Source organism: Sphingomonas sp. PAMC 26617 (genome assembly GCF_000242835.1).
Taxonomy (GTDB): domain Bacteria; phylum Pseudomonadota; class Alphaproteobacteria; order Sphingomonadales; family Sphingomonadaceae; genus Sphingomonas.
Window position 1 is genome coordinate 2,171,967 of the sequence record NZ_JH594425.1, and the last position, 399,876, is coordinate 2,571,842.

Sequence of the window (399,876 nt, forward strand, 5' to 3'; positions counted from 1 at the left end):
CATGAAGCGGACGAGCTTCCTGGAGCTTGGTGCGCAGGGGTTGGCGGCGATCGGGCCGGCGGCGGTGGCCCTGGCGGAGGCCGAGGGGTTGCCGGCGCATGCGCGGTCGGTGGCGTTGCGGTTGGGGTGATCTCAAGCCGCTCCCTCTAGGGGAGGTGAAGCCCCTCCCCTTCAGGGGAGGGGTAGGGGGTGGGGAAGTGCCTCGCAGAGAGCGAGGTTCTGCTGGACTTCCCCACCCCAACCCCTCCCCTGAAGGTGAGGGGCTTAAGAAGGGCAAGCAAAACCCACGGTTCCCGTCAGCGGCTTTTTCCCTTAAGGGCCGCGCAATGTCTTCCCATTCCACTCCCCGCACCGCCCCGCGCTCCAAGGCGCGCGCCGCCGCGCGTCTCGCCGCCGTCCAGGCGCTGTACCAGCACGACATGGAAGCCACCGCGATCCCGGTGCTGCTCCACGAATTCCACAACCACCGCCTCGGTGCGACGATCGAGGATGCCGAATATGCCGAGCCCGAAGTCGATTTCTTCGACGACGTCGTGAAGGGCACCACCGCGCGCCTGTCCGAGATCGACACCGCGATCGCGGGCAAGCTCGCGAAGGGGTGGAACCTGACGCGGCTCGACAAGGCGATGCGCGCGATCCTGCGCGCAGGCACCTATGAGCTGATGGCGCGCGCCGACGTGCCGACAGCTGCGGTCATCACCGAATATGTCGACGTCGCGCACGCCTTTTTCGACAAGCGGGAAGCTGGCTTCGTCAACGGGCTGCTCGACGCGATCGCCAAGGACGTGCGCGGTTGAGCATGGCGGAGGTCATCAACCTCCGCCGCGCCCGCAAGGCCCGCGCGCGTGACGCCGCCGCCGAGGGAGCTGCCGTCAATCGCGCGGCGTTCGGGCGGACGAAGGCCGAACGCGCTGCCGCAACCGCCGATGCCGAACGGCAGGCGCGACTGCTCGACGGCGCGAAGCGCGAGGACTGAGGCCGAAGGCTCGACCGGGACGGCTTATCCCACCGTCACCCCCACGACGCGCCACGCACCGCTTTCCTGGACGAGCGTCACCGTCTCGACCGCCCCGGTCTTGTTGGCGAAGCTGGTCCGGAACTTCACCACTTCATAGCCGGCGGGGGGCGCGGGCAGATATTGCTGGCTGTCGAAGCCGCGCGACACCACCGCGCCGAGGGGGACTCGCGCGCTGTTCGACGCCGCCGTCCAGGCCTGGACGGTGTTGAGCTTGCGGAACGCGCGACCGGTCAGGCGATAGCTTTCCGCCCAGCGCGACTGATCGAGCAGCGCGAGCCACTGCCGCGCGGTGTCGACCACCGCCGCATCCGGCGTTTCGCTGGAGGCGGCTGGCGACGGCGGTGTGGTTGGGGCGGTTTGCGGTACGGCGGCAAGGGCGATCAGGGCGAGCGCGAGTGTCATGGACAGGACTCCGACGATAACGGCGGGGCGGCGGTGCGCCGGCCCGACGCCACTGCTGGGCGCGCCGCCCTGATCGGTCGGCGCGCGTGGCGCGTCTTCCCCGATTCCCGCGTCCACAGGGAATTCGGGGGGCGGCGGCGCGAGCGCATCGCCCTCCGCCTCGAACAGGATTCGCGCGGCCTCGCGGCTGCTCGACACCGCCATCTTGCGGCGCGCGTCGCGCAGGCGTTCGTTGATCGTGTGGACCGACAGGCCGAGGCTGCGCGCGGTGGACTTGGCATCGTGTCCGCGCACGATCAGGCGAAGGGTCTGCTTCTCCTTTTCGGTCAGCGTTCCGATTCCGTCTCGTGCGGTCATGGTCATGGCGAAGACCCTAGTTGCGGGGCGTGGCGCGACTACCCCGAAAAATTCGTACCTGCAGGGCTGCCACTCCCGCTAGACCCCAACGCATGACCGAAGCCGAATTTCTCGCCTGCCTGCGCCGCCTCCCGCTCCATCCCGGCGCGCTCGACCTGCGCGACGATGCGGCGCGGCTGGGGGATCTGGTGCTCACCACCGATACGCTGGTGGAGGGGGTGCATTACCTTGGCAGCGATCCGGCGGGGGACGTGGCGTGGAAGCTGGTGGCGACCAACCTGTCGGATCTGGCGGCCAAGGGCGCGGTGCCGGTGGGGGTGATGCTCAACTACCCGTTGCGGGCGGACCCATCCACTTCCGCTTCCTCTTCTTCTTGCGCTTCCCCGGCGAAGGCCGGGGCCCAGTCGCGGGACGGTGATGGCGGCGACCAGCCAGACGTTACCGCGGCCATCGATACTGGGCCCCGGCCTTCGCCGGGGAAGCGAGAAGGGAGGGAGCGAGAAGGGGGGCGTGAGGATTGGGACTCCGCGTTTCTCGAAGGCTTCGGACACGCGCTGACCACCTTCAGTGCCCCGCTGCTCGGCGGCGATACCGTATCGCTTCCGGCGCACGCCCCTCGCGTCCTTACGCTCACCGCCATCGGCAGGAGCGCGACCGCACCGATCCGCACCGGCGCGCGGGCGGGCGATGCGCTCTACGTCACCGGCACGATCGGGGATGCGGGCGCAGGACTGAAGATCGCGCAGGGGCAAACAGGCCCCGTCGAATTGCTCGCCGCCTATCGCCGACCGCAGCCGCGCCTCGCCGAGGGGCGCGCGCTGGGCAGTGTCGTCAGCGCGATGATGGACGTGTCCGACGGGCTGCTGATCGACGCGCAGCGGATGGCAGCGGCGAGCGGGCTGTCGGCCACGGTCGACCTGGCCGACGTTCCATTGTCCGACGCGTATCGCACCTACGCGGGTGACGATCGCGCAGCGCGGCTTACAGCAGCGACGGCGGGGGACGATTACCAGCTCCTGTTCGCGGCCGCGCCCGACGTTCCGCTGCCTTGCGCCGCGACGCGTGTTGGCCGGTTTTCAGCGGGGACCGGGCTGATTCTGGTCCACGCGGACGAAGCCGTTCCGCTCCCCGGCAATCTGGGGTTCCAGCACAACCAATAAGCCCCGGGCGGGCGCGCTTGCCAACCCATCCTCCGCCTGTAGGATGAGGCCCAAGAGCGGGGACGAGACCGCGGTCGCGATCCTTGCCGGACTTCAGGAAAGGAACAGCATGACGATCGTCTATGCCGCCATCATCTGTGGCCTGATCGCCGTCGCCTACGGCGCGATCACCAGCCAGCAGGTTCTCCGAGCGCCCGCGGGCAACGACAAGATGCAGGATATCGCCGCCGCGATCCAGGAGGGGGCGAAGGCCTATCTCGGGCGGCAATATCGCACGATCGCGATCGTTGGCGTCATCGTCCTGCTGCTGGTGTGGGTGTTCCTCGACGGGATGCGCACGCCTGTCTCCGCGCTGAGCTTCGCGCTGGGCGCGGTGCTGTCGGGCGTGGCGGGATATGTCGGCATGAACATCTCGGTCCGCGCGAACGTGCGCACTGCCGAGGCCGCGCGGACGTCGCTGCAAGGCGGGCTGACGATGGCGTTCCGGTCGGGTGCGGTGACGGGGTTGCTCGTCGCGGGGCTCGGATTGCTGTCGATCTCTGGGACGTTCCTGTATCTCGCGGGGCCGAACGGCGCCGACGCGGGCGCGCCGGTGGTGGTCAAGGCGCTGACCGCGCTGGCGTTCGGCGCGTCGCTCATCTCGATCTTCGCGCGGTTGGGCGGCGGCATCTTCACCAAGGCGGCGGATGTCGGCGCGGATCTGGTCGGCAAGGTCGAGGCGGGAATTCCCGAGGACGACCCGCGCAATCCCGCCACGATTGCCGATAACGTCGGCGACAATGTCGGCGACTGCGCCGGCATGGCGGCGGATCTGTTCGAGACCTATGTCGTCACGATCGGTGTGACGATGATCTCGGTCGCGCTCGCGCTCAAGAATGCGGATCATCTGCTCAACGTGATGACGCTGCCGCTGATCGTCGGCGGGGTGTGCATCCTGACGTCGATCCTCGGGACGTACGCGGTACGCCTCGGCAAAGGCACGATCATGGGCGCGCTGTACAAGGGGTTCTGGCTGAGCGTCGGGCTATCGATCCCGGCGATCTATGTCGTCACGCGCTATACACTCGGCGACATGGATGCGCGGATCGGGGGCAATGCGTTTCTGGATGGCGCGAGCCCCGAGGCGATCGCGGGTGTGGCCGCCGCGAGTTTTACCGGCATGCAATTGTTCTGGTGCATGATGATCGGGCTGGCCGTCACCGGCCTGCTGGTGTGGATCACCGAATATTACACCGGCACCAACTTCCGCCCGGTCCGCTCGATCGCCAAGGCGTCCGAGACGGGGCACGGCACCAATGTGATCCAGGGGCTCGCGATCAGCCTCGAATCGACCGCGCTGCCGACGCTCGTGATCGTCGTCGCGGTGATCGCGGCGTATCAATTGGCGGGGGTGATCGGGATCGCGTTCGCCGCGACCGCGATGCTCGCGCAGGCGGGGATGGTCGTCGCGCTTGATGCGTACGGGCCGGTGACCGATAACGCGGGCGGGATCGCCGAGATGGCGGGACTGCCCGATGACGTGCGGCATCGCACCGACGCGCTGGACGCGGTCGGGAACACCACCAAGGCGGTGACCAAGGGGTATGCGATCGGCTCGGCGGCGCTGGCGGCGCTGGTGCTGTTCAATGCCTATACGTCCGATTTGGCGCGCGATTTCCCGACGCTCACGGTCAATTTCGCATTGTCCAACCCCTACGTCATCGTCGGTCTGCTGCTTGGCGCGTTGCTGCCGTATCTGTTCGGCGCGATGGGGATGACCGCGGTCGGGCGCGCGGCGGGCGCGGTGGTCGAGGAAGTCCGCGCGCAGTTCCGCGACAATCCGGGTATCATGCTCGGCACCAGCCGGCCCGATTATGCGCGGACGGTCGACCTCGTGACGCGCGCCGCGATCCGCGAGATGATCGTGCCGTCGCTGCTGCCGGTGCTGTCGCCGATCCTGGTGTATTTCGTGATCACCTTCGTCGCGGGGCAGGCCGAGGGGTTTGCGGCGCTGGGCGCGATGTTGCTCGGGGTGATCGTGTCGGGGCTGTTCGTCGCGATCTCGATGACGTCGGGCGGCGGCGCGTGGGACAATGCCAAGAAGTTCATCGAGGACGGCAATTACGGCGGCAAGGGGTCGGAGGCGCACAAGGCGGCGGTGACGGGGGATACGGTCGGCGATCCGTATAAGGATACGGCGGGGCCGGCGGTGAACCCGATGATCAAGATCACGAATATCGTCGCGCTGCTGTTGCTCGCGGCGCTGGCGGCGGCGGGGTGAGGGGTGGGAAGGGCGGCCTGCCCTCAAGCGAAGGCGAGACCGCTGCATAAAGGCAATCGAAGGTTTGATAGTGACCCCTTGCCCCACAAGCTGCCGTCATGCTGAACTTGTTTCAGCATCCACCGTGCAACAGGCCAAGTCCGGACTCGTGGAGGGCTGGATCCTGAAACAAGTTCAGGATGACGGACGGTTTTGAAAACTTTTGCTTTCGCGAGAATGCCGGAAGGGGGACGGGAATCCCGCCTGCTTCCACCAATCGATAGGGGTGAACCAACTCCCGCCGTACGCTACCACCGACAGCACGTTTCCAAGGACCAAGTGATGCCCGACCCCATGATCCAGACCGAACGGCGCGGCGACGTGCTGATCGTCACGCTCAACCGCCCGGACCGGCTCAACGCCGCCCCGCCGCAGATGTTCGACGACCTCCGAACCGCGCTTTCCGAACTCGACGGCGCCCGCGCAGTGCTGATTGCTGCGGCTGGCCGAGGCTTCTGCTCGGGCGCGGACGTCGGCGGCGGTGCGCTCGGCAGCGACGACCCCGGCAACAGCACCTTCAAGGCGCTGACCGAAGCGTATAACCCGACGATCGCCGCGATCGCCGACCTGTCCGTCCCCGTCGTCAGCGCGGTGCGCGGGCCAGCCGCCGGGATCGGCTGCAGCCTCGCGCTCGCCGCCGATTTCTGTGTCGCGAGCGAGACCGCTTACTTCCTCCAGGCGTTCGTCAACATCGGGCTCGTCCCCGACGGCGGCGCGTCGTGGATGCTCCCGCGCCTCATCGGCCGTGCGCGCGCGACCGAGATGATGCTGCTGGGCGAGCGCGTTCCCGCCGCAAAGGCGCTCGACTGGGGGATGATCCACAAGGTCACGTCCGACGACTCGCTCGATGCGGAAGCGGTCGCGTTGGCGGAACGGCTCGCCGCTGGGCCGACCGTCGCGATGGGGTTGATTCGTCGCCAGATCCGACATGCGTATGAAGCCGATTACGCCGCGGCGATGGTGCAGGAGGCCGAAAACCAGCGCCATGTCCGCGGCACCGCCGATTCGATGGAAGGCGGCATGGCCTTCTTGCAGAAACGAAAGCCACGGTTCACAGGCACCTGATGGCAGAGATTGAAACGAATACGGGTGAGGACGCCGGCAGCACGCCGGCCCCGCGCGATCTTCCCGAGCCGAGCAAGCGCCCGACGCTCGACGCCTGGGCAGCGGCGGCGGCGAAGGAGGTCAAGGGCAAGGACCTGACCTGGCACACGCCCGAAGGGATCGACGTCAAGCCGCTTTACACGGCAGAGGACGTGGCGGACATCGACCCCGGCCTCCCCGGTTTCGCGCCGTTCACGCGCGGCGTGCGCGCATCGATGTACGCGGGGCGGCCGTGGACGATCCGGCAATATGCGGGGTTCTCGACCGCCGAGGCGTCCAACGCCTTCTACCGGCGCAACCTTGCTGCCGGGCAGAAGGGCCTGTCGGTCGCGTTCGATCTGGCGACGCATCGCGGCTATGACAGCGACCATCCGCGCGTCACCGGCGACGTCGGCAAGGCAGGCGTCGCGATCGACACGATCGACGACATGAAGATCCTGTTCGACGGGATCCCGCTCGACAAGATGTCGGTCAGCATGACGATGAACGGCGCGGTGATCCCGATCCTCGCCTTCTTCATCGTCGCGGGCGAGGAGCAGGGGGTGCCGCAGCATTTGCTCGACGGGACCATCCAGAACGACATCCTCAAAGAGTTCATGGTCCGCAACACGTACATCTACCCGCCTGCGCCTTCGATGCGGATCATCTCGGACATCATCGGGTACACGTCGGCACACATGCCGAAGTTCAACAGCATCTCGATCTCCGGCTATCACATGCAGGAAGCGGGCGCGACGCAGCTGCAGGAGCTGGCGTTCACGATCGCGGACGGGCGGGAGTACGCCAAGGCGGCGATGGCGTCCGGGCTCGATCTCGATGCGTTTGCGGGGCGGCTGAGCTTCTTCTTCGCGATCGGCATGAACTTCTTCATGGAGATCGCCAAGCTGCGCGCGGCGCGCAAGCTGTGGCACCGCGTGATGACCGATCTCGGTGCGAAGGACGAACGCTCCAAGATGCTGCGCACGCACTGCCAGACCAGCGGCGTGTCGCTGACCGAGCAGGACCCGTATAACAACGTGATCCGCACCACGGTCGAGGCGATGGCGGCGATGCTGGGGGGGACGCAGAGCCTCCATACCAATGCGCTCGACGAAGCGATCGCGCTGCCGACCGACTTCTCGGCGCGGATCGCGCGCAACACGCAGATCGTGCTGCAGGAGGAGACGGGGATGACCAAGGTCGTCGATCCGCTTGGTGGCTCATACTACATCGAGAGCTTGACCGAGGAGCTCGTCGACAAGGCGTGGGAGATCATCCAGCGCGTCGAGGCCGAGGGCGGGATGGCGCAGGCGGTCGCGGCGGGCTGGCCCAAGGCGATGATCGAGGAAGCCTCTGCCGGCCGCGCGGCGCGGGTCGACAAGGGCGAGGACGTCATCGTCGGCGTCAACAAGTACAAGCTTTCCGAGCAGGATCCGATCGACATCCTCGACGTCGACAATGTCGCAGTGCGCGAGGCGCAGATCGCGCGGATCGCGAAGTCCAAGGCGGGGCGCGACGAGGCGAAGTGCACCGCGGCGCTCGATGCGTTGCGCGAGGGCGCGCGGGGGACCGACAACGTGCTCGCGCTCGCGGTCGAATGTGCCCGCCAGCGGGCGACGCTCGGCGAGATTTCCTCCGCGATGGAGGATGTGTTCGGGCGGTACGATACCGTGCCGACGCCGGTGTCGGGCATCTACGGCGGCGCGCATGAGTTCGACGCCGCGTGGCAGGGGCTGAAGGAAGGCGTCGTCTCGCTGGAGACCCGCAACGGCCGTCGCCCCCGGATGCTGGTCGCCAAGATGGGGCAGGACGGGCATGACCGCGGCGCGAACCTCGTGTCGTCGGCGTTCGGCGATCTCGGGTTCGATGTCGTGCCGGGGCCGTTGTTCCAGACGCCCGCTGAAGCCGCCGAGCTGGCGATCAAGAGCGATGTCGACGTGGTCGGTGCATCCTCGCTCGCGGCGGGGCACAAGACGCTGATTCCCGAGCTGATCGGGCATTTGCGCGAGGCCGGGCGTGGCGACATCAAGGTGATCGCGGGCGGGGTGATCCCCGCGCAGGATTACCAGACGCTTCTCGACGCGGGCGTGCAGGGGATTTTCGGGCCCGGGACCAATCTGGTCGAGGCAGCGGGCGAAGTGTTGCGATTGCTGGGGCATAATATGCCGCCGGTTGAGGAAGGTGTGGAATGAACGAGATTTTGGCTAAGCAACAGGATGCCGAGCGTCACCCCACCCTCCAGCGTCACCCTGAACTCGTTTCAGGGTCCACCGTGCCACAAGGGCAGTCCGGGCAAGCGGAGGAGTGGATGCTGAAACAAGTTCAGCATGACGGCAGTGGGGAGGGGCGCGTACGGAACGACTGGACGCGCCAGGAAATCGCCGCGCTGTTCGACTTGCCCTTCGACGAACTGATGTTCCGCGCGCAGACCACGCACCGCGCGCATCATGCGGCGGGCGAGGTGCAGCTGTGCACGCTGCTGTCGATCAAGACTGGCGGCTGCCCCGAGGATTGCGGTTATTGCAACCAGTCCGCAAGCGCCGACACCGAGCTCAAGGCGAGCAAGCTGATGGACGTCCGCGCGGTTCTGCAATCGGCGGCACAGGCGCGCGACGCTGGAAGCCAGCGGTTTTGCATGGGCGCGGCGTGGCGCAACCCCAAGGACAAGGACATGCCCGCGATCATCGAAATGGTGCAGGGCGTCCGCCAGATGGGGATGGAAACCTGCATGACGCTGGGCATGCTCGAGCCGCACCAGGCGAAGCAGCTCGCCGACGCGGGGCTCGATTATTACAACCACAACATCGATACTTCGCCCGAGAAATATGCCGAGGTCATCACCACCCGCACCTTCCAGGATCGTCTCGACACGCTAGAGAACGTCCGCGAGGCGGGGATCAACGTGTGCTGCGGCGGGATCGTGGGCATGGGCGAGACGCGCGGCGATCGCGTAGGGTTCGTCCATGCGCTGGCGACGTTGCCGCGTCACCCGGAGAGCGTGCCGGTCAATGCGCTGGTGCCGGTCAAGGGCACGGTGCTCGGCAACATGCTCGCGGATACGCCGCTCGCCAAGATCGACGACATCGAGTTCGTCCGCACCGTCGCGGTCGCGCGCGTGACGATGCCGCTGAGCATGGTGCGGCTGTCGGCGGGGCGAGAGAGCATGTCCGAAGCGACGCAGGCCTTGTGCTTCATGGCAGGCGCGAACTCGATCTTCACCGGCGACAAGCTGCTGACGACGGGCAACGCCGGCGACGACAAGGACGCCGCGTTGATGGCGAAGCTCGGGCTGGTCCCGATGGTTGGAGAAGAACCGATGCGGAAGGAAAAGACGTGCTGCTGATCGCGCTGCTGGTCGCCGCCGCCGCTCCGGTCCAGACCCAGGCGGACATGAACCGCACCGCCGGCTCCAGCTACGCACAGGCGGATGCCGCGATGACTGCGCAGTGGAAGCGGACCTATGCGTATATGAAAGGCCGTGACGCGCAGGACACGTCGCGCGGCGGCGGGTTCGGTTTTGCCGGGGCGCTGCTCGAAAGCCAGCGCGCCTGGCTCAAGTTCCGCGATACGCAATGCGTAATCGAGGGCGGGCAATATGCCGGCGGCTCTGCGCAGGGCATGACGATGGCGGCGTGCCGGACGCGCCTGACGCGGGCGCGGACGGCGCAGTTGAAGTCGATGATCTGGTATCAGTGATGACGAGTTCCCCTCCCGCTTGCGGGAGGGGTTAGGGGAGGGGCCAACCTCCCGGAGAACAGCACCCCTTGCGGACAGGCCCTCCCCGGCCCTTCCCGCAAGCGGGAGGGGAGAAGCTAGCGTGTTCAAGAAAATCCTGGTCGCGAACCGCGGCGAAATTGCCTGCCGCGTCATGCGGACCGCCAAGAAGATGGGGATCGCCACGGTCGCGGTCTATTCCGACGCCGACGCGCGCGCGCCGCACGTGCTGATGGCGGACGAGAGCGTCCGGCTCGGGCCGCCGCCCGCGGGCGAGAGCTATCTGCTCGCCGACCTGATCCTGCTCGCCGCCAAGGAGACGGGCGCGGACTGTATCCACCCGGGTTACGGCTTCCTGTCCGAGCGCGAGAGCTTCGCGCGCGCCTGCGCCGATGCCGGGATCGCCTTCGTCGGGCCGCCCCCCAAGGCGATCGCCGCGATGGGCGACAAGATCGAGTCCAAGAAATTGGCGAAGGCCGCGGGCGTCAACGTCGTCCCCGGGTTCCTCGGCGAGATCGCCGATACCGAGGAGGCGGTGAAGATCGCGACCGACATCGGCTATCCGGTGATGATGAAGGCGTCGGCCGGCGGCGGCGGCAAGGGGATGCGGCTCGCCTACAGCGAGCAGGACGTCCGCGAGGGCTTCGAGGCGACCAAGCGCGAGGGGCTGGCGAGCTTCGGCGACGACCGCGTGTTCATCGAGAAGTTCATCGAATCGCCGCGCCATATCGAAATCCAGGTGATGGGCGACCAGCACGGCAACATCGTCTATCTCGGCGAGCGCGAATGCTCGATCCAGCGTCGGCACCAGAAGGTGGTCGAGGAAGCACCGTCGCCGTTCGTCACGCCCACGATGCGGAAAAGCATGGGCGAGCAGGCGGTCGCGCTCGCGCGCGCCGTGGGGTATTATTCCGCGGGGACGGTCGAGCTGATCGTCTCGGGCGCGGATACGACGGGGGAGGGGTTCTACTTCCTCGAGATGAACACCCGGCTCCAGGTCGAGCATCCGGTGACCGAGGCGGTGACCGGGCTGGATCTGGTCGAGCTGATGATCCGCGTTGCGGCGGGCGAGGCGCTGCCGTTTGTGCAGGATGACGTGAAACTCAACGGCTGGGCGATCGAGAACCGCGTTTATGCGGAGGATCCGTATCGCGGGTTCCTGCCGAGCACCGGGCGGCTGGTGCGGTATCAGCCGCCGGAGAGTGTGGGCACGCCTTATACGCCGCTTAGCCCCTCCCCCTCGGGGGAGGGGTTGGGGTGGGGCCGTGCCGCGGACTCTGCCGACGTTGCTCTCGGTGAGACTTCCCCCACCCCCTACCCCTCCCCTGAAGGGGAGGGGCAAGAAGGAGAAGGAGACGCTTACGTCCGTGTTGACGATGGCGTGCGCGAAGGCGGCGAGGTCAGCATCTTCTACGATCCGATGATCGCCAAGCTCATCACCTGGGCCCCCACCCGCGAGGAAGCGATCGACGAGCAGATCGCCGCGCTCGACGCGTTCGAGATCACCGGGCCGGGCAACAACATCGATTTCCTCTCCGCGCTGATGCAGCATCCGCGGTTCCGGTCGGGCAACATCACCACCGGCTTCATCGCCGAGGAATATCCCGACGGCTTCCACGGCGCGCCAGCCTCCGCCGAACTGCTGCGCGACCTGTCCGCAATCGCCGCCTTCGCCGCGACCGCCGAGGCGGATCGTGCGCGCCGGATCGACGGCCAGCTCGGCAAGCGGTTGCGTCCGCCGGCGCAGTGGTCGGTCAAGATCGGCGAAGCGACGCACGTCGTCGACATTTCTACCGATGGCGTCACCGTCGACGGCGACGATCTCGACATCGCGCTGGAATACACGCCGGGCGACCGGATGGTGCACGCCGAGATCGACGACACCGAGCTCAGCGTCAAGATTGTCCGCACGCGCGCCGGCTTCCGCCTCACCACGCGCGGTGCCGCGCACGAGGCGCGCGTTCTGCCCGCGCATGTCGCACCGTTCGCGCAGCATCTCATCGACAAGATCCCGCCCGATCTGTCGAAGTTCCTGCTGTGCCCGATGCCGGGGCTGCTGATGCGGCTCGACGTCGGGGTCGGCGACAAGGTCGAGGCGGGGCAGCCGCTTGCGGTGGTCGAGGCGATGAAGATGGAGAACATCCTGCGCGCCGAAAAGGGGGGAACGGTCAAGGCGGTCAACGCCAAGACCGGCGACAGCCTCGCGGTCGATGCGGTCATTCTCGAAATGGAATAACACGCCAATTCGCCGCCGCGACAGATTGCGACAACAATTCGGTGGACCGCGCCCGGTGTGTTAGCCACATGGGACGTATGCGGTATCGTTCCATCCTGTTGCTTTCGCTGACGGTGCCGATCGCGGCGTGTACGGTCGGGCCGAATTATCATCCCGCTTCTCCGGCTGCGCTGGGGGTGCCGGATGCCTATTCGGTCCCGCTTCCAGCGCAGGAGCGGGGCGACCTGACCGCCTGGTGGACGCAGTTCAACGATCCGCTGCTGACCAGCGTGGTCGAACGCGCGCGCACCAACAACCTCGATATCGCGCAGGCGATCGCGCGGCTGCGGCAGGCGCGCGAGGCGCTCGTCCAGTCGCGCGCGCAGTTGCTGCCGACGCTCAATGGCTCGGCTGGCTATACCCGCTCGCAGAGCATCGTCGGGGGGACCACCACGCTGCCGGGCGGCGCCACCGTCATCACCGGGCGCGGATCGGGCGATACGCTCTCGCTGGGCGCCGACGTGCAATATCAAGTCGGGCTGTTCGGCGAGATCCGCCGCACGGTCGAGGCGAGCCGCGCGCAATATGCGACGTCGGGCTATGATCTCGCGACCGTCCTGCTTTCGACCGAGGCGGAGGCCGCGCGCAACTACATGCTCGCGCGGCTGTATCAGTCACAGCTTGCCAATGCGCGCGCATCGCTCCGGGTGCAGGACGACAATCTCGAGATCGCGGGGTTTCGTGTTCAGGCCGGGCTGGTCTCGTCGCTCGATGCCGAGCAGGCGCGGTCGCAGCGCGCGACCACCGCCGCGACGATCCCGACGATCGAGCAGAATTACAACGCCGCGGTGTCGCGGATCGGCGTGCTGACCGGGCAGGCGCCGGGCGCGCTCAAGGCCGAGCTCGCCGCGACCCAGCCGATCCCGGCCGGGCCGGACAGCGTCGCGATCGGCGTCCCGCTCGATACGCTCCGCCAACGCCCCGACGTCCGCGCGGCGGAGCGCCAGCTTGCCGCGACCACCGCGCAGATCGGCGTGGCGAAGGCGCAACTCTATCCGGCGTTCGCGATCAGCGGGAGCCTGTCGACCGACGCGTCCAAGCTCGGCAATCTGTTCCAGACGGTCGCGGGGCAGGTGTTCGCGGGGCTGACGCAGGCGATTTTCAACGGCGGGCGGCTGCGCTCGCAGGTCCGCAGCAGCGAGGCCGCCGCGGATGGCGCGTTCGCCGCGTACAAGTCGACCGTGCTGCAGGGGCTCGAGGATGTCGAGAATGCCGTCGTCGCGCTCGATTCAGCCAAGCGACGCGCCGAACAGTTCACGATCGCTCTCGACGCCGCCAACACCAGCGCGATCCTGTCGCGCAGCCAGTATCGCGCGGGGCTGACCGATTTCGTCACGCTCAATACCACCGAGACCGCACTGCTCAACGCGCGCAACGGGCTGAGCCAGGCGCAGTCAGACCGCGCGACCGCGCTGGTCCAGCTGTTCCTCGCGCTCGGCGGCGGGTGGGACAGCAGCGCCGACCCGACCGCCACGATCGCGCCCCCCGCGTCCAACCCCATCGTCCGCCAGGAACGCTAAATGGCCAGCACGCCCCCGACCGCCGCAGCCAGCCCCGATCTGGATGCCTTTCTCGGCACCAAGCCTGTCCCCGCGTGGAAACGCTGGGGCAAATGGGTGCTCGTCGCGATTGGTGTTGCCCTGTTGCTGCTGACGCTCAAGAGTTGCTTTGCGGGGACCGCCAAGCCCGATTATGCGACAGCCGCGGTGGAGCGGGGCGCGCTTTCGGTCAGCGTCTCCGCGACCGGCAAGCTCCAGCCGACCAATCAGGTGCAGGTCGGTTCGGAACTGTCCGGGCTCGTCACCAAGGTGGTGGTCGACGTCAACGACCGCGTGACCAAGAACCAGCCGCTCGCGCTGGTCGACCCCTCGCGTTTCCAGGATGCGGTCAATCAGAGCCAGGCCGCGCTCGACGCCGCGATCGCGACGGTCGCGCAGAATCAGGCAACCTTGGCACAGTCCACCGCGACGCTGTCGCGCTATCAGGAAGTCAGCCGCCTGTCGGGCGGGAGGGTTCCTGCGAAAACTGAACTCGACCAGGCGCGGGCCGACCGGGACCGTGCGGTCGCCAATGTCCGCGCGGCGCAGGCGAACGTCGTGTCCGCGCGCGCGACCCTCTCCTCCAACGCGACTCAGCTGGTCAAGACGGTGGTCCGCTCGCCGGTCAACGGCGTCGTGCTCGCGCGGCAGATCGAACCCGGGCAGACCGTCGCCGCATCGTTCAGCACGCCGACGCTGTTCGTCATCGCAGAGGATCTCAGCCGGATGAAGCTGGCGGTGGCGATCGACGAGGCCGATGTCGGTTCGGTCAAGGAAGGGCAAAGCGCGACCTTCACGGTCGATGCGTTCCCCGGCAAGACCTTTCCGGCGGCGATCACGCGGGTCGACCTAGGGTCTAATCTCAGTGCGTCGACGACATCGAGCAGCACGTCGACCGCCACCTCCACCGCGGGGCAGGTCGTGTCGTACAGCGCGACGCTGTCGGTCGCCAACGCCGGGCTCCAGCTTCGCCCGGGCATGACCGCGACCGCCGATATCGTCACCACCGCCAAGCCCAACGTCCTGCTCGTCCCCAACGCCGCGCTGCGCTTCAAGCCGACCGATACGGGGGCATCCAGCGGCAGCAGCGGGATCGCGGGCGCGCTGGTGCCGCGGCCGCGTCGCCGTGGCGGCGCGAACAGCGGCAAGGGCGAGACGGTCAAGCGCGGCGGCGCGCAGACGGTTTATGTGCTCGACGCGGAGGGCACGCCCAAGCCGGTCGACATCACCACCGGCGAGAGCAACGGATCGATGACCGAAGTCCTTGGCGGCGCGCTCAAGCCCGGTGATAAGGTGATCACCGGGCAGCTCGCGAAGGATGCGGGCGGGTCGGCTGGCGGCAGCGGTCAGCGGCGGCGGTCGGGCGGGCAGGGCGGTGGCCAGTAATCCCGCCTCCCCGGCGGTGTCGGCGGCGGCCGCGGTCGCGCCGATCATCTCGCTGCGCGACGTCACCAAGCGCTACGGCGACGGCGCGACCGCGTTCCTTGCGCTCAAGGGGATCGATCTCGACATCGCGCAGGGCGATTTCGTCGCGGTGATGGGCGCGAGCGGGTCGGGCAAGTCGACCACGATGAACATCCTCGGCTGCCTCGACGTGCCGACCGGCGGGACGTTCGCGTTCAAGGGCGTCCATGTCGAGACGCTCGACCGCGACCAGCGCGCGTTGTTGCGGCGCAAGTATCTTGGCTTCGTGTTCCAGGGGTTCAACCTGCTCGCGCGGACGACGGCGCTCGAGAATGTCGAGCTGCCCTTGCTGTATCGCGGCGACGCCAAGACCGCGCGGCGCGCGGCGGCGATGGCGGCGCTCGACAAGGTGGGCCTCGCGAACTGGTGGGACCATACGCCCGCCGAACTGTCGGGCGGACAGCAGCAGCGCGTCGCGATCGCGCGCGCGATCGTCACCAGCCCGGCGGTGTTGCTGGCTGACGAGCCGACCGGGAACCTCGATTCGGAACGCTCGGTCGAGATCATGGAGCTGCTTTCCGGGCTCAACCGCGACAGCGGGATCACGGTGATCATGGTCACGCACGAACCCGACATGGCGGCGTTCGCGCGGACGATCGTGCATTTCAAGGACGGGCTGGTGGAGCGGATCGATACGCAGCATCGTGCTGGGGAGGAACCGGCATGACCCGCGCAACGATTAAGCCCCTCCCCTTCAGGGGAGGGGTTTGGGGTGGGGCCGTGCAGCATTCCGATGCCGTGTTAGCTGCACTGCCCCACCCCAACCCAGTGTCGGGTGAAGGATGCCCCGCATCCTTCAGGCCATGCCGGGGGCATGGCCGACCCGACACTCCTGAAGGGGAGGGGCTTCAATAATGCTCGGCACCACGCTCCTCCTCGCGCTGCGGTCGATCGCGCGCCACAAGTTGCGCTCGTTCCTCACCACGCTCGGCATCATCATCGGCGTCGCCGCGGTCGTGACGATGGTCACGCTCGGCAAGGCGACGACTGCCGCGGTGCAGAAGTCGATCTCGTCGCTCGGCACCAACATTCTCCAGGTCCGCCCGGGGCAGGGCTTCGGGCGTGGCGGCGGCGGCCCGCGTCCGCCCGATTTCAAGCCGCAGGACGCGATCGCGATCCGCGACCAGATCGCGGGCGTCACCGCGGTCGCAGCCCAAGCGGGCACCACCGCGACCGCGATCTACGAGGGCGCGAACTGGTCGACCACGCTCAACGGCACGACCAACGCCTATTTCCAGGTCCAGCCATGGCCGCTGACCGAAGGGCGCACCTTCACGCCCGCCGAAGAAGCCGCGGGCAAGTCGGTCTGCATCATCGGCAATACCGTCAATACCAACCTCTATCGCGGCGGCTCCCCGCTCGGCACGCGGATGCGGATCGGCGGGATTTCGTGCGACGTGATCGGGCGGCTGTCGGCGCGCGGGCAGGCCGGGTTCGGCGGCGATCAGGACGATGTCGTGATCATGCCGCTCAAGGCCGTGCAACGCCGCTTCACCGGTTCGACCGACCTCAAGCTGATGCTCGTCGGGGTCGACCAGGCCTATTCGAGCGCGACGGTCCAGGCCTCGATCGAAGATCTGCTGCGCGAACGGCGCAACATCAACGGCGGCAAGGACGATGATTTCAACATCTTCGACACCGCGCAGATTTCGGCGACGCTGACGCAATCGACCACGCTGCTGACCGGGATCGTCACCGCGGTGGCGGGGATCAGCCTCGTCGTCGGCGGGATCGGGATCATGAACATCATGCTCGTCTCGGTGACCGAGCGTACGCGCGAGATCGGCATCCGCCTCGCGATCGGCGCGGTGGCGGGGGAGGTGCTGTTGCAGTTCCTGGTGGAGGCGATCGCGCTGTCGATGCTCGGCGGACTGATCGGTCTGGTCGTCGCGCAGATTGCGGTGCTGTCGCTCGCGGGGGTGATGAAGGTCGATTTCCTGTTCGATCCGCAGATCAACATGATCGCCTTTGCGATCTCGGCGGTGATCGGGGTGGTGTTCGGCTATTTCCCCGCCCGCCGCGCCGCCGCGCTCAACCCGATCGACGCCCTCCGCCACGAATAGCCGCGCGCAGCGCAACCTCTGAAACCTTCTGCCTTCGTGGCTTTGTGGCTTTGTGCGAGTCCAATCTTCTTCTGAAGAAGGCAGGAGGACTCGCACAAAGCCACAAAGCCACGAAGAGAAGCAGGTTTTTAGGACGCTTGCGCGTCGGTGCGTGGGCGGGCAGGAACACCCGCATGACCAGCTGGAAACTGAGCCTCCCCTGCACCCGCGCCGAAGCGGAGGCGATCGACGCCGCCGAGGATATCGCCGAGGGCGTCGTGCTGATGACGACCGAACTCGAGGAGGACGATCGCGAGCATTGGCGGCTCGACGCCTATCTCGAGGCCGAGCCTGATGCCGCGACGATCGCCACGATCCACGCGCTCGTCCCCAGCGCGGCGGGCGTGACGCCGCAGGTCGAGGTATTGCCCGAGGAGGATTGGGTGACGCTCAGCCAGCAAGGGCTCGAGCCGATCACCGAGGGGCGGTTCGTCGTCCACACCAGCGCGCATCCCGCCGACGTGCCCGCAGGCGGCCGTGCGTTCCTGATCGAGGCGGGGCAGGCGTTCGGCACGGGGCATCATGCGACCACCTCGGGGTGTCTGGCGATGCTCGACCGGATGGAGGGGCAATCCTTCGCGCGCGTCATAGACATTGGCACCGGCACCGGCTTGCTTGCGTTCGCGGCGCGGCATCTGTGGCCGCAGGCGGAGATCGTCGCGACGGACATCGACCCGCGCGCGATCGTGGTGACGGCGGAGAATGCCGAGACGAACGGCGTCGAAGCGGTCGACCTGATCGTCGCGGACGGGACGCTCGACGACACGATCGTCGCGCGCGCGCCCTATGATCTGGTGATCGCGAATATTCTCGCGGGGCCGCTCGTCTCGATGGCACCCGAGCTTGCCGCCATCGCCGCGCCGCATGCGACGATCGTGCTGGCAGGGCTGCTCGAGACGCAACGCGCCGACGTGGTCGCTGCGTTTGCGGGGTGCGGGTGTGTGCTTGAGGAGACCGATCGTCGTGGCGACTGGTCGATCCTGCGGCTGAGCGCGGGGAGCGAGCGCTATGTGCCGACGCAGCCGATCGATCCCAAGGGGCGGGATGGCTGGGCGCTGGATCTGTAGGGGGCGCTAAAGCCTAACGACACCCCCCGTTCGTTTCGAGCGAAGTCGAGAAACCTGCGTGGTGCCGGGTTTCTCGACTTCGCTCGAAACGAACGGGAGGGGAGGGAAGAAACGAGCGGGGAGGAAGAGAGACGGGAGGAGGGCCGCGCACATTGCTGCGCGCGGCCCGTCCCGATCAAATGAAGCGGTTGATCAGATTCTCGATCCGCTCCTGGCGACCAGAGCGCGGCTGCGGGTCGATGCTGTGCTCGACTGCGAGATCCGCGATGCCCGCGAGATCGAGACCACCGACCTTCTGGCCGAAGTCCGCATCCCAACCGGCGTACCGCTCGGTCCTGATCGAATCGAGGCGACCGTCCTCGATCAGCGCCGCTGCATTGAGCAGGCCCTTCGCGACGACGTCGATCGCGCCGACATGGCCGTGGAACAGGTCGACCGCGTCCATCGACTGGCGGCGGACCTTGGCGTCGAAGTTGAACCCGCCGGTGGTGAACCCACCCGCGCGGATGATCTCGAGATTGGCGAGCGTCAGTTCCTCGACCGAGTTGGGGAACTGGTCGGTATCCCAGCCATTCTGCGGATCGCCGCGGTTGGCGTCGATCGAGCCGAAGATGCCGAGCGCTGCCGCGGTCGCGATCTCATGCTCGAACGTGTGGCTGGCGAGGGTCGCGTGGTTCGCCTCGATGTTGACCTTCACCTCGTTCTCGAGGCCGTAGCGCTTGAGGAAGCCGTACACCGTCGCGGTGTCGAAATCATACTGGTGCTTGGTCGGCTCGAACGGCTTCGGTTCGATCAGGATCGTGCCGGTGAAGCCGATCTTGTGCTTGTGCTCGACGACGAGCGACAGGAAGCGCCCGAGATTGTCGAGCTCGCGCTTGAGATCGGTGTTGAGCAGCGTCTCATAGCCCTCGCGACCGCCCCACAGCACGTAGTTCTGGCCACCCAGGCGATGCGTCGCTTCGAGCGCGTCACGGACCTGCATCGCGCCGAACGCGAACACTTCCGGGTTGGGGTTGGTCGCGCCGCCGGCGGCGAAGCGCGGGTGGCTGAACAGGTTGGCGGTGCCCCACAGCAGCTTGCGACCCGACGAGGCCTGCAGCCGCTCCAGATGATCGACGGCTTCGGCGAAGTTGCGGCGATGTTCGGTGATGTTGGCGGCATCCGCCATCACGTCGACGTCGTGGAACGCGTAGAAGGGGATGTCGAGCTTGGTAAAGAAGTCGAACGCGACTTCGCGCTTCTGCGCGGCGGCGGCTGCATCGTTCGCGCCGGCATGCCACGGGCGGTTGAACGTCCCGCCACCGAACACGTCCGACCCCGGCCAGCAGAAGGTGTGCCAGAAGCACGCGGCGAAGCGCAGATGGTCTTCCATCCGCTTGCCCATGACGACCCGGTCCTTGTCGTAATAGCGATAGGCGAGCTCGTCGTCGGTCTCGGGGCCCTTGAAGGCGATCTGGGGGATGTCGGCAAAGAAATCATTGGCCATTGGGGCGCTCCTTCGAAAAGTCAGTTGGATGCGGTGAGGGGGGCGATGCGGGCGTAGGCGGCGCGGAACGCAGCCTTCTTGGGCGCAAGCCGTGCGGTCAATTCCGCATCGGGGGTGATCCGGTGCGAAACGGGTGGGGCGACGCAGACTTCAGCCGGGGTCCCGCCGTCGACCGCGATCTGCGCGAGCCGGGCCGCGCCGAGTGCGGGGCCGACTTCGCCGCCCTGGAGATACACCAGCGGGACCTCCATCGCGGCGGCAAGCGTCTCGCCCCAGTAGCGCGAGCGCGCGCCGCCGCCGATGACCGCGAGTTCGGCAACCTCGGTGCCCGCTTCGCGCAGCACGTCGAGCCCGTCCGCCAGCGCGAACGCGACGCCTTCCAGAACCGCCTGCGCGAGCCGGTTGGGATCGGTGTCATTGTCGAGCCCGAAGAACGCGCCGCGGACCTGCGCGTCATTGTGCGGTGTGCGTTCGCCGGAGAGATAGGGGAGGAAAATCTCGGGACCGTTGGCGACACCCGCCGCCTCGGCGCGCTGGAACAGCTCGGCGGCACCGGCGGCGCCGGTCAGGCGGGCGACCCAGTCGATGCACGAGGCGGCACTCAGGTGGACCGCCATCTGGTGCCACATGTCGGGCAGGCAATGCGCGAACGCATGGACCGCGCGCGCCGGGTTGGGGCGGAATGCGTCATTGGCGACGAAGATGACGCCCGAGGTACCGAGCGACAGCAACGCCTTGCCATCGGTGACGACCCCGACACCCGCAGCACCGCCGGCATTGTCGCCAGCGCCACCCGCGACCGGAACCTGCGCCATGCCCCACGCCTCGGCGATATTGGCGCGGAGCGTGCCTGCGACATCGGTACCCTCGACCAGCCGCGGCATCTGCGCCTCGGTCAGCCCGCAGGCGGCGAGCAGCGTCTCGCTCCAGCGACGGCCCGCGACGTCGAGCCACAGCGTGCCCGCCGAATCCGACATGTCGGACGCCTTCTCGCCGGTCATCCGCAGCCGGACATAGTCCTTGGGCAACAGCACGGTCGCGACCTGCGCGAAGATCTCGGGCTCGTGGCGGCGGACCCATTCGAGCTTGGGCGCGGTGAAGCCCGGCATCACGATGTTGCCGCCGACGGTGCGGAACTCTCCGGTGGCCGCTTCCAGCGCCGCGCATTCGGCGAAGGAGCGCCCGTCGTTCCACAGGATCGCGGGGCGCAAAGGTTTATCGTCCGCGCCGAGCAGGGTCGCGCCGTGCATCTGCCCGGCAAGCCCGATCCCGCGCACCGACCGGCGAACCTCCGGGTCGATCGCAAGGACCGCGGCGGTCGTCGCCTTCCACCAGTCCTCGGGGTCCTGTTCGGACCACAAGGGCTGGGGCCGCTGAACGGTGAGCGCCGCGACGCCCTGGCCGACGACCACGCCATGCGTGTCGAGGACGACGGCCTTGACGCCCGACGTGCCGATATCGATTCCGAGGAACATTCGCGGCCTTACTTGAGCAGGGGGTCGATCGTCTTGATCGTCCCGTCGGTGTTGAAGGTCAGCTCGGTCACCTTGACGTTGCGCAGGTGGTTCTTGTTGCTCAGCTGCGTGTCCGCATAGAACAGCCACCATTTGCCGCCGGTCTGGATGATCGAGTGATGCGTCGTCCAGCCCTGCACCGGGTTCATGATATGCCCGCGATAGGTGAACGGGCCGTACGGGTTCGTGCCGGTCGCATAATTGAGGAAGTGCGTGTCGCCGGTCGAGTAGGTGTAATAATATTGCCCGCCACGCTTGAACATCCACGACGCTTCGAAGAAGCGCTTCTCATGGTCGGCGCCGAGGATCGGCTTGCCGTTTGCGTCGAGGATCACCGCGTCGCGCGGCGTTTCGGCGAGGCTCTTCATGTCGGGGTTCATCCGCGCGACCTTGCCGGTCAGCGCGGGCTGGCCGTCCTGCAACAGATCGGTATCGCTGCCGTTGGGGTCGAACGTCCCGTTCTTCCAGCGCTGAAGCTGCCCGCCCCAGATGCCGCCGAAATACATGTAGCTCTTGCCGTCCGCGTCGGTGAAGACTGCGGGGTCCATCGAGAACGCGCCCGCGATCGGCTTGGGATCGGCCTTGAACGGACCCATCGGGCTCTTCGAGGTCGCCACGCCGATCATGAACTTGCCGAGGCCGTTCTTGTCCTTGGTCTTGTCGCGCGCCGGGAAGTACAGATAATAGGTGCCGTTCTTGTAGGCAGCATCGGGTGCCCACATCTGCTGCGACGCCCAGGGGACCTGCTTCACGTCGAGCGCGACCGGGCCGACCGTGACCGGCGCGCCGATCCGGTCCATCTTCAGGATGCGGTAATCGTGCATTGCATATTCGTTGCCGAGATCGTCGTCGGGGATGTCGGTCGGGACGTCGTGGCTCGGATAGACGTAGATCTTGCCGCCGAAGACATGCGCCGAGGGATCGGCGGTGTAGATCGACTTGACCAGCGGCTGCGACAGGAAGCGCTTGGCGTCCGTCTGACCGGTTTGCGCGGGGTGAGCCTGCGCGATCAATGCGGTGGCGAGGCCTGCGCCGCCAAGGCCGCACAGTGCGGCCAGATACATGCCCTTCTTCATCCTGGATCTCCCGAATCTCGCGCTCGTTGGCGCGTGTTGAGGGAAAGTTAGCGCTACCAGACGGGTTCGACAAGGAGTTTCGACGTGTGGGGCGTGTCGTCGCCCCGTACCATCCTCGCTTAAAGGTCCCCTTGCAGGCGGGCGTTCTCTAACTCTTCCGTCATCCTGAACTTGTTTCAGGATCCAGCCCTCCGCGAGTGGGGCCCGGGCTTGTTGCGCGGTGGATGCTGAAACGAGTTCAGCATGACGGCAGAATTGGGGGGGGCGCGGTGATGATCGACCTGTTGGACGCCCCCGCCAGGGGTTTCGCGGAGGCGGGGATCATGGAGCGGCGGCGCCCGAAGCCATGACGCAGTGGAGGGAAAGTCGCCTACCGCTCCCCCGTCGCGAGCCGATACCCGACCCCCGGCTCGTTGATCAGCAACCGCGGCACCGCCGCATCCTGCTCGAGCTTTTGCCGCAACCCGCGGATCACGATGCGCAGGTAATCGACATGGCTTTCATGCGCCGGCCCCCAGACGGTACGCAGCAATTGCGCATGGCCGATCACGCGGTCGGGCCGCTTCGCAAGCTCGGCGAGCACGTCATATTCCTTGGGCGGCAAGTGCACGACCTCGCCCCCGCGCCGGACCCGGCGATGTTCGAGATCGATCTCGACGTCCCCCGCGGTCACGTTGACTCGCTCCGCCTGTGTCGCCAGCCGATGCCGGAAGGCGGTGCGCAACCGCGCGAGCAATTCCTCGGTGTCGAACGGCTTGATCAGATAATCGTCCGCGCCGAGATCGAGCGCGGCGACCTTCTCAGCCGTCTCGTCGCGCGCCGAGACGACCAGCACCGTCGCCTGCGAGCGCGCCTTGATCAGCTGGATCATCTCCAGCCCGTCGCGGTCGGGCAGGCCGAGGTCGAGCAGCACCGCGTCGGGCTTGGCGATGTCGACCAGCGACAACCCCTCGCGTGCGGTGCTCGCTTCGGACACGGTGTGCCCCGCGCGTTCGAGGGCGACGCGCAGCAACCGGCGGATGTGCGCGTCGTCTTCGACGATCAGGACTTTATGGGCGGGCATGAGACGCCTGTTACGGCCGCTTGCTCATCCGGTCGAGCGCAAGGTTGAGCGCGAGCACGTTGACCCGCGGTTCGCCCAGGAACCCGAGCAGCGGGGTTTCCGCCGTCTGCGCGACCAACTGGCGAACGCGCGCCTCGTCGATCCCGCGCGCCCTGGCGACGCGCGCAGTTTGATAAAAAGCCGCCTCGGGGCTGATATGGGGATCGAGCCCCGAGGCGGAGGCCGTCACCAGATCGGCGGGAACAGTAGAACCTGGTGCCGTAACTTGTGCCGCGGCCATGTCGGTCTTGACCCGGTCGACCAGCGCCTTGCTGGTGGGACCAAGGTTCGAGCCCGACGAAGCGGTCGCGTCATACCCCTTGCCGGCCGCCGACGGGCGACCGTGGAAATAGCTAGGCCCGGCAAAGCCCTGGCCGATCAGCGCGGAGCCGATCACGGTCCCCTTCGCGTCGCGGAGGAGGCTGCCGTTGGCCGCCCCCGGCGCGATCACCTGGCCGAGGCCGGTGAGCGCGAGCGGGTAGACGAGGCCGAGCAGGAGCGCGAACAGGAGCGTCAGGACGATCGCTGGACGCAGGGCGGATTTGAGATCGGTAAGCATGGTTCAGATCCTCAGGCGAGGTGGAGGCCGGCGACCACGAGGTCGATCAGCTTGATCCCGATGAACGGCGCGATCAGGCCGCCGAGGCCGTAGACCGCGAGGTTGCGTGCGAGCAGCGGCCCGGCGCCCATCGGTGTGTATTTGACGCCCTTGAGCGCGAGCGGGACGAGCAGCGGGATGATCAGCGCGTTGAAGATGATTGCCGACAGGATCGCGCTGTTCGGGCTCGACAGCCCCATCACGTTGAGCACGCCAAGCCCCGGATAGAGCACGACGAACATCGCCGGGATGATCGCGAAATACTTGGCGACGTCATTGGCGACCGAGAAGGTCGTCAGCGCCCCGCGCGTCATCAGCAACTGTTTGCCCAGGCCCACGATCTCGATCAGCTTGGTCGGATCGCTGTCGAGGTCGACCATGTTGCCCGCCTCGCGCGCGGCCTGCGTGCCGGTGTTCATCGCCACGCCGACATCGGCCTGTGCAAGGGCAGGGGCGTCGTTGGTGCCGTCCCCGCACATCGCGACGAGCTTGCCGCCCTGCTGTTCCTTGCGGATCAGCGCGAGCTTGTCCTCAGGCGTGGCTTCGGCGAGGAAATCGTCGACGCCGGCCTCCGCAGCGATCGCGGCCGCGGTGAGCGGGTTGTCGCCGGTGATCATCACCGTGCGGATCCCCATCCGGCGCAGCTCGACGAAGCGTTCGCGGACACCTGCCTTGACCACGTCCTTGAGCGCGACCGCCCCGAGCAGCCGCCCGTCGCGCAGCACCGCGAGCGGAGTCATACCGCCGCGCGCGATCTCGTCGGTGATGCGCTTGAGCTCGACCGCGCCAGCCGCGTCCGAAGGCAGCGTCTTGAGGATCGAATCGACCGCGCCCTTGAGCACCGTGACCTGACCGATCTTGACCCCCGACGCGCGGGTCTGCGCGGTGAACGGGATGATCTCGGCATCGGCCGGGAGCACTGCGTTCTGGTGGAACTGCTCGCGTGCCAGCACGACGATCGAGCGGCCCTCGGGCGTCTCGTCGGCAAGGCTCGCGGTCATCGCGGCTTCGGCGAGCGTCGCGACGTCGATCCCGGCGAGCGCGCGGAATTCGCTTGCCTGGCGGTCGCCGATCGTGATCGTCCCGGTCTTGTCGAGCAGCAGGACGTCGATATCGCCCGCCGCCTCGACCGCGCGGCCCGACTTGGCGAGCACGTTGAAGCGGACCAGCCGGTCCATCCCGGCAATGCCGATGGCCGACAGCAGCGCCGCGATCGTCGTCGGGATCAGCGTGATGAGCAGCGCGGCCAGCACCGCAACCGAAATTCCGCCACCGGCGTAGTTAGCGAAGCCCGGGATCGTCGCGACCGCGATCAGGAAGATGATCGTCAGGCCGACGAGCAGGATCGTCAGCGCGATCTCGTTGGGGGTCTTCTGGCGTTCGGCGCCTTCGACCAGCGCGATCATCCGGTCGAGGAAGCCCTGGCCGGGTTCCGCGGTGATCTGCACCGTGATCTGGTCGGAGATAACGCGCGTGCCCGCGGTCACCGCGGAACGGTCGCCGCCCGCCTCGCGGATGACCGGCGCGCTCTCGCCGGTGATCGCCGCCTCGTTGACCGAGGCGACGCCGACGATGACTTCGCCGTCCGCGGGGATCAGGTCGCCCGTCTCGACCAGGACCTTGTCACCCTTGGCGAGTTGCGTGGCGGGGACGAGTTCCCACGCGCCAGCAACGTCGATCAGCTTCTTCGCCTTGAGTTCGGACTTGGTCGCGCGGAGGCTTGCCGCCTGCGCCCGGCCGCGCCCTTCGGCAAGGGCTTCGGCGAAGGTGCCGAACAGCACCGTCAGCCACAGCCAGACGATCAGCTGGATCTGGAACGAGGCGGCGAGCGGCTCGCCCCCCATCGCCAGCAGGACGGTGAGGAGGAGCGCGACCACTGCCGTGGTGAAGAGCACGGGGTTCTTCACCAGCTGGCGGGGGTCGAGCTTCTTGAACGAGTCGCCGATCGCCGGGACGACCAGCTTCGCCGAGAACATGGAGGATGCGGTTGCCATTGTCAGGACCTTCAGAAAAGCTGGCCGTTGATCATCGCGAGATGATCAGCGATCGGGCCGAGGGCGAGGCTGGGCAGGAAGGTGAGGCCGCCGAGGATCAGGATGATCCCGACGAGCAACCCGATCCACAGCCCGCCCGTGGTCGGGAACGAGCCCGCGCCGGCGGGAATGTGCTTCTTGGCGGCAAGGCTGCCCGCGATCGCGAGCACCGGCACGATGATGAAGAACCGCCCGAACCACATCGCGACCGACAGCATCCCGTTGTACCAGGGCGTGCCGGCGGAAAGACCTGCAAAGGCGGAGCCGTTGTTCGCGGTCGCCGAGGTGAAGGCGTAGAGGATCTCCGCAAAGCCATGCGGCCCCTTGTTGAGCGGCCCCGCGAGCCCGTCGGGCATCACCGCGCTGAGCGAGGTCAGCCCGAGAATGCACAGCGGCAGGATCGCGATCGCGAGGACCGCGAGCTTGACCTCGCGGGCTTCGATCTTCTTGCCGACATATTCGGGGGTGCGCCCGACCATCAGCCCCGCGACGAACACCGCGAGGATCGCGAACAGCAGGAAGCCATAGACGCCAGCGCCGACGCCGCCGATGACGATCTCGCCGAGCTGCATGTTGAACAGCGGGATCATCCCGCCGAGCGGCGTGAAGCTGTCGTGCATCGCGTTGACCGCGCCGCACGAGGCGGCGGTGGTGACGACCGCGAACAGCGCGGACGCGGCGGTGCCGAAGCGGACTTCCTTGCCCTCCATGTTGCCACCGGCGACGCCGATGTGCTGGAGGATCGGGTTGCCCTGCGCTTCCTGCCAGTAGCAGACGGTGATCCCGGCAAGGAACAGCACGGTCATCGCGCCGAGGATCGCCCAGCCCTGGCGTGTATCGCCGACCGCCTTGCCGAAGGTCCAGGTCAGCCCGACGCCGATCGCAAAGATCGACAGCATCTGGACGAGGTTGGTGACCGCGGTCGGGTTTTCGAACGGATGCGCGCTATTGGCGTTGAAGAAGCCCCCCCCGTTGGTGCCGAGCATCTTGATCGCTTCCTGGCTTGCGACCGGTCCCAGAGCGATCGTCTGCTTGACGCCTTCTAGCGTCGTCGCATCGACCGACATGGCGAGCGTCTGCGGCACGCCGCTGACGATCAGGAACAGCGCATAGACGACGCAGATCGGGAGCAGCACGTAGAGCGTGACGCGCGTCAGATCGGCCCAGAAATTGCCGATCGTCTTCATCTCGCGCCGCGCAAAGCCGCGGAACAAGGCGAAGGCGACCGCGATGCCGGTGGCGGCGCTAAGGAAATTGTGAATCGTCAGCCCGAGCATCTGGCTCAGGTTCGACATCACCGCCTCGCCCGAATACCACTGCCAGTTGGTGTTGCTGACGAACGAGATCGCGGTGTTCATCGCGCCGTCCGGCCCGACGCCGGCAAACCCGCGCTGGTCGAGCGGCAGGAACGCCTGGAGCCGCAGCACGGCGTAGGTCAGCAGCACGGTGACGAGCTGGAACAGCAACATGTGGACCGCGTACCGACGCCAGCCCTGCTCGACGGTCGGGTCGATTCCGGCGAGCTTGTAGAAGCCGGTCTCGACGGGGCCGAACACGACGTGGAGCGGGGTGCGCCGCCCCTCGTAGAGCGCGAACAGCCACATCCCCATCGGCTTGGCGATCGCCGCCAGAATGGCGACAAAGAGCGCGATCAGCGCCCATCCCTGAATGGTCATCGATGCAGGTCCTTCAGAACCGCTCGGGCCGGACGAGCACGGCGACGAGATACAGGAGGAGGCCGACCGCGGTCAGCCCGGCGAGCGCGAGGTGCAGCGACATCTCAGGCTTCATCACACAGGCGGACGAAGGCGAGGGTCAGCAGAAACAGCCCGCCAAGAATGGCGAGCCAGAGAAGATCGGGCATGTTGGGGCCTTTCCCGGCGACTCCGCCCCGAATGGCGGCTTCTGAGGCGCGAGATAGGCGCGGTGTGCATTAAGGTGCGCCGGGTAAGGCGCGGGCGGGGCATTAAGAATGCATAAGGTTTGCGCGTGTGCGGTGGCGTTGTGGGGGCGGGGTGCCTAGGCTTTGTCTGTGATTTGCCGTTGTACCCCTGCCGTCATTCCCGCGAACGCCGGAATCCATTGGTTCCGCCGGCCGGCCGTAGTGCGGAGGTGCTGCCTTATGGATCCCCGCCTCCGCGGGGATGACGGAGGGGCGGGTGGCTTCGCAACCGTTACCCGTCACCCCGGCCCTGTGCCGGGGTCCACCGCCGGCCAGGCCCAACGCTTGCGGAGTTCGCGGCGCGGTGGATGCCGGGACGAGCCCGGCATGACGGGACTACACCCGAAAGCCCCCGCATGCCGGTAACCGACGACCGTCCATCGCCCGACGCTCTTCTCCGCGCCGCGAAGCGCGAGGCGCGGGGCAAGCTCAAGATCTTCCTCGGCGCCGCCCCCGGTGTCGGCAAGACCTTCGAAATGCTCCGCGAAGGTGCCGAGCGCCTCAAATCGGGCACCGACGTCGTCATCGCGATCGTCGAGACGCACGGCCGCGCCGAGACGCAGGCGCTGGTCGCGCCGCTCGAAATCCTCCCGCGCCGCCAGATCGCCTATCAGGGGCACAGCCTCGACGAGATGGACATTGACGGCTTGCTCGCGCGCGGCCCCCAACTCGCGCTGGTCGACGAATTCGCGCACACCAACGTCGCGGGCAGCCGTCACCCCAAACGCTGGCAGGACGTGATGGAACTGCTCGACGCGGGGATCGACGTGTACACCACGCTCAACGTCCAGCATGTCGAGAGCCTCAACGACGTCGTCGCAAGCTTCACCCGCGTCCGCGTCCGCGAGACCGTCCCCGACAGCGTGTTCGACGATGCCGAGGTCGAAGTAGTCGATTTGCCGCCCGACGAGCTGATCGAGCGACTGAAGGCGGGCAAGGTCTATATCCCCGCCGAGGCGACCCGCGCGCTCGACCGCTTCTTTTCCAAGGCGAACCTGTCCGCTTTGCGAGAAATGGCGCTGCGCCGTGCGGCGCAGAGCGTCGACCAGGCGATGCTCGAGCATCTCGACACCCACGCGGTCGGCGGGACCTATGCCGGGGGGGAGCGCGTGCTGGTCGCGGTCAGCGAACTGCCCGGATCGGAAACGCTGGTTCGCGCCGCCAAGCGGCTCGCCGACGCGCTCAAAGCGCCGTGGCAGGCGGTCTCGATCGAGACCCCGCGCACCGAAAGCTTCGGCGATGCGCAGCGCCGCCAGATCGCCGACACGCTGAGCCTCGCGGCCAGCCTCGGCGCGACCATAGCGACGATCCCGGCCGAGAATGTCGCGAGCGGCCTGCGCGCGCAGATCGAAGAAATGCGCGCGACCCAGCTCGTCATCGGCAAATCGATGCGCAGCTGGTGGTTCACGCTGCGCCACGGGTCGGTGGTGGAGGCGATGCTTGCGGGGACCGACGGGCTCGCGATCCACGTCATCCCCGCCGGAACCGCGCCGCCGCGCCAGCGCACGCTGGCGATCCGCGCCGAATGGGGGCTCGCGGTCAAATCCGCGGCGGTCTTCGCGCTGGTTGCGCTCACCGCCGCGTTCGCCAAGCTGGTCGAGCCGGTGATCGGCGTCGGCGGAATCGACCTGATCTTCCTGCTGCCCGTCATCATCGCCTCGGGGCGGTTCGGTCTGTGGCCGGGGGTGACGACCGGACTGCTTGCGGGGCTGACGTATAACTTCCTGTTCCTGCCCCCGCTCTACACCTTCACAATCGCGGACCCGCAAAGCCTGCTGACGATGTTCGTGCTGATCGGTATCGCGACCTTTACCGCCAACCTGACCGGCCGCCTCAAGATTCGCGCGACGCTGGGGGTACGCGGCGCGCAGGAGAATGCCGCGGTCGCCGCGTTCGGGCAGGCGCTCGCGCGCGTGTCGGACTGGGAGGCGACCAGTCGCACCGTCAGCAGCGAGATGGCGCGGCTGCTTGGCCTGTCGGTGATCGTGCTCGACGATCGTGACGGGCAGCTCGAATGTATCGCATGGTCGAGCGAGGAGATGCCGACCTTCGGTCCGGTCGACCGCGCCGCCGCCGACTGGTGCTGGAGCAAGGGCGAGGCGACCGGCGCAGGAACGGGAACATTGGTGTCGTCCGACTGGCAGTTTCAGCCGCTCAAGACATCGCTCGGCGTGCTCGCGGTGGTCGGCCTGTCGGCACATGATGGCGGCGATCCAGTTGGCGCGGGGCGCGCGGTATTGCTGGCGACGCTGCTCGGGCAGGCGGCGCTCGCGCACGAACGGTTGAAGCTCGAGGACCAGGTCCGCGAAGTCTCGGTGCTGCGCGAACGCGACCGGCTGCGCGCGGCGTTGTTGTCCTCGATCGGGCACGATCTGCGCACGCCGCTGACGTCGGTGGCGGCAGCGATCGACGCGATCGCGCGGGATCATCCCGATGCGCCCACCGTGCCCGTCGCGCGAAGCGAAGTCGCACGGTTGCGGCGGTTCCTCGACAATCTGGTCGACATGGTGCGGATCGATTCGGGCGCGCTCAAGCTCGCGCCCGAGGCGACCGACCTGACCGACGCGGTGGCAAGCGCGGTGCATGACCTCAAGACCTTGCTCCACGGCAGCCGGATCGACCTGCGCGTGCCCCCCGACCTGCCGCTGGTACAGGCGGACCCGACGCTGCTTCATCACATCCTGATCAACCTGCTTGCCAATGCCGCGGTCCACGGCGGTGCGGGCGCGATCGAGATCGGCGGGCGGCGGGTGCGCGACGAAGTGACGCTGTCGGTGCGCGATCACGGGCCGGGGTTGCACCCGGGGTCGGAAGCGCAGGTGTTCGAGACGTTCGCGCAGGGGCGTGGTGGCGACCGGCATGGCGGGAGCGGTCTCGGCCTGGCGATCGCCAAGGGTTTTGCCGAGGCGATGGGCGTGGGGATCGCCGCGCATAACGATCCCGAGGGGGGCGCGGTGTTCAGCCTGTGCTTCCGGTTGCGCTGATCCGCTGCGGCTAGTGCGCCGGGCGTGATCCGGCGAAAGGCCCGAACCGCCTGCGCAACTGACTGATCCGATCGACGATCATCGTTTCGATGCCGGGCGGACGGTCGTGTGCGCGCCACAAGGCGAACAGCGTCGCCAGGTAGCACGCCAGCGCCGTCCCACCACAGGCGGCGAGCCCGATGGCTAGCGGAATGCCGCGAAGATCGTGCAAAACCGGGCGAAGCGCGAACAGTGTCAGCACCATCACCATGCCCGCACCCAGCGGACGCCATGTGCCGAGAAGCTGATCGACGATCGACAGCCCGATCAGCCGCCTGACAAGCCAGCTACAGACGGCGAGCATCAGGACCGCACTGATCACCCGTCCTGCAATCAGGCCGTACGTTCCGTAATAATAGGCGCCCACGAAAACCAACGGGATCTTCAGCACGAGTTCCACCACGTTGCGGTGCAAGGTGATTTCGGTCCGGCCCGTCGTCATGGCGAGCGAGACCAACGGCGCGGTGATCAGGGCCGGTATCAACGGCAGGGCGAGCCATTGCAGCATCGGCCAGCACGCTTGCCATTTCGGCCCGAGGGCAAGCCGGACGACGGGTTCGGCCAACAGGCTCAGCCCCAATACAATCGGCAGGCCCGTCGTCAGCATCATCCCGACCGACCGCGCATAGGCGCGGCTGAGTCGCTGCGCGTCCCCTTGCAGGGCGGCAAAGGCGCCGAGCAGAGGCCGCGTGATTGGCTTGATCATCGCCTGGTCCGGGATGGCGGCAAGGTCACCAGCCAGCGAGAAGCTGCCGAGTTCCGCCTTCCCGACAAATCGCGCCAGCATCAGCCGGTCGATCTGCCAGTTGAGCGCGCCGATCGTCTGGGACGCGGTCATCCATCCGACGAAATGCGAAAACACGCTCCAGCGCGCGAGCGACCACCGGGGGCGGTAGGGCGCGAACCAATAGGTCAGTGCCATCGTTGCGACCGGCGCTGCGACCGTTGCGGTCGCGAGCGCCCAATAGCTCCGTGTCATAATGGCGAGCGGGACCGCGCATCCGAGCGCGACGATCTTGCCGATCACCTCGATCAGCAGGTCGCGGCGAAAGTCGATCGCGCGCGCGTAATGCGCCATTGCCGGGCTCATCAGCCCGCGCACCGTCGGCGCGATACTGAGGAAGCAGATCAGCGGTACCAGGCGTGGCTCATGATAGAGAAGCGCGAACGGCCAGGCGAGCGCGGCGAGGATCAACGTCAGCACGCCACCGCGGATCAGACCGATCGTGAAGGCGGTGTCGAGCAGATCGGGCGTGATCGCGTCCGACCGGACAAGCACTTGCGTGATCGGGATCTCGAAGATCGCCTCGACGATCTGCACCAGCGTGAGCGCGACGGCGACCATCCCGAAATCGGCGGGCAGCAAGAGGTTGGCGAGCAACAGAAGACCGACGAAGTCGATCGAGCGGGTGCCGAGCTTGGACGCGATCAGCCATGCCGCGCCGGACAGCGTCCGGCCTGCCAGATCCTGCGGCCGCTCGGTCATCGCGTTTTGCCGGAAGGCAGAGGAGGGCGCAGCACCGCTCGCGGGTCTTTTCCGGGGAAGGTCGGCAACGCGGGTTGCGCCCGTCGCGCGGCTACGTCGTGGCCGGGAGGCATGGCGGAAGCGTTGGTCGTCATGCGCTAGCCACGGTCCTGCCAGGCGGCGGCAACGACGGCGGAAAAGTCCGTCCGAAACCGATCCGGACTGAACGTGCGCGCGCGCGCGACCGCCCGGGCCGGATCGAAGGCTGGCAGCCAGCTCTCGAACCGGTCGAGCGCCTCGAGCAATGCCTCGACCGACTTTTCGGCAAAGAACACGCCGGTTTCCTCGGCAACGACCGTTTCGACCGCGCCGCCGCGGGCGAAGGCGATGACCGGGCGGCCGGAAGCCATGACCTCGACGGGGATCAGCCCGAAATCCTCCTCCGCGGTGAATACCAGCGCGCGGGCGCCGGCATAGGCGTCGCGCAACGCGGAGAACCCCATGCGCCGCGTAAAGCGGATCGACGGTCCGGCCCTTGCCTGCAGCGATGCCAGCATCGCGCCATCGCCAATGACGTGCAGTTTCCGGCCACTCTGGTTGAACGCGTCGATCGCCAGGTCGGGGCGTTTGTACGGGACCAGTTGGCCGACCCAGAGATATTCGTCGGTCGCATACGGGGCGGGGGCGAAAAGTCGCGTATCGACCGGCGGGTAGACGACGGTGGCCGCGCGCCCCCAGCTCTTGGCGATCCGTCGCCGGATATAGTCGCTGTTCGCCATGATACGGTCTGGCCGTGCCGCGCTGACCGTGTCCCACATTCGCAGCGATGGCGCGAACAATGGCATCAGCAGACGGGCCGCCGCGCCCCCGTCGGCATGATATTGGGCGTATTGATCCCACAGATAGCGCATCGGCGAGTGGCAATAGGTGACGTGGACCGCGTCGGGGCGCGTGATGATCCCTTTCGCGGGTCCGGCTTCACAGCTGATCACCAGATCGTAAGCGCTCAGGTCAAGCGCCTCGAGCGCGCGGGGCATCAGCGGCAAATACTTCTGATAGTGGCGTGTCGCAAACGGCAGTCGCGCAATAAAGGTCTGAAATATCTTGTGCTTCAGGATCGTCGCGGAGATGGCGCTACGATCTACGACATGCGTGAAGATATCGGCATCGGGGTACATCCGGCAAAGATGCTCGAGAACGCGTTCCCCTCCACACATCTGGACGAGCCAGTAATGAATGATCGCTACGCGCACCCCGGCCCCCATATGCTGCGCGAGACCTAGCCGTGCCGCAAGGTCGGAGTCCAGCATGGGATGACAGTATTTGCGATGACTTAGACAAAGGGCAGCGCGATCAGCCCGTCATATACCAGCGCGTCGGCTTCCCGGGATACTCCGCAACCAGCCAGGCATAGCGCGTGCTGTACCAGGGGTCGATGAAGTTCGATCGGCTGTCGAGGACCACGTCCCCCGCATCGAGCCGCGCGATCAGCACCGTGTGCAGACCGATATCGGTACGATAGACGATCGCGAAGAACAGGCGGGCAGGCGCAAAGCCGGCGGCGATCAGGTCAAGTCGCTTCTGGATCGCGAGATCCTCGCAATCGCCGGACGCGTTGCGGCCCGATCCGCTCGGCCGCCACAGCTCGGGCACGCCGTATAACGACTGGTCGCTCTGCTGGCGCACATGCGCGTTGATCGAGGCATCGATGCGTTTCAGCAGCCGCATCCGTTCCGCGTCGTCGCGGTCATCCTGCGCCGGAGCAGGGGTTGGTGTGAGGAACGATGCGCCTCCGCCCGTCTCGTCGGGAGCGTCGGACTGCGCGGCGCTACGGCGCGGTGCCGGGGGTAGCGCCCCCGCCAGCGTCGTGCAGACGCCCGGTTGTGCCTGGCACAATTCGATGAACGCGCGCGGCATCGGGCTGGCGGCGCCAACCGGAATGAAACGCGGGCCTGCCGCCTTTGCCGCCGTCGGCATCGCCCCTGCAACCGTCAAACCCAACACAAGCAACAAAAAGCGCGTCACGACCGACCCCGTTCGAATGGTCGTGAAGCTTTGCTCGTGCGGCGGTTATGGAAGCGTTACGTGTGCCAGATAAATCATAGTAAACAAGGATTTAATGTGCTTTAATGAGACAGAAGATGCCACGCCGGCAGCAAGATGGCAGCCCAGGCAAGCACACCGCATCCGACCGTCGCGACGATCCGTACAAGAGGTGGCCAGCGTTCTGCGTCAGTTTGACTAGAGCGTTGCGGCGTGGCCCTTTTTAGCGTGAACAGGTGCCGCCGATGAGCGGATGACGGCCACGCGCGTTCTTCAGGGAGGCGAACTTTGCGGGGCAACATGGCAAGCAATCCTGTACAGCGGTTGCCGACCGTAACCTGATCCAGGTCGTAGTGATAGCGCTTGTCTGTCAATCCTTTGGAGTATGGCTTTGTTTTGCAGGGGGATAAACTGCATCGAACAACGCTGTTCGCAGCCCCATTCCTGCTGAAGCGGGGGTGATCGGGCGCAGATGGACCGGCCCTTTGTCTGAGGTGGCTATTGCAGGACGTATGCCTCCTATAGAGTATACCCTTGACGCGGTTCCATCTATACTGTCGACACTACGCCTTAGGTGATGTAAAGCATGATAGAATTGTACAAAGATTGCCGAATCATCATCAATTTCCAGATCTGAGAGTATCCGAACGGTGAGTACCTAGATGATGTACAAAACTGTAAGGCATTACATCAGTTTGTGTATTTGTACTCTGACGGCAGTTACGGGGCAGGCCCCGGCGGCTTATGGTATAACCATGAGCCAGGCTGCATATGTCGCGCCGGCGGCCGTGTCCGTCGGAGAGGATCCGCTGGAAGCCGATTATACGCTTGGGGTCGCAGACAAGGTTCGCGTGATCGTCTTCGACGAACCGTCGCTGTCGGGCGAGTTTGTGGTCAATGCGAACGGATCATTATCGATGCCGTTGATCGGGGATGTTCGTGCCATCGGCAATACCGCCGGCGATATCGCGCAGACCATCCAGGCAAAGCTTCGGCAGGGATATGTCCTGGAACCCCGTGTCAGCATCGATATACTGACCTTCAGGCCATTCTATATTCTTGGCGAAGTAAACAAGCCCGGGGAATATCCATATTCGTCGGGGTTGACCGTTGACGGTGCCGTAGCGACTGCGCAGGGATATACCTACCGGGCAGAGAAGAAGTCGATTTATATAAAACGCGCTGGAGAAGCGCGCGCGGTGAAAATGAAGCTCACGCCGGATCTCAAGATACGGCCGGGGGATACCATCAGGGTCGGTGAGCGGTATCTGTGATGATCGACTCTGTAAGGGCGTTGGTCTTGGAATATGCCAGCCAACAAGCTGGTGTAGGGGAACGTGAAGGGATTGCAGCATGATGGGTTCCGGAGCGCTTCGTATCGTTGCCATGCTGTTGTCCGGCACGTCCATTTCGGCTGACGTCTCTTATGGCCCCGCTGGGCTTCCGGCGCTGGAGGATCAGGCGCAGGCCGCACCCTCAGCGCCGGATGCATCGCCGCAACCCGACCAGGAGCAACAAATCTCGCAACTGGCCGCGCTGCTGATCGCCGCCTTGCAGACAAAGGGGCTCCAGCGCGGCCAGATCGAAGGCCAGTTATCGCTGGCGATCGGCCAGTCGCAAGCTGCATGCGGCGTGTCGCAGTCGGCGCTGACGCGCGCGGCGGCGCAGGTTGGCCAGCTCAGCCCGGACGCCGCGGTCGCGGTCCGCAATATCACCGGGGCACTGGCACGGTGCGAGGTCAATGGCACCGCGGCACTCGCCAATGCGCAGACCCTTGTCGAGCAGGGAACGACCCTGGGGCTTTCGGGGGGAAGTTCGAACTACACGAGTCAATAGCGTTGCATTGCTGGGGGGCATCGAATGACGCAAAGCGTAAGCTTCTGTACTCTGGGGATCGGCTTCGTCGCCCCGTTCGTCGTGTTCGGATCGACCCCGGTCTTTGCACAGAATGTCGGCGACAGCTTCGTCGTGCCCAACCTGCCGATCCAATATGATCGCGGGCGGAACACCGGCGTTCTGGACCGGTCGCGGCCGGAGTTTGACGCGCTCGGCGTCAAGCTCGGCGGGTTCACGCTGTTTCCGCGCGTGGAGACGACGCTGGGCTATTCCGACAATGTATACCAGACCGATACCGCCCGGACCGGAGACGCCTCGTTCGAGCTCTCCCCCAGCGCGCGGCTTGCAAGTGACTGGTCGCGCAATGCCTTAACGCTGGAAAGCGGCGCGGGCATCAAGCGGTTCCTGTCCGAGACGCGGCGAAACCAGGAGACCTGGTACGTCGGCGGATCGGGACGGTACGATGTCGGTGGGCAGATCACGGTTTCCGGTTCGGCGCGAACGCAACGTGCGGTCGAACCTCCGACCTCGGCCGCTTATCCGACGGCCGCGGCGGCGGCGTCGCAATATCAGACGACGCAATTTCAGCTCAATGCGGGATATGCGCCGGGGCGATTGCGGCTGCAGGGCGGGGTCGGTTTCGTCGCGCTCGGTTTCGACGATGTCCTGACGTTCGGCAACGGCGTGATCAGCCAGCGGAACCGCAATTCGCACACGTCGAGCGGGACCGGCCGCGCCGAATACGCGCTCAGCCCCGATACCTCTTTGTTCGTCCAGGGAAGTTACGAACGGGTCGATTATGCGCGCCCGCTGGCGAGCGGCATCCCGAACCGCAGTTCGGATACGTATCGCGCGCTCGGGGGCGCGACGTTCGATCTGAGTACGTTGCTTCGGGGGTCGGTCGGGATCGGCTATATCCGGCGCAGCTATGACGCCGCCATCTATCGCAGCATCGGCGGCCTGACGGCGGAGGCCCGTCTCGAATATTTCCCGTCACCGCTGACGACCGTCACGCTGACCGGGCGTCGTCTGATCGAGGATGCGTCCTTCACGAACTCGGGCGGTTTCGTGAACAATACCGCGGCGCTGCGGGTCGATCACGAACTGCTGCGCTATGTCCTGCTCAATGCGCAGGTCGGCTATGAGCGCGATACCTATCGCGGGTCGAACGCGAAGCTCGACATCGTCCGGGCAAGCGGTGGCGTGCGGTATGTCGTCACACGGATTTTCGGAATTGGCGCGTCGGTGACGCACGACCTGCGTTCCGCGAAGGGCACGGGGGCGGGCACGTCCTATCACGAAACCCGCTTCCTGCTGTCGCTCGTGGCGCAGAAATGACGTTCCTCGTCGAAAAGTATCGCAAATGGACATGATTTCCGAACCGCAGAGCCTGCCGCGCGGCAGTCGGCTCGATCAAAGTCGTCACATCGGCCAGAAACCGGTGACGCTGACGTCGCTTGGGGGCACGCTGCGGCAACGCTGGCGCGTGATCGTCGGGGCGGTTCTGCTCTGTTCGCTCGCTGCGCTTGCCGCCGCCTTTCTGATCACGCCGCGATATGATGCGGTGGCGCGGATCCGGATCACCCCGGCAAGCCAGGCACCGCTCGACTTCGAAACCGCCAAGGACCAGCCGCTCGACCAGGCGCTGGTCAATACCGAGATCGCCACGATCCGCTCGCGCGATATCGCGCGCCGGGTCGTCCTGCAGACCGGATTGCAGCACGATGTCGAATTCGCCGGCGCGCAGGCGCTTGCCGAGAAGCGCGGGGGTCCGCGCGCCGCAATCGAAACCGCGCATGCGACCGAAGTCGCGACCTCCGGGCTTCTTCGGCAGCTCTCCGTCGCGCAACAGGAGAAGAGTTATGTTTTGTCGATCGGCGTGCGATCGCGCGACGCCGCCAAGGCGGCGCGGCTCGCGAATGCGGTCGCGTTTGCCTATATCGACAGCACGGCGGACTTGCAGACCAGCACCGCGACCCGTCAGGCACAAAGCGGGTTGAGCGCGCTGCAGCGGCTCTCCGCCGAGGCGGAGGGGGCCGCGACCACCGTCGCGCGCTACCGCTCCGCAACCGGGATCGTCCAGGGCGGGGCGATCGGCACGATCAACGAACAGCAGGTCGGGCCGGTCTCGCAACAACTCGCCGCCGCGCAGGCGCAGGCGGCGGCGCTCCGGTCCGACGTCGCCGCAGCGGAGCGGCAGATCGCGTCGGGGGTTAGCGATGCCGTCTCGGCGGTCCGCTCCGCCCCAGCGATCACCGACTTGCGGCGCCAGCGGACCGAGGCCGAGCGTCAGCGTGCGCAATATGCTGCGCGCTACGGCCCCAAGTTCCCCGCGCTCCTCCAAAGCAACCAGCAGATCGAGGCGCTAGACCAGCAGATCCGGCTCGAACAGACCCGCATCATCGAAGGGTTGCGGAGCGAGGCCCGGTCCGCCGATGCCAAGGCGGCCGACCTCAACCGGCAGCTCGCCGGCCTGAAACAGCAGATCGCGCTGAACAACCAGGCAGCGGTGCGGGCGGAAAGCCTCCAGCGCAAGGCGGATGCCGCGACTGCCGCGTACAACCGCATGGCGGGCACCGTCCAGCAGGCCGCTCAAGCGCAGCGCAGTAGCGAACCCCAGGCGCGGGTGCTCGAGCGCGCGGTCGTCCTCTCCCGGCCGACCTATCCCAACCGCCCGGCGATCGGCGTTGCGGGCGTGCTGCTCGGTCTGGTCCTCGGGGTCGGCGCGGCGCTCGTCGGCGAGGCGGTGCAGAGCACCGTCCGCAGCCCGGAGGAAGTGGAGACCATGCTCGGGCTGCGGTTCGTGACGGCTATTCCGCAATTGCGCGGGCGTCGGATGGTCGACGCGTCGGGGCGTCGCTGTGCGCCTGCCGACACGCTGCGTGACGCGCCCGTTTCCGCGTATTCAGAGGCGTTCCGCGCGATCCGCAACCTCGTCCGCTCCACCGGGGTCAAGATCATCGCGATCGGTTCGACCCTGCCATCCGAGGGAAAGACGACCAGTGCTTTGTCGCTTGCCCGCGTGATGGCCTTGTCGGGTGACCGCGTGCTGCTGATCGACTGCGACGTCCGGCGGGCCGGCTTGATGCGCGCGCTGGGGTGCGCGCCCGAGACGGGAACGCTCGAGGTCCTCACCGACGGCGCAGTCCTCGACCAGGTGGTGCAGCAGGATTTCATCCCCGGGCTCGACCTGCTCTGCGTCCGCACGCCGACCTTCACGCCGACTGACCTGTTCGACACCGGCGCGATGGCAGCCCTGCTCGATCGGGCACGGGACGGGTACGATCATATCATTCTGGATACGCCGCCCTTGCTCGGCATAGCCGATGCCAGGACGCTCGCGACGCTCGCGGATGGCGTTCTCGTGCTGATCAAATACAATGCGACCCCGCTTTCGGCGATCGACGCTGCGCTTGCCGGGCTCGAGCAGGATGGCGCAGTGGTGCTGGGCGGCGTGTTGACGATGGTCGATCCGCGCTCCGAAGCGATGGGCGCGCTGTATTATTCCGCACGGTACAGTCGATATTATCAGCAATGACGGCATTGCGCGCCCGCGTGCCTCACAGGTGGCGGGGGGCGTTCCCGGCGCTGTTCGCCAGTATCGCGTGTGTCGGCGTCGCTATCGGCGCGGCGCGGTTGGCGGGGGATGAAGCGCTTGCAGTCGTGATCACCGAGGCGGTGCAGGCGCGTTCGCCCACCGCCCGCGATGCGGCGCTGGAGGCATATGGCGATCGTGCGGCCGCCACGCTGCCGCCACGCGCGCTCGCGCCGCTGGCGCAACTGGCGATCAATGCGGCGCACTCTGCCGCCAGTCCCGAACTGCGCAGTCTGAATGCCGCCCGGGCCGATGCAATGGTCGGCTGGTTGCGCCGAACCCGACCCGACTGGGACGCAACCTGGCTTCTCGTCGCGCAGCTGGAACGCCTTCACCACGCGGGCGCGACATCCACGGCGGTAGCGGCGGTGGCGAGGAGCTACCGGCTGCGACCGTTCTGCGCGGCATGCGCGGCGTGGCGGATCGCCTTTGCCCGACTATACTGGCCCGCGCTGGACGCGGAGACCCGCACCGCGGCGATCGAGGAAGCGGTCTGGCAGACCCGTTACGACAATGGTCGCCGGAGCGGCTATGAGCATCTGCTCGGCAACTCCCCCGCCGGAGTTGCCTATCAGTTGCGCATGTCCGGTGTCGGCCAGGGCGACGCCAAGGGGGTTTCGCGCTGACGCGATCGGGGAGGTTCGGCGGAACCGACTGCCACACCGCCGAGGGTCCGTCCCCAGACGAGCCCGAGAAGCGCCGCGGACAGCGCGGCAATCGCGGGAACGTTCAGCGCAATGTCGATCAGCGATCCTGCTCCCGCGATTGCCACCGCAAGCAGCATCGCGCGGGCTAGTGTCGCGCGCAACACCCCGGGTGTGCGCACGATCCGGGATCCGATTCCGAGCACGGCGATGGCGACCAGCGCGACCGCCGGCCAGCCGGCTTCGATCGCGAGTTGGAGCGGTGCATGATGCGCGGCGCCGAAATCCCCGACGAGCAAAACCGTATCCGGCGTGAGGGTTTGCGCGTTGAACCGACTGAACCCGCCCAGCCCGTAGCCGAACACGGGCGCATCGCGCGCCAGTCGAAAGTAATGACGCAGGACCGCGATCCTGCCCGATCCGTCCGCGTCGGCGATCGAATAGCGCGCGAGGACCGATGGCGCCGCGAGCCACACCGCAACGCCGCCGATCGTGAGAGCGAGCAACGCGGCGACGCGATGTCTCGGAGACGTCGACGGCGCGCGCGAAACAGGATGTGGCGCGAGGGCGTAGACGCCATGCGCCACGATCGTTGCCGCGAAAGCGGCGCGGGACTGGGTCATCGCGACCAGGACGAGCGCCACGATCGTCCCGATCAGCGCGAGCGGGATCGCCAGCGGCGAATGGGGGCGTGAACGCGCGCGCCAGATTTCCCAGCGATCGCGCGCGAGGCCGGCCATCAGCAGGCTGATCATGCCGAAACTGATCCCCGCCGAATTGGCATTGCCGATGAGGCCCGTGAACCGATGGTTGCGGTGGTCCATCATCATGTCCGCTAGCGCCGGTGGTCCGAAGGCGCGCAAGGCGAGCATCGCGACGATCAGCAGTGACGCGCAAACGCACAGGCCGGTCGTGACCGCGCGGGCAAACCCGCGCAACCGTCCGGCCATGCCGCATGCCAGCATGAGCCCCACCAGCGCGAAGGCATGGCACCAGGCGATGCCAAGGAGATCGGGGTCGAGCGGTGCCGGGACGAGTCCGCGCGCAAGCCCCGGAACCATCGGTACCGCGGTCCACGAGAGGAGCAGGATCAGGGGGATCGCTACGGGGCCCATCCGCCGGACGAGGGCGGGGTCGCTCGGCACCAGCAGGAACGCCAATGCCGCCCAGCCGAGATACAGGATCGATGCGGATGCGGACAGCAGCGCCGAATTCGCCCCGTCGGCGGCGAACGGCAGGATCAGCACCGGCGCCAGGCCATAGGCCAGCCAGCGGTGCCGGTTCACGGCCATCGTGCCCGATCGGTGCCGCAGGGCGAACGATCCGATCGGTATGCGCGGAGCGGGTCGCACCGGCTGCCCCACGCCCGGACTGTCCAGGGGATGAGGCCCTGAGCGTTTCAGCACGAACCGCGTTGCAACAGGACCGCCGGTACCGTCAGCATCACGATTCGCCCGTATAGCTTGACGCTTTTTCGACGCGCATAGACGACATCCAGGGCGACGCGTCGGCGATAGCTTGTATTGTTGCGGCCGCTGACCTGCCACAACCCGGTAATCCCGGGACGGACCGCCGTATAATGCGAGAAGTGCCGCCCGTAGCGCGCGATTTCCGCGGAAACGATCGGGCGGGGGCCGACGAGGCTCATCGTCCCCTGCAGTACGTTGAACAGTTGCGGAAGCTCGTCGATGCTCGAGCGGCGCAAGAACCGGCCGAGCGGCGTGACGCGCGGGTCATGCCGGAGCTTGTGGTCGAACATCCATTCGGTACGGGCAATGGGATCCTGCTCGAGCAGGCGTGCCAAGCGTACGTCCGCATCGATCGTCATCGTGCGAAACTTGAAACAGGAAAAGGTCTCGCCGTGATAGCCCACGCGCTTGTGCAAATACAGCGCGGGTCCTTTGCTCGACGACCGCACCAATATCATTATGAAGATCAGCAAAGGTGCGAAGAAGATGATGAGTGGGATGGCTAGCCCGATATCCAGCAGCCGAATAATGTCGAACCGATACGGTGCAGCCGGGAAGCACGTCGGTTCTGCAGTACCAACTTGCATCAATATCCCCCCGGATTATCACAAGAATCGTCATACGTTAATATCGCCTATATAAACTCCAGATAAAATGGAAACGCAACAAGTCGCTATAGGTTAAAAAATGGTTCAAATGGCGTACTTTTAAGTAAACGTCGCAGAACAAAGCAGAATCTTCGTGCAAGTCAGCGGAATGGATACACCGTATCGGGTAATTCTGCACCGTCGCGTCAATGAGGCTATCAGTTCGACGGAATGGCCAGGCCTGACGGCTTTCTCCGGGCTTCCGGAAAGAAGACCGTTTTGCCGCTCCCTGCGGCAGATTGCGGGTGCGTCGTCGGTTCCGCCTGGATCGGCTGCGGTTTGGCGGTGTCGGGGGCCGGGGCCGGGGCCGCGCCTGCCGGGGGCGGGGCGTGCTGGGTTTCGCTTGTCGCCAGTGCGCTGGGTTCGAGGAGCGTGCCGGTCGTGGTCGCCGGGGCTGGAACGGTCGGCGTTGCGACGGTTGCTGACGGGTATCCGCCATAAGGCCGGGGCGGACGATAAAAGACATGATGCCCGATGATCGCAACCTTGGCGAGCGCGTCGGCCCAGCGTGGAACGATCCAGACCGTATGATAATGCGTTGCCTGCCCGGCAGCGAACGAGATGGTCCCGTGCAGCGCAGCCTCGGCAACCGCCCGCGCGCGCGCCATGCCCGCGGGATCGGGGCGGCGGGCCAGCGAGCCGTCGCACGTGAAGGTGAACTGGCACCCGCTGCGACGCTGTGCACCGTCATAGACCACGTCGCAGACGGTCTTCGGGTAATGCGGGTTGCGCAACCGGTTGAGCACGACCTGCGCGACCGCCTGCTGTCCCACCACCGGTTCGGTGGCGGCTTCGTAATAGATTGCGGTGGCGAGACAGGTCGTCGCGGCGGTGCGGTCCGGCTCGGATAGCGAGGCCGGGTCGAACGGCGGTGGCGTCGGGTTGGTCGCGGCCAGCGGACGCGCGAGGTTGGCTGCCAACGCCTGGGTCGTGCTCAGTGCGAGCGTTTGTTGCGGGAGGAAGGTTTCAAGCGCGAGGTCTGGCGCAGGGGATCGTCCGGGCTGCGGTGCTGGCGAAAGCGACGGCGGCAGGTCGCCCGGCGCAAGCACGTCCGTTCCGTTCGATGTGGAAAGGTAGATGAGGCAGGACGTCGCCACCAATAGAAGTACGATAAACGCGGTCGCGTACAGTGTGGAAAGACGGGCATGCGCGATCATGCGAACCGGGGTCGCATCGTTTCGAGAAGACTGTCAATCGATGTTGCGGAAGTACCCGATAGACAAAGACAAATCAGCCGCAATAGTGGTTCGGGGGCAGTCGATGCTGCCCCCGAATGGCGTGGCTACCAGTTCAGGCCGACCCGCCCGTAGACGTAGCGACCATTGAAACCGAACGGCGAATAATAAGGGAAGGCCACCAGACCGCTACCGTTCAGCACCGTCCCGCGCGATGACGCCAGCTTGACGAAGTCGGGATAGGTGTCGAACAGGTTATTCGCCCCGACCGCGAGGTTGAGGTTGCGCATCGCCTTGTAACGCAGCTCGAGGTCGAAGATCGTATGCCGCCCGGTGTGGATGTCGTCTTCGGCGAAGCCGGTGCTGCTCGGCTGGTTGACGTCGCCATAATAAGACGCGCGCGCGGTCGCGCCGAGGCGGTCGAGCGACCAGTCGACCGACCCGACGACCTTTTCGCGCGGAGTGCCCTGTTCGAACGACACGATCCGCTGGCGGCTGAAGATCGGCAGCGTCGCCGTCCCCGCCGACGAGGTGATCACCGCTGCGGCAGGCGCCCGCGTGACCTTGATGTCGTTGATGTTGGTCGCCGCGGTCAGATCGAACGTGCCCGCGCTGCCCGTCGCCTTGCGGTAATGCGCGACAACGTCGATCCCCTTGGTGGTCGAGCGGATCCCGTTGAGGAAATAGCGCCCCGCAGTCACCGCGGTAATTCCCTCGTCGCGCAACCGCCCGACGACGACCGCCCCGCTGAGATTCTCCGACAGCGCGATCTGGTCGCGGATCTTGATGTGATAGGCATCGACCGACAGATCGAACCCACCCGACCGCAGCACGATCCCCGCCGAAAGGTTGCGCGCGCGCTCGGGCCGCAGCGCCGTCCCGCCCAGCGCGGCGCCGACCGGGCTGGTCGAGGGGAACAGCCCGGTCTCGACGATGACGCCGCTGGTCAGCACCGCGGAGGTCGAGGTGAAGAACTGCTGCTGGAGCGAGGGGGCGCGGAACCCGGTCGAGGCAGTCCCGCGCACTGCGAACCAGCGCGTCACGTCATAGCGCGCAGAGAGCTTGCCGGTCGCGGTCTCGCCAAAGTCGGAATAGCTTTCCCCGCGCACCGCGGCCCCGAGCGTCAGCCCGTCGACCGGCTTCGCCTCGAGGTCGACATAGCCCGAGACATTGTCGCGGTTGGCGTTGACGACGTTCGATGGCTGGAACCCCGGGAACCCCTGCGCGCCCGAGCCGAGCGTGCTGCCAGCGCCCGGCGCGCGATTGTACGACGTCGGCTCGCCCGCGCCGATCTTGAAGCCCTCGCGGCGATATTCGAGACCCCAGGCGATGTTGATCGTCCCCGCGCCGAGCGGCTGCTCGCGCGAGACGTCGATCCCGCCGACGAGCTGGTCATAGGTCAGCTTGCCGTCATAGAAATTGGTCTGCGAGGCGGCACCATAGGTCGAATTGCCCGAGTTGCGCGTCTCGAAGTTGAGCTGGTTGCGCCCGTAGGACACGTTGAAGTCGACCTTCCACCCCGACAGTTCACCGCGGATCCCCCCGGTCGCGGTAAGGTCGTTCGATTCGACCGCGATCAGCGGCAGGAAGCCGTCGGGATAGAGGCTGGCGAGCGCGGTGGCATTGGCGTTCGCGTCGGTCCCGCCATTGACGCGCGGGGTCGCGGCACTGACGCTGTCGCGGTGCTGGTACCCACCGAAGCCGTAGAGCGTCCAGCCGGTGTCGCCGAGCGGCTTCCCGGCGTTGAGGTAGCCACTATACTGCTGGACGTCGGGATCGCCGAAGCGCGAGCGGACCCGGATCGGGGTCTTGCGCGGGTCGAAATCGCCGCGGCTGGTGGGGTTGCGGTCGAGATACTCGCCCGACAGCGTCAGGAACCCGTCGGACCCGAGCCCGACGCCCTGCCAGCCCGCGACCGTCACCGTCTCGCCGTCGCGTTCGCTGCGGTTGCCGCGCGCGGTCGTCACGTCGGTGATGTCCTGGCCATAGGTGACGCTCGCGCCGCCGCCGTGCCGCGCCTCGCGCAGCCGCAGGTTGACGACGCCGGCGATCGCATCCGAGCCATATTGCGCCGCCGCGCCATCGCGCAGCACCTCGATCCGGTCGAGCGCGACCGAGGGAATGGTGTTGAGATCGACCGAGGCCGACCCGCGTCCGACCGACCCGTTGGTGTTGATGAGCGCCGAAGTATGCGCGCGCACGCCGTTGATCAGCACCAGCGTCTGGTCGGGCGAGAGGCCGCGGAGCGTCGCGGGGCGGACTGAATCTGTGCCGTCGACTGCCGCCGAGCGCGGGAAATCGATCGAGGGGACGACCGCGGCCAGCGCGCTGGCGAGTTCGGTCGTGCCCTGCCGCTGGAGCGTCGCGGCGCTCAGCACGTCGATCGGCGAAACGCTGTCGAGCCGCGAGCGGCCGCTGGTGCGCGTGCCGGTGACGACGATGTCGCTCGGTTCGGCGGGCGCGTCCGCGGTTGGGGCGGTCGCGGTCGGGGCGGCATCCGCGGGGGCGGGGGCGACCTGCGCCTGGGCGTTCGTCGCGATGACGAGCGCGAGCGTGGAGGCGGCGGCAAACAGCGGCCGAAGGTCGGTCATGACGGAGTCCCTTTGGTTTTCAGCGGGTGACACGGCGTGCTCGTGACGCTCTCGTGCCGGTCGCTCTTGGCAGATGAAGCGGATCGGGGACGCAACGAAATCCTTGCATCGCGCTAGTAAAAAACTTGGTCGGAAAAGAGCGGCCCGGCGACAGGGTCGCCGGGCCGAGGGGACGCCAGGGAGCTAACCTTGCGCGTATCGTGTCGCCTGGTGGGGCGAAAACTTTATTGCGCGTTCTGCGCGCCGCCACTCGCATTGAGCGAGAGCGTATCGTTACCCGACGAGACAGACTCGTTGCCGAACGTGTCTGCCGAAGCCGTATTGGCGTCCGCGGCAGCGGGGTCGTTCGGAACCGTCTCGTTGACGATCGCGGTGTTCGCGCCCTCATCTCGTTTGGCGCAGGCCGAGACCGTTACCAGTGTCGCGGCCATCAGCGCGGTCGTCAGCAAAGTCTTTCTCATCATTTCCCTTTCTTTGTGGTGAACGCGATCATCTGGCAGACGCCGCCGCGCGTAGCGACGACCCCAGCAGTGTGAAGAACGCACGGCTTTCTGGCGACCGCTCGACATCCCATTCCGGATGCCATTGCACGCCCAGCACGTCCGCGCCGCACGGCCGCGCCCGGATCGCCTCGATCAGCCCGTCATCGGCGGCGGTCGCCTCCACCGTCAACCCGGCACCGAGCCGATCGATGCCCTGCTCATGGACCGAATTGACCGACATCCGCGCTCGCCCGGTCGAACGCGCGAGCATGCCGCCCTGGTTGAGCTCGACGTCGTGGCAATGGCCGAACATGTCCGTGTAACACCCGTCCCACGACCCGCGATGGTGCCGGTCGCACGCGGTCGTCAGCGATCCGCCGAACAGCACGTTGATTTCCTGCAGCCCGCGACAAATGCCGAACACCGGCTTGCCCGCTTCGATCATCCCACCGGCAAGCGCCAGCGCAACCGCGTCCCGGTCCGGGTCAGCTTGCTGCTCTGCGGGAAGGGGCGCGCCGCCATAGTGTTCGGGCGCGACGTTGGACCGCGATCCGGTCAGCAACAGCCCGTCGAGCAACAGGGTCAGCGCGGCGATGTTCGCGTCATCGCGGATCGCGGGCACGAGCACCACCGCCGCTTCCGCAAACCGCGCGAGCGGCGCAATGAAACGGGTCGCCACGGCCTGCACAGGCCGCGCGCTGGTTTCGTTGCAGCACAGCACGCCGATGACCGGGCGTCGCGGGGTGCCAAGCGCGATCAATGCGTTGCCGCCCGTTGCAGGACGTCGCGCAGGTCGCGCCCGGCGGCATGATCGAGCCGTACCGCCTCGGGCTGGACCAGCACGCTGTCCTCGGGCACGTCCGAGAGCAGCCAGACATTCCCACCGATCGTCGACCGCGCGCCGATCGTGACGCGCCCCAGGATCGTCGTGCCGGCATAGACCACGACGTCATCGCCGAGGATCGGGTGCCGCGCGTGCCGCTCGCGCACATCGTCGCGGGTCGCTCCGGCCGGACTGCGCGCGCCGAGCGTGACATGCTGGTACAGCCGCACCCGCGCGCCGATGATCGCGGTCTCGCCGATCACGACGCCGGTGCCATGATCGATGAAGAAGCTTTCGCCGATCGTCGCGCCGGGGTGAATGTCGATCCCGGTACGCTCGTTGGCGATCTCGGAAATGACCCGCGCGACGATCGGCGCACCGAGGGTGTGGAGTTCGTGCGCGATCCGGTGGTGGAGACTTGCAATCGCGCCGGGATAGCAGACGAGAATCTCGTCGACGCTGCGCGCGGCGGGATCGCCCAGGAACGCCGCTTCGACGTCGCTGTCGATCAGCCGCCGGATATCACCCAGCGTCGCCGCGAACAGCCGGGCGATCGTCGCCGCCTGATCGGAATCGAACGGGCCGGCCTCGTGCTGCCAATAGCCCAGTTCCGCGCTCACTTCGCGTTCGAGTTCTCCCAGTGCGGCAAGCAGCTTGGCTGCGACGAAACCGTCCTCTTCCCCCGCCGCGCCGCGAAAATGGCCGAGCCGTCGTGGATACAAGGTCGCCGCGAGCAAGCCGATGACCTGCTCGAGCCCCTCGCGCGATGGGAAGCTGGCGACGTCGCGCGCCTCATCCTGCCGGGCGCGCCACGCCGCGCGGGCGGCACGCAGGTCGACCACCGCGGTACCGACCGGCGAGGGGAGGGTATCAGATTTGGCAGAGAGTCCGGGTCGCAGGGTCATCAGTGCCTCCGAGTGCGATCATATCCCATCAAACGAGTAGGGAATGAAAGAATTGCTTCGGCGACGCCAAGCATGGCTTTGCGGACGTGGCGTGCTTGCGGGTCCATGACGCGCACCCTGTCCTGCGCGTCCCGCGTGCGGGTTTCGCCAGACGTTACCGGAGCCTGTTTCATGTCCCATCCTGCGCCGCTTTCGCGTTCCGCGCTGCGCCTGCCGTTTGGCGCGCAAGTGCTGTTGGGGATGGGAATCGGGCTGGCGCTCGGGTTCGTCGGACGCGCGCTCGACGGCGGATCGGGCACGGCGCTGGGCGAGACGCTTCACACCGTCGGCCAGATCTTCGTGCAGTTGCTGAAGGCGCTGGTGCCGCCGCTGGTGTTCACCGCGATCGTCGCATCGATCGCGGCGCTCCGCGACCTCGAGAATGCCGCGAAGCTGGTCGTGCAGACCTTGCTGTGGTTCGCGTTCACCGCGCTGATCGCGGTGACGATCGGGATCGTGCTCGGGCTCGTCATCGAACCCGGGCTTCACGCCGGGATCGACCGCGCCGCCGCGAAGCTGCCGTCGAGCAGCGGATCCTGGCTCGATTTCCTCAAGGGGCTCGTGCCCGTGAACCTGTTCGGGATCGGTGCTGCGACGACGATCGAGGACGGTGTCGCGAAGACCGCGGTGTCGTTCAACGTGTTGCAGATCATCGTCGCGGCGATCGCGATCGGCGCGGCGGCGGTGCGCAGCGGGGAGGGCGGGGCCGGCTTCCTCGCGTTCAACGCCTCCGCGCTGATCGTCTTCCGCCGGCTGCTGCGCTGGGTGATCGCGCTGACGCCGATCGGCACCGCCGCGCTGATCGGCGATGCGGTGATCCGGTATGGCTGGAGCTCGCTATCGGCCCTGGGGTCGTTCGCAGGTGCGGTCTATCTCGGTCTCGCGCTGGTGTTGTTCGTCGTCTATCCCTTGCTGCTGCTGGCGAACGGGTTGAGTCCGCTGCGCTTCTTCGGGCACGCCTGGCCCGCGATCCAGCTCGGGTTCGTTTCACGCTCCTCGGTCGGGACGTTGCCGATGACCGAGCAGGTGACCGAGCACGGCCTCGGCGTCCCGCGCGCCTACGCCGCCTTCGCGGTCCCGCTCGGTGCGACCACCAAGATGGACGGTTGCGCGGCAATCTATCCCGCCTTGTCGGCGATCTTCGTTGCGCAATTCTTCGGGTTGCACCTCCATGCGTCGGATTACGGGCTGATCGCGTTCGTCTCGGTGATCGGCTCCGCCGCGACTGCGGGGCTGACCGGCGCGACCGTGATGCTGACGCTGACGCTCTCGACGCTCGGTCTGCCGCTGGAGGGGGCGGGGCTGCTGCTCGCGATCGACCCGATCCTCGACATGGGGCGCACCGCGGTCAACGTCGCAGGACAGGCGCTCGTCCCCACGATCGTCGCAAAGCGCGCCGGAATCCTCGATCTCGCGGCGTTCGGTCGGGCGCGCGCGGGTGCCGGAGCCATGCCGGAACCGGTGTCGATCTAGGGTTTTGAGCAGTCTCGTTCGAGCCCAGGCGGTTTCGATCGACATGCCCGGCACCCCTTCGCAACGGGACCGCTGGCGGGAAGGTGCGGTCAAAGCGAGATCAGTAGGTCACGGTGGCGATGATCGTGTCGGCATAGGCTCCGGGACGGACATTTTGGCCGCCGGGAATGCGCGCATAGATTGACAGTCGTTGGGCGACACCTGTCCCGGTTCCGGTCTTCGTGCTGGAGCCGATCGTATTGCCCCAATTGGTGGTCCTGCCGCTATCCTGGAACATCTGGTAATTCAGCACCGTGGACGAGGGGCCGGTCATGCGGCGGGTCGCGATCGTGGCGCCGCTGCCATTGCCGATGCTCAAGCCGAGATTGTAGGCAGTCGTGTTCGTGCACGTGACCGTGATGGCGGCGATGCCGTCTTTCTGGACGTTCGCATACGTTCCGAAGCTGAGGCTTTCTGAAGAAACGGTGCACGACGCCTGGACGATTGCCGTTATGGTGAACGTGGTGGTTACTGTGGATGCGCTCGAGGCGCGCGCCGTGATCGTATCGGTATAGGTTCCGGGAGCAACGAACTGACCCGCCGCCATTCGAGGATAGATGTTGAGGATCTGCTTGCTGGCCGTCCCGGTCCCCGATCGCGAGTTGGTGCCGCTGGTGTTCCCCCAAACGATCGCGCGCGAGGCATCCTGGAAGAGTTTATAGGTCAAGACGGCGCCACCGGGACCGGTCAGTCGCCTGGTCGTGACCGTCGCCCCCTGGCCGACGCCCGCGTTCAACCCCACATCATAGACTTCCCCCGACGCACAATTGATTGTGACCGGCACCGCACCCGGATCCAGTGCAGTACCGGAATAGACGCCGAAATTGGCGGACACGGTCGAGATCGCGCAGGTCGCACTGGCCGCCCCCGGAAGCGCTGTCAGGACGACCAAAGCCGCAAAAAACATCCGAAGCCGCATCACTTTGTCGGTATCTCGCAGGAAAGCGGCCCGACCGTCGGGAGATCACCGGCTTTCGGCTGATAGTCGAACGACAGCGAACAGAGTGATCCGTCGGGAAGCGCCACGTCGATCATGTTGTGCGGCTGCAACCCGGTGACATAGGTTTCCCCGTCGAACCCGACCGGAGCGATCGCGCCGGACTGCCGCACGGTCGCGGTGCTGCCGATTGGGATCGCCACGCCGGTCGCGTCGACCAGGATGAGCAAGGCGCCGTGGCTTGCCTGAGCCGGAAATTTGACGATCACGCCAGCGTGGTCCGGCGGGCGCACGATACGCAAGTCGGTATCGAGCGTGACGTCTGGCGGGACATCCGTCGCTTCGATGCCGATATGGTTGAGGTCGAACGCCCGCAATTCAGGGACCAGCAACAGGCCACGCGCGTTGGTTCGGCCGACGTCGCGATTTTCGTACAGTACGCGGATGTTGGGCAAGCCGTCGGTATCGACCACCGCGAAGCTATCGTCGATCGCATTCGCAGCGAATACGCCGCCATTGATGATCGAAAGCGAGCCTCGCAGCTCGCCGCGTAGCGAGGTCTGGCCGGCGATGTGATCGGCACCGGCGGTCAGCAAGGCCCAGGGGGCCTCATATTGCAGTTGCCCGAATTGATGCGGCGCGCTGCCCACGGATGCATAGGCGCGATAGCCCCAGTCCCCGATCGTGATGGGCGATCGCGAGAGGTCGATTTGGCCAGAGCGATCCCCGCCGCCCGCCCCTGCACTGACGCTGGCGGTGTTGCGCTGGCCGAGCGGAATGGTCAGCCCCGCGATCACGCCACGCGTGCGGTTGTCCCGCAAGTCACCATAGGCGGTCGCATACAGCGCGACCTTTCCCAATTGCACCGAGTAGCTGGCAGACATTGTGCGCGTTCGCTGGGCAGGCAAGCTGTAGCCGATACAGTCGGGTACCAATGCCGTGGCTTGGCACGTCTGGCCGAGGCTGGCGTAAGCATCGCGGTTGACGGCGACGAAGGCGACCCCCAGCGATCCCAACTCGCCCAAGGTCAGGCCGGTGCTGGCATTGACTTGCAGCCGGGCAACGGGATCGCCATCCGTCGCGGCGATATCGCGGAAACGGCGGGAGGCTAGCGTTGTCGATGCCGCGAAGCTGAACACCGTTCCGACGCGCTGCAGTCCCGCGACGATTTTCGTCCCGGTTCCGTCGTTGCCGGCGCTGGCCGCCGCGACCAGGTTCAAGATCGCAACTTGCCCCAGATTGAGGACCAGCCCGGCTCCCGCCATCGCGGAGCCGGGCGTAGCCTCGACACTGGCCTCTGCCGTCGCTGAGGCAGACAGGCCTCGCCGCCAGGTGCCGCTGCTGGCGATGCCGGCATAATCATTGCTCTTTACGCCCCAATTCTTGCGGACCGCGCCGGCCTGCACCGAGAAGGTCTGGAGGCCCGGCGACAGCAACGTTGCGCTGGCATAAAACGGCTGCGTCACTGTTACCTCGCGACCAAGCGCATCGCGAACGGTCATCGAGAGCGTCCCCGCGCCCGTTATGACGGGCAGCTGCGGGACCTCGAACGGTCCGGCCGCGACATCGCGCGAGAACAGCCGGCTGCCATTTTCGAGGATGTCGACCGTCGAGGGGACCGCGGCCGCGCCGCGCAACGACGGCAGCGGAAAGGTGATCAGATCGGGCCGCGTCGAGAAATCCGCGGTGATCTGGACACCGCCCATGCGGACCGGGCGTGTCCAGCTCAGGCCCCCGGTGATGAAGTCTCCGATGTGGTAGCGCCTTAGCGTCGCCCGATCCGAATAGCTGTATACCGTATCGAGCCGGATCGCCGAGGTCTCGCGCCGCGCGCTGCCGCCGCGGACGAGCTTGGCCAACAGGCCCGAGGTCACGACCCCCCAGCGCGAGAACAACCGTGCTTCGAACAGCCCGTTCGCCAGTCGGGCGGCTCCGACGGTGCTCGCGTCAATGTCGTAGTTGAGCGTGAAGCCCGAACCGCTCGGCCACATGGTATCGTCTGCGACCTCTGCGTTATTCAATAGGGTGGGTACCAGTCGAGCGATTGGGGCGGTGATCGACAGGCTTTGGCGCGATGCGTCGAAGATCCAGGCGATGCCGGGCAGGTCGGCAAGACCCAGCAGGTCATCCGCCTGCGACGTTGCTGAAGACGGCGCCATGACGCCAAGGTCCCGCCACTCCGCACGGCGGGCGCGCAAGACGCCGTCGTCCAGAACGAACGCGCCGATCTTGTCGGTTGGATAGCCGTTGATCGAGACGTCGAGCAGCAGCGTCTGCTGAGCGGGTGCAGGCGTTGGCACCGACGCTTGCGACCGCGCCGTCAATGTCTGTCCGGGCGTGGTCAACGCAATGGCTCCCCACAACAGAAACCACGGCCCGGCCATCAATTAGGGTAGGAAAGCGACTGGCAGTTGCTTCAGAACTCCGGTCTCGGTCGATGCGGTCAGCATGAGGGGTCCCGTTGCGCTTGCCAGCGCCGCGTCGGGCGCAATGTGCCACCGCCGTGTCGCGCCAGCCAGAACGTAGGGAAGCTGGGTATCTTCTAGTTTCAGCGCCTTGCCGCTCCCCGTCGACAGGGTCAGATCGCGAATGGCATCGTGATGCGCGCCATCATTGCGCGCCACGAGATAGCTGCCCGTGGCGTCGCGCTCGACATGGAACGTGACCTTCGGGACGATGCGCGTCGTCGGCTGCGCGAACACCGGCATCGACATCCGCAGCGCGATCCGCACCACGCCCGCTTCGGCGGCCGGCGGGATCTGGTCGAGCAGGATCCGGTAGGTCCCCTCCTGACCGATGACGGGCTTGCGTAGCACGAGCCGGACGATCTGCGTGCCGCCCGGCGCGATCCCCGTGAGCGGCGGGCTGGCCACGACGTCGTCCGAGGGCGTGAGCAGATCGACCCCGTCCTTCTGGCTCCAGGCAAAGGTGCGGATTTGTATCGCGGTTTCGGCTTGGCCCTGATTGATCACGGTCAAGAGCGTGGCCATCTGGCCCGGTCCCATCTGCACGTTGATCGGGTTGACGGCCAGCGACTGCGCCTGTGCGGCGGGGGAAAAGCCCAGCAAGGCCGCGGCAAGCGCGCCGGTGGCGACGCCACGACGTATGATCGACGGAAGGGTCATCGCAAAGTTCTCCATGTCAAAAGGTTACGGTCGCGGTGATCGTGTCGGTATACGCACCGGGAGTGACGAACTGGCTGGCGGGGATGCGGCCATAAATGGTGAGAGCCTGCACAGCCCCGGTGCCGACGCCGGCGAGCGTATCGGTGCTGACGGTACTGCCCCAATTGGTAGTGTGGGCGGTATCCGAGAAGAGCGAATAGCTCAGCACTGCCGACGTCGGGCCAGTCATCTTGCGCGTCGTCACCGTAGCGGCCGTCGCCAGACCGGCATTGAGGCCGACGTTATAGGGGGTGGTATTGGTGCAGGTGACCGACACCGTCGATGTGGCATCGACTTGGAGGCCTGCATATGTCCCGAAGGCGAGGCTCGTCGCGGAAACGAGGCAGGTGGCTTGAACCGTGGCGGTGACCGCGACGGTCGTCGTAACGGTCGCTGCCGATGCGGACGAGGCGACTGCCACACCCGCCAGGCTCAACCCGAGCAGAGCTGACTGAATAACATGCCGCCGCCTTGGTCCGCGCATCGACGAACCTATCAAGTTGGCGGGAAGATCTCGACATTCGGCCATGGACACGCTCCTGCGTTCGAGCAAAAACACGACGCCGCAACCCTTGGAACTATTCCGAAAATAGTTTCCTGGGCCGCAGAATTCCGGGATTTTGGACTCGTGCTTCTGTGAAGACGACCATCGAATTTACAAACAAGAGCCGTCGCTTCTCTGGTGAGGGGTGCCAGCATGGGTCGCAAGGATCGGCATGTACCTAGGGCGTGTTGACGCTGCGGTTTTCCAAGGGGGGTGAATCTGTTATTCAAGGCTGCCTTTTGGGGGCGGCGTTTGGTCGAGGAGACTCTTCGGATGCGGCATGCTCGCACACCGGTGCACCGGCGTCGGCAGGGTGCGGCCGCAAAGCCCCGGCAGAATTCAGCGCCGCGCTCCGCTAAAATCTCCCGCGGCAAAGTCATGATTTTTTAGGGCATGGCGGGCAAAGTCGTGCGCTGAGACCGTGGTTGAGCAAACCGGTGTACCGGTCTTGCTGGAGACGGCATGTGAGTATGGTAGAACGTGTCGCGCGAGCGTTACGGGCGAGAGATGAGACCGTCGTTCACTTTCGGGGTGCTGAGGCGCCGACCTGGGCCCAGTACCTCGAGGATGCACGATCATTCCTCTCGATCCTGCGCGGCCCCACAGAAGCGATGCTCGAAGCCGTCAGACCCATTCCCGAGCATTGGCTGGCCGATGGCATCCTGGACGAATCTAGGCGGGCGGCGATCCTCGCGTGTCGGATCGATATGTGGAGTGATTGGAACGACTTGCTCGATGCTGCGATCGAGGAGCACATAGACCCGGACCCATGCTGACGGGCCCGGTCCCGGCAGGGGTGCCCGTCCAGAGCAGCAACTGCCGAAGCACTTCTTCCACATCGATCCCCGTTTGTCGGGAGCGCGCGAGACGTGGGGGCAGTGAGGACGGCGTTGCGTTGATGGTCACATTCGGATCACGTGTGCCGAGTCGGCGATGCCGTGGGATGACGCGGTCGGGCAGGACGCATCTAACGGATCCAACCCTGCAACTCTGCTAGATAATGTCGTCAATGCTTGTTCGTGATTGACCAAAACAACCCCGAGACGGGTCCTTCCTGAAGCTCGGCGACACGATTGTGGTATTCGATCTAACGCGACAGACTGCTTGTCCGGCAAGGTCACAGCGGCTGTGGTTTTCCCTTGCCCAGTCCACCTTTTTGCAGCGGCTGACTTGCGACGAAAGGAAGCAGTAGCGGTCCCTAGCATTGGTCGCGGCCGCTTGCGTGCGCGCCTTCAAGCCAAGACGGCTGGTGCGCTGAAAATTGCAATGTCCTTGCATGTTCCAGACTAAGGCACTCTTCAAGCGATCTTTATGTTGAGTTAATATAGTGTTAAGGTTAGGGAAGGCGATGGCTTTAGCTGAGTATCTAGCGCGTACGTCCCCCAGCGGCATGACAGACGACACAGCGGCTGCCCTCGATGTTCTGGGGCGGGCGATCTACCCGGCGGGTGGCCGGGCAATCAACGAAGTCGACGTCATCCGAAGCGAATCGAGCGTTGCTGATGGCGCGGCGATCTTTCTCTTAGATCGTGCGTTTGTCCTTTTCGTCGCGCCCCATGAGCATCCCGAGGCGGCCGAGATGCAACGGACTGCCATGGTCCGGATCCAGCAGTCCTTGCCGCAGGCTCAGTGCAGGATGCTGCTGCCTATCACTGCAAGCGGGTATCTAGCCGAGCGTTCCTTCATCGTCCTGCCGCGGTGCAACCCGCTCGCGTCGGGTCGGATCGGGCGATTTTTCGAGAAAAGGCGGGTCGCGGACGAGATTCTACCGTGGCTACGCGAACTCGCGGTCTGGAAGGTGCGCGAGACGTCGGATCCTCAGCGGTTTATCGAATCCATGCAGGCGCTGATCCGGATGGAAGACCTTCCGGGCGATTTGCTCGATACGGCGCGGCGGATCGAGCAAGGTCTCCGTGCAACCAGGATCAGGCCATGGCATATTCCGATGCACGGCGACCTCTGGCGCAACAACATCATGCGACGAGAAGACGGTAGCCTTGCGGTCATCGACTGGGCGGGGAGCGAAGTCGACGGCTACGGGATCTACGATCTCGTCCGGTTCAAACAGTCCCTCAACATTTCGAAGGCGAGCTATTGTCACGAATTGCGCTGGTATACCGAGGCGCTGGGAGGCGAAGACGGTGTGATCACTCATCTGCTGGGGGCGCTGGGCCACTATGGCGACAGGTTGGGGGAGTTCCCCCGCGAACGCTTCGTGACCCTGGCGAGCGAATGTTATGCGCTGTTGATGTCCGGCCTAAGCCTTGGGCGAGGCGGGGTCGCGCACGCTTGACCAACGCATCCTGGTGAAGTCGTTAACGGGCGTTTCGGCCCAGGACTGCAGTTTTGCGAGGTCCCGACGGTGCCTCGCTTCCGCCAAGGCCGCTTTCAGTGCGGTGATCATGCGCTGCCATTCCATAATGTATCAGCGTGATTACCCGATCAAGGTTACCAATAAATGACCACACCGTGCTGAATTTGGATGATGATGGCCTAAAGGATGAACCGATGAAGGTTCTGGTCAGTTCGCCGATCCCGGTCGTCAAAAGCGGTACGGCTTATTTCACCCTCGACCTATGGGCTCGAGATGTGAATGCGCAGGCACAGGTCGCGGCGGTGACGGTGCTGTGCAATGTCGAATCCGCAATCGAGGGTGCAATGATGCCGCTCGATCCCCGGATCGACGTCATTCCGGCAGCGTCTGGGGCAGTTTCGGGGGAGGTCTTGGCAGGAGCGGTAGCGCGCGCCGATGTCATCCAGATCACCGGGCAGGCCGGCTGGCGTGCCGCGGCGGAGTCCCGGCGGATCCTGAGAGTAGCGAAGCGATCCGCAACACCCGTATTTCTCGGCATATCGAGCAATCGAGCGCGTACGAACGTCATCAACGCGCAGAAGCAGTCGCTCGCACACCGCCTCCGCGCGCGGATCCGGGCTTTTGACATCACGGCAACGCAGCGATGGCTGGCGCGCCGGTCGGCAGGGGTATTCGTGGTGGGCGAAGGCCTCCGCAAGCTGATCGAGCCGGTCGCGCGAACGATCCATGTCGGCGTCGCGAGCTGGGTAGAGGAGGGCGATATCGCGCCGCCACGGCAGAGAGGTGTCGACCTCGCGCGGGTGTGCATGGCAGGCCGGCTCGAACCGATGAAGGGATTCCACATCGGGATCGAGGCGTTCGCGCTTGCCGGGCCGGAACATTTCGCCGGACTGACCATCATAGGTGAGGGTGCGGAACGCGAACGCCTGACGAGCCTTGCCGGTCACGCGGGTATCGATGCGTTCAGGATGCTCCACGGCGTTTCTTACCCCGATGGCTTCTTCGCGTTTCTCGATCGTCAGGACATCGTGTTGATGACCAACCTCAACGACGAGCAGCCCCGGCTGATTTTCGATGCGATCAGCCGCGGGTGCATCCCGCTGTGTCCCGCTACGCCGCCTTACCGGTCGCTCGGGCTTGATCCCAGGGTGCTGTACGAGCAAGGTTCGGCGGAATCGCTTGCCGCAAGGCTGCGAGAGCTGGCGGATCCGGATGTACGCATGGCGCTCTCTCAAAGCATCGCTGCATTGGCACGCACTTATACGGTGACCGCCATGCATCGCGCCCGGTTGCAGTGGATGCAAGAGGCTCGATCAACTGCCTGAACGCGCCTCTTCAATCGTCACCGTCGAAACACTTTCGCGTCGAGACTCTCCTTTCGACGCGGGAGAACGGCGAGCAGGGCCCGGCTCTGAACGACCCAGACCGCCGGCGGTAGGCAGGGCCGTCGCACGTCACCTGGCCGGGGCCGAACGCGCCACTGCCGGGATAGCAAACCTTGGCCCGTCCCTGGACCGTTAGGGGCGTGGTCGAATGACCGGTCGGTTCTGTAGAGAATTTCGGTAACCCTGGGTATAGCCCGCTCTGACCACGCTCTCCAACGGGCCCCGTTTTACAGAAGGCGCCTTGTAGCTTGATGCAAAGAAAGAAAGGTCGCTTCGCAAGTCGGCGGTCCGGGCGCGTTTTACTTGTCGCCGCTGGAGGGATGACGCTGCTTCTGGTGATCCTCATAGTGTTGATCACAAGCGGCCGCCTTACGGTCGACGCGGGACTGCCGCCGACCGCCGAACAGGTCGGCGCAGGTCGAGATGCCTTTCTGCAGTTGAAAGCCAGTCGGGATCGACCCGACGGTCAAAGCAGCATTCACTTCGGGCGTGCGCAGCTTGACGGGATGAGTGCGATGGCAACGCACGGTTTTCAGCCGGACCGGTTGAGAATGGCGGTTGACCGGGGCGTTTTGAACATTGCGGGAAGCCACCGTCTGTTCGGCGGGCGTTGGCTCAATATTGCCGTGACCACCCAGGGTCGTAGTATCGGTTTCCCGCCGGTTCGGTTGACGATTGGCGCACTGACCTTGCGCGGCGCGCTCGCGCGGTGGACGATCGAGCTTGGTCGCCTGGCGGTACGCTTTCGTCATGTCGATTTGCCGCCGCTCGATCACCTCGTCCGTACGGTCGCGATCAGCGACGATCAGGTCGCAGCGGAGATCCATCTCTCCCGCAAGAGCGGGCTGGTCGATCAGATGGCGGGTCTCCCGAGCGGCTCGGTTGACGAAGCGCTCGTGGCGAGGATCTATTGCCGCCTGGCGTCCGCCCAACGCGCGCAGCCGCTGAGCGAGTTGACCGATCATTTGCACCGCGCGTTTGCGACGTCGGATCCGAATGCCGGAACGCCAGATCATAATCGCGCGACGTTCATCGCCCTCGCCATGTTGCTGGTCGACGAACGGGCGGGCGATCTTGCCGGCACGGCGCGGGCCGATACCGCCGCCTGCCGCTCGCGCGCGAAGCTGGGGTCGCATGGGCCGATCGCGACGATCCGGGGACGCTCGGACTGGCCGATGCATTGGGCATTGTCGGCGGCACTCGCGGCGGGCACCGGCAGCCACCTCGCCGAAGCGATGGGAGAATGGAAGGAATTGGCGGACAGCCTCGCCAAGCAATCCGAATTTGCGATTGGCGATCCCACCGGCTTTTCTTTTGCCGACCTGGCCGCCGACCGATCCGGATATCAGGTAGCGCAGGCTGCCGTCCGGCCCGAAACGGCAATGGCCTTAGCCAACCGCCTCCGCAGCGTCACATCCGAGGCGCTGTTGCCGACGGACCTTACCAACCGCGAAGACGGCATTTCGAACGCGGAGTTCGTCCGCCGGTACGGCGGACTGGCCGACCCCCGGTTCCACGCGCGCGTTGCCCAGATTGATGCGACGCTCCGGGAGGGCGAAGTGTTGCGAAATCCATAAACGCAAAGCGTGCGATCCAAAGTGGGGACCAATTTTAGACGCCACGGACCGCGATACCCATCAGTCCCTGCGTTTCCTCTTCTGACGCCGGCCCCGTATCCGAAGCCGGGGACCGGGGCGGCCCATCCCATGATGATCGTCGTGGGGAACGACAAGCGATCCTGACTGACCGAATGTAGGTCGTGCGATCAGCGCGAGTCGTTGATCTTGCGCCCCAAAGCCGCACTAACCCGTCTCGGCTCAGGGGCGAAAGACGTGCTACACGCGCTGCCGTGGCGTTGGGCCATGCAGGAGTGCAGGCTTGGAATCCGTATCGATTGTGTTGATCCTGCTGCTTGCGGTCGTCGTAAGCGGGGCCGTCTCGCGGATGCTGCCGGTGGCTGTTCCGACGCCCCTGGTCCAGATCGCGTTGGGATTCGTCGTAGGTCTTGCCACGCATTTGCGCGTCGCGCTCGATCCCGAGCTCTTCATGCTCCTGTTCCTGCCGCCGCTTCTGTTTCTCGATGGCTGGCGTATCCCAAAGGACGCACTGTTCAAGGATCTGTCGACCGTCGTTGAGCTTGCGTTGGGCCTGGTCCTGCTGACCGTGATCGGCATGGGCTTTCTGATCCACTGGATGATCCCGGCCATGCCGCTCGCCGTGGCGTTCGCGCTGGCGGCGGTTATATCGCCCACCGACCCGATCGCGGTGTCGGCAATCGCCGCGCGGGTTCCGATTCCGAAGCGGATGATGCACATTCTCGAAGGGGAGTCGCTGCTGAACGACGCATCGGGACTGGTGTGCCTGCGCGTCGCGATCGCCGCCGCACTCACGGGCAGTTTTTCGGCCACCGGGGCGGCGTTGAACTTTCTCTGGATGGCGGGGGCAGGGATCTTCGTCGGCGTCGCGCTGACGCTGGCAGTGACGCGGACGAAGGCGTGGGTTTCACGCCGCTTTGGCGAAGAGACGGGGTCGCAGATCCTGATCAGCGTTCTCATACCATTTGGCGCCTATCTGATCGCCGAACATGTCCACGCATCTGGTATCCTTGCCGCGGTGGCGGCGGGCGTGACGATGAGCTTCGCGGAGATTTCGCGTCAGGCGCTGGCGGTCACCCGGATGCGGCGTAATTCAGTGTGGGACACGATTCAGTTCGCGGCCAACGGCATGATTTTCGTGCTGCTGGGGGAACAGTTACCCGAAATACTCTCGGGACTCGATCAGACCGTCGCGCTGACGGGCCATATCAGTCCGTGGTGGCTGGCCCTGTACGTCGCGGCGATCATGGCAGGCCTTGCCGCGTTGCGTTTCGTCTGGGTGTGGGTCTCGCTCCGCATCACGCTGCTGCGGCGCGCCCCGGGAGGCGAAACCGGATCTAGCCCACCCTGGCGGCTGGTCGCGGCAATGTCGTTTGCCGGGGTGCGCGGTGCGATCACGCTCGCTGGCGTGCTGACGCTGCCGATGGTGATGGGAAACGGCACGCCCTTCCCAGGGCGCGAGCTCGCGATCTTCCTTGCAACGGGGATCATCCTCAGCTCGCTCGTCCTTGCGAGCATCGGTCTGCCGCTGCTCCTGCGAGGGCTGACCATGCCGCCCGAGCCTTCGCAGCAGGCAGCGGAAGACATGGCGCGCGTGGCGGCTGCCGAAGCCGCGATCAAGACGATCGAACGCGTGCAGCATGCACTGGCCGAAGGGCGCAAAGACGCGGACATCTATGCCGCTGCCGCGGCGCGGATCATGGACGGATATCGCGAACGGATCGAAAGCCGTAGCCTGGACAACGACGCCAGCCAGGCGGCGCGCGAAAACGAGCGGATCGAGCGTGAACTCCGGCTTGCCGCAGTCCGCGCAGAGCGTGCGGAGATCCTGTCGATCGCACGCGAACGTGGCTTGGGCAGCGAGCTTGCCGCCAAACTTCTGCGCGAACTGGACCTGCTCGAGGTGCGATACAAGTAGCGTGCCCGCGCCAGCGTGGGCCCGCGGTACCGGAGGATCGGTGTCCACGGAAAGCAGCGGTTTCTGCCAACCGTTCAGGCCAAAGCGGCGGCAATGTTCGAGCTGGCCAACCGCATGAGCGCCCGCCATGACCATGATGGCTTGCCGCATGGCGGCCCGCTGCAGGGAAGATTCACCTGCAAAACCTTGATCGTGCAAAGGGATTGGCGGGGCAGTCGCTCTTCGATACGGTCGAGCATCTTACGGGAGTCCGACGATCCGCCAAATTGCAGCATTACCCTATCGGACTGATGGGACGAAAATCGACGCATCGGTGCGGGTGCTCCTGGTGACGTCGCGCGAAAGCAAGCGATGGGTCATCCCAAAGGGCAATCCTATGGTCGGGATGGCGGCGCACGCCGCTGCGGCGCTGGAAGCCGAGGAAGAAGCGGGGGTCAGTGGTCTCGTCTGCCCGACGCCCCTGGGTTCGTATCGCTATCGCAAGCGAAAGGGCAATGGCGCGTCGCTGATGCTTGACGTCGATGTCTTCCCGCTCGCCGTCACGCGGGAAATGGATTCGTGGAAGGAGCAATCGCAGCGCGAGCGCCGCTGGTTCTCCCTTCCGGACGCCGCAAGTGTCGTTGACGAAAGCGATCTTCGCGATCTCATCCGTTCTTTTGGTCCAGCCGAATTCAAGACCGCCGCAAATCGCAAAGGTGTGTTGGCGACCGTAGCTCAAAAATCGAAGGTCAGTCCGATGTTTGCCTGGTTCCAGCGTCTCTTGCCCCGCACCGGCAACTTCTTCGAACTGTTCGAAGCGCATGCCGTCGCTATCGGCGCAGGGGCCGACGCGTTGTCGCGCTTGCTGCAGGATGGGACGCGTGCCGCCGCCGATCATATCCGCGAGGTGATCGAGCGTGAGCACGACGCCGACGACATCAACCGCGAAATGCTTCTGACCGTACGCCGCACCTTTCTCACGCCGTTTGACCGCGGCGCGATCACCAGCCTGATCGGCGCAATGGACGATTCGATCGACGAGATGCAGTCCGCGGTGCAGGCGATCGATCTGTACGAAGTGACCAGCTTCACGAGCGAAATGAAGGACATGGCCGCGATCATCGTCGATGCCGCACGTTTGACGGCGGAAGCGATGCCGCTGCTGCGCGACGTCGGTCGCAACGGGACGCGGCTGCATGAGTTGACCGAACGCATGGTCCGCATGGAGAGCCAGGCGGATGAGATCCACACCAGAGGCGTCAAGCGCGCTTTCAAGGAAATGGGCGCGACCGACACGCTCGGCTTCATCGTGTCACGCGAGGTCTACAAACATCTCGAGCGGATCGTCGACGCGTTCGAGCAGGTCGCGAACGAAATCGACGGCATCGTCATCGATCACGCCTGAGCGACCAGACCGATGCATTCCCTTGCCTTCCCTCTGCTGATCGGCCTCGTCGCCGTCGCGCTGGCGTTCGATTTCCTCAACGGCCTCCACGATGCCGCCAATTCGATCGCGACCGTCGTCTCGACGCGCTTACTGAAGCCAGTTCATGCCGTGCTGTTCGCGGGCTTCTTCAATTTTGCCGCCTATTTCCTGACCATCACTTTCCCCAGCCTTCATGCGGTCGCCTCGACGATCGGGCAGGGGCTGATCGCCAAGGATCTGGTGACGCCTGCGGTGGTGTTTGGCGCACTGGTCGGTGCGATGTTCTGGAATGTCGTGACTTGGCTCAAAGGCATTCCCTCCTCGTCGAGCCATGCGCTGGTTGGCGGGATGATCGGATCGGGCGTCGCGCATGCCGGCTTTACCGGCGTGCAGTGGACCGGGCTTAACAAGACGCTGATCGCGATCGTCCTGTCGCCCGTGCTCGGCATGATCCTGTCGATGATCATCATGCTGGCCTCGAGCTGGCTGTTCCGCCGCGCCAGCCATCGCACCGCCGAGCGCTCCTTCCGCGCGCTCCACTTGATCTCCTCGGGGACCTACTCGCTCAGCCACGGCCTCAACGACGCGCAGAAGACGATGGGGATCATCACCGTCCTGTTGTTCTCGACCGGTTATCTGCACGGCGCGTTCGAAGTCCCGCATTGGGTCGCGATCAGTTGCTATATCGCTATGGGGCTCGGTACGTTGACCGGCGGGTGGAAGATCATCGAAACGATGGGGTCGCGGATCACGAAGCTATCGCAACATCAAGGCTTCAGCGCTTCGCTCGGTGGTTCGGTTATGGTGTTCGCAGCATCGCTGCTCGGCATTCCGGTTTCGACGACGCACACGATCACGGGGTGCATCATCGGCGCAGGCGTGGCGCGGCGTGCGTCGGCGGTGCGTTGGGGCGTTGCGCAGAATGTCTTGATTGCCTGGATTATCACTATCCCGGCATCGGCGGCAGTCGGGGCGACATTCTACCTGTTGACGACGCTGCTATAGCGGACAGCCGATAGCGTCGACACGTCCGGTAGGTCGGGAACGCTAATATCTATCACGTTTTTGCGACGGGACCGGATCGCCCAGCACCTCAAGGTAAGCCGATCCATGCTGCTCGACGCCCTTGCGATGACAACCCTGGGCGCTGTCGTGGTTTGCTTTCGGGCCGTACCGGGATGACGGGCTGAAGCTGGGGTTGCCGCGGTCACTGTACCGGCTGGTCTGCTCGTCTCGGCGCTGGCAGTCCTCGTCGTTGTAGCATCGCTATTCCGCGCCCGATCGAACCCGGTTCAGAGCGATGCCGTCGGAAGCCAATGGCGACGTCGCGGGGTTTGACGAATGGTTCAACGGAACCCAACTTGACCGCTGTCACAAAAATGTCATGCATCAACGGATGCCGAACCTGTTGCTGCTAGGCCTTGCAAATCTTGACTGGCATACGCCTCTTTTCGAGGCGATTGCGTCGCGGTACACGACGACGCTGCTAGGCCTCGCGGAGCTCGATACGCTCGAACGCGGCGTCCGGTTCGATGCATCGATCGTTCCCCTGAATGCCCTGCGATTCTTGCGCTCGACGGAACCATATGAACGACTGGGTGCGATCCTGGTGGTTGCCGATCGCGCCGACGAGAATGGCCGTATCGCCGCGTTCGCGTGGGGTGCCACGGACTGCATCGCGCCGGACATTTCGGGGGCAGAGCTCAAAGCGCGCTTGGCGGCCATCTTCCGCCGATGTGCGGGAGCGCCGGCTACCCCTCAGCTTAGCCAAAACCTGAGCGGTACCTGGTATCTCAACGTTACGCGGCGGTATCTGGTCAACCCGCATGGCCAACGGATCGAACTTCCCGGCTCGACCTTCGAGATATTCCTGGCCTTGGCAAGCCGACCCCGCCGCGTTCTATCTCGATCGTTTCTGGTGGTTGCCCTTGGAAATGGCAAACACGCCGACACGCGTAGCATCGACGTGATCATCACGCGCTTGCGCAAGATTCTGGACCGGAACTGTCCGTCAGGTGCGTCGATGATAGGGACGGTACGAAACGAGGGATATCAGTTGGCGCGCGACGTTCAGCGCGACGAGCATGGCTTCCGGATCCAGGACGTCTGATCTTTGTAGGCCTCGACCGGAACAACGCCATCACCGGGCTGCCGTGTCCGGGCGCGGGCAGGCTCCGTGGCTTATACTCCGAATGCGTTTTGCAGGTTCGGGCTGGCTCGCGAATGCGAGAGACCAGTGCGTGTCGAAGACGACGAAACTCGCGCGTTGCGGCCGCTCCGCTCCAAGTTACCGATCCAAAGCCTCGACTTTCAACGTCCGAAGTTGCGCAATGGTGGCCGCTGCCAGCCCGTTCGGCGGCGCAACCGCCATTCCCGTCCAGGTGACCCGCCCGGAGCCGTCGACCTCTTCCATCGACAGGGTCGAGATGCCGTTCCACAATATGAGCCGCGAACGGAACCACAATTGCCGGCGGTTCTGAACCGGGCCGCGCGGTGTCGGTGCGGATAGCACGTCCACCCCCATCCGTGACAGGCGGTCGGTGAGCAACGCCTGCAAGGCGATCGCGAGCGGGCGATACTGCGGCTTCCCCGTGTCGTTGGCTGTGGGGGTGACGACGAGCGTCACCCGGTCGTGCGATCGAGACCGCATCGCCAGAAAGCCCGTGCCGACCAGCGCGATGACCGCGACTGCGATCGCCAGTGATCGCAACACGTTTCGTCGGGCAGGGGCGGCGGGTGCCGGTGCTGCGACGGGCGGCGCTTCGTCACTCAGTCGGTAGCCGCGTTTCGGGATCGTGGCGATGAAGCGCGGCGCGCTTGCATCGTCGCCAAGCGCACGGCGCAGGTCGGCGATGACGACCGCGACGCTATTGGGGCTGACCGATCGGCCTTCCCAGACGTCCGCCAGGATCTCGTCCCGCGACACCGGGCTCCCACGACTCCGGCACAGCATCTCGAGCGTGCGCGCGGCGCGATGTTCGAGCGGAATTTCGGTCTCCCCCGCGATCAGGCGCGCTCCGACCGCGTCGAACGTCCATGTCCCGATCTGCCATTGCGCCCGCGTCGTCATGGTGACGCCCTAGCATTGGCCATGTGCAAAGCGGAATGGCGATCAACCGATCAGGGACGCCGATCGGCGCCGGGCGCAGTCTTTACGTCTTCTTGATGGCTTAAACCGACGACGGCGCTGCCATCGATACGGCCACAAGGAGCCGACTTATGCGATTTTCCCTCAATCCGTTGATCCCGGCCACAGCCCTGCTGCTGGGGATGGCCGCGCCGGTCCACGCTGCCGGCGCGCGGACCGTTATCGACCAGGCGCTTGCGGACCCGAGCCGCGCAACGGACCGCCGACAGGATGCGCAACGCCACCCCGCCGAACTGGTCGCGCTGGCACACGTAGCGCGTGGGCAAAACGTGCTCGATCTCATCCCGGGGGGCGGGTATTGGACCCGCATCTTCAGCCGCATCGTCGGGCCGACCGGCCATGTCTATGCGGTATGGCCGAATGCCTATGCGAAGCTGGCAACGCGCGATGTCACCGGGTTGCGTAAAACCGCTGCCTCGCAAGCCTATCGAAACGTCGCGGTCGCGATCCAGCCGCAGGCATTGCCGACGGCGCCGACACTGCTCGACGTGGTGTGGACGTCGCAAAACTACCACGATTATGCCGACCCGTTCCTGGGCAGCCCCGGACCCGACGCGCTGGCCCGGGACGCGTTCCGCCTGCTGCGACCGGGTGGGTATTTCATCGTCATCGACCATCGCAGTGCCGCCGGACGGGGGATGGTGGACACGGACACGCTCCACCGCATCGATCCGGTGATCGTGCGTCGCCAGGCGGAAGCAGCAGGGTTCGTCTTCGCCGGCGAGAGCAGGGTCCTCGCCAATGCGTCGGACCCGCTGACGACCAAGGTCTTCGATCCGGCAATCCGTGGTCGCACCAGCCAGTTCGCGTACGCGTTCCGCAAGCCCGGCGGCGTACGATGACGATCATCCAGGGTGCGAGGAGTTCCGGAGCGGTGCCGATGCGCCGTCGCTCGCAGATAAGGTCGTCCTGCCGTCACATCGCTTCCGACGGCGGCCTCATCGCAGCGTCAACCGCGCTGGCTGTTCGAAGCGAATCCTAGCCGCCCAACCGTAATGATCGGGCCTGAACGTACCGTCGGGACGGCGCCATGCGTCGTCGCTCGCGAGGACCAGTGTGTTCTTCCCCTTGTGGAGCGGTAGTTCGACCCTGGCGTTCTCCGGGCCGAACCGTCCCGCCGGTGTCAGGCGCTTGTTCGCTGGGTAATAGAAATTCTCGCCCGCATAGACCTGTGCGCCGTTGAGAAACAGCCACGCACGGGGAACGAAGCCGAGGTCGATTGTCCTGCTGCCATCGGCAACCGCATCGATCTCGACCTTGAGCCAGGCGATTTGTCGACGGGGGCTGTCGTTCTTGGGAATGGCGCGGGCCAGGTTTGCCAGTCCGTCCGGTTCGGCTTCGAATCGCTGCCAGTCGGTGCTCGGTATATCAGCCGGCGTCGGGATACCGCTGGCGGGCGCAGGCGTGACCGGACCGAGCAGCCAATGACGGACGGTGCCCGGCTGCGGGACATCGACCAGCGACGGCGCGGACGACCCCGTGTCGTCGGGCCGGACAACCATGTTGGCGAAGATGGCAGGCCCCTTCACCGCGATCCCGCCGCGATCGGCGAGGCCCTGCAGCCGCGGGACGTCCAGCGATGGCTCGGGAGCATGGTTGACGAACAATCGTAGCCGCCCGTTCGCGATCACGATGCGGAGGTGGTTCCATCCTGTCGCCACGACCGGCGCGCCGTGTTGGTAGCGCGAATAGGCGTTCCACTGCATGCGCCCGTTGGTAATCGGGGCATATTGCACGCAATCATTGGCAGCCGGGCAGTCCGGGTTGGCGCGCAGATAGACGAACTCGGCGGTATCCGCGTCGCGGCGGTGAAGCAAAATTCCAGTATCGGCATAAGCGAGCGGCTTGATGTCGAACTCGACCGTTCCTTCGGCGAAGGTGCCGACCTTCAGCACGGCATACCCCTCAGTGACGGTCATCAGCCCGTCCGGGAACGCTTCGTCCGGCGCGAACGTCGTCTTCTCCCCCAGCCAGGTCTCGCTTGTCATGGGATAGGTCGTCGTGGCCGTGGTCGAAGACGGGGCCGGCACCGGTGCCGCGGAGGCCGGCAAGCTCAGTGTCATCGCACCGAGGGCAAGGCACCGTGGGTGGCACAGGAAACGGTAGGACATGATCAGGCTCCGATGAAGGGGAGGCCTACGTGCCGGGCGCGTGCGCCGATGTCGCATAAAGAGAAGATAAAGACCGTAAAGACAGCCTTCCGAACGGCAGAGCGCCTGAATGGATTATCGCGAAGCGCGCCCTTTGCTGTCCGCTTGGCAGCGCTGATCTGTTGCCTGTTCGATTTGGCTAGGGAAGGTTGGTGCCGGTGGTCCGTTGCGGACCACCGGGAACATGTCCGTGGCGGAGCGGGAGGGATTCGAACCCTCGATACGCTTTTGACGTATACTCACTTTCCAGGCGAGCGCCTTCGACCACTCGGCCACCGCTCCGCATGTCCTGGACAGGAACGTCGCCCTAGAGCGTCGATGGCGGCTGTGCAAGCGTGCTGCGCAGGAAGGGCAGGGATTGATTTCAGCCGGGGCGGCATGTCACGATGGCGGAATGATCCTGCTTCCCCTGCTTCTGTCCTTTTCCGCCCCTCAAGGTGTCCCGCCTTCCACGCCTGCGGCCAAACCGACCGCGGCGCAGATCGCGGCGGCGGCACCTGCCGATGCCTGGGGCAGCATCGCCCCCGAAGACCTGCTGCTGATCGACTTTGCCGATGGCCAGCGCAGCGTCCTCTGGTTGACGTCCGAGTTCGCGCCAGTGCATGTCGCCAATATCCGGACCATTGCGCGCAGCGGCTGGTGGGGTGATGCGACGGTCTATCGCGTCCAGGACAATTACGTGACGCAATGGGGCGATGCGACCGAGAAGAAGCCCGCCGCCGCTGGTATCACGGCGCGACCGCCCGCCGAATATGAGTGGGCGTGGGGCGCGCATGGGCCAGCGGTCGCCAACCCGTATCGCGACGCTTACGCGACGCGTACCGGCTTCACGCCGAGCGGCTGGGCGGTGGCGGGCGACGGCAAGCGGCAGTGGCTGCCGCATTGCTATGGCATGGTCGGCGTCGCGCGCGATCTGGCCCCCGATACCGGGACGGGCGGGGATCTCTATACCGTGATCGGTCACGCCCCGCGCCATCTCGACCGCAACATTGCGTTGGTTGGGCGCGTTATCGACGGGATGGGCGCGCTGTCTGCGCTGCCGCGCGGGACCGGGGGCGGGCTCGGGCTGTACGAGGATCCAAAGCAACGCGTGCCGATCAAGCGGATCGTGATCGTGGCGGATCTGCCTGCGGCCGAACGTCCGGCGTTTCAGTATTTGCGCCCCGACACAGCGGCGTTCGCCCAAACGCTCGAGGCGCGGGCGAACCGGGGGTTGCCGTTCTTCACGGTGCCCGCCGGGACGGCGGACCTATGCAACCTGATGGTGCCGGTACGGAAGGTGCCGGCGCGCTGAGGGGGGACGAAACGCCGGTACGGCGAGCGAAGAATGCGGCTCCCTGACGGTCTTTTCCGGCCAAGGCCGGGGCCGAGGAGAGGAACCGTAGAAAACTGGCGACAGGACTTGGTAAGCTTGACCAGCCCGACCGGACCCCGGCCTGCGCCGGGGAAGGGGCCGTCTAGCCGTTTCGTTACCGTCCGACCCAGTCCGCTACTTCGACCGCAACCTGATTCGCCGCCTGGTTGAGCGCAACTCCGACCGGCCCCGCCGCGATCGCGCTGACCGGGACACGCGCCTCGAAGCGGCGCTTTTCGACCACCTTGCCGGTGCTGCGGATCAGCGAGCCGTCGAACGCGACGACCGCCATGTTGGTGCCGGCATCGACGCCGAAAGACCGGATCTCCCCCGACAGGACGGCGCCTGGATCGGTAAAGGACTGCGCGCTGCTCAGGACGATCCGTCCGGTGCGCGGCGGAATCGTGTCTGACAGCAAGCGTGCGAACAACCGCGCGGGCGGCTCGACCCATTGCGCCTTGGCGACATAGGCGATCGAGGTCTGGCTCGCCTGGACGGGGATCCGCACCCCGGCAATCGACTGCGCCACCGCGGGCACCTGAATCGTGATCGTCGGCGCGGTGCTCGACGACTGCGTCTGGTTGACCGGCAGCGTCGTTGCCGAGGTCAGCGTCAGCAGCGACGCCGGGGGCTTGGCGGCAAAGCTGATGCAGCCGGAGAGCGACGCGAGCGCAGTCAGCGCGAGCAGCGATTTGGTCGAACGGATCATGGTCACTGTCCCTTTCCGGGCTTGTAATCAGGCAGCTTGGATTGGCCGATCAGCGCGCCCGCACCGCCGCGATCGACCTTTTCGGCGACCGACGTCAGCGCCATCGACATCTGGCGCAGGTGGTGCACCAACTGCCCGACCTCGGGGACGGTCTGCTTCGAGAACGCCTGCAATCCTGGCCGCGCATCGCCGATCGCGGCGTCGAGCGTCTCGGCGCTGTGCTGTGCCGACGCGATCGTCTTGTTGAGGTTCGCCATCACCGGGCGAACGTCGTTCGACAGCACGCCGTTGGTGGTGTCGGCAAGGTTGCCGATCTGCTGCGCGGCGACGCCCGCCTTCTGGATCGCGACTCGCGTCTCCGCCAGCGTCGCGGCGATTTCGGGGCCGCGGTCCGCCAGCGCCGCGCTCAGGCGGTTAGTGTTGGCGAGGATGCCCTGGATCGATTGCTGGTTCTTGTCCGACAGCATGTCCGACAGGCGCTCGGTCAGCGTCGAGATCCGCTCAAGCAACTGCGGCGCCGAGCTCAACAGCGCGCCAAGGCCGCCGGGCTTGGTCGGGATGGTCGGGACGCCGTTCGGGCATTCGGACAGGGGGTTCTCGACCGGGCAGGCAATCGGCGGCGCGCCCTTAACCGCGCCGTCGAGCTGGACCGTGCTGGTACCGGTGAAACTGCCCTGCAACGAGGCCGTCGTTCCGATCAGGATTGGCGTATCGGGATTGACGCTGATGCGCACGCGGACGAGCGAGGGATCGGGCTTCCACAGCGCGATTTCCTTTACCTGTCCGGACACGACGCCCGAAAACGCCACGCCCGACCCCTTTGCCAAGCCGTCGACCGACTGCTTGAAGAAGATGTCATATTCCTTGTCGGTGGCGGTGCCCCAGCGCAGGATCCAGACCAGGAACAGCAGCATCACCGTCAGCAGGATGAGCACGACCGATCCGACCAGCACATGGTTCGAGCGGGTTTCCATCAGCTATTGCCCTTCCGCTGCAGCGTCAGCATGTTCGTTGCGCTCAAGTGTCGCCGTCGCGGCGCGGCCACGCGGGCCCTTAAAATATTCCTGGATCCACGGGTGGTCCAGCGCGAGCAGTTCGTCGATCGTCCCGACCGCGATGACCTTCTTGTCCGCAAGCACCGCGATCCGGTCGCAAATCGCGTACAAGGTGTCGAGATCGTGCGTGATCAGGAACACCGTCAGCCCGAGCGTCTTCTGGAGCGAGCGAGTCAGTTCGTCGAACGCAGCCGCACCGATCGGATCGAGCCCGGCGGTCGGTTCGTCGAGGAACAGCAACTCCGGGTCCATCGCGAGCGCGCGCGACAGGCCGGCGCGTTTGCGCATCCCGCCCGACAGTTCGGACGGATATTTCGGGCCGGCATCGGCGGGCAGGCCGCTCATCACGACCTTGTAGGCGGCAATCTCGTCGAGCAGGGCGGGATCGAGCTCGGGGTAGAATTCGCGGAGCGGGACCTGGACGTTCTCGGCGACCGTCAGCGTCGAGAACAACGCACCGCCCTGGAACAGCACGCCCCAGCGCTTGGTCAGATCCGACAATTCGGTCGTTTCGCGATTGAGGGTGGATTCGCCGAGGACTTCGATCGATCCCGACTTTGGCGTCTGCAACCCGATGATCGAGCGCATCAGCACCGACTTGCCGGTGCCCGACCCGCCAACCACGCCGATGATCTCGCCCCGGCGCACGGTCAGATTGACGCCGTCATGGACGATCTGGTCACCAAATCCGTTGACGAGATCGCGGACGACGATGACGTCGTCATTGTCGTTTGGCGCGTTGCCGGTTTCCATCACGACCACCCGATCGAGGTGAAGAACACCGCGAAGAACGCGTCGAGCACGATCACGAGGAAGATCGCCTGGACGACCGCGGCGGTGGTCCGCGTGCCGACCTGTTCGGCATCGCCCTCGACCAGCATGCCCTGGAAACAGCCCGCCATCGCGATGATCAGCCCGAAGAACGGCGCCTTGATCAGCCCGACGTACAGATCGGTCACCGGCACGACCTCGCGGATGCGCTGGACGAAGGTGACGGGCGGGATGTCGAGCGATACCCAGCACAACAGGCCCCCACCGACGATCGCGATGATCGACGCGTACATGCCGAGCAGCGGCATCATCACCACCGATGCGATCACGCGCGGCAGCACCAGTGCCTCCATCGGCGAAACGCCGATCGTGCGCATGGCGTCGATTTCCTCGGTCAGCTTCATCGTCCCGAGCTGCGCCGCAAAGGCAGAACCCGAACGCCCGGCGACCATGATCGCGGTCATCAGCACGCCCAACTCGCGCAGCGTGATTCGCCCGACGAGGTTGATCGTGAACACCTCGAACCCGAATTGCTGGAGCTGGACCGAGCCCTGCTGCGCGATCACGATCCCGATCAGGAAGCTCATCAACCCGATGATACCGAGCGCGGTAACCCCGACGACCTCGAACCGCTGGACGACCGCGTTAAACCGGAACCGCTTGGGGTGAGTCGCGACATTCCAGAAAGCGATCAGCGTGGCGCCGAAAAAGCCGAGCAAGCCGTAAAGCGTATGCCCGGAGGAAACGACCGCGTCGCCCAGCTCGCCGACGACGCGCTTGAAGCTGCCGATCGGCTCGGGGCGCATCGCAACCGGCTGGTCGGCGTTGGCGACCTGTTGCAGCAGATGCTCGCCATCCGCATCGAGGCCCTGGATGTCGGCATCATGCTCGGCTGCAAACCGGTGGATGATCCAGGCACCGACCGTGTCGATCCGGTCGATGCCGCTGAGATCGACATGCGCGACCTTGCCATCGAAGGCGCGGAGACGTTCCGGCAGGTCGCCGATCCGGGCGAGCGACAAGCTGCCGGAAAAGCGTACCGTGTCGCTGTCTTGGGAGAAGGCGGCCATTTCGGTCATTCGCGCCTTCCTTGCTGCAATCGGACTGGATCGGCAAGCGTTGCTGTGGTGTGAACGGTACGATGAATCATCTTGCCGTCTACGACATGGACAAGACCATAACCTATTCGCCGACGTGGACGCGGTTCCTGGTCGAGACTGCGCGGGTCGAATCGCCGTGGCGACTGGGATTGCTGCCGGTCGTGGCGCTTGCCGGGGCGGCGTATGCGCTGCGACTGATCGGACGCGCACGGCTCAAGGAAATTGCGCAGCGATTGCTGCTGGGGAGGCGGATTCCCGAACCCGTGGCGGAGCGCGCCGCGCAGCGATTCGCGGGGCGGATCGACGATTCGGGAGTCTGCGCGGGTGCCCGGCGACAGATCGCGGCGGATCGCGAGGCGGGATATCGGCTCGTGATGGCGACGGCCTCTTATGGATTCTACGCGGAAGCGATTGCTGCCCGGCTCGGGTTCGACGCAGTCATCGCGACCGGAGTGGTCCGGACGGACGGCATGATCCACGCGAAAATCGCGGGGGAAAATTGTTACGGCCCGGCCAAGTTGCGGATGATCGAGGCATGGCTGGCGGAGCAGGGGATCGCGCGCCGCGAATCGTACGTGCGATTCTATTCCGACCACGCGTCGGATGCGCCCGCGCTCGAATGGGCGGACGTCGGAATTGCGGTCAACCCGCATCCGCCGCTGCGCGCGATGGCAGAGGTGCGGGGGTGGTCAATCGAGGATTGGGTGCGCTGACGCCCGGGGCGGCGCGGCTGTGGTTCGAAGTTCGGCGCGTTCCCGTCCGTCTGTTTGCTACAGGGCCACGTCCACCGCATGGATCGTAAGCCCCACCAGGCCGCCCACCAAAGTTCCATTGACCCGGATATATTGCAGATCCCGTCCGACGGCATTCTCGAGCCGTCGCGTGATCGTCTGCGCATCCCAGCCACGAACCGTCTCGGACACGAGCCGGACGATCCCGTCGCCATAATCGGCCGCAAGCCCCACCACGGCCCGCCGGACGAACCGGTTGATCGTGCGCCGCAGTTTCGGATCGGTCTGCAACGTGCCGCCAAGCTGGCGCAGCGCATCGCCGACCGGCCCGGCGAGCATCCGGTCGGGGTCGCGCGCGATCCGCAGCATCCCGCCGCGCGCTTGCTCCCATAACCCGTCGAGCCACCGCTGCATCGCAGGGTTGTCGATGATTTCGGCCTTCACCGCAGCGACGCGGTCGCGCATCCGCGGATCATGGACGAGATCGTGGGCGAGCGACGCCAACCCTTCTTCCGCCTTCTCGCGCAAGGGATGGTCCGGGTTCTCTGCGATCCCGGTCAGCATGCCGTTAAGTCCGTCGATGATCTTGTTGGCGAGCGTCTCGTCGAGCCCGGTCCAGCGCATCATCGATCCCGAGCGTTCGCTGACCATTGCGCGAACGAGATGCTCGTTCGCCTCGAGCACGCGCGCCCCCCAGCGGACGATTCCGTCCAGAAGGGGGAGATGCCGGTCTTCGGCGATCGCGGCGGTCAATGCCTGACCAAGCAGGGGGGAGACGTCGAGCGCGCGAAGCCGCTGACCGATCCCGGCCTTGACCATCCCGCCGAGACGCTGCTGGTCGAATGCCTCGAGCATGTGCGCGGCCAGCCGTGATGCGCCGCGCCGGAGCCGTCCGTCGCCGCCGGGCGGGTTGGCGAGCCAGCGCCCGGCTGCGCCGGCGATGTCGAGCCCGTGCATCCGGCGTGCGACGACGCGCGGCACTAGGAAGTTGTCGCGCAGGAACGCGGCTAGCGTCGTGCCGATGCGATCCTTGTTGCGGGGGATGATGGCGGTGTGCGGGACGGGAATGCCGAAGGGGTGCCGGAACAAGGCGGTCACCGCGAACCAGTCGGCTAGCCCGCCCACCATCGCTGCCTCGGCAAAGGCACGGACGAAGCCGATCGCATGCCCATAGCGCGACGCGGGATCATCGTAGGCGCGCGCGACGAAGAAGATTGCCGCCATCGCGACGAGCAACCCGCCCGCGATCCAGCGCATTCGCACCAATCCCGCCGGGGGCGCTTCAAAGGCTCGAGGCGGGGTAGGGGTTCGCATTGCCGGACCAATCCCCGAACGCGACGATTGTTCAAGCGCCAAGTCCCGGCGGCGGTGCTTTTTCCGCCGGGATACGGGGTCGGCTGGGTTATTCGGCCGGTTGCGGCTTGTCGTCGCCCGGCTTGTAATGGATCAGCGCCGGGTCCCCCGGGCCGAGTTGCGGCTTGGTTGGGGACTGATGCTCGATCAACGGGCCGCCATCGTCGCCGGGGCGATAGGTCAGCAGACGACGGCGCAATACCGGCCCGACGCGCGCCTCGATCCCGATCGCCAGGCTGAAGCTGGCCGGGACGATGAGCAGCGTGAGCACGGTCGACATCGTCAGTCCGCCGATCACCGTGATCCCCATCGGAACGCGCGACGATCCGTCGCCGGTCAGCGCGAGCGCTGTCGGCAGCATGCCCATCACCATCGCGACGGTGGTCATCACGATCGGCTGCGCGCGCTTGTGCCCGGCATCGATGATCGCGGTCAGCACGTCGACGCCCTTGTTCATCTCCTCGAGCGCAAAGTCGATCAGCAGGATCGAGTTCTTCGCGACGATGCCGAGCAGCATGATCAGACCGATATAGACCGGCATCGAGATCGGCGTCCCGGTGACGGCAAGCCCGATCAGCCCGCCGAGCGGCGCGACCAGCAGCGACATGATGTTGATGAACGGCGGCAACAGGCGGCGGTACAGCAGCACCAGCACCGCGAAGAGCAGGAAGATGCCCGCGACCAGCGCGATGATGAAGTTCTGGATCAGCTCGACCTGCCACTTCGATTCACCAAGGACGAGTTCCTTCACCCCGATCGGCATCGTCTTGAACAGCGGGAGCTCGTGAATCTCCTTTTGCGCGGTTCCGCTGACGACGCCCGGGGCAAGGTCCGCGCCGATCGTCAACTGGCGCTGTTGGGCGACACGTTCGATCTTGGTCGGGCCTGCGCCGAAACCGATATCGGCGACGACGCTGAGCGGCACCGACCCGCCGCTTGCGGTCTGGACCGGAAGATTCTGGATCGTCGACAAACGCTGGCGCGAATCCTGGTCGAGCGCGACGCGGATCGGGATCTGGCGATCGGACAGCGAGAATTTCGCGCTGTTCTGGTCGATGTCGCCAAGCGTCGCGATCCGGATCGCGTTGGACATCGCCGCGGTCGTCACGCCCATGCTCGCGGCGAGGTCCATGTGCGGGGTGATGACGATTTCCGGACGCTTGAGGTCCCCGCTGATCCGCGGCGCGACGAGGTCGGGCAGGCGGCTCATCTGCTCGACCAGCTTTGCGCCGGTCTCGGCCAGCAGCTTGGGATCGTCGCTGCCGAGCGTGATCGTCAGCGCACGTCCCGCGCTGCCCCAGCCGCTCGACGACCGGAACGAGACGCGCGCGTCGGGGATCGTCTGGAGCGTCGGCGCGAGCGCGCGCTCGAACTCGTAGCTCTTCATCGTCCGCTCGCGCTTGGGCTTGAAGATTGCGGTGACCCTGCCGTTGCCGACGAAGGCCCGCGAATAGACCGATTCGATGCTCGGCTGTTTCTGCAGGATCGCGGCGACCTGCGCGACGACCGTCTTGGTTTCGGCGAGCGTCGTTCCGGGCACCATCTCGATCGTCGCGGTGGTGGAGTCGCTGTCGCGCAACGGCTGGAAGGTCGCCGGAATCGACATGAACAAGTAGATCGTCGCCGCGAACGCAACCGCGCCGCCGAGGATCGCCGACCAGCGATGCATCAGCGTCCAGCGCAGGATCGCCATGTAGCGATCCATGATCCAGCCCTCGCCGTGCGATGCCTCGCCCTGCGCCTTGAGGAAATAGGCGGCGAGCATCGGGGTGATGAGGCGCGCGACCGCGAGGCTCATCAGGACCGAGGCGACCACGGTCAGGCCGAAATTTTTGAAGAACTGCCCCGAAATGCCGGGCATCAGGCCGACCGGGAGGAACACCGCGACGATCGCCATCGTCGTCGCGAGGACCGCGAGGCCGATCTCGTCGGCGGCGTCGATCGCCGCCTGATAGGCGGACTTGCCCATCCGCATGTGTCGAACGATGTTCTCGATCTCGACGATGGCATCGTCGACCAGCACGCCCGCGACGAGGCTCAGCGCCATCAAGGTCATGTTGTTGAGCGTGAAGCCGAGCAGGTCCATTACCCAGAAGGTCGGGATCGCGGAGAGGGGAATGGCGAGCGCCGAAATGATCGTCGAGCGCCAGTCGCGCAGGAAGATGAATACGATGACGACCGCGAGCGCGGCGCCCTCGACCATCGCCTCCATTGCCGAATCATATTGCTGCTTGGTGTATTTGACGCTGTCCGAGATGCGTTTGAAGTGCACCTTGGGATTGCGCGCCTCGAGCGCGGCGAGCTTCTTCTCGGCTTCCTCGAACACCGTCACGTCCGACGCGCCCTTGGCGCGCTGGAAATCGAACGACAGCACCTGCTGGCCGTTGAGCGCCGAGGCCGAACGCTGTTCGGCATACAGATCCTCGACCCGACCGAGGTCGACCAGCTTGAGCGTCTGGCCCATGCCGGTCGCGATCTGCGTCTGGCCGAGCTGATAGGCGGTCTGGGCGTTGCCGAGCACGCGGACCGATTGCTCGGACCCGGCGAGCTGCGCGCGTCCGCCTGCAGCGTTGAGGTTGACCTGCCGGAGTTGCTGATTGACCTGCGACGCGGTCAGCCCGTGCGCGGAAAGCTTCGCCGGATCGAGGATGACGCGAATCTCGCGATCGACACCCCCGTTGCGCTGAACCCCGGCGAGGCCCGGGACCGACAGCAGTTCTTTCGCGACGTTATTGTCGATGTACCAGCTGAGTTGCTCGACCGTCATATCGGTGCTGATCGCTGCGTAACTCGCCAGATCCTGCCCGGTCGTGTTCGCGCGCATGATCTGCGGCTCGAGGATGCCGTCGGGCAGGTTGCTGCGGATCTGCGCGATCGACGACCGCACGTCTTCGACCGCGCGGTCGATCGGTGTGCCGATCGCGAGCTGGACGACGGTTTCCGACTGGCCCTCGGTCACGGTCGAGTCGATCTCGTCGATCCCCTGCAGGCTGCGCAGCGCCGCCTCAACGCGCTGCGTAACCTGGGTCTCGAGTTCGGTCGGCGCCGCGCCGGGCTGGCTGATGTCGACGATGACGACCGGAAAATCGATGTCGGGCTGGCTGTTGACGTCGAGCCGCATGAAACTGACGATCCCCGCCAGCGTCAGCATGAAGAACAGGACCAGCGACGGGACCGGGTTGCGGATCGACCAGGCCGAGATGTTCCGGAAGCTCATGCTGCTACCTCTGGTTCGCGGCCGAAAGCGCGACCCGCGTCGGCTTGACCTTCTGGTCGGGGGTCAGGAATGCACCTGCCGACAGGACGATCTGCTCGGTCCCGTTCAAGCCTTCGGTGATCGAGACACCCTTGTCCGACACTTCGCCCACCTTGATCGCGCGCCGGACGATCTTGTCGCCCGCGCCCATCACGTACACGAAATTGCCCTTGTCGTCGCTCTGGATCGCCGAGTTGGGAAGCTGCGGTACGTCGGTCGATCCCGCGACCACCGCGGCGGAGGCGAAGCCACCGGGACGCAGCGCGGGATTGTAGGACAGCGCGATCCGCGCGATTCCCTGGCGACTCTGGGGATCGATAACCGGGGAGACTTGCCAGACCTCGCCCGTGAAGCTCTCGCTCCCGCCGACCGGGGTGACTTGCGCGCGTGCGCCGATCCGCAGCCCGCGCAAATCGGCTTCGCTGATCTGCGCGCGCATTTCCATCTGCCCGCCCTCGGCCAGCCGGAACAGCGTTCCCGTTCCCGGGCCGACGATCTGCCCGGGCTCGACCGCGCGGGTCAGCACGAGGCCAGCGGCGGGGGCGCGGATATCGAGGCGGCTGGTGCGCGCGTTCGCTTCGCCGAGCGTCGCCTGCGCGACCTTGACGCGTGCGAGCGCGGCGTCGCGCGTCGCGGCCTTGCGTTCGAGGTCCGCCTTGGACAGGAACCCGCGCGTGACCAGTGTCTGCGCGCGATCGAGTTCGGATTGCGCGATCGCCGCGTCCGACCGCGCGACCGCGATCTGTGCGTCGAGCGATGCGGCGGTTTGCGTCTGGACCGAGCGGTCAACCATGGCGAGGACCTGCCCCTTGCCGACCCACTGGCCGGGTTCGACCAGCACGCGCGTCACCATCCCGCCGTCGCCTGCAACGCCGACCGGCATTTCACGCCGTGCGGCGAGCGACCCGGTCGCAGACACGACGCGCGCGACGGTGGAGCGTCCGGGCACGACGACCGACACGAGCGGCAGCTGTTCGACCGCCTTGGCGGCGGGCTTGGAGCGTCCGAACAGGAGATACGCGACGACCAGCGCGATCAGGAGGACCACCACGATCGCGATGATGATGCCGCGGCGGCTACGCGGTGGCGTCTCCGGACCGGGCAAGCCGCGGAGTTCCTCAGTGCCGATCACGCGCGTCTCGTAATTCATCTGAGCCAATCCAGATCTCAAGGGCCTTTCGACCCAGCCCCCACCCATGCCACCCGCAAGGGCAACCGTGCTCGTCGCACTGTGTTATCGGAATAAACCACCAACCTCAAGAGGGGTAATTATCGTGCGCAACATGCCCAGTTTCAGGGCGCACCGCAAGGTGAGCCTGTGGGCCGACTACAGTAATTGTAGGTTGTGACCCAATTGCCACCCTCGAACACAAGTGCTCAGCGGCGCGACCCCGGGCGATACCGTCTCACGCTATGCTGGGCGAGATCGGCAGGGTAGAAATACACCGGTCGCAATGCGCCGCTGGCATAGTGTTCGGCCTGATCGCGGAAATGCGCCGACGCCGGATCGCCGCTTTCGCCGCCCGCAGCCACCGCCCAGGCGCGCACTTTGGGACCGAATTCGACGACCGCGACAAAGCTGTTGCCGCTCGATCCGTACAGCTTGGTGGTGTTGGCATAAGGCCGCGCGCCGAACGACGCGAGGCTACCCCATTGCGCCGAGGTGAAGGGCACCGGGATGCTCGGTTTCGTGTCGTCGAAATGCGGCGTTATCGAATCGTCGAGTCGCTGGAAGCGGTTGATCTTGCCCCAGCCGACCTGCCACGTCCCGAAATCGCGGGTGAGCTGGTCCGCCGCTTCGCCAAGTGCGTCGAGCTTGCGGACATCGGGGATGTCCCTGGCGATATGATCGGGGACGTTGATCTGCTCGGCCTGGACGAAGCTCCCCGCCTCGCGCCACATCTTGCCGCCCCATAGCACGCCGAGCGTGGTCGGCACCGAATCCATGCCCCAGCGATAGTCCCATGTCCGCAGCGCGCCGATCGGCCCGGCAAGCCGCGCGCGGCGCGGGTCCTTTGCGGGCAGCGCGTCATAGGCGCGGATCAGCGGCGGGATCAGCCGGGCGAAGGCGGGAAGGTAGCTGTCATAGGCCGCGGCGATCAGGCGTTCGGGGGTGAAGTCGTGCCGCCCGGTCAGAAGCAGGTCGGCGTGAACCCCGCGCGCATTCTCGCCGAACGTGTCCATGTAGCGCGGATAATCCCTGGCCTTGGGGCTTTCCGGCCCCGCCGCGCCCCACGGCGAATCGTTGGTGTTGCGGACCCAGCCGACCTTGGGGTTGATCGCATTGGGAAGCGACGCGATGCTGTGCAGGCCCTTCCAGTCGGTCGCGGGATCCGCCCCGTCGACCGTCCTGGTGTAATCTACCGCATCGCTGCGGACGGGGACGAATTGCGGGTGGAGATAGGCGATCGCGCCGGTCGAATCCGCAAACAGCGTGTCGTTCGACGAATTGGCCTGCCGCTCCGCCACGCGCATGTAGCTGGCGAGGTCGTGCGCCTTGGTGCGGAGCCAGCTTTGTTCGAGCGCGGGGACGGGTTTCCACATCAGCGCCTGCGCGATCCACTTGCCGCCCTGTTCGGCGACGATCGGGCCGTGATGCGAGGCGTAGGTGGTGAAGCTGCGCGTCGCGCGCGTTCCGTCCGCCTTGCGATAGGCGAGCGTGATCCGCCGCGTCGTGATCGGCCGCTGGTCGCTGCCATAGCGATAGGTGATCGCGTCACCGCTGCGCGTGATCGTCTCGGCGAAGGAATCGACATTATCGACGCCCGACGAGGTGTGCATCCACCCCGCTTTCTCGTTGAAGCCCTGGTAGATGAAGAACTGCCCCCAGGTCGACGCGCCATAAGCGTTGAGGCCTTCGGCACTCGTCATCTGGAGTTCGGCGCGGAAGTAGAAGCTCGTGTGCGGGTTGATCAGCAGCAGCGCGTGCCCGTCGACGGTGTTGCGCGGCGCGATCGCGATCCCGTTCGATCCGCGCGGCTCGCGCGGGAAGGGGCCGGTGTCCTCCTGCGCGATCGCGATCCTCTGGCCACCGTAGAAGGCGGCGAGGTCGGTCAGCGAGATCCGCTCGATATCGCCGCCGATGCTGCCTTCGGTGAACGACAGCGCCATCCATGGTTCGAACCGGGTGAGCACCTTGGGGCGGGTCTGGGGATGCGTCGCCAGATAGGAATTGAGGCCATCCGCCCAGGCTTGCATCAACGCGCGCAGATAGGCCGGGCTTGCGGCATAGCGCGCCTGAAGGTCGGCCGGGTCGGCGTACAATTGCTGGCGCAGGTCCGCCCACAGCGCGGTTTCGCCCTCGGCCTCGGCGGTGCGGCCGAGCGCGGTCAGGTAGTTCGCCTCGATCCTTGCGAAATCGTCCTCGGCCTGCGCGTAGATCGCGCCGAACACCGCGTCCGCATCGGTCTTGCCGCGGACGTGCGCGATCCCCCAGGTGTCGCGCGTGATCGTGACCCGCGCCGCCTCCGCGTTCCAGCGGGCGCGCTCCGGTACGGGCGCGGGCGCGGCGGCGGTGGCGAGCAGCGCGAGCAGCAGCAACGGGGCGGCGCGCTTGCGCGGAGCGGGAGGGGCGGTATCCATGGCGCAACGCTATCGGGCATCGCGGCGCGCGACAACCTTCAGGGAGACGGGGATGAAATGGGCGATCGCACTGGCGCTGCTGGCAACGGGCGCCACCGCTGCACCCCCCGCACCGCCGCCGCACACGATGCTGTTGCGTCCGGCGGCGGTGTTCGACGGGGTCGATCCGGTCGCGCACGCCGGGTGGCAGGTGCTGGTGACGGGCGACCGGATCGTCGCGGTCGGGCCGGCGCTGACGGCCCCGGCTGGCGCGGAGACGATCGACCTGCCCGGCGAGACGCTGCTTCCCGGGCTGATCGAGGGGCACGGCCATCTGTTCCTCCACCCCTATAACGAGGCGGCGTGGGACGATCAGGTGCTCCACGAACCGCTTGCGCTGCGCACCGCCCGCGCGACCGTGAGCGCGCGGGCTACGCTGCTCGCGGGTTTCACCACCGAGCGCGATCTCGGGACCGAGGGCGCGGGCTACGCCGATGTCGGACTCAGGCAGGCGATCGCGCAGGGGATCGTGCCGGGGCCGCGGATGCTGGTGGCGACGCGCGCGATCGTCGCGAAGGGCGCTTATGGGCCCAAGGGGTATGAGCCCGGCGTCGACGTGCCGCAGGGCGCGGAGGAGGCGAGCGGGGTCGATGACGTGGTGCGCGTGGTGCGCAGCCAGATCGCCGCTGGGGCGGATGTGGTGAAGCTGTACGGCGACTATCGCTGGGGACCGGGCGAGCCGAGCCGCGCGACCTTCTCGCAGGCGGAGATGACCGCCGCGGTCGCCGCCGCGCATGATGCCGGGCGGATCGTCGCGGTCCACACCTCGACGCCCGAGGGGATGCGGCGCGCGATCGCCGCGGGGGCGGATACGATCGAGCATGGCTATGGCGGGACGGTCGAGATTTTCCGCGCGATGGCGGCGCGCAAGATCGCGCTGTGCCCGACGCTTGCGGCCTCCGATGCGGTTGCGCGCTATCGCGGCTGGAGCGGCGGCGATCCCGTGCCGGCGGCGGTGGCCGAGAACCGCGCGGCGTTCGCGCTGGCGCGCTCGGTCGGCGTGCCGATCTGCATGGGGGGCGATGTCGGGGTGTTCCCGCATGGCGAGAATGCCCGCGAAATGGAGCTGATGGCGCAGGCCGGGATGCCGCTTGCCGACGTGCTGCGCGCCGCAACCGCTGGCAATGCGGCGGCGTTTCACCTGACGGATCGCGGGCGAGTCGCGGCGGGCCTGCTGGCCGATCTCATCGCGGTCCAGGGCGATCCGCTGCGCGATCGCACCGCGCTGCGGCGGGTCGATTGGGTGATCAAGGGCGGCGTGGTGGTGCAGCGACCGGCGCTGCCCGGGCGGCCGTGACCGCGGCGAACCGGCGGTATCCCGTAACCGAAATGTCACGAACATCGCACAGGCAGGGAACGGGTCGAACGGTATAATAGGCAATAAAAGCAACGGCTTGTGAAATACATACCGATCGGACGGTAATGTTGCCTTGCAATGCAGCATCTGCCGCCGCACGTTTGTGGCGCAAAGCTGTGGGCTGCCAACGCGCATGCCTGCACCGGCAAGGGTGGCTGAGCGATGCACGACATGGGGATCAGACATTGACGAGTTCGTATGTGCGCTTCTTGCGCCCGGTAGTCGGCGCGACCGCATTGGGTCTGCTCGCCGCCTGTTCGCAAAAGGCACCGCCGCCGCCGCCGATGCCGCAGGTCAGTGTCGCGATACCGCTCCAGCGCGACGTGGTCGACTGGGATGAATACGTAGGCCGGTTCGAGGCGATCCAGGACGTCGAGCTGCGCCCCCGGGTCTCGGGAACGATCGACCGGATCTTCTTCGCCAACGGCCAGCGCGTGAAGGCGGGCGAAGCGCTGTTCACGATCGATCCGCGCCCCTATCAGGCAGCACTCGCGCAGGCTCGCGCGCAGGTCGCCAAGGCGCAGGCTTCGGTCACCAACGCGCAGTCCGAACTGTCGCGCGCGCAGATCCTGCTCAAGGCGGAGGCGATCGCGCGCGAGGAATATGAGACCAAGCTCGCCGCGGTCCGCACCGCACAGGCCGATCTTGGCGCCGCACGCGCGAACGTGTCGACCGCGCAGCTCAACCTCGGCTTCACCACGGTGCGTTCGCCGATCACCGGGATCGTGTCGGATCGTCGCGTCAGCAAGGGCAATTACGCGACCGAGGCGACCAGCGTGCTGACCCGCGTCGTCTCGACCGACCCGATCTGGTTCTCGTTCGAGGGCGCGGAAAGCTTCTATCTCAAGTATCTGCGCCAGGCGAAGGCGGGCGAGCGCGGCTCGTCGCGCAACACCGCCAACCCGGTCGAGGTCCAGCTCGCCGACGAAAAGGGCTTCCGCTGGCGGGGCCGGATGGAATTCGTCGACAATGCGATCGACCCCAATTCGGGGACGATCCGCGCCCACGCGGTCATCGCCAATCCCGATGGCTTCCTGACGCCGGGGCTGTTCGGTCGCGCACGGCTGCTCGGCTCGGGCCATTATCGCGCGATGCTGGTGCCCGACGAAGCGGTCATCACCGACCAGACGCGCAAGCTCGTCTATGTCGTCGGCAAGGAAGGCAAGGTCATCGCGCGTCCGGTCGAGACCGGGCCGCAGGTGGAAGGGCTGCGCGTCGTCAAGTCGGGGCTCGCGCCGACCGAGCATGTCGTGATCGACGGGATCACGACGTTGCAGCCGGGGGCCAAGGTGAAGGAAAACCTGGTCAAGATGAAGCCCAAGGCCGCCGACACCGCGCCGCAATCGACCCCCGAAAGCGCGCCGCCGGCTTCCGACGCGACCGCGAACTAAGGCGCCGACCCAGTGAAATTCCCCCATTTCTTCATCGATCGCCCGATCTTCGCAGCGGTGCTGTCGATCCTGATCGTGGTGTTCGGCGTGGTCGCCTATCCCGGCCTGCCGGTCGCGCAATATCCCGAGATCGCGCCGCCGACCGTGGTCGTCAACGCGACCTTCCCGGGGGCGAACGCCGAGACGCTCGCCGAGACGGTCGCCGCGCCGCTCGAGGAATCGATCAACGGCGTCGAGAACATGATCTACATGTCCTCCTCGGCGACCGGCGACGGCGCGCTCGCGATCACGGTGACCTTCAAGCAGGGCACCAACGTCGACCAGGCGCAGGTGCTGGTGCAGAACCGCGTCTCCACCGCCGAGCCGCGCCTGCCCGAGGAAGTCCGCCAGATCGGCGTGACGGTCCGCAAGAATTCGCCCGACATCCTGATGGTGGTCGCGCTGACCTCCCCCGACGGGTCGCTCAGCCCGTCCTATGTCTCCAATTACGCGACGACGCAGCTGATCGATCGTATCTCGCGAATCCCCGGCGTCGGTGGCGTCCGGGTGTTCGGCGGGCGCGATTACAACATGCGCGTGTGGGTCGATCCCGATCGCGCCGCGTCGCGCAACCTGACCGTCGACGAGATCGTCGCGGCGGTGCGCGCGCAGAACGCGCAGGTCGCGGCCGGGTCGGTCGGCCAGCCGCCGTTCAACCAGGGCGGGACCGCGTTCCAGCTCGGGATCCAGGCGACCGGGCGACTGACCAAGCCCGAGGAATTCGGCGCGATCATCGTCAAGCGGGACACCGCGGGGCGGTTGACCCGCCTGCGCGACGTCGCGCGGATCGAGCTCGGCGCGCAGGATTACACGATCAACGCGCTGCTCAACAACAAGTCGATGACCGCGATCGGCATCACCCAGTTGCCGGGGTCGAACGCGCTCAGCACCGCCGAGGCAGTCCGCACCGAAGTCGCCAACGCCGCCAAGACCTTCCCGCCCGGGCTGGTCTATTCGGTGCCGTACAACCCGACCGAATATATCTCGGCGTCGATCGAGGCGGTCGAGCATACGCTGGTCGAGGCGCTGATTCTCGTCGCGCTTGTGGTGCTGCTGTTCCTGCAAAGCTGGCGCGCGGCGATCATCCCGATCGTCGCGATCCCGGTGTCGTTGCTCGGCAGCCTCGCGGTGCTCGCGGCGTTCGGCTTCTCGCTCAACAACCTGTCGCTGTTCGGCATGGTGCTCGCGATCGGGATCGTGGTCGATGACGCGATCGTCGTGGTCGAGAATATCGAGCGGCTGATGGAAGAGGAGGGGCTTTCCCCGCTCGAGGCCGCGCACAAGACGATGGATGAAGTGTCGGGCGCACTGATCGCGATCGCGCTGGTGCTGTGCGGGGTGTTCATCCCGACCAGCTTCATCCCGGGCATTTCGGGGCAGTTCTACCAGCAGTTCGCGCTGACGATCGTGTCGGCGACCGCGATCTCGGCGTTCGTGTCGCTGACGCTGTCGCCCGCGCTCGCCGCGCTGATCCTCAAGCCCAAGCATGATGTCGAGCCCAAGGCAGGCTGGCGTGGCGCGGGCACGCGGTTCGCGCGCGGGTTCAACCGCGGGTTCGACTGGCTCGGCAACCGGTTCGGGCGCTTCACCGCGCGGGCGATCCGCAGCCTGGCGATCATCGGCATCTGCTACGTGATCCTGATCGGGCTTGCAGGGTGGCGCTTCACCGCGACCCCGACCGGGTTCATCCCGGCGCAGGACCAGGGCTATCTGATCGTCGCCGCGCAATTGCCGCCCGGCGCCTCGCTGCAGCGCACGACCGAGCTGATCCAGCGCGCCGCCGACATCGCGCACAAGAATGCCGCGGTGCAGGACACCGTCGCCTTTGCCGGGCTCGATGGCGCGACCTTCTCGACCGCGTCCAATGGCGGCGCGATGTTCATCACGCTGAAACCGCATGCCGATCGCGGCACTGCGGATGCGATCGCCAACGAGATGCGGCAGGCGCTCGCGCCGCTCAGCGGCGGGTTGCTGCTCGTCATCCCGCCCCCGCCGGTGCGCGGGATCGGGACCGGCGGCGGCTGGAAGCTGTTGATCGAGGATCGCAACAATCTCGGGTTCAAGGCGCTCGAGGGCGCTGCGTTCGGGATGATGATGAAGGCGAACCAGACGCCGGGGATCACCGCGGCGTTCACCACCTTCAACAACCGCACGCCGCGCCTGTTCGCGGATATCGATCGCGAGCGCGCCGAACAGCTTGGCGTGCCGGTGTCGAGCGTCTTCTCGACGCTCGGGACCTATCTGGGGTCGTCATACATCAACGACTTCAACTATCTGGGGCGGACGTACCGCGTGACCGCGCAGGCCGACGCACCGTATCGGGACCAGATTTCCGACGTGGGGCATTTGCGGACGCGGTCGGCGGCGGGGAACATGGTCCCGCTCGATGCGGTGATGACGCTGCGCAACGACAGCGGGCCGTACCGCGTGGTGCGCTACAACCTGTATCCGTCGGCCGAATTGCAGGGCGATACGGCGCGCGGCTATTCGTCCGGGCAGAGCCTCGAGGCGATGGCCAAGATCGCGAGCGAGACGCTGCCCAAGGGCATGAGCTACGAATGGACCGAGATTGCGTTCGAGCAGCAGCAGGCCGGGAATACCGGCTCGCTGGTGTTCGGGCTCGCGGTGCTGTTCGTGTTCCTGCTGCTGGCGGCGAATTACGAAAGCCTGGTGCTGCCGTTCGCGGTCATCCTGATCGTGCCGATGTGCCTGCTCGCGGCGATCGTGGGCGTGAACCTGATGGGGATGGACAACAACATCCTGACGCAGATCGGGCTGGTCGTGCTGATCGGTCTGGCGGCGAAGAACGCGATCCTGATCGTCGAGTTCGCGCGTGCGAACGAGAACAACGGGATGGAACTGCATGCGGCGGCGGAACATGCCGCCGAGCAGCGCCTGCGTCCGATCCTGATGACCTCGATCGCGTTCATCCTCGGCGTGTTGCCGCTGGTGCTCGGCAGCGGGCCGGGCGCGGAAATGCGCAAGGCACTGGGCGTGGCGGTGTTCTTCGGGATGATCGGCGTGACGACGTTCGGGCTGCTGTTCACCCCGAGCTTCTACGTCATCAGCCGCAAGGGAGGCGACTGGGTCGCCTCGAAACTGCGCCGGAAGCGCGCCGCGACGGACGATCATCCGCCCGTGCTGCCCGCTCCGGAAGGGAAACCGGCATGAAGCGTATCCTGAGCGTCCTCCCCGCGTTTGCGCTTTCGGCGTGCGTCGTCGGGCCGAACTATGTGAAGCCGTCGACCCCGGTTCCGGCGGAGGGCGGCGCGTTCGCCGAGGCCGGGATCGGCAAGGGGATCACCCCGACGCCGTTGCCCGACCATTGGTGGCGGTTGTACAACGACCCCGTCGTCGACCGGCTGGTGACGGATGCCTTGGCGCACAACACCGATGTTCGCGTTGCGGCGGGGAACCTCGAGCGTGCGCGGGCGGTGCTGGACGAACAGCGCGGCGCGCGGCTGCCGACGACCGGGCCGAACGCCAGCTTCACGCGGGCGCAGATCAATACCGCGAGCCTCGGTTTCGGGGGTGCCGGGACGGGGGCTGGCACGGGCACTGGCACTGGAACCGGGACTGGGACTGGGACTGGAACCGGAACCGGGACGGGTACGGGTACCGGGACTGGCGGCGCGGTGACGCCGCAGTCCTTCGTCTTCAACAGTTTCAAGCTGGGCTTCGACGCGTCCTATGAGGTCGACCTGTTCGGCGGCATCACCCGCGCGATCGAGGCGGCGCGGGGCGACGTGCAGGCGGCGCAGGCGCAGCTCGACGCGTCGCGCGTGTCGGTCGCCGCCGAGACCGCGCGCGCCTATGCGACCGCGTGCAGCAACGCGCAGCAGCGCGGGGTTGCCGAGGAAACGGTCAAGCTCCAGCAGCGCACGCTCGGGCTGACCAACACGCTGTTCACCGCCGGGCGCGGCACGCGGCGCGATGTCGACCGCGCGGACGTGCTGCTCGCGCAGACGCAGGCGACGATCCCGGGCTTCGAGGCGGAACGGCGCGCGTCGCTTTATGCGCTCGCGGTGCTGACGGGCTTGCCGCCCGAGCAGATCGACGCGGCGGCCAACGCCTGCCGGACGCCGCCCACGGTGCGCGACGTCCTGCCGATCGGCGATGGCGCGGCGCTGATCCGTCGCCGCCCCGACGTGCGTGCGGCCGAACGCACGCTGGCCGCCGACACGGCGCGAATCGGGATCGCCACGGCTGAGCTGTATCCGAAGATCTCGCTGCTCGGGTCGATCGGCCTCAACGCGCAGCGCGGGAGCCAGTTGTTCAAGAGCAGCGCGGTCACCTATTCGGCGGGGCCGCTGATTTCGTGGAGCTTCCCCAACCAGACGATCGCACGCGCGCGGATCCGCCAGGCGCGGGCCGGGGCGGATGCGAGCCTCGCGACGTTCGACGGGCGCGTGCTGACCGCGTTGCAGGAGGTCGAACAGGCGCTTGCGCGCTATTCGGGCGCGCTCGACCGCAACGCGGCGTTGCGGCGCGCCGAGGCATCGAGCAGCGCGGCGGCGAAGCTGTCGCAACTGCGGTTCGATTATGGTGCGGACAGCTTCCTGCTGCTGATCCAGGCCGAACGCGACCGCGCCGATGCGCGCGCCGCGCTCGCGCAGTCGGATGCGGCGGTCGCGGATGCGCAGATCAGCCTGTTCAAGGCGCTCGGCGGTGGGTGGGAAGAGGCCCCCGCGCCGGTCCGCCGCGAGCCCGTCGTCCAGCCATGAAGCGGATCCGCAGCGCTTTGTTCATGCCCGCGTCGAACCAGCGTGCGGTCGACAAGGCGCGCGGGCTCGACTGCGATGCGGTGATCCTCGATCTCGAGGATGCGGTCGCGCCCGACAGCAAGGTTGCGGCGCGCGCGCAGGCGCTGGCGGCGGCGCGTGACGGCGGGTTCGGCGCGCGGTTGCTGGTGTTGCGGGTCAATGCGCTGGATACCGACTGGGGCGAGGGCGATCTGGAAGCCGCGCGCGGGGCGGGGTTCGATGCGGTGCTGCTGCCCAAGGTGTCGCACCCCGACGACCTGGCGCTTGCGCGCGCGACGCTCGGGGGCGTGGCGCTGTGGGCGATGATCGAGACGTGCGCGGCGATGCTGGCGTTGCCCGCGATTGCGGCGGCGCCAGGGCTCGGGTGTCTGATCGCGGGGACGAACGATCTGGCGAAGGAGATGCGCTGTACCCCGGGGGCGGATCGGCTGCCGTTGGTGCCGCATCTGATTTCGATCGTGACTGCGGCGCGCGCGCACGGGTTGATCGCGCTGGACGGGGTTTCCAACGTGCTGGTGGATACGCCGGAGCTGGCGGCGGAATGTGCCGAGGGCGCGCGCTACGGGTTCGACGGCAAGACGCTGATCCACCCGGCGCAGATCGCCCCCGCCAACCGCGCATTCGCGCCTAGCGCGGAGCAGGTGCGCTGGGCGGAGGCGGTGATCGCGGCGTTCGCCTTGCCCGCCCATGCGCAGCTGGGCGCGATCCGCGTCGATGGCGCGATGGTCGAGCGGTTGCACCTGGCGCAGGCCGAACAGATCATCGCAAGCGCCGGTTAGGTTACGGCTTCCGGTGCAGCCGGCAGCATCCTACTGCTTCGTGCCTTTGTGGCTTTGTGCGAGAAAAAGTCTTTCTCACGCAAAGGCGCAAAGCCGCTAAGAGAAGAAGGTAGGACGGCAGCTCTTCTTCTTACCATTTCGCGGCTTTGCGGCTTTGCGTGAGAAAAATCTTCTCGCACGAAGACACAAAGCCACGAAGAGGAAGAGCCTGCGGCGCTAGCCCTGGCGCAGCACGCGGCCGGCCACCGCGTCGAGCTTCGCCAGCACCGCCGGATCGCGCGCGTCGGGGGCGGTGATCAGCGCGTGGTCGAGCACCGTGTCGAGCGGGGAGGGGGTGCGCTCGGCGGGGAGGGCCGCGACCAGTGCCGCCACGGTCTGTCGCGCGATCGCGCCGTTCGCGCCCATCTGGCGGATCACTTCGCTGACCTCGACGAACGCCGCCTCGTCGCGCCAGCAATCGTAATCGGTCACCATCCCGATCAGCGCGTACGGCAGCTCGGCCTCGCGTGCGAGTTTGGCCTCGGGCATTGCGGTCATGCCGATCACGTCCGCGCCCCATTGGCGGTAGAGCAGGCTCTCCGCACGCGTCGAGAATTGCGGACCCTCCATCGCCAGATAGGTCGCGCCGTGCGTCACCTTGCCGCCAGCAGCCGCCACCGCCCCGGCGGCGAAGCCCGACAGGCGCGGGCAGACCGGCTCGGCCATCGAGACATGCGCGACCATGCCGGTGCCGAAGAAACTCGGGTTGCGCTGCGTCGTGCGGTCGATGAACTGGTCGACCACCACGAACCGCCCCGGCTCGAGCTCCTCGCGGAGTGACCCGATCGACGAAATCGCCAGAATGTCGGTACAGCCGGCGCGCTTCAGCGCATCGATATTGGCGCGCGGGTTGAGCTCGGACGGGCTGATCCGATGCCCTCGGCCGTGGCGCGGCAGGAACACCAGCTCGACATCGCCGATATGGCCGAACAGCAGCGCGTCCGACGGCGCGCCCCACGGCGTATCGATCCGCCGCCACTGCGGGTCCTCCAGCGCATCGATCGCATACAGGCCGGAGCCGCCGATGATTCCGATCTTCCAGGACGTGCTCATAGATCCCCCGTTGATTCCCGCGCCAGCCGTGCCAGCCACGCCTGCGCCTGTTTCGGCTCCCCGACCGCATCGGACCTGACCGGTCCGCGCGCCGCGACGAACGCGGCGTGGAGCGCGAACGGCTCCAACCCGAGCGTCTCGCGCGACGCGTCGATCGTCTCCCCCAGCTCGGTCAGCGCGGCGATGGTCGCGAGCACGGCGGGGGTCTCGCCCTTCTTGCCCTGATGGCCAAACAGCCCCCAGCGGCCCTTGGCGGTGGTCTCCAGCGCGGCGATCAGCGCGGCGCGATAGTCGGTTTCATAGCCGATGCGATCCGCATCGATCCGGGCGAGGCGGTCTGCGCGCGCCATCAGACGACCTTCATGTCGCTCTGGTAATGATACCAGGCGAAGATCGCCGCTGCCCCGCGATGCGGACGCCACGCTTCGGCCAGTTCGCGCACCAGCTTCTCGCTCGGCCGCGCCTCATGCCCGAGCAGCCGCCCGATCTCGATCTGCACCGCGAGGTCGCCCGCGGGCCAGACGTCGGTGCGCCCTTCGGCGAACAGCAAATAGATCTCGGCGGACCAGCGCCCGATGCCCTTCACCGCGACGAGCTTGGCGATCGCTTCCTCGTCATCCTCGGGCAGGTTCTCGAGGTCGAGCGCGCCGCTGGCGACGAGTTCCGAAAGGCTGCGCGCATAGCTCGCCTTCTGCCGCGACAGGCCCGCGGCGCGGAGCTGCTCGTCGGTGGCGGCGATGATATTGGCGGGGTCGTCGAGGCTGCCGACGATTCCCTCGAGCTTCTTGTAGGTCGATTGCGCCGAGGTCACGCTCACCTGCTGCCCGACGATCGTGCGCAGCAGCGTGCCGAAGCCGCGCGCACTGATCCGGGGCGGGGGATAGCCGACCCGCTCCAGCGCGACCGCGAACGCGGGTTCGCGGGCGGCGAGCGCGTCCATCGCGTGCGTGAGTTGTTCGGTCGTCAGGCCCATATGGCACCCCATGCTTGCCGCTTGCGTCGTGGCGTCCGGCTCGGCATGGCAAGGCCGAAGCAGTGATAGAAGGATGCACCCATGCCCAAGCTTATCGTCGTGACTCGTGAAGGGGAAGAACGCGAGATCATGGGAGAGGCCGGCCTTTCGGTGATGGAAGTCATTCGCGACGCCGGGATCGATGAATTGCTCGCCTTATGCGGCGGATGCTGTTCGTGTGCGACCTGCCACGTCCATGTCGACCCGGAGTTTGTCGCCAAACTTCCCAAGATGAGCGCAGACGAGGACGATCTGCTCGATTCGTCGGCGGATCGCAATGCGACGTCGCGCCTGTCGTGCCAGGTAGCCTTCACCGAGGATCTCGACGGCCTCAAGGTTACGATCGCCGCCGAGGATTGAGCGGCATTCCCTTAGGCGCTTACGCTCATACGCTTTTAAGCCCTTAAGTTCTTCCCCGGCGAAGGCCGGGGCCCAAGAGCGAGCCGAGAGTAATTCGCGCGCTGCGCTCGATTACCTTGGCCATCACTATTGGGCCCCGGCCTTCGCCGGGGAGGTGCTTTGAGCGTGACGGTCCGGTATTACCGGCTCGCCGCCGCGTACAACGCGATCGCGGCTGCGTTGGAGACGTTGAGGCTCTCCATCTTGGGCGAAATCGGCAGGCGGGCGAGCTCGTCGCAATGCGATGCGGTGTTCTGCCGCATCCCTTCGCCCTCGGCCCCCAGCACCAGCGCGACGCGCTGCGTGCCCATTGCCTGGTTGAGCGTCTGCGTCGCCTCGCCGGTCAGCCCGACCCGCCAGAACCCCGCTTCCGCGATCTCGTCGAGCGCGCGCGCGAGATTGACCACGCGAATCCACGGCACCATCTCCAGCGCGCCCGAAGCCGCGCGTGCGATCGTGCCCGATTCGGGGGGCGCGTGCCGGTCGGGCGTGACGATGCCGAGCGCATCGAACGCTGCCGCCGAGCGAAGGATCGCGCCGACATTGTGCGGGTCGGTCACCTGGTCGAGCACGATCAGCGGGCGCTTGTCGTCCTGCCCCTGCTGCAACAGGTCGGCGAGCCACATGTCCTCGAGTGGATCGACTTCGATCACGATGCCCTGATGCGGCGCGTCGCCCGGCACCAGCCGCGCGAGGTCGGTCACTTCGGCATAGACGATCGGCACGTCCGCGGGGATGTCGAGCGCGGCGCTCGCCTCGCGCGTCGCCCAGATCTTGCGCACCACGCGTTCGGGGTTTTCGAACGCAGCGGCGACGGCGTGCCGCCCCCAGAAACGCGGACGACCCGCGGGGGCCTGGGACGGACGATGTCCACGACGTGCTGCCATCAACGCTGCTCCAACTTCATCATACGCACTACGGTCACGGTTATTCTTCCTCGTCGGAATAGGCGAAGGGGTCGGTCGCGACGGGCTTGGTCGGCAATGGCGGTCGAGGCAAGGCCTTGTCCGCATTTGCCGCATTGACCAGGAACGACGCGAGGATGGTCGCGCCCTGCCGCATGTCGTCGCCCTTCAGGTGATCGAACGTGTCGATGCTCGAATGATGCACCCGGCTGTCATAGTCGAGCGGATCCTGGATGAACTGGAACCCCGGCACGCCGACCGACTGCATGAAGACGTGATCGGTCCCGCCGGTCTTGCGGATCACGACATCGGTCGCGCCCATCGCGGCGAACGGCGCGAGCCAGTCGCGGAAGATCGGCACCACCGCCGGATTGTTCTCGGCATAGATGCCGCGGACCTTGCCCGAGCCGTTGTCGAGGTTGAAATAGGCGGCGAGATCACCCCAGCCGGGTTTGGCCGTAATCGGCCAGCGGTTCGCCCAGCCGGTGTAGAGCTTCATGCCGGTCAGCTTGGGGTCACCGGGTGAGCCTCGCGTGGCGAGGTGGCGCTCGATATAGGCGAGCGAGCCGAGGATGCCCTGTTCCTCGCCCGCCCAGAGCGCGAAGCGGATCGTTCGTTTGGGGCGGATCCCGGTCCTGGCGATGATCCGCGCGGCTTCCATCACCATCGCCGATCCAGCGCCATTGTCCGCCGCGCCGTCGCCCGCCACCCACGAATCGAGATGCGCGCCCGCCATCACATAGCCCGCCTTGGGGTCGGTCCCGGGGATTTCCGCGATGATGTTGTAGGCTTGCGTGTCGCTGTCGTCGAAGCGGACGTCGCTGGTGATCTCGAGCGTCGGGGCGGGGCCGACCTTGGCGAGCCGCGCGAGGCGGCGGTAATCCTCCGCCGCGATCTGCACCGCCGGCAGCGACGGCGTATCGCCGACCCCGAAGGTATAGCCCTCGCCGCTGACGAGCTTGCCGTCGCGATACGCCATCGTCGCGATCGCGACCGCGCCCTCGGCTTTCAGGAAGGCGTCGAGCTTCTTGGCATAATCGAGCCGCTTGATCCGCCGGTCGACCGCCGCGGGATCGTAGGTCGGCTGCTGATACTGGTCGAGCTTGCGCAGGTCGTCCGCGCTGTAGCGCTCGAACGCCGCTTCCTTCGGCTCGGAACCGGTGTCGGGCAGGGTGACGAGCACGATCTTGCCCGACAACTGCCCATGCCATTTGGCGAAATCCCGCTCGCGCTTGATCGGCGCGACGATGATCGGCGCGCGGAGCGTGCCGTTGGTGCCCGGCGTCCACGCGACCGGGATCGCGGTCAGCATCACCGGGCGCGGGGTCAGCATGCGGACGCTCGCGTTGACGATCGACCAGCCGCGTCCGAAGTCGAAGCCTTCCTTGTGAACGTTGCGCAGCCCCCATTCGGAGAATTTCGCCTGCGTCCAGGTTTCGGCCTGCCGCATCGCCGGGGAATTGGTCATGCGCGGGCCGATCACGTCGGCCAGATGCGCCGCCACCGGCATCACCTCGCTATGCGCCATCCCTTCATCGATCAGCCGCGCGACCTGCGCGCGGTCGACCGTCTGCGCGAGCGCAGGGGCGGCGGTCAGGACGGCGGCGGTGGCAAGAAGCAGGAAATGGCGCATGATAACCCCCCGGTTGACGTGTCGCGGCTCCGGCCGGCGACGGTTTACCGGTATGCGGGGCGGGCTGGCGGTGCAAGCCCGGCGCGATTGCACAAATTCGCATGACGGGGGCGTTGACAGCGCGGCACGCGGTCGGCATTGGACGCCCTCGCTTTTCGGAGCGACGATCCCCCCGGGGATGCGAAGCCTGGGGACAGGTGGCCGAGTGGTTAAAGGCAGCAGACTGTAAATCTGCCCGTGCAAGCGTACGCTGGTTCGAATCCAGCCCTGTCCACCATAGCCTTAGGGCATTGATTAACCTGCCTTTTTTTGGCGGGTAGGTGCACCAAGCGGCACCACGACATTTCCCCCCGTGTGTAATTCTGGTGTAACTGCGCCACGGGTTACAATGTTTAAGCCGCCGATCGCGTCGTCAATGTGCTGCCCGAAAACGTGGACATAATGCAGGACCATCGCCGGGGTTTTGTGCCCGCTGATTTTTTGGATTGTCGGCACGTCGATTCCCTGTTTCACCAGCGCTGTAATGCCCGTGTGCCGCATAACGTGCGGGGTGCAAAATTTCGGGTCTAGTCCAGCTCGGACCGCGGACCGTATGAACGCCTCGCGCATATCGCGCCGGTGGGGGTGCTTGGTCTTGTCGCGGATCGCAGGGAATATCCACTCCGGCGCGTCTATCATATCCTGTCGGGCTTGGAGGGCGTCTCGCAGCGCCACCGTGATAGGTTGCTGACGCTCGCCCGCCTTGGCCTTGTTGATCCAGATGCGGCATTGCTCAAAGTCGATCTCATCATATCGGCGTTCCACAATCTCACTGTGGCGCATGGCGGTATTAAGCCCGAACATGACGAACAGCCACGCGAGCGGGTCGTGATCCGCCTTGGCCGCTTCGATTAGGTCGTGCCGCTGGTCGTCCGTCAGAATGCGGATCTTTTTGCGCTGCTCTTTCGCCTTGGGGATCTCGGGAACCTCATCCGTCTTGATCCAGCGCCACTCTTTCGACGCGGCCCGGTTTAGCAAATGCTGCATCGTGGACATTTCGCGGTTAACCGTCGCGTCCTTTGCGCCATCGGCTAGCCGTCGTTTCCGATAGCGCTGCAAGTCAAAGGTGGTGATCTTGTCCAGGCGGGTCGTTCCGAAATGCGGGACTAGGTACGCATCTAGGTGGCGGGTTTTGTTGGTCAGGTCTTTCCCGCCGCTCTGCTCCATGCGCTCTAGGTATTCGCGCGACGCCTCGGCAAAGGTGCGGTGCAGCTTCCGCCCGGTCGGAAGGTCAAGGCGATCCTCGCGCGCCTTGGTCCGCAGCGATTCTATTGCACGTTCCGCCTGCTCGCGGGTGACGCCTTCGGTTGCCCGTCCAATGACACGGTGCACACGCTGGCCGTCCGACATAATGTTGATGCTGTAGCGCGTGTCACCGTCTCGCAGCCGTTCCGCGGTTATCCCGTGTTCGCTGATCTTCTGTCCGACCTGCAAGGCGCGGATGGCGTTGCGATCCAGCTTGGCGAAACTGCGAGCCATATCAGGCGCTCCGCCGAAGCTGCGCCATCTGTTCGCGACTGGTGCGTATTTCCTCGAAAATGGTAATTCCCGCGGCGGCTTTGTTTTCGAGGTCGGCTCGCAGTGCGTCAACGCGCCCCATAGTTTCCGCTTCCATTTCAGCTTGCAGCGCCGCGACCTTATCCGCGTCCAAAACCATTCCTGCCGGGAGAGTTGCGTTGCGTGCGTCGTCGGCAAGGTGCGCGACCTTCCCTAATGCCCGCATGTCGACAATCGCTTGTCGCAACGCGTCAGCATATTCGGCTGGCGTAGGCATGAGGTCCGCGACCGCTTCCGCGATCGCATGGCGGACGGCACCGTAAGTCGCAATATCCGCCGTCCAGCCTTTCCCGGTGGCGGCTTCTATGTCGGCAATGTCCGCATTTATTGAGGCGAGGAACGCGGCGGTGGCTGGACTGCCCGCTTCGCGATCGGCGGCAACCGACCGTTCGAGGCGCTGCTCTATCTCTTGTGCAAGTGACCGGCCCCCACGGTCTGCGGCTTCCTCAAGCGCGACGCGAATCGCCGGGGTCGTCCGCATACTTATCGGGGACCGCTTCGACTCGCCCCGTTCTGGTGGCCGCCCCCCAACATTTTTTTTCGCGTGTAGCGAAGTCTGCGCGTCCGACATTCCATAACCTCCCATTGGATACCGCAGCATATGACATGCAGTATCTTGCCATGCAAGCCCACAATAGTGCATAAGGTTCCTGCACGGCATAGCGTGCGATAACCATATGGAGGCCGAACGATGGTTGATGTTAAGGTTCTGGTATTGCCAGACGGACGGGTTGCCCGTTCCGAAGCCGCGAAATTTTTAGGGTATCGTCCGAAGACGCTGGCCGAATGGCATCGACTGGGCAAAGGCCCGCGGTCCCGTATGGTCGGGGGGCGTCGGTTCTATCAGATCGATGATCTGCGCGCGTTCGCCTCTGGCAACGCGGGGTGATCGGATGACCAACAAGGAAAGGGCCACCGCCCAAAACGCCAAAGGGACCGGCACCGCCACAGTGCCAGCCCCCATGTATGAAACGCCAACCAGCGTTACCGCATCTTCTAACCGTTCCGCTCCGACCGTTCAATCGGCTTTTGCTGGCGGCGAATATGACAACGGACCCGGACATTATGCGGTGGACACGTCCGCCGAAGCCGCCGCTGCAATCGCACCGGTAGCGATGCAGCTCCGCGCTGTGGTGCATAAGGTGCTTTGCTTGCATCCTGACGGCCTCACGGTGGACGAGACGTGCGCAATCGCAGGCTATGCCCGCTATTCCCTCCAACCCCGCTTTACCGAGCTGCTGCGAAAGTCGGTGATCCGGGACACCGGCGCACGCCGCCGCAACGTCTCAGGTCGGCGCGCGATCGTTTGGCGTGCCACCGTCCTTGACCGGATGGAGGGCGAAGCATGATGGACGTGCATCACGCAAAGGCGACGAACGCGCGCCTCGATTATGCAATGCAGCATTGCGCACCACATCTTTACCCGGTGCTGCTGGCCGTTCGAGACTGGCCGGTGGGCTTGCTATTCGTGTCTCAAAAGTCAGGGCGGTTCTCGGTCCCGACCGACAATAAAAAGAAGCGCGCCGCCGTCCTGCTGGTCGGTGACGATACCACTCGGTCTTTAGGTCCGAACGGTTTCCACACTGCATCGCTATTTGCTGCGATCCGCAACACTGATGCTTTCGTAATCGTGGCTGGTGCGCCTTCTGACGAGATTTACGCGGCTGGGGCAGCGGTAGCGGTCGGCGGCAAGAATGCGATGATCGTAGAAACGCGACCGCGCCATGAAGCCGACTGGGCCAACTTGTTCGGGAAGCTAGCGCCGGGTCGCCCGGTCCTGCTGTCGACGGTGAAGGGGGGCACGGCATGACCCAGGCAACCCGCAAATCATACGATCGCAAGCCGTCCGATCCGCACGCCTTCCGCCGTCTGGTGGATGAGGTGAAGGCCAATCACAACATTTCCGATGTGGTGGGGCTTTATACGAAGCTGCACCGCCGCGGTAAGCTCGAGATGGTCGGGCTTTGCCCCCTCCACGACGAGCGTTCGCCTAGTTTCGAGGTGAACAATGACAAGGGCACGTGGCACTGTTGGGGCGGGTGCGGCGGCGGCGATATGTTCGCGTTCCTGATAAAGCGCGAGGGGATGACCTTTGGCGAGGCATACCGCGCAATTGCCGGCAGCACCCTTCCGCTTGTCACCGAGGAGGACCGGGCCAAGCGCAAGGCCGAAAGCGATGCGATCCTAGCAGCGCGGGTGCAGCTCGCCCGCGAGATATGGGACCAAGCCAAGGGCGCAGAAGGTACGCCAGCGCAGGTCTATGCTCTGTCACGCGGTATTACGGAACCGCTTCCCAACACCGTCCGGTTCGCCACAATCCCGCGGTGGCGAGATCCTGAGACGGGCGAGGTTGGGCGCAGCTACCCCGCTATGGTCTGCGCGTTGCAGGACGTGGCGGGCGATCTGGTGGGCGTGCAATGCGTGTTTCTCGCTGACGGCGGCAAACGCAAATATGCGCGCGTCAACTCGGACGGCACCAAGGCTAAGGCCAAGCTGAGTTACGGCTCAATCATGGGCTCGGCATTCCGTGCCAGCGGTTCCGATCGCACCGCGCCACCGCCTACCCATTTAACGCTCTGTGAGGGGCCAGAGGATGGCCTCACCCTTGCGCAGGCGCTTCCGGGTAGTGCGGTCTATGTCGCGTGCGGAACGGCTCTTATGCCCCGTCTGTGCCTCCCTGAGACGGTGAAGCGGATCACCTTGGCATGCGACAACAACCCGGCTGGCCGGGAAGCGGTCGGCAAGTGCGTGGTCGAGTTCGAGCTACGCGGTCTTGAGGTGCTGCAGATGTTTCCCGTCGAATGGGCGAAGGACTGGAACGACGAATTGCGGGGGATTCGGTCATGAACGCTATCGCGCTGGCGCTTGCCGATCGCGCCGAACCTGTGACGAGCTGGCCCGCCCCCGATATGTCGATCCTTGCCGGTGGCCGCACGACGCCGCCGACAATGCCCCGCGCGATCTTCGGCAACCTGTGGCCGTTGATTAATGATCTGGCGGAGGGCGCAGGCTCGCCCGTCGATTATGTCGCGGTTGGCGTGCTCGGGGTCGCCGCGTCGCTCATCGGGGCAAAGCGCAGCGTTAAGCCGTTCGTAAGTTCGACTTGGGAAGAACCCTGCATCCTATGGGTCGCCCCTGTCGGTGATCCTTCGTCTAACAAGTCCCCCGCGATCGATGCCGCCACCGGCCCGTTGCGCGCGATGGAAAGCGAATTAGCCACGCAGCACGAGGCCCGGCTAATCTCGTTTCAGACGGTGGCCGAACGGGCACGGCAAGAGCGATCCGAATGGCAAGGCAAGGTGAAAGCCGCGACCAAGGACGGCGTAGCCACGCCAGATATGCCAGAGGCGGCAGTCGATCCTGTCGAGCCGCAACGGATGCGGCTGGTGGTGCAGGACGCCACCCCCGAGGCGCTTTGCGACATTCTGGCAGGCAACCCGAACGGGACGCTTCACAAGCGGGACGAGCTGGCCGCGTGGCTGCTGAGTTTTGAACGGTATTCGCCTGGCGGTCGTGAGTTCTGGCTCGAGGCGTACGGTGGGCGCGAACACACAATTGACCGCAAGGGCAACAAGGCGGGCGTGGTGACGGTTCCCTTTAACGGGGTGTCGGTACTTGGCGGTATCCAACCCGACAAGCTGCGCGAATGCCTGCTGAACACGGGCGATGATGGCCTAGTGCCCCGTTTCCTCTGGGTCTGGCCGGACTCCCAAGATTACAAGCGCCCCAAGAATATCGCGGACGTAAGCCAGCTTGAAACGATCTACCGCCGCTTGCACCAGATCCAGGCCGAACGTTTGGAGCGTGGGCGGATCGCGCCTTATGCGTTGTACCTCGACACCGCCGCCGCCGATGTTTTCGAGGAATGGATACGCGACAATGACGTAGCAGTGCGGGAGGCGTCGGGCCTTTACAAAGGCTTTTGCGGCAAGCTCCGCGGCATGGTCCTGCGTCTCGCGCTGGTAGTCGAGCTGCTGACATGGGCGGCGAAGGGCGGGCGCGAACCGGAAACGATCAGCGTGGCTACCCTCGCCGCGGTTCTCGAGTTCGTGGACGACTACGCCAAGCCTAGCGCGCTGCGGGTATTCGGTGATGCGGCATTGCCGGAAACTGAGCGCAATGCGGCGGCGCTGGCCCGCTACATCGTGAAGAACCGCGCCACCCGGATCAATGCGCGCGACATTCGCCGTACCAGTGGGATTGCCACGCTTAAGCACGCCCAGGACGTGGACGCGGCAACCGAGGCGCTGGAGGAAGCGGGATGGCTGCGAGCATTGAAGGAACGCCAAGGCAATACGCCGGGACGTGCCAGCAAAGACTACACCGTCAACCCCGCCGTGTTCGGGTAGCCCGGTGGCTGGGTGGCGCGAGGTCGCTGCAAAGGCGCTAGCAGCACAGGCGGGGGAAGCGGGCACCGACACTAGCCCTGCCCCCGTAATCGATCGCTACGGGCTAGACGCGGACCTGTACCGCAACCTTTCCCGGCTCTCTTCCCTGCCGCCGCCCGCGAAGATCGAAAAGGCGGATAATTGGCGCGAGGTTGTCCAGGATGCGCAACGCCTCGCGCGCGACGGCTGGGCGGCTAGTGCGCTGGCCTTGGGGTGGACAGTCGGGGATCTGTTCGGGGTCGGCGCGCGTGATAGCTGGGACTTTGAAGGGCTGGCCGTGTGGCTGGCCGGTCGATCCGTCACGCTGCTAGACGAGCGGCTATGTGTGGCCGGTGACGGGATCAATCGCGGCGTGTTCGTGCGGAACGGGCCGCAGCATGGGGTGCAACCTAGCGTTGTTCCTGTGATGCTTTGGGAGTTTGGGCGCTGAAGGGAACTGACCCACCGATCCCTCGATAACTAACTGAAGTATTTATGCTTACGCATACTCCGGTGCCCTCGCAGCGTTCATCATGCAACGACGTATCATGTCGTTGATCTGGCGATTGCTATCCACGATGGACAAGCGTTTCCGGATCTCGTCACTCGAGAACTCATCGAGAAGCGAAACAATCGCGGAGTTTACAAATGACGAGGGAACGTCATCGACCCCGAAAAATGACAACGTTGCCCCGCCTTGGCGTAGACACCGGCGTATCGTCCCGGCGATCACCAAGCCATCAGCCGACGTATAGCACTGCGGGACGTGGTCGAGAGCGGCAATTACCATTCTAAGTCCTCCGTACCCATTTCATCACCCACGAAACGGTCAGTGGGCAGCATTATATCCACCATGGTCCCGGGATAGAGCCCGGATTTTAAAACCGGAGTGCGAAAGGGGGGTCCGTCCGCATTCCCGGTCCCGCATATAAGCGACCCTGAGTGTGAATATATCGCTACCCTGCCATGGTTGGCCATTACGTGGGTAATCAGATAATCCAATCCAACCCCCCGGTTCTGGGGGTTGCTCCTTGCTGTCACACCTTCCTGCGAGGCGGTCAAGATAGCCTGGGCGTCATCAAGCCCTGCATGCACGGTTCTTATCGTCTCAGGAATGCCGCGACCAAAGTCCGAAACGGTCAATCGCACTTGCTTGATTTGAGGATAATGCTGGGCGTGAACGCAACCGATCTGCTCCGTCGAATGATCGGCAATGTTGTTAAAAATTTCTTTCATACACGTTTTCACGCTCGCGATTGCCGCGGGCGGAACGCGCAGAACGTCTGTCAGCCAAGGAGTTAGCGTATATTCTAACCACGCATGCCCCTCCGCGTGAGGGATTTTAGAGCAGGGTAAAGTCGTCCCCCTTACCCGCGCAGTTTCAGACAAAGACTTTCCTAAAAAACGATTGAAAAATCCGCAGTCATCAAGATAGGATATTGCCTGCGACATTACGGGGGGCTTAGCAAATTGACGGCGAACACCTCGTTTTCCCAACCATTCAATCGTATTGAATAGTGCCGTGAACCCCGTTCCATTGATGAAGCTTAGATACCTAAAATCGAAGACGATATGATCGTCAATGGGCCTACCTTCCTCATCAACTAAGAAGTTGAGGAAGTTGTAGATCGCGTCTGTTTCAAAACGACGAGGCAAATAGACCGTCGTTGTCACAGCGCGCAACCCGAAGGCATAAGTGCCGTCACTTCGAGTTTATCATCTTTCCAAGACTAAAGCTGTCCACGGACGCCAGCTTAACTCTTATGGAAATGGCCTGTTTGGAGGGAAGGGGCTCGCTTCCAGGCGAAAACACCTGGGCTGAAGTGAGGTGAATGTAACTAGGATAAGGGATAGGCCCTTCATCCGATTGCGCAGCGTCAACTGCTTCCAATATTGATGCAAACGCCCTGTCGACTCCGCCAGCCGCAGATGAACCAGCCAGACCTTCCGCAAAGCCTTCTTTCAGTGAATTGATATAGGCGCGCTCGCTGCTTGTAATGCCAGAAAGCACGCTTCCGTTCACCAAAAGGGTAACCCCCGTGGCGAGACCTAATTCAGCCCATTGGACGAGCTGAGTAAGCAACCAATCCTGGCCTGATGGCAGCTCATAGGTTCCCTGTGGGTCGTTAGTTGTGTCAGCCATGCGCCACCTCGTTAGGCACCGAATAGGGCCAGCTTTACCCAAAAGCTATGGCCCTCAGTGTCACCCTGCCGAGTTGGTTCGGGACGCGTCGTCTGGCTGACACATGGCATAGCGCACTTCCCGTGGAGCTACGGCAGTTCGTGCGCTGCGCTAGGATGGTGTTTATCGCCATTGTTAGCAACGGCGGAACAACGCCGCGCGGCCTGCTCTCGCGCAATTTCATAGGGCTGACGGCCCGCCTTCAATTCCCCGCGCGGACGCCCGCGCCACCGCTCATAGAAACCTCACCAGCGCCGACAAACACCACCCCGGCCTGCTCCATCGCGGCCCGTAGCTTCTGCACCGTGGAGCGGCGCGCATCGCCCCCGCGCTCATAATCAGAAACGGTGGTCTGTCGCACGGCGGCGGCATCGGCCAACTGCTGTTGCGACCATTCGAGGGCGGCGCGCGCCATACGGCACTGTTGCGGGGTCATATCCATAAACGAGTAAATAACTCGCTTTAGTGGTTGACGCAATCCGTCTAAACCATTAGTTTAATGGTTATCAGATGGTTCACAGCCACTGACGGCCCGATGCGAAGCTACCAACGACGCACCGGGCCTCATCGCAACCTCACTGAGAGAGGACACGACTATGAACGCCCTTACCACGCAAGCCACCCGCCGCGCCATCTTCGGAACGATCGGACTGGGTGTTGCCGCAGTTACTGTTGCTGCCGCCGCACCCGTCGCCGCTCTTTCCGCCCCGGCTGGCGGCGTCTCCCCCGAGCTGGCCCGCCTGATTGCTGCCGCGCAGGCCGCAGAGGCCGCCTCCGACAATTACACCCGCGAGGTGTACGAACCGGCGCGGCAGGCGTGGTTGAAGGAGCGCGAGGCGTTCCCGCATTTCACCATGATGGGCACCGACGATATGAGCGGTAAGCCGATCCGCTACAGCACCGACGACAAGTCGATGTTTATGATCGCGAAGGCTGTTAGCCGTGGGTCACGCGCCGAGGCTTACGTTCGCGATGCTCGCGCCTTTCTCGCCGGTTACTGGCGGCGGTCGCGTAAGATCGATCAGCTAGCCAGCACGAAGATTATGCACGCCGCGCATGACCGGGATGATGCGCTTTGCGACGCGTTGTCCCGCGCCATCGACGCTGTGATTGCGTTCCCCTGCGCCTCGATCGCGGACCTCAACGCCAAGATGGCGAAGGTCATGCAATGGGACTCGCTCGGCAATGAAGGCACCGGGATAATGATTGCCTCCGACGTCGCCCGCCTTGCACGGGAGGCTTGAACGATGGCAACCGCCAACCTCGCCTGTTGGACGCAGGATCGCCGCGCCGCAAAGCTGCTAGCCTCGTGCGCCGTCCTTCCGCCCGTCTATGCCGAATGCACCAGCCGCTACGGCAACGCGACCGATCGCTGGGCCGAATATGTCGGCTACCGTGTCGAAGCCCTCGCCGCCATCCGGCTTGAGGTAGGAGACGAGCTGTTGCGAGCCTATCATGAGCATGGTGCAGAGGCTTACGCAGCATTCGGGCACTGGTGCGAGCAACCGAGTGCAAGCGATGCTGTGGCGAGTGCCCTAGCCGCCCATACGCAGCATTAAGCGGCAGGCGGGCCGCACATGGAACGTCCGGCCCGCCTGTAACTCGACAAAAGGAGTTGGAAAAATGACCGATGCCATCGCAACCTCACCAATCCAAAAGGACCGCAGGCGCGATTGCCTGTTGCGGTTTCCGGAAGTCCGTCGCCGCACGAGCCTTGCCAGCTCGACTGTGTACCGCCGCATGGCAGAGGGCACATTCCCGCAATGCCAGAAACTCAGCATTCGCGCCGTCTACTGGTACGAAAGCGACATCGACGACTTCATCGCCGATCCGCTCGGGTACCGCGCGTGAGGCGGTTGTTCTCATGGTAAATTGAGGAACCGAAGCATGGACATAGCAACGCGGAAAAACCGCAGCCCGGGAGCTGGGCAATGACCGCCCCCGCACGATTCACACAGTCCGACGTCGCTCGGGCAGTCTCCGGTGCACGCAAGGGTGGCTTGACCATCGCTAGCGTGACGATCGATCCGAACGGCAGCATCACAATCGCCGCGGAGCCGGCGACAGGGCCAGCGCTTCAGGTGAACCCGTGGGATGTCGTTCTTAAGCCGAAGGCATCACAGTAAGGCTTTGGCATGATCCTATGACTGCCGCTCTGCTTATACCACCCCGGCAGCTCGGCGGTGTCATTCCCGACTTCGAGGAAAAAGCTTAAAGGGGTGGGGAATGGCCGACATCTCCGACGTTGCACGAGAGGACCCGACCCCATGACCGCCGCAGATTGGATCGAATGGAACGGCGGCAAATGCCCAGTGTCATTGCGTGCGTCCGTCGAAGTCCGGTTGCGGAATGGGCGTGTCATGGGTCCCAAGCAAGCGGACCGCGTCGATTGGCAGCATCGGATAGACGAGTCGCCTACGATTGGACATCTAGACAGTGTTGCCTACCGTGTGGTGACTCCCTGAATGCCATCGTAAGCGACAAGGACCGCGGGCGATGAGCGACCTGCTAACCGCAGACCATGCTGCGGCTCGTCTGAACATCAGCGAACGCACCCTACGGAAGCTTCGCCAGTCCGGGGAGATCGCTTACATTGCACTGACCAACCGGCTGTTTCGATACACCACCGAAGACTGCGACGAATACGTCGCTTCGCGCCGAAAAATTGAAAGCCCAAGCTCATCTTCAAGAGTTTCCAGCCGCCGTCCCGGCAGTCCGGTTCTGAAGGGTGATCAGCCCGGCTTCATGGCCCTGCAAGCTGCAAGGAAAGGCGCGACCCGCAAGCGCTCATGAACCGCATCCTAATGCCGCGTACAGATTGCCGTAAGTCCTCGAGTCTATGACCACTGTTAGGAGCTGCGCCGACCCGGGGAAGCCGATCGCGGCATTGCGAAGGAGAGGCACTTTGAGCGACCAGCAGAAAATGCGGCCTTTATGGGCTGTCGTTCTATTCCTGCCTCTGTGGGTTTTATACTTTGCGGCGAAAGCTTTTGTCACTTGGATGGATGACAACCTTTGATCTGATGCCGTGGCAGGGTTCGCGGTTCATCTTCCTGTTGTGACGACCTCAAACCGACGCCTTTTTTGCCCCCTAGTTCGATAGCCAGCCCCCATGATTACCGGCCCGCTTGTCACGCCCGACAATGCGGGCCGTTTGCTCTCCGCAGTCGGATCGGCGCGGGCGCGGCAGATCGCGGGTAGTTACTAAATCCGCGCACGCGCGCTAGAGCCGCGCGAACAAGGAGTCGTACGAATGCCAAAGTCCTCGCCAATTGTCCCAGTCATCCTGTCGGGAGGTTCAGGGACGCGTTTGTGGCCGATGTCGACCCCCGCGATGCCCAAGCAGATGCTCGCGCTCACTGCTGAAGACACGATGCTCCAATTGACCGCAAAGCGCGCGCAGGGCGAACGGTTTGCCGCACCGATCGTCGTCGCCAATGCACGGCATGCGGACATGGTCGAGGAACAGTTGCACGCGGTGAGTGCCGCAGCGCAGGCGCTGATCCTCGAACCAGTCGGTCGCAACACCGCGCCCGCCATCGCGCTCGCCGCGCTCGCGGCCCCTGGCGACGCACCGTTGCTGGTGATGCCGTCGGATCACGTCATTCTCGACGTTCCCGCCTTCCACGCCGCGATCGAGGCGGCGCTGCCGCTGGTCGAGCAGGGCTGGCTGGTGACCTTCGGGATCGATCCGCATGCGCCCGAGACCGGCTATGGCTGGATCCGGATCGGTGAAGAAATTTCGGGCGGGGTCCACCGCGTCGCCCGGTTCGTCGAGAAGCCGCCTCGCGATGCCGCCGAGGCGATGCTTGCGGCGGGGGATCATGCCTGGAACGGCGGCATCTTCCTATTCCGCGCGGATGCCTATCTCGGGGCTCTGGCGGTCCATGCCCCGGAGATGCTGACGGCATGCCAGCACGCGATGACAGATGCGCGGCGCGACGGTTTTCGGATTTTCCCCGATGCGGACGCGTTCGGGGCGGCACCGTTGGATTCGATCGATTATGCGGTGATGGAAAAGGCCGAGCAGGTCGCGGTGGTCCGCGTGAGCATGGGCTGGAGCGACCTCGGGAGCTGGGATGCACTCCACGAGATCAGCGAGCACGATGCGGACGGGAATGCGCATGCCGGTCAGAACGATGGCGAGGTGATCGCGATCAACACCCACAACTGTCTGGTCCGTAGCGATGGTGCTCGCGTTGCGATGATCGGGGTCGAGGATCTGATCGTGGTCGCAAGCGGCAACGACATCCTGATCCTGCCGCGCGGACGCAGCCAGGAGGTCAAGGCACTGATCGAGGCGATGAAGCGCTAAGCTGACTGCAATCTGATCGAGCTACAAAAAAGGCCGGGGGAGCAATTCCTCGGCCCTTTTCTGGCCCTGCCGGTACGGGCCGAATGGTCTGGTCCTTTCCGAGCTAGCATGGAGGGGGTTTTCGGAGTCCCTAAAGGTTCTGGCAGCGCGGCGGGGTTTGGGGTCGAAACGGCGCTATTGGCACTATTGGCACTAACGGCACGGGGTCACTCTCTCTGTCTCACCCCCTCGCACCCCCATTTTTCTTAACATAAGTTAGTTAGTAGTCTTTTTTGGTTACGACACGAGGGCACTGCTAGAAACGCTCAGATAGAGACCGACAGCAATGCCGTTAGTGCCATTAGTGCCGATAGGTCGGCTGCTAGATAATTAATCGGCGGGGTTTCGGGACCAATACGCGCGGGCGCGCGAGAGCAAACGTTAGACATCGCGCGCGTGCGTGCGCGAGGCGATGATGAGCCAGTAAAGTGCAGGCGAGATACAGGCCAATCGCTCGACATCGCGCGCGTGCGCGAGGACGAGGGGACTTTTGCGAGGCAGTCATACGCGCGCGCTGAATTAGTTTTGTCAGGCAGTCATGTGCGTCACAGATCGCGCCGCCGCCGCGGTCTTCACCATAAAATAGGGAACGGTTACGGTTCCGCGCGCTGGCCTGGGGCGGCATGGTGCGAGTTATTGCACCCCGTAAAGGGCTGCGGGACGCCGCTGCGCATGCGGACGGCGTTAGGTCTTTAAGTAACGTATGCGTCAATGGATGTGACCTCGCAAAGTAGGACACAAGCAACCAAAGTCCTTATGCGCTACCCTCTGTGTCATGAGGAACGCCACACCCTACGCCACCAAGACTAACCTATATGGTTCAGGATGCGAAACGGCATCTATACTGTGCGCGGCGACATTGGCTAGTCTCATTGTTGAGTGTTCATCGCTCGGATGCCTGCCGGTTATTCAGCGGATCATAACGACACCCCATTTTGAGGCAGCGCTAATCAGTCCGGGAGGCTGGGAAGCCTTGGCCTCGATCGTCCTTGGTGGCGACACCAGCAACTTTAACGTGACGGTGCATTGATATGGCCTCGGCATTAATCGGCGCGGGTGCGTCAATCCTCGGCGGGATTACCGGCGGCAAGGGGGCGCAGAGAGCCGCCCAACAGCAGGCGAAGGCGCAACAGGCAAGCTTGGCCGAAACCCAACGCCAATTTAATATCACGCAGCAGAATTTCGCCCCTTATCAGGCGGCTGGAACACAGGCGCTCGGTGGGGTCCAGGATCTCACCGGCCTTAATGGAAACGGCGCGCAACAGACCGCGATCGACGCGCTGAAAGCGTCGCCGGGGTTCCAATCCCTATTTAATCAGGGTGCGGACACGATCCTTCAGAATGGTGCTGCAACGGGCGGTTTGCGTGGTGGCAACATGCAAAGCAGCCTCGCAAACTTCGGTGCGAACACACTCGCAACTACGATCCAGCAGCAGCTTGCCAACCTCGGCGGGCTGGTCAGCACGGGCGCGGGCGCAACCGGGCAAATGGCGGGCGCGTCGCAGGCGTACAGCGGTCAGCAGGCGCAGACGCAGAGCTTGCTTGGTAATGCCAACGCTTCCGCCTCTGCCATCCCCTACGCGGCCCTACAGGGCATTGTGAGCCAGTTAGGCGGGCAGTTCAGCAAGCCGTCGCTGAATAGCCTTCTGTCGCAAGGCAACGGCTCTCCCGCCCCCGTCAAGCTGTGGTGATCGCCGCCGCCGCCCCCTCGATCCACTAGGAGTTCCGCCTGTGCCTGTTCGTCTAACGCGCCCCTATAACGGGCAGAACGCCAACACTGTGTATTTCGGCCCCGATGAAGCGGTCCTCAAGGCGACCGGCGGGGCAGACGATCGGGTCGAGATGGCATCTGATTATCAGCAGTCCGGGCGGAGCATTACGGCGGCGGCGGCGAACGTCACGCACACTGCCAGCGATTACATTTTCAACAGCCCAAGTGCGCAGACGTTGACGCTTGGCGGCACGGGCTGGCTTCCAATCGGCGCGGTCGTCACCGTTACGCAGATGGGGGCGGGCGCGGTTACGGTGGTGGCTGCGGCGGGCGCATCGATCGTCACAAATCTCGGCTCGCTGGTGACGAAGGGGCAATATTCCATCGGCCAGCTTAAAAAGGTCGGCGCAAATGCGTGGCTCGCATTCGGCGGCTTCGGCGGATGATCGGGCTTCTCTCTGGCGTCGTCTCGTCCGTGTCAGGGACAATCGTAGTTTTGTTCGGCGTCCTAGCGCGGGGCGTCTGGGATGATTCAGCAACATGGGCCGATAGCGCGCCTTGGAAGGACGCAGCATGACCGTACTTACGAAAATCTTGAACGGGTCTACCGGCCTTGATTCCCGCGACACGATCAATTCCATGCTCCCGCAGGGTAAACTAACGGCTGCTCCGGTTGCCGTTGTCACTCCCTCGAACCTATCGGCTTTGATGCAGTCGACCGCCATGGTCGCTAATGTGACGTTCCCTTACGTCGACACCGCGGTTACCAACGGCACCACATATTATTACACTGCCACGGCAACCAACGCCGTTAGCGAAGGACCGCAAAGCGTGGAGAAAACCGCTATTCCGGGCGTTTCGGCAAAGCCCGGTCCGGGCCTTCTCGTTTCGGATGACGTTGGTCAGGGTGTCGCGACCGCGGTCGGCGCTGTGCCTGCTGCAGGTTGGTCAAATACTTCGTTTACTTATAGCCCGGCGACGTCGACGGTTACGGCTCACAACACCGTTGCTGGTCCTGATGGAACGACGCTTGATGCCTCAACGATCCGTCTTAATAGCCCAAGCTCGTCAAGCGGTTTCCCTTCTGTCGAGTGCGCTACTACCGCAAACACGGGCAACATTGCTGTTACCGCGTCTGTATATCTGCGAGGAAAGGTGGGCGGCGAGGTTCTACAGCTGAAGATGTTCGGGACTGTGACAAATGGTTCGAACAACCACACGCCCGACGTCGGCGCAGCGCAAATCACGCTTACCACAAGCTGGGTCAAGTATTCTGTTTCTGGCACGGTTCCAGCATCGTCTAAGGCGATCTTCCAGATAGGTATTCCCAATCTCGTTGAAGACGCATCGTTCGATGCAGCGTGGGCAAACTTGGTGGCGAGCTGATGATCTGCCACGAATGCGGCGAATTGCGAGGCGTCCACATCTACTGGGTGAGTTATCCCCTTATGGGGCGATGCTCGTGGCTTTGACCTTGCCCGCTCCCTCGGCATGTGCCAGCCCTTCCAAGGGAGTGGGGAATTTTAAATATCATGAGAACAGTAAGAACCAACGAGAATGCTCGTGCTTCGAACAGCTTCAACACGCTTCGTCTGATAGGCGCTCTCATCGTCCTGATAGGCCATGCCTACATTATAACTGGCACCAACCAGCTTGAGCTTGGAACGATCCCGCTTCACACCGTGGGTGTATGCATATTTTTTTCTATATCCGGTTATTTGATAACGCAGAGTTGGCTATCAGATAATAACGTGGTCAGATACCTGTTCAGGAGGATCATCCGTATTGTTCCTGGTTTGGTTGTAGCAGTGCTTGGCACCAGTTTTTTGATTGGTCCGCTTGCGACAACTTTAACACCACACGCATACTTTTCAGATTCGCTTGTGTATCAGTACGCTATTCGAAATTCTTTTATGCTGACGACATGGACACTTCCTGGTGTTTTTGTAAATATACCAATTCATAGCCAAGTCAATGGGTCGCTATGGACGCTCCCAATGGAGTTTCTACTCTACCTAGGTACACCGCTCGTTGTTTGGGCCGCATTGGCGCGACCTCGGCTAGCCTTCTGGGCACTTGTTGTTGCCGCTGTATCAATCTGCTATGCAAACTTACACTTCAGAAGCGTTTCTGGTTTCAGTTTCCATGGGTTAAGTCTGGGCTGGGGCATAGGCCTTGCACCTTATTTTGCCATGGGCGCAGCTTTGCGCCTCGCGAATTTCGGGACATTATCCGAAAGAACCCGGTCTACCGCATTCGGCGTAGCGTGCGCATGCGTAGCCGCGTGGGCGCTCTTTCCGTTTCCGATCCTGACCGGTTTAATTGTAGTGGCAATCAGCATTGCGGTATTAAGCTTAGGATTAAGTAGTTGGCTCCATGCAAGCGCTATAGATAATCTAGGTGATTTATCTTATGGAACTTACCTTTGGGCGTTTCCGATTCAGCAATACGTGATGTTGAAGACATCGAGTGGCCCTATCTCAAACATTGCCATATCGCTCCCTATTGTAGCGATCTTGGCTTTTGCATCGTGGCATCTCATCGAACGGCCAGCGTTGCGGCTAAAACCAAAGCGGAAAGCCTTAATGTCAGACTCGTCGTCGGCGGCCCCGGTTGCTCAAACGCTTCCCTAGGTATTTCACCGCAGCCGCGCTTCAGCCTCGAACCCCAGCGCGGTCAGCCGCGTCGCGTATCGCCAGGCGGTGTCGGCCCGCGCTTCATTAGGAAATGCCCTTGGCGGCGGCGCGCCCGGCTGCGTTGTCTGTTATCGATCCTCTTTCGCCATCCGATCGTAAAGCCGATATGCCGCCTGAATGAGGTTGAGCGAGGGTGCGTTCGCGCACGCGAGTTTAACCTCCGCCACTATGCCCGCTCTATCGGTCGAACCGCCGATTTGGGAAACACTTTGCCAATTTCGACCTGACCAAAATCCCAAAACCCACTCAGATGCCGCGCGCTCGTTTATTGGCTCAAAAGCTGTGGCGCAACTTACGCCTCCCATTCCAAAGCCCAGGACGCCATGTCCGCTTGGAACGGCAGTTGCCATAATCACGAGCGCTATCATGTTACGATTCCCCCATTCCATTGCCTAGCAGGCTCTTGATTGCCGGTCAGGTGGGCAAGACGATAAATCCGTCGCTGATGTTTTGGCAGACCGGCTTGAGGTTTGCACTCATCTTTGGAGAGCGGCGGCGGTGCAATTCCTGTGTAATCGTGCATGGCATTACACGGACATTGCGGGAATGTCGGTGGTGGATACGAGGGGTAATTATGCCGTAAAATCAATAGCATCGGCACCCCCCGGAACTCCCCGGTATCCGCCGCGGACCGACTGTAAATCTGCCCGTGCAAGCGTACGCTGGTTCGAATCCAGCCCTGTCCACCATGTGTTCTTCCGGAAACGTCCGGGAACGTCTATTTACCCCCTTAGCAGGCCAAACTAACCGTCCGAGCGCGTCGGGCAGATTACGGGCAAATCGTCGACGTTTGGTGGTAGCCGCGGGGTACCCGGCGAAAAGACACCGCGCAGATACCCCCAATCGAGGGGTGAGACGATGTTGACCGCCCCGAAGCCCGCGAAGTCAAAGCCGCGGAGAAGCTGTACAAGTTCGACGACCTAGGTGGGCTGTCCCTGCTGGTCTCGACGACCGGCATTCGGCCGTGGCGGCTCAAGTATCACTACGCCATCAAAGAAAATCTGCTGACAATCGGGACCTATCCCGACGTGTCGCTAATCGCCGCGCGCATCACGGGATCCATATTGAATCTAGATTTGAAGTCGAGCTCAACGATGTCAGGTCTGACTAGGTTCGACGTGGATGCTCGATTACGCCGAATTGAGCATCCACGTACATTCTCGGTATTCCAAACGCACCGAGCAGATCGTCGGACTGGATCAGGTGTAAGCGAAACGAACCGTATGATTCCGCGCGCGTCGTGCACTGGCGCCCACAATACCAAAGCCGATGAGCATCATCGCCCATGTAGCCGGTTCCGGCACAACATCGGTCAGCGTCAAATTGCTGATCAACGAACCATTGGCGTAGGGTTGCGGATCGTAACGGGTCGTCGGCGTTATCCCTGACCAATCCAAACGCGCTATGCCAATATCGCTAGTCGCGCGAAATGCATAGAACGGGTTGAGGCTATCTACCGATGCAATAATCTTCCCAGTGATATCGTACGCCGTTGCAATAATGTGATTGTCTGTATTGCAATCGGTAATACTTGTTATCGGGCACGATATACCTGTGTGAATACGGGAAAGATCAAATGTTAGGCTGCGTACCACAAAATCAACAGAGTCAAACACGACCTCACCGCGTCCTTCGTCAAATATGGTTCCGTCGAAAGTCTTGATAGAGTTGCCGAAGATGATTGTAGGACCATCTCCTAAAAAGGTCATTCCCTGAGTTTTTAATTGCCACCGCCCGTTAACGAATTCTGCCGTGTCTTGCCCGCTCGTTGTCGAGTTGACAGTGATGGTCGCAGCCTGCGCAGCGTTGGCACAAAGCAAAAATGCGGCAACGCCGCACATATTCCGAATCAATTTCATCTTATTCTCCCTGTTCGCCCATAGTGAGCAAAATTCGGAAGGATTAACAACACCTAAACCCCATCTGCTTTTGACGTCACGACGCATCACGCTGCTCAGCAGCTGCCGCACCAACGCGACGGCTTGGAGAGATTAAGCTATTGAGCGTTCGCGGACCGCTACGTCGAAAGTCACGTCCACTGACTACCGACGGCTCGCTGTCGCCGTCGCGCTGCTTCTGTTGCATGCATTGATCGTGATCCGGGGGAAACTTTGCGGCGCTGTCCCGCAATCTGACAGTCTTGTCCCGGAACCTGACACGCCACCGCCAACGCGCCATCCGATTGGTCGACACGTCCCCTACCGACCCGCATCTCCCAGGCAGCAAGAGGGGAAAACATCATGCGATTCGGGTATTTGATCACACGGGCGGCGGTTCTGGGCGTGTTGCTCGCGACGGCAGGGACCGCGCAGGCGGCGACGTCGCTGGGCTTCGATTTCAACGCGACGAACCCGTACCGCATATCGGTGTCGAACAGCAGCATTCCCTATGCGATCCGTTATGCCGCGAAGACCTTCTCCGGAGCGACGACGCCATATACGATGACGCTGTCGTTCCTGCTCGCGCCCGAGGGGCGATATTGCGGGCAGCTTCCGCCCGGGGCACCGCTGCCGAGCTATTGCCTCCAGAACTGGTTCAGCCAGACCTATACGTTCAACGCGCTGGCGGCGGCCGGCACGACCGCTCTTTCGGGCGCGGTCGGCAGCTCCGCTGCGCCGCTCGCGGTCGAGGTAACGTTCCGGACGAGCTCGGACGAGACCTTCCGGGTCGCGGACTTCGCGATGCGGTCGGGCTGGAACGACACGGATGCCGTGCTTGACCTCGCGGGGCCCGCGCAGACATTGCCTGAACCCGCGACTTGGGGCATGTTGCTGGTCGGCTTCGGAGCGATCGGCAGTGTGTTGCGGTCCCGTCGGCAGCGTCGGGCACCCGTTTTCGCCTGATGCCGCCTGCGATGGCGCGATGGTCCTGTGATCGGCCGGGTCGGTAGCCTGCCCTTCGTGGCGAGCGTGAACCGTGGTTCGCGATCGTCCCCGACATCCCCTCCTTCCGACGGGCGTCCGCATCCTCGCGGCGCGCCCGCCGAAGCCCGCCATCATCCGGTCGACCGACCGGACTTTCGAGGAAGCTCAATGCGCCATATTGCGATCGTTCACGGCCATGAAGGGCGCGTCGGCAGCGCTTTTGCGCGGCGGCTGGCAGCGGATGGCTATGACGTCGTCACCGGGCCGGCGATCGCGGCGCTCGAATGGCCGATGATCAACGTGCGCGCTTATCTCTTCGACTGCGCCTATCAGCATGAGGATCCCGCCGGGCATGTCGAGCGCGCGGCGCAGCATCTGGCGGAGTGGCGGCGGCTGGCCGGCATCTTCATCCCGTCGTCGATGCATATCGGCACGGGCACGCCTTATGGCCGCGCCAAGCTGGTGATCGAGCAGCTCGTCGGCTTCTATCGCGGCGAGGGCGCGAACGTCGTCACCGACCGGATCGGCTATTTCCCCGGCGACGGGGTCGCCGGAGATCCGAACAACCCCTGTTACGGCGACCTCGTCACCGGCGATTCGCTGTATGCGCGCGTGATGCGCAAGCTCGTCGCCGCCACCCCGGTCGATCATCCGCATCCGCGCGCGGCGGAGTCGGTTCCGGTTGATCCTGCCAGCCTGGCCGCGGGGACGCGGCACTGAGGTCGGTCAGGCAGCCCCGACCGTCGGGGGGCCGAAGAAGGAGGGCTTGAGCGGCGCGCGCGCGACGATGATCGTCTGGAGGACGATCGTCGGGTCGACCATCGCGACCGTGAGCACGTGCCGCCCGCCTCGATCCGCGTGGATCGCGAAGCGCATCGTCCGGGCGTTGTTCGCGGTGTTGGCGACATGCGCCTTTCCGAGGAAGTCCTGCGCCGGCCCGTCCTCGGGCGTGAACACCGCGCGCACCTGCGCGGGATGATCGTCGAGCGCGACCGCAACCGCGAGCGTGCGTCCGGGGATCGTCTCCAGCGTCGGCCCGGTCACAAGATCGACGGTATAATCGCCCGCCTCCGGCAGGAACACGTCATATTCGAGCTGCGGCGCGCGTGCGGGATCGGATGCCGAGCGCGCATCGACCGGGAAGATCGACATTGCGGCACCGACGCGACCGTAGTCCGGGATCGCTTCCCAGCGCACGCCATCGGCCGGGATCGCACGATGGTACGCCGCGGCGGGGATCGAGAAGGGGCCACTGAGGCCACCGAACGCGCGCGCCGCGGCGCTGGCCTGTTCGGGCGTCGCGTGGATCGCGGTGAGCGTCGCGGTAACGGGCTTGGTCGCCGTGCCCCCGGCGACCGTGATCGTCGCCGTGGCGTGGCCGGACGGGCCCTTGCTCCAGTCGACATCGATCCAGAACCGCCGGTCGCGCGGGGAGGTGCTGAACGCCTTGCCTTCGCGGATCGTCACCCACGGCCGGTCGGCGGTCACGGTCACGGCGACCGGGGCGGTCCCGCGCGGGAAGACCTCGAGCCAGGTCGGGCGGCGCGTGATGCTGTCGAGCGGGGACAATATGGGGGGCAGATAATAGCCGGGCCACGACCGGGGATCGCCGTCGATACAGACCCCGAAGCTGTCATCCGCGGGTATGTCGAGGTCGGTGACGGGGGGCATGATGTCGGATTCAGGAGGATACCAGTCGAAATAGCCGATGTGCGTCTGGTCCATCATGTGGTTCCATTTCCCGCCGGCCATCGTCTTGTTATACTGGTCCCGCAGGACGTGATCGTAGCGGAATCGCCGCCGCACCTCGTCCGCCTCGATCCGGGTGCTGGCGCGCGCCTGTTCGGCGAAGCGCGCGTTGCGCGCCGCCGCGACGTACATCTGCGTCAGGTTCGCGCAGGCCTGGACCGGGTACAGGATCAGCTGGAAGAACGCGTCGCGCTGCGCCGGGGCAAGCGCGGCGTTCACCGCCTCGGCCCGGCGCACGAGCGTCGCCCAGGCATCGCAGACCCGCTCGGCTTCCTGATGGTTCTCGAGACTGTAGGTCTCGGGGCGGAGCTGCTCGGGTTTGCGCCACGCATTGTATTTGGCGTAGCGCGAGGCGAGGAACGCGATCTCCTCGGCATGGGTGGCGCCGAACTGGCGTTCCGCCCAGTCGCGGGTCCAGCCGGCGATCCTGTCCTTGCCGACGGCGGCGGGGTCCCACGCCATCGCGAGGAAGAATTCGATCGGGAGCTCGAGCGGCTTGAGGTCGCCGACATTGGCGATCCACATCTCGTTCGCGCCATACTGGTTGGCGAGGTTCATCTGCTCCCAGATCTTGGGCAGCGGGCTGGAGTTGATCCATTGATAGGAGAACGGCCCGCCGTGCATGTCCATGTGGAAATAGACCCCGAACCCACCCTTGCGCGTGCGTTCGGCGGGGGTCGGCAACCGCCGGAGATTGCCGACATTGTCGTCCGCGAACATGATCGTCACGTCGTCGGGCAGCTTCAGTCCGGCGTCGTAATATTTATAGACTTCGGTGAACAGAACCCACACTTGCGGCACCTGCTCGGCGGGCTTGCGCATCCCGCTTGCGATGATCCCGCGCTGGTCGGCGATGACGCCTTCGAGCAAGGCGACGTCGGACTGGAGGCTCCCGGTGCTTTCGAGCGCGACATCGCCGTCGCCGCGCATCCCGATCGTGACGACGACCTCGTTGGTCGCGTTGCGGCGGATCCCTTCCTCGAAGAACTGGCGGATCGCGGGGCGATTGGTCGCATAATTCCATGCGCCATTGCCGTAGTGCGTGCGGTTGTCGGTCCATTCCTTGTGCGCGCGCATCATCGGCTCGTGATGCGAGGTGCCCATCACGATGCCATAGTCGTCGGCGAGCTTCGCATTGGCGGGATCGTCGATCGCGAAGGCGTTGTTCCACATCGCGGGCCACAGGTAATTGGCGCGTAGCCGCAGCAGCAGCTCGAACAGCCTCGTGTAGAAATGCGCGTTCATCCCGCCGAATTTCTCGGTGGTCCAGCCCGACAGGCAGGGGGCTTCGTCGTTGAGGAAGATGCCGCGATATTTGACCGCGGGCGAGCCCTGAACATAGCGCCCGCGCGCCACACGCAGCGTCGCCTGTCGCGCAACGGGTACGTCCGCCCACCAGTACCACGGCGAAACGCCGATCGTGCGCGACAGATCATAGCAACCGTAGATCGCGCCGCGTTTGTCGCTGCCGACGATCACGAGCGCTTCGGCGACGCCGGGCAGCGGGTTGGCGACCGTCTGGACGACGAACGCTTCCCATTTGCCGCGAATGTCGCGGACGTCGAGCGTGCCGGACTGGACGAGGCGGTCGATCAGCACGCTGTGCCCCAGCGCACCGACCAGGATGATCCGGTCGGGGAGGGCCGCCGGGTCGCTCAGGACCCGCGCATCGGTGCCGGTGACCCGGCCGATGTCGGCGGCAAGATCCGTGGCAGCGCGGCGGACACCCGGCAAGGCGGTGAGATCGACAACGACCGGAACGACACCGCCGCCCGGCAGCGTGATGTCGAACCCGGGCTTGCGCCGGTCGCCCCGTACCGCTGCGGCGAGCGGGGAGGCGATCAGGCCGCTGGTCAAACCGCCGCCAAGGACGCCGCGCCGGGTGAACATGGGGTACATCCTCGACTGGATCGCCGGGAACCGACGGCGATCAGGATAGCAGGGCGTCACGGGCGGGGCACCGAAGCGCCCCGCCCTTGCTGCTAGAAAGTCCCGCGCAGCCCGACGAGGAACTGACGGCCCGGCTTGTACTGCGTGAAGGTCGCGTTCTCGAACTGGAAGTAGGAGCGCAGCGTCGCATCGGTCAGGTTGGCGATGTTCACGGTCAGCTGTGGCGCGTGCTTGAGCTTGAAGATCTTGTCGAGATCGAACGCCGAGGAGAAGTCGTAGGTGGTATAGTCGGTCCCGAACAGCGCCGCCGACGGGATGCCGTTCTGCGCCGCGCCGCTGTTCTGCGAACCGCGCCGCGCGGTCGTCGCGATGCGGAGCATGATGCCGTTCTTCTCGTAATAACCGGTCACGTTATAGGTGAACGGCGCGACGCCGAACGCAATCGCCTCTTCCTTGCTCGTCTGGTCGATGACCGTCGCGTTCGCGCTGAACCCGAAGCCGCTGATGCCGATCCGCTTGGTCAGGAAGTCGAGCGGCTGGACCCACTGGAATTCGAGCCCGTTGATCGTCAGCTTGTCCGCCACGTTGATCTGCGAGGTGAGCTGCACCTGCGCCGCGGTCGGCCCGCCGCGCGAGTTGATCGCGATCTGCTGCGTCGGGTTCAGCGTGTCGTAGGTGATGCCATATTGCGTCAGCGCGGTGAACGGCACCGTCGTGATGTTGGTGGTGGTGAACCCAGAGATCGACTTGCGGAACGCGTTGAAGCTTAGCACGCCTTCCCGCCCGGTGTAATATTCGAAACCGAGATCGAGGTTGGTCGACAGATACGGCGCGAGCGCCGGGTTGCCGATCGTCGCCTGGTCCGCCGACGGGGCGCCGAAGCCGACACCCGGAAGCTGCGCGGCGGGATCCGGGCGAGTCATCGTGCGCGATCCGGCGATCCGCGCGACCGCATGCTCGCCAATGTCGTAGGCGAGCGTCGCCGCGGGCAGCCAGTTGGAATAATGGTTGCGGGTCTGGACGTTGTTGTTGACGATATTGGGGTAGCGGCTGCCGTCCGGCAGGCTCGCGCCGCCGGGGAGGGTGTTGCGCGGATCGGGCAGCGAGACGCGCCCGATGATCGTCTGGATCGTGTCGACATAGCGCACGCCCGCGTTGAAGCGCAGCGTGTTGCCGCCGAGTTCCTGCGCGCCGTTGACCGTCGCGAAGGCGGATTTGACCACCTCGCGGATGAACCCGCCGCTCGCGCCGGTGTTGGCACCACCCGTGTCGGGGGCGTTGTCATGGTAATATTGATAGTTGGAGGCCTTGGCGAAGGCGGGGAAATCGACCGTCACGAAGCCGGCCGGGCCGGGCCTGAGATAGGACGGCAGCGACGCATTCGGGACCAGCGAGCCGGCATAGGTGACCGGCCCGGTCATTCCTGCGGTCGAACCGGTGCCATAGCCCGGATAGGTCGGATAGCCCGCCGGCGCCGCACCGGGGCGATTGAGCCCCTCGCACGGCGGCTGGCCGTTGGGCGAGGCGACGAATACGCTGGGGTTGTTGCCGCACGTCGCATTCTGCCACGCCTGACTGTTGTCGAACCCCTGGATCCGGCGCGAAACGTCGTCGAACGCGCCACCGACCTTGAGGTTGAGCGCCGCCTTGCCCCACGTCAGGTCACCGCGGACGCCCTTGGTGATATAGCGACGCCGCTCGTCCTGGATGCTGACACGCGAGCCCGAGTACCAGCCGAAGTTCTTCGGGTCGTTGAGGTCGATGTTCGGCGTGATCGAGGGGATGCCGCCGGTGTTCGCGTAGGTGACCGTCGTGCCCACGCCGAGCGGGGTGACCGCGCCGACCGTCGGGCTCTCGCGATGGAAGGTCGAGCGCGAATAATTGCCCTGGACGTTGAGCTTGAGATTGTCCGAGACGTCCCATTCGCCGCCGGGGTTGACGTTGAACAGCTTGGTCGTCTCGATATACGGGCGGAATTCGTCGAAGAACTGTGCGTTGGCGAAGGTGCCGCCGGTGACGGTGCAGCCCGTGCTGCAGTCGCTCTTGTCGAACGTCAGGTTCTGCGGAATGATCGCGCCGTTGCGGACGATCCACGCCATGTCCTCGCGGATCAGGTTGTTGTGCTTGTAGCCGTACAGGCCATCCACGTAGAAGCGCAGCGTGTCGGCGGGACGCCATTCGACGCTGACGATCGCGTTGATCCGGTCGCGCGATCCGCGATTGTCCGAGGTGCGGCCAAGCCGGGGCAGCAGGCCGTTGTCGATCTGCTGGATCGTCGCGCCGGGGTTCTGCGCAAGCAGGAACGCCTGGTTGATCGCGGTGCCCGGGACCAGCCCGCCGCCCGCGCCGACGGGCACGACCGCCGGGATCGTCCAGTTGCCGCCGCCGGTGGTGTTGCACCCGGAGGTCGCACCGCATTGCGCCGCCGACAGCGCGGGGTTGGTATAGCCGATCGTCTCGAACCCGCGCGTGTCGGTGAACAGCCGCTGGCCCGAAACGCCCGCGAGGATGCCGATCGTGTCGGTATGCCAGCTCCCGATCAGCGAGCCGCGGACCCCGGTACGATCATCGGGGCTCTGTCGCGACCCCTGGATGTTATAGGCGAGGAAGTTGGTCGCGCGATCGAACGGGCGGGCCGAGCGCAGGTCGACGTTGCCCGCCGCACCGCCTTCGAGCAGGTCGGCGGTGTAGCTCTTGTTGACGGTCAGCTTGGTGAACAGGTCGGTCGGGAAGAAGCTGAGGTCGACCGAACGGTCGGTGCCCTGCGCATCGGTCGCGCCCGAGGAAGCGACCGCGATCGGCGCGCCGTTGAGCGTGACGTTGGTGAAGTTGGAGCCGAGGCCGCGGATCGCGACGTTGACGCCTTCGCCCGTAATGTCGCGCGTGATCGTGATGCCGGGGATGCGGTTGAACGATTCGGCGATGTTGGTGTCGGGGAACTTGCCGATATCCTCGGCGAAGATCGAATCGGTAAAGCCGGTCGACGCACGCTTGGCGTTGGTCGACTTGGCGAGGCTCGAGCGATAGCCGGTGACGACGATGTCCTCGGCGGGCGTGCCTTGCGAATCGACCTGCGGGGCGGGCTGTGCGGCGGGGCCATTGTCCTGGCCGTCGGGGGGAACCTGCTCGCTGGGCGGGGGAACGGCCTGCGCGGTCGCGGGAACGGCGTAGAGCGCGCTCAGCGTCGTCGCGCACAGCAGTGCGGTACGGAACAGACGGTTCTTGGGTGCGATCAGGTGCATATCAGCGTTTCCTCTCCGAGTGTCGCCGTCCATTTACTGGGACGTGCGGTTGTCTTGACGATGGGGTGGTAGGGTTACCGAACGTCGCGACAGGTTTGACCAACGGGTCTTTCGTCGTGCGCGCTGCGCGCATTGCAGGAACCCAGGAAAACGGCGACTTTTGCCCTCGATCCGGTCCTGTCCTGCGACATCAAGCCCCTCCGCCATCCCCTTTTATGGTGTTAGCGTTATCATGCGCAATGATTGGTAATATTGTCAATCGCAAATTGGAAAGGCCAATTTTGGCACGTCGGTGCCTTCGGTAGCGCGCGCATTCTTCTGGAAAAGCGGCCTGTCCGCCGGTGTCTCGTGGCGCTGCGGCGGTCGTTCGGCCAGGGCGTAGCCTATAGCGGTACGGAATGCGCGCGACCGGCCTTACCAGTCACGCTAGCGCGGTTGACCACTTGGGCAATGGCGTAGTGTGTTGGCGCGGGCGGAAGGGTGGAGCGGGTAACGGGAATCGAACCCGTGTATTCAGCTTGGAAGGCTGCTGTACTACCATTGTACTATACCCGCAGGGTATTGAACCCAGGCGCTTTTTGGTCGGTTTGCATGTGGCATTCCGACATTTGGAAAGTCGGAATTCCGACTTTCGAAATCTTCTAGCGCGGGCAGGCGGATAGCGTGAGGGCGATCGGGATGCAAGTCGGCGGTTATCCGTTCCCGTTTTTGCCGCCTGGGTCACGCATGCCGCGCTCTTCGCCTCGCATGGCGGGTGACGGGGTTCGATAAGAAAAGGACCCCGGTCGATCCGACCTCTGGGCGGGGATCGAAGATTGCGAGTCCGACTCTTCCCGCCCCGGGGCTGCAGTGGCCATAACCCCATTTGCGCCGAATGTAGAGAGGACGATGGCCGGGCGGACGCTCGCGTGGCGCGGTGCGGCCGAGCGCTTTATTGCGGCGAAGTTCTGGCGTGCGGCGCACCCCGGCGATCGCGGAGGACGGACGTGCGATCGCGGGCGGGCAGGACGGCTCCCCTGCGCCCGGGGCGGTGCGGATCGTAGCGAAAAGCGCCGAATCGCACAATCCGATGGCAGATCCCGCTCGGCGTCCCTGCGCCCGTCCCCAAACGGTCAGCCCAGCGCGTCCGCCGCCGCCCCGATCGCGGCATAGACCCGGTCGAGATCGTCCGCGGTGATCGAATAAGGCGGCATCACGTAGACGGTGTTGCCGAGCGGGCGCAGCAGCAGGTCCGCGTCGCGAAACCGCTTGAGCAGCATCGGGCCGAGGTTGGAGAGATACCCGCCGCCCGCGCGATCGACCAGTTCGACCGCAGTGATCGTCCCCAGCGCGCGCGCATTGCGGACGTTGCGATGGTCAGCGAGCGATGCCAGCCGCGCCGCCTGGCGTTCCGCGAGATCGGCCACGCGCGCGAGGACTGGCTCGTCGCGCCAGATGTCCAGATTGGCATTGGCGGCGGCGCAGGCGATCGGGTTGGCGGTGTAGCTCGACGAGTGGAAGAACATCTTCGACCGGTCGTCCGAAAAATGCGCGTCGTAGATGGCATCGGTCGCAAGCGTCACCGCGAGCGGGACCGCGCCGCCGGTCAGCCCCTTCGACAGGCACAGGATATCGGGGACCACGCCCGCCTGCTCGCACGCGAGCAGCGTGCCGGTACGCCCCCAGCCGGTCATCACTTCGTCCGCGATGAACAGCACGTCGTGCCGCGCACAGATCGCGCGCATCTCCGCGAGGACATGCGCCGGATAGAACAGCATCCCGCCCGCGCCGAGCACCAGCGGCTCGACGATGAACGCCGCAGGGCGCTCCCCGCACGCCGCCTCCAGTGCGTCGAGCGTCACCTGTTCGTGACCGGGCGTGGGGAAGGGGATCGTGCCGACGTCGAACAGCAACGCGCCATAGGCCTGGTTGAACACGCCGCGCGCGCCGACCGACATCGCGCCGATCGTGTCGCCGTGATAGCTGTGCTCGAGCACGAGGATGCGGTCGCGCGGTTCCCCGCGATTGGCCCAGAAGCCGAGCGCCATCTTCAAGGCGACCTCGACACTGGTCGACCCCGAATCGGAGAAGAACACGCGGGTCAGTGCGGGGGGCAGCAGCGCGATCAGCCCGCGCGCGAGCGCTTCGGCGGGTTCATGCGTCCAGCCCGCGAAGATGATCTGGTCGAGCGCCTGCGTCTGCGCGGCGATCGCCGCCATGATCCGCGGGTGGCAATGGCCGTGCGTCGTCACCCACCAAGACGAGATCGCATCGACGATCCGCCGCCCGTCAGCGGTATGGAGGATCGCGCCCGAGGCGTGGGTGACGAGCGGGATCGGTTCACCCAGCCCGTGCTGGGTGAAGGGGTGCCAGATCGGGGAGCCGGTCACTGGAACGCCGCCCTGTCGAACTGCGCCGCGAAGGCGTCGGCGAGCGTCGCCGCATCGAGCGTGTCGAGCCGGGGCAGGCGGCCCAGCCGCGTCACCCGCCCGATCCGCGCGATCGTCGCCTCGCTGTCGGGTTCCGCATCGCCGATGAAGGCGACCCCGTGGATCGCCACGCCGCGCGCGCGGAGCGCCTCGATCGACAAGAGGCTGTGGTTGATCGTCCCGAGCCCGGTCCGCGCCACCAGCACCACCGGCTTGCCCCAGCGCGCGAACAGGTCCGCAAACAGGATGTCGGGCGTGATCGGCACAAGCACGCCGCCCGCCCCCTCGACCACCAGCGGCCCCGCCACCTGCGGCAGCGCGAGCCGGGCGAGGTCGATCGTCACCCCGTCGATCGCGGCGGCGCGGTGCGGCGAGCAGGGGGTGGCGAGCCGGTACGCTTCGGGCAGGATGTGCGCGGCGGGCAATCCGGACAGGGTGGCGACGCTCTCGGCATCGCTGCGCGGGTCGAGCCCGGCCTGCACCGGCTTCCAATAGTGCGCCCGCAGCGCGCCCGCGAGCGCGGCGGCGAACACGGTCTTGCCGACGTCGGTATCGGTCCCGGTGACGATGAAGGTCCGGTCGGTCATGGCATAATCTCTCGAAGGGTTTCGGCGAGGCGGTCGATGGCGGCCTCGTCCACGTTGAGCGTCAGCGAGATCCGCAGCCGGGCGGTGCCCGCGGGAACGGTCGGCGGGCGGATCCCGCGCACGTCGAACCCCGCCGCCTGCACCGCCGCCGCGACGCGCATCGTCGCGGCATCGTCGCCGATCAGCAGCGGCAGGATCTGCGACCCGGTCGGGACGACCCCGCACGGTGCGAGCGCGGTTTCGGCATGCGCGACCAGCGCGGCCAGCCGTGTTCGCCGTTCGGGTTCGTCCGTCAGGATGCGCAGGCTTTCGCGCACCGCACTCGCCATCAGCGGCGAGGGCGCGGTCGAGAAGATGAAGCCGCGCGCGCGGTTGACGAGGAAGTCGCGCGCCACCGCCGGGCCGCACACCAGCGCGCCCTCGCAGCCGAGCGCCTTGCCGCAGGTGCGCAACGTAAGGACGTTGTCGCGCCCTTCCAGCGCCGCTGCCAGCCCGCGGCCGTCTGGGCCGAACACGCCGGTCGCATGCGCCTCGTCGACCAGCAGGATCGCATCGTGCCGGTCCGCCACCGCGATCAGCTCGGCGAGCGGCGCGCGGTCGCCGTCCATGCTGTAGAGGCTCTCGACCGCGATCCAGCCGCGCCCGGTCGCGCCGGTCGCGCGCCATTCGGACAGCGCGGTGTCGATCGCGTTCGGGTCGTTGTGCCCTGCCGCGCGCGTGGCGGCGCGGCCGAGCCGCATCCCTTCGTGCGCGCTCGCGTGGATCAGCGAATCGTGGACGATCAGATCGTCGCGCTGCGGCAGCGTCGCGAACAGCGCGGCATTGGCGGCAAAGCCGCTCGCGAAGAACAGGGCGGTCGCGCTGCCGAAGAACGCAGCCGCCTCGGCTTCGAGCGCTTCATGTTCGGGATCGTTACCGCGCAGCAGCCGCGACCCGCCCGCCCCGATCGCGACACCGCGCGCCAGCGCCGCCGCAACCGACTCGTGCAACCGCTCCGCCGAGGCGAGCCCGAGATAGTCGTTCGACGCGAAATCGGTCCCGATGCGGGGCTGCAGCCGCCGCAGGCGCGCCCGGTCGGCGAGCAGGCCGAGGTCACGGCGGTGGAACGCCCATGGGTCGGCATATCCGGCCGGATCGTCGTCATTCCAGTTCCGTATCGTCAAACGTTCAGGTTCCAGTCGGTTCGAAGGGGGCGCATCCGGGCGCGCTCTAGCCCGGCCTACGGGTATGTTCCACTGGACGTTGTCGCGCCGGAGGTAGATGGAACGCAGCAACACGCTACCGACCAAGGGAATATCGATGCAGTGGCGGACCTCATGCTGAAGCGGATCTTGTTCCTCATTGTGGGGATCCTCGCGATCGGCACGGTCGGGTTCGGCGTGTTCGCCTGGCGACCGTCGCTGGCCAAGGTGCCGCAACCGACCGCCGCCAGTTTTTCGCCGGCGCTGGTCCGAAAGGGCGAAGTGCTTGCCAGTGCTGGCTATTGTGCGAGTTGCCACACCGTGCGCGGGGGCCAGCCCTATGCCGGCGGCTATGCGATGGCGACGCAGTTCGGGACGATCTATTCGACCAACATCACGCCCGATCGCAAGACCGGGATCGGCGGATGGTCCGAAGCCGCGTTCGAGCGCGCGATGCGGCAAGGCGTCCGGCGCGACGGGGCGCATCTGTTTCCGGCCTTCCCCTACGATCATTTCAGCAAACTGACCGATTCGGACGTGTCCGCGCTCTATGCGTTCATGATGACGCGAGCGCCCGTCGTCGCGGACGAGCGGAATCCGACGATACCGTGGCCGCTCAACATCCGGGCGCTGCAGGCCGGGTGGAAGCTGCTGTTCTTCCGCCCCGGCCGGTTCGCGCCCGACGCCACCCAAAGCGTCAAGTGGAATCGCGGCGCGTATCTGGCCGAGGGCGTGAGCCATTGCGGTGCCTGCCACACGCCCCGCGGGTCGCTCGGCGCGGAGAAGCGCGACCAGGCCTATGCCGGCGCGGCGATCGACGGCTGGATCGCGCCGTCGCTCGGCAAGACCAACAGCGCGCCGGTGCCATGGTCGCACGACGAGCTGGTCGCCTATCTGTCGACCGGGGTGAGCCAGTATCATGGCACCGCGGCTGGGCCGATGGGCGCGGTGTCGCGCAGCCTGTCCAAGCTGCCGCCCGCCGACGTCGCGGCGATCGCGACCTATTTCGCGAGTCGCAACGGCTCGGCCGGACAGGAAGCCAAGGCCACCGCCGCGCTCCGCAAGGCGGCGGCCAGCGAGGGCATCGGGCTGGGGCTGCAATATGATCCCGCCGCGCGGCTGTACGCGGGGGCGTGCGCCTCGTGCCATTACAACGGCAAGGCGCTCAACCCGCTGCGCCCTGACCTCGCGCTCAACAGCGCGGTGAGCATGGACGATCCGACCAACCTGATCCAGGTGATCCTCCACGGCGTCAGCGCCGCGGACGGCGCGCCGGGGGTGGTGATGCCGGGGTTCAGCGGTTTCAGCGACGCCGACATCGCGCGGCTTGCCGCGTGGCTGCGCAAGACCCGTACCGACAAGCCGGCCTGGGCCGATCTCCAGAACAAGGTCGCCGCGATCCGCGAACCGGGCCGCGCGCAGGGGAAGGGCGAATGACTCAGTTCACCATCAATGGACGCGCCGTCACCACCACGGTCGACGACGATACCCCGCTGCTGTGGGTGATCCGCGATGACATCGGGCTGACCGGCACCAAGTTCGGCTGCGGGATCGGGATGTGCGGCGCGTGTACCGTCCATGTCGGCGGGCGCGCGACACGGTCGTGCATCACCCCGGTCGCCTCGATCGAGGGCGCGGACGTGACGACGATCGAGGGGCTCGACCCCGCGTCCAACCACCCACTCCAGCAGGCGTGGCGCGAGCTGCAGGTGCCGCAATGCGGCTACTGCCAGTCGGGCCAGATCATGCAGGCTGCCGCGATGCTCAAGGATTTCCCGGCGCCGAGCGACGCCGAGATCGACGCGGTGATGACGGGCAATCTGTGCCGCTGCATGACCTATGTCCGCATCCGCGCCGCGATAAAGCAGGCGGTCGGCCAGACCGCCGCCGTTCCCCCGGAGCCAAAGGCATGAGCCGCCTGCGCACCGCCGCCGACCAGGCGTTCAGCCGCCGTGGCTTCCTCGTCGCGAGTGCGGCCGGGGGCGTCGCCTTCGGCTTCTCGCGCGTGATCGCCGCGATCGATCCCGCCGTGCCGGGCAGCGTGCCTGCGGCGACGACCGGCCCGTCGTTCGATCCGACGCTGTGGTTCGGGATCGATTCGGCCGGGATCATCACGGTCAACATCATCCGCGCCGAGATGGGCCAGCACGTCGGGACCGCGCTCGCGCGGATCCTGGCGGACGAGCTCGAGGCGGATTGGGACAAGGTCCGCATCGTCCATGTCGATACCGATCCCAAATGGGGGCTGATGGTCACCGGCGGGAGCTGGTCGGTGTGGCAGACCTATCCGGTGTTCAGCCAGGCCGGCGCGGCGGGGCGGATCGCGCTGATCGAGGCGGGCGCCAAGCTGATGGGCGTCAGCGCCGCAAGTTGCACCGCACGCGCGGGTGCGGTCCATGCGGGCGGGCGCTCGATGCCCTATGGCGACATCGCAAAGAGCGGCGCGGTCGCGCGGCAGTTCACTGCCGATGAAATGAAGACGCTGCCGATCAAGCCGGTCAAGGACCGTCGCCTGATCGGCAAGCCGGTCCATGCGCTCGACATGGATGCCAAGATCAACGGCAGCGGCATCTACGGCATCGACGCCAAGGTGCCCGGCATGGTCTACGCCCGCCCCAAGATGCCGCCGACGCGCAATGGGTCGAAGGTCGTCTCGGTCGATGACAGCGCGGCGAAGGGCGTGAAGGGCTATCTGCGCTATCTCGTGCTCGACGATCCGTCGGATACCGTCCCCGGCTGGGTGATGGTGATCGCGTCGAATTACTATGCGGCGATCAAGGCGACCGACCTGCTCAAGGTGACGTGGACGCCCGGTGCCGGCGCGGACGTCAGCGAAAAGATGCTGCTCGATCACGGCGCGGCGCTGGTCGCCAAGGCGGACGGCGGGATCAAGCTCGACGTCGCGGATGACGATACGACCCCGTCGTTCGGCAACGCCGCGGGCAAGACGCTCGAACAGAGCTACACCACCGCGACCGTTCTGCACTTCCAGCTCGAGCCGCTCAACGCGCTCGCGTTCGAGAAGGACGGCGTGTTCGAGATCCACGCGGGCAACCAATGGCAGAGCCTGATCCTGCCGACGCTCGCCAAGGCGCTCGGCGTGCCCGAGACCAAGGTGGTGATGCGCAGCTATCTGCTCGGTGGCGGGTTCGGGCGGCGGTTGAACGGCGATTACACCGTGCCCGCGGCGCTCGCGGCCAAGGCGCTCAAGCGTCCGGTCAAGATGATCCTGACGCGCGAGGACGATGCACGGTTCGACTCGGTCCGCTCGCCGTCGGTCCAGCGGGTGCGGATGGCGTTCGGCGACGACGGGCAGATCCAGGCGATGGAGCATCACGCCTGCGCCGGCTGGCCGACCCAGGTGCTCGCCGGCCCCACGCTGCTGGCGAAGACCAAGAAGGGCGGCCAGTACGATCCGTTCGCGATTTCGGGCGCGGATCATTGGTATGACGTCGGGCATCAGACGGTGCGCGCGGTGGCGAACGATCTCGCGAACACCACCTTCCGGCCGGGCTGGCTGCGCTCGGTCGGGCCGGGCTGGACCAACTGGGCGCTCGAATCCTTCATGGATGAAGCGGCGCACCATACGAAGACCGATCCCGTCGCGTTCCGGTTGAAGCTGCTGACCGGCAAGGGCCGCAACGCGGGGTCCGCGCCCAATGCGGTCGGCGGCGCGCTGCGGCAGGCCGAGGTCGTGCGGCGCGCGGCGGCGAAGGCAGGCTGGGGCACGACGCTCCCCGCCGACACCGCGCTCGGCATCGCGACGAGCTTCGGGCAGGAGCGCGACATGCCGACCTGGTCGGCGTGCGTCGCGCAGGTCCATGTCGATCGCGCGACCGGCTTCGTGCGGGTGCAGAAACTGACGCTGGTGGTGGACGCCGGGACGATCGTCGACCCCGATGGCGCGCTGGCGCAGGTGCAGGGCGCGGCGCTGTGGGGGCTGAGCATGGCGCTGCACGAGGGCACCGGCTTCGAGGCGGGGCAGGTGAAGGACACCAACCTCAACACCTATCTTCCGCTGCGCATCGCCGACGTGCCCGAGATGGACATCAGCTTTGTCGAGAGCGCGGAAGTCCCGGTCGGTCTGGGCGAGCCGGCGACCACGGTGGTCGGGCCGGCGATCGGCAACGCGATCTTCGCGGCGGTCGGCGTGCGGCTGCGGCATATCCCGATCACGCCCGCGGCGGTGAAGGCGGGGTTGAAGGGGGCCTGATCGCTGCCGTCACCCCGGGCTTGGCCCGGGGTCCACCGTGGTCCGCGTCCGTAAAGCGTTGAGATAGCGGCACGGTGGACCCCGGCACAGGGCCGGGGTGACGGCTGTTGTGGGGTGCCGTGAATACGCCAGAACCGCGCGCAGCGGCGTTGGACGTATTCAACCCAATCCGTTCGTTTCGAGCGACGAACGGGTGGGAGCGAGGCCCGGCAACCGCAGCCCGAACCTATCCGCGTCCCGCCAGCCGCTCCGCCAGGAAATCGACGAACACGCGCACGCGGCGCGGGGTGTTTGCGCCGCCGACGAAGATCGCGTGAATGTCCTCGGTGTCGCCCGGGTTGAACGCGTCGAGCAGCGCGACCAGTCGTCCCGCCGCGACATCATCCGCCACGTGAAAGCTCCCGACCCGCGTGATCCCGACGCCCGCCTGCGCGAGCTGGACCAGCGTCTCGCCGTTGTTCGCCGCGATGTTCCCGCCGACGTCCAGCGCGAACGCGGCGCCCTCGCGCACGAATGGCCAGCCAGGGTCGACCCGGCGGAAATTGAAGTTCAGGCAATTATGGTCGTGCAGGTCCTCGGGCACCCGCGGCATCCCGGCGCGCGCGAGATAGGCGGGGGCGGCGACGATCGTCCGGCCGTTCGACCCGATCCGCCGCGCGGTCAGCGGGCTGTCGGCGAGCGGACCGAAGCGGATCGCGACGTCCGCCTGGCCGCCGAGCACGTCGGTCAGCTCGTCGCTGAGGCTGAGGTCGACCAGGATCTCGGGATAGCGCGCGACGAAATCCGCGAGCAATGGCACGATCGTGATCCGGCCATAAGCGAGCGACGCGCTCACCCGCAGCCGCCCGCGGGGGGCCGCCTGATAGGCGATCGCCGCTTCGGACTCGGTCAGGTCCGCGAGGATCCGCCGGGCCGCAAGCAGATAGGCCTCGCCCTCGGGCGTGACGGTCAGCGTCCGCGTCGTCCGCACCAGCAACCGCACGCCGAGCCTGCTTTCGATCCGCGAAATGATCCGGCTGAGCGCGGACGGGGTCAGCGTCAGCGCGCGCGCCCCCGCCGACAGGCTGCCCGCGCGGACCACCGCATCGAACGCCTCCATCTCGCCCGCGCGATCCACCCTGCGCGCCATCTGTGATTCTCCCGCAAAGCTGCTGGTCCGGCTCACCCTCTACCGCAGGACGCTGCGTTGCACCATTTGAGGCAAATCACAGACCGGAAGATACGTATGAAACTCAACCCCGCCATTCTGGCGCTGGCCGTCGGTGCGTTCGGCATCGGCGTCACCGAATTCGCGCCGATGGGGATGCTCCCCGTCATCGCGACCGACCTCGGCGTGTCGATCCCGACCGCAGGGTTGCTGATCAGCGCCTATGCGGTCGGCGTGCTGATCGGCGCGCCGCTGATGACGCTCACCACCGCGCGCGTTCCCCGGCGGACGTTGCTGATCGCGCTGATGGCGATCTTCACGGTCGGGAACCTGCTCGCGGCCTTGTCGGGCAGCTACACCACCTTGCTGATCGCGCGGGTCGTCACCTCGTTCAACCACGGTGCGTTCTTCGGCGTCGGGTCGGTCGTCGCGGCGCGGCTGGTGCCGGCGGACCGCCGCGCGGGCGCGGTTGCGACGATGTTCATGGGGCTGACGATCGCCAATGTCGGCGGCGTCCCGCTCGCGGCGTGGGCGGCGGAAGCGTTTGGCTGGCGGACGGTGTTCTGGGCGATCACCGGGCTCGGCGTGCTCGCGATGGCGGCGCTGCGCTTCGCCGTCCCGGTCATTCCGGCGGATGCCGACAGCGACATGCGCGCCGAACTGCGCGTGCTGGTGCGCGGGCCGGTGCTGGTCGCGCTGCTGCTGACGGTGATCGGGTCGAGCGCGATGTTCACGGTCTTCACTTATATCGTCCCGATCCTCCAGACGCAGGCGCACGCCTCGACCGGTTTCGTCACCGCGATGCTGGTGCTGTACGGGCTGGGGCTCACGGTCGGGAACTGGCTGGGGGGACGCTATGGCGATCGCTCGGTCGACGGGACGCTGATCGTCACGCTGGGTGGTCTGGTCGCGCTGCTCGTGGTGTTCGCGGGTGCGATGGCGTGGCCGGTGCCCGCGGCGGTGCTGATCTTCCTGTGGGGCGTCGCGAGCTTCGCGCTGGTCCCGCCGCTCCAGATGCGCGTTATGGCGGCGGCGGGGGATGCGCCCAACCTGGCGTCGGCGATGAACATCGGCGCGTTCAACCTCGGCAATGCGGTCGGCGCGGCGCTCGGCGGCGCGGTGATCGGGGCAGGGATGGGCTATCCCGCGGTTTCGATCGCGGGTGCGGTGATGGCGGGGAGCGGGCTTGCGCTGGTGCTTCTGCTGCGGCTGCAGGCGGGGCGTGCGCGGCTGGCGACGGCGGGCTGATCTTAGACCTTAGTCTCGTTCGATCGCGGGCGCGCCGGGTGTTTACCTCTTGGAAACGCCCGGCATGATGAGTGACATGCATGTCGCGCACCGCTCTTTTCCAGGCCTTTCGCCGCGCTTGCCTCCGTCGGATGGCGTGTCTGGCGCTGGCGCTCGCGACGGTCGCGACGCCCGCCTTCGCGTGCGACGTCACGACGCCGACCGCGGCATCGGTCGGCACCTTCTCCCCCTCCGCGATCAAGGCGAGCGCGCCGTACGTGAAGACGAGCGGCGGGTTTCGCTGCACGGGGTTTACCGCACTGACGGTCCTGTCGGGCAATTTCCTGAAGGCGACGATCCCGGCGGGGACCGTGCTCAACCTGACCTCGGTCTCCGCCCCCGCGAACACCGTCAGCTACCGCGTCTTCGCGGACGCCAATGCCACGGTCGAACTCAAGGCGGGGACTGCTGCCTTCTACATGAACGGCCCGGCGGTGAACCTGCTCAATCTGCTGGGGGACGGGACGATCGACGTGCCGGTCTATTTCAAGCTCGCAAGCGTCGGCTATGTCGCGCCGGGCACCTATACCGGCAGCTTTTCGGTCAAATGGGATTGGAATTTCTGCAACGGTCTCGCCTCCGCGCTCGGCGTCTGCCTCGGTGCCGTCGACAGCGGGAGCAAGACCGGGGTCATCACCGTCACGCTGGTGGTCGCGGCCAGACCCCCGACGATCACGATCGCGTTCGGACAAGTCACCTGGGACCCGGTCAGCGGCACCAGCAACCCGCGCGCGATTCCGGGGAGCAAGCGCCGGATCAACGTGTCGATCACCAACCCCGACATCGTCGCGACCGAACTCAACGCGCTTCAGGCGGTGTTGCCGACCCCCGGCGGCATGGCGATCGCGCTCGATGGCGACGGCAGCGGGAGCGGCACCGTGGTGCAGTCGAGCGAGGGAAGCCCGCCATCGGGCGTCACCTTCGGCTATGCCGGGCCATCGAGCACCACCGATCAGGTCGATTTCTCGTCCGACGGTGGCAATAGCTGGACGTACGTGCCGATTGCAGGGGCGGCGGCCTCACAAGCCGCGGTGACGACGGTCCGGTTTCGTCCGCAAGGCACGATGGCACCGGCGTCGTCCTATACGATTACGCTGCCGTACAGCCTCAAGTAGCGAAACCGGCCGACGTCACCCCGCTTTGTGCGTCCGCTTGCGGGTCGCGCCCGCGATCCGATCGAGCGCTTGCGCTTCGATCTTTTCCAGTTCGCCCAGCGTCTCGGCGATGGCGTCGCGTTGCGCGTCGAGGCGGTCGATCCGCTCGCGACAGCGTTCGGCGAGCGCGCGCATCTGTTCGACATGCTGCGGATCGGCATCGTAGAGGTCGAGGAATTCGGTGATGTCGGCAAGCGTGAAGCCAAGCCGCTTGCCCCGCAGGATCAACTGCATCCGGGCGATTTCGCGCTTGGTGTAGACGCGGATCGTGCCGACCCGGCTCGGGGTGATCAGTCCGCGATCCTCGTAGAAGCGCAGCGTCCGCGGCGTGATGGCCAGCATCCGCGCAACCGCGTTGATCCCCGCGAGCTCCTGCTGCCCGTCGTCCAATCCAGCTCCTCCGGTGACGCGTTATCATCGTTTCCGGGCCGGTCCGGTGGGGATCGCAGCCCGCTCTTGCGTCTTGAATCCCGTGTCGCGGATTTGCGGCGATAAGGGAAACGCCATTTGTCGCGGTGCCGGTATTGTCGCGGGCGAGCCCGGAAGCGTTGCAGAAAAGTCACGCAAACCCATGAAACCCGCAGGTTCTTCTTCCTTGCCGGCAAGAATCCTTGACCACGTCGCTCATCCTTATAGGCGAGATGCCGTATACGGCATCGGCCTCGCGCATAAGACGCGAGCCGATCGGTTCGGACGATCGCACGGAAGCGGCGTCCTCAAGGAAACGTCCGTGGCCAGTCCTGTTCCAGGGGCGGCCTGATGGAGAGGAAAGACGATGTCCCTGCTGATCCTCGGAGCGCTGCTCGCTGGAGCCCCGCTCGCCCCCGATACCGTCGTCGGTCGCTGGAGGACCGAAACCCACAATGCCATCGTCGAGATCGCGCGCTGCGGTCCGTCGATCTGCGGAAAGATCGTCACGTCCGACGCGCTCCGCGCCAATCCGGGCATGAAGGACGCGCGCAATTCGAACACCGCGCTGCGCAATCGCCCGATCGAAGGCATGCAGATGCTGAGCGGGTTCAAGCCCGAGGCGGACGGCGTGTGGAGCAACGGCCAGGTCTATAACGCCGATGACGGCAAGACCTACAGCGGCAAGATCACCCCGCTCGGCGCCAACCAGTTGAAGCTGCGCGGCTGCGTCTTCTTCCCCCTGTGCAAGACGCAGACCTGGACGCGAGTCCGCTAATCCCATTCCCCCCCCCTTTTAGACGTCAATTCAGGAATTTTTCATGGTCCATCGTTTCAAGGCCCCGTTGCTGGGCGCGACCGCGCTTGTCTGCTCGCTTGGCTCCGCCAGCGTCGCGCATGCCGATGCCTTCTATCTCGAGGCGCAGTCGGCGCGTGGCGCAGGGCGCGCCTTCTCGGGTGAAGCCGCCGACACCGGTCCGGCGTCGCTGTGGTGGAACCCCGCCGCGATCGCGGGCATCACCACCGCCGAGGCCGCAGTCAGCGCGACCGCGATCCTGCCCAAGGGCGAAGTGATCGACAATGGCACGCTGATCCGTCGTCCCGGCCAGGCGTTCGCGCCGGTGCGTGGCAACGCGGTTTCGCGCGACCCGATCAACAACGGCGTCCTGCCGAGCGGCGCGATCGCCTATCCGATCAACGACCGGATCGCGATCGGCGTCGCGGTCACGTCGCCGTTCAGCTTCACCACCGATTATGATTCGAACAGCTGGGCACGCTACAGCGCTGACAAGACGCGGTTGCGCACGATCGACATCCAGCCGTCGATCGGCGTGGTGCTGACCGACTGGCTGCGGGTCGGCGGCGCGCTCAACGTCGAATATACCAACGCCTTCCTCAGCAACCAGCTTCCCAACGTCCTCGCATCGCTGCCGGACGGCACCCAGGCGCTGAACGGCGATGGCTGGGACTTCGGCTGGACCGCGGGCGTCCAGCTTCATAACCGGATCGCGACGGTCGGCATCAGCTACAAGTCGAGCATCGAGCATACGCTGACCGGCGATCTCAACATCTACAATCTGGTCGGGCCGCTCGCCGCGTCGAACACGTCCCTGTCGGGTGTCCAGGCGAAGTTCCGCACCCCGGGGCAGGTGATCGTCGCGGGTCGGCTCAAGGCGACCAACGCGCTGACGCTCAATGCGCAGGTCGTCGCGTATAACTGGAGCAGGTTCGATGCGATCCGGCTCGGCGCGCCGCTCAACGTCGCGATCCCGGAAAATTACCGGGATAGCTGGAGCCTCGCGGGCGGCGTCGACTATGCGCTTACCCCCAAGGCGACCGTCCGCGCTGGCCTTCAGCGGACGATCACCCCAACGCAGGACGGCCTGCGCGACGCGCGCGTGCCCGACGCCAACCGCTGGACCTATGCCGCGGGTGGCAGCTACCAGCTGACCTCGCACATCGCGCTCGATGCGGCGGCGAGCTATGTCGACTTCAGCAACGAAACGATCGATCGCACCACCGCGGCCTTTGCCGGCACAGCCGCGCAGACGCCGATCGTCACCAACGGTCTGCTCCGCAATGCGCATGCGGTCGTGCTCTCGGTCGGCGGGCGCGTGACGTTCTGATAAAAACATACAGCGGGGGAAGCGATGCCTCTCCCGCTGAATCGCGCCATATCAAGCCTTTGCGAAGCTCCCCTCGGCTGCGACCGGGCAGGACGCGAACCGCGTGCATTCCGCGCCTCCGTCATTCTGGTGCGGCGCGCGGTTAAGCGATAGTACAGACGTCCGCCGTAACGGTCGCGCGGAGGAGAAGTGCGATGGCGAGCGATCTGCCCCCGACATCCGTGTCCGCCGACATGGACCGGATTTTCAAGCCGCTGAGCGACCGTGCGCCCGTGAACTCGGCGCAGCAGGATCGCTCGCGGCAGGATGCGCGGGCCCGTGGCAAGCGGGACTGGCGGTTCTTCACGATCGTCGCGCCCGCACTGGTGCTGGTCGCGGGCACCGCGCTCGCGGTCGGTTATGGCCAATTCGGCCAGTTGCCGAAGCCGTTGGAAGCGACTCGCCACGTTGCCCCGATCCCGCCGTCGCAGCGTGCCGCCCCAACGGCGACCGTTCCGACCCCTTCGGGCGAGCAGGCGGCGCACCAGACAGTCGCGACGGACGTTGAGGATCCTCTCCCGCCACCGCCGACGGATGGCACCCTTGCGCCGCCTGCCGAAGCGTCCACGGCTTCCAACCGGGCGCGGGTCGTCGATCGGCGCGCGGTACGGGGCGAGCAACCGGCCGGCACAGCGCCGCGCGCAACGCTCGCGAGAGCCGATTCGTCGCAGCGGCCCGTGCTCACGCGCGGCGAGAGTTCGGACGGTGGGGCGTCGTCGCAATGCCCCCCGGGAAGCCTCGAAGACCGCTGCATCTATCAGGACGTCCTCAACGCGGATGCCCGGCTGCGGCGCGCCTATCGCCGTGCGCGGCAGAGCGGTGTCCCCTATGGCCAGCTCGAATCGATCAACCGCCAGTGGATCCGCGCGCGCGAGGCTGCGCAGGATGATCCCGACGGGACGATCCAGCGGTATGACCGGCTGACGGGGATGCTCGACCGCGCCCGCCAGGACGGCGGCGAATGACCGAGGGTGCAGCGATCCCCGTGGTTCTGCGTTCGCCCGGCGAACGCGCCGAACGGGCGCGATCGACCGAGGGCAGGGTCGTCTACGCGATCGGCGATATTCATGGTCGCTACGATCTCGTGTCCGCGCTGCTGGAAGCGATCGTCGCGGACATGGCGACGATCGTCGACGGTCGCCCCCCCTTGCTGGTGTTCTGCGGCGATTATGTCGATCGCGGGCCGCAGTCCTCGCAAGTCCTGACCGCGCTTGTCTGGCTGTCGCGCCAGTCCACGCTCGAAATCGTCTTCCTGCGCGGAAATCATGAGGTGATGCTGCTCGATTTCCTGGACCATCCCGACCGGAATATCCCCTGGCTCCGACGCGACGGCGCGCAAACCCTGATGTCCTATGGCGTCGATGTGCCGGGGGACGACCTGGCGTCGCTCGAAACGGCCTGCCGGGCGCTGCGCGACCGGTTGCTGGACAAGATGCCCGCGTCGCATCTCGCATTCCTGCGGGGCTTGCCGATCCGGACGATGTGTGGCGATTACCTGTTCGTCCACGCGGGGCTCATGCCCCGCGTGTCCATCGCGCGGCAAAGCGAGGAGGATTGCCTGTGGATCGGGGAAGAGTTCCTGTCGGCGGATTACCGTTTCGACAAGATCGTCGTCCATGGACATAGCTGGAGCGCGGACGAACCCGAGATGACGGCGAACCGAATCGGGATCGATACGGGCGCCTATTCGACCGGTGTCCTCACCGCGGTTCGCCTCGAGGGGGACACGATCGTGTTCCTGCAGGCGCGGACGCGGTCGGCGGAAACATCATGCTAGGATTCTTCATTGTGCCGACTGGTTTGGGAACGCCCTAATGCTACGCCTTCGCATCTTCGCCTCGGTCGTGTCGATCCTGTCGCTCGCCACGATGCTGCTCGCGATCCTCGCCGCTGCGCCGATCGGCGTGGCGATCGCGCTGCTCGTCGCGGCGGCATGTCTGGCGATCGTCGCCCCGTTCGACGCGCGGGATTCGGCGCGGCGCTTGCGGGTCTTGGTGGCGGGCGTGGCGTATCTCGTCGCTGTCGCAGTCGCGTTGCTCTTCACGCGCGGCGGATCGACCGAACCCACCCTGTTGATCGCGCTGACCGTGCTTCTGCAACTTGGCGTGGGGATTGCCTGCTGGGCCTTCGCCACGCGCAAACGCCGCCGCATGCCGCAGTCACGGCGCTATTTCGACAATTGATCGAAGGGCGGGCCGGGGCCGCCGTTCCGGTGGCCCCGCTTGAATCATACGGTTTGCAGTCGCGCGCTACCGCAACTGGCTGTCCTTGCTGCCCCGGCGGTTGATCGCGGAGAAGGCAGGACTCTGGTCACGCTGGCTCTGGCAGGCGACGCATGTGCGGACGCCGGGCAGCGCGTCTCGGCGACGCTGGGGAATGGGTTCGCCGCATTCGTTGCATTCCGCTGCGCCGTCGCCCGTAGGCATGCGCGACCGGGCGAACAAGACCGCGTCGTTGATGGTGTCGTCGATCTGATCCTGAACCGCGCCCTCGGGCGCCCATCCGCTTGCCATAGTGTCACCCGATATCCATTGCTTGGGACCAATATGGGGTCGCGCGCGGCGCTGCCAAGGCGGCGGCGTCGCGGTGGAGGGCGGGTCGTCATGACGGGTGCGTTTTGCCGAAGGACCCGGTATGTTCCGTGGCATGGACTCCGTTGCCCCTTTGCCTGTCGCCGCCCGCACCACAGTCGATTTCGTCGTCATCGACGTCGAGACGGCGTGTTCGAGCGTCAGCAGCATTTGCCAGGTCGGGATCGTCGGCTTCAGGAACGGCGTCGAGGTATTCGACTATGAAACGCTGGTCGATCCGCTCGACCGGTTCTCGTCGTTCAACACGAGAATCCACGGCCTCACCTGCGACCATGTCTTCGGCGCGCCGACCTTCGCCGATGTCCACGCCGCGATCGACTCGCATCTGTCCGGACGGATCACGGTCGCGCACTCGTTCTTCGACAAGGGGGCGCTCGGCGCGGCGTGTCGGGTCCATGACCGGGCGGAGATCAGGACCACGTGGCTGGACAGCGTGCGCGTCGCGAAGCGGGCGTGGCCCGAACTGCCGAGCCACCGGCTCAACGTGTTGAGCAAGTTCCTGGGGGTGCGCCACAAGCACCACGATGCGCTGAGCGACGCGCGGGCGGCCGGCATGGTGATCGTCCGCGCGATCGATCACACCGGAATCGACCTCGCCGGCTGGCTGGCCCCGCCCCGGGGGCGCGGTGGCCCCGCGCCGAAGGCGGCGGCGGTGGGTCCGTTGAAGGGCGAACGGGTCGCGATCCTGGGGGCACCGCGCGACGGTGCGCTGGCGCGGCGCCTCGCTGCGGCGGGGGGCAGGGTCGTCGCGTCGGTCGGCCTGACCACGACGAAGCTCGTCATCAGCAACGATCAACCCTTCGGGCACTATGTGACCGCGCATGCCGATCACCGCCGCGCGGACGCGCTGCGGCGGGAGGGTCACCGGATCGAGATCGTATCCGAGGACGAGATCAGGGAGCGTCTCGCAGCGGTTGGCTGACGTGGCCCGTCGCACTCATTGCGGCATGCCGCTCATCCCGCTTGCGCGCCGCAGCGCTGCCGCGTCGAGCCGGTAGCCGTCGAGAAAGACCGTGTCGACATGGCGCAGGTTTCCCAGGTCCTGTGAGACATCGCCGTTGACCAGGATCACGTCTGCCGTCTTTCCCGCCGCGATCGAGCCGGTCCGGTCCGCCATGCCCGTCAGCTTCGCCGGAACGATCGTCGCGGTCTGCAGGGCCTCGGCGTTGCTGAGGCCGGACTGCTGGTACAGTTCGATCTCCCGCACGAGTTCGAGGCCATAGCCGTCGGTCCCCGCGACGATCGGCACGCCGGCGCGGTGCAGGCGACCGACCAGCCCCACCATCTTCGTGAAGCTCTTGCGGAAATCGTCCCGAGTCAGGTCGCCGAACAACGGATAGCCCGCGATTTTCCAGCCGCGTACCACCGATGGCGGCGAAACATCGGCGAAGGCTGCATATTCGGGGGACATCGCGGTGCCGTCCGACGTCATCAGTTGCTCCCAGACGGTCAGGGTCGGATCGATCACCGTGCCGCGCTTGCCGAGTTCGGCATAGAAGGCCGTCATCGCCGGGGAATCGAGGTCGACGTCCTTCCCGTATTTCGCCGGGCCTTCCAGCCTCGCGGCGGTGTTCACCTTGTCGACCACGTCCTGCGGCATCGCCTGCATCATGATGAAGTTGATGTGCGTGACCTCGTCATAGCCAGCGCGTACCGCATCGAGCGGGCGCATGCCCGCGGGCACGTGGCCGTGGACGTGCAGGCCGAGCTTGTGCGCCTCCGCCGCCGCCGGGGCGATCCACGCCGGATTCATCGACGTGTAGAATTTGACGCCCCAAAGCCCGGCCGCCTTGATCTTGTCGACGGCCGCGATCGCCTCGGCGGCGGACGTGACGGTCAGCGCGCCTTGCGCGGCGAGCGGGTCCTTGCGATCGATGATCACCGAGACCTTGCCGTCGGGCGCGAGCAGATCCCCCGCCGCGCGGCGCTTGTAGATGCTGAGCGTCTCGTCGATCATCGAGCCCGGGCTGCGATAGTTGGTCATCCCCGTCGCGACGTTCTGCAACAGGTTCCAGTCGTCGCCACCGACGTGGCGGTGCGCATCCCATAATCCCGGGAGGATCGTCTTGCCGCGTCCGTCGAGCACCGTCGCCCCGGCCGGTGCCGTGATCGTTCCGCCCGCCGCGACGGTCGCGATCTTGCCGTTGGCAATCAGGACCGCGCGATCGGGGAGATACTTTCCGGCGACGGAGTCGAACAGGAGGACATGGTCGACCAGCGTCGGCGTCGCATTGGCCGGGCGCAGGAAGCGATGCGCAACGTCGCGCACCATGTCGGCGGTGGCATCGTCCTGGATCTGCTTGAGCCGGGGGCCGGCCGCCTCATAGCCTTCGGGCAGCAGCGAGATGATGCCCGCATTGCCGAAGAAATGGTTGTCGGCATCGAGCCACATCGGAATCGGCGAAAAGCTGTAGCCCGTGATGAAGGCGAGCTTCACCGTCTTCGGTCCCTGCGGCCCCGTGATCTCCACCGGATTGCCGACGACGATCGAGGCGTGGCCGGTCGGCAGCAGATCGATCCCCGTGTCGCCCGCCGCGACGAGCGCCTCGATGTCGCTTTCCCCCGCCAGCCAGGGGCCGCCATAGGTGTTGTAGCGCTTGGCCGCGAACGGCGCGGCGCCGCCGTCCACTGCGGTCTTCCAGTGCGCGACGCCGCCCGAATCGACGCTGAAGCTTTCGGTCGCATCGCCCGAATCGGTGAAGCCGCGGATCTCGATCGCGGTTGGCCGCTTGTCGGGGCCGATCGTCATCAGCTCGTCGGTCTCGGTGACCCAGCCGCGCAGCGTCATCGACATGCGATAGGCGACGCGCGCGTCGGCGGTTCGCCACGACCAGATATCGCCATGTTTTCCCGCGACCGAACTGATCGTGTAGTGGCGCGCCCCGGCGGGCGGGGCCATGAGTTGCTCCTTGGTCGCGGGACCGGCGACGGCGGCCGAGGACACGGTGGCGAGCAAGACGGCGAGACCCAGTCGAAGCATGATGATTACCCCCCGGCGGTGTTTTCGGGAGACTGACAAGTCGCGGCCGCGGGAGCAAGAGCGGGTGTGTTCGCCGGAATCCCCCGATCTCGGCGGTTCGCGCCGCCTTGTTGTTCGGGCTGCGTGGTCGCGGCACGGACGCGATCGATGGCGCTGCGCTCTCGCTCTGCCGTGGCGTTGCAACAAAGCATTGACGCTAAAGGATACAACGGGAACGTAGGGCGCGATGACGGCTCCCTGGCACTTCTGGATCGATCGCGGCGGCACCTTCACCGACGTCGTGGCGCGTAAGCCCGACGGCCAGCTGGTATCGGCAAAATTATTGTCGGAGGATCCCGAACGCTATGCCGACGCCGCGGTCGAGGCGATCCGGCGGCTGACCGGGGGCGGGGACGTTCCGCTTGCGCTGCGAATCGGCACGACCGTCGCGACCAATGCGTTGCTCGAGGGGAAGGGCGAGCCGACCGTCCTGGCGATCACGCGCGGGTTCGGAGATGCGCTGGTGATCGGCCATCAGGAACGCGCCGACATCTTTGCGCGCGACCTCGCGCGGCCCGCGCCGCTGTTCGCCCGCGTCGTGGAGGTCGACGAGCGGGTGATGGCGGATGGCGGGGTGGACCGGCCGCTCGATCGGGAGGCGGCGCGCGTCGGCCTGCAGGCCGCGTACGATGCGGGGTTGCGCTCGGTCGCGATCGTCCTGATGCACGGCTATCGGTTCACGGCGCATGAGACGACGCTGGTCGAAGTCGCGCAAGACATCGGCTTTACCCAGATTTCGGCCAGCCATCGGGTAGCGCCCGTGATCAAGCTGATCGGGCGTGGCGATACAACGCTGGTCGATGCGTATCTGTCCCCGGTGCTCGACCGCTATGTCGCGGGGCTGAGCGCGGCGCTCGGCCAGGGTGCCTTGTTCATGCAATCCTCGGGCGGGCTGGTCGACGGCGCGCATTTTCGCGGCAAGGATGCGATCCTGTCGGGGCCGGCGGGGGGGATCGTCGGCATGGCCGCGACCGCGCGCGCGGCGGGGTTCGACCGGATCATCGGCTTCGACATGGGCGGGACATCGACCGACGTGTCGCATTACGCAGGCACCTACGAACGCGAGACCGAGACGCTGATCGCGGGCACGCGGATCCGCGCGCCGATGCTGCGGATCCATACCGTGGCGGCGGGGGGCGGGTCGATCTGCCGGTTCGACGGGCAGCGGCTGCTGGTCGGGCCGGAGAGCGCGGGCGCGGTGCCGGGGCCGGCGTGTTATCGGCGGGGTGGCCCGCTGACGGTGACCGATTGCAACGTCCTGCTCGGCAAGTTGCAACCCGACTTCTTCCCCGCATTATTCGGCGCGCAGGGCGATCAGCCGCTCGACCGCGCGGCGGTGACCGCGCGGTTCGCGGACCTGCCGCTCGATCCGCAGGCCGCGGCCGAGGGCTTCGTCGCGGTCGCGGTCGCCAATATGGCGAATGCGATCCGCACGATCTCGGTCGCACGCGGGCATGACGTGACGCGCTACACGCTCGCGTGTTTCGGTGGCGCAGGGGGGCAGCATGCGTGCCTGGTCGCCGATGCGCTCGGGATGGACCGCGTGATGATCCATCCGCTCGCGGGGGTTCTCTCGGCTTACGGCATGGGGCTGGCGGACCGTCGCGAGCTGCGCGAACGGACGCTGGGCGTGCCGATCGACGACCATGCCGCGATCGATGCCGCATTCGCAGTGCTGGCGGAGGAGGCGCACCGCGCGCTCGCGGATCAGGGCGTCGCCGCGGGGGACATTGCGGTGGAGCGCCGCGTCCACCTGCGGCGCGGGCAGACCGAGCATACGATCGAGCTCGATTTCACGGATACCGCGACGATGGTGGCGGACTTCGACACCGCCTATCGCGCGCAGTTCGGTTTCACGACAGCACAGGGCCTGGTCGTCGATCGCCTCGTCGCCGAGGCCGTTGCCAAGAGCCCGGCGGTCGAGACGACGCTGATCGACCTCCCGCGCGACGCCGCCGCGCCGATGGCGATCGTGCCGGTCTATATGGCAGGCACGCTCCAGCAGGTGCCGGTGCTGGCGCGCGCGGGTTTGCCTGCGGGCTACGCGTTCGAAGGGCCTGCGCTGATCATCGATCCGGTCTCGACCACGGTCGTCGAGCCGGGCTGGCGGGTCCGCGTCGACGCGATCGGCAACCTGATCCTCGACCGCGCGGCGGCGCGGCAAACGGTACGGATCGGGACCGAAAGCGATCCCGCACGGCTCGCGATCTTCGCGGGCCTGTTCATGAGCATCGCGGAGGAAATGGGCGCGGCGCTGCAGCGCTCCGCCGCCTCGGTCAACATTCGCGAGCGGCTCGACTTCTCCTGCGCGCTGTTCGACGCGCGCGGCAATCTCGTCGCCAACGCGCCGCATATCCCGGTGCATCTCGGCTCGATGGGCGAAAGCATCCGCACGATCATCGCCGCGCGCGGCGCGCATGCGGACGGGCGGGGGATCCGGCGCGGCGATGCCTATGCGCTCAACGCGCCGTATCGCGGGGGTACGCATCTTCCCGACATCACGGTGATCCTGCCGGTCTTTGCGGAAGGGAGCGACGCGCCCGACGGGTTCGTCGCCGCGCGCGGGCATCATGCCGATGTCGGCGGGATCACGCCGGGATCGATGCCGCCCGACAGCGTCTCGGTCGAGCAGGAAGGCGTTCTGCTCGACGACGTGCTGGTGGTGGACGAGGGGCACTTTCGCGAGGCCGAGTTGCGCACCCTCTTCGCCAGCGGGCGCTATCCGGCGCGCAACGTCGACCAGAATATCGCCGATCTCGCGGCGCAACTCGCGGCCTGCGCGCGTGGGGCTGCCGGTCTGGCGCGGATCGCGGGCGAATATGGGGCGGATGTCGTCAGCGCCTATATGGAGCATGTCCAGATCAATGCCGACGCCGCCGCGCGTCGCCTGATCGCCGGTCTGCAGGACGGCAGCTTCGCCTATGAGATGGACGATGGCGCGGTGGTCCGCGTCGCGATCCGGGTCGACCGTGCGGCGCAGACGATGACGGTCGATTTCGCGGGAACGAGCGCGCAGCGGCCGAACAACTTCAACGCGCCGGTGTCGATCGTCCGCGCGGCGGTGCTGTATGTGCTGCGCGTTCTGATGGACGAGAGCGTCCCGCTCAACGACGGCTGCCTGCGCGGCGTGACGATCCTGGTGCCCGAAGGCTCGATGCTCAACCCGCGGTTCCCCGCCGCGGTGGTGGCGGGGAATGTCGAGACGAGCCAGGTCGTCACCGATGCGCTGTTCGGCGCGCTCGGCGCGATGGCGGCGAGCCAGGGGACGATGAACAACTTCACCTTCGGCGACGAAACCTACCAATATTACGAGACGGTCGCGGGCGGTTCGGGCGCGGGTGCCGGCTATGACGGCACGCCAGTCATCCAGTCGCACATGACCAACAGTCGGCTGACCGACCCGGAGATCTTCGAGACGCGCTTTCCGGTCCTGCTCGAGAAGTTCTCGATCCGGGCAGGGTCGGGCGGGGCGGGCGCGCACCGCGGCGGGGATGGCGGAACACGCCGCATCCGGTTCCTCGCGGACATGACCGCCTGCATTCTCGCCAATCGCCGCCGCGTGCCGCCGTTCGGACTGGAAGGCGGAGCCGAGGGCGAAGTGGGGTCCGCCAGGGTCGAGCGTGCCAATGGTGCGATCGAGCCGCTCGGATCGACCGCCAAGGTCGCCATGCGCAATGGCGACGTGTTCGTCATCGAAACCCCCGGCGGGGGCGGATTCGGAGGCGGTTGAATGCTCGTGCTCGCGGGAATCGGGGTAATCGTCGCGGGCTTTCTGCTGCGCTTCAATCCGTTGCTGGTCGTCGCGGTCTCGGCGCTGGTGACGGGGCTGGCGGCGGGGCTCGATCCGCTCGCGATCCTCGCGGCGTTCGGCAAGGCGTTCAACGCCAATCGCTTCGTCAGCGCGGTCTACATCGTGCTGCCGGTGATCGGCCTGCTCGAACGGCACGGCTTGCAGGAGCGCGCGCGCGGGGCGATCGCCGCGCTTAAAGGCGCGACGGTCGGGCGGTTGTTGATCGGCTATCTGCTGTTCCGCCAACTGACCTCGGCGCTTGGCCTGATTTCGATCGCCGGACCCGCACAAAGCGTCCGCCCGCTGGTCGCGCCGATGGCGGAAGCGGCGGCTGAGCGGCAGGGGCTTGCGCCCGGGGGCGATGCGATCCCGGCGATGGCGGCGGCGACCGACAATATCGGGCTGTTCTTCGGCGAGGACATCTTCATCGCGATCGGGTCGATCCTGCTGATGAAGGGGATCCTCGAAGGCTATGGCATCGTCATCCAGCCGCTGCATCTGTCGCTCTGGGCGCTTCCGACTGCGGTCGCCGCGCTGATAATTCACGGTGCGCGGCTGCTGTGGCTCGATCGCCGTCTGGCGCGGCGCGGATGATCGGCACGAATTTCATTTATGGCCTGGCCGGACTGGTGTTCGCGGTGTTCGCCGTGCTGGCGGCGACCGACCGGGGAAACCGCAAGCGTTTCGGCAATGCCGGTTTCTACGGTTTGCTCGCGGTGAGTTTCCTGCTCGGCGACCGGATCGGCGATATCGGCAATGGCGTGCTGGTCCTCGGCCTCGTCGCGATTGCGGGGACGGGTGCAATGGGACGGGGCGCACGCGCCACCACCGGCCCGGTCGAACGCCAGGCGGAATCGGAAAGGCGTGGCAACCGGCTGTTCCTCCCCGCCCTCGTGATTCCGGCGACCGCGCTGCTGGGCACGCTTGTCTTCAAGGCAATGCCCGCGCTGGTCGATCCGAAACAGATCACGCTGGTTGCGCTTGCCTGCGGCGTGATCCTCGCGCTCGCGGCGGGCTATGCGTGGTTCCGCGCGCGGCCCGCGACGCCGTTCGTCGAAGGGCTGCGCCTGATGGACAGCGTCGGCTGGGCGGCCGTGCTGCCGCAGATGCTCGCGAGCCTTGGTGCGGTGTTCGCGCTCGCGGGGGTCGGGCAGGTGGTCGGCGGGCTGGCGGGGGCGGCGATTCCGGACGGCAGCCTGATCGGCGCGGTGCTGGTCTATGCGCTCGGGATGACTGCGTTCACGATGGTGATGGGGAATGCGTTTGCGGCGTTCCCGGTGATGTTCGCCGCGGTCGGGATGCCGCTGCTGATCGGGCGGTTCCACGGCGATCCCGCGGTGATCGCGGCGATCGGGATGCTCGCGGGCTTCTGCGGCACGCTGATGACGCCGATGGCGGCGAACTTCAATCTCGTGCCCGCCGCCTTGCTCGACCTGAAGGACAAGGGCGCGGTGATCCGCGCGCAGGTGCCGACCGCGCTGCCGCTGCTCGGCGTGAACATCGCTCTCTTGTATTGGCTGGGATTCCGATGACGATGCTCGATTCCGTGACCGCCGAGCGCTTCGCCACGCTCACGCTCGGGCATCTGACGCGCGAATGGCCGTACAAGCTCGACCAGATCCTGACCGGGCCGGGCGATCTTGCCGCCCCGGCGATGCTGCATCCGATCTTCCACGGCAGCTTCGACTGGCACAGTTGCGTTCACGGCTGGTGGCAGGTGATGCGGCTCGCGCGGCTGTTCCCCGATATGGCCGCCACCGCCACAGTAGAGGCGCTTGCCGACCGGATGCTGGTGCCGGATCGCGTGGCGGGGGAAGTCGCCTATCTCGACCGGCCGATGACGGGCGGGTTCGAGCGGCCGTACGGCTGGGGCTGGCTGCTCGCACTCCACGCCGAACTCGCGCTTCGTCCCGACCGTCCCTGGGCCACCGCGCTGGAACCGCTCGCGCGGGCGTTTGCGGCGCGGTTCAAGGCGTATCTCCCCAAGCTCACTTATGCCGTGCGCAGCGGCAAGCATGACAGCACCGCGTTCGCGCTGATCCACGCGCTGCGCTGGGCGCGGACGCACGACTGGGAACTCGCCAGCCTGATCGAGGCGCGGGCGCGATCCTGGTTCGGCGCCGACCGGGACGCGCGGCCGTGGGAGCCGAGCGGCGAGGACTTTTTGTCCGCCACGCTGTGCGAAGCTGTCCTGATGCACGACGTGCTCGGCCGCGACGCAGGGGCGTGGCTCGCAGCATTCCTGCCGGATCCGGCGGGGGCAGCGGTCGCCTGCCTGCGCGTCCCCGCGATCGTCACCGATCGCCGCGATGGTCGTCTGGCGCATATCGACGGACTCAATCTGGCGCGGGCGTGGTGCTGGTACAGCCTTGCCGACGCCTTGCCCGATCCCGCGGCAACCAAGGCCGTCGCGCGGGCGCATCTGGACGCTGCGCTCCCGCATCTCGCCGACGATTACATGGGCGAGCATTGGCTCGCGACCTTCGCCCTGCTCGCGCTGACGGCCTGACGGAATAACCGTCGCCTTGGTTTGCGCGGCGCGCCGAGGCCTGCCCCGCGCTAAATCCGCGCGTTCCCGCTTCGAAGACCAACCCCCGCTATAATAAGCATGAACCCCAGGCAGCATGCCCGGGGGACAACCTTGCGAGGCGGACATGATTGCGACGATCAAGGTCCCAAGTTCCGTGACGGTGCGATCTGCGGCGACCTTCGCCGGAAGTCTCCTGGAGGCTGCCCGCTCCAATCGCGATGTCGCGATCGACCCCGAAGCGCTGGTCGAATGCGATCTGAGCTTCGTCCAGCTCGTCCTCGCGCTCCGCACGCATCTGGCGGGAGCGGGGGGCACCCTCAGACTAACCCGCCCGGCGGGTCCGGCGCTGTGCGCCCTGCTCGATCGCGCGGGTTTCGGCGCCCCGACGCCCGCCGACGCTCAATTCTGGTTCCACGGAGAACGGCCCCAATGACCGCCTCGATCCTCACCGTCGACGATTCACCGAGCCTGCGGATGGCCATCAAGATCGCGCTGACGGGGGCGGGCTATGCCGTCACCGAGGCCGGGGACGGATGCGAGGGCCTGCAAAAGGCGAGCGCCGGAACGTTCGACATGATCATCACCGACCTCAACATGCCCAATATGGACGGGCTGACGATGATCCGCGAGCTGCGCAAATCGGCGGCGCATTGCGGCACGCCGATCATCTTCCTGACCACGGAATCCGATGACTCGGTGAAGCAGGCGGCAAAGGCGGCGGGCGCGACTGGCTGGCTGGTCAAGCCGTTCGTCCCCGAACAGCTCATCAAGGTCGCGCGCAAGGTGCTCGGGCGATGACCGGGCAGGACCCGATCGCGGCGTTCCGGGTCGAGGCGGGCGAACTGCTCGAACAGATCGAGCAGGGGCTGCTCGATCTCGGCCACCGGCTCGACGATCGCGATCTGGTCGACGAAGTTTTCCGCGGCCTCCATACGCTCAAGGGCTCGGGCGCGATGTTCGGGTTCGACGCGCTCGCCGGGTTCACGCATCATTGCGAGACCGCGTTCGACCGCGTCCGCAAGGGACTGGCGCCCGCGACGCACGCGCTGGTCGCGGCGATCCTGTCGGCGAAGGACCATATGCGCGCGCTGATCGACGGCGACGGTGCGGGGTTGGAGGCAACGAGCGCGGCGATCCTCGCGCGGCTGCAGGCCGCGATCGACGACGGCGCGGACGGTGCGATCGCCGTGCCGGCCCCCGTCGAAGCCGGATGGTCCCTGTCGTTCCGGCTTCCTGCGGATGCGATGGCGAACGGCACCAACCCGCTGATGCTGCTCGACGAACTGCGCGCGCTGGGCGACTGCCGCATCGTCGCGCGGACCGACGCGATTCCGCCGCTTGCCGATCTCATCCCGACCGAATGCCATATCGGATGGGACGTCGAACTGCGTGGCGACGTGTCGCGCGGCGATATCGACGACGTGTTCATCTTCGTGATGGACGACATGGCGCTGAAGATCGAACCGCTGGTGTCGGTCGCGGTCGCCGATGCCACGCCGCCCGCCGGACCTGTCACCAACGCCCCCGCGCCCCTGTCCGAACCCACGCCGGCTACGGTGGCGCGGGTCGCCGTCGCACCGGGCGAGAGCGTCCGCGTTCCCGCCGAACGGCTCGACGAGCTGATGGACCGGGTCGGGGAACTCGTCATCGTCCAGAGCCGCCTCTCGCAAGTCGCCAAGAGTGGCGGCAGCGCCGACGATCTGGTCCTGCGCTCGATTTCGGAAGAGATCGAGCGGCTGGCGAGTGAATTGCGCGAGACGATGATGGTGCTGCGGATGGTGCCGGTCGCCACGCTGTTCGGCCGCTTCCGTCGGCTCGTCCACGATCTCGCGCGCGAAACGGGCAAGACGATCGAGCTCGCGACCGAGGGCGAGGCAACCGAGATCGACAAGACCGTGATCGAGCGGCTTGCCGATCCGATGATCCATCTGATCCGCAATGCCTGCGACCACGGCCTGGAAACGCCCGCGCAGCGCATCGCCGCGGGCAAGCCCGCAACGGGGCAGGTCCGGCTTTCGGCCTATCAGGCCGGCGGCGAGGTCGTCATCACCATCCGTGACGACGGCCGCGGGATCGATTGCGACCGCGTTCGCGCCAAGGCCGAAACGCAGGGGCTGGTCCAGCCCGGCCAGACGATGACCGAGCAGGAGACGCTCCAGCTCATCTTCCATCCCGGCTTCTCCACCGCGGCGCAGATCACCAACCTGTCGGGACGCGGCGTCGGGATGGACGTCGTCAAGCGTACGATCGAGAGCCTGCGCGGCGGCATCGACGTGACCAGCGTGGTGGGGCAGGGGTCGACCGTGGTGCTGCGCATCCCGTTGACGCTCGCGATCATCGACGGGTTGCTGATCCGCGTCGGCACCGGCCGCTATGTGATCCCGCTCGCCGCGGTCGAGGAATGTATCGAGCTCAGCCTCGAGGAGGATCTGCGCTCGCGCAGCCGCAGCTTCGTGACGTTGCGCGACCGGCTGGTGCCGTTCCTGCGCCTGCGCGAGATGTTCGACACCGGCACGCGGCCCGATCCGCACCAGAAGATCGTGGTCATCGCCACCGGCACGGAGCGCGTCGGGCTGGTCGTCGACCAGATCATCGGCAGCCACCAGACCGTGATCAAGCCGATGTCGCAACTCCACCGCGACGTCACGACCTTCGCCGGCGCGACCATCCTCGGCGACGGCGGGGTCGCGCTGATCCTCGACGCCGGGCAGCTCGTCGCGCTCGGCCAGCAGCAGGAGGAGCGGCTTCGCGCCGCTGCATAAGCCATGGACGGAAACCAGACCCAGTGGGACGCCGACGGCACGCTCGAAGTGCTGACCTTCAACCTGCAGGAAGAGACGTTCGCGCTCGAGGCGATGCTCGTCCGCGAGATCCTCGACTTGCTGCCCGAGACGCGCGTTCCCGGTGCCGACCCGCTCGTCGGCAGCATCGTCAACTTCCGGGGGCGGATCATCCCGATTACCGACCTGCGGCTCGCGTTCGGCATGCCCGCGGCGGAGGCGACGGTGGATAGCCGGATCGTCGTGATCGAGATCGACGCAGGCAGCGGTTGCATCCAGCTCGGCATCCGCACCGACAAGGTCCACGAGGTCGCGACGCTGCGGCAGGACGCAAGCGAGCAGCCCCCGGTGGTCGGCATGCGCTGGCGCCGGGAATTCGTGCGGGATCTTGTGCGGACGCCCAGGGGCGTCATCGTCATCCCGCGGCTCTCCGCGATCTTCGCCGACATCCTCGGCACGGATGTCTCTGCATATTCCGCCGCTTAACTCATCTCCGATCGATCGCCGCCGTCCCTTCAAATTTTGCGATACGCACAAGGAAGCTTTGCAATGGCCCTCACTCTCTTCGATCGCGTATCCTCCAGCGTCGTCATGGCCGAACTCGCCCGGCTCGAGGGCGCGATGGCAAGCGGCAACATCGCCGAGCGCGCCGATCTGTCCATCGCGCAGGGGCAAACCCAGGGCGTGCTGAGCGCGGTCAACCAGTTGCTCGACAAGGCGTTCCATCCGGTCACCGCGCTGGCTGGAAACATCGGCGTCATGTGCGCGCAGCACGACCAGGGCGACATCGACGTCGTCCTGCCGGAAGGGCATTTCCAGGGCGAGCTCGCGATCATGGCGAAGCGCGTGAACGACCTCGTCGGCAGCCACATCGCGGTGAAGAAGCTGGCGATGGCGTGCATCAAGGAATTCGGCGAGGGCAATTTCGAGGCACCGCTCGCGCAGCTTCCCGGCAAGAAGGCGTTCATCAACGCCACGATCGAGACGCTCCGCGGCAATCTCCAGGGGCTGATCTTCGAGATGCAGCACATGTCGAGCGAGCATGACAAGGGCGACATCGACGTCTTCGTCCCCGTCGACAAGTTCCGCGGCGACTTCGCCGTCATGGCGCAGGGCGTGAACGCGATGGTCGCGAGCCACATCGCGGTGAAGAAGAAGGCGATGGCGTGCATCAAGGAATTCGGCGAGGGCAATTTCGCAGCCCCGCTCGAGCAATTTCCCGGCAAGAAGGCGTTCATCAACGACACGATCGAGACGCTGCGCCGCAACCTTCGCGAGATCACGGAGGAAATCCAGCGCCTGATCGTCGCCTCCACCGCAGGCCATCTCAGCGAGCGCGGTGACGACAAGCGCTTCGTGGGGGATTTCGCCGCGCTGATCGCCGGCATCAACGGGATGCTCGACGCGATCCTGCTGCCGATTGCCGAAGGCAATCGCGTGCTCGACCTGGTCAGCACGGGGGACCTGGTGGAACGCGTCGACATCGCATGCGACGGCGGCCACCGACGCATGAAGGACGCGATCAACCTGCTGGTCGACAATCTGCGGCTGAGCGCCAATCTCGCCGACAAGATCGCCAATGGCGACCTCACCGTCACGCATCAGCCGCTGTCCGAGAAGGACATGCTGGGCCAGGCGCTGGTGCGGATGATCGAGCGGCTGCGCGGGGTCGTCGGCAATGCCAACGCCGCGGCCGACAACGTCTCGGCGGGCAGCCAGGAACTGTCGGCGAGCTCGGAGCAGGTGTCGCAGGGCGCCACCGAACAGGCCGCGGCCGCCGAGGAAGCGTCCGCATCGATGGAAGAGATGGCCTCCAACATCAAGCAGAACGCCGACAACGCCGCGCAGACCGAGAAGATGGCGCGGCAGTCCGCCAAGGACGCCGAAGCCAGTGGCGTCGCGGTCGACAGGGCGGTCGACGCGATGCGCACGATCGCGGCGAAGATCGGGATCGTCCAGGAAATCGCGCGCCAGACCGATCTGCTCGCGCTCAACGCCGCGGTCGAGGCGGCGCGCGCCGGCGAACATGGCCGCGGCTTTGCGGTGGTCGCGTCGGAAGTGCGCAAGCTGGCGGAGCGCAGCCAGGCCGCCGCTGCCGAGATCAGTGAAGTCTCGTGCGACACGGTCAAGGCGGCGACCGAGGCGGGCGAGATGCTGACCCGACTGGTCCCCAACATCCGCCGCACCGCAGAGCTCGTCGCGGAAATCAGTTCGGCCTGCCGCGAACAGGATATCGGCGCATCGCAGATCAACGAGGCGATCCAGCAGCTCGATCAGGTCACCCAGCAGAATGCCGGCGCTTCCGAACAGATATCGGATACGTCGGAGCAGCTGGCGGAGCAGGCGGTCGAGCTCCAGGCGAGCATCGCCTTCTTCCGGGTGAGCGAAACGGTCGCGCAGCGCCCCGCCGCTGCCGCGCCCGCCGCAGCGGCGGCGCGGCGTGTCCCGGTGCGCAACGTCGCGGCGAAAAAGCCGACGCTGCGGCCCAAGGTCAATTCGATCGCGCATCAGAAGGCCCGTGTGAACGGCTTCGCGCTCGACCTCGCGATCGGCGGCCCGGACGAAGAGGACGCCGCATTCGACGCCCAGGCGGCATGACCGCCGCCCGCGAGATCCAGGCCGTCACCTTCGGGCTGGGGGCGGAAACCTTTGCGGTGCCGGTCACGCTGGTCCGCGAGATCCTCGACTATCGGACGCCGTTCCACATCCCCAATGGCCCGGACTATCTGCTCGGCCTCATCGACATGCGCGGCGAGGGCGTGACGACGATCGACTTCCGCCTGCGGCTCGGCCTGCCGCCGGCGGCGGCGACGCCGAATACGCGGATTCTGGTGGTCGACGTCCCTGTCGGCGATCGCGTGCTGGTGCTCGGCCTCGTCGTCGATCGCGTGATCGAGGTCAGCACCTTCGACGTCGACCGGATCGGCGCAGCGCCGGACATCGGCGTGCGCTGGCCGTCCGAGTATATCGCGGGCGTGATCAAGCGCGCGGACGGGTTCGTCGTGCTGGTCGATGTGACGCGGATTTTCTCGAACGCGGAGGTCGACCGCATCGCGCCGTCCGCGCTCGCCGCCTGATCGCGGGCGTTGGGGCGCACCGCCCCGCGCCAGCGCGCTTCGCCAGAATTTCACCGTCGGCAGTTCTGCCCCGATATCGGATCCCGCTCTTGGCCCTTTCCGCCCCGCTATCGTCCCCCGGCCCCGACCGGATGAGCCAACGCCATTTCGATCGGCTGGCGGCGTACATCTTCGACTATTCGGGCATCAAGATGCCGGCGGCCAAGCAGACGATGCTGGAGGGCAGGCTTCGCCGGCGGCAGCGGATGGTCGGCGCCGAGACGCTCGACGCCTATTGCGACTATGTCTTTGCCGGCGACAATCTGGCGGACGAGGGTCTGTACCTGATCAACTCGATCACGACGAACAAGACCGATTTCTTTCGCGAGCCGGTTCACTTCGACTATCTCCGCAGCGTGGTGCTGCCAGACTTCGTGGCGCGCAGCGTGGCGGCGATCCGCGTCTGGAGCGTCGCCTGTTCGACCGGGCCGGAGCCCTACACGCTGGCGATGGAGCTTGACGATTTCGCCGGCAGGCACGGCGGCCCGTCCTATGGCATCCTCGCGACCGATCTCGACACCGACGTGCTCGAGACGGCCCGCGCGGGGATCTACCCGTCGGAGCTGATGGAGCCCGTGCCGATGGCGATGCTGCACAAATATGTGCGGGCATCGCGCGACCCGGCGCGCAGCGATGTCCGGATCGTCCCGGGGCTGCGCAGCGCGATCGGCTTCGCGCGCCTCAACCTGATGGACGAGCGCTATCCGGTGGGCGCGCCGATGGACGTGATCTTCTGCCGCAATGTGCTGATCTATTTCGACAAGCCCACGCAGCGGCGGGTGGTGTCGCAACTCGCCGACCGGCTCGCACCGGGCGGCTATCTGTTTCTGGGCCATTCCGAATCGATTTCCGGGCTCGACTTGCCCCTGGTGCAGGTCGCCAACACCGTGTTCCAGCGAGACGACCGATGACGCCCAGGAAAAAGATCCGCGTCCTCATCGTCGATGATTCGGCGATCGTCCGCCAGACGATGACCGCGATCCTCGAAGAGGATCCCGACATCGAAGTCATGGCGACCGCGGCCGATCCGTTCACCGCGGCGCGCCGGATGGAAAAGGAAATTCCCGATGTCATCACGCTCGACGTCGAGATGCCGCGGATGGATGGCATCACCTTCCTGCGCAAGCTGATGGCGCAGCACCCGGTGCCGGTGGTGATGTGCTCGTCGCTGACCGAGGAAGGATCGGAGACGCTGCTCCAGGCGATGGAGGCGGGTGCGGTCGACGTGATCCTCAAGCCGCGCGTCGGCGTCGCCGATCACCTTACCGAGCATCATCTCCAGATTCGCGACGTCGTGAAGGCTGCGGCGCGCGCACGCGTCCGTGGCGGCGTGATGCGCGCGGCGCGGCCGCTCGTCCCCGAACAGAAGCTCACCGCCGACGCGGTGTTGCCGCCGCCTTCGGGCCGCCCGATGAGCCGGACGACCGAGATGGTGGTGTGCCTCGGCGCATCGACCGGCGGCACCGAGGCACTGCGCGCGGTGCTCGAGGTGCTGCCGGCGGATTCGCCCGGAATCGTGATCGTCCAGCACATGCCGGAGCATTTCACGCGCGCGTTCGCGGCGCGGCTGAACACGTTGTGCGAGGTCGACGTGAAGGAAGCGGTCGACGGCGACCCGGTGCTGCGCGGGCATGTCCTGATCGCGCCCGGCGGCCGCCACATGATGCTCGAGCGCCAGGGCGCGCGCTATTACGTGTCGGTGCGCGACGGGCCTTTGGTCTCGCGCCACCGGCCCTCGGTCGACGTGCTGTTCCGATCGGCCGCGCGGGCGGCGGGCTCGAACGCGGTCGGCGTTATCATGACCGGCATGGGGGACGACGGCGCGCGCGGCCTGCTCGAGATGAAGCAGGCCGGCGCGACCACCTTCGCGCAGGATGAGGCGAGTTCGATCGTGTTCGGCATGCCCAAGGAGGCGATCGCGCGCGGCGGCGCGGACCGCGTGGTTCCGCTCGGCGCAATCGCGCGCGAAATGCTCGCGGCAGCGGCGCGGTGAACAAAAGGGTGGGCACGGCATGATACACGCGACGATAGAATGCACCGGTGCGAGCCCGATCGGCGGGAAGCATGGCGACATGGCGCGCTGGGCGGAGGCACTCGCCACGGTCGCGCGCGACATCGATTCGCGTTTTGTCGAGGCGGGCGAGGCGCTGGCCGGAGCGTATGGCATCGTCGAGCGGATCGTCGCGTCGCTGGAAGCGGTCTCGCAAGCGCTCGAAGGCGAGGCCGTGACGCGGGCCGTGGCGGACATGCATGCCATAGCCGACCGCCTGACGCAGTTGCCGTCCACGCAGGTAACGCGTCAGGCGGCGCTGGTCACGATCGGGGGCTCGGGGACGGCGCTGCGCAATCCGCTCGCCCGGTTTGACCGGACGCTGCGATTTCTCAGGATTTGCGGACTGAACATCAAGGTTGCGGCGGCCGGTGCGGACGGTTTCGGCGGTTTTGCCGACATGATGATCGATCGGCTCGATGTCGCCGAAACGGAAATGCGCAGCTTCGCCATGCAGCTCGAAACCGTCACGCGCGGCGTCGCTGCCGCGCAGGCAGCCGAGCAGAGCCTTGCGCGCGAGAGCGCCCGGGTCATTCCGGAGGTTCCGCGCCGGCTGTCGCGCGACGCGCTTGCGCTACAGGAGGAGCAGGCCAGCGCGGGCATCCTCGCGAACCGGATCGTCGATGCGGCGCGGGAGGTCCGCGGCAAGATCGCAACCGCGATCGGTGCGTTGCAGATCGGCGATATCACACGGCAGCGGCTCGAGCATGTCGTCGCCGGGCTCGTCGCCCTGCAGGCGCTGGCGGCGCCCGCGCCCGACGAGACGGTGCAGGCCCATGTGCTGGCGTTGCTGGCGGCGCAGGCAACCGACACGACCGCGGATTTCGAACGCGAGGCCGCGCTTCTGACGCAGACGCTGCGAGACGTTGGGCCGCATGCGACCGCGCTGATCGCGCTGACCGGGGATCGCTCCCCTTCGGCGAGTGGTTCCACCCCGGGCGATGCGCCGCTGGAGCTGCTCGAGCAGAGCATCGACGAGGTTCGCGCACTGGCGGGCCGGTTGCAGGAAGCGGATGCGATCTCGGATCGGATCGGCAGTGCGACGCTGGTGACCGCGGAGGCGCTCGCGCAGCGGCTGCTGGTCATTCAGCGCGTCACCCTCGACGTCCAGCAAATGGCGTGGAACACCGATTTGCGCAGCCGCCCGATGGGGGATGCCGGCCGCGGGCTTGGAGCCGTGGCCCTGGAAATCCGCAACTTCTCGCTCGAGCTCGAGCGATTCTCGGCAGACATCGCCGCGATGTGCGGACAGATTACCGGCGCGGCGCAAGCGATGCACGCCGTCCAGACCGGAACGACGCGCGTGGACGTGAGCCACGCGCTCGACGTCTCGCTCCAGTGCGTGCGCGACGGCGGTCGCATCGTTCGCGAAGGGCTCTTCGGGCTCGAGGTGGAAGCGTCCGAGCTCAACGACTTCGTAGATCAGACGGCGCGGAACATCGCATGCGATACCGCTTTCGGCAGCGTGCTGGCATCGACGAGCGCGGCGCTTGCGGACGCCGGGTCGCCGATCGCGGCCCTCGACGAGGCACCTCCCGAGCTTTCGGTCGTGCTCGCGCAGATTGCCGCGACATACTCGATGGCGCGAGAGCGCGACGTCCATCAGCGCTTCGCGATGACCCCGGCCGAGGCCATGATGCCGCCTACGATCGGTCTCGCGGCAAGCGACGACGACGAGGACGATGACGGGCTGTTCTGATGTCCTTCGCCGGGTAAGGGCGTCGCCCGTCGGGGGATGCGACGCTGGCAGCTATCCCGTCGCGGTTCGCGCCGGATCCAGATGGCGCGGCGATGATCCGCCCCGCGCGAAGCTCCTTACGAACTTGCCAACGAAGGGGTATCCACTCATGATTCCTGACACCGACGTCGCGTTTGACAGGACGGTTTGCGGGAACCGATAGCCGTGCCGAAATGTACGGCCATAATGCCCAGGCGATCCTGCTCCGAGCTTCTTGAATGGACCGATTCGTATGGGCGTGACGTCATCCCGCGGGAATCCGCCCCAGCCGGAGCGGGGGCAGCCGTCCGTCGCCGCGACGCATCCGCTCCTCGACGTTCGCGCGCTGGGGAAATCGGTGCCTGGCCCACGCCGGCTGTTCCGCCATCTCGACCTCGCGGTTTCGGCGGGCGAACTCGTCGCGATCATCGGGGAGTCCGGCGTGGGCAAGTCCACGCTGCTCAACATCCTCGCCGGGCTCGATGACGCGGACGAGGGCAGCGTGACGATCGACGGAAAGGACCTCGGTACGCTCGACGAAACCGCGCGCACGCGGCTTCGCCGGGAGCGGATCGGCTTCGTGTTCCAGGCCTTCCATATCCTGCCCTATCTGACCCTGCGCCAGAACATCGCCTTGCCGCTGGCGCTCGTATCGCCCGATGCGGCGGCGGCGGACGTGCGAGCGGAGGCGATGCTCGACGCGGTCGGTCTCGCAGGACGGGGCGAAGGGTATGCGCGCGACCTGTCGGGCGGCGAACTGCAACGCGTCGCCATCGCGCGGGCGCTGGTCCACCGCCCGGCGCTGATCCTCGCGGACGAGCCGACCGGGAATCTCGACCCCGAGACGGCGGCGCGCGTGCTGGCGCTGTTCGCCGACGCGGTGCGCGGCAATGGCGCAGCCGGGGTCATGGTCACGCATTCCGAGGCAAGCGCCGCGATCGCCGATCGGGTGCTGACGCTCGGTGCCGAGGGTCTGGTCGACCGGCGTGGCTGAGACCGCCGGGCTCTTCTCGGGCAGGCGCGCGCTCGCCTGGTTGATCGGTGGGGAGTGGCGGTTCCATCCGGCGCGTTTCCTGACGACCGCGATCGCGATCGCGGTCGGCGTCGCGCTGGGGTTCGCCGTCCATCTCGTCAACGGCTCCGCGCTGGCGTCGTTCGACGGGGCAATGCGCGGCGTCAGCGGGGCGGCGGAGCTGTCGATCCGCGCGACCAGTCCGCTCGGCTTCGACGAGCGCGTGTATCCGCGGGTCGCGCTGGCGCAAGGGGTTGCCGATGCCAGCCCGGTCGTCAGTCTCGATGCGCGGATCGGTCGCGTCCGGCTGACCTTGCTGGGCGTGGACGTGATCCGCGCCGCGGGCGTGACGCCGTCCCTGATCGGCCTGCGGCCGGCTGGTCCCGACACGGGCAACGACACCGCGCTCGACGAATCCGCGCTCTTCCTCTCGCGACAGGCGCTGGCCCGGACCGGCGCGCGCGTCGGCGCGACGGTGCAGGTCGTCGCGAACGGCAGGACGGTGCCGCTGCGGATTGCGGGCACGCTACCAGCCACCGAGGATGCGGCGGTCGGCGTGATCGACATCGCGGGCGCGCAGTGGCGGTTCGGCAGGCTCGGGCGGATCGATCGGCTGGATCTCGCGCTGTCCGATCGTGCCGCGGCGGAGGCGGCGTTGCGCACGCTGCTGCCTGCGGATGCCGTGCTTTCCACCGCGGCGGCGCAGAACGCGCAGGGCGATGCGCTGTCGCGGGCGTATCGCGTAAACCTCGACATGCTCGCGCTCGTCGCGCTGCTGACCGGCGGGTTCCTCGTCTATTCGGCGCAGTCGCTGTCGGTGGTCCGCCGGCAACGCGCGTTCGCGCTGCTCCGCACGCTGGGGATGCCGCGCGGCGGCGTCATCGCGGCGGTGGTCGTCGAAGGTCTGGTGATCGGTCTCGTCGGGTCGGCCGTGGGTCTGCTGGCGGGTTATTGCTTGGCATGGGCGGCGCTGCACTGGTTCGGTGGCGATCTTGGTGCGGGGTATTTCGGCGGGAGCAGCGCGCGCGTCGTGTTCCAGCCATGGGCAGCCTCCGGCTTCTTTCTCCTCGGCCTGCTGGCGGCGCTCCTCGGAAGCGCTTTGCCCGCCCGCGTCGCCGCGCGCGCCGCCCCGGCGGCAGCGCTGAAGAACGCGGGCGACGTGATCGATCCACGGCGTCCGGTCGCGTGGTGGCCTGCCGCGGTCCTGCTGGCGGCGGGTGCTGGCGTATCGCTGTTGCCGGCGATCGCGGGGCTTCCGCTGTTCGGCTTCGTCGGCATGGCGCTGATGCTGACGGGCGGCGTGGCGGGCGTGCCGTGGTTTGCGCGGACATTGCTCACCCCCTTGGCGCGACGGGGCAGGGGCAGTGTGCCGCGCCTGCTCGCGGTGCGCCACCTGCACGGCGCGCCCGGGGAGGCGGCGACCGCATTGTGCGGGATCGTCGCCTCGACCGCGCTGATGATCGCCATGGCGACGATGGTGACGAGCTTCCGGGGAGCAGTCGACGACTGGCTCGGCGACGTCCTCGGGGCGGACCTGTACGCCCGAACCACGGGGGGCGCCGCGTTCGACCCCGCCACGCGGGCCCGCCTGTCGGCGACGCCCGGCATCGCGACGGTCGCGTTCAGCCGCCAGTTGCCGCTGACCATCGCCGCCGACCGTCCACCGGTCAGCCTGATCGCGCGGCCCGAACGCGGCGGTCGCGATCCGTTGCTGGTGCTGATCAAGCGTGCCGCATCCGTGCCCGCCGGTGTCTTGCCGGTCTGGGTGTCGGAACCCGCTGAGCGCCTGTACGGCTGGGAGCCGGGGGCGACGATCACCTTGCCGATCGCGGGTCGCACGCGCTTCTTCGTTGCCGGGGTCTGGCGCGATTACGGGCGGCAGGCGGGTGCCGTGCTGGTCGACGAAGCCGACTACCAGCGTCTGACCGGGGACGATCGTCGCGACGAGATTTCGGTGATCGCCAAACCGGGTCAGGACGTCGACCGGATCGCCGCAGGCCTGACCGCGCGGCTTCCCGTCGCGCTGCGCGACCAGGTCGAGATCACCCGGCCAGCGACGCTGCGCCGGTTTGCGCTCAAGCTGTTCGACCGCAGCTTTGCGGTGACCTATCTGCTGGAGGCGGTGGCGATCCTGGTCGGGCTCGCGGGGGTGGCGGCGACGATGTCCGCGCAGACGATTGCGCGCGAACGCGAGTTCGGGATGCTGCGCCACCTCGGCCTGACGCGCCGCCAGCTGACATCGATGCTGGCAACCGAGGGGGCGATCGTTGGTCTTACGGGCGCGCTAGCCGGGATCGGGCTAGGACTGGTGCTGGCGCAGGTGTTGATCCACGTCATCAATCCCCAGTCGTTCAACTGGACGATGACGACGCGCGTGCCGATCGGCACGCTGGTCAGCGTTGCGGCGGCACTGACCGGCGCGGCGGCGGCGACCGCTGTTCTGGCGGGGCGGCGCGCGACCGCCCGAAGTGCGATCCAGTCGGTTCGGGAGGATTGGTGATGCGGCGACCCACACTGTTGACCGGGTGGCTCGCCGCCATCGCCGTCGCCGCGCCGGCGGCCACGCCGTATCCGCAAGTCCGCCCCGGGATCGTCCTGCGCTTTCCCCTGGACCATGGCGCGCACCCGGCGTTCCGGACCGAATGGTGGTACGTCACCGGCTGGCTCAGGACCGACGATGGCAAGGATCTCGGGTTTCAGGTGACCTTCTTCCGGACTCGCCCGCCGGTGGCTGCGGGCAACCCGAGCCGGTTCGCGGCGAGCCAGGTGCTCTTCGCCCACGCCGCGCTATCCGATCCGGCGACCGGGCGGTTGTTGCACGGCGAGCGCGCCGCACGGCAGGGCTTTGGCCTTGCCTCGGCCCGGATGGGCGATGCGGACGTTGCCATTCGCGACTGGCGGCTCCGGCGCGTCGCGGACGGGCGCTGGCAGACCGCGGTGGTGGCCGAGGGGTTCAAGCTCGCGCTGACGTTCAGGCCCACGCAGTCGCCGCTGCCGCAGGGGCAGGGCGGGTACAGCCGCAAGGGTCCTCAGGCGGAGGAAGCGAGCTATTATTATTCGATTCCGCATCTGCAGGTCTCCGGGCGGGTCGATCGCGGCGGGCGGAGCGCGGTCGTCACGGGCGAAGCGTGGCTCGATCGCGAATGGTCGTCGAATTACCTGGCACCCGCCGCGCAGGGCTGGGACTGGACCGGGCTCAACTTCGATGACGGATCAGCGCTGATGGCGTTCAGGATCCGGCGCAAGGGCGGCGGCACGGTGTGGGCGGGGGGCGCGCTGCGTCGGCCCGACGGCAGGACGGTGGCGCTCGGGCGTTCGGACGTGGCCTTCCGACCAATCGCCGTGTGGCGGAGCCGCGCTACGGGTGCCGCATATCCCGTCTCGCAGGAGCTTAGTATTCGCGTGCACGGCAAGGTCACGACGCGCCGACTGACGCCGATGTTCGCGGCGCAGGAACTCGATGCGCGCCGGAGCGGGCTTCCCGTCTATTGGGAGGGCGCCGTGCGGACGCCTGGCGGCCGTGGCTATCTGGAACTGACCGGCTACGATCGTCCGCTCGCGATGTAGCCGCTGTGCGCGCGGCGGACGGTAATCGCGGTAGCGAAGCGCCATGCCTTTGGGTGGTTTTGTAACCCCGACCGACGTTCGAACGTGTCGCACGGTCCATTGCGACGTTGCCGCCGGCTGGCCCGAGCTGGCGGGAGTCGGGTCGGTTTGGGCTGATACGGAGCCCCGCCTTCGCGGGTCCTCGCGCCACAAAGACCGCAGAACCGGTGTCGATGGCCATCAGCGCGTCGCGGGAGCGCTTAAACGGGGGCTGCGTTGCTTCGGTTTCAGGGGATTGCCCGACATTCCTCAACAATTCGAGTGCTACACGGTCCCACCGCAGGTATGCAGGTCGCCATGGACTGGAATAGCCGCTGACATGCCACAACAGGTCGATTTCTTTCCCCCGCCGGATCGCCATTTGCGCCTCGTCGCCGAAAGTCCCATCCCCTCCGTCATCAGCGATCCACGGTTGCCGGACAATCCGATCGTCGCCTGTAACGCGGCATTCTGCGATCTGACCGGCTATCCGGTCGAGGATGTCGTCGGGCGCAACTGCCGCTTCCTGTCCGGTCCGGCGACCGAACCGTGGCTGACCGAGGAAATTCGTCGCGGCGTGCGCGAACATCGTCCGGTGCTCGTCGAGATCCTAAACTACAAGCGCAGCGGCGAGCCGTTTCGCAACGCCGTTCTTGTCGCGCCGATCTACGACGAAAAAGACGAATTATTGTACTTTCTGGGGTCGCAACTGGAGATCGATCCCGCGTCGGCGACGCCGACGAGCATGCGCCGCATTCGCGCGGCGGTGATGGTCAAGGCATTGTCGCCCCGGCAGGCCCAGGTACTCAAACTCGTCGCAAACGGCCGGCTCAACAAACAGATCGCGGCTGAGCTCGATATCGCCGAAAAGACCGTGAAGATGCACCGCGCCATCCTGATGAGCCGCCTGGACGTCCATACCACCGCTGATCTGATCCGGCTCGCCGTGGAGGCGGGCCTTTAAAGTCGTATGACTGGGATACGGCACAAATCCCGTATCGGTGGAACAGCTGGTTCCCTCTACCAGAGTGAGGTCGCCACAGCGGCGTTGCCGTACGCCTTCCAGCCATTCGGTGTGCGGTCAGGCTAACCCTCGCCCATCTGGTGCCGCTGTGACGACATATCAGGGAATAAGGTCGTTTCGTCACGGTCGGAGCGACATCCCGCAGTATCTGCCCGGTGCATTCGTGCCGCGGATCATGCGTCGGAGGCCTATATGGATATCGTCACGCCCTTCCAGTTTTCGCTCGTCTACAACGCGTTCTCCTTCACCTTTGCGGCGATGGCGGCGGCGACCGCGTTCCTGTGGCTCAGCCGCAGCCAGGTCGCGCCAGCCTATCGGACCGCGCTGACTATTTCCGGGCTCGTCACCGGTATTGCCGCCTATCATTACTTCCGGATCTTCGAGAGCTGGAACGCGGCTTATGTCTTCAAAAGCGGGGTCGTCTCCGCGACGGGTTTCGCGTTCAACGATGCGTACCGCTACGTCGACTGGTTGCTGACCGTGCCGTTGCTGCTGATCGAACTGGTGCTCGTGATGCGGCTGTCGCGCGAGGAAACATCGTCCAAGGCGATCCGCCTCGGGTCGGCTGCCGCCCTGATGATCATCCTCGGCTATCCCGGTGAAATCGCCAGTGACATTGCGACCCGCGCAATCTGGGGCACGCTGTCGTCGATCCCGTTCGTCTACATCGTGTGGGAATTGTTCAGCGGTCTCGGCGCTTCGATCAAGCAGCAGCCGGCCAGTGCGCAGAACCTGGTGCGCAAGGCGCGCCTGCTGACCTTCGCATCGTGGGGCTTCTATCCGATCGTCTACATGGCGCCATATGCCGGGCTGACGGGCGGCACCGCGACCACGACGATCCAGATCGGCTATACGATCGCGGACATCGTCGCGAAGGCCGGCCTCGGAATCCTGATCTTCCTGATCGCGGTCCGCAAGTCGGAGGCCGAAGCCGAAGGACACACGGCCCACGCGCACTGACATCGTGCAAACGCTCCCGTCCACCATGGATCGATCGAGTCGCCGTGCCCCCAAAGGGCGCGGCGATGTCGTCTTTCCGGCCTATTGGGTCGCGGCGAGCGCGCTGACACTGGCGACTCTCCTTCATGTGCCGCTGGGTGGGCCGGCGGCGGTGGCCGTGGCGGCGATCGTCTTCCTCGGCGGAGGGCTGCCGCACGGGGCCTATGACATCGCGCTGCTGCGCCGCGCGGGCGCGCTCGGCCCGTCCGGCGTCGGACTTGCGGTCGCCGGTTATGTCACGATCGCCGTGCTGATGGTGGTGCTGTGGATGACGCTGCCGTTGGTGGCGCTGGTCCTTTTCCTCGCGGTCGCCTCGGTGCATTTCGGCGAGGACTGGCAGATGCTTGAGGAGCCGTTGCTGCGGTTCGCGGCGGGGGCGGCGGTGATCGGGGCCGCGACGATCGGCCATCCCGCAGCGGTATCGGCGCTGTTCGTCACGATGAGCGATCCGCGCGCCATGGTGATCGCGCAGATCATCACCGCGGCTGCGCCCGTCGCCTTGTTGGTCACCGCGGTCGGAATCGCCACGGCATGGCGCGACGGCAGCAGGTCATGGGCAGCCGCAATGGCGGTGTGCTTCGGTCTGCTGGTCGTCCTGCCGCCGGTTGCCGGCTTCGCGCTGTTTTTCGTCTTCCTGCACTCGCCGCGGCATCTGGCGCAGACACGCGGCGTGTTGCGCGACATGACGATCGCGCGGTGGCTCGGGACCGGGGCTTCGCTGTCATGCCTCGCCATCCTCGGCTGGTTGGGCGTGCGCGCGGTAGCACCGTCTCGCTTCGACCCGACCGCCGTTGCGCAGGCGTTTCAGCTGTTGGCCTCGGTCGCGGTGCCGCATCTGGTGCTGTCCCGCTGGCTCGGGCGGCGCGTGACCGCCGCCGCATCGACTGATAACCTCCGCACGACCGCAAGACCCGTCGCACCGCCAGGGTGATGCGCCCGACCATCGGCGGCATCGCCCGCGCGGTGCGCCGACCTGGCCGCGGCTCGACCCGCGCACTGTTGGACGCGCATCCGTTTCGGCAAGCGACGCTTCTTTTGCGTTGAGTGGCGGGACGTGGTCGCTTCGCCTGTGAACCACCGGCGGCGTTTGATCAGGAAAGCGCTGCTTGGCGCCGTTCGATCCAGTCGAGAAACGTGTCGTGCCCGTGGAAATCGAGGCGAATTTCAGGATGCAGGCGCCGCACGATCGGCGTGGTCAGGAACCGATCGATGTCGCGCGACCAGATCGCCCACATCCGCGCCTTTACATAGCCTTGGGCGCGCAGCTCGTAGAGTTCGTGGATGAGGTGCATCACCCGCAACAGGCAGGGAAGAAGGCGCGACCGTTCTTCGTCCGACAGCTCCGCGGTCCAGATCGGCAGCAATTCGGCAAGCAGCATGTGCCGCACGGTTTGCAGGCGGTCGGAATAGGCGAGGAAGATCTGCGCATCGAGTTGGCGCGTATTGTTGCGCTGTGCCGCGTAGACGGCGATCACACAGGCCAACACGCCGCTGGTGCCCATGAACCGAAAGACGATTTCTACGATTGCGGCGGTGTGGGGGGGCAACTGGGCGGGCCTCTTCCCGTTAGGCGTGCGAGACGCCATAGCCGCCGCTGGTCCCGAAGGAACGTGACCGGGCGTTAGCGGGACGACCCGGCCAGCAAGGCGCGTGCTGCGCGCACGTCGGGATAGTGTTCGTCGCCTTCGATGATCGCGAGGGCGGGTATCAGGATGCGCGCAGCCTCGTCCGGCGTCGTCAGGCGGGCCAGCGATGTCGCTGCCCGCAGCGCCCAGAGACCCGCGCCTTGCGCCGTCGCGAGCGCAAGCGCCCGCTCGAACTGCGCTCGTGCGGCCACGGTATCGTCGGCGCTCAACCGGTTTTCGCCGTCCGCGCGCAGGATCTCCGCGGTTGCCCAGTGCGGGGCGCCGGCTTCGGCCCGTGCGGTCGCTTCCGCATCGCACAGCGCCGCGTAGCCGGTGATGAAGACATCCTTGTCATGCGGCAGGGGCGGGCGCAGCCGATCCAGCCCAGGCGGCTGTGGCGGCGTCCCCATGCGCAGGTCGGCGATCCCCGAAAACCAGGTGGCGAGTTCGGCCATGTAGGTGAAGCAATTGTCTTCCGCCGTGCAGCCAAGCAGTTCGGCATAGTGCCGAGCCAGTTCGTCGTCGCCCAGCCACAAAGCGACCGGACACGCCGCGCTACTCAACAGATAGCAGAACGAACTCGGATTGCGCAGCCGCCGTGCATCGATCACCGTTTCCATCAGCATGGCCCGGGCGCTCGCGAGCCGACCCTGCACCGCCAGCGTGACGCTGTGGTTGCCCCGCACGATCGTCGAATGATCATACCGAAGCACCGCGCCATAGGCTGTTCGGTCGCTGTTGCTGGCGATCAGGTCGGCGGCGATCGCGGCGGACTCTTCCAGCCTGCCCACGCGGAAGGTCATCAACGCGTTTACCCGGCGTACGAAATTCTGCAGGTCGCGATCGACGTCGATGCTTCCAGGCACCAGCATCTGCTGCGCCAGGGCTAGCGACCCGGGATGATCGCCCATGATCCCTCGTTGCCCGGAAAGCATCCACAGCGCCGTCGCCCTGGCCACCGGATCGTCGAGCTTCTTGGCGATGCGCAGCACCTGAGTCGCCGCGCGCACGAACCGTTCGCCGGGCCGGTCGATGTTGAACAACAGCACGCACAGGCCAATCTGCAGCCTGATCTCCTCGGCACCGCCCCGTTGGCCCAACGCGTCGAGCGTCGCGAACGCCTGTTCCAGCCAGCGATGATATTCGGCGAACTGCGACATGCCGAGCCACAGCGGTGCCGAGGCGAGGGTGAGGGAGATGCCCAATTTCTTGTCGCCGGCCTCGCCCAACGACCACACCAGCGCTGCGCGCACGTCGTCCATTGCGGTGCCGTATCGCTCCCACCAGATGGCGCGATCCATCTGCTGCCAATCGACCCGGGCGCGGTCCAGCAGCATCCCGACCCATTCGGCATGCCGACGCGCCGCGACATTCGCCTGACCGGAGCTCTCCAGCTTGCGGCGGGCATAGGCCTTGGTCGTCTCCAGCAGCCGATAGACGACGCCGTGGGGCGAAGGCTCGACGGCCAGCAACGATTTCGTCGCCAGTTGGAGAACGGACTGCGCGGTCCCCGCCTCCTCCGGCGCGCGGTTTGCGGCGACCTGCACGGCGGCGGCGAAATCGAACGTTGCGCGGAAGAGGCTGAGGCAGCTGAATGCCCGGCGTTCGTCGGGTGAGAGCAGTTCGAAGCTCCAGTCCAGCATCGCCTCGAGCGTTTCGTGGCGCGCGAGGGTGCGGCGGCCAAAGGTAAAGGGCGACAGGCGCCCGGCCAGTCCGCTGGACAGCCCCTCCAGCCCCACCATCGGTGTGGCCGCCGCCGCCAGTTCGAGCGCGAGCGGCAGTCCGTCGAGCGAGCGGCACACCGCCGCGACCTTCCGGGCATTCTCCTTGGCGAGGGCAAATCCGCCAGCCGCCGCCGCACGCTCGGCGAACAGCGCGACCGACGGGTTGGCCGTGATCGTCTCCACCGAATCCGCCACGCCGGGCACGGGCAGGGGGTGGAGATGCACCTGCACTTCCCCTGGCACCCGCAACGGTTCGCGGCTGGTCGCCAGTAGCCGCACGCGCGGGCAGGATTGCAGCAGCGCTTCTGCGGCTCTTGCCGCGGTGTCGATCAGATGCTCGCAATTGTCGATCAGCAGGACCAGTTCGGCAGTGCGCAGGCGTTCCACCAGCATCGACGGAATCGGATCCCGGCCCATCGGGCTTTGCAGCGCCGCGGCCGTGGCGGTGGCGACGTGCGCAAGGGACGTGCAGTTCGTCAGATCGACACAGCAAACGGTGGTACGGCCCCGAAGTTGCGCCAGCGCCGCCAGCGCGACGCTCGTCTTGCCGATGCCGCCCGAGCCGACGATCGTGACGAGCCGATGCCGCGTGACGCTTTCCACCACCTCCGTCACGAGGGCCTCGCGACCGATCAGGCGGTTGACCTGCAACGGAAGCGGGAGCGGGCGGATGTCCGCGACGACCGGCACGTTCGCCGCCTGCTCGTCTGCCGCCTCGATCGTCACGTCGGCGTTCAGTCGATAGCCGCGGCCCGGCACGTTAACGATCGCGACAGTGTCGTCCGTTCCTGCGCGCAGCGCGCGGCGGATGGCAGTGACGTGCACGCGGAGATTGTTGTCCTGAACGAAGATATTCGGCCAGACCCGATCGACGATGTCCTGCGTCGAGACGACCTCGCCGGTCCGTTCGGCGAGCAGCGCGAGGATCGCGAGCGCGCGCGACCCCAGGCCGACTCGGACGCCGCCATTCAGCAATTGCTCTCGTTCCGGTCGAAGTTCGAACGATCCGAACCGGATACGCCGGTCGCTCATGACCGTCCGCCGTGCAGCCGACCCACCTACGTCCCCCCGCAGACACGTTAGCGCTAACCGTATGCGCATATTAGCGGCGTTTGGCACCTGTTTAGTCGGGGGTTCGAGGTGGCTCCGCTATGCGGGTCAGGCAGGGACGGGGGACCGAGATTTGCTCGACGTCCGGTATCGTTCCGTTCCGGGAGATTGAAGATGCGCCTCGCAGGGATTGCCGTGCCGGTCGACTCCGGCACCGGGGAAACTATCCATCAGCCGACGCCGGAGGACGTGCGCGAGCAACTGGAACGTCTACGCATCCATGCGCTCGTTGGCTCGGAAAAGCTGTACGCCTTCCTGCATTTCGTCGTCGAGGAAGCGCTGGCCGGCCGCGCGGCGACGCTGAAGGAACTGGTGATCGGCGTCGAACTCTACGGCGGCGTCGTCGATTACGATCCGCGCATCGATTCCGCAGTGCGCGTGGAGGCGCGCCGATTGCGCCGCAAGCTTGCCGCGCATTATGCCGGGCCGGGTCGGGAAGACGCGGTGATCGTGTCGATTCCGACGGGAGGTTACGCGCCGCGCTTTCATTTGCGACAGGATGCGCCGCGCATCGCGGCAGGCCGGGAGCCGGGGCGGCCGATGCTGGCGGTGTTGCCGTTTACCGCGCTCTGCGTCCACGAGCGGGCCTTCGCGGCGGGGGTGACGGACGAGATCATCTACGCGGCGGAGCGGGACACGCACCTGCGTGTCGCGCCGCGCGCGATCATGTTCCAGTTTCGCGAGAGCCGTTATTCGCTCGACGAAGTCGCCGCGCATGCCGGGTCGGATCTGGTGCTGCATGGCACGATCCGGCGCGTGCAGGAGGTGCACCGCGCGTGCGTGGAGCTCTCCAGTCGCTGGGGGCAGATCCTGTGGTCGGATCGGATCGACATCGTCGGCGAGGGCGAACTCGACGTTCAGGAACGCATGGCCGGGGCGATCCTCGAACGACTACCGCGTGACGCGTTGCGCGAACCGGCCATCCCGAAAGTCGCCTGAGCCCCCAGCGTCGGCGGTCTGCGCGGGCGCGGGCGCGTTCCGCTCGGATCGGCCGCGCTAACAGCCACTCGCGTCCGGACCGCGGCGGAAAGAACTACCAGCGTGCAGCGCGGCGAAAGGCGCGGCGCACCGCGAAGGTTCGATACGTGAAGCGATCTCTCCCCACGACCGGCCGGCACGCACGCGTGACCCGCGCACCGGCGGTATTCCCAAGCGTGGCCGGAGACCCGGCTCCGAGGGCATCGTCATGAGCGAGGACTATGCCTTCAAACCTGAGGAGCGACCGCTGTTCGCCGGGTCCCCGTTCTCGCCCGCGCATCCGGTTGGCCGTCGCCTCGCCTATTTTGCCGTCGGCATGGTCCTCGCCGTGACCTCGACCTTCGGCAACGCCCTGACGACGGTCAATAGCGGGAGCGTGGCAGGCCCGCTCGGCCTTTACGCGGCCGAGGCGACCGCGCTGCCGGCGATCTATGTCGCGATCAATGCGTCGGCCAATTTGTCGCTCGTAAAGGCGCGCGCCCAATTCGGCATTCCCGAGGTGACCGGTTTTCTCCTCGGTCTCTATGCGCTCGCGGGGCTGATTCCGTTCGGCTTCGCCAGCGTCTGGGCGGCCGTGCTCGTCCGCGCGGCCAGCGGGTTGGCCGCCGCCGCGTTGATCACCCTCGGCATCTATTATCTGATGCAGGCGCTGCCGCCCAAGGCAAAGCCGCTCGGCGCGGTGATCGGCATGGGACTTTCCCAGCTTGGTACTCCGCTGGCGCGGCTCGTCCCCGTCGACGTGCTGGTGGACAACGGACTCTGGGGCCTGCACGCGCTCGAGGTCGCGCTGGCGCTGTTCGCGCTTGCGCTGATCCTCGCCCTGCCGCTGCCGCCCAGCGAGAAGAGCCGCGCGTTCGCACCGCGCGATTACGTCACAATCATTCTGGCGACCACGGGGCTGTTGCTGTTCTGTCAGGTCATCGGACAGGGCCGTACGCTCTGGTGGTCCGACACGCCCTGGCTCGGCGGTGCGCTGGCAACCGCCATCGCGCTGCTCGTGGCCGCCTTTCTGAATGAGACGGGCCGGCGCGATCCGCTGGTGCATTTCGAATGGATCGGCACCTGGGGCATCCTGCGCTTCGCCGCCGTGGCGCTGGTGATGCGCCTGGCGCTGGCCGAGCAAAGCTACGGCGCGGTCGGCCTCCTGACGCTCGGCGGACTCAACAACGACCAGCTCAGGACGCTGTTCGTCGTGGTCGTGATCGCGATGCTGCTCGGCATCGTCGTCGCCGCGCTGACGCTGTCCGAGCGCCGTCTTCCCTGGCAGGTTCTCGCGGCTGCGCTGATCATCGCCGCCGGCGCGTGGTGGGACAGCAACGCGACGACGCTGACCCGGCCTGCGCAATTGATCCTGAGTCAGGCGCTGATCGGCTTCGGCACCACGTTGTTCGTGGGGCCGGCGCTGCTTTACGGCTTTCTCCGCATGATCCAGCGGGGTGGCGACCATCTCGTCAGCTTTGTCGTCACCTTCAGCATCACGCAGAATGTCGGCGGGCTGATGGGATCTGCGCTGCTTGGCTCGCTGCAGACGGTCTGGGCCCGCAACGCCAGCAACGCGCTAGCCGCCGACATGCTGGCGAGCGACCCGCAGGTCGCTGCCCGGATCAGCGGCGGCGGCGCGGCGTTGGCTCCGGTGCTCGCGGACCCGGTTCAGCGCGCCGCGCAGGGCTCGGGCCTGCTTGCGCAGGCACTGGCGCGTGAAGCCGCGGTGATCGCCTTCAACGATACCTTCAGGTTCGTGGCCATGCTCGCGCTGACCACGGCCGCCTTCATCTTCGCGAACATCGTCGTCGCGCGCTACCGAGAGAAGAGCAATGACCGCAGCTAAAGCCGTTCCGCCGCCGGCGACCGAAGCGGGGCAGTGGCACCCCGCCCACAGGCGTCCGTTACGGATCGTCGCCACGGTTGCACTGTCGCTTGCCGGCGTGTTCCTCGTTCTCGCGGCCTGGGGTCTGCCGCCGGTTGCGGGTGGGTATCAACGGACCGACAACGCCTATGTGCGCGGCCGGGTTACGATCATCGCCCCGCAGGTGAGCGGCTATGTCCTGCAAGTGCCGGTTCACGATTATGACGTCGTACGGCAGGGCCAACTCCTGGTGCGGATCGATGACCGCGTCTACCGCACCCGCGTCGAGCAGGCCCGCACCAATCTCGCGGCGGCCGAAGCCGCGCTTGCCAATTCCGCCCAGGCCCGCGCTTCCCGGTCGGCGGGTCTCGAGGGCCAGGTCGCGGGCGTCGAAGGCGCATGGGCACAACTCGCCAGGGCGCGGGCTGACATGGCGCGCGCCAGGGATCTTGCGCAGGACGGCTCGATCTCGCTGCGGGAGCGCGACCAGACGCTGGCCGCGCTTGCCACGGCACAGGCGCAGCTGCGCCAGGCCGTGGCCGGAAGCGAGATCGGCCGCCAGGATATCCGAACCGTCGAGGTCGGCCGCGGCGCGCTCGAGGCGCAGGTCGCGGCGGCGCGTGCGCAACTGCATGCCGCCGAGATCGATCTCGAGCACACCGTGATCCGCGCGCCCGAGGGCGGCGTCCTCGGCGAGGTCGGCATCCGGGTGGGTGCCTATGTCACCAACGGATCGCAACTGCTCGCGATCGTGCCCCCCGATCGCTGGATCATCGCCAATTTCAAGGAAGCCCAGACGGGACGGATACGCCCGGGTCAGCCCGCCAGCCTGACCGTCGACGCCTTGAACGGCGCGCGGCTGACGGGGCGTGTCGAACGGGTGTCGCCCGCCGCCGGATCGGAGTTCGCGGTCCTCAAGCCGGACAATGCGACCGGCAATTTCGTGAAGATCCCGCAACGGATCGGCGTGCGGATCGCGGTCGATGCCGGCGCGGCGCAGGCCGAGACCCTGCGTCCGGGCATGTCGGTCGAGGTCGGGGTCGACAGGAGCGTGCGGCCATGAGGCCGCTTCTGGCAGCGGGCAGCCTTGCCTTCCTCCTGGCGGCCTGCGCCGGGCCCCGCCCGGCGGTGCCGCTAGCCGCCGGGATCGCCCCGCCGGCGCAGTGGCGCGACGGTCGACCCGGGTCGGACGTCGCCGTCGACACGCAATGGTGGCGGCGTTTTGGGGATGCCACGCTGACCGGCCTCGTCGAGGAAGCGCTTGCGCACAATGAGGATATCGAGATCGCCGCCGCACGCGTGGAGGAGGCGCGTGCGCAGTTTGCCGCGGCGCGCGGTGCCAGTCTGCCGCAGGTCCAGGGAGTCGGCACGGGCGGACGCACCCGAAGCGTCAACGCGTTCGGGATCGATGTCGAGCAATGGGCATCGCAGGGGGAAGTGCAGGCGTCGTTCGACATCGACCTGTTCGGTCGACTGCGCAACAGCGCCGCAGCCGCGAAGGCGCAGCTTCTCGCCAGCGAGGATAGCCGGGGAACCGTCCGGCTTGCCGTCTGCGCGGCCGTGGTCAGCGGTTATGTCCAGCTTGCGACGTTTGACGAACGCCGTGCGATCCTGCGCCGCACCCTCGATGCACGCGCGGAGACCCTGACCCTCATCCGGCGCCGCGCCGAAGCAGGGTATGGCTCGCAACTCGACCTGGCGCAGGCAGAAGCCGAATATGACGCGGCCGCCCAAGCCATTCCGACGGTCGATCTCGCGATCACCAAACTCGAAGATGGCCTTAGCATCCTGCTCGGTCGCACGCCCGGTCCCATCGCGCGGGGATCGGCGATCACCGCGCTGACAATCCCCGTGGTTCCGCCACGGCTGCCGGCGAGCGTGCTTCGGTATCGCCCCGATATTGCCTCGGCCGAGCAGCAGATCGTCGCGGCCGACCGCTCGCTGGACGTGGCACGGGCCGCCTTCATGCCCGACGTCAAGCTGTCGGTATCCGGTGGCCTCGTCGCGTCCTCACTGCTCCCGGGTGATCCACTTTCGGTCTTTTCGCTTGGCGGCAGCATCCTGGCGCCGATCTTCAATGGCGGGAGGAACCGCGCTCAGGCGGACGGTGCGGCCGCCCGCCGCGACCAGGCCGCCTTCGCGTATCGGAGGGCTGCCCTGACCGCGTTCCGGGAGGTCGAAGACGGCATGGCGTCGGTCGAACGGTCCGCCCAACAGGAGGAGCTGCTGGCGCACCAGCAGGCCGCGCTCCTCCGGCTCCAGCGGCTTGCGTCGCGCCGCTATCGCGAGGGGTATTCTCCCTATCTCGAACAGCTCGACGCAGAGCGCAGCCTGTTATCGTCGCAGTTGTCGCTGGTCCAATCACGCGGCGATCGTCTGCTCGCCTCGACCGCGCTTTTTCAGGCACTGGGCGGCGGTTGGCAGCCTTTGGAACAGCGGGAGAAATGAACCGTGGCCCGCATGATCCTGCTCGTCCTCTTTATCGCCCTCGTCTTTTTCGGTTCGATCGCTGTGAAACGGTACAGCGAGGGGGCGTCGCCGAACCCCAGGGGGGTGGATGGCGATCCATCGGCCATCGTTGCACTCGCGGACGGCTCCACGATGGCCGTTCCCCGAGGCACGGTCGGGCGCGCGCTGGTCGACTGGCTTGCCGGACGCCAGCCGGGGCAGAAGACCTTCGAACTCGGAGGACAGGAGTTTGTCGGGGGAACCGCCGAACTTACCCCCGAATCGCGCGGCCGCATCACCCGCCTCGTCGCGATGCTCCGGGCCAACCCCGACGTGAAAGTCGTCATCGTCGGCCATGCCGCGCCCTCGGGCAACGAAGCGGCCGATCGCGCGATGTCGCAGGCGCGGGCCGACGTTGTGCTCGAGCAGCTCCGCGATGGCCGCATTGCGTCGCACCGGCTCAGCACCGAGGCCCGCGCCGCGTCGGACCCGATCGTACCGAATGACAGTCCGGGCAATCGCCAACGCAACCAACGCGTCAGCCTCATCCTGAGCCGGGCGGAGTGACGCACCTAGCCGAACGAGGTCCGATTCGGACGGCGAGGGTTCGGCTTGGCGGCAACGCCGTTGGCGGGAGCGCGCGCGATGCTGGCGCATCCGGTCACGGCACCGTCTCGCCGCCACGCCATGCCGACGGCGGCAGGGACACTAACGGTCGCTCACCTCCGGATCGTGATCGAATGGTCTCTAGACACCCTGCGCGGCGCGCGGCGCGGCCGGGAGGGGCGATTCATGACCTGTACCGTCTCCACCCATACGGACCGAGCGCGCCCGTCTGTTCGGGCGTGGCTGCGGCAAGACCGGAAGGTGCCCCCGGCGCGACATCCCGCACTGGTCAGCGGATCCGGTGCCATACAAGGAGGAGGTTCGAATGGAGTTGAGCAGTAAAGTCGCGATCGTCACCGGAGCCGCCAGCGGTATCGGCAAGGAGATTGCGCGGCAGTACATCCTGCAGGGCGCAAACGTCGCCATCGCCGATCTAAACGTCGACGCGGCGCGCGCCACGGCCGACGAACTCGATGCCAGCGGCTCGTCGGCGATGGCGGTCGAGATGGACGTCACGAACGAGGCCGAGGTCGATGCCGGCGTGCGCGCGGTCTGCGATCGGTTCGGGGGTGTCGACATCCTCGTCTCCAACGCAGGCATCCAGATCGTCTCGCCCGTCGACCGGTTCGACTTCGCCGACTGGAAAAAGATGCTCGCGATCCACCTGGACGGCGCGTTCCTCACCACCCGCGCGTGTCTCCAGCGGATGTACGCCCAGCAACGCGGCGGTGCGATCATCTACATCGGCTCGGCGCACTCCAAGGAGGCGTCAAGGCTCAAGGCACCGTACGTGACGGCGAAACACGGGCTGATCGGTCTCGCGAAGGTCGTTGCGAAGGAAGGGGCCGACCATGGCGTCCGCGCCAACGTCATCTGCCCGGGTTTTGTCCGGACGCCGCTGGTGGAGAAGCAAATCCCGGAGCAGGCGAAGGCCCTTGGCATCACCGAAGACCAGGTCGTCAGGGACGTGATGCTCAAGGAAACGATCGACGGGCAGTTTACGACGCTCGACGACGTCGCACGATGCGCGACGTTTCTCGCGGCATTTCCGTCAAACGCACTGACCGGCCAGTCGCTCGTGGTGAGCCACGGCTGGGCGATGCAATGATTGAGGGGGCGATGAAATGGACGGAGCAGTGAATCCCGAAAACGTCGGGCGGGCCGGGCGGGTGCAGCAGACCGCGCCCTTCGATTGCATCGCGCTTGTGCTGCAGGGTGGCGGTGCCCTGGGCGCCTATCAGGCCGGTGTGTACGAAGCATTGGCGCAAGCGGCGCTTTACCCGAACTGGGTCGCGGGCATCTCGATCGGTGCCATCAACGCCGCGCTGATCGCCGGCAACGCGCCGGAGCAGCGCGTCGAGAAGTTGCGTGCGTTCTGGCAGACCGTGACGGCCGACCCATGGGCAGGCTGGTTCGCCACGCCGGCACCCGTCGGCGGAGACCTTCTGCGTCATTGGGCAAACCATTGGCATGCCGCCGCCGCGGTGATGACCGGCGCTGCCGGTTTTTTCGCGCCGCGGCAGGTTCCCGCCTATTTCGCGCCTGCCGGCAGCGCCGATGCGATTAGCTTCTACGATACGACGGCGCTCAAGACCACGCTCGAGCGGCTTGTCGACTTCGACCGGATCAATGCCGGCGACATGCGCTTTCAGCGTCGGCGCGGTGAACGTGGCGACGGCCAATCTGGTATGTTTCGACAATCGAACGCACGAGATCCGGCCCGAGCACGTCATTGCCAGCGGCGCGCTCCCGCCGGCCTTCGCGCCGGTCGAGATCGAAGGCGAGTATTACTGGGACGGCGGGGTGGTTTCGAACACGCCGCTCCAATGGGTCGTCGATAGCGCCGACCGTCAGGATACGCTCGCGTTCCAGGTCGATTTGTGGAGCGCGCGGGGCGCCATCCCCCGCACCATGCCGGAGGTGATGACGCGCCAGAAGGAAATCCAATATTCGAGCCGGACGCGGGCGCGATCCGATCAGTTCCGAAAGGAGCAAAAGCTGCGGAGCGCCCTGACCGACCTCATTTCGAAGCTGCCCGAACATTTACGCGACACGCCCGAATATGCGCTCCTGGCGCCGGAGTCCGATCGCAACGTCTACAACATCATCCAGCTCATCTATCAGTCGCGTCGCACGGAGGAGGGCTCGAAGGACTTCGAATTTTCGAAGCGCAGCATGGAAGATCATTGGGCCGCAGGATGGTCCGACACGATCCGGACGCTGCGGCATCCCGAAGTGCTCGAGCGACCAACCAGTGTCGACGGCATCTTCACGTTCGACATCGCCACCAACGGGAGGCTTTCATGAACAGGTCCGACGTCCGCAACCGCGCATTCGCGATGCCCCTCACGCAACCCGCGTACCCGCCAGGGCCGTACCGGTTCTACGATCGCGAGTTTCTCATCCTGACCTACCGCACCGATCCTGATAAACTGCGCGAGATCGTTCCAGAGCCGCTCGAAGTCGCGTCCGATCTGGTGAAATTCGAGTTCATCCGGATGCCCGACTCAACCGGCTTCGGCAACTATACCGAAGCGGGGCAAGTCATCCCCGTCCGCTTTCGGGGAGAAGCCGGGAACTACACGCTCAACATGTTCCTGAACGACCATCCGCCGATCGCGGGCGGGCGCGAGCTGTGGGGCTTTCCCAAGAAGCTTGCGGGCCCAAGCCTTCGAACCGAGACGGACATGCTCGTCGGTACGCTGGACTATGGGCCGGTTCGCGTCGCGACGGGGACCATGGGCTACAAGTACAAGGAGGGGGACGCGGACGCGACTGTACGCGCGCTTGCCGCGCCCAACTTCCTGCTCAAGATCATTCCGCACGTGGACGGCACCGCGCGCATCTGCGAGCTCGTCGAATATCATCTGGAGGACATTGCGCTGAAGGGGGTCTGGACCGGGCCTGGGGCCTTGTCGTTGGTTCCCCATGCGCTTGCCCCGGTGGCAGACCTGCCGATACGCGAGCTCGTCTCGACGACCCATTTCGTCGCTGACCTTACGCTCGGGCTCGGTAAGGTCGTCTACGACTATCTCGACGACGCCTAGGCGCCGCCGAGGCGGGGTCTTCTGCGATGCGCGACGGCCCGGTAGAACCGGTGATCCCGACATTCCCGTTCATGGGCGCTCGCTGAGATTCCCCCTTGGGCCGGAAGGGTGCCGACGCCGCATCGACGCTCACCCTTCGCGTTCGGGACCATGTCTTTTCTATCAGGCCATCAGGGGGCGACGTGTCGCAGCCCCCTGATGGCGTGATCTGGCCTCGCCGGCCCGCACGAATGCCTCTCGGGTCGGCGATCGCCGCTTGGGCGATACCGGCGTGCCGGGCGGTCATCGTCCAGCCCGCCGGGTCGCTGTTCGATGACGGTCTTGGCATCGCGCCCGGGCTCGCGCGGACGCCGGCGCGCTTGGGACGATGGGCGTACGCACCGGGAATGCGGGTGGACTGCCGGCTACGTGCGTGGTGCCGGACAGCCAAGTGCGGCCCCCCGCAGCGCCGGTTTCGGCGCTTGCGAAGGGGCCTGCGTTGAGGAGCTGCGGTGTCGGGGTGGCCGAAAGTGCAGGCTCCTAGCCCGCGGGGCCGTCCAGCTCCGGGGCGTGCCACGGATAGGGCGCGATCGCGCTGGGCGACTTGCCCCCAAGATCGGCTGCGAAGCTGTGGTTGACGTCGCGATGATGCGCTTCGTCGGCGCGAACCACCAGGATGACGTCGCGCAGTGTGGCATTGTCGGACAGGCCCCAATAACGGCGTGCGATCGCCGGGGCGGGGACGTTGGCGCTGCGCCCCGCATCGATTTCCGCAAGATAATGGGTGTAGCTGATCACCGCTTCTTCCTCGAAATAGCCGACCAGCCGATGCGCGGTTTTCGGGGAAAGCAGGTAGAGGGCGAAGAAGCCGAGATAGAAGAGCCACTGCACGACCAGCACGACGAGCCGCTCGAACAGCGTCGGCTTGCACACCTCCAGGAAGGTCATCAGGTGCATGCGCTCGTTCTCGGCCTCTTCCATAAGGATGCGGATCCAGCCACGATCGGGCTTCATCTGCCGCAGGCAGCGCAAATGGGTCAGCGTGGCGCCGACCATGCCCGGCACCGCCGCCACCGTTTCCAGCACGATGGCGCGATGGCCATAGCGTTTGGCAAAGAAGGTGTCGGCGATGAACCGCAGCAGCCGCGTGGCGGCCAGCGCGAAGCGATCGGAACCGCCATGGGGCGGGTGATGGATGGAAAGATCAATTTCGGGGGCATAGTTCATGATGTCACTCCTGATGGCGCGTAAAGTCGGGCGCGGCACGCGGCCCAGCGAGTGGCCGGAAACCGCCGCGATAGGATCAACCGGCTGGGCAAGAGCGGGATGGCGGGGCACGCGACGCGCCTGACGTCGCATGGGTGGCACCCGGCACCGTGAATCTCATCGCCGAACGCGGCGGCTGTACCTGCGGCGAACGGTCCGGCGGCGTGAGGACAGGTGATGCGCGGAAGTGGCTTACTGTGAGCCGCAGGGTCTGCCGAACGTGCGACAGGGCGGCGCTACGCGGCCCCGCGCCGGACCTTCGGTCAAAGCGGCGATGCCACCGGGTCGGCCAGGCTCTCGTCGCGCCGGCACATTGACCCGTCGCCCGTCTCTAGCCGCCGTTGCTTGGACGACGATCGACGAGCCCGTTGAGCGCCATCACCGTAAGGCCCCCCGCCAAGGTTGCGACGACCCGGTCCAGGAGCAGGCTTGGGGCGACCGACCTGCCGATATCGAGCACCAGCAGGATCAGTGGCGTGCTGACGGTGGCATAAAGCAGGTAACTCCGTGCGCGTGCCAATGGCACGACCGTCGCGAGCAGGCACGCGACGATGCCGCGGGCAATCGGCGCCGAGAAGCAGACCAGGATCGTTCCCGTCAGCAGAACGCCGCCCAGGGTGCCCGCCAACCGCTGCATGATTTTCACCGGAACATGTTCGATGCGACGCTGGGTCAGCAGCGCGACCGTGAGGAGGATCCAGTAGAAATGATGGGTCGGCCATAGATGGCGCAAAACGCTGGCGATGCCGAGACCGAGCGCAAGCCGAAGCGGGTATTGCCATCCCTCGAGCGTGTGCAGCGTGCGGCGAAAGGCGGCGCGACGCTGCGCATCGGTGGGCCCTCGCCGCGTCTCAGGCACAGGGCCTTCCTGACGCCTGCGGCCACCGGCGAGGATGCCGCGCAGGGCGATGTTCCACAACGCGCCCGATCCGAAGATCAGGGCTGCAGCGCCACGATGCGCTGCTGCACCGTCGAGAAAACCGACGCTCAGCACGAGATAGATGGTGAACCGAATGGCATCCCCTGCGACCGGCCGACTATAGCCTGACAGCAAGCCCGCCGCCGCGGCGAGTGCGATTACCGCGAGGTCGGACCAGGGCCACCCTGCGACTGCGGTCGCAGCCGCAACGGCTGTCAGCGCGGGCGCGAGGGTGTGGCTCAGGCCGGGGGGTGACGTGGTCGCGCTGCCGCGGACACCCGTCGGTGCTCCGGCAAGCAGGATGGCACCGAGGCCGATCGTGAAGCCTGCCTCCGCGTGTCCGAGCATCAGACCGACGGCAACGGGGGTGCCCATGCCGAGCGCCGCGATCGCGAGGCTGCGGACGCTCACGGGTTCCCCCCGATCAATCGCCACGACATCGCGCCAGAGTCGGGAGACGTGGAGCCATGTCACGATCTGTTTCCCGCTGCACCAGCCGTGCCGATGCGGGGGAAAGCGCCGACGGCGTTGTCCAGCAGGCGACCGTCCTTGCCGGCCACTCAGTCGATTCCCCGTGCGTCCTCGATCGATCGGGTTCCATCAGTCGCCGGGTCGATCAGGCGGCCGGGAACCAGCCAGTCGGGCGCCGTCCTGGCACGGTGCACTTCGGCGCCCGCTTGGTCGGTGAGCATGCAATATTCATCGAAGGCCTGATCGCGGGGGCGGCGGAAGCCGCGCCGGTTCCACCCTTGCTCTGCGGCCTTCAAGCCGGTGCACGGCAGGATGGCGATGGGTCTCGGAAGATCCGGCACGCACACGCTCCTTGTTGTCGACTAAATAATGATACGCTATGCGTACCATTATGTCGAGTGTGGACGATCGGGAGAGCGACGAGGCGCGGATCGTGCGGGCGGTGCTGCGTCTTGCGAGGAGCATGCGCGGATCTGCGCGGGCCGCCGAGCTGACGGGCGGCGCGCTTGCGCTGGTGGCGACGCTCTATCGCAAGGGACCGCTGAGTGCGGTGGCGCTCGCCCGAGCCGAGGGGCTGCAACCGCAATCGCTCAGTCGGCTTCTGGTGCGACTAGAGACCGGCGGGCTGATCGAGCGGGCGATCGATCCTGAAGACCGGAGACGCTACGTCATCACGCTGACCATCCGGGGACGCAACGCGCTGCGTTCGGCGATGACCCAGCGCGGCGAATGGCTCGGCACCATGATGGCCGAGCGGCTGAACGAGGCCGAGCGCGCAAGCCTGTGCGCCGCCGCCGAAGTCATGCTCAAGATTGTCGGCCCCTTGGAGGACGATCCTCCCGAAGACGGATGAACCGACGCCTCTCACCGGACGAGCCAAAGCTGATACGCGATTGCAGGCGCTACCCTTTGTTGGCGGAGCCCATTCCCCCACCTCCACGCCCAACACCATCGCGTCGGATCCGGCGGAGGTTCGACGCACGCGTGCCTTTCGCGACGGCGAGCCTGCCGGTGCGAAAGCAATCCCATCCGCGCTCAAGCCGGGGGGTGCCGAAGGCCAGGATCGTCAACGTTCGAAAGGACAGGTTCGCGGTTGATCGGCCGTTACCCAAGCGCGTCATCATCTTGGGAAAAAACGCGATACGCAAACCGAAGGAACGAAGGGTGTCGCCGCTTGACGCAGGGCGGCGATCGAGGACGGGGTGCTGAAAGAGGGAACTTTCGCCGCAACCAATGGGGGGCATGCTGAGGCTGTTGTCCGACACGCGGTAGCCGGTTCAAGCGGACCAGGTCACGCCCCGATATACCGCGGAGAGCCAATGCGATGATTGATGTTGGCTTTCCGGTCCTAGGCCGGAAGCTGGTGACCCCTACGAGAATCGAACTCGTGCTTACGCCGTGAGAGGGCGTCGTCCTAACCGCTAGACGAAGGGGCCGTTAGCGAAGCGGCGTCCTTACGCAGCCCGGGCCGCCGCGTCAACCCGTTGTGCCGTGCTGTCTGGTGGCCGGAACTCGAACCGTATTGCCACGTTTGTTTCGGTGTCGGACGAACTGTCGTCCGTTCCGGCGAGGGGCCGGGTTTTCAGAAGGGAAGTTTCATGCTCTGGACGATCGTAGTCATTCTGCTGGTGCTCTGGGCACTTGGTTTTGCTGTTCACATCGGCGGTGGTTTGATCCACCTCTTGCTCGTGATCGCCGCGATCGTCGTGGTTGTGCGCCTGCTGCAGGGCCGCTCGGCGGTATAGTTCGACGGGGGGCGGGGGGCGGCTCAGGCCGCCGCCCGCCGCCGTTCCGCCATCTCGACGTTCAGCATTTCCGCCAGCAGGAACGCAAGCTCCAGACTTTGACCGGCGTTGAGCCGCGGGTCGCAATGCGTGTGGTAGCGATCCGCCAGCGACTGTTCCGTCACGTCGACCGCACCGCCGGTGCACTCCGTGACGTTCTGCCCGGTCATCTCGGCGTGGATTCCGCCCGCGATCGACCCTTCGGCGCGATGCACCGCGAAGAACCCGCGTACTTCTGCCAGGATCCGATCGAACGGCCGGGTCTTGTACCCCGTCGCTGCCTTCACGGTATTGCCGTGCATCGGATCGCAGCTCCACACCACCGGATGCCCCTCGCGCAGCACCGCGCGCACCAGCTTGGGGAGGCCCGCCTCGATCTTGTCGTGGCCATAGCGGGTGATGAGCGTCATCCGCCCCGGGATCCGCGACGGGTTGAGCGTGTCGAGCAAGCGCAGCAGCGCGTCTGGCTCGAGGCTCGGGCCGCACTTCATCCCGATCGGATTGCCGATCCCGCGGAGATATTCGACATGCGCGCTACCCTCGAAGCGCGTGCGATCACCGATCCACAGGAAATGCGCGCTCGTGTCATACCAGTCGCCGGTCAGCGAATCCTGCCGGGTCAGGGCCTGTTCGTAGCGGAGCAGCAGCGCCTCATGGCTGGTGTAGAAGCTCGTCTGCGCGAGCTGCGGCACCGTCTCGGGGCTGATCCCGCACGCTTCCATGAAGTCGAGCGCCTCGCCGATCCGGTCGGCGACGTCGGCGAACTTCTTCGCCCACGGGCTGCGGCCCATATAATCGTGCGTCCAGCGATGGACCTGGTGCAGGTTCGCATAGCCGCCGCCTGCGAACGCGCGCAGCAGGTTGAGCGTCGCCGCCGACTGGCTGTACGCGCGAATCATCCGCTGCGGATCGTTCGCGCGGGCGTCCGGGGTGAAGGCGATGTCGTTGACGATGTCGCCGCGGTAGGCGGGCAGGGTGACGTCGCCGATCGTCTCGGTGTCGGCCGAACGCGGTTTGGCGAACTGCCCCGCCATGCGGCCGAGCTTTACCGTCGGCAGCTTCGACGCGAAGGTGAGCACGACCGCCATCTGCAGGATCACGCGGAACGTGTCGCGGATGTTGTTCGCGCTATGCTCGGCGAAGCTCTCGGCGCAATCGCCGCCCTGGAGGAGGAACGCCTTGCCCTCGGCGACGCGCGCGAGATCGGCGGTCAGGTTGCGCGCCTCGCCCGCGAAGACGAGCGGCGGGAACGTGCTGAGCTGCGCGGTCGCGGCGTCGAGCGCGGCGGGATCCTCATAGGTTGGCATTTGCCGCGCCTCGGCGCGGGTCCAGCTATCGGGGGCCCAGCTGCTCATGTCATTCTCCATGCGAATCTGTACATACCAGTCGGCGTGTGCCGCGATGGCGTTGGCGGCGATCTGGTTGACCACCGGGCCGCTGGCGCGCTTGCCATCCTCTTCCCAGCCCTGGACGGTCGACCCCGGCGCGCCATACCACGCCCCGAAGGCGGCGCGGGTGAGCCCGCGTTCTTCACGGAAGCGTTTGATCTTAAGGCCGGCCATCGTCGTCATGCGCAGTGCATTACCCAGGTTGGGTAAAAGGCGCAACTCCGATTTTCCCTTGCTGGGTAATTGGCGGACACTCCCCTTGTCCGGGACTGGTCGGGCGGTGTTTGTTATTGCTGGCGATCATTTGATACCATGTCATGTCTGAGCTTCATCGTCGGCACCGCAGGGCAGCGCGGACAAACAGCTACGGGAAACCGATATGACCGAAGAGATCGCAACGGGACTGCTCGAAGCCAGCATCGAACGGGTCTGGAACGAGCATGACGGTGAAAAGCGGATCGCTGCGATAGCGACGCTCTATCACCCCGAGGCGCGCATCTACGAACCCGAACGGTCGATCACGGGACATGCCGCCATTTCGGACACCGTCGCCGATGTCCTTGCAGACATGCCGCCGGGTTTCCGGTTCGAGGTCACCGGCCCTACGCTCGGCCATCACGGTGTTGCCGTGACCCGCTGGAAAGGCGGACCTCCGGGACAGGTCACCATGAGCGGCGCGGATACCGTGCGCATCCTTGACGGCAAGATTCACGAGCACTGGTTCTTCTTCGATCCGGCACCGACACGCTGAGCGTACGGGGCCGGACCTGGGACGACCGCGAGCGCCGAAAGGCGGGATATCGTCGTTTCGTCGATGAGGTGCCGTCCCTGCCATGAGGCGAGGTTTCGCATCGTTCTGATAGCCGGCATTTGGGTGCAGATGCGTCTTGCCTGTGTCGGGTCCGCCGGAACCGTACGACAGGGCACCGCCCGTACCGTTCTGACACACGCCGCCAGCCGCCGAATGTCGCTTCGTGGGAACCAGCGACGGCGTGCGTCGTTTCGATGCCCGACTGGTTAACATGCTCTTCAGGAAGCACAAAAAATGGTGCGTAAAACATTAGGCTCGGGTTCATTCCGGCGGACTTTCCAGGCTCCCAGACGCCTGAACGACGATCCGCGGGCGGGCCTTACCCCGATCGAACTCATGATGTTGGACAAGTCGCTCAAGGGCGCAAACTAAAGCGGGATCGCGGGAAGGCGGGGGCTGCGGCGACCGGCCATCGCGGTTTTTCGTCTTGCGGCGGAGGCGTCGCTAGGGCCGGGTAGCGCGCGGTCGTGCTGGATGGACGGATATCTTCGCCTGCCAGTCCCTTCTGGCCTATATCCGGGGCGGCGCCCTGTTCCCGCGCCTCAATAGCCCGCGTCGAGATCGACGACATTCTCCATCATCTCCCCCGCCTGGAATTTGGCGAGGTTGCGCAGGAACAGCTCGGCCGCGCGAACGAACATCTTGGTCTGGCTGCGTCCCGCGAGGTGCATCGAGTGGATCACGTTCGGGGTGGTCCACAACGGATGCTCCGGCGGGAGCGGTTCGGGGTCGACCGTATCGAGGAACGCGCCCGCGATCCTCTTGCCATCGAGCGCGGCAATCAAGGCATCCTGATCGACCATGTCGCCGCGCGCGATGTTGACGAGCCATGCGCTCGCCTTCATCGCCGCCAGTTCGGGAGCTCCGATCGCCGCCTTTGTGTCTCCGGTCGAAGGCGCGGCGAGGATCACCCAGTCATATTCAGCGAGTCGCGGTTTCCACGCATCCGGCGTCAGCGTTCCGTCGCGGCCCGAGCGCGTGACGCCGGTCACCGCAACCCCGAACGCGGCGAGCCGGTCGCCGATCAGCCGCCCGATCGCCCCATAGCCGACGACGAGCGCGCGGGTTTCGAACAGTTCCTGCCGTCCGGGGGCCGAATCGGGCCATTCGCGCCGGTCGGCGATCCGCACAACGTCGTCGTACCGCTTGGCGGCGACCAGCACGCCCATCACCGCATATTCGGCGACGGCGATCGCGTTGATCCCGGCGCCGTTGGTGACGATCGTCCCCGCGTCGCGCAGCGCCACGAGATCGAGCGATTCGATTCCGGCGATCGCGGTGAACAGCCAGCGCAACCGTTTCGCGGCGGCAACCGCTTCCTGAGTCAGCCCGTGCGGGTACAGATCGACCCAGCCGATGTCGGCGTCGACCATCGCCGCAGTCGCCTCCGCCCGTGTCGCGACCCAGCTGATGTCGAGTCCGGCGGGAAGCCGCGGTTCAAGTAACTGGCGGGCAAGCGCGGGCAGGACGACTTTCATCAACGACCTTTCGGAACGATCAAAACCAGGCGGTATGGCCCTCGACATATTTGCGCTCGAACGCCTCGTCGGGCGTGGCGAGATAGATGATGCATTCGATCAGCGCGATCACCGCGATGATCGCGGTCGGCACGCCGAACAGGATCGACCCGAATACCGCGACGCACAGCATGATGATCCCGGCCCTGACCTGCCCGAGATAGAATTTGTGGAGCCCGAGCGTGCCGAGGAAGAAGGCGAGCAGCGCGGCGACGAAGCGGTTCTTGTCGGCGGTCATCGCGCCGCCGCCCGTGACATAGATGCCGGTCGCGCGGCCATCCTGCGCCTCGAAATCGACGCGCTGGCCGCTCTGCGGGGGGCTGCGGTGGCGCCAGTCGGCGGGCGTGAAGGCGTAGCGGCGTCCGTCCTCGGCGCTGATCATGCCCTCGGCGCTATTGGTGTCGAACCCCAAGACCTTGCCCTGCATCGTCACGTCCCCCCGGTAGTGTCCGGGGGGCAGCTTAGCGCGAGCGGGGCCGAAGGGAAGGGGGTGTTCTCTCTTCGTTTCTGGTGGGGGAGGACAAGGAAGCAGGGGAGACACAACCGTTGCCAAAACGGACGTCAGCCGTGCGGAGGCGAGGCCTCGAAAAAAGGTCCGTCATCCTGAACTTGTTTCAGGATCCAGCCCTCCGCGATTCCAGACGATGCCTGTTGCGCGGTGGATGCTGAAACAAGTTCAGCATGACGGAAGCTTTTGAACGAGGAATGACGACCAAACGTCCGTTTGCAATTATGCAGAGATTTCGTTTTGCGGGAATGACGGAGGTTGGGGCGGCGGCTTGCTCACTACGGTGGCACGCTAGCGGAGACGACGCTCCCCAGCCGGCGCCCTAATAAGCTCCGAGTTTCCAGTCCCAGCCCAGCGCATCGCCGTCCATCACCTCGACCCCCGCCGCGGCGAGCGAATCGCGGATCGCGTCCGATGCAGCGAAATCCTTGTCGATCCGCGCCTGCTTGCGTTCCGCGATCCGCGTCTCGATCGTCGCCGCGTCGATCGTCGCATCCACCGGCCGCAACCGCATATCGCCCCGCGTCAGCGTCGCCAGTCGCAGCCCCAGCACCGCATCGAAATCCCCGATCGCGCCGATCCGCACCGTCGGAGACAGCTTCTTGTCCGCGATCAGCTCGTCGAGCACGGTCAGTGCGCGCGGCGTGTTGAGATCGTCCGCCACCGCTTCCTCGAGCCGCGCGAGATAGGGCTCGGCATCGCCCTTGAGCGTCCCGTCGTCGCGGGCGCGCAGGGCGTCGAGCGCGATCACCAGCCGCTTCAGCCGCGTGAAGGCGGCGGCGAGGTTCTCCCAGGTGAACTCGAGTTCGCTACGATAGTGCGCCTGCAGGCACATCAGCCGGTAGGCGAGCGGGTGGAAGCCCGCATCCACCAGCGTCTGCATTCGGAGGAACGCGCCGGTCGACTTGGACATCTTGCCGCCGCGGTCGACCAGGAAATTGTTGTGCATCCAGATCCGCGCGCCGGTATCCTCGCACGAACAGAACGCCTGGTTCTGCGCGATCTCGTTCGGATGGTGGATCTCGCGGTGGTCGATCCCGCCGGTGTGAATGTCGAACGGGTGTCCGAGATGCTGGAGGCTCATCACCGAGCATTCGAGGTGCCAGCCCGGCGCGCCCTTGCCCCACGGCGAATCCCATTCCATCTGGCGTTGCTCGCCCGGTGGCGAGCGCCGCCAGATCGCGAAATCGGCGGCGTTGCGCTTGCCCGATACCGGGTCGATCCGGCTTTCGCCCCGGCTCTCGTCCAGATCCGTTGTCGCTCGCGCGAGCGCCCCATAATGCGGCACCTTGCTGGTGTCGAAATAGAGGCCGCCTTCGATAAGATAGCAGTCCTTTTCGATCGTCTTGGCGAAGTCGATCATCTGCGGGATGTGATCGGTCGCGACGGTCCACTCGGCGGGCGGCTCGATGTTGAGCCGTGCCACGTCGTCCTTGAACGCCGCCGTATAATGCGCGGCGATCTCCCAGATCGACTTGGCCTGCGCGGCGGCGGCCTTTTCCATCTTGTCGTCGCCCGCATCCGCGTCGCTGGTCAGGTGGCCGACGTCGGTGATGTTGATGACGTGCTTGGTCGGCCAGCCCTTCCACCGAATCACCCGCCCCAGCGTGTCCGCGAACAGGAACGCGCGCATGTTGCCGATGTGCTGATAGTTATAGACGGTCGGGCCGCAGGTGTAGATTCGCACTACGCGCGGGTCGATCGGCACGAACGGCTCTGGCGTCCGCGTCAGGCTGTTATATAGCGTAAGGGGTGTTCCGGTCATGGTGTTCGCTTAGCGAGCGCAGGGCCGGCAAGTCACGTAAAAGCTGCGCCACGGGTTGAAACTTACAACCCAGCCGTGTAGGGCGCACGCCTTGCGACGCGGACCTGATGTCCGCGGCGGCGCTTTTCTATCGATTCGGAGCTGTTCGGGTTTATGCAAATCATCGTTCGCGACAACAATGTCGACCAGGCGCTGCGCGCGCTCAAGAAGAAGCTGCAGCGCGAAGGCGTGTATCGCGAAATGAAGTTGCGCCGTCATTACGAGAAGCCGAGCGAAAAGCGCGCGCGCGAGCGTGCTGCGGCCGTTCGTCGCGCCCGCAAGCTCGAGCGCAAGCGCATGGAGCGTGACGGCGCACGGTAAGACCCGTGTCCCGGGCGGGCCGCTTCTGGCCCGCCAGGCTCTACCTTCCCTGACCCGACCGCCCATCTGGGAGCGCCCATGTCGATCACCGCTGTTCCGCTGAAGCCCGTCAAGCGGCGTGTCTTGGTGTATCTGTGGGCCGGCATCGCGGTGGCCGCGGTCGGTGCCGCCGCGCTTGCGGTGCAGACCCCGGTCGATCCGGCGGCGACCTTCCTTGCGCACAACGCGCGCAACAAGGGCGTCAAGCAGACTCCGTCGGGCCTGCAATATCAGGTGCTCACGCCGGGCACCGGTGCCCCGCCGACCGACCAGGACGTCGCGCTCGTCAATTACGAGGGCAAGTTCGTCGACGGGACCGTGTTCGACAAGAGCCAGCGCCCGTTCCCGGTGCCGCTCGGCGAGCACGCCGTCGTTCCCGGGTTCGAGGAGGCGCTGTCTCTGATCCCCAAGGGCGGCAAATACCGCGTGTGGATCAAGCCGAGCCTCGCGTACGGCGACACCGCGCGTCCGGGGATGCCCGCGCATTCGACGCTGGTGTTCGACATCGAGATGCTCGATTTCCTTTCCAAGGCCGCGGTCCAGCAGCTTCAACAGCAGCAGCAGATGCAGCAGCAAATGATGCAGCAGGGCGGTGGTGCTCCGGGCGGCATGCCGCCGGGCGCGATGCCGGGTGCGCCTGCGGGTGTTCCGGGTGGGGCCCCGGGTGGGGCGATTCCTCAGGGTAACTGAGCGCTTCGGCACATTGCTGGTGATACCAGAACCCCGGCCTCGGTCGGGGTTTTTGGCGTTTGGACGGGCTTCCCAACGTCGTCCTTCCCGCGAAGGCGAGAGTTTTGCAAAACCGTCCGTCATCCTGAACGTGTTTCAGGATCCAGGTCTCCGCGCGTCCGGACTCTGCCCATTGCGCAGTCGATGCTGAAACAAGTTCAGCATGACGGCAGTTTTTGGGACGTGCGAATGACGGTTAGCATGGGAGCGGGCAACCCGACCCCGAAGCGTTAGCCGTCGTCGCCCATCCGCAACGCGGCGATGAACGCCTCCTGCGGGATGCTGACCGAGCCATACTCGCGCATCTTCGCTTTGCCCTTCTTCTGCTTTTCCAGAAGCTTCTTCTTGCGGGTCGCATCGCCGCCGTAGCACTTCGCGGTCACGTCCTTGCGCATCGCGCTGATCGTCTCGCGCGCGATGACCTTGCCGCCGATCGCGGCCTGGATCGGGATCTTGAACAGATGCCGCGGGATCAGGTCCTTCAACCGCTCGACCATCCCGCGTCCGCGCACCTCGGCGGTGCCGCGGTGGACGATCATGCTCAGCGCATCGACGGGCTCCTCGTTGACGAGGATCCCCATCTTCACGAGATCACCCTCGCGATAGCCGATCTGATGATAATCGAAGCTGGCATAGCCCTTCGACATCGACTTCAGCCGATCGTAGAAATCGAACACCACTTCGTTGAGCGGCAACTCATAGGTCGCCTGCGCGCGGCCGCCGACATAGGTCAGGTTCTTCTGGATGCCGCGGCGATCCTGGCACAGCTTGAGCACGCTGCCGAGATATTCGTCGGGCACGTAGATCGTCGCCTCGATCCACGGCTCGCTGATCGTCGCGATCTTGTTGGGCTCGGGCATGTCGGCGGGGTTGTGCAACTCGATTTGCGTCGTGCCCGCGGGATCGGGGTGCGTCAGCTCGATCTCGTACACCACCGACGGCGCAGTCGTGATCAGGTCGAGGTCGTATTCGCGCGTCAGGCGCTCCTGGATGATCTCCAGATGCAGCAGCCCCAGGAACCCGCAACGGAAGCCGAAGCCCAGCGCCGCCGACGTCTCCATCTCGAACGAGAAACTCGCATCGTTCAGCCGCAGCTTGGAGATCGACTCGCGCAGCTTCTCGAACTCGGCGGCGTCGACCGGGAACATCCCGCAGAACACCACCGGCTGGACTTCCTTGAAGCCCGGCAGCGCTTCCAGAGCGGGCCGCTTCGCATCGGTGATCGTGTCGCCGACGCGAGTCTGTGCGACCTCTTTGATCTGCGCGGTGATGAAGCCCATCTCGCCCGTGCCGAGTTCGGTCAACTGCTCGATCTTGGGGCGGAAACACCCGACCCGGTCGACCAGATGCATCGTGCCGGTCTGCATGAACTTGATCTGCTGGCCCTTCTTCAGGACGCCGTCGATCACGCGGACGAGGATGACGACGCCGAGATACGGATCGTACCAGCTGTCGACCAGCATCGCCTTGAGCGGTGCCTCGGGATCGCCCTTGGGCGGCGGGATCTTCGTGACGATCGCCTCGAGAATATCCTCGATGCCGATTCCCGCCTTCGCCGACGCGAGCACCGCGCCGGATGCGTCGATGCCGATCACGTCCTCGATTTCCTTGCGGACCTTTTCGGGTTCGGCGGCGGGCAGATCGATCTTGTTGATGACGGGCACGATCTCGTGGTCATGCTCGATCGACTGGTAGACGTTGGCCAAGGTCTGCGCCTCGACGCCCTGCGCCGCGTCGACCACGAGCAGCGCGCCCTCGCACGCGGCGAGGCTGCGGCTCACCTCATAGGCGAAGTCGACATGCCCCGGCGTGTCCATCAGGTTGAGGACGTAATCGAGACCGTCCTTGGCGTGATAGGCGAGGCGCACGGTCTGCGCCTTGATCGTGATCCCGCGCTCCTTCTCGATGTCCATGTTGTCGAGCACCTGCTCGGACATTTCGCGCGCGGTCAGCCCGCCGGTCTGCTGGATCAGGCGGTCGGCGAGCGTCGACTTGCCGTGGTCGATATGCGCGATGATCGAAAAGTTGCGGATGCGGTCGAGCGGGGTGGTCATGCTTCCGGCGATAGCATGCACGCGGGCCAACGCAACATAAGCGATAGGGGGAGAGCGATATGGCGGGGGCGATATGGCGCTGGCGGAACAAAAGGGGGCGGGCTAGGCTTGGGCAAGGATCGTCAGGAGAATTTGCATGAAGCTCGCCCGTCCGTATGCCGCTGCCGCCCTCGCGCTGGCGGCGACCGTCGCCTTCGCCATGCCCGCCAATGCCGCGCTCAAGGTCGGGGCGAAGGCACCAGACTTCACCACGCAGGGCGCGCTCGGCGGCAAGCCGTTCACCTTCTCGCTTGCCTCGGCGCTCAAGAAGGGGCCGGTCGTCGTCTACTTCTTCCCCGCCGCCTTCACCGCGGGCTGCACGATCGAGGCGCACAAGTTCGCCGAGGCCGCGGCCGACTTCAAGAAGGCGGGTGCGACGCTGGTCGGGCTGACCGCGGGCGGGATCGACAAGATCGATGCCTTCTCCAAGGAAGAATGCCGCAGCGCCTTCCCGGTCGCCGCCGCGACGCCGCCGATGATCAGCAACTACGACGTGTCCTACGCGGCGGGTTCGAAGATCACGAGCCGCACCTCCTACGTCATCGCGCCGGGCGGCGAGGTGATTTACGAGCTGACGCAGAACAATCCGGTCGGCCATGTCGAGGGGACGCTGCAGGCGGTGCGCGACTGGCGCGCGAAGCACAAGGGCTGAGGCGCGGCCCCTAAACGCTGGTGCTTCCCCGGCGAAGGCCGGGGCCCAGTAGTGAAGGTCGAGGTAAGGTAGCGCAGCGTCAATTTGCGAAACTCTCGCTACTGGGCCCCGGCCTTCGCCGGGGAAGGGTAAAAGAGAGGGAAGATATTCGGGGAACACGCCTCGAGCCGCTCGGGCGAAGCTATCGCTGCAATGGTCGGGGCGATAGGATTCGAACCTACGACCCCTGGACCCCGAGACCAGTGCGCTACCAGACTGCGCCACGCCCCGACACATTGCAGGGGCGAGCGGTTAGCCGGGCGGGGGGCTGCGATCAAGCGAAAACTTCGCTCAGCGCCGCGCCGCGAGCATTTCCGCGATCGTCGCGAACTTCTCGCGCGGTGCCCCGGCGCGTGCGCGGGTGATTTCGGCAGCCTCGATCTTCTGCCAGTCGCGGAAGGTGACGATCTCCACCCCGCGTTCGCCGAGCAACGTATCGAGCGCGGCGCGCCCGGGCTTGCCGCTGCCGCAGGAAACGTCCGCTGCGATCCGTTCGGCGATGGCGAAGCCGTCGGGGCGGTTGGTGCCGATCGTCCCCGTCGGTCCGCGCCGTGCCCAGCCGACCGCGTAGAGCCCCGGTGCGATCCGGCCATCGACATTGGCGAAGCGTCCGAGCGCGTCGTCGTACGGCACCCCCGCGATCGGCGGGGTGCGATAGCCGATGCAGCTGACGACCAGCGTGGCGGGGACGGCATATTCCTCGCCGGTGTCGACGACGCGCCCGGTTTCGTCGAGCCGCGTCCGCGCGACGATCACGCGCTCCGCGTGGGTGTCGCCCTCGATTTGCAGGGGGCGGGCGAAGAAATCGAACACGATCCGTACCGTCTTGTCATCCTGCGGCTGCGCGAAGCCGCGCAGATGCGCCACCGCCTTGCGCAGGCCCGGTTCGAGTGCGGCATCGGTCTCGACCGGGGGCAGGTCGGCCGGGTCGACGAGCGGGACCGCGCGGGTCAGGTGCGCGAGCTCGCCCAGTTCCTTCGGGGTCATCGCGATCTGGTGCGGCCCGCGGCGCGCGAGCAGCGTGACGGTGGCATGTTCCGCGCCCCGCAGCCGGTCGAGCGCATGGCCGACGATGTCCGACCCGCCGAACTCGGCCTCGGTCTTGGCGAGGATCCGCGCGACATCGAGCGCGACATTGCCCGCGCCGACCACCACCGCGTCGCGCCCGTGGACCGGCGGGTCGAGGTCCGCGAAATCGGGATGCCCGTTATACCAGCCGACGAACGCCGCCGAGCCGATCACGCCCGGCAGATCGTCCCCCGGCACGCCCAGTGGCTTGTCCGACGGTGCGCCGGTCGCGAGGACGACCGCGTCGTACAGTTCCTGCAGCTCGAGGATCGACACGTCGTCGCCGACCGAGACGTTGCCGACGAAGCGCACCGTCTCGCTCAGCGCGACCGCCTCGTAGCGCCGCGCGACGCCCTTGATCGATTGATGGTCCGGCGCGACGCCGGTGCGGATGAGGCCATAGGGAACGGGAAGCCGGTCGATGATATCGACCCGACATTCCGCGCCGAACGCCTTCTGGCACGCCTCCGCGGTATAATAGCCCGCCGGTCCCGAACCGATGATCGCGATGTGTCGCATGCCGTTCGTTCTCCCGTCCGGCAAGCGTAGCCGGATGCGAGGAGGGGGCCAAGCGGCGAAGCCGGGCGATCCGGTCCGACCCGAATGAATTCAATGTCATCTTGGCGTCGCGCTATCGCCATGCGAAAGAACCGATGCGATTGTGTCGGATTGTTAAAGGCCAGCTGCTAGGCCGCTGGATCATTACTGGGGATGTCTCGCCGATGAGTCGTGCGCCTATTTTTTATGATGCCTCGGGGCGCAGGCGTCGGCGGTTCGCGATGGCGGTGGCGGCGTTCGTGCTGCTCATGCTGCTGTCGATCGCGGCGCTCGGCGTATCGATCGGCGCGGTCCCCGCACCGCCGCTGCTCCCGGTCGAGGCGGAGCATGCCGCCTATACCAAGCTGCCCCCGCCGCACGACCCGCTGCTGCGGCGCGCCCGGCGGCAGATCGTCGATTATGCACGGCTGATGGGCGCGGCCCCGCCGCGCGGCGTCGGCGCGGCGGTCGACCAGCCGCTTGCGATCGCGTTCCACGTCCCGTGGGACGAATCGAGCGTCGCGTCGCTGCGGCGGCATATCAACGAACTCGACTGGCTGATCCCGGGCTGGGTATCGGTGACCGGCGCGAACCACCAGATCACCGTCTTCCGCGACACCGCGGGGCGCGAGATCCTCAACCGCTCGACGCATCGCCCGCTGCTGCTCCCGATGATCCAGAACGCCAAGAACGGCGACTGGGACGCGAGGGGAATGGAAGCGCTGTTGCGCGCGCCCGCGCAGCGCAAGGCGTTTCTAGACCGGCTCGAACCGTGGCTGGTGCAGAACCGAGCGGGCGGCGCGTTCTTCGATTTCGAGGAGCTGAGCCCCCGTGGCCAAGCCGATTTCCGCACCTTCCTGCGCGAAGCCAAGGCGCGTTTCACCAAACACAATTGGGTGATCGCGATCGCGGTGCCGATCGGCGCGGCGGAAGGCGAGGGCGGGTGGAACATCGCCGCCTACACCGCGATCGTCGATCGCGTCTTCCTGATGGCGTACGACGAGCACGAGACGGGCGGCGCTTCGGGGCCGATCGCATCGCAGGGCTGGTTCGAGCAATCGGTCGCGCGCGCGGTGAAGGGCGTGCCGCGCAACAAGATCGTCGTCGCGATCGGCAGCTATGGCTACGACTGGCACGACGGCGGCGGCGAACCGCTCTCGATCGACGAGGCGTGGCAGAACGCGCGCGAATCGAGCGCGATGCCGGTGTTCGACAAGGCGAGCGGCAACACCAGCTTTGCCTATATGGAGGGCAAGAGCCGCCACGTCGTCTGGCTGCTCGATGCGGCATCCGCGTATAACGAAATGCGGTTCCTCAACCGGGTCGGGCTCAACGGAGTCGCGGTCTGGCGGCTCGGCGCGGAGGACCCGAGCCTCTGGTCGATCTTCGGACGATCGCATCGCACCTTGCCCGCGCCGTCCGCCATCAACACGATTCCGGCGGGAACCGATGTCGACATCGAGGGCAGCGGCGAGATCCTCAAGATCGCGGGGGTCCCCGTGACCGGAAGCCGCCAGGCGATCGCCAATCCGCGCGGCGGGATCGGCGACGTCCATTTCGTCCAGCTCCCGTCGCCCTATATCGTTGCGCGGACCGGCTATCGCCCGGGTCTGATCGCGCTGACCTTCGACGACGGCCCCGACCCGACCTGGACGCCACGCGTGCTCGACATCCTGAAGGAGAAGCACGTCCCCGGCACCTTCTTCGTGATCGGCGAGAATGCGCTGACGCAGCGGCGCCTGCTCGAGCGGATGTTGCGCGAAGGGCATGAGATCGGCAGCCACACCTATACCCACCCCAACATGGCGGGCGCGTCGGCAACCGAGACGAGCTTCCAGCTCAACACCACGCAGCGGCTGTTCCAGGCGTTCACCGGCCATTCGCTACGGCTGTTCCGCGCGCCCTATTTCGGCGACGCAGAGCCGACCACCGCGGACGAAATCGACCCGGCGCTCCAGGCGCAGAACCGCGGCTATATCTCGGTCGGCCTCCACGTCGATCCGGGCGACTGGAAGCGCCCGGGAACGCAGGCGATCATCGACAATACGATCGACCAGGTGACCGACCCCGACGGGCGCTGCACGGGGAACGGCGAGCCGCAGTGCAGCCGCAACATCGTGCTGCTCCACGATGCCGGTGGCGACCGGTCGCAGACCGTCGCGGCCTTGCCGACGATCATCGACCAGCTCCGCGCCAAGGGGTATCGCTTCGTGCCGGTATCCGAGCTTGCCGGTATCCCCCGCAACGTCGCGATGCCGCCGATCACCGAAAGCGAGCAGGTCGCGGCGCAGTTCAACCTTGCGATCTTCAGCGTGCTCGGCGGGACCGTCGTCGCGCTTGGCTGGATCTTCTTCTTTGCGATCAGCATCGGGATCGCGCGTGCGGTGATCCTGTCCGCGCTTGCGCTGGTCCAGGCGCGGCGCGAGGGGCGGATGGTGTTCCCGCCGATCGATCCGCAGACCTTCGTCACCGTGATGATCCCCGCGTTCAACGAGGAACTGGTGATCGAACGCGCGGTGCACGGCGTGCTCGCCTCGACCGACGTGCGGATCGAGGTGATCGTGATCGACGATGGTTCGTCGGATGCGACCAGCGCAGTGGTGCAGGCGGCCTTCGCGGACGATCCGCGCGTGAAACTGCTGACGCTCGAAAACGGCGGCAAGGCGCGCGCGCTCAACCGCGCGCTGGATCTCGCGACGGGCGAGATCGTGATCGCACTCGATGCCGACACGCAGTTCGAACCGACGACGATCGCGCGGCTGGCGCGCTGGTTCGTCGACCCCACGCTCGGGGCGGTCGCGGGCAATGCCAAGGTCGGCAACCGCGTCAATCTGCTGACCCGGTTCCAGGCGGTCGAATATATTACCGCGCAGAACCTCGAACGCCGCGCGCTCGCGCGGCTCGATGCGATGACGGTGGTGCCGGGCGCGGTCGGCGCGTGGCGGCTGTCCGCGATCAAGCAGGTCGGTGGCTATCCCGACGATACGCTGGCGGAGGACCAGGACCTGACGATCGCGATCCAGCGCGCCGGGTGGAAGGTCACCTACGACCAATATGCGGTCGCCTGGACCGAATCCCCCGAGACGATCAAGGGCCTCGCCAAGCAGCGCTTCCGCTGGGCGTTCGGGACGCTGCAATGCCTGTGGAAGCACGGCGTCATCATGGGCACGGGCAAGCCGCGCGGGCTGGCGCGTGTGGGCTTGCCGCAGGCGATCCTGTTCCAGATCGTGTTCGCGGCGATCTCGCCGATCATCGACCTTGCGCTGATCGTCAGTTTCGTGACGACCTATCTCGCGGTGCTCGCGCATGGCTGGGCGCAGACGCAGCACGATGTCGAGAAGATGCTGATCTACTGGCTCGTCTTCACGCTGATCGACCTGCTCGCCGCGACGGTCGCTTTCGCGCTCGAGCGGCGCGAGGATTGGCGGTTGCTATGGCTGCTGGTGCCGCAGCGCTTCGGTTATCGCCAGATCATGTATTACGTGGTGTTGAAGGCGATCACGCAGGCGCTGCGCGGGCCGCGCGTCGGGTGGGGCAAGCTGGTGCGGACCGGGCGGGTGAGCGTCTGACGGCGTTCTCCTGACCTGCGCTCTAGGATCGTAAACGTGCGTGCCAGGGTCTGGTGGGGAGCGGTCGTTGCGGGGATCACGGTAAGAGAACGGAGTTTTCCTCAAACCGATCGTCATTCCCGCGGACGCGGGAATCCATTAGCACCATCCGGCCTGTACTGCGCCGTCAGCCAGTATGGACCCCCGCCTTCGCGGGGGTGACGGAAAGGGGGTGGCCGTGACCCCTCAAATGTCAGCCAACGGGGCATCGGGTTTAATGGCGAAAATTGGTGGAAAGCTGACAGTCAGCTTTTGGAATTCAGATGAGGGTAGGAGACACCGCGCAGACTGCTATCGAGCGCGACACAAAAGCGTAAAAGAAGCGGATGGCCCCCTCCAACGGTATATGTCCGCGATGACATGTCGGCCTGACCGCACCTTGTCATAAGGCATTACAGCTATCGTATGGCCCCTTTTTGGTCCGGAAAACACTGCTAGTATGACGACAGGGCCTATCTTGGTATCCGAAGAGGGGATGTGCGTCACTGGCACTCGCGCCCCGCCCTGTAACACCGAGTTAAAAAAGGGTGGATTGCTAAAACCTGCTTCTCCGCAAAGGCGAACATCATTTTTATATTGGCAGAAGACGTGTAAGCTCGTCACATTGTAACCAGGGGCGCGCCCCTGTAAAAAGTTTGTTATGACTACGAGTTCTTTAATTCCGTCTCCGTCGAGGTCGATATTTGACCAAACGATGCTGTTTGCGGCCTCTGTCAGGCTTTTCTCGCCTGCCGCAATGGTGACTTCATCATAGACTTGCGCTCTCCAAACCATTCCTTTCGGAGGTAGGCCCTGGTGCCAGCGGAAGCCCTTCCCCTGATAAATACTTATGCTGCCGTCCATGTCATGGACAAATTTTAATCCGGCTACCTGTCGTGTGACAGTCGGACAGGCAGATGGAACTGCAAATCCTGGCGTAGCGATCAGTGCGGCAGCGAGCATTACACAGCCGCAAATTATCTGAAGCATCCTGTACTCCAACAAGAGCAATTTAGATGCCTATGTCTGCTACAAGACATTTACGATCCGCTAACCTACGGCTGAAAATGGGCGGAAGCTGCCGCTCGCTGTTATCGGTTCACGACCTCAATCACCCGCGTCCTCGGTGCCCCGGTACGACGGCCTCGGCACCTTCGGACGGACCGTGGCACCGCCTGTTCCGCCGCCGGGCCCCGGCCGTCGCCGGGACGGCGTGCGGTGCGCGCTCAGCGGCCGATCAACAGGTCGAGCCGGTCCCCCGCCGCGATATCCCCGCGCGGAACACGCAGCAGCACGCCGTCCTGATCGCGCCCGACGATCTGCGCGTCGATCCGCGCGCCCCCGACGATCGACGCATCGCCGGTCGAGACGACTCGCCCCTGATCGAGCAGCACGACATGGTCCGCGACCGCGCGCACTTCGTCCGCGCTGTGCGTGACGTAAAGCATCGGCAACGCGAAATCCGCCTTGAGCCGCGCGATATAGGCGAGGATCTCGCCCTTGCGCCCGCCATCGAGCGCGGCGAGCGGTTCATCGAGCAGCAGCAGTTCCGGCTGGCTGAGGAGCGCGCGGCCCAGCGCCACGCGTTGCCGCTCGCCGCCCGAAAGATCCCGGACGCCACGCCGCAGCAGATGGGCGATGTCGAGCACCGCGACGACATGCTCGAACCCGATCCGGTGCGGCCCCGGCGCGCGTTTCAGCCCGTATCGCAGGTTCGCCTCGACCCGCAGGTGCGGGAACAGCCGCGCGTCCTGGAACACCCAGCCGATTCGCCGCGCGCGCGGCGGGACGTTGATCCCGGACGCACTGTCGAACAACACATTGTCGCCAAGCGCGATCCGGCCCGCCTCGATCGTGCCGCTCCCCGCGATCGCGGCGAGGGTGCTGCTCTTGCCTGCGCCCGATGGGCCGAACAGCGCGGTCACGCCGTCGCGCGGCCCCTCGAACGCGACGTCGAGCAGGAAGTCGCCGACACGGCGGCGGATCGCGATCGAGATCATTGCCCGCTCCGCCTGCGGCCATAGGCCAGCAGCGCCTCGGACAGCAGCAGCGCGACGATCGCGACGCCGAACGAAATCCCCGCCAGCCGCAGCGCGACCGCCTCGCCCCCCGGTTGCTGGAGCGCGGCGTAGATTGCCAGCGCGAGCGTCTGTGTTTCGCCGGGGATGTTGGCGGCAAAGGTGATGACCGCGCCGAATTCGCCCAGCGCGGCGGCAAAGCCGATCACCGCCGCCGCGATCAGCCCGGGGGCGGCGAGCGGCAGGGTGACCGACAGCGTCCGGTCCCAGAAACCTGCGCCCAGGCTGTCCGCCACCGCCTCGATCCGCGGGTCGACCGCTTCGATCGCCTGGCGGCACGCGCGCAGCATCAGCGGGAAGGCCATCACCCCCGCCGCCAGCGCCGCACCGTTTGCGGTGAAGATCAGCCGGATGCCGAACCGGGCGAGGAAAGCTCCGAACGGCCCGTCATTCCCGAACAGCAGGATCAGGACGAGGCCCACCACCACCGGCGGCAGGAACAGCGAGGAGTGGAGCACTGCATCGACCAGCGTCCGCCCGGGAAAGCGCGTGCGCGCCATCATCCACCCCGCCAGCAGCGCGAGCGGCAATGCGCCCAGCACCGCGCGCCCCGCGATCGACACGCTGAGCGCGAGGACATCCCATTCGGCGGCGGTCAGCACGCCTCAGCCGAACGTCCGGAAGCCATAGCGCCGGAAGGTCGCCTTCGCCGCCGGGCTTTGCAGATAGGCAGCGAACCCGCGCGCGGCGGGGTTGCCGCCGCGGACGAGCGCGGCCGGATAATCGATCGGCGGATGGCTCGTTTCGGGGAAGATCCCGACGATCCGCACGCCCTTCTCGGCCCAGGCGTCGGTTTCGTAGACGATCCCGAGCGGCGCCGCGTGCCGCGCGACATAGGACAAGGCGACCCGCACGTTATCAGCGCGCGCGAGGCGACCCTGTACGCTCGGCAATACGCCGAGCCGGGTCAGCGCGGTCTGCGCATAGATGCCGGCGGGGACATAGGCCGGATCGCCGACCGCCAGCCGCCCGGTCGCGCCGAGTGCCTGCGCAAGCGGGAAGCGCGGTGCGACCTTCAGCGATACACGCGCATCGGCGGGCGCGATCAGCGCGAGCCTGCCGCGCAACAAGGTGCGGCGGCTTCCGGCATCGATCCGCCCGGCCTTCTGCGCGTGGTCCATCCACGCGAGATCGGCGGAAACGAAGACATCCGCCTTCGCCCCCGATTCGATCTGGCGCGCTAGCAGGCTGCTGGAGGCGAAGGAGAAGCGCACCGGCACACCCGTCCGCTGCGTGTAAGTCCGGGCGACCGCCTGCATCGCATCGGTCAGCGAGGCCGCGGCGAAGACGGTGATGGGGGCAGGGGGCGCGGCGCGGGCGGTGGCCAGCGGCGCAGCCGCGAGGGCGGCGAACGAGATAAGCAGGGTACGACGATACATGTACGAGTCCGATCGGGAGCTATATCGGCGCACATATAGCGGATCGGTGGCGACGCCTAGGGCGGAGCCTGAGGGGAGGGATGTTTGCGCGCTCCGGCATCTCTACCGCCCCCGTCATGCCGGGCGTGCCCCGGCATAACGCGGAGGATATTGATCAGGCGTAGCGAACCGTCACCTTGCGGCGGCGCGCCATCGCGCCAATGCCTGCAAAGCCGAACAGCATCATGCCCCAGGTCGCAGGCTCGGGCACCGCACCGCTCAGTTGCTGTGCGACGAAGCCGGGCAGGTCGGCGTCGGTAAAGCCGAACACGTAGAACTGGTTCTGCCCCGCGGTCCCCGGCACGAAATCATTGTCGTTCGCGATGAACAGCGTGTGGAGCAGCGTGCCATTGTACGTCACGTCCTGCCCGAACGAGAGCCCCTCGATCTTGGCGGGGATCTGCGCAGGCGTCAGCCCCGCCGCGGTAAGCGCGGCGACCAGATCGAGGAACGGCGTCGCGGTCTTGGTCACGGTCGTCGCGCTGTTGGCGGCGGTGCCGGACAAGGCAGTGATATCGGCGGCGCCGTTGATGTCGATCCGGAACACCTGCTTGACCGCGGCCTTGCTGCCGTCCCCCAGGCCCTTGCCGTCGCGCTCGTCGACCAGGAACTCATGGTCGTTGATCGCGACGATGTCGCTGACGCCCGACCCGGTGGTGAGCTTGTAGCCATATTCATGCGTCGTGCCGCTGGCGACGTCGATCGTCACGATCCGCACGAACTTGACCGGATCCTGCTCGAGCGGGGCCTGCATGATGCCGACCAGCGTCTTGCCGTCGGGCGTGATCGCCAGGCCTTCCATGCCCTTGTTGGCGACGCGGCCGACCGCGTTGCCCGCGATCTCGGTGTCCCCATTGGGGGACAGGTTGGTCACCGCGAGATTGCCGGGCAGCGTGAAGGTCTTGATGAGGCTGCCGGTCGTGCGGTCGAACTGGCGGACGTACGGGCCATATTCGTCCGAGACGAAGACGCTCTTGCCGTCATTCGAGACGCGGACCGATTCGGGGTCGAACCGCGCGTTCGCCGGATTGGTCGAGCTGCCGACGGCGTAATTGTCCGAGCGGCCGGTGAAGTAATAGGTCCCGTCGGTGTTCTGCGCAGGGGCGCCCGAGCCGAGCGGGGTGCCGTCGATCTTGGTCCCGAGCCCGGCGCCGGTGCCGTAGTTCAACCCGGTCGGGCTCGACAGCAACGTCGTACCGGTCAGCGCGGCGGTGACGCCGAACGGCAGGCTGCTGCCCGAGCTGTTCGCGGTCAGCGACAGTGCAAGCGTCTGGAAGCGGCTGATGTAGGACGTCGTGTCGTCCACTGCCGAGTTGTACGGCGTGGCGTTGGGCCCCCGGTCGGGCGTCGCGATGAAGGTGTTGCCGCCGGCATAAGCGAGCCCCGAGCCGATCCCGCCGAGAATATTGCCCGGCAAGCCGTTCTCGAGTTTCCCGGTCAGGCCGGAAAGGTCGACGTTCGCGCCGGCGCTGCTGCCGCTGAGCGTGCCGGTGGCGAGATACATCGGTGCGGCGGTGGCGGGAACGGAAAGCAGCGCCGCCAGCGACATCGCGGCCGGGAAACGGATCATCATACACCTGTCCTACGCGTTCATGAATGGTGAACGCGGGATTAACCGTGTACGATTACAGCAATAAGTCGAAGACGAACGAAAACGGCCGGGCACGCATGGCCCGGCCGCGGGAGCGCTTACTTGCTGCGCTCGACCTGTTCGAATTCCAGTTCGACCGGGGTCGCGCGACCGAAGATCGAAACCGACACCTTGACGCGGCTGCGGTCGAAATCGAGTTCCTCGACGATGCCGTTGAAGCTCGCGAACGGGCCGTCGAGCACCTTGACCGAATCGCCGATCTCGAAGTCGACCTTGACCTTCTGCTTGGGCGCGGCCGCTGCGGCCTCGTCCTTGGTGTTCAGCATCCGCGCGGCTTCCGACTCCGGGATCGCCTGCGGCTTGCCGTTCGGCCCGAGGAAGCCGGTCACCTTCGGGGTGTTCTTCACGAGGTGATAGACGTCGTCGTTCATGTTCAGCTTGGCGAGGACATAGCCGGGCATGAACTTGCGCTCGACCGCGATCTTCTTGCCGCGGCGCGCCTCGGTCACGGTCTCGGTCGGAACCTCGATCTGCTCGACCAGCTGCTCGAGCCCCATGCGGGTCGCTTCCGCCATGATCGCGTCGCGGACCTTGCCCTCGAAACCCGAATAGGCGTGGATGATGTACCAACGTGCCATGTCGTCTGTCTGTCCGTTATTTCGCGAGGGTGAGCAGCAGGTGGACGATCGCCTCGAACGCGGTGTCGATGACGAAGAAGAAGACGCCGAGCAGCGTCGCCATGATGACGACCATCACGCCGGTCATGATCGTCTCGCGTCGGGTCGGCCAGACGACCTTCTTGGTCTCGGCCTGGACCTGTCGGATGAATTCGAGGGGAGTCGTCTTCGCCACTGTGCTGCACTCGTGTTTTTCGCCGAAGGATGGGACATGGGCCCGCTGTCCGGCCCTGTGAAGGGCCGATGACGGTCATTCCCAATTTCGGAATGATACGACCCTAATCCGCGCTAGCGTTTAAATCAAGCCGCGGGCGGAGCGGGAGCGAATCGGGATAGGTGGCAGGGGAGCACGGACTCGAACCGTGGGCCTTCGGTTTTGGAGACCGACGCTCTAACCAACTGAGCTACACCCCTATCGAGGGCCTCTCTATCGTGACCTTTTGCGGATCGCAAGCGGGTCGGCCGAGGAATCAGGCAGCGGCGCGCTCGCGGGCGGCGCGTTGCGCCACTGCGCGGGCTTCCTCGACCGGGAGCGGGCGACCGAAATAATAGCCCTGGACCTTGGTACAGCCGAGGTCCTGCACCATGCGATGCTCTTCCTCGGTCTCCACCCCCTCGGCGGTCGTCGCCATGCCGAGGCTCTGCGCGAGCGCGACGACCGCGCGGACGATCGCCAGCGCCTCGCGCACGCCCTTCGATGCGCCGGTCACGAAGCTGCGATCGATCTTGATCGTCGAGAAGCGCGTCCGGCTGAGATACCCGAGCGAGGAATAGCCCGTCCCGAAATCGTCGAGGCTCAGCCGTACGCCGAGGTCGAGGATCCGTTCGAGCACCTTCACCGCCGCGGTATCGTCGCGCATGAAGACACTCTCGGTGACTTCGAGCTCGAGCCGCCCGGCGGGGAGGCCCGAATTGCTCAGCGCCGAGGTGACGACCGCGACGAAGCCCGGGTTGTGCAACTGTTCGGGCGACACGTTGACCGCGACACGCGCCTGTCCGGGCCAGCGCGCCGCTTCCAGACAGGCGGTCCGCAGCACCCACTCGCCGATCGGCGCGATCAGCCGCGCATCTTCCGCCAGCGGGATGAACTTGGCGGGAGAGATGACGCCAAGTTCCGGATGCGTCCAGCGCACCAGCGCCTCGAAGCCGGTCAGTTGCTCGGTCCCGGCATCGACGACCGGCTGATAGCAGATGTGAAGTTCGTTTTGAGTCAGCGCGTTGCGTAGCGCCTGCTCGAGCACGCGGCGCTCCTCGGCGGCAATGTGAAGCTGCGGCTCGTAGCAATGATAGGTCCCGCCGCCTGCATCCTTCGAGCGGTACAGCGCCAGATCGGCCGAGCGGATCAGCATTTCTGCGGTCCGCCCGTCGCGCGGGCCGGTCGCCACGCCGACGCTCGCGCCGGTATAGAGCGTATGCTGGTCGAGCTCATAGGGGCGCGACAGCGCGTCGACGATCGTCTGCGCGAGCCGCTCGACGCGCGCGGTGTCGGTCGCGTCGCGGATCACGACGGCGAATTCGTCGCCGCCGAGTCGCCCGATCGTTTCATTCTCGGTCATCAGCACGGCGAGCCGTTCCGACACACGCCCGAGCAGACGGTCGCCGATCGGATGGCCGAGCGTGTCGTTGACCGCCTTGAAGCGGTCGAGGTCGATCATCATGAATGCGCAACGGCTGCCCCATTTCGCGGCATCCGCCATCGCGCGGGCGAGCGATTCGTTGATCAGCAGGCGGTTGGGCAGCCCGGTCAGCGTGTCGAACCGGGCCATGCGGTTGATCTTGTCAGCGGACGCGCGCTGTTCGGTCACGTCCGATCCCACCCCGCGGAACCCGATGAACGCGTCGCGCTCGTCGTAGCGCGGGTTGGCGGCGATCTCGAACCAGCGCTCGCTGTCGCCGACCGTGACGGGGAGCAACAGCCCGCGAAACGCCTCGCGGCCCTTCAGATTGTCCGCGAGTTCGCGCAGGCCGGGGGCGAAGTCGCCCACCTCCCACGCCGGTCCCGCGAGCACCTCGAGCAGCGACTTGCCGTTCACCGTCGTCGTATCGAGCCCGACCGACGCGGCAAAGCGCGGCGACGCGCGGACCACGCGACGCTGGGCATCGGTTTCCCACAGCCAGTCGGCGCTATGGTCCTCCGCCTCGCGCAGCAGAAGGCTGACGGTCTCGTCGCGCTCGCTCAACGCGATCTCCCCGGCGCGGACGACGACCAGCGCCTTGGCGCGGGTGAAGCAGCCGATCATCAGCAGCGCGGTGAACAACAACACCGCCGACGACAGCACGGGGCCGCCAACCCAGAACATCATCGTCGCGGCGGACACGCCAACGATGCCCAGGAAGCTGAGCGTCGCGAGCGGCAGCCCCGCCATCGCGACCGCCGATGCCGCCATCAATACCGACAGCACGACCCACAGGGCGAGTGCAGTCATCGAGTCGGCGCGAATCCCGCACGCCAGCGGCGGGATCGACCAGACCGTTCCAAGCGCCACGCCGTCGAGCAGCGTGTCGCGGACATCGCTCAGCGTGGCGGTGTAGGCGGCGCGGTGGCGCGATGCGAGGCGGCGGACCCCGACGGCCACGCACACCGCTGCGGCGAGCGCACCCCAGCTCCACAAGGCCCATATCGGTGCGCAGTGATGCAGGATCGTCGCCACCAGCGCTGCGCCGATCACGTTCGCCCCGACCAGGAACAGCGCAAGCTGGCTCCCGGCATGGAGTTGCGCCGCCCGGATCGGACCCCAATCGGTCGTGTCCGCCGGATCGTACAGGCCTAGCAACGCGCGCGCATCGATGCGGGGCGTGGCGAATTGCGAGGAGGGGCGCGTGTTCACATCCGGACCCATACGCCAGCCAAGGTTAGCGTATGGTTAGAGATATCCCCGGGCGCGTTAAATAATCCCGATTAACCACCGGTGTGCCGTATTACGCCGCCAGATCGTACGGCTTGATGTCCCCGCTGAGATACAGGTTGCGTGCCTTTGCACGACTCAGCTTGCCCGAGCTGGTCCGCGGCAGGGTGCGCGGCGGGATCAGTTCGATCACGCAGTTCATTCCCGTGACCGACCGCACGCGTTCGCGGATTTCCTCGCGTAGCCGGACGCGCTCGGCATCGTCCGAACTGCGGCACTGGACGAGGACCGCCGGGGTTTCCTCGCCGCCGGGGGTCGTGATCGCGAACGCGGCGATATCGCCCGCCTTGAACCCCGGGAGCTGCTCGACCGCCCATTCGATGTCCTGCGGCCAGTGGTTGCGGCCGTTGACGATGATCATGTCCTTGGCACGGCCGACGATGTAGACATAGCCGTCCGACAGATAGCCCATGTCGCCGGTGTCGAGCCAGCCATCGACGAGGCACGCATCGGTCGCGGCCTGGTCGCGGAAATAGCCGACCATCAGCGACGGGCCAGAGCACCACAATTTGCCGATCGCGCGTTCGGGGAGGGGGGTGCCGTCCTCTTCGCGGATCTCGACCTTCATGTCCTTGACCGGCTTGCCGCAGTTGACGATCGCGCGGTAGCGCTGCGGACGATCCTCGCCGGCGGCGACACCCGACAATTGGGTTTCCTCGACCAGCTCGACGCGGATCCCCTCGGCCGGCGGCATGATCGATACCGCGAGCGTCGCTTCCGCCAACCCGTAGCTCGGCAGGAAGGCGCTCGCCTTGAAGCCCGCGTCGGCGAAGACGTCGACGAAGCACTGCATCACGTCGGGGCGGATCATGTCCGCGCCATTCCCCGCCAGCCGCCAGCGCGACAGGTCGAACCGGTCGGACGCCTTGGTCTGGCTCGAGATGCGGCGCGCGCAGATGTCATAGCCGAAGGTGGGCGAATAGCTGATCGAATTGCCCGGATTGCGGCTGATCAGGTCGAGCCACGCGAGCGGACGACGCGCGAAATCCTCGGTCTTGAGGTAATCGGTCGAGACCTGGTTCGCGACCGGCGACAGGAAGCAGCCGACCAGCCCCATGTCGTGATACCACGGCAGCCACGAAATGCAGCGATCCTTGGCGACCAGTTGCATGCCGTAGGCGTGCGCGGTCAGGTTGTTGAGCAGCGCATGATGCGTGATCGCGACGCCGTGCGGGAAACGCGTCGAACCGCTCGAATATTGCAGATAGGCGATGTCGTCGCCCTTGGCCTGCGGCAAGGCCAGCGCAGGCGCGGGGCGCTGCATCAGCTCGGCCCAGTCGATTCCCTCGGTTCCGGCCGCGCGCGCGGCGTCCGCGCCCATCTGCGCCAGTTCGGGCGGATAGATCAGCATCACCGGTGCGCAGCTCGACAGCTGGACGCGCAATTGCTCGACATAGGAATCGCGCCCGCCGAACGAGGTCGGGAGCGGCAACGGCACCGGCCAGGCACCGGCATAGACCGTACCGAAGAACAGCGCGGCGAATTCCGCGCTCGTCTCGGCGACGATCGCGACGCGGTCCTGCGGTTTGATCCCGGCGGCGACGAGGCGGCGGCCCATCGCCTGCGCGTCGTCGCGCAGTTCGGCAAAACGATAGGCGCGCGTCAACGTGCCACGCGCGTCGTGGAAATTAAGACCGCGTTGACCTGTCGCAGCGTAATCAAGCGCAGCGCCAAGCGTTTCGAAATCGGCGAATCGCCGCGGGAGCGAATCTTCGGTGGGCGTGGCGACCGGCTTCGGCGTTTCGGCCTCAAGGTCTCGCGTGCCCGCAACTTCGACTGTCATCTGTATCTGTGCCCTCGATCGCAGCTTCATTCAGTGGCTGCGCTTATGGTCCCTTTCGGCAAGCACCCCTGCTTTTGCCAAGCGTTCAAAATCCGGTTCGACTGTGGCACAATGATGGCGTCATGTACCAGCGCCCCAGTCACAAACCGCAAACGCGGGATAAAAAGCCAATTCCTCCGCTGGATAGCGGGGGTCTGGAACGGCTCGCCTTACGCTATGTCGAACGGTTTTCAACAACGCGTGCGCGTCTGGTGACGTATTTGCAGCGCAAGATCCGCGAGCGCGGGTGGGACGGTCCCGAGCGGGACCCGGTCGAAATCGCCGAAAAGTTCGCGGAACTGGGCTATATCGACGACCGTGCCTTTGGCGAGGCACGCGCTGCCGCGATGGGGCGGCGCGGGCTCGGCGAGCGGCGCGTGACGGGCGCCTTGCGTGAAGCGGGACTGGACGAGGCCGACAGCGCGGCGATCGTGCCGGGGGTCGAGGATCGCGCGATCGAGACCGCGCTTGCCTTCGCGCGACGAAAACGGATCGGTCCCTTCGCCCTTGCACCGGTCGATCGCGCGCAACGCGAGAAACAGATTGCCGCAATGATCCGCGGCGGTCATGGCTTCGCCTTGTCGCGCAGGATCGCAAGCCTTCTTCCCGGGGAAAGTTTCGATAACCACGATTAGTCTGGCAATATTACGAGCGTTTGTAACTTTTGTAGTGGTTAAGACGAGAAAATGGGTCTTGGCACTACAGAGCTTTGGCGCATGCCTATTCCCATGCTATGGGCCTGAGCGGGGGACTTTCTAAGATGCGTATTGAACCGATTCCGGCGTTTGGGGAGCCGGAAGGTGAGGGTCGAATGAATGAGACAGAGGCCGTGGGGGAGGATTCCCGCCGCTATACAGGCGTACTCAAATGGTTCGACATGACTCGCGGCTTTGGCTTCCTTGTCGCCGATGAGGAAGGTGTTGGCGACATCTTGATTCACTTCTCGGTACTTCGTCCGCACGGTCGGCGAAGCTTGCCGGAAGGCGCACGTCTGGACTGTATCGCGTCTTTGCGCGAGCGTGGCTTGCAGGCGAGCGAGATCCTGTCGATCGATCTGACCAATGCGGTCGAACCACCGCCGAAACCGCGGGCCGAACTGCAACGGCCTGATCCAGCGGCGCTGATCGAAGGGGCAGGGCCGTTCGAACCGGTGACGGTAAAGTGGTTCAACCGGCTGAAGGGCTACGGATTTCTCGTGCGCGAGGACAATTCCGGCGATATCTTCGTCCATGTCGAGACGCTGCGTCGTGCCGGGCTCGACGAGGTCGAGCCGGGACAGTCGCTGTTCGCCCGCATGGTCGCCGGCGAGAAGGGGCCGCTTGCGGTGACGGTCGAACAGAAGATCTAAGGAACGCCCATGCGCCATCACCTTGCGAACGCCGTTTGTATCGCGCTGTTGACGGCGACGGCAGGTTGCGATCGCGGCGTCCAGGCGGACGCCGCGCAGACGCTTGCTGAGGGCATGGTCGCGGTCACGATCAAGAGCGCGACCGGGGCGCACCGCTTCCAGGTCGAAAGCACCAGAACCCAGGACGAGCAGCGCCGCGGACTGATGTTCCGCACCGACATCCCGCGCGATGGCGGCATGCTGTTCGCGCCCTATCCGCCGAGCGGGCCGCCGCAGCCGGCGAGTTTCTGGATGAAGGATACGCCGACGCCGCTCGACATCATCTTCATCCGCCCCGACCGCACGATCGCGCGGATCGCCGAGAACACCCCGCCGCAATCGGAGATTCCCGTCGCTTCGGGCGAGCCGGTCAGCGCCGTGCTAGAACTGCGCGGCGGGCGCTCGCTCGAACTCGGGATCAAGGAAGGCGATTCCGTCAGCTGGAGCGCTGCGCCCACGCGTTGATCGCGGTTGAAGGCAGCCCCGTGGCGCGCTAAGCGCTGTGGCATGGGCATCAATCTCAATCCGTTCACCTGGTGGACCGGCGCAAGCTGGGGAACCGCGTTCGGCCTGCGCGGCAAGGCCCGCGTCGGCGAGGACGCGCTCGGCAACGTCTATTACGAAGGCGGGCAGGATACCGCGGGCAATCCACGCCGCTGGGTCATCTATAACGGCGTCAACGATTCGAGCCGGATCGCGCCCGATTGGTTTAGTTGGCTGCACCATCAGGTCGCGGACGTGCCGGACCGCGCGCTGCCTGCCGCGCGCGCATGGCAATTGCCCGCCGAACCGAACCTGACCGGCACCGCGCTGGCCTATCGCCCGAGCGGCGCGATGGAAAAGGGCGGCGTGCGTGCGCAGGCCACCGGCGACTACGAAGCCTGGACGCCGGACGCGTGATTCTCCGCGCGCTGGGCGGGGCCGCGCTGGCCACGCTGCTGGCGACGACCGGGTGTGAGCGCAAGGCGGAAACGCCGGTCGCGACCCCGACCGAAACCGCCGAGACCGCGCTCGATGCGGATACCAGCGCGCAGAACATCGTCACGGTTGACGTGGCGGGCGGGGTCGACCCCAGTCTGGGCGCAACCCCGATGGCGGAACGCGTCGCCACGCTCGGCGTCCTCAACAAGCGCAACGGCGTTTCCCGCGACGTGATGATGCGCCCCGGCCAGACGCTGCGCGTCGGCGATGTCGTCCTTCACCTCAAGGCATGCGAACAGACCGCGCCGTGGGAGCAGGAGCAATATACCGGCGCCTTCGTCCAGGTCGATATCACCGGAGCGGACAAGCGCTGGCGGCGGGTCTTCTCGGGCTGGCTGTTCAAGGAGCGTCCGGGACTGAACGTCGTCCAGCACCCCGTCTACGATGTCTGGACCAAGAGTTGCGCGATGACCTTCCCCGAAGGCGGACCCGAGTCGACCTCCGCGGGAACGCCGTCCAACGCAAACGCGCCGCGGTCGAGCGCGAGGAAGTCCCCCGATTCGGAGGCAGGAGCCGAACCGGACGAGCCCGTCACCCCGGACAGCGCGCCCGACAATTCGACGAGGTAAGCCGCGCGCGGAATCTCGACCGCGCCCAGCGACGCAAGATGTTCGGTCATGAACTGGCAGTCGAGCAGCGTGAACCCACCGACCCGCAACCGCGCGACGAGCCACGCGATCGCCACCTTGGATGCGTCGCGGGCGCGGGTCACCATGCTCTCCCCGAAGAACGCGCGTCCAAGCGCGAGACCATAGAGCCCACCGACCAGCTCGGTCCCGTCCCACACCTCGATCGAATGCGCGAAACCGAGCCGGTGGAGCCGGTTGAACACCTCCTCGATCTGCGGATTGATCCAGGTGTCGGGGCGATTGGGGACCGCTTCCGCGCACAGTCGCATCATGTCGCCGAACCGCTCGTCCGCACTCACGCGGAAGCGGTCGCGCGAGATCGTCTTGCGGAGCGAGTGTGACAGGTGGAATCCCTCGAGCGGCAAGACCGCGCGCTCCTGCGGTTCGACCCAATAGACCTCGTCCGCATCGCGGCTGTCCGCCATCGGAAAGACCCCGACCGCATAAGCCCCGAGCACGAGGTGCGGGTCGAGCCGGTTCTGGGGTTCGTCGCTGGCCGGGCGTATGGTCAAGCGACGAGACGGCGCTCGATCGCCTGCCAGAGCTGCGCGAACGCCATTGCCCCGGCCGAGCGCGGCGCGAAGCTGCCGACCGCGGCGCGGCGGGTGGTGACCTGTTCGATCAGGCTCGCCATCGGGATCACCGGCCAGTCGGGGTGGCGCGCCACCGCGTCGGCGTGGAGCTTTCGGCGGCGATCGACCATCGAATGGACCGGCAGGATCTCGGCACGGTCGCCGAGATGCCGGACGACCTCCGCCAGCGCGCGTTCGGAGAGCGGGGAGGGGATGACGGGGACGACGATCAGGTCGGCGGCGCGCATCACCTGGTCGCTCGTCTCGGTCAGCCCGGGCGGGCAATCGAGCAGGATCCGGTCATAGTCCTTGCGCAGGCCGGTCAGCAGCTTCTGCAGCCGTTTCTTCTTGTCCATCTCATGGAACAACAGGTCGAGCCGCCGCAGCGACGCATCCGCTGCGATCAGGTCGAGCCGAAGCGTCGCGGTCTTCTCGATCAGTTTCTCGGGCTCGACGTCTTTTGCGAACACCGACTGCGCCTGATCGCGCAACCGCGTGCCGTCGGCGCGCTGGGTCAGCAGGAAGCTGCTTGCTGCCTGCGGGTCGAGATCCCAGAGCAGGGTCCGCCGCGACGATTGCACCGCGGCGGACCAGGCCAGATTGACGGCGAGCGTCGTTTTTCCGACGCCGCCCTTGAGACTGTAGATCGCGATCGTCGACACCGGCAAAGCCCTTCGCTCAGGAATGGCTATCGTGGCGGATGCCGCCTGCCGGTGCAACAATCGCGGTCGGTCAGCGGACTGCGATCAGATGTCGCAAAGCTGCTTGGGCTTGCCCGGCTGCGACAGGTTCACCGCCTTGACGGTGCCGGTCATCTCATAGCCATCGGCCTTGAGCGGGTCGCCCGCCTTCTCGGCGGTCAGCTTGACCGGGGTGCCGGTCTCGGTTGCCTTGACCAGCGCCTGCTTGTCGCCTTCGAAGAAAGTGACGTAGACGAGGCTGTTGTCCTTGCAGCGGAAGGTCACTTCCTTCTTGATCGCGGGCGGCAGCTCGACCGGGGCGCGGTTGGCGATTTCGGCGGCCATCGGGTCGGGCGTGACCGAGCTGACCTCGGTTGGCTTGTTGTTACAGGCCGACAGCGCAAGGAGCGCTACGGCAGCGGCGGGGAGGAGTCGGTTGAGCATCCGGTTTCTTCGCGCACGCGAAACGGAGCGTCAAGACCCCTGTGTTCCCGCCGCGCGCGCTTTCATGCACTGCAACAAATAGTTCATGGTAACGTAATCATTACTCATGGAATTCGTCGAGATCGGGAATTCGACCAAAGGCGATCTTTGTCCCGATCCGGTCGATCCTTCCGCCATTCTGCGGCCCGAGGCTGACCGCGTGGCGACCGAACTTTTCGTTGATCCGGTCCATCGCACGGCTCAGCGCAAGCGTCCGCGTTTCGCGCGCGAGCGGGTCGTCCGGGTCGAGCAGGCCGAACAGCGATTCCTGATCGGCCCCGACGGGTTCGATCTCGGCGAGCGTCACGCCGACCATCCGGACCTGGAAATCGCCGGGCCGGGCCTTGCCCGCCGCGCGCAGCTTGGGGAACAGCGTCTCGAGGGCGGCGAGCACGACGAAACTGTCCTGCGTCGCGGGCAGTTTGACCGAGCAACGCCAGGTCGACTTGTCATCCTCGAACCGCGCGTGAAGCACGAGCAGCCGCGCGCGATACGCCTTGCGCCGAAGCCGGCTGGTCGCCTTGAGCGCGAGCCGCCGCGCGGTCAGCCGCACCGGCACCGCGCTGCGCTTGCCGGGCGAGAGCACGTGGCTGTGCCCGATCGAGCGGCTTTGCGTCGCTTTCTCGGGCAGGTCGACGCCGTGGAGCAGATACCAGAGCCGGTCCCCGTTGGTGCCGCCCCACGCCGTCCCCGCATCGCGCGGGCGTCGTTCGCAATATTGTCGGATGTCGTTGATCCCGTCCTGCGCGAGCCGCCGCTCCATCTTCGCGCCGATCCCGCAGATGTCGCGCAACTGCAGGTCGTACAGCCGTTGCGGCAGCGTCTCGGCGTGGAGGATCACGAGTCCGTCGGGCTTCTGCAGATCGGACGCGAGCTTGGCGAGCAACCGGTTGGGCGCGATCCCGACCGAGCTCGTCAGACAGTCGCCTACGTTCTTGCGGATCCCCGCCTTGATCCGGTGCGCGAGCGCGGTCGCGGCCTCGACGCTGTTTTCATTGTCGAGCAGTCGGCATGCCACCTCGTCGATCGAGCAGACCTTGGTGACCGGGATGTGCCGCCAGATCTCGGCGACGATCGCTTCGTGGAACTCGAAATATTTGTCGTGCCGGGCGGGCGTGATGATCAGGTCGCGGCATAGGTTCTTCGCTTCCCACACCGGCGTGCCGGTCTTGATCCCGTAGCGCTTCGCCTCGATGCTCGCCGCGATCGCGACGGTGGTGTCGCTATGGATCGGCGCGACCAGCACGGGCTTGCCGCGCAGCGCCGGGTCGAGCTGCTGCTCCACGCTCGCGAAATAGCTGTTCAGATCGAGGAACAGCCAGCGCAGCGGGCGCGGCGGAAACGCCAGACCGGCGGCAAGGGACTCGGGGGCGGCGGGTGTCACGCCGGAACAATAGCAGAACATTGGCCGGGCGAACAGGATGCGCGACACGCGAAAGCGCGATCATGGCGCGGTGCGATCGCGGTTCTATCGCAGTGGGACCGGTCTGAGCAAAGCGAAGCGGATCGCGGCCAAAGCGAAGCTTCCTTGCGGGCGTCGACCGGGACGCATAGCTAGGCAGCCATGCATACGACCCCGAACACGCTCGCCCTGATCGGCAACACCCCGCTCGTCCTGCTGAAAGGCCCGAGCGAGGCTGCCGGTGCCGAAATCTACGGCAAGTGCGAATTTGCCAACCCCGGTGCCTCGGTAAAGGACCGTGCCGCACTCGGGATCGTCGAGGATGCGGAGGCGCGCGGGCTGATCCAGCCGGGCGGGACGTTCGTCGAGGGAACCGCGGGCAATACCGGGATCGGGCTCGCGCTGGTCGCCAACGCCAAGGGCTACAGGACGATCATCGTCATGCCCGAGACGCAGAGCCGCGAGAAGATGGATACGCTGCGCGCGCTGGGCGCCGAACTCGTCCTTGTCCCCGCCGCGCCCTATTCGAACCCCGGCCATTTCGTCCACACCTCGCGCCGGATCGCGGAGGAGACGCCGAATGCGGTGTGGGCCAACCAGTTCGACAATATCGCCAACCGCCGCGCGCACATCACCGGCACTGCCGAGGAGATCTGGGCGCAGATGGAGGGGCGGGTCGACGGCTTCACCTGTGCTGCGGGAACGGGCGGGACGATCGCAGGCGTGGGCCTCGGGCTCAAGGCGCATGACGAACGCGTGTGCATCGCGCTCAGCGATCCGCATGGCGCGGCGCTGTACGAATATTACGCGCATGGCGAATTGAAGTCGGAAGGCTCGTCGGTCGCCGAGGGGATCGGGCAGGGGCGGATCACCGCCAATCTCGAAGGCGCGCCGATCGACACGCAATTCCGCATCTCGGACGCCGAGGGGATGGAATGGGTGACCCGGCTGCTCGCGGAGGAGGGGCTTTGCCTTGGCCTGTCGTCGGGGATCAACGTCGCGGGGGCGGTGCGGCTCGCGAAGCACCTCGGGCCGGGGAGCCGGGTCGCGACCATCCTGTGCGATACCGGGTTCAGGTATCTGTCGACGCTGTATAATCGCGCGTGGCTCGAGGCCAAGGGGCTGGCCGTCCCGCCTTGGCTGGCGGTCGATTGAGGCGGGCATCGACAAGAACGTTTTAAGACGTTACATTTATGCCACAGCTTATGAAAATCATCGCACAAGACGCAGCGCAGACGACGCAGCGGTTCCGGGTCGGGATGATCGGACTCGCCGCCGTCCTGCTCCTCATCGGACTCGCCGCCGCCATTTTCTCGACGGCCAACCACGATCGCCAGGTCGTGGCGATCGGCAGTGCGCGGGCGGACGTGGTTGCCAACCTGTCGGGCGATGGCGATGCTTCGGCAGCCGCCGCCAACCGCGAACCGCTTGCCGAACTCGGGGTCGCCCCCAGCGCCGAAGCCGAGAATGCGACCGCGATCGACAACGCCATGATGCCGCAGGCTGCGCAGCAGCAGTGACGTCGCTCGCGATCGTGCTGGGAGCAGGATCGCTGGCGTCGCGAGCGCGCCATCACGGGGCGGGAATTTCGGGGCGGGAATTTCGGGGAAATGACGGGAAATGCCGAACGGCGTCTTCCTTTGGTAGGGGATTCGCCCCGTAATCGCACACATGCTTCGAACACACCGGGAACGGGCTGATTTTAGCCGCCTATTTTTGCGGCCAAACGCTCCGTATTAGACCTTAGTCCCGTCCATTCCCCGGGTTTCCCCTTGTATCCCCGGGCTTCCCCGTGATACCTCTGCATCGACAGGGGCAGACCGAACTCGCCTGCATTCGCGGCGCCGGGAAAGCAGAAATGCGTTTCCCGGAACGGGGGAGGCTTGCCCGTCTAATGCGGGGTAAGCGTGGACGAACGCGGGGATTATCAGGGTGACGGTCTCGGTCTTGTCGATGACAAGGGCCGGGTCGCGATTCCTGCTTCTCTCCGCGCAACGCTGGCGGCGAACGCGCCGCGTCCCGATGGCAAGGACGGCGGGACCGTCATCGTCGGGGTCCACCCCAAGCACAAATGCCTGCGCGCCTACGATCCCGCCTATGTCCGCATCCTGCGCGCACAGCTCGATGCGCGCGAGGCGGTGCACACCAGTGCGGACGGCGAGCCCAACTACAATTTCAAGCGCCGTGGCGCGAGCGGCGAGCCCGTGCCGTTCGACGGTTCGGGCCGCTTCATCATGCCCGGCTTTCCGCGGGATTATGCGGGGATCGGCGAGCATGCCTTCTTCTGGGGCACGCTCGACTGGATCGAGATCTGGGACCCCAAGACGCTGCTCGATGCCGAGGATGTCGACCCCGTGATGCAGGCCGCGTGCCGCTATCACTGCAAGACCAAGGGAGTCGCGCTGTGAGCGACGCCCCCGCCACGTCCCCGCACGTCCCCGTCCTGCTCGACGAAGTGATCGACGCGCTCGCCATTGCCCCCGGCGAGACGCATGTCGACGCGACCTTCGGTGCCGGCGGCTATACCCGTGCGATGCTCGCAAGCGGCGCACGCGTGTTTGCGTTCGACCGTGACCCCGATGCGATCGCCGCCGGGGCAGGGCTGGTCGACGAAGCCGGTGGCGCGTTGATGCTCGTGCCTGCGACCTTTTCCGCGCTGGAAGCCGAACTCGCTGCCCGCGATGCGGTGCCGGTGGAGGGCGTCACGCTCGATATCGGCGTATCGTCGATGCAGCTCGACCAGGCCGAGCGCGGGTTCAGCTTCCAGTCAGACGGCCCGCTCGACATGCGGATGAGCCAGCAAGGCGAGAGCGCCGCCGATTTCGTCAATACCGCCGACGAGGCCGCGATCGCCGACGTGCTCTATCAATATGGCGACGAGCCCCGCTCGCGCCGGCTCGCGCGCGCGATCGTCGCGGCGCGGCCGATCACGCGGACGGGCGAGCTGGCGCACGTCGTTCGCCGCGCGCTCGGCTACAAGGCGCACGACAAGAAGGACCCGGCAACCCGGACCTTCCAGGCGATCCGAATCCATATCAACCGTGAGCTCGGTGAACTCGCCGATGTTCTCGCCGCAGCGGAGCGTGTGCTCGCGCCCGGCGGGCGGCTTGCAGTGGTGACGTTCCACAGCCTCGAGGACCGGATGGTCAAGCGCTTCCTGCGCGAGCGCTCGGGCGGCTTGCCGTCGGGGTCGCGGCACTTGCCCGAGGTAGCGGCGAAGAACGCGCCGAGTTTCGAGCAGGTCGGGCGCGGTGTTCGCGCCAGCGAAGAAGAAATCGCGCGCAACCCGCGCGCACGATCAGCCACATTGCGGACGGCACGACGCACGAGTGCCACCGCCTGGACGGAAGGGGCGTTGTAATGCTTGGGCTGGCTTGGAAGAGTCTGGGATGGTTCCTGGCGAGCGTCGCGGTGGCGCTCGGCTTCCTGCTCGTGCCCTTGCAGGTTGCGGCCGAGCGCAAGAAGCTCGATCGCACCGTGGTCGAGATCGCGCGCGCCGAGCGTGATATTCGCGCGCTCGAAACCGAGTTCGACACCCGCGCGAGTCTCGCGCAGCTCGACAAGTGGAACGCCGAGAAGCTCGGGCTGGTCGCGCCGTCGGCGGGGCAGTTCGTTGCGGACGAAGCCGCGCTCGCGGCGCTCGAGCCGAGCGCGCCCAACGCGCCGCAGCTCGCGTCGTTCGTGCCGCTCGCGCCGTTGTCGGCGGAAGGCCAGGTCGCGCCGGTGGCGACCGCCGCCGCGTCCACCAAGGCTGCACCCGTCGCGGCGGCCCCCGTCGCCGTCGCCGTTGCGGCGGTCGCGACGACGGTAGTGCCGGTCGCCCGGCTCCAGACGGCTTCCGTTCCCGTGCGCGCACCCGTTTCCAAGGCAAAGCCGGTCGCGACCCCACGCCCCGCCGCGCCCATGACGCGTACGGCGATGGCCGCGGTCGCCCCGCCCAAGCCGCGCGCGGCGGTGGCGATGCTCGATCGCGCCTTGCTCGATGACAGCATGATCGGGGACCTCCGCAGCGGCGCCCGCGCCGAAAGCCGGTCGCGCCGGTGACCACCTTCGTCGCCCGGCCAGTCCCCGCGCGACGGGGTAACGAGCAGCGCCACGCGCTGGTCGCGGTCGCGCATGTGCGGCTGATGATGCTGATGCTGCTGATCATGGCGGGGTTCCTGCTGGTGATCGGCCGGATCGCGATCCTCGGGATCCTCGGCACGCCCGCCGGGGCGGCGAATCTCGCGGTCAACCCGCAGGTGCGCGGCGACATTCTCGACCGCAACGGCCAGCCGCTCGCCCGCACGATCGATGCCTGGACGATCGGCGTCCGCCCAGCCCAGTTGCTCGGTGACCGGCAGGGGCTGGCGGATTCGCTCGCGCGGATCATGCCGGGGCACGACTCGTCCTGGTATCTCCAGCGCCTGACGATGCGCGGCAAGTTCACCTATCTCGACAAGCATGCCTCGCCCGACCTGGTGAACCAGATCCACGCGCTTGGCGAACCCGGCATCGTGTTTGCGCGCGAGCCCGAGCGGCTGTACCCACAGTGGACGATGGCGGCGCATGTGCTCGGCTATATCGGGCCGACCGCAACCGACGCGCATATCGCGGGTCGCGCGGGGATCGAACGTGCGTTCGACGAACGCCTCAGCGACCCGCGCCGCCGTGGCGAACCGATTTCGCTGTCGATCGATGCGCGTGTCCAGGCCGCGATGGAGAGCGAACTCGGTCGCGCGATGACCAATTTCCGCGCGAAGGCCGCGACCGGCGTCGTGCTCGACGTCCATACCGGCGAGATCATTTCGATGGTGTCGCTCCCGGTCTACAACCCCAACAAGCTGACCGGCACGAGCAGCGACGCGTTGCGCAACAACGTCACGCAGTCGGTCTACGAACTGGGTTCGACGTTCAAGCCGATCGCGGTAGCCGCGGCGATCAACGACGGTGTCATCACCGACATGACTCGCCGGTTCGACGCGACCAAGCCGCTCAAGGTCGGCCGGTTCACGATCCATGACGATCGTGGCGATCCCAAGCGCTGGCTCAACATCCCCGAGACGCTGGTCTATTCGTCGAACGTCGCGACCGCGCAGATCGCGGACAAGATGGGCAAGGACCGGATGGCGGCGATGTTCACCGCGCTCGGCTTCGGCGAACGCCCCGCGACCGAATTGCGCGAGCGCGCCGGGCCGATCTGGCCGCGCTTCTGGGGCCGGACGACGGTGATGACGACGGCCTACGGCCACGGCATCGCGGTGACGCCGCTGCATCTGGCGAATGCCTACGCAACGCTCGTCAACGGCGGGATCTATCGCCCGACGACGCTGCTCAAGATCGCGCCGGGCGCCGCCCCCAAGGGCCGCCGCGTGCTGACCGAGGCGACCAGCGCGCGGATGCGACAGTTGCTGCGGCTGGTCGTGCTGCTCGGCACGGGCCGCAAGGGCGATGCGGTCGGCTACCGCGTCGGCGGCAAGACCGGGACCGGCGAGATCGCGGGCGCGGGCGGCTATTCGCGGAGCAAGAACGTCTCGACCTTCGCGGCGGCCTTCCCGATGGATGCGCCCCGCTATGTCGTCGTCGCGATGCTCGATTCGCCCAACGGGACGAAGGAAACCTACGGCCTGACCACCGCCGCGTGGAATGCCGCCCCCGTCGTTGGCCGCGTGATCTCGCGCACCGGCGCGCTGCTCGGCGTGACGCCCGATACATCGCGCGACATCGATGTATCCCAGCTTTTGCCTCTGGTATGGACCGGGGAGAAGAAACCGGTCCCGACCGCAGAATGAGAGAATTGCCGTGAAATTGGGTGCGCTGACCGGCGGGAACGAGAACGCCACGGTAAGCGGCTTCGCGATCGACCACCGCAAGGTCGCGCCGGGGACGGTGTTCGGTGCCTTCCAGGGCACCGCCGTCAATGGCGAGGACTATATCGCGGCGGCGGTGGCAGGCGGCGCGATCGCGATCGTCGCGCGGCCCGAGGCGCAGGTGACGGGCGCGGTGCATATCGCCGATGCCAACCCGCGGCGCGCCTTCGCCCGGCTTGCCGCGCGTTTCTTCGCGCCGTTCCCGGCGGTTGCGGTCGCGGTGACCGGGACCAACGGCAAGACCTCGACCGTCGAGATGGTCCGGCAATTGTGGCGTATGGCGGGGTTTCACGCTGCCTCGATCGGGACGCTCGGCGTGACGACGGGCGACGACCGCGTCTCGACCGGGCTGACCACGCCCGATGTCGTCACTTTCCTGTCCAATGTCGCTGGCCTGTCGCGCGAGGGCGTCAGCCATGTCGCGTTCGAGGCGTCGAGCCACGGCCTGTCGCAATATCGCACCGAGGGACTCGCGGTGCGCGCGGCGGCGTTCACCAATCTCAGCCGCGATCATCTCGATTACCACGGGACGATGGCGGCGTATCTCGAGGCGAAACTGCGGCTGTTCTCGGAGGTGCTGGCCGGGGACGGCACGGCGGTGCTGTGGGCGGACGATGCCGCCGCGGCACAGGTTGCGGATGCCGCCCGGGCGCGCGGAATCACCGTTGCGACGGTGGGGACGACCGGCGCGCGGCTCAAGCTGGTGAAGCGCGTGCCGAGTCTGCTCGGCCAGGCGCTGACGATCGAGACGGGCGACGAGACGCACACGATCAACCTGCCGTTGATCGGTGCGTATCAGGCGGCGAACGCGCTGACCGCAGCCGGGCTGGTGATCGCGACCGGCGGGGCCGTGGCGGCGACGCTGGCGAATCTGACGCGGCTGCAGCCGGTGCGCGGGCGGCTGGAACGCGCCGTGATCGCGGCGAGCGGCGCGCCGGTCTATGTCGATTATGCGCACACCCCCGACGCGCTCGAGGCGGCGATCGCGGCGCTCAAGCCGCATGCGGCGGGGCGGCTGATCGTCGTGATCGGTGCAGGCGGGGACCGCGACCAGGGCAAGCGCGCCGAAATGGGTCGGGTCGCGGCGGACCAGGCGGATCATGTGATCGTGACCGACGACAATCCGCGCAGCGAAGACGCGGCGCGCATTCGCGCGATGGTACTGGAAGGCGCATCAGGCGCGGTCGAGATCGGGTCGCGGCGGGAGGCGATTCGCGCGGCGATTGCCGGGGCGGGGCCGCAGGATATCGTGCTGATCGCGGGCAAGGGGCATGAGCAGGGACAGATCGTCGGCGATCTCGTCCTGCCGTTCGATGATGTGACCGTTGCGCGCGAAATGGTGCAGGAACTTTCCGCATGACCGCGCCGCTCTGGACCGCCGTCGATATCGCCGCTGCGACCGGTGGCACCGCGTCCGCCGATTTCGCCGCCAGCGGTGTTACCTTCGATTCGCGCGAGGTCGGGCCGGGCGACCTTTTCATCGCGCTGCACGGCGAATTCAGCGATGGCCACCGGTTCCTTGACGGGGCGTTCGCGCAGGGTGCGGCGGGCGCGATCGTCTCGCAAGCGACGCCGCATCCGGATGTGCTGGTCGCCGATACGACGCTAGCGCTCGACGCGCTGGCGCGCGCGGCGCGGGCGCGGACGTCTGCGAAGATCATCGGCGTGACCGGATCGGTCGGCAAGACCGGGACCAAGGAAGCGCTGTTCGAGGCGCTCGACCGTGGCGTCCCCGGCGGCGCGCATCGCTCGGTCAAAAGCTACAACAACCATACCGGCGTGCCGCTGAGCCTGTCGCGAATGCCTGCCGCGACGCGCTTCGGCGTGTTCGAGATGGGGATGAACCATGCGGGCGAACTCGCGCAGCTGACGCAACTCGTTCGCCCGCACGTCGCGATCGTCACGACCATCGCGCCCGCGCACACCGAATTCTTCGCGAGCGAGGAAGCGATCGCGGATGCCAAGGGCGAGATCTTTGCCGGGCTCGAACCCGGCGGCGTGGCGATCGTCCCCTTCGACAGCCCGCACCGCGACCGGCTGATCGCGGCCGCAACCCCGCATGCCGCGCGGATCGTGACGTTCGGGCTCGACAAGGCCGCCGACGTCCATCCGGTCGAGACGATGCGGACCGCGCGCGGGGCGACCTTCGTCACCGCGCGCGTTGGCTCGCGCGAACTCAGCTTCACGATGGCGCAGCCGGGGATGCACTGGGTGTCGAACGGGCTCGCAGTGCTCGCGGCGGTCGATGCGGTCGGGGGGGATTTGGCGGCCGCCGGGCTGGCGCTCGCCGAAATGGGCGGGCTTGCCGGACGCGGCGCGCGGTTCACGGTCGCGGCATCGGGCGGTTCCGCGCTGGTGATCGACGAAAGCTACAACGCCAACCCCGCCTCGATGCGCGCGACGCTGGCGGTGCTCGGCGCGGAGAAGGGCGTGCGGCGGATCGTCGTGCTCGGCGAAATGCGTGAGCTTGGCGACGACAGCGATTCCTATCATGCGGCGCTCGCCGCGCCGATCCTCGCGGCAGGGGTCGAAGCGGGTATTCTCGTCGGTGAACGCATCGCGCCGCTGGCGAACGCGCTTGAGGGGAAGGGCGATTTCGTCCATGTCGCGGACGCCGCCGCCGCGCGCGCCAGCCTTTCAACGATGCTGGCGGCGGGTGATGCGGTGCTCATCAAGGGATCGAACGGCGTGGGGTTGGCGGCAGTCGTCGCAGGCCTGCGGAGCGGGACACAGTAATGCTCTATTTCATCGCCGAATATCTGGGATTTCCGGGGGCGCTCAACCTCTTCCGCTACCTCTCGTTCCGCACCGGCGGGGCGGTGGCGACGTCGCTGTTCCTCGGCATGCTGATCGGCCCGCGCTTCATCGGCTGGCTGCGTGTGCGGCAGGGCAAGGGGCAGCCGATCCGACTCGATGGCCCGCAATCGCATCTGTCGAAGCGCGGCACGCCGACGATGGGCGGGCTGATGATCCTGACCAGCCTGGTGATTTCCAGCCTGTTGTGGATGGACCTGTCCAACCCGTTCGTGTGGGCGTGCACCTTCGTGACGCTCGGGTTCGGCGCGATCGGGTTCCTCGATGATTACGACAAGGTCCGCAAGGCGAGCACCGCGGGCGTCTCGAGCCGGCTGCGGCTGCTCGGCGAGTTCGCGATCGCACTGATCGCGAGCGCGATTATCGTTCACCAGAACGGGACGCATCTGTATCTGCCATTCTATACCGGGCCGGTGATTCAGCTCGGGTGGTTCTACATCGTGTTCGCGGCCTTCACGATCGTCGCGTTCGGCAATGCGGTGAACCTGACCGACGGGCTCGATGGCCTGGCGACGATGCCCGTGATCATCGCGAGCGTCGCCTTCATGCTGATCGTCTATCTGGCGGGCAACGCGAAGTTCGCGGCGTATCTGGGCATTCCGCACGTGCCGCATGCGGGCGATCTGGCGATCTTCTGTGGCGGGATCGTCGGGGCAGGGCTTGCCTTCCTGTGGTTCAATGCACCGCCCGCCGCAGTGTTCATGGGCGACACCGGGAGCCTTGCGCTCGGCGGTGCGCTCGGCGCGATCTCGGTCGTCGCGCATCACGAGATCGTGCTCGGCATCATCGGCGGGCTGTTCGTGATCGAGGCGATGAGCGTGATCATCCAGGTGTTTTTCTACAAGCGGACCGGCAAGCGCGTGTTCCGCATGGCGCCGATCCACCACCATTTCGAGCAGCTCGGGTGGAGCGAGCCGACCGTCGTGATCCGGTTCTGGATCATTGCGCTGGTGCTGGCGCTGGCGGGTCTTTCGACGTTGAAATTGCGGTGATCGTTTCGCCGACCTGGGCTGGGAAGCGCTTCGCTGTGCTGGGTCTTGCGCGGTCGGGCGTGGCGAGCGTGCGGGCGCTGGTTGCGGGCGGGGCTGAGGTTGTCGCGTGGGATTCCAGCGCCGCGAAACGCGACGCACTGCTTCCTGAAGCCCCTCCCCTTCAGGGGAGGGGTTGGGGTGGGGCTGTAACAAGCGCTGCTCTCGGTGAGACTTCCCCCACCCCCAACCCCTCCCCTGAAGGGGAGGGGCTTTTAGACTTCGCGGATCCGGAAGCGATCGATCTCGCAGGCTTCGACGGCCTTGTCGTTTCCCCCGGCGTGCCCCTCAACCGCCACCCGGTCGCCGCCCGCGCGCGCGCGGCAAACGTCCCCATCCTCGGCGACATCGAACTCTTCGCTCAGGCGCGCAGCGACCTGCCGCGCCACAAGGTCGTCGGCATCACCGGGACCAACGGCAAGTCGACCACCACCGCGCTGGTCCACCATATCCTGCAAACCGCAAAGATCCCCAGCCTGATGGGCGGCAACATCGGCCTGCCGATCCTCGAGCAGCAGCCGCTGCCCGAAGGCGGCGTCTATGTGCTCGAACTGTCGAGCTACCAGATCGACCTGACGCAGAGCCTCGACTGCGACGTGGCGGTGCTGCTCAATGTCACCCCCGATCATCTCGACCGCTACGACGGATTCGACGCTTACGCCGCGTCCAAGGCCCGCCTGTTCGAAATGCAGTCGCCCGGGCATGCCGCAATCATCGGGATCGGCGATACCCCCTCAGCGCTGATCGCGCGCAGCTTGTCCGCGCGCGGCGAGCAGCTCACCAAGATCGCGCCCGGCGTGTGCATGGACCAATCGCGGTGGCCGTCGCTGCAAGGCCCGCACAACGCCCAGAACGCACTCGCCGCGATCGCGGTGGCGCAGGCGCTCGGTGTCAGCGAAGCCGCGATCGACGAGGGTTTGCGCAGCTTTACCGGCCTGCCGCACCGGATGGAGCGCGTCCGCACCCACAACGGCGTCGCCTGGGTCAACGACAGCAAGGCGACGAACCCCGAATCCACCGCCCCCGCGCTTGCCGCATTCGACCGGATTCACTGGATCCTCGGCGGGGAAGCCAAGTCCGACGATCTCGACGCCTGCGCGCCCCAATTCGGGCATATCGCGAGCGCCTATACGATCGGCGCCGCCGGCCCGCGTTTCGCCGCGATACTCGCGGGGAAAGTGCCGGTCGAACAATGCGGTGACCTTGCCACCGCGGTTGCCGCCGCGGCGCGCTCGGCTGCGCCGGGCGATACGGTGCTGCTGTCGCCGGCGTGCGCGTCGTTCGATCAGTTCCGCGATTTCGAGGATCGTGGAAACCAGTTCCGCACTCTGGTCGAGGCGCTCGCGTGAACGACATGAGCAATAGCCCGCCGAAATTGTGGAAAAGCATGAAGGGTCGCGGCGGACGCGGCGACCGGTCGCCGCTCGGGACGTGGTTCTGGGATATCGACCGGATGCTGCTGCTGCTGACGCTGCTGCTGATCGCAGTCGGGCTGGTCGCGGTCGGCGCGGCGTCGCCCGCCGCAGCAACGCGCTATTCGGACGAAAAGCATCACGTCGCGCCGTTATTCTATCTGTGGTGGCAGCTGGCGTGGGTTGGCGTGTCGCTCCCGGTACTGCTGGTCGTCTCAATGCTGCCCGTGCCGGTCGCGCGCCGGATGGCGTTGATCGGGACGGTCGCGTGCCTCGTCCTGTTGATGTTGGTCCCCGTCTTCGGAGTCGAGAAGAACGGCGCGACGCGCTGGCTCAATCTCGGCGTCTCGCTGCTCCAGCCATCCGAATTCCTCAAACCGTTCTTCATCGTCACCGCGGCGTGGGTGCTGTCGATGCGCGCGCAGGATGCGGCGCTTCCGGTGGTGACGATCACCGCGGGGATGACCGCGCTCGTCGCCGTGCTGCTGATGCTTCAACCCGATTTCGGGCAGACGGTGGTGTTCTGTACGGTGTGGATGGCGCTGCTGCTGATCTCGGGGACGTCGCCCAAGATCATCGCGCTGTTCGTCGCCGCGGTCCCGGCCGGGCTGACCGCCGCTTATATGTTTTACGGGACTGCGCGTGCGCGGATCAACGCGTTCCTGTTCCCGGACCATGATGGCGTCGGCGCGGCCGACCATTACCAGACCAACGCCGCGCACGACACGATCACCGCGGGCGGCTGGCGCGGGACGGGGCCGGGGGGCGGATCGATGAAGTTCCGGCTGCCCGAGGGGCATACCGATTACATCTTTTCGGTCATCGGCGAAGAATTCGGGCTGATCGCGTGCGTCATCATCGCGCTGCTGTTCCTCGCGATCGTCGTGCGCGTGTTCGTCAAGCTGCTGGACGAGCAGGACGAATTCCGGCTGTTCGCAGCGGCCGGGCTGGCGACGCAGTTCGGCGTGCAGGCGCTAATTTCGATGGCGGTCAACACGGGGATCGCGCCCAGCAAGGGGATGACGCTGCCGTTCATTTCCTATGGTGGGTCATCGCTGGTCGCGCTGTCGATCGGAATGGGCTTGCTGCTGGCGTTCACCCGACGCAATCCGTTCGTCATGCGATCCAAATATATCGCGCGATGGAGCGGCGAATGAGTGTGGCGAAGCATTTCGTACTGGCCGCCGGGGGGACCGGCGGGCACATGGTCCCGGCGGCGGCGCTCGCCGCCGAGCTGATCCGGCGCGGGCATTATGTCGCGCTGGTCAGCGACGAACGTGGTGTGCGCTTCCCCGGGCTGTTCGAGGGGATCCAGACGCATATCCTGCCCGCGGGGCGACCCGGCGGCGGGCCGGTCGGCTATCTCAAGGCGGCATCGTCGATGATGAAGGGCCGCGCGATGGCGATCCAGCTCTACAAGAGCTTCCGTCCCGACGCGGTGATCGGCTTTGGCGGCTATCCGGCGCTCCCGGCGTTGCTGGGCGCGTTCAACCAGAAGATCCCGACCGCGGTGCACGAGCAGAATGCGGTGCTCGGGCGGGTCAACCGGCTGGTCGCGGGCAAGGTCGATGCGATCGCCACCTCTTATGCCGAAGTCGAGCGGCTGAGCCCGCGGTTGCGCGGCAAGACGCGGCTCGTCGGCAATCCGGTGCGCGACGCGGTGCTGGCGCTCCGCGCCAAGCCGTATCCGCTGCTCGAGGAGGATGGGATCTTCCGCGTGCTCGTCACCGGCGGGAGTCAGGGCGCGAGCGTCCTGAGTCAGGTCGTTCCCGACGGCCTGTCGCTGCTCCCGCTCGCGTTCCGGCGGCGGTTGCAGGTAACGCATCAGGCGCGGATCGAGGATATCGAGGCGTGCCGCGCGAAATATGCCGAGCTGTCGATCGCGGCGGATCTCGCGACCTATCTTCCCGATTTGCCTGAGCAGCTGGCATGGGCGCATGTCGTGATCGCGCGCGCCGGCGCGTCGACCTTGGCCGAACTGACCTGCGCCGGGCGTCCCGCGATCCTTGTGCCGCTGCCGTCGGCGACCGACGATCACCAGACCGTCAACGCCCGGGAAATGACGCAAGCGGGCGGCGCGCGGACGATCGACCAGCGCAGCTTCACGCCGGTGGAACTGGCCAAGCAAATGCAGAAACTCGGGCTCGACCCGGCGGCGTTGCAGAATGCGGCGGCCCGCGCGCGCGGGTGCGGACGGCCCGATGCCGCGCGCGACCTCGCCGACCTCGTCGAGAGCCTCGGCGACCGGCAAGGCGACATGCCGATCGGCGCGGCGCGCCCTAAACCCAGTCAGAAGGCAGCATTCGCATGAGGGGTGTCGCAACCGACATCGGCACGATCCATTTCGTCGGCATCGGCGGGATCGGGATGTCGGGCATTGCCGAGGTGATGAAGAACCTTGGCTATAGCGTTCAGGGGTCGGACGTGGCGGAAGGCTATGTCATCGAGGGCCTGCGCGCGAAGGGCATTCCGGTCCTGATCGGGCATCACGCCGACAATCTCGGCGACGCCGCGGTGATCGTCACCTCCACCGCGATCAAGCGCGGCAATCCCGAGGTCGAGGCTGCGCTCGAACGGCGTATTCCGGTGGTGCGCCGCGCGGAAATGCTCGCCGAGCTGATGCGGCTCAAATCGACCGTCGCGGTTGCGGGGACGCACGGCAAGACGACGACGACCAGCATGGTCGCCGCGCTGCTCGACGCGGGCGGGGTCGATCCGACGGTCATTAACGGCGGGATCATCAACAGTTACGGCTCGAACGCACGCCTCGGCGCAAGCGACTGGATGGTGGTCGAGGCGGACGAGAGCGACGGCAGCTTCCTGCGGCTCGACGGGACGATTGCGGTCGTCACCAACATCGATCCCGAGCATCTGGACCATTACGGCAGCTTCGAGAAGGCGAAGAATGCCTATGTCGAGTTCATCGAGAACGTGCCGTTCTACGGCGCGGCGTTGCTGTGCCTCGATCATCCCGAAGTCCAGAACATCATCCCGCGCGTCCGCGACCGGCGCGTCGTGACCTACGGCTTTGCCGCCCAAGCGGACGTGCGCGGGGTCAACGTCACGCCAGTTCCCGGCGGCAATCGCTTCGAGGTCATCATCCGCCACCGCGACGGCACGAGCCGCTCGATCGAGGGAATCGAACTGCCGATGCCCGGCCGCCACAACGTCCAGAACGCGCTCGCCGCGATCGGCGTCGCGCTCGAGCTCGGGATCGAGGACGCTACGATCCAGCAGGGGTTCGCGCAATTCGGCGGGGTGAAGCGACGCTTCACCAAGGTCGGCGAAGTCGCGGTGCCGGGCGGCGTGGTGACGGTGATCGACGATTATGGCCATCACCCGGTCGAGATCCGCGCTGTCCTCGCGGCAGCGCGCGAGGGCGTGCGCAACCGCGTGATCGCGGTGGTGCAGCCGCATCGCTATTCGCGATTGGGCGATCTGATGGAAGACTTCCAGGGCGCGTTCAACGATGCCGACATGGTGCTGGTGACCCCGGTCTATGCCGCTGGCGAACAGCCGGTCGAGGGCGTCGACTCGGACGCGCTGGTCGAGGGGATCAAGCGGCGCGGGCACCGTTCCGCCGCGACGGTCGCGGATGCGGCTACGCTCGCGACGACGCTCGCGGGCGTGGTGCAGGCGGGCGACATGGTCGTTTGCCTTGGCGCTGGCGATATCACGAAATGGGCGGCGGGGCTGGCGGGAGCCATCGAAGGAGCACGGACATGACCGACTGGTTCACGGCCTCGATCAAGCTGCAGCAACAGATGCTCGACGCGCAGAAAGCGTCGCTGTCTGCAGGCCAGCAGGCGCTTGGCGCGGGTGATGCGTTCGTCAAGATGCAGGAAGCGGGTCGCAAGGCGGCGGAGGCGAACATCGCGGCGATGAACGCCTGGGCGCGCATGTGGGGTCTCGGCTAAACATGGCCTCTGCGCCGACCTTTTCAGCGTCGCTGCCGGAAGTTGCCGGTCGCCTGACGCCGCGCGCGCCGCTTGCGCCGCTGGTCTGGTTCAAGACCGGCGGTGCGGCGGAGTGGCTGTTCGAGCCGCGCGACGCGGAGGATCTGGCGCGGTTTCTGGCGGCGCTCGATCCGTCCGTGCCGGTGATGCCGCTTGGATTGGGGTCGAACCTGATCGTGCGCGATGGGGGCGTGCCCGGCGTGGTCGTCCGGCTGGGGAAGCCGTTCGCCAAGGTTTCCGCGCGCGATGCGACGACGCTCGTGTGTGGCGGCGGGGCGAGCGGGATCCTCGTGTCATCCTCTGCGCGCGATGCCGGGATTGGCGGCGTGGAATTCCTGCGCTCGATCCCCGGCACGGTCGGCGGGTTCGTGCGGATGAACGGCGGCGCTTACGGACGCGAGACCAGGGACGTGCTGGTCGAATGCGAGATCGTGCTGCGGTCTGGCGAGCGGCGGGTGCTGTCGGTCGGAGAGCTTGGCTACAGCTATCGGCATTCGAATTTGCCCGACGGCTGCGTCGTCGTCAGCGCGACGTTCCGCGGGCATCCGGAGGAGCCCGCCGTGGTCCAGGCGGAGATGGACCGCATCGCCGCGGAGCGCGAAGCGTCGCAGCCGCTCCGCTCGCGGACGGGCGGGTCGACGTTCAAGAACCCCGAGGGTCATAAGGCGTGGGCGCTGATCGACGCCGCCGGGTGTCGCGGGCTGACGCGCGGCGATGCGCAGGTCAGCGAGAAGCATTGCAATTTCCTGCTCAACCTCGGGGCGGCGTCCAGCGCCGAGATCGAGGCGCTGGGGGAAGAGGTTCGGGATCGCGTGAAGGCACAATCAGGGGTTGAATTGACGTGGGAAATCCAGCGGGTCGGGGTGGTTGCGTGACGTTTGCTCCACCCTCCGTCATTCCCGCGAAGGCGGGAATCCATACTGGCGAAGGTCGGTATGGAGGTGCGGCCGCGGCGCTAATGGATCCCCGCTTTCGCGGGGATGACGGCGTGGGGGGTGACGGGTCGTGAGCGTGTTGCATGTCGCCGTCCTCATGGGCGGCCCGTCCGCCGAACGCGAAGTCTCGCTTAAGTCAGGGACCGGCGTGGCCGACGCGCTCGAATCGCTCGGGCACCGCGTCACGCGGATCGACCTTGGCAAGGACGTCGCGGCCCGTCTGGCCGAGGCGAACCCCGACGTCGTCTTCAACGCGCTCCACGGCACGCCGGGGGAGGATGGCACCGTCCAGGGCCTGCTCGACCTGATGGGCCTGACCTATACCCATAGCGGCCTCGCCACTTCGGTCATCGCGATCGACAAGCAGTTGACCAAGCTGCTGCTCGTCCCCGGCGGCATCCCGATGCCCGGCGGGCGGATCGTTAAGTCGGAATCGCTGTATGATGGCGACCCGCTGCCGCGACCCTATGTCCTAAAGCCGGTCAACGAAGGCTCGTCGGTCGGCGTCGCGATCGTCACCGACGAGGGCAATTACGGCAACCCGATCGCGCGCGGCGTGGCGGGGCCGTGGAACGAGTTCGAAGAATTGCTCGCCGAACCGTACATTCGTGGCCGCGAACTGACCACCGCGGTGCTCGGCGACAAGGCGCTCGGCGTCACCGAGCTCAAGCCCAAGAACGGCTGGTACGATTTCGACGCCAAATATACCGATGGGCTGACCGAACACGTCTTCCCCGCCGACATTCCCGACGAGATCGCGCAAGCGTGCAAGCGGATCGCGCTCGACGCGCACCGGTTGCTTGGCTGCAAGGGCACGTCGCGCTCGGATTTCCGCTGGGACGACCAGTTGGGCGTCGACGGGCTGTTCCTGCTCGAGGTCAATACCCAGCCGGGGATGACCGCGCTCAGCCTCGTCCCCGAGCAGGCCAAGCATTGCGGCATCGACTACCCGCAGCTCGTCCAGATCATCATCGATGAGGCGCTCAAGGACAAAGCGGCGAAGGCGGGTTCGCCATGAGCGGCACGATCAAGCGCGGCACCGTCCGCCGTCCGGTCCAGCCCAAGCGGAAGCAGGCGGCCAAGCCCTCGGTCATCGACCGCGCGATCACCGCGCTGCCGGTGAGCGAGGCGACGCTGCGCAAGGCCGCGACCTGGACGATCACCGGGGTCGTCGGCGCGGGGCTGATCGCGCTCGCGTCGTTCTTCGGGATTCCGGCGGCGATCGGGACGGCGATCGGCGAGGGGATCGGCGACGCCGGCTTCAAGGTTACCAATATCCAGATCACCGGGCTCAACCGGATGGATCACAACGTCATCTACAAGATCGCGGCGAACCAGCCGTCGATGGCGATGCCGCTCGTCAGCCTCGAGAAGATCCGCACCGATCTGGTCTCGCACAGCGGGTGGATCGAGGATGTCCACGTCTCCCGGCGGTTGCCCGATACGCTGCTCGTCAGCGTGATCGAACGCCAGCCGAGCGCGATCTGGCAGAACAAGGGGCAACTCGCGCTCATCGCGGCGAACGGGACGTGGCTCGAGCCGGTCGACCCCGAGGCGATGCCCGACCTGCCGATGGTGATCGGCCCGCACGCGAACGAACAGGAACCGGCGTATCGCACGCTGCTCGACGTCGCGCCCGCGCTGAAGGGGCAGGTCAAGGCGGCGACCTGGGTCGGCAACCGCCGCTGGACGCTGACGTTCGAAACCGGCGAAACGCTCGCGCTGCCCGAGGGGGATACCGAGGCGGCGAAGGCGCTGGTCAAGTTCGCGCAGCTCGACGGCGTGCGGCCTTTGCTCGGCAAGGGCTGGCTCGGGTTCGACATGCGCGACCCGACGCGGCTGGTCGCGCGCAAGCCGGGGATCACGACCAACAAGGCGATTACCGATCCGGGCCCCGCTCCGGGAGCCGTGCCAGCGGCGTCGCCGTCGGGGGCACCGTCTCCGACGCCGACCGCATCGCAGAGCGTGGCGCCGCGGCTGACGGCGGTAAAAAGAACGAGCACGGATTCACAGGCTTAAGCAATTGCGGTAAGCATAGGTGGGAACAGGGGTAAGGGCATGGCGAAAACCGCACCGGAAGGGTTGATCACCGCACTCGACATCGGGTCGTCGAAAGTGTCCGCGATGATCGCGCAGAAAGGCGATGGCGGCGAGCTGATCGTGCTCGGCACCGGCCAGCGCGAGAGCAAGGGCGTCAAGCGCGGCTATATCGCCGATGCCGCCGCGACCGAAGTGGCGGTGCGCGAGGCGGTCGAGCAGGCGGAGCGGATCGCCGGGCTCAACATCGAGAACGTCTGGGTCAGCTTCTCCGCAGGCGGGCTCGTCTCCGACGTCGCGTCGATCGAGTTCGAGCTGGGCGGCCACCGGGTCGAGCAGACCGATATCGATGCGCTCCTTCAGGCCGGGCGGGACTCGATCGATCCGGCGGGGCGGATGGTGCTCCATGCGCAGCCTGCGCTCTACACGCTCGACGGACTGACCGGGGTGAAGCGTCCGCTCGGGCTGCATGCTGACCGGCTCGGTGTCCACATCCACGTCGTCGCGGCGGACGGTTCGCCGGTGCGCAACCTCGGCCTGTGCGTCGCCAACGCGCATCTCGAAGTGAAATCGATCATCGCCTCGCCGGTCGCGACCGGCATGGCGTGCCTCAGCGACGAGGAGCGCGAGCTCGGCGTCGCATTGGTCGAACTGGGCGCGGGGATCACCAACGTCTCGTTGTTCGCGGGCGGGATGCTGGTCGGGCTGATGTCGATCCCGATCGGCGCGCAGGACATTACCGACGATATCGCCTCCGCCTTCGGAACGCGCCGCGCGCAGGCGGAGCGGATGAAGTGCGTCCACGGCTCGGCCAACGCATCCCCGCGCGACAATCACGAAATGATCGACGTCGCGCCGATCTCGGCCGAGGAAGATGCGAGCGACGGGACGCGGATCACCAAGGCGCAGTTGATCGCGGTGATCCGTCAGCGGCTCGATCATCTGATCGGCGAAGTGTCCAAGGCGCTCAAGGACCTCAAGTTCGAGGGCCCGGTCGGGCGGCAGGTCGTGCTGACCGGGGGTGGGGCCGAGCTCAAGGGTATCGCGGATTATGCGCAGGCGGCGCTCGGCCGTTCGGTGCGGATCGGTCGACCGCGCGGGTTGATGGGCTTGCCCGAAGCGCACGCGACGCCTGCCTTCACCACGCTAGCGGGGCTCGCCTTTTATGCCGCAGCCGATCCGATCGACCTGCGCGCGCTGTCGAGCAAGCAGCAGCTCGTCCACCGGCCTAAGGGATTTGCCGCATTCCGTCGCCTGATGGCGGCAGCCCGTGCAAATTATTAAACAATAACGTTACGAAACGGCGGTTCGCGCTGGAACGACCGGCGGCGATAGTGCAGAACCGCCCTTTACGAAATGAGTGCGTCGGGCCGTAGCTGCCCGTTGGAGACTGGGACATGAGCATCGAATTTCTGCCCCCCGAAGTCGACGAACTGACCCCGCGCATCGCGGTGATCGGCGTTGGCGGCGCGGGCGGCAACGCTATCGCCAACATGATGCGCGCAGATGTGCAGGGCGTTGAGTTCCTCGTCGCCAACACCGACTCGCAGGCGCTCAAGCAGTCGGCGGCTAGCCACAAGATCCAGCTCGGCGTGAAGATCACGCAGGGGCTCGGCGCGGGTTCGCGTCCCGAGATCGGGCGCGCGGCGGCCGAGGAGACGATCGAGCAGGTCACCAAGATGCTCGAAGGCTCGCACATGTGCTTCATCGCCGCGGGCATGGGCGGCGGCACCGGGACGGGTGCGGCACCGGTCATCGCCAAGGCGGCGCGCGACATGGGGATCCTGACGGTCGGCGTCGTGACCAAGCCGTTCGCGTTCGAAGGCACGCGTCGCGCCAAGAGCGCCGAAGCGGGCATCGAGGAACTGCAGAAGTATGTCGACACGCTGATCGTCATTCCGAACCAGAACCTGTTCCTGGTCGCGAATGCGAACACGACCTTCAAGGAAGCGTTCCAGATGGCGGACGAGGTCCTTCAGCAGGGCGTCCGCGGGATCACCGACCTGATGGTCATGCCCGGCCTCATCAACCTCGATTTCGCCGACGTCCGTTCGGTGATGCAGGAGATGGGCAAGGCGATGATGGGCACCGGCGAAGCCGATGGCGACAATCGCGCGATCGAGGCGGCGTCCAAGGCGATCGCCAACCCGCTGCTCGACGGCGTCAGCATGAAGGGCGCCAAGGGCGTCATCGTGTCGATCACCGGCGGCGACGACATGCGCCTGCTCGAGGTCGACGAGGCCGCGAACCACATTCGCGAGCTGGTCGACGACGATGCCAACATCATCTGGGGTTCGGCGTTCAACCCCGATCTCGAGGGCAAGATCCGCGTTTCGGTGGTCGCCACCGGTATAGAGGCTGAGGCGCGCCCGCCGGAGGCAGCAGCACCCGCATCGCGGGCGTTCAGCTTCTCGAGCAAGAAGGGCGACGAACCCGCCGCCACGCCGACGGCGGCGCCTGTGCCGACCCCGGCTCCGACGCCCGCCCCCGCACCGGTTGCCGCCCCCGCGCCGGCTGCTCCGGCCCCCGCGCCGGTTGCCGCTGCCGCACCGCCCGAGACCGACGAACTCGTGCTCGGCAGCGAAGCCGTGGTGCCACCCGCCAAGCGTGTCTATGGCGACGTCGACGTGCCCGCTCCGGCCAGCGACGATACCCCTGCCGAGGCACCGACGCGTCGGCGCTGGCTGTCGCCGGGTGCCGCGGTTTCGGAAGAAGCCGCCGCTCCCGCCGCAGCCGAGCCTGCAACCCCGGCGCCCGCGCCGCGCGTCAAGCTGGGCGGCACGCTATTCGAGCGTATGTCGAGCGTCTCGCGTGGTGCTGCGCGCGACGACGAGCCGTCGCCCGACAAGGATCCGCTGGATATCCCGCGTTTCCTGCATCGGCAGAACAACCAGTAACCCCACCCTTTCGACCGCGCGCCGGATGGCGCGCGGTCGATGGCCGCGGTGCGCCTCGCCGCCCGCCGCCGATCCGTTTCGCTTCGGCGCAAGCCGATGCCGCCTGTCATTGCCGGTTCAGTGGCGACGGGCTTTAGGGTAATTCATGCGCACCGTTCGTCTCGCCGCCTCGATCCTGGCCCTGACCGCGAGCGGGGCCGGCGCGGCGCAGACCCGGCCGGCCTATCCATCGCCGTATCCGCAGGCAGCGCCTTATCCGGCAACGTCCCCCTCTTCGGTCCAGCCGCAGGGCGATGCCGATGCCTTGGCGAGCGAGATCCGTCTGCTCGCGGCCGATCCCAACAACGTGCAGTCGCTGGTGCGCGCGGGTGAACTCGCGCTCAAACTCGATGATGCGACCGCCGCGGCAACCTTCTTTGCCCGGGCCGCGCGGGTCGATCCGCGCAACTGGCGGATCAAGGCGGGCGAGGGGAGCCTCCTGGTCACCGCCGAACGCCCCGGCGAGGCGCTGCGGCACTTTGCCGAGGCGGAGGCACTCGGCGGCGACGTGCGCAGCTTCGCCGCGGATCGCGCGCTCGCCTACGACCTGATCGGTGAGCAGGACCGGGCGCAGCGGGATTACCGACTTGCCCTGCGCGCGGCGGAGAATGACGAAACCAGGCGGCGCTATGCGCTGTCGCTGGGGATTTCGGGCAAGCGCGAGCTGGCGCTCAAGGAAATCGAGCCGCTGCTCCGCAAGAGCGATCGCGGTGCGTGGCGGTCACGTGCGTTCATTCTCGCGATGGGGGGGGATCGTCCGGGTGCCGAGCGGATCGCGACGACGATGATGCCGGCGGGGATGGCGCAGGGGCTCCAGCCGTTCTTCGACCTGCTTCCGACGCTGCGCCCGGCGGATCGCGCGTTCGCGGTGCATTTCGGTGAAGTGCGCGCGTCGCCGACCCGGCTTGCCGACGCGCGGATGGCCCCGCCGCTGCGCGCGCTCGGCCCCGATCCGACCGCTCCGGTCGAGGTCGCGGCGAAGGCAAGCCCGGTCGTCGCGACGGTCGCGGCAACGCCGACCCGCAAGGACCGCCGCTCGCGCAAGGAGCGCGAGCGCGACACGATCGTCGCGGCGACGACCCCGCCGGTCGTCCCGCTGCCCGCGCCCCCGGCCTATGTCGCGCCGTCCGCGTCGGTGGCGGCGACGACGCCGTATCGCGGGCAACCGTATCGTGGATCGCGTCCTGCGGTATCGAGCGGGACGCGGGCAGCGAACCTGGCGGCGGCCAATGCGTTGCGGTCACCCGCGGCGATCGCTGCGTTTGCGGAAAGCCCGCCGCTGGCGCGGGTATCCTCCGCACCGACCGTTCCATCGGCGACGTCGGTTGCGGCTGTACCGTCGTCCGTCGCGCTCGGATCGTCGACGCTGGTCGGTTCGGGGCGTACCATCACGTCTCAGGCGGCGACCCCCTATGTGCCTCCGGTCGCGACTCGCTATGTGCCCACTGCCTCGGTCGTTACGGCGGCCCGACCGCTGTCGCCGACTCAGCTTGCCAATGCCGCATCCGCGGCACCGTCGGCATCGACGCCAATCCCCGTCGCCGTTACGCCAGTCGTGCCATCCCCGATCACGCCGACCAGCGTTGCGGTCACGGCACCTGTCAGCCCGCTCGCGGTCGCGTCGCCCGCATCCCCAGGCTCGGCGAGTGATCCTGCGCTCGCGACGACTTCGCTCGCGACGAACACGAACACCGCTCCAAGCGTCCCGGTCGCCGCGCCGACCCCGATGCGTAGCGAGCAATCGATCCTCGCCTCGATCATCGCCGATATCAGCGTCCCCGGGTCCGAACTCGGCGTTGCGCCGGAACGGATGGCGGTGACGACGCCGCCCCCGATCCAGCGCGCGATCCCCAGCCGACCGCTGGCCGACGAGGCCGCGGGCGCGGTGCAACAACCGAACCTGCGGACCGCCCCGAGCCATCAGGGCGGAAAGCCCGCCACTCCATCCAGGACCATCGATCGCAAGATTTTGGCGGATGCAGTCACGCAGACCGACCCCGCCGAACCCAAGCGTGGCGACACACGCAAGACGCTCGCCGAGCGCAAGGCACTGGCGGCGAAGGCCGACCTCGACGAGAAGACCGACAAGGCGGACAAGCCCGGCAAGAGCGACAAGGCCAGCAAGAAAGCTGCCGATGCGAAAAAGCTGGCGGACGCCAAGAAGGCCGAGGAAAAGCGCAAGAACGACCCCAAGCTGCTCGAGCCGGAGCGCTATTGGGTTCAGCTTGCCAGTGGCGCGAACGCGGGCGACCTGCCCAAGCAATGGGCGAAGCTCAAGACCAAGAACGCCAAGGCTCTCGGTGCGCGCAGCGGCTATGTAACGCCGCAGCGGGCAACCAACCGCGTCCTGACCGGACCGTTCAAGACCGACAACGAGGCACAGGCGTTCGTCAACAGCCTTGCAAAGCAGGGCGTATCCGGGTTCGTCTTCACCAGCGAAGCGGGGCAGAAAGTTACGAAATTGCCTGCCAAATGAGAACCGTCGAGCGCTGGGCCAGTCGCCCGGAGCACAGCCGCGGTCGCCTTCACGAAGAACAAAGCGGGCCCGCCAGCACCTCGGTGCGAGGTCCTCGCGATGCTTTCCAACGCGACCGCGACCGGATCGTCCATTCGATCAGCTTCCGCCGCCTGCGCCACAAGACGCAGGTGTTCATGGCGCCCGACGGCGACCATTTCCGCGTCCGGCTGACGCACAGCCTGGAGGTCGCGCAGATCGCGCGGACGATCGCGCGCGCGCTCGGGCTCAACGAGGATCTGACCGAGGCGTTGGCGTTGGCGCACGACATCGGCCATCCGCCCTTCGGTCATGCCGGGGAGGACGCGCTCGGGCGCGCGCTCGCGGCGCAGGGCGGGTTCGACCATAATGGCAACACGCTGCGCGCGCTGATGCTGATCGACAGCCCGTATCCGCGCTGGAACGGGCTCAACCTGACGTGGGAGACGCTCGAGGGGCTCGCCAAGCACAATGGCCCGATCGCGCGGCCGGGGTGGGCGCTGGCGGAATGCGACGCGACGTTTCCGCTCGAACTGACGCGCTGGTCGAGTCTCGAGGCGCAGGTCGCGGCGATCGCGGACGACATTGCGTACGACAATCACGATATCGACGACGGCCTGCGCGCGGGGTTGCTGACGCTCGACCAGTTGCTCGCGGTGCCGGTGGTGGCGCGCGAATGGGATGGCGTACGCGCGCGTTTTCCCGATGTCGCACCGGAGCGGCTGGTCGGGGAATTGATCCGCACGCAGATCGGGACGATGGTCAACGACCTGATCGCGGAGACGCAGGCGCGGCTGGAAGGGATCGGCGACGTCGCAGACGTGCGTGCGGCGGGGCGGTGCCTCGTCGGCTTCTCGGACGCGATGCGCGACGATGAGCGGACGCTCAAGCGGTTCATGTACGCGAACCTGTATCACCACCCGCGGCAATTGGCGGCGGCGCAGGCGGCGGAGGGAATCGTGGCGGGACTGTTCGCGGCGTATCGCGCGGACCCGGCGTTGCTGCCGGGCGAGTGGGCGGAGCGGCTGCCGGCGGACGAACCGTGGCGCAGCCGGCATATCGCCGATTTCATCGCGGGGATGACTGACCGGTATGCGGTCTCGCGCTATCGCGAGGTGGTCGGGCCGATCGATCTGCCCGACGGGTTCTAGGACCAGATTGCAATGCCGGGCGCTTCCCCGGCGGAGGCCGGGGCCCAGTAGCGGAACGGCAGAAGCGACCGAATGCGCTTCGTTTTCTAAGCCATCGCGACTGGGCCCCGGCCTTCGCCGGGGAAGCGCTTTAGAACGCGACCGGCACCCGAGATCAGCGCGAGGCGATCGCGGCGTCGTCCATCCCGGCCGTCTTGGCAGGCACGAAGAACGAGACCGGCACGCCGCTCGACACGCCCGACACGCGCTTGCCGCGCACGACGAGGTGGAACGTCTCTCCCGAGGTCAGGTTGCGGCCGTCGATCGCGACATGATCGGTGCTGGCGACCTTGGTGTAGGTGAAGGTCTGGCCGTCGCGGGTGAAGGTGCGGGCTTCGCTGGCCGTATCGGCGAAAGCCGGGGCAGCGGACAGGAGGACAAATGCGGTAGCGGTTGCGATGGACTTGAGCATGATCGGTTCCTTTCGATGCGAAAGCCGGATCAGCATCCTCTCCTGGGTTAGCTTGCTGTTCACGATTTTATTGCGTTGCAGCATTTGTCCAAGCGCAAAGCGTGCCGGCGCGATTGCACAAAGCGAACGCTCCGCGTCGGAGCGGGCATAATCTTGCGACAATCCGCGCGCAGAACGCCTGCATCGACTCTCGTATCGGGACAGCGTTTGTGACCAAGGCAAGTATTGCGCTCAATCGGTTCGGTCTGGGCGCACGCGGCGATCAGCCGACCCCGGCAGACCCGCTCGGCTGGCTGACCCGGCAGCTTACCAGCTACGATCCCCACCCCGATCCCATCGCGGCGGCGCCGACCAGCGCGACGGTCGCTGCCGGGCTTGCCGATTATTACCGCCAGCAACGCGCGATGCGAGTGATGCAGGGCAATCGTCCGGCAATCCCCGCAAGGGGCGCGGCCGGCCCGATGCAGGCACCGGGTGCGCCCGGAATGGCGCCGCCCATGCCCGTGAAGGCAGGGCAGGACGACGCGATGAAGCAGGCGCGCCAGTTCGCGCAGCGCGCGGGGCGCGGCGATTATGCGGGGGCGGTCGGCGCGCGCGCGACCAATGCGCTCGTCACCGAGACGCCGTTCGTCGAGCGCCTGGTGTATTTCTGGGCGAACCATTTTGCGGTGTCGGCGGACAAGCTTGAGCTGATCGGGCTGTCGGGGACGCTCGAGACCGAGGCGATTCGGCCGCATGTGCTCGGCACGTTTCGCGACATGCTCGTCGCGGTCGAGCAGCATCCCGCGATGCTGCTGTATCTCGATCAGGCGGTGTCGGTCGGCCCCAATTCGCCGCGCGGTCTCCAGATCGCCGCGCGCGGCAATCGCAAGGTCGGGCTCAACGAGAATCTCGCGCGCGAAATCCTAGAGCTGCATACGCTGGGCGTGCGGACCGGCTATAGCCAGGCCGACGTCACCGAATTCGCGCGCGCGATGACCGGCTGGACCGTCGCCGGGATCGGGCGCGGACCGGGGGCCGCTGCCGCCGGGACGGATGGCTTGCCCGGCGACTTCGTCTTCGCCGCGCCGATCCACGAACCCGGCGACCGCACGATCATGGGCAAGCGCTATCCCGCAGGCGGGGTCGAGCAGGCGCGTGCGGTGTTGCAGGACGTGTCGATCGCGCCCGCGACCGCGACGCATGTGATGACCAAGCTGGCGCGGCATTTCGCAGGCGACACGCCGCCACCCGCGCTGGTCGCGCGGTTGCAGGCGGCGTTCCTGGAGTCGGGCGGGGATTTGCCGACGGTCTATCGCGCGTTGATTGCCTCCCCCGAAGCGTGGGTCGAGCGGCCGCTCAAGTTCAAGACGCCGTGGGAGTGGACGATTTCCGCGATGCGCGCGCTGAACGTCAAGACCGCGGACCCGCAGGCGATGGTCGGGCTGCTCAACCAGCTCGGGCAACCGACGTGGAAGCCGGGGCAGCCGATCGGCTATGACGACATCGCCGCGAGTTGGGCGGGGCCCGACGCCATGCTGCGGCGGGTCGAGGCGGCGGAACGGTTCGCGTCGCGCGCGGCGAATGTCGATGCGCGCGCGCTGGCGCCCAAGGTGCTGCCCGGTGCGGTTAGCCCCGCGACCCAGACCGCACTCGCCAATTGCGAGAGCCCGGCGCAGGCGCTCGCCTTGCTGCTCGTCACACCCGAATTCCTGCGGAGGTAATCGCCATGTACGATCGTCGTTCGTTTCTGGGTGCCGGTGTCGCCGGTGCCGTGTTCGCCGCGCTCAGCCCGCGCATGGCCTTCGCCAAGGCGGAGACCGACAAGCGGTTCGTGTTCATCATCCAGCGCGGCGCGGCGGATGGACTCGGGATCGTCGCACCCGTCGGCGACCCGGCCTTCGTGGGCGCACGTGGCGATCTGGCGACCGATTTCGCCAGCGCGCCGAAGTTGGATTCGATGTTCGCGCTGCATCCCGCGATGACGAGCGTGAAGGCGCTGTACGGCCAGAAACAGGCGCTGGTCGCGCATGCTGTCGCCTCGCCGTATCGCGACCGGTCGCATTTCGACGGGCAGAACGTGCTCGAGAGCGGTGGGACCGGGGCGTATCAGCTCAAGGACGGCTGGATGAACCGGCTGCTCGGCATCCTGCCGCCGACCCAGGCCAAGGCGATCGCGGTATCCGCTACCGTCCCGCTCGCGCTGCGCGGGGCGCACGACGTGTCCTCCTACGCGCCGTCGAGCCTGCCACAGGCGTCGGACGACCTGATGCAGCGCGTGTCGATGCTGTACGAGGGGGACAGCCAGCTTCATGCCTTGTGGAGCGAGGCGATGGGCACCCGCGCGTTGACGGGCGACCTGGCGGCGGGGGGCGGGGCGAATGCTGCCGCGACCGGCGCGCTCGCCGCACGGCTGATGGCGCCCGCGAACGGAGCGCGGATCGCGATGATCGAAACCGGTGGCTGGGACACGCACACCGGGCAGCGCGGGCGGTTGAGTGCGCAGTTAAAGGGGCTCGATGCGATGATCGGCGCGCTCCAGACCGGGCTCGGGCCGTTGTGGAGCGATACGCTGGTGCTGGTCGCGACCGAGTTCGGGCGGACCGTCGCGGTCAACGGGACGGGCGGGACCGATCACGGGACCGGAAGTTCCGCGATGCTGCTCGGCGGCGCGGTGCGCGGCGGGCGGGTGCTGGCGGACTGGCCGGGACTTGCGCCTGCTGCGCTGTTCGAGGGGCGCGACCTCAAGCCGACGCTGCAGCTCGATGCGTTCATCGGCGGCGCGGTCGCGGGGCATTTCGGGGTGGAACCGGCGAAGGCGATGGCGGCGCTGTTTCCGTCGTCCAGGGGGACGGCGGCGGTGGCAGGGTTGGTGTAGCGGTGGCGCGCTACGGCTCCGCAAGAGTGCCGTCATGCTGAACTTGTTTCAGCATCCACCTCTCCGCTCGGGCAGCTAGCCGTTGTAGCGCGGTGGACCCTGAAACGAGTTCAGGGTGACGGCGAGTGGTGGAACTGGCGCCTGTCCCCGGGAAAAGCGCCAGGGTAGCCTATTGCGTCACCACCGGCAGCAGCACCGCGCTCGCGCCGACGCTGCCGTGCTGGATCGTCACGGTCGCCTTCTTGTAATCGCCGGGCTTCGCCAGAAAGATGTTGGGGACGAAGGTCTGCGGGTTGCGGTCATAGACCGGGAACAGCGACGACTGCACCTGCACCATGATCTTGTGGCCCGGCAGGAATTCGTGGTTCACCGCGGGCAGGCGGAAGCGATATTCCTGCGTCTTGTTCGCCGGGATCGCGGTCGGCTTCGCGAAGCTGTCGCGGTAGCGGCCGCGGAAGATGTCGAGGCTGATCGCGAGCTGATAGCCGCCCATCTTGGGGTTGCTCGCGACCTCGTCGGGATAGACGTCGATCAGCTTGACCACGACGTCGCCGTCGGACCCGGTCGTCTTGGCGAAGATGTCCGCCCACGGCACGCCCGAGACCTTGACGGTCTTGGTGAGAACCGGGGTCGAATAGCTCATCACGTCGGTGCGGCCGTCGACCGAGCGCTGGTCGGACACGAGCCATTCGCCCCAGCGGCCATCCTCGAAATTGATTGGGCGCGGCAGGTACGGGACGGGGTTGGCGGGATCGGAGACATAGCTGTCCCCGCCGTTCGCCGCACGCTGGAAGCCGAGGCCCTTGTCGGCCTGGAGATACAGCGGCGTCAGCGCGGTGTCGCAGCCCTTGTCGCAGGACAGCGGCCATTTCGGGAAGGTGTCCCAATGGTTTGCGCCGGTGTTGTAGATCGCCGCGGCGGGCAGGGTGACCGCGGGGCCATCCTTCAGATACTGGTTGAAGAACGGCAGTACCATGTCCTCGCGATATTGCTGCGCGGTGTCGCCGTTCCACGTCAGCGGGCCGAGCGAGCGGCCTTCGCGGTTGACCTGGCTGTGCCGCCACGGGCCCATCACCAGATAGTTGTTCGACTGGTGGCCCGCCTTGACCAGCGCTTCATAGGCGTGGATCCCGCCCCACATGTCCTCGTGATCCCACAGGCCCTGCTCCCACAAGGTGGGCACGTTCGAAGGGCTGGCGGCGAGCAGCGTGTCAAGCGCTTGGCCCGACCAGAAGCCGTCATACGCCGGATGCTGGACCATGCGGTTCCAATAGGGGAGCTGGTCGTAGCCGGACCGCTTTGCCCAATCCCCCGCCGAAATGGTGCGGAAGTTGTCGTAATCGTCATAGCCGCCCGAAGGGGGTGCCGTGCCCGCGCCCTTGTAGCCCGTCTGCGACCCGAGCCAGCCGATGTTGGGCAAGCGGAACGCGCCATAATGGAACCAGTCGTCGCCCATCCAGCCGTCGACCATCGGGCTCTGCGGTGCCGCGACCTTGAGCGCGGGATGCGGGTGGAGCAGCGCCATCGCGACGGTAAAGCCTTCGTAGGACGAGCCGATCATCCCGACGCGGCCATTGGACTGCGGCAGGTTCGCCTTGTTCACCAGCCAGTCGATCGTGTCATAGGCGTCGGTCGTGTGATCGACCTTGGTCTGGTTGAGCGGGCCGATCACGGGGCGCGTGACAACATAATCGCCCTCCGAGCCGTATTTGCCGCGAATGTCCTGATAGACGCGGATGTAGCCGCCTCGCACGAACATCTCGTCGGCGAGCGGGAGCGTCGACAGTTCGCTCGAGGAGTCCGTCCGGTTGGCGCGGCCCTTGGCGTTGTACGGCGTGCGCGTCAGCACGATCGGCGCGTTGGTCAGGCCCTTGGCGTAGACGATCACGGTGTAGAGCTTGGTCCCGTCGCGCATCGGGATCATCGCTTCGCGCTTCACATAGTCGCGGCCGGTTTCGGGCGGGGTAAAGCTCTTGGGAATATCGCCACCGGCGGGCGCCGCCATCTTGTCCTGTGCTACCGCGGGGGTGATCGCGATCAGCGCCGCAGTGGCGGCGAGCAGGAGCGACTTGGAATGCATGGGCGACCTTTCGTCAGGATGTTGGCGCGATGGTAGGCAAGGTGTCGCAGCAGACGCAACCATTGATATGGCGCCGCTTGATCCTCCCCGTGACGGGGAGGAACGAAGGTGATTTGAAGCCGCCCTGCACATCCGCTAGGGGACGCGCTCGCAGACACCACCGGACGACCCCAATGACCCTCTACACCCGTTTCGCCGCGCACATCGATGCGGCGCTCGATGCTCTCGTCGCCGCGGGCGATCTGCCCGGCGACCTGTCGCGCGCGAACGTGACGGTGGAGCCGCCGCGCGACATCACGCATGGCGATCTGGCGACCAACGCCGCGATGGTGCTGGCCAAGCCCGCCAAGACCAACCCGCGCGCGCTGGCCGAGAAGATCGCCGCGCATCTCGAGGCGCTCGACGAGGTCTCGAGCGTGTCGGTCGCGGGCCCCGGCTTCATCAACATGACGCTGACCGACGACACGTGGCGGACCGAATTGTCCGCGATCCACGATGCAGGCGGCGACTATGGCCGCTCGACCCGCGGTGCGGGGACGACGGTCAACATCGAGTACGTCTCGGCCAACCCGACGGGGCCGATGCACATGGGGCATTGTCGCGGCGCGGTCGTCGGTGACGCGCTCGCTGCGCTGCTCGAGTTCGCCGGACACAAGGTTATCCGCGAATATTACGTCAACGACGCGGGCGGGCAGGTCGACGTGCTCGCGCGCTCGGTCCACCTGCGCTACCGCGAGGCGCTCGGCGAGACGGTCGAGATCCCCGAGGGCCTGTATCCGGGCGACTATCTCGTTCCGGTCGGGCAGATGCTCGCGACCGAATTCGGCGATGCTTATGTCGGCAAGCCCGAGGGCGACTGGCTCGTGCTGTTCCGCACCCGCGCGGTCGCGGCGATGCTCGTTCTGATCAAGGCGGATCTCGCGCAGCTCGGCATTCACCACGACCTGTTCTCGTCCGAAGCGGAATTGCAGGCGGCGGGCAAGCCCGAGGCGGCCGAGCACGACCTGCGCGCGCGGGGCCTCATCTATGACGGGATGCTCGAAGCGCCCAAGGGGCAGGAGCTCGAGGATTGGGAGCCGGTCATGCTGCCGCTGTTCCGCTCGACCCAGTTCGGCGACGATCAGGATCGCCCGATCAAGAAGTCGAACGGGCAGTGGACCTATTTCGGCGCGGATCTCGCTTATCATTACCAGAAGGCGCAGACCGCCGACGCGCTGATCGACATCTGGGGTGCCGACCATGCGGGGACGGTCAAGCGGATCGTCGCGGCGGTGCAGGCGCTGACCGGGGGCAAGACGCGGTTCGACGTCAAGCTCGTCCAGATGGTGCGGCTGATGCGCAACGGCGAGCCGATCAAGATGTCCAAGCGCGCGGGCAATTTCGTCACGCTTGCGGATGTCGTGAACGAGGTCGGCAAGGACGTCGTCCGCTTCACCATGCTGACCCGCAAGGCCGACGCGCAGATGGACTTCGACTTCGCCAAGGTGGTCGAGGCGTCGAAGGACAACCCCGTCTTCTACGTCAATTACGCCCACGCACGGATCGCGTCGCTGCATCGCCGCGCAACCGAGGCGGGGATCGCGTGCGATACGGTCGACCTGTCCCGGCTTGATACGGAGGACCTTGCGCTAGTGAAGCTTGCGGCACAGTTCCCGCGCATCGTCGACACGGCTGCCGCCGCGCGCGAGCCACATCGAATTGCGTTTTATCTCTATGACTTGGCTGCATCGCTCCATGCGCTATGGAATGTCGGTAATGATCGCCCGGACCGGCGTTTCCTGCTTGCGGACAATCCGGGCGTGACGTGCGCCCGGCTGTTCTTGGCGGAAGGGATCGGGCAGATTATCCGCAACGGGCTGAGCATCATGGGGGTGCAGGCGGTCCAGGAGATGAATTGATGGCGATTGGCGATCGGGACTTGCGCGACAGCGAACGGCTTCCCTGGCTCGAAACGGTCGAGGAGGAGAATGAGGGCGGTACGCCGGTCGTTCGCATCGTGCTGCTGATCGTGATCGTGTTGCTGGTCGTCGCGATCGCGATCCTCGGCTATCGCTATTGGGACACGCATCGCGGGATCAATGGCAACGGCGCGCTGATCGCAGCCCCGGCCGAGCCCTATAAGGTCCGCCCGACCGAGCCCGGCGGGATGATCGTCGAGGGCGAGGGCGATACCGCGATCGCGACCAGCAATGGCGCGGGGACCGGCAACGCCTCGATCGACATGGCCGCCGCCCCCGAAACCCCGATTGCGGGGAAGAAGGTGGCGCCGCCCAAGATCGATGCCGGGTCGAGCAAGGCGATTTCGGCGCTGCCGCAGGCGACGGGGGCTACTCGAACGTCCGGCGGGTCGGTCGTTCAGCTCGGATCGTTCGACAGCGAGGCCGAAGCCAATGCGGGATGGGCGACGGTCGTCAAGCGCAACGCCTTCGTCGCGCCGCTCGGCAAGTCGGTGCAGATGGCGCAGGTCGGTGGCCGCACCGTCTATCGGTTGCGCGTGAACGCCGGGAGCACCGCGCAGGCCACGAGCCTGTGCGCGAAGCTCGCAGCCGCGGGGCAGGCGTGCTTCGTTCCGCGGATCTGAACCCGTCGGGGTGACGCGGGGCGCGGGGGACGATAGGGAGCGGGGATGAAGCCCGTTATCTTCGGCCTATCCGGCCTCGCCCTTACCCCCGACGAACGCGCGTTTTTCGCCGAGGCGGACCCGGTCGGCTACATTCTGTTCAAGCGCAACATCGCCGACCGCGCGCAGCTCCGCGCCCTGACCGACAGTTTGCGCGACCTGTCCGGGCGAAGCGATATCCCCGTCCTGATCGACCAGGAGGGGGGGCGCGTCGCGCGCATGCGGGCGCCAGAATGGCCCGAATTTCCGGCAGGCCCGGTGTTCGACGCCTTGTACGATATCGCGCCGATTTCGGCGATCGAGGCGGCACAGGCGAATGCGCAGGCGATCGGGCTGATGCTGGCGGAGGTCGGCATCACGGTCGACTGCCTACCGCTGCTCGATGTCGCGCAACCCGATACGACCGAGGCAATCACCTCGCGCGCGCTCGGGTCCGAGCCGCTGCGCGTCGCGGCGATGGGGCGCGCGATCCTCGACGGGTTGCGCGCGGCGGGCGTGGTCGGCGTGGTCAAGCATATGCCGGGGCACGGGCGGGCACGGCTCGACACGCATTATCACCTGCCGACCGTCACCGCGTCGGACGCGGACCTCGAAGTCGATCTCCAGCCGTTCCGCCGTCTCAACGGCGCGCCGATGGGGATGACCTCGCATATCGTGTTCGAGGCGTGGGACCGGGACCGGCCCGCGACGCTGTCGCCGGTGATCATCGAGCAGGTCATCCGTCAACGGATCGGGTTCGACGGGCTGTTGATGACCGACGATATCGACATGAAGGCGCTGTCGGGCAGCGCCGGCGAAAAGGCCGCAGGGGCGATTGCGGCAGGGTGCGACGTCGTGCTCGATTGCTGGGCGCGGATGGACGAGATGGTCGATATCGCGGGACGGCTGGGCGAGATGGCGCCGGTGTCGCGCGACCGGCTCGACCGCGCGATGGCGACGATTGCGGGGGTGGTGCCCGAGGGGGACATGGCCGCGCTGATCGCCAAGCGGGATGCATTGCTGGCGCTGGTTTGAGGGGGCGCACTCACGCCGACCTCAACCGCCGTCATGCTGAACTCGTTTCAGCATCTACCGTGCAGCTGACACGGACCGGACTTGGTCCGCGGTGGACCCTGAAACGAGTTCAGGGTGACGCTGGGTAAAGGTTTTCCAAAGGCTCCGGCCTTCGCCGAGGCAACACGACAAGCCGCTCCCCCCCAGCGCGCATATTTGGTAGCGTGCCGTCAACACATGACCGACACGCCCGAAACCCTCACGCTCGACATCGAAGGCTGGGAAGGCCCGCTCGACCTGTTGCTGGCGCTTGCGCGGAACCAGAAGGTCGATCTCAAGCAGATTTCGATCCTTGCGCTGGTCGACCAGTATCTGCGGTTCATCGAGGAAGCCGATGCCGCGCTGGAGCTCGCGGCGGATTATCTCGTGATGGCGGCGTGGCTCGCCTATCTCAAATCGGCGTTGCTGCTGCCGCGCGACCCCGAGGTCGAACCGTCTCCCGAGGAACTCGCGCTGCGGTTGCAGCTCCGGCTCGAACGGCTGAGTGCAATGCGCGAGGCGGGTGCGCGCCTGGTCGCGCGCGACCGAATCGGCCGCGACGTGTTCTCGCGCGGTGCGCCCGAGGGCCTGCGCACGCAGCGCAAGGCCTTGTGGCAGGCGGAAATCTACGACCTGATCGCGGCTTATGGTGTCATTACCGCGCGGACCCGGCCTGTTATGCATATCGTCGCGCATCGCCCGGTCATGACGCTGGAGGCAGCGCTCGCACGCGTGTCGCGGCTGGTTGGCGCGCAGATCGACTGGAGCGTGATCGAGACTTTCCTGCCGCCGGATGCGAGCGGCCTGTTCCGCAAGTCCGCACTGGCGTCCTCCTTTCTCGCGGCGCTCGAACTCGCGAAGCAGGGGAAGGTCGAACTGCGGCAGCAATCGCCCTTCGCGCCACTCTATATCCGTGCGATCCAGGCGGGGGCGGCATGACACCGCCCGATGCAACCGTCCGTGCAGTCGAGGCGATCCTGTTCGCCGCGACCGAGCCGATGACTGCCGACGCGATCCGCACCCACCTCGGCGGCGTTGACGTGCGTCCGGCGCTGGCTGCCTTGCAAGCGGATTACACGGATCGCGGGATCGAACTCGTCCGGCGTGGCGACCGCTGGCATTTCCAGACCGCCGCCGACATGGCGCATCTGCTCCGCCGGACGCACGAGGAACCGCGCAAGCTCAGCCGCGCAGGGATCGAGACGCTTGCGATCATCGCCTATCACGAACCCGCGACGCGCGCGGAAATCGAGGCGATTCGCGGGGTGCAGATCTCCAAGGGGACGCTCGACGTGCTGATGGAAGCAGGCTGGATCCGCCCCGCCGGTCGGCGCGAAGTGCCGGGCCGGCCGTTGCTTTATGCAACCACCGCCGCGTTTCTCGCGCACTTCGGGCTGGCCAGCCGCCGCGACCTGCCGGGGATCGACGATCTCCGTGCGGCGGGGCTGCTCGACCCGGTCGATCTCGCGTTTGAAACTATGGAGGTGGCAAACGCGTATGATGAAGACTAGATAGAATGAATTCCTAGGAGATTGACCATGGGTGGTTTCAGCCTTGTGCACTGGCTCATTTTCGGCGTCATCGCCATCCTCGTGCTGGGCGGCGGTCGCTTCTCCAGCATGATGGGTGACGTCGCCAAGGGCATCAAGCAGTTCAAGAAGGGCATGGCCGAAGAAGACGAGCCCGGCCGCGAGCCGAGCCGGATCGAAGCCAAGGCGGCCGCGGACCCCGTGTTCGACCGCGACGGCAATCGCGTGCGCGACCGCGAAGCCTGATTTCGGACCGGTAGCCGCATGTTCGACGTCGCATCGTCCGAGGTGATCATATTGGGGGTCGTAGCGTTGCTCGTCATCCCGCCCAAGGACCTGCCCAAGGCGATGCGGAGCGCAGGCTATTGGATCGGCCGGGTGCGCGGGGTTGCGACGCAATTCCGATCCGGCTTTGATTCGATGCTGCGCGAGGCGGAGCTCCACGAGATGGAGAAGAAGTGGGCGGCCGAAAACGAGCGGATCATGCGCGAGCATCCGCCGACCCCCGTCCAGATGCTGCCCGCGGTCGATACGGTGTCGGCTGCACACCCCGACGACCAGGCCGCGCCCGAGACCGTCGCGCAACCGGCGATCACGCCGCCGCCCGCGGGGCACGATAGCGATGCTCATGCCGTCGGTCCGCAGGCACCGAATCCCGCCCCGGAGCCGACAAGCCCGCATACCGCCGTCGCGCCTGAGGAACGGCACCAGGCGGATCGGCCATGAACGCGCCGATCGACGATCTCGAAGCCAGCCGTGCCCCGTTGCTCGATCACCTGATCGAGTTACGACGTCGGCTGTTCTTCTGCCTCGCCACCGTGTTCGTCGCGATCCTGCTGACCTACACCTTTTCGCGAGATATTTTCACGTTGCTGGTCCAGCCGCTGCTCAAGGCCGGCCAGACCAAGATCGTGACGATCGGCGTGTTCGACGGCTTTTTCGTGCAGCTCAAGATCGCGTTGTTCTCGGCGCTGATGATCTCGTTTCCGGTCATCGCCAACCAATTGTGGCAGTTCGTCGCACCGGGCCTGTACCGGCAGGAGAAGCGGGCGCTGTTGCCGTTCCTGATCGCGACGCCGATCCTGTTCGCGATGGGCGCGTCCATGGCGTATTTCGTCGCAGTACCTGCGGCGTTGCACTTCCTGTTGAGCTTCCAGGGCAATCTGGGTGGTGTGCATCAGGAGGCGCTGACGTCGGTCGCGAGCTATCTCGATTTCATCATGCAGTTCCTGTTCGGGTTCGGCATCGCCTTCCTGATGCCGGTGCTGCTGATGATCGTCGAGCGCGCCGGCCTGGTGACGCGGAAGCAGCTCGTCGCCGGACGACGCTACGCGGTGGTCGGGTGCTTTGCCCTGGCGCTCGTGCTCGCGCCACCAGACGCTGGGTCGATGATCATGCTAGCGGTGCCGCTCGTGCTGCTGTACGAACTCGCGCTGATCGCAATCTGGTTCTCGGAGCGCGGCCGGAAGAAGGCGGCGGCGACGGAACTCGTCGAGAGCTGATCGCGCGGCGGCTGTATTTGAGCATCCAGCCATACCATCGCTCGACACGGATGGATGGGGCGCCGATCGGTTTGATCAACCCCTAAGACCGGGACATAAGAAAGGCCGCCCCCGCAACTGCGGGGGCGGCCTTCGCCGTTTCCGGTGGCAGCGCTTACTTGGCGCTGTCTGCCGTCTTGGCGACCGTGCTGCCGGCCGACTTTACGTCCTTGCCGACGCCTTCGACGGTGTTGCAGGCGCTGACCAGAACTGCGCTGGCGATGAGGGCGAGACTGAGAACCTTACGCATTGGAACCTCCTTTGATCACAAGCTCCCGACCCATGGCCGGATGCCTGGGAACGGAATGATCGGCATGGATGTTCGTTCCACCTCCCGAACAGAATCGGTGGAAGTTGCGATCAACGGTGTGAAGGGGGAATTGGGCCCGGACGCGCCACCGGGGGGGGGAAGGGGTAAGCGCGACCGGGCCCATGTTGCGGATAGCGAGAGCGGGGGGGGCATAAATTCGCTATCCGAAGATGAAAACGGCTTCCCGCCAATCTGGTTCCAGAGAAACGCAACGGCCCCGTATTTTTTTAGCGCTGGGGAAGAATCAGTCGCGACCGGTGATCGCCACCGAAATTTCATAGGCACCGACCAGCGGATCGTAATGCAGCTTGGACCGGAGCTGCCGTGAAAGCCCCTCGATCACGCGACCGTATCGTTCCGCAACCAGCGTCCGCATCCGGTCGTCATCGATCAGCGACGGCGAATTGATCCGCAGCAGCGCGCGTTGGTCGGACGGATCCGGCGAGACCGATATCCGAACCTGCGTCGTCGGATTGACGTTGATGGCGAGCTCGACGATCTCGGTGATCAGGAAGGCGATCGCGATCGCGATATCCTGATTGGCCAGGAATGGCGCGATTTCCAGGATCACGCTCAGCTGCGCCTCTTCCGGCGCGGTCGCGCGGATGTTTGCCGCGAGCTCCCCGATGACCGAGCGCAACTGCAGCCCACGATTCTCTTCGATCTCGGCGAAATGATTGCGATGCACCACTGCCAGCGCATCGACCCTGCGCTGGATCGAGGCGTAGGCATCCGCTGCCTCCCGGCTCCGCGCCGCGCGCGCGTGGAAGTTGATGAGGCTGGAGATGACCTGAAGGTTGTTCTTCACGCGGTGGTGCACTTCACGCGTCAACCGCGTCTGGCGCACGAGCCCCTCTGCAAGCCCCGCCTCATGCTCAGCGACGGTCCGGCTGATCGCGCGGAAGGTTTCGCCGAGTTCCCGGATTTCCTGCGCAGGCAATGCGTGCATCACGCCGGGATCGATCTCCTCGCCCGGAACGAACAACGCGACACGCGAGCGCAACTGGCGGAGCGATCGGATCAGGAGACGGTCGACCACGAACCAGCCGATCCCGGCAGCGGCTGCCCACATCACGATCGGCAGGATCAACGCGATCAGTACCGGCGACGTGATCGGCGCGGCCGGTGTGCGGGTGACCAGCGCAATGTCGTCGACCCCGATTGGCATCGAGAGCGAGGTGCGCCGCTCGAGCGGAGTCTGGCGGGGGAGCGATTGCAACGTCAGCGTCTTGCGGTCGAGGACCAGTTCGGCCTCATAGGCCTGCGCGTAAGCGCTGGGTGCGGCAACCGCGTTCAGAACGACTGCGGGGAAGTAGGCGGCAGCCCGGGTGCGGCCCGAACTGCTCGTCGTCGCGAGCGTCAGCCCGCGGCCTGGGTAGAGCCGTCCCGTCACCGGGCCGTCCATGCTGGGTGGCGCGGCGGGGGAAGACACTGGCAGAGGGGCTCCGCAGATGATCCGACCTTGCTGGTCCGTGATCGCGAAACGCGTCCCCGCGCTCAACTGTGGGGCGAAGACGCCCTGCGCGCGCGCGCAACTCGGCGCATCGCCGGAATCGAGTTCGAGCGCATTGAGCGACACACGTAGCGCGGTCATGTCGCCGATCAACTCGATCGCGAGCTTGCGGGCGCTTTCCGTCGTCGTGAGGCGCATCTGCGCGCGCGTGGCCTCGTCGGCAAGTTCGGCGGTACGAAGCGTCGCGAAAAAGGCAATGATCGCCAGCGGCAGCAACGCTGCGCTGAGAATGAGAAAGACCTTCGCGCCGGTCGGAACACGGTCGATCTTTCGGCCTGTCCGCGCGGGGGAGGGGTCGCCCGCGATGTCGGTCACCGCAGGCTCAGTCTAGCTTGCCGAGGAGATCGAGCATCTCGGACGGAATCGCCTCTTCGACCGTGCGTTGATACACGGTGCGCAGCGCGGCGCCCATGTCCCGGTCCTTGTTCTGAACCGAAGCAGCGGCACCGGGCCTTCCGGACTTTGGCGTAATCGCCATTTCCGGTTTTTTCGAAGAGTCGTCGCCCGAACGCAATGCCATCCCCCTGAGATCCGGCCTACCGGATAGAGTCAAAATGCTGCCGTAACAATCCGGCTTCGACGGTTGGGGCACAAAGAATGCACCGACCCCGATTGGGGGATGAAACCAAATAGCGCTTTGATTGTTCCGCGTTCGATGCGATTTTAAGTCTCGACTGTCTCGAGACCAGAAAACGCGTTGCATATGCCGGGGGGCGCTTCCACAAGACCACCCGACCGACCCATCATGGAGATCCCGACAGCCATGTCGCTTGGACAGCAACTCGCCCCCCATCTACCCTTCCTGCGTCGTTACGGCCGGGCGTTGACCGGCAGCCAGACGCATGGCGACCGCTATGTGCGTGCGACGCTGGAAGCAATCGTCGCGGCACCCGAGGAATTTCCGAAGGACGTCGATCCGCGGCTCGGCCTGTATCGCATGTTTCATGCGATCTGGACCTCGACCAACTACGACGAGACCCCCGAAAACATGAGCGCCGGCGACGGCGACGGGCAGGAGGCGATTGCGCGGGCCCGTCTCGCGCGGATGACGCCGCTGTCGCGGCAGGCGTTGTTGCTGACCGCGATGGAAGGCTTCACGCCAGAGGACGCGGCCTATCTCATTGAGGTGGAGCCCGAGGAAGTGGACTCATTGGTTGCAGAGGCGTTGACCGAAATCGAAAAGCAGACTCGTGCGCGCGTGCTCATCATCGAGGACGAGCCGATCATCGCAATGGACATCGAAACGATCGTGCGCGATCTCGGGCATGACGTCACGGGTGTCGCGGTGACGCGGGACGAGGCGGTTGCGCTGGCGATGGAAGATCGCCCGGGCCTGGTGCTCGCCGATATCCAGCTGGCAGACGACAGCTCGGGGATCGACGCGGTCAAGGACATCCTTGCCCAGTTCGAAGTCCCGGTGATCTTCATCACTGCCTTCCCGGAACGCCTTCTCACGGGCGAGCGTCCCGAGCCGACCTTCCTCATCACCAAGCCATTCCAGCGTTCGACCGTGAAGGCCGCCATCGCGCAGGCGTTGTTCTTCGACCAGACGACCGTTCCCGCGATCTGAGCCGCCAGGCTGCAATGGGTTCGCCGACCACGTCGGGAACCCATTGCAGGGTCCGTCGGTTGTGGGTTCCATACGATACGGAAACAGAACGAGATTGGGGGCTTTGGTGGCCGACAGGGAAAAGATCAGGGTTGATCGGGACGATGCGCGAGCCGGGGCGACGCCCCACGTCACGCGTTATGTCCTTGGTATCTCGCTCGTTCTCGTGATCGTGCTGTTCGCCATCATTTTGCTCGTTTTCAATCGCTAACGATCTGACGACAGGTTCATTCGCACGGCCCTTGATGGACTTTGCGTTGACTCATACCCATGTGTGGCGTGTGCCGCTGCGAGACAGGATTTCATGACCGACGCGATCGACCAGGACGAATCTCAGGACGACGTGCCCGTCGTCGAACACGTCGCGCTGTCCGACCCAGAATTCAAAAAGGAACTCGCGCAGGTCATCCCGCATCTGCGCGCCTTTGGTCGCTCGCTTTCGGGTAATCGCGATCTTGCGGATGATCTCGTCCAGGAGACGTTGATGAAGGCATGGGCCGCTCGCCAGCGGTTCCAGGCCGGCACGAACATGCGCGCGTGGACCTTCATCATTCTCCGCAACCTGTATCTTTCGCAGATGCGACGAGCGCGCTTTAAGGGCGAGTGGGATGACTTGGTCGCGGATCGGATTCTCGCGGCACCGGCGAGCCAGGACAAGCACGTCGAGCTCGGCGATATGCAGCGCGCGTTGTTGCATCTTCCGCAACCGCAGCGCGAGGCACTGATTCTGGTCGGTGCGGGTGGTTTTGCCTATGAGGAAGCCGCTGAGATCTGTGGTGTCGCGGTAGGAACGATCAAGAGTCGTGTGGCGCGCGGTCGTGTTGCGCTAGAGGCAGTGATGGGCGACAACTCGCTGCCATCGCGCAGGACTCATTCCAACGAGCCGGGCATGAGCGCGCTCGATACGATCATGGGAGAGGTCGACGACCTCAGTCGCGACCGTAGGTCCTGATCACCGGTTTTTCCGGAACCCCGGGAACCTGATCGAGCGCAAATAAAAGCCGCGCGATCTCCGTCGGATAATCGGGTTCGGGGAGATACGCCGTCTTCAGTGTCAAGCTCAGCGCGTCGGTCCGACGCGGCGCGCGAACGACGAGCTGGGCGGGTAACGGGGCGTCCGTATTCATGACAAAATGCATCGGCATATGGAGACAACGTTCGACTCGCCGGATTGTTGCCCGATTTAGGTTTTGATCGGCCGTATTAGCTGCGAGGCAAATTGGCGTATGGCATTCGAACAGGCGGTTATTTTAGCGGTCGATCGCGCACGCGCGAATGCGCCTTTCCTTGCGCATCTGCTGGAACGCGAACCCGGACTTGCTGCTGCCTTGGCGCAGGGACAGCTTCCGGCAATCCGCGATCTCACGACTGATCTCGAGCCGCTTCCGACGGCCCAACGGTTGCGCCTCATGCGTCGCCGGCTGGCACTGCGGATCGCGATCGGCGATCTGGCCGGGGCGGAAGATCTGACCACCGTCACGCGGGCGCTTTCGGATTTTGCCGACTTTGCGCTGCATACCGCGATCACCGCCGCCATTGCCGAGCGGACGCCGGATGCCCCCCCAGTCGGCTTCGCGGCGATCGCGCTGGGCAAACAGGGAAGTCACGAGCTCAATTATTCGTCGGACATCGATCCGATCCTGATCTTCGACCCGCACACCTTGCCGTGCCGCAAGGGCGAGGCACCCGAATCCGCTGCGGTACGGATCGCGCGGCGCGTCGTCGAACTGCTGCAGGCCCGCGACGGCGACGGGTATGTCCTCCGCGTCGATCTGCGGCTGCGTCCCTCTCCCGAAGTCACGCCGATCGCGCTGTCGGTCGATGCGGCGATTTCCTATTACGAATCGCTCGCGCTGCCGTGGGAGCGCGCAGCGTTCATCCGCGCCCGCGCGGCTGCGGGGGATCGTGCGCTGGGCGAGCGGTTCCTTGCCGCCGTGGCGCCGTTCGTATGGCGGCGCGCACTCGATTTCGGCGCAATCGGCGAAATCCGCGGCATTTCCCGCCGCATTCGCGACCATTACGCGCAGGGGCAGGTGTTCGGCCCGGGGTTCGATCTCAAGCGCGGCCGTGGCGGCATCCGCGAGGTCGAGTTCTTCGCGCAGATCCACCAGTTGATCCACGGCGGACGCGACCCGGCGCTCCGCGTGCCTGCAACCCGGGACGCGCTTGCAGCGCTCGCGGCGGCGGGGTGGGTCGATTCGGACGAAGCCGAGCGGTTGTCCGCTGCCTACACGCTGTTCCGCACGATCGAACACCGCGTGCAGATGATCGAGGATCGCCAGACGCATCAATTGCCGAGCGGCGCATTGCTTGATGGTGTTGCCCGGCTGCACGGCGTGGCCGACGGGGATGCCTTGCTTGCGTTGCTGGCTCCGCCGGTTGCGACGACCGCGCGGACCTATGACGGGCTTGATCCCGACTCGGGGGATACGCTGTCGTTCGACCGCGAGACGCTGGCGGAGCAACTCGGCGCGGCGGGGTTCGGCGACCCGACCGTCGCCGTTCAACGGATCGAACAATGGCGCGGCGGAAGTTATCCGGCGCTGCGCAGCCCCGCCGCGCGCGCGGCGCTGGAGGCGGTGCTGCCGCCGTTGATCGCGGCGCTGGGGACCGCGCCCGATCCGCTCGGTGCGATCGTACGGCTCGACCGGATGCTGGCGCGGCTGACCAGCGCGGTGAATTTCTTCCGATTGCTCGAGGCGCGGCCGGCGCTGGCACGGTTGCTTGCGCTGATCCTCAGCCACGCGGTGACGCTGGCGGAAGATCTCGCGGGGCGGCCCGAGCTGTTCGACGGGCTGATCGACGCCAGCGCGCTCGATCCGGTCGGCGATGTCCCTGCGCTGATGCGCGAGATGGCGGGTGGCGAGGATTACCAGGCGCAGCTCGATCACGTTCGCCGCGTGGTCGGCGAGAAGCGTTTTGCGCTGGGGACACAGATCGTCGCGGCGGTGGCGGATCCGCTCGACGTGTCGGCTGGCTATGCGCGGGTCGCCGAGGCGGCGATCGGCGTGCTGGCGGCGGCGACGATCGCCGAGTTCGCGGTCGCGCATGGTGTGGTCCCGGGGAGTGAGCTGGTGATCCTCGCGCTCGGGCGACTGGGCGGCGGCGCGTTGACGCATGCCTCGGACCTCGACCTCATCTATCTTTTCACGGGCGATTATCTGGCTGAATCCGACGGGCGCAAGCCGCTCGGCGCGGTGCTGTATTACAACCGGCTCGCGCAACGGGTGAGCGCGGCGCTGTCGGTGCCGACCGCGTCGGGGCCGCTGTACGAGATCGACACGCGGCTGCGCCCGTCGGGGACGCAGGGGCCGCTTACCGTCTCGGTCGAGGGGTTCGCCAGATATCAGCGCGAGCAGGCGTGGACGTGGGAACATATGGCGCTGACCCGCGCCCGCCCGGTGTTCGGTGCCCCCGCGGCGCGCGCGGCAGTCGACGCGATCATTCGGGGGGTGTTGCGAGGGGATCGCCCGGAGCGCGACGTGCCGGCGGACGCGCGCGCGATGCGGGGCGAGATGGCGCGCCACAAGCCGCCGCTCGGGCCGCTCGATGCCAAGCTGTTGCCGGGTGGTCTGGTCGACCTGGAATTTGCGGTCCACATCGTCCAGCTCGGGAGCGGCGTCGGGCTCGACCCCAGTCTCAACCGCGCGATCGATGCGTTGATCGCGGCGGACCTCGCGCCGGCGGGGATGGCGGCGGCGTATCGCCTCCTCGGGCGGTTGCTGGTCACGCTCCGGCTCGTCGCGCCGACCGCCGAGCCGCCCGGGCCGGCAACACAGGCGCTGATCGCGGGGGCGTTGCACATGGCGGATTGGGGGGAGGTGGTTGCATCGCTCGAAACCACGCGGCAGGACGTGGCGGATTGGTTGGCGCAGGCAGAGGGGCTGGCGCAGGCGAAAGGGGACGGGGCATGACGGCATTGGTGGAAGGCGCGAAAGTCCCGGAAATCGATCTGACCGGGCCGGACGGCGAACGGATCGATCTGCAACGCTATCTCGGCAAGCCGTTCGTGCTGTACTTTTACCCCAAGGACGACACCTCGGGGTGCACCCGCGAGGCGCAGGGGTTCAGTGCGGCCTATCCCGAATTCGAGCGGCTTGGCGTAGCGGTGCTTGGGGTATCGCGCGACACGCCCGAGAAACATCGCAAGTTCACCGCCAAATACGATCTTACCGTGCCGCTGGCGTCCGCCGACAGTGACGAAACCCTCGAAGCCGTGGGCGTGTGGATCGAGAAAAAGCTCTACGGAAAGGCCTATTTGGGGATCGACCGATCGACCTTCCTGTTCGATTCGGCAGGCGTGCTGGTAAGGGCGTGGCGCAAGGTCCGCGTGCCCGGCCATGTCGATCAGGTGCTCGAGGCCGCACGCGCGCTCTAGAGCCGATTCGCGTGGTTAACGCGCCCCTCGGCACCCAATTCAACGACTCGCCGTAGCGACGGTCCGGTTCGACGCGACCGGGGCGTACGTGACTTGCCGTATGACGAAAAGTTCCCTCAAAACAGCATCGGCCAGTCTCGGGGGCTGAGACTGGTCGAATACAAGCGCGCGTCGGGTTGTCCGGCAACCGCATATGGTCGTCGGGGTCCAATGAAAACGAACGTATTTTCGATTGCGTCTGCCGCGCGGTTTGCAACCCGCGTCGGGACCTATTTCAAGACCCGCGACTTCATCCTGCACGATGGCCGCAACCTCAAGCGGTTCCGGATCGGCGCAAAGGCGCAGGCGGTTGCCGCCTCTGTCGCCGGCGTCACGATGTGCTTCTCGGCGTATGGCGTCGCGCAGGCTGCCGTCGGCGCCGCGACGATGACCGGGATCGTCGCCACCCCGCAGTCCCCCGAAATCAAGGTCGCGCAGATGCGGCTCAGCGTCGCCCGGCTTCAACGCGATATCGCGACGATTCGTGCTGCCGCCGAAGCGCATGCGGTCCGCGTCGACCAGCGTCAGGCGCTTCTGGTCGCTGCGGTCGGCGGCAAGGCCGACGTCGCGCTGCTGTCGCAGCCGACCCCGATCGTCGACCCAAAGGCCGACGCGGTCGCTGCCGATGTCGTCGCGCCGCTCAAGAAGATCGAAGCGCAGCAGCTTGCCGCCGCGGGTGACGTGCGCCGCCTCGTCGACCGTCGCCTCGACCGTACCGTCGCGCATGTCCGCAGCCTCGGCCTTTCGCCCGAGCGTATCGTCAAGCGCCAGCGCGTCGCGATGGGCGGTCCGTTCGAAGCCGCGAGCAGCTCGGCGGCAGAAGCCGACCTGCGCGCCGACACGCAATTCCGGTCGTTGTTCATGACGTGGAAGAAGCTCGATACGCTCCAGCAGGGCGTGATCGCGATTCCCTCGGCGCAGCCGGTCGAGCATCTTGCCTACACCAGCAACTACGGGATCCGCTCCGACCCGTTCCGCGGGACCGCGGCGATGCATGCCGGGGTCGATATTCCCGGTCCGATGGGCACGCCCGTCTATGCCACCGCCGACGGCGTCGTCGATCGTGCCGAGCGCGCGGGCGGTTACGGCAATCTGGTCGAGCTCGATCATGGCAAGGGCATTCAGACGCGCTACGGGCATCTGTCGAAGATCCTCGTCGAGGCGGGCACCCACGTTCATCGTGGCCAGCTGATCGCCTTGCTCGGGTCGACCGGGCGTTCGACCGGGCCGCATCTCCATTATGAAGTCCGGATCGACGGCCATGCGGTGAACCCGGTGCCGTTCCTCCAGACTGCCGATTATCTCGTCGCCGCGCAGGACAAGTCGATTCATGCGATCCCGGTCTCGGTCGGTGGCCCGGCCGCAGCGGACGCGGCAGACTGAGCCGAGCCGCGGTTGCCGATGCGACCGTAAAGGCTTATCTTCTGCGAATGGCCACAGTACTCGCACCCGAAATCGCGCTGACTCCCTCGGCAGCCGCCCGCGTCGCCACGATCGCGGCGAAACAGGGCAAACCCGCCATCCTGCGGCTTGCGGTCGATGGGGGCGGGTGTTCGGGGTTCCAGTATCGGTTTGGCTTTGCCGATGCGATCGAGTCCGACGACACCGTCGCGGAACTGGACGGCGTCAAGCTGGTGGTCGATTCGGTCAGCCTCAATCTCGTCCGCGGCGCGGCGGTGGATTATGTCGAGGAACTCGGCGGCGCGGCTTTCCGCGTGACCAACCCCAATGCGGCTTCGGGTTGCGGTTGCGGTTCCAGCTTCTCGGTGTAACGTCCGCCCCGACCAACAGGGGCTGTGTGCGTGAAGATCGTCACTTACAACATCAATGGCATCAAGGCGCGGCTCCCGCGCTTGCTGGAATATCTCGCCGAGCAACAACCCGATGTGGTGTGCCTGCAGGAACTCAAGACCAGCGACGAGACCTTCCCAGAAGCGGATATCCGCGCGGCGGGCTATGGAGTCGTGTGGCATGGTCAGAAAAGCTGGAACGGTGTCGCGGTCCTCGCGCGCGATGCCGAGCCGGTCGAGCGCCAGCGTGGTCTCGACGGGGAACCCGAGGACGAGCACAGCCGCTATCTCGAGGTCGAGATCGGCGACCTGATCGTCGCATCGATCTATCTTCCCAACGGCAACCCGCGTCCCGGGCCCAAGTTCGACTACAAGTTGCGTTGGATCGACCGCCTCGCGGCGCGCGCGCGCACGCTGCTGTCGGAGGAGCGCGCGGTCGTGCTGGCGGGCGACTACAACGTCATCCTCAATGACGACGACACCTATTCGGTCCGTGCGATGCAGGAGGATGCACTGATGCAGCCCGAGAGCCGTGGCGGGCTTCGCGCGTTGATCGCACAAGGGTGGACCGACGCGCTGCGGACGCGGCACCCGGGGGGCGGGGTGTGGACCTTCTGGGACTATCAGGCGGGCGCGTGGCAGCGCGACGCCGGTTTCCGGATCGATCACCTCCTGCTGAGTCCGATCGCCGCTGACCGGCTGATCGATGCGGGCGTCGACAAGGCCTATCGCGCTCGCGAAAAGGCGAGCGACCATGCGCCGACGTGGGTGTCGCTCCGGTAGGCCGAGGCGGACGGCGGTGGCCCCCGGACGGTCGACGGTGGTGCGGCCCCCGTTACCTCACCCGATCCCAAGCGGTTTGTCCGTTGACGTGACCTGTTGCGACAGTTTTGAAGCGATACCGAGATACGGTAACAAGCGCCGACATTTGGGATAACACGCCAGGTGAATTTAGAGAATATGCAGCTAAGTATCTGAATCTACGTCCTCTGACTGTATGGCATGCATAATGCACTGCTACACATATCGTCGCTGCTCCCAGCGTCGAAATGCGGAGGAACCCATGTTTAAGCTCGCTTTCACGCTCGCCACTGTCGCCCTGGTCGGTGCATCCCCGGCGGTTGCCCGGGATCGCCTCAAGGCGCCGGCCCTGTCGACCGCCGTTGCGGCGTCCGGGGTCGATCTGGCGTCCGTATCCGATCGTCAGCGCTATTGCGTCATCGATACACCGACCGGCTCCCACATCCGCAACAAGGTCTGCAAGACCCGGCCCGAATGGCTCGACGAAGGCTTCGATCCGATCGCGAAGAAATGATCCGCCAAGGGCTTGCGGCGACCCGGCCGCAAGCCCGCTGCCGGGCGGCTAGAGCGTCTTTTCGTAGATCCAGTAGCGCTTGTTGACGTCGCATCCGATCGCGTCCGCGATCGAGCGCATTCCCTGATTGTCCTCGAGGATCCAGCCGATCTCGCCACGGGTCGCGCCATAATTGGCGACCGACGCGCGCTTGATGTATTCGATCATCATGAAGGCAAGCTGGCTTGCCATCCGCGACGATTGCAGTTCCTTGAGCACGCCCATCAGGGGCACCCGCATCGTCTTGACCTTGGGCTTGCGGAGCCACAGCAGCAGCTTGGCCCAGCCGAACGGGAGCAGGTTGCCCTTGAGCGGCGCGATCGCCTCGTTGAGGTCGGGTAGCGTGATCATGAATGCGACCGGACGCCCGTCGACTTCGGCGATGCGGATCAGGTCGTTGAACACGATCGGCTTGAGCTTGACCCCGACGTCCTTGATTTCGGGCGGGGTGAGCGGGACGAACCCCCAATTGTCCGACCACGCATCGTTGAGGATCGCGAGGATGATCGCGGCTTCCTCGTCGAACCTGGTCTTGTCCACCTCGCGGATGCGGATCCGCGGGTTCTTTTCGCCAGACGCGATGATCCGCTGGAGCAGGGGCGGGAAGGGCAAAGTGATGTCGAGCTCGTAGGTGAGCAACTCCTTGACGCGCTTGTACCCGGCATTCTCGATCCAGTCGCGATATTCGGGTTTGGCGTGGCCCATCATGATCGTCGGGGGATGGTCATAGCCGTCGACCAGCAATCCGGGTTCTTCCCACACCGACATGCTGATCGGCCCGAGCACGCGAGTCATCCCCTTGTGCCGGAGCCAGCCTTCGGCCGCCTCGATCAACGCGCGTGCGACGATCCCGTCTTCCGCATCGAGCAGTCCGAACTGGCCGCAGCCGGGGCCGAAGCCCTGCGCAGGACTCATCGTCAACGCGAGCGTGTCGATATGCGCGGAAATCCGCCCGACGACTTTTCCGTCGCGTTCGGCGAGGAACAGCTGCGCCTCCGCATGGCTGAACCAGCCATTCTTCGCGGGCGTGATCAACCCGAGCGCCTCGCCTTTCAGCGGTGGAATCCAGTTCGGATCATCCTTGTACAGGCGGAAGGGGAGGTCGACAAATCGCTTCCGGTCGGCCTTGGAGATGATCGGACGGATGACGAGCGCGCTGTTGGCCACTGGGAGATCACCTTATAGAATGAGGCAGCCCTCCCGTGCGCTGCCCGCCAAGTCAAGTCGTTGCGCATGCGATGCCAGGTTGCCCCCTGTTTTTGCCCAGTTCTAGCCACTATCTTGGGTCAATGCCTACGCCCATGACGACGTCGCTGACCTTTGACCGCCGCGCTGATGCGCGCCCGACTCCGCCCGTTCGCGTGCCTTTGTCCGCGATTACCGACGACAAGGCGATGCTGCGTGCGGTGGTCGAGCTGACGCGCGACCTCAATACGCCCAATCCCGTGATCTACTGGACCGATCTGCTGCTGTCGGCGACGACGGGGTATGCCGGACTTGCGGTTGCGATGACGGTCGGGTCGGTCGGCTGGGCGCTGGTCGCGGCGGTCGTCGCGATCCTCGGCCTCTATCGCGCGGGCATGTTCATTCACGAAGTGTCGCACATGAAGCACAGCGCGCTTCCGGGGTTCCGGACCGGGTTCAACCTCGTCGTTGGCATCCCATTGCTTGTGCCGTCCTTCATGTACGAAGGTGTCCATAACCTCCACCATGCCAAGACCCGCTACGGCACGTCGGAAGATCCGGAATATCTGCCGCTCGCGCACATGAAGCCGTGGACGCTGCCGCTGTTCCTCCTTTCCTCGATCCTCGCGCCGGTCGCGCTGCTGTTCCGCTATGCGGTGCTGACGCCGCTGTCGCTGGTGATCCCGGGCATGCATGCCACGCTGGTTGCGCGCTATTCGTCGCTGTCGATCAATCCGCAGTTCCGCCGCCGGATGCCCGATGGCGACGTGGCGGCGCAGTGGCGCTGGCTTGAAGGCGCCTGCAGCCTGTGGTCGATCACGCTGATCGCGCTCGTCGTCACGGGGGTGTTCCCGGTCCATATGTTCGCGATCGCGCTTGGGGTTGCCTCGGGGGTCTATGTGCTCAACCAGGTCCGCACGCTGGTCGCGCATCTGTGGGACAATGACGGCGAGACGATGAGCGTTACGGCGCAATATCTCGACACGGTCAACGTGCCGCCGCCCGCGCTGCTGCCGGTGCTGTGGGCACCGGTCGGCCTGCGCTATCATGCGCTGCATCACCTGCTGCCGAGCGTGCCATATCATGCGCTCAACGAGGCGCACCGCCGACTTGTGACGACGCTGACGCCGGATTCGCCGTATCACAAGTCGAACTATGCGGGGCTGCCGGGGCTGGTGGCGCGGCTGGTGCGTAGCACGATGGGGCGGCGGGTCTAACGCGAGTGTCCCGCTGGTCCCTCACCCCCTTTCGTTTCGAGCGTAGTCGAGAAACCCGGCACAGCGCAGGTTTCTCGACTACGCTCGAAACGAACGGAAGGGGGGAGGCCCGTTGAAACGGAAGCGCCAATACGGCGCTCCCTTGTTTTCTCAGGCCGCTGCCACTGTGGCGCGCGGTAGAACCGCGTCGGCATAGTCGCTCTCCGCCAGCGCGATCAGCGCGCGGTCGTCGTGCTTCCACGGGTGGAAGCCGGGCAGGAAGAACGCGCACCAGGCGCCCAGGATCTTGCGCGCCATCCCCGGGCGACCGAGCGCGTACCACAGGATGCCGCGATGCGCGCGCCAGCCGGTGATGTCGTCCTGCCGCAGCAACTCCAGCATGCCCTTGTAGCGCCCAGCGAAGAACTTCTGCGTCGTCGCGAGCATCACGATTGCCTTCACGATCCAGCGCCGCCGACGCGGCCAGTCGCGCGTCGCGTGGAGCCACGTGTCATAGGCGACGCCCTTGTGCTCGATCTCTTCAGCGGCATGCCAGCGCCACAGCGCGGCGGCCTGCGGGTCACCACCCGCGAGATGCCGCGGGTTGGCGATCAGTTCGTGCGCGAGCATCGCGGTGAAATGCTCCAGCGCCATCGTCGCGGCGAGCGCGCCGATCGGCGGCTTGCCCTTGGTGAGCGCAAGTGCCTGGTCGATATGCTGTTCGAGCAAGCGGGTGTCATAACCCTGGTCGGTGACATGGCGGTTGAACGCGACATGCTCGCGCGTGTGGATCACTTCCTGCTTGATGAACGCCTGGATCTCGCCGCGCAGCCGAGGCGGCGTGCCCTCGCGAAAATTGCGGACGCTATCGACGAAAAAGCCTTCGCCCTTGGGGAAGGTGACCGACAGCGCGTTGTAGAAGGCGGTCGCGAACGGATCGTCGTTGAGCCACCAGCGGCGCATCGTCGTTCCCCGGCCAAAGCGGAGGTCGCGTGGCGTGATCGTCAGGTCGGCGGGAGTGGTTGCTTTCGCCACGAAATCCTCCAAGTGTTGGTGGACTGCAGTGCTCCGTAGCGGCATGCACTGCTGACAGCTCTGTCAATAGGTCATACTTACATCCGTGTCAATAATCCGCAAACGTCTCAGCCCCGAAGAATCGCGGGATGCCGCAATTGAAGCCGCGCGGGCGCTGCTGATCGAACAGGGGCCGCAAGCGGTCACTCTCAAGGCGGTCGCGGCGCGGATCGGGCGGACGCACGCCAATCTGCTGCATCATTTCGGGTCGGCGGCGGACCTGCAACGCGCGCTGATCTCGCACCTTGCCGATACGATCACGGCTGAAATCGGCGCCGCCGCGAAGCGCGCGCGCGCGGGCGAGGCGGACCCGCGCGAGATCGTCGACCTGACGTTCGATGCGTTCGCCAACGGCGCGGGCGCGATGGCGTCATGGATGATTCTCTCGGGCAACCACGATGCGCTCGATCCGGTGCTGACCGCGATCCACCGGCTGGTCGACGAGCTGGCCGAGGGTGATGCATCGGGCAAGGCGATCTACGAAGAAACGCTGCAACTGGTGCTGATGGCGATGGGCGATGCACTGCTGGGCCGTGCGATGGCGAATGCGCTCGGGCTGCCGCCCGAAGCCGCGCGGACGATCGCGACTCGCGCGCTGATCGCATCGCGGACTGGCGAATCACCGGCTGATACGGCTAGTCTGGCTAAAATCGCATAATCCGCTAAGGAGCGGCCATGCATTTCCTTGACCAAGCAAAAATCTTCGTCCGATCGGGCGCGGGCGGCCCCGGGGCCGTCAGTTTCCGGCGTGAGAAGTTTATCGAATATGGCGGCCCCGACGGCGGCAACGGCGGCAAGGGTGGCGACATCATTTTCGAGGCGATTCCCGGCCTTAATACGCTGATCGATTTCCGCTACACCCAGCATTTCCGCGCGCCGCGCGGCGCCGGCGGATCGGGGTCGAATCGGACCGGCGGGGGCGGTGACGACCTCATCATCCGCGTGCCGATCGGGACGCAGGTGCTGTCCGAGGATCAGGAGGAAGTCCTCGCCGACTTCACCGTGCCGGGCGAGCGCGTCGTGTTCCTGCGCGGCGGCGATGGCGGGCGCGGCAATGCGACCTACAAGACCTCGACCAATCGCGCCCCGCGCCAGCATGGCACCGGCTGGCCGTCGCAGGAGATGTATGTCTGGCTGCGGTTGAAGCTGCTGGCGGACGCCGGGCTCGTCGGGCTGCCCAATGCGGGCAAATCCACCTTCATCAATGCGGTGACCAATGCGCAGGCGAAGGTCGGCGCCTATCCGTTCACGACCGTGCGCCCGCAATTGGGCGTGGTCAGCCGCTACAATCGCGAGTTCGTCGTCGCGGACATCCCCGGCCTGATCGAGGGGGCGGCGGAAGGTGCCGGGATCGGCGACCGGTTCCTCGGGCATATCGAGCGGTGCAAGGTGCTGCTGCATCTGGTCGATGCGACCGAGGATAACCCTGTGGATAACTACAGGATCGTCCGTGGAGAACTCGAGGCGTACGGCGCGGGGCTTGTGGATAAGCCGCAGGTGATCGGCCTCAACAAGGTCGATGCGCTCGACCCGGCGGACGTCAAGAAATTGATCACCAAGCTCAAGCGCGCAAGCAAGGCCGAGGTGCTCCCGCTGTCGGGCGCGAGCGGGGCCGGGATCGATGCGGTGCTCGACCGGCTGATCGAGGCGATCGGCCCGGCGGAGACGGTGGCGAAGCGCGATGACGGCAGCGACGAACCGGCGGAGTGGTCGCCGGTTTGAGGGGGCCAATCCGTCTGGTATAAGGGCGTATGGCAACGCATCTCGTTTACCCGCTGCTGACCGCCGAAGCGTTCCTCCAGATCGATTTCGGGAATCAGAAGGCCGAACTCGACAATGGCGTCATCCGGATGATGGCGGGCGGTACGGCGCGGCATGCGCGGGTGGCGGGAAACATTTTCCTTGCGCTCGCGCTGCGGCTTAGGGGTTCGGGACGCACGCCGTACAATTCGGATATGGCGGTTCGGACCCGGCCCGACTCGATCCGCTATCCCGATGTCTCGATCTTTTGCGGACATGGTGGCGAAAGCGACGATGACGCCATCGCCTTCGACGATCCCCGCGCGGTGTTCGAGGTGCTCTCCGATGGCACCGCGCGGACTGACTTGCGCGTAAAACTCGACGAGTATCGGACGTTGCGGAGCGTCGATACGATCGTGTTCGTCGATATCGCGAACGAGCGCGTGCGGATCGTGCAGCGCACCGGGCCAGGTGGCTGGGCGGACAATAGCTTTGAAGGTCCGACCGAGGTGGTCATCCCCACGCTCGGCATCACCATCCCGCACGACGAGATCTTCGCGCGCGACTGATCCCGGCCAAGGGCATTGGCGTGGCGTGCGGGCCGCGCTAACGCGAAGGAACGCATGCCCGTCTTTCCGCCTTCCTCTTGCCCGCGCCTGATCGTCAAGGTCGGCTCCGCGCTGCTCGTCGCGCCCGAGGGGACGGTGCGGCGCGCGTGGCTCGAGGGGCTGGTCGCCGATATCGCGGAGCGGGTGCGTGCCGGGCAACAGGTGGCGGTCGTCTCCTCCGGGGCGATCGCCTTGGGTGCGCGGCGTCTGGGCCTCGCCAAGGGCGGGCGCGCGAGCCTCGAGGATGCGCAGGCCGCTGCCGCGACCGGCCAGATCGCGCTAAGCCAGGTGTGGGCCGAAATGCTCGCCGCGCAGGGGCTGACCGCCGCGCAGATGCTGGTAACGCTCGCGGATCTCGAAGACCGTCGGCGCTATCTCAACGCCGCCGCGACGCTCGGGCGGTTGCTGTCGCTGGGCGTCGTCCCGATCATCAATGAGAATGACAGCGTCGCCACAGAGGAAATCCGGTTCGGCGACAATGACCGGCTCGCGGCGCGGGTCGCACAGGCGGCGGGGGCGCAGGGGGTCGTGCTGCTGAGCGACATCGACGGGCTGTACGACCGCAATCCGGCGATTCCCGGCGCGACGCATATCGCGCGGGTCGAGCGGATCGACGCAGGCGTCGAGGCGATGGCGGATCGCGGGTCGGCTTCCGGGATGGGCAGCGGTGGGATGGTCTCGAAGATCGCCGCCGCGCGAATCGCCAATGCCGCGGGAGCGACGCTCGCGATCGTCAGCGGCGGCATCGCGCGACCACTCTCCACCGCGGCGCGGCACACGCTGTTCCTGCCCGAAAAGAGCGCAACCGCGCGCAAGGCGTGGCTCGCAGGCGGGTTGACCGCCATGGGGGAGATTGCAATCGACGCAGGCGCGGTTGCGGCACTGTTGGGCGGCAAGAGCCTGCTCGCGGCAGGCGCGACGCGCGTCTCGGGCAGCTTTGCGCGGGGTGATCTGGTGACCGTGGTCGGGCCGGACGGGCGCACCCTTGCGCGGGGGTTGAGTGAGTATCCCGTTTCCGAAGCCACCGCGATTGCAGGCCTGCGCAGCGAGGCGCAGGCGCAGGTGCTCGGCTATGCGCCGCGCGCCGCTCTGATCCACCGCAATCATATGGCGCTGTTATGACTCAGAAGACACTCGCCATCACCGGCGGCACCGGTTTCGTCGGGGGGCGGGTGATCGAACTCGCGCTCGCCGCCGGGCACGGCGTGCGTGCGCTTACCCGCCGCCCGCAACCGCCGCGGGCCGGCGTGACGTGGATCGTAGGTGCGCTCGACACGCCGGATGCACTCGACACGCTGGTCGCGGGTGCGGACGCGGTGTTGCACGTCGCGGGCGCGGTCAATGCGCCGGACCGCGCAGGGTTCGTTGCGGGCAATGTCACCGGCACGCAGGCGATGGTCGGTGCGACGACGCGCGCGGGCGTTCGTCGGTTCGTCCATGTCTCGTCGCTTGCCGCACGGGAGCCGGGCGTCTCGACCTATGGCTGGTCGAAGCACGAGGCCGAACTCGTCGTCGCCGCGTCCGCGCTCGACTGGACGATGGTGCGCCCGCCCGCGATCTACGGCCCGGGCGACATGGAAATGCGCGACCTGTTCCGCATGGCCAAGACGGGGTTCGCGCTGGTGCCGCCCGGCGGACGGGTGTCGCTGATCGAGGTGGGCGATGTCGCTGCGCTGCTGCTGAAGCTGGCGGTGACCGATCCCGGCAAGCTGATCCTCGAGCCGGATGACGGGCGCGATGGCGGCTGGAGCCATGCCGAGATGTTGCGCGCGATGGGCGTCGCGGTGGGGGCGAAGCGCGTGTCGGTCTTCGCGCTCCCGCGAGCGGTGCTCGATCTGGTCGCGCGCGGCGACATGCTGGCGCGCGGCAGGAACGCCAAGCTGACCCGTGACCGCGTCGGCTATCTCTGCCATCCCGACTGGACCGCCGCGCCCGACAAGCGTCCGCCCGCCAGCCTGTGGACCCCGCAGGTGCCGACCCCGCAGGGCCTTGCCGACACCGCGGCATGGTATCGCGCGAACGGCTTGCTATAGGCTGTGCATAAAGCCGCCGCATTTACGCGGCACAGCGTACCCAGTTTCAAGGACCGAGCATGAGCGACCGCCAATCCATTTACGACACCGTCACCGCGCAGATCGAGCCATTCAACAAGAAGGGCGTGACGCTCAGCGACGCGACCACCTTCCAGGGCGATCTCGAATGGGACAGCCTGACCGTGATGGATTTCGTCGCCGCGATCGAAGACGAGTTCGACATCATCATCACGATGAACATGCAGGCCGAAATCGAAACCGTCGGCCAGCTGGTCGATGCCGTCGCCAAGCTCAAGGGCTAAACCTACGATGACCGAAGCCGCTGCCACCGCCCACGCCCTCGCCGAGCCCGAGACCGTCGCACCTGCCACCCCTGATCTGGGGCGCGACCTGATGAGCAAGTTCGACGGGCTGATCGCCGAACGCCAGGCGCTGATGGACACGGGCGTGCGCGATCCGTTCGCGATCGTGATGGACGAGGTCAAATCGCCGACCGAAGCGGTCATCAAGGGCCGCGACACGATCCTGCTTGGCACGTACAATTACATGGGGATGACGTTCGACCCCGACGTGCTCGCGGCGGGCAAGGAAGCGCTCGACAAGTTCGGCTCGGGCACCAACGGCAGCCGGATGCTCAACGGCACCTTCCACGACCATATGGAAGTCGAGCAGGCGCTGCGCGATTTCTACGACGTCAGCGGGGCGATCGTCTTTTCGACCGGGTACATGGCCAATCTGGGCATGATTTCGACGCTGGTCGGCAAGGGCGAGTACATCATCCTCGACGCAGACAGCCATGCGTCGATCTACGACGGTTGCAAGCAGGGCAATGCCGAGATCGTCCGCTTCCGTCACAATGACGTGACCGATCTCGACAAGCGGCTCGGTCGCCTGCCCAAGGAAGCGGGCAAGCTCGTCATCCTCGAGGGCGTCTATTCGATGCTGGGCGATATCGCGCCGCTCAAGGAAATGGTCGCGATCGCCAAGAAGCACGGCGCGATGGTGCTGTCGGACGAAGCGCACTCGATGGGCTTCTTCGGCCCCAACGGGCGCGGCGTGTACGAGGACCAGGGCTGCGCGGCGGACGTCGATTTCATCATCGGCACCTTCTCCAAGTCGGTCGGCACGGTCGGCGGGTTTTGCGTGTCGAATCACCCGAAGTTCGAGGCGATCCGCATGGCGTGCCGCCCGTACATCTTCACCGCATCGCTCCCGCCGTCGGTCGTCGCGACCGCCGCGAAGTCGATCCGCAAGCTGATGCATGCGCACGACAAGCGCCGCCAGCTCTGGGAGAATGCGCGCGCGCTGCATGGCGGGCTGAAGGCGATGGGGTTCCGACTCGGCACCGAGACGCCGCAGTCGGCGATCCTCGCGATCATCCTCGAAGACCAGACTCAGGCCGTCGCGATGTGGCAATTGCTGCTCGAGGGCGGACTGTACGTCAATATGGCGCGCCCGCCCGCGACTCCGGCGGGCACGTATCTGCTGCGCTGCTCGCTCTGCGCCGAGCATACGCCCGCGCAGATCGCCACCGTGCTCGAAATGTTCGAGGCGGCGGGCCGCGCGACCGGCGCGATCGCCTGACGTCGTTACGGATACGGCCGACCCTATCAACGGGTCGCGCCATCCGCTAAGCTGGAGGCATGACCGGGGAATTGGGCGAGACGGCGGGGGGCGCGGCGTCGGGCACGACGTGGCGTTCCTTTACGCTGGTGGCGATGGCCGTGCTCGGCGTGCTGGTGCTCGTCGCGCTCGGACTGACCTTGCAGGAGGTCAATCGCCAGCGCGACCGAGCGCTTGCGCTGCAGAAGCACAGTTACGAAGTGATGATCCTGACGGCCAACCTGTCCGGCACGATCGCGCGTGCCGAGGCCTCGCTTGGTCGGTACGTCATCAGCGTCGACGATCGACTCGGGCAGGCCTATTCCGCGGACTGGCTGCTTGCGTCGCAGCAGATCACGCGCCTCAAACGAATCACCCACGACAATCCCGAGCAACAGCGCGCGATCGCGGCCTTGCGCGAGGCATTCCGCGGCAGGACCGACGAACTCGGCGATGTCGCGCTGAGCACCTTTTACAAACGCAACAACCAGGCGCTTGCCTTATATTACAAGGCGGGCCGTGCCCCGTCGCGCGCGGCCATCGACGTGCTGCTCGACCGGATCGGGGTGCAGGAACGCCAGGTGCTCGACCAGCGCACCGGGGTGGCGCTGGCTTCGGTCGCGCGGTCGAGTGCGATCGCCAGCGCGCTCGGGGTGTTCGGCATCCTGATCCTGCTCGGGGCGGTGGGAATGGGCTGGCTGACCGTCACCGCGCTCGGGGAACGCGCGGCCGCGCGCGCCGAGGCGGAGACCGAACGCGATCGCTCGATCGAACTCGAAGCGGCGGTCGCGAAGGCATCCGCCGAATTGCTCGCGCAGGAGGCGAAGCTCCGGCAGGTCCAGAAGCTCGAGGCGGTCGGGCAGTTGACCGGAGGCATCGCCCACGATTTCAACAACATGCTCGCGGTGGTCATCGGAGGGCTCGAACTCGCGCGACGCCATGTCGGGGACGATCCGGTCGCAGCGCAGCGTCATATCGCCAACGCCGCCGAAGGCGCCGAGCGCGCGGCCGCGCTCACCCGGCGGTTGCTCGCCTTCTCGCGTGAGGAATCGCTGCGCTCCGAAACGCTCGATCCGGCGGGCCTGATCGGCGGCATGTCCGATCTGCTCGACCGGACGCTGGGGGATGGGATCACCGTCGACGTCGCACCGCCGTCGGAGCCCGGCTGGATGGTACGGTCGGATCGGATCCAGCTCGAGAATGCGTTGCTAAACCTCGCGGTCAACGCGCGCGACGCAATGGACGGCCGCGGGCGGTTGACGATCGGCGTCGCGCAGGTGTCCTTGTCGGAAGGCGCGGTCGGGACGTGTCGGGCGGGGGAGTATGTTGCGCTGACGGTGTCCGACACCGGCTGCGGAATGCCGCCCGAACTTTTGGAGCGCGTGTTCGAACCCTTCTTCACGACCAAGCCTTCGGGCAAGGGCACGGGGCTGGGTCTCAGCCAGGTCTTCGCGTTCGCGCGCCACGCGGAGGGGCAGGTTCAGCTCGAGTCGACCGTCGGGGTGGGGACGACGATAACCCTCTATCTCCCTCGCCACCGGGCGGAAACCGACTCTGCGTCGGTCAAGCCGACGCTCGCCACGGCGGCGGCGCAGCAGAGCGGGCTCGACATTTTCGTGGTGGAGGACGATCCCCGCGTCCTGAACGCGACGATGGGTGCGCTCGAGGAACTGGGGCATCGCGCGGTTGCCTGCGACGACCCGATCGTGGCGCCCGGGATGCTCGACCGGCTTGGCCATGTCGATCTGATCATTTCGGACGTGCTGATGCCGGGGCGTACCGGCCCGGAGCTGATCGACACCGTCACACCGCTGCGTCCCGACATGGCGGTGTTGTTCGTCACCGGTTACGCCGGGGAAGCAGGCGGCGAGGCGGAGTTTGGCGGGCGGCATGTCCTGCGCAAGCCCTTCACCCTTGCCGGGCTCGCACGCGCGATCGACGCAGCGGTGCAGGATCGCCCGCCGCACCCGGTCGACAGCATCGCCGCCGAGTAAATCCGTATTCGCGCCGATCGAACGGGCTGGCGCAAAGGATTGGGTAGCTCAGCCGCCAAGCCCGCGATATAGCCGGGGACACGCCCGCCATTCCCTCGGGCAAGAGGCGCTTTTCCTGCCATCATGAAGTCCATCGATCGCTACATGGCCCGGCTTATCGCGGTGCCGCTGTTCTCGACGCTCATCATCTCGGCGATGCTGCTTGTGCTCGACCGGATGCTGCGGCTGTTCGACTTCGTCGCAACCGAGGGCGGGCCCGTCAGCGTGGTGTGGCGAATGCTTGCCAACCTGCTGCCGGAGTACCTCGGCCTCGGGATACCGATCGGGCTGATGCTCGGTATCCTGCTTGCGTTCCGGAAGCTCGCGACCTCGTCCGAACTCGACGTGATGCGCGCGGTCGGGATGAGCTATCCGCGGTTGCTGCGCGTGCCGTACATGTACGCGATCGCGCTCGGCGCGATCAATCTCGCGATCGTCGGCTTCGTCCAGCCCGATGCGCGCTATGCCTATGAAAAGCTCCGCTACGAACTGCGCACCGGTGCGCTCGGCGCGTCGATCAAGGTCGGCGAGTTTACGCACTTCGGCAACGACATGACGCTGCGGATCGAACAGAGCCACGAATCGGGTCGACGGCTGTCGGGGATCTTCCTGCGGCGTGACGACAAGAAGGGCGGCTCGATCGCGATCACCGCCGCGAACGGCCAATTCTTCGCGACCGACAATCCCGACGAGATCATCTTCCGCCTCGACCAGGGCACCTTGGTCCGCACCGAGGCGAAGGTGCCGACGCCGCGCGTGCTGCGTTTCACCGTGTTCGACTTGCCGATCCCGCTGCCCAAGACCGAGAACTTCCGGGTGCGCGGCGCAGAGAATCTCGAGCGGACGCTCCCCGAGCTGGCGCGGATCGGCAGCGACCGGGGCGCGCCCCGCGAGCTGCGCGACACCAGCCGGGCCGCCTTCCACTTCCGCACTGCCGAGGTGCTGACGATCCTGTTGCTGCCGTTGCTCGCGATCTCGCTTGGCGTCCCGCCCAAGCGCTCGACCTCGGCGCTTGGCGTGTTCCTCTCGATCATCATGATCGTCGCCTATCACAAGGTGAACGAATACGCCCAAGCGGTTGGCGGACTGGGCAAGATCGATCCGCTGGTGGCGATCTGGGTGCCGTTCGCGGTGTTCGCGAGCCTGACGCTCTGGATGTTCTACACGATCGCGTTCGTGCCCGGCGGGCAACCGATCGGCGCGCTCGAACGCGTGTTCGCCAAGCTTGGCAAGGCGATCGTCAAGCTCCTTCCCGGCCGGCGCGAGAAAGCCGCATGACCCTCGACCTGTTCCCGTCGCGCACCGTCGCGCTCTATATGGGGCGGATGTTCCTGGTACGGACGTTCGCCGTGCTGGCGATGCTCGTGCTGATCCTGCAGGCGCTCGATCTGCTCAGCGAATCGGGGCACATCCTGGCGCATCCCGGCAATGGCGAGCCGCAGGTATGGCATTACCTCACGCTGCGAATCCCCGAAATCATCGCACAATTCCTGCCGTTCTCGGTGTTGCTCGGCACGATCATCACGCTGTCGACGCTCAACCAGAATAGCGAGATCATCGCGCTCAAGGCGTCGGGGCTGTCCGCGCACCAGGTACTCGCGCCGTTGCTGATCGCGAGCCTCGGCGTCGCGGTCATCTCCTTCACCTTCAATGACCGGGTCGTAAGCCGCGCGACGGCGACGCTCGATGCGTGGCAGAAGGTCGATTATGGCCCCATCCCGGTCGATCGCGGGGACCGCACCAACATCTGGGTTCGCGACGGCGACGACCTGATCCAGGTCGAGCGGGTGAGCGGAACCGGCGACCGGGCCAAGCTGACCGGGGTCACGTTGTTCGACCGGACCAACGGGTCGCTGGTCCAGATCATTACCGGCCAGACCGGCGTTCGCGACGGGGCGGGCTGGAGAATTTCGCCTGCAACACGGTTCGACGTGGCGCGTGGCAATCTCACCAAGCTCCCGAGCATCGTGATCGGGCAGGGCGTCCGGCCTGATCAGTTCACGCTGTCGACGATCGATGCGGGTGGTCTGTCGTTCGGCGCGCTGCGTTCGGCGATCGGCGATCTTGGCGCGGGCGGGCGTCCGACCAAGGCGCTGGAAGGCGCTATGTGGCACAAGCTGTCCGCGCCGCTGTCCTCCGTGCTGATGCCGCTGCTCGGCGCCGTGGCGGCGTTCGGGCTTGCGCGGTCGGGCAAGCTTTTTGTCCGTGCGGTGATCGGGATGATGCTCGGCTTCCTGTATTTCGTCGCAGATAATTTCGCGCTCGCGATGGGGAATATCGGCGCTTATCCGCCGATCCTCGCGGCATGGGCGCCGTTCCTGTTGTTCCTGATGATCGGCGAGGCCGTGCTGATCCGGACCGAGGAATAGGCGCAGACTTTGCGCCTTTGTATCGGGCGCGGTTGCTTATTAAAAACTGGCGTCACTCTGACCTTGTTTAAGAGGCCACCGCGAACTGATGGCTGTCCGTACCTGCTGCACGGTGGATGCTGAAACGAGTTCAACATGACGGCGGCGTGGGAAGGGGCGGGGCGTGTCTCCTTCCAGCGTCACCCTGAACATGTTTCAGGGTCCACCGCGGTACGAGGGCTGTCCGTGCCTCTTGCGCGGTGGATGCTGAGGCAAGGTCAGCATGACGCGGGGTGTGGGGATGCGAGCCTCACGCCGCCAGCGGCAAGGCCTGCGCCGGCGCGAGATCCAGACTGTAGCGCAGCCCCGCAACGTCCTTGCCGCGCGCCCGGCATGCCCGCGTTTCGGCCCCTGTCTCGAAAAATCCGAGCTTGCGCAGCACGCGGCCCGACGCCGGATTGTCCTCGAAATGCAGAGCGTGAAGGTGCCGCAGCCCCAGCGCGTGGCGTGCTGTGTCGAGCACCGCGCGCCCCGCCTCGGTGGCATAGCCCCGGCCCCACGCGTCCGGGGTCAGCCAATAGCCGAGCTCATACCCCGAGTCGTCGCGCGTCAGCCCGATTCCGCCGATGATCCGCGGACGTGTCTCCTCGCGTGCGAGGATCAGCAAACGCGGGCTGTGGTGGTCTGGGGGCAGGGTCAGGAACGCCGTTGCGTCGTCCACCGTATAGGGCCAGGGCGCGCGTGCGAGCATCGCGACAACCGGCTCATGCGCAATGGCGGCGGCAAGTGTAGGCGCATCTTCGGGCCAGCCCGGGCGCAGCGTCAATCTCGGAGTCCGAGCGAACATCACAAACTCTCCTCGTAGGCCGTCGTTCGCATGCCGGGATGACATGGACACGACAGTGGGGAGGGAGCCATGAAAAAAGGGAGCCGGGGCGGACCCGTCTCCCTTGTTTCGGTATCCTTGCGGATACGCGGGTCGCCCTGGTGGGCAACCCGTCCGGTTGCCCGTTATTCTGCGGCCAGTGCCAGGGTCTCGACCGAGCAGAATTTGCGGCCGAGCTTGCCCTGGTGGAAGGTCACGCGGCCTTCGACGAGCGCGAACAAGGTGTGGTCCTTGCCGATGCCGACGTTGGTGCCCGGGTAGAACTTCGTGCCGCGCTGACGGACGAGAATGTTGCCCGGAATGGCGATCTCGCCACCGAACTTCTTGACGCCAAGGCGACGGCCTGCCGAATCGCGACCGTTGCGCGAAGAGCCGCCTGCTTTCTTATGTGCCATCTCGAACTACTCCTTACGCCTGAGCGGCCGGGGCATCGGCCTTGGCCGGTGCTGCCTGCTTGTCATTGTTGCCAATCGCGGTGATGCGCAGGATCGTGTGACGCTGGCGATGACCGTTCTTGCGGCGATAGTTGTGGCGGCGACGCTTCTTGAAGACGATGACCTTGTCCGCCTTCGCCTGCGCGATGATTTCCGCCGAAACCGTCAGGCCCTCGACCGAATGCAGCTCCGAGCCTTCGCCCGCGAGCAGAATGTCGCCGAGCGTGATCGACGCGCCGGCTTCGCCGTCGAGCTTTTCAACGACGATCTTGTCTCCGGCGGCAACGCGATACTGCTTGCCGCCTGTGCGCACGATTGCGAACATGGCCCTTATCACCTTCAAAATACCTGTGCCCCACGACACGGCAAGCCGAGCGCGGGAAAGAAGCGCCAGCTATGCCAAGCGCGGCGCGCTGTCAACCGTAGAGCACTCCCGACACCCGTCAAAACGTTGCCGAAACGCAATAGCGGCCCGGCAATCTGCACCTTTCGAGGCATAACTACGGCAAATGGTGAACTTTTTGTTGCAATGCGAAAGAAGCTGTGGCGTCATCGGGTTGGAACAGATGTGGCAAGCACATACGGCGCAACAAAGTTGCGCTAGGTAGTGTTAAGCGACGCAGGGTTTCCAGGCGGCAGGTTGCGAGGCGCGGTGTAACGCGTCCGGTAAAGGTGTGCGCGTCAAGTGTTCGACAGGATTACTGAAATGCCGTGTCCCGCGGCAGGAGGAACTGCGTCTGCCAGTCATCTGTGCAGCGTGGCTTTAGTGAATGAAGACCTGACAGCTATCGAACCTTTGGGGGATTTGCCTTGCTCTACAGACATTCCATTTCGATGTTCGCGCTCTCCGCCGGTCTGGCGGCGTCGCCCGCGCTGGCCGTGACGGAGGCTCAGGCGAACGCCGCAGTCCCGGCGGCGGCAACGCTCGCGTCCACGCAGACCGAACCCGCCGAACAGGCCGCTTCCGGCGATGCGCCGCCGAACGACATCGTCGTCATCGGCACCAGGCGGACCGACCGTACGCTCACCAACTCGCCGTCGCCGGTCGATGTCATCAGCTCGGCCGAACTGACGTCGCAGCCGTCGGCGAACATGATCGATGCGCTCAAGAACATCGTGCCGTCCTTCTATGTCGGCCAGAATTCGATCTCCGACGCCTCGACCTTCGTCCGCTCGCCCTCGCTGCGGGGTCTGTCGGGCGATCAGGTGCTCGTGATGCTCAACGGCAAGCGGTACAACCGCTCGGCGTTGGTGCAGGTCTATGGCGGCAGCGATACCGGTCTCGGGCGCGGCGCGCAGGGGCCGGATATCTCCGCGATCCCGGCGCTCGCGATCGGCAGCCTGCAGGTCCTGCGCGAAGGCGCGACCGCGCAATATGGCTCGGACGCGATTGCCGGCGTGCTCAATTACGGGCTGCGTGAGGACCAGGGAATCGAACTCGTCGGCCGCACCGGCCAATATTATGCGGGGGATGGCGAAAGTTACCAGATTGCGGGCAACGTCGGGTTCAAGCGCGCCTTCGGCTTCATCAACGTGACCGGCGAATATACCGACGAAGGGCAGACGAGCCGCGGTGTGACCCGTCCCTCGGCCGCCAATTTCGCGAACAATTTTCCCGCGCTCGCCAATCAGTTGCCCAACTATCCGTTGCCCGTGCAGATCTGGGGCAACTCGCCCTCGCATGGCTACAAGGCGGTGGTGAACGCCGCGCTTAACGTCACCGACTCGAGCAAGATCTACTTCTTCGGCAATTATGCGCACAACGAGGGCAACCAGAGCTTCAACTACCGCGCACCCGTGTCCAGCACCGCGGTCGACTCGACCGGGGTGGTGCGCAATCAGGGGGCGAACGGCGCGTTCAACAACACCTTCTTCCTGACGGCATGCCCGACCGGCAATGCCACCTGCCCGGCGGGCGGGTTCGTCCGCGACGGCAACACCTTCCGCTTCGGCCAGCTGTATCCGGCGGGCTTCACCCCGCGCTTCGTCGGCAAGACCGAGGAGTTGTACGGCGTGCTTGGCTACAAGGGGACGGCGGGCAAGTTCAGCTACGACGTGTCGGGCACGCTTGCGCGCAACACGCTGTCGCTGTCGATGTATAATTCGGCGAACTTCTCCTACGGCCCGCAGACACAGACGAGCTTCGAGTTCGGCGATCTCATCCAGAGCGAGGTGAACCTCAACGCCGACTTCACCTATGCCGCCGACCTCGGCCTCGCGAGCCCGCTGACGATTTCGGCGGGTGGCGAATATCGCAAGGAAACCTACGAACAGACCGCGGGTGACCCGCAGTCCTATGGGGCAGGGCCCTACTCGGTCGCGCAACAGCTCTACACCCAGACCGCGCCGGGGGTGTACGCCTTCTCCGGCACGACCGCCGCGCAGGGCGTAGGCGCGAGCGGCTATGCCGGGACAAGCCCGGGCACGGCGGGCAAGTTCAGCCAGGAAAACTTCGGGGCCTATATCGGTCTCGAGACCGACATCACCGACGCGCTCACGGTCGGCGCGGCGGGGCGGTACGAGCATTACAACACGTTCGGCAACGCATGGGTCGGCAAGGTCAACGCGCTCTACAAGCTGGTGGAGGGCTTCTCGGTCCGCGGCAGCTTCGGCACGGGCTTCCATGCGCCGTCCCCGGGGCAGTCGAACGTCTCGATTGTCACGACCTCGTTCAACAATGGCGTCGCCTTCCAGAGCGGGACGTATCCGACCAACACCGCCGTCGCGCAATATTACGGCGCGTCGACGCTGAGCCCGGAAAAGTCGACCAATTACGGGCTGGGGTTCATCCTCGAGCCAATGCGCGCGATGACGATCACGGTCGATGGCTATCAAATCAACCTGCGCGACCGCATCGGCCTGACCTCGCCCTTCATCGTCACCGCGGCGGATCTGGCGGCGCAGCCCGCGCTGCTCCCGGTCGGGGTGGGCGGACAGGTGCAATATTTCACCAACGGCTTCCGCACGCGGACCCGCGGGGTCGACGTTGTCGCGACCTATCGTACCCGGGTGAGCGAGGCGCAGCTCAACTTCTCGCTGGCGTATAACTACAACAAGACTAAGGTGACCGGCTATGATGCACGCGTGGTCAGCGTCGCGCAGTTGATCGACGCCGAGAACCTCGCGCCGAAACATCGGGTGGTGTTCAACACCGGCCTAACGCTCGGCAACCTCGGCTTCACTGTGCGCGAGAACTATTACAGCTCCTGGACCAGCGCGCAGGATTACGGGCAAACCAACGGTGTCGCGAATCAGACCTTTGGCGACAAGTTCACCACCGATATCGAGCTGAACTACACCTTCGCCAAGCACTTCACGCTCGCGGTCGGCGCGCAGAACTTCCTCGACGAGAAGCCGGACCGATTGAACGCTACGTCGACGGTGCAATTGTATCCGCTGACCGGGGGAACGTCGGACGGGCAGGTCTATGCGCGCAACGGCGGGCCGTTCGGGTTCAACGGCGGGTTCTACTACACCCGGCTTCGCGTGAAATATTGAGGTCGAGTCCCCGGGGCGTCTCGGCGTCCCGGGGGCTTTGCTGTACGGCGGTGTCCGTCGGCGCAAGGGCGATAGTATGTTCACTTCCCCGGCGAAGGCCGGGGCCCAGTCGAAGTGGCCGAGGGAACGGCGCGCGGCGCTTATTTTCCACCGCTTCGCTCTTGGGCCCCGGCCTTCGCCGGGGAAGCGATGCAACGTAGAAAGCGAGCGCTAGTGCCGGTGCTCGCGCCGCAGCGGGTATTTCCCGTCCTCATAGTCCCCGAACAGCCCGGCAATCGCGGGATGGTCGACCGGTTCGTCGGTATCGTCGGGGATCAGGTTCTGCTGGCTGACATAAGCGACATAGGTCGACTCGGTGTTCTCGGCGAGCAGATGGTAGAACGGCTGGTCCTTGCGCGGGCGGATGTTCTCCGGGATCGCGTCATACCATTCGTCGCTGTTCGCGAAGATCGGATCGATATCGAACACCACGCCGCGAAAATCGAACATGCGATGCCGCACGACAGCGCCGATGGCGAATCGCGCATGGCTGATCGGGGGCAGGGCAATCGTGGTGTCGAACGGGGGAGACTGGATCGGGGTACGGTGCATGAGGACAATTTAGGCGCTCTCGGGCGGCACACAAGCGAATGGTTGGTGAGAAACCCGTGTCGAACCGCTTGCCTAGTGGGGATCACTGCGTTAGAGGCCCCCGCTCACCGACCGGTGCTGGACTTCATACCAGCATCACACGACCTCGCGGAGAGGTGGCAGAGTGGTCGAATGTACCGCACTCGAAATGCGGCGTGCCCTCGCGGGTACCGTGGGTTCGAATCCCACCCTCTCCGCCATTTCCTTTGATCCTCGATGAGGCTAAAGCCCGCCACATGGCATCCTACAAAGAACCTTCCTTCAAAGACCGGGCAGCCCTGTCCGCCGACGCCAAACAGCGCGCGCTGGAAAAGCTGAAGTCCAAGCCGCCGGTCGATCCCGCGGTCGTCGCCGCCCGTGCCGCCGCACGCGAGGCGAAGGAAGCTGCCGAAGCCAAGAAGCGCGAAGAGAAGAAGGCAGCGATCGAGGAAGCCCGGCTCGAGAAGATCGCCAAGGCCGAAGCCGCCGAACGCGCGATCGAAGAGGCCAAGCAGGCGGCGATCCAGGCCGAGATCGACAAGAAAGCGGCGCGCGACGCCCGCTACGCGGCGCGCAAGAGCCGCAAGTAAGGCGAGTTTGCTTCTTTCTGGCTTCCCCGGCGTAGGCCGGGGCCCAGTCGAAGTGGCCGAGGTAACCTGGCGCGGCGCGTACTTACTCCCGTCTCTCAACTGGGCCCCGGCCTTCGCCGGGGAAGTGTTAGTAAAGCGGCAGTCCCTTCTCCAGTTCCTCCAGCCATACCCGCGCCGTCCCGTCCGACGGTGCGCGCCAGTCGCCCCGCGGCGATAGTGCCCCCCCGCTGGAAACCTTCGGCCCGTTCGGCAGCGCAGACCGCTTGAACTGGCTGGTCGCGAAGAACCGCACCAGAAACTTCTCCAGCCATTCGCGAATCATCGGCAGGTCATACGCCACGCGACCAGCCGCCGGAAAATCGCGCGGCCAGCGCCCCGCGTCCGAATCGCGCCACGCCTGCAGCGCGAAGAAGGCGATCTTCGACGGCGCCATCCCGTGCCGCACCACATAATGCAGGAAGAAGTCGTTGAGCGCATACGGCCCGATTCGCGCCTCGGTGCTCTGGATCGCGCCATCCGCGCCCGCGGGCACCAGCTCGGGCGAAATCTCGGTCGCGAGGATCGATACGAGGATCGAATCGGTCTCGCCGTCATATTGGCTGGTCCGGATGCACCAGCGAATCAGGAACTGGATCAGCGTCTTGGGGACACCCGCGTTGACGCCGTAATGGCTCATCTGGTCGCCGACGCCATAGGTGCACCACCCCAGCGCCAGTTCCGACAGGTCCCCCGTGCCGACGACGATCCCGCCACGCTGGTTGGCAAGGCGGAACAGGTAATCGGTGCGCAGGCCCGCCTGAACGTTTTCGAACGTCACGTCATAGGCGGGTTCGCCGTCCGCGAACGGATGGCCCATGTCGGCGAGCATTTGCCGCGCAGCGGGTCGGATGTCGATTTCGGCACCGTCGATCCCCAGCGCGCACATCAGCGCCCAAGCGTTGCTCTTGGTGCCCTCGCTGGTCGCGAAGCCGGGCATTGTGAACCCGAGGATGTGGCTGCGTGGTCGCTCGAGGCGATCCATCACCTTCGCCGCGACGATCAGCGCATGCGTCGAATCGAGCCCGCCCGAGACGCCGATGACGAGCCGTTCGGACCGCGACGCGACGAACCGCTTGAGCAGCCCCTCGACCTGGATGTTGAACGCCTCGTAGCAATCCTCGTCGAGTCGTTCGGGGGTGTTGGGGACGAACGGGAAGCGGCGTATCTCGCGCAGCAGCCCGGCGTCGGCGAAATCGGGCTGGTGGTCGAAGCCGATCCGGCGGAAGCGCAGTTCGGGGTCGCCCGCCAGCCGCGCCGAATCGTTGAACGTGCCCACCCGCATCCGTTCCTGCGCGATTCGACCCGCATCGACATCCGCCAGCACCAGTTCGCGCGTCCGTCCGAAGCGGGTCGACTCGGCGAGCAGTTCGCCCATCTCATGGATCATCGCCTGGCCGTCCCAGGCGAGATCGGTCGTGCTCTCCCCCGGGCCCGAGGCAGCGAACACATAGCCGCAGATCGCGCGGGCGCTTTGCGACGCGCACAGCAACGCGCGCTCGCGGGCCTTGCCGACGACGATGTTCGACGCCGACAGATTGCAGCAGATGAGGGCGCCCGCGAGCGCGCCCATCGTGGAAGGGGGCGTAGGGGCCCAGTAGTCCTCGCAGATCTCCGCATGGAAGACGAACGGCGCGAGATCGTTCGCGGCGAAGATCAAATCGGTGCCGAACGGGACGGTCTGCCCGGCGAGCGTGATGTCGAGCCCGGTCAGCCCGGCACCGCTCGCGAACCACCGCTTCTCGTAATATTCGCGGTAATTGGGGAGGAAGATCTTGGGCACCACGCCGAGGATCCGCCCGCGCGCGATGACGACCGCGCAATTGTAGAGCCGCCCGTTGCGCGGCAGCGCCGCACCGACGACGAGCACCGGGCGCAGCGTCGCGCTCGCCGCCGCTACCTCGGCAAGCGCCGCCTCGGTCGCCTGCTGTTGCGCGGTCTGCAGGTGAAGGTCTTCGATCGCGTAGGAGGTGATGCTGAGTTCGGGAAAGACGAGCAGGTCGGCGTGCTGCGCGTCGCCCTGCCGCGCGAGCGCGATCGTCTCGGCGGCATTCGCCGCGGCATCACCGACGCTGGCGTGCGGGGTGCAGGCCCCGGCCCGGATCAGGCCATGCGTGTGGATCGAATGGAACGGATGCGCCTTCGTCTTCGCCATATCCGGCGCTTAGCGGGGTTTGTGGGCCGATGCCACCGGGACCGCGTTGCCCCTCCCGCCCGTGCAGTGGTAGAGCGCGCGCCAGGGAGATGTTTTGATGAAGATCAGCGCGCGCAACCAGATCTCGGGCACCGTCACTGCGGTCCATCCCGGTGCGGTCAACGGGTCGGTCCATGTCGATATCGGCAACGGCACGATCGTCACCTCCAACATCACCAACGAAGCGATCGCGGATCTCGAACTGGCGGTCGGCGACCGCGTGACGGTCATCGTCAAGGCGAGCGACGTCCTGATCGGGAAGTAATGCGCGTCGGCGCGCTCAAGATCAAAGCCCAGCTCTACTGCGGCGACGAGCTTGCCATGGGACCGGGCAAGGCCGACCTGCTGGAAGCGATCGCGCGCGCGGGATCGATCTCGGGCGCGGGCCGCGCGATGGGGATGAGCTACCGGCGCAGCTGGCTGCTGGTCGACAGCATGAACCGCTGCTGGACGGGCAAACTGGTCGAGACGGTCGCGGGCGGCGGGCAGGGGCGCGGTGCGTCGCTGACCGCGCTGGGGCGCGACGTGCTGGCGGCGTATCGTGCGCTGGAGGCCGGGCTGGCGGAGGCATCGCAGCAAGGGCTGGTGGCGGCGCTGGAGGCGGTGCTACGGGACCAACCGCTGCCGCCGGTGCGCGAGGACGGGTAGCAGCGTCTGGCGCGTTCGTTTCGGGCGTACTGGCCTCCTGTGTGTCGTCTATCCGGCGACGTTCTCAGGAAACCACCCGACGCGCCTCGCCGACCTGCCACGCCAGGAGTGCGGGCACCGCGATGATCACGTCACGTGCGCGCTTGAGCAGCGAGAGCGCGAGCGCATGCGCGGGGGGCAGGCCGAACAACGGGCCGATCAGCACATAGGCCGCTTCCTGCACGCCGACCGCACCGGGGATCGCGAAGGCGACGCTGCGCAGCGTGAAGATGAGCGCCTCGATCGTCAGCACCGCCCATAGCGGCATCGTCGACCCCATGAAGCGCAGCGCGATCCACGCGCCGGCGGCACTCGCCAGCCAGGCGGCGAGGTTGAACAGGAACGCCGCGATGACCCGGCGCGGGGCGCGGTAGATCGCGTCGAGTTCCACCCGCACCGCCGCCATCGCCGCGACCGATCCCGGCAGCATCCGCGCGCCGAGCGACCCCGCGAGCCGGAGCATCGGTTTCTGCGCGAACACGAACAGCAGCATCAGCGCAACCATCGCGCCAAGTCCGCCGAGCGCAAGCGGGACGATCCCCTGCTGCACCGGCGCGTCCGACAGCACCAGCAACAGCATGCCGACGCCGCACAGCGTAAAGATCAGCTGTGCCGCCATCTCGGTCGTCATGTCCGCGATCATCGATGCGTAGATCACGGGTTGCGGTACGCCGAACGCCGCCAGGGTTCGCGCGCCGACCACAAGCCCGCCCAGTTGCGAGAACGGCAGGATGTCGGTCGCCGCCTCGCGCGTGGTGCGCGCCCAGACGAACCAGCCGAGCCGTTCCGTAGCCTGTCCGGGAGCGACCGCGAGCCACGCCATGCCGAGCAGGGCAAGTACACCGACCGACCACAGCGTGAAGCTCGCCATCCCGATCCACCCGATCGACGCCATTGCGGCCAGGACCTGATGCAGCCCGACCGCGCCGACCGCTCCGAGCGCGACCGCCAGGCCGACGACCGTAGCGAGGAGGAGGCCAATCCGTGCCGAACGGTTCATGCGTGCTGGCACCGTCTCGAGCAGCCGCCTGCCTCGCGGAAGACGGACCGGACGGTGTCCGGCCGATGGGGGAACATTTGCAAATCCTGCATCATCGTCGCGTCTTTGGGGCTTTGAGGGAATCAATCAACCGTGGATCGGCAGGCAGCGATGGCGCGATGCAAGACCGGGTGTCATCAAGCAGCCGAATTGCGTCGGGCTGGCGCAAGAGCCACGAGCGTTCGCAGCGCCCAACAGCCTGACAGACCTGGATATCGTCGTTCGCCCGACGCCAGAACAGGCCGTGGTACCGAGGTTGAAGGCGTAACCCGCTGTCTGCTTTTGTACGGTCGTCCGGTGCGTGGAGCCGTAGTCGAAATCGTGAGTAGCAGTGGCAAAGGAGCAATCCAGCTTAGACGAAGCAACATATGTTATTGAAACCGGGAAGACCGGCCCAATGATCCTGTCAACATTATTTGCGATTCTGGCGCAAACTCTGGGGATCGTAAGAAGTTGTTACGACCTTGATTTGTCAGATTGGGTATTCTGCTGAAAACAAGACAAATTTGTAAATGGCATCAATCCTGCATCGATTGCTCCGAAGCTTACCTGTGCCCCGTTTTACAAAGTTTTGGAGATATAAAATGAAGGTTTTTGGGCTTTTGGTGGCGATTGCTGCAACAGCGCTGACTGCCGTGCCGGCAACTGCAGCAGTGACGATCAGCGGTGGTGTTGCGGTTGCGATCACCGGTGTTTCCAGCAGCACGACGTCGATCGACTTTGGCACCGTTTTCAGCAACACGATCTTTTCGGTCGTCGGTACCGCTAGCGGCGACCTTGCGGGCACGGAAGGTAGCTTCGTCAAGATCTCCGACCTGACGGCGACATCCGACGCGGCGTTCTCCTTCACGTCGTTGTTTGGCGACTTTTTGGGCAGCGTTTCAAAAGTCACTGTGACCGGCACCACGGATAACCGCACCGTCAGCGCTTACGTTCTCGGTCTCTTCACCCCGCTCGGCAGCCTTGGTGGCTACGAAGCAGGCGCAGCCTCGGCGACGTTCAGCTTTACCCAGACCGGGAGCGGTAAGCCGGTTTCGGGCAGCTTTACGTTTGCCAGCCCGCCTGCTCCCGTCACGTCGGTGCCGGAGATCGCAACGTGGAGCATGATGATCCTGGGCTTCGGCCTGATGGGCGCTTCTTTCCGCTACCGCCGTCGGAGCGCGAACGTAACGTTCGCCTAAGTCGCTTAATTTACGAGCGCAGGAAGCCGCCGACCGAAAGGTCGGCGGCTTTTCTGTTTGGGGCCAGAATGTCGCCGCGCGCCCAAGATCGCCGTCGCGCCGGACCCTTCCGCTGAACGAAATTATGCGGTTGCCGGCGTCTTCCGCATGAAGCGCAGCACCAGACGGATCATCCCCGGGACGAACTTCGGCCGGATCAACCTGGGGTCGTACACCGCCAGCCGCCGGTCGTTCTCCGCCAGGCAGATCGCCGCCAGCTCGGGAAACTCGATCTCGACGCCCAGCTCCTTCGAGCCGTTGAGCGTGAAATTGTTCTCCTGTGCCTTGGTGTTGTCCTGGCCCATGCCCTTGGCCATGTCGATCCGCTCCCAGATCAGGGCGATCCACACCGCCCAGACCTTCATTTCGAACCACGGGCGACGCCACAGCGGCATAGTGCGCCTGTGCCAGGCGACCCAGTTGACGAAGAACAGGATGTGGCGGCCTTCCTCGCGCATCACCGGTTCGAACGTGTTGATCAGTTCCGCGGGGAAGAAGCCGGTGTCGGCCGCGACCTTGAACAGCCCGAAGCCGAAGAAGCTGTCGATGCATTCCGAAAAGCCCGTCCGCATGAAGGCGAATTCGGGGTCGCGCGGCCGTTTGTATTCCTCCTCGGGCTGGAGGACGATGCCGTAGAAAGTCACCATGTCCGCGAGCACGATCTTGTGGCGGCTTTCCTCATACGCGTTCATGTCGATCGCGTCGCGCAGCAGCGGGTCGTGGATCTGTTCGCCATAGGTCTTGACGTTCATCCCCGCGCGGCCTTCGGTCGCCACGGCAATGTCCCAGATCGGCAGCGAGACGATCTTGTTGCGCGTCTCGGGTTCGAGCACCGGCCAGTCGATCAGGGCGGGGCGGTAGGGATCGTGCGTGTCGAGCATCGTGCGGCAGAACAGCGTCTTGTGTTCGGGACTGCCGAGCTTGATACGGACGCCCGGGCCGGGGCCTGCGGGGGCGATCGATTTGGGAATGAAGTTCATCGGGGCTCTCCCGGTTTACAAGTCGGCGAAACGCGCCAGTCTGATGTGGTTGTTGGTAACGATGCTGCGGGCGACGGGGTCCAGTAACGCCGCCAACTCTGCCTCATATTGATAGCTCGGCGCGGACAGTGGGTAGGGGCCGGTCGCCGGGTGAAGATACACTTCGCTGACGCCATCGGGAAGATGCCGCAGCACGCCGCGGAGCCGGTCGGTATGCATCGCGCCCGACCAGGCAAGGCCGAACGTATGGTCGGGCACCTTCATCCCGGCACCGCGCATCCGACGCTGGACGCTGCGGGCGAACGGCTTGGCGATGTGCAGCCCGGTCGCCGGCTCGAATTGCGCCAGTACCGCGCGCGGCTCGACCGGCGCGCGGACGGTCGTCATCCCGAAACGCTTGCCGACCTCCAGCAGCGTCGCGGCGATCACGGGGTGGAGGTGCATGTGCTTGTGCGAATTGACGTGATCGAGCGGCAGGCCGGTCGCCTCGAAAAACGCGAACTGCGCGAAGATCTCCGCTTCGAGCTGACGACGGACCGAGGCCTTGGCGACCAGTGCGAGCGCGACCGGCAACGATTCGATGCGGAACTGGCCGGCGTCGTCGACCAGATCGGGGATCGTCTCGGGTGGCAGGACCGGTGGCGTCTCCGCCAGCGCGATGTGCAGGCCAACGCCCAGCGTCGGGGTCCGCCGTGCGCGCATTACGGCGTCCTCTGCGGCGGCACCTGTGACCATCAGGCTGGTCACGGTCAGGATCCCCTCGCGGTGCCCCTGCTCGACCGCCGCGTTGACCTCGAGCGAGACGCCGAAATCGTCGGCAGTGATGATCGCGGTCTTCATTTCGGTGCAAATCCGTAAAACGCGGGGTCGGCAAGGACGCCCTGCGCGACCCGGCGTGGGTCGGGCGCGGCGACGCGGCGCAACAGCAGGACCATGGCGTCGAGGTCGCGCGCCTCGACCGCCCTGTTCCATTCCTCGAGCCGGCCCATCGCTTCCAGCCGCTCGTTGACCGTCATCCGCGCCAGCGTCGTCATTACCCCCGCCTTACACGCGCTGCTTTACACGGCCTCTTTGCGACGGCGCAGGAAGTCGAAGAACTCGACGCCTTCGCGCAGGCGGCGCTTCATCATGTTCCAGTCGGTCAGCATCTCGCGGACGATTTCCCAGATCTTCGACGGGCGGAAGTAGAAGCGCTTGTAGAACTCCTCGACTTTGTCGAAGATCACCGTCGAATGCAGATGCGGGTAGCTTAGCTGCGCGATCTGGTTGCCGCCGTCAGTCAGCAATTCGTGCGAATTGTCGAACCAGCCGTTCTCGGTCGCCTGCTTGTACAGGAACGTGCCCGGATACGGTGCCGCGAGCGACACCTGGATCGTGTGCGGATCGATCTCCTTGGCGTAGTTGATCGTCTCCTCGATCGTCTCGAGCGTCTCGCCCGGCAGGCCGAGGATGAAGGTGCCGTGGATCACGACGCCGAGCTCGTGGCAATCCTTGGTGAACTGCCGTGCGACGTCGGTGCGCAGACCCTTTTTGATGTTGTGCAGGATCTGCTGGTTGCCGCTCTCATAGCCGACGAGCAGCAGCCGCAGGCCATTGGCTTTCAGCACTTCGAGCGTCTTGCGGGGCACGTTGGCCTTGGCGTTGCAGCTCCACGACATCTTGAAGCCGGGCTTGCCGAAGCCAAGCTTGCCGAGCGCGATCGCGAGTTCCTCGACGCGCGCGTGGTTGTCGGTCAGCGTGTCGTCGTCGAAGAAGATCTCCTTGGTCTCGGGGATGTCGCGAATGATGTACTCGACTTCCTCGATCACCTTGGCGACCGAGCGGAAGCGGTAGGTGTGCCCGCCGATCGTCTGCGGCCAGAGGCAGAAGGTGCAACGACTCTTGCACCCGCGCCCGGTGTAGAAGCTGACATACGGATGGAGCAGGTAGCCGCCGAAATATTTGTCGATCTGCAAGTCGCGCTTGTAGACCGGCGAGACCATCGGCAGCGAGTCCATGTCCTCGATCATCGCGCGGTCGCGGTTGCGGATGAACGCGCCGTCCGAATCGCGCCAGGTGATGCCGTCGACTTCGCGCAGCGGCTTGCCCTGCGCGATCTCGAGGATCGTGAAGTCATATTCCTCGCGCGCGACGAAATCGACGTCGGGGGTGGCGGCAAGGCTCTTGTCGGGCTCGACCGCGACCTTCGCACCGACGAAGCCGATCAGGATTTGCGGGTTGCGTTGCTTGATCAGCGCGGCGGTGCGGATGTCCTGGTTGAACGACGGCGTCGAGGTGTGGAGGATCACGAGGTCGCGATCGTCGAATTCATGCTTGATGTCGTCCCACGACTGGTCGTGCGCCGGAGCGTCGATCAGCTTGGAACCCTCGACCATCGCCGCCGGCTGCGCGAGCCAGGTCGGATACCAGAAGGATTTGACCTCCCGCTTCATCTGGTAGCGCGCACCCGCGCCGCCGTCATAACCGTCAAAAGACGGCGCCTGGAGGAAAAGCGCCCGCATCATGCCCGTTGCTCCGCATTCTGAATCTTGTGCGCCGCAACAATGCGGCCTTCAGTCTTCATTGTAAGGGTCGCGCCGCGCCAATCAACCGATCGGACGAAGAAGCTCACGATATAGATGGCAAAACTCATGCCATCATGCGCCAGCGCCATCCACAACGGAGCGATGCGCCTCCCTACAGTCGCATCCACGTTCCGCACAACCACCAACCGTGCAACGACCGCAAGCGCGCACAGGATCAGCCCGACCGTCGGCCAGTACAGCGCCGAGAGGATCGCGACGGGCAGCGGCAGGCCGATGATGATCCCGACATAGGGCCAGAAGGCGACGTCGCGGACGGTCGCGCCCCAGCGCAATTCGTGCCGCCATAGCGCGGGCAGGCTCCGTTCGTCGAATGCATGGTCGACCAGCATCGGCGGCAGCGCGATCTCGAGGCCGAGCGCGCGGACCGCCTCGCCCATTGCATAATCGTCCGCAAGCTTGTCCGCGAAGCGTGCGAACCCGCCGATCCGGTGCAGCGTGTCGCGTGTCATCGCGATGGTCGAGCCCATGCACGGGGCCGCAAGCTTGTTCGCGACGCCGAAGACGAGGCCGAGCATGAACTGGTAGCTCACCCCTGCCGCACCGAAGCGCGACCAGAATCCGGTGTCGCCGCGCCCGGCATAGACGCAGGTGACGATCCCGGTTTTCGGCTGGTCGAGCGCGCGGAGGATCTGCGCGAGATAGTCGGGCGCAACCGCGATATCGCTGTCGCTCAGCACGACCACGTCGTGGCGGATCAGCGGTTCCATATTGATGAGGTTGGAGAGCTTGCCGCTGGCGCCATGGACCGTGCCGTCGATCACGAGGTCGATCTGGGCGTCGGGATAGTCGGCTCGCAGCGCTTCGACCACCGCGATCGCGGGATCGTCGCGGCGCTGGATGCCGCACAGCAGTTGGACGGGACCGGCGTGATCCAGCGCAAGGAAGCTCGCGAGGTTTTCGTAAAGCCGTGGTTCGGCGCCGTACAGCGGCTTCACCAGGGTGACCGCCGCGTGGCGGATCGGCGCCGGGGTCGCCGCCGCGAAATAGCGTCGGAAGACAAGCGCCGCCGCGGTCGAGTAGACGACGCCGCACGCCGCCACCACGATCGCCAGCCAGCCCAGCGCAGCCCCGATGAGGTGGAGAAAATGGATCACGATGCCACCCCCGTAGCGTTGCCCGAATGACGGGTATAGGCGCGCCTGCGTGAAAAAGCTGTCATGTCGGGGCCGATGCGGACTTTGTTGCTGTTCGGTTGCGCGAGAGTGTTTGCGCTTGCGGCGTGGCGTTCTACAGCGTCGCCGCATGGAGGCTGCGTGAGCGATCAACCTATTACGCTTGTGACCGGGGTATCCGGTTTCGTCGGTTCGGCGGTTGCGCGGCGGCTGGCGGCGGCGGGCGTGCGTGTGCGCGGGCTGGCGCGGGCGAGCAGCGCGCGGACCAACCTGACCGACTTCCCGGGCCAGATCGTCGAGGGCGACGCGCGCGACCCGCAAGCCATGCGCCGCGCGATGGCGGGGGTATCGCAGCTTTATCACGTCGCCGCCGACTATCGGATCTGGGCACCCGATACCGAGGAGATCGTCCGCAACAATCGGCTGAGCACACAGACGGTGATGGACGCCGCGCTCGACGCGGGGGTGGCACGGATCGTCTATACCAGCAGCGTGGCGACGTTGCGACCCGATCACGGCAAGCCATCCGACGAGAGCCGCCCCGCAACCCCGGAACAGGCGGTCGGCGCGTACAAGCGGAGCAAGGTCGTCGCCGAGCGGCTGGTCGAGACGATGGTGCGCGAGCGCGAGCTGCCCGCGGTGATCGTCAACCCCTCGACCCCGATCGGCCCGCGCGATGCGCGCCCCACGCCGACCGGGCGGATCATCGTCGAGGCGGCGTCAGGCCGGATGCCCGCGTTCGTCGAGAGCGGGCTCAATCTGGTGCATGTCGACGACGTCGCGGACGGGCATATCGCCGCGATGGCGCATGGCGTGATCGGGGAGCGCTACGTGCTGGGCGGGCAGGACGTGTCGCTGCGCGAGATGCTCGCGTGCGTCGCACAGATCGTCGGGCGCAAGCCGCCGACGGTGCAGATCCCCCGCGCGCCGCTGTTCCCGCTGGCCTGGGCAAACGAACAGCTTGCGCGGGTCACGGGGAACGAGCCGTTCCTGACGCTCGATGCACTGCGGATGGCAGCGCACGACATGTATTATTCGAGCGCGCGCGCCGAGGCGGAACTGGGGTATCGCGCGCGGCCTTACAGGCAAGCGCTCGAGGATGCGGTCGCGTGGTTCCGGCAGGCGGGGATGCTCGCGTGATCGTGCAGGATAAGCTCTCGCAGATCGGTGAGCGAGGGACTGTTCCTCTTGCTCCCCTCCCTGGAAGGGAGGGGCTGGGGGTGGGTTTGTTCGTGGCGACGGATGCGCTCTCTCCATACCGACCCACCACCGACCCCTCCCTTCCAGGGAGGGGAGGCGAAGGGCGAACCTGCTCGTTGCAGTCGGGGGGTGCCCGATGATCTTGTTCGGGATTGCGATGGCGTCGCTGGTGATCTGGCTGGTGCTGGTAGTCGCGCGCGACGGGTTCTGGCAGACCGCGGAGCGCGATACGATGGACCTTGCTCCCCTCCCTGGAAGGGAAGGGCCGGGGGTGGGTTGGTATGATGAGAGCGCCGCCGCCACTGGCCTACCCACGTCCGACCCCTCCCTTGCAGGGCCGGGAGAAGATGGGGTGTGGCCCTCCGTCGTCGCGATCGTCCCCGCGCGCGATGAGGCAGAGGTGATCGCCCGGTCGGTCGGCAGCCTTGCCGCGCAGGATTATCCCGGTGATTTCCGCATCATCCTGATCGACGATTCGAGCAGCGACGGCACCGCCGACATCGCGCGTGTCGCTGGCGGGGATCGGTTGCAGGTCGTGACGGGCGCGGCCTTGGCGAAGGGCTGGACCGGCAAATTGTGGGCCGTCTCGCAAGGCATCGCCGCCGCAGGCATCACGCCCGATTATCTCCTGCTGACCGACGCCGACATCGCGCATGCCCCCGATACGCTCCGCACGCTGGTCGCGCGGGCGGTGGAGGAGGATCGCGTGCTGGTTTCGCTGATGGCGCGGCTGCGCTGCGAGAGCCTCGCCGAACGCGCGTTGATCCCGGCGTTCGTGTGGTTCTTCCAGATGTTGTATCCGTTCGCGGCGGTGAACCGGCGCGGCAGCGGGCGGGGCGCGGCGGCGGGCGGGGTGATGCTGGTCGAGCGCAGCGCGTTGCAGGCGGCGGGCGGAGTCGCGGCGGTCCGCGCCGCGTTGATCGACGATTGCGCGTTCGGCGCGCTGATGAAGACGCAGGGGGCGATCTGGCTCGGGCTCACGGACCGAGCCGTCAGCATCCGGCGCTACGACACGTGGGACTCGGTCGCGGCGATGATCTCGCGCTCGGCCTACGCGCAGCTCAACTATTCGCCGATCCTGCTCGCGGGCACCACGCTCGGCCTCGCAATCACCTATCTCGCGCCCCCGTTGCTCGCGATCGTCGGGGAGGGGCCCGTACGGATGACCGCGCTGGCCGCCTGGGCGGTGATGGCGCTGGCATTTCAGCCCATGCTGCGCTTCTACCGGCGTTCGCCATTCTGGGGACCGGCCTTGCCGCTGATCGCGACCTTTTACGCCGGTTGTACGTTGCTGTCGGCATGGCAGCATGTCCGCGGGCGCGGGGGCATGTGGAAGGGCCGGGTCCAGGCCGCGCGCCACGAAGAAAGCTCGACGTCATGACCGCCACCGCACTCGCCTCGGGCAAGGGGCATAAGGACGAGAACTTCCCCGTCGCCTCGGTACTGCTCAAAAAGGCGCACCGCGCGCCCGTCATGGCGTTCTACCATTTCGCGCGCGCGGCGGACGATGTGGCGGACAATCCGGCGGCATCGGCGAACGAAAAGCTCGCGCTGCTCGGGCAGATGCGCGCGACGATCCTCGGGCACGGCGACGCCGAGGCGACCGCGCTGGCACTGCGCGAGACGATGACCGCGCACCATTTGTCGTCACAGCACGCGACCGACCTGCTCGTCGCCTTTGCACGCGATTGCACGGTCGACCATTATGACGACTGGCCGTCGCTGATGGAATATTGCCGCTATTCGGCGATGCCGGTCGGGCGCTACGTGCTCGACGTCCACGGCGAGGATCACGCGACCTGGGCAGCGTCGGATGCGCTGTGCGCGGCGCTGCAGGTGATCAATCACGTCCAGGATTGCGGCAAGGACTGGCGTGCGATTCAGCGCGTCTATCTCCCGCGCGACATCCTCGCGCAGCACGGCGCCCGCGTGGAGGACCTGGGCGGCACCGCGGCGACCCCGGCGCTCCGCGCGGTAATCGTCGACATGGCGACTCGCACCGACACGTTGCTCGCGCAGTCGGCGGGGTTCGCGCGGCAGATCCGGGACCGGCGGCTTGCGGCAGAGGTGGCGATCATCCACCGACTCGCGGTCAGCCTCAACGCACGGCTGAAACGCCGCGATCCCTTGTCGCAGCGCGTCCACCACCGTGCGCCTGAGGCCTTGGGGATCGCAGCGTTGGCGGCGGTGACGCAAATGGTTAAGGGTCGGGCATGAATCCAAAGGCCACCCCCGCGCAGCTTCAGGCGCAAGTTTCGGGCAGCTCCTTCTACGCCGGGATGCGCGTGCTCCCCAAGGCCGAGCGCGAGGCGATGTACGCGGTTTACGCCTTCTGCCGGCAGGTTGACGACATTGCCGACGACGAGGGCGGCAACCGCGAGGACCGCGCGGTCGCGCTCGATGCGTGGCGCGCCGACATCGAATCGCTCTATGCCGGTCGTGATCCCGGGCAGGCGGCGCTGCTGGCCGAGGCGGTCGAGCGTTTCGGCTTGCGCAAGGACGATTTCCTCGCGGTGATCGACGGGATGGCGATGGACGTCGAGCGCGACATCCGCTGGCCGGCGTTCGACACGCTCGATCTCTATTGCGACCGGGTCGCTTCCGCCGTCGGGCGGCTGTCGGTACGGATCTTCGGGATGGAGGAACGCCCCGGAATCGAGCTCGCCTATCATCTCGGGCGCGCGCTGCAATTCACCAATATCCTGCGCGATATCGACGAGGATGCGACGATCGGGCGAGTCTATCTCCCGCGCGAGCCGCTGGTCGCGGCAGGGGTGGCGCTCGACGAGCCGCTGGTCCTGGTCGCGGACCCGCGAATCGAGGGCGCGTGCCGGATGCTCGCGGCGAAGGCGCATGAGCATTTCGCTGCGGCGCAGGCGATCCTCGCGACACGACCACGCGGGCATTTGCTCGCACCCCGGCTGATGGCGGCGGTTTATGAGCCCCTGCTGCGGCGGATGGAGACGGCTGGCTGGGCCGCGCCGCGCACGCGGATTCGGGTCAACAAACCCGCCTTGCTGCTAACCGTCCTGCGGCTCAGCCTCTTCCGTTGAAGCGCGGGTCGGTTCCAAAACGCGTCCGGATCATCGGCGCGGGGATGGCGGGGCTTTCCGCTGCGGTCGAGCTTGCGCGCGAGGGCGTGCGCGCGACGCTAGTCGACGGCGCGGCGCAGGCGGGCGGGCGATGCCGCAGCTATCACGACCCACAGCTTGGCCGGACGATCGACAATGGCAACCACCTCGTCCTGTCGGGGAACACCGCGGTCCATCGCTATCTCGACACGATCGGCGCGAGCGACCGGCTGACCGGGCCGCGCCACGCCGACTTCGCCTTCGCCGATATCACGACGGGGTCGCGCTGGTCGGTACGGATCAACGACGGGCCGGTGCCGTGGTGGATCTGCCGCGACGGACGGCGCGTGCCGGGGACGACCGTGCGCGATTACCTGCGTCTCGCCGGGCTCGCCGGGGGGAAGCCCGGGCAGGTCGTCGCGGACCGGGTCGATCCCAGCGGGCCGGTGTGGGACAAGTTGATCGATCCCGTCCTGCTCGCGGCGCTCAACACCGCGTCCGCGACAGGATCGGCGGTGCTGACCTCGCGCGTGATTCGCGAGACGCTCGGTCGGGGCGGGCGCGCGATGCGGCCCGAGATCGCCGAACCGTCGCTGGCGGCGGCATTCGTCGATCCGGCGCTGGCGTGGCTGGCGGCGAAGGGCACCGACCTCTCCCTCGGGACGCGGCTGCGCGCACTCCGCTTCGAAGGCGACCGCGTCGTCGCGCTCGATTACGGGCGCGGCGCGGAAGCGATCGCGCCTGACGAGACGATCGTCCTCGCGGTCCCGCCGTGGGCCGCGGCGGACCTCGTGCCCGAGCTGACCGTGCCCAACGATTTCCGCGCGATCGTCAACGCGCATTTCGCGATCGCGCCGCCTGCTGGGGTGCAGACGATGGTCGGCATCCTTGGCGGGACCGCGGAGTGGATCTTCGCCTTCTCCGACCGCATCTCGATCACCGTCAGCGCGGCGGACCATCTCGTCGACCGCGACCGGACCGAACTCGCGCACGCCTTCTGGTCGGATATCCGCGCGGTGCATGGCGGCCCGGTGGAGCTGCCGACGTGGCAGATCGTCAAGGAAAAGCGCGCGACCTTCGCCGCGACTCCCGAGCAGGACGCGCGTCGCCCGGCGGCGAAGACCCGCTGGCGCAACCTGTTCCTTGCGGGGGACTGGACGCAGACCGGATTGCCCGCGACGATCGAGGGCGCGATTCGATCGGGCGAGACCGCTGCTCGCTTGGCGCGGACCGCAACGCTCGGCTAAGGCCACGATATGGGACTACAGACGCTGAACCTAGACCGGGACGATCTCGTCGCCGCTGCCGACGCGACCGCGTCGCGTGCCGCCGCCGCGCTGGCGGGGCGGCAGAAAGACGACGGCCATTGGGTGTTCGAACTTGAGGCGGACGCGACGATTCCGGCGGAATATGTGCTGCTGCGGCATTATCTCGGCGAACCGCGCGATGCCGAGATCGAGCGCAAGATCGGTGTGTACCTGCGCCGGATCCAGTCGGCGGCGCATCACGGCTGGGGGTTGTTCCACGGCGGCGCGTTCGACGTCAGCGCGAGCGTGAAGGCGTATTTCGCGCTCAAGATGATCGGCGACGACGTGGATGCGCCACACATGGCGCGCGCGCGGGCGGCGATCCACAAGGCGGGCGGTGCTGCCGCGGTCAACGTGTTCACGCGGATCCAGCTCGCGCTGTTCGGTTGCGCGCCGTGGCGTTCGGTGCCGACCTTACCGGTCGAGCTGATTTTGCTGCCGCGCTGGTTCCCGGTGCATCTCTCCAAGATGTCCTATTGGGCGCGCACCGTGATCGTGCCGTTGCTGGTGCTCGCGGCGAAGAAGCCGGTCGCGCGCAACGCTTCGGACGTGCGGGTCGACGAGCTGTACACCGCGAAACGCGCGAAGCTGACGAGCAAGGCGGCGGGGACCAAGGCGCACTGGACGACCTTCTTCAACGGGCTCGACGTCGTTCTCAAGGGTGTCGAGCCACTATGGCCCAAGGGCACGCGGCGGCGCGCGGTCGAGGCGTGCGTCACCTTCGTGACCGAGCGGCTGAACGGCGAGGACGGGCTGGGCGCGATTTACCCGGCGATGGCGAACAGCGTGATGATGTTCGATTGCCTGGGCTATCCCGAGGACCATCCCGCGCGGGCGGTGGCGCGGCGGTCGGTCGAGAAGCTGCTCGTGATCAAGGATGACGAGGCCTATTGCCAGCCGTGCGTCTCGCCCGTCTGGGATACCGCGCTCGCGGCGCATGCGATGCTCGAGGCAGGGGGCGAGGATGCCGAGGCGCGCGCGGCGGCGGGGTTGGCGTGGCTGAAGCCGTTGCAGGTGCTCGACGTCAAGGGCGACTGGGCGGACGAGAAGCCGGACGTCCGGCCGGGTGGCTGGGCATTCCAGTATAACAACGCGTATTATCCGGACCTTGATGACACCGCCGTGGTGGTGATGGCGATGGACCGGGCGGTTCCTTTTAGCCCCTCCCCCTCGGGGGAGGGGTTGGGGTGGGGCCGTGCAGCGCAACCGACGTCGGGGCAAGGTGAGACGTCCCCACCCCCAGCCCCTCCCCTGAAGGGGAGGGGAGAAGAGAGTGCAGTCCCTGCTCTAAAAGCGAGCGGCCCCTCGTACGACCACGCCATCGCCCGCGGCGTCGAATGGACCGTCGGCCTGCAGAGCAAGGACGGCGGCTGGGGCGCGTTCGATGCGGACAACAGCTATCACTACCTCAACAACATCCCCTTCGCCGATCACGGCGCGCTGCTCGACCCGCCGACCAGCGACGTCACCGCGCGCGTCGTGTCGATGCTCGCGCAACTCGGCGAACCGATCGACAGCGTGCGGATGCAGGCGGCGATGGGCTTCCTCGAGAAGGAACAAATGCCCGACGGCAGTTGGTTCGGCCGCTGGGGGGTGAATTACATATATGGCACCTGGTCGGTGCTGTGCGCGCTCAATGCTGCCGGGATCGATCCCAAGCATATGATGATGCGCAAGGCGGCGGACTGGCTGATCCATATCCAGAACCTCGACGGCGGCTGGGGCGAGGACTGCGACAGCTACGCGCTCGAATACAAGGGCTACACGCCAGCGCCGTCGACCGCGTCGCAGACCGGTTGGGCGCTGCTCGCGCTGATGGCGGCGGGGAAGGTCGATCACCCGGCGGTAGAGCGCGGTGTGCGGCACCTGATCGCGACGCAGGACGGCGAGGGGCTGTGGGGGCAGGAGATGTACACGGGCGGTGGTTTTCCGCGCGTGTTCTACCTGCGGTATCATGGCTATCCGGCGTATTTCCCGCTGTGGGCGGTGGCGCGATATCGAAATTTGAAACGCTCGAACAGCGCGCGCCCGGCGTTCGGGATGTGAGCGTGCTCGTCGCCTGCGGGCTGGTGCGCGAGGCTCAGATTATCAAACGCGTTGGGGTGATCCCGTGCGTTGGAGGAGGGCAAGCCGCGGGATTGGAGAACACGCTCGAGGATATAATCACTGCCTTCGCCAGTGAAGGCTATGCATTTAGCGCCTTGCTGTCGTGCGGAGTGGCGGGGGCGCTCGACCCGGCGTTGCGCGCGGGGGATGTGGTGGTGGGAGAACTCCACACCCAGCGCTTCCCCGGCGAAGGCCGGGGCCCAGTAGAGATGTCGAATGGTGCCGCGGACAGCGCGCGGTTACAGCCACCTTCGCTACTGGGCCCCGGCCTTCGCCGGGGAAGTAATCTTGTTGAATGGCTCGCCCGCGCCGTACCCGGCGCGCATCGCGGCACGATTGTCGGCGCAGACAGCATCATCGCTTCCGTCACCGAAAAGACCGCACTCTACGCGAGCACAGGCGCAATTGCGGTCGACATGGAATCGCACATCGCCGCGCGCGTCGCCGCCCGCCACCACCTGCCGTTCGCGATCGTCCGCACCATCTCCGACAGCGCAGACCACGCCCTCCCGCCCGCCGCACTTGTAGGAATGAAACCCGATGGCGGCGTCGCACTCGGCGCGATTCTCGCCTCGCTTGCGCGGAACCCCGCGCAGCTTCCCGGGCTGATCCGCACTGGCCGGGATGCCGGTGCGGCGTTCAGCGCATTAGGCCGCGCGCTGGGTGCGCTTGAAGCCCTCGGGATCGGCCGCCTTGATCTTCGCGAGCTCGCGCTCGACGTGTAGCGAGTGGACGTCGGTCGACTTGCGCGCGTGGCTCAGGTCGATGTCGGGCGCCATCGGCCCCTCGGTCTTCACGCCCTTGCGGCCGATATTGAACATCTTGAGTGGATGCCGGATCGAGTCGCTCGCAGCCGTACCCTCGAACCCGCAATGGACCATGCAGTTCGAGCACTTCTCATACTTGCCGACGCCATATTGATCCCAGTCGGTGCCCTCCATCAGCTCGGAGAACGTATCGACATAGCCTTCGCCGACGAGGTAGCACGGCTTCTGCCAGCCGAAGACGGTGCGCAGCGGCATCGACCAGGGCGTGCACTCATACGTCTGGTTGCCCGCGAGGAAATCGAGGAACAGCGGCGAGTTGGTGAAGGTCCACGCCTTGCCGCCATCGCCCTTGCGGAACACGTCGCGGAAGAAGTTCTTGGTCCGCTCGCGCGTCAGGAAATGCTCCTGGTCGGCGGCGCGCTCGTACGAATAGCCCGGCGAGATCGTGATCTCGACGCCGCGCTTCTCCATCTCGTCGAAGAAGCCCGCAAGCCGGGTCGAATCCGCGCCGTCGAACACGGTGCAATTGACCTGGACGCGGAAGCCCTTGGCCTTGGCCATCTCGATCGCCTCGATCGCGACCTCATAGGTCCCGGCCTGGTCGACCGCATGGTCGTGCATGCCCTTGTCGCCATCGAGATGGATCGACCAGGTGAAGTAGGGCGACGGCTTATAGTCGTCGATCTTCTTCTTCATCAGCAGTGCGTTGGTGCACAGGATGACGAACTTCTTCTTGGCGATATAGCCCTCGACGATCTTGGGCATGTCGCGGTGGAGCAAGGGCTCGCCCCCCGCGATCGAGACCGCGGGCGCGCCGCATTCGTCGATCGCGTCCATGCACTGGTCGAACGACAGGCGCTGGTTGAGAATCGCGTCGGGATAATCGATCTTGCCGCAACCCGGGCATGCGAGATTGCACCGCAGCAGCGGCTCGAGCATCAGGACGAGCGGATATTTGCCGCCCTTGATGTGGTTCTTGAGGGTATAGGCGCCGATGCGCGCCAGCGGGGCGATGGGGAGGCTCATATCGGCTCCTATGCGCTGATTACAGCAGCTTGGGTAGGGGTGACCACGTCGCGCAACTCGCGCGGCAGGCCGAACTGGATCGATTCGTCGACACCGTCGAGCTGGCTGACCTCGACCGGGCCGAGCTGGCGCAACGCGGCGATCACGCTGTCGACGAGCTCGTCGGGAGCGGATGCGCCAGCGGTTAGGCCGACGCGCTCGATCCCGTCGAACCACGCCGGGTCGATCGCGCTGCCGTCGGCGACGAGATAACTCGGCAGGCCTTCGTCCGCGCCAAGATCGCGCAGGCGGCTCGAGTTCGAACTGTTTTCCGACCCAACGACGAGGATCAGGTCGGCGACCTTGCACAGGTCGCGCACCGCGCTCTGGCGGTTCTGCGTCGCGTAGCAGATTTCCGATACGTCCGGGCCGATCAGGTCGGTGAAGCGGTTGCCCAGTGCGGCGATGACGCCACGCGTATCGTCGACGCTCAGCGTCGTCTGCGTGATATAGGCAAGCGGCGTATCGAGCGGCAGGTCGAGTGCCGCGACGTCCGCCTCGGTCGAGACGAGATGAACCTCGGCATCCACCTGGCCGCGCGTGCCGATGACTTCGGCATGGCCCTCATGGCCGATCATCACGATCGACCGCCCCGCCTTGGCGTAGCGGCGCCCCTGCAGGTGCACCTTGGTCACCAGCGGGCAGGTCGCGTCGAACACGGGGAGGTTGCGGCGCTTTGCCTCTTCCTCGACCGTCCGCGCGACGCCGTGTGCGCTGAAAACAGTCATCGCGCCCTCGGGCACTTCGTCCAGATCCTCGACGAACACCGCACCCTTGCCGCGCAGCGTATCGACGACGTGGCGGTTATGGACGATCTCGTGCCGGACATAGACCGGGGCACCGTAGCGATCGAGCGCGCGTTCGACGATCTCGATCGCGCGTACGACGCCAGCGCAGAACCCGCGCGGGTTGGCGAGAATCACTTGCAAGCAAAAACCTTTCCGTCCGCCTTCTCGGCGACAAACCCAGGAATGACGTCATAGGCCAACACGCCCGGTCTGTCGCGCACACCCCCAGATAGATATTCTAATCGCACTGCAACATATGGCAAAGCTGGAAATTCGTGAAGAATTTATCATGTTAGGCGGCGGCACGGGTATTTGGCGGTTATCGGCGAACGGTCCGTAACGTTCATCGGCGCTACAGCCGTTTGTGCTAGCGCCCTCGCGGTGTTACCGCCCGCGCACGGTTTCGCGGGGGTTTGGCACCATATCCCGCAAGGAGTTCTTGATGACTTTCTCCCTTCGTTTCGCGCTGCTCGGTGCCGCACTGTCGGTCGCCGGGCCTATCGCAGCACCCGCTGCGGCGCAGACCGCCGACCCGGCCCGCGCGCAGGTGCAGACGCTCGACGACGGGCTGATCGCGATCATGAAGGGCGGCAGCAGCCTCGGCGCGTCGGGCCGCGCGAGCAAGATCGGCCCGGTGGTCGACCAGACGTTCGACATCCCGTTGATCACGCGCCTGTCGGTCGGCCCCGACTGGGTCAAGGTTGCGCCGGCGGACCAGACCGCGCTGGTCGCGGCGATGCGGTGGATGACGGTGGGGCAATATGCGACCAATTTCAGCAGCTGGTCGGGCCACACGATCACGATCGACCCGCGGATCGAGACGCGCGGTGCGGACAAGCTCGTTCGCACCACACTGTCGGCACCCAAGGACGAGGCCGTCCCGATTGCCTACCGGCTGCGCCAGAGCGGCGGCAAGTGGCGCGTGATCGACGTCTATTATCGCAACGCGATCAGCCAGCTCGCGACCCGCCGCGCGGATTTCGCGAGCGTCTTCGCCAAGGGCGGCGCCAAAGCCCTGATCGCGCACCTCGACGTGCTGGCGACCAAGAGCGGCCGCTAACCATCGTGCGGATTCGGGGGGGAAGCAGCGTTCTGGCGCTTGCGATCGCACTGGTCGCCACACCGGTCGCGGCGGGTGGGATACCGTTTCAGGCGCCCGCCGTCGCGCCGGCGGGTGCGACGGCGCTCGCCCCCGCACCCGCCGGCGACACAGGGACTCCGCCGGCCGGGGCGTCGGAGCGCGCGCGGCATCACCGGACCAAGGGCGATCCGCTCGAAGGGTTCAATCGGGTGATGTTCTCGATCAACCAGGTGTTCGACCGAATCCTGTTCCGGCCAGTGGCGATGGCCTATAAGACGGTGGTGCCCAAGGTCGCACGCAAGGGCATCCGGCACTTTTTCTCGAACATCGGCGAGCCGCTGGTGTTCGCCAACGACGTGCTGCAGCTGAAACCCCGGCGTGCGGTGCAGACGCTCGGGCGGTTCGTCGTCAACACCACGGTCGGGGTCGGCGGGTTGCTCGATGTCGCCAAGACGCAGGACTTCCGCCTGCCGCACCGCGACAACAGCTTCGGCGATACGCTTGGCCATTATGGCATCGGCCCCGGGCCGTATGTTTTCCTGCCATTCTTCGGACCGACCGATTTCCGCGATCTCGGCGCGGGGATTGCCGAAAGCCAGACATTGCCCTTCACGATCGGAACGCCGTTCGATCGCGCGGAATATCGCGTTTCCGAAGCGGTGCTGACCGGGCTCGACCTGCGGGTCGAGGCGGACGGCGAACTGAAGGCGTTGCTGGCCGGGGCGGTCGATCCGTATGCGACGCTGCGCTCGTCGTATCTCCAGGACCGCGCGGGGCGGGTGGCCGCGACGCATGGGACCGCCGGGACCGGGGCAGGGGCGCTGGCCGATCCGCTGGCCGATCCGCTGGCCGACCCGCTTGCCGATCCCGCCAGTGGTGCGTCGTCGAGTGAGCCCGCAACCGGCGCGGCGACGACCGATCCCCTGGCGGACCCGCTCGCTGATCCCGCGACGGGCGCGGCGAACCCGGCGCCTTCGCCATCGCAGACCGCCGATCCGCTTGCCGATCCGTTGCAGGACCCAGCCGCAAGCGCCGCGCCAGCGACCCCGCCGCGCTAATCCCGCGCACCCGTCACCCCGAGGACGTCCGGGGGCGTGTGACTATGCGTCAACGCGGGAGCGCCAGCGGCGATCAGCATGACGGCCACGGCCTGCGCGAGACCTTTGCACACAGAGCTGCCGTCATGCTGAACGTGTTTCAGTATCCACCGTGCAGCAGGCCCAGTCCGGACTCGCGGAGGGCTGAATCTCGAAACACGTTCAGGATGACGGACGGCTTGAAAAAACGCTCGTGATGGCGGGGTGACGGGAGGGGCAGTCGCGCAACCTTCGCAGGCATGATCACCGCCGATGTCAGGCCCTCACGCCCTTTTGCGCGGCGGCCCCAGCAGTGCTGGCTCGAAGATCAGCGCGCACACCAGCGTCCACGCCAGCGAGATCATCAGGATCTTCCCCATGCTCGCGGTACCCGGATGGTGCGACAGCCACAGGCTTCCGAACGCGCTCCCGGTCGCGAGCGCGCTGAACAGGACCGCGCGCGCGAGGCTGGACTGCAACAGGTCGGTCGCGCCGCCGCGCCAGGCCATCACGAAATAGATGTGGAACGCGACGCCCACGCCGAACAGCAGCGGGAAGGCGATGATGTTGGCGAAGTTGATCGGCTGCCCGATCAGCACGCAGCTCCCCAGCGTCAGGAATCCCGACAGCACCACTGGCGCGAGCGTGAACGCGACCTCGCGCACGTCGCGCAACACCACGAACAACAGCACGCTGACCAGTGCAAGCGCGAGGATCCCCGCCTCGACGAACGCCCAGGCGACCGTCTTCGCGGCTTCCTGCGTCGCGACCGGCAGGCCGCTCGCGGTCGGCGCGACGGAGCGGACCGCGGCGGTGAAGCGGCGAAGCACCGCATTGTCGTTGCTGTCGCCCTTGGGGAAGACCTGCACCAGCGCGCGACCGTCCTTCGCAACCCAATTGCCCGCGATCTCGGGCGGCAGGGTCTCGCGTGTCACCGCCTCGGCCTGAAGCGCCGAGCGGATCTGGTCGAGCATCGTGCCGAGCGGCGGGACGAGCAACGTCGTCGCGGCGGTGCGGAGCTTGGGCGTGCCCGCCGCAAGCCGCTCGAACGCGGTTGCAAGTCGGTTCGCATCGGCGGCGGCGGTGCCCGCATGCGCGGCGGCGGCGGCGCGGAGGTCGCTCGCGGTCTTGCGCAAGGCGGCTGCGTTGTCGGCATCGCCCGGCGCGGCGGCGAGATCGAAGGGATTGATCGTCGCATCCAGCAACAAGGATGCATCCTGGATCAGCGCAAGCTTTGCGTCCTGCTCCTGCGGGACATAGCCGTCGACCGAGACCGCCTCGGCGACTTCGGGCAGCGCCGACAGCTTGGCCGCGAGGGCCTTGGCGGCCTGTGCGTTGGGGGCGAGCACGTTGATCGTGTTGGGGGTGCGGAGCGGATCGCGCATCAGGTCCACGAGCGCACGCATCGCCGGGCCGTCCCTGGCGCGCAAGTGGAGCGGGTTGAAGTCGAACTGGACGAACGGGAGCAGCGCGATGCTCCCCGCCATCGACAGCGCGAACGCCCACAGCACGGTCTTGCGATGCGTATGGAGCCAGCGGTCGAGCGGCGCGGCTTCGGCGAAGCCGACCTCGCGCCGGGGCGCACCAGGCTTGAGCAGCATCAGCAACGCCGGGAGCAGGGTGACGCTCGCCGCCAGCGCCACGAGCATCCCAAGCCCCGCGATGATCCCCAGTTCGGCGATCCCGACATAATCCGTCGGCAGGAAAGCGCCGAACCCGAGGAACACTGCGCCGGCGGCAAGCGCCAATGGAGCCCCCAGCGCACTGGCCGCGCGTTCGAGCGCCGGACCGGTGGTGGCACCCTCCAGCCGCTCGGCGTTGAAGCGTACCGCGATCTGGATGCCGAAATCGACACCGAGCCCGACGAACAGCGGAATGAACGCGACCGAGATCAGGTTGAGCGCGCCGACCGCGAGCAGCCCGAGCGCGGTCGTGACGACCAGCCCCGCGACGATCGTCAGCAGGATCGCCGCGACGATCTTGGCCGAGCGCACCGCGAACCAGAGCGTTACCAGCATCGCCAGCGCCATTACCGCACCGACCCAGCCGATATTCTCCTCGAGCGTCGCGAACTCCTCGTCCGCGAGCGGCACCTCGCCGGTCGTGCGGACGGTGACGCCATGCGCCGGATCGAGCCCGAGCTTTGCTGCCGCCGCGACGATCGCGCCGACCGCGTCCTCGCCGGGCTGGAGCGCGCCGTAATCGAGCCGCGGTTGTGCGAGGATTAGGCGGCGGCGCGGCGGCGCGGTCTGGCCGGTGCCCGCGAACAGGTCCTGCCACGAGAAATACGCCGGTTTCCCCGCCGCCGCGGCATTCAGCGCATCCGCCATCGTCCGCATCGGTCGCGCGATCCGCGACAGCGGAATGTCGCCGCGCTCGACCCCGGTCAACATCGTCGAGAACGCCCCCGCGACCCCGCGCAGCGACGGGTCGCTTGCAAGCGGGCCCAGCAGCGGCTGCGCGTCGATCAGTGCCTTGGTCGAGGCGCGGACTTCGGCGACCGAGCCGAACATCAGCCCCTCGCGGTCGAACCAGGGCCCGCCATCAGGACGCTGGATGCTGCGAAAATGCTTCGCGTCGGCGGCGAGCGCGGTGGTGAGCTTCGCCGTCGCGGCCTCGGACAGTTCGGGAGTCTTGCCGTCGACGACGACGAGCAGCACGTCCTTGAGCTGCGGAAACGCCTGCTCGACCGCTTTCTCCTGCTGCCGCCATCCGATCGTGGGGGAGATGAGCGCCGCGGTATCGGTGGTCATCGCGAAATGGCCTGCGGCATAGACCATCGCGCCAGCGACGAGCGCCAGACACAGGCCGAGAACCGCGAACGGCGCGCGCACGCCGAACGCGACGAGCCGTTGAAGCAGGCGTGCGATCATCGTTTAGGGCCGTGCCGTCGGGGCGTTGGGCCCCATGAAATAGCGCAGCTTCAGCCGGATCGTGCGGTCCTGCCCGTCATAGTCGAACACCGCCTCCTCCCATTTGGGCGGGGACATGCGGATCTTGGCATCGTTCGAGAAACCGACGCCTTCTTTGGGTATGCCGAACAGCGCGCGGTCGATCTTGCCGTTGCCGTTCTGGTCGTAATAGACCTGCACGGCATAGCGACCGGGCTTGAGGTTGCGCAGCGTGACGGTCGTCAGCCCAACGCGCGCCGGGCTGTCCGCCGAGACCGGGCAATCCTTGAGGAACTGCGCCTGCGTGCAGAGATCGACATGGACGCGCCCGGTTTGCGCGCGGACATTGTCGACCTGGACGTTGAGCGTGCCGGGCGACGGTGCCGCGCCGATCGTGAACGGCGCGAGCGGGAGGAAGGGCAGCGCGCGAAGCGGGGAGGGAAACCGAGTCATCGCGCGGCTCTAGCCGGGATTCCGCCCGAGATTAAGGCCGCATCCGTTAGCGCCTGTGGCGGGTCAGGCGAAGATGTCCGACAGTTGGTCGACCTGCGGGCCATCCTTCCAGTCGCGCAGCTCGACATAGAGCGACGTCTGGATCGCCGCGACGACCGCGGTGCTGACCGTCGTCGACAAGGCGGTCAGCACTGACGACAGCGTCCCGAACGCGGCGACACCGGCCCCCGCGACGGGGAGCCCCGTCACCGCGACGGTGACGATCCCGACCGCCGCGATCAGGACATAATAGAGGACGAGCATCACCAGCCCGATCCCGAACACGTTCCAACGCGCGCCGCGCGTCAGGAAGCGGCTGCGTCCGAACGCCTCGAAGATGCCGGTGCGCTCGATCACCAGAGCGGGGACCGCAACCGCCCAGGCGAGATACAGGAGAATTCCGGGGACGATGAAGAACGCGAAACCCAGCATCAGCCCAAGCCCGAGCAGGATCCCGAGCGCGAGCAGCGGGAGCGCGTAGCGCGCGCCGGTGGCGACGCAGGCGCCGAAGCTGACGGTGCGGTGGTCGCTATGCGCGATCGTCGCGCGGACGAGCCCGCCCTGCGCGAGCTGGGTCAGCACGAAGCTGGCAAGGTAGATCCCGCCCATCACCGAGGCGTTGGTGATGTAGTCGCGGGTCGGGCCACTGCCGGCCTGCGACAGGTTGAGCAGCGCAATCGGCAGCGCGCTGAACAGGAACGCGATCCCGAACATCGTCACGGCATGCGCACCGAGCGCGGCGAACGCGCGGTTGAAGACCCGGCCGATCGACATGCGGCGGTCGGACAAGGAAGCTGCGCTGGCCATGGAATACCCCCCGGTGTGACGGGACAGACCCTGACGCGGGATGCGGGACGGAGCAAACGGATTCGATGGTGGTGGCGGCGATCGCACCGAACGCAAATCCCATTTTGCCGTTTGCGCGCATCCCCGGTTGCTTTAGGCTCACCCCCGTAGCGCCAATTGCGGCCCAGGGGATGCCAAGTGAGCGGGGGAACAGCGCAAAACGCCGCCGCCGCCAGCGACCGGTTCGCCGCCGCGCATGCCGCGCTCAAGGCAGATCCGCAGGTGCAGTTCACGCTGTCGTTCGCGCCCGCACGGCCCAAGCCGCCCGCTTGGATCGAGCAGGTGCTGCACTGGCTCGCGAAGGTGCTCGAGCCCGTCGCGCGCCTGCTCGGCTGGATCACGCGCCAGATGCCGGCGGCACCCTATGCCCGGATCTTTCTGTGGACCTTGATCGCGGGCCTTGCCGTACTGTTGCTGTGGGTCGTCTATCAGCGGATCCGCCACGGCGAATGGCGCTGGCCGACCCGCAAGCGCGCACGTCAGGCTGCGGTGGTAGAGAACGATCCCGACTGGCAACCCGAATCCGCCCCGGCGCGCGCGTGGCTGCGTGAGGCGGATGCGCTTGCGGCGGAGGGGCGTTATGCCGAGGCGGTGCATCTGCTGCTGATCCGCTCGGTCGACGATATCGCGCGGCGACGCCCGCGTGTGGTGCGGCCGGCACTGACGGCGCGCGAGCTTGGCGCTGCCAACGCGGTGCCGCCCGCCGCACGCGGACTGTTCGCCGGGATCGCCGCGCTGGTCGAGCGCAGCCTTTTCGGCGGGCGCCCGGTCGATGCGGGCGAATGGGCCGCCGCGCGCACCGCTTATGCCGACTTCGCCCTGCCGGGGACGTGGCGCGAATGAGCGACGTGCCGGTTACCGACGGAGAGATGCGCGGCGCGTTCGACGTCCGCACCGTCGCGATCCTGATCGCGGTCGGGATCGTCGCGTTTCTGGGGATGGTGGTGCTTGGCGCTTACGCGCCCGAGTTGCGCTCCGGGCGCAACGGCGGCGCACATGCGCTGTCCACCGCCGCGACCGGGTTCAGCGGGATCGTGACGCTCGCGGGCGCGACCGGGCGCAACCCGCAGGTCGTCCGCAATCCGAACGCGCTGTCCACCGAGAACCTCGTCGTGCTGACCCCGGAGCGCGCCGCGACCGACATGACCAAGGTGCTCGCGCTGCGCCGGGTCAAGCCGACATTGGTAGTTCTGCCGAAGTGGAGCACCACTCCCGATCCGCGGCATTCCGGCTGGGTCAATTACGTCGCGTTGCTTCCGGTGCGCGAGCCAATGGGGGTGCTCGCCCCGCAATATCCGCTCAAGGTTACCCGGTATCGCAGCGGCGGCCGACCGCTCGTCGCCTTGCCGTGGATGCCGCCATCGCTACGCTTCGCTGCGCCTCGCCCGCTCTATACCCTTGCGGGACCGGGGGTGCGGCCGTTGCTCAGCGATGCGGCGGGGCATGTCGTGCTCGCCCAGATCGGGCAGGGGCCGCTCTATGTCCTCGCCGATCCCGACCTGCTCTCCAACATCGGGATGCGCGATGCCGCGCAGGCGCGCGCTGCGCTCGACCTGCTCGACTGGCTCAATTCGACCGGCGCGGACGGGATCGTGTTCGACGTGACGCTCAACGGGTTCGGGCGCTCGCCCAGTCCCTTGAAGCTCGCGTTCGACCCGCCGTTCCTCGCGATGACGCTGACGCTCGCGGCGGCGTTGCTGCTCGCAGGCATTCAGGCGACCGCCCGGTTCGGCCCGCCGCGGCGGCGCCCGCGCGCGATCGCGTTCGGCAAGACCGCGCTGATCGACAATGCCGCCGCGTTGGTGCGCAAGGCGGGGCGGCAGGGCGGTCTGGGCGAGCGCTATGTGCAGGTCGTGCGGGATCGCGCGGTCGGCGTGTTCGGCGTGCCCACGCGGCTGCGCGACGGTGCGCGCGACGGCTATCTCGACGGGCTGGCGGGGCGCGCGCGCTTCTCCACGCTTGCCGAAGATGCGCGCAGCGCCCGGCATCCGGGCGACATGCTCGCGGCGGCGCAGGCGCTGCATCACTGGTTATGGGAGAAGACACGGTGACGGTAGACGATGTGCGCGACCTCGCGCAGACGATCCGGCAGGAGATCGGCAAGGCCGTGGTCGGGCAGGAAGCGACCGTCGACATCTTGCTGGTCGCGCTGTTCTCGGGCGGGCATGTGCTGCTCGAAGGCCCGCCGGGGACCGCCAAGACGCTGCTCGCACGGACCTTCGCGCGCGTGGTCGGGCTCGATTTCGGACGGATCCAGTTCACCCCCGACCTGATGCCCGGCGACATCATCGGCGCGAACCTGTTCAACTTCCAGACGAGCAGCTTCACCCTGACGCGCGGGCCGATCTTCACCGATCTGCTGCTCGCGGACGAGATCAACCGCACCCCGCCCAAGACGCAGGCGGCGCTGCTCGAGGCGATGCAGGAGCGCACCGTGACGATCGACGGGGAGAGCCTGCCGCTCGGCGCACGGTTCATGGTGGTGGCGACGCAGAACCCGATCGAGCAACAGGGCGTCTATCCCTTGCCCGAGGCGCAGCTTGACCGGTTCCTGTTCAAACAGACGGTCGATTATCCGTCGGCGGCGGAGGAACGCCGGATCATCGCGGCGCACGGCGCGCACCAGCAGGCGATGGCGCCCGAGAAATGGGGCGTGGTCGCGCGCGCCGACGCGGGCGTGATCGAAGCGGGCGTCGCGACCGTTGCCGGCGTGCGGCTGGCGGATGAGGTGATCGACTATATCGCGGCGCTGATCCGGGGGACGCGCGGCGTCGCCGATCTCGAGAGCGGTGCTTCGCCGCGCGCGGGTGCGATGCTCGCGGGCGCGGCGCGGGCGCGGGCGGCGCTCGACGGGCGCGACTTCGTGATTCCCGACGACGTGAAGGCGCTCGCGCCCGCGTTGCTGCGGCATCGGCTGATCCTGTCGCCCGCCGCCGAGATCGACGGGCGGACGGTCGAGGATGTCGTGACCAACATCATCGAGACGATCGAAGCGCCGCGGTGAGGGGAGGCGGCCTGTCTCACGCGAGGCGTACATGATCTACCCGACTCGCCTGGCGGTGCTGGCGGCGGCGGCGGGGGCGCCGGTCGCGTTGCTGATCGGCGTGCTGATTCCCGGGCGCTGGTACGCCGGGCTGGCGTGGCCGCTGGCGGTGCTGCTGCTCACCGCAATCGACGCGGCGACGGGCGTGCGCCGGGCAAACGCAAAGATCGACGCCCGCAGCATCGTCGCGGTCGGCGAGACGATCGACGCGACCGTCACCGTCACGCTCGAAGGGCGCGACCCGCCGCGCAGCGCGGAGGTCGCGCTACTGGTCAACCCGCTGTTCGCGACCGACGACGATGCGCGCGCCCGCGTCGGCCTGCGCGACGGCAAGGGTGCGGTGTTGCTCGCGCTGACCGCGCTCCGACGCGGGGCCGGGCGGATCGAGCGGGTCTGGGTGCGCTGGCCGGGGCGGCTCGGGCTGGTGTGGCATCAACGCAGCATCGCCGCGGATACGCGTGTCTTGATCCTGCCCGATATCCGCTTGCTCAAGGACAAGGGTGCCGAGATCTTCCGCCGCCACGCGATGGAGGGGCTGCTCACGCAGGTCGATCGCGGCGACGGGACCGATTTCGATGCGCTCGTCGAATACCGCTCGGGGATGGACCGGCGCGCGATCGACTGGAAGCAATCGGCCCGCCACAGCAAGCTCCACGCCAAGGAATATCGCACCGAACGCAACAACCAGATCGTCTTCGCAATCGATTCGGGGCGGCAGATGTCCGAACCGGTCGCAGGCGTGCCGCGGATCGACCGCGCGGTCTCGGCGGCGCTGCTCACCGCCTGGATCGCGCTCAAGCTCGGGGATCGCGTTGCGCTGCATGCGTTCGATTCGCGTCCGCGGATCGCGAGCGGGCTGGTCTCGGGGATGCCCGCCTTCGCCAGCCTCCAGCGGCTTGCCGCCGACATCGACTATAGTGCCGAGGAAACGAACTATACCTTCGCACTGACCACGCTCGCGACGCGGTTGACGCGGCGGTCGATGATCGTGCTGTTCACTGAATTCACGGATCCGACCAGCGCCGATTTCCTCGTGCGCGCGGCGATGCGGGTCGTGAAGACGCATCTGCTGCTGGTCGTCGTGCTGCGCGATGCGGACGTCGAGGCGATCGCCGACCGCGCGCCCGCGACCGCGGACGACGTGACGCGCGCGGTGACGGCGGCTGCTTTGCTGCACGATCGGCGGATGGTGCTCGCGCGGCTCGAACATCTCGGGGTGCATGTGATCGAATCCGAACACGACCGGGTCGGCGAGCGGCTCGTCGCGGGCTACGTCGCGCTCAAACGGAGGAACCTGTTGTGACTGCGTCCGCCCCCGTTCTCGTCAACGCCAGCGGCTTCCGCGCCGCGCACGCCGCCGAATGGGAGCGGCTCGATGCGATCGTCCGGCGGATCGAGAAGCGCTCGATCGGCGCCGTGCCGCAAGAGGATCTGCTCGCGCTGCCGTTGCTGTACCGGACCGCGCTGTCGTCCCTGTCGGTCGCGCGCGAGACCTCGCTCGATCGCGCGCTGGTCGACTATCTCGAGCAGCTCTGCACCCGCGCGTATTTCCAGATCTATGGCGTACCCGGATCGGCTTTCGGCCAGCTCAAGCGGTTCTTTACCCACGGCTGGCCGGCGGCGGTGCAATCGCTCTGGCGCGAGACGCTCGTCTCGTTCCTGCTGACGGTGGCCGGGGCGGTCGTCGGCTATCTGCTCGTGCGCGGCGATGCTGCGTGGTTCTTTGCGATCGTCGGCGACGGGATGGCGGGCGGGCGCGATCCGTCGGCGTCGGTGGAGGCGCTGCGCAAGACGATCTATGCGACCGAGCATCAGGATATGCTCGCGACGTTCGCGGCGTTCCTGTTCACGCACAATGCGCAGATCGCGATCCTGTCGTTCGCGCTGGGCTTTGCCTTCGCGGTGCCGACTGCGCTGCTGATAACGTATAACGGCCTGATGCTGGGCGCGTTCCTGGCGGTGTTCGTGCCAAAGGGGCTGGGCGTCGGCTTCACCGGGTGGATCATGATCCACGGCACGACCGAGGTGTTCGCAATCATCCTGTCGGGCGCGGCGGGGTTCCGGATCGGCACCGCGATCGCTTTTCCCGGCCGGCGCACGCGCGGCGATGCGGCGGTCGACGCCGGGCGGACCGGCGCCGTCGCGATGGCGGGAACGGTCGTGATGCTGTCGATCGCGGGGTTGCTCGAAGGGATCGGGCGGCAGGTGTTGACCGACGACGTGACGCGCTATGCGATCGGCGGCGTCATGCTCGCCGGCTGGCTGCTGTATTTCTATCTGCCGAGGAGCGCCGATGCGACGGCCCCGGCCTGAACACGCGTCGCTGCGCCGCCGTTTCGTCACCCCGGAAGGGGTGGATTTGCGGCTTGAACTCGGCACCGCCGGCGTTCGCCTCTCGGCGTTCCTGATCGACGCGGTCGCGATCCTGGCGATCCTCGTCAGCGCGACGATCGTGCTGCTGGTGCTGTTCTTTTCCCTGCATGGCGGTGGGCTTGCGATCATCTGGCTGCTCGGCAGCTTCGTGCTCCGCAACGGGTGGTTCACACTGTTCGAGATGGGCGGGCGCGGCGCGACGCCGGGGAAGCGGATGATGGGGTTGCGCGTCGTCGCACGCGACGGCGCGCGGCTGACCGGGGGTGCGGTGATCGCGCGCAACGCGATGCGCGAGATCGAGCTGTTCCTGCCGCTGACGTTCCTGGCGCAGCAGACGATGACGGGGCAGGCGGACGCGTTCGTGACGCTGTTCTCGCTCGGTTGGAGCGGAGTTTTCTTGTTCTTCCCGCTGTTCAACCGCGATCGGCTGCGGGTCGGCGATCTGCTTGCCGGAACCTGGGTGGTGCGGACGGTGGCGGACCGGCTTGGCGCGGATCTGGTCGCAGCCGAGCGGCCGAAACATCGCGTGTTTCCCGAGGCAGCGCTCGCGCTATACGGCGAGTTCGAATTGCAGACGCTGGAGGACGTGCTCCGCGTCGGGAGCGATGCGGCGATCGCAACGGTGGCGGCGACGATCCGACGCAAGGCGGACCTGCCCGACGATGGCGACGACCGCGGTTTCCTGACCGATTATTATGCCGCTTTGTGCGTCCGGCTGGAGCGCGGGCTGCTGGTCGGCCGGCGGCGGGCGGACAAGTTCGCGGGGGCGAAAGCCTCGAGCTGAGTTCTACACTAGCCCTTCCCCGGCGAAGGCCGGGGCCCAGGTGCGGAACGACAAAAAGCGCGGAATCCGCTTCGTATCACGACCTTTCCTATTGGGCCCCGGCCTTCGCCGGGGAAGCAACTTAGTGGAATTGGACGGGCCGGAACACCGGCGCGACGGCGTCGCACCGGTGTCCATCAGGCGACAGGATCAGCGCTTCTTGGCGTTCTGCCCCGACACGTCCGAAACCGCGCCACCGGCGGACTTCAGGTCCTTGCCTGCGCCGTTGACGGTGTTGCACGCCGACAACGAAACCGCTGCGACCGCAGCGAGAACGAAAAGCGACTTGGTCTTCATGATCGGTTCCTTCCTGTAAGTCGGGGCGCTCAGCCCTTGCGGGTGCTCATGCCGGTGACCAGCGCACCGAGCACGAAGCCGGCGACCGCGGTGATACCGAGCGCGAGCAGCGGGCTGTGCTCGACGGTTGCGCGAGTCGCGTCGATCGCGTCGCCATAGGCGCCTTCAATCTGTCCGGCGACCTTGCGCGCGGCGCCCGATGCCTCGACCGAACGGTCGCCCGTCAGCCGGCCGAACCCCTCTTCGATTGCGCCTGCGGTGTTCTTGATCCCGCCCGTAACCTGATGCGTATCCATGATGCTCTCCTTGAAAGATGGGGACGATAGAAAGTTCGGGAGCGACGGCCGCTGCAGGGCTACGCTACACGCGACGACCGCCGCTCCCTGCGCGCCCGGGGGGCCAGGCGCGCATCCGTTCCGCGCGGATCAGGCGCGGCGGACCTCCAGACCACGGCGGCGCGTTGCGGCCGCCCCGGCAAACCCTGCGGCACCCGCGCCGAGCAGCAGCGCGATGACGGCGGTGAACGACGTCCCGGCGGCGGCGCTGGCGCCTGCGTCGGCGGCGGACTTGGCGGTCTCGACCGTGCTGTCCTTCGCGGCGACGAACTGCGCCTTGGCGCGCGTTACCTGCGCGGCGGCCTCGGCGCGGGGAATCTTGCGCTGCGCGGCGACGATGTCGACGACGCGGGCCTCGGCCTGGTTACCTTCGGCGCCACCACGGGCCATCGCGGGCAACTGCTTGGCGACTTCCTTCTGCGCTTCCTGCGGGGTCATCTGCGCAGGGTCGGTCGGTGCGGTGTCGAGATAGGCGGCTGCCTGGTCCTGCACGTCGATCCCGGCGGCCTTGGCAACCGTCGGCGCGGTCGCGCCGATGCTCGAGCCCGCTGCGGTGGCGACTCCGCCGATCGTGCGGAACGTGCCGCCGATGATCGACCCGACCGCCGAAGTCAGCAGGTACAGCGTGATGATCAGCGTGACGCCCCAGATGACGAGCCCGTGGACGAAACCGTCGAACCGCTCGGTCAGACCGGCGAGGCGCGATGCGGCATAGCTGCCGGCACCCAGGGCGACGATCGTGCTGACCACCCACCACAGTGCGGCGCCGATGCCGAAGCCGCTTGCGCTCGGGGTCGAGCCGTTCATCGGATCGACCAGGCTCATCCCGATACCTGTGCCGAGCAGCCCGAGGACGATCTGGACCGCGATCGCGATTGTCACGCCGGCGAAGACCGCCTGCCACGACATCCGCGACCGGTGGACGACCGCGCCGACGGCGCGTTCGTGGGGAAGGAGGGGGTCGCCAGTGTGCGCCGGCTCGCCGTAAACATGTGCCATAGAATTTTCCTTTGTGGGGTGACGTCGCCGCGCGGCGGAAGACGCCATGGTTCGCTGATTATTTTTTCGGGCGATGCTGCGTGCTGGCGGAGGCGCGCTCGCTTTGCGCCTTGCCTGCCGCCTTTTCCGCAGCGCCTTCGGCCTGCGTCGCGGCATCGCCGGTGATCTTGCCGATCGCTTCCTTGATCGAGCCGAGCGCCTGCTTGCCGGCGCCTTCGATGCGGTCGTCCATCGTGCTTTCCTTTCGCTTTTGTCGGCAGACCGAGCGGTCTTTTCGACGAACGATGGAAATAGTGCCGCAACGGGCGCGCCCTAGAGCGATCTGCACCAAATCGTTTAGTGCAGATTCATGGGATGTTAACCCTCAGCCCCGTCTTGACGACGGCAGCGGGAAGCCGCGCTCGCGCGCCCAGATGATCGCCGCGCCGCGCCGGTTGACGCCGAGCTTGCCGTAGATCCGCGCGACATTGTTGCGCACGGTGTTACGCGACACCCCCATCGCCGTCGCGATCGCCTGATCGTCGAGGCCCTCGCACATCAGGCTCAACGTCTCGCGTTCGCGTCCGGTCAGGGTCGCGACTTCGGTGACCCGGCTCGCGTTGCTGGGAGAGCGGAGATTGGCGAGCTTCTCGACGATCGTGCGGCTGAACCAGTTGGTGTCGCGCATCACCGTCTCGATCGCGCCGATCAGTTCGCGTTCGGACCGGCGGCGTTCGGCGATGTCCTGGATCACCCACAGCACGCAATTGCTGCCATGCATCGGGATGACGCCCGCGGAAATCAGCACGTCGATCCGCTCGCCATCCTTGCGGTGGAGGCAGGCATCACGCGCCTGGAACCCGCCGTCGTCCGCGAGCGCCTGTTCGAGCTCGGCGCGCACGGTCGCATTCTCCCACAGTTTGAGCGAACCGACGGTCTGGTGCTTGAACTCCTCGTCGGTGAAGCCGCTCAGGTCGAGCAGCGCGCCATTGCCCTCAAGGAATCGGTGCCCGTCGAGCGTCGCGACTGCGAGCCCGACCGGGGCGAGTGCGAACGTCCGACGAGCGCGCGCCTCGCTCTCGCGCAACTCGCCCTCGATCCGGCGGCGGGGTTCGAGGTCGGCGAAGGTGAACAGCATGCACGGCTGTTCGTTGAGGTCGATCGGTTGCCCGCCGACGATCACGAGCTTGCGTCCGCCATTCGGCAAATGCAGGTCCGCCTGCATCTGCGGGATCGTCCGCCCCTCACGCAGGCGCTGCTTGGCGAGGCCTGGATCGTCCACGTCGGCGAGCACGTCGAGGTCGTAGACGGTGTGGCCGAGTACGTCCTCGCGCTCGCGCCCGGTCATTTCGAGAAAGCCCTGATTGACCTTGACGAAGCGCTGGTCGGACAGGCGGCAGATCACCGCGGGGGCGGGGTTGGCCTTGAACGTCTGCTCGAAGCGTTCCTCCGCCTCGAACCGGAGCGACACGTCCTGGATGACGAGCACCAGCAGGTCGGGCTTGTCGTCGCTGTCGGTCAGCACGAGGCTGCGGATCTGGTGGATCCAGCGCGCATCGTCCTCGCCTTCGCGGACGACCTCGACGATGACTTCGCTGAACGCCTCGCCCGCGACCGCGCGATCAAGCGGATAATCGTGCGCGTCGAGCCAGTGGTTGTTGCGATACCGCAGCCGGAAGCGTTGACGATAGTCGTCGACCGTCTTGCCCAGATCGGGGATCCGCTCGACCCCGTGCATCCGCAGTCCCGCCTCGTTCGCCCACAGGATCTCCTGCTCGGGCGAGACGATGATGACGCCTTCGGTCAGGCCGGAGACAATTTGCTGGAGGCGCCGGAGATCGACGCCGGTATGGTGTAATGCGGGCATTGCCTGATGCTTCCGTCCGTTCGCAGGTCGCGGGATAACGCCGAATGTGGGGGATCGGGGGCAAGGCGGGCAATCGCTCTCTTTCGGGCGACGGTGCGCGCGATTGTACAACCCGCCCCGGCACGGCATGATTGCGGCAGAAACGCTGAGGGAATCTTCGATATGCACCGTCCGCTTGCCGCCATCGCCTGCCTCACCGCGCTCGTAACCACGGGGGCCGTCGCGCAGTCCGCCGCGCCGTCGAAGGACATTGCCGCCGCCGTTGCCGCACCGACGCGGACGCCGGCCAACCGCGCGCGCGACGCGTACCGCCATCCTGCGCAGACACTGGCCTTCTTTGGCGTAAAACCCGCGCAGACCGTCGTCGAGTTCCTGCCCTCGGGTGGCTGGTATGCCGAAATCCTCGCGCCATTGGTGTCGGGCCGCGGGCAGTATGTCGCGCTGGTCCCGACCGCGCAGGCCGAGCGCACGCGGAGTGCCTTTGCCGGGAAGACCGCGAGCTACGGCCCGACGACCGTCGCGACGATCGACTTCAAGACCGGCGCATCGTCGATGCCGGCCGCGCGTGCGGACGTCGTGCTGACCTTCCGCAACGTCCACAATCTGCTGATGCAGGACGACCCCGCGGTGGCTGGCCGCGTGTTCAAGGCCTTCTTCACCGCGCTCAAGCCGGGCGGCGTGCTGGGCGTGGTCGATCATCGCCTGCCCGAGGAGATGGAGACCGCGCGCGAGAAGACGAGCGGCTATATCAAGCGGTCGACGGTCGTGCGGCTGGCGGAACAGGCGGGTTTCAAGCTCGCGGGCGAATCGTTGGTCAACGCCAACCCCAAGGACGACCACGATCATCCGGAAGGCGTCTGGACGCTTCCGCCGACCTATCAGCTCAAGGACGTCGACCGCGCGAAATATGCCGCGATCGGCGAGAGCGATCGGTTCACGCTGAAGTTCGTCAAGCCGCGCTGAGTCGGCACCTTGAGGGTGTCGCGGTGCTCCGGTGGAGCGCCGCGACGCGTGGCGCTGTCCGACAGACATGCTATGGCCACCGAAATGGCGAACATCCGAAGCACGACCGGCACCGTTGAGGTCGACGGCACCCAATATGACTGGCAGCTCCAGCGCGAGCCGCACTGGTCGGATTCCGACGGCTGGAAGGGGATGACGGTTTCGCTGCTGGAGCAGGACACGAGGCGGGAGGCGTTGCTGGAATTTCCCGCCCCCAAACGCCTTTTGAAGGGCCTGCCGCACGGCCGGTTGCAGATCGACGATGCGACGGTCGTTCGCGGCGTTCGGGCGGCCTTGCAGGCGGGGTGGGAACCGATGTCGCGCGGCAAGCCAATGGTTTTCACCGTCGATTCCGAAGGCAATTGAGGCACGGCGCGAAGCGAATGCAGACGCAGGCCGACCTCGAGACGATTCTGCTGGGACCGGTCCTGGCCGAACGCACGTGCGGCGACTGCACCGTGTGTTGCACCGCGCTCGTGGTCGACACGCCCGAATTCGCCAAGCCCGCCGGGACACCATGCGTCCATCTGACGGACAAGGGGTGCGGCATCCATCCGGTCCGCCCGCCCATCTGCCGGACATGGTTCTGTGCGTGGCGCAGGGTCGCCGGCCTTACCGAGGAAACGCGGCCTGATCGGTCCGGCCTGCTGGTTTCGCTCAATTTCGTCCGCGAGCCGCAAAACTGCTTCGAAGGCGTCTCGATCAACATCCGCGTGCTCGCCGGCAGCGACGCGATCGCGACCGGTCTCGCCGGCAAAGTCCTGGACACGCTGTGCGATCAACTGGTCCCGGTCTGGTTCAGCGACGGGTCGAAGAAAATGCTGATGCATCCCGACAAGGACGTGGCGCACTTCGTTCTTACGGGAGACCCCGCACCGCCGAACCTCGCAGACGAAGTTGCCGCCTGGCGCGACCGCTATGGCGTCTTTGGCGGGAGCGACTGACCTAACGCAGCATTGGCGCGCCCGGAGGGAGTCGAACCCCCGACCGAGGAGGTAGAAGCTCCTTGCTCTATCCAACTGAGCTACGGGCGCGCACTGGTGATGCCTTTAGCGTGGATTGCGGTGGCGCGAAACGGTCTTCATAGCAGGTCACGTCAGGGGATGGGGACGGGGATCGATGGACACACCGAGGAGCATCACCGCGCGCGATCTCGGCGGGCGGGCCTTGCGCTATTATGATTTCGTGATGGTCGCCTTCGTGGTGATCCTGCTGCTGTCGAATGTGGTCGGCGCGGGGAAACGGTCGGTGATCGATGTACCGTGGATCGGGCCGTGGCCGTTTGGCGCGGGGATCCTGTTCTTCCCGGTCAGCTATGTGATCGGCGACGTATTGACCGAGGTCTATGGCTATGCGCGCGCCCGGCGCTGCGTGTGGGCGGGGTTTGCGGCGCTGATCTTCCTTGCGGTGATGGAACAAGTCGTCGTGGCACTGCCCCCCGCTGCCGGTTGGGGCGGCCAGCAGGCGTATGAATATGTCTTCGGCCGCTCGGTTCTGGTCGATCCCGCCGCAGCGACGGGATTGCGGATCATCGTCGCGTCGGTGGTCGCGTTCTGGGTCGGGGAGTTCGCTAACAGCTTCGTCCTCGCCAAGCTCAAGATCCTGACCGGAGGGCGGATGCTGTGGACCCGCACGATCGGCAGTACGATCGTCGCGCAGGGGTTCGACAGCCTGATCTTCTATCCACTCGCGTTCCTGGGCGCGCCGGACTGGCCGGTCAGTGCGATGCTGCTCGTGATGCTGAGCCAGTTCGTGCTCAAGGTGTCGTGGGAGGTGCTGCTGACGCCGGTCACCTATCTGGTCGTCGGGTTCCTCAAGCGCCGCGAGGGAATCGACGTGTATGATCGCGGGACGGACTTTTCGCCGTTCAAGGCAGGGGTGTAGGCTCCCGTCACGGCGTGGTGGGTGCGGCGCGCCGGACGGGGGCGCGCCGACACCCTAGCGTGCGCGGGAATTGAGGCTTAGGCTCGGGGCTGGAAGGAATCCCCGATGACAATGGCTTATGACAAGCAAAAGAGGCTTCATTTCGATCTCACCAACGTCGGGCTTCGCGCGCAGGCGACGGCGGTCGGGCTGGTGCAGCTCTGCCAGGAGCTGCGGCGCGCGAACGTGCTCGACGATCCCGCGATGGCGCGGATCAAGGATGCGATTGCCGACGAACTGTCCGTCACCGCACCCCGTTCGCTGTCGGCCAAGGGCTATCGCGGCGAGGTACGAGCGCGGCTCGACCGAATCTTCGAGGGCGAGCAGCAGGTCGGCCCGGCCGAAGCCTTGTCGTTCGGCGCGGAACCGGAGTGACGCCTCCGTTTCCCACGACGAAACCGGCCTAGACCCCGACCGTCTCGAGCAACCCTTCGAACAGCCGCCGGCCGTCGTCGCCGCCATGCGCGGCGGTGTCGATCCGGCGTTCGGGATGCGGCATCAGGCCGAGCACGTTGCCAGCCGCATTGAGCACGCCCGCGATGTTCCGCGCGGAGCCGTTGACCGACTCGCCATAGCGGAACGCGACGCGCCCTTCGCCCTCGAGGCGGTCGAGCGTCTCGGGATCGGCGGCGTAATTGCCGTCATGGTGCGCGACGGGAACGATGATCCGTTCGCCCGCGGCATAGCGGCTGGTGAACGCGCTCTGCGCATTGTCGACCGTCAGCGGAACTTCGCGGCAGACGAAATCGAGCCCTGCGTTGCGCATCAGCGCGCCTGGCAGCAGGCCTGCTTCGGTCAGCACCTGGAAGCCGTTGCAGATCCCGAGCACCGGAACGCCGCGGTCCGCCGCGTCCTTCACGGCTTGCAGGATCGGCGAGCGCGCGCCGATCGCGCCGGAGCGCAGATAGTCGCCATAAGAGAAGCCGCCCGGCAAGGCGACGAGATCGACCCCGTCGGGAAGGGCGGTGTCGCCGTGCCACACCATCGTCGGCGCGGTCCCGCTGACTTCGCGGAGCGCAACGGCGACGTCGCGGTCGCAGTTCGAGCCCGGAAAGACGATGACCGCGGTCTTCATGCGCGTTCCACCCGGAAATTCTCGATCACGGTGTTGGCGAGCAGCTTGCGGCACATGGCGTCGATCTGCGCGTCGTCGACGCTGTCCTCGACCTCGAGTTCGATCAGCTTGCCGGCGCGGACGTCGTTGACGCCTTCGAAGCCAAGGCCGCCGAGCGCCTTGTGAATCGCGCGACCCTGCGGATCGAGCACGCCGGGCTTCAGCGTGACGAAGATGCGGAGCTTCATAGATATGTCCTGCTGCGACGGTAGGGAATGCGGGTCGCTATGCTCGCGCGCGGCGCGGGTCGCAAGGGGGTGGATTCGCGGGGTCGCGGATCGCGAATCTTCTGAAGCACTTCGCCGGCGAAGGCCGGGGCCCAGGAGAGGGCGGGTCATGGCGGGCGATGTACCCGTTACCAAAACCTGTCCGCCTGGGCCCCGGCCTACGCCGGGGAAGCCGCTGAATAGGGCAAGCCGAGCGGCTTACTTCCCCTTGTTCAGCCGGTGCTGTTCCATGTCCAGAACCGCGCCATCGGCTTCCTCGGGCAACAGCCCGAGCCGACGGGCGACTTCCTGATAGGCCTCGACCTCGCCGCCGAGATCGCGACGGAAACGATCCTTGTCGAGCTTCTCGTTGGTGGTCATGTCCCACAAGCGGCAGCCGTCGGGGCTGATCTCGTCGGCGAGGATCACGCGGGGATAGTCATTGTCCCACACGCGCCCGAATTCGAGCTTGAAGTCGATCAGGCGGATCCCGATCCCGGCGAACAGCCCGCACAGGAAATCGTTCACGCGAATCGCCAGGTCGGCGATGTCGGCCATTTCTTCCTGCCCGGCCCAGCCGAACGCGGCGATATGCTCGTCGGTGATCATCGGATCGCCGAGCGCATCGTCCTTGTAGTAATATTCGATGATCGTGCGGGGCAGCTGCGTGCCCTCCTCGATCCCGAGGCGAGTCGAGATCGACCCGGCCGCGACGTTGCGCACGACGACTTCGATCGGGATGATCTCGACCTGGCGAATCAGCTGCTCGCGCATGTTGAGCCGGCGGATGAAGTGCGTCGGCACGCCGATCGCGCCGAGCAGCGTGAAGATGTGCTCGGAAATCCGGTTGTTGAGCACGCCCTTGCCGCTGATCGTCCCCTTTTTCTGGGCGTTGAAAGCGGTGGCGTCATCCTTGAAGTACTGGATCAGCGTACCCGGCTCAGGACCCTCGTACAGGATCTTGGCCTTGCCCTCGTAGATCTGGCGGCGGCGTGCCATGTTTGCGCTAACCCCTGGAAATGAGCGGCCCCGGCAACGCGGATCACGCGGGCCGGGGCGGGAAGATCACGCCTATACCGGATCGATGCCGGGGGTGCAATCAATCGCTTGGCGGTCAGGTGACCGCGTTGCGGTGCTGGAATGCGGGGTCGCGATGGGCATCCGTGGCGAGGATGTCGCCGAGGATCGCGCCCGCGCGGACAACGTCCTCGAACCCGAGATAGAGCGGGGTAAGGCCGAAGCGGAGGATGTCGGGATCGCGGAAGTCGCCGATGACGCCGCGCGCGATCAGCGCCTGGCAGAGCGCATAGGCCTCCGGATGGCGGAACGAGATATGGCTGCCGCGCCGGGCGGGGTCGGCGGGGCTGACGCACTCGAGACCAAGCGACACGCCGATCTCGGCCATCTCGTCGAACAACGCGGCGCTCTTGGTCGCGACCTGCTGCTGGTCGACGTCCTCCCAGATGTCGAGCCCGGCCTCGAGCGCGGCGAGACCCAGCATCGGGGGGGTGCCCGCGAGCCAGCGCGTCATTCCGGGCGCGGGGGCATAGGCGTCGGCGAACCCGAATGGTGCGGCATGGCCCATCCAGCCCGACAGTGGGCTGGCGAGTTGGTCCTGCAATCGCCGGGAGACGAAGAGGAAGGCCGGCGCACCCGGGCCGCCATTGAGGAATTTATAGCCGCATCCGATTGCGAGATCCGCCCCTGCAGCGTTCAGGTCGATCGGGATCGCGCCTACACTATGGCTGAGATCCCAAAGCATTAGCGCACCTGCTTGCCGCGCCTTCGCGGACCATGCTGACATATCGAAACACTCGGATGTCTTGTAATGTGTATGTGTCAGCATGACGACGGCGGTGGTTTCGTCGAGGGCGTCGGACAAGGCAGCGCGAGGAACGGCGTTGAGCCGTGCCCCCGGAACGCACCCTGCCGCCCCTTCGGCAATGTGCAGGTCGGTCGGGAAATTGCCGGTCTCGCTTAGGATCGTGGTCCTCGGTGCTGCGTGGCGGAGGGCGGCGACGAGCAGCTTGAACAGATTGACCGAGGTCGAATCCGCGACGATCACCTCGTCCTCGGCCGCGCCGATGAGTTTGGCGATCTTGCCACCGACCCGACGGGGCGCCTCGATCCAGCCTTCGTTCCAGCTGCGGATCAGCCGTTCTCCCCATTGCCGTTCCGCGATGTCTGCCAGCGCCGCCGGAGTCGAGCGCGGGAGCGGGCCGAGCGAATTGCCGTCGAGGTAGATCACTCCTTCGGGCAGGTGGAACGCATCGCGATAGCCGCGGAGCGGATCTGCCGCGTCACGCGCGCGGGCTTCGTTGGGGGTCATGCTGCGGCCTTTCCGTAACACGGGCAGAGGCCGGGGCCGGGCGGGTTTTGACGTGCTATCGAGGTCCGGAGGCGCCACATGGCGGTCCCGGGCTTCGGCGAGGTGACCGGATTGGTCACTTCTCCAACGCCAGGCGGATCAGGCGCTTCGCTTCCGCCCAGGCGGCGGTTTCCGGCGCGATCAGTTCGACATGGCCGGTGTGGTCGACGACATGCAACTCCGCCCGGTCGCCCTTGGCGCGGGCTGCAGCGACATATTGCGTCCCCATCCGGAGCGGGATGATCTTGTCGTCCCGGCCATTCACGAGATCTTGGGGGACCCCGTCGGGCAGCAGCCGCGGGACAGAGGTGTCGGCATAGACATCGCCCCGCACACCGGGCGCGCCGACGAGCTTCGCGACGACGTCGACGCCGCACCCATTGTCCGGACTGGCGGCGGTCGCCTCCAGGTCAGGCAGGCCGCCGAGACTGACAACCTGCGCGATCTTCAGCGGGTGTCGCTGATACAGTGCGCTGGTCTTCGCGATCCTGCCGCGCGCGGCGAGCCACAAAGCAAGGTGCCCGCCCGCCGAATGCCCCACCGCCACTACGCGGCGGGCATCGAGGTGGAATTTCCGGGCATTGGCGCGCAACGCGTCCGCCGCCGTGCCCGCATCGATGAAGGTTCCCGGATAGCCGCCGCCGGGCCGATCGACGCCGCGATAGTCGATGTTCCACACCGCGATCCCGTCGCGCCGCAGATCGTCCGCGATCCAGTTCATCAGACTGCGGTCCGCGATACTCGTCGTCCAGCAACCGCCGTGGACCATCAGCACCGTCGGGAAGGGGCCCTTGCCCGCTGGCACCCACACGTCGACCTTCTGGTACGGATCGCTGCCGTAATCGACCGTCGCGTTCGGTTGCGGCGCCGGCCGCTTGATCAGGTCGGGCCATGTGAGCAGCGGTTTAGGCGCCTCCTGCGCGGGGAGCGCGGTGGCGGTGAGCAGCGCGGCGGCGGCAAAAGCGAATCTGAGCATCATGCCATCGATACGACGGCATCAGGCACTTGTCGAAGCCCCAGCGTCGCGGTGGACGTAGGCCGTCCCGGCCTGCTAACCGGAACAGATGGCGACCGACATCATCGACCCCAATGATCCCTTCAACGCGATCGCCGACGCGCCGTTCGATAGCGCGCTGTCGGACCGCTATCTCGTCTATGCGCTGTCGACGATCACCGCGCGCTCCCTCCCCGATCTGCGCGACGGGATGAAGCCGGTGCACCGCCGCCTGCTGTGGGCGATGCGCGCGCTCAGGATGGACCCGAGCAGCGCGTTCAAGAAATCCGCCCGCGTCGTCGGTGAAGTCATCGGCAAATACCACCCGCACGGCGATCAGTCGGTCTATGACGCAATGGTCCGGCTCGCGCAGGATTTCTCGGTCCGCTATCCGCTGGTCGAGGGGCAGGGAAATTTCGGCAATATCGACGGCGATAACGCTGCCGCCTTCCGCTACACCGAAGCCCGGCTGACGCAGGTCGCGATCGACCTGATGGACGGGCTCGACGAAGACGCGGTCGCGTTCAAGCCCACGTATAATAACGAGGAACAGGAGCCCGAGCTGTTCCCCGGCGCGTTTCCCAATCTGCTCGCCAATGGCGCAGCGGGGATCGCGGTGGGCATGGCGACCAACATCCCGCCGCACAATGTCGCCGAACTGTATGACGCCGCGATCGCGCTGATCGACCGGTCGGGCGATCTCGCCGGGTTCAACATCCTCGATCACGTCCGCGGCCCTGACTTTCCGACCGGCGGGCTGGTGGTCGACTCACCCGCCGCGATCGCCGAAAGCTATGCGACCGGACGCGGGGGCTTCCGGGTCCGTGCGCGCTGGCAGGTCGAGGATCTCGGGCGCGGGACGTGGACCGCGATCGTCACCGAGATTCCTTACGGCGTGCAGAAGGGCAAGCTGATCGAGCAGCTCGCCGCGATCGTCAACGACAAGAAGCTGCCGATCATGGCGGACGTCCGCGACGAATCGGACGCGGTGATCCGCATCGTGATCGAGCCGCGCAGCCGCACGGTCGACCCGGTCGTGCTGATGGAGAGCCTGTTCAAACTGTCCGACCTCGAGAGCCGGTTCAGCCTCAACCTCAACGTGCTCGACGCGAGCCGGACGCCGCGCGTGATGAGCCTCGCGGAGGCGCTCAACGAGTGGGTCCAGCACCAGTTCATCGTGCTGCGGCGGCGCGCCGAGCATCGGCTGCGCAAGATCGCGGACCGGATCGAGCTGCTCGACGGCTATATCATCGCCTATCTCAACCTCGACCGCGTGATCGAGATCATCCGCACCGAGGACGAGCCCAAGCCGGTGATGATCGCCGAGTTCGACTTGAACGACCGCCAGGCCGAGGCGATCCTCAACATGCGGCTGCGATCGTTGCGTCGGCTCGAGGAAATGGAGTTGCGCAAAGAGCGTGACACGCTCGATCGCGAACGCGCCGGGCTCGAGGGGCTGCTCGGAAGCGAGGCGAAGCAGCGGACGCGGCTGAAGCGCGACTTCGGCAAGCTGCGCGACCGCTACGGCCCCGAGACGACGCTCGGGCGGCGGCGGACCACGATCGAGCAGGCGGCCCCGCTGCGCGACATTCCGCTCGACGCGATGATCGAGCGCGAGCCGATCACGGTGATCCTGTCGCAACGCGGCTGGATCCGCTCGATGAAGGGGCATGTCGATGCTGCCGGGGTCGCCGCGGTCAAGTTCAAGGACGGCGACGCACCGCTGTTCGATTTCCACGCGCAGACCACCGACAAGGTCGTGGTCGCGGCGGAGAACGGACGCTTTTTTACGCTCCCTGCGGACAAGCTGCCGGGCGGGCGCGGCTTTGGCGAGCCGCTCCGGCTGATGATCGACCTCGATGGCGATATCGGGATCGTCGGGGTGTTCCGCGCGAGCCTGTCCGATCGCTGGCTGGTGGCGGCGACCGACGGTCGCGGGTTCATCGTGCGCACCGCCGACATTCATGCCGAGACTCGCAAGGGCAAGACGGTCGTCACCCCGCGCCTCGGCGCGAAGCTTAAGATCGTTCGCCCCGTCGCGGTCGAGGACGATTATGTCGGCGCGATCGGCGACAATCGCCGGTTGTTGGTGTTCCCGATCGCCGAACTGCCGGAGCTTACCCGCGGGCAGGGGGTGCAGTTGATGCGCTTCCGCGACGGCGGTCTGTCGGATGCGATCACCTTCGTCTTCGCGAGCGGGCTGAGCTGGCAGATGGGCGGCGACAGCGGGCGGGTGCGGACCGAGACCGACCTCGGCCCGTGGCGCGCGGCGCGCGGGGCCGCCGGCCGGATGCCGCCGAACGGGTTCCCGCGGGACAACCGCTTCGGCTGATCCTGCCTCGGGTCCGCCCGGCTACGCCCGCCAAGCCTGTCCGGACGAGGCCTCGTCAGCCGGACGCGGTTGGCCAGCCAGCGAAGAAGGATTTGAGGCAGAGGCGCATGGCTGCATGCTCGCGCCGAACGCTCGGACACGGTGCGATCTGTCCAGCGGTGTCAGCCTGGCAAAGGGCTGAAATACGGGGGCGCAAGCTGCTTGTTAACTATTCGGCCCTAGCAATGGGCCAATGGCGCTCAGGACTCATCCTGTCTTGGTGGAAGATCCCGTGGTCGGTGCGCTGACCGCGTTGGACAATAACGCCCTGTCGGTGATGCTCGTTTCGCGGGCGATCGACCTGTTGCCGATCCCCGCTGTGCTCGTGGTGCTCGGTCCGGACGGGGTGCGGGTCGAGGCGTCCAATAGCGCGTTTGATCTGGCGGGACTCGGCCCCGCCGAACGCCGGCAATCGTTGATCGTGCAGATCGAACCGCAGATCTCCGCCTTCATTCGCGGCGAATCGCTGCGCGCCGAATTCCGGATCGACTTTGGCGACGTGGTCGATGGCCGCCATTACCAGGCGACGCTCGCGCGGCTGATCCGCAACCCCGAACAACGCTGCATTCTCGCGTTGGTCGACCAGACCGCCGAACTTCGGACCGAGCACAACCTCCGCCGCGAGATGCTGACCGACAGCCTTACCGGCCTGCCCAACCGCGCGGGGTTCAGCGACCGGTTGGAGACGCTGATCGAGAACCCGCTGACGCGTGATCGCTACGCGGTCCTCGTGATCGATCTCGATCGGTTCAGCCGGGTCAACGCCTGCCTCGGGTCGATGGCAGGGGACGAGCTGCTGATTACCGTCGCGCGTCGCCTCAAGGGCGCGCTTCGTGCGCAGGACGTGCTGGCGCGCACCGGGGGCGACGAATTCGCGATCCTGCTGACGCTGGAGGATGGCGCGATCGATGCGGAGCATGTTTCGAAACGCATCTTTGGCGCGCTCTCGACGCCGTTCCGCTTGTCCGACTTCGAGATTCGCGTCGCGTGTTCGATCGGCATCGCGTTCGGCGCGGCGGCGATCGACGACGCCGAGGAACTGATCCGCCACGCCCAGTTCGCGGTCAAACGGTCGAAGGTAACCGGCAAGTCGGAAGCCTATCAACCGCAGGCGTTCGACATCGCGCGTGAGCAATTCGGGATCGAGACCGCGCTTCGCCGCGCGATCGAGCGCGGACAGATGCGGCTGTGCTATCAGCCGATCGTCGATCTCGCGACCGGCAAGCTCGTCGCGTTCGAATCGCTCGCGCGCTGGCGCGACGAGGACGGGATCGAGTATTCGCCCAATGATTTCATCCCTGTCGCCGAGGAATCCGGGCTGATCGTCCCGCTCGGTCGCTGGGCGATCCAGGAAGCGGCGGCGACGCTCGCCGGGTGGGACGCGCGGCTTGGCGGGGATTGCGCGATCAAGCTCGCGGTCAACCTCTCGGCGATCCAGCTGCAGCGCGATTCGATCGCGGCGGTCGTGCAGGCCGCGCTCGACTGCAATGGCCTGAGCGGGCATCGGTTCACGCTCGAGCTTACCGAAAGCGCGCTGGTCAGCGATCCGGATCGGATCGCAGGAATCATGCAGGCGTTGAAGGCGCTCGGCACCACGATCGCGATGGACGATTTCGGCACGGGCTATTCGAACCTCGCCTATCTCCAGAAACTGCCGATCGACGTGCTCAAGATCGATCGCAGTTTCGTGACCGGCATGCTCGCCGACCGCGACAAGATCGCGATCGTCCGCGCGATCCTCAGCCTGGCGCAGGCGTTGGGGATGCAAACCACTGCCGAGGGAATCGAGACGATCGAGCTGTCGCAGACGCTCGCGGCGCTCGGCTGTACCTTCGGGCAGGGCTATTTCTACGCGCGTCCGCTCGAAGCGGATGCGGCCTATGCGATGCTGCTCGACTGCCGCCACTGATCGACCGCGGCGTCCGCGAGTTCGGCGGTACGGTTGGCATCGGGAAAGCCTTCTGCGATCCACGCCTCCTCGACCTGCCGCAGCATCCGCGCGACATCGGGCCCCTTACCGACGCCGCGCTGCACCAGCGCGCCACCGGTGAGCGGGAAGGCGGGGATTTCGAACGCCGCGATCTCTTGCGCGCCCGTTATCGCCTCATCGCCGTTTTTGGTCAGCAGCCAGCGGTCGAGCGCGCCATCGCGCCCAAGCCGATAGGCCAGCGCGGGCGGGGTGCCGCCCGGCGCGCCGAGTGCGGAAATGATCCGCTTGCGTTGTGCGTTCGACAGTTTGAGGCGGTTGGCGACCGCTTCGCCCAGCGCCGGGTCGCGCGGCAGTACCGCAGCCAGCCGGCGCAACGGATCCGCGAGGATCGCCGCCGCGGTTTCGTAGTCCGCCACGTCCGACAGACGGGCCACGCCAGCCGACGTGATTTCGGGCAAGACCGGCAACAGGATGCCGTGCGCGATCATCAGCTTGAGCGTGGCTACCGCACCGGGGGCGACGAGCAGCTTGAGCAGTTCCGCCGCGATCCGCTCGCGCGACAATGCCATCAGGTCGTTCGCGCGCGCCGTGCAGGCAGCCAAGCCAGCGGCATCGGGTACGTCGCCGAACCGCGCGTGAAAGCGAAAGAATCGCAGGATCCGCAAATGATCCTCGGCGATTCGCTGCAACGGATCGCCGATGAAACGGACGCGGCCCGCCGCGAGATCGTCGATCCCGCCGAAATAGTCGAAGATCTCGCCCGATACCGGGTCGGCATAGAGCGCGTTGATCGTGAAATCGCGCCGCGCCGCGTCCTCGCGCCAGTCGTCGGTGAAGGCGACGACGGCGTGGCGGCCATCGGTCGACAGGTCGCGCCGCAGCGTCGTCACCTCGACCGGACCATCGGCGAGGACGGCAGTGATCGTGCCGTGCGCGAGGCCGGTCGGCACCGCCTTGATCCGCGCGCGCTGGAGCAGCGAGAGCACGTCCTCGGGCGCGTGTCGGGTCGCAAGATCGATGTCGGAGACCGCGCCGCCCAGCAGCGTATCGCGCACCGCGCCGCCGACGACGCGGGTGTTGCCCGTTTCGACCCCCAGCACGCGGTACAGCGCGACCAGATCCTCCCGGTCGCGCCAGTCCGCCGCGGGGAGCGTCACGCGTTCCATCGCAACCGCCGCGACAGGTTGACGATCATCGCCGCGGTCGCGCCCCAGATGCGATGCTCGCCCCACAGGATCTCGTAATAATGGCGGTTGCGGCCCTGCCACTCGACGCTGGCTTCGATATGGTTGCCCGAATCGAGTAGGAAGCCGAGCGGTACCTCGAATACGATTGCGACTTCGGCCGCATTGGGGGTGAACACCAGATCGGGCGGGACCACGCCGATCACCGGCGTAACCTCGAACCCGGTCACGGTGCGATAGCGATCCGCCTCGCCGACGACATGGACGACGTCGCGGGGGAGCGCGATCTCCTCCTCGGCTTCTCGCAACGCGGCGGCGATGGCGTTGGCATCACCGGGGTCGATCCGGCCACCGGGAAAAGCGACCTGCCCGGCGTGCCGGGTCATCGTGTCGGTGCGGCGGGTGAGGATCACGCCGGGTTCGACGCGATCGGTGACAGGCACGAGCACCGCCGCCTGCGCGAGCGCCGAGGGGATCGGATCATGATCGACATGATCGCCGGTCAGCAGCACCGCATCGTCGGCGGGGCCAAGCGCGAGCGCATGGCGCAAACGTTCGACGAGCGTCATGCCGCGGGCTCGATCGGGAAGAAGCTGCCCGCGCTCCAAACGCCGGGGGGCGTTTCGCCACCCTCGATCGCGCGGTGCGCGAGCTCGTAATAGACCGAGCGCGCGACCACCGCGTCGAGTTCGCCCCGCACGCGCAGATAGGGCCGGGGCCCATCCTCGCGCGGTTCGAAGCGGAGCGGGTGTTCGGCATTGGCGGTCACGATGTCGCCGGTGTTGAGCCGGAACGCGAGCACCGCATCCTTGCCGACGCGTTCGACCTTCATCTCGACCGCGACGAAAGGGGCGTCCTCGACCTGGATGTCGAGCTTCTCGACCGGGGTGACGAGGACATAGCCGCCATCGGCTTCGCGCCGCAGGATCGTCGAGAACAGTCGCACCATCGCGGGGCGGCCGATCGGCGATCCCTGGTGGAACCACGTTCCGTCGCGCGCGATACGCATTTCGCTGTCGCCGCAATGCGTCGGGTTCCAGCGCTCGACTGGCGGAAGTTTGTGCTCCTCGGCGAGCCGCGCAATGTCGGCAAGCGAGAGGGACGCGAGGTCGGGGATCGGCTCCATGGGCATGTCGGAGGCGGTAGGACAGCGCACGGCATGCGTAAAGCGGTGCCGCGCCGAACCGGCGGTAATCAGGCCAGGGCGAGGATCCGCGGTGCAAGGATGCCCGCACCGGTCGGCACCGCCGTTCCAGACGCAAGCAGACGATGCCGCTCGACGGGGCCGGGGACTCGCCACAGGGCGGTACGACTTGCGTCGAAGCCGAAGAAGCGGCCGTAATATTCCGGGTCGCCGATCAGCGTCAGCGCGTCCGCGAGGCCATGCGTGGCCGCGGCCTCCAGCGCCCGCGCGGTCAATTGCCGCCCGATCCCGCCTTGCTGGCGCGATGGATCGACCGCGACCGGACCGATCTGGACCATGGGAACGTCCCGCCCATCGTCGCCTGCAAAGCGAATCGGCCAGCACTGGATCGTGCCGACCAGCGCCCCCGCATCGCGCGCGGCGAAGCCCAGTTCGGGAATCATCGCCATCCCCTCCCGGATTCGATAGGCGGTGCGCGCGTGACGGCCCGATCCGAACGCCACGTCGAGCAACTGCTCGACCCGGTCGGGGGCGATCTCGGCAATCGGCACGATATCCATCACGGGCCAAATCCTTGCCGCCGCACGTCCCGGATGGACCACAGGGGCCGCGCGCTTTAGCCTCCACCTCGCCGAACGCAAGAACGAAGGATCCCCCAGCGATGAAACTCTTCGATGCGGATTGGGCTCCAAGCCCTCGACGTGTTCGCATTTACCTGGCGGAAAAGGGGATTTCGGTCGAGCGCGAGACGATCGACTTGCGGCAGGACGAGCAGCTCGGCGCGGCGTATCTTGCGCTGAACCCGCGCGGGGTCGTGCCAGCGCTGCAGCTCGACGATGGCGAGATGCTGTGCGAATCGGCCGCGATCTGCCGTTACTTCGAGGCGCTGGGAGACCCGTCGCCGCTGTTCGGCGAGACCGCGCTGGACATCGCGCGGATCGAAAGCTGGGCAAGGCGGATCGAGAATGAGGGGTATGCCGCGGTCGTCTATGTGTTGCGCAACCAGCGCCCGGCGTTTCGCGATCGCGGCGTGGCGGGGAAGTGGCCCGCGATCCCGCAGATCCCCGAACTGGTGGAGCGGGGACAGATCCTGTGGGATATGTTCGTCGGCGTGCTCGACGCACATCTGGCGGGGCGGACCTGGATCGCGACCGATTCCTACAGTTTCGCGGATATTTCCGCGCTGGTTACGGTCGATTTCGCAAAGGCCGCAAAACTCGTCGTGCCCGACGGCGCAGCGGATCTCAAACGCTGGCACGCTGCTGCATCGGCGCGTTCGAGCGCGACCGCGTGACGGCTGTTCCCCCGCGGCACCGATCTGCTATGGCGCGCCCATACCTCCCCGCCCACGCCTCCCCCGATGCGTACCGAATGAAGGGTTCCCCTTGGACGACCGACTGACGCTGAACGTGCATGACCTCGAAGTGCAGGTGCTGACCGGCATTTACTCCGAGGAAACGCACCTCCCGCAACCGCTGCGCATCTCGCTGACGGTCGATCTGACAGTGCCCGATCGCTACGAACCCGATACACCGCTGAGCGCGTCCAAGAATTACCTCGACCTCAAGCATGCGGCGACCACCGCGCTGCCCGAGGGCGTGCATTTTACGCTGATCGAGGCGGTTGCCGATCATATCTGCGAAACGCTGTTCCTGCAGGACAAGCGCGTGACGAAGGTCGAGGTGACGATCGTCAAGCTCGCCATCGCCGAGGCGGGGGAATCGATCGGGATCACGCTCACGCGGCACCGGCGGTGATCGCTGCGGTCGCCGAGGCGCTGGGGGCTACGGCCACGTTGGTCGTGGCGGACGCTCAATCCACCCCCGCGACGGTGATCGACACGGTTCGCGCGGCGGGGGTGGGGGACGCGGTCGTGATACTGCTGCTCCCTGCAGTTTCGGTAATGGAACGCGCGATGCTGCTGGCGGCGCTCGGGCCGCTTGCGGGCGAACTGGCCCCGCGCCGGGTCTGCGCGATCGATGTCGTGGAGGGCGCTCCGACCGAACACGTCGTCACCGCGGCACGGTTTCTCGCCGGTGCGCGATCGACCACCGGACAAGTGTTACGGATCGACTAGCGCGCTCGTCAGCCTTTCGGACATTTGCTCCCCTGCCGACGGCCGGGGGCCAGCCGGTATGACCGGGGTGACGAGCCCAAGAGCGGCGCTCGCCAACATCATCCTACCGCACGGACCCTTCCTTCGGGCCGTCGACCGTCCGATCACAGGCGCCAAGCCCGTTCAGCACCGTCGCATAATCCTCCCGAACGATCGCATTGTCGGCTTCGCTGCCGTGCAAGGCGGTGTCGGGAAGCGTGGCCGGCAACGTGCAGGCGAGCCGATACCATAGCAACGTCTGCCGTGCCGGGGGGGGCGCCGCTTCGTCGACGACTTCGCTCAGCGCGACCGACCAGCGTGGCGGCTGGCCCGCCTTGCGGAGCACGTTGAGCGAGATCGGTCGGTTGTCGGCGGTGGTCAGGAAAATCTGCGTCTCGCCATCTCCGGGCAAGTCGCCCGCAGTGAAGAAGGCGTTGCCGATTCCGGTCACGGTCGGCGGCGTATCGGGCGCGAGCACTTCACGGACGATCCGCCGGGTCAATGCGTCGCTCGCCGGGGTCCAGTTGCGCTGCGCATCCGAACGGACCAGTTGGACCTGTCCCTGATTGTTCGCGACTCCACGCGCGAACAGCAAGACGCGCATCTTGCGATAGCGCGGCGGACGGCCGCGGGCGTCGAGTGGAACGTCGATCGTGTACCCGATTCTCGGCGGTACGGCACCGGTTCCGCGAATCAGGGCGGTCACATCGGCCTCGATATAGAGCCGCGTCGCATTTTGTGGGACGCTCGGTGCCTCGGCCGGTTTGAGCCGGACCTCGCTCCGAACAGTCGCATCGAGGATGACCGGGGACGCCAGGACAAGGTCGGCATAGTCCGAATAGGGTAACGCCGTTGCTTGTTGCGGAACCGCAGAATCCAGCGGTTTCAGAGGAGTTTGCTGCGCTGCAACAAGACTTGGAGACGCGGCCAGCAACAGCGTTGCCAGCAGCCGGTTTGGTGCCGTCATCATGCTTATGCGTTACCCGACCGTGTCAGTTTTAAACAGAAATAATTCTGCCACGCGGCGCTTGTACGTTTGTTGCGCCAGACAAAGCGTTTGCGTCGTGGTTTTTGGCGCGATAGAGGTTACGACCTGTCCAGGATACATTAACCCATGACAGGCCGGATAACGAGCGGACGTTACGGATCGGGCTTGGACCGTCGTGCCGGAATAGAGGAGTTTCGTTTCTGAATGGCTTACGCTGATCGCAATACAAGTGGCAGCCGCGCCGTGTCGATCGTGATCGTTTCGGTCATCGTCGCACTGTTCGCGTGGGGCTTCGTGAACGGGTTGACCTTCAAATATATCAAGAAGGTTACCGAGAAGCTAAACACGTTCGACGTCGTCGAGCCGCCACCGCCGCCGCCTGACAAGCCGCCGCCCCCGCCGCCCGAACAGCCGCAGCTGCAGACCCCGCCGGTCGTGTCGCCGCCGCCGATCGTGCGCGTGCAGGCACCGCCGCCGCCTGTCACCACAGTCATCACGCCGCCGCCGGCCGCACCGATCACGGTCCGGGCAGCAGCGCCAGCACCGGTGCCCGTTCCGGCGCCGCCCGCTGCTCCGACGGTCAGCAAGGCCGCCGGTCCAAAGGGTAACCCTGCCGACTGGATTACCAACGACGACTATCCGTCCGACGCGCTGAGCGCCGAGGCACAGGGTACGACGAAGATTCGTTGGGACATCAGCCCGGCAGGCCGCGTCGAGAATTGCACGATCGTCGCTTCGAGCGGCAATTCGTCGCTGGACCGCGCAGCCTGCAGCGCACTGACCCGGCGCGGGCGTTATACGCCTGCGCTCGATCAGAACGGTGCGCCGATGCGGACCAGTGGCCAGTCGCGCAACGTCGTGTGGCGCCTGCCCGAATAAGACCCATCCCAGGCGTGCGGCTCCCGGCGGGCCGCACGGCTTCATAATCGAGAAGGAAGTACCCCCAATGTCGACCACCATCCTCGCCGCCGGAGCATCGGCTGCTGACAACTTCGGCTTCATGAACGCGATGAAGCAGGGCGGCCCCGTCACGTGGACGACTGCCGCGATCCTGACGATCTTCCTGTTCTTCACGCTCTACATCCTGTTCACGAAGATTTTCGAGCAGCAGAAGATCATCAACCAGGGCCGTCGCGTCCGGGCGACCTTCTGGAACTCGAACTCGCTGCAGGAAGGCGCTGCCAAGCTCGAGAAGAACTCGGCCTACAAGCAGATCGTCGACGACGGCATTGCCGCACAGCAGCAGCACGGCCGCCTGACCGATCCGGTCGAGGCACATGACTGGCTGCATGGTTCGCTGACGCGCTCGGAAGCCGTCATCAACTCACAGCTCGGCGGCGGTCTCGCCTTCCTCGCGACGGTCGGCGCAACCGCACCGTTCGTTGGTCTGTTCGGTACGGTGCTTGGTATTTACCGCGCCCTCATCGGCATCGGCCAGGCTGGCCAGGCATCGATCGACAAGGTCGCAGGCCCGGTCGGTGAGTCGCTGATCATGACCGCCTTCGGTCTGGTCGTCGCGGTTCCGGCAGTGCTCGCGTTCAACTTCCTGCAGCGCCGCAACAAGGCGATCGCAGAGCATCTGAGCGCATTCTCGACCGACGTTCTCGGCTACCTTGCTTCGGAAGGCGCAGTTCGTCCGGCAGCATCGCGCGCAGCGACGAAGGCTCCCCCGGTTTCGGGTGCGAAGCCTGCTGCAACCGGCACGACGACCGCCGGCCAGGCTGGTGGCGTTCAGACGCGCGTCTAAGGACGACCCGGGGCCGTCCAGCCGGACGGCCCCGATTTTCTCGCTGCCCGGACGTACCGGGTGGCCTGACTGATACGGATAGGATGGCCTTTCATGGCGATTAGTACTGGTGGTGCAGAAGACGCCCCGATGTCCGACATCAACACGACGCCGCTCGTCGACGTTATGTTGGTGTTGCTGATCATCTTCCTCATCACGGTTCCGGCGATTGTGCAGAGCGTCAAGCTCAAGCTGCCCGACGTGCGGTACGACCCGACCGTGACCAAGCCCGAGAACGTCTCGCTCTCGATCACGAAGGATTCCAGCGGCGCATGCGCGGTGTATTGGGGTCTGACGCGTGTGACGCATGAAGAACTGCTGAAGCGGGCGACCGACAAGCTGAAGGAAATCGTCGATAAGGCAGGTGGCGCCGCCAACCTGACGACCGAGGATCTTCCCGAAGCGCATATCCGCGGCGACGTGGAAACGCCTTACAAGTGCATCGGTGGCGCGATCTACACGATGCAGTCGGCTGGCTTTGCCAAGGTCGGCTTCATCTCCGAGCCGCCCCCCACAGGCGGTCCGTCATCGTAAGCGTGCGCTAGCACCGAGGAGTAATAAGCATGGCAATCAGTGCAGGCGGCGCCGAAGGCGAGCCCATGATGGACATGAACACGACGCCGTTGATCGACGTCATGCTCGTGCTGCTCATCATGTTCATCATCACGATCCCGATCCAGACGCACGCGGTGAAGGTCGATCTGCCGATCAATGACCCGAACCAGGTGAAGCCGCAGATCGACCCGCAGAAGAACAAGATCGTCATCACGCCCGACGGCGTGGTTCTCTGGAACGGTGCCCCGACGGACGGTGCGACGCTGCAGCAGTATCTGACGCAGACGACGCAGCTCAACCCCGAGCCGGAACTGCACTTCCAGCCGGATCCGGCGGCACGGTACGAGAAGGTCGATCAGGTCCTTGCGATCATCAAGCGGTCGAACGTCTCGAAGCTCGGCTTCATCGGCAACGAACAGTATCGCGGCGAATTCTGATCTGTCTTCAGGGTTCGGTACGCAAATCGGGCGGTCCTTCGGGGCCGCCCTTTTTTTGTCTTGGGGCACCGGACGGTCGACAGAGGACCGCGCAATGCATTGCACCGGGCTGTCAGGGCCGGACACGACGACGATACTGCCAAACGGAAGCGGGCGGGCTCTTCACGATAGTGGGGGGTGGGCCTGCCGTATGAGGGCCAGGTCAGCGCAGCCTGACGCACAGCGGGCGCAAAGCGTAGGGTTCTCCGAGGATCGGCATTACCCCCCCGGGACGCATCGCTCGTGCAGGTACGTGCTCAGCAACACGATACAGGAATGTCCGCGACCGCCCCTTGCTACCTTGACCGGCGCGACGGAGTCCCCCTTGCAAGGGGAGCTTATGTTCTGGCCGCAAACCCGCGTTCCCGACCCGATGGTCGCAGCGAGAATACGGCTTACAGCCGTGGCAAAGTCACCCCGCGCTGGCCCATATATTTGCCCGCGCGATCGGCGTAGCTTGTCTCGCAAGGCTCGTTGCCCTCGAGAAACAGGAACTGACACGCGCCCTCATTGGCGTAGATCTTGGCCGGAAGCGGCGTCGTGTTGGAGAATTCCAGCGTGACATGCCCCTCCCAGCCGGGCTCGAGCGGCGTCACGTTCACGATGATCCCGCAGCGGGCATAGGTCGATTTGCCGAGGCAGATCACCAGCACGTCGCGCGGGACGCGGAAATATTCCACCGTCCGGGCCAGCGCGAAGCTGTTGGGCGGGATGATGCAGCAATCGGTCTTGCGATCGACGAAGCTGTTCGAAGCGAAGTCCTTCGGATCGACGATGACGCTGTCGATGTTGGTGAAGACCTTGAACTCGTCCGACACGCGCGCGTCATAGCCGTAAGACGACAGGCCATAGGAGATGCAGCCATCGCGCTTCTGGCCGTCGACGAAGGGCTCGATCATTCCGTGCGCGAGCGCCTGCTCGCGGATCCAGCGGTCGGACATGATCGACATGCGAAGGCTTCTCCTGTGTGACGGCGCGACGACCGCCCCGCCGTTTCGCCGGAAACAGCCGCAGGGGCAAGGGCGTGCTGTTGTGATCCCCCCGAGGGACCGATACCCTGGCATGCCAGTTCGGCGGGGACTTGCGATGAAACGTACGCAATGGGTGCATCTGGCTGCGGGCTTGGCGCTGGTTCTGGCGGGAACGGTCACCTTCGCTCCGGAGGTCCTGGCGTTTCCGCACCGGCAGCGGATCGGCGACACGATTCTGTATTCCGAGACGCCGCTGCCCGGCACGATGCCACAGCTTCTGGCGCGCGCCGACGGGCTGCTGCGGCGGAGTGCCATCTCGTCGCCGCACTATGGCCGGCGGATCTTCCTGACCGATGGGGGCTGGCGCTGGCACATCCTCGCGTTTCAGACACCGGGTGCGTTCGCCTTCACGCGTCCGATCAGCGAGGCGATCGTCGTCAACCGCAGCAATCCGGCGCGCGACCAGGTGTATACCGCCGCCGCAATCGGTGGAACGCGAACGCTTTCGGGCATCATTGCGCACGAACGCACGCACGGGTTGATTCGCGCGCGTTATGGGCTGTTCGCCGACGTGCGGTATCCGTCATGGCTGCGCGAAGGCTATTGCGACGTCGTGGCAGGGGACGGCAGCCTTACCGACGAGGCGGCAGCGGCGCTCGAAACGCGTCATGTGTCGCATCCCGCCCTGATCTATTATCATGGCCGAAAGCGGGTCGTTGAACGTCTGCGCGCCGACGGCGGCAACGTTGACGCGCTGTTCTCCCCGGCGAAGCGCTAACGGACCGGACCGAGCCCGAGATCCTTGGGACCGAAGGCGTGTGGGAGCAGCTCGGACAACCGGTAGCGTTCCACTGCGTCACCCTCGGCGGCCCCACACCATATGATCACGTCGTGACCGCCGATCTGCGCCGCTTCGTTGATGACCTGGCGGCACCGCCCGCACGGTCCTACCGGCGCGGTTCCGGTTGGTGCACCAGTCGTGTCCATCGCGCCGCCGATCACCCCGACCGCGACGACCCGCGCGAGGTTGCCCGCGCTGCTCACCATCGCGAGCGCGACGGTTTCGGCACAAAGCGACAAACCATAGCTCGCATTCTCGAAGTTGGCGGCGGTGACGATCGCGCCATCGTCGAGCAACACCGCCGCCCCGACGGCGAACCGCGAGTAGGGCGCATGTGCGTTGCGCGCAGCCACCCGCGCAGCTGCGATCAGGCTGAGTCCGATTGCCGACTCGGTCATTCCATTTCCCTTCATGGTCGCACCACATCCCAATGCACCGGTTTCTCCACCCCCTCGACATGCAAGGCGGCATTCGCCTGCCACATCCGCCACGGCCGTGCCGGATAGTCAGGCGTGAAATAGTCCTGCACTGCCCAGACCGAGCGCGGGATCGCCGCCGTCACGCCGTAAGCCGTATCGAACGGCCGTGTGACCTTGAGCAGCACGGGCTTGCCGGTGTGCGCCTCGACCATGTCGAGATAGCGCCGCAACCCCTCCAGCATGGCTCCGGTTTCGGGCCGAGCGGTGCAGTCGGGCGTGAAGGCGAGTTCGACGGCGGCGGGGAGTGCGTCGTCGGTCCGTGGCACGGTCGTGTTGAAATTGTTGGCCTGGTCCACCGCGCTCTTGCACAGCGAGTAGTGGTGGAGCGCGCCGCGCCGCATCCCGGTCTCGGCGATCTTCGCCCAATTCTCCTCGAAACGCGTATCGCGCCGGTCGGCGTCGACCGTCGCGCGCAGATAGACGAAGTCCGCGCCGCTGCGCTTGACGGCCCACCAGTCGACGGCCCCGTCGACGCCCGACATATCAACACCTTGGAAGGTGTACGGCGCGCCGGGTTTCCAGCTCATGGCGACCACCCATGCCACGATCGCCGCCAGCCCGAGCGCCGCGACGACACTTGCGAACAGAGCGACCAGTCTGCCCAAACGGCGAACGGTCAACGAATTTACCCCTGGATTATGCTTTGATGTGGAGGACGCATATCAGCGTGAAGAGGCGTCGGGCGGTGTCGAAATCGATTTCGATCTTGCCGGCCAGCCGCTCGCGCAGCAATTCTGCTGCCTCATTGTGGATGCCGCGGCGCGCCATGTCCACCGTTTCGATCTGCGCGGGCGTCGCATTGCGTATCGCCTGGTAGTAACTATCGCAAATTGCAAAGTAATCTTTGATCGGACGGCGGAAGCGCCCCATCCCCAGGACGTAGGTTTCCAGCAGCGTATCGTCATCGCGATGGATCGCGATCGCAAGTCTGCCTTCCTCCACCGCGAGCCCGATTCGATAGGGCCCGGCATAGCCATCGGGATAGGCGCGCTGCGGCGCGAAATGGTTGCCCTCGATCAGGTCGAAGATCGCGATCCGCCGTTCCTGCTCGATATCGGCGGAGCGCCACAGGATCGTGCGTTCGTCGAGCGTAACGGCAATGATGCGCGGATCGGCCATGCGCTAGCCGTAGAGGGGAAGGGCAGGGGGAATCAACGCATTCCAGCACCGGTGGCCGCACGACGGGCACGCCGATTAGCGTCTGCCGGACTTGTCCTCAGCTTCTCCACAGACTTATCCACAACCTGTCCCGGGCTTTCCCACAGCTTATCCACGGGACACCAACACCTCATCCACGGGTTATCCCCGCGTTATGCCGAAGTTGCCCCGGCCTTATCCACGCGGGCTACAGGTTTCTTCCGCGCTTATCCCCGGACTTATCCACAGGCGCGCCAAGCGGTCCGGCGCAACGGGCTTGAGCCGACGGGCCGACAGGTCCAAACCGCGCGCATGGCCACCGCATTTGCATCCCCACCCCCCGCTGTTCCCGAAGCCGTTTCCCTGCCGCAGAACGTCGAAGCCGAGGCAGCGATGCTCGGCGCAATGATGATTGACAATCGGCTTGCCGACGATCTCATCGACAAGCTCCAGCCCGAGCATTTCTTCGAGCCGCTCCACGGCCGCATTTTCAGCGCGATCCGATTGCTGCGCGGGAACGACATGCTCGCGTCCCCGGTGACTCTCCGCCCGATGTTCGAACAGGACGCGGGGATGAAGGAGCTTGGCGGCCCCGCCTATCTCGCGCAGTTGACCGGGAGCGGTGCGGGGCTGATCGGCGCGCGGCAATTCGCGCAGCAGATTTATGATCTGGCGATGCTGCGGACCCTGGTGACGGTCGGGCGCGGGCTGGTCGAGCGTGCCATGGACACGTCGGAGGAGGTCAATCCGCGCGCGCAGATCGAAGCGGCGGAAGAGGAGCTGTTCAAGGTTGCCGCCGACGGCGGTAGCGAAAGCGCGATCAAGTCGTTCGCGCAGGCGACGACGCTTGCGGTCAAGAATGCCGAGAAGGCGCTCAACAGCGGCGGCGGTCTTTCGGGCATCACCACCGGGCTCGACAGCGTCAACGCCAAGATCGGCGGCATGCATCACAGCGATCTCATGATCCTCGCCGGGCGTCCCGGCATGGGCAAGACCTCGCTTGCGACCAACATCGCGTTCAACGCGGCCGCGCGCTGGATGCGCGACATGCAGGACGGGATCAAGCCAAGCGAGTCGGTCGGCGCCAAGGTCGCGTTCTTTAGCCTGGAAATGTCCGCCGACCAGTTGGCGACCCGTATCCTATCCGAGCAGGCGCGGATCAGTTCGGAAGCGTTGCGCATGGGCAAGATCAGCCGCAACGAGTTCAACCAGCTCGCGGCCGCGGCGGCGGATCTGGAGAACCTGCCGCTGTTCATCGACGATACGGCCGGTTTGACGATCGCCGCGCTCCATACCCGGATGCGGCGGTTGCAGCGCCGGCACAATAACGAGATCGGGCTGGTGGTGGTCGATTACCTCCAGCTGCTGACCGGCTCGGGCAAGAGTTCCGAAGGCAACCGCGTGCAGGAGATTTCCGAAATCTCCCGCGGGTTGAAGACGCTCGCCAAGGACATGAACGTGCCTGTGATGGCGCTGTCCCAGCTCAGCCGCGCGGTCGAAAGCCGCGAGGACAAGCGACCGATGCTGTCGGATCTGCGCGAATCGGGATCGATCGAGCAGGATGCCGACATCGTGTTCTTCGTGTTCCGCGAGGATTATTACGTTGCTTCGCGCGAGCCCAAGCGTCCGGTCGAGGGGGACAACCCCAAGGTGTTCGAGGATCACGCGCAATGGGCGCTCGAGATGGAGCGCGTGTTCGGGCTCGCCGAGCTGATCGTCGCCAAGCAGCGTCACGGCGCGACCGGCAAGGTGATCCTGAAGTTCGAGCCGAGCGTGACTCGGTTCAGCGATTACGTCGGGTATTGAGGGGCGAACGGTCGCAGCGTTTCCCTAGCCCTTCCGCTTCCCCGGCGAAGGCCGGGGCCCAGTAGCGATGGTTGGTGTTGGTTAGTGCAGCGACTGCTTCGGCACGGCCACTCCTGGGCCCCGGCCTTCGCCGGGGAAGGGCTAATAGACGAAGCGGCAGACGTTCAGAAAACCGGTTCCTCGCCCGGCTTTTCGGGGACGTGGATCCCACACTCGACCTTGTCCCACCCGCGCCAGCGCCCCGCACGCGGGTCCTCGCCCGGCTGGACCTTCGATGTGCACGGCGCGCACCCGATCGACGGGTAACCCTGCGCCTCGAGCGGGTGGCGCGGGAGTTTGTGGTCGGCGAAATAGGCGTCGAGCCGAGTCTTGTCCCAGTCGGCGAGCGGGTTGATCTTCAACCGGCCCTCGTCTTCCTCGAACCGCGGCATCGTGATGCGGGTGCCCGCCTGGAACCCCTTGCGCCCCGAGATCCACGAATCGAACGGCGCGAGCGCACGGCGCAGCGGTTCGACCTTGCGCAGGTCGCAGCAGCCGTCCGGATCGTAGTTCCAGCGTAGGCCCGTCGCGTCCTTCGCTGCGAGCCGGTGCGGGTCGGGGCGGAATACGCGCAGGTCGGTGAAACCGAGCATCTCCGACAACTGGTCGCGATAGGCCAGCGTTTCTCCGAAGATCTTTTGCGTGTTGAGGAAGATGACCGGGATATCGCGATCGACCTGCGCGATCAGGTGGAGCAGCACCGCGCTCTCCGCCCCGAACGACGATACCGCGGCGACGCGGCCCTTCAACTCGCCGGTCAGCATCTCGCCGAGCAGGTCGCCCGTGCCGACGCCCGCGAAACGCGCCTCCAGTGCCGCCGCATCGGCGGGCGAGAAGGGGGCGACGTCGATCAGGTCTAGTTTGTGTGCGCTGCTAGCCATGCCGGAGCTTCCACACCGGGACCTGACCGTCGGCGGCTTTCTGGTAGACATGATCGTAGCGGGTCAGCGCCGCGTCGAGCGTTGCTGCATCGATCTCGGCCTCGGGCGCGAAGCTGTCGAAGCCGCAGCGCTTCATGAACAGCATCTGGTCAACCAGCACGTCGCCCTGCGCGCGCAGTTCGCCCGTGTAGCCCGCCTCGCGCAGGATGCGGGCAGCGGAATAGCCGCGGCCGTCGCGGAAGCTCGGGAAGCTGATCTCGACCAGCGCGATCCGGTCGAGATGCGGGAGCAGCGCGCGCGCATCTTCGCCCGCTTCGAGGCGGACCGCGGTGGCGTTGGTCTGGTCCTCGAGGAACGCGTCGAGCGTGACCGCTGGCTCGTCGGAGCCCATCGAGATGGCGGACTTATCCATAAAGCGCTTCCTTGAACGGATCCATGCCGAGCCGGCGGTAGGTATCTAGGAAGCGTTCGCCCGCTTCCCGCTTGTCGAGATAGACGTTGGTCACGGTCTCGACCGCGTCGACGATGCCGTCTTCGCTGAAGCCGGGGCCGGTGATCCGCGCGAGACTCGCGTCCTCCGCGCCCGAGCCGCCGAGGAGGAGCTGGTAGTTTTCGGTGCCCTTCTTGTCGACGCCGAGGATGCCGATGTGGCCCGCATGGTGGTGGCCGCAGGCGTTGATGCACCCGCTGATCTTGAGCTTCAGCTCGCCGAGGTCGCGCTGGCGTTCGGGGTCGGCGAAGCGGGTGGCGATCTTCTGCGCGACGGGAATCGAGCGGGCGTTGGCGAGGCTGCAGTAATCGAGGCCGGGGCAGGCGATGATGTCGCTGATCAGGTCGACGTTGGCAGGCGCGAGGCCTGCCGCATCGAGCGCGCTCCAAACATGGTGAAGGTCGCTTGCGGCGACGTGCGGCAGGACGATGTTCTGCGCATGGGTCACGCGCAACTCATTGAAACTGAACCGTTCTGCCAGATCTGCCATGACGTCGATCTGCTCGGCCGACGCATCGCCGGGGATGCCGCCGGTGGGCTTCAAGCTGATCGTCACGATCGCATAGCCGGGCTGCTTGTGCGCGACCGTATTCTGCGCGCGCCATGCGTCGAACGCGGGGTTGGGTGCGGTATCGGCCTGCGGACCGACCGCGACGAACGCGGGGGGCGCGAACATCTCGGTGATGCGGTCGAACTCGGCCTTGGGCGGATCGAGCCCGAGCGATTTTACGTGCGCAAATTCCTCCTCGACCTGGCGGCGATATTCGTCCGCGCCGAGTTCGTGGATCAGGATCTTGATCCGCGCCTTGTAGATATTGTCGCGGCGGCCGTAGCGATTGTAGACGCGAAGGCACGCCTCGACATAGCTCAGCAGGTCGTCGGCGGTGATGAAGTCCTTGATCTCGGGCGCGATCATCGGGGTGCGGCCCATGCCGCCACCGACGAAGATTCGCCCGCCGAGGACACCGTCCCGCTCCACCAGCTGGATGCCGATGTCGTGGAGCCGCATCGCCGCGCGGTCCTCGTTCGCCGCGATCACCGCGATTTTGAACTTGCGCGGCAGATAGCTGAACTCGGGGTGGAAGGTGCTCCACTGGCGGAGCAATTCGGCCCAGATGCGCGGATCCGCGACTTCGTCGGCCGCGGCACCGGCGAACTGGTCGGACGAAATGTTGCGGATGCAATTGCCGCTGGTCTGGATCGCATGCATCTCGACCGTCGCCAGCTCGGCGAGGATGTCGGGCGCCTCGGACAGCTTGATCCAGTTATACTGGATGTTCTGCCGCGTGGTGAAATGGCCGTAGCCGCGATCATATTTGCGCGCGATGTGCCCGAGCATCCGCATCTGGCGGCCGTCGAGCGTGCCATAGGGGATGGCGACGCGCAGCATATAGGCGTGCAGCTGGAGATACAGGCCGTTCATCAGCCGGAGCGGCTTGAACTGGTCCTCGGTGATCTGCCCCGCGAGGCGGCGCTTCACCTGGTCGCGAAATTCCTCGACGCGCGAGTCGACGATCGACTGGTCGTACTGGTCATATTTATACATGGGCAATTCCGGGCAGGATCGCAGAAGGGGTTTTCACGCAACGGCGCGAAGACGTGGGATCAAGGATCATATCACCCAACTCCCCGCATTCGGGTCGGCAGGCTTGAGCGTCAGGTCAGGGCGAACCGTCGGGCCGAGCGCGCGGACGCGGTCCTTGATGTGCGCGGGGCGGGGGCCTTCGGGCGTCACGGTCGCGTCGATCACATAGGGGCCGGTCACGCGCTGCGCGCCTTCCTGCGCGCGCGCGATGCTCTCACCCTGGTCGGTGACGTCGCCCGCATCCTCGATATGGCGCGACCAGCCGTTGCCGGTCCACCAGATCACATCGCCCGTCGGCAAATCGTTTCCGGTCAGCAATTTCACGCGACAGTCTCCGCCAATGTCCCGGCGATGCGCGCCCAGGACCCCAATTTGTCTTCCGCGTCGGACAGGTCGACGACCTCGCCGACGATGATGATCGCGGGCGACGCGACCTGCTCGCGCGCGACCATCGGACCGAGGTCGGCAAGCAGCGTCTTGATCGCGCGATGCCCGACAAGTGTTCCGCGCTCGAGCACCGCGACCGGCATTTCCGGGGCGACGCCATCACGCATCAGCTTGTCGGCAATGTCCGATGCGGTCGCGATCCCCATGTAGATCACCAAGGTCCGGCCCTTGCCCGCGAGCCCCGACCAGTCCTGGTCGGTCAGCCCCTTGCACTGGCCCGCGACGAAGCTGACCGCGCTCGAATAGTCCCGGTGGGTGAGGGGGAGCATCGCTTCCGCCGCGCAACCGAGCGCCGCCGATACGCCGGGGATGACCTCGACCGGCAGGCCCGCCGCACGCACTTCCTCGACCTCTTCGCCGCCGCGGCCGAAGATGAACGGATCGCCGCCCTTCAACCGCACGACGACGCTGCCGGTCTTCACATGCGCGATGATCAGCGCGTTGATCGCCTCCTGCGGCAACGTGTGGCGCGCGCGCTTCTTGGCGACCGAGATGCGCTGGGCATGGGCGGGGGCGAGATCGAGCACGCGCGGGTCGATCAGCCCGTCATGGACGACGACATCCGCCAGCTTGAGCGCCTCGACCGCGCGGACGGTGAGCAGGCCCGGGTCGCCCGGGCCCGCGCCGACAAGGATGACTCGCCCGCGGGCGGTGGGATCGAGGAGAGTTGCCATCGCTGTCAGATGGGCTGGACCAGCACGAACGGCAATTCAAGGATGCTTTGGGGCGAGGTAGGCAATCTTTTGTTGAGGTGGCGGGGGTAGGGGCGGCGGGGACGGGGGCTGGGGCAGGGGCTGGGGCTGGGACCGCTTTATGGAGACCGCCGCAAAACCGTCCGTCATCCTGAACTCGTTTCAGGATCCAGCCCTCCACGGGTCCCGACTATGCCTGTTGCGCGGTGGCGATCAATTCTTCGATCACGTTCTTGCCGAGGTCCTGCCTTCGCGTGACCGCCTCAAAACCGTCCGTCATCCTGAACTTGTTTCAGGATCCAGCCCTCAACAAGTCCCGGCGATTCCCGTTGCGCGGTGGATGCTGAAACACGTTCAGCATGACGGCAGCTCTTGGGGCGCGGGGTGGCGATCAAGTCTGCGGTCACGTTCTTGCCGAGCTCGCGCCTGCGCGAAACCGCCGCAAAACCGTCCGTCATCCTGAACTCGTTTCAGGATCCAGCGCTCAACAAGTCCCGGTGATTCCCGTTGCGCGGTGGATGCTGAAACACGTTCAGCATGACGGCAGCTCTTGGGGGCGGGGTGGCGATCAATTCTGCGATCACGTTCTTGCCGAGGTTGCGCCTGCGCGAGACCGCCGCAAAACCGTCCGTCATCCTGAACTCGTTTCAGGATCCAGCCCTCCACGAGTCCCGGCGATTCCCGTTGCGCAGTGGATGCTGAAACACGTTCAGCATGACGGCAGCTCTTGGGGGCGGGGTGGCGATCAATTCTGCGATCACGTTCTTGCCGAGGTTGCGCCTGCGCGAGACCGCCGCAAAACCGTCCGTCATCCTGAACTCGTTTCAGGATCCAGCCCTCCACGAGTCCCGGCGATTCCCGTTGCGCAGTGGATGCTGAAACACGTTCAGCATGACGGCAGCTCTTGGGGGCGGGGTGGCGATCAATTCTGCGATCACGTTCTTGCCGAGGTTCTGCCTTCGCGTGACCGCCTCAAAACCGTCCGTCATCCTGAACTCGTTTCAGGATCCAGCGCTCAACAAGTCCCGGCGATTCCCGTTGCGCGGTGGATGCTGAAACACGTTCAGCATGACGGCAGCTCTTTGGGGCGCGGGGTGGCGATCAAGTCTGCGGTCACGTTCTTGCCGAGGTTGCGCCTGCGCGAAACCGCCGCAAAACCGTCCGTCATCCTGAACTCGTTTCAGGATCCAGCCCTCCACGAGTCCGGACGATGCCCGTTGCACGGTGGATGCTGAAACAAGTTCAGCATGACGGCAGCTTCTGGGGCGCGGGGTGACGTGTCCGCAGAGGAACGCAACGTTTTATCAAAATCGCGCGTTACCAAAATGCTGGGGGTGGCCCGGGAAGACGGACGAACGGGCGCGCACTGCGCGTCTGCGCGGCGTGTTGCAGTCCTTCCACCGGCCGGGCGCGGTCCTCGTATGGAGTGCGCTTGCGTCCCTTCGATTTGCCAAGGATCCGACCCGATGATCAACAAGACACTGGTGCTGCTCGCCGGAGCGACGACTTTGCTCGCCGGCTGCGGGACCAAGACCGCGACCGACACCGCCGCGACGACGACCAGCGCGGCCCCGGCGGCGACGCGGGTGCGCGGCGTGGTTCAGTCGGTCGATACCAATGCCGTGACGATCCAGGGCTATGACGGCAAGACCACCACCGTTCCGATCGACGGCAAGACCGGTTTCGCCTGGGTCGTCGGCTCGAACCTCTCGACGCTCAAGACCGGCGACTTCATCGGCACCGCGACGTCCGGGCCGGACAGCGCGTTGCGGGCGGTCGAACTGGTGATCTTCCCCGAGGCGATGCGCGGATCGGGCGAGGGCCATTATGGCTGGGACGTTCCCGGCGTGGTCGCCGCGAGCGGGGGCAATGGTGGCGGCGGCGCGAGCGGGATGACCAACGGCACCGTTCAGCAGCAGAGCGGCCAGAATCAGAGCGGGATGACCAACGGTACAGTTCGGCAGCAAAGCCGCCAGAACGCGAGCGGCCAGAACGCGAGCGGAATGACCAACGGCACCGTCCAGGAACAGAGCGGGATGACCAACGGCACGGTCAGCTCCACCGCCGGCACCGCGGGCGAGACCAGCCTGACGATCGGCTACAAGGGCGGTACCGCTAAGGTGCTCGTCCCCGCCGGTACGCCGATCGTGCGGTTCGAACCGACCCAGCGGTCGATGCTGGCCAAGGGGCAGAAGGTCTTCATCGTTAAGACCGCCGATGCCCCGGGCGCCAAGTTCGTCGCGATGGGCAAGGATGGCCTGACCCCGCCGATGTAATGGCGCAGCGATCCTGTGCGACGATGGCGTCGCACAGGATCGCCCCGTGTTTTGCCGACGCTAGCCAATTCCCCTTGCGCCGGATCGCGCCTAAACGAAGCGCGTGACGATGACCCCAGCCCAGACCCGCCTGATCGACTCCGTCCGCGCCCTGTTGGGGCCGAAGGCGGTGACGACCGATCCCACCGACATTGCGCCGTGGCTCGAGGATTGGCGCAAGCGTTATCACGGCGCGAGCGCGGCGATCCTGTCGCCCGACAGCACCACAGGCGTCGCGACGATCGTGCGGCTCGCGGGCGAACAGGGCGTGCCGCTGGTGCCGCAGGGCGGGAATACCTCGATGGTCGGCGGCGCGACGCCCCCTGCGGACGGTTCGGCGCTGATCCTGTCGCTGCGGCGGATGAACCGGATGCGCCGGATCGACGCGGACGCGGGTCTTGCGGTCGCTGAGGCGGGGGTGATCCTCGCCGACCTGCACGATGCGGCGGAAGCGCAGGGGATGCGTTTCCCGCTGACGCTCGGCGCGCGCGGGAGCGCGACCGTCGGCGGGCTGGTCTCGACCAACGCGGGGGGCACGCAGGTGCTGCGGTTCGGGACGATGCGGTCGCTCGTCGCGGGTCTCGAGATCGTGCTGCCCGACGGGCAAATCCAGGACGGTCTGTCGGCGCTCAAGAAGGACAATCGCGGCTATGATTTGACGCAGTTGCTGGTCGGCGCGGAGGGGACGCTCGGCGTGGTGACCGCGGCGACACTGCGGCTCGTGCCGATCGCGGCGGATCGCGCGACCGGGTGGATCGCGGTCGACAGTCCACGGGCGGCGCTGGCGCTCCTGCGGTCGCTCGAGGCGCGCTCGGGCGACGCGATCGAAAGTTTCGAGCTGGTCCCGGGCGGGATCCTCGATCTGGTGCTCAAGCATATCCCGGGCACGCGCGCGCCGCTGGCGGGGCGGCATCCATGGCTGGTGCTGATCGATTACGCGACCGGGCCGGGGCAGGCCCCCGCGCGCGACCTGCTCGAGGCGGCGCTGGGAACGGCGCTGTCGGGTGGACTGGCACGCGACGCGGTGGTCGCGGCGAGCGAGGCGCAGGCGAGCGCCTTCTGGCGGCTGCGCGATTCGATTTCGGAGGCCGAGCGCGCCGAAGGCCCGACGATCGCGCACGACATTTCGGTCGCGGTCGAGGCGATGCCCGACTTCATGGTCGATGCCGCCGCGGCGGTGGAGGCGGCCTATCCCGGGGTCCATGCGACGGGCTTCGGGCATCTCGGCGACGGCAACGTCCATTTCCACGTCAACGCGCCCGCCGGACTGCAGCACGATCCAGCCGCCGCGGAACGCTGGCGCGCGGAGGTCGGCGCGCCCGCGAGCCGGATGGTCTATGATCTGGTCGTCGCAGCGGGCGGGTCGATTTCAGCCGAGCACGGCATCGGCCAGATGAAGCGCGACGAACTCGAGCGCTTGTCCTCGCCCGCACGGCTCGCGGCGCTCCGCGCGATCAAGGCGGGGCTCGATCCGCAGGGGCTGATGAATCCCGGCAAGCTCCTCGCTCTTGCGGAAAAGCCGCGCGCGCCATAGAGCCGGCGTCCGTAAGGCGTGGGGGACCTGCGCGCTACTTTCACCGATGGAGACGACCATGGCCAGCGCGCCGCAAGCCCTTCCCCTGTTCTACAATGCGCTCGAGCCGCTTTCGAGCGAGACGCATGCCAACTTCCGCTTTGCCGCGGGGGATTCGGCACCGTTCCTCGTCAACCAGCATGCCATTCCGGTGACCGTCGACGAATTCGTCGCGGCGCAGCCGTGGCTGCCGATCGTCTTCACCACGGGGGCGGATTCGATCCCGATCGCGCTGATGGGGCTCAACGAGGGCGTCAACGTATTCGTCGGCGACGACGGCAAGCTGATCGAGGACAAGGTCTACGTCCCCGCGTACATCCGCCGCTATCCGTTCATGCTCGCGCGGCTTCGCCCCGATGCGCAGGAGCTGTCGCTGTGCTTCGACCCGACCAGCGAGACGATCGGCGCGTTCGAGCAGGGCGAGCCGCTGTTCGCCGAGGGGAAGCCCACCGAACTCGTCCAGAACATCCTCGGCTTCAACGAGCAGTTCGAGCAGGCCGGCGCGCGCACCGCCAATTTCATGACCGAGCTGCGCGAGCTGGACCTGCTGATGGACGGCGAGTTCACGCTCAACATGGCGGGCAACGACCAGCCGTTCGTCTATCGCGGCTTCCAGATCGTCAACGAGGAAAAGCTCAACGACCTGCGCGGGGACCAGCTGCGCAAGATCCAGAAGTCGGGTCTCCTGCCGCTCGTCTACGCGCACCTGTTCTCGCTGACCACGCTGCCGCAGATCTTCGATCGCCAGGTCAAGCTGGGCAAGGTGCCCGCGCCGCAGCTGATCAACTGATCCGCGCTTTCCCCGGCCTGCCGCGCGGGCCGGGGACGGTCAAAAACCGCACAAATGGGCCGATGCGGCAGTAAATTAATCCCTTGAACCGCGAAAACCGCCTACCTATATCGCTGTTACGCGGTTTCGTGTTCCCCCCTTTCGCGGGGCCGCGCGACGCTCCTTCGGGAGTGTCTCCTCCCTGAACCTTGGCCACCGCGTGTTCTGCACGCGGTGGTTTTTTTTTGGTTATTCGGCAGCGATCGCGGTCTGGCCGCGCCAGCCGGTCGCTTCGCGGGCGAGCGTAGCGATGACGTCCCGAAGGATCGTGGCGATGCGGGCGAGTCCGTCCCCCGGTAGATCCCCGGCAGGATCGAGATACAGCCCCCGGTCGAATTCGAGCTGAATCGCGTGGACCGTGCCCCCGCGCGCATGCGTGTCGAGGATGTGCGCGCCCGCGTAAGGCGTGTTGCGCGCGACCGGGATGGCCGCGTCGCGGACAATCCGCTCGACCGCGTCGACGAAGCGCGAATCCGCACTCCGCCCGAGGCGGTCGCCGATCACGATCCGGGGGCCGCCCGGGCCGAGGCTCGGCATCGAATGGATATCGAGCAGGACCGCCACGCCGAACCGCCCGCGCGCCGCCTGGAGCGCCGCGGCGAGCGCGGCATGATAGGGGCGGTGATCGTCGACGATCCGCGCCTCGATCTCGCGCGCCGTGAAGCGCCGCCGCCACAGTTCGCCCGCGCCATTGACCCGCCTTGGCACCAGCCCGAGCCCGCCGCGCACCTTTGCCGAGGGCGCCGGCAGCGCGATCGCGCGCGCACCCTCGTCGATCGCGGGGTCGCGTTCCTGCTCGCTGCGGTTGAGGTCGATCCACGCGCGCGCCCGGCGCTGGACCAGCAGCGTCTCGTCCCCCCGTGCGGCGAAGGCGAGGGCGTCGACGTGGCGATCCTCCAGCACCGTCGCGGCGGCCAGCGGCACGCGCAGCGCCGCGAGCAGCGCCGGCGGATACTCGCGCCCGGCGTGCGGCACCGACAGGATCACCGGGCTGCGCGGGACGGCGTCGCCATAATGGTCGAACGGGGGCGGGGCGGGGCTCATCTCCGCCGATGGTAGCATGCATCCGACCCGTAGCGGCTGGAAAATCTTAAGGCCTTCGCGCATACAATACCGCAAATGCGGGTGGTTTTGCCCGCCAGGGCATTAATGGCATGATTCGGATCTTGTTAGCGGAAGACGATCGCGTGATGCGCGAGTATCTGACGCGCGCGCTGGAGCGCTCGGGCTATTCGGTTGCGGCGGTCGACCGCGGGACTGCGGCGATTCCGCTGCTCGAGGAGGAGCGTTTCGACTTGCTCCTCACCGATATCGTAATGCCCGAGATGGACGGGATCGAACTCGCGCAAAAGGCGAGCGAAATGGCACCCGACCTGCGCGTGATGTTCATCACCGGCTTTGCCGCGGTGACGCTCAAGGCGGGCAAGTCGATGCCGCAGGCGCGGGTCCTGTCCAAGCCGTTCCATCTGCGCGACCTCGTGCTCGAGGTGGACCGGATGTTCGAACTCGAGCGGGTCGGCGGAAATTTCTGAATTCGCGCAAGAGGTGCTTGCGCGGGGGAATAGCCTTCGCTAAAGGCCACCCCTCGCCCGGCACCGCCGCGGCGAAGTGGGCGTGTAGCTCAGTGGTAGAGCACTGTGTTGACATCGCAGGGGTCGCAAGTTCAATCCTTGCCACGCCCACCATTAAAGGCCCGTCAGCGCACCGCGTTGGCGGGCTTTTTTGCGTCTCCTGACGGTCGGGCCGGCTTCGGCGTTAGCCCGCGCGGTATCTTCCCCCTGTTCGTATATGAATTCCGGCTTTATGACTGCACAGGTAATCGATCGCCGTGTAGTCGCGTCCAAGCGTTGCCGAGCCCGAACATGGAGAGGATGACGCATGGCCCACCGATCGTGGTTGCTTCCGGTGCTCGTGGCACTGGCCCCCGGCGCGGCGTACGCGCAGACCACCATTCCGGGCGATCCCCATGCGGGCGATCCGGTCGGGATCGTCGAAAACCCGTGTCCACAGCATCCAGACCCGACCGATGGACCCGGCTGGGACGTCTGGAAATTGCACATGCTGACCCGCGATTTCGGACAACTCTGTCGCTATGCGGAGGCCAACCGCGTGCTCGCGGCGAGCGGGCAGACGGTGCGGGTCGTCTTCATGGGCGATTCGATCACCGACAACTGGATCCACGCCGATGCGAACCTGTTCAGCAACGGCGTGGTCGATCGCGGGATCAGCGGGCAGACCACGCCGCAAATGCTCGCGCGGTTCCGCGCCGATGTGATCGCGCTCAAGCCGCGCGCGGTGCATATCATGGCGGGCACCAACGACATCGCGGGCAACACGGGTGCGGCGACGATCGAGACGGTCAAGGGCAACATCGCGAGCATGGCGGAACTGGCGCGCGCGCACGGTATCCGTGTCGTCATCGCCTCGATCCCGCCCGCCGCCGCGTTTCCGTGGAGTCCGGGCAAGCGCCCTGTGCCGCAGATCGCCGCGATGAATGCGTGGCTGCGTGGCTATGCGAAGGCGAACGGCTTTGGTTATGTCGACTATTTCGCCGCGCTCGCGACCCCCGAGGGCGCGATGAAGCCGGGCCTCAGCAGCGACGGCGTCCATCCGACGCCACAGGGCTATGCGGTGATGCGGCCGCTCGCGCTTGCCGCGATCGCGCGGACGCTCGCAAAATGAGCCTGACCCGCCGCTCGGTCCTCGCCGGCATGGCCGCGCTGCCGATGGCGCGCGCGGCGCTCGCGCAAAGCCCGATGGGACTCGCGCGCGGTCCGGTCGAGCCGAACTGGCCGTCGCTCGTTTCCAACTACCGCTATCCCGACTGGTTTCGCGACGCCAAGCTCGGGCTATGGGCGCATTGGGGGCCGCAATCGGTGCCCGAGCAAGGCGATTGGTACGGTCGCTTCCTGTATATGCAGGGGCATCCGATGTACGAGCATCACCGCAAGACCTACGGTCACCCGACGGTTACGGGAATGAAGGACATCCAGAACCTGTGGACCGCGGACCGCTGGGATCCCGCGGCGCTGGTCGCGCGCTACAAGAAGGTCGGCGCGCGCTATTTCATGGCGCTCGCCAATCATCACGACAATCTCGATTGCTACGACAGCCGCTACCACGCGTGGAATTCGCTCCGCGTCGGCCCGAAGCGCGACGTGGTCGGCACGTGGGAAAAGGCGGCGCGCGCGGCGGGGCTGAAGTTCGGCGTGTCGAACCATTCGGCGCACAGCTGGCACTGGTACCAGACCGCCTACGGCTATGATCCGACCGGGCCGAAGCGCGGCGAGCGCTACGACGCGTTCCGGCTGCGCGAGGCCGACGGCAAGGGGCAGTGGTGGGACGGGCTCGATCCGCGCGAGCTTTACACCGGCGGCCACGCCGTCATGCCCGACGGGATCGACACGATCGCGGGCATGGAAGCGTGGCACGACACGCACGATGGCCAATGGATCGAGACCGGCCCGACCGACGATCCCGCCTATGTCACGCGCTGGCTGCTCCGCCAGACCGACCTCGTCGCCAAGTACAAGCCGGACCTCGTCTATTTCGACGATTACGGGCTGCCGTTCGGCTCGGTCGGGCTTGCCGCGGCGGCGGACTATTATAACCGCTCGATCCAATGGTCGGGCAAGATCGACGTCGCTTTGTTCGCCAAGCAGCTCAAGCCGCACGAGCGTTTCGGCGTCGTGCAGGATGTCGAGCGCGGCTTTACCGATCATATCTGGGACGAGCCGTGGCAGACCGACACGTGCCTCGGCGACTGGTTTTACAACGTCGCGCGGCTGAACGACAAAAGCTACAAGACCGCCGAGCAGGTCGTCCAGCGGCTCGCCGACGTCGTGTCGAAGAACGGCAACCTGCTGCTCTCGGTCCCGCAACCGGGGCACGGCGCGATCGACGGCGAGGAGGAACGAATCCTCGACCGGCTGGGCGAATGGACCGCGATCAACGACGAGGCGATCTTTGGCTCGCGACCGTGGCGGCGCTACGGGGAGGGGCCTACCCGATTGACCCCGGGGATGCAGAATGAAGCCGACGCGGGGACCTTCACGCCGCGCGACGTCCGCTTCACCACCAACAAGGGGGCGCTGTATGTCCTGTTCCTTGGCTGGCCGAGCGGAACCGCTTCGGTCGCATCGCTCGCGCGCGGGCGGCTTGCGGGCGTGATCGAGCGCGCGACCCTGCTCGGCGGCGGGCCGGTGCCGCATCGGCAGGACGCCACGGGCACGCATTTCGATTTGCCGCGCAAGCCCGACGGGGGGTTCGTGCCGGTGATCCGGCTCGACGGACGCGGGCTGGTATGACCGCAGCGCCGCCCTCCCGCACTGCGCGGATCGTACCGCGCGTGCTGATCGTCGCGTTGTTCTTCCTGTGGGGCGCGGCGAACAACCTCAACGATGTGCTGATCACGCATTTCAAAGGGCTGTTCAGCCTTGGCGATTTCGGCGCGGGGCTGGTGCAATCGGCCTTCTATCTCGGCTATTTCTGTCTTGCGATCCCCGCGGCGCTGTTCATGCGCGCGTATGGCTATCGCGCCGCGGTGCTGCTCGGGCTTGGCCTGTACGGCGTCGGCGCGCTGCTGTTCTGGCCGGCGGCGGGGGCGCTGAGCTATCCGGGGTTCCTTGCCGCCTTGTTCGTCATCGCCAGCGGACTCGCCTTTCTCGAAACCTCGGCCAATCCGTTGATCGCGCGCCTCGGCAGTTCCGAGACCGCGTCGCGCCGCCTCAACTTCGCGCAAGCGTTCAACCCGCTAGGGTCGATCGGCGGCGTGCTGATCGGCCGCGCGTTCATCTTGTCGGATTCGCCCGCCACGCTCGATCGCGCGACGCAGGCGGCGGCCGTGCAGATCCCGTATCTCGTGATCGGCCTCGGCGTATTGTTCTGGGCGTTGCTGATCTTCCTCGCGCCATTCCCGCCAGCCGTGACCGAGCCCGACCGTAACGGGGAAGATGGGACCGGGGGAGTCGGCGCAACGGGAGATTTCGCCGCCTTGTTGCGGATGCCGCGCTTCCTTGCCGGGGTTGTCACGCAATTCTTCTATGTCGGCGCGCAGGTCGGGGTGTGGAGCTTCATGATCCGCTACACTGAAGTCGCGCTTCCGGGGACGCGCGCGACCGAGGCGGCGGGGTATCTCACGCTGTCGCTGGTCGTGTTCATGGTCGGGCGGTTCGTCGGCGCGGGGCTGATGGGCCGGATCCGGCCGCTCCCGTTGCTCTCGGCCTTTGCGGCGGCGGCGTGCGCGTGCTGTCTGTTCGCCGCGACGATCGGTGGCATGGCGGGGGTGGTGGCGCTGGTCGCGAGCAGCTTCTTCATGTCGATCATGTACCCGACGATCTTCGCCGAAACGGTCGATGGCCTCGGCGCGCGGACCAAGGCGGGGTCGGCGTTGCTCGTTATGGCGATCATCGGCGGCGCGGTGTTCACCGCGGGGATGGGGCTGGTCTCCGACGCGACCGGGTCGATCCTGCGCGCGATGGTCGTGCCCGCGGCGTGTTTCCTCGTCGTGCTGCTGTTCGGCCTGTTCAGCGCGCGGAAGCCGGCATGATCGCGTTGCCAACGCTTGGCATGGGGTGCGCCGGGATCGGCAACCTGTATCGCGCGGTTGATGACCGCGTGGCGGACGAGACCGTCGCGGCGGCGCTGGCGGCGGGGATCGGCTATTTCGACGTGGCACCGCATTACGGCTTCGGGCTAGCGGAGACGCGGCTCGGCGAAGCACTCGCGACGCACGATCCGCACGGACGCGCGCTCGTCTCGACCAAGGTCGGCCGCCTGCTCGAACCGACCGCAGACGCCGCCGTCGAGCGGCACGGCTTCGTCGCCGCGCCCGCGCTGGAGCCGGTGTTCGATTATACGCACGACGGCGTGTTGCGCAGCGTCGAGGCCAGCCGCGCGCGGCTGCGGCGTGACCGGATCGACCTGGTGTTCGTGCACGATCTCGGCACGGTGACGCATGGGAGCGAAGCCGCACGGCACATGGCCGATTTCGTCGCAGGCGGCTATCCCGCGCTGTGGCGGTTGCGCGAGGCGGGCGAGATCGGCGGTATCGGGCTTGGCGTCAACGAAGTCGCGGTGTGCCACGACCTGCTCGACCGCGTCGCGCTCGACGTCATCCTGCTCGCCGGGCGGCATACCCTGCTCGAACAGGGCGCGGGGGGGCTGATCGACCGGTGCCGCGCGACGGGCACGCAACTCGTGATCGGGGGACCATATAACAGCGGCATCCTCGTCGAGGGCAGTCGCGCCGCCAGCCACTTCAACTACGCACCGCCGCCGCCCGCGATCGTCGCGCGGGTCGCGGAACTCGAGCGCATCTGCGCGACGTTCGCCGTGCCGCTGCCCGCCGCCGCGCTGCACTATCTGCTGCGCGACCCCTCGGTCGCCTGCGTGATCCCGGGCCTGGTCGGGGCGGCGCAGGTCGCGGACACGCTCCGCTACGCCGCGTGGCCGATCCCCGATGCGCTATGGGACGCATTGGGTGTGTCCGAGCCCGTCGCATGAGCGCGCTGCTACTGCATCCGAACGACACGATCCTCGTCGTCACCACTGCGCTGGCGGTCGGGGATACGGTCGCGATCGACGGTGCGCCCATCCGCATGGCGGTGCCGATCGAGGTCGGTCACAAGATCGCCCGACACGCGCTCGCCACCGGCGATACGGTGATCAAATACGGCGCCCCGATCGGCTCGATGACCGCGCCCGCGGTACGCGGCGATCACGTCCACCTGCACAATATGAAGAGCGACTATATCGCGATGCACCTGCGCGACACGCTCGAACGGAGCACATCATGATTTCAGCCTGGGGCCGTGCCGATGGCCGCAAGGGGATCCGCAACGTCATCGCGGTCGCCTATCTCGTCGAATGCGCGCACCATGTCGCGCGGCGCATCGTCGACAAGGTCGATGATCCCGACGTCCATCTGATCGGCTTTCCCGGCTGTTTTCCCAACAGCTATGCCGACACGGTGATGAAGGCGATCGCGACGCACCCCAATGTCGGCGCCCTGGTGATCGTGTCGCTCGGGTGCGAGAGCTTCAACCGCGAGGGGCTGGCCGCCGCCGTCGCGGCAAGCGGACGACCGGTCGAGACGCTGGTGATCCAGCAGACCGGCGGCACCGCGGCGACGATCGCGGCGGGGCTCGACGCGGTCGCGCGCGTCAAGGCGATCGCCGACGCGGGGCCACGCGTGCCGATGGCGGTCAGCGAGCTGATCGTCGGCACGATCTGCGGCGGGTCGGACGGGACCAGCGGGATCACCGCCAATCCCGCGGTCGGCGGCGTGTTCGACCGGCTCGTCGCCGAGGGCGCGACCTGCATCTTCGAGGAGACGGGCGAACTGGTCGGTTGCGAGAACATCATGGCCGACCGCGCGCTGACCCCCGAACTCGGCGCGGAACTGATCGCCAGCGTCCGCAAGGCCGAGCAGTATTATACCGTGCTCGGCTTCGGCAGCTTCGCGCCGGGCAATGCCGAGGGCGGGCTGACGACGCAGGAAGAGAAGTCGATGGGGGCCTATTCCAAGTCGGGCAGCTCGCTGATCTCGGGGATCGTCAAGCCGGGCGACGTGCCCCCTTCGCCCGGGCTGTACATGCTCGACGTCGTTCCGGACGGAGAGCCGCGCTTCGGCTTCCCCAACATCTCCGACAATGCCGAGATCGTCGAGCTGATCGCGTGCGGGGCGCATCTCACCTTGTTCACCACCGGGCGCGGGTCGGTCGTCGGTTCGGCGATCTCGCCCGTCCTCAAGATCTGCGCCAATCCCGAGACCGCGCGCAAGCTGGCGGGCGACATGGACGTCAACGCCGGGCGGATCCTCGACGGCGAGGCGACGCTCGCCGAGGTCAGCGACGAGATCTACGCGCGGATGGTCGCGGTCGCGCAGGGCGCGCGGAGCGTGTCGGAGGAACTCGGGCACCGCGAGTTCATCCTGACCTACAAGCAGTTCGAGCCCGTCGGCCCCGCCTGCCTCCCGCGCCGCGCCGCATAAAAAAACCCGCCCGGACGGCATCACCGAAGCGATGCCGTCCGAACGGGCAGGGGGGGAGGAACCTCTGGACCGCCCGTCGCCGGGCGGGAAACCTTAGAAAGTGATGCGCGCCACGCCGCTGATCTGGCGATCGCTCATGATCGAATCGCGCGGGCGCGTCAGGATGCCGTAATAGGTCGAGCGCACCGTGTTGGTGAGGTTGGTGCCGTTGACCGTCAGCGACAGGTGCGGCGTGACGTTCGCGGTGATCGACGCATCGAGCTGGCCCGACGCCTTCTGGAAGATCGGCAGGTTGCCGGTCCCGTTCGCCGAGGTCGTGACCAGGAACTTGTTGCGCCAGTTGTACGCCGCGCGCGCCGAGATGATCCCATGCTCGTAGATGCCGACCAGGTTGAAGTTGTACTTCGACAGGCCCTCGAGCGGCAATTGCGTCACCGGGCCCTGGCTTGCGGGGCTGGGCGCCTGCGAGTCGACATAGGTGGCGTTGGCCTGGACCCCCAGACCCTTGAGCGCGCCGGGGAGGAAGTCGAAGAACTGCTGATAGGCGACTTCGACGCCCTTCACCTTTGCCTTGGCGGCGTTGTTGTAGGTGGTCACGTCGTAGGTCGCCGTCACGTTGTCGGTGAAGGTGACGTTACGCTGGTTGATGACCGTCTGGATGTAGTTCGAGATGTCCTTGTAGAAGCCAGCAACGGTGAGCGAGCCGGTCCGCGAAAAATACCACTCGGCCGAAACGTCGAAATTGGTCGATTTCATCGGCTTGAGGAACGGGTTGCCGCTCGAGGTGGTGTGCTGCTGGTTGATCTGCGCGGTGCCCGGCTCGGTGATCGTCAGCGCCGGATTGACCTGATCGAAGCGCGGGCGCGAGATGTTCTTCGACGCGGCGAAGCGCAACTGGAGCTTTTCGGTCAGATGCGCGCGCAGGTTGAGGCTCGGCAGCACCGAGGTGTAGCTGTTCGTCTCGCCGATCGCGGTGAACGTCGGCGCTGCGGTCGACTGAGTGCCATCCGGCGCGGTGATCAGGTCGATCTGCTGGTAGAAGCCCGCCACCGCCGCCTGGGTGCGCACGACACGGACGCCGATGTTGCCGTCGATCGGCACCGGCAGGTTGCTCGCCTTGAAGAACGCGGCCGCATAACCGGCATAGCTCTTCTGCGACTGCGAGTTGGTGCCGCTCGGCGCGAACGGCGGCGTCGTCGTGACGCCGAGGGCGGCGCGCGTCGCGTCATAGTTCAGCACGGTCGGCAGCGAGAACGCCTGGATGTCGCCGAACAGGTTCGCCTGCCCGCGGTAGAAGTCGCTCAGGTCGACATAGGTCAGGTTGGTCGCCGGCCCGGTCAGGCCGATATAGCGATAGCCCGTGTCGTTCGTCGTGTTCTCACGATTGGCATAGCGCAACCCGACCTTGATCGAGTTGAGGATGCCCCCGTTGAAGCGATATTCGCCATCGAGGCGGCCGACCGTGTCGGTGCCCTTGGAATTGTTCAGATCGTCGAGGTAGAAGCCGTTGCTATAGGTGCCGGGGTTGGCGAGACCGGCAGCGGATGCGATCTGGAACGACGGGGTCGTGCCCGCGATGTTCTGCTGCAACGTCGTCGCGGTGCCGCTCAGCCCGACGATCGAGTTGAGATTGTTGGTCTTCGAGTCGACATATTGGAAATCGCCGGTGATCGTCAGATTGGCCGACGGCTTCCACTTGCCGTTAAGCGAGTAATCGCTCGTGACCGAATGGCGCGAGCCGATCGAGGTGTTGTCGCCGATCGGGACGTTGGTGAAGGTGCCGCTCTGGAAATCGCCGTTCGGGGCATAGGTGAAGGGTGCCCCCGCCAGCGGCGTGATCGCCGCGCCGCTGGTATAGGCGAAGTAGCTGTAGCCATAATCACGGATTTTATAATCGTTGTGAAAATACTCGCCGGTGAATTCGAGCGTGCTGCTCGGGCGCCATTGCAGCGACACGTCGACGCCGAGGCGGCGGCGGTCGCCGATGACCTCGCCGATGCCGGTGCCGTGCGGCAGCGTGGTCGTCTGGCCGGTGCGGCCAAGCAACGCCGCGGTCGCGGCGTCGCTCGGGCTGGTGAACGTGCCATCGGCCTTGCGGCTCTGGTCGAGCGTGTAGAACGGCTCGGTCGAGATCGTGTCCTGCCGGAAATTGGTCTTCTGGTATGACGCGCTGGCCAGGATGCCGATCTCGCCGATGCCGGTGTTCCAGCGATCGCTGATCAACAGCGATGCGGCGGGCTGGCTCTTGCCGATCAGGTCGTAATAGGTGTTGGCGACCGAGCCCGAGATCTTGAAACCGTCGAAATCGAACGGCTTGCGGGTTCGGAAATTAATCGTGCCGCTGAGCTGATCCTCGATCAGGTTGGACGACGGGTTCTTGTACACGTCGATCCCGGCGAGCAGCTCGGAGGGGACGTCCTCGAGGCTCAGCGCATTGCCCGACCCGCTCGCGGTGAAGATGTCACGCCCGTTGAGCTCGGTGCGAACCTGCGTCAGGCCGCGGATCGCGACCGCGCTGCCTTCGCCGAAGTTGCGCTGGATCTGGACGCCCGAGATGCGCTGCAGCGCTTCGGCGATGTTGCGGTCGGGCAGCTTGCCGATGTCCTCGGCGACGATCGAGTCGACGACCTGATCGGCGTTGCGCTTGATGTTCTGTGCGGAGCGCAGGCTCGCGCGCACGCCGGTGACGACGATGTCCTGACCGACGGCGGGGGCGGCGGGGGCCTCGACCGCGGGGGCGGCGGCGGGCGACTGGTCGCTCGCCGGAAGCGCGGGGCCGGTCGGCGCGGTGGTCTGGTCGGTGGACGGTGCCGTCGACGTCGCGGCGGTCTGCGCGACCGCGGGGGCGGTGGCGATCAGGAACGGCAGGATCGACGCGCTCAGCAGCAGCGCCTTGTTGGTTCCGGTACGGCGGACCTCAACGGCAGCAGACATTCAAATTCCTTCCACAGCATGAAAAATTCTCGCCAGCGCGAGAGTCCTAAATCTACCCGGGAAGGTTTCGGCGATCGCTCGTGCCGCGCCTCTCCCATTGAGCTGGCTTCGCGTCACCCACGGTGTCGAGCCAGTCTCCAGTGGCGGTCGGCTACGCGCGCCATGCCCACGGGTCAACTGATTTGTCGACCTATGCGCAAAGTGTTTATAGGTAAACGGTTGTGAGGGGTCGCACGTTTTTGTAATTCACGGGCAACCCGCCCCGCCGTACCCTATTCGTAGTGCCCAACGGTCACGCGCAGCAGCGTCGGTTGGTCGATGAAATTGAGTCCGTGATCGGTCTGGTCGCCGTTCCACAGGCGATCGACGACGAACGCCCCCTTGACGAGCCGTCCTTCCTCCACGCGCAGCACGAACGCGTTTTTCGGCGCGCCATTGCCTGGCGTGAACTCGATCCGGATGTGATCGCCCGCGACGAGATATTGGTCGGGGGCGACCTGCGCGACGACCGCGCCGCCGACGGGCTCGCTCGCCCAGGGCGGCGGTACGGACTGGATCCAGGTGTCGGTACGACGACCGAGCTGCCACTCGCCGTAGCTCGCGGTGATCGTCCAGTTGCCGAGCGTGGTCGACTGCGGCGCGCCATCGTCGCCCTTGGCGGTGCCCCAGGTCGGGTGTTCGAACGCGATCTTCGCCCAGTCGCGCTGCATGCCGGCGAACAGTTTATAGGGGACCGCGAAGGCATCGAGCGTGGCGTCGTCGAGCCGCTTCGCGCCGAGCGGATAATTGTAATAACCCGTCGCATCCATCCCGAACGGCGAGAAGCCGATCGCGCCGCGCCCGATCGCCGCCCAGAAGAAGCGCGCATATTCCGCGGCGTTGCCGATCTCGGGCACCGCGAGCGCATTGTCGGGGCGCTTGTAGCCGTCGAGAAACGCGAACACGTCGGCGCTCTTGCGGTCGTAAATGTCGGGTGCCTCGAAATCGAGCGCGGGCGCGGCGGCCTTCCAGATGTCGAGCACGTCCTGCTGCGGACCGCCGTTCGCGACGTCCTTCGGGTTCGGGACCTTGAAGGGGTCGGCAAGCGCGGCGTTGGCGTACATCGGCAGCGGCTTGATCGCCTTGCCCGCCACCGCGAGCGCGTTGCAATAGGCCGCGGTATACCAGCTGTTGAACGCGCGGTCGGCCTGCGCGCCATACGCCTGCGACCACGTCCCGCGCTTGCCGAGCGCGGCCGGGACCGGGCCGATGAAAAGCCTCTGCGCTTGGGGGCCGAAATCGCGCGGGTTGGCATAGCTCCCAGTTTCGTTCTCGACCTGTACCAGGATCGTGGTGTTCTGGCGGTCGTGGTCGCGCAGATAGGTGATGAAGCGAATGAAGGCGCGCTTGTCCGCCTCGAGCGTGGCGCGGGCATTCGGGCTGAACACGCCGTGGTCCTTGCCGTCGCGCGTCTTCATCCGCGGGAAACGGCGGTTGTCCTGCTTGACCCAGTCGGGCGCATAGCCGGGTCCGGTGTTCTTGTACGCGCCGAACCACAGCAGGACGAGCCGCTTGTCATGCGCGCGCGCCTGGTCGAGCAGCGTCTGCAGGAAGGTGAAGTCGAACGTCCCCTCGACCGGCTCGACCTGTTGCCAGGCGATCGGCACTTCGACGGTATTGGCGTGGATCCGGTCGAGCATCGGCCACACCGCGGGCAGGGCGGAAGCCGCGTTGCTCGAATTGTTGACCTGTGCGCCCAGCATCAGGAACGGCGCGCCGTCGACGATCAGCGCGTGATGGCCGCCCCGGGAGACGATGTGCGGCACTTCACCCGATGGCGCGACGGACTGCGCAAAGGCGGGCGCGGCGGTCGCCAGCGCGGCGAGAAACACGGGCAGTCTCTTCATGTCAGATCCTTTTGCGGGGAGGGGGCGTGCGCGATGCCAGCCACGCGATCGCGCCAAGGGTAACTTGATGCCGGTATCGTCGCAGCCGCGACCATCGGAGCGGTTGTCAACGCGATCGGTCGGCCGCAGGTCGTGTCCCGGCACCGAAATCGAATCGCATTGTCGCTTGCGCCAGTGAAACGATTGCTCATAGGTGAACGCAACTGGCCGGACGATGCACAAGCGTCAACCACCGGCATCGATGAAGAGGATCTGTGACATGGCAATGGTATCGGAGCGCAAACGCGCCCTTGCGAAGTGGACCGGCGCTGCGGTCATCGCCCTGATCCCGGCGCTGCTCCCGCTCGCCGCAGCACAGGCGGAACCGCTGGCCTCGCTTGACCGCAACGGCAGCCGCGTCTCGGTCGAGCCTTATGCGCCCAACATCGTCCGCGTCACGATCGCGCTCGACCGCGATCTCGCAGATGCCGCACCCGGGCCCGGTGCCAATGCCAAGTCCGACGCAACGGGCTGGAGCCACCGCGCGGATGCGTCGGGCGACGTGTTCGCCTCCTCGGCGCTGTCGCTCACCGTCGCCGCCCAGCCCTGGCCCAAGGCACCGTCGCAGATGGAGCGCTATTTCGCGCCGTCGCTGCCGCCCGTGTCGATCAGCGTGAAGGGTGCAGACGGCCATCTCATCACGCAGATGACCGGGTGGGAAATGGCACCGCACACCGTGGCGGGCGAGAAGACCTTCAAGGTCGGCGCGAGCTTCGCCGCCCCGCTCGACGAACATTATTACGGGCTCGGCCAGAACCAGGAAGGCCGGCTCGACCTGCGCGGGCGGACGATCGACTGCCGCCACAATTACGATGCGCCCGCCGGCGAGACGGTGTGCGTGCCGTTCATGGTCACCAACAAGGGCTATGGCATCGTCTGGGACAATCCCTCGACCGCGACGGTCTCGCCGGGGCTGCACAACAGTACGCACTGGCAATCCGAAGTCGGCGAGCGCGTGTCGTTCTTCGTCATCACCGGGGATACCACCGATGCGCTGTACGCGGGCTATGCCAGGCTGACCGGCAAGACGCCGCTCCCGCCCAAGGCGGCGTTCGGGCTGATCCAAAGCAAGGCGCGCTACGAGACACAGGCCGAACTGCTCGGCGTGGCGGAGGGCTATCGCAGCCGTGGCTATCCGCTCGACGTGATGGTGCTCGACTGGTTCTACTGGAGCCGGATGGGGCAGCTCGACATCGACCGCACCTATTTCCCCGATCCTGCGGGCATGAACGCCAAGCTCAAGGGGCTCGGCATGCACAGCATCATCAGCGTGTGGCCGCGCTTCGAGAAGGAATCGCGCTACTATAACACGCTCGCCGCCAAGGGCTGGCTGCTCCACGATGCCGACGGCACGGTCGTCGACGGGCTGCCGATCCGTGCGGACCGCGCGGGCGCGCTGCTCGACAGCACCAATCCCGATGCGCGGGGCTGGTTCTGGGACCGCATCCGCGACAACATCGCCTCGCAGGGGTTCGACTGGTTCTGGCTCGACGAAACCGAGCCCGACCTCGTCCCCGACGGCCATCAGTTCGCGATCGGCTCGGGCGACCGGTATCACAACCTCTTCCCGCTGGTGCACACCGCGAGCGTCGCGGAAGGGTCAGCGAAAGACCGGCCCGATTTCCGCAACCTGATCCTGTGCCGCGCGGCCTATCTGGGCACGCAGCGCAACGGCTGCCTGTTCTGGTCGTCCGACGTGCAGGCGACGTGGGAAGCGCTCAAGCGGCAGGTGCCGACCGGGCTCAACTTCACCGCGTCGGGCCTGGCGTATTGGAGCAGCGACACGGGCGGGTGGCAATATCCGAACGGCCCCAAGGCCGAGCATCCGGTGTTGCTCGACCCCGCGGGCGCGACCGCGATGGCGCCGAGTTATGCGGATTACCCAGAGCTGTTCGTGCGCTGGTTCCAGTACAATACCTTCACCCCGACGCTGCGCATCCACGGGCAGCGCCCGGCGACCGCGATCTGGGATTACGGCAAGGCGGCCGAACCCGTGCTCGCGCAATATCTCAAGCTGCGCTACACGCTGGTGCCGTATCTCTATGCGATGGGCCACCAGACCTATGAGACCGGCGCACCGTTCATGCGCGGGCTGTTCATGGATTTCCCGAACGACCCCAAGGTCACCGACATGGGCGACGAATATATGTTCGGCCCCGCCTTCCTCGTCGCCCCCGTGACAGAGCAGGGCGCGACCAGCCGATCGGTCTATCTGCCCGCCGGGGCCGACTGGTACGATTACTGGACCAACGAGCGGCATCCCGGCGGCCAGACGATCACCGCCGCCGCGCCGATCGACAAGATTCCGCTGTTCGTGCGCGCCGGGTCGATCGTGCCGATGGGGGCGCAGGTCCCGAGCACCGCGACGCGCCAGCCGCTCGAGAGCATCCGCGTCTATCCCGGTCGCTCGACCAGCTTTACGCTGTACGACGATGACGGCGTGAGCAACGCCTATCGCAAGGGCGGCAGCACCGCGACGTTGCGCTGGGACGAGACGAGCGGCAAGCTGACCGCCTCGGGCAAGTTGCCGAGCGGGCAGGACGTCCGGACGCTGGTCAAGGTGATCGGGCGCTAGCGCGCCGATCCCTTTTCCAATCTCGCGACCCATCCTATGGTCGAGGCGGCGCAACGACGTCGGATAGTTTGGCTGGATAGGGGGCAGGATGGACGCGTTCGAAGACGAGGACCGTCGCTACAAGGCCCCGGCGCTGGAGAAGGGGCTCGATATCCTCGAGCTGCTGGCCGATGCGACCGATCCTCTGCCGCTCGCGGCGATCGCGGATCAGCTCGATCGGTCGCGCGGCGAGCTGCACCGGATGGTGCAGGTGCTGCAGTTCCGCGGCTATATCGACCAGGATCCCGGCTCCGAGGGCTATCGGCTGACCGACCGGCTGTTCGCGCTGGGGATGCGGCAGCCGCGCACCCGCAACCTGATCGAGCTGGCGATTCCCGTCATGCGGCGTCTGGTGCAGGATTCGGGCGAATCCTGTCACCTCGCGTTCCACAGCCGCGGCGAAATGGTCGTGGTGGCGCGGGTCGAATCGGGGGAGCAGGTCGGCTTCTCGGTCCGGGTCGGCTATCGTCGGCCGATCACGAAGACCGCATCCGGCGCCGTCCTGTATGCCTTCCAGCCCGAGGAGGTGCGCCGCCGCTGGGAGGGCCTGTTCGCGCCGCCGCTCGACGCCGCGGCGCTCGATGCCTTTCGCACCTATGCCGATCTGGTCCGCACGCGCGAGGTCGAGCTGACGCAAAGCCCGCTGGTCGCGGGCGTCACCGACATTTCCGCGCCGATCATGCGCGGCGGGGCGGCCGCCGCTGCGCTGACCGTGCCGTATCTCGAACGGCGCGAGCCGGTGCACACTGCCGAGCAGGTCGGGGCGATGGTGCTCGCCGCGGCACGGCGGATCGCGGAGCAACTGGTACAGAGCGACGAACGCCTCTGAGGCCCGGTCGCGGGGGCAGCACAAGCGGTTTGCACAGGTCAAAGTTCGGTTGCACATATGACATCTGGTTCGTAAGGTTGCGGGAGTTTCCCCGGAGCTGCCGAACCTGTGAAAGCCATCGTGTGCCAAGCGCCACAGCACCTCGATCTCGTCGATCGGCCGCCGCCGACCGCGCGCGCGGGCGAAGTGCTGGTCCGGATCCGGCGCATCGGCCTGTGCGGCACCGATTATCATATCTACGCCGGACGCCATCCGTTCCTGTCTTATCCGCGCGTGATGGGGCACGAGCTTTCCGGTGAGGTCGAGCAGGTGCCCGAAGGCTCGGCGTTCACCCCGGGCCAGCGCGTCGCGATCAATCCGTATCTGTCGTGCGGGATCTGCATCGCGTGCCGCGGGGGTAAGCCGAACGCGTGCGTCACCATTTCCGTGCTCGGCGTCCATCAGGATGGCGGGATGTGCGAGCTGGTCGCGGTTCCCGAAAGTGCGGTGATCGACGTCGCGGGATTGTCGCTCGACCATGCGGCGATGATCGAGTTCCTCGCGATCGGCGCGCACGCGGTCGCGCGCGCGACGCTCGCGGTCGGGAGCCGCGTGCTGATCGTCGGTGCGGGGCCGATCGGCATCGCCACCGGGCTGTTCGCGCGCCTCGCGGGGGCGATGGTGACGCTGATCGACACGCGCGTCGCCCGGCTCGACCATGCGCGCGCGAAGCTCGGTTTCGAGGACGTTCTGCCGGTCGACGAGCAGGTCGGGGCGGCATTGGCGGCGCGAACCGATGGCGATATGTTCGACGCGGTGTTCGATGCGACCGGCGTGCTTGCGGCGATGACGCAAAGCCTCGCCTATGTCGCGCATGGCGGGTCGTTGGTGCTGGTGGGGGTGGCACCGGGCAACCTCGTCTTTTCCGATCCTGAATTCCACAAGCGCGAAACCTGCGTTCTGGCCAGTCGCAACGCATTGGCGAGCGACTTCGCGCACGTCATCGCGGCGATCGCGGCGGGGCATATTCCGATCGATGCGTTGCAGACCCACAGCTTCCCCGCCGAAGACATGCCCACGCGCCTGCCGCAACTGATGGCCGAGGCGGATCATGTCCTGAAGGCGATCGCATATTTTTAGCGGCGTGGCGCGACCGGTCCGATCCGGCGACGCGACGTCGGGGACGCGATCAGACGTCCGACGGCGCGCCCGGATAGCCGAGCGTATCGGAGATCGCCGCGGTCGTCGCGCGGAGCAACTCGCGCGCCGCCTCCAGCCCGACCTTCTGCGAGCCGTCGATGAGGTCGAGAAACGGAATCGTCAGCGCCGCGATCGCGCGTCCGTCGAAGCCGAAGATCGGAAAGCTGATGTCGGTCACGCCGTAGGTGACCGGGCTTTGCCGGCTGTCATGCCCCGCCGCGCGGATCGTTGCGAAGCGCTTCGCCAGATGCGCGCGGTCGATCGGGTCCGCGCGCTGCGCGACGACGGCATCGAGGATCTGTTCGCGCCGGCGAGGCGCGGCATAGGCAAGCAGGACCTGCCCCGAACAGCTGGTGACGATGTCGATCCGCGCCCCGACGCGCAGCGAGAAACCTCGGACGCCGGGTTGCTGTTCGCAAGCGATGACCAGCCCGTGATCCTCGCTCGCCACCACCAGATGGCACGATTGCCCGGCGGCGAGCGCGAGGCCCTGCATCTGCGGCAGCGCGGCCCGCACCAGGTTCTGCGCGGGCGTGGCGCGATAGGCGGTTTCGAGCAGCTTGTACGACACGGTGTAGCGATCGGTGTTCGCCGATTTGCGCAGATAGCCGAGCCGTTCCATCACGATCACGATGCGGAACAATTCGCCGACCGAGCGGCCGAGGCTGGCCGCCATTTCGCTGACGAGCGCGCCGTCCGGATAGTCGGCGAGCAGTTCGATGATCTCGAACGCCTTCTCGAGCGCTGGCGCGGCATATACGCCTTTCGGTCCGGTTCGCGTCACGTGGGTCCTCTCTGTATAGGCCCGGGCATACCGGCGGCATCTGCCGCAGGAAAGAGCCGGCGGTGGCAATTGGTGATCCCGGCGCGATCCGCCGGGGTTGCGCATGAAGAGGTGAGCCTATGACCCGGACGCGCCACGTCCTCCTCCTCGACCTGCAAGACGATCCCGCCGCGATTGCCGCGTACCGTCATTGGCATCGCCCGGGCGGCCCGCCCGCGGCGGTCTCGCGCGCGATCCGGGCAGAGGGGATCACCGCGCTGGAGATCTGGCACGTCGGCGACCGGCTGGTGATGCTGATGGAGACCACGCCCGAGTTCGACCCCGCCGCCAAGGCGGCGCGCGACGGCGCCGACCCGGACGTGCAGGCGTGGGAAACGCTGATGGACCGTTTCCAGCGGCCGCTTCCCTTTGCGCGCGACGGGCAGAAATGGGTCGAGGCAGAGCGGATCTACGCGCTGGCTGATCAACCGTCGTGCCCCTGATCGACGCGCATCAGCATTTCTGGTCGCTTGCCACGCCGGGACACATATGGCCGACCGCCGCGGAAGGCGCGATCCACTGCGATTTCGGTCCCGATGCGTTGCGGAACGCCAGCGCCGGGGTAGCGCTCGACGGGACGGTGCTCGTGCAATCGCAGCCGACCGACCGCGATACCGACTGGATGCTCACGCTGGCGGCGCGCACGCCGCTGGTGCGCGCGGTGGTCGGCTGGGTCGACCTGTTGCAGCCCGATGCGCCCGTGCGCATCGCTGCGCTCGCGCGGCACCCCAAGCTGCGCGGGCTGCGCCCGATGCTGCAGGCGATCCCCGATCCCGACTGGCTGTTGCAGGACGCGCTGACGCCCGCGCTCGAAGCAATGCAGGCGGAAGGTTTGCGCCTCGATGCGCTGGTCCAGCCGCGGCACCTTCCGATGCTCGCGCGGTTCGCCGCGCGCTGGCCCGACTTGCCGATCGTGATCGACCATGCCGCCAAGCCCGACGCCGCGCGGATGGCGCTCGACCCGTGGCGCGACGATATCGCGGCGCTCGGCGGGCTGGGCCTGTCGTGCAAGCTGTCGGGCCTGCGGACCGAGCAGGCGGCGGGCCAGCCAGCCGAAGCATTGATGCCCTATGTCGCGCATCTCGTCGAAACGTTCGGCGCGCGGCTGATGTGGGGGAGCGACTGGCCGGTCGTCCGCCTGTCGGGTGACGACTGGCGCCGCTGGCACGACGACGCACGCCACCTCGCCGCCCGCGCATGTGCCGATCTCGACCAGCTGTTCGGGGGTGCCGCAATCGCCTTCTACGGCCTGTAAGGCCGGCGCGCCCGCGCGCGCTACTGGACGACCTCGACGCCATAGGGCGCGAGCGGGAGTGTGCCTGAATACGCCTTGTTCGACAGCAATCCGCGCCTGGTGCCGCCGAACGAGACGCTGACCGGCGCCTGCGTCGTGTTGACGTACAGCGTCCGCCCCTCGACCACGCGCGCGACCACGCCGGCGGGCGTCTTCGGCCCGGGCTTGATGCCGAGCGACGGATAGAGCGACCGCACCAGCGGACCGAGCAGTTCGGACTGCGGCGCGGTCGCGACGTAGATCGCCTGGCCTTTGCCGTAATGGTTGATCGTGATCGCGGCGCTTTTTAGCGGCGTATCGGCGAAGGTCGCGAGCGGCGTCGCGGTGCTCGGTTCGAGGATCTCGTAATAGGGGTCGCTGCCGGTCAGCGTCGCGCCGTTGAAGGTCACCTTGAGCGGCTGCTCGGCGCGATAGAAGGCGTTGGTGCGCACGCCGAACACGTCGCCGAGCCGACCGGGCAGGGGCGTCTCGAACCATTTGCCCGTCTCGTCGACCTTGGCCGAATAGCCGGTCATGATGACGGTGCCGCCGTCCGCGACATATTTGCGGACTGCCGCCGCGGTCGGCGCGTCCATCACATAGGCGCTTGGCAGGATCGCGAGCTTGTATTTCGCGAGCGAGTCGTGGCCGAAGTCGATCACCGCGGTATCGATATTGTCCTCGAACATCGGGCGATAGGCTGCCTGTCCGAACTTGCTGTAATCGCCCTTGAAATATTCCTGCATCGTATTGGGGCCGGGGGGCGGGTTGGTCAGCCAGTAGCTCTGGTACGAGAAGTTCACCGCGACCTGCGGCGGATCGTAGCGCGGGAAGCCGAGCGTCTTGAGCGTCTTCATCTCCCGCGCGATCTGCGCGAATTCGTCGACCTTCCACGATGGCCGACCGTCATGGTCGACCAGCCCGAACAGCGCCTGTTCCTCGCCGCCGCTGTGCGAATTGAAAGTCCAGGCGAGGAAGCTCTGCGTGTAATAGAGCAGCCCGAAATAGGCCCACATGCGCGAGCGGCCGGGCGTGCCGTAATAGCCGCCGCCGCCGGCGGTGAATTCGTTGAACCACACCGGCGTGTCGTGTCCCGCCCGGTTCGACATCACGTCGAACGCCGCGCCGAGCGGGTCGCCCGGGTAAAACCCTTGGGCACCATAGGTCGAGATCTTGTCCCAGTTGCGAAGATAATCGAAGCCCTTCGACCCCGCGTTCGGCCAGAAATTGGACGCGACCGGCAGGTTGGGGGCGTATTGCTTGCGCACGGCCTCCAACTCCTGAAGCGCGCCGACCGTGTCGTCCGACCAGTAGCGGTGCAGGTCGAGATACCGCTCGTTCGGGCCCGGGCCGCGTTCATAGGGCAGGTCGACCTGATCCCAGGTGTTGATCCGGCGCGACCAGCGCTGCGTCGCCCACGCCGTGTTGAGCGCCTCGATCGTCCCGTAGCGGCGCTTGAGCCACGCAACGAAGCGAGTCCGATCGGCGGGCGAATAGGACATGTGCCCGTTGCCGATCTCATTGTCATAGCCGAGCGCGATCACCGCCGGATTGTGCGCGTACCGCTCCATCATCTTCTGCGCGAGGCGCGCGGCGAGGCGGCGATAGTCGGGGTCGCTGATATTGTCCCAATAGCGGCTCGCGGCGTTGATCCGCGCGCCATCCTGGTTGACGATGTCGACCCCGGGATATTTCTTGTGCAGCCAGATCGGCGCGGGCTGCCCCGGGATGTCGACGATCACGCGGATGCCCGCGGCGTGCATCTGCGCGATGACGTCGTCGAACCATTTGAAATCGAAGCGGCCTTCCTCGGGCTCGAACGAATCCCACGACAGGTCGCCCATCCGCACCATCGTCATGCCCGCTGCCTTCATGATCGCGATATCGGCGCGGATCTGCGCGGGGCTGCGGTCGATCGGCTGATAGCAGGTGCCGACGAACAGCTCGCCCTTGCCGGGCCAGCCGGGATGGCCGACTGCACCCTGTGCGCGCGCCTCGGGCGCGATCGCGGTCGGGGCGATGCCGCACGCCAGCGCGAGCGCGAGCGCAACGCCGGCGAGGCGGGTGGGACGACGATACATGGTAAGTCCTTTAAAACGCGGATCGGGGTGGCGCGGCGGGCGTCAGGCCTGATGGATGCGGAACACGCTGGCATGCCGCGTCGGCAGGCGCGCGGGGACGTCGATCGACAGCGCCGTGGCGGTCTGGCGGAACCGTACCGGTCCGGCACCGAGCAGGTCGACCCCGACCACGCGACCGCGCGCCTGCGGGGCGCCGCTACGCAAGGCGGCGATCTCGGTCACGCCGCGCGGCTCGCCGAGCGTGATTGCGTACAGCGTCTTGCCCTTGGTCGTGAAGCGGATGTCGCGCGGCGTGTAATCGGCCTTTTCCTTGAACATGCCCTCGACCGCCTCGGTCGGCCCCTCGCCATATTGCGTCCACGGGCGCGTGCCGTGGATCGCCTCGCCATTGACCGCCATCCAGGCGGCGAGGTCGGTCAGCAGGGTGTCGGATTCGGGCGGCAGCGAGCCGTCGCCGCGCAGCACGACGTTGAGCAGCATGTTGCCGTTCTTGCTGACGATGTCGGCAAGCATCGTCACGATCTGGTTCGACGTCTTGTACGTCTCGTTCGCGTTGTGGAACCAGTCGCCGTTCGACGTGTCGGTCTGCCAGGGGAGCGGGTTGATGCCCTTGAGCACGCCGCGCTCGACGTCCTGCACCATGCCTTCCTTGAAGAACTCGCCGGTGCCGGAATCCTTGCAATTGTAGACCGCCTCGAGCCGCCCACTACGCGCGATGCTGCTGTTGTACAGGTGCGCGACCAGGCTGCGACCGACTTCGCCGAACGGCAGCCCGCCGTCCGAGTAGAGCAGGTCGGGCTGATAGCCGTCGACCAGATCGCGGATTCGCTTCAGCCACAGCTGATGATAGGCCGGGTTGGTGGTGTACCAGCTCGCCTTGGTATCGATGAACGGCTCGGTCCGGTTGTCGTGATAGAGATCGGCATAGGCCGGATTGGCACCGTCATAGGGGATGCCGAGCTTCGGCCAGAACTGGTCGTAGCCGTGATTGGGATACCACCAGTTATGGCTCGCGCCGAGATGTTCGGAGACGCCGAAGCGCAGGCCGTGGCGTTTGGCCGCGGTCTTCCACGTGCCGACCACGTCGCGCTTCGGGCCCATTGCGACCGCGTTCCAGCGGTTGTGCTTCGAGTTCCACAGGTCGAAATTGTCGTGGTGGACGCCCATCGACACGAAGTATTTCGCGCCCGCCTTGGCATAGCGCGCCATCAGCACCTCGGGCTCCCAGCGCTCCGCCGTCCACAGCGGGATGATGTCCTTATAGCCCCGCTCCGACGGGTGGCCGTAGGTCTTGAGATGATGGTCGTAATGCGGGTGGCCGGGGACGTACATCCAGCGCGCGTACCAGTCGCCGCGCGCGGGCACGGCCTGCGGGCCCCAATGCGCCCAGATGCCGAACTTGGCGTCCTTGAACCATTCGGGCGGGGTGTAGGTGGACAGCGACTCCTGCGTCGAATCGAACCGACCGCGGGGGAGCGCGCCCGCCGCAATCGCGGGCGCGGCGCGGACCAGCGCCCCGACGCCGAGCGCGGCAAGCGGGCCGCTCAGGATCTCACGCTTGCTGAAGGTCGTCATCTTTCTCTCCCGCGGGCTGGTTTCACTGGTGCAATAGAATTCTCTTTCGTGCAAGTGACGCTCCTCAGGCAGCAGACTTTCGGGAGTGGATACGATGCGTTGGATCGCTTTGGGGTCGCGTGGCGCAATCGCCGCAGCGACGATGATCGCGTATCCCGTGGTCGCAGCGCCCGAGCGGGTGGTCATGGTCGATGTCGGGCAGGCGCAGCGACCGGTCGACCGCTTCTACGATCTGTCGGTCGGCTCCGACTATCCGGGCACGCTGATCCGCGCCGACAGCCAGGCGCAGCTCAAGACCGCGACCGACGAACTCGGCTTCCGCTATCTCCGCTTCCACGCGATCTTCCATGACGTGCTCAAGACCGTCCGCGTCGAGAACGGGCGCACCGTCTACGACTGGACCGGGATCGACCGACTGTATGACGCCATGCTGCGGCGGCACATCAAGCCGTTCGTCGAGCTCGGCTTCACCCCGCAGGCGCTTAAGACCTCGGACCTCTCGATCTTCTACTGGAAGGGCAACACCTCGCATCCACGGCTCGACGGCTGGGCGGCGCTGATCGATGCGTTCGCGCGCCATTTGCAGCAGCGCTATGGCGCGGCCGAGGTGCGGAGCTGGTATTTCGAGGTGTGGAACGAACCCAACCTCGACGGCTTCTGGGAAAAGGCGGACAAGCCGGCCTATTTCGAACTGTACGACGTGACCGCGCGCGCGCTGAAAACGGTCGATCCGGCGCTGCGCGTCGGCGGCCCGTCGACCGCCGGTGCGGCGTGGGTGCCGGAATTTCTCGATCATGTCGCCAAGAGCGGCGCGCCGGTCGATTTCGTCACCACGCACACCTACGGTGTCGAAGGCGGCTTCCTCGACGAGCAGGGCAAGAGCGACACCAAGCTGTCCCCCGCGCCCGATGCGATCATCGCCGACGCGCGCAAGGTGCGCGCCGAGATCGCGGCGTCGAAATTCCCCAGGCTGCCGCTCTATTTCACCGAATGGAGCACCAGCTACACGCCGCGCGACCCGGTGCACGACAGCTATGTCAGCGCGCCCTATATCCTCAGCAAGCTGAAGGCGGTGCAGGGCATCGTCCAGGGCATGAGCTACTGGACCTATAGCGACCTGTTCGAGGAGCCGGGCCCGCCGACCGCACCGTTTCAGGGCGGCTTCGGGCTGATGAACCCGCAGGGCATCCGCAAGCCTGCGTGGTTCGCGTACAAATATCTGAACGCGCTCCGCGGCAAGGCCGTGCCGACCGTCGACGCCAACAGCTGGGCGGCAACCGAGGGGCGGCGGACCAGCGTGGTCGTGTGGGACTGGCATCAGCCCGACCAGAAGGTCAGCAACCGCCCGTTCTACACCAAGCTGGTGCCGAGCACGCGACAGGCACCCGCCGCGGTGCGGTTCGCGGGCCTCGCGCCCGGTCGGTATCGGCTACGGACCTATCGCACCGGCTATCGCCACAACGACGCCTATTCGGCCGATATCGACATGGGGCTACCGAACGCCCTGACCGCCGCGCAAGTCGCACGGCTCCAGGCGCAGACGCAGGACAAGCCCGAGCAGGACCGGGTCGTGCGAATCGACGCCACCGGACGCTACGCCGCGACGGTGCCGCTCGACACCAACGACGTCGTGCTGATGACGCTCGATCCGGCCACCCGCGGGTGAGCCAGCCCATTCCGACTGCCTTTCAAGATACGTGGAGAACCCAGATGAGCAGCTTTCCCCTCGGGCGCACCGCGCGCAACCGTCGCGCCATGATGGCTTCCGCGCTTTCGGCGGGTTTCCTTCTGGCCGGCGCTTCGGCGGCATCTGCGCAGGCGTCGCACGAGGTCCCGCGGATCGAGACGCGCAACGGCCGGCATGCGCTGATCGTCGATGGCGCGCCCTTCTTCATGCTCGGCGCACAGGTCAACAATTCGAGCAACTATGCCGAGCCGCTGGCGACCGCATGGTCGGTGCTCGACCGGATCGGCGCCAACACGGTCGAGGTGCCGATCGCGTGGGAGCAGGTCGAACCCAAGGAGGGGACGTTCGATTTCAGCTTCCTGCAGACCCTGCTCGACCAGGCGCGCAGCCATGACAAGCGCGTCGTCCTGCTCTGGTTCGGCACGTGGAAGAACACGTCGTTTTCGTACACGCCCGACTGGGTCAAGCTCGACAACCGCCGCTTTCCCCGGATGAAAACGAAGGACGGCACGGATCACGGCGTGCTCAGCGCGCACGGCACGGCGACGCTCGCGGCGGACAAGCGCGCGTTCGTTCAAGTGATGACCTATCTGCGCGATCACGACCCGCAGAATACCGTCATCATGGTGCAGGTCGAGAATGAGACCGGCAGCTACAAGAACCCGCGCGATTTCTCGCCCACCGGCAATGCGCTGTTCGCCAAGCCGATCCCGCCCGCGCTGGCACAGCGCGTGCACAAGACCGGCACCTGGAGTGCGGCGTTCGGCGCGCAGGCCGATCGTGCCTTCAACACCTGGTACGTCGGCAGCTATGTCAACGCGATCGCGGCGGCGGGCAAGGCGGTCAAACCGTTGCCGATGTACGTCAACGCCTCGCTCTCGGGGCCGTCCAACGTGCCCGACCCCTATGGCGTGGCGAGCGGCGGCCCGCAGCAGGACGTGCTCGACATCTGGAAGGCGGCAGCCCCCGCGATCGATTTCCAGGCACCCGACATCTACGACAAGACCAGCGCCAATGTGATCAAGTATCTCGACCGATATGCCCGCCCAGACAATGCGCTGATGGTCCCCGAAATGGGCAATACCCGCGATTTCGCGCGCTTCTTCTGGCCGACGATCGGGCGCGGCGCGATCGGCTTCTCGCCGTTCGGCATGGATGATACCGGCTACGCCAATTACCCGCTCGGTGCGCTCGACCTGTCGCCCGCCACGCTGGGCGCGTTCGCGCTGCCCTATGCGGCGGTCGGTTCGATGATGCGCGACTGGGCGCGGATCGCGTTCGAAAAGCCGACGTGGGGCGCGGCCAAGCCCGACGACGGCGCGGTCCAGTCGACGCGCATGGGGGACTGGTCGATCACCGCCGCCTGGGGCGAGTGGCAGTTCGGGATGAAGGACTGGGCCTGGCTCAAGAGCGATCAGGCACCATGGGGCAAGGAGCCCGTCGGCGGGGTCGCGGTCGCGCAATTGTCGGCGAACGAATTCCTCGTGATGGGCGACCATGTCCGCGTCTCCTTTGCGGGGGCGCCCGGCACCGGATCGAACGGGGTCATGGTGCGGGTCGAGGAGGGGCGGTTCGACAAGGGGCGCTGGGTGATGCGCCGGGTGTGGAACGGCGACCAGACCGATTATGGCCTGAATTTCGTCGGCCGCCCGCAAGTCCTCAAGGTCACGATGGGGCGCTATCGCTGAGCATGGAGCCTGGCCTCGGGGCCAGGTTCGGTCGAGTTCCGCAGGGCGGCCGCACGCTGGCGTTGCGGGGCGGGGGACGAATGCCTAAGTCTCGAATCGGCTGTAGTTCTCCCGAGTAGGCGGTTTTGACTCATACGACTTCCCGTCCGGCGTCGGACACGAGCAGATTGACGGCGGACGCCGAACGCATCGCCGCCGAAGTGCTCGGCCAGGACGCCGGCACCGACCCGTTCGTTGCGGCAGTGCGCGCGACGCGGATGCCGATGATCATCACCAATCCGCGCCTGCCCGACAATCCGATCGTCTTTACCAACAACGCCTTCTGCCGGTTGACCGGCTATACTCGCGAAGAAATTCTCGGGCGGAATTGTCGGTTCCTGCAGGGGGCGGACACCGACCCGGCGACGGTCGCGCGGCTTCGCGCCGCGTGCGAGCGGGTCGAGCCGCTCGAGATCGACATCCTCAACTATCGCAAGAATGGCGACACGTTCTGGAACCGGCTGCTGATGGCGCCGGTCTATGACACCGAAGGGGTGCTCGCCTATTATTTCGCGAGCCAGGTCGATGTCACGATCGAGCGCGAGCGGCTCGATGGCCTCGAGGCGAGCAACGCCTCGCTGATGGCCGAGCTGACCGATCGGTTGCGGATGCAGGAGGAGCATGAGCGCGAGCTCGCCTTCACGCTCAAGGCGGCGCGGTTCGGGACGTGGAGTCTCGAGATCGCGACCAAGCGACTGACCGCGTCGGAAACCTGCAAGGAGATCTTCGGGCGTCCGGTCGACCAGCCGTTCAGCTATGAGGACCGACTCGCCGCGATCCACCCCGACGACCGCACGAAAAGCACCGCGGAAGTCCAGCGCTGCGTCGCGGAGGGGACCGATTACGAGGTGATCTATCGCATCCAGCGCCCGGACGGCGAATTGCGCTGGATCGGATCGCGCGGCCAGCCCTTCTACAACGCGGACGGGCAGGCGCTGCGGATCGCCGGCGTCTCGACCGATATCACCGAGCAGCGCCGGAGCGAGCTGATGCGGTCCGCGCTGGTCGAGCTTGGCGATGTGTTCCGCGATACCGAACAGCCCGACGACATCGCGTTCGAGGCGGCGCGGATCATCGGCCGCACGCTCGACGTCAGCCGGGTGGGGTTCGGCGAGGTGGACACGCAGGCCGAGACGATCAGCATCGCGCGGGACTGGAATGGGCCGGGGATCGCCACGATCGCGGGCGTGCTCCATTTCCGCGAACACGGGTCGTATATCGACGATCTCAAGCGCGGCGAGACCGCGGTCGTCGAGGATGCGCGGCTCGACCCGCGGACTGCCGATACCGCGGACGTGCTCGAGGCGATCAGCGCGCGCGCGTTCATCAACATGCCGCTGACCGAACACGGTGGGCTGGTCGCCTTGCTGTATCTCAACCATGCGACCCGGCGGCGCTGGCCTGCGGACGAGGTCGCGTTCGTCCGCGAAGTCGCCGAGCGGACCCGGATCGCGATGGTGCGGCGGCGCGCGGAGCAGGAGCTGGCGTTGCTCGCCGCCTCGCTCGAACAGCAGATCGTCGCGCGGACGAGCCAGTTGCAGACCGCGGAGGATGCGCTGCGCCAGTCGCAGAAGATGGAAGCGGTCGGTCAGCTCACCGGGGGCGTCGCGCATGATTTCAACAATCTGCTGACGGTCATCCGCTCGGCGACCGATCTGCTCAAGCGCCCCGATCTGAGTGCCGAACGGCGCGAGCGCTATATCGACGCGATTTCGGACACCGCCGATCGCGCGGCGAAGCTGACCGGCCAGTTGCTCGCCTTTGCGCGGCGTCAGGCGCTCAAGCCCGAGATCATCGATGTCGGGCAAAGCCTGCGAATCATCGCCGACATGCTGGGCACGCTGACCGGATCGCGGATCGTCATCGGGATCGACGTGCCCGAAAGCGCGTGCTTCACCAACGTCGACCCGAGCCAGCTCGACACTGCGCTCGTCAACATGGCGGTCAACGCGCGCGATGCGATGGGCGGGGCGGGGCGGATCGACATCGTCGTGCGCCCGGCGACCGCGATCCCTGCGGTGCGGGCGCACCCCCGGGTCGCCGGCCGCTATGTCGCGATCGCGATGACCGATACGGGCGCCGGGATCGAACCCGACCAGCTCGAGCGGATCTTCGAGCCGTTCTTCACCACCAAGGGGGTGGGCGAGGGGACCGGGCTCGGGCTGAGCCAGGTGTTCGGTTTCGCGAAACAGTCCGGCGGCGACATCACCGTCGAGAGCGCCGTCGGTCGGGGAACGACCTTCACGCTCTATCTTCCGGCGGTCGATCAGGGTGCGGTGGCGGGCGACGACGCGCCGACCGAGGAGCTCGAGGACGGCCACGGCACGTGTGTGCTGGTGGTCGAGGACAATAAGGAAGTGGGGACGTTCACCACCCAGTCGCTGGCGGAACTCGGCTATGTCACGGTCTGGGCGACCAACGCGCAGGAAGCGCTGGCCGAGCTGGAGGCCGACGCGGCGCGGTTCGGGATCGTCTTCTCGGACGTGGTGATGCCCGGCATGAACGGGATCGAACTGGGGGAGGCGATCCGCCACCGCTATCCCGGGCTGCCGGTCGTGCTGACGTCGGGGTATAGCAACGTGCTCGCGCAGAACGGCACGCATGGCTTCAAGCTGCTCCACAAGCCCTATTCGGTCGAGCAACTCTCGCGGGTGCTGCGCAAGGCGGTGGTGGCCTAAGCTGTAGTCCTCCGCCACGACCTTTTCTTCTGAATTCCTTTCCCGACCGGTCATTCCCAGTTGAGTCCAGGGGACCGGGAAGACGGCCGTACGCTGCTTTACCCTTCGATTAAAGGGAGCAGGACGAGTGCGTTCGCCGTCGATCTTGAGAATCGAGACGCTTTCGTTCGGCAGTGTGTTGGTGTTGCAAATCAGACACACTCCGGAAAGATTGATTTGGGCGGCTTTACAATAGTTCGATGAGTCTACAGTTTCCTTTTGTTGCGGCGGGACAGGGGGTCCAAGGTCGCGAACAAGTGTTGCGCCGGTCTGGTGCGCAATGGAGGGAAATCTTTACATGAAGTCTACGCATCAACGCGCCCTGGCGCGTCTTCGTTCTGCGTCCGCGCCACTTGCACTTCTGATCGCTGTCTCGTCGACCCCAGTATTCGCACAGACCGCGGAGACGCTGCCGGCGGATCCTGCCCCGACCGCGCCGATCCCGACTGATCCCGCCCCGACGGCTTCCGCCCCGACTGCTCCCGCCGAAGCGGACAAGGACATCGTCGTCACGGGAACCCTGTTCCGTGGCGCGACGACCGAATATTCCCCCGTCACCGTGCTGACCGCGGACACGCTCCAGAAAGCCGGCATCACCAATATTTCGGACGCGGTCCGCTCGATCTCGGCGGATGGTGCCGGGTCGATCGGCAACGGCTTCCAGGGCGGCTTCTCGGCGGGCGGCACTGCGGTGTCGCTGCGCGGCGCGGGCGTCTCGTCGACGGTCGTCGTGATCGACGGGCTGCGCTCGACCAATTTCCCGCTCAACGACGATGGCCATAACGCCTATGTCGACCTCAACAGCATCCCGATCAGCAGCATCGAGAGCATTCAGGTGCTCAAGGACGGCGCATCGTCGCTGTACGGAGCGGATGCGATCGGCGGTGTCGTCAACATCGTCACGCGCAAGCATATCCAGGGAATCGAAGGCGGTGTCGAAGGCGGCGCGACGCAGAAGGGCGACGGCGAAAAGTATCGCGCGCATCTGGTCGCGGGCTATGGCGATTACGCGGCGCAAGGGTTCAACCTCTATGCGACGGGCGAATATGAGCGCAACGGGCGGATCAGCAACAGCTCGCGCGGCTTCCCGTTCAACACGCTCGACCTGACCCCGATCGGCGGCAAGGACAACGACCGCGGCGACGATTCGCTGACCACCGCCTCGACCGACGCGATCGTCACTCGCGTGACGCAGACCAACCTCAACGATCCGCGCGCAGGTTCGGTCGCCAATGCGACGACTCCAGCGGTCTTCCAGACCCTCACGCCGCTGACCGACTGCGCACGCGGCACGTTCACGGTGAACAGCGCAACGCAGGTCGGCACCGCGTGCAAGCACAATACGTCGGACGAGTATCGCCAGGTCCTGCCGCTGCAGGAACGGTATGGCTTTACGGCGCGACTGAGCGTTCGCCTGAGCGATTCGATCGAGGGCTATGTCACGGGCAGCTACTCGCATGACCGCGTCGACATCATCTCGCCGCCGGTCGCCATTCGTCAGACCCAGCCGTTCGGTGCCTCGCCGACGCTGGCGACGAGCAACCCGGGCATCGTGCTGCCGGTCTATGTCTGCAGCGCCGGAATCAATTGCGCGGTTGCCGGCGACCGTCGCCTCAACCCGAACAACCCCTATGCAGCGGCTTACGCCAACGACCCGGCAAATGGCGCGGCGCGGATCTATTATCTGTTCGGCGATCTCCGCTCGGGCAGCTCGCGCGTCAACGAGGTGTTCCGCGGGACGGCGGGGCTCAAGGGCAGCTTCGGCGACAGCTGGGCGTGGAAGGTCGATGGCGTGTATGCGCGCGACAATCTGAACCTCACCGACTTCGGCTACACCAACAATGCCGCGCTGATCACCGCGATTAACACGGGCTCGTACAACTTCGTCAACCCGAGCCTGAATTCGAACGCGGTCCGCAACGCGATCGCCCCGGCGATCAACACCGCGTCCAATTCGTGGATCGCGACCGTCGATGCATCGCTCAGCCGCACGCTGTTCGCGCTGCCGGGTGGTGACGCGAAGGTCGCGGTCGGCGGGCAGTTCCGCCGGGAATCGCTGACCAACAACAGCCGCAACCCGAATCTCGACGTCAACGGGCTCAACACCTCGGCGGCGTTCGGGCAGCATTCGGTGACGGCTGGCTATTTCGAAGTCGACGCGCCGATCCTCGACCAGCTCGATGTCAACGTGTCGGGGCGGTACGATCACTATTCGGAGGGGTTCAACCACTTCTCGCCCAAGGTCGGGGTGAAGTTCACGCCAGTCCAGGGCTTTTCGCTGCGTGGTACCTATTCGCAGGGGTTCCGGGCACCGACGTTCGCCGAGAACAATGCGCGCAGCTCCTACGCGGGCTTCTCCAACTATACCCCGAACGCCGCGTTCATCGCGGCGCATGCGTCCAACCCGACCTATTCGACGCCCTACCAGCTCGGCAGCGGCGCAACGGGTAATCCGAACCTCAAGCCCGAGCGGTCGCGCAGCTTCACCGCCGGGGCGATCTTCCAGCCGAAGCGCTGGCTGACCTTCACCGCCGACTATTTCAACATCAAGAAGTCGGACCTGATCGTCAGCGGGCCACTCGGCGGGCAGGCGCGCACCAATTATTATTCGGTTGCCGGGCAGACCTTTGCCTCGGCGGCAGCAGCGCAGGCCGCGGGGTGTGCGGCACTGGCGGCAACGGGGCCGGGCTATTCGTGCAACGTCGTCGACGCGGCCGATCCGTCGAATCCCAACGCCCTGCCGCGTCTGCTGATCTACAACACGCCGTTCGTGAACGCGAACTACTCGATCATCTCGGGCATTGATCTCGCGGCGAACGTCTCGCTGCCGATCACGTCCGCGATCCGCTTCACCTCGCGTGTCGAAGTGACCGACACGTTCCAATATGACCTGCATCTCGCCAATGGCACGGTGCAGAAATATGCGGGCACGCTCGGGCCGCAGGAACTGTCGTCGGGCAACGGGACGCCGCGCCTGCGCGGCAACTGGCAGAACACGATCGCGCTCGACAAGGTCTCGCTGACCGCGACGGCCTATTACGTCAGCCGGATCAAGGAAGTCGCGGCGGACGAAGGCACGCTCGACACGTCCTGCGCGGCGGCGCTGTACAAGGCGGCGGATGGCTCGGACAAGTTCTGCTATGTCCACAGCTTCATCTACGTCGACCTGAACGCGACGGTGGCGGTGAACGACAAGTTCCAGGTTTTCCTGAACGTCGGCAACTTCCTCGACGCGCGCGCGCCGGTGGCACCGGCGGGCTACACCAGCTCGCCCAACTATCTGACCAGCTGGCACACGCCGGGCCTGATCGGGCGGAGCTTCCGCGCAGGGGCGAACTTCAAGTTCTGACCTGTCGCGTCACAACCTGAACGCATACCGAAAGGGGCGGCCGTTTCCGACGGCCGCCCTTTTTGCGTCGGGAGGGACGGCGGCACTGGCTGAACGCATCCGCCGATGGCGCGTTAGACCATGGACCACCCCAAGCGAGGAGACCTTCCATGACCGAGCAACCCAACAAGCCCGACGGTGCCATCGACGACAAGGGCGATGCGCGGAGCGTCGAGGACCGGCAGGCGGTCAAGAACCAGAGCGTCGTGACGCCCGACCAATATCCCGAGCCTGCCGCAGGGGACACGAAAAAGCCCGACGCTGGCGCGTAACGGAAAGTTTGACGGGATGATGCCGGCCGGCATCATCCCGTCCCGTTTTTGTCAAAGACATCGGGAGCCGCTCCCGTGGAGAGCAGCCGCCGGGATCAATCTGCCACGACCTCCTGCCGCTGTTCGCCGAGCTTCTCGACCCCAAGCGTCATCACGTCGCCGGGTTTCAGGTACACCGGTGGCTTCTGACCCATGCCGACGCCGGGCGGGGTGCCGGTGGAGATGATGTCGCCCGGGTAGAGCGTCATGAACTGGCTGAGGTAGCTCACGAGGAACGCGGGCTGATAGACCATCGTGGCGGTCGATCCGTCCTGATAGCGATGGCCGTTGACCTCGAGCCACAGCCGGAGTTGCGTTGGATTACCGACCTCGTCGGGGGTCACCAGCCACGGGCCGACCGGGCCGAACGTGTCGCAGCCCTTGCCCTTGTCCCAGGTTCCGTGGCGTTCGAGCTGATAGGCGCGTTCGGACACGTCGTTGATCACGCAATAGCCCGCGATATGCGCCGGCGCGTCGGCTTCGCTGACATATTTGGCGGCGGTGCCGATGACGATCCCAAGTTCGACCTCCCAGTCGGTCTTGACCGACCCGCGCGGGATCCGGACGGTGTCGTTCGGGCCGATGATCGCGCTGGTATGCTTGGCGAACAGGATCGGCTCGGGCGGGACGGTGGCGCCGGTCTCGGCGGCATGGTCCGAATAATTGAGGCCGATGCACAGGAACTTGCCGACCTGCCCGACGCAGGCCCCAAGGCGCGGCGTGCCCTCGACCGGGGGGAGCGCCTCGGGATCGAGCGCGGCCAGCTCGGCGAGAATCGCGGGCGCGAGCGTCGCGCCGACCACGTCGGGGATTTCGCCCGACAGGTCGCGCAGCGTGCCATTGGCGTCGAGCAGCCCGGGGCGTTCTTCGCCGGGGGCGCCGTAACGGACGAGTTTCATGGGGAGGCTCCTGTCAAAACGGGGACTTGGTGGTCGTCCTGGGTAGGGGGACGGCGCTTTCCCTAGGCGGGGAAGATGCCCTTGCTCGCGCCGAACGCCATGAACAGCGCGGGCCATTCGGCGGCGGGGCGTGTCTTGGGAAGCCGCACGCCAAAGCCATGCCCGCCCGCCTCGAACACATGGAGTTCGGCGGGCCGCGCCTGCGCCTTCAACGCCGAGAACATCGCGATGCTGTTGGCGACAGGGACCAGATCGTCGTCCGCTGCGTGCGCGAGGAAGATCAGCGGGGTGTCGGCGGTCACGCGCGTTTCGACCGAGGCGGCGTGGCGCAGCGCGGGTGCGGCGTCCGGGCCGAGCAGGGCATCGCGCGAGCCGCCGTGGGTGAAGGGGGCTTCCAGGCTGACCACCGGGTAGATCAGCCCGGCATAATCGGGCCGCGCCGATTGCGTGTCGGCGGAATCGACCGGGGCGTAGGTCGCCTCGGCATGACGCGTCGCGAGCGATCCCGCGAGATGTCCGCCCGCCGAGAAGCCGAGCACCGCGATCCGCGTGCGATCGATCCCGTAGCGCGCCGCGCCCGCGCGGATCAGCCGCATCGCCCGTTGCGCATCCTGCAACGGGACCAGCGCGCGCTGGTCCCATCCCTCGCCGGGAAGACGATATTGCAGGATGAACGCGGTCACGCCGCGCGCGTTGAGCCACGCCGCCTGTTCGAGCCCTTCATTGTCATACGACAGGAAGCCATAGCCGCCGCCGGGCATCAGCAGGACCGCCGCGCCGTTCGGCTTGGCGGCACGCTTTACGGTGAGGGTGGGGCGGGCAACCCCTCGTACCCAGCGGTCGGGATGCTGCGGGTCACGGCTGCGTTCCTCGATGCTCGGCTTGATCACGGTGTGGCGATCACCGGGGATTGCGCCGGGCCACAGCGGAACAACCTCGTCGGCCTTGCCGGACTGCGCCAGCGCGCGGGCGGGCGGGAGGAGCGACAGCGCCGCACCGCCGGCCAGCAGCATGCGTCGCGTAGGATCGGAAATCGGCATGTCAGGTCCTTCGCTACCAAACGGCCATCATGCCGATTTCGGGGCGGGTTTCAAAGAAAAGCCCACCGTCTCGGGGGAGACGGTGGGCTTTTGAGCAGACCGGCGCGACGATGGCGCCGGTCCGGCTACGATCAGGCCTTCTTGCGCGCGCGCTTGGGGGCGGCGGCTGCTGCGGTGTCCTCTTCCTCGTCCGGCGAATCCTCGCCAGCTTCGGTCAGCGCCTCGCCGAGCGCCTTCAGCTTTTCCTGCGAACCATCGGCCTTGTCGGCGATCTTGGTCGTCGCGGCACCGAGGCGGTGGAGCAGCGCGTGAACACGGTCCGCGTCGGGCTCGTCGCGCTCGAGCTGCTTGTGCAGCGCGGCGAGATCGCGGAGGATTCCCTTTGACCCGGAGACTTCGCTATCCGCCAGGGCGGTTTCCCAATCCTCGACCATATCCGCGCCCTTGGTGGGCTTGGTCGCATCCAGTCCGCGGTTGATCGCGTTCATCGTTCCGGCGAATTTAAGGGCCATGTTGCATCTCCGACGTACCGTTGTGGTGTCGATCGGTGAAACGCCGGGTTGCCGAAATAATGTCCGTTTGGGGCTGCGGCTATTGCACTGATACGGATCAACTCAACCGTCGCGTAACCCCACGCCGATGCTCGCGCGCGCCTGTTCGGCCTCGTTCGAGACGACCGGATAGGCGCAGTAATCTGCCGCGTAATAGGCGCTCGGGCGGTGGTTGCCCGACCAGCCGATCCCGCCGAACGGTGCGCCCGAGGAAGCCCCGTTGGTCGGCTTGTTCCAGTTGACGATCCCGGCGCGCGCGTTCGCCCAGAACTGGTCGTAGAGCTTGGGGTTCTGGCTGAGCAGCGACGCGGACAGGCCGTAGCGCGTGTTGTTCGCCTCGACGATCGCATCCTCGAAGCTCGCCTTGCGGATCACCTGGAGGATCGGGCCGAACAGTTCGATGTCGGGGCGGTCGTTGAGGTCGGTCGTGTCGATCAGCGCTGGGCGGAGGAACGGACGGTCGGGAACCGGGCGTTCGAGATGACGGATCGCGCGTCCGCCGCGCATCATCAGTTCGAGAAAGCTTTCGCTGAGCAGATCGGCGGCCTGGTTGTCGATCACCGGGCCCATGAACGGCGCGGGGGTGGCATGCGGTTCGTCGACGATGATCCGGCTGACAAGCTTGGTCACCTCGTCCATCAGCGGATCGTACAGTTTCTCGTCGACGATCAGCCGGCGCGCGGCGGTGCAGCGCTGCCCGGCGCTGGTAAAGGCGGACTGGACGATGATGACCGCCGCCGCGTGCAGATCGGGCGAGTCCCACACGATGATCGGGTTGTTGCCACCCATCTCGAGCGCGAGGATCTTCTCGGGCCGCGTCGCGAACTGGCGGTTGAGCGCGATCCCCGTCGGCGCGGAGCCGGTGAAGAGCAGCCCGTCGATCCCGTCATGCGCGGCGAGCGCCTTGCCCTCGGTCGCGCCGCCGACCAGCAGGCGGATGCACCCTTCGGGGACGCCGCCCGCGCGGAAGCAGTCGACGAGGAACGCGCCGGTCGCGGGGGTCTTTTCGGACGGCTTGAACACGACCGCATTGCCTGCGAGCAAAGCGGGGACGATGTGGCCGTTGGGCAGATGCGCGGGGAAATTATACGGCCCCAGCACCGCGAGCACGCCGTGCGGCTTGTGCCGCAGCGCCATCCGCCCGGTCATCTGCGTATCGAGCCGGCGCTGCGGGGTGCGATCGGCATAGGCCGTGACGGAGATGTCGACCTTGGCGATCACCGATTCGACCTCGGTGCGCGCTTCCCACAAAGGCTTGCCGGTCTCGCGCGCGATCAGGTCGGCAAAGGCGTCGGCGCGCGCGCGGACGACATTGGCGACGCGGCGCAGCGTCTCGATCCGGTTAGTTAGCGGTTGCGCCGCCCAGGCTGGCCAGCCCGCGCGCGCGGCGGCGACTTCGGCATCGGCATCGCCGACCGCACCCTCCCAGAGGAGGGCGCCGGTGGCGGGTTCGTAGGAAAGCAGGTTACTCGACATCGTGCGGTCTTGCCCCAGATTGGTGCGGGAATCCACTCACCGAACAGCGCTCAGTCCGCGAGCGCCGCGCCCATTTCCCGGATCGCGGCGATCTTGGCGTGGAACGGGTGCCAGTCGTCGCGCTCGTCGATCGCGGACCAGACCGTCTCGACCTCGTCGATCAGCATCGAACAGGGTTCGCCCGACCAATAGGGATGGTCGCGCGTCTTGCGCGGCGCGTAGCCGACGAGCGCGGCGCGGGCGTCGGCGAAGGCGTCGTCCTCGGGCAGGGTGCCGCCGAACGCATCGAAGTAGAAGCGGTCGATCCCGACCCCGCTTTTCACCAGCCCCTGTTCGATCGCCTGCACCAGCGCGCGATCGCGCACAGGCTCCTGCGGGACGACGCCGAGCCGCCACAGGATCGCGTCCGAGACTGCACGCTGGTAGCGCTCGGGGAAGGTCTCGAGGATGTCGATCAGCGGCTGCGCCTCGCTGATCGTGCGGAGCGCGACCGCAAGTTGCATCGCGTTCCAGTGGATCGCCTCGGGCTGGCGCCCGAACGCATAGAGACCGGCGTGATCGAAATAGGCGGCGGTGAAGGTGGGGTCCCACGTCGGCGCCCAGCGCCACGGGCCGTAGTCGAAGCTCTCGCCCGTCACGTTGATGTTATCGGTGTTGAGCACGCCGTGGACGAAGCCCGCCGCCATGTAGCTCGCCGCCAGCGTCGCGGTGCGGCCGACGACAAGATCGAGCAGCCGCGCGGGCGCATCGTCGCCGGGTTCCTCGTCGTAGAGCGTGCGCAGGACATAGCCGACGAGCTTGGTCATGTTCTCGGCCTCGCGATTGTAGGCGAGCCGCTGGAAGGTGCCGATGCGGATATGGCTGTGGCTCAGCCGGACCAGAACCGCCGCGCGGGTCGGCGAGGGTTCGTCGTTCCGCTCGAGTTGCTCGCCGGTCTCGACCAGCGAGAAACTGCGCGAGGTCTTGACGCCCAGCGCCTCGAGCATCTCGGTGGCGAGCACTTCGCGCATGCCGCCTTTCAGCGTCAGGCGTCCGTCGCCGAACCGGCTCCACGGCGTCGTTCCAGAACCCTTGGTGGCGAGGTCCATCACCCGATCGTCGCCGTCGCGGAGCTGCGCGAACAGGAAGCCGCGTCCGTCGCCGATTTCGGGATTATAGTTGCGGAACTGGTGCCCGTGGTAACGCAGCGCGAGGGGGTGCGGGAGGCTGCCGGGCAGCGGCACGAACCGCCCGAAATGCTCGATCCATTCGGCCCCGCCGAGCGTTTCCAGCCCGACTGCCGCGGCGGCGCGATCGTTGCGGAAGCGCAGGTGCGTTTCGGGGAAATGCGCCGCGGAGACAGCATCAGAGAAAGCGTCGCCGAGATCGAGGATCGCGGTTTCGGGGCGATAGGGTTGCGGGGTCGTGTCCATGCGTGGATATGGAGGGCGCCAACCGCAGGACGCAACCATGCCACCCTATGAAAACCGATATTGGTGGTCCAACGATGGATTGCGGCTGCATTATCGGGACTATCCAGGCCCGTCCGAGCGCCCCCCGATCCTGTGCCTGCCGGGCCTGACGCGCAATGCGCGCGATTACGATGATCTCGCGCGGCGGCTGTCGCCGGAATGGCGCGTGATCACGGTCGACCTGCGCGGCCGCGGCGACAGCGGTTACGCGAAGGACCCGATGACCTATGTCCCGCTCACGTATGTGCAGGACATCGAGGCGTTGCTCGGCGAGCTGGGCGTGTCGCGCTACATCGCGTTCGGGACGTCGCTCGGCGGGATCGTCGCGATGCTGCTCGCGGGGACGGCGCGCGAGACGCTGATGGGGGTGCTGCTCAACGACGTCGGCCCCGAGATCATGCCCGAGGGGCTTTCGCGGATCCGCAGTTATGTCGGCAAGTCGAACAGCTGGCCGACCTGGCTCCACGCCGCGCGCGCGGTGGCGGAGGCGAATGGCGACGTCTATCCGCATTTCCAGCTCGAGGACTGGCTGGCGATGGCGAAGCGGCTGTACCGGCTGACCAGCGCGGGGCGGATCGTGCTCGATTACGACATGAAGATCGCCGAGCCGTTCCGCGTGCCGGGGAACGAGGCGGGGCCTGACATGTGGCGCGCGCTCGACGGGTTGAAGACCGTGCCCGCGCTGGTCGTGCGCGGCGCGACGTCGGACGTGTTGGCGGCGAGCGTGGCCGAACGGATGGCGTCGGTGCTGGACGCGGGCGAACTCGTGACGGTTGCCGACACCGGCCACGCCCCGACGCTCGACGAACCGGAGGTGGCCGCCGCGATCGAGCGGCTGCTCGCGCGGATTCCGGCGGAACCGGCATCAGGCTGAGATCGATGCGGAAAGTCTGCCGCCGCGTGGAAGACATTGCGGTCGGGGTGCAGTACATCCTGTCGCAGCCGCGCCGAACGGTGATTTAGCAGCAGACCGTCACGCCGCGGAACCAGGAGTCCGAATGACCTTCCCCCATGATGCGCTGATCTTCACCCCCGCCGATGTCGACCTGAGCAAGTCCCCGCTCGCGGGGCAGATCGATGCCGAAACCTATGTCCTCGGGGCGTTCAACCCTGGGATGACGCGGTTGGCCAACGGCAATCTGCTGCTGATGGTGCGGATCGCCGAGGCGCTGCGGACGCCGATCAAGGACCAGCAGATCCACGCGATCCGCTGGCACGACGGCGGCTTCTGCCTCGACGCCTGGCCGATCGAGTTCGTCGACACCGCCGACCCGCGCAAGTTCATGATGCGCGGCGGCGGGTGGAAGGTGATGGCGCTCACCTCGCTGTCATGGCTGCTCCCGGTCGAGCTCAACGCCGACGGGACTGCGGTGGTGGCGGTGCATTACGACAAGGCGATCGCGCCGCGTGCGTCCTACCAATGCTACGGCGTCGAGGATGCGCGGATCAGCAAGGTCGGCGAGCGCTATTTGATGACGACCTGTTCGGTCAGCCCGGAGCGGCATTCGACTACGCTCTACAGCTCGGACAATGCGCTCGACTGGACGCTCGAGGGGATCGTGCTCGATCACCAGAACAAGGACATGCTGATCTTCGAAGGGCTGGTCGACGGCAAGTTCTGGGCACAGACGCGACCGCTCGGCGACCTGTATTTCGCCTACCCGCCGGGGAGCGAATGGCGGGCCGGGCCGTCGATCAATCTGTCGACCTCGCCCGATGCGCTGCACTGGAAACCGTTCGAGCGCCCCGGCATTCGCCCGCACGCCGCGACGATGGCGACCGCGCGGATGGGGGGCGGCACCCCGCCGATGCTGGTCGACGGGCCGGATGGCGGTGGCTGGCTGAGCCTGTGGCACGGGGTCGAGCCGATGGGGGTGGTCGGGATCTATCGCACCTATTGGTCGCTGCTCGACCGCAACGATCCGAGCCGCGTGCTGCGCACGAGCCATGATCCGCTGATCGAGGCGAATCCGGCGCTGACCGATCCGCTGCGCGAGTCGATGTACATCGACAATGTCGTGTTCACGACGGGGATCGCGGACGCAGGCGACCATTATGTGGTGGCAAGCGGCGAGGCGGATCTGGCGTGCCGGATCTCGCATGTGCCCAAGACGCTGTTCGACTGATCCTCGTCGTCAACGCGGCGGGGGCGAGACATTTGAAAATCCTCTCTTTAGCGTCACCCTGAACTCGTTTCAGGGTCCACCGCGGACCAAGTCCAGTCCGTGCCGGCTGCACGGTGGATGCTGAAACGAGTTCAGCATGACGACGCTTGAGGCAAGTGCGGGCGCGTATCACCGCAACCGAGCCTTCGCCGGGGTAACGGTGGCGTGGCGGCGTGAGGATGGGGCTGGTTTTGCGCGACGGAGTCGGTAAGCACTCCGGGAAATGCGCCCCGTCAACATCCTCCACCTGCATTCGACCTTCTCGCTCGGCGGGAAAGAGGCGCGCGCGGTCCGTCTGATGAACGCGTTCGGCGCGAACGCACGGCACACGATCGTGTCGAGCATGGACGGGCACTATGGCGCGCAGGCCGCGATCGCGCCCGGCATCGATTACGAGATTGCGCAGAACCCGCCGCCGCTGACCGGCGGGCCCTCGGTCCAGCGCTACGAGGCGATCGCCGCGTACATGCGCCGGTTCGATCTCGTGCTGACTTATAACTGGGGCGCGATCGATGGCGTGATGGCAAAGCGCGTTTCGTCCAAGGGAATGCCACCGGTCATCCATCACGAGGACGGTTTCAACGCCGACGAGGCGGACGGGTTGAAACCGCAGCGCAACCTGTATCGCCGCTTCGCGCTGACCAAGGCCGAGGCGCTGGTGGTGCCGTCCGAGACGCTCGAGCAGATCGCGCTCAAGACGTGGAAGCAGCCGCGCGACCGGGTCCACCGCATCGCCAACGGGATCGACACTGCGCTGTATGCGAGGAAGCCCGATCCCAAGGCGATCCCGGGGTTCAAGCGCAAGCCCGGCGAAGTCGTGATCGGCACGCTCGCGGGCCTGCGCGCGGTGAAGGACCTGCCGATGCTGGTCCGTGCGGTCGGCGGTCTGTCGGGCCGCGTCCGGCTCGTGATCGTCGGGGAGGGGCCGGAGAAGCAGGCGATCCTCGATACCGCCGAGCGGATGGGGATGGAGAGCCAGCTGGTGCTCCCCGGCTTCCTGCCCGAGCCGCATCGCTACATCGGGCTGTTCGACATCTTCGCGCTGTCGTCGAAGAGCGAGCAATTCCCGATCTCGGTGATCGAGGCGATGGCGGCGGCGCTGCCGATCGTCGCGACTCCGGTCGGCGATATCCTGAAAATGGTAACGATCGACAATCACAGCTTTATCGAACGCCGCGACCACGAAGTGGCTTTGCGCGATTCGCTGCAGACCCTATGTGAAGCAACGCCCGAGCAGCGTGGCTGGCTGGGGGAGAAGAACCGCGCGAAGGCCGTCGCCGACTATGACGAGGCAACCATGATCGCGCGCTACGCCGCGCTTTATTCCAGCGTGCTGGGGCAGCCAGACCGACTAGGATAATTCACGATTTGCCGCATGGGGCGTCCAACGCGTATATCGAACGTATGTTAATCCGGGAGCCGTTCACTTGTTCAAAGGTTTGAAGCCCATCGTTTATGGAGGCCGCGACGTCTGGCCGCTCGTCGAGGGCGGCAAGGGCGTCGCCGCGACCAATCATGCGAGCGCGGGTGCCTGGGCGGCGGCGGGCGGGATCGGGACCGTCTCGGCGGTCAACGCCGACAGCTACGACCCCGACGGCAAGATCATCCCGCAGCTGTACAAGGCGCTGACCCGGCGCGAGCGGCACGAGGAACTGATCGACTACGCCATCGAGGGCGCTGTCCAGCAGGTGCGCAAGGCGTTCGACATCGCTGGCGGCAAGGGTGCCATCAACATCAACGTCTTGTGGGAAATGGGCGGCGCGCAGCGGATCCTGCACGGCGTGCTCGAGCGGACCCGGGGGCTCGTCTCGGGCGTCACCTGCGGCGCGGGGATGCCGTACAAATTGAGCGAGATCGCCTCGTCCTATGAGGTCAGCTATCTCCCGATCGTGAGCTCGGGCCGCGCCTTCCGCGCGCTCTGGAAGCGCGCCTACTCCAAGGCTGCCGAATATCTGTCGGCGGTGGTGTATGAGGATCCGTGGCTCGCCGGCGGCCATAACGGCCTGTCGAACGCGGAAGACCCGTTGCAGCCGCAGGACCCTTACCCCCGCGTGAAAGCGCTGCGCGACACGATGCGCGAGGGCGGGATCTCGGATGATGTCCCGATCGTGATGGCGGGCGGCGTCTGGTATTTGCGCGACTGGTCCGACTGGATCGACAATCCCGAGCTCGGCACGATCGCCTTCCAGTTCGGCACGCGCCCGCTGCTGACGCAGGAAAGCCCGATCCCGGACGACTGGAAGGCGCGGCTGACCAACATCCAGGAAGGCGAGGTGCTGTTGCATCGCTTCTCGCCGACGGGGTTCTATTCGAGCGCGGTGCTCAACCCGTTCCTGCGGCACCTGCAGGCGCGCTCGGAACGGCAGATCGCCTTTTCGACGCAGAGCGCGGGCGATCACACGTTCCAGCTCGACGTCGGCGTCAAGGGCAAGAACTTCTGGGTCACGCGCAACGATCTGCTCCGCGCGCGCGAGTGGTTCGGCGCGGGTTTCACCGATGCGCTCAAGACGCCGGACAACACGCTCGTCTTCGTGACGCCCGAGGACAAGGGCGTAATCCGCAAGGATCAGGCGGATTGCATGGGCTGTCTCAGCCAGTGCGCCTTCTCGTCCTGGTCGGATACCGAGACCAACTCTACCGGGCGTCTGGCCGATCCGCGCAGCTTCTGCATCCAGAAGACGCTGCAGGACATCGCGCATGGCGGCGACGTCGAGCAGAATTTGATGTTCGCCGGGCACGGCGCGTATCAGTTCAAGCGCGATCCGTTCTATTCCAACGGCTTCGTGCCGACGGTCAAGCAGCTGGTCGATCGCATCCTGACCGGCGACTGATCGCACCCGGCAACACTTCGTCACAGCTTGATTGGCGAAATCTTCACCCCCTGCGGCTTAGGCGCAGGGGGTGAGCGTTCCCGTGTTCCTGACCGTCGATACCGAGCTGATGTGGCGGCATCATGCCGCGCGTCTGCCCGCCGAGGCGCTGTTCGCGCGATCGATCGAGCCGGCCGGGGTCGGCATCTCGTACAAGCTGGCAGTGTTGAAGCGCTTCGGGTTGAAGGCGTGCTTCTTCGTCGATCCGATGCCTGCGCTGGTGTTCGGCCTCGGGCATATCCGCCGGATCGTCGAGACGATCCTCGCGGCGGGGCAGGAGGTGCAGCTCCATCTCCACCCCAATTGGTCGGGCGCGGCGGCGGACGATGGCGGTGCGCGCTACAGTCGGTTCCAGATGGTCGAATATGCGCTGGCGGATCAATCCGACCTGATCGCGGGCGCGATCGATCTCCTGATGGCGGCGGGGGCACCGCGGCCGGTGGCATTTCGCGCCGGCTCCTATGCGGCGAACGACGATACGCTGCGCGCGCTGGTGCGGCACGGGATCGCCTATGACAGCAGCCACAATGGCAGCGAACATCCGTGGCCGAGCCAGATCGACCTGCCGATCCGCCAGATATCGCCGGTCGCGCGGCTCGGGCTGGTCGAGGTTCCGGTGACGCTGATCGAGGAGCGGCCCGGGCATCTGCGCAATTTCCAGATCTGCGCCCTGTCGCTCGGCGAGATGCGCGCCGCGCTCGACCATGCGCACGACCGCGACCATGCCGCGGTGACGATCGTGACGCACGGGTTCGAGCTTGCCAACCGATCGGGGATTGCGCCGAACGCGGTGCATGTCCGGCGGTTCGACGGTCTGTGCGCGGAGTTGGCCGAGCGGGCCGGTTCGATGCCGACACAGCATTTCGCGGACATGCCGGTGTTGCGCACGGGGCATTCGGACCTGCCGCTGTCGCCGGATCCGCTGCGCACGCGGTGGCGGCAGGCGGAGCAATTGTGGTCGAACCTGGTGGCGGAGCGCGTGGGGTGAGGCGCGCTTCCTAGCTATTTCCAGGCCTATCTCGCTTCCCCGGCGAAGGCCGGGGTCCAGTAGCGAGACCTGAGAATGCGACCGCTGCGCGAGGCTGGCATGACCTGCGTTACTGGACCCCGGCCTTCGCCGGGGAAGCGGCAGAGGGGTGGGCGCTGCACAACCTAAAGCGGCAAAGAGGTGCGGGGCGCGCAACGCATGGTCGCCCCGCCCATTCCCGCCCCAACGCAATCCCCCTCGTTCCCTAGAAGCGGACCACGCGCTACACCCCCGCGATGCACCTGCGCACCCAAGCCCTGATCCTCGGCGTCCGCCACCATGGCGAGCATGGCGCGATCGTCCGTGCGCTCACCCCGGATGACGGCCTGCAGGCGGGTTATGTCCGCGGCGGGCGGTCGAGCCGGATCCGGCCGATCCTGCAACCCGCCAATCGCGTCATGGGCGAATGGCGCGCGCGGACCGACGACCAGCTTGCCAGCCTGACGGTCGAACTCGTCACCAGCCGCGCGCCGCTTTACGCCGAGCCGCTCCCCGCGCTCGCGCTCGAATGGGTCACCGCGCTGACGGCGGCGGCATTGCCCGAGGCCTTGCCCTATCCGCGGATCTATCTCGCGCTCGACGCGGTGATCGAAACGATTGCGCTTGCGCCCGCTGCGCGCGGCTGGGCGCTGACGCTCGCGCGCTACGAACAGCTTCTGCTCGCCGAGCTCGGCTATGGCCTCGACGACGACGCGCTGCCACCCGCGCTGACCGATCCCGATGCCAACGAATGGCACGAAATCCTCGCCGCGGTGCGCATTCTGGGGGAAGCGCTGGGCGCGCAAATCCTGGTCGACCGGCGCGCCGTCGCGCTCGAGGCACGCGCCCGGCTGGTCGATCGGCTCAAAAGGGCGGTTGCGTGATGCGCCAAGGCTCGGCATGGCCGCGCCTTCGAAACACGGATCGGGACGGACCATGGCACTGATCGCAATCCTCGCCGGAGACGGCATCGGCCCAGAAGTCACGCACGAGGCGCGCCGCGTGCTCGAGGCGCTCGGGCTCGACCTCACGTTCGAGGACGGCCTGGTCGGCGGTGCCGCCTATCGCAAGACCAGCCATCCGCTCCCGCCCGAGACGCTCGACCTCGCGCATCGTGCCGACGCGATCCTGTTCGGGGCGGTCGGCGATCCCGACATGGATGGGCTGGAACGGTCGGTGCGGCCCGAGCAGGCGATCCTTGGCCTGCGCAAGGAACTCGGCCTGTTCGCCAACATCCGGCCTGCGACGATGCTGCCAGGGCTCGAGGATTCGTCCGCGCTGCGCCCCGAAATCGCCCGCGCGATCGACATGGTGATCGTCCGCGAGCTGACCGGCGACGTCTATTTCGGCGAAAAGAGCCGTGGCTTTACGCACACTGGCCTCCGCGAGGCGCATGACATGATGCGCTACGACGAGGTCGAGATCGCGCGGATTGTCCGCGTCGGGTTCGAGATGGCGGCGCGGCGCAGCCGGAAGCTGACGTCGGTCGACAAGGCGAACGTCCTCGAGACGTCGCAGCTCTGGCGCGAGATCGTCAACGAGATCGCGCGCGACTATGCCGAGGTCAAGCTGACACACATGTATGTCGACAATGCCGCGATGCAGCTGGTGCGCAACCCCGGCGCGTTCGACGTGATCGTGACGAGCAACCTGTTCGGCGACATCCTGTCCGATCAGGCGAGCATGTGCGTCGGGTCGATCGGCATGCTGCCCTCGGCGTCGCTTAATGACTGGCAGGGATCGTGCGGGCTGTACGAGCCGATCCACGGATCGGCGCCGGACATTGCGGGGCAGGGCAAGGCGAACCCGTGTGCGGCGATCCTGTCGGCGGCGCTGCTGTTGCGGCATTCGCTGTCGGATGACGCTTCGGCGGAGCGGATCGAGAATGCGGTGAAGGCTGCGATCGCTGGTGGTGCGCGGACGGTTGATCTGGGCGGTGCGTTGACGACCGCGCAGATGGGCGATGCGGTGCTCGCGGCGCTGACGTAGTTTACTCTCAAAGCCCCTCCCCTTCAGGGGAGGGGTTGGGGGTGGGG

Annotated in this window: 361 protein-coding genes, 9 tRNA genes and 2 pseudogenes (1 of these 372 cut by a window edge); 226 read left to right on the top strand and 146 right to left on the bottom strand. The window is 66.3% G+C overall.

The window, feature by feature from the left end:
* The 3 genes from hisD to RH91_RS21605 form a co-directional block, all read left to right on the top strand.
* On the top strand, window positions 1-130 hold the final stretch of the coding sequence (gene hisD / locus RH91_RS09590; protein ID WP_010162494.1) for a histidinol dehydrogenase. Its footprint begins 1,157 nt before the window's first position; 130 of the gene's 1,287 nt are visible here — the last part of the coding sequence; its start codon lies off the left edge, out of view; its stop codon occupies window positions 128-130.
* Between the two features lie 196 nt (window positions 131-326).
* A complete protein-coding gene (nusB, locus tag RH91_RS09595) occupies window positions 327-797 on the top strand; it encodes a transcription antitermination factor NusB (RefSeq protein WP_010162495.1) in 471 nt (156 codons plus the stop codon).
* A 2-nt stretch (window positions 798-799) separates the two neighbouring features.
* A complete protein-coding gene (locus tag RH91_RS21605) occupies window positions 800-976 on the top strand; it encodes a DUF4169 family protein (RefSeq protein WP_010162496.1) in 177 nt (58 codons plus the stop codon).
* A gap of 24 nt (window positions 977-1,000) precedes the next feature.
* On the opposite strand, the gene RH91_RS09600 is transcribed toward RH91_RS21605, so the two are convergent.
* A complete protein-coding gene (locus tag RH91_RS09600) occupies window positions 1,001-1,783 on the bottom strand; it encodes a helix-turn-helix domain-containing protein (protein ID WP_029623744.1) in 783 nt (260 codons plus the stop codon).
* Window positions 1,784-1,869: 86 nt separating this feature from the next.
* On the opposite strand from RH91_RS09600, the gene RH91_RS09605 reads away from it, so the two are divergent.
* From RH91_RS09605 to RH91_RS09660, 12 genes are all read left to right on the top strand, one after another.
* Window positions 1,870-2,937, top strand: a complete 1,068-nt coding sequence (locus RH91_RS09605; RefSeq protein ID WP_010162498.1) for a thiamine-phosphate kinase — start codon at window positions 1,870-1,872, stop codon at window positions 2,935-2,937.
* 109 nt (window positions 2,938-3,046) lie between these two features.
* Window positions 3,047-5,197 carry a sodium-translocating pyrophosphatase gene (locus RH91_RS09610; RefSeq protein WP_029623745.1) on the top strand — a complete coding sequence of 717 codons (2,151 nt, stop codon included), beginning with the start codon at window positions 3,047-3,049 and terminating at the stop codon, window positions 5,195-5,197.
* A gap of 321 nt (window positions 5,198-5,518) precedes the next feature.
* Window positions 5,519-6,301 (top strand): enoyl-CoA hydratase-related protein, encoded by a 783-nt coding sequence (locus RH91_RS09615; protein ID WP_029623746.1) that lies wholly within the window; start codon window positions 5,519-5,521, stop codon window positions 6,299-6,301.
* The gene (gene scpA / locus RH91_RS09620; protein ID WP_010162502.1) at window positions 6,301-8,511 is read left to right on the top strand and encodes a methylmalonyl-CoA mutase; all 2,211 of its coding nucleotides are present in this window, start codon (window positions 6,301-6,303) and stop codon (window positions 8,509-8,511) included. The genes RH91_RS09615 and scpA overlap by 1 nt, the downstream gene beginning before the upstream one ends.
* A gap of 116 nt (window positions 8,512-8,627) precedes the next feature.
* Complete coding sequence (gene bioB, locus RH91_RS09625) at window positions 8,628-9,662, top strand: biotin synthase BioB (protein ID WP_010162503.1); 1,035 nt, start codon at window positions 8,628-8,630, stop codon at window positions 9,660-9,662.
* Window positions 9,653-10,015, top strand: coding sequence for a lysozyme inhibitor LprI family protein (locus RH91_RS09630; protein WP_010162504.1), 363 nt, complete (start codon window positions 9,653-9,655; stop codon window positions 10,013-10,015). Before bioB ends, RH91_RS09630 begins: the two co-directional genes overlap by 10 nt.
* 172 nt (window positions 10,016-10,187) lie before the next feature.
* Entirely contained in the window at window positions 10,188-12,269 is a 2,082-nt protein-coding gene (locus tag RH91_RS09635; RefSeq protein ID WP_232283577.1) for an acetyl-CoA carboxylase biotin carboxylase subunit, read from the top strand.
* A gap of 77 nt (window positions 12,270-12,346) precedes the next feature.
* Window positions 12,347-13,828, top strand: a complete 1,482-nt coding sequence (locus RH91_RS09640) for an efflux transporter outer membrane subunit (protein WP_010162506.1) — start codon at window positions 12,347-12,349, stop codon at window positions 13,826-13,828.
* Complete coding sequence (locus tag RH91_RS09645) at window positions 13,829-15,232, top strand: efflux RND transporter periplasmic adaptor subunit (RefSeq protein ID WP_010162507.1); 1,404 nt, start codon at window positions 13,829-13,831, stop codon at window positions 15,230-15,232.
* Entirely contained in the window at window positions 15,165-15,977 is an 813-nt protein-coding gene (locus RH91_RS09650) for an ABC transporter ATP-binding protein (RefSeq protein WP_010162508.1), read from the top strand. Before RH91_RS09645 ends, RH91_RS09650 begins: the two co-directional genes overlap by 68 nt.
* 187 nt (window positions 15,978-16,164) lie before the next feature.
* Window positions 16,165-17,373, top strand: a complete 1,209-nt coding sequence (locus RH91_RS09655; RefSeq protein WP_010162509.1) for an ABC transporter permease — start codon at window positions 16,165-16,167, stop codon at window positions 17,371-17,373.
* A gap of 173 nt (window positions 17,374-17,546) precedes the next feature.
* Window positions 17,547-18,479 carry a 50S ribosomal protein L11 methyltransferase gene (locus RH91_RS09660; RefSeq protein ID WP_010162510.1) on the top strand — a complete coding sequence of 311 codons (933 nt, stop codon included), beginning with the start codon at window positions 17,547-17,549 and terminating at the stop codon, window positions 18,477-18,479.
* Window positions 18,480-18,654: 175 nt separating this feature from the next.
* Here RH91_RS09660 and xylA read toward each other — a convergent pair whose 3' ends face one another.
* The 8 genes from xylA to RH91_RS09700 form a co-directional block, all read right to left on the bottom strand.
* Complete coding sequence (xylA, locus tag RH91_RS09665) at window positions 18,655-19,965, bottom strand: xylose isomerase (RefSeq protein ID WP_010162511.1); 1,311 nt, start codon at window positions 19,963-19,965, stop codon at window positions 18,655-18,657.
* A gap of 20 nt (window positions 19,966-19,985) precedes the next feature.
* A complete protein-coding gene (xylB, locus tag RH91_RS09670) occupies window positions 19,986-21,440 on the bottom strand; it encodes a xylulokinase (protein ID WP_010162512.1) in 1,455 nt (484 codons plus the stop codon).
* An 8-nt stretch (window positions 21,441-21,448) separates the two neighbouring features.
* Window positions 21,449-22,555 (bottom strand): glycoside hydrolase family 43 protein, encoded by a 1,107-nt coding sequence (locus RH91_RS09675; RefSeq protein WP_010162513.1) that lies wholly within the window; start codon window positions 22,553-22,555, stop codon window positions 21,449-21,451.
* A gap of 370 nt (window positions 22,556-22,925) precedes the next feature.
* Window positions 22,926-23,618, bottom strand: a complete 693-nt coding sequence (locus tag RH91_RS09680) for a response regulator (protein WP_010162514.1) — start codon at window positions 23,616-23,618, stop codon at window positions 22,926-22,928.
* 10 nt (window positions 23,619-23,628) lie between these two features.
* Window positions 23,629-24,216: a potassium-transporting ATPase subunit KdpC gene (kdpC, locus tag RH91_RS09685; RefSeq protein ID WP_010162515.1), complete on the bottom strand. Its 588-nt coding sequence runs from the start codon at window positions 24,214-24,216 to the stop codon at window positions 23,629-23,631.
* Window positions 24,217-24,227: 11 nt separating this feature from the next.
* A complete protein-coding gene (gene kdpB, locus RH91_RS09690) occupies window positions 24,228-26,249 on the bottom strand; it encodes a potassium-transporting ATPase subunit KdpB (protein WP_029623747.1) in 2,022 nt (673 codons plus the stop codon).
* 11 nt (window positions 26,250-26,260) lie between these two features.
* The gene (gene kdpA / locus RH91_RS09695; RefSeq protein ID WP_010162517.1) at window positions 26,261-27,964 is read right to left on the bottom strand and encodes a potassium-transporting ATPase subunit KdpA; all 1,704 of its coding nucleotides are present in this window, start codon (window positions 27,962-27,964) and stop codon (window positions 26,261-26,263) included.
* Window positions 27,965-27,977: 13 nt separating this feature from the next.
* Window positions 27,978-28,079, bottom strand: coding sequence for a potassium-transporting ATPase subunit F (locus tag RH91_RS09700; RefSeq protein ID WP_010162518.1), 102 nt, complete (start codon window positions 28,077-28,079; stop codon window positions 27,978-27,980).
* Window positions 28,080-28,586: 507 nt separating this feature from the next.
* On the opposite strand from RH91_RS09700, the gene RH91_RS09705 reads away from it, so the two are divergent.
* Complete coding sequence (locus RH91_RS09705) at window positions 28,587-31,214, top strand: sensor histidine kinase (RefSeq protein ID WP_010162519.1); 2,628 nt, start codon at window positions 28,587-28,589, stop codon at window positions 31,212-31,214.
* A gap of 10 nt (window positions 31,215-31,224) precedes the next feature.
* On the opposite strand, the gene RH91_RS09710 is transcribed toward RH91_RS09705, so the two are convergent.
* The 3 genes from RH91_RS09710 to RH91_RS09720 form a co-directional block, all read right to left on the bottom strand.
* Window positions 31,225-32,739 (bottom strand): lipopolysaccharide biosynthesis protein, encoded by a 1,515-nt coding sequence (locus RH91_RS09710; protein WP_010162520.1) that lies wholly within the window; start codon window positions 32,737-32,739, stop codon window positions 31,225-31,227.
* A 137-nt stretch (window positions 32,740-32,876) separates the two neighbouring features.
* Window positions 32,877-34,028, bottom strand: coding sequence for a glycosyltransferase (locus tag RH91_RS09715; RefSeq protein WP_010162521.1), 1,152 nt, complete (start codon window positions 34,026-34,028; stop codon window positions 32,877-32,879).
* Between the two features lie 43 nt (window positions 34,029-34,071).
* The gene (locus tag RH91_RS09720; protein WP_010162522.1) at window positions 34,072-34,695 is read right to left on the bottom strand and encodes a transglutaminase-like cysteine peptidase; all 624 of its coding nucleotides are present in this window, start codon (window positions 34,693-34,695) and stop codon (window positions 34,072-34,074) included.
* A gap of 821 nt (window positions 34,696-35,516) precedes the next feature.
* Here RH91_RS09720 and RH91_RS09725 point away from each other — a divergent pair.
* The 5 genes from RH91_RS09725 to RH91_RS09745 all read left to right on the top strand — a co-directional run bounded on the left by RH91_RS09725 (window position 35,517) and on the right by RH91_RS09745 (window position 40,818).
* Window positions 35,517-36,035, top strand: a complete 519-nt coding sequence (locus RH91_RS09725) for a polysaccharide biosynthesis/export family protein (protein ID WP_010162523.1) — start codon at window positions 35,517-35,519, stop codon at window positions 36,033-36,035.
* A gap of 79 nt (window positions 36,036-36,114) precedes the next feature.
* Window positions 36,115-36,597 (top strand): hypothetical protein, encoded by a 483-nt coding sequence (locus RH91_RS09730; RefSeq protein WP_232283463.1) that lies wholly within the window; start codon window positions 36,115-36,117, stop codon window positions 36,595-36,597.
* A gap of 24 nt (window positions 36,598-36,621) precedes the next feature.
* Complete coding sequence (locus RH91_RS09735) at window positions 36,622-37,935, top strand: outer membrane beta-barrel protein (protein WP_010162525.1); 1,314 nt, start codon at window positions 36,622-36,624, stop codon at window positions 37,933-37,935.
* 31 nt (window positions 37,936-37,966) lie between these two features.
* Window positions 37,967-40,135 carry a GumC family protein gene (locus RH91_RS09740; RefSeq protein ID WP_232283464.1) on the top strand — a complete coding sequence of 723 codons (2,169 nt, stop codon included), beginning with the start codon at window positions 37,967-37,969 and terminating at the stop codon, window positions 40,133-40,135.
* 17 nt (window positions 40,136-40,152) lie between these two features.
* Window positions 40,153-40,818 (top strand): hypothetical protein, encoded by a 666-nt coding sequence (locus tag RH91_RS09745; RefSeq protein ID WP_232283465.1) that lies wholly within the window; start codon window positions 40,153-40,155, stop codon window positions 40,816-40,818.
* On the opposite strand, the gene RH91_RS09750 is transcribed toward RH91_RS09745, so the two are convergent.
* The 7 genes from RH91_RS09750 to epsC all read right to left on the bottom strand — a co-directional run bounded on the left by RH91_RS09750 (window position 40,764) and on the right by epsC (window position 48,928).
* Window positions 40,764-42,128: an O-antigen ligase family protein gene (locus tag RH91_RS09750; protein ID WP_010162529.1), complete on the bottom strand. Its 1,365-nt coding sequence runs from the start codon at window positions 42,126-42,128 to the stop codon at window positions 40,764-40,766. The genes RH91_RS09745 and RH91_RS09750 overlap by 55 nt on opposite strands.
* 107 nt (window positions 42,129-42,235) lie before the next feature.
* Window positions 42,236-42,835, bottom strand: coding sequence for a sugar transferase (locus tag RH91_RS09755; RefSeq protein ID WP_332306626.1), 600 nt, complete (start codon window positions 42,833-42,835; stop codon window positions 42,236-42,238).
* A 275-nt stretch (window positions 42,836-43,110) separates the two neighbouring features.
* Complete coding sequence (locus RH91_RS09760) at window positions 43,111-44,109, bottom strand: cell wall hydrolase (RefSeq protein ID WP_010162531.1); 999 nt, start codon at window positions 44,107-44,109, stop codon at window positions 43,111-43,113.
* 125 nt (window positions 44,110-44,234) lie between these two features.
* Window positions 44,235-46,718 (bottom strand): TonB-dependent receptor plug domain-containing protein, encoded by a 2,484-nt coding sequence (locus RH91_RS09765; protein ID WP_010162532.1) that lies wholly within the window; start codon window positions 46,716-46,718, stop codon window positions 44,235-44,237.
* A 224-nt stretch (window positions 46,719-46,942) separates the two neighbouring features.
* Window positions 46,943-47,182 (bottom strand): hypothetical protein, encoded by a 240-nt coding sequence (locus tag RH91_RS09770; protein WP_157136886.1) that lies wholly within the window; start codon window positions 47,180-47,182, stop codon window positions 46,943-46,945.
* A 25-nt stretch (window positions 47,183-47,207) separates the two neighbouring features.
* Window positions 47,208-47,960: a gamma-glutamyl-gamma-aminobutyrate hydrolase family protein gene (locus RH91_RS09775; protein WP_010162535.1), complete on the bottom strand. Its 753-nt coding sequence runs from the start codon at window positions 47,958-47,960 to the stop codon at window positions 47,208-47,210.
* Complete coding sequence (gene epsC, locus RH91_RS09780) at window positions 47,957-48,928, bottom strand: serine O-acetyltransferase EpsC (protein WP_010162536.1); 972 nt, start codon at window positions 48,926-48,928, stop codon at window positions 47,957-47,959. The genes RH91_RS09775 and epsC overlap by 4 nt, the downstream gene beginning before the upstream one ends.
* Window positions 48,929-49,099: 171 nt before the next feature.
* Here epsC and RH91_RS09785 point away from each other — a divergent pair, with 171 nt between their 5' ends.
* Window positions 49,100-50,440: a dicarboxylate/amino acid:cation symporter gene (locus tag RH91_RS09785; protein WP_010162537.1), complete on the top strand. Its 1,341-nt coding sequence runs from the start codon at window positions 49,100-49,102 to the stop codon at window positions 50,438-50,440.
* A gap of 100 nt (window positions 50,441-50,540) precedes the next feature.
* Here the strand turns inward: RH91_RS09785 and RH91_RS21610 are convergent, their stop codons facing one another.
* The 4 genes from RH91_RS21610 to RH91_RS09805 all read right to left on the bottom strand — a co-directional run bounded on the left by RH91_RS21610 (window position 50,541) and on the right by RH91_RS09805 (window position 55,001).
* Window positions 50,541-51,386 (bottom strand): Csu type fimbrial protein, encoded by an 846-nt coding sequence (locus RH91_RS21610; RefSeq protein WP_081469577.1) that lies wholly within the window; start codon window positions 51,384-51,386, stop codon window positions 50,541-50,543.
* 11 nt (window positions 51,387-51,397) lie between these two features.
* Window positions 51,398-53,716: a fimbria/pilus outer membrane usher protein gene (locus RH91_RS09795; RefSeq protein WP_232283467.1), complete on the bottom strand. Its 2,319-nt coding sequence runs from the start codon at window positions 53,714-53,716 to the stop codon at window positions 51,398-51,400.
* Between the two features lie 87 nt (window positions 53,717-53,803).
* Complete coding sequence (locus tag RH91_RS09800; RefSeq protein ID WP_029623751.1) at window positions 53,804-54,541, bottom strand: fimbrial biogenesis chaperone; 738 nt, start codon at window positions 54,539-54,541, stop codon at window positions 53,804-53,806.
* A gap of 16 nt (window positions 54,542-54,557) precedes the next feature.
* Window positions 54,558-55,001: a Csu type fimbrial protein gene (locus RH91_RS09805; RefSeq protein WP_010162541.1), complete on the bottom strand. Its 444-nt coding sequence runs from the start codon at window positions 54,999-55,001 to the stop codon at window positions 54,558-54,560.
* Window positions 55,002-55,594: 593 nt separating this feature from the next.
* Here RH91_RS09805 and RH91_RS23095 point away from each other — a divergent pair.
* The 3 genes from RH91_RS23095 to RH91_RS09820 all read left to right on the top strand — a co-directional run bounded on the left by RH91_RS23095 (window position 55,595) and on the right by RH91_RS09820 (window position 58,763).
* Window positions 55,595-55,900, top strand: coding sequence for a hypothetical protein (locus RH91_RS23095; protein WP_010162542.1), 306 nt, complete (start codon window positions 55,595-55,597; stop codon window positions 55,898-55,900).
* A gap of 614 nt (window positions 55,901-56,514) precedes the next feature.
* Window positions 56,515-57,417 (top strand): phosphotransferase, encoded by a 903-nt coding sequence (locus tag RH91_RS09815; RefSeq protein ID WP_010162543.1) that lies wholly within the window; start codon window positions 56,515-56,517, stop codon window positions 57,415-57,417.
* A gap of 137 nt (window positions 57,418-57,554) precedes the next feature.
* Complete coding sequence (locus RH91_RS09820; RefSeq protein WP_232283468.1) at window positions 57,555-58,763, top strand: glycosyltransferase; 1,209 nt, start codon at window positions 57,555-57,557, stop codon at window positions 58,761-58,763.
* Window positions 58,764-59,122: 359 nt separating this feature from the next.
* Here RH91_RS09820 and RH91_RS23100 read toward each other — a convergent pair whose 3' ends face one another.
* Entirely contained in the window at window positions 59,123-59,839 is a 717-nt protein-coding gene (locus RH91_RS23100; RefSeq protein WP_232283469.1) for a hypothetical protein, read from the bottom strand.
* A gap of 30 nt (window positions 59,840-59,869) precedes the next feature.
* Between RH91_RS23100 and RH91_RS23105 the strand changes: the two genes are divergently transcribed.
* Window positions 59,870-60,400 carry a hypothetical protein gene (locus RH91_RS23105; protein WP_232283470.1) on the top strand — a complete coding sequence of 177 codons (531 nt, stop codon included), beginning with the start codon at window positions 59,870-59,872 and terminating at the stop codon, window positions 60,398-60,400.
* Between the two features lie 301 nt (window positions 60,401-60,701).
* Entirely contained in the window at window positions 60,702-62,336 is a 1,635-nt protein-coding gene (locus RH91_RS09830; protein WP_029623753.1) for a Na+/H+ antiporter, read from the top strand.
* 74 nt (window positions 62,337-62,410) lie between these two features.
* Here RH91_RS09830 and RH91_RS23110 read toward each other — a convergent pair whose 3' ends face one another.
* Window positions 62,411-62,575: a hypothetical protein gene (locus RH91_RS23110; protein WP_157136888.1), complete on the bottom strand. Its 165-nt coding sequence runs from the start codon at window positions 62,573-62,575 to the stop codon at window positions 62,411-62,413.
* Between the two features lie 80 nt (window positions 62,576-62,655).
* On the opposite strand from RH91_RS23110, the gene RH91_RS09835 reads away from it, so the two are divergent.
* The 3 genes from RH91_RS09835 to RH91_RS09845 all read left to right on the top strand — a co-directional run bounded on the left by RH91_RS09835 (window position 62,656) and on the right by RH91_RS09845 (window position 65,851).
* The gene (locus tag RH91_RS09835) at window positions 62,656-63,720 is read left to right on the top strand and encodes a DUF47 family protein (protein ID WP_010162548.1); all 1,065 of its coding nucleotides are present in this window, start codon (window positions 62,656-62,658) and stop codon (window positions 63,718-63,720) included.
* A gap of 12 nt (window positions 63,721-63,732) precedes the next feature.
* Entirely contained in the window at window positions 63,733-64,746 is a 1,014-nt protein-coding gene (locus RH91_RS09840; RefSeq protein ID WP_010162549.1) for an inorganic phosphate transporter, read from the top strand.
* A 295-nt stretch (window positions 64,747-65,041) separates the two neighbouring features.
* Window positions 65,042-65,851, top strand: coding sequence for a response regulator transcription factor (locus RH91_RS09845; protein WP_010162550.1), 810 nt, complete (start codon window positions 65,042-65,044; stop codon window positions 65,849-65,851).
* A 177-nt stretch (window positions 65,852-66,028) separates the two neighbouring features.
* Here the strand turns inward: RH91_RS09845 and RH91_RS09850 are convergent, their stop codons facing one another.
* On the bottom strand, window positions 66,029-66,811 hold the full coding sequence (locus RH91_RS09850; protein ID WP_010162551.1) for a winged helix-turn-helix domain-containing protein: 783 nt from the start codon (window positions 66,809-66,811) through the stop codon (window positions 66,029-66,031).
* 149 nt (window positions 66,812-66,960) lie between these two features.
* On the opposite strand from RH91_RS09850, the gene RH91_RS09855 reads away from it, so the two are divergent.
* On the top strand, window positions 66,961-67,731 hold the full coding sequence (locus tag RH91_RS09855; RefSeq protein WP_010162552.1) for a class I SAM-dependent methyltransferase: 771 nt from the start codon (window positions 66,961-66,963) through the stop codon (window positions 67,729-67,731).
* A gap of 96 nt (window positions 67,732-67,827) precedes the next feature.
* Here the strand turns inward: RH91_RS09855 and RH91_RS09860 are convergent, their stop codons facing one another.
* Both RH91_RS09860 and RH91_RS09865 read right to left on the bottom strand, forming a co-directional pair.
* Complete coding sequence (locus RH91_RS09860) at window positions 67,828-68,877, bottom strand: hypothetical protein (protein WP_232283471.1); 1,050 nt, start codon at window positions 68,875-68,877, stop codon at window positions 67,828-67,830.
* Window positions 68,878-69,230: 353 nt separating this feature from the next.
* Window positions 69,231-69,321, bottom strand: a tRNA-Ser gene (locus RH91_RS09865).
* Window positions 69,322-69,433: 112 nt separating this feature from the next.
* Here RH91_RS09865 and RH91_RS09870 point away from each other — a divergent pair.
* Window positions 69,434-70,333: a peptidylprolyl isomerase gene (locus RH91_RS09870; protein WP_010162555.1), complete on the top strand. Its 900-nt coding sequence runs from the start codon at window positions 69,434-69,436 to the stop codon at window positions 70,331-70,333.
* Window positions 70,334-70,508: 175 nt separating this feature from the next.
* Here the strand turns inward: RH91_RS09870 and RH91_RS09875 are convergent, their stop codons facing one another.
* The 4 genes from RH91_RS09875 to RH91_RS09890 are packed head-to-tail and all read right to left on the bottom strand — an operon-like array spanning window position 70,509 to window position 74,007.
* The gene (locus RH91_RS09875; protein ID WP_010162556.1) at window positions 70,509-71,108 is read right to left on the bottom strand and encodes an ABC-type transport auxiliary lipoprotein family protein; all 600 of its coding nucleotides are present in this window, start codon (window positions 71,106-71,108) and stop codon (window positions 70,509-70,511) included.
* Entirely contained in the window at window positions 71,105-72,076 is a 972-nt protein-coding gene (locus RH91_RS09880) for an MlaD family protein (protein ID WP_010162557.1), read from the bottom strand. Before RH91_RS09880 ends, RH91_RS09875 begins: the two co-directional genes overlap by 4 nt.
* 3 nt (window positions 72,077-72,079) lie before the next feature.
* Window positions 72,080-72,910 carry an ABC transporter ATP-binding protein gene (locus RH91_RS09885; RefSeq protein ID WP_010162558.1) on the bottom strand — a complete coding sequence of 277 codons (831 nt, stop codon included), beginning with the start codon at window positions 72,908-72,910 and terminating at the stop codon, window positions 72,080-72,082.
* Window positions 72,910-74,007, bottom strand: coding sequence for an ABC transporter permease (locus tag RH91_RS09890; RefSeq protein ID WP_010162559.1), 1,098 nt, complete (start codon window positions 74,005-74,007; stop codon window positions 72,910-72,912). Before RH91_RS09890 ends, RH91_RS09885 begins: the two co-directional genes overlap by 1 nt.
* Before the next feature lie 62 nt (window positions 74,008-74,069).
* Between RH91_RS09890 and RH91_RS09895 the strand changes: the two genes are divergently transcribed.
* Complete coding sequence (locus RH91_RS09895) at window positions 74,070-74,741, top strand: HAD family hydrolase (protein WP_010162560.1); 672 nt, start codon at window positions 74,070-74,072, stop codon at window positions 74,739-74,741.
* A gap of 57 nt (window positions 74,742-74,798) precedes the next feature.
* Here the strand turns inward: RH91_RS09895 and RH91_RS09900 are convergent, their stop codons facing one another.
* The 4 genes from RH91_RS09900 to RH91_RS09915 all read right to left on the bottom strand — a co-directional run bounded on the left by RH91_RS09900 (window position 74,799) and on the right by RH91_RS09915 (window position 82,950).
* Complete coding sequence (locus tag RH91_RS09900; RefSeq protein ID WP_010162561.1) at window positions 74,799-76,016, bottom strand: DUF445 domain-containing protein; 1,218 nt, start codon at window positions 76,014-76,016, stop codon at window positions 74,799-74,801.
* Window positions 76,017-76,161: 145 nt separating this feature from the next.
* Window positions 76,162-79,329: an efflux RND transporter permease subunit gene (locus RH91_RS09905; RefSeq protein WP_010162562.1), complete on the bottom strand. Its 3,168-nt coding sequence runs from the start codon at window positions 79,327-79,329 to the stop codon at window positions 76,162-76,164.
* A 4-nt stretch (window positions 79,330-79,333) separates the two neighbouring features.
* Window positions 79,334-80,518 (bottom strand): efflux RND transporter periplasmic adaptor subunit, encoded by a 1,185-nt coding sequence (locus tag RH91_RS09910; protein WP_010162563.1) that lies wholly within the window; start codon window positions 80,516-80,518, stop codon window positions 79,334-79,336.
* A gap of 227 nt (window positions 80,519-80,745) precedes the next feature.
* Window positions 80,746-82,950: a penicillin acylase family protein gene (locus RH91_RS09915; protein ID WP_051116682.1), complete on the bottom strand. Its 2,205-nt coding sequence runs from the start codon at window positions 82,948-82,950 to the stop codon at window positions 80,746-80,748.
* A 52-nt stretch (window positions 82,951-83,002) separates the two neighbouring features.
* On the opposite strand from RH91_RS09915, the gene RH91_RS09920 reads away from it, so the two are divergent.
* The 5 genes from RH91_RS09920 (at window position 83,003) to RH91_RS09940 (ending at window position 91,318) form a co-directional block, all read left to right on the top strand.
* Window positions 83,003-84,286 carry a metal-dependent hydrolase family protein gene (locus RH91_RS09920; protein WP_029623756.1) on the top strand — a complete coding sequence of 428 codons (1,284 nt, stop codon included), beginning with the start codon at window positions 83,003-83,005 and terminating at the stop codon, window positions 84,284-84,286.
* A 260-nt stretch (window positions 84,287-84,546) separates the two neighbouring features.
* On the top strand, window positions 84,547-85,737 hold the full coding sequence (locus tag RH91_RS09925) for an efflux RND transporter periplasmic adaptor subunit (RefSeq protein ID WP_010162568.1): 1,191 nt from the start codon (window positions 84,547-84,549) through the stop codon (window positions 85,735-85,737).
* A 12-nt stretch (window positions 85,738-85,749) separates the two neighbouring features.
* Window positions 85,750-88,947 (top strand): efflux RND transporter permease subunit, encoded by a 3,198-nt coding sequence (locus tag RH91_RS09930; protein ID WP_010162569.1) that lies wholly within the window; start codon window positions 85,750-85,752, stop codon window positions 88,945-88,947.
* Window positions 88,944-90,500: an efflux transporter outer membrane subunit gene (locus RH91_RS09935; protein WP_010162570.1), complete on the top strand. Its 1,557-nt coding sequence runs from the start codon at window positions 88,944-88,946 to the stop codon at window positions 90,498-90,500. The genes RH91_RS09930 and RH91_RS09935 overlap by 4 nt, the downstream gene beginning before the upstream one ends.
* Window positions 90,497-91,318 carry an HpcH/HpaI aldolase/citrate lyase family protein gene (locus RH91_RS09940; protein WP_010162571.1) on the top strand — a complete coding sequence of 274 codons (822 nt, stop codon included), beginning with the start codon at window positions 90,497-90,499 and terminating at the stop codon, window positions 91,316-91,318. The genes RH91_RS09935 and RH91_RS09940 overlap by 4 nt, the downstream gene beginning before the upstream one ends.
* A 216-nt stretch (window positions 91,319-91,534) precedes the next feature.
* Here RH91_RS09940 and RH91_RS09945 read toward each other — a convergent pair whose 3' ends face one another.
* The 3 genes from RH91_RS09945 to RH91_RS09955 are packed head-to-tail and all read right to left on the bottom strand — an operon-like array spanning window position 91,535 to window position 93,383.
* Window positions 91,535-92,410 (bottom strand): S-methyl-5'-thioadenosine phosphorylase, encoded by an 876-nt coding sequence (locus RH91_RS09945; RefSeq protein ID WP_010162572.1) that lies wholly within the window; start codon window positions 92,408-92,410, stop codon window positions 91,535-91,537.
* The gene (locus tag RH91_RS09950) at window positions 92,407-92,760 is read right to left on the bottom strand and encodes a hypothetical protein (protein WP_010162573.1); all 354 of its coding nucleotides are present in this window, start codon (window positions 92,758-92,760) and stop codon (window positions 92,407-92,409) included. The genes RH91_RS09945 and RH91_RS09950 overlap by 4 nt, the downstream gene beginning before the upstream one ends.
* Complete coding sequence (locus tag RH91_RS09955; RefSeq protein ID WP_010162574.1) at window positions 92,760-93,383, bottom strand: DNA-3-methyladenine glycosylase family protein; 624 nt, start codon at window positions 93,381-93,383, stop codon at window positions 92,760-92,762. Before RH91_RS09955 ends, RH91_RS09950 begins: the two co-directional genes overlap by 1 nt.
* 81 nt (window positions 93,384-93,464) lie before the next feature.
* Between RH91_RS09955 and RH91_RS09960 the strand changes: the two genes are divergently transcribed.
* Window positions 93,465-93,782, top strand: coding sequence for a 2Fe-2S iron-sulfur cluster-binding protein (locus RH91_RS09960; protein ID WP_010162575.1), 318 nt, complete (start codon window positions 93,465-93,467; stop codon window positions 93,780-93,782).
* Window positions 93,783-93,961: 179 nt separating this feature from the next.
* On the opposite strand, the gene rlmB is transcribed toward RH91_RS09960, so the two are convergent.
* Both rlmB and RH91_RS09970 read right to left on the bottom strand, forming a co-directional pair.
* The gene (rlmB, locus tag RH91_RS09965) at window positions 93,962-94,708 is read right to left on the bottom strand and encodes a 23S rRNA (guanosine(2251)-2'-O)-methyltransferase RlmB (protein WP_026046450.1); all 747 of its coding nucleotides are present in this window, start codon (window positions 94,706-94,708) and stop codon (window positions 93,962-93,964) included.
* Between the two features lie 40 nt (window positions 94,709-94,748).
* A complete protein-coding gene (locus RH91_RS09970; RefSeq protein WP_010162578.1) occupies window positions 94,749-96,359 on the bottom strand; it encodes a M20/M25/M40 family metallo-hydrolase in 1,611 nt (536 codons plus the stop codon).
* Window positions 96,360-96,550: 191 nt separating this feature from the next.
* On the opposite strand from RH91_RS09970, the gene RH91_RS09975 reads away from it, so the two are divergent.
* A tRNA-Tyr gene (locus RH91_RS09975) sits at window positions 96,551-96,636 on the top strand.
* Window positions 96,637-96,653: 17 nt separating this feature from the next.
* Here the strand turns inward: RH91_RS09975 and RH91_RS09980 are convergent.
* Together RH91_RS09980 and RH91_RS09985 are read right to left on the bottom strand one after the other, a co-directional pair.
* Window positions 96,654-97,877, bottom strand: coding sequence for a tyrosine-type recombinase/integrase (locus tag RH91_RS09980; protein WP_010162579.1), 1,224 nt, complete (start codon window positions 97,875-97,877; stop codon window positions 96,654-96,656).
* Between the two features lies 1 nt (window position 97,878).
* Window positions 97,879-98,436: a hypothetical protein gene (locus RH91_RS09985; RefSeq protein WP_010162580.1), complete on the bottom strand. Its 558-nt coding sequence runs from the start codon at window positions 98,434-98,436 to the stop codon at window positions 97,879-97,881.
* A 210-nt stretch (window positions 98,437-98,646) separates the two neighbouring features.
* Between RH91_RS09985 and RH91_RS23115 the strand changes: the two genes are divergently transcribed.
* The 6 genes from RH91_RS23115 to RH91_RS10010 are packed head-to-tail and all read left to right on the top strand — an operon-like array spanning window position 98,647 to window position 102,773.
* A complete protein-coding gene (locus RH91_RS23115; RefSeq protein WP_081469526.1) occupies window positions 98,647-98,844 on the top strand; it encodes a helix-turn-helix domain-containing protein in 198 nt (65 codons plus the stop codon).
* A 4-nt stretch (window positions 98,845-98,848) separates the two neighbouring features.
* Entirely contained in the window at window positions 98,849-99,304 is a 456-nt protein-coding gene (locus tag RH91_RS22335; protein ID WP_157136890.1) for a hypothetical protein, read from the top strand.
* Window positions 99,301-99,765 carry a hypothetical protein gene (locus RH91_RS09995; protein ID WP_157136891.1) on the top strand — a complete coding sequence of 155 codons (465 nt, stop codon included), beginning with the start codon at window positions 99,301-99,303 and terminating at the stop codon, window positions 99,763-99,765. Before RH91_RS22335 ends, RH91_RS09995 begins: the two co-directional genes overlap by 4 nt.
* The gene (locus RH91_RS10000; RefSeq protein ID WP_010162583.1) at window positions 99,762-100,802 is read left to right on the top strand and encodes a CHC2 zinc finger domain-containing protein; all 1,041 of its coding nucleotides are present in this window, start codon (window positions 99,762-99,764) and stop codon (window positions 100,800-100,802) included. The genes RH91_RS09995 and RH91_RS10000 overlap by 4 nt, the downstream gene beginning before the upstream one ends.
* The gene (locus tag RH91_RS10005; protein WP_010162584.1) at window positions 100,799-102,304 is read left to right on the top strand and encodes a DUF3987 domain-containing protein; all 1,506 of its coding nucleotides are present in this window, start codon (window positions 100,799-100,801) and stop codon (window positions 102,302-102,304) included. The genes RH91_RS10000 and RH91_RS10005 overlap by 4 nt, the downstream gene beginning before the upstream one ends.
* A gap of 4 nt (window positions 102,305-102,308) precedes the next feature.
* Window positions 102,309-102,773 carry a hypothetical protein gene (locus tag RH91_RS10010; protein WP_010162585.1) on the top strand — a complete coding sequence of 155 codons (465 nt, stop codon included), beginning with the start codon at window positions 102,309-102,311 and terminating at the stop codon, window positions 102,771-102,773.
* Window positions 102,774-102,821: 48 nt separating this feature from the next.
* On the opposite strand, the gene RH91_RS23595 is transcribed toward RH91_RS10010, so the two are convergent.
* The 4 genes from RH91_RS23595 to RH91_RS10025 all read right to left on the bottom strand — a co-directional run bounded on the left by RH91_RS23595 (window position 102,822) and on the right by RH91_RS10025 (window position 104,946).
* On the bottom strand, window positions 102,822-103,112 hold the full coding sequence (locus RH91_RS23595) for an STAS-like domain-containing protein (RefSeq protein ID WP_010162586.1): 291 nt from the start codon (window positions 103,110-103,112) through the stop codon (window positions 102,822-102,824).
* The gene (locus tag RH91_RS22340; protein ID WP_157136893.1) at window positions 103,106-103,996 is read right to left on the bottom strand and encodes a hypothetical protein; all 891 of its coding nucleotides are present in this window, start codon (window positions 103,994-103,996) and stop codon (window positions 103,106-103,108) included. The genes RH91_RS23595 and RH91_RS22340 overlap by 7 nt, the downstream gene beginning before the upstream one ends.
* Window positions 103,997-104,024: 28 nt before the next feature.
* Window positions 104,025-104,465 carry a hypothetical protein gene (locus RH91_RS22345; RefSeq protein WP_157136894.1) on the bottom strand — a complete coding sequence of 147 codons (441 nt, stop codon included), beginning with the start codon at window positions 104,463-104,465 and terminating at the stop codon, window positions 104,025-104,027.
* A gap of 241 nt (window positions 104,466-104,706) precedes the next feature.
* Window positions 104,707-104,946: a helix-turn-helix transcriptional regulator gene (locus tag RH91_RS10025; protein WP_010162588.1), complete on the bottom strand. Its 240-nt coding sequence runs from the start codon at window positions 104,944-104,946 to the stop codon at window positions 104,707-104,709.
* A gap of 154 nt (window positions 104,947-105,100) precedes the next feature.
* On the opposite strand from RH91_RS10025, the gene RH91_RS10030 reads away from it, so the two are divergent.
* The 10 genes and pseudogenes from RH91_RS10030 to RH91_RS23600 form a co-directional block, all read left to right on the top strand.
* A complete protein-coding gene (locus RH91_RS10030; protein WP_010162589.1) occupies window positions 105,101-105,748 on the top strand; it encodes a hypothetical protein in 648 nt (215 codons plus the stop codon).
* 3 nt (window positions 105,749-105,751) lie between these two features.
* Entirely contained in the window at window positions 105,752-106,063 is a 312-nt protein-coding gene (locus RH91_RS22350; protein ID WP_157136895.1) for a hypothetical protein, read from the top strand.
* 64 nt (window positions 106,064-106,127) lie between these two features.
* Window positions 106,128-106,355 carry a helix-turn-helix transcriptional regulator gene (locus tag RH91_RS10035; RefSeq protein ID WP_010162590.1) on the top strand — a complete coding sequence of 76 codons (228 nt, stop codon included), beginning with the start codon at window positions 106,128-106,130 and terminating at the stop codon, window positions 106,353-106,355.
* A gap of 645 nt (window positions 106,356-107,000) precedes the next feature.
* Window positions 107,001-107,297, top strand: coding sequence for a helix-turn-helix domain-containing protein (locus tag RH91_RS22355; RefSeq protein WP_157136896.1), 297 nt, complete (start codon window positions 107,001-107,003; stop codon window positions 107,295-107,297).
* 526 nt (window positions 107,298-107,823) lie between these two features.
* Entirely contained in the window at window positions 107,824-108,819 is a 996-nt protein-coding gene (locus tag RH91_RS10045) for a mannose-1-phosphate guanylyltransferase (RefSeq protein ID WP_010162591.1), read from the top strand.
* Window positions 108,820-109,889: 1,070 nt separating this feature from the next.
* Entirely contained in the window at window positions 109,890-110,549 is a 660-nt protein-coding gene (locus RH91_RS10050) for a hypothetical protein (RefSeq protein WP_010162593.1), read from the top strand.
* A gap of 40 nt (window positions 110,550-110,589) precedes the next feature.
* On the top strand, window positions 110,590-111,015 hold the full coding sequence (locus RH91_RS10055; protein ID WP_157136897.1) for a hypothetical protein: 426 nt from the start codon (window positions 110,590-110,592) through the stop codon (window positions 111,013-111,015).
* A 127-nt stretch (window positions 111,016-111,142) separates the two neighbouring features.
* Entirely contained in the window at window positions 111,143-111,955 is an 813-nt protein-coding gene (locus tag RH91_RS22360; protein WP_157136898.1) for a hypothetical protein, read from the top strand.
* Between the two features lie 146 nt (window positions 111,956-112,101).
* Complete coding sequence (locus RH91_RS21620; protein ID WP_010162595.1) at window positions 112,102-113,202, top strand: acyltransferase family protein; 1,101 nt, start codon at window positions 112,102-112,104, stop codon at window positions 113,200-113,202.
* Between the two features lie 953 nt (window positions 113,203-114,155).
* A pseudogene (locus RH91_RS23600) lies at window positions 114,156-114,305 on the top strand (Arm DNA-binding domain-containing protein); the annotation flags it as partial.
* Between the two features lie 159 nt (window positions 114,306-114,464).
* Here the strand turns inward: RH91_RS23600 and RH91_RS21630 are convergent.
* Window positions 114,465-115,124, bottom strand: a complete 660-nt coding sequence (locus RH91_RS21630; RefSeq protein WP_232283473.1) for a PEPxxWA-CTERM sorting domain-containing protein — start codon at window positions 115,122-115,124, stop codon at window positions 114,465-114,467.
* A gap of 381 nt (window positions 115,125-115,505) precedes the next feature.
* Between RH91_RS21630 and RH91_RS10060 the strand changes: the two genes are divergently transcribed.
* Window positions 115,506-116,108 carry a PEPxxWA-CTERM sorting domain-containing protein gene (locus RH91_RS10060; RefSeq protein ID WP_010162596.1) on the top strand — a complete coding sequence of 201 codons (603 nt, stop codon included), beginning with the start codon at window positions 115,506-115,508 and terminating at the stop codon, window positions 116,106-116,108.
* Window positions 116,109-116,297: 189 nt separating this feature from the next.
* Window positions 116,298-116,849, top strand: a complete 552-nt coding sequence (locus tag RH91_RS10065; RefSeq protein ID WP_010162597.1) for a hypothetical protein — start codon at window positions 116,298-116,300, stop codon at window positions 116,847-116,849.
* A gap of 6 nt (window positions 116,850-116,855) precedes the next feature.
* Here the strand turns inward: RH91_RS10065 and RH91_RS10070 are convergent, their stop codons facing one another.
* The 6 genes from RH91_RS10070 to RH91_RS10095 all read right to left on the bottom strand — a co-directional run bounded on the left by RH91_RS10070 (window position 116,856) and on the right by RH91_RS10095 (window position 127,168).
* A complete protein-coding gene (locus RH91_RS10070; protein ID WP_157136900.1) occupies window positions 116,856-119,768 on the bottom strand; it encodes a glycosyl hydrolase 115 family protein in 2,913 nt (970 codons plus the stop codon).
* A gap of 92 nt (window positions 119,769-119,860) precedes the next feature.
* On the bottom strand, window positions 119,861-123,010 hold the full coding sequence (locus RH91_RS10075) for a TonB-dependent receptor (RefSeq protein WP_010162599.1): 3,150 nt from the start codon (window positions 123,008-123,010) through the stop codon (window positions 119,861-119,863).
* Between the two features lie 481 nt (window positions 123,011-123,491).
* Window positions 123,492-123,565: transfer RNA gene (locus RH91_RS10080), tRNA-Gly, on the bottom strand.
* A gap of 557 nt (window positions 123,566-124,122) precedes the next feature.
* A complete protein-coding gene (locus tag RH91_RS10085) occupies window positions 124,123-125,379 on the bottom strand; it encodes an adenosylmethionine--8-amino-7-oxononanoate transaminase (RefSeq protein WP_010162600.1) in 1,257 nt (418 codons plus the stop codon).
* A complete protein-coding gene (bioD, locus tag RH91_RS10090; protein ID WP_010162601.1) occupies window positions 125,376-126,005 on the bottom strand; it encodes a dethiobiotin synthase in 630 nt (209 codons plus the stop codon). The genes RH91_RS10085 and bioD overlap by 4 nt, the downstream gene beginning before the upstream one ends.
* Window positions 126,002-127,168 carry an 8-amino-7-oxononanoate synthase gene (locus tag RH91_RS10095; RefSeq protein WP_010162602.1) on the bottom strand — a complete coding sequence of 389 codons (1,167 nt, stop codon included), beginning with the start codon at window positions 127,166-127,168 and terminating at the stop codon, window positions 126,002-126,004. Before RH91_RS10095 ends, bioD begins: the two co-directional genes overlap by 4 nt.
* 153 nt (window positions 127,169-127,321) lie before the next feature.
* Between RH91_RS10095 and RH91_RS10100 the strand changes: the two genes are divergently transcribed.
* From RH91_RS10100 to RH91_RS10110, 3 genes are read left to right on the top strand one after another with little or no spacing between them, the layout of a single operon-like run.
* The gene (locus tag RH91_RS10100; protein ID WP_037478680.1) at window positions 127,322-128,623 is read left to right on the top strand and encodes a c-type cytochrome; all 1,302 of its coding nucleotides are present in this window, start codon (window positions 127,322-127,324) and stop codon (window positions 128,621-128,623) included.
* A complete protein-coding gene (locus RH91_RS10105; protein WP_010162604.1) occupies window positions 128,620-129,099 on the top strand; it encodes a (2Fe-2S)-binding protein in 480 nt (159 codons plus the stop codon). Before RH91_RS10100 ends, RH91_RS10105 begins: the two co-directional genes overlap by 4 nt.
* The gene (locus tag RH91_RS10110) at window positions 129,096-131,399 is read left to right on the top strand and encodes a xanthine dehydrogenase family protein molybdopterin-binding subunit (protein ID WP_010162605.1); all 2,304 of its coding nucleotides are present in this window, start codon (window positions 129,096-129,098) and stop codon (window positions 131,397-131,399) included. Before RH91_RS10105 ends, RH91_RS10110 begins: the two co-directional genes overlap by 4 nt.
* Before the next feature lie 226 nt (window positions 131,400-131,625).
* On the opposite strand, the gene RH91_RS10115 is transcribed toward RH91_RS10110, so the two are convergent.
* Entirely contained in the window at window positions 131,626-132,528 is a 903-nt protein-coding gene (locus tag RH91_RS10115; protein ID WP_010162606.1) for a LysR substrate-binding domain-containing protein, read from the bottom strand.
* A 96-nt stretch (window positions 132,529-132,624) separates the two neighbouring features.
* On the opposite strand from RH91_RS10115, the gene RH91_RS10120 reads away from it, so the two are divergent.
* A complete protein-coding gene (locus tag RH91_RS10120; RefSeq protein WP_010162607.1) occupies window positions 132,625-133,794 on the top strand; it encodes an MFS transporter in 1,170 nt (389 codons plus the stop codon).
* A gap of 131 nt (window positions 133,795-133,925) precedes the next feature.
* Window positions 133,926-134,948, top strand: a complete 1,023-nt coding sequence (locus tag RH91_RS10125) for a spore coat protein U domain-containing protein (RefSeq protein ID WP_010162608.1) — start codon at window positions 133,926-133,928, stop codon at window positions 134,946-134,948.
* Between the two features lie 15 nt (window positions 134,949-134,963).
* Here RH91_RS10125 and RH91_RS10130 read toward each other — a convergent pair whose 3' ends face one another.
* Entirely contained in the window at window positions 134,964-135,377 is a 414-nt protein-coding gene (locus RH91_RS10130; protein ID WP_010162609.1) for a MerR family transcriptional regulator, read from the bottom strand.
* A gap of 385 nt (window positions 135,378-135,762) precedes the next feature.
* Between RH91_RS10130 and RH91_RS10135 the strand changes: the two genes are divergently transcribed.
* The 5 genes from RH91_RS10135 (at window position 135,763) to RH91_RS10155 (ending at window position 139,743) form a co-directional block, all read left to right on the top strand.
* Window positions 135,763-136,173, top strand: coding sequence for a DUF2147 domain-containing protein (locus RH91_RS10135; protein ID WP_010162610.1), 411 nt, complete (start codon window positions 135,763-135,765; stop codon window positions 136,171-136,173).
* Between the two features lie 43 nt (window positions 136,174-136,216).
* Window positions 136,217-137,521, top strand: a complete 1,305-nt coding sequence (locus tag RH91_RS10140) for an OmpP1/FadL family transporter (RefSeq protein WP_010162611.1) — start codon at window positions 136,217-136,219, stop codon at window positions 137,519-137,521.
* A gap of 194 nt (window positions 137,522-137,715) precedes the next feature.
* Window positions 137,716-138,525, top strand: coding sequence for a hypothetical protein (locus tag RH91_RS10145; RefSeq protein ID WP_010162612.1), 810 nt, complete (start codon window positions 137,716-137,718; stop codon window positions 138,523-138,525).
* Window positions 138,522-139,337 (top strand): metallophosphoesterase family protein, encoded by an 816-nt coding sequence (locus RH91_RS10150; protein WP_010162613.1) that lies wholly within the window; start codon window positions 138,522-138,524, stop codon window positions 139,335-139,337. The genes RH91_RS10145 and RH91_RS10150 overlap by 4 nt, the downstream gene beginning before the upstream one ends.
* A 37-nt stretch (window positions 139,338-139,374) precedes the next feature.
* Complete coding sequence (locus RH91_RS10155) at window positions 139,375-139,743, top strand: hypothetical protein (RefSeq protein ID WP_010162614.1); 369 nt, start codon at window positions 139,375-139,377, stop codon at window positions 139,741-139,743.
* Window positions 139,744-139,809: 66 nt separating this feature from the next.
* On the opposite strand, the gene RH91_RS10160 is transcribed toward RH91_RS10155, so the two are convergent.
* Window positions 139,810-140,073 carry a DksA/TraR family C4-type zinc finger protein gene (locus tag RH91_RS10160; RefSeq protein WP_010162615.1) on the bottom strand — a complete coding sequence of 88 codons (264 nt, stop codon included), beginning with the start codon at window positions 140,071-140,073 and terminating at the stop codon, window positions 139,810-139,812.
* Between the two features lie 151 nt (window positions 140,074-140,224).
* Here RH91_RS10160 and RH91_RS10165 point away from each other — a divergent pair, with 151 nt between their 5' ends.
* Window positions 140,225-141,073 (top strand): exonuclease domain-containing protein, encoded by an 849-nt coding sequence (locus tag RH91_RS10165; protein ID WP_010162616.1) that lies wholly within the window; start codon window positions 140,225-140,227, stop codon window positions 141,071-141,073.
* Window positions 141,074-141,088: 15 nt separating this feature from the next.
* Here RH91_RS10165 and RH91_RS10170 read toward each other — a convergent pair whose 3' ends face one another.
* A complete protein-coding gene (locus RH91_RS10170; protein ID WP_010162617.1) occupies window positions 141,089-143,131 on the bottom strand; it encodes an amidohydrolase family protein in 2,043 nt (680 codons plus the stop codon).
* A 226-nt stretch (window positions 143,132-143,357) separates the two neighbouring features.
* On the opposite strand from RH91_RS10170, the gene RH91_RS10175 reads away from it, so the two are divergent.
* From RH91_RS10175 to RH91_RS10265, 19 genes are all read left to right on the top strand, one after another.
* Window positions 143,358-146,900: a hydantoinase B/oxoprolinase family protein gene (locus RH91_RS10175; RefSeq protein ID WP_010162619.1), complete on the top strand. Its 3,543-nt coding sequence runs from the start codon at window positions 143,358-143,360 to the stop codon at window positions 146,898-146,900.
* Window positions 146,901-147,554, top strand: coding sequence for a DUF969 domain-containing protein (locus RH91_RS10180; RefSeq protein ID WP_010162620.1), 654 nt, complete (start codon window positions 146,901-146,903; stop codon window positions 147,552-147,554).
* Window positions 147,551-148,492, top strand: coding sequence for a DUF979 domain-containing protein (locus RH91_RS10185; protein WP_010162621.1), 942 nt, complete (start codon window positions 147,551-147,553; stop codon window positions 148,490-148,492). The genes RH91_RS10180 and RH91_RS10185 overlap by 4 nt, the downstream gene beginning before the upstream one ends.
* The gene (locus RH91_RS10190; protein ID WP_029623758.1) at window positions 148,489-149,469 is read left to right on the top strand and encodes a DUF2891 domain-containing protein; all 981 of its coding nucleotides are present in this window, start codon (window positions 148,489-148,491) and stop codon (window positions 149,467-149,469) included. Before RH91_RS10185 ends, RH91_RS10190 begins: the two co-directional genes overlap by 4 nt.
* 145 nt (window positions 149,470-149,614) lie before the next feature.
* Window positions 149,615-149,923 carry an STAS domain-containing protein gene (locus RH91_RS10195; protein WP_010162623.1) on the top strand — a complete coding sequence of 103 codons (309 nt, stop codon included), beginning with the start codon at window positions 149,615-149,617 and terminating at the stop codon, window positions 149,921-149,923.
* On the top strand, window positions 149,920-150,288 hold the full coding sequence (locus RH91_RS10200) for a response regulator (protein ID WP_010162624.1): 369 nt from the start codon (window positions 149,920-149,922) through the stop codon (window positions 150,286-150,288). Before RH91_RS10195 ends, RH91_RS10200 begins: the two co-directional genes overlap by 4 nt.
* On the top strand, window positions 150,285-152,252 hold the full coding sequence (locus tag RH91_RS10205; RefSeq protein WP_010162625.1) for a chemotaxis protein CheA: 1,968 nt from the start codon (window positions 150,285-150,287) through the stop codon (window positions 152,250-152,252). The genes RH91_RS10200 and RH91_RS10205 overlap by 4 nt, the downstream gene beginning before the upstream one ends.
* 3 nt (window positions 152,253-152,255) lie before the next feature.
* Window positions 152,256-152,756, top strand: a complete 501-nt coding sequence (locus tag RH91_RS10210; protein ID WP_010162627.1) for a chemotaxis protein CheW — start codon at window positions 152,256-152,258, stop codon at window positions 152,754-152,756.
* A 105-nt stretch (window positions 152,757-152,861) separates the two neighbouring features.
* A complete protein-coding gene (locus RH91_RS10215) occupies window positions 152,862-154,868 on the top strand; it encodes a methyl-accepting chemotaxis protein (protein ID WP_010162628.1) in 2,007 nt (668 codons plus the stop codon).
* Window positions 154,865-155,347 (top strand): chemotaxis protein CheW, encoded by a 483-nt coding sequence (locus tag RH91_RS10220; RefSeq protein WP_010162629.1) that lies wholly within the window; start codon window positions 154,865-154,867, stop codon window positions 155,345-155,347. The genes RH91_RS10215 and RH91_RS10220 overlap by 4 nt, the downstream gene beginning before the upstream one ends.
* Before the next feature lie 131 nt (window positions 155,348-155,478).
* A complete protein-coding gene (locus RH91_RS10225; protein ID WP_010162630.1) occupies window positions 155,479-156,297 on the top strand; it encodes a CheR family methyltransferase in 819 nt (272 codons plus the stop codon).
* The gene (locus RH91_RS10230; RefSeq protein WP_010162631.1) at window positions 156,294-157,379 is read left to right on the top strand and encodes a protein-glutamate methylesterase/protein-glutamine glutaminase; all 1,086 of its coding nucleotides are present in this window, start codon (window positions 156,294-156,296) and stop codon (window positions 157,377-157,379) included. Before RH91_RS10225 ends, RH91_RS10230 begins: the two co-directional genes overlap by 4 nt.
* Before the next feature lie 19 nt (window positions 157,380-157,398).
* On the top strand, window positions 157,399-159,135 hold the full coding sequence (locus RH91_RS10235; protein WP_010162632.1) for a hypothetical protein: 1,737 nt from the start codon (window positions 157,399-157,401) through the stop codon (window positions 159,133-159,135).
* Window positions 159,136-159,511: 376 nt separating this feature from the next.
* Window positions 159,512-160,147, top strand: a complete 636-nt coding sequence (locus tag RH91_RS10240) for an ABC transporter ATP-binding protein (protein WP_232283476.1) — start codon at window positions 159,512-159,514, stop codon at window positions 160,145-160,147.
* A complete protein-coding gene (locus tag RH91_RS10245; RefSeq protein ID WP_029623761.1) occupies window positions 160,140-162,665 on the top strand; it encodes an FtsX-like permease family protein in 2,526 nt (841 codons plus the stop codon). The genes RH91_RS10240 and RH91_RS10245 overlap by 8 nt, the downstream gene beginning before the upstream one ends.
* Window positions 162,665-163,732: a lipocalin-like domain-containing protein gene (locus RH91_RS10250; RefSeq protein ID WP_029623762.1), complete on the top strand. Its 1,068-nt coding sequence runs from the start codon at window positions 162,665-162,667 to the stop codon at window positions 163,730-163,732. The genes RH91_RS10245 and RH91_RS10250 overlap by 1 nt, the downstream gene beginning before the upstream one ends.
* 358 nt (window positions 163,733-164,090) lie before the next feature.
* Window positions 164,091-164,714, top strand: a complete 624-nt coding sequence (locus RH91_RS10255; protein ID WP_010162636.1) for a LuxR C-terminal-related transcriptional regulator — start codon at window positions 164,091-164,093, stop codon at window positions 164,712-164,714.
* Between the two features lie 252 nt (window positions 164,715-164,966).
* The gene (locus tag RH91_RS10260) at window positions 164,967-165,734 is read left to right on the top strand and encodes a bacteriorhodopsin-like (RefSeq protein ID WP_010162638.1); all 768 of its coding nucleotides are present in this window, start codon (window positions 164,967-164,969) and stop codon (window positions 165,732-165,734) included.
* A gap of 25 nt (window positions 165,735-165,759) precedes the next feature.
* Window positions 165,760-166,704, top strand: coding sequence for a Brp/Blh family beta-carotene 15,15'-dioxygenase (locus tag RH91_RS10265; RefSeq protein ID WP_010162639.1), 945 nt, complete (start codon window positions 165,760-165,762; stop codon window positions 166,702-166,704).
* 160 nt (window positions 166,705-166,864) lie between these two features.
* Here RH91_RS10265 and RH91_RS10270 read toward each other — a convergent pair whose 3' ends face one another.
* The gene (locus RH91_RS10270) at window positions 166,865-167,275 is read right to left on the bottom strand and encodes a hypothetical protein (protein ID WP_010162640.1); all 411 of its coding nucleotides are present in this window, start codon (window positions 167,273-167,275) and stop codon (window positions 166,865-166,867) included.
* 119 nt (window positions 167,276-167,394) lie between these two features.
* Window positions 167,395-170,097, bottom strand: a complete 2,703-nt coding sequence (locus RH91_RS10275) for a winged helix-turn-helix domain-containing protein (RefSeq protein WP_010162641.1) — start codon at window positions 170,095-170,097, stop codon at window positions 167,395-167,397.
* A 249-nt stretch (window positions 170,098-170,346) separates the two neighbouring features.
* Here RH91_RS10275 and RH91_RS10280 point away from each other — a divergent pair, with 249 nt between their 5' ends.
* From RH91_RS10280 to RH91_RS10315, 9 genes are all read left to right on the top strand, one after another.
* Window positions 170,347-171,171 carry a hypothetical protein gene (locus RH91_RS10280; protein ID WP_010162642.1) on the top strand — a complete coding sequence of 275 codons (825 nt, stop codon included), beginning with the start codon at window positions 170,347-170,349 and terminating at the stop codon, window positions 171,169-171,171.
* Window positions 171,172-171,418: 247 nt separating this feature from the next.
* Window positions 171,419-173,038, top strand: coding sequence for a hypothetical protein (locus RH91_RS10285; protein WP_010162643.1), 1,620 nt, complete (start codon window positions 171,419-171,421; stop codon window positions 173,036-173,038).
* A complete protein-coding gene (locus RH91_RS10290) occupies window positions 173,025-174,119 on the top strand; it encodes an HlyD family secretion protein (RefSeq protein WP_029623763.1) in 1,095 nt (364 codons plus the stop codon). The genes RH91_RS10285 and RH91_RS10290 overlap by 14 nt, the downstream gene beginning before the upstream one ends.
* Window positions 174,116-175,504: an efflux transporter outer membrane subunit gene (locus RH91_RS10295; protein WP_010162645.1), complete on the top strand. Its 1,389-nt coding sequence runs from the start codon at window positions 174,116-174,118 to the stop codon at window positions 175,502-175,504. The genes RH91_RS10290 and RH91_RS10295 overlap by 4 nt, the downstream gene beginning before the upstream one ends.
* Window positions 175,505-175,516: 12 nt before the next feature.
* Window positions 175,517-176,071 carry an OmpA family protein gene (locus RH91_RS10300; protein ID WP_010162646.1) on the top strand — a complete coding sequence of 185 codons (555 nt, stop codon included), beginning with the start codon at window positions 175,517-175,519 and terminating at the stop codon, window positions 176,069-176,071.
* A 364-nt stretch (window positions 176,072-176,435) separates the two neighbouring features.
* Window positions 176,436-177,218: a 3-hydroxybutyrate dehydrogenase gene (locus tag RH91_RS10305; protein WP_010162648.1), complete on the top strand. Its 783-nt coding sequence runs from the start codon at window positions 176,436-176,438 to the stop codon at window positions 177,216-177,218.
* Window positions 177,219-177,234: 16 nt separating this feature from the next.
* Window positions 177,235-177,951: a patatin-like phospholipase family protein gene (locus RH91_RS23120; RefSeq protein WP_232283477.1), complete on the top strand. Its 717-nt coding sequence runs from the start codon at window positions 177,235-177,237 to the stop codon at window positions 177,949-177,951.
* On the top strand, window positions 177,842-178,417 hold the full coding sequence (locus RH91_RS23125; RefSeq protein ID WP_332306628.1) for a DUF3734 domain-containing protein: 576 nt from the start codon (window positions 177,842-177,844) through the stop codon (window positions 178,415-178,417). Before RH91_RS23120 ends, RH91_RS23125 begins: the two co-directional genes overlap by 110 nt.
* Window positions 178,414-179,157: an acetoacetate decarboxylase gene (locus RH91_RS10315; RefSeq protein ID WP_010162651.1), complete on the top strand. Its 744-nt coding sequence runs from the start codon at window positions 178,414-178,416 to the stop codon at window positions 179,155-179,157. Before RH91_RS23125 ends, RH91_RS10315 begins: the two co-directional genes overlap by 4 nt.
* Before the next feature lie 519 nt (window positions 179,158-179,676).
* Here the strand turns inward: RH91_RS10315 and RH91_RS10320 are convergent.
* From RH91_RS10320 to RH91_RS10330, 3 genes are all read right to left on the bottom strand, one after another.
* The gene (locus tag RH91_RS10320; protein ID WP_010162652.1) at window positions 179,677-180,363 is read right to left on the bottom strand and encodes an alternative oxidase; all 687 of its coding nucleotides are present in this window, start codon (window positions 180,361-180,363) and stop codon (window positions 179,677-179,679) included.
* A gap of 370 nt (window positions 180,364-180,733) precedes the next feature.
* A complete protein-coding gene (locus RH91_RS10325; RefSeq protein ID WP_010162653.1) occupies window positions 180,734-181,732 on the bottom strand; it encodes an FUSC family protein in 999 nt (332 codons plus the stop codon).
* A gap of 149 nt (window positions 181,733-181,881) precedes the next feature.
* The gene (locus tag RH91_RS10330; RefSeq protein WP_157136902.1) at window positions 181,882-182,133 is read right to left on the bottom strand and encodes a hypothetical protein; all 252 of its coding nucleotides are present in this window, start codon (window positions 182,131-182,133) and stop codon (window positions 181,882-181,884) included.
* Window positions 182,134-182,183: 50 nt separating this feature from the next.
* Between RH91_RS10330 and RH91_RS10335 the strand changes: the two genes are divergently transcribed.
* Window positions 182,184-182,645, top strand: a complete 462-nt coding sequence (locus tag RH91_RS10335) for a MarR family winged helix-turn-helix transcriptional regulator (RefSeq protein ID WP_010162656.1) — start codon at window positions 182,184-182,186, stop codon at window positions 182,643-182,645.
* A gap of 508 nt (window positions 182,646-183,153) precedes the next feature.
* On the opposite strand, the gene RH91_RS10340 is transcribed toward RH91_RS10335, so the two are convergent.
* Window positions 183,154-183,228: transfer RNA gene (locus tag RH91_RS10340), tRNA-Glu, on the bottom strand.
* Between the two features lie 162 nt (window positions 183,229-183,390).
* On the opposite strand from RH91_RS10340, the gene RH91_RS22365 reads away from it, so the two are divergent.
* Entirely contained in the window at window positions 183,391-183,537 is a 147-nt protein-coding gene (locus RH91_RS22365; protein WP_010162657.1) for a lmo0937 family membrane protein, read from the top strand.
* 23 nt (window positions 183,538-183,560) lie between these two features.
* Here RH91_RS22365 and RH91_RS10345 read toward each other — a convergent pair whose 3' ends face one another.
* Entirely contained in the window at window positions 183,561-184,931 is a 1,371-nt protein-coding gene (locus tag RH91_RS10345) for a class II 3-deoxy-7-phosphoheptulonate synthase (protein ID WP_442852553.1), read from the bottom strand.
* A 412-nt stretch (window positions 184,932-185,343) separates the two neighbouring features.
* Here RH91_RS10345 and RH91_RS10350 point away from each other — a divergent pair, with 412 nt between their 5' ends.
* Window positions 185,344-185,715: a nuclear transport factor 2 family protein gene (locus RH91_RS10350; RefSeq protein ID WP_010162659.1), complete on the top strand. Its 372-nt coding sequence runs from the start codon at window positions 185,344-185,346 to the stop codon at window positions 185,713-185,715.
* A 602-nt stretch (window positions 185,716-186,317) separates the two neighbouring features.
* Here the strand turns inward: RH91_RS10350 and RH91_RS10355 are convergent.
* From RH91_RS10355 to cysS, 3 genes are all read right to left on the bottom strand, one after another.
* Window positions 186,318-187,253 carry an NAD(P)-dependent oxidoreductase gene (locus RH91_RS10355; RefSeq protein ID WP_010162660.1) on the bottom strand — a complete coding sequence of 312 codons (936 nt, stop codon included), beginning with the start codon at window positions 187,251-187,253 and terminating at the stop codon, window positions 186,318-186,320.
* A gap of 19 nt (window positions 187,254-187,272) precedes the next feature.
* On the bottom strand, window positions 187,273-187,719 hold the full coding sequence (locus RH91_RS10360) for a TM2 domain-containing protein (protein WP_010162661.1): 447 nt from the start codon (window positions 187,717-187,719) through the stop codon (window positions 187,273-187,275).
* A 403-nt stretch (window positions 187,720-188,122) separates the two neighbouring features.
* Window positions 188,123-189,565, bottom strand: a complete 1,443-nt coding sequence (cysS, locus tag RH91_RS10365; protein ID WP_010162662.1) for a cysteine--tRNA ligase — start codon at window positions 189,563-189,565, stop codon at window positions 188,123-188,125.
* A gap of 153 nt (window positions 189,566-189,718) precedes the next feature.
* Here cysS and rpsU point away from each other — a divergent pair, with 153 nt between their 5' ends.
* Both rpsU and RH91_RS10375 read left to right on the top strand, forming a co-directional pair.
* Window positions 189,719-189,925 (top strand): 30S ribosomal protein S21, encoded by a 207-nt coding sequence (gene rpsU / locus RH91_RS10370; protein ID WP_010162663.1) that lies wholly within the window; start codon window positions 189,719-189,721, stop codon window positions 189,923-189,925.
* A 78-nt stretch (window positions 189,926-190,003) separates the two neighbouring features.
* Window positions 190,004-190,654, top strand: coding sequence for an FKBP-type peptidyl-prolyl cis-trans isomerase (locus tag RH91_RS10375; RefSeq protein ID WP_010162664.1), 651 nt, complete (start codon window positions 190,004-190,006; stop codon window positions 190,652-190,654).
* Between the two features lie 269 nt (window positions 190,655-190,923).
* On the opposite strand, the gene lepA is transcribed toward RH91_RS10375, so the two are convergent.
* Window positions 190,924-192,747, bottom strand: a complete 1,824-nt coding sequence (gene lepA / locus RH91_RS10380) for a translation elongation factor 4 (protein ID WP_010162665.1) — start codon at window positions 192,745-192,747, stop codon at window positions 190,924-190,926.
* Between the two features lie 136 nt (window positions 192,748-192,883).
* On the opposite strand from lepA, the gene RH91_RS10385 reads away from it, so the two are divergent.
* Window positions 192,884-193,438, top strand: coding sequence for a peroxiredoxin (locus RH91_RS10385; RefSeq protein WP_010162666.1), 555 nt, complete (start codon window positions 192,884-192,886; stop codon window positions 193,436-193,438).
* A 193-nt stretch (window positions 193,439-193,631) separates the two neighbouring features.
* Here the strand turns inward: RH91_RS10385 and RH91_RS10390 are convergent.
* Both RH91_RS10390 and RH91_RS10395 read right to left on the bottom strand, forming a co-directional pair.
* Window positions 193,632-193,708: transfer RNA gene (locus RH91_RS10390), tRNA-Pro, on the bottom strand.
* Window positions 193,709-193,768: 60 nt separating this feature from the next.
* Entirely contained in the window at window positions 193,769-195,064 is a 1,296-nt protein-coding gene (locus tag RH91_RS10395; protein ID WP_010162668.1) for an FAD-dependent oxidoreductase, read from the bottom strand.
* 203 nt (window positions 195,065-195,267) lie between these two features.
* Between RH91_RS10395 and RH91_RS10400 the strand changes: the two genes are divergently transcribed.
* Entirely contained in the window at window positions 195,268-198,651 is a 3,384-nt protein-coding gene (locus tag RH91_RS10400) for a polysaccharide deacetylase family protein (protein ID WP_029623764.1), read from the top strand.
* 1,244 nt (window positions 198,652-199,895) lie between these two features.
* Here RH91_RS10400 and modC read toward each other — a convergent pair.
* The 9 genes from modC to RH91_RS10445 all read right to left on the bottom strand — a co-directional run bounded on the left by modC (window position 199,896) and on the right by RH91_RS10445 (window position 209,122).
* On the bottom strand, window positions 199,896-200,669 hold the full coding sequence (gene modC, locus RH91_RS10405) for a molybdenum ABC transporter ATP-binding protein (RefSeq protein ID WP_010162670.1): 774 nt from the start codon (window positions 200,667-200,669) through the stop codon (window positions 199,896-199,898).
* Complete coding sequence (modB, locus tag RH91_RS10410; protein WP_010162671.1) at window positions 200,666-201,349, bottom strand: molybdate ABC transporter permease subunit; 684 nt, start codon at window positions 201,347-201,349, stop codon at window positions 200,666-200,668. Before modB ends, modC begins: the two co-directional genes overlap by 4 nt.
* A 3-nt stretch (window positions 201,350-201,352) precedes the next feature.
* Window positions 201,353-202,126: a molybdate ABC transporter substrate-binding protein gene (gene modA, locus RH91_RS10415; RefSeq protein WP_010162672.1), complete on the bottom strand. Its 774-nt coding sequence runs from the start codon at window positions 202,124-202,126 to the stop codon at window positions 201,353-201,355.
* A gap of 154 nt (window positions 202,127-202,280) precedes the next feature.
* Window positions 202,281-203,738: an esterase-like activity of phytase family protein gene (locus tag RH91_RS10420; RefSeq protein ID WP_010162673.1), complete on the bottom strand. Its 1,458-nt coding sequence runs from the start codon at window positions 203,736-203,738 to the stop codon at window positions 202,281-202,283.
* A gap of 116 nt (window positions 203,739-203,854) precedes the next feature.
* The gene (nusG, locus tag RH91_RS10425; protein WP_010162674.1) at window positions 203,855-204,394 is read right to left on the bottom strand and encodes a transcription termination/antitermination protein NusG; all 540 of its coding nucleotides are present in this window, start codon (window positions 204,392-204,394) and stop codon (window positions 203,855-203,857) included.
* Window positions 204,395-204,410: 16 nt separating this feature from the next.
* The gene (gene secE / locus RH91_RS10430) at window positions 204,411-204,608 is read right to left on the bottom strand and encodes a preprotein translocase subunit SecE (protein ID WP_010162675.1); all 198 of its coding nucleotides are present in this window, start codon (window positions 204,606-204,608) and stop codon (window positions 204,411-204,413) included.
* 162 nt (window positions 204,609-204,770) lie between these two features.
* Window positions 204,771-204,847: transfer RNA gene (locus RH91_RS10435), tRNA-Trp, on the bottom strand.
* Between the two features lie 56 nt (window positions 204,848-204,903).
* Window positions 204,904-207,273: a putative bifunctional diguanylate cyclase/phosphodiesterase gene (locus RH91_RS10440; RefSeq protein ID WP_010162677.1), complete on the bottom strand. Its 2,370-nt coding sequence runs from the start codon at window positions 207,271-207,273 to the stop codon at window positions 204,904-204,906.
* Between the two features lie 79 nt (window positions 207,274-207,352).
* Window positions 207,353-209,122, bottom strand: coding sequence for a fatty acyl-AMP ligase (locus tag RH91_RS10445; protein ID WP_010162678.1), 1,770 nt, complete (start codon window positions 209,120-209,122; stop codon window positions 207,353-207,355).
* A gap of 8 nt (window positions 209,123-209,130) precedes the next feature.
* On the opposite strand from RH91_RS10445, the gene RH91_RS10450 reads away from it, so the two are divergent.
* The 5 genes and pseudogenes from RH91_RS10450 to RH91_RS23130 all read left to right on the top strand — a co-directional run.
* A complete protein-coding gene (locus tag RH91_RS10450; RefSeq protein WP_332306619.1) occupies window positions 209,131-209,796 on the top strand; it encodes a regulatory protein RecX in 666 nt (221 codons plus the stop codon).
* Between the two features lie 176 nt (window positions 209,797-209,972).
* Entirely contained in the window at window positions 209,973-210,509 is a 537-nt protein-coding gene (locus RH91_RS21635) for a cold-shock protein (RefSeq protein ID WP_081469529.1), read from the top strand.
* Window positions 210,510-210,518: 9 nt separating this feature from the next.
* The gene (locus tag RH91_RS10460; protein ID WP_010162681.1) at window positions 210,519-211,013 is read left to right on the top strand and encodes a DUF192 domain-containing protein; all 495 of its coding nucleotides are present in this window, start codon (window positions 210,519-210,521) and stop codon (window positions 211,011-211,013) included.
* Window positions 211,014-211,055: 42 nt separating this feature from the next.
* Window positions 211,056-211,448, top strand: a complete 393-nt coding sequence (locus tag RH91_RS10465) for an NADH:ubiquinone oxidoreductase subunit NDUFA12 (protein ID WP_010162682.1) — start codon at window positions 211,056-211,058, stop codon at window positions 211,446-211,448.
* A gap of 257 nt (window positions 211,449-211,705) precedes the next feature.
* Window positions 211,706-211,873, top strand: a pseudogene (locus RH91_RS23130) (DUF2155 domain-containing protein); the annotation flags it as partial.
* 35 nt (window positions 211,874-211,908) lie between these two features.
* Here RH91_RS23130 and aat read toward each other — a convergent pair.
* The 4 genes from aat to RH91_RS10490 form a co-directional block, all read right to left on the bottom strand.
* Window positions 211,909-212,670, bottom strand: a complete 762-nt coding sequence (gene aat, locus RH91_RS10475; RefSeq protein ID WP_010162684.1) for a leucyl/phenylalanyl-tRNA--protein transferase — start codon at window positions 212,668-212,670, stop codon at window positions 211,909-211,911.
* The gene (locus RH91_RS10480) at window positions 212,667-213,392 is read right to left on the bottom strand and encodes a ParA family protein (RefSeq protein ID WP_029623767.1); all 726 of its coding nucleotides are present in this window, start codon (window positions 213,390-213,392) and stop codon (window positions 212,667-212,669) included. The genes aat and RH91_RS10480 overlap by 4 nt, the downstream gene beginning before the upstream one ends.
* Before the next feature lie 84 nt (window positions 213,393-213,476).
* Window positions 213,477-213,854 carry a hypothetical protein gene (locus RH91_RS10485; RefSeq protein WP_010162686.1) on the bottom strand — a complete coding sequence of 126 codons (378 nt, stop codon included), beginning with the start codon at window positions 213,852-213,854 and terminating at the stop codon, window positions 213,477-213,479.
* Between the two features lie 100 nt (window positions 213,855-213,954).
* Window positions 213,955-215,325: a Y-family DNA polymerase gene (locus RH91_RS10490; RefSeq protein ID WP_010162687.1), complete on the bottom strand. Its 1,371-nt coding sequence runs from the start codon at window positions 215,323-215,325 to the stop codon at window positions 213,955-213,957.
* Between the two features lie 132 nt (window positions 215,326-215,457).
* Between RH91_RS10490 and RH91_RS10495 the strand changes: the two genes are divergently transcribed.
* The 21 genes from RH91_RS10495 (at window position 215,458) to RH91_RS10595 (ending at window position 239,907) form a co-directional block, all read left to right on the top strand.
* Window positions 215,458-216,450: a cysteine synthase A gene (locus RH91_RS10495; protein WP_010162688.1), complete on the top strand. Its 993-nt coding sequence runs from the start codon at window positions 215,458-215,460 to the stop codon at window positions 216,448-216,450.
* Window positions 216,451-216,500: 50 nt separating this feature from the next.
* Window positions 216,501-216,815: a hypothetical protein gene (locus tag RH91_RS10500; protein WP_010162689.1), complete on the top strand. Its 315-nt coding sequence runs from the start codon at window positions 216,501-216,503 to the stop codon at window positions 216,813-216,815.
* A gap of 387 nt (window positions 216,816-217,202) precedes the next feature.
* Window positions 217,203-217,703: a division/cell wall cluster transcriptional repressor MraZ gene (locus RH91_RS10505; RefSeq protein ID WP_010162690.1), complete on the top strand. Its 501-nt coding sequence runs from the start codon at window positions 217,203-217,205 to the stop codon at window positions 217,701-217,703.
* A complete protein-coding gene (gene rsmH, locus RH91_RS10510) occupies window positions 217,700-218,656 on the top strand; it encodes a 16S rRNA (cytosine(1402)-N(4))-methyltransferase RsmH (RefSeq protein ID WP_010162691.1) in 957 nt (318 codons plus the stop codon). Before RH91_RS10505 ends, rsmH begins: the two co-directional genes overlap by 4 nt.
* Window positions 218,656-219,339, top strand: coding sequence for a hypothetical protein (locus tag RH91_RS10515; protein ID WP_010162692.1), 684 nt, complete (start codon window positions 218,656-218,658; stop codon window positions 219,337-219,339). Before rsmH ends, RH91_RS10515 begins: the two co-directional genes overlap by 1 nt.
* Window positions 219,336-221,066, top strand: a complete 1,731-nt coding sequence (locus RH91_RS10520) for a peptidoglycan D,D-transpeptidase FtsI family protein (RefSeq protein ID WP_010162693.1) — start codon at window positions 219,336-219,338, stop codon at window positions 221,064-221,066. Before RH91_RS10515 ends, RH91_RS10520 begins: the two co-directional genes overlap by 4 nt.
* A gap of 10 nt (window positions 221,067-221,076) precedes the next feature.
* The gene (locus tag RH91_RS10525) at window positions 221,077-222,504 is read left to right on the top strand and encodes a UDP-N-acetylmuramoyl-L-alanyl-D-glutamate--2,6-diaminopimelate ligase (protein WP_029623768.1); all 1,428 of its coding nucleotides are present in this window, start codon (window positions 221,077-221,079) and stop codon (window positions 222,502-222,504) included.
* The gene (locus RH91_RS10530) at window positions 222,501-223,880 is read left to right on the top strand and encodes a UDP-N-acetylmuramoyl-tripeptide--D-alanyl-D-alanine ligase (RefSeq protein WP_010162696.1); all 1,380 of its coding nucleotides are present in this window, start codon (window positions 222,501-222,503) and stop codon (window positions 223,878-223,880) included. The genes RH91_RS10525 and RH91_RS10530 overlap by 4 nt, the downstream gene beginning before the upstream one ends.
* Window positions 223,880-224,950, top strand: a complete 1,071-nt coding sequence (mraY, locus tag RH91_RS10535) for a phospho-N-acetylmuramoyl-pentapeptide-transferase (RefSeq protein ID WP_010162697.1) — start codon at window positions 223,880-223,882, stop codon at window positions 224,948-224,950. The genes RH91_RS10530 and mraY overlap by 1 nt, the downstream gene beginning before the upstream one ends.
* Window positions 224,947-226,335 (top strand): UDP-N-acetylmuramoyl-L-alanine--D-glutamate ligase, encoded by a 1,389-nt coding sequence (gene murD, locus RH91_RS10540; RefSeq protein ID WP_029623769.1) that lies wholly within the window; start codon window positions 224,947-224,949, stop codon window positions 226,333-226,335. Before mraY ends, murD begins: the two co-directional genes overlap by 4 nt.
* 5 nt (window positions 226,336-226,340) lie before the next feature.
* Complete coding sequence (locus tag RH91_RS10545; RefSeq protein WP_029623770.1) at window positions 226,341-227,555, top strand: FtsW/RodA/SpoVE family cell cycle protein; 1,215 nt, start codon at window positions 226,341-226,343, stop codon at window positions 227,553-227,555.
* Window positions 227,552-228,709, top strand: a complete 1,158-nt coding sequence (murG, locus tag RH91_RS10550) for an undecaprenyldiphospho-muramoylpentapeptide beta-N-acetylglucosaminyltransferase (protein ID WP_010162700.1) — start codon at window positions 227,552-227,554, stop codon at window positions 228,707-228,709. Before RH91_RS10545 ends, murG begins: the two co-directional genes overlap by 4 nt.
* A complete protein-coding gene (gene murC / locus RH91_RS10555; RefSeq protein ID WP_010162701.1) occupies window positions 228,706-230,124 on the top strand; it encodes a UDP-N-acetylmuramate--L-alanine ligase in 1,419 nt (472 codons plus the stop codon). Before murG ends, murC begins: the two co-directional genes overlap by 4 nt.
* Window positions 230,121-230,315 carry a hypothetical protein gene (locus tag RH91_RS10560; RefSeq protein ID WP_010162702.1) on the top strand — a complete coding sequence of 65 codons (195 nt, stop codon included), beginning with the start codon at window positions 230,121-230,123 and terminating at the stop codon, window positions 230,313-230,315. Before murC ends, RH91_RS10560 begins: the two co-directional genes overlap by 4 nt.
* Before the next feature lie 2 nt (window positions 230,316-230,317).
* A complete protein-coding gene (murB, locus tag RH91_RS10565; protein WP_010162703.1) occupies window positions 230,318-231,229 on the top strand; it encodes a UDP-N-acetylmuramate dehydrogenase in 912 nt (303 codons plus the stop codon).
* Window positions 231,230-231,368: 139 nt separating this feature from the next.
* Entirely contained in the window at window positions 231,369-232,307 is a 939-nt protein-coding gene (locus tag RH91_RS10570) for a D-alanine--D-alanine ligase (RefSeq protein WP_029623771.1), read from the top strand.
* A complete protein-coding gene (locus tag RH91_RS10575; RefSeq protein WP_010162705.1) occupies window positions 232,304-233,308 on the top strand; it encodes a cell division protein FtsQ/DivIB in 1,005 nt (334 codons plus the stop codon). The genes RH91_RS10570 and RH91_RS10575 overlap by 4 nt, the downstream gene beginning before the upstream one ends.
* Window positions 233,309-233,347: 39 nt before the next feature.
* Window positions 233,348-234,610 (top strand): cell division protein FtsA, encoded by a 1,263-nt coding sequence (gene ftsA / locus RH91_RS10580; RefSeq protein WP_010162706.1) that lies wholly within the window; start codon window positions 233,348-233,350, stop codon window positions 234,608-234,610.
* A gap of 113 nt (window positions 234,611-234,723) precedes the next feature.
* A complete protein-coding gene (gene ftsZ, locus RH91_RS10585; RefSeq protein ID WP_010162707.1) occupies window positions 234,724-236,223 on the top strand; it encodes a cell division protein FtsZ in 1,500 nt (499 codons plus the stop codon).
* A gap of 145 nt (window positions 236,224-236,368) precedes the next feature.
* Entirely contained in the window at window positions 236,369-238,738 is a 2,370-nt protein-coding gene (locus tag RH91_RS10590) for an SPOR domain-containing protein (RefSeq protein WP_010162708.1), read from the top strand.
* The gene (locus RH91_RS10595) at window positions 238,735-239,907 is read left to right on the top strand and encodes a deoxyguanosinetriphosphate triphosphohydrolase (protein ID WP_010162710.1); all 1,173 of its coding nucleotides are present in this window, start codon (window positions 238,735-238,737) and stop codon (window positions 239,905-239,907) included. The genes RH91_RS10590 and RH91_RS10595 overlap by 4 nt, the downstream gene beginning before the upstream one ends.
* 154 nt (window positions 239,908-240,061) lie before the next feature.
* Here RH91_RS10595 and RH91_RS10600 read toward each other — a convergent pair whose 3' ends face one another.
* Window positions 240,062-240,358: a hypothetical protein gene (locus RH91_RS10600; RefSeq protein WP_037479369.1), complete on the bottom strand. Its 297-nt coding sequence runs from the start codon at window positions 240,356-240,358 to the stop codon at window positions 240,062-240,064.
* A 209-nt stretch (window positions 240,359-240,567) separates the two neighbouring features.
* On the opposite strand from RH91_RS10600, the gene RH91_RS10605 reads away from it, so the two are divergent.
* Window positions 240,568-242,061, top strand: a complete 1,494-nt coding sequence (locus tag RH91_RS10605; protein ID WP_010162713.1) for a DUF1800 domain-containing protein — start codon at window positions 240,568-240,570, stop codon at window positions 242,059-242,061.
* Between the two features lie 5 nt (window positions 242,062-242,066).
* A complete protein-coding gene (locus RH91_RS10610) occupies window positions 242,067-243,215 on the top strand; it encodes a DUF1501 domain-containing protein (RefSeq protein WP_010162714.1) in 1,149 nt (382 codons plus the stop codon).
* 169 nt (window positions 243,216-243,384) lie between these two features.
* Here RH91_RS10610 and RH91_RS10615 read toward each other — a convergent pair whose 3' ends face one another.
* Window positions 243,385-245,295, bottom strand: coding sequence for a CocE/NonD family hydrolase (locus RH91_RS10615; RefSeq protein WP_010162715.1), 1,911 nt, complete (start codon window positions 245,293-245,295; stop codon window positions 243,385-243,387).
* Between the two features lie 173 nt (window positions 245,296-245,468).
* Here RH91_RS10615 and argS point away from each other — a divergent pair, with 173 nt between their 5' ends.
* The 8 genes from argS (at window position 245,469) to tatC (ending at window position 251,978) form a co-directional block, all read left to right on the top strand.
* Entirely contained in the window at window positions 245,469-247,193 is a 1,725-nt protein-coding gene (gene argS / locus RH91_RS10620; RefSeq protein ID WP_010162716.1) for an arginine--tRNA ligase, read from the top strand.
* Entirely contained in the window at window positions 247,193-247,876 is a 684-nt protein-coding gene (locus tag RH91_RS10625; protein ID WP_010162717.1) for an SPOR domain-containing protein, read from the top strand. The genes argS and RH91_RS10625 overlap by 1 nt, the downstream gene beginning before the upstream one ends.
* A 45-nt stretch (window positions 247,877-247,921) precedes the next feature.
* On the top strand, window positions 247,922-248,929 hold the full coding sequence (locus RH91_RS10630; RefSeq protein WP_010162718.1) for a glycoside hydrolase family 3 N-terminal domain-containing protein: 1,008 nt from the start codon (window positions 247,922-247,924) through the stop codon (window positions 248,927-248,929).
* Between the two features lie 216 nt (window positions 248,930-249,145).
* On the top strand, window positions 249,146-249,886 hold the full coding sequence (locus RH91_RS10635) for a segregation and condensation protein A (protein ID WP_010162719.1): 741 nt from the start codon (window positions 249,146-249,148) through the stop codon (window positions 249,884-249,886).
* Window positions 249,883-250,458, top strand: a complete 576-nt coding sequence (scpB, locus tag RH91_RS10640) for an SMC-Scp complex subunit ScpB (protein ID WP_010162720.1) — start codon at window positions 249,883-249,885, stop codon at window positions 250,456-250,458. Before RH91_RS10635 ends, scpB begins: the two co-directional genes overlap by 4 nt.
* 27 nt (window positions 250,459-250,485) lie before the next feature.
* Window positions 250,486-250,722, top strand: a complete 237-nt coding sequence (locus RH91_RS10645; protein ID WP_010162721.1) for a twin-arginine translocase TatA/TatE family subunit — start codon at window positions 250,486-250,488, stop codon at window positions 250,720-250,722.
* Between the two features lie 18 nt (window positions 250,723-250,740).
* On the top strand, window positions 250,741-251,202 hold the full coding sequence (locus RH91_RS10650; RefSeq protein WP_010162722.1) for a translocase: 462 nt from the start codon (window positions 250,741-250,743) through the stop codon (window positions 251,200-251,202).
* A complete protein-coding gene (gene tatC, locus RH91_RS10655) occupies window positions 251,199-251,978 on the top strand; it encodes a twin-arginine translocase subunit TatC (RefSeq protein ID WP_010162723.1) in 780 nt (259 codons plus the stop codon). The genes RH91_RS10650 and tatC overlap by 4 nt, the downstream gene beginning before the upstream one ends.
* 154 nt (window positions 251,979-252,132) lie before the next feature.
* On the opposite strand, the gene RH91_RS10660 is transcribed toward tatC, so the two are convergent.
* From RH91_RS10660 to RH91_RS22370, 3 genes are all read right to left on the bottom strand, one after another.
* Window positions 252,133-252,267 (bottom strand): entericidin A/B family lipoprotein, encoded by a 135-nt coding sequence (locus tag RH91_RS10660; protein WP_010162724.1) that lies wholly within the window; start codon window positions 252,265-252,267, stop codon window positions 252,133-252,135.
* Window positions 252,268-252,571: 304 nt separating this feature from the next.
* The gene (locus RH91_RS10665) at window positions 252,572-254,155 is read right to left on the bottom strand and encodes a sensor histidine kinase (protein ID WP_010162726.1); all 1,584 of its coding nucleotides are present in this window, start codon (window positions 254,153-254,155) and stop codon (window positions 252,572-252,574) included.
* Window positions 254,156-254,162: 7 nt separating this feature from the next.
* A complete protein-coding gene (locus RH91_RS22370) occupies window positions 254,163-254,360 on the bottom strand; it encodes a NepR family anti-sigma factor (protein WP_157136903.1) in 198 nt (65 codons plus the stop codon).
* A gap of 243 nt (window positions 254,361-254,603) precedes the next feature.
* Between RH91_RS22370 and RH91_RS10670 the strand changes: the two genes are divergently transcribed.
* The 3 genes from RH91_RS10670 to RH91_RS10680 all read left to right on the top strand — a co-directional run bounded on the left by RH91_RS10670 (window position 254,604) and on the right by RH91_RS10680 (window position 256,401).
* Window positions 254,604-255,410, top strand: a complete 807-nt coding sequence (locus RH91_RS10670) for a response regulator (RefSeq protein ID WP_010162727.1) — start codon at window positions 254,604-254,606, stop codon at window positions 255,408-255,410.
* A 106-nt stretch (window positions 255,411-255,516) separates the two neighbouring features.
* Window positions 255,517-255,660: a hypothetical protein gene (locus RH91_RS22375; protein ID WP_198283305.1), complete on the top strand. Its 144-nt coding sequence runs from the start codon at window positions 255,517-255,519 to the stop codon at window positions 255,658-255,660.
* Window positions 255,661-255,753: 93 nt separating this feature from the next.
* Window positions 255,754-256,401, top strand: a complete 648-nt coding sequence (locus RH91_RS10680; protein WP_010162729.1) for a sigma-70 family RNA polymerase sigma factor — start codon at window positions 255,754-255,756, stop codon at window positions 256,399-256,401.
* Here the strand turns inward: RH91_RS10680 and RH91_RS10685 are convergent.
* Entirely contained in the window at window positions 256,379-256,576 is a 198-nt protein-coding gene (locus tag RH91_RS10685; protein ID WP_157136904.1) for a hypothetical protein, read from the bottom strand. The genes RH91_RS10680 and RH91_RS10685 overlap by 23 nt on opposite strands.
* Window positions 256,577-256,675: 99 nt before the next feature.
* Between RH91_RS10685 and RH91_RS10690 the strand changes: the two genes are divergently transcribed.
* The 6 genes from RH91_RS10690 to RH91_RS10715 all read left to right on the top strand — a co-directional run bounded on the left by RH91_RS10690 (window position 256,676) and on the right by RH91_RS10715 (window position 262,971).
* Window positions 256,676-259,363 (top strand): DUF294 nucleotidyltransferase-like domain-containing protein, encoded by a 2,688-nt coding sequence (locus RH91_RS10690; protein ID WP_010162731.1) that lies wholly within the window; start codon window positions 256,676-256,678, stop codon window positions 259,361-259,363.
* Window positions 259,360-259,827 (top strand): peroxiredoxin, encoded by a 468-nt coding sequence (locus RH91_RS10695; protein ID WP_010162732.1) that lies wholly within the window; start codon window positions 259,360-259,362, stop codon window positions 259,825-259,827. Before RH91_RS10690 ends, RH91_RS10695 begins: the two co-directional genes overlap by 4 nt.
* A gap of 210 nt (window positions 259,828-260,037) precedes the next feature.
* Entirely contained in the window at window positions 260,038-261,249 is a 1,212-nt protein-coding gene (locus tag RH91_RS10700) for a M23 family metallopeptidase (protein ID WP_010162733.1), read from the top strand.
* A 47-nt stretch (window positions 261,250-261,296) separates the two neighbouring features.
* Window positions 261,297-261,638: an iron-sulfur cluster insertion protein ErpA gene (gene erpA, locus RH91_RS10705; protein WP_010162734.1), complete on the top strand. Its 342-nt coding sequence runs from the start codon at window positions 261,297-261,299 to the stop codon at window positions 261,636-261,638.
* Between the two features lie 30 nt (window positions 261,639-261,668).
* Window positions 261,669-262,439: an exodeoxyribonuclease III gene (gene xth / locus RH91_RS10710; RefSeq protein WP_029623773.1), complete on the top strand. Its 771-nt coding sequence runs from the start codon at window positions 261,669-261,671 to the stop codon at window positions 262,437-262,439.
* 280 nt (window positions 262,440-262,719) lie between these two features.
* Window positions 262,720-262,971: a hypothetical protein gene (locus RH91_RS10715; protein WP_010162736.1), complete on the top strand. Its 252-nt coding sequence runs from the start codon at window positions 262,720-262,722 to the stop codon at window positions 262,969-262,971.
* A gap of 48 nt (window positions 262,972-263,019) precedes the next feature.
* Here the strand turns inward: RH91_RS10715 and RH91_RS10720 are convergent, their stop codons facing one another.
* Window positions 263,020-264,177, bottom strand: coding sequence for a GNAT family N-acetyltransferase (locus RH91_RS10720; RefSeq protein ID WP_010162737.1), 1,158 nt, complete (start codon window positions 264,175-264,177; stop codon window positions 263,020-263,022).
* A 134-nt stretch (window positions 264,178-264,311) separates the two neighbouring features.
* Here RH91_RS10720 and RH91_RS10725 point away from each other — a divergent pair, with 134 nt between their 5' ends.
* The gene (locus RH91_RS10725; protein ID WP_010162739.1) at window positions 264,312-265,412 is read left to right on the top strand and encodes a fatty acid desaturase family protein; all 1,101 of its coding nucleotides are present in this window, start codon (window positions 264,312-264,314) and stop codon (window positions 265,410-265,412) included.
* Window positions 265,413-265,562: 150 nt separating this feature from the next.
* On the opposite strand, the gene RH91_RS10730 is transcribed toward RH91_RS10725, so the two are convergent.
* Complete coding sequence (locus RH91_RS10730; RefSeq protein ID WP_198283250.1) at window positions 265,563-266,471, bottom strand: metal-dependent hydrolase; 909 nt, start codon at window positions 266,469-266,471, stop codon at window positions 265,563-265,565.
* A 40-nt stretch (window positions 266,472-266,511) separates the two neighbouring features.
* Between RH91_RS10730 and RH91_RS10735 the strand changes: the two genes are divergently transcribed.
* The 10 genes from RH91_RS10735 (at window position 266,512) to lptG (ending at window position 276,850) form a co-directional block, all read left to right on the top strand.
* Window positions 266,512-267,123, top strand: coding sequence for a TetR/AcrR family transcriptional regulator (locus RH91_RS10735; RefSeq protein ID WP_010162741.1), 612 nt, complete (start codon window positions 266,512-266,514; stop codon window positions 267,121-267,123).
* A gap of 17 nt (window positions 267,124-267,140) precedes the next feature.
* On the top strand, window positions 267,141-268,187 hold the full coding sequence (obgE, locus tag RH91_RS10740; protein WP_010162742.1) for a GTPase ObgE: 1,047 nt from the start codon (window positions 267,141-267,143) through the stop codon (window positions 268,185-268,187).
* Window positions 268,188-268,216: 29 nt separating this feature from the next.
* Window positions 268,217-268,774 (top strand): Uma2 family endonuclease, encoded by a 558-nt coding sequence (locus RH91_RS10745; protein ID WP_010162743.1) that lies wholly within the window; start codon window positions 268,217-268,219, stop codon window positions 268,772-268,774.
* A 54-nt stretch (window positions 268,775-268,828) separates the two neighbouring features.
* Entirely contained in the window at window positions 268,829-269,935 is a 1,107-nt protein-coding gene (gene proB, locus RH91_RS10750) for a glutamate 5-kinase (protein WP_010162744.1), read from the top strand.
* Complete coding sequence (locus RH91_RS10755; protein ID WP_010162745.1) at window positions 269,932-270,846, top strand: NAD-dependent epimerase/dehydratase family protein; 915 nt, start codon at window positions 269,932-269,934, stop codon at window positions 270,844-270,846. Before proB ends, RH91_RS10755 begins: the two co-directional genes overlap by 4 nt.
* A gap of 59 nt (window positions 270,847-270,905) precedes the next feature.
* Complete coding sequence (locus RH91_RS10760) at window positions 270,906-271,148, top strand: acyl carrier protein (RefSeq protein WP_010162746.1); 243 nt, start codon at window positions 270,906-270,908, stop codon at window positions 271,146-271,148.
* 7 nt (window positions 271,149-271,155) lie between these two features.
* Window positions 271,156-272,430 carry a serine palmitoyltransferase gene (spt, locus tag RH91_RS10765; protein WP_010162747.1) on the top strand — a complete coding sequence of 425 codons (1,275 nt, stop codon included), beginning with the start codon at window positions 271,156-271,158 and terminating at the stop codon, window positions 272,428-272,430.
* Window positions 272,431-272,489: 59 nt separating this feature from the next.
* On the top strand, window positions 272,490-274,442 hold the full coding sequence (locus RH91_RS10770) for an ATP-binding protein (RefSeq protein WP_010162748.1): 1,953 nt from the start codon (window positions 272,490-272,492) through the stop codon (window positions 274,440-274,442).
* A 123-nt stretch (window positions 274,443-274,565) separates the two neighbouring features.
* On the top strand, window positions 274,566-275,759 hold the full coding sequence (gene lptF / locus RH91_RS10775; RefSeq protein WP_026046472.1) for an LPS export ABC transporter permease LptF: 1,194 nt from the start codon (window positions 274,566-274,568) through the stop codon (window positions 275,757-275,759).
* Window positions 275,756-276,850, top strand: a complete 1,095-nt coding sequence (gene lptG / locus RH91_RS10780) for an LPS export ABC transporter permease LptG (RefSeq protein ID WP_010162750.1) — start codon at window positions 275,756-275,758, stop codon at window positions 276,848-276,850. Before lptF ends, lptG begins: the two co-directional genes overlap by 4 nt.
* A gap of 289 nt (window positions 276,851-277,139) precedes the next feature.
* Here the strand turns inward: lptG and RH91_RS10785 are convergent, their stop codons facing one another.
* The 3 genes from RH91_RS10785 to rplU all read right to left on the bottom strand — a co-directional run bounded on the left by RH91_RS10785 (window position 277,140) and on the right by rplU (window position 278,474).
* Window positions 277,140-277,676 carry a GNAT family N-acetyltransferase gene (locus RH91_RS10785; RefSeq protein WP_232283479.1) on the bottom strand — a complete coding sequence of 179 codons (537 nt, stop codon included), beginning with the start codon at window positions 277,674-277,676 and terminating at the stop codon, window positions 277,140-277,142.
* A gap of 164 nt (window positions 277,677-277,840) precedes the next feature.
* The gene (rpmA, locus tag RH91_RS10790; RefSeq protein WP_010162752.1) at window positions 277,841-278,110 is read right to left on the bottom strand and encodes a 50S ribosomal protein L27; all 270 of its coding nucleotides are present in this window, start codon (window positions 278,108-278,110) and stop codon (window positions 277,841-277,843) included.
* 13 nt (window positions 278,111-278,123) lie between these two features.
* Window positions 278,124-278,474, bottom strand: coding sequence for a 50S ribosomal protein L21 (gene rplU / locus RH91_RS10795; protein WP_010162753.1), 351 nt, complete (start codon window positions 278,472-278,474; stop codon window positions 278,124-278,126).
* 509 nt (window positions 278,475-278,983) lie between these two features.
* On the opposite strand from rplU, the gene RH91_RS10800 reads away from it, so the two are divergent.
* Window positions 278,984-281,647 (top strand): TonB-dependent receptor plug domain-containing protein, encoded by a 2,664-nt coding sequence (locus tag RH91_RS10800; RefSeq protein ID WP_010162754.1) that lies wholly within the window; start codon window positions 278,984-278,986, stop codon window positions 281,645-281,647.
* 210 nt (window positions 281,648-281,857) lie between these two features.
* Here the strand turns inward: RH91_RS10800 and hspQ are convergent, their stop codons facing one another.
* Window positions 281,858-282,238 (bottom strand): heat shock protein HspQ, encoded by a 381-nt coding sequence (gene hspQ / locus RH91_RS10805; RefSeq protein WP_010162755.1) that lies wholly within the window; start codon window positions 282,236-282,238, stop codon window positions 281,858-281,860.
* A gap of 149 nt (window positions 282,239-282,387) precedes the next feature.
* On the opposite strand from hspQ, the gene RH91_RS10810 reads away from it, so the two are divergent.
* Window positions 282,388-282,477, top strand: a tRNA-Ser gene (locus RH91_RS10810).
* Window positions 282,478-282,513: 36 nt separating this feature from the next.
* Complete coding sequence (locus tag RH91_RS10815) at window positions 282,514-282,846, top strand: DUF6481 family protein (RefSeq protein ID WP_010162756.1); 333 nt, start codon at window positions 282,514-282,516, stop codon at window positions 282,844-282,846.
* 127 nt (window positions 282,847-282,973) lie between these two features.
* On the opposite strand, the gene RH91_RS10820 is transcribed toward RH91_RS10815, so the two are convergent.
* Window positions 282,974-285,037 (bottom strand): NAD(+) synthase, encoded by a 2,064-nt coding sequence (locus RH91_RS10820; RefSeq protein ID WP_010162758.1) that lies wholly within the window; start codon window positions 285,035-285,037, stop codon window positions 282,974-282,976.
* A 97-nt stretch (window positions 285,038-285,134) separates the two neighbouring features.
* On the opposite strand from RH91_RS10820, the gene RH91_RS10825 reads away from it, so the two are divergent.
* On the top strand, window positions 285,135-285,341 hold the full coding sequence (locus tag RH91_RS10825; protein WP_010162759.1) for a TOBE domain-containing protein: 207 nt from the start codon (window positions 285,135-285,137) through the stop codon (window positions 285,339-285,341).
* Complete coding sequence (locus tag RH91_RS10830) at window positions 285,341-285,724, top strand: winged helix-turn-helix domain-containing protein (RefSeq protein ID WP_010162760.1); 384 nt, start codon at window positions 285,341-285,343, stop codon at window positions 285,722-285,724. The genes RH91_RS10825 and RH91_RS10830 overlap by 1 nt, the downstream gene beginning before the upstream one ends.
* Window positions 285,725-285,788: 64 nt before the next feature.
* Here RH91_RS10830 and RH91_RS10835 read toward each other — a convergent pair whose 3' ends face one another.
* Entirely contained in the window at window positions 285,789-286,763 is a 975-nt protein-coding gene (locus RH91_RS10835) for a lysylphosphatidylglycerol synthase domain-containing protein (RefSeq protein ID WP_010162761.1), read from the bottom strand.
* Between the two features lie 623 nt (window positions 286,764-287,386).
* Here RH91_RS10835 and RH91_RS10840 point away from each other — a divergent pair.
* Complete coding sequence (locus RH91_RS10840) at window positions 287,387-287,983, top strand: PEPxxWA-CTERM sorting domain-containing protein (protein ID WP_010162762.1); 597 nt, start codon at window positions 287,387-287,389, stop codon at window positions 287,981-287,983.
* 122 nt (window positions 287,984-288,105) lie between these two features.
* Here RH91_RS10840 and RH91_RS10845 read toward each other — a convergent pair whose 3' ends face one another.
* From RH91_RS10845 to hpnI, 5 genes are read right to left on the bottom strand one after another with little or no spacing between them, the layout of a single operon-like run.
* Entirely contained in the window at window positions 288,106-289,002 is an 897-nt protein-coding gene (locus RH91_RS10845) for a hypothetical protein (protein ID WP_010162763.1), read from the bottom strand.
* Between the two features lie 15 nt (window positions 289,003-289,017).
* Window positions 289,018-289,842, bottom strand: coding sequence for a hopanoid biosynthesis-associated protein HpnK (hpnK, locus tag RH91_RS10850; RefSeq protein ID WP_010162764.1), 825 nt, complete (start codon window positions 289,840-289,842; stop codon window positions 289,018-289,020).
* Window positions 289,839-290,036 carry a hypothetical protein gene (locus RH91_RS10855; protein ID WP_010162765.1) on the bottom strand — a complete coding sequence of 66 codons (198 nt, stop codon included), beginning with the start codon at window positions 290,034-290,036 and terminating at the stop codon, window positions 289,839-289,841. The genes hpnK and RH91_RS10855 overlap by 4 nt, the downstream gene beginning before the upstream one ends.
* A gap of 24 nt (window positions 290,037-290,060) precedes the next feature.
* Window positions 290,061-291,506: a hopanoid biosynthesis associated radical SAM protein HpnJ gene (gene hpnJ / locus RH91_RS10860; protein ID WP_010162766.1), complete on the bottom strand. Its 1,446-nt coding sequence runs from the start codon at window positions 291,504-291,506 to the stop codon at window positions 290,061-290,063.
* On the bottom strand, window positions 291,503-292,681 hold the full coding sequence (hpnI, locus tag RH91_RS10865; protein WP_010162767.1) for a bacteriohopanetetrol glucosamine biosynthesis glycosyltransferase HpnI: 1,179 nt from the start codon (window positions 292,679-292,681) through the stop codon (window positions 291,503-291,505). The genes hpnJ and hpnI overlap by 4 nt, the downstream gene beginning before the upstream one ends.
* Window positions 292,682-292,840: 159 nt before the next feature.
* Here hpnI and hpnA point away from each other — a divergent pair, with 159 nt between their 5' ends.
* The 7 genes from hpnA (at window position 292,841) to RH91_RS10900 (ending at window position 301,108) form a co-directional block, all read left to right on the top strand.
* On the top strand, window positions 292,841-293,839 hold the full coding sequence (gene hpnA, locus RH91_RS10870) for a hopanoid-associated sugar epimerase (protein ID WP_029623775.1): 999 nt from the start codon (window positions 292,841-292,843) through the stop codon (window positions 293,837-293,839).
* 196 nt (window positions 293,840-294,035) lie between these two features.
* Window positions 294,036-295,280, top strand: a complete 1,245-nt coding sequence (locus tag RH91_RS10875; RefSeq protein WP_010162769.1) for a glycosyltransferase — start codon at window positions 294,036-294,038, stop codon at window positions 295,278-295,280.
* A complete protein-coding gene (hpnC, locus tag RH91_RS10880; RefSeq protein ID WP_010162770.1) occupies window positions 295,277-296,116 on the top strand; it encodes a squalene synthase HpnC in 840 nt (279 codons plus the stop codon). Before RH91_RS10875 ends, hpnC begins: the two co-directional genes overlap by 4 nt.
* Entirely contained in the window at window positions 296,113-296,952 is an 840-nt protein-coding gene (gene hpnD / locus RH91_RS10885; protein ID WP_010162771.1) for a presqualene diphosphate synthase HpnD, read from the top strand. The genes hpnC and hpnD overlap by 4 nt, the downstream gene beginning before the upstream one ends.
* Window positions 296,949-298,217 (top strand): hydroxysqualene dehydroxylase HpnE, encoded by a 1,269-nt coding sequence (gene hpnE / locus RH91_RS10890; protein WP_029623776.1) that lies wholly within the window; start codon window positions 296,949-296,951, stop codon window positions 298,215-298,217. The genes hpnD and hpnE overlap by 4 nt, the downstream gene beginning before the upstream one ends.
* Window positions 298,218-298,226: 9 nt before the next feature.
* A complete protein-coding gene (locus RH91_RS10895; protein WP_010162773.1) occupies window positions 298,227-300,323 on the top strand; it encodes a terpene cyclase/mutase family protein in 2,097 nt (698 codons plus the stop codon).
* Window positions 300,320-301,108, top strand: coding sequence for a phosphorylase family protein (locus RH91_RS10900; protein ID WP_081469530.1), 789 nt, complete (start codon window positions 300,320-300,322; stop codon window positions 301,106-301,108). Before RH91_RS10895 ends, RH91_RS10900 begins: the two co-directional genes overlap by 4 nt.
* On the opposite strand, the gene hpnH is transcribed toward RH91_RS10900, so the two are convergent.
* On the bottom strand, window positions 301,031-302,176 hold the full coding sequence (gene hpnH, locus RH91_RS10905) for an adenosyl-hopene transferase HpnH (RefSeq protein ID WP_010162775.1): 1,146 nt from the start codon (window positions 302,174-302,176) through the stop codon (window positions 301,031-301,033). The genes RH91_RS10900 and hpnH overlap by 78 nt on opposite strands.
* 8 nt (window positions 302,177-302,184) lie before the next feature.
* On the bottom strand, window positions 302,185-303,144 hold the full coding sequence (gene ispH / locus RH91_RS10910) for a 4-hydroxy-3-methylbut-2-enyl diphosphate reductase (protein WP_029623778.1): 960 nt from the start codon (window positions 303,142-303,144) through the stop codon (window positions 302,185-302,187).
* Window positions 303,145-303,445: 301 nt separating this feature from the next.
* On the opposite strand from ispH, the gene RH91_RS10915 reads away from it, so the two are divergent.
* On the top strand, window positions 303,446-304,063 hold the full coding sequence (locus RH91_RS10915) for an ABC transporter substrate-binding protein (RefSeq protein WP_010162777.1): 618 nt from the start codon (window positions 303,446-303,448) through the stop codon (window positions 304,061-304,063).
* Between the two features lie 5 nt (window positions 304,064-304,068).
* Window positions 304,069-305,142 (top strand): MlaA family lipoprotein, encoded by a 1,074-nt coding sequence (locus tag RH91_RS10920; protein WP_010162779.1) that lies wholly within the window; start codon window positions 304,069-304,071, stop codon window positions 305,140-305,142.
* Between the two features lie 302 nt (window positions 305,143-305,444).
* Here the strand turns inward: RH91_RS10920 and RH91_RS10925 are convergent, their stop codons facing one another.
* From RH91_RS10925 to RH91_RS10935, 3 genes are all read right to left on the bottom strand, one after another.
* Window positions 305,445-308,033, bottom strand: a complete 2,589-nt coding sequence (locus RH91_RS10925) for an MMPL family transporter (protein WP_010162780.1) — start codon at window positions 308,031-308,033, stop codon at window positions 305,445-305,447.
* 3 nt (window positions 308,034-308,036) lie between these two features.
* Complete coding sequence (locus tag RH91_RS10930; protein WP_010162781.1) at window positions 308,037-308,504, bottom strand: DUF2141 domain-containing protein; 468 nt, start codon at window positions 308,502-308,504, stop codon at window positions 308,037-308,039.
* Window positions 308,505-308,567: 63 nt separating this feature from the next.
* Window positions 308,568-309,350, bottom strand: a complete 783-nt coding sequence (locus tag RH91_RS10935; protein WP_232283480.1) for a hypothetical protein — start codon at window positions 309,348-309,350, stop codon at window positions 308,568-308,570.
* Between the two features lie 177 nt (window positions 309,351-309,527).
* Here RH91_RS10935 and RH91_RS10940 point away from each other — a divergent pair, with 177 nt between their 5' ends.
* From RH91_RS10940 to RH91_RS10965, 6 genes are read left to right on the top strand one after another with little or no spacing between them, the layout of a single operon-like run.
* A complete protein-coding gene (locus RH91_RS10940; RefSeq protein WP_010162783.1) occupies window positions 309,528-310,232 on the top strand; it encodes a DUF4129 domain-containing protein in 705 nt (234 codons plus the stop codon).
* Window positions 310,229-311,440: a hypothetical protein gene (locus tag RH91_RS10945; protein WP_010162784.1), complete on the top strand. Its 1,212-nt coding sequence runs from the start codon at window positions 310,229-310,231 to the stop codon at window positions 311,438-311,440. Before RH91_RS10940 ends, RH91_RS10945 begins: the two co-directional genes overlap by 4 nt.
* Window positions 311,422-312,393: an AAA family ATPase gene (locus RH91_RS10950; RefSeq protein ID WP_198283251.1), complete on the top strand. Its 972-nt coding sequence runs from the start codon at window positions 311,422-311,424 to the stop codon at window positions 312,391-312,393. Before RH91_RS10945 ends, RH91_RS10950 begins: the two co-directional genes overlap by 19 nt.
* A 31-nt stretch (window positions 312,394-312,424) precedes the next feature.
* Window positions 312,425-313,735 (top strand): DUF58 domain-containing protein, encoded by a 1,311-nt coding sequence (locus RH91_RS10955; RefSeq protein WP_010162786.1) that lies wholly within the window; start codon window positions 312,425-312,427, stop codon window positions 313,733-313,735.
* Window positions 313,732-314,745: a stage II sporulation protein M gene (locus RH91_RS10960; RefSeq protein ID WP_010162787.1), complete on the top strand. Its 1,014-nt coding sequence runs from the start codon at window positions 313,732-313,734 to the stop codon at window positions 314,743-314,745. Before RH91_RS10955 ends, RH91_RS10960 begins: the two co-directional genes overlap by 4 nt.
* Window positions 314,726-315,589 (top strand): RDD family protein, encoded by an 864-nt coding sequence (locus RH91_RS10965; protein ID WP_010162789.1) that lies wholly within the window; start codon window positions 314,726-314,728, stop codon window positions 315,587-315,589. The genes RH91_RS10960 and RH91_RS10965 overlap by 20 nt, the downstream gene beginning before the upstream one ends.
* 189 nt (window positions 315,590-315,778) lie before the next feature.
* Here RH91_RS10965 and RH91_RS21645 read toward each other — a convergent pair whose 3' ends face one another.
* The 5 genes from RH91_RS21645 to RH91_RS10985 form a co-directional block, all read right to left on the bottom strand.
* On the bottom strand, window positions 315,779-315,925 hold the full coding sequence (locus RH91_RS21645; protein ID WP_010162790.1) for an entericidin A/B family lipoprotein: 147 nt from the start codon (window positions 315,923-315,925) through the stop codon (window positions 315,779-315,781).
* 29 nt (window positions 315,926-315,954) lie between these two features.
* The gene (locus RH91_RS10970; RefSeq protein WP_010162791.1) at window positions 315,955-316,221 is read right to left on the bottom strand and encodes a CsbD family protein; all 267 of its coding nucleotides are present in this window, start codon (window positions 316,219-316,221) and stop codon (window positions 315,955-315,957) included.
* Window positions 316,222-316,350: 129 nt separating this feature from the next.
* Window positions 316,351-317,259, bottom strand: a complete 909-nt coding sequence (locus RH91_RS10975; RefSeq protein WP_010162792.1) for a hypothetical protein — start codon at window positions 317,257-317,259, stop codon at window positions 316,351-316,353.
* 58 nt (window positions 317,260-317,317) lie between these two features.
* Window positions 317,318-317,491, bottom strand: a complete 174-nt coding sequence (locus RH91_RS10980) for a CsbD family protein (protein ID WP_010162793.1) — start codon at window positions 317,489-317,491, stop codon at window positions 317,318-317,320.
* A gap of 132 nt (window positions 317,492-317,623) precedes the next feature.
* Complete coding sequence (locus RH91_RS10985; protein ID WP_010162794.1) at window positions 317,624-319,105, bottom strand: PAS domain S-box protein; 1,482 nt, start codon at window positions 319,103-319,105, stop codon at window positions 317,624-317,626.
* Between the two features lie 162 nt (window positions 319,106-319,267).
* Between RH91_RS10985 and RH91_RS10990 the strand changes: the two genes are divergently transcribed.
* The 3 genes from RH91_RS10990 to RH91_RS11000 all read left to right on the top strand — a co-directional run bounded on the left by RH91_RS10990 (window position 319,268) and on the right by RH91_RS11000 (window position 321,051).
* On the top strand, window positions 319,268-320,068 hold the full coding sequence (locus RH91_RS10990; RefSeq protein WP_010162795.1) for a class I SAM-dependent methyltransferase: 801 nt from the start codon (window positions 319,268-319,270) through the stop codon (window positions 320,066-320,068).
* 72 nt (window positions 320,069-320,140) lie between these two features.
* Window positions 320,141-320,473, top strand: a complete 333-nt coding sequence (locus tag RH91_RS10995; RefSeq protein WP_010162796.1) for a hypothetical protein — start codon at window positions 320,141-320,143, stop codon at window positions 320,471-320,473.
* 17 nt (window positions 320,474-320,490) lie between these two features.
* Window positions 320,491-321,051, top strand: a complete 561-nt coding sequence (locus RH91_RS11000) for a YkgJ family cysteine cluster protein (RefSeq protein ID WP_010162797.1) — start codon at window positions 320,491-320,493, stop codon at window positions 321,049-321,051.
* A 13-nt stretch (window positions 321,052-321,064) separates the two neighbouring features.
* Here RH91_RS11000 and RH91_RS11005 read toward each other — a convergent pair.
* Window positions 321,065-321,141 (bottom strand) — tRNA-Arg (locus tag RH91_RS11005).
* An 85-nt stretch (window positions 321,142-321,226) separates the two neighbouring features.
* Here RH91_RS11005 and RH91_RS11010 point away from each other — a divergent pair.
* A complete protein-coding gene (locus RH91_RS11010) occupies window positions 321,227-321,991 on the top strand; it encodes a queuosine precursor transporter (protein WP_010162798.1) in 765 nt (254 codons plus the stop codon).
* Window positions 321,992-322,096: 105 nt separating this feature from the next.
* Entirely contained in the window at window positions 322,097-322,405 is a 309-nt protein-coding gene (locus tag RH91_RS11015; protein ID WP_026046477.1) for a hypothetical protein, read from the top strand.
* A 28-nt stretch (window positions 322,406-322,433) separates the two neighbouring features.
* On the opposite strand, the gene purQ is transcribed toward RH91_RS11015, so the two are convergent.
* The 5 genes from purQ to RH91_RS11040 all read right to left on the bottom strand — a co-directional run bounded on the left by purQ (window position 322,434) and on the right by RH91_RS11040 (window position 326,697).
* On the bottom strand, window positions 322,434-323,105 hold the full coding sequence (purQ, locus tag RH91_RS11020) for a phosphoribosylformylglycinamidine synthase subunit PurQ (protein ID WP_010162801.1): 672 nt from the start codon (window positions 323,103-323,105) through the stop codon (window positions 322,434-322,436).
* Window positions 323,102-323,332: a phosphoribosylformylglycinamidine synthase subunit PurS gene (purS, locus tag RH91_RS11025; protein WP_010162802.1), complete on the bottom strand. Its 231-nt coding sequence runs from the start codon at window positions 323,330-323,332 to the stop codon at window positions 323,102-323,104. The genes purQ and purS overlap by 4 nt, the downstream gene beginning before the upstream one ends.
* 237 nt (window positions 323,333-323,569) lie before the next feature.
* Window positions 323,570-324,349, bottom strand: a complete 780-nt coding sequence (purC, locus tag RH91_RS11030) for a phosphoribosylaminoimidazolesuccinocarboxamide synthase (protein ID WP_010162803.1) — start codon at window positions 324,347-324,349, stop codon at window positions 323,570-323,572.
* A gap of 115 nt (window positions 324,350-324,464) precedes the next feature.
* Entirely contained in the window at window positions 324,465-325,679 is a 1,215-nt protein-coding gene (kynU, locus tag RH91_RS11035; RefSeq protein WP_010162804.1) for a kynureninase, read from the bottom strand.
* 115 nt (window positions 325,680-325,794) lie between these two features.
* Window positions 325,795-326,697, bottom strand: a complete 903-nt coding sequence (locus RH91_RS11040; RefSeq protein ID WP_010162805.1) for an alpha/beta hydrolase family protein — start codon at window positions 326,695-326,697, stop codon at window positions 325,795-325,797.
* A gap of 85 nt (window positions 326,698-326,782) precedes the next feature.
* Between RH91_RS11040 and parC the strand changes: the two genes are divergently transcribed.
* Window positions 326,783-329,044, top strand: a complete 2,262-nt coding sequence (parC, locus tag RH91_RS11045) for a DNA topoisomerase IV subunit A (RefSeq protein WP_010162806.1) — start codon at window positions 326,783-326,785, stop codon at window positions 329,042-329,044.
* A gap of 256 nt (window positions 329,045-329,300) precedes the next feature.
* Window positions 329,301-330,992 (top strand): putative bifunctional diguanylate cyclase/phosphodiesterase, encoded by a 1,692-nt coding sequence (locus RH91_RS11050; protein WP_010162807.1) that lies wholly within the window; start codon window positions 329,301-329,303, stop codon window positions 330,990-330,992.
* On the opposite strand, the gene RH91_RS11055 is transcribed toward RH91_RS11050, so the two are convergent.
* From RH91_RS11055 to RH91_RS11070, 4 genes are all read right to left on the bottom strand, one after another.
* On the bottom strand, window positions 330,962-332,179 hold the full coding sequence (locus RH91_RS11055; protein WP_010162809.1) for a CCA tRNA nucleotidyltransferase: 1,218 nt from the start codon (window positions 332,177-332,179) through the stop codon (window positions 330,962-330,964). The genes RH91_RS11050 and RH91_RS11055 overlap by 31 nt on opposite strands.
* On the bottom strand, window positions 332,167-332,766 hold the full coding sequence (locus RH91_RS11060; protein ID WP_010162810.1) for a CoA pyrophosphatase: 600 nt from the start codon (window positions 332,764-332,766) through the stop codon (window positions 332,167-332,169). Before RH91_RS11060 ends, RH91_RS11055 begins: the two co-directional genes overlap by 13 nt.
* The gene (locus tag RH91_RS11065) at window positions 332,763-333,329 is read right to left on the bottom strand and encodes a DUF1285 domain-containing protein (protein ID WP_010162811.1); all 567 of its coding nucleotides are present in this window, start codon (window positions 333,327-333,329) and stop codon (window positions 332,763-332,765) included. Before RH91_RS11065 ends, RH91_RS11060 begins: the two co-directional genes overlap by 4 nt.
* Window positions 333,330-333,391: 62 nt before the next feature.
* On the bottom strand, window positions 333,392-333,904 hold the full coding sequence (locus tag RH91_RS11070; protein WP_029623783.1) for a GNAT family N-acetyltransferase: 513 nt from the start codon (window positions 333,902-333,904) through the stop codon (window positions 333,392-333,394).
* A 98-nt stretch (window positions 333,905-334,002) separates the two neighbouring features.
* On the opposite strand from RH91_RS11070, the gene RH91_RS11075 reads away from it, so the two are divergent.
* The 3 genes from RH91_RS11075 to RH91_RS11085 all read left to right on the top strand — a co-directional run bounded on the left by RH91_RS11075 (window position 334,003) and on the right by RH91_RS11085 (window position 335,418).
* On the top strand, window positions 334,003-334,635 hold the full coding sequence (locus tag RH91_RS11075; RefSeq protein WP_010162813.1) for a glutathione S-transferase family protein: 633 nt from the start codon (window positions 334,003-334,005) through the stop codon (window positions 334,633-334,635).
* 91 nt (window positions 334,636-334,726) lie between these two features.
* On the top strand, window positions 334,727-335,098 hold the full coding sequence (locus RH91_RS11080) for a dihydroneopterin aldolase (RefSeq protein WP_010162814.1): 372 nt from the start codon (window positions 334,727-334,729) through the stop codon (window positions 335,096-335,098).
* Complete coding sequence (locus tag RH91_RS11085) at window positions 335,095-335,418, top strand: Rossmann fold domain-containing protein (protein WP_010162815.1); 324 nt, start codon at window positions 335,095-335,097, stop codon at window positions 335,416-335,418. Before RH91_RS11080 ends, RH91_RS11085 begins: the two co-directional genes overlap by 4 nt.
* Before the next feature lie 103 nt (window positions 335,419-335,521).
* Here the strand turns inward: RH91_RS11085 and RH91_RS11090 are convergent, their stop codons facing one another.
* Window positions 335,522-336,406 carry a hypothetical protein gene (locus tag RH91_RS11090; RefSeq protein ID WP_010162816.1) on the bottom strand — a complete coding sequence of 295 codons (885 nt, stop codon included), beginning with the start codon at window positions 336,404-336,406 and terminating at the stop codon, window positions 335,522-335,524.
* A 222-nt stretch (window positions 336,407-336,628) separates the two neighbouring features.
* Between RH91_RS11090 and RH91_RS11095 the strand changes: the two genes are divergently transcribed.
* The 4 genes from RH91_RS11095 to RH91_RS11110 all read left to right on the top strand — a co-directional run bounded on the left by RH91_RS11095 (window position 336,629) and on the right by RH91_RS11110 (window position 339,202).
* Window positions 336,629-337,303, top strand: a complete 675-nt coding sequence (locus RH91_RS11095) for an energy transducer TonB (protein ID WP_029623784.1) — start codon at window positions 336,629-336,631, stop codon at window positions 337,301-337,303.
* Window positions 337,304-337,370: 67 nt separating this feature from the next.
* On the top strand, window positions 337,371-338,171 hold the full coding sequence (locus RH91_RS11100; protein WP_010162819.1) for a MotA/TolQ/ExbB proton channel family protein: 801 nt from the start codon (window positions 337,371-337,373) through the stop codon (window positions 338,169-338,171).
* A gap of 93 nt (window positions 338,172-338,264) precedes the next feature.
* Window positions 338,265-338,744 carry an ExbD/TolR family protein gene (locus RH91_RS11105; RefSeq protein ID WP_026046481.1) on the top strand — a complete coding sequence of 160 codons (480 nt, stop codon included), beginning with the start codon at window positions 338,265-338,267 and terminating at the stop codon, window positions 338,742-338,744.
* Between the two features lie 29 nt (window positions 338,745-338,773).
* Complete coding sequence (locus tag RH91_RS11110; protein WP_010162821.1) at window positions 338,774-339,202, top strand: ExbD/TolR family protein; 429 nt, start codon at window positions 338,774-338,776, stop codon at window positions 339,200-339,202.
* A gap of 434 nt (window positions 339,203-339,636) precedes the next feature.
* Here the strand turns inward: RH91_RS11110 and dcd are convergent, their stop codons facing one another.
* Complete coding sequence (dcd, locus tag RH91_RS11115) at window positions 339,637-340,191, bottom strand: dCTP deaminase (RefSeq protein WP_010162822.1); 555 nt, start codon at window positions 340,189-340,191, stop codon at window positions 339,637-339,639.
* A gap of 136 nt (window positions 340,192-340,327) precedes the next feature.
* On the opposite strand from dcd, the gene RH91_RS11120 reads away from it, so the two are divergent.
* On the top strand, window positions 340,328-340,990 hold the full coding sequence (locus RH91_RS11120) for a hypothetical protein (protein WP_010162823.1): 663 nt from the start codon (window positions 340,328-340,330) through the stop codon (window positions 340,988-340,990).
* On the opposite strand, the gene RH91_RS11125 is transcribed toward RH91_RS11120, so the two are convergent.
* Genes RH91_RS11125 through RH91_RS11135 form a run of 3 tightly spaced genes read right to left on the bottom strand, consistent with a single transcriptional unit; the run spans window position 340,987 to window position 342,651 of the window.
* A complete protein-coding gene (locus tag RH91_RS11125; protein ID WP_029623785.1) occupies window positions 340,987-341,451 on the bottom strand; it encodes a cytidine deaminase in 465 nt (154 codons plus the stop codon). The genes RH91_RS11120 and RH91_RS11125 overlap by 4 nt on opposite strands.
* 11 nt (window positions 341,452-341,462) lie before the next feature.
* Window positions 341,463-342,152 (bottom strand): GH25 family lysozyme, encoded by a 690-nt coding sequence (locus tag RH91_RS11130; protein WP_232283481.1) that lies wholly within the window; start codon window positions 342,150-342,152, stop codon window positions 341,463-341,465.
* A gap of 16 nt (window positions 342,153-342,168) precedes the next feature.
* Window positions 342,169-342,651: a UPF0262 family protein gene (locus tag RH91_RS11135; protein WP_010162826.1), complete on the bottom strand. Its 483-nt coding sequence runs from the start codon at window positions 342,649-342,651 to the stop codon at window positions 342,169-342,171.
* 330 nt (window positions 342,652-342,981) lie between these two features.
* Here RH91_RS11135 and RH91_RS11140 point away from each other — a divergent pair, with 330 nt between their 5' ends.
* A complete protein-coding gene (locus RH91_RS11140; protein ID WP_029623787.1) occupies window positions 342,982-344,475 on the top strand; it encodes a replicative DNA helicase in 1,494 nt (497 codons plus the stop codon).
* A 164-nt stretch (window positions 344,476-344,639) separates the two neighbouring features.
* On the opposite strand, the gene RH91_RS11145 is transcribed toward RH91_RS11140, so the two are convergent.
* The 7 genes from RH91_RS11145 to RH91_RS23140 form a co-directional block, all read right to left on the bottom strand.
* A complete protein-coding gene (locus tag RH91_RS11145) occupies window positions 344,640-345,395 on the bottom strand; it encodes a phosphoadenylyl-sulfate reductase (RefSeq protein ID WP_010162828.1) in 756 nt (251 codons plus the stop codon).
* Complete coding sequence (locus RH91_RS11150; RefSeq protein WP_010162830.1) at window positions 345,388-345,807, bottom strand: DUF934 domain-containing protein; 420 nt, start codon at window positions 345,805-345,807, stop codon at window positions 345,388-345,390. Before RH91_RS11150 ends, RH91_RS11145 begins: the two co-directional genes overlap by 8 nt.
* Window positions 345,800-347,431 carry a nitrite/sulfite reductase gene (locus tag RH91_RS11155; RefSeq protein WP_010162831.1) on the bottom strand — a complete coding sequence of 544 codons (1,632 nt, stop codon included), beginning with the start codon at window positions 347,429-347,431 and terminating at the stop codon, window positions 345,800-345,802. The genes RH91_RS11150 and RH91_RS11155 overlap by 8 nt, the downstream gene beginning before the upstream one ends.
* A 66-nt stretch (window positions 347,432-347,497) precedes the next feature.
* Window positions 347,498-347,794, bottom strand: a complete 297-nt coding sequence (locus RH91_RS11160) for a DUF2849 domain-containing protein (protein WP_010162832.1) — start codon at window positions 347,792-347,794, stop codon at window positions 347,498-347,500.
* Window positions 347,791-348,591 carry a uroporphyrinogen-III C-methyltransferase gene (gene cobA, locus RH91_RS11165; protein WP_010162833.1) on the bottom strand — a complete coding sequence of 267 codons (801 nt, stop codon included), beginning with the start codon at window positions 348,589-348,591 and terminating at the stop codon, window positions 347,791-347,793. The genes RH91_RS11160 and cobA overlap by 4 nt, the downstream gene beginning before the upstream one ends.
* 281 nt (window positions 348,592-348,872) lie before the next feature.
* The gene (locus tag RH91_RS23135) at window positions 348,873-349,067 is read right to left on the bottom strand and encodes a hypothetical protein (protein WP_157136905.1); all 195 of its coding nucleotides are present in this window, start codon (window positions 349,065-349,067) and stop codon (window positions 348,873-348,875) included.
* Window positions 349,068-349,079: 12 nt separating this feature from the next.
* Window positions 349,080-349,244 (bottom strand): hypothetical protein, encoded by a 165-nt coding sequence (locus RH91_RS23140; RefSeq protein WP_157136906.1) that lies wholly within the window; start codon window positions 349,242-349,244, stop codon window positions 349,080-349,082.
* Window positions 349,245-349,304: 60 nt separating this feature from the next.
* On the opposite strand from RH91_RS23140, the gene RH91_RS23145 reads away from it, so the two are divergent.
* From RH91_RS23145 to RH91_RS11180, 4 genes are all read left to right on the top strand, one after another.
* Window positions 349,305-349,844 carry a hypothetical protein gene (locus RH91_RS23145; protein ID WP_157136907.1) on the top strand — a complete coding sequence of 180 codons (540 nt, stop codon included), beginning with the start codon at window positions 349,305-349,307 and terminating at the stop codon, window positions 349,842-349,844.
* 231 nt (window positions 349,845-350,075) lie between these two features.
* Complete coding sequence (locus tag RH91_RS11170; RefSeq protein WP_010162834.1) at window positions 350,076-350,885, top strand: hypothetical protein; 810 nt, start codon at window positions 350,076-350,078, stop codon at window positions 350,883-350,885.
* A gap of 109 nt (window positions 350,886-350,994) precedes the next feature.
* Window positions 350,995-352,458, top strand: a complete 1,464-nt coding sequence (locus tag RH91_RS11175; RefSeq protein WP_051116721.1) for an FAD-binding oxidoreductase — start codon at window positions 350,995-350,997, stop codon at window positions 352,456-352,458.
* A gap of 58 nt (window positions 352,459-352,516) precedes the next feature.
* Complete coding sequence (locus RH91_RS11180; RefSeq protein ID WP_026046483.1) at window positions 352,517-353,287, top strand: SapC family protein; 771 nt, start codon at window positions 352,517-352,519, stop codon at window positions 353,285-353,287.
* A gap of 228 nt (window positions 353,288-353,515) precedes the next feature.
* On the opposite strand, the gene RH91_RS11185 is transcribed toward RH91_RS11180, so the two are convergent.
* Window positions 353,516-354,370, bottom strand: a complete 855-nt coding sequence (locus RH91_RS11185) for an N-formylglutamate amidohydrolase (RefSeq protein WP_010162837.1) — start codon at window positions 354,368-354,370, stop codon at window positions 353,516-353,518.
* A gap of 110 nt (window positions 354,371-354,480) precedes the next feature.
* On the opposite strand from RH91_RS11185, the gene cpdR reads away from it, so the two are divergent.
* The 8 genes from cpdR (at window position 354,481) to RH91_RS11225 (ending at window position 361,319) form a co-directional block, all read left to right on the top strand.
* Window positions 354,481-354,858, top strand: a complete 378-nt coding sequence (gene cpdR / locus RH91_RS11190; protein WP_010162838.1) for a cell cycle two-component system response regulator CpdR — start codon at window positions 354,481-354,483, stop codon at window positions 354,856-354,858.
* A 78-nt stretch (window positions 354,859-354,936) separates the two neighbouring features.
* Window positions 354,937-355,011 (top strand) — tRNA-Val (locus RH91_RS11195).
* A 193-nt stretch (window positions 355,012-355,204) separates the two neighbouring features.
* Window positions 355,205-356,008: an SGNH/GDSL hydrolase family protein gene (locus RH91_RS11200; protein ID WP_010162839.1), complete on the top strand. Its 804-nt coding sequence runs from the start codon at window positions 355,205-355,207 to the stop codon at window positions 356,006-356,008.
* Window positions 356,005-357,633 carry an alpha-L-fucosidase gene (locus RH91_RS11205; RefSeq protein WP_010162840.1) on the top strand — a complete coding sequence of 543 codons (1,629 nt, stop codon included), beginning with the start codon at window positions 356,005-356,007 and terminating at the stop codon, window positions 357,631-357,633. Before RH91_RS11200 ends, RH91_RS11205 begins: the two co-directional genes overlap by 4 nt.
* On the top strand, window positions 357,630-358,874 hold the full coding sequence (fucP, locus tag RH91_RS11210) for an L-fucose:H+ symporter permease (RefSeq protein WP_010162842.1): 1,245 nt from the start codon (window positions 357,630-357,632) through the stop codon (window positions 358,872-358,874). Before RH91_RS11205 ends, fucP begins: the two co-directional genes overlap by 4 nt.
* Entirely contained in the window at window positions 358,871-359,830 is a 960-nt protein-coding gene (locus tag RH91_RS11215; RefSeq protein ID WP_029623789.1) for an aldo/keto reductase, read from the top strand. Before fucP ends, RH91_RS11215 begins: the two co-directional genes overlap by 4 nt.
* Window positions 359,827-360,123, top strand: a complete 297-nt coding sequence (locus RH91_RS11220; RefSeq protein ID WP_010162844.1) for a UxaA family hydrolase — start codon at window positions 359,827-359,829, stop codon at window positions 360,121-360,123. The genes RH91_RS11215 and RH91_RS11220 overlap by 4 nt, the downstream gene beginning before the upstream one ends.
* On the top strand, window positions 360,120-361,319 hold the full coding sequence (locus tag RH91_RS11225; RefSeq protein WP_010162845.1) for a UxaA family hydrolase: 1,200 nt from the start codon (window positions 360,120-360,122) through the stop codon (window positions 361,317-361,319). Before RH91_RS11220 ends, RH91_RS11225 begins: the two co-directional genes overlap by 4 nt.
* A 93-nt stretch (window positions 361,320-361,412) precedes the next feature.
* Here RH91_RS11225 and RH91_RS11230 read toward each other — a convergent pair whose 3' ends face one another.
* On the bottom strand, window positions 361,413-364,253 hold the full coding sequence (locus RH91_RS11230; protein WP_010162846.1) for a TonB-dependent receptor: 2,841 nt from the start codon (window positions 364,251-364,253) through the stop codon (window positions 361,413-361,415).
* Between the two features lie 272 nt (window positions 364,254-364,525).
* A complete protein-coding gene (locus RH91_RS11235) occupies window positions 364,526-366,139 on the bottom strand; it encodes a DUF5597 domain-containing protein (RefSeq protein ID WP_029623790.1) in 1,614 nt (537 codons plus the stop codon).
* Between the two features lie 259 nt (window positions 366,140-366,398).
* On the opposite strand from RH91_RS11235, the gene RH91_RS11240 reads away from it, so the two are divergent.
* From RH91_RS11240 to RH91_RS11250, 3 genes are all read left to right on the top strand, one after another.
* On the top strand, window positions 366,399-368,753 hold the full coding sequence (locus RH91_RS11240) for a glycoside hydrolase family 31 protein (RefSeq protein WP_010162848.1): 2,355 nt from the start codon (window positions 366,399-366,401) through the stop codon (window positions 368,751-368,753).
* Window positions 368,754-368,841: 88 nt separating this feature from the next.
* Window positions 368,842-369,621 carry an IclR family transcriptional regulator gene (locus tag RH91_RS11245; protein ID WP_010162849.1) on the top strand — a complete coding sequence of 260 codons (780 nt, stop codon included), beginning with the start codon at window positions 368,842-368,844 and terminating at the stop codon, window positions 369,619-369,621.
* 120 nt (window positions 369,622-369,741) lie between these two features.
* On the top strand, window positions 369,742-370,740 hold the full coding sequence (locus RH91_RS11250) for a zinc-binding alcohol dehydrogenase family protein (protein ID WP_232283482.1): 999 nt from the start codon (window positions 369,742-369,744) through the stop codon (window positions 370,738-370,740).
* A gap of 49 nt (window positions 370,741-370,789) precedes the next feature.
* On the opposite strand, the gene RH91_RS11255 is transcribed toward RH91_RS11250, so the two are convergent.
* Complete coding sequence (locus RH91_RS11255; RefSeq protein WP_010162852.1) at window positions 370,790-371,584, bottom strand: IclR family transcriptional regulator; 795 nt, start codon at window positions 371,582-371,584, stop codon at window positions 370,790-370,792.
* A gap of 119 nt (window positions 371,585-371,703) precedes the next feature.
* Between RH91_RS11255 and RH91_RS11260 the strand changes: the two genes are divergently transcribed.
* Together RH91_RS11260 and RH91_RS11265 are read left to right on the top strand one after the other, a co-directional pair.
* The gene (locus RH91_RS11260; protein WP_010162853.1) at window positions 371,704-372,066 is read left to right on the top strand and encodes an L-rhamnose mutarotase; all 363 of its coding nucleotides are present in this window, start codon (window positions 371,704-371,706) and stop codon (window positions 372,064-372,066) included.
* Complete coding sequence (locus RH91_RS11265; protein ID WP_010162854.1) at window positions 372,057-372,878, top strand: amidohydrolase family protein; 822 nt, start codon at window positions 372,057-372,059, stop codon at window positions 372,876-372,878. Before RH91_RS11260 ends, RH91_RS11265 begins: the two co-directional genes overlap by 10 nt.
* A 20-nt stretch (window positions 372,879-372,898) precedes the next feature.
* On the opposite strand, the gene RH91_RS11270 is transcribed toward RH91_RS11265, so the two are convergent.
* Window positions 372,899-374,977: a beta-galactosidase gene (locus RH91_RS11270; protein WP_010162855.1), complete on the bottom strand. Its 2,079-nt coding sequence runs from the start codon at window positions 374,975-374,977 to the stop codon at window positions 372,899-372,901.
* Between the two features lie 42 nt (window positions 374,978-375,019).
* Window positions 375,020-376,552 carry an alpha-L-fucosidase gene (locus RH91_RS11275; protein ID WP_010162856.1) on the bottom strand — a complete coding sequence of 511 codons (1,533 nt, stop codon included), beginning with the start codon at window positions 376,550-376,552 and terminating at the stop codon, window positions 375,020-375,022.
* A gap of 94 nt (window positions 376,553-376,646) precedes the next feature.
* Between RH91_RS11275 and RH91_RS11280 the strand changes: the two genes are divergently transcribed.
* The 5 genes from RH91_RS11280 (at window position 376,647) to RH91_RS22395 (ending at window position 386,343) form a co-directional block, all read left to right on the top strand.
* Window positions 376,647-378,218, top strand: coding sequence for a GH39 family glycosyl hydrolase (locus RH91_RS11280; RefSeq protein ID WP_029623791.1), 1,572 nt, complete (start codon window positions 376,647-376,649; stop codon window positions 378,216-378,218).
* Between the two features lie 44 nt (window positions 378,219-378,262).
* Complete coding sequence (locus RH91_RS11285) at window positions 378,263-379,927, top strand: DUF5597 domain-containing protein (protein WP_010162858.1); 1,665 nt, start codon at window positions 378,263-378,265, stop codon at window positions 379,925-379,927.
* A gap of 167 nt (window positions 379,928-380,094) precedes the next feature.
* Window positions 380,095-382,644 (top strand): PAS domain-containing protein, encoded by a 2,550-nt coding sequence (locus RH91_RS11290; protein WP_010162859.1) that lies wholly within the window; start codon window positions 380,095-380,097, stop codon window positions 382,642-382,644.
* A 337-nt stretch (window positions 382,645-382,981) separates the two neighbouring features.
* Window positions 382,982-386,032, top strand: coding sequence for a TonB-dependent receptor domain-containing protein (locus RH91_RS11295; protein ID WP_010162860.1), 3,051 nt, complete (start codon window positions 382,982-382,984; stop codon window positions 386,030-386,032).
* Between the two features lie 149 nt (window positions 386,033-386,181).
* Window positions 386,182-386,343: a hypothetical protein gene (locus RH91_RS22395; RefSeq protein WP_157136908.1), complete on the top strand. Its 162-nt coding sequence runs from the start codon at window positions 386,182-386,184 to the stop codon at window positions 386,341-386,343.
* A 95-nt stretch (window positions 386,344-386,438) separates the two neighbouring features.
* Here RH91_RS22395 and RH91_RS11300 read toward each other — a convergent pair whose 3' ends face one another.
* The 5 genes from RH91_RS11300 to RH91_RS11320 form a co-directional block, all read right to left on the bottom strand.
* Complete coding sequence (locus RH91_RS11300; protein ID WP_010162862.1) at window positions 386,439-387,281, bottom strand: fumarylacetoacetate hydrolase family protein; 843 nt, start codon at window positions 387,279-387,281, stop codon at window positions 386,439-386,441.
* A 62-nt stretch (window positions 387,282-387,343) separates the two neighbouring features.
* Window positions 387,344-388,294 (bottom strand): prolyl oligopeptidase family serine peptidase, encoded by a 951-nt coding sequence (locus tag RH91_RS11305; RefSeq protein WP_010162863.1) that lies wholly within the window; start codon window positions 388,292-388,294, stop codon window positions 387,344-387,346.
* A 158-nt stretch (window positions 388,295-388,452) separates the two neighbouring features.
* Window positions 388,453-388,833, bottom strand: a complete 381-nt coding sequence (locus RH91_RS11310; RefSeq protein WP_029623793.1) for a hypothetical protein — start codon at window positions 388,831-388,833, stop codon at window positions 388,453-388,455.
* A gap of 102 nt (window positions 388,834-388,935) precedes the next feature.
* The gene (gene astD / locus RH91_RS11315; RefSeq protein ID WP_029623794.1) at window positions 388,936-390,348 is read right to left on the bottom strand and encodes a succinylglutamate-semialdehyde dehydrogenase; all 1,413 of its coding nucleotides are present in this window, start codon (window positions 390,346-390,348) and stop codon (window positions 388,936-388,938) included.
* A gap of 50 nt (window positions 390,349-390,398) precedes the next feature.
* On the bottom strand, window positions 390,399-391,760 hold the full coding sequence (locus tag RH91_RS11320) for a protein adenylyltransferase SelO family protein (RefSeq protein ID WP_010162866.1): 1,362 nt from the start codon (window positions 391,758-391,760) through the stop codon (window positions 390,399-390,401).
* A 37-nt stretch (window positions 391,761-391,797) separates the two neighbouring features.
* Here RH91_RS11320 and RH91_RS11325 point away from each other — a divergent pair, with 37 nt between their 5' ends.
* From RH91_RS11325 to leuB, 7 genes are all read left to right on the top strand, one after another.
* A complete protein-coding gene (locus tag RH91_RS11325) occupies window positions 391,798-392,673 on the top strand; it encodes an alpha/beta fold hydrolase (protein WP_029623795.1) in 876 nt (291 codons plus the stop codon).
* Window positions 392,674-392,797: 124 nt separating this feature from the next.
* Entirely contained in the window at window positions 392,798-393,925 is a 1,128-nt protein-coding gene (locus tag RH91_RS11330; RefSeq protein WP_010162868.1) for a glycosidase, read from the top strand.
* A 262-nt stretch (window positions 393,926-394,187) separates the two neighbouring features.
* Window positions 394,188-395,324 (top strand): glycosyltransferase family 4 protein, encoded by a 1,137-nt coding sequence (locus tag RH91_RS11335; protein ID WP_010162869.1) that lies wholly within the window; start codon window positions 394,188-394,190, stop codon window positions 395,322-395,324.
* A gap of 67 nt (window positions 395,325-395,391) precedes the next feature.
* Window positions 395,392-396,795, top strand: coding sequence for an NAD(P)H-dependent flavin oxidoreductase (locus RH91_RS11340; RefSeq protein ID WP_010162870.1), 1,404 nt, complete (start codon window positions 395,392-395,394; stop codon window positions 396,793-396,795).
* 82 nt (window positions 396,796-396,877) lie between these two features.
* Entirely contained in the window at window positions 396,878-397,822 is a 945-nt protein-coding gene (locus RH91_RS11345; protein WP_010162871.1) for a polysaccharide deacetylase, read from the top strand.
* A gap of 275 nt (window positions 397,823-398,097) precedes the next feature.
* Window positions 398,098-398,724 carry a DNA repair protein RecO gene (gene recO, locus RH91_RS11350; protein WP_010162872.1) on the top strand — a complete coding sequence of 209 codons (627 nt, stop codon included), beginning with the start codon at window positions 398,098-398,100 and terminating at the stop codon, window positions 398,722-398,724.
* Between the two features lie 52 nt (window positions 398,725-398,776).
* Entirely contained in the window at window positions 398,777-399,829 is a 1,053-nt protein-coding gene (leuB, locus tag RH91_RS11355; RefSeq protein WP_010162873.1) for a 3-isopropylmalate dehydrogenase, read from the top strand.
* Window positions 399,830-399,876 lie beyond the last annotated feature (47 nt).

Excerpts from the sequence above, each read along its gene's own strand:
- nusB (WP_010162495.1), top strand. The coding sequence starts at position 327 with ATGTCTTCCCATTCCACTCCCCGCACCGCCCCGCGCTCCAAGGCGCGC.
- RH91_RS21605 (WP_010162496.1), top strand. The coding sequence starts at position 800 with ATGGCGGAGGTCATCAACCTCCGCCGCGCCCGCAAGGCCCGCGCGCGT.
- RH91_RS09600 (WP_029623744.1), bottom strand. The coding sequence starts at position 1,783 with ATGACCATGACCGCACGAGACGGAATCGGAACGCTGACCGAAAAGGAG.
- RH91_RS09605 (WP_010162498.1), top strand. The coding sequence starts at position 1,870 with ATGACCGAAGCCGAATTTCTCGCCTGCCTGCGCCGCCTCCCGCTCCAT.
- RH91_RS09610 (WP_029623745.1), top strand. The coding sequence starts at position 3,047 with ATGACGATCGTCTATGCCGCCATCATCTGTGGCCTGATCGCCGTCGCC.
- RH91_RS09615 (WP_029623746.1), top strand. The coding sequence starts at position 5,519 with ATGCCCGACCCCATGATCCAGACCGAACGGCGCGGCGACGTGCTGATC.
- scpA (WP_010162502.1), top strand. The coding sequence starts at position 6,301 with ATGGCAGAGATTGAAACGAATACGGGTGAGGACGCCGGCAGCACGCCG.
- bioB (WP_010162503.1), top strand. The coding sequence starts at position 8,628 with ATGCTGAAACAAGTTCAGCATGACGGCAGTGGGGAGGGGCGCGTACGG.
- RH91_RS09635 (WP_232283577.1), top strand. The coding sequence starts at position 10,188 with ATGCGGACCGCCAAGAAGATGGGGATCGCCACGGTCGCGGTCTATTCC.
- RH91_RS09640 (WP_010162506.1), top strand. The coding sequence starts at position 12,347 with ATGCGGTATCGTTCCATCCTGTTGCTTTCGCTGACGGTGCCGATCGCG.
- RH91_RS09645 (WP_010162507.1), top strand. The coding sequence starts at position 13,829 with ATGGCCAGCACGCCCCCGACCGCCGCAGCCAGCCCCGATCTGGATGCC.
- RH91_RS09650 (WP_010162508.1), top strand. The coding sequence starts at position 15,165 with ATGCGGGCGGGTCGGCTGGCGGCAGCGGTCAGCGGCGGCGGTCGGGCG.
- RH91_RS09655 (WP_010162509.1), top strand. The coding sequence starts at position 16,165 with ATGCTCGGCACCACGCTCCTCCTCGCGCTGCGGTCGATCGCGCGCCAC.
- RH91_RS09660 (WP_010162510.1), top strand. The coding sequence starts at position 17,547 with ATGACCAGCTGGAAACTGAGCCTCCCCTGCACCCGCGCCGAAGCGGAG.
- xylA (WP_010162511.1), bottom strand. The coding sequence starts at position 19,965 with ATGGCCAATGATTTCTTTGCCGACATCCCCCAGATCGCCTTCAAGGGC.
- xylB (WP_010162512.1), bottom strand. The coding sequence starts at position 21,440 with ATGTTCCTCGGAATCGATATCGGCACGTCGGGCGTCAAGGCCGTCGTC.
- RH91_RS09675 (WP_010162513.1), bottom strand. The coding sequence starts at position 22,555 with ATGAAGAAGGGCATGTATCTGGCCGCACTGTGCGGCCTTGGCGGCGCA.
- RH91_RS09680 (WP_010162514.1), bottom strand. The coding sequence starts at position 23,618 with ATGCCCGCCCATAAAGTCCTGATCGTCGAAGACGACGCGCACATCCGC.
- kdpC (WP_010162515.1), bottom strand. The coding sequence starts at position 24,216 with ATGCTTACCGATCTCAAATCCGCCCTGCGTCCAGCGATCGTCCTGACG.
- kdpB (WP_029623747.1), bottom strand. The coding sequence starts at position 26,249 with ATGGCAACCGCATCCTCCATGTTCTCGGCGAAGCTGGTCGTCCCGGCG.
- kdpA (WP_010162517.1), bottom strand. The coding sequence starts at position 27,964 with ATGACCATTCAGGGATGGGCGCTGATCGCGCTCTTTGTCGCCATTCTG.
- RH91_RS09700 (WP_010162518.1), bottom strand. The coding sequence starts at position 28,079 with ATGAAGCCTGAGATGTCGCTGCACCTCGCGCTCGCCGGGCTGACCGCG.
- RH91_RS09705 (WP_010162519.1), top strand. The coding sequence starts at position 28,587 with ATGCCGGTAACCGACGACCGTCCATCGCCCGACGCTCTTCTCCGCGCC.
- RH91_RS09710 (WP_010162520.1), bottom strand. The coding sequence starts at position 32,739 with ATGACCGAGCGGCCGCAGGATCTGGCAGGCCGGACGCTGTCCGGCGCG.
- RH91_RS09715 (WP_010162521.1), bottom strand. The coding sequence starts at position 34,028 with ATGCTGGACTCCGACCTTGCGGCACGGCTAGGTCTCGCGCAGCATATG.
- RH91_RS09720 (WP_010162522.1), bottom strand. The coding sequence starts at position 34,695 with ATGCCGACGGCGGCAAAGGCGGCAGGCCCGCGTTTCATTCCGGTTGGC.
- RH91_RS09725 (WP_010162523.1), top strand. The coding sequence starts at position 35,517 with ATGAGCCAGGCTGCATATGTCGCGCCGGCGGCCGTGTCCGTCGGAGAG.
- RH91_RS09730 (WP_232283463.1), top strand. The coding sequence starts at position 36,115 with ATGATGGGTTCCGGAGCGCTTCGTATCGTTGCCATGCTGTTGTCCGGC.
- RH91_RS09735 (WP_010162525.1), top strand. The coding sequence starts at position 36,622 with ATGACGCAAAGCGTAAGCTTCTGTACTCTGGGGATCGGCTTCGTCGCC.
- RH91_RS09740 (WP_232283464.1), top strand. The coding sequence starts at position 37,967 with ATGATTTCCGAACCGCAGAGCCTGCCGCGCGGCAGTCGGCTCGATCAA.
- RH91_RS09750 (WP_010162529.1), bottom strand. The coding sequence starts at position 42,128 with ATGGCCGTGAACCGGCACCGCTGGCTGGCCTATGGCCTGGCGCCGGTG.
- RH91_RS09760 (WP_010162531.1), bottom strand. The coding sequence starts at position 44,109 with ATGATCGCGCATGCCCGTCTTTCCACACTGTACGCGACCGCGTTTATC.
- RH91_RS09765 (WP_010162532.1), bottom strand. The coding sequence starts at position 46,718 with ATGACCGACCTTCGGCCGCTGTTTGCCGCCGCCTCCACGCTCGCGCTC.
- RH91_RS09770 (WP_157136886.1), bottom strand. The coding sequence starts at position 47,182 with ATGATGAGAAAGACTTTGCTGACGACCGCGCTGATGGCCGCGACACTG.
- epsC (WP_010162536.1), bottom strand. The coding sequence starts at position 48,928 with ATGACCCTGCGACCCGGACTCTCTGCCAAATCTGATACCCTCCCCTCG.
- RH91_RS09785 (WP_010162537.1), top strand. The coding sequence starts at position 49,100 with ATGTCCCATCCTGCGCCGCTTTCGCGTTCCGCGCTGCGCCTGCCGTTT.
- RH91_RS21610 (WP_081469577.1), bottom strand. The coding sequence starts at position 51,386 with ATGTTTTTTGCGGCTTTGGTCGTCCTGACAGCGCTTCCGGGGGCGGCC.
- RH91_RS09800 (WP_029623751.1), bottom strand. The coding sequence starts at position 54,541 with ATGACCCTTCCGTCGATCATACGTCGTGGCGTCGCCACCGGCGCGCTT.
- RH91_RS23095 (WP_010162542.1), top strand. The coding sequence starts at position 55,595 with ATGGTAGAACGTGTCGCGCGAGCGTTACGGGCGAGAGATGAGACCGTC.
- RH91_RS09815 (WP_010162543.1), top strand. The coding sequence starts at position 56,515 with ATGACAGACGACACAGCGGCTGCCCTCGATGTTCTGGGGCGGGCGATC.
- RH91_RS23100 (WP_232283469.1), bottom strand. The coding sequence starts at position 59,839 with ATGATCTGGCGTTCCGGCATTCGGATCCGACGTCGCAAACGCGCGGTG.
- RH91_RS23110 (WP_157136888.1), bottom strand. The coding sequence starts at position 62,575 with ATGCTCGACCGTATCGAAGAGCGACTGCCCCGCCAATCCCTTTGCACG.
- RH91_RS09840 (WP_010162549.1), top strand. The coding sequence starts at position 63,733 with ATGCATTCCCTTGCCTTCCCTCTGCTGATCGGCCTCGTCGCCGTCGCG.
- RH91_RS09845 (WP_010162550.1), top strand. The coding sequence starts at position 65,042 with ATGCCGTCGGAAGCCAATGGCGACGTCGCGGGGTTTGACGAATGGTTC.
- RH91_RS09850 (WP_010162551.1), bottom strand. The coding sequence starts at position 66,811 with ATGACGACGCGGGCGCAATGGCAGATCGGGACATGGACGTTCGACGCG.
- RH91_RS09855 (WP_010162552.1), top strand. The coding sequence starts at position 66,961 with ATGCGATTTTCCCTCAATCCGTTGATCCCGGCCACAGCCCTGCTGCTG.
- RH91_RS09860 (WP_232283471.1), bottom strand. The coding sequence starts at position 68,877 with ATGACAAGCGAGACCTGGCTGGGGGAGAAGACGACGTTCGCGCCGGAC.
- RH91_RS09870 (WP_010162555.1), top strand. The coding sequence starts at position 69,434 with ATGATCCTGCTTCCCCTGCTTCTGTCCTTTTCCGCCCCTCAAGGTGTC.
- RH91_RS09880 (WP_010162557.1), bottom strand. The coding sequence starts at position 72,076 with ATGGAAACCCGCTCGAACCATGTGCTGGTCGGATCGGTCGTGCTCATC.
- RH91_RS09885 (WP_010162558.1), bottom strand. The coding sequence starts at position 72,910 with ATGGAAACCGGCAACGCGCCAAACGACAATGACGACGTCATCGTCGTC.
- RH91_RS09890 (WP_010162559.1), bottom strand. The coding sequence starts at position 74,007 with ATGACCGAAATGGCCGCCTTCTCCCAAGACAGCGACACGGTACGCTTT.
- RH91_RS09895 (WP_010162560.1), top strand. The coding sequence starts at position 74,070 with ATGAATCATCTTGCCGTCTACGACATGGACAAGACCATAACCTATTCG.
- RH91_RS09900 (WP_010162561.1), bottom strand. The coding sequence starts at position 76,016 with ATGCGCTGGATCGCGGGCGGGTTGCTCGTCGCGATGGCGGCAATCTTC.
- RH91_RS09905 (WP_010162562.1), bottom strand. The coding sequence starts at position 79,329 with ATGAGCTTCCGGAACATCTCGGCCTGGTCGATCCGCAACCCGGTCCCG.
- RH91_RS09910 (WP_010162563.1), bottom strand. The coding sequence starts at position 80,518 with ATGAATTACGAGACGCGCGTGATCGGCACTGAGGAACTCCGCGGCTTG.
- RH91_RS09915 (WP_051116682.1), bottom strand. The coding sequence starts at position 82,950 with ATGGATACCGCCCCTCCCGCTCCGCGCAAGCGCGCCGCCCCGTTGCTG.
- RH91_RS09920 (WP_029623756.1), top strand. The coding sequence starts at position 83,003 with ATGAAATGGGCGATCGCACTGGCGCTGCTGGCAACGGGCGCCACCGCT.
- RH91_RS09935 (WP_010162570.1), top strand. The coding sequence starts at position 88,944 with ATGAAGCGTATCCTGAGCGTCCTCCCCGCGTTTGCGCTTTCGGCGTGC.
- RH91_RS09940 (WP_010162571.1), top strand. The coding sequence starts at position 90,497 with ATGAAGCGGATCCGCAGCGCTTTGTTCATGCCCGCGTCGAACCAGCGT.
- RH91_RS09945 (WP_010162572.1), bottom strand. The coding sequence starts at position 92,410 with ATGAGCACGTCCTGGAAGATCGGAATCATCGGCGGCTCCGGCCTGTAT.
- RH91_RS09950 (WP_010162573.1), bottom strand. The coding sequence starts at position 92,760 with ATGGCGCGCGCAGACCGCCTCGCCCGGATCGATGCGGATCGCATCGGC.
- RH91_RS09955 (WP_010162574.1), bottom strand. The coding sequence starts at position 93,383 with ATGGGCCTGACGACCGAACAACTCACGCACGCGATGGACGCGCTCGCC.
- RH91_RS09960 (WP_010162575.1), top strand. The coding sequence starts at position 93,465 with ATGCCCAAGCTTATCGTCGTGACTCGTGAAGGGGAAGAACGCGAGATC.
- rlmB (WP_026046450.1), bottom strand. The coding sequence starts at position 94,708 with ATGGCAGCACGTCGTGGACATCGTCCGTCCCAGGCCCCCGCGGGTCGT.
- RH91_RS09970 (WP_010162578.1), bottom strand. The coding sequence starts at position 96,359 with ATGCGCCATTTCCTGCTTCTTGCCACCGCCGCCGTCCTGACCGCCGCC.
- RH91_RS09980 (WP_010162579.1), bottom strand. The coding sequence starts at position 97,877 with ATGGCTCGCAGTTTCGCCAAGCTGGATCGCAACGCCATCCGCGCCTTG.
- RH91_RS09985 (WP_010162580.1), bottom strand. The coding sequence starts at position 98,436 with ATGCGGACGACCCCGGCGATTCGCGTCGCGCTTGAGGAAGCCGCAGAC.
- RH91_RS23115 (WP_081469526.1), top strand. The coding sequence starts at position 98,647 with ATGGTTGATGTTAAGGTTCTGGTATTGCCAGACGGACGGGTTGCCCGT.
- RH91_RS22335 (WP_157136890.1), top strand. The coding sequence starts at position 98,849 with ATGACCAACAAGGAAAGGGCCACCGCCCAAAACGCCAAAGGGACCGGC.
- RH91_RS09995 (WP_157136891.1), top strand. The coding sequence starts at position 99,301 with ATGATGGACGTGCATCACGCAAAGGCGACGAACGCGCGCCTCGATTAT.
- RH91_RS10000 (WP_010162583.1), top strand. The coding sequence starts at position 99,762 with ATGACCCAGGCAACCCGCAAATCATACGATCGCAAGCCGTCCGATCCG.
- RH91_RS10005 (WP_010162584.1), top strand. The coding sequence starts at position 100,799 with ATGAACGCTATCGCGCTGGCGCTTGCCGATCGCGCCGAACCTGTGACG.
- RH91_RS23595 (WP_010162586.1), bottom strand. The coding sequence starts at position 103,112 with ATGGTAATTGCCGCTCTCGACCACGTCCCGCAGTGCTATACGTCGGCT.
- RH91_RS22345 (WP_157136894.1), bottom strand. The coding sequence starts at position 104,465 with ATGGCTGACACAACTAACGACCCACAGGGAACCTATGAGCTGCCATCA.
- RH91_RS10025 (WP_010162588.1), bottom strand. The coding sequence starts at position 104,946 with ATGGATATGACCCCGCAACAGTGCCGTATGGCGCGCGCCGCCCTCGAA.
- RH91_RS10030 (WP_010162589.1), top strand. The coding sequence starts at position 105,101 with ATGAACGCCCTTACCACGCAAGCCACCCGCCGCGCCATCTTCGGAACG.
- RH91_RS22350 (WP_157136895.1), top strand. The coding sequence starts at position 105,752 with ATGGCAACCGCCAACCTCGCCTGTTGGACGCAGGATCGCCGCGCCGCA.
- RH91_RS10035 (WP_010162590.1), top strand. The coding sequence starts at position 106,128 with ATGACCGATGCCATCGCAACCTCACCAATCCAAAAGGACCGCAGGCGC.
- RH91_RS22355 (WP_157136896.1), top strand. The coding sequence starts at position 107,001 with ATGAGCGACCTGCTAACCGCAGACCATGCTGCGGCTCGTCTGAACATC.
- RH91_RS10045 (WP_010162591.1), top strand. The coding sequence starts at position 107,824 with ATGTCGACCCCCGCGATGCCCAAGCAGATGCTCGCGCTCACTGCTGAA.
- RH91_RS10050 (WP_010162593.1), top strand. The coding sequence starts at position 109,890 with ATGGCCTCGGCATTAATCGGCGCGGGTGCGTCAATCCTCGGCGGGATT.
- RH91_RS22360 (WP_157136898.1), top strand. The coding sequence starts at position 111,143 with ATGACCGTACTTACGAAAATCTTGAACGGGTCTACCGGCCTTGATTCC.
- RH91_RS21620 (WP_010162595.1), top strand. The coding sequence starts at position 112,102 with ATGAGAACAGTAAGAACCAACGAGAATGCTCGTGCTTCGAACAGCTTC.
- RH91_RS21630 (WP_232283473.1), bottom strand. The coding sequence starts at position 115,124 with ATGAAATTGATTCGGAATATGTGCGGCGTTGCCGCATTTTTGCTTTGT.
- RH91_RS10060 (WP_010162596.1), top strand. The coding sequence starts at position 115,506 with ATGCGATTCGGGTATTTGATCACACGGGCGGCGGTTCTGGGCGTGTTG.
- RH91_RS10065 (WP_010162597.1), top strand. The coding sequence starts at position 116,298 with ATGCGCCATATTGCGATCGTTCACGGCCATGAAGGGCGCGTCGGCAGC.
- RH91_RS10070 (WP_157136900.1), bottom strand. The coding sequence starts at position 119,768 with ATGTTCACCCGGCGCGGCGTCCTTGGCGGCGGTTTGACCAGCGGCCTG.
- RH91_RS10075 (WP_010162599.1), bottom strand. The coding sequence starts at position 123,010 with ATGCACCTGATCGCACCCAAGAACCGTCTGTTCCGTACCGCACTGCTG.
- bioD (WP_010162601.1), bottom strand. The coding sequence starts at position 126,005 with ATGACCGACCGGACCTTCATCGTCACCGGGACCGATACCGACGTCGGC.
- RH91_RS10100 (WP_037478680.1), top strand. The coding sequence starts at position 127,322 with ATGCTGAAGCGGATCTTGTTCCTCATTGTGGGGATCCTCGCGATCGGC.
- RH91_RS10105 (WP_010162604.1), top strand. The coding sequence starts at position 128,620 with ATGACTCAGTTCACCATCAATGGACGCGCCGTCACCACCACGGTCGAC.
- RH91_RS10110 (WP_010162605.1), top strand. The coding sequence starts at position 129,096 with ATGAGCCGCCTGCGCACCGCCGCCGACCAGGCGTTCAGCCGCCGTGGC.
- RH91_RS10115 (WP_010162606.1), bottom strand. The coding sequence starts at position 132,528 with ATGGCGCGCAGGGTGGATCGCGCGGGCGAGATGGAGGCGTTCGATGCG.
- RH91_RS10120 (WP_010162607.1), top strand. The coding sequence starts at position 132,625 with ATGAAACTCAACCCCGCCATTCTGGCGCTGGCCGTCGGTGCGTTCGGC.
- RH91_RS10125 (WP_010162608.1), top strand. The coding sequence starts at position 133,926 with ATGGCGTGTCTGGCGCTGGCGCTCGCGACGGTCGCGACGCCCGCCTTC.
- RH91_RS10135 (WP_010162610.1), top strand. The coding sequence starts at position 135,763 with ATGTCCCTGCTGATCCTCGGAGCGCTGCTCGCTGGAGCCCCGCTCGCC.
- RH91_RS10140 (WP_010162611.1), top strand. The coding sequence starts at position 136,217 with ATGGTCCATCGTTTCAAGGCCCCGTTGCTGGGCGCGACCGCGCTTGTC.
- RH91_RS10145 (WP_010162612.1), top strand. The coding sequence starts at position 137,716 with ATGGCGAGCGATCTGCCCCCGACATCCGTGTCCGCCGACATGGACCGG.
- RH91_RS10150 (WP_010162613.1), top strand. The coding sequence starts at position 138,522 with ATGACCGAGGGTGCAGCGATCCCCGTGGTTCTGCGTTCGCCCGGCGAA.
- RH91_RS10155 (WP_010162614.1), top strand. The coding sequence starts at position 139,375 with ATGCTACGCCTTCGCATCTTCGCCTCGGTCGTGTCGATCCTGTCGCTC.
- RH91_RS10160 (WP_010162615.1), bottom strand. The coding sequence starts at position 140,073 with ATGGCAAGCGGATGGGCGCCCGAGGGCGCGGTTCAGGATCAGATCGAC.
- RH91_RS10170 (WP_010162617.1), bottom strand. The coding sequence starts at position 143,131 with ATGCTTCGACTGGGTCTCGCCGTCTTGCTCGCCACCGTGTCCTCGGCC.
- RH91_RS10175 (WP_010162619.1), top strand. The coding sequence starts at position 143,358 with ATGACGGCTCCCTGGCACTTCTGGATCGATCGCGGCGGCACCTTCACC.
- RH91_RS10180 (WP_010162620.1), top strand. The coding sequence starts at position 146,901 with ATGCTCGTGCTCGCGGGAATCGGGGTAATCGTCGCGGGCTTTCTGCTG.
- RH91_RS10185 (WP_010162621.1), top strand. The coding sequence starts at position 147,551 with ATGATCGGCACGAATTTCATTTATGGCCTGGCCGGACTGGTGTTCGCG.
- RH91_RS10190 (WP_029623758.1), top strand. The coding sequence starts at position 148,489 with ATGACGATGCTCGATTCCGTGACCGCCGAGCGCTTCGCCACGCTCACG.
- RH91_RS10195 (WP_010162623.1), top strand. The coding sequence starts at position 149,615 with ATGATTGCGACGATCAAGGTCCCAAGTTCCGTGACGGTGCGATCTGCG.
- RH91_RS10200 (WP_010162624.1), top strand. The coding sequence starts at position 149,920 with ATGACCGCCTCGATCCTCACCGTCGACGATTCACCGAGCCTGCGGATG.
- RH91_RS10205 (WP_010162625.1), top strand. The coding sequence starts at position 150,285 with ATGACCGGGCAGGACCCGATCGCGGCGTTCCGGGTCGAGGCGGGCGAA.
- RH91_RS10210 (WP_010162627.1), top strand. The coding sequence starts at position 152,256 with ATGGACGGAAACCAGACCCAGTGGGACGCCGACGGCACGCTCGAAGTG.
- RH91_RS10215 (WP_010162628.1), top strand. The coding sequence starts at position 152,862 with ATGGCCGAACTCGCCCGGCTCGAGGGCGCGATGGCAAGCGGCAACATC.
- RH91_RS10220 (WP_010162629.1), top strand. The coding sequence starts at position 154,865 with ATGACCGCCGCCCGCGAGATCCAGGCCGTCACCTTCGGGCTGGGGGCG.
- RH91_RS10225 (WP_010162630.1), top strand. The coding sequence starts at position 155,479 with ATGAGCCAACGCCATTTCGATCGGCTGGCGGCGTACATCTTCGACTAT.
- RH91_RS10230 (WP_010162631.1), top strand. The coding sequence starts at position 156,294 with ATGACGCCCAGGAAAAAGATCCGCGTCCTCATCGTCGATGATTCGGCG.
- RH91_RS10235 (WP_010162632.1), top strand. The coding sequence starts at position 157,399 with ATGATACACGCGACGATAGAATGCACCGGTGCGAGCCCGATCGGCGGG.
- RH91_RS10250 (WP_029623762.1), top strand. The coding sequence starts at position 162,665 with ATGCGGCGACCCACACTGTTGACCGGGTGGCTCGCCGCCATCGCCGTC.
- RH91_RS10255 (WP_010162636.1), top strand. The coding sequence starts at position 164,091 with ATGCCACAACAGGTCGATTTCTTTCCCCCGCCGGATCGCCATTTGCGC.
- RH91_RS10260 (WP_010162638.1), top strand. The coding sequence starts at position 164,967 with ATGGATATCGTCACGCCCTTCCAGTTTTCGCTCGTCTACAACGCGTTC.
- RH91_RS10265 (WP_010162639.1), top strand. The coding sequence starts at position 165,760 with ATGGATCGATCGAGTCGCCGTGCCCCCAAAGGGCGCGGCGATGTCGTC.
- RH91_RS10270 (WP_010162640.1), bottom strand. The coding sequence starts at position 167,275 with ATGGGCACCAGCGGCGTGTTGGCCTGTGTGATCGCCGTCTACGCGGCA.
- RH91_RS10280 (WP_010162642.1), top strand. The coding sequence starts at position 170,347 with ATGCGCCTCGCAGGGATTGCCGTGCCGGTCGACTCCGGCACCGGGGAA.
- RH91_RS10285 (WP_010162643.1), top strand. The coding sequence starts at position 171,419 with ATGAGCGAGGACTATGCCTTCAAACCTGAGGAGCGACCGCTGTTCGCC.
- RH91_RS10290 (WP_029623763.1), top strand. The coding sequence starts at position 173,025 with ATGACCGCAGCTAAAGCCGTTCCGCCGCCGGCGACCGAAGCGGGGCAG.
- RH91_RS10295 (WP_010162645.1), top strand. The coding sequence starts at position 174,116 with ATGAGGCCGCTTCTGGCAGCGGGCAGCCTTGCCTTCCTCCTGGCGGCC.
- RH91_RS10300 (WP_010162646.1), top strand. The coding sequence starts at position 175,517 with ATGATCCTGCTCGTCCTCTTTATCGCCCTCGTCTTTTTCGGTTCGATC.
- RH91_RS10305 (WP_010162648.1), top strand. The coding sequence starts at position 176,436 with ATGGAGTTGAGCAGTAAAGTCGCGATCGTCACCGGAGCCGCCAGCGGT.
- RH91_RS23120 (WP_232283477.1), top strand. The coding sequence starts at position 177,235 with ATGGACGGAGCAGTGAATCCCGAAAACGTCGGGCGGGCCGGGCGGGTG.
- RH91_RS10315 (WP_010162651.1), top strand. The coding sequence starts at position 178,414 with ATGAACAGGTCCGACGTCCGCAACCGCGCATTCGCGATGCCCCTCACG.
- RH91_RS10320 (WP_010162652.1), bottom strand. The coding sequence starts at position 180,363 with ATGAACTATGCCCCCGAAATTGATCTTTCCATCCATCACCCGCCCCAT.
- RH91_RS10335 (WP_010162656.1), top strand. The coding sequence starts at position 182,184 with ATGTCGAGTGTGGACGATCGGGAGAGCGACGAGGCGCGGATCGTGCGG.
- RH91_RS22365 (WP_010162657.1), top strand. The coding sequence starts at position 183,391 with ATGCTCTGGACGATCGTAGTCATTCTGCTGGTGCTCTGGGCACTTGGT.
- RH91_RS10345 (WP_442852553.1), bottom strand. The coding sequence starts at position 184,931 with ATGAGCAGCTGGGCCCCCGATAGCTGGACCCGCGCCGAGGCGCGGCAA.
- RH91_RS10350 (WP_010162659.1), top strand. The coding sequence starts at position 185,344 with ATGACCGAAGAGATCGCAACGGGACTGCTCGAAGCCAGCATCGAACGG.
- RH91_RS10355 (WP_010162660.1), bottom strand. The coding sequence starts at position 187,253 with ATGAAAGTCGTCCTGCCCGCGCTTGCCCGCCAGTTACTTGAACCGCGG.
- RH91_RS10360 (WP_010162661.1), bottom strand. The coding sequence starts at position 187,719 with ATGCAGGGCAAGGTCTTGGGGTTCGACACCAATAGCGCCGAGGGCATG.
- cysS (WP_010162662.1), bottom strand. The coding sequence starts at position 189,565 with ATGACCGGAACACCCCTTACGCTATATAACAGCCTGACGCGGACGCCA.
- rpsU (WP_010162663.1), top strand. The coding sequence starts at position 189,719 with ATGCAAATCATCGTTCGCGACAACAATGTCGACCAGGCGCTGCGCGCG.
- RH91_RS10375 (WP_010162664.1), top strand. The coding sequence starts at position 190,004 with ATGTCGATCACCGCTGTTCCGCTGAAGCCCGTCAAGCGGCGTGTCTTG.
- lepA (WP_010162665.1), bottom strand. The coding sequence starts at position 192,747 with ATGACCACCCCGCTCGACCGCATCCGCAACTTTTCGATCATCGCGCAT.
- RH91_RS10385 (WP_010162666.1), top strand. The coding sequence starts at position 192,884 with ATGAAGCTCGCCCGTCCGTATGCCGCTGCCGCCCTCGCGCTGGCGGCG.
- RH91_RS10395 (WP_010162668.1), bottom strand. The coding sequence starts at position 195,064 with ATGCGACACATCGCGATCATCGGTTCGGGACCGGCGGGCTATTATACC.
- RH91_RS10400 (WP_029623764.1), top strand. The coding sequence starts at position 195,268 with ATGAGTCGTGCGCCTATTTTTTATGATGCCTCGGGGCGCAGGCGTCGG.
- modC (WP_010162670.1), bottom strand. The coding sequence starts at position 200,669 with ATGATCTCGATCGCGATCCGCCGCCGTGTCGGCGACTTCCTGCTCGAC.
- modA (WP_010162672.1), bottom strand. The coding sequence starts at position 202,126 with ATGTATCGTCGTACCCTGCTTATCTCGTTCGCCGCCCTCGCGGCTGCG.
- RH91_RS10420 (WP_010162673.1), bottom strand. The coding sequence starts at position 203,738 with ATGATGATCCGTTTCCCGGCCGCGATGTCGCTGGCGGCGCTGCTTTCC.
- nusG (WP_010162674.1), bottom strand. The coding sequence starts at position 204,394 with ATGGCACGTTGGTACATCATCCACGCCTATTCGGGTTTCGAGGGCAAG.
- RH91_RS10440 (WP_010162677.1), bottom strand. The coding sequence starts at position 207,273 with ATGGGTCCGGATGTGAACACGCGCCCCTCCTCGCAATTCGCCACGCCC.
- RH91_RS10445 (WP_010162678.1), bottom strand. The coding sequence starts at position 209,122 with ATGACAGTCGAAGTTGCGGGCACGCGAGACCTTGAGGCCGAAACGCCG.
- RH91_RS21635 (WP_081469529.1), top strand. The coding sequence starts at position 209,973 with ATGAATGAGACAGAGGCCGTGGGGGAGGATTCCCGCCGCTATACAGGC.
- RH91_RS10460 (WP_010162681.1), top strand. The coding sequence starts at position 210,519 with ATGCGCCATCACCTTGCGAACGCCGTTTGTATCGCGCTGTTGACGGCG.
- RH91_RS10465 (WP_010162682.1), top strand. The coding sequence starts at position 211,056 with ATGGGCATCAATCTCAATCCGTTCACCTGGTGGACCGGCGCAAGCTGG.
- RH91_RS10485 (WP_010162686.1), bottom strand. The coding sequence starts at position 213,854 with ATGCTCAACCGACTCCTCCCCGCCGCTGCCGTAGCGCTCCTTGCGCTG.
- RH91_RS10495 (WP_010162688.1), top strand. The coding sequence starts at position 215,458 with ATGCATACGACCCCGAACACGCTCGCCCTGATCGGCAACACCCCGCTC.
- RH91_RS10500 (WP_010162689.1), top strand. The coding sequence starts at position 216,501 with ATGAAAATCATCGCACAAGACGCAGCGCAGACGACGCAGCGGTTCCGG.
- RH91_RS10515 (WP_010162692.1), top strand. The coding sequence starts at position 218,656 with ATGCTTGGGCTGGCTTGGAAGAGTCTGGGATGGTTCCTGGCGAGCGTC.
- RH91_RS10530 (WP_010162696.1), top strand. The coding sequence starts at position 222,501 with ATGACCGCGCCGCTCTGGACCGCCGTCGATATCGCCGCTGCGACCGGT.
- mraY (WP_010162697.1), top strand. The coding sequence starts at position 223,880 with ATGCTCTATTTCATCGCCGAATATCTGGGATTTCCGGGGGCGCTCAAC.
- RH91_RS10545 (WP_029623770.1), top strand. The coding sequence starts at position 226,341 with ATGAGCAATAGCCCGCCGAAATTGTGGAAAAGCATGAAGGGTCGCGGC.
- murG (WP_010162700.1), top strand. The coding sequence starts at position 227,552 with ATGAGTGTGGCGAAGCATTTCGTACTGGCCGCCGGGGGGACCGGCGGG.
- murC (WP_010162701.1), top strand. The coding sequence starts at position 228,706 with ATGAGGGGTGTCGCAACCGACATCGGCACGATCCATTTCGTCGGCATC.
- RH91_RS10560 (WP_010162702.1), top strand. The coding sequence starts at position 230,121 with ATGACCGACTGGTTCACGGCCTCGATCAAGCTGCAGCAACAGATGCTC.
- murB (WP_010162703.1), top strand. The coding sequence starts at position 230,318 with ATGGCCTCTGCGCCGACCTTTTCAGCGTCGCTGCCGGAAGTTGCCGGT.
- RH91_RS10575 (WP_010162705.1), top strand. The coding sequence starts at position 232,304 with ATGAGCGGCACGATCAAGCGCGGCACCGTCCGCCGTCCGGTCCAGCCC.
- ftsA (WP_010162706.1), top strand. The coding sequence starts at position 233,348 with ATGGCGAAAACCGCACCGGAAGGGTTGATCACCGCACTCGACATCGGG.
- ftsZ (WP_010162707.1), top strand. The coding sequence starts at position 234,724 with ATGAGCATCGAATTTCTGCCCCCCGAAGTCGACGAACTGACCCCGCGC.
- RH91_RS10590 (WP_010162708.1), top strand. The coding sequence starts at position 236,369 with ATGCGCACCGTTCGTCTCGCCGCCTCGATCCTGGCCCTGACCGCGAGC.
- RH91_RS10595 (WP_010162710.1), top strand. The coding sequence starts at position 238,735 with ATGAGAACCGTCGAGCGCTGGGCCAGTCGCCCGGAGCACAGCCGCGGT.
- RH91_RS10600 (WP_037479369.1), bottom strand. The coding sequence starts at position 240,358 with ATGCTCAAGTCCATCGCAACCGCTACCGCATTTGTCCTCCTGTCCGCT.
- RH91_RS10610 (WP_010162714.1), top strand. The coding sequence starts at position 242,067 with ATGTACGATCGTCGTTCGTTTCTGGGTGCCGGTGTCGCCGGTGCCGTG.
- RH91_RS10615 (WP_010162715.1), bottom strand. The coding sequence starts at position 245,295 with ATGCATTCCAAGTCGCTCCTGCTCGCCGCCACTGCGGCGCTGATCGCG.
- argS (WP_010162716.1), top strand. The coding sequence starts at position 245,469 with ATGACCCTCTACACCCGTTTCGCCGCGCACATCGATGCGGCGCTCGAT.
- RH91_RS10625 (WP_010162717.1), top strand. The coding sequence starts at position 247,193 with ATGGCGATTGGCGATCGGGACTTGCGCGACAGCGAACGGCTTCCCTGG.
- RH91_RS10630 (WP_010162718.1), top strand. The coding sequence starts at position 247,922 with ATGAAGCCCGTTATCTTCGGCCTATCCGGCCTCGCCCTTACCCCCGAC.
- RH91_RS10635 (WP_010162719.1), top strand. The coding sequence starts at position 249,146 with ATGACCGACACGCCCGAAACCCTCACGCTCGACATCGAAGGCTGGGAA.
- scpB (WP_010162720.1), top strand. The coding sequence starts at position 249,883 with ATGACACCGCCCGATGCAACCGTCCGTGCAGTCGAGGCGATCCTGTTC.
- RH91_RS10645 (WP_010162721.1), top strand. The coding sequence starts at position 250,486 with ATGGGTGGTTTCAGCCTTGTGCACTGGCTCATTTTCGGCGTCATCGCC.
- RH91_RS10650 (WP_010162722.1), top strand. The coding sequence starts at position 250,741 with ATGTTCGACGTCGCATCGTCCGAGGTGATCATATTGGGGGTCGTAGCG.
- tatC (WP_010162723.1), top strand. The coding sequence starts at position 251,199 with ATGAACGCGCCGATCGACGATCTCGAAGCCAGCCGTGCCCCGTTGCTC.
- RH91_RS10660 (WP_010162724.1), bottom strand. The coding sequence starts at position 252,267 with ATGCGTAAGGTTCTCAGTCTCGCCCTCATCGCCAGCGCAGTTCTGGTC.
- RH91_RS22370 (WP_157136903.1), bottom strand. The coding sequence starts at position 254,360 with ATGGCATTGCGTTCGGGCGACGACTCTTCGAAAAAACCGGAAATGGCG.
- RH91_RS10670 (WP_010162727.1), top strand. The coding sequence starts at position 254,604 with ATGTCGCTTGGACAGCAACTCGCCCCCCATCTACCCTTCCTGCGTCGT.
- RH91_RS10680 (WP_010162729.1), top strand. The coding sequence starts at position 255,754 with ATGACCGACGCGATCGACCAGGACGAATCTCAGGACGACGTGCCCGTC.
- RH91_RS10685 (WP_157136904.1), bottom strand. The coding sequence starts at position 256,576 with ATGAATACGGACGCCCCGTTACCCGCCCAGCTCGTCGTTCGCGCGCCG.
- RH91_RS10690 (WP_010162731.1), top strand. The coding sequence starts at position 256,676 with ATGGCATTCGAACAGGCGGTTATTTTAGCGGTCGATCGCGCACGCGCG.
- RH91_RS10695 (WP_010162732.1), top strand. The coding sequence starts at position 259,360 with ATGACGGCATTGGTGGAAGGCGCGAAAGTCCCGGAAATCGATCTGACC.
- RH91_RS10700 (WP_010162733.1), top strand. The coding sequence starts at position 260,038 with ATGAAAACGAACGTATTTTCGATTGCGTCTGCCGCGCGGTTTGCAACC.
- erpA (WP_010162734.1), top strand. The coding sequence starts at position 261,297 with ATGGCCACAGTACTCGCACCCGAAATCGCGCTGACTCCCTCGGCAGCC.
- RH91_RS10715 (WP_010162736.1), top strand. The coding sequence starts at position 262,720 with ATGTTTAAGCTCGCTTTCACGCTCGCCACTGTCGCCCTGGTCGGTGCA.
- RH91_RS10725 (WP_010162739.1), top strand. The coding sequence starts at position 264,312 with ATGACGACGTCGCTGACCTTTGACCGCCGCGCTGATGCGCGCCCGACT.
- RH91_RS10730 (WP_198283250.1), bottom strand. The coding sequence starts at position 266,471 with ATGCCGCTACGGAGCACTGCAGTCCACCAACACTTGGAGGATTTCGTG.
- obgE (WP_010162742.1), top strand. The coding sequence starts at position 267,141 with ATGCATTTCCTTGACCAAGCAAAAATCTTCGTCCGATCGGGCGCGGGC.
- RH91_RS10745 (WP_010162743.1), top strand. The coding sequence starts at position 268,217 with ATGGCAACGCATCTCGTTTACCCGCTGCTGACCGCCGAAGCGTTCCTC.
- proB (WP_010162744.1), top strand. The coding sequence starts at position 268,829 with ATGCCCGTCTTTCCGCCTTCCTCTTGCCCGCGCCTGATCGTCAAGGTC.
- RH91_RS10755 (WP_010162745.1), top strand. The coding sequence starts at position 269,932 with ATGACTCAGAAGACACTCGCCATCACCGGCGGCACCGGTTTCGTCGGG.
- RH91_RS10760 (WP_010162746.1), top strand. The coding sequence starts at position 270,906 with ATGAGCGACCGCCAATCCATTTACGACACCGTCACCGCGCAGATCGAG.
- spt (WP_010162747.1), top strand. The coding sequence starts at position 271,156 with ATGACCGAAGCCGCTGCCACCGCCCACGCCCTCGCCGAGCCCGAGACC.
- RH91_RS10770 (WP_010162748.1), top strand. The coding sequence starts at position 272,490 with ATGACCGGGGAATTGGGCGAGACGGCGGGGGGCGCGGCGTCGGGCACG.
- lptF (WP_026046472.1), top strand. The coding sequence starts at position 274,566 with ATGAAGTCCATCGATCGCTACATGGCCCGGCTTATCGCGGTGCCGCTG.
- lptG (WP_010162750.1), top strand. The coding sequence starts at position 275,756 with ATGACCCTCGACCTGTTCCCGTCGCGCACCGTCGCGCTCTATATGGGG.
- RH91_RS10785 (WP_232283479.1), bottom strand. The coding sequence starts at position 277,676 with ATGTTCGCTCGGACTCCGAGATTGACGCTGCGCCCGGGCTGGCCCGAA.
- rpmA (WP_010162752.1), bottom strand. The coding sequence starts at position 278,110 with ATGGCACATAAGAAAGCAGGCGGCTCTTCGCGCAACGGTCGCGATTCG.
- rplU (WP_010162753.1), bottom strand. The coding sequence starts at position 278,474 with ATGTTCGCAATCGTGCGCACAGGCGGCAAGCAGTATCGCGTTGCCGCC.
- RH91_RS10800 (WP_010162754.1), top strand. The coding sequence starts at position 278,984 with ATGTTCGCGCTCTCCGCCGGTCTGGCGGCGTCGCCCGCGCTGGCCGTG.
- hspQ (WP_010162755.1), bottom strand. The coding sequence starts at position 282,238 with ATGCACCGTACCCCGATCCAGTCTCCCCCGTTCGACACCACGATTGCC.
- RH91_RS10815 (WP_010162756.1), top strand. The coding sequence starts at position 282,514 with ATGGCATCCTACAAAGAACCTTCCTTCAAAGACCGGGCAGCCCTGTCC.
- RH91_RS10820 (WP_010162758.1), bottom strand. The coding sequence starts at position 285,037 with ATGGCGAAGACGAAGGCGCATCCGTTCCATTCGATCCACACGCATGGC.
- RH91_RS10825 (WP_010162759.1), top strand. The coding sequence starts at position 285,135 with ATGAAGATCAGCGCGCGCAACCAGATCTCGGGCACCGTCACTGCGGTC.
- RH91_RS10830 (WP_010162760.1), top strand. The coding sequence starts at position 285,341 with ATGCGCGTCGGCGCGCTCAAGATCAAAGCCCAGCTCTACTGCGGCGAC.
- RH91_RS10835 (WP_010162761.1), bottom strand. The coding sequence starts at position 286,763 with ATGAACCGTTCGGCACGGATTGGCCTCCTCCTCGCTACGGTCGTCGGC.
- RH91_RS10840 (WP_010162762.1), top strand. The coding sequence starts at position 287,387 with ATGAAGGTTTTTGGGCTTTTGGTGGCGATTGCTGCAACAGCGCTGACT.
- RH91_RS10845 (WP_010162763.1), bottom strand. The coding sequence starts at position 289,002 with ATGAACTTCATTCCCAAATCGATCGCCCCCGCAGGCCCCGGCCCGGGC.
- hpnK (WP_010162764.1), bottom strand. The coding sequence starts at position 289,842 with ATGAAGACCGCGATCATCACTGCCGACGATTTCGGCGTCTCGCTCGAG.
- RH91_RS10855 (WP_010162765.1), bottom strand. The coding sequence starts at position 290,036 with ATGACGACGCTGGCGCGGATGACGGTCAACGAGCGGCTGGAAGCGATG.
- hpnJ (WP_010162766.1), bottom strand. The coding sequence starts at position 291,506 with ATGATGCGGGCGCTTTTCCTCCAGGCGCCGTCTTTTGACGGTTATGAC.
- RH91_RS10875 (WP_010162769.1), top strand. The coding sequence starts at position 294,036 with ATGATCTTGTTCGGGATTGCGATGGCGTCGCTGGTGATCTGGCTGGTG.
- hpnC (WP_010162770.1), top strand. The coding sequence starts at position 295,277 with ATGACCGCCACCGCACTCGCCTCGGGCAAGGGGCATAAGGACGAGAAC.
- hpnD (WP_010162771.1), top strand. The coding sequence starts at position 296,113 with ATGAATCCAAAGGCCACCCCCGCGCAGCTTCAGGCGCAAGTTTCGGGC.
- RH91_RS10895 (WP_010162773.1), top strand. The coding sequence starts at position 298,227 with ATGGGACTACAGACGCTGAACCTAGACCGGGACGATCTCGTCGCCGCT.
- hpnH (WP_010162775.1), bottom strand. The coding sequence starts at position 302,176 with ATGAGCCTCCCCATCGCCCCGCTGGCGCGCATCGGCGCCTATACCCTC.
- RH91_RS10915 (WP_010162777.1), top strand. The coding sequence starts at position 303,446 with ATGACTTTCTCCCTTCGTTTCGCGCTGCTCGGTGCCGCACTGTCGGTC.
- RH91_RS10925 (WP_010162780.1), bottom strand. The coding sequence starts at position 308,033 with ATGATCGCACGCCTGCTTCAACGGCTCGTCGCGTTCGGCGTGCGCGCG.
- RH91_RS10930 (WP_010162781.1), bottom strand. The coding sequence starts at position 308,504 with ATGACTCGGTTTCCCTCCCCGCTTCGCGCGCTGCCCTTCCTCCCGCTC.
- RH91_RS10935 (WP_232283480.1), bottom strand. The coding sequence starts at position 309,350 with ATGGCCAGCGCAGCTTCCTTGTCCGACCGCCGCATGTCGATCGGCCGG.
- RH91_RS10945 (WP_010162784.1), top strand. The coding sequence starts at position 310,229 with ATGAGCGACGTGCCGGTTACCGACGGAGAGATGCGCGGCGCGTTCGAC.
- RH91_RS10950 (WP_198283251.1), top strand. The coding sequence starts at position 311,422 with ATGGGAGAAGACACGGTGACGGTAGACGATGTGCGCGACCTCGCGCAG.
- RH91_RS10955 (WP_010162786.1), top strand. The coding sequence starts at position 312,425 with ATGATCTACCCGACTCGCCTGGCGGTGCTGGCGGCGGCGGCGGGGGCG.
- RH91_RS10965 (WP_010162789.1), top strand. The coding sequence starts at position 314,726 with ATGCGACGGCCCCGGCCTGAACACGCGTCGCTGCGCCGCCGTTTCGTC.
- RH91_RS21645 (WP_010162790.1), bottom strand. The coding sequence starts at position 315,925 with ATGAAGACCAAGTCGCTTTTCGTTCTCGCTGCGGTCGCAGCGGTTTCG.
- RH91_RS10970 (WP_010162791.1), bottom strand. The coding sequence starts at position 316,221 with ATGGATACGCATCAGGTTACGGGCGGGATCAAGAACACCGCAGGCGCA.
- RH91_RS10975 (WP_010162792.1), bottom strand. The coding sequence starts at position 317,259 with ATGGCACATGTTTACGGCGAGCCGGCGCACACTGGCGACCCCCTCCTT.
- RH91_RS10980 (WP_010162793.1), bottom strand. The coding sequence starts at position 317,491 with ATGGACGACCGCATCGAAGGCGCCGGCAAGCAGGCGCTCGGCTCGATC.
- RH91_RS10985 (WP_010162794.1), bottom strand. The coding sequence starts at position 319,105 with ATGCCCGCATTACACCATACCGGCGTCGATCTCCGGCGCCTCCAGCAA.
- RH91_RS10990 (WP_010162795.1), top strand. The coding sequence starts at position 319,268 with ATGCACCGTCCGCTTGCCGCCATCGCCTGCCTCACCGCGCTCGTAACC.
- RH91_RS10995 (WP_010162796.1), top strand. The coding sequence starts at position 320,141 with ATGGCCACCGAAATGGCGAACATCCGAAGCACGACCGGCACCGTTGAG.
- RH91_RS11000 (WP_010162797.1), top strand. The coding sequence starts at position 320,491 with ATGCAGACGCAGGCCGACCTCGAGACGATTCTGCTGGGACCGGTCCTG.
- RH91_RS11010 (WP_010162798.1), top strand. The coding sequence starts at position 321,227 with ATGGACACACCGAGGAGCATCACCGCGCGCGATCTCGGCGGGCGGGCC.
- RH91_RS11015 (WP_026046477.1), top strand. The coding sequence starts at position 322,097 with ATGACAATGGCTTATGACAAGCAAAAGAGGCTTCATTTCGATCTCACC.
- purQ (WP_010162801.1), bottom strand. The coding sequence starts at position 323,105 with ATGAAGACCGCGGTCATCGTCTTTCCGGGCTCGAACTGCGACCGCGAC.
- purS (WP_010162802.1), bottom strand. The coding sequence starts at position 323,332 with ATGAAGCTCCGCATCTTCGTCACGCTGAAGCCCGGCGTGCTCGATCCG.
- purC (WP_010162803.1), bottom strand. The coding sequence starts at position 324,349 with ATGGCACGCCGCCGCCAGATCTACGAGGGCAAGGCCAAGATCCTGTAC.
- kynU (WP_010162804.1), bottom strand. The coding sequence starts at position 325,679 with ATGACCCCCAACGAAGCCCGCGCGCGTGACGCGGCAGATCCGCTCCGC.
- RH91_RS11040 (WP_010162805.1), bottom strand. The coding sequence starts at position 326,697 with ATGATGCTCAGATTCGCTTTTGCCGCCGCCGCGCTGCTCACCGCCACC.
- parC (WP_010162806.1), top strand. The coding sequence starts at position 326,783 with ATGGCGACCGACATCATCGACCCCAATGATCCCTTCAACGCGATCGCC.
- RH91_RS11055 (WP_010162809.1), bottom strand. The coding sequence starts at position 332,179 with ATGGAACGCGTGACGCTCCCCGCGGCGGACTGGCGCGACCGGGAGGAT.
- RH91_RS11060 (WP_010162810.1), bottom strand. The coding sequence starts at position 332,766 with ATGACGCTCGTCGAACGTTTGCGCCATGCGCTCGCGCTTGGCCCCGCC.
- RH91_RS11065 (WP_010162811.1), bottom strand. The coding sequence starts at position 333,329 with ATGCCCATGGAGCCGATCCCCGACCTCGCGTCCCTCTCGCTTGCCGAC.
- RH91_RS11075 (WP_010162813.1), top strand. The coding sequence starts at position 334,003 with ATGAAACTCTTCGATGCGGATTGGGCTCCAAGCCCTCGACGTGTTCGC.
- RH91_RS11090 (WP_010162816.1), bottom strand. The coding sequence starts at position 336,406 with ATGATGACGGCACCAAACCGGCTGCTGGCAACGCTGTTGCTGGCCGCG.
- RH91_RS11095 (WP_029623784.1), top strand. The coding sequence starts at position 336,629 with ATGGCTTACGCTGATCGCAATACAAGTGGCAGCCGCGCCGTGTCGATC.
- RH91_RS11100 (WP_010162819.1), top strand. The coding sequence starts at position 337,371 with ATGTCGACCACCATCCTCGCCGCCGGAGCATCGGCTGCTGACAACTTC.
- RH91_RS11105 (WP_026046481.1), top strand. The coding sequence starts at position 338,265 with ATGGCGATTAGTACTGGTGGTGCAGAAGACGCCCCGATGTCCGACATC.
- RH91_RS11110 (WP_010162821.1), top strand. The coding sequence starts at position 338,774 with ATGGCAATCAGTGCAGGCGGCGCCGAAGGCGAGCCCATGATGGACATG.
- dcd (WP_010162822.1), bottom strand. The coding sequence starts at position 340,191 with ATGTCGATCATGTCCGACCGCTGGATCCGCGAGCAGGCGCTCGCGCAC.
- RH91_RS11120 (WP_010162823.1), top strand. The coding sequence starts at position 340,328 with ATGAAACGTACGCAATGGGTGCATCTGGCTGCGGGCTTGGCGCTGGTT.
- RH91_RS11125 (WP_029623785.1), bottom strand. The coding sequence starts at position 341,451 with ATGACCGAGTCGGCAATCGGACTCAGCCTGATCGCAGCTGCGCGGGTG.
- RH91_RS11135 (WP_010162826.1), bottom strand. The coding sequence starts at position 342,651 with ATGGCCGATCCGCGCATCATTGCCGTTACGCTCGACGAACGCACGATC.
- RH91_RS11140 (WP_029623787.1), top strand. The coding sequence starts at position 342,982 with ATGGCCACCGCATTTGCATCCCCACCCCCCGCTGTTCCCGAAGCCGTT.
- RH91_RS11145 (WP_010162828.1), bottom strand. The coding sequence starts at position 345,395 with ATGGCTAGCAGCGCACACAAACTAGACCTGATCGACGTCGCCCCCTTC.
- RH91_RS11150 (WP_010162830.1), bottom strand. The coding sequence starts at position 345,807 with ATGGATAAGTCCGCCATCTCGATGGGCTCCGACGAGCCAGCGGTCACG.
- RH91_RS11155 (WP_010162831.1), bottom strand. The coding sequence starts at position 347,431 with ATGTATAAATATGACCAGTACGACCAGTCGATCGTCGACTCGCGCGTC.
- cobA (WP_010162833.1), bottom strand. The coding sequence starts at position 348,591 with ATGGCAACTCTCCTCGATCCCACCGCCCGCGGGCGAGTCATCCTTGTC.
- RH91_RS23135 (WP_157136905.1), bottom strand. The coding sequence starts at position 349,067 with ATGACGGACGGTTTTGCGGCGGTTTCGCGCAGGCGCGAGCTCGGCAAG.
- RH91_RS23140 (WP_157136906.1), bottom strand. The coding sequence starts at position 349,244 with ATGACGGACGGTTTTGCGGCGGTCTCGCGCAGGCGCAACCTCGGCAAG.
- RH91_RS23145 (WP_157136907.1), top strand. The coding sequence starts at position 349,305 with ATGCTGAAACACGTTCAGCATGACGGCAGCTCTTGGGGGCGGGGTGGC.
- RH91_RS11170 (WP_010162834.1), top strand. The coding sequence starts at position 350,076 with ATGATCAACAAGACACTGGTGCTGCTCGCCGGAGCGACGACTTTGCTC.
- RH91_RS11175 (WP_051116721.1), top strand. The coding sequence starts at position 350,995 with ATGACCCCAGCCCAGACCCGCCTGATCGACTCCGTCCGCGCCCTGTTG.
- RH91_RS11180 (WP_026046483.1), top strand. The coding sequence starts at position 352,517 with ATGGCCAGCGCGCCGCAAGCCCTTCCCCTGTTCTACAATGCGCTCGAG.
- RH91_RS11185 (WP_010162837.1), bottom strand. The coding sequence starts at position 354,370 with ATGAGCCCCGCCCCGCCCCCGTTCGACCATTATGGCGACGCCGTCCCG.
- cpdR (WP_010162838.1), top strand. The coding sequence starts at position 354,481 with ATGATTCGGATCTTGTTAGCGGAAGACGATCGCGTGATGCGCGAGTAT.
- RH91_RS11200 (WP_010162839.1), top strand. The coding sequence starts at position 355,205 with ATGGCCCACCGATCGTGGTTGCTTCCGGTGCTCGTGGCACTGGCCCCC.
- RH91_RS11205 (WP_010162840.1), top strand. The coding sequence starts at position 356,005 with ATGAGCCTGACCCGCCGCTCGGTCCTCGCCGGCATGGCCGCGCTGCCG.
- fucP (WP_010162842.1), top strand. The coding sequence starts at position 357,630 with ATGACCGCAGCGCCGCCCTCCCGCACTGCGCGGATCGTACCGCGCGTG.
- RH91_RS11215 (WP_029623789.1), top strand. The coding sequence starts at position 358,871 with ATGATCGCGTTGCCAACGCTTGGCATGGGGTGCGCCGGGATCGGCAAC.
- RH91_RS11220 (WP_010162844.1), top strand. The coding sequence starts at position 359,827 with ATGAGCGCGCTGCTACTGCATCCGAACGACACGATCCTCGTCGTCACC.
- RH91_RS11225 (WP_010162845.1), top strand. The coding sequence starts at position 360,120 with ATGATTTCAGCCTGGGGCCGTGCCGATGGCCGCAAGGGGATCCGCAAC.
- RH91_RS11230 (WP_010162846.1), bottom strand. The coding sequence starts at position 364,253 with ATGTCTGCTGCCGTTGAGGTCCGCCGTACCGGAACCAACAAGGCGCTG.
- RH91_RS11235 (WP_029623790.1), bottom strand. The coding sequence starts at position 366,139 with ATGAAGAGACTGCCCGTGTTTCTCGCCGCGCTGGCGACCGCCGCGCCC.
- RH91_RS11240 (WP_010162848.1), top strand. The coding sequence starts at position 366,399 with ATGGCAATGGTATCGGAGCGCAAACGCGCCCTTGCGAAGTGGACCGGC.
- RH91_RS11245 (WP_010162849.1), top strand. The coding sequence starts at position 368,842 with ATGGACGCGTTCGAAGACGAGGACCGTCGCTACAAGGCCCCGGCGCTG.
- RH91_RS11260 (WP_010162853.1), top strand. The coding sequence starts at position 371,704 with ATGACCCGGACGCGCCACGTCCTCCTCCTCGACCTGCAAGACGATCCC.
- RH91_RS11270 (WP_010162855.1), bottom strand. The coding sequence starts at position 374,977 with ATGTATCGTCGTCCCACCCGCCTCGCCGGCGTTGCGCTCGCGCTCGCG.
- RH91_RS11275 (WP_010162856.1), bottom strand. The coding sequence starts at position 376,552 with ATGACGACCTTCAGCAAGCGTGAGATCCTGAGCGGCCCGCTTGCCGCG.
- RH91_RS11280 (WP_029623791.1), top strand. The coding sequence starts at position 376,647 with ATGCGTTGGATCGCTTTGGGGTCGCGTGGCGCAATCGCCGCAGCGACG.
- RH91_RS11285 (WP_010162858.1), top strand. The coding sequence starts at position 378,263 with ATGAGCAGCTTTCCCCTCGGGCGCACCGCGCGCAACCGTCGCGCCATG.
- RH91_RS11295 (WP_010162860.1), top strand. The coding sequence starts at position 382,982 with ATGAAGTCTACGCATCAACGCGCCCTGGCGCGTCTTCGTTCTGCGTCC.
- RH91_RS22395 (WP_157136908.1), top strand. The coding sequence starts at position 386,182 with ATGACCGAGCAACCCAACAAGCCCGACGGTGCCATCGACGACAAGGGC.
- RH91_RS11300 (WP_010162862.1), bottom strand. The coding sequence starts at position 387,281 with ATGAAACTCGTCCGTTACGGCGCCCCCGGCGAAGAACGCCCCGGGCTG.
- RH91_RS11305 (WP_010162863.1), bottom strand. The coding sequence starts at position 388,294 with ATGCTGCTGGCCGGCGGTGCGGCGCTGTCGCTCCTCCCGCCCGCCCGC.
- RH91_RS11310 (WP_029623793.1), bottom strand. The coding sequence starts at position 388,833 with ATGGCCCTTAAATTCGCCGGAACGATGAACGCGATCAACCGCGGACTG.
- astD (WP_029623794.1), bottom strand. The coding sequence starts at position 390,348 with ATGTCGAGTAACCTGCTTTCCTACGAACCCGCCACCGGCGCCCTCCTC.
- RH91_RS11320 (WP_010162866.1), bottom strand. The coding sequence starts at position 391,760 with ATGGACACGACCCCGCAACCCTATCGCCCCGAAACCGCGATCCTCGAT.
- RH91_RS11325 (WP_029623795.1), top strand. The coding sequence starts at position 391,798 with ATGCCACCCTATGAAAACCGATATTGGTGGTCCAACGATGGATTGCGG.
- RH91_RS11330 (WP_010162868.1), top strand. The coding sequence starts at position 392,798 with ATGACCTTCCCCCATGATGCGCTGATCTTCACCCCCGCCGATGTCGAC.
- RH91_RS11335 (WP_010162869.1), top strand. The coding sequence starts at position 394,188 with ATGCGCCCCGTCAACATCCTCCACCTGCATTCGACCTTCTCGCTCGGC.
- recO (WP_010162872.1), top strand. The coding sequence starts at position 398,098 with ATGCACCTGCGCACCCAAGCCCTGATCCTCGGCGTCCGCCACCATGGC.
- leuB (WP_010162873.1), top strand. The coding sequence starts at position 398,777 with ATGGCACTGATCGCAATCCTCGCCGGAGACGGCATCGGCCCAGAAGTC.